This is a genomic window from Comamonas terrigena NBRC 13299, assembly GCF_006740045.1.
In the GTDB taxonomy this organism is placed as follows: domain Bacteria; phylum Pseudomonadota; class Gammaproteobacteria; order Burkholderiales; family Burkholderiaceae_C; genus Comamonas; species Comamonas terrigena.
The window spans coordinates 2,387,825-2,843,773 of sequence record NZ_AP019749.1; the positions used below are offsets into that span (position 1 = coordinate 2,387,825).

The 455,949-nt window shown below is 65.7% G+C and carries 403 protein-coding genes, 4 tRNA genes, 7 pseudogenes and 5 riboswitches (2 of these 419 only partly in view); of the genes and pseudogenes, 170 read left to right on the forward strand and 244 right to left on the reverse strand.

Annotated elements, in window-relative coordinates; all coding sequences use genetic code 11:
- Positions 1-1,409: the final stretch of a bifunctional diguanylate cyclase/phosphodiesterase gene (locus CT3_RS10805; RefSeq protein ID WP_083520177.1), read on the forward strand. The gene continues 1,726 nt to the left of window position 1, outside the view; the window shows 1,409 of its 3,135 coding nt (coding positions 1,727-3,135); the start codon falls outside the window, past its left edge; it ends in the stop codon at positions 1,407-1,409.
- Between the two features lie 359 nt (positions 1,410-1,768).
- On the opposite strand, the gene CT3_RS10810 is transcribed toward CT3_RS10805, so the two are convergent.
- Together CT3_RS10810 and CT3_RS10815 are read right to left on the reverse strand one after the other, a co-directional pair.
- A complete protein-coding gene (locus tag CT3_RS10810; RefSeq protein ID WP_066532072.1) occupies positions 1,769-3,673 on the reverse strand; it encodes a propionate--CoA ligase in 1,905 nt (634 codons plus the stop codon).
- Positions 3,674-4,023: 350 nt separating this feature from the next.
- Complete coding sequence (locus CT3_RS10815; RefSeq protein WP_066532077.1) at positions 4,024-4,635, reverse strand: isochorismatase family protein; 612 nt, start codon at positions 4,633-4,635, stop codon at positions 4,024-4,026.
- Positions 4,636-4,907: 272 nt separating this feature from the next.
- Between CT3_RS10815 and CT3_RS10820 the strand changes: the two genes are divergently transcribed.
- On the forward strand, positions 4,908-5,480 hold the full coding sequence (locus tag CT3_RS10820; protein WP_066532079.1) for a C40 family peptidase: 573 nt from the start codon (positions 4,908-4,910) through the stop codon (positions 5,478-5,480).
- Positions 5,481-5,541: 61 nt separating this feature from the next.
- Here CT3_RS10820 and CT3_RS10825 read toward each other — a convergent pair whose 3' ends face one another.
- The 7 genes from CT3_RS10825 to CT3_RS10855 form a co-directional block, all read right to left on the reverse strand.
- The gene (locus tag CT3_RS10825) at positions 5,542-6,930 is read right to left on the reverse strand and encodes a sensor domain-containing diguanylate cyclase (protein ID WP_083520179.1); all 1,389 of its coding nucleotides are present in this window, start codon (positions 6,928-6,930) and stop codon (positions 5,542-5,544) included.
- Between the two features lie 153 nt (positions 6,931-7,083).
- On the reverse strand, positions 7,084-7,725 hold the full coding sequence (locus CT3_RS10830; protein ID WP_066532082.1) for a bifunctional 4-hydroxy-2-oxoglutarate aldolase/2-dehydro-3-deoxy-phosphogluconate aldolase: 642 nt from the start codon (positions 7,723-7,725) through the stop codon (positions 7,084-7,086).
- Positions 7,707-9,536 carry a phosphogluconate dehydratase gene (gene edd / locus CT3_RS10835; RefSeq protein ID WP_066532086.1) on the reverse strand — a complete coding sequence of 610 codons (1,830 nt, stop codon included), beginning with the start codon at positions 9,534-9,536 and terminating at the stop codon, positions 7,707-7,709. Before edd ends, CT3_RS10830 begins: the two co-directional genes overlap by 19 nt.
- Before the next feature lie 97 nt (positions 9,537-9,633).
- Positions 9,634-10,653: a TRAP transporter substrate-binding protein gene (locus CT3_RS10840; protein WP_066533298.1), complete on the reverse strand. Its 1,020-nt coding sequence runs from the start codon at positions 10,651-10,653 to the stop codon at positions 9,634-9,636.
- 48 nt (positions 10,654-10,701) lie between these two features.
- Complete coding sequence (locus CT3_RS10845; protein WP_066532094.1) at positions 10,702-11,982, reverse strand: TRAP transporter large permease; 1,281 nt, start codon at positions 11,980-11,982, stop codon at positions 10,702-10,704.
- 12 nt (positions 11,983-11,994) lie between these two features.
- Entirely contained in the window at positions 11,995-12,501 is a 507-nt protein-coding gene (locus CT3_RS10850) for a TRAP transporter small permease (protein ID WP_066532097.1), read from the reverse strand.
- 30 nt (positions 12,502-12,531) lie between these two features.
- Complete coding sequence (locus tag CT3_RS10855; RefSeq protein ID WP_172591803.1) at positions 12,532-13,095, reverse strand: gluconokinase; 564 nt, start codon at positions 13,093-13,095, stop codon at positions 12,532-12,534.
- 153 nt (positions 13,096-13,248) lie between these two features.
- Between CT3_RS10855 and gntR the strand changes: the two genes are divergently transcribed.
- Complete coding sequence (gene gntR, locus CT3_RS10860) at positions 13,249-14,334, forward strand: HTH-type transcriptional regulator GntR (protein WP_083520180.1); 1,086 nt, start codon at positions 13,249-13,251, stop codon at positions 14,332-14,334.
- Between the two features lie 122 nt (positions 14,335-14,456).
- Here the strand turns inward: gntR and CT3_RS10865 are convergent, their stop codons facing one another.
- Positions 14,457-15,347, reverse strand: coding sequence for a LysR family transcriptional regulator (locus tag CT3_RS10865; RefSeq protein ID WP_066532101.1), 891 nt, complete (start codon positions 15,345-15,347; stop codon positions 14,457-14,459).
- A gap of 104 nt (positions 15,348-15,451) precedes the next feature.
- On the opposite strand from CT3_RS10865, the gene CT3_RS10870 reads away from it, so the two are divergent.
- The 3 genes from CT3_RS10870 (at position 15,452) to CT3_RS10880 (ending at position 18,693) form a co-directional block, all read left to right on the forward strand.
- Entirely contained in the window at positions 15,452-16,426 is a 975-nt protein-coding gene (locus CT3_RS10870) for a Bug family tripartite tricarboxylate transporter substrate binding protein (RefSeq protein WP_066532103.1), read from the forward strand.
- Positions 16,427-16,497: 71 nt separating this feature from the next.
- Complete coding sequence (locus CT3_RS10875) at positions 16,498-17,331, forward strand: substrate-binding domain-containing protein (RefSeq protein ID WP_066532104.1); 834 nt, start codon at positions 16,498-16,500, stop codon at positions 17,329-17,331.
- A gap of 288 nt (positions 17,332-17,619) precedes the next feature.
- Complete coding sequence (locus CT3_RS10880) at positions 17,620-18,693, forward strand: porin (RefSeq protein ID WP_066532109.1); 1,074 nt, start codon at positions 17,620-17,622, stop codon at positions 18,691-18,693.
- A gap of 212 nt (positions 18,694-18,905) precedes the next feature.
- On the opposite strand, the gene rng is transcribed toward CT3_RS10880, so the two are convergent.
- Together rng and CT3_RS10890 are read right to left on the reverse strand one after the other, a co-directional pair.
- The gene (gene rng, locus CT3_RS10885; protein ID WP_066532119.1) at positions 18,906-20,393 is read right to left on the reverse strand and encodes a ribonuclease G; all 1,488 of its coding nucleotides are present in this window, start codon (positions 20,391-20,393) and stop codon (positions 18,906-18,908) included.
- 95 nt (positions 20,394-20,488) lie between these two features.
- Positions 20,489-21,109: a Maf family protein gene (locus CT3_RS10890; protein WP_066532122.1), complete on the reverse strand. Its 621-nt coding sequence runs from the start codon at positions 21,107-21,109 to the stop codon at positions 20,489-20,491.
- Between the two features lie 420 nt (positions 21,110-21,529).
- Between CT3_RS10890 and katG the strand changes: the two genes are divergently transcribed.
- Entirely contained in the window at positions 21,530-23,731 is a 2,202-nt protein-coding gene (katG, locus tag CT3_RS10895; RefSeq protein ID WP_066532126.1) for a catalase/peroxidase HPI, read from the forward strand.
- Between the two features lie 185 nt (positions 23,732-23,916).
- On the opposite strand, the gene CT3_RS10900 is transcribed toward katG, so the two are convergent.
- The 5 genes from CT3_RS10900 to cbiT form a co-directional block, all read right to left on the reverse strand.
- Entirely contained in the window at positions 23,917-24,423 is a 507-nt protein-coding gene (locus CT3_RS10900) for a DUF6882 domain-containing protein (RefSeq protein ID WP_066532136.1), read from the reverse strand.
- Between the two features lie 129 nt (positions 24,424-24,552).
- Positions 24,553-25,347 carry a precorrin-6A synthase (deacetylating) gene (gene cobF, locus CT3_RS10905; protein ID WP_066532145.1) on the reverse strand — a complete coding sequence of 265 codons (795 nt, stop codon included), beginning with the start codon at positions 25,345-25,347 and terminating at the stop codon, positions 24,553-24,555.
- The gene (gene cobM / locus CT3_RS10910; RefSeq protein WP_066532151.1) at positions 25,347-26,141 is read right to left on the reverse strand and encodes a precorrin-4 C(11)-methyltransferase; all 795 of its coding nucleotides are present in this window, start codon (positions 26,139-26,141) and stop codon (positions 25,347-25,349) included. The genes cobF and cobM overlap by 1 nt, the downstream gene beginning before the upstream one ends.
- The gene (locus tag CT3_RS10915) at positions 26,138-26,629 is read right to left on the reverse strand and encodes a cobalamin biosynthesis protein (protein WP_227657882.1); all 492 of its coding nucleotides are present in this window, start codon (positions 26,627-26,629) and stop codon (positions 26,138-26,140) included. The genes cobM and CT3_RS10915 overlap by 4 nt, the downstream gene beginning before the upstream one ends.
- Positions 26,626-27,822: a precorrin-6Y C5,15-methyltransferase (decarboxylating) subunit CbiT gene (gene cbiT / locus CT3_RS10920; RefSeq protein WP_066532155.1), complete on the reverse strand. Its 1,197-nt coding sequence runs from the start codon at positions 27,820-27,822 to the stop codon at positions 26,626-26,628. Before cbiT ends, CT3_RS10915 begins: the two co-directional genes overlap by 4 nt.
- Here cbiT and CT3_RS10925 point away from each other — a divergent pair.
- The gene (locus CT3_RS10925) at positions 27,821-28,567 is read left to right on the forward strand and encodes a cobalt-precorrin-6A reductase (RefSeq protein ID WP_066532160.1); all 747 of its coding nucleotides are present in this window, start codon (positions 27,821-27,823) and stop codon (positions 28,565-28,567) included. The genes cbiT and CT3_RS10925 overlap by 2 nt on opposite strands.
- Positions 28,568-28,583: 16 nt before the next feature.
- Here CT3_RS10925 and cobJ read toward each other — a convergent pair whose 3' ends face one another.
- The 9 genes from cobJ to CT3_RS10970 form a co-directional block, all read right to left on the reverse strand.
- Positions 28,584-29,387 (reverse strand): precorrin-3B C(17)-methyltransferase, encoded by an 804-nt coding sequence (cobJ, locus tag CT3_RS10930; RefSeq protein ID WP_225608668.1) that lies wholly within the window; start codon positions 29,385-29,387, stop codon positions 28,584-28,586.
- 10 nt (positions 29,388-29,397) lie between these two features.
- Complete coding sequence (gene cobI, locus CT3_RS10935) at positions 29,398-30,138, reverse strand: precorrin-2 C(20)-methyltransferase (protein ID WP_066532175.1); 741 nt, start codon at positions 30,136-30,138, stop codon at positions 29,398-29,400.
- 7 nt (positions 30,139-30,145) lie between these two features.
- Positions 30,146-30,775: a precorrin-8X methylmutase gene (locus CT3_RS10940; RefSeq protein ID WP_066532182.1), complete on the reverse strand. Its 630-nt coding sequence runs from the start codon at positions 30,773-30,775 to the stop codon at positions 30,146-30,148.
- Complete coding sequence (locus CT3_RS10945) at positions 30,759-32,015, reverse strand: nitrite reductase (protein ID WP_227657884.1); 1,257 nt, start codon at positions 32,013-32,015, stop codon at positions 30,759-30,761. The genes CT3_RS10940 and CT3_RS10945 overlap by 17 nt, the downstream gene beginning before the upstream one ends.
- 188 nt (positions 32,016-32,203) lie before the next feature.
- Positions 32,204-32,443, reverse strand: a riboswitch (cobalamin riboswitch).
- Positions 32,444-32,649: 206 nt separating this feature from the next.
- Positions 32,650-33,300 (reverse strand): vWA domain-containing protein, encoded by a 651-nt coding sequence (locus CT3_RS10950; protein ID WP_218568116.1) that lies wholly within the window; start codon positions 33,298-33,300, stop codon positions 32,650-32,652.
- A gap of 11 nt (positions 33,301-33,311) precedes the next feature.
- Positions 33,312-34,469, reverse strand: a complete 1,158-nt coding sequence (locus CT3_RS10955; protein ID WP_066532193.1) for a magnesium chelatase ATPase subunit I — start codon at positions 34,467-34,469, stop codon at positions 33,312-33,314.
- The gene (gene cobN, locus CT3_RS10960) at positions 34,466-38,305 is read right to left on the reverse strand and encodes a cobaltochelatase subunit CobN (protein WP_066532197.1); all 3,840 of its coding nucleotides are present in this window, start codon (positions 38,303-38,305) and stop codon (positions 34,466-34,468) included. The genes CT3_RS10955 and cobN overlap by 4 nt, the downstream gene beginning before the upstream one ends.
- Positions 38,305-39,387 (reverse strand): cobalamin biosynthesis protein CobW, encoded by a 1,083-nt coding sequence (gene cobW / locus CT3_RS10965; RefSeq protein WP_066533303.1) that lies wholly within the window; start codon positions 39,385-39,387, stop codon positions 38,305-38,307. Before cobW ends, cobN begins: the two co-directional genes overlap by 1 nt.
- A gap of 453 nt (positions 39,388-39,840) precedes the next feature.
- A riboswitch (cobalamin riboswitch) is annotated at positions 39,841-40,060 on the reverse strand.
- A gap of 37 nt (positions 40,061-40,097) precedes the next feature.
- A complete protein-coding gene (locus CT3_RS10970) occupies positions 40,098-40,643 on the reverse strand; it encodes a GNAT family N-acetyltransferase (protein WP_066532198.1) in 546 nt (181 codons plus the stop codon).
- A gap of 59 nt (positions 40,644-40,702) precedes the next feature.
- Positions 40,703-40,929, forward strand: a riboswitch (cobalamin riboswitch).
- Between the two features lie 134 nt (positions 40,930-41,063).
- On the opposite strand from CT3_RS10970, the gene CT3_RS10975 reads away from it, so the two are divergent.
- From CT3_RS10975 to CT3_RS11010, 8 genes are all read left to right on the forward strand, one after another.
- On the forward strand, positions 41,064-42,071 hold the full coding sequence (locus CT3_RS10975; protein ID WP_066532199.1) for an ABC transporter substrate-binding protein: 1,008 nt from the start codon (positions 41,064-41,066) through the stop codon (positions 42,069-42,071).
- Positions 42,072-42,156: 85 nt separating this feature from the next.
- The gene (locus CT3_RS10980; RefSeq protein ID WP_083520181.1) at positions 42,157-43,242 is read left to right on the forward strand and encodes a FecCD family ABC transporter permease; all 1,086 of its coding nucleotides are present in this window, start codon (positions 42,157-42,159) and stop codon (positions 43,240-43,242) included.
- On the forward strand, positions 43,239-44,066 hold the full coding sequence (locus tag CT3_RS10985) for an ABC transporter ATP-binding protein (RefSeq protein ID WP_083520182.1): 828 nt from the start codon (positions 43,239-43,241) through the stop codon (positions 44,064-44,066). The genes CT3_RS10980 and CT3_RS10985 overlap by 4 nt, the downstream gene beginning before the upstream one ends.
- Before the next feature lie 11 nt (positions 44,067-44,077).
- A complete protein-coding gene (locus CT3_RS10990) occupies positions 44,078-44,530 on the forward strand; it encodes a pseudoazurin (RefSeq protein ID WP_066532205.1) in 453 nt (150 codons plus the stop codon).
- An 80-nt stretch (positions 44,531-44,610) separates the two neighbouring features.
- A complete protein-coding gene (locus CT3_RS10995) occupies positions 44,611-45,942 on the forward strand; it encodes an OprD family outer membrane porin (protein WP_066532208.1) in 1,332 nt (443 codons plus the stop codon).
- A gap of 178 nt (positions 45,943-46,120) precedes the next feature.
- Positions 46,121-46,630: an antitoxin Xre-like helix-turn-helix domain-containing protein gene (locus CT3_RS11000; RefSeq protein WP_172591802.1), complete on the forward strand. Its 510-nt coding sequence runs from the start codon at positions 46,121-46,123 to the stop codon at positions 46,628-46,630.
- Entirely contained in the window at positions 46,623-47,114 is a 492-nt protein-coding gene (locus CT3_RS11005) for an RES family NAD+ phosphorylase (protein ID WP_066532219.1), read from the forward strand. The genes CT3_RS11000 and CT3_RS11005 overlap by 8 nt, the downstream gene beginning before the upstream one ends.
- A gap of 206 nt (positions 47,115-47,320) precedes the next feature.
- Positions 47,321-47,704, forward strand: a complete 384-nt coding sequence (locus CT3_RS11010) for a hypothetical protein (protein ID WP_127446214.1) — start codon at positions 47,321-47,323, stop codon at positions 47,702-47,704.
- A gap of 157 nt (positions 47,705-47,861) precedes the next feature.
- Here the strand turns inward: CT3_RS11010 and CT3_RS11015 are convergent, their stop codons facing one another.
- The 3 genes from CT3_RS11015 to CT3_RS11025 all read right to left on the reverse strand — a co-directional run bounded on the left by CT3_RS11015 (position 47,862) and on the right by CT3_RS11025 (position 50,229).
- Positions 47,862-48,836, reverse strand: coding sequence for a Bug family tripartite tricarboxylate transporter substrate binding protein (locus tag CT3_RS11015; RefSeq protein ID WP_066533306.1), 975 nt, complete (start codon positions 48,834-48,836; stop codon positions 47,862-47,864).
- A 240-nt stretch (positions 48,837-49,076) separates the two neighbouring features.
- Positions 49,077-49,343 (reverse strand): DUF2798 domain-containing protein, encoded by a 267-nt coding sequence (locus tag CT3_RS11020; RefSeq protein ID WP_066532228.1) that lies wholly within the window; start codon positions 49,341-49,343, stop codon positions 49,077-49,079.
- 127 nt (positions 49,344-49,470) lie between these two features.
- Positions 49,471-50,229 carry an isochorismatase family protein gene (locus CT3_RS11025; RefSeq protein WP_083520183.1) on the reverse strand — a complete coding sequence of 253 codons (759 nt, stop codon included), beginning with the start codon at positions 50,227-50,229 and terminating at the stop codon, positions 49,471-49,473.
- A 417-nt stretch (positions 50,230-50,646) separates the two neighbouring features.
- Here CT3_RS11025 and CT3_RS11030 point away from each other — a divergent pair, with 417 nt between their 5' ends.
- The gene (locus tag CT3_RS11030; RefSeq protein ID WP_066532234.1) at positions 50,647-51,711 is read left to right on the forward strand and encodes an asparaginase; all 1,065 of its coding nucleotides are present in this window, start codon (positions 50,647-50,649) and stop codon (positions 51,709-51,711) included.
- Between the two features lie 121 nt (positions 51,712-51,832).
- On the opposite strand, the gene CT3_RS11035 is transcribed toward CT3_RS11030, so the two are convergent.
- Positions 51,833-53,020, reverse strand: a complete 1,188-nt coding sequence (locus CT3_RS11035; RefSeq protein WP_066532235.1) for a M20 aminoacylase family protein — start codon at positions 53,018-53,020, stop codon at positions 51,833-51,835.
- A gap of 18 nt (positions 53,021-53,038) precedes the next feature.
- Positions 53,039-54,382 (reverse strand): DUF3100 domain-containing protein, encoded by a 1,344-nt coding sequence (locus tag CT3_RS11040; RefSeq protein ID WP_066532242.1) that lies wholly within the window; start codon positions 54,380-54,382, stop codon positions 53,039-53,041.
- Between the two features lie 199 nt (positions 54,383-54,581).
- On the opposite strand from CT3_RS11040, the gene CT3_RS11045 reads away from it, so the two are divergent.
- Positions 54,582-55,496 (forward strand): LysR family transcriptional regulator, encoded by a 915-nt coding sequence (locus CT3_RS11045; RefSeq protein WP_066532250.1) that lies wholly within the window; start codon positions 54,582-54,584, stop codon positions 55,494-55,496.
- Positions 55,497-55,715: 219 nt separating this feature from the next.
- Here CT3_RS11045 and CT3_RS11050 read toward each other — a convergent pair whose 3' ends face one another.
- Both CT3_RS11050 and CT3_RS11055 read right to left on the reverse strand, forming a co-directional pair.
- Positions 55,716-56,789, reverse strand: a complete 1,074-nt coding sequence (locus tag CT3_RS11050; protein ID WP_066532253.1) for an alkene reductase — start codon at positions 56,787-56,789, stop codon at positions 55,716-55,718.
- 268 nt (positions 56,790-57,057) lie between these two features.
- On the reverse strand, positions 57,058-58,473 hold the full coding sequence (locus tag CT3_RS11055) for a GntP family permease (RefSeq protein WP_083520184.1): 1,416 nt from the start codon (positions 58,471-58,473) through the stop codon (positions 57,058-57,060).
- A gap of 358 nt (positions 58,474-58,831) precedes the next feature.
- Here CT3_RS11055 and CT3_RS11060 point away from each other — a divergent pair, with 358 nt between their 5' ends.
- Complete coding sequence (locus CT3_RS11060) at positions 58,832-59,188, forward strand: zinc ribbon domain-containing protein YjdM (protein WP_066532258.1); 357 nt, start codon at positions 58,832-58,834, stop codon at positions 59,186-59,188.
- Positions 59,189-59,286: 98 nt separating this feature from the next.
- Here CT3_RS11060 and CT3_RS11065 read toward each other — a convergent pair whose 3' ends face one another.
- Positions 59,287-60,933, reverse strand: a complete 1,647-nt coding sequence (locus CT3_RS11065; RefSeq protein WP_066532260.1) for a carboxylesterase/lipase family protein — start codon at positions 60,931-60,933, stop codon at positions 59,287-59,289.
- A gap of 337 nt (positions 60,934-61,270) precedes the next feature.
- Here CT3_RS11065 and CT3_RS11070 point away from each other — a divergent pair, with 337 nt between their 5' ends.
- The 3 genes from CT3_RS11070 to CT3_RS11080 all read left to right on the forward strand — a co-directional run bounded on the left by CT3_RS11070 (position 61,271) and on the right by CT3_RS11080 (position 65,620).
- Positions 61,271-61,828: a sigma-70 family RNA polymerase sigma factor gene (locus CT3_RS11070; RefSeq protein WP_066532265.1), complete on the forward strand. Its 558-nt coding sequence runs from the start codon at positions 61,271-61,273 to the stop codon at positions 61,826-61,828.
- Positions 61,829-61,916: 88 nt separating this feature from the next.
- A complete protein-coding gene (locus tag CT3_RS11075; RefSeq protein ID WP_066532274.1) occupies positions 61,917-62,981 on the forward strand; it encodes a FecR family protein in 1,065 nt (354 codons plus the stop codon).
- Positions 62,982-63,193: 212 nt separating this feature from the next.
- Positions 63,194-65,620: a TonB-dependent siderophore receptor gene (locus CT3_RS11080; RefSeq protein ID WP_066532277.1), complete on the forward strand. Its 2,427-nt coding sequence runs from the start codon at positions 63,194-63,196 to the stop codon at positions 65,618-65,620.
- A 275-nt stretch (positions 65,621-65,895) separates the two neighbouring features.
- Here the strand turns inward: CT3_RS11080 and lpdA (CT3_RS11085) are convergent, their stop codons facing one another.
- Genes lpdA (CT3_RS11085) through aceE form a run of 3 tightly spaced genes read right to left on the reverse strand, consistent with a single transcriptional unit; the run spans position 65,896 to position 72,218 of the window.
- Positions 65,896-67,746, reverse strand: coding sequence for a dihydrolipoyl dehydrogenase (lpdA, locus tag CT3_RS11085; RefSeq protein ID WP_066532279.1), 1,851 nt, complete (start codon positions 67,744-67,746; stop codon positions 65,896-65,898).
- Positions 67,747-67,760: 14 nt separating this feature from the next.
- A complete protein-coding gene (gene aceF, locus CT3_RS11090) occupies positions 67,761-69,482 on the reverse strand; it encodes a dihydrolipoyllysine-residue acetyltransferase (RefSeq protein ID WP_066532282.1) in 1,722 nt (573 codons plus the stop codon).
- 18 nt (positions 69,483-69,500) lie between these two features.
- The gene (gene aceE, locus CT3_RS11095; RefSeq protein ID WP_066532285.1) at positions 69,501-72,218 is read right to left on the reverse strand and encodes a pyruvate dehydrogenase (acetyl-transferring), homodimeric type; all 2,718 of its coding nucleotides are present in this window, start codon (positions 72,216-72,218) and stop codon (positions 69,501-69,503) included.
- 298 nt (positions 72,219-72,516) lie between these two features.
- Here aceE and CT3_RS11100 point away from each other — a divergent pair, with 298 nt between their 5' ends.
- From CT3_RS11100 to CT3_RS11120, 5 genes are all read left to right on the forward strand, one after another.
- The gene (locus CT3_RS11100; RefSeq protein WP_083520186.1) at positions 72,517-75,102 is read left to right on the forward strand and encodes a PAS domain-containing sensor histidine kinase; all 2,586 of its coding nucleotides are present in this window, start codon (positions 72,517-72,519) and stop codon (positions 75,100-75,102) included.
- The gene (locus CT3_RS11105; protein WP_066532288.1) at positions 75,099-75,737 is read left to right on the forward strand and encodes a response regulator transcription factor; all 639 of its coding nucleotides are present in this window, start codon (positions 75,099-75,101) and stop codon (positions 75,735-75,737) included. The genes CT3_RS11100 and CT3_RS11105 overlap by 4 nt, the downstream gene beginning before the upstream one ends.
- Positions 75,738-75,810: 73 nt before the next feature.
- On the forward strand, positions 75,811-76,668 hold the full coding sequence (folD, locus tag CT3_RS11110; protein WP_066532289.1) for a bifunctional methylenetetrahydrofolate dehydrogenase/methenyltetrahydrofolate cyclohydrolase FolD: 858 nt from the start codon (positions 75,811-75,813) through the stop codon (positions 76,666-76,668).
- Between the two features lie 177 nt (positions 76,669-76,845).
- Positions 76,846-78,894 (forward strand): M3 family metallopeptidase, encoded by a 2,049-nt coding sequence (locus tag CT3_RS11115; protein WP_066533309.1) that lies wholly within the window; start codon positions 76,846-76,848, stop codon positions 78,892-78,894.
- Between the two features lie 444 nt (positions 78,895-79,338).
- Positions 79,339-79,878: a superoxide dismutase family protein gene (locus CT3_RS11120; RefSeq protein ID WP_066532295.1), complete on the forward strand. Its 540-nt coding sequence runs from the start codon at positions 79,339-79,341 to the stop codon at positions 79,876-79,878.
- Positions 79,879-80,060: 182 nt separating this feature from the next.
- On the opposite strand, the gene rpiA is transcribed toward CT3_RS11120, so the two are convergent.
- Positions 80,061-80,753 (reverse strand): ribose-5-phosphate isomerase RpiA, encoded by a 693-nt coding sequence (rpiA, locus tag CT3_RS11125; RefSeq protein WP_066532298.1) that lies wholly within the window; start codon positions 80,751-80,753, stop codon positions 80,061-80,063.
- 34 nt (positions 80,754-80,787) lie between these two features.
- Here rpiA and CT3_RS11130 point away from each other — a divergent pair, with 34 nt between their 5' ends.
- Positions 80,788-81,846 (forward strand): quinone-dependent dihydroorotate dehydrogenase, encoded by a 1,059-nt coding sequence (locus tag CT3_RS11130; protein ID WP_066532300.1) that lies wholly within the window; start codon positions 80,788-80,790, stop codon positions 81,844-81,846.
- 175 nt (positions 81,847-82,021) lie between these two features.
- Here the strand turns inward: CT3_RS11130 and CT3_RS11135 are convergent, their stop codons facing one another.
- The 4 genes from CT3_RS11135 to CT3_RS11150 all read right to left on the reverse strand — a co-directional run bounded on the left by CT3_RS11135 (position 82,022) and on the right by CT3_RS11150 (position 84,426).
- Entirely contained in the window at positions 82,022-82,375 is a 354-nt protein-coding gene (locus CT3_RS11135) for a hypothetical protein (protein ID WP_227657885.1), read from the reverse strand.
- Positions 82,372-82,767, reverse strand: coding sequence for a phage holin family protein (locus CT3_RS11140; protein WP_066532303.1), 396 nt, complete (start codon positions 82,765-82,767; stop codon positions 82,372-82,374). The genes CT3_RS11135 and CT3_RS11140 overlap by 4 nt, the downstream gene beginning before the upstream one ends.
- Positions 82,768-82,847: 80 nt before the next feature.
- Complete coding sequence (locus CT3_RS11145; RefSeq protein WP_066532311.1) at positions 82,848-83,159, reverse strand: DUF883 family protein; 312 nt, start codon at positions 83,157-83,159, stop codon at positions 82,848-82,850.
- Between the two features lie 157 nt (positions 83,160-83,316).
- Positions 83,317-84,426, reverse strand: a complete 1,110-nt coding sequence (locus CT3_RS11150; RefSeq protein WP_066532314.1) for an NAD(P)/FAD-dependent oxidoreductase — start codon at positions 84,424-84,426, stop codon at positions 83,317-83,319.
- Positions 84,427-84,699: 273 nt separating this feature from the next.
- Between CT3_RS11150 and CT3_RS11155 the strand changes: the two genes are divergently transcribed.
- Positions 84,700-84,921: a hypothetical protein gene (locus tag CT3_RS11155; RefSeq protein WP_098066152.1), complete on the forward strand. Its 222-nt coding sequence runs from the start codon at positions 84,700-84,702 to the stop codon at positions 84,919-84,921.
- A gap of 98 nt (positions 84,922-85,019) precedes the next feature.
- The gene (locus tag CT3_RS11160) at positions 85,020-85,325 is read left to right on the forward strand and encodes a helix-turn-helix domain-containing protein (RefSeq protein WP_066532320.1); all 306 of its coding nucleotides are present in this window, start codon (positions 85,020-85,022) and stop codon (positions 85,323-85,325) included.
- Between the two features lie 60 nt (positions 85,326-85,385).
- Here the strand turns inward: CT3_RS11160 and CT3_RS11165 are convergent, their stop codons facing one another.
- Entirely contained in the window at positions 85,386-86,255 is an 870-nt protein-coding gene (locus tag CT3_RS11165; protein ID WP_066533311.1) for a fumarylacetoacetate hydrolase family protein, read from the reverse strand.
- Between the two features lie 235 nt (positions 86,256-86,490).
- On the opposite strand from CT3_RS11165, the gene CT3_RS11170 reads away from it, so the two are divergent.
- Positions 86,491-86,886, forward strand: a complete 396-nt coding sequence (locus tag CT3_RS11170) for a hypothetical protein (RefSeq protein ID WP_066532322.1) — start codon at positions 86,491-86,493, stop codon at positions 86,884-86,886.
- A gap of 51 nt (positions 86,887-86,937) precedes the next feature.
- Here CT3_RS11170 and CT3_RS11175 read toward each other — a convergent pair whose 3' ends face one another.
- Positions 86,938-87,696, reverse strand: coding sequence for an SIR2 family NAD-dependent protein deacylase (locus CT3_RS11175; RefSeq protein WP_066532328.1), 759 nt, complete (start codon positions 87,694-87,696; stop codon positions 86,938-86,940).
- 78 nt (positions 87,697-87,774) lie between these two features.
- Positions 87,775-88,533, reverse strand: coding sequence for a 23S rRNA (guanosine(2251)-2'-O)-methyltransferase RlmB (gene rlmB / locus CT3_RS11180; RefSeq protein WP_066532330.1), 759 nt, complete (start codon positions 88,531-88,533; stop codon positions 87,775-87,777).
- A 323-nt stretch (positions 88,534-88,856) separates the two neighbouring features.
- On the opposite strand from rlmB, the gene sstT reads away from it, so the two are divergent.
- Positions 88,857-90,140, forward strand: coding sequence for a serine/threonine transporter SstT (gene sstT, locus CT3_RS11185; RefSeq protein ID WP_083520230.1), 1,284 nt, complete (start codon positions 88,857-88,859; stop codon positions 90,138-90,140).
- A gap of 70 nt (positions 90,141-90,210) precedes the next feature.
- Here the strand turns inward: sstT and CT3_RS11190 are convergent, their stop codons facing one another.
- A complete protein-coding gene (locus CT3_RS11190) occupies positions 90,211-90,927 on the reverse strand; it encodes an ABC transporter ATP-binding protein (protein WP_066532332.1) in 717 nt (238 codons plus the stop codon).
- A gap of 22 nt (positions 90,928-90,949) precedes the next feature.
- Between CT3_RS11190 and CT3_RS11195 the strand changes: the two genes are divergently transcribed.
- Positions 90,950-91,606: an arylesterase gene (locus tag CT3_RS11195; RefSeq protein ID WP_066533312.1), complete on the forward strand. Its 657-nt coding sequence runs from the start codon at positions 90,950-90,952 to the stop codon at positions 91,604-91,606.
- Between the two features lie 158 nt (positions 91,607-91,764).
- On the opposite strand, the gene CT3_RS21320 is transcribed toward CT3_RS11195, so the two are convergent.
- The 3 genes from CT3_RS21320 to CT3_RS11205 all read right to left on the reverse strand — a co-directional run bounded on the left by CT3_RS21320 (position 91,765) and on the right by CT3_RS11205 (position 93,862).
- On the reverse strand, positions 91,765-91,938 hold the full coding sequence (locus CT3_RS21320; RefSeq protein WP_172591801.1) for a hypothetical protein: 174 nt from the start codon (positions 91,936-91,938) through the stop codon (positions 91,765-91,767).
- Between the two features lie 77 nt (positions 91,939-92,015).
- On the reverse strand, positions 92,016-92,897 hold the full coding sequence (locus CT3_RS11200; RefSeq protein WP_083520187.1) for a DUF2189 domain-containing protein: 882 nt from the start codon (positions 92,895-92,897) through the stop codon (positions 92,016-92,018).
- A gap of 260 nt (positions 92,898-93,157) precedes the next feature.
- On the reverse strand, positions 93,158-93,862 hold the full coding sequence (locus tag CT3_RS11205) for a YebC/PmpR family DNA-binding transcriptional regulator (RefSeq protein WP_066532334.1): 705 nt from the start codon (positions 93,860-93,862) through the stop codon (positions 93,158-93,160).
- Positions 93,863-94,328: 466 nt separating this feature from the next.
- On the opposite strand from CT3_RS11205, the gene CT3_RS11210 reads away from it, so the two are divergent.
- Complete coding sequence (locus CT3_RS11210; protein ID WP_066532342.1) at positions 94,329-95,465, forward strand: PQQ-dependent sugar dehydrogenase; 1,137 nt, start codon at positions 94,329-94,331, stop codon at positions 95,463-95,465.
- Between the two features lie 69 nt (positions 95,466-95,534).
- Here the strand turns inward: CT3_RS11210 and CT3_RS11215 are convergent, their stop codons facing one another.
- Positions 95,535-98,006 carry a putative bifunctional diguanylate cyclase/phosphodiesterase gene (locus tag CT3_RS11215; protein ID WP_265331850.1) on the reverse strand — a complete coding sequence of 824 codons (2,472 nt, stop codon included), beginning with the start codon at positions 98,004-98,006 and terminating at the stop codon, positions 95,535-95,537.
- Between the two features lie 138 nt (positions 98,007-98,144).
- On the opposite strand from CT3_RS11215, the gene CT3_RS11220 reads away from it, so the two are divergent.
- The gene (locus CT3_RS11220; protein WP_066532350.1) at positions 98,145-99,374 is read left to right on the forward strand and encodes a nucleoside recognition domain-containing protein; all 1,230 of its coding nucleotides are present in this window, start codon (positions 98,145-98,147) and stop codon (positions 99,372-99,374) included.
- A 103-nt stretch (positions 99,375-99,477) separates the two neighbouring features.
- Here the strand turns inward: CT3_RS11220 and CT3_RS11225 are convergent, their stop codons facing one another.
- From CT3_RS11225 to dnaE, 7 genes are all read right to left on the reverse strand, one after another.
- A complete protein-coding gene (locus CT3_RS11225; RefSeq protein WP_083520188.1) occupies positions 99,478-100,134 on the reverse strand; it encodes a DUF3617 domain-containing protein in 657 nt (218 codons plus the stop codon).
- Between the two features lie 202 nt (positions 100,135-100,336).
- Entirely contained in the window at positions 100,337-101,791 is a 1,455-nt protein-coding gene (gene sbcB / locus CT3_RS11230; RefSeq protein WP_066532353.1) for an exodeoxyribonuclease I, read from the reverse strand.
- A gap of 108 nt (positions 101,792-101,899) precedes the next feature.
- Complete coding sequence (locus tag CT3_RS11235) at positions 101,900-102,775, reverse strand: NAD-dependent protein deacetylase (protein WP_066532364.1); 876 nt, start codon at positions 102,773-102,775, stop codon at positions 101,900-101,902.
- A gap of 6 nt (positions 102,776-102,781) precedes the next feature.
- Positions 102,782-104,236 carry a cardiolipin synthase gene (gene cls / locus CT3_RS11240; protein WP_066532367.1) on the reverse strand — a complete coding sequence of 485 codons (1,455 nt, stop codon included), beginning with the start codon at positions 104,234-104,236 and terminating at the stop codon, positions 102,782-102,784.
- A 213-nt stretch (positions 104,237-104,449) separates the two neighbouring features.
- On the reverse strand, positions 104,450-106,789 hold the full coding sequence (gene clpA / locus CT3_RS11245; RefSeq protein WP_066532370.1) for an ATP-dependent Clp protease ATP-binding subunit ClpA: 2,340 nt from the start codon (positions 106,787-106,789) through the stop codon (positions 104,450-104,452).
- 62 nt (positions 106,790-106,851) lie between these two features.
- Positions 106,852-107,217 (reverse strand): ATP-dependent Clp protease adapter ClpS, encoded by a 366-nt coding sequence (gene clpS, locus CT3_RS11250; RefSeq protein WP_066532383.1) that lies wholly within the window; start codon positions 107,215-107,217, stop codon positions 106,852-106,854.
- Positions 107,218-107,371: 154 nt separating this feature from the next.
- Complete coding sequence (gene dnaE / locus CT3_RS11255) at positions 107,372-110,908, reverse strand: DNA polymerase III subunit alpha (RefSeq protein ID WP_066532387.1); 3,537 nt, start codon at positions 110,906-110,908, stop codon at positions 107,372-107,374.
- Between the two features lie 165 nt (positions 110,909-111,073).
- Between dnaE and CT3_RS11260 the strand changes: the two genes are divergently transcribed.
- On the forward strand, positions 111,074-111,868 hold the full coding sequence (locus tag CT3_RS11260; RefSeq protein ID WP_066533314.1) for an outer membrane protein assembly factor BamD: 795 nt from the start codon (positions 111,074-111,076) through the stop codon (positions 111,866-111,868).
- A gap of 242 nt (positions 111,869-112,110) precedes the next feature.
- On the opposite strand, the gene CT3_RS11265 is transcribed toward CT3_RS11260, so the two are convergent.
- From CT3_RS11265 to zapE, 3 genes are all read right to left on the reverse strand, one after another.
- Positions 112,111-114,354 (reverse strand): ATP-dependent DNA helicase, encoded by a 2,244-nt coding sequence (locus tag CT3_RS11265; protein WP_066532393.1) that lies wholly within the window; start codon positions 114,352-114,354, stop codon positions 112,111-112,113.
- Between the two features lie 175 nt (positions 114,355-114,529).
- The gene (locus CT3_RS11270; RefSeq protein WP_127446215.1) at positions 114,530-115,249 is read right to left on the reverse strand and encodes a hypothetical protein; all 720 of its coding nucleotides are present in this window, start codon (positions 115,247-115,249) and stop codon (positions 114,530-114,532) included.
- 6 nt (positions 115,250-115,255) lie between these two features.
- A complete protein-coding gene (gene zapE, locus CT3_RS11275) occupies positions 115,256-116,353 on the reverse strand; it encodes a cell division protein ZapE (RefSeq protein WP_066533315.1) in 1,098 nt (365 codons plus the stop codon).
- A gap of 314 nt (positions 116,354-116,667) precedes the next feature.
- Here zapE and CT3_RS11280 point away from each other — a divergent pair, with 314 nt between their 5' ends.
- Positions 116,668-117,507 (forward strand): PA3715 family protein, encoded by an 840-nt coding sequence (locus CT3_RS11280; protein WP_098066154.1) that lies wholly within the window; start codon positions 116,668-116,670, stop codon positions 117,505-117,507.
- Positions 117,508-117,807: 300 nt separating this feature from the next.
- Here CT3_RS11280 and lpdA (CT3_RS11285) read toward each other — a convergent pair whose 3' ends face one another.
- From lpdA (CT3_RS11285) to CT3_RS11295, 3 genes are all read right to left on the reverse strand, one after another.
- On the reverse strand, positions 117,808-119,235 hold the full coding sequence (gene lpdA / locus CT3_RS11285; RefSeq protein ID WP_066532398.1) for a dihydrolipoyl dehydrogenase: 1,428 nt from the start codon (positions 119,233-119,235) through the stop codon (positions 117,808-117,810).
- 92 nt (positions 119,236-119,327) lie between these two features.
- A complete protein-coding gene (gene odhB, locus CT3_RS11290; protein ID WP_066532403.1) occupies positions 119,328-120,572 on the reverse strand; it encodes a 2-oxoglutarate dehydrogenase complex dihydrolipoyllysine-residue succinyltransferase in 1,245 nt (414 codons plus the stop codon).
- Between the two features lie 63 nt (positions 120,573-120,635).
- Complete coding sequence (locus CT3_RS11295) at positions 120,636-123,515, reverse strand: 2-oxoglutarate dehydrogenase E1 component (RefSeq protein WP_066532405.1); 2,880 nt, start codon at positions 123,513-123,515, stop codon at positions 120,636-120,638.
- Positions 123,516-123,745: 230 nt separating this feature from the next.
- On the opposite strand from CT3_RS11295, the gene CT3_RS11300 reads away from it, so the two are divergent.
- The 21 genes and pseudogenes from CT3_RS11300 (at position 123,746) to CT3_RS11395 (ending at position 146,364) form a co-directional block, all read left to right on the forward strand.
- Positions 123,746-124,807: an AI-2E family transporter gene (locus tag CT3_RS11300; protein WP_066533317.1), complete on the forward strand. Its 1,062-nt coding sequence runs from the start codon at positions 123,746-123,748 to the stop codon at positions 124,805-124,807.
- Positions 124,808-125,110: 303 nt separating this feature from the next.
- Positions 125,111-128,170, forward strand: a complete 3,060-nt coding sequence (gene fdnG / locus CT3_RS11305; protein WP_115594661.1) for a formate dehydrogenase-N subunit alpha — start codon at positions 125,111-125,113, stop codon at positions 128,168-128,170.
- Positions 128,171-128,180: 10 nt separating this feature from the next.
- The gene (gene fdxH, locus CT3_RS11310) at positions 128,181-129,110 is read left to right on the forward strand and encodes a formate dehydrogenase subunit beta (protein ID WP_066532413.1); all 930 of its coding nucleotides are present in this window, start codon (positions 128,181-128,183) and stop codon (positions 129,108-129,110) included.
- Positions 129,107-129,733: a formate dehydrogenase subunit gamma gene (locus CT3_RS11315; RefSeq protein WP_066532416.1), complete on the forward strand. Its 627-nt coding sequence runs from the start codon at positions 129,107-129,109 to the stop codon at positions 129,731-129,733. Before fdxH ends, CT3_RS11315 begins: the two co-directional genes overlap by 4 nt.
- A gap of 101 nt (positions 129,734-129,834) precedes the next feature.
- Positions 129,835-130,809, forward strand: coding sequence for a formate dehydrogenase accessory protein FdhE (gene fdhE / locus CT3_RS11320; RefSeq protein WP_066532422.1), 975 nt, complete (start codon positions 129,835-129,837; stop codon positions 130,807-130,809).
- A 99-nt stretch (positions 130,810-130,908) separates the two neighbouring features.
- Positions 130,909-132,387 (forward strand): L-seryl-tRNA(Sec) selenium transferase, encoded by a 1,479-nt coding sequence (gene selA / locus CT3_RS11325; RefSeq protein ID WP_370685221.1) that lies wholly within the window; start codon positions 130,909-130,911, stop codon positions 132,385-132,387.
- Between the two features lie 127 nt (positions 132,388-132,514).
- Complete coding sequence (gene selB, locus CT3_RS11330; RefSeq protein ID WP_066532430.1) at positions 132,515-134,437, forward strand: selenocysteine-specific translation elongation factor; 1,923 nt, start codon at positions 132,515-132,517, stop codon at positions 134,435-134,437.
- Between the two features lie 215 nt (positions 134,438-134,652).
- Positions 134,653-134,748, forward strand: a tRNA-Sec gene (locus CT3_RS21325).
- A gap of 578 nt (positions 134,749-135,326) precedes the next feature.
- Positions 135,327-135,817: pseudogene (locus tag CT3_RS11335) on the forward strand (tyrosine-type recombinase/integrase); the annotation flags it as partial.
- Positions 135,818-135,970: 153 nt separating this feature from the next.
- The gene (locus tag CT3_RS11340; RefSeq protein ID WP_066532433.1) at positions 135,971-136,294 is read left to right on the forward strand and encodes an ArsR/SmtB family transcription factor; all 324 of its coding nucleotides are present in this window, start codon (positions 135,971-135,973) and stop codon (positions 136,292-136,294) included.
- Positions 136,295-136,305: 11 nt separating this feature from the next.
- Positions 136,306-136,800: an ArsI/CadI family heavy metal resistance metalloenzyme gene (locus CT3_RS11345; protein ID WP_066532436.1), complete on the forward strand. Its 495-nt coding sequence runs from the start codon at positions 136,306-136,308 to the stop codon at positions 136,798-136,800.
- A gap of 6 nt (positions 136,801-136,806) precedes the next feature.
- A complete protein-coding gene (locus CT3_RS11350; RefSeq protein ID WP_066532439.1) occupies positions 136,807-137,313 on the forward strand; it encodes an arsenate reductase ArsC in 507 nt (168 codons plus the stop codon).
- Between the two features lie 51 nt (positions 137,314-137,364).
- Complete coding sequence (locus CT3_RS11355; protein ID WP_066532441.1) at positions 137,365-138,654, forward strand: arsenic transporter; 1,290 nt, start codon at positions 137,365-137,367, stop codon at positions 138,652-138,654.
- 25 nt (positions 138,655-138,679) lie between these two features.
- A complete protein-coding gene (arsC, locus tag CT3_RS11360; RefSeq protein ID WP_066532445.1) occupies positions 138,680-139,111 on the forward strand; it encodes an arsenate reductase (glutaredoxin) in 432 nt (143 codons plus the stop codon).
- The gene (arsH, locus tag CT3_RS11365) at positions 139,098-139,814 is read left to right on the forward strand and encodes an arsenical resistance protein ArsH (protein WP_066532448.1); all 717 of its coding nucleotides are present in this window, start codon (positions 139,098-139,100) and stop codon (positions 139,812-139,814) included. The genes arsC and arsH overlap by 14 nt, the downstream gene beginning before the upstream one ends.
- A 12-nt stretch (positions 139,815-139,826) precedes the next feature.
- Entirely contained in the window at positions 139,827-141,023 is a 1,197-nt protein-coding gene (locus CT3_RS11370; RefSeq protein WP_066532455.1) for an MFS transporter, read from the forward strand.
- Between the two features lie 20 nt (positions 141,024-141,043).
- A complete protein-coding gene (locus tag CT3_RS11375) occupies positions 141,044-142,108 on the forward strand; it encodes an ArsO family NAD(P)H-dependent flavin-containing monooxygenase (protein ID WP_066533318.1) in 1,065 nt (354 codons plus the stop codon).
- A gap of 94 nt (positions 142,109-142,202) precedes the next feature.
- Positions 142,203-142,553, forward strand: coding sequence for an ArsR/SmtB family transcription factor (locus CT3_RS11380; protein WP_066532458.1), 351 nt, complete (start codon positions 142,203-142,205; stop codon positions 142,551-142,553).
- A 35-nt stretch (positions 142,554-142,588) separates the two neighbouring features.
- Positions 142,589-143,632, forward strand: a complete 1,044-nt coding sequence (locus CT3_RS11385) for a flavin-containing monooxygenase (protein ID WP_066532462.1) — start codon at positions 142,589-142,591, stop codon at positions 143,630-143,632.
- Positions 143,633-144,193: 561 nt separating this feature from the next.
- Positions 144,194-144,640: a LexA family protein gene (locus tag CT3_RS11390; protein ID WP_066532465.1), complete on the forward strand. Its 447-nt coding sequence runs from the start codon at positions 144,194-144,196 to the stop codon at positions 144,638-144,640.
- Between the two features lie 446 nt (positions 144,641-145,086).
- A complete protein-coding gene (locus CT3_RS11395; RefSeq protein WP_083520189.1) occupies positions 145,087-146,364 on the forward strand; it encodes a GGDEF domain-containing protein in 1,278 nt (425 codons plus the stop codon).
- A 212-nt stretch (positions 146,365-146,576) separates the two neighbouring features.
- Here the strand turns inward: CT3_RS11395 and CT3_RS11400 are convergent, their stop codons facing one another.
- Positions 146,577-147,404: a GNAT family N-acetyltransferase gene (locus tag CT3_RS11400; RefSeq protein ID WP_218568115.1), complete on the reverse strand. Its 828-nt coding sequence runs from the start codon at positions 147,402-147,404 to the stop codon at positions 146,577-146,579.
- A gap of 183 nt (positions 147,405-147,587) precedes the next feature.
- On the opposite strand from CT3_RS11400, the gene selD reads away from it, so the two are divergent.
- Positions 147,588-148,664, forward strand: a complete 1,077-nt coding sequence (gene selD, locus CT3_RS11405; protein ID WP_066532475.1) for a selenide, water dikinase SelD — start codon at positions 147,588-147,590, stop codon at positions 148,662-148,664.
- A gap of 239 nt (positions 148,665-148,903) precedes the next feature.
- Entirely contained in the window at positions 148,904-150,160 is a 1,257-nt protein-coding gene (locus CT3_RS11410) for an NAD(P)/FAD-dependent oxidoreductase (RefSeq protein WP_305954868.1), read from the forward strand.
- 141 nt (positions 150,161-150,301) lie between these two features.
- Here the strand turns inward: CT3_RS11410 and CT3_RS11415 are convergent, their stop codons facing one another.
- Positions 150,302-152,038 (reverse strand): methyl-accepting chemotaxis protein, encoded by a 1,737-nt coding sequence (locus CT3_RS11415; protein ID WP_066532477.1) that lies wholly within the window; start codon positions 152,036-152,038, stop codon positions 150,302-150,304.
- A gap of 704 nt (positions 152,039-152,742) precedes the next feature.
- Here CT3_RS11415 and CT3_RS11420 point away from each other — a divergent pair.
- Positions 152,743-153,135: an FAD-binding oxidoreductase gene (locus CT3_RS11420; RefSeq protein ID WP_066532481.1), complete on the forward strand. Its 393-nt coding sequence runs from the start codon at positions 152,743-152,745 to the stop codon at positions 153,133-153,135.
- A gap of 162 nt (positions 153,136-153,297) precedes the next feature.
- Here CT3_RS11420 and CT3_RS11425 read toward each other — a convergent pair whose 3' ends face one another.
- The 7 genes from CT3_RS11425 to CT3_RS11455 form a co-directional block, all read right to left on the reverse strand.
- Positions 153,298-154,287: a Bug family tripartite tricarboxylate transporter substrate binding protein gene (locus tag CT3_RS11425; protein ID WP_066532484.1), complete on the reverse strand. Its 990-nt coding sequence runs from the start codon at positions 154,285-154,287 to the stop codon at positions 153,298-153,300.
- Between the two features lie 733 nt (positions 154,288-155,020).
- Complete coding sequence (locus CT3_RS11430; protein WP_066533320.1) at positions 155,021-156,745, reverse strand: acetyl/propionyl/methylcrotonyl-CoA carboxylase subunit alpha; 1,725 nt, start codon at positions 156,743-156,745, stop codon at positions 155,021-155,023.
- A gap of 12 nt (positions 156,746-156,757) precedes the next feature.
- Positions 156,758-158,392: a 5-oxoprolinase subunit B/C family protein gene (locus tag CT3_RS11435; RefSeq protein ID WP_066533321.1), complete on the reverse strand. Its 1,635-nt coding sequence runs from the start codon at positions 158,390-158,392 to the stop codon at positions 156,758-156,760.
- A gap of 5 nt (positions 158,393-158,397) precedes the next feature.
- Positions 158,398-159,165, reverse strand: coding sequence for a LamB/YcsF family protein (locus CT3_RS11440; protein WP_066532487.1), 768 nt, complete (start codon positions 159,163-159,165; stop codon positions 158,398-158,400).
- A 179-nt stretch (positions 159,166-159,344) separates the two neighbouring features.
- A complete protein-coding gene (pcp, locus tag CT3_RS11445; protein WP_066532490.1) occupies positions 159,345-160,007 on the reverse strand; it encodes a pyroglutamyl-peptidase I in 663 nt (220 codons plus the stop codon).
- A 15-nt stretch (positions 160,008-160,022) separates the two neighbouring features.
- On the reverse strand, positions 160,023-160,976 hold the full coding sequence (locus tag CT3_RS11450) for a DUF979 domain-containing protein (protein WP_066532493.1): 954 nt from the start codon (positions 160,974-160,976) through the stop codon (positions 160,023-160,025).
- Positions 160,973-161,692 (reverse strand): DUF969 domain-containing protein, encoded by a 720-nt coding sequence (locus tag CT3_RS11455; RefSeq protein ID WP_066532497.1) that lies wholly within the window; start codon positions 161,690-161,692, stop codon positions 160,973-160,975. Before CT3_RS11455 ends, CT3_RS11450 begins: the two co-directional genes overlap by 4 nt.
- A 434-nt stretch (positions 161,693-162,126) precedes the next feature.
- On the opposite strand from CT3_RS11455, the gene CT3_RS11460 reads away from it, so the two are divergent.
- Positions 162,127-162,675, forward strand: coding sequence for a DUF4189 domain-containing protein (locus CT3_RS11460; RefSeq protein ID WP_066532500.1), 549 nt, complete (start codon positions 162,127-162,129; stop codon positions 162,673-162,675).
- 92 nt (positions 162,676-162,767) lie between these two features.
- Here CT3_RS11460 and CT3_RS11465 read toward each other — a convergent pair whose 3' ends face one another.
- The 5 genes from CT3_RS11465 to CT3_RS11485 form a co-directional block, all read right to left on the reverse strand.
- Positions 162,768-163,244: an Lrp/AsnC family transcriptional regulator gene (locus CT3_RS11465; protein WP_066532503.1), complete on the reverse strand. Its 477-nt coding sequence runs from the start codon at positions 163,242-163,244 to the stop codon at positions 162,768-162,770.
- Positions 163,245-163,248: 4 nt separating this feature from the next.
- Entirely contained in the window at positions 163,249-164,058 is an 810-nt protein-coding gene (locus CT3_RS11470; RefSeq protein WP_066532507.1) for an amino acid ABC transporter ATP-binding protein, read from the reverse strand.
- 3 nt (positions 164,059-164,061) lie between these two features.
- Positions 164,062-164,724, reverse strand: a complete 663-nt coding sequence (locus CT3_RS11475) for an amino acid ABC transporter permease (RefSeq protein WP_066532510.1) — start codon at positions 164,722-164,724, stop codon at positions 164,062-164,064.
- A gap of 24 nt (positions 164,725-164,748) precedes the next feature.
- Entirely contained in the window at positions 164,749-165,582 is an 834-nt protein-coding gene (locus CT3_RS11480) for a transporter substrate-binding domain-containing protein (RefSeq protein WP_066532512.1), read from the reverse strand.
- Between the two features lie 219 nt (positions 165,583-165,801).
- Positions 165,802-166,050 carry a hypothetical protein gene (locus CT3_RS11485; protein ID WP_127446216.1) on the reverse strand — a complete coding sequence of 83 codons (249 nt, stop codon included), beginning with the start codon at positions 166,048-166,050 and terminating at the stop codon, positions 165,802-165,804.
- Here CT3_RS11485 and CT3_RS11490 point away from each other — a divergent pair.
- Complete coding sequence (locus tag CT3_RS11490; protein WP_172591799.1) at positions 166,036-166,767, forward strand: Crp/Fnr family transcriptional regulator; 732 nt, start codon at positions 166,036-166,038, stop codon at positions 166,765-166,767. The genes CT3_RS11485 and CT3_RS11490 overlap by 15 nt on opposite strands.
- A 137-nt stretch (positions 166,768-166,904) precedes the next feature.
- Here the strand turns inward: CT3_RS11490 and CT3_RS11495 are convergent, their stop codons facing one another.
- The 4 genes from CT3_RS11495 to CT3_RS11510 all read right to left on the reverse strand — a co-directional run bounded on the left by CT3_RS11495 (position 166,905) and on the right by CT3_RS11510 (position 170,253).
- Positions 166,905-168,290 (reverse strand): HD-GYP domain-containing protein, encoded by a 1,386-nt coding sequence (locus CT3_RS11495; protein WP_066532516.1) that lies wholly within the window; start codon positions 168,288-168,290, stop codon positions 166,905-166,907.
- Between the two features lie 97 nt (positions 168,291-168,387).
- Positions 168,388-169,026: a 3-oxoacid CoA-transferase subunit B gene (locus CT3_RS11500; protein WP_066532518.1), complete on the reverse strand. Its 639-nt coding sequence runs from the start codon at positions 169,024-169,026 to the stop codon at positions 168,388-168,390.
- A gap of 30 nt (positions 169,027-169,056) precedes the next feature.
- The gene (locus CT3_RS11505) at positions 169,057-169,551 is read right to left on the reverse strand and encodes a DUF3806 domain-containing protein (RefSeq protein WP_066532522.1); all 495 of its coding nucleotides are present in this window, start codon (positions 169,549-169,551) and stop codon (positions 169,057-169,059) included.
- Positions 169,552-169,554: 3 nt separating this feature from the next.
- Complete coding sequence (locus CT3_RS11510) at positions 169,555-170,253, reverse strand: CoA transferase subunit A (RefSeq protein WP_066532529.1); 699 nt, start codon at positions 170,251-170,253, stop codon at positions 169,555-169,557.
- Between the two features lie 74 nt (positions 170,254-170,327).
- Here CT3_RS11510 and CT3_RS11515 point away from each other — a divergent pair, with 74 nt between their 5' ends.
- A complete protein-coding gene (locus CT3_RS11515; RefSeq protein WP_066532531.1) occupies positions 170,328-170,870 on the forward strand; it encodes a PAS and helix-turn-helix domain-containing protein in 543 nt (180 codons plus the stop codon).
- A 77-nt stretch (positions 170,871-170,947) separates the two neighbouring features.
- Here the strand turns inward: CT3_RS11515 and CT3_RS11520 are convergent, their stop codons facing one another.
- The 6 genes from CT3_RS11520 to CT3_RS11545 form a co-directional block, all read right to left on the reverse strand.
- Complete coding sequence (locus CT3_RS11520; protein ID WP_083520192.1) at positions 170,948-172,672, reverse strand: methyl-accepting chemotaxis protein; 1,725 nt, start codon at positions 172,670-172,672, stop codon at positions 170,948-170,950.
- Between the two features lie 308 nt (positions 172,673-172,980).
- Entirely contained in the window at positions 172,981-173,448 is a 468-nt protein-coding gene (rlmH, locus tag CT3_RS11525; RefSeq protein WP_066532532.1) for a 23S rRNA (pseudouridine(1915)-N(3))-methyltransferase RlmH, read from the reverse strand.
- On the reverse strand, positions 173,445-174,137 hold the full coding sequence (gene rsfS / locus CT3_RS11530; RefSeq protein ID WP_066532535.1) for a ribosome silencing factor: 693 nt from the start codon (positions 174,135-174,137) through the stop codon (positions 173,445-173,447). Before rsfS ends, rlmH begins: the two co-directional genes overlap by 4 nt.
- Positions 174,138-174,317: 180 nt before the next feature.
- Positions 174,318-175,256, reverse strand: coding sequence for an oxygen-dependent coproporphyrinogen oxidase (gene hemF, locus CT3_RS11535; protein ID WP_083520193.1), 939 nt, complete (start codon positions 175,254-175,256; stop codon positions 174,318-174,320).
- An 11-nt stretch (positions 175,257-175,267) separates the two neighbouring features.
- Positions 175,268-176,551: a phosphoribosylamine--glycine ligase gene (gene purD / locus CT3_RS11540; RefSeq protein WP_066532540.1), complete on the reverse strand. Its 1,284-nt coding sequence runs from the start codon at positions 176,549-176,551 to the stop codon at positions 175,268-175,270.
- Positions 176,548-177,282 (reverse strand): YebC/PmpR family DNA-binding transcriptional regulator, encoded by a 735-nt coding sequence (locus CT3_RS11545; protein ID WP_066532544.1) that lies wholly within the window; start codon positions 177,280-177,282, stop codon positions 176,548-176,550. The genes purD and CT3_RS11545 overlap by 4 nt, the downstream gene beginning before the upstream one ends.
- Before the next feature lie 87 nt (positions 177,283-177,369).
- Here CT3_RS11545 and CT3_RS11550 point away from each other — a divergent pair, with 87 nt between their 5' ends.
- The 7 genes from CT3_RS11550 to CT3_RS11580 all read left to right on the forward strand — a co-directional run bounded on the left by CT3_RS11550 (position 177,370) and on the right by CT3_RS11580 (position 186,293).
- The gene (locus CT3_RS11550) at positions 177,370-178,905 is read left to right on the forward strand and encodes a helicase HerA-like C-terminal domain-containing protein (protein WP_066533323.1); all 1,536 of its coding nucleotides are present in this window, start codon (positions 177,370-177,372) and stop codon (positions 178,903-178,905) included.
- A 215-nt stretch (positions 178,906-179,120) separates the two neighbouring features.
- Entirely contained in the window at positions 179,121-180,095 is a 975-nt protein-coding gene (locus tag CT3_RS11555) for a threo-3-hydroxy-L-aspartate ammonia-lyase (RefSeq protein ID WP_066532545.1), read from the forward strand.
- A 360-nt stretch (positions 180,096-180,455) separates the two neighbouring features.
- On the forward strand, positions 180,456-181,088 hold the full coding sequence (gene upp, locus CT3_RS11560; RefSeq protein ID WP_066532548.1) for a uracil phosphoribosyltransferase: 633 nt from the start codon (positions 180,456-180,458) through the stop codon (positions 181,086-181,088).
- Positions 181,089-181,288: 200 nt separating this feature from the next.
- Positions 181,289-182,470: an imelysin family protein gene (locus tag CT3_RS11565; protein ID WP_066532551.1), complete on the forward strand. Its 1,182-nt coding sequence runs from the start codon at positions 181,289-181,291 to the stop codon at positions 182,468-182,470.
- Positions 182,471-182,536: 66 nt separating this feature from the next.
- Positions 182,537-184,006 (forward strand): di-heme oxidoreductase family protein, encoded by a 1,470-nt coding sequence (locus tag CT3_RS11570; protein ID WP_098066162.1) that lies wholly within the window; start codon positions 182,537-182,539, stop codon positions 184,004-184,006.
- Positions 184,006-185,064 carry an imelysin family protein gene (locus tag CT3_RS11575; protein ID WP_066532555.1) on the forward strand — a complete coding sequence of 353 codons (1,059 nt, stop codon included), beginning with the start codon at positions 184,006-184,008 and terminating at the stop codon, positions 185,062-185,064. Before CT3_RS11570 ends, CT3_RS11575 begins: the two co-directional genes overlap by 1 nt.
- Positions 185,065-185,066: 2 nt before the next feature.
- The gene (locus CT3_RS11580; protein WP_066532558.1) at positions 185,067-186,293 is read left to right on the forward strand and encodes a DUF1513 domain-containing protein; all 1,227 of its coding nucleotides are present in this window, start codon (positions 185,067-185,069) and stop codon (positions 186,291-186,293) included.
- Positions 186,294-186,538: 245 nt separating this feature from the next.
- Here CT3_RS11580 and CT3_RS11585 read toward each other — a convergent pair whose 3' ends face one another.
- From CT3_RS11585 to mltG, 9 genes are all read right to left on the reverse strand, one after another.
- Positions 186,539-187,087: a cupin domain-containing protein gene (locus tag CT3_RS11585; protein WP_083520194.1), complete on the reverse strand. Its 549-nt coding sequence runs from the start codon at positions 187,085-187,087 to the stop codon at positions 186,539-186,541.
- Positions 187,088-187,324: 237 nt separating this feature from the next.
- A complete protein-coding gene (locus CT3_RS11590) occupies positions 187,325-187,990 on the reverse strand; it encodes a methionine ABC transporter permease (protein WP_066532562.1) in 666 nt (221 codons plus the stop codon).
- A gap of 3 nt (positions 187,991-187,993) precedes the next feature.
- Positions 187,994-189,052, reverse strand: a complete 1,059-nt coding sequence (locus tag CT3_RS11595) for a methionine ABC transporter ATP-binding protein (protein ID WP_066532563.1) — start codon at positions 189,050-189,052, stop codon at positions 187,994-187,996.
- A 411-nt stretch (positions 189,053-189,463) separates the two neighbouring features.
- Positions 189,464-189,676 (reverse strand): hypothetical protein, encoded by a 213-nt coding sequence (locus CT3_RS11600; RefSeq protein WP_066532565.1) that lies wholly within the window; start codon positions 189,674-189,676, stop codon positions 189,464-189,466.
- A 231-nt stretch (positions 189,677-189,907) separates the two neighbouring features.
- Positions 189,908-190,600, reverse strand: coding sequence for an ankyrin repeat domain-containing protein (locus CT3_RS11605; protein WP_083520233.1), 693 nt, complete (start codon positions 190,598-190,600; stop codon positions 189,908-189,910).
- Positions 190,600-191,406, reverse strand: a complete 807-nt coding sequence (locus tag CT3_RS11610) for a TatD family hydrolase (RefSeq protein ID WP_066532572.1) — start codon at positions 191,404-191,406, stop codon at positions 190,600-190,602. Before CT3_RS11610 ends, CT3_RS11605 begins: the two co-directional genes overlap by 1 nt.
- A 305-nt stretch (positions 191,407-191,711) precedes the next feature.
- Complete coding sequence (locus tag CT3_RS11615) at positions 191,712-192,737, reverse strand: DNA polymerase III subunit delta' (RefSeq protein WP_172591798.1); 1,026 nt, start codon at positions 192,735-192,737, stop codon at positions 191,712-191,714.
- 8 nt (positions 192,738-192,745) lie between these two features.
- On the reverse strand, positions 192,746-193,441 hold the full coding sequence (tmk, locus tag CT3_RS11620; RefSeq protein WP_066532574.1) for a dTMP kinase: 696 nt from the start codon (positions 193,439-193,441) through the stop codon (positions 192,746-192,748).
- A gap of 60 nt (positions 193,442-193,501) precedes the next feature.
- Positions 193,502-194,449 (reverse strand): endolytic transglycosylase MltG, encoded by a 948-nt coding sequence (gene mltG, locus CT3_RS11625; RefSeq protein WP_370626098.1) that lies wholly within the window; start codon positions 194,447-194,449, stop codon positions 193,502-193,504.
- Between the two features lie 96 nt (positions 194,450-194,545).
- On the opposite strand from mltG, the gene ygfZ reads away from it, so the two are divergent.
- Entirely contained in the window at positions 194,546-195,448 is a 903-nt protein-coding gene (gene ygfZ, locus CT3_RS11630; protein ID WP_066532578.1) for a CAF17-like 4Fe-4S cluster assembly/insertion protein YgfZ, read from the forward strand.
- A gap of 200 nt (positions 195,449-195,648) precedes the next feature.
- Complete coding sequence (locus CT3_RS11635) at positions 195,649-196,344, forward strand: hypothetical protein (protein WP_066532580.1); 696 nt, start codon at positions 195,649-195,651, stop codon at positions 196,342-196,344.
- A 92-nt stretch (positions 196,345-196,436) separates the two neighbouring features.
- Here CT3_RS11635 and CT3_RS11640 read toward each other — a convergent pair whose 3' ends face one another.
- Together CT3_RS11640 and CT3_RS11645 are read right to left on the reverse strand one after the other, a co-directional pair.
- Positions 196,437-197,291 carry a GNAT family N-acetyltransferase gene (locus CT3_RS11640; protein WP_066532582.1) on the reverse strand — a complete coding sequence of 285 codons (855 nt, stop codon included), beginning with the start codon at positions 197,289-197,291 and terminating at the stop codon, positions 196,437-196,439.
- A gap of 40 nt (positions 197,292-197,331) precedes the next feature.
- Positions 197,332-198,297, reverse strand: coding sequence for an alpha/beta hydrolase (locus tag CT3_RS11645; RefSeq protein ID WP_083520234.1), 966 nt, complete (start codon positions 198,295-198,297; stop codon positions 197,332-197,334).
- Between the two features lie 325 nt (positions 198,298-198,622).
- On the opposite strand from CT3_RS11645, the gene CT3_RS11650 reads away from it, so the two are divergent.
- Positions 198,623-199,759: an iron-containing alcohol dehydrogenase gene (locus tag CT3_RS11650; protein WP_066532587.1), complete on the forward strand. Its 1,137-nt coding sequence runs from the start codon at positions 198,623-198,625 to the stop codon at positions 199,757-199,759.
- An 87-nt stretch (positions 199,760-199,846) separates the two neighbouring features.
- Here the strand turns inward: CT3_RS11650 and CT3_RS11655 are convergent, their stop codons facing one another.
- From CT3_RS11655 to CT3_RS11670, 4 genes are all read right to left on the reverse strand, one after another.
- Entirely contained in the window at positions 199,847-202,423 is a 2,577-nt protein-coding gene (locus CT3_RS11655) for an AI-2E family transporter (protein WP_172591797.1), read from the reverse strand.
- A gap of 284 nt (positions 202,424-202,707) precedes the next feature.
- Positions 202,708-203,505 carry an HDOD domain-containing protein gene (locus CT3_RS11660; RefSeq protein ID WP_066532589.1) on the reverse strand — a complete coding sequence of 266 codons (798 nt, stop codon included), beginning with the start codon at positions 203,503-203,505 and terminating at the stop codon, positions 202,708-202,710.
- A gap of 81 nt (positions 203,506-203,586) precedes the next feature.
- Complete coding sequence (locus CT3_RS11665; RefSeq protein WP_083520196.1) at positions 203,587-204,453, reverse strand: sensor histidine kinase; 867 nt, start codon at positions 204,451-204,453, stop codon at positions 203,587-203,589.
- A 14-nt stretch (positions 204,454-204,467) separates the two neighbouring features.
- Positions 204,468-205,229, reverse strand: a complete 762-nt coding sequence (locus tag CT3_RS11670) for a response regulator transcription factor (RefSeq protein ID WP_083520197.1) — start codon at positions 205,227-205,229, stop codon at positions 204,468-204,470.
- Positions 205,230-205,555: 326 nt separating this feature from the next.
- Here CT3_RS11670 and CT3_RS11675 point away from each other — a divergent pair, with 326 nt between their 5' ends.
- From CT3_RS11675 to CT3_RS11690, 4 genes are all read left to right on the forward strand, one after another.
- Positions 205,556-206,026, forward strand: a complete 471-nt coding sequence (locus CT3_RS11675; protein ID WP_066532596.1) for a hypothetical protein — start codon at positions 205,556-205,558, stop codon at positions 206,024-206,026.
- A 107-nt stretch (positions 206,027-206,133) separates the two neighbouring features.
- The gene (locus CT3_RS11680; protein ID WP_127446217.1) at positions 206,134-206,547 is read left to right on the forward strand and encodes a hypothetical protein; all 414 of its coding nucleotides are present in this window, start codon (positions 206,134-206,136) and stop codon (positions 206,545-206,547) included.
- Positions 206,548-206,604: 57 nt separating this feature from the next.
- Positions 206,605-208,254, forward strand: coding sequence for a DUF4384 domain-containing protein (locus CT3_RS11685; protein ID WP_066532601.1), 1,650 nt, complete (start codon positions 206,605-206,607; stop codon positions 208,252-208,254).
- Between the two features lie 9 nt (positions 208,255-208,263).
- Positions 208,264-209,445 (forward strand): tetratricopeptide repeat protein, encoded by a 1,182-nt coding sequence (locus CT3_RS11690; RefSeq protein ID WP_127446218.1) that lies wholly within the window; start codon positions 208,264-208,266, stop codon positions 209,443-209,445.
- A gap of 89 nt (positions 209,446-209,534) precedes the next feature.
- Here CT3_RS11690 and CT3_RS11695 read toward each other — a convergent pair whose 3' ends face one another.
- On the reverse strand, positions 209,535-211,913 hold the full coding sequence (locus tag CT3_RS11695; protein WP_066532607.1) for a Tex family protein: 2,379 nt from the start codon (positions 211,911-211,913) through the stop codon (positions 209,535-209,537).
- Between the two features lie 146 nt (positions 211,914-212,059).
- On the opposite strand from CT3_RS11695, the gene CT3_RS11700 reads away from it, so the two are divergent.
- The 3 genes from CT3_RS11700 to CT3_RS11710 all read left to right on the forward strand — a co-directional run bounded on the left by CT3_RS11700 (position 212,060) and on the right by CT3_RS11710 (position 214,262).
- Positions 212,060-212,488 carry a hypothetical protein gene (locus tag CT3_RS11700; protein ID WP_066532613.1) on the forward strand — a complete coding sequence of 143 codons (429 nt, stop codon included), beginning with the start codon at positions 212,060-212,062 and terminating at the stop codon, positions 212,486-212,488.
- Positions 212,489-212,526: 38 nt separating this feature from the next.
- Positions 212,527-213,630, forward strand: a complete 1,104-nt coding sequence (locus tag CT3_RS11705; protein ID WP_066532616.1) for a DUF72 domain-containing protein — start codon at positions 212,527-212,529, stop codon at positions 213,628-213,630.
- A 254-nt stretch (positions 213,631-213,884) separates the two neighbouring features.
- Positions 213,885-214,262 (forward strand): hypothetical protein, encoded by a 378-nt coding sequence (locus tag CT3_RS11710; protein WP_127446219.1) that lies wholly within the window; start codon positions 213,885-213,887, stop codon positions 214,260-214,262.
- A 327-nt stretch (positions 214,263-214,589) separates the two neighbouring features.
- Here the strand turns inward: CT3_RS11710 and CT3_RS11715 are convergent, their stop codons facing one another.
- Entirely contained in the window at positions 214,590-217,031 is a 2,442-nt protein-coding gene (locus CT3_RS11715) for a membrane-bound PQQ-dependent dehydrogenase, glucose/quinate/shikimate family (protein WP_083520198.1), read from the reverse strand.
- Positions 217,032-217,275: 244 nt separating this feature from the next.
- Between CT3_RS11715 and CT3_RS11720 the strand changes: the two genes are divergently transcribed.
- Positions 217,276-218,007, forward strand: a complete 732-nt coding sequence (locus CT3_RS11720; RefSeq protein ID WP_083520199.1) for a TetR/AcrR family transcriptional regulator — start codon at positions 217,276-217,278, stop codon at positions 218,005-218,007.
- A 167-nt stretch (positions 218,008-218,174) separates the two neighbouring features.
- Here the strand turns inward: CT3_RS11720 and CT3_RS11725 are convergent, their stop codons facing one another.
- The 8 genes from CT3_RS11725 to CT3_RS11760 form a co-directional block, all read right to left on the reverse strand.
- Entirely contained in the window at positions 218,175-219,647 is a 1,473-nt protein-coding gene (locus tag CT3_RS11725) for an efflux transporter outer membrane subunit (RefSeq protein WP_066532623.1), read from the reverse strand.
- Positions 219,644-222,811 (reverse strand): efflux RND transporter permease subunit, encoded by a 3,168-nt coding sequence (locus CT3_RS11730; RefSeq protein ID WP_066532625.1) that lies wholly within the window; start codon positions 222,809-222,811, stop codon positions 219,644-219,646. Before CT3_RS11730 ends, CT3_RS11725 begins: the two co-directional genes overlap by 4 nt.
- Positions 222,812-222,829: 18 nt before the next feature.
- Positions 222,830-224,083, reverse strand: a complete 1,254-nt coding sequence (locus CT3_RS11735; protein ID WP_066533329.1) for an efflux RND transporter periplasmic adaptor subunit — start codon at positions 224,081-224,083, stop codon at positions 222,830-222,832.
- Positions 224,084-224,339: 256 nt separating this feature from the next.
- Positions 224,340-225,260 (reverse strand): SDR family oxidoreductase, encoded by a 921-nt coding sequence (locus tag CT3_RS11740; RefSeq protein ID WP_066532629.1) that lies wholly within the window; start codon positions 225,258-225,260, stop codon positions 224,340-224,342.
- Between the two features lie 94 nt (positions 225,261-225,354).
- A complete protein-coding gene (locus CT3_RS11745; RefSeq protein WP_066533330.1) occupies positions 225,355-226,371 on the reverse strand; it encodes an NADP-dependent oxidoreductase in 1,017 nt (338 codons plus the stop codon).
- A gap of 123 nt (positions 226,372-226,494) precedes the next feature.
- Positions 226,495-226,932, reverse strand: coding sequence for a PaaI family thioesterase (locus tag CT3_RS11750; RefSeq protein WP_066532634.1), 438 nt, complete (start codon positions 226,930-226,932; stop codon positions 226,495-226,497).
- Positions 226,933-227,049: 117 nt separating this feature from the next.
- Positions 227,050-227,841, reverse strand: a complete 792-nt coding sequence (locus CT3_RS11755) for an SDR family oxidoreductase (RefSeq protein ID WP_066532637.1) — start codon at positions 227,839-227,841, stop codon at positions 227,050-227,052.
- Positions 227,842-228,181: 340 nt separating this feature from the next.
- Positions 228,182-228,967: a methylated-DNA--[protein]-cysteine S-methyltransferase gene (locus tag CT3_RS11760; RefSeq protein ID WP_066532639.1), complete on the reverse strand. Its 786-nt coding sequence runs from the start codon at positions 228,965-228,967 to the stop codon at positions 228,182-228,184.
- A gap of 129 nt (positions 228,968-229,096) precedes the next feature.
- Between CT3_RS11760 and CT3_RS11765 the strand changes: the two genes are divergently transcribed.
- From CT3_RS11765 to CT3_RS11775, 3 genes are all read left to right on the forward strand, one after another.
- Positions 229,097-229,402, forward strand: a complete 306-nt coding sequence (locus CT3_RS11765; protein WP_066532642.1) for a hypothetical protein — start codon at positions 229,097-229,099, stop codon at positions 229,400-229,402.
- 108 nt (positions 229,403-229,510) lie between these two features.
- Positions 229,511-230,533: a class I SAM-dependent methyltransferase gene (locus tag CT3_RS11770; protein WP_083520200.1), complete on the forward strand. Its 1,023-nt coding sequence runs from the start codon at positions 229,511-229,513 to the stop codon at positions 230,531-230,533.
- A 53-nt stretch (positions 230,534-230,586) separates the two neighbouring features.
- Complete coding sequence (locus tag CT3_RS11775) at positions 230,587-231,615, forward strand: alpha/beta hydrolase (protein ID WP_066532647.1); 1,029 nt, start codon at positions 230,587-230,589, stop codon at positions 231,613-231,615.
- Between the two features lie 124 nt (positions 231,616-231,739).
- On the opposite strand, the gene CT3_RS11780 is transcribed toward CT3_RS11775, so the two are convergent.
- Positions 231,740-233,350: a methyl-accepting chemotaxis protein gene (locus tag CT3_RS11780; RefSeq protein ID WP_066532654.1), complete on the reverse strand. Its 1,611-nt coding sequence runs from the start codon at positions 233,348-233,350 to the stop codon at positions 231,740-231,742.
- A 410-nt stretch (positions 233,351-233,760) separates the two neighbouring features.
- Between CT3_RS11780 and CT3_RS11785 the strand changes: the two genes are divergently transcribed.
- The gene (locus CT3_RS11785) at positions 233,761-234,681 is read left to right on the forward strand and encodes a transporter substrate-binding domain-containing protein (protein ID WP_066532660.1); all 921 of its coding nucleotides are present in this window, start codon (positions 233,761-233,763) and stop codon (positions 234,679-234,681) included.
- A 126-nt stretch (positions 234,682-234,807) separates the two neighbouring features.
- On the opposite strand, the gene CT3_RS11790 is transcribed toward CT3_RS11785, so the two are convergent.
- From CT3_RS11790 to CT3_RS11805, 4 genes are all read right to left on the reverse strand, one after another.
- Positions 234,808-235,806 (reverse strand): Bug family tripartite tricarboxylate transporter substrate binding protein, encoded by a 999-nt coding sequence (locus CT3_RS11790; protein ID WP_066532665.1) that lies wholly within the window; start codon positions 235,804-235,806, stop codon positions 234,808-234,810.
- A 186-nt stretch (positions 235,807-235,992) separates the two neighbouring features.
- Complete coding sequence (locus CT3_RS11795) at positions 235,993-238,512, reverse strand: CaiB/BaiF CoA-transferase family protein (RefSeq protein ID WP_066532669.1); 2,520 nt, start codon at positions 238,510-238,512, stop codon at positions 235,993-235,995.
- A gap of 76 nt (positions 238,513-238,588) precedes the next feature.
- Entirely contained in the window at positions 238,589-241,906 is a 3,318-nt protein-coding gene (locus CT3_RS11800; RefSeq protein WP_066532676.1) for an acetyl-CoA carboxylase family protein, read from the reverse strand.
- Between the two features lie 59 nt (positions 241,907-241,965).
- Positions 241,966-242,961, reverse strand: coding sequence for a tripartite tricarboxylate transporter substrate binding protein (locus CT3_RS11805; RefSeq protein ID WP_172591796.1), 996 nt, complete (start codon positions 242,959-242,961; stop codon positions 241,966-241,968).
- A 396-nt stretch (positions 242,962-243,357) separates the two neighbouring features.
- Here CT3_RS11805 and CT3_RS11810 point away from each other — a divergent pair, with 396 nt between their 5' ends.
- From CT3_RS11810 to CT3_RS11820, 3 genes are all read left to right on the forward strand, one after another.
- Complete coding sequence (locus CT3_RS11810) at positions 243,358-244,614, forward strand: cyanate transporter (protein ID WP_066532683.1); 1,257 nt, start codon at positions 243,358-243,360, stop codon at positions 244,612-244,614.
- Between the two features lie 87 nt (positions 244,615-244,701).
- Positions 244,702-245,736: a patatin-like phospholipase family protein gene (locus tag CT3_RS11815; protein WP_066532689.1), complete on the forward strand. Its 1,035-nt coding sequence runs from the start codon at positions 244,702-244,704 to the stop codon at positions 245,734-245,736.
- Between the two features lie 281 nt (positions 245,737-246,017).
- On the forward strand, positions 246,018-247,205 hold the full coding sequence (locus tag CT3_RS11820; protein WP_066532693.1) for an MFS transporter: 1,188 nt from the start codon (positions 246,018-246,020) through the stop codon (positions 247,203-247,205).
- A gap of 614 nt (positions 247,206-247,819) precedes the next feature.
- Here the strand turns inward: CT3_RS11820 and CT3_RS11825 are convergent.
- From CT3_RS11825 to CT3_RS11900, 16 genes are all read right to left on the reverse strand, one after another.
- Complete coding sequence (locus CT3_RS11825) at positions 247,820-249,067, reverse strand: multidrug effflux MFS transporter (protein ID WP_227657887.1); 1,248 nt, start codon at positions 249,065-249,067, stop codon at positions 247,820-247,822.
- 268 nt (positions 249,068-249,335) lie between these two features.
- Positions 249,336-249,863, reverse strand: coding sequence for a MarR family winged helix-turn-helix transcriptional regulator (locus tag CT3_RS11830; RefSeq protein ID WP_227657888.1), 528 nt, complete (start codon positions 249,861-249,863; stop codon positions 249,336-249,338).
- 75 nt (positions 249,864-249,938) lie between these two features.
- Positions 249,939-250,367: a glyoxalase/bleomycin resistance/extradiol dioxygenase family protein gene (locus CT3_RS11835; RefSeq protein WP_066532702.1), complete on the reverse strand. Its 429-nt coding sequence runs from the start codon at positions 250,365-250,367 to the stop codon at positions 249,939-249,941.
- Complete coding sequence (locus CT3_RS11840) at positions 250,364-251,371, reverse strand: isopenicillin N synthase family dioxygenase (RefSeq protein ID WP_066532705.1); 1,008 nt, start codon at positions 251,369-251,371, stop codon at positions 250,364-250,366. The genes CT3_RS11835 and CT3_RS11840 overlap by 4 nt, the downstream gene beginning before the upstream one ends.
- 96 nt (positions 251,372-251,467) lie before the next feature.
- A complete protein-coding gene (locus CT3_RS11845) occupies positions 251,468-252,490 on the reverse strand; it encodes an ABC transporter substrate-binding protein (RefSeq protein ID WP_066532711.1) in 1,023 nt (340 codons plus the stop codon).
- 332 nt (positions 252,491-252,822) lie between these two features.
- A complete protein-coding gene (locus CT3_RS11850; protein WP_066532714.1) occupies positions 252,823-253,764 on the reverse strand; it encodes a LysR family transcriptional regulator in 942 nt (313 codons plus the stop codon).
- Between the two features lie 96 nt (positions 253,765-253,860).
- Entirely contained in the window at positions 253,861-254,334 is a 474-nt protein-coding gene (locus CT3_RS11855) for a nucleoside deaminase (RefSeq protein WP_066532719.1), read from the reverse strand.
- A 241-nt stretch (positions 254,335-254,575) separates the two neighbouring features.
- Positions 254,576-255,160 (reverse strand): peroxidase-related enzyme, encoded by a 585-nt coding sequence (locus tag CT3_RS11860; protein WP_066532723.1) that lies wholly within the window; start codon positions 255,158-255,160, stop codon positions 254,576-254,578.
- A gap of 116 nt (positions 255,161-255,276) precedes the next feature.
- Complete coding sequence (locus CT3_RS11865; protein ID WP_066533332.1) at positions 255,277-256,212, reverse strand: DUF6999 family protein; 936 nt, start codon at positions 256,210-256,212, stop codon at positions 255,277-255,279.
- A gap of 17 nt (positions 256,213-256,229) precedes the next feature.
- A complete protein-coding gene (locus CT3_RS11870; protein WP_066532726.1) occupies positions 256,230-258,176 on the reverse strand; it encodes a StlD/DarB family beta-ketosynthase in 1,947 nt (648 codons plus the stop codon).
- Positions 258,177-258,194: 18 nt separating this feature from the next.
- Entirely contained in the window at positions 258,195-259,130 is a 936-nt protein-coding gene (locus CT3_RS11875) for a fatty acid desaturase family protein (RefSeq protein ID WP_066532728.1), read from the reverse strand.
- Positions 259,131-259,916, reverse strand: coding sequence for a sterol desaturase family protein (locus CT3_RS11880; RefSeq protein ID WP_066532729.1), 786 nt, complete (start codon positions 259,914-259,916; stop codon positions 259,131-259,133).
- Between the two features lie 171 nt (positions 259,917-260,087).
- Positions 260,088-261,950 carry an acyl-CoA dehydrogenase family protein gene (locus CT3_RS11885; RefSeq protein WP_066532730.1) on the reverse strand — a complete coding sequence of 621 codons (1,863 nt, stop codon included), beginning with the start codon at positions 261,948-261,950 and terminating at the stop codon, positions 260,088-260,090.
- Between the two features lie 378 nt (positions 261,951-262,328).
- Positions 262,329-263,504 (reverse strand): acetyl-CoA C-acyltransferase, encoded by a 1,176-nt coding sequence (locus CT3_RS11890; RefSeq protein WP_066532734.1) that lies wholly within the window; start codon positions 263,502-263,504, stop codon positions 262,329-262,331.
- Positions 263,505-263,606: 102 nt separating this feature from the next.
- Positions 263,607-265,721: a 3-hydroxyacyl-CoA dehydrogenase NAD-binding domain-containing protein gene (locus CT3_RS11895; protein ID WP_066532736.1), complete on the reverse strand. Its 2,115-nt coding sequence runs from the start codon at positions 265,719-265,721 to the stop codon at positions 263,607-263,609.
- Positions 265,722-265,933: 212 nt separating this feature from the next.
- Complete coding sequence (locus tag CT3_RS11900) at positions 265,934-267,439, reverse strand: aminotransferase-like domain-containing protein (RefSeq protein WP_083520202.1); 1,506 nt, start codon at positions 267,437-267,439, stop codon at positions 265,934-265,936.
- Positions 267,440-267,548: 109 nt separating this feature from the next.
- Between CT3_RS11900 and CT3_RS11905 the strand changes: the two genes are divergently transcribed.
- The gene (locus CT3_RS11905; protein WP_066532742.1) at positions 267,549-268,184 is read left to right on the forward strand and encodes a LysE family translocator; all 636 of its coding nucleotides are present in this window, start codon (positions 267,549-267,551) and stop codon (positions 268,182-268,184) included.
- Between the two features lie 47 nt (positions 268,185-268,231).
- On the opposite strand, the gene CT3_RS11910 is transcribed toward CT3_RS11905, so the two are convergent.
- From CT3_RS11910 to CT3_RS11945, 8 genes are all read right to left on the reverse strand, one after another.
- The gene (locus tag CT3_RS11910) at positions 268,232-269,692 is read right to left on the reverse strand and encodes an MATE family efflux transporter (protein WP_227657889.1); all 1,461 of its coding nucleotides are present in this window, start codon (positions 269,690-269,692) and stop codon (positions 268,232-268,234) included.
- Positions 269,689-270,231, reverse strand: a complete 543-nt coding sequence (locus tag CT3_RS11915) for a MarR family winged helix-turn-helix transcriptional regulator (protein WP_066533334.1) — start codon at positions 270,229-270,231, stop codon at positions 269,689-269,691. Before CT3_RS11915 ends, CT3_RS11910 begins: the two co-directional genes overlap by 4 nt.
- A gap of 179 nt (positions 270,232-270,410) precedes the next feature.
- Positions 270,411-271,106, reverse strand: a complete 696-nt coding sequence (locus CT3_RS11920) for an ABC transporter ATP-binding protein (RefSeq protein WP_066532752.1) — start codon at positions 271,104-271,106, stop codon at positions 270,411-270,413.
- An 11-nt stretch (positions 271,107-271,117) separates the two neighbouring features.
- On the reverse strand, positions 271,118-271,903 hold the full coding sequence (locus CT3_RS11925; RefSeq protein WP_066532753.1) for an ABC transporter ATP-binding protein: 786 nt from the start codon (positions 271,901-271,903) through the stop codon (positions 271,118-271,120).
- Positions 271,900-273,150, reverse strand: a complete 1,251-nt coding sequence (locus tag CT3_RS11930; RefSeq protein WP_227657935.1) for a branched-chain amino acid ABC transporter permease — start codon at positions 273,148-273,150, stop codon at positions 271,900-271,902. The genes CT3_RS11925 and CT3_RS11930 overlap by 4 nt, the downstream gene beginning before the upstream one ends.
- A 166-nt stretch (positions 273,151-273,316) precedes the next feature.
- On the reverse strand, positions 273,317-274,270 hold the full coding sequence (locus CT3_RS11935) for a branched-chain amino acid ABC transporter permease (protein WP_066532757.1): 954 nt from the start codon (positions 274,268-274,270) through the stop codon (positions 273,317-273,319).
- 197 nt (positions 274,271-274,467) lie between these two features.
- A complete protein-coding gene (locus CT3_RS11940; RefSeq protein WP_066532759.1) occupies positions 274,468-275,718 on the reverse strand; it encodes a branched-chain amino acid ABC transporter substrate-binding protein in 1,251 nt (416 codons plus the stop codon).
- Between the two features lie 297 nt (positions 275,719-276,015).
- On the reverse strand, positions 276,016-277,653 hold the full coding sequence (locus tag CT3_RS11945; RefSeq protein ID WP_066532761.1) for a 3-(methylthio)propionyl-CoA ligase: 1,638 nt from the start codon (positions 277,651-277,653) through the stop codon (positions 276,016-276,018).
- A 214-nt stretch (positions 277,654-277,867) separates the two neighbouring features.
- Here CT3_RS11945 and CT3_RS11950 point away from each other — a divergent pair, with 214 nt between their 5' ends.
- The 5 genes and pseudogenes from CT3_RS11950 to CT3_RS11970 all read left to right on the forward strand — a co-directional run bounded on the left by CT3_RS11950 (position 277,868) and on the right by CT3_RS11970 (position 281,950).
- Positions 277,868-279,481: a protein adenylyltransferase SelO gene (locus CT3_RS11950; protein ID WP_066532767.1), complete on the forward strand. Its 1,614-nt coding sequence runs from the start codon at positions 277,868-277,870 to the stop codon at positions 279,479-279,481.
- A pseudogene (msrB, locus tag CT3_RS11955) lies at positions 279,478-279,882 on the forward strand (peptide-methionine (R)-S-oxide reductase MsrB); the annotation flags it as partial. The gene CT3_RS11950 and the pseudogene msrB, both read left to right, overlap by 4 nt.
- Before the next feature lie 349 nt (positions 279,883-280,231).
- On the forward strand, positions 280,232-280,822 hold the full coding sequence (locus CT3_RS11960; protein ID WP_066532769.1) for a septation protein A: 591 nt from the start codon (positions 280,232-280,234) through the stop codon (positions 280,820-280,822).
- Entirely contained in the window at positions 280,819-281,088 is a 270-nt protein-coding gene (locus tag CT3_RS11965; protein ID WP_066532773.1) for a BolA family protein, read from the forward strand. Before CT3_RS11960 ends, CT3_RS11965 begins: the two co-directional genes overlap by 4 nt.
- A 76-nt stretch (positions 281,089-281,164) precedes the next feature.
- Entirely contained in the window at positions 281,165-281,950 is a 786-nt protein-coding gene (locus CT3_RS11970; protein WP_066532775.1) for a peptidylprolyl isomerase, read from the forward strand.
- A 293-nt stretch (positions 281,951-282,243) separates the two neighbouring features.
- Here CT3_RS11970 and CT3_RS21575 read toward each other — a convergent pair whose 3' ends face one another.
- Together CT3_RS21575 and CT3_RS21580 are read right to left on the reverse strand one after the other, a co-directional pair.
- Positions 282,244-283,095, reverse strand: a complete 852-nt coding sequence (locus tag CT3_RS21575) for an AMP-binding protein (protein ID WP_428041537.1) — start codon at positions 283,093-283,095, stop codon at positions 282,244-282,246.
- 4 nt (positions 283,096-283,099) lie between these two features.
- Positions 283,100-283,756: pseudogene (locus tag CT3_RS21580) on the reverse strand (AMP-binding protein); the annotation flags it as partial.
- A 239-nt stretch (positions 283,757-283,995) separates the two neighbouring features.
- Positions 283,996-284,084: riboswitch (glycine riboswitch) on the forward strand.
- 25 nt (positions 284,085-284,109) lie between these two features.
- Positions 284,110-284,223, forward strand: a riboswitch (glycine riboswitch).
- A 50-nt stretch (positions 284,224-284,273) separates the two neighbouring features.
- Here CT3_RS21580 and gcvT point away from each other — a divergent pair.
- The 12 genes and pseudogenes from gcvT (at position 284,274) to CT3_RS12035 (ending at position 299,875) form a co-directional block, all read left to right on the forward strand.
- Complete coding sequence (gene gcvT, locus CT3_RS11980; protein ID WP_066533336.1) at positions 284,274-285,404, forward strand: glycine cleavage system aminomethyltransferase GcvT; 1,131 nt, start codon at positions 284,274-284,276, stop codon at positions 285,402-285,404.
- Positions 285,405-285,573: 169 nt separating this feature from the next.
- The gene (gcvH, locus tag CT3_RS11985; RefSeq protein WP_066532777.1) at positions 285,574-285,948 is read left to right on the forward strand and encodes a glycine cleavage system protein GcvH; all 375 of its coding nucleotides are present in this window, start codon (positions 285,574-285,576) and stop codon (positions 285,946-285,948) included.
- Positions 285,949-285,997: 49 nt separating this feature from the next.
- Complete coding sequence (gene gcvP, locus CT3_RS11990; RefSeq protein ID WP_066532779.1) at positions 285,998-288,901, forward strand: aminomethyl-transferring glycine dehydrogenase; 2,904 nt, start codon at positions 285,998-286,000, stop codon at positions 288,899-288,901.
- Between the two features lie 113 nt (positions 288,902-289,014).
- Positions 289,015-291,220, forward strand: a pseudogene (locus CT3_RS11995) (PAS domain-containing hybrid sensor histidine kinase/response regulator).
- A gap of 16 nt (positions 291,221-291,236) precedes the next feature.
- On the forward strand, positions 291,237-291,905 hold the full coding sequence (locus CT3_RS12000; RefSeq protein ID WP_066532784.1) for an RluA family pseudouridine synthase: 669 nt from the start codon (positions 291,237-291,239) through the stop codon (positions 291,903-291,905).
- Between the two features lie 500 nt (positions 291,906-292,405).
- Positions 292,406-293,527, forward strand: a complete 1,122-nt coding sequence (locus CT3_RS12005; protein WP_066532786.1) for a branched-chain amino acid ABC transporter substrate-binding protein — start codon at positions 292,406-292,408, stop codon at positions 293,525-293,527.
- A 121-nt stretch (positions 293,528-293,648) separates the two neighbouring features.
- The gene (livH, locus tag CT3_RS12010; RefSeq protein ID WP_066532790.1) at positions 293,649-294,575 is read left to right on the forward strand and encodes a high-affinity branched-chain amino acid ABC transporter permease LivH; all 927 of its coding nucleotides are present in this window, start codon (positions 293,649-293,651) and stop codon (positions 294,573-294,575) included.
- The gene (locus tag CT3_RS12015) at positions 294,575-295,837 is read left to right on the forward strand and encodes a high-affinity branched-chain amino acid ABC transporter permease LivM (protein WP_066532793.1); all 1,263 of its coding nucleotides are present in this window, start codon (positions 294,575-294,577) and stop codon (positions 295,835-295,837) included. The genes livH and CT3_RS12015 overlap by 1 nt, the downstream gene beginning before the upstream one ends.
- Entirely contained in the window at positions 295,834-296,598 is a 765-nt protein-coding gene (livG, locus tag CT3_RS12020) for a high-affinity branched-chain amino acid ABC transporter ATP-binding protein LivG (RefSeq protein WP_066532795.1), read from the forward strand. The genes CT3_RS12015 and livG overlap by 4 nt, the downstream gene beginning before the upstream one ends.
- Positions 296,598-297,311, forward strand: coding sequence for an ABC transporter ATP-binding protein (locus tag CT3_RS12025; protein ID WP_066533337.1), 714 nt, complete (start codon positions 296,598-296,600; stop codon positions 297,309-297,311). Before livG ends, CT3_RS12025 begins: the two co-directional genes overlap by 1 nt.
- A 200-nt stretch (positions 297,312-297,511) precedes the next feature.
- Positions 297,512-298,273, forward strand: a complete 762-nt coding sequence (locus CT3_RS12030; protein ID WP_066532797.1) for an SDR family NAD(P)-dependent oxidoreductase — start codon at positions 297,512-297,514, stop codon at positions 298,271-298,273.
- A gap of 615 nt (positions 298,274-298,888) precedes the next feature.
- Positions 298,889-299,875 carry a Bug family tripartite tricarboxylate transporter substrate binding protein gene (locus CT3_RS12035; protein ID WP_066532800.1) on the forward strand — a complete coding sequence of 329 codons (987 nt, stop codon included), beginning with the start codon at positions 298,889-298,891 and terminating at the stop codon, positions 299,873-299,875.
- Positions 299,876-300,224: 349 nt separating this feature from the next.
- On the opposite strand, the gene CT3_RS12040 is transcribed toward CT3_RS12035, so the two are convergent.
- Together CT3_RS12040 and CT3_RS12045 are read right to left on the reverse strand one after the other, a co-directional pair.
- On the reverse strand, positions 300,225-300,662 hold the full coding sequence (locus tag CT3_RS12040) for a universal stress protein (protein ID WP_066532801.1): 438 nt from the start codon (positions 300,660-300,662) through the stop codon (positions 300,225-300,227).
- A gap of 103 nt (positions 300,663-300,765) precedes the next feature.
- Positions 300,766-301,539: a 2OG-Fe dioxygenase family protein gene (locus tag CT3_RS12045; RefSeq protein WP_066532805.1), complete on the reverse strand. Its 774-nt coding sequence runs from the start codon at positions 301,537-301,539 to the stop codon at positions 300,766-300,768.
- 390 nt (positions 301,540-301,929) lie between these two features.
- Here CT3_RS12045 and CT3_RS12050 point away from each other — a divergent pair, with 390 nt between their 5' ends.
- Entirely contained in the window at positions 301,930-302,445 is a 516-nt protein-coding gene (locus CT3_RS12050) for a HugZ family pyridoxamine 5'-phosphate oxidase (RefSeq protein WP_066532808.1), read from the forward strand.
- Positions 302,446-302,627: 182 nt separating this feature from the next.
- Here the strand turns inward: CT3_RS12050 and CT3_RS12055 are convergent, their stop codons facing one another.
- Positions 302,628-304,337, reverse strand: a complete 1,710-nt coding sequence (locus tag CT3_RS12055) for a long-chain fatty acid--CoA ligase (RefSeq protein WP_066532809.1) — start codon at positions 304,335-304,337, stop codon at positions 302,628-302,630.
- Between the two features lie 329 nt (positions 304,338-304,666).
- On the opposite strand from CT3_RS12055, the gene CT3_RS12060 reads away from it, so the two are divergent.
- A complete protein-coding gene (locus CT3_RS12060; protein ID WP_066532814.1) occupies positions 304,667-305,176 on the forward strand; it encodes a hypothetical protein in 510 nt (169 codons plus the stop codon).
- Positions 305,177-305,206: 30 nt separating this feature from the next.
- Here the strand turns inward: CT3_RS12060 and CT3_RS12065 are convergent, their stop codons facing one another.
- The 3 genes from CT3_RS12065 to hrpA form a co-directional block, all read right to left on the reverse strand.
- Positions 305,207-306,640: an MBL fold metallo-hydrolase RNA specificity domain-containing protein gene (locus CT3_RS12065; RefSeq protein ID WP_066532816.1), complete on the reverse strand. Its 1,434-nt coding sequence runs from the start codon at positions 306,638-306,640 to the stop codon at positions 305,207-305,209.
- A gap of 151 nt (positions 306,641-306,791) precedes the next feature.
- Entirely contained in the window at positions 306,792-307,319 is a 528-nt protein-coding gene (locus tag CT3_RS12070) for a hypothetical protein (RefSeq protein WP_066532818.1), read from the reverse strand.
- A 46-nt stretch (positions 307,320-307,365) separates the two neighbouring features.
- Positions 307,366-311,424: an ATP-dependent RNA helicase HrpA gene (hrpA, locus tag CT3_RS12075; protein ID WP_066532820.1), complete on the reverse strand. Its 4,059-nt coding sequence runs from the start codon at positions 311,422-311,424 to the stop codon at positions 307,366-307,368.
- Positions 311,425-311,690: 266 nt separating this feature from the next.
- Here hrpA and CT3_RS12080 point away from each other — a divergent pair, with 266 nt between their 5' ends.
- The 3 genes from CT3_RS12080 to CT3_RS12090 all read left to right on the forward strand — a co-directional run bounded on the left by CT3_RS12080 (position 311,691) and on the right by CT3_RS12090 (position 314,590).
- A complete protein-coding gene (locus CT3_RS12080; RefSeq protein WP_066532823.1) occupies positions 311,691-312,869 on the forward strand; it encodes a metallophosphoesterase in 1,179 nt (392 codons plus the stop codon).
- Positions 312,870-313,206: 337 nt separating this feature from the next.
- Positions 313,207-313,854: a hypothetical protein gene (locus tag CT3_RS12085; protein ID WP_066532825.1), complete on the forward strand. Its 648-nt coding sequence runs from the start codon at positions 313,207-313,209 to the stop codon at positions 313,852-313,854.
- 49 nt (positions 313,855-313,903) lie between these two features.
- A complete protein-coding gene (locus CT3_RS12090) occupies positions 313,904-314,590 on the forward strand; it encodes a hypothetical protein (RefSeq protein ID WP_066532827.1) in 687 nt (228 codons plus the stop codon).
- A 91-nt stretch (positions 314,591-314,681) separates the two neighbouring features.
- Here CT3_RS12090 and CT3_RS12095 read toward each other — a convergent pair whose 3' ends face one another.
- Positions 314,682-314,933, reverse strand: coding sequence for a hypothetical protein (locus CT3_RS12095; RefSeq protein WP_066532830.1), 252 nt, complete (start codon positions 314,931-314,933; stop codon positions 314,682-314,684).
- A gap of 413 nt (positions 314,934-315,346) precedes the next feature.
- Between CT3_RS12095 and CT3_RS12100 the strand changes: the two genes are divergently transcribed.
- Positions 315,347-316,594 (forward strand): MFS transporter, encoded by a 1,248-nt coding sequence (locus CT3_RS12100; RefSeq protein ID WP_066532832.1) that lies wholly within the window; start codon positions 315,347-315,349, stop codon positions 316,592-316,594.
- A gap of 50 nt (positions 316,595-316,644) precedes the next feature.
- Here CT3_RS12100 and CT3_RS12105 read toward each other — a convergent pair whose 3' ends face one another.
- Both CT3_RS12105 and hmpA read right to left on the reverse strand, forming a co-directional pair.
- On the reverse strand, positions 316,645-317,784 hold the full coding sequence (locus CT3_RS12105; RefSeq protein WP_066532834.1) for an HPP family protein: 1,140 nt from the start codon (positions 317,782-317,784) through the stop codon (positions 316,645-316,647).
- Between the two features lie 107 nt (positions 317,785-317,891).
- Positions 317,892-319,082: an NO-inducible flavohemoprotein gene (gene hmpA, locus CT3_RS12110; RefSeq protein ID WP_066532837.1), complete on the reverse strand. Its 1,191-nt coding sequence runs from the start codon at positions 319,080-319,082 to the stop codon at positions 317,892-317,894.
- Positions 319,083-319,256: 174 nt separating this feature from the next.
- Between hmpA and norR the strand changes: the two genes are divergently transcribed.
- Both norR and argA read left to right on the forward strand, forming a co-directional pair.
- Entirely contained in the window at positions 319,257-320,900 is a 1,644-nt protein-coding gene (gene norR, locus CT3_RS12115) for a nitric oxide reductase transcriptional regulator NorR (RefSeq protein WP_066532839.1), read from the forward strand.
- Positions 320,901-321,162: 262 nt separating this feature from the next.
- Positions 321,163-322,509, forward strand: a complete 1,347-nt coding sequence (gene argA / locus CT3_RS12120; RefSeq protein ID WP_066532843.1) for an amino-acid N-acetyltransferase — start codon at positions 321,163-321,165, stop codon at positions 322,507-322,509.
- 161 nt (positions 322,510-322,670) lie between these two features.
- Here the strand turns inward: argA and bla are convergent.
- Positions 322,671-323,571, reverse strand: a pseudogene (gene bla / locus CT3_RS12125) (class A beta-lactamase).
- 108 nt (positions 323,572-323,679) lie between these two features.
- Here bla and CT3_RS12130 point away from each other — a divergent pair.
- Positions 323,680-324,543, forward strand: coding sequence for a LysR family transcriptional regulator (locus tag CT3_RS12130; protein ID WP_066532845.1), 864 nt, complete (start codon positions 323,680-323,682; stop codon positions 324,541-324,543).
- Positions 324,544-324,648: 105 nt separating this feature from the next.
- Here the strand turns inward: CT3_RS12130 and CT3_RS12135 are convergent, their stop codons facing one another.
- From CT3_RS12135 to CT3_RS12145, 3 genes are all read right to left on the reverse strand, one after another.
- Entirely contained in the window at positions 324,649-326,058 is a 1,410-nt protein-coding gene (locus CT3_RS12135; RefSeq protein ID WP_172591795.1) for a GGDEF domain-containing protein, read from the reverse strand.
- Positions 326,059-326,408: 350 nt separating this feature from the next.
- Positions 326,409-327,224, reverse strand: a complete 816-nt coding sequence (locus CT3_RS12140; RefSeq protein ID WP_066533339.1) for an anti-sigma factor — start codon at positions 327,222-327,224, stop codon at positions 326,409-326,411.
- An 18-nt stretch (positions 327,225-327,242) separates the two neighbouring features.
- Positions 327,243-327,827, reverse strand: a complete 585-nt coding sequence (locus CT3_RS12145) for a sigma-70 family RNA polymerase sigma factor (protein WP_066532849.1) — start codon at positions 327,825-327,827, stop codon at positions 327,243-327,245.
- A gap of 684 nt (positions 327,828-328,511) precedes the next feature.
- Between CT3_RS12145 and CT3_RS12150 the strand changes: the two genes are divergently transcribed.
- Positions 328,512-329,066 (forward strand): DUF3455 domain-containing protein, encoded by a 555-nt coding sequence (locus CT3_RS12150; protein WP_066533340.1) that lies wholly within the window; start codon positions 328,512-328,514, stop codon positions 329,064-329,066.
- A gap of 233 nt (positions 329,067-329,299) precedes the next feature.
- The gene (locus CT3_RS12155; RefSeq protein ID WP_066532851.1) at positions 329,300-329,971 is read left to right on the forward strand and encodes a glutathione S-transferase; all 672 of its coding nucleotides are present in this window, start codon (positions 329,300-329,302) and stop codon (positions 329,969-329,971) included.
- A gap of 99 nt (positions 329,972-330,070) precedes the next feature.
- Here the strand turns inward: CT3_RS12155 and CT3_RS12160 are convergent, their stop codons facing one another.
- The 6 genes from CT3_RS12160 to CT3_RS12185 form a co-directional block, all read right to left on the reverse strand.
- On the reverse strand, positions 330,071-330,832 hold the full coding sequence (locus tag CT3_RS12160; protein WP_083520206.1) for a pseudouridine synthase: 762 nt from the start codon (positions 330,830-330,832) through the stop codon (positions 330,071-330,073).
- Between the two features lie 100 nt (positions 330,833-330,932).
- Positions 330,933-331,433, reverse strand: coding sequence for a disulfide bond formation protein B (locus CT3_RS12165; RefSeq protein ID WP_098066403.1), 501 nt, complete (start codon positions 331,431-331,433; stop codon positions 330,933-330,935).
- 71 nt (positions 331,434-331,504) lie between these two features.
- On the reverse strand, positions 331,505-332,632 hold the full coding sequence (locus CT3_RS12170) for a sulfate/molybdate ABC transporter ATP-binding protein (protein WP_066532854.1): 1,128 nt from the start codon (positions 332,630-332,632) through the stop codon (positions 331,505-331,507).
- A 32-nt stretch (positions 332,633-332,664) separates the two neighbouring features.
- Positions 332,665-333,654 (reverse strand): sulfate ABC transporter permease subunit CysW, encoded by a 990-nt coding sequence (cysW, locus tag CT3_RS12175; protein ID WP_227657891.1) that lies wholly within the window; start codon positions 333,652-333,654, stop codon positions 332,665-332,667.
- Positions 333,651-334,550, reverse strand: coding sequence for a sulfate ABC transporter permease subunit CysT (gene cysT, locus CT3_RS12180; protein WP_066532856.1), 900 nt, complete (start codon positions 334,548-334,550; stop codon positions 333,651-333,653). The genes cysW and cysT overlap by 4 nt, the downstream gene beginning before the upstream one ends.
- 116 nt (positions 334,551-334,666) lie before the next feature.
- Positions 334,667-335,668, reverse strand: a complete 1,002-nt coding sequence (locus CT3_RS12185) for a sulfate ABC transporter substrate-binding protein (protein ID WP_066532858.1) — start codon at positions 335,666-335,668, stop codon at positions 334,667-334,669.
- A gap of 356 nt (positions 335,669-336,024) precedes the next feature.
- On the opposite strand from CT3_RS12185, the gene CT3_RS12190 reads away from it, so the two are divergent.
- Positions 336,025-337,728 carry a flagellinolysin gene (locus CT3_RS12190; RefSeq protein ID WP_066532860.1) on the forward strand — a complete coding sequence of 568 codons (1,704 nt, stop codon included), beginning with the start codon at positions 336,025-336,027 and terminating at the stop codon, positions 337,726-337,728.
- A 208-nt stretch (positions 337,729-337,936) separates the two neighbouring features.
- On the opposite strand, the gene CT3_RS12195 is transcribed toward CT3_RS12190, so the two are convergent.
- On the reverse strand, positions 337,937-338,533 hold the full coding sequence (locus CT3_RS12195; protein WP_066532861.1) for an RBBP9/YdeN family alpha/beta hydrolase: 597 nt from the start codon (positions 338,531-338,533) through the stop codon (positions 337,937-337,939).
- 229 nt (positions 338,534-338,762) lie between these two features.
- The gene (locus tag CT3_RS12200; RefSeq protein ID WP_066532863.1) at positions 338,763-339,692 is read right to left on the reverse strand and encodes a LysR family transcriptional regulator; all 930 of its coding nucleotides are present in this window, start codon (positions 339,690-339,692) and stop codon (positions 338,763-338,765) included.
- Positions 339,693-339,830: 138 nt separating this feature from the next.
- Between CT3_RS12200 and CT3_RS12205 the strand changes: the two genes are divergently transcribed.
- Complete coding sequence (locus CT3_RS12205) at positions 339,831-340,463, forward strand: FMN-dependent NADH-azoreductase (protein ID WP_066532867.1); 633 nt, start codon at positions 339,831-339,833, stop codon at positions 340,461-340,463.
- Between the two features lie 126 nt (positions 340,464-340,589).
- Here the strand turns inward: CT3_RS12205 and CT3_RS12210 are convergent, their stop codons facing one another.
- The 8 genes from CT3_RS12210 to CT3_RS12250 form a co-directional block, all read right to left on the reverse strand.
- Positions 340,590-341,351: a YdcF family protein gene (locus CT3_RS12210; protein WP_066532868.1), complete on the reverse strand. Its 762-nt coding sequence runs from the start codon at positions 341,349-341,351 to the stop codon at positions 340,590-340,592.
- A 225-nt stretch (positions 341,352-341,576) separates the two neighbouring features.
- A complete protein-coding gene (locus tag CT3_RS12215; RefSeq protein ID WP_083520207.1) occupies positions 341,577-342,269 on the reverse strand; it encodes an orotate phosphoribosyltransferase in 693 nt (230 codons plus the stop codon).
- Positions 342,266-343,240: a helix-turn-helix domain-containing protein gene (locus CT3_RS12220; RefSeq protein WP_066532869.1), complete on the reverse strand. Its 975-nt coding sequence runs from the start codon at positions 343,238-343,240 to the stop codon at positions 342,266-342,268. Before CT3_RS12220 ends, CT3_RS12215 begins: the two co-directional genes overlap by 4 nt.
- 87 nt (positions 343,241-343,327) lie before the next feature.
- Positions 343,328-344,587 (reverse strand): hydantoinase/carbamoylase family amidase, encoded by a 1,260-nt coding sequence (locus CT3_RS12225; protein WP_066532871.1) that lies wholly within the window; start codon positions 344,585-344,587, stop codon positions 343,328-343,330.
- A 228-nt stretch (positions 344,588-344,815) separates the two neighbouring features.
- Complete coding sequence (locus tag CT3_RS12230) at positions 344,816-345,802, reverse strand: TRAP transporter substrate-binding protein (protein ID WP_066532874.1); 987 nt, start codon at positions 345,800-345,802, stop codon at positions 344,816-344,818.
- Between the two features lie 846 nt (positions 345,803-346,648).
- Positions 346,649-347,983, reverse strand: coding sequence for a ferredoxin reductase family protein (locus CT3_RS12240; protein WP_066532875.1), 1,335 nt, complete (start codon positions 347,981-347,983; stop codon positions 346,649-346,651).
- A 734-nt stretch (positions 347,984-348,717) separates the two neighbouring features.
- A complete protein-coding gene (locus CT3_RS12245) occupies positions 348,718-349,296 on the reverse strand; it encodes a hypothetical protein (RefSeq protein WP_066532881.1) in 579 nt (192 codons plus the stop codon).
- Positions 349,297-349,363: 67 nt separating this feature from the next.
- Complete coding sequence (locus CT3_RS12250) at positions 349,364-349,582, reverse strand: CsbD family protein (protein ID WP_066532883.1); 219 nt, start codon at positions 349,580-349,582, stop codon at positions 349,364-349,366.
- A gap of 769 nt (positions 349,583-350,351) precedes the next feature.
- On the opposite strand from CT3_RS12250, the gene CT3_RS12255 reads away from it, so the two are divergent.
- Positions 350,352-351,254: a transglutaminase-like domain-containing protein gene (locus tag CT3_RS12255; RefSeq protein ID WP_066532885.1), complete on the forward strand. Its 903-nt coding sequence runs from the start codon at positions 350,352-350,354 to the stop codon at positions 351,252-351,254.
- A 306-nt stretch (positions 351,255-351,560) separates the two neighbouring features.
- Here CT3_RS12255 and CT3_RS12260 read toward each other — a convergent pair.
- Positions 351,561-351,634 (reverse strand) — tRNA-Gly (locus CT3_RS12260).
- Positions 351,635-351,700: 66 nt separating this feature from the next.
- Positions 351,701-352,618 (reverse strand): pseudouridine synthase, encoded by a 918-nt coding sequence (locus tag CT3_RS12265; protein WP_066533346.1) that lies wholly within the window; start codon positions 352,616-352,618, stop codon positions 351,701-351,703.
- A 446-nt stretch (positions 352,619-353,064) separates the two neighbouring features.
- Here CT3_RS12265 and CT3_RS12270 point away from each other — a divergent pair, with 446 nt between their 5' ends.
- The 3 genes and pseudogenes from CT3_RS12270 to CT3_RS12280 all read left to right on the forward strand — a co-directional run bounded on the left by CT3_RS12270 (position 353,065) and on the right by CT3_RS12280 (position 356,039).
- Entirely contained in the window at positions 353,065-353,490 is a 426-nt protein-coding gene (locus CT3_RS12270) for an NUDIX hydrolase (RefSeq protein ID WP_066532887.1), read from the forward strand.
- Between the two features lie 602 nt (positions 353,491-354,092).
- Complete coding sequence (locus CT3_RS12275) at positions 354,093-355,214, forward strand: acyltransferase family protein (protein ID WP_083520208.1); 1,122 nt, start codon at positions 354,093-354,095, stop codon at positions 355,212-355,214.
- Positions 355,215-355,261: 47 nt separating this feature from the next.
- Positions 355,262-356,039, forward strand: a pseudogene (locus tag CT3_RS12280) (transposase family protein).
- Here CT3_RS12280 and CT3_RS12285 read toward each other — a convergent pair.
- The 8 genes from CT3_RS12285 to CT3_RS12320 all read right to left on the reverse strand — a co-directional run bounded on the left by CT3_RS12285 (position 355,996) and on the right by CT3_RS12320 (position 362,444).
- A complete protein-coding gene (locus CT3_RS12285) occupies positions 355,996-357,144 on the reverse strand; it encodes an acyltransferase family protein (protein WP_172591794.1) in 1,149 nt (382 codons plus the stop codon). The pseudogene CT3_RS12280 and the gene CT3_RS12285 sit on opposite strands and share 44 nt — an antisense overlap.
- Before the next feature lie 285 nt (positions 357,145-357,429).
- Complete coding sequence (locus tag CT3_RS12290) at positions 357,430-357,951, reverse strand: lysis system i-spanin subunit Rz (RefSeq protein WP_066532893.1); 522 nt, start codon at positions 357,949-357,951, stop codon at positions 357,430-357,432.
- Positions 357,948-358,418, reverse strand: coding sequence for a lysozyme (locus CT3_RS12295; protein ID WP_066532895.1), 471 nt, complete (start codon positions 358,416-358,418; stop codon positions 357,948-357,950). Before CT3_RS12295 ends, CT3_RS12290 begins: the two co-directional genes overlap by 4 nt.
- Positions 358,415-358,711 (reverse strand): hypothetical protein, encoded by a 297-nt coding sequence (locus tag CT3_RS12300; RefSeq protein WP_066532897.1) that lies wholly within the window; start codon positions 358,709-358,711, stop codon positions 358,415-358,417. The genes CT3_RS12295 and CT3_RS12300 overlap by 4 nt, the downstream gene beginning before the upstream one ends.
- Positions 358,712-358,768: 57 nt before the next feature.
- The gene (locus tag CT3_RS12305; RefSeq protein WP_127446220.1) at positions 358,769-359,062 is read right to left on the reverse strand and encodes a hypothetical protein; all 294 of its coding nucleotides are present in this window, start codon (positions 359,060-359,062) and stop codon (positions 358,769-358,771) included.
- Positions 359,055-359,318 (reverse strand): hypothetical protein, encoded by a 264-nt coding sequence (locus CT3_RS12310; RefSeq protein WP_066532902.1) that lies wholly within the window; start codon positions 359,316-359,318, stop codon positions 359,055-359,057. The genes CT3_RS12305 and CT3_RS12310 overlap by 8 nt, the downstream gene beginning before the upstream one ends.
- A gap of 2 nt (positions 359,319-359,320) precedes the next feature.
- A complete protein-coding gene (locus CT3_RS21345) occupies positions 359,321-361,615 on the reverse strand; it encodes a hypothetical protein (RefSeq protein WP_172591793.1) in 2,295 nt (764 codons plus the stop codon).
- Positions 361,616-361,625: 10 nt separating this feature from the next.
- Positions 361,626-362,444, reverse strand: a complete 819-nt coding sequence (locus CT3_RS12320; RefSeq protein WP_066532906.1) for a hypothetical protein — start codon at positions 362,442-362,444, stop codon at positions 361,626-361,628.
- A gap of 37 nt (positions 362,445-362,481) precedes the next feature.
- Between CT3_RS12320 and CT3_RS12325 the strand changes: the two genes are divergently transcribed.
- Positions 362,482-363,072 (forward strand): hypothetical protein, encoded by a 591-nt coding sequence (locus CT3_RS12325; protein ID WP_127446221.1) that lies wholly within the window; start codon positions 362,482-362,484, stop codon positions 363,070-363,072.
- Positions 363,035-363,310, forward strand: a complete 276-nt coding sequence (locus CT3_RS12330; protein ID WP_218568114.1) for a DUF4349 domain-containing protein — start codon at positions 363,035-363,037, stop codon at positions 363,308-363,310. Before CT3_RS12325 ends, CT3_RS12330 begins: the two co-directional genes overlap by 38 nt.
- 312 nt (positions 363,311-363,622) lie before the next feature.
- Here CT3_RS12330 and CT3_RS12335 read toward each other — a convergent pair whose 3' ends face one another.
- The 16 genes from CT3_RS12335 to CT3_RS12410 all read right to left on the reverse strand — a co-directional run bounded on the left by CT3_RS12335 (position 363,623) and on the right by CT3_RS12410 (position 377,353).
- On the reverse strand, positions 363,623-365,263 hold the full coding sequence (locus CT3_RS12335; protein ID WP_127446222.1) for a hypothetical protein: 1,641 nt from the start codon (positions 365,261-365,263) through the stop codon (positions 363,623-363,625).
- A 1-nt stretch (position 365,264) separates the two neighbouring features.
- Entirely contained in the window at positions 365,265-365,975 is a 711-nt protein-coding gene (locus tag CT3_RS12340; protein WP_066532909.1) for a hypothetical protein, read from the reverse strand.
- A gap of 3 nt (positions 365,976-365,978) precedes the next feature.
- The gene (locus tag CT3_RS12345; protein ID WP_066532911.1) at positions 365,979-366,593 is read right to left on the reverse strand and encodes a hypothetical protein; all 615 of its coding nucleotides are present in this window, start codon (positions 366,591-366,593) and stop codon (positions 365,979-365,981) included.
- Positions 366,594-366,607: 14 nt separating this feature from the next.
- A complete protein-coding gene (locus tag CT3_RS12350) occupies positions 366,608-367,381 on the reverse strand; it encodes a hypothetical protein (RefSeq protein ID WP_066532912.1) in 774 nt (257 codons plus the stop codon).
- Positions 367,378-367,791, reverse strand: a complete 414-nt coding sequence (locus tag CT3_RS12355; RefSeq protein WP_066532915.1) for a hypothetical protein — start codon at positions 367,789-367,791, stop codon at positions 367,378-367,380. Before CT3_RS12355 ends, CT3_RS12350 begins: the two co-directional genes overlap by 4 nt.
- Before the next feature lie 7 nt (positions 367,792-367,798).
- Positions 367,799-368,107, reverse strand: coding sequence for a hypothetical protein (locus CT3_RS12360; protein WP_127446223.1), 309 nt, complete (start codon positions 368,105-368,107; stop codon positions 367,799-367,801).
- A complete protein-coding gene (locus tag CT3_RS12365; RefSeq protein WP_066532919.1) occupies positions 368,104-369,555 on the reverse strand; it encodes a hypothetical protein in 1,452 nt (483 codons plus the stop codon). Before CT3_RS12365 ends, CT3_RS12360 begins: the two co-directional genes overlap by 4 nt.
- Complete coding sequence (locus CT3_RS12370; protein ID WP_066532920.1) at positions 369,552-370,181, reverse strand: phage adaptor protein; 630 nt, start codon at positions 370,179-370,181, stop codon at positions 369,552-369,554. The genes CT3_RS12365 and CT3_RS12370 overlap by 4 nt, the downstream gene beginning before the upstream one ends.
- Positions 370,178-370,495: a hypothetical protein gene (locus tag CT3_RS12375; protein WP_127446224.1), complete on the reverse strand. Its 318-nt coding sequence runs from the start codon at positions 370,493-370,495 to the stop codon at positions 370,178-370,180. Before CT3_RS12375 ends, CT3_RS12370 begins: the two co-directional genes overlap by 4 nt.
- Before the next feature lie 46 nt (positions 370,496-370,541).
- On the reverse strand, positions 370,542-371,483 hold the full coding sequence (locus tag CT3_RS12380) for a DUF5309 domain-containing protein (RefSeq protein ID WP_066532923.1): 942 nt from the start codon (positions 371,481-371,483) through the stop codon (positions 370,542-370,544).
- Positions 371,484-371,485: 2 nt separating this feature from the next.
- Positions 371,486-372,439: a hypothetical protein gene (locus CT3_RS12385; RefSeq protein WP_066532925.1), complete on the reverse strand. Its 954-nt coding sequence runs from the start codon at positions 372,437-372,439 to the stop codon at positions 371,486-371,488.
- A 191-nt stretch (positions 372,440-372,630) separates the two neighbouring features.
- Positions 372,631-373,023 carry a hypothetical protein gene (locus CT3_RS12390; RefSeq protein ID WP_066532926.1) on the reverse strand — a complete coding sequence of 131 codons (393 nt, stop codon included), beginning with the start codon at positions 373,021-373,023 and terminating at the stop codon, positions 372,631-372,633.
- On the reverse strand, positions 373,016-373,309 hold the full coding sequence (locus tag CT3_RS12395) for a hypothetical protein (protein WP_066532928.1): 294 nt from the start codon (positions 373,307-373,309) through the stop codon (positions 373,016-373,018). Before CT3_RS12395 ends, CT3_RS12390 begins: the two co-directional genes overlap by 8 nt.
- Complete coding sequence (locus CT3_RS12400) at positions 373,306-375,417, reverse strand: portal protein (protein WP_066532929.1); 2,112 nt, start codon at positions 375,415-375,417, stop codon at positions 373,306-373,308. The genes CT3_RS12395 and CT3_RS12400 overlap by 4 nt, the downstream gene beginning before the upstream one ends.
- Positions 375,418-375,425: 8 nt before the next feature.
- The gene (locus CT3_RS12405; protein ID WP_066532931.1) at positions 375,426-376,730 is read right to left on the reverse strand and encodes a PBSX family phage terminase large subunit; all 1,305 of its coding nucleotides are present in this window, start codon (positions 376,728-376,730) and stop codon (positions 375,426-375,428) included.
- Entirely contained in the window at positions 376,727-377,353 is a 627-nt protein-coding gene (locus tag CT3_RS12410) for a terminase small subunit (RefSeq protein ID WP_066532933.1), read from the reverse strand. Before CT3_RS12410 ends, CT3_RS12405 begins: the two co-directional genes overlap by 4 nt.
- A 341-nt stretch (positions 377,354-377,694) precedes the next feature.
- Here CT3_RS12410 and CT3_RS12415 point away from each other — a divergent pair, with 341 nt between their 5' ends.
- The 4 genes from CT3_RS12415 to CT3_RS12430 all read left to right on the forward strand — a co-directional run bounded on the left by CT3_RS12415 (position 377,695) and on the right by CT3_RS12430 (position 380,208).
- On the forward strand, positions 377,695-378,258 hold the full coding sequence (locus CT3_RS12415) for an AbiU2 domain-containing protein (protein WP_127446226.1): 564 nt from the start codon (positions 377,695-377,697) through the stop codon (positions 378,256-378,258).
- A 533-nt stretch (positions 378,259-378,791) separates the two neighbouring features.
- A complete protein-coding gene (locus tag CT3_RS21350) occupies positions 378,792-378,929 on the forward strand; it encodes a hypothetical protein (protein ID WP_174976627.1) in 138 nt (45 codons plus the stop codon).
- A 237-nt stretch (positions 378,930-379,166) separates the two neighbouring features.
- The gene (locus CT3_RS12425) at positions 379,167-379,559 is read left to right on the forward strand and encodes a MerR family transcriptional regulator (RefSeq protein ID WP_066532935.1); all 393 of its coding nucleotides are present in this window, start codon (positions 379,167-379,169) and stop codon (positions 379,557-379,559) included.
- 61 nt (positions 379,560-379,620) lie between these two features.
- Entirely contained in the window at positions 379,621-380,208 is a 588-nt protein-coding gene (locus CT3_RS12430; protein WP_066532936.1) for an NAD(P)H-dependent oxidoreductase, read from the forward strand.
- A gap of 229 nt (positions 380,209-380,437) precedes the next feature.
- On the opposite strand, the gene CT3_RS21355 is transcribed toward CT3_RS12430, so the two are convergent.
- From CT3_RS21355 to CT3_RS12465, 8 genes are all read right to left on the reverse strand, one after another.
- Positions 380,438-380,523, reverse strand: a tRNA-Tyr gene (locus CT3_RS21355).
- Positions 380,524-380,940: 417 nt separating this feature from the next.
- Positions 380,941-381,138, reverse strand: a complete 198-nt coding sequence (locus CT3_RS12435; protein ID WP_066532937.1) for a hypothetical protein — start codon at positions 381,136-381,138, stop codon at positions 380,941-380,943.
- Positions 381,139-381,443: 305 nt separating this feature from the next.
- On the reverse strand, positions 381,444-381,887 hold the full coding sequence (locus tag CT3_RS12440) for a hypothetical protein (RefSeq protein ID WP_141891751.1): 444 nt from the start codon (positions 381,885-381,887) through the stop codon (positions 381,444-381,446).
- Positions 381,888-381,985: 98 nt separating this feature from the next.
- A complete protein-coding gene (locus tag CT3_RS12445) occupies positions 381,986-382,399 on the reverse strand; it encodes a recombination protein NinB (RefSeq protein WP_066532939.1) in 414 nt (137 codons plus the stop codon).
- Positions 382,392-382,724: a hypothetical protein gene (locus tag CT3_RS12450; protein WP_066532941.1), complete on the reverse strand. Its 333-nt coding sequence runs from the start codon at positions 382,722-382,724 to the stop codon at positions 382,392-382,394. Before CT3_RS12450 ends, CT3_RS12445 begins: the two co-directional genes overlap by 8 nt.
- A complete protein-coding gene (locus CT3_RS12455) occupies positions 382,721-383,377 on the reverse strand; it encodes a DUF6475 domain-containing protein (protein WP_066532942.1) in 657 nt (218 codons plus the stop codon). Before CT3_RS12455 ends, CT3_RS12450 begins: the two co-directional genes overlap by 4 nt.
- Positions 383,367-384,350, reverse strand: a complete 984-nt coding sequence (locus CT3_RS12460; RefSeq protein WP_083520211.1) for a YdaU family protein — start codon at positions 384,348-384,350, stop codon at positions 383,367-383,369. Before CT3_RS12460 ends, CT3_RS12455 begins: the two co-directional genes overlap by 11 nt.
- Positions 384,347-384,718, reverse strand: a complete 372-nt coding sequence (locus CT3_RS12465; RefSeq protein WP_083520212.1) for a transcriptional regulator — start codon at positions 384,716-384,718, stop codon at positions 384,347-384,349. The genes CT3_RS12460 and CT3_RS12465 overlap by 4 nt, the downstream gene beginning before the upstream one ends.
- 80 nt (positions 384,719-384,798) lie before the next feature.
- On the opposite strand from CT3_RS12465, the gene CT3_RS12470 reads away from it, so the two are divergent.
- The gene (locus CT3_RS12470; protein WP_066532947.1) at positions 384,799-385,416 is read left to right on the forward strand and encodes a LexA family protein; all 618 of its coding nucleotides are present in this window, start codon (positions 384,799-384,801) and stop codon (positions 385,414-385,416) included.
- Between the two features lie 460 nt (positions 385,417-385,876).
- Here the strand turns inward: CT3_RS12470 and CT3_RS12475 are convergent, their stop codons facing one another.
- The 5 genes from CT3_RS12475 to CT3_RS21360 all read right to left on the reverse strand — a co-directional run bounded on the left by CT3_RS12475 (position 385,877) and on the right by CT3_RS21360 (position 388,042).
- On the reverse strand, positions 385,877-386,062 hold the full coding sequence (locus CT3_RS12475; RefSeq protein WP_066532948.1) for a hypothetical protein: 186 nt from the start codon (positions 386,060-386,062) through the stop codon (positions 385,877-385,879).
- Between the two features lie 203 nt (positions 386,063-386,265).
- On the reverse strand, positions 386,266-386,517 hold the full coding sequence (locus CT3_RS12480) for an RNA recognition motif domain-containing protein (protein WP_066532949.1): 252 nt from the start codon (positions 386,515-386,517) through the stop codon (positions 386,266-386,268).
- 57 nt (positions 386,518-386,574) lie between these two features.
- Positions 386,575-386,844, reverse strand: coding sequence for a translation initiation factor IF-1 (infA, locus tag CT3_RS12485; protein ID WP_066532953.1), 270 nt, complete (start codon positions 386,842-386,844; stop codon positions 386,575-386,577).
- Positions 386,845-386,877: 33 nt separating this feature from the next.
- Positions 386,878-387,096: a hypothetical protein gene (locus tag CT3_RS12490; protein WP_066533348.1), complete on the reverse strand. Its 219-nt coding sequence runs from the start codon at positions 387,094-387,096 to the stop codon at positions 386,878-386,880.
- Positions 387,097-387,919: 823 nt separating this feature from the next.
- Positions 387,920-388,042: a hypothetical protein gene (locus CT3_RS21360; protein WP_255503299.1), complete on the reverse strand. Its 123-nt coding sequence runs from the start codon at positions 388,040-388,042 to the stop codon at positions 387,920-387,922.
- 579 nt (positions 388,043-388,621) lie between these two features.
- Between CT3_RS21360 and CT3_RS12495 the strand changes: the two genes are divergently transcribed.
- Positions 388,622-388,834: a hypothetical protein gene (locus tag CT3_RS12495; protein ID WP_066532957.1), complete on the forward strand. Its 213-nt coding sequence runs from the start codon at positions 388,622-388,624 to the stop codon at positions 388,832-388,834.
- 622 nt (positions 388,835-389,456) lie between these two features.
- Here the strand turns inward: CT3_RS12495 and CT3_RS12500 are convergent.
- Positions 389,457-390,014 (reverse strand): DUF1003 domain-containing protein, encoded by a 558-nt coding sequence (locus CT3_RS12500; protein ID WP_066532959.1) that lies wholly within the window; start codon positions 390,012-390,014, stop codon positions 389,457-389,459.
- Between the two features lie 200 nt (positions 390,015-390,214).
- Complete coding sequence (locus CT3_RS12505; protein ID WP_141891753.1) at positions 390,215-390,487, reverse strand: hypothetical protein; 273 nt, start codon at positions 390,485-390,487, stop codon at positions 390,215-390,217.
- 856 nt (positions 390,488-391,343) lie between these two features.
- Here CT3_RS12505 and CT3_RS12510 point away from each other — a divergent pair.
- From CT3_RS12510 to CT3_RS21375, 8 genes are all read left to right on the forward strand, one after another.
- Positions 391,344-391,637, forward strand: a complete 294-nt coding sequence (locus CT3_RS12510; RefSeq protein WP_066532963.1) for a hypothetical protein — start codon at positions 391,344-391,346, stop codon at positions 391,635-391,637.
- Between the two features lie 273 nt (positions 391,638-391,910).
- Positions 391,911-392,438, forward strand: a complete 528-nt coding sequence (locus CT3_RS12515; RefSeq protein WP_066532965.1) for a GAF domain-containing protein — start codon at positions 391,911-391,913, stop codon at positions 392,436-392,438.
- Between the two features lie 793 nt (positions 392,439-393,231).
- Positions 393,232-393,378: a hypothetical protein gene (locus CT3_RS21365; RefSeq protein ID WP_172591792.1), complete on the forward strand. Its 147-nt coding sequence runs from the start codon at positions 393,232-393,234 to the stop codon at positions 393,376-393,378.
- A 381-nt stretch (positions 393,379-393,759) separates the two neighbouring features.
- Complete coding sequence (locus CT3_RS12520; RefSeq protein WP_066532967.1) at positions 393,760-393,945, forward strand: hypothetical protein; 186 nt, start codon at positions 393,760-393,762, stop codon at positions 393,943-393,945.
- A complete protein-coding gene (locus CT3_RS21370) occupies positions 393,942-394,097 on the forward strand; it encodes a hypothetical protein (RefSeq protein WP_172591791.1) in 156 nt (51 codons plus the stop codon). Before CT3_RS12520 ends, CT3_RS21370 begins: the two co-directional genes overlap by 4 nt.
- A 413-nt stretch (positions 394,098-394,510) precedes the next feature.
- On the forward strand, positions 394,511-394,831 hold the full coding sequence (locus tag CT3_RS12525) for a hypothetical protein (protein WP_127446227.1): 321 nt from the start codon (positions 394,511-394,513) through the stop codon (positions 394,829-394,831).
- A gap of 620 nt (positions 394,832-395,451) precedes the next feature.
- Positions 395,452-395,970, forward strand: a complete 519-nt coding sequence (locus CT3_RS12530; RefSeq protein ID WP_066532969.1) for an MgtC/SapB family protein — start codon at positions 395,452-395,454, stop codon at positions 395,968-395,970.
- A gap of 218 nt (positions 395,971-396,188) precedes the next feature.
- Entirely contained in the window at positions 396,189-396,353 is a 165-nt protein-coding gene (locus tag CT3_RS21375) for a hypothetical protein (protein ID WP_172591790.1), read from the forward strand.
- Between the two features lie 158 nt (positions 396,354-396,511).
- Here the strand turns inward: CT3_RS21375 and CT3_RS21380 are convergent, their stop codons facing one another.
- The 6 genes from CT3_RS21380 to tolB form a co-directional block, all read right to left on the reverse strand.
- Positions 396,512-397,054 carry a hypothetical protein gene (locus CT3_RS21380; RefSeq protein WP_098066174.1) on the reverse strand — a complete coding sequence of 181 codons (543 nt, stop codon included), beginning with the start codon at positions 397,052-397,054 and terminating at the stop codon, positions 396,512-396,514.
- Between the two features lie 79 nt (positions 397,055-397,133).
- Positions 397,134-397,209, reverse strand: a tRNA-Lys gene (locus tag CT3_RS12540).
- 62 nt (positions 397,210-397,271) lie between these two features.
- Positions 397,272-398,105 (reverse strand): tRNA threonylcarbamoyladenosine dehydratase, encoded by an 834-nt coding sequence (locus CT3_RS12545; protein WP_066532980.1) that lies wholly within the window; start codon positions 398,103-398,105, stop codon positions 397,272-397,274.
- On the reverse strand, positions 398,105-398,872 hold the full coding sequence (ybgF, locus tag CT3_RS12550; RefSeq protein WP_083520237.1) for a tol-pal system protein YbgF: 768 nt from the start codon (positions 398,870-398,872) through the stop codon (positions 398,105-398,107). Before ybgF ends, CT3_RS12545 begins: the two co-directional genes overlap by 1 nt.
- Before the next feature lie 2 nt (positions 398,873-398,874).
- A complete protein-coding gene (gene pal / locus CT3_RS12555) occupies positions 398,875-399,405 on the reverse strand; it encodes a peptidoglycan-associated lipoprotein Pal (protein ID WP_066532984.1) in 531 nt (176 codons plus the stop codon).
- A gap of 53 nt (positions 399,406-399,458) precedes the next feature.
- The gene (tolB, locus tag CT3_RS12560; protein ID WP_066532986.1) at positions 399,459-400,781 is read right to left on the reverse strand and encodes a Tol-Pal system beta propeller repeat protein TolB; all 1,323 of its coding nucleotides are present in this window, start codon (positions 400,779-400,781) and stop codon (positions 399,459-399,461) included.
- A gap of 138 nt (positions 400,782-400,919) precedes the next feature.
- Between tolB and msbA the strand changes: the two genes are divergently transcribed.
- Positions 400,920-402,716: a lipid A export permease/ATP-binding protein MsbA gene (gene msbA / locus CT3_RS12565; protein WP_066532988.1), complete on the forward strand. Its 1,797-nt coding sequence runs from the start codon at positions 400,920-400,922 to the stop codon at positions 402,714-402,716.
- A 410-nt stretch (positions 402,717-403,126) separates the two neighbouring features.
- On the opposite strand, the gene CT3_RS12570 is transcribed toward msbA, so the two are convergent.
- The 3 genes from CT3_RS12570 to CT3_RS12580 form a co-directional block, all read right to left on the reverse strand.
- Positions 403,127-403,363 carry a SlyX family protein gene (locus CT3_RS12570; RefSeq protein ID WP_066532991.1) on the reverse strand — a complete coding sequence of 79 codons (237 nt, stop codon included), beginning with the start codon at positions 403,361-403,363 and terminating at the stop codon, positions 403,127-403,129.
- Entirely contained in the window at positions 403,356-404,552 is a 1,197-nt protein-coding gene (locus tag CT3_RS12575) for an aminotransferase-like domain-containing protein (protein ID WP_066532993.1), read from the reverse strand. Before CT3_RS12575 ends, CT3_RS12570 begins: the two co-directional genes overlap by 8 nt.
- Positions 404,553-404,816: 264 nt before the next feature.
- Positions 404,817-406,031 carry an acyltransferase family protein gene (locus CT3_RS12580; RefSeq protein ID WP_066532994.1) on the reverse strand — a complete coding sequence of 405 codons (1,215 nt, stop codon included), beginning with the start codon at positions 406,029-406,031 and terminating at the stop codon, positions 404,817-404,819.
- 224 nt (positions 406,032-406,255) lie between these two features.
- On the opposite strand from CT3_RS12580, the gene CT3_RS12585 reads away from it, so the two are divergent.
- A complete protein-coding gene (locus CT3_RS12585) occupies positions 406,256-406,804 on the forward strand; it encodes a hypothetical protein (RefSeq protein ID WP_227657892.1) in 549 nt (182 codons plus the stop codon).
- A 151-nt stretch (positions 406,805-406,955) separates the two neighbouring features.
- Here CT3_RS12585 and CT3_RS12590 read toward each other — a convergent pair whose 3' ends face one another.
- On the reverse strand, positions 406,956-407,879 hold the full coding sequence (locus CT3_RS12590) for a LysR family transcriptional regulator (RefSeq protein WP_066532997.1): 924 nt from the start codon (positions 407,877-407,879) through the stop codon (positions 406,956-406,958).
- A 66-nt stretch (positions 407,880-407,945) separates the two neighbouring features.
- On the opposite strand from CT3_RS12590, the gene CT3_RS12595 reads away from it, so the two are divergent.
- From CT3_RS12595 to CT3_RS12610, 4 genes are all read left to right on the forward strand, one after another.
- Positions 407,946-408,563 (forward strand): LysE family transporter, encoded by a 618-nt coding sequence (locus CT3_RS12595; RefSeq protein ID WP_066532998.1) that lies wholly within the window; start codon positions 407,946-407,948, stop codon positions 408,561-408,563.
- Positions 408,564-408,806: 243 nt separating this feature from the next.
- Positions 408,807-409,226 (forward strand): hypothetical protein, encoded by a 420-nt coding sequence (locus tag CT3_RS12600; RefSeq protein WP_066533000.1) that lies wholly within the window; start codon positions 408,807-408,809, stop codon positions 409,224-409,226.
- A gap of 12 nt (positions 409,227-409,238) precedes the next feature.
- A complete protein-coding gene (locus CT3_RS12605) occupies positions 409,239-409,595 on the forward strand; it encodes a hypothetical protein (protein WP_066533001.1) in 357 nt (118 codons plus the stop codon).
- Between the two features lie 258 nt (positions 409,596-409,853).
- Positions 409,854-410,279, forward strand: a complete 426-nt coding sequence (locus CT3_RS12610) for a WapI family immunity protein (RefSeq protein ID WP_066533002.1) — start codon at positions 409,854-409,856, stop codon at positions 410,277-410,279.
- Between the two features lie 426 nt (positions 410,280-410,705).
- Here the strand turns inward: CT3_RS12610 and CT3_RS12615 are convergent, their stop codons facing one another.
- The 6 genes from CT3_RS12615 to CT3_RS12640 form a co-directional block, all read right to left on the reverse strand.
- Positions 410,706-411,239: an O-acetyl-ADP-ribose deacetylase gene (locus CT3_RS12615; RefSeq protein ID WP_066533003.1), complete on the reverse strand. Its 534-nt coding sequence runs from the start codon at positions 411,237-411,239 to the stop codon at positions 410,706-410,708.
- Between the two features lie 40 nt (positions 411,240-411,279).
- A complete protein-coding gene (locus tag CT3_RS12620; RefSeq protein WP_066533005.1) occupies positions 411,280-411,780 on the reverse strand; it encodes a DUF2199 domain-containing protein in 501 nt (166 codons plus the stop codon).
- Positions 411,781-411,983: 203 nt separating this feature from the next.
- On the reverse strand, positions 411,984-412,253 hold the full coding sequence (locus tag CT3_RS12625) for a hypothetical protein (RefSeq protein ID WP_127446229.1): 270 nt from the start codon (positions 412,251-412,253) through the stop codon (positions 411,984-411,986).
- Between the two features lie 314 nt (positions 412,254-412,567).
- Entirely contained in the window at positions 412,568-414,028 is a 1,461-nt protein-coding gene (locus CT3_RS12630) for an efflux transporter outer membrane subunit (protein ID WP_225608650.1), read from the reverse strand.
- A complete protein-coding gene (locus CT3_RS12635) occupies positions 414,025-417,180 on the reverse strand; it encodes an efflux RND transporter permease subunit (RefSeq protein WP_066533015.1) in 3,156 nt (1,051 codons plus the stop codon). Before CT3_RS12635 ends, CT3_RS12630 begins: the two co-directional genes overlap by 4 nt.
- A gap of 12 nt (positions 417,181-417,192) precedes the next feature.
- Positions 417,193-418,458: an efflux RND transporter periplasmic adaptor subunit gene (locus CT3_RS12640; RefSeq protein ID WP_066533017.1), complete on the reverse strand. Its 1,266-nt coding sequence runs from the start codon at positions 418,456-418,458 to the stop codon at positions 417,193-417,195.
- A 193-nt stretch (positions 418,459-418,651) separates the two neighbouring features.
- Here CT3_RS12640 and CT3_RS12645 point away from each other — a divergent pair, with 193 nt between their 5' ends.
- The 5 genes from CT3_RS12645 to CT3_RS12665 all read left to right on the forward strand — a co-directional run bounded on the left by CT3_RS12645 (position 418,652) and on the right by CT3_RS12665 (position 424,416).
- The gene (locus tag CT3_RS12645; protein WP_218568111.1) at positions 418,652-420,088 is read left to right on the forward strand and encodes an ATP-binding protein; all 1,437 of its coding nucleotides are present in this window, start codon (positions 418,652-418,654) and stop codon (positions 420,086-420,088) included.
- Positions 420,085-420,792, forward strand: a complete 708-nt coding sequence (locus CT3_RS12650) for a response regulator (protein WP_066533020.1) — start codon at positions 420,085-420,087, stop codon at positions 420,790-420,792. The genes CT3_RS12645 and CT3_RS12650 overlap by 4 nt, the downstream gene beginning before the upstream one ends.
- Before the next feature lie 166 nt (positions 420,793-420,958).
- Entirely contained in the window at positions 420,959-421,426 is a 468-nt protein-coding gene (locus CT3_RS12655) for an NUDIX hydrolase (RefSeq protein WP_066533028.1), read from the forward strand.
- 319 nt (positions 421,427-421,745) lie between these two features.
- A complete protein-coding gene (gene nth, locus CT3_RS12660; RefSeq protein ID WP_066533352.1) occupies positions 421,746-422,405 on the forward strand; it encodes an endonuclease III in 660 nt (219 codons plus the stop codon).
- 301 nt (positions 422,406-422,706) lie between these two features.
- Positions 422,707-424,416 carry a methyl-accepting chemotaxis protein gene (locus CT3_RS12665; protein ID WP_428041599.1) on the forward strand — a complete coding sequence of 570 codons (1,710 nt, stop codon included), beginning with the start codon at positions 422,707-422,709 and terminating at the stop codon, positions 424,414-424,416.
- A 206-nt stretch (positions 424,417-424,622) separates the two neighbouring features.
- On the opposite strand, the gene CT3_RS12670 is transcribed toward CT3_RS12665, so the two are convergent.
- Positions 424,623-425,558, reverse strand: a complete 936-nt coding sequence (locus CT3_RS12670) for a LysR family transcriptional regulator (protein ID WP_066533032.1) — start codon at positions 425,556-425,558, stop codon at positions 424,623-424,625.
- Between the two features lie 300 nt (positions 425,559-425,858).
- On the opposite strand from CT3_RS12670, the gene CT3_RS12675 reads away from it, so the two are divergent.
- From CT3_RS12675 to CT3_RS12700, 6 genes are all read left to right on the forward strand, one after another.
- Positions 425,859-426,734, forward strand: coding sequence for an arginase family protein (locus CT3_RS12675; RefSeq protein WP_066533035.1), 876 nt, complete (start codon positions 425,859-425,861; stop codon positions 426,732-426,734).
- A 424-nt stretch (positions 426,735-427,158) separates the two neighbouring features.
- Entirely contained in the window at positions 427,159-428,058 is a 900-nt protein-coding gene (locus tag CT3_RS12680; RefSeq protein WP_428041602.1) for a nitronate monooxygenase, read from the forward strand.
- A 472-nt stretch (positions 428,059-428,530) separates the two neighbouring features.
- Positions 428,531-429,523 carry an HNH endonuclease gene (locus CT3_RS12685; protein WP_083520213.1) on the forward strand — a complete coding sequence of 331 codons (993 nt, stop codon included), beginning with the start codon at positions 428,531-428,533 and terminating at the stop codon, positions 429,521-429,523.
- A 520-nt stretch (positions 429,524-430,043) separates the two neighbouring features.
- Positions 430,044-430,751: a hypothetical protein gene (locus tag CT3_RS12690; RefSeq protein ID WP_066533044.1), complete on the forward strand. Its 708-nt coding sequence runs from the start codon at positions 430,044-430,046 to the stop codon at positions 430,749-430,751.
- A 353-nt stretch (positions 430,752-431,104) separates the two neighbouring features.
- Positions 431,105-431,824 (forward strand): hypothetical protein, encoded by a 720-nt coding sequence (locus CT3_RS12695; protein WP_141891756.1) that lies wholly within the window; start codon positions 431,105-431,107, stop codon positions 431,822-431,824.
- Positions 431,825-432,259: 435 nt separating this feature from the next.
- Positions 432,260-432,505, forward strand: a complete 246-nt coding sequence (locus CT3_RS12700) for a hypothetical protein (protein ID WP_066533052.1) — start codon at positions 432,260-432,262, stop codon at positions 432,503-432,505.
- Positions 432,506-432,656: 151 nt separating this feature from the next.
- Here the strand turns inward: CT3_RS12700 and CT3_RS12705 are convergent, their stop codons facing one another.
- Both CT3_RS12705 and CT3_RS12710 read right to left on the reverse strand, forming a co-directional pair.
- Positions 432,657-433,895, reverse strand: coding sequence for a DUF711 family protein (locus CT3_RS12705; RefSeq protein ID WP_066533054.1), 1,239 nt, complete (start codon positions 433,893-433,895; stop codon positions 432,657-432,659).
- Between the two features lie 109 nt (positions 433,896-434,004).
- Entirely contained in the window at positions 434,005-434,322 is a 318-nt protein-coding gene (locus CT3_RS12710; RefSeq protein WP_066533055.1) for a winged helix-turn-helix transcriptional regulator, read from the reverse strand.
- A gap of 143 nt (positions 434,323-434,465) precedes the next feature.
- Here CT3_RS12710 and gstA point away from each other — a divergent pair, with 143 nt between their 5' ends.
- Positions 434,466-435,095, forward strand: coding sequence for a glutathione transferase GstA (gene gstA / locus CT3_RS12715; RefSeq protein ID WP_066533056.1), 630 nt, complete (start codon positions 434,466-434,468; stop codon positions 435,093-435,095).
- Between the two features lie 379 nt (positions 435,096-435,474).
- Here the strand turns inward: gstA and CT3_RS12720 are convergent, their stop codons facing one another.
- Entirely contained in the window at positions 435,475-437,292 is a 1,818-nt protein-coding gene (locus CT3_RS12720) for a methyl-accepting chemotaxis protein (RefSeq protein WP_066533060.1), read from the reverse strand.
- Between the two features lie 374 nt (positions 437,293-437,666).
- On the opposite strand from CT3_RS12720, the gene CT3_RS21385 reads away from it, so the two are divergent.
- Positions 437,667-437,855 carry a glutathione S-transferase family protein gene (locus CT3_RS21385; RefSeq protein ID WP_066533062.1) on the forward strand — a complete coding sequence of 63 codons (189 nt, stop codon included), beginning with the start codon at positions 437,667-437,669 and terminating at the stop codon, positions 437,853-437,855.
- A gap of 284 nt (positions 437,856-438,139) precedes the next feature.
- Here CT3_RS21385 and CT3_RS12735 read toward each other — a convergent pair whose 3' ends face one another.
- The 3 genes from CT3_RS12735 to CT3_RS12745 all read right to left on the reverse strand — a co-directional run bounded on the left by CT3_RS12735 (position 438,140) and on the right by CT3_RS12745 (position 442,558).
- Complete coding sequence (locus tag CT3_RS12735) at positions 438,140-440,518, reverse strand: TonB-dependent siderophore receptor (RefSeq protein ID WP_066533354.1); 2,379 nt, start codon at positions 440,516-440,518, stop codon at positions 438,140-438,142.
- 364 nt (positions 440,519-440,882) lie between these two features.
- Positions 440,883-441,905 carry a FecR family protein gene (locus tag CT3_RS12740; RefSeq protein WP_227657939.1) on the reverse strand — a complete coding sequence of 341 codons (1,023 nt, stop codon included), beginning with the start codon at positions 441,903-441,905 and terminating at the stop codon, positions 440,883-440,885.
- A 47-nt stretch (positions 441,906-441,952) separates the two neighbouring features.
- Positions 441,953-442,558 carry an RNA polymerase sigma factor gene (locus tag CT3_RS12745; protein ID WP_083520238.1) on the reverse strand — a complete coding sequence of 202 codons (606 nt, stop codon included), beginning with the start codon at positions 442,556-442,558 and terminating at the stop codon, positions 441,953-441,955.
- A 525-nt stretch (positions 442,559-443,083) separates the two neighbouring features.
- Here CT3_RS12745 and CT3_RS12750 point away from each other — a divergent pair.
- Positions 443,084-443,671: a dihydrofolate reductase family protein gene (locus CT3_RS12750; protein WP_066533066.1), complete on the forward strand. Its 588-nt coding sequence runs from the start codon at positions 443,084-443,086 to the stop codon at positions 443,669-443,671.
- A 196-nt stretch (positions 443,672-443,867) separates the two neighbouring features.
- Complete coding sequence (locus tag CT3_RS12755; RefSeq protein WP_066533069.1) at positions 443,868-444,380, forward strand: hypothetical protein; 513 nt, start codon at positions 443,868-443,870, stop codon at positions 444,378-444,380.
- Here CT3_RS12755 and CT3_RS12760 read toward each other — a convergent pair.
- The 3 genes from CT3_RS12760 to pdxR all read right to left on the reverse strand — a co-directional run bounded on the left by CT3_RS12760 (position 444,351) and on the right by pdxR (position 447,374).
- Entirely contained in the window at positions 444,351-444,893 is a 543-nt protein-coding gene (locus CT3_RS12760; RefSeq protein WP_141891759.1) for a hypothetical protein, read from the reverse strand. The two genes, CT3_RS12755 and CT3_RS12760, sit on opposite strands and share 30 nt — an antisense overlap.
- Positions 444,894-445,213: 320 nt before the next feature.
- Positions 445,214-445,546, reverse strand: coding sequence for a DUF2834 domain-containing protein (locus CT3_RS12765; RefSeq protein WP_066533072.1), 333 nt, complete (start codon positions 445,544-445,546; stop codon positions 445,214-445,216).
- A 313-nt stretch (positions 445,547-445,859) separates the two neighbouring features.
- The gene (gene pdxR / locus CT3_RS12770; protein ID WP_066533355.1) at positions 445,860-447,374 is read right to left on the reverse strand and encodes a MocR-like pyridoxine biosynthesis transcription factor PdxR; all 1,515 of its coding nucleotides are present in this window, start codon (positions 447,372-447,374) and stop codon (positions 445,860-445,862) included.
- Positions 447,375-447,487: 113 nt separating this feature from the next.
- On the opposite strand from pdxR, the gene CT3_RS12775 reads away from it, so the two are divergent.
- The 4 genes and pseudogenes from CT3_RS12775 to CT3_RS12790 all read left to right on the forward strand — a co-directional run bounded on the left by CT3_RS12775 (position 447,488) and on the right by CT3_RS12790 (position 449,352).
- On the forward strand, positions 447,488-448,120 hold the full coding sequence (locus CT3_RS12775) for an FMN-binding negative transcriptional regulator (protein WP_066533073.1): 633 nt from the start codon (positions 447,488-447,490) through the stop codon (positions 448,118-448,120).
- A gap of 72 nt (positions 448,121-448,192) precedes the next feature.
- Entirely contained in the window at positions 448,193-448,558 is a 366-nt protein-coding gene (locus CT3_RS12780; protein ID WP_066533357.1) for an antibiotic biosynthesis monooxygenase family protein, read from the forward strand.
- 10 nt (positions 448,559-448,568) lie between these two features.
- Positions 448,569-448,898, forward strand: a pseudogene (locus tag CT3_RS12785) (LysE family translocator); the annotation flags it as partial.
- 37 nt (positions 448,899-448,935) lie between these two features.
- The gene (locus CT3_RS12790) at positions 448,936-449,352 is read left to right on the forward strand and encodes a hypothetical protein (RefSeq protein ID WP_127446232.1); all 417 of its coding nucleotides are present in this window, start codon (positions 448,936-448,938) and stop codon (positions 449,350-449,352) included.
- Between the two features lie 61 nt (positions 449,353-449,413).
- Here the strand turns inward: CT3_RS12790 and CT3_RS12795 are convergent, their stop codons facing one another.
- Both CT3_RS12795 and CT3_RS12800 read right to left on the reverse strand, forming a co-directional pair.
- A complete protein-coding gene (locus tag CT3_RS12795) occupies positions 449,414-449,869 on the reverse strand; it encodes a GFA family protein (protein WP_066533359.1) in 456 nt (151 codons plus the stop codon).
- 92 nt (positions 449,870-449,961) lie between these two features.
- Positions 449,962-450,393: a winged helix-turn-helix transcriptional regulator gene (locus tag CT3_RS12800; RefSeq protein ID WP_066533078.1), complete on the reverse strand. Its 432-nt coding sequence runs from the start codon at positions 450,391-450,393 to the stop codon at positions 449,962-449,964.
- 281 nt (positions 450,394-450,674) lie between these two features.
- On the opposite strand from CT3_RS12800, the gene CT3_RS12805 reads away from it, so the two are divergent.
- The 5 genes from CT3_RS12805 (at position 450,675) to CT3_RS12825 (ending at position 453,510) form a co-directional block, all read left to right on the forward strand.
- Positions 450,675-451,097: a MoaF-related domain-containing protein gene (locus CT3_RS12805; protein WP_066533080.1), complete on the forward strand. Its 423-nt coding sequence runs from the start codon at positions 450,675-450,677 to the stop codon at positions 451,095-451,097.
- A gap of 76 nt (positions 451,098-451,173) precedes the next feature.
- The gene (locus CT3_RS12810) at positions 451,174-451,734 is read left to right on the forward strand and encodes a flavodoxin family protein (protein ID WP_066533081.1); all 561 of its coding nucleotides are present in this window, start codon (positions 451,174-451,176) and stop codon (positions 451,732-451,734) included.
- 120 nt (positions 451,735-451,854) lie between these two features.
- Positions 451,855-452,379 carry a P-loop NTPase family protein gene (locus tag CT3_RS12815; protein WP_218568109.1) on the forward strand — a complete coding sequence of 175 codons (525 nt, stop codon included), beginning with the start codon at positions 451,855-451,857 and terminating at the stop codon, positions 452,377-452,379.
- 209 nt (positions 452,380-452,588) lie between these two features.
- Complete coding sequence (locus CT3_RS12820) at positions 452,589-452,909, forward strand: hypothetical protein (RefSeq protein WP_066533087.1); 321 nt, start codon at positions 452,589-452,591, stop codon at positions 452,907-452,909.
- A gap of 49 nt (positions 452,910-452,958) precedes the next feature.
- Complete coding sequence (locus tag CT3_RS12825; RefSeq protein WP_066533089.1) at positions 452,959-453,510, forward strand: RNA 2'-phosphotransferase; 552 nt, start codon at positions 452,959-452,961, stop codon at positions 453,508-453,510.
- A 299-nt stretch (positions 453,511-453,809) separates the two neighbouring features.
- Here the strand turns inward: CT3_RS12825 and CT3_RS12830 are convergent, their stop codons facing one another.
- The 3 genes in view from CT3_RS12830 to acuR are tightly spaced (at most 48 nt apart) and all read right to left on the reverse strand, a layout consistent with a single transcriptional unit that may run on beyond the window.
- Positions 453,810-454,391 carry a peroxidase-related enzyme gene (locus CT3_RS12830; protein ID WP_066533094.1) on the reverse strand — a complete coding sequence of 194 codons (582 nt, stop codon included), beginning with the start codon at positions 454,389-454,391 and terminating at the stop codon, positions 453,810-453,812.
- 41 nt (positions 454,392-454,432) lie between these two features.
- Complete coding sequence (gene acuI / locus CT3_RS12835) at positions 454,433-455,416, reverse strand: acrylyl-CoA reductase (NADPH) (protein ID WP_066533096.1); 984 nt, start codon at positions 455,414-455,416, stop codon at positions 454,433-454,435.
- Positions 455,417-455,464: 48 nt separating this feature from the next.
- Positions 455,465-455,949, reverse strand: partial view of an acrylate utilization transcriptional regulator AcuR gene (acuR, locus tag CT3_RS12840; RefSeq protein ID WP_066533101.1) — the 3' portion only. 154 nt of this gene lie beyond the right edge of the window; only the last 485 of its 639 coding nucleotides appear in the window; the start codon falls outside the window, past its right edge — the gene reads right to left on this strand; the stop codon is at positions 455,465-455,467.

Genomic DNA, 455,949 nt, shown 5'->3' on the forward strand with positions numbered 1-455,949 from the left:
ATGTGGACGGCCATGGCCGCCCCGTGCGCATGCTGGGCGTGACCCAGGACGTGACCCACCAGCGCGAACAAACCCATGTGCTGGAGCAGATGGCCCATTTCGACGCCCTGACCGGTCTGGCCAACCGCCTGCACCTGACGGCGCGCCTGAAAGACAGCACCCGCATTGCCCGCCATGACGCCGGCCAGCTGGGCGTGGTCTATATCGACCTGGACGGCTTCAAGCCCATCAACGACCGGCTGGGCCACGATGTGGGCGACCTGCTGCTGGTGCAAGTGGCCAAGCGCCTCAAAAGCGCGCTGCGCTCCCAGGACTGTGTGGCCCGCCTGGGTGGGGATGAATTCGTCATCCTGCTCAACGGGCTGGAAAGCCGATCGCACTGCGAAGCCCTGCTGGAACGCATCATGCAGCGCCTGGCGGCCCCCTACATTCTGGGCGCGGACACGGCCCGCATCACGGCCAGCATGGGCTACACCCTCTATCCCGAGGACGATGCCGACGAAGACACGCTGCTGCGCCATGCCGACCAGGCCATGTACCAGGCCAAGCAATCGGGGCGCAACTGCGTGCGTGCCTTCGACTCCGTCACCGAACGCCAGATGCGCGCCCAGCAGGCCGATACCTTGCGCGTGCGCGAAGGGCTGGAGCGCGGCGAATTCACACTCTATCTGCAACCCAAGGTGGACATGGTGCGCAACCGCCTGGTGGGCGTGGAAGGACTGGCACGCTGGAACCACCCCACACGGGGCGTGCTGGCCCCCGGCGCCTTCTTGCCGCTGGTGGAAGGCTCTCCGCTGGACATCCCCTTTGGCGAATGGGCCGTGCGCGAGGCCATCCAGACCATTGCCCAGTTGCGCGCCCAGGGCCTGGAAGTGCCGGTCAGCGTCAACATCTCGGCAGGCCATCTGCAGCAGCCCGGGTTCGCGCACTGGCTGATCACCGAGCTGACCCTGCACCCGGAAGTTCCGGCCCGCCTGCTGGACCTGGAAATCACCGAAAGCGCGGCCTTGCAGGACATCACCCACGTGGCCAAGGAGCTGGAACAGCTGCGCGCCGTGGGCATCACCGTCTCGCTGGACGACTTTGGCACCGGCTACTGCTCGCTGACTTATCTGCGCCAGTTGCCGCTGGACACGCTCAAGATCGACCAGAGCTTTGTGCGCGACATGCTGGACGACCAGAGCAACCGCACCATCATCCAGGGCGTGGCCGGTCTGGCCGCCTCGTTCGGCTACCAGGTGATTGCCGAAGGCGTGGAAACACGGGAGCAAAGCCAGCTGCTGCAGACGATTGGCTGCGCGGTCGGCCAGGGCTACTTCTTTGCCCGCCCCATGCCGGCGGCACAGCTGCCGCAATGGCATGCGCTATGGCAGGCCAGCGCCATGGCGGCTGACACGCTGCCCGCCTGAAGCACCAGCCCCGCCTTCCTGCGCTCCCACGCGCCGAGGCCCGCCGCAGCCATTGCAGTGGCGTGTGGACCGGCAAGCGGTGGCAAGACTGCGCTGCAACCGCAATTGAGAATGGCATCGTGCGCCTGCATACTGCAGAGCGGATGGCCGGCGCGCTTCCCCCACGCACAACGCGCTACGCTGGCGCCATGGACGCCAGCGGCCCCCAGCTCTCCCAGGCCGTGCCCTTTGCACGCCTGCCGGCAGAGTCCACGCACACCGCCAGCAGGTGAAGCGCGATGCGCCGGGACAAAAAAGCCCCGGGCGCAGTGCCCGGGGCTGGCAAGGCATCGCAGGCAACGCCAGAGCGCAAGCGGACTTCAGCCCTGCAGGACCAGTTCCTTGACCTGCTGCAGTGCGCCCGGGTCTTCCATGGTGGTCAGATCGCCCGGGTCGCGATTTTCGGCCACGGCCTGCAGCGCGCGGCGCAGCAGCTTGCCGCTGCGCGTCTTGGGCAAGGTGGTGACAAACAACACGCGCGACGGGCGGGCCACGGCCCCCAGCTGGCCGTCCACCTGCTTCATCACCTCGGCTTCCAGCTTGCTGCGCTGCTCGGCGGTTTCCACGCTGCGCGGGTCGCGCACCACGGCAAAGGCCATGGCAGCCTGACCCTTGAGCTTGTCGGCCACCCCCACCACGGCCACTTCGGCGATCGCCGGATGGCCGGAGATGCTCTCCTCGATCTCCCGGGTGCCCAGGCGGTGCCCGGCCACATTGATCACGTCATCGGTGCGCCCCAGAATGAAGTAATAGCCGTCGGCATCGCGGATCCCCCAGTCGAAGGTGCTGTAGACCATGCGGCCGGGAATGCTCTTCCAGTAGGTGTTCACAAAGCGCTCGTCGTCGCCCCACACGGTCTGCAGGCAGCCCGGCGGCAGCGGGCCTTCGATGGCCAGCACGCCCTTTTCGTTGGCACCGGTCAGCTCCTGGCCCGTGGCCTCATCGATCAGCTTGACGTTGTAGCCGTACACCGCCTTGCCGGGGCTGCCAAAGCGGCTGGCCTGCTTTTCCACGCCGTTGCACAGCGTCATGATGGGCCAGCCGGTCTCGGTCTGCCAGTAATTGTCCACAATGGGCACGCCGATGGCACTGCTGATCCACTGTGCCGTGGGCTCGTCCAGCGGCTCGCCGGCCAGCCACAGCGCCTGCAGGCTGGACAGGTCGTACTTGGTCAGGAAGGAAGGATCCTGCTTCTTGAGCACCCGGATGGCCGTGGGCGCCGAGAACATGTGCGTGACCTTGTACTTCTCGACAATGCTCCACCAGATACCGGCGTCCGGGCGCACCGGCAGGCCTTCGTACAGCACCGTGGCCATGCCGGCAATCAGCGGGGCGTAGATGATGTAGCTGTGCCCCACCACCCAGCCGATGTCGCTGGTGCAGAAATAGGTATCGCCCGGCTTGCCATGGAAGATGTGGTCCATGCTGGACGCCAGGGCCACGGTGTAGCCGCCGGTGTCGCGCTGCACCCCCTTGGGCTTGCCGGTGGTGCCGCTGGTGTACAGGATGTAGCTGGGGTCGGTGGACTGCACCCAGGTGCAGGGAACCTGGGCATCCAGGTGCAAGGCACGCAGCGCGGCCCAGTCGTGGTCGCGGCCGGCCTGCATCTGCATGGGGGCCAGACCGCGGTTGACCATCAGCACGGCGCCGGGCTTGTGGCTGCTCAGCTGCAGCGCCTCGTCCAGCAGCGGCTTGTAGGCCACCACACGGCCGCCGCGCGAACCGGCATCGGTGCTGACAATGACCTTGGGCTGGGCGTCGTCAATGCGCGAGGCCAGGGAACCCGAGGCAAAGCCGCCGAACACCACCGAGTGGATGGCCCCCAGGCGCACGCTGGCCAACATGGCAAACACGGCCTCGGCCACCATGGGCATGTAGATCTGTACGCGGTCGCCCTTTTGCACGCCGAACGACTGCAGCACCGCCGCCATGCGCTGCACCTCGGCATGCAGTTCGCCATAGGTGTAGGTGCGCTCGGTATCGGTTTCGGTGGAAATGGCAATCAGCGCGGGCTGGTCCTGGAGCGCCGGAAGATGGCGGTCCAGCGCGTTGTGGCACAGATTGGTCACGCCATCGGGAAACCAGCGCGCAAACGGCGGGTTGCTGTAGTCCACCACTTCGGTGGGGGCAATTTTCCAGTCCACCAGCTTGGCCTGTTCGGCCCAGAAGGCATTGCGCTCGGAGTCGGAAATCGAGCGGGCGTGGAAATCTGCAAACGTGGTCATGGTTGTTGTCTCCTGCTTCGGATGCCGCCTGCACCAGGCGACCTGTAGTTCTGCATTCATAATTATGAGAACCCCCTCTTGCAGCCAACTGACACGCCCACCGATAGGCGCAGAAAGCCACCACCGCAGCGAATCCAGCGCGGCCCCCTGTCCGCTCCCCGCTTCCCCTGTTACTTCAGCCGGGGATAGGAGACGATCCACCATGGGTGGTCCGCGCCCCAAAACCGTACAGCCTCGGCGGCTTGCGATGCGCCCATCACCACGGACATAAAAAAACCGCCCCTCGGGGCGGTCTGGTGTGCAGGCAGCGGCGGCACCGCCGGGTCTTGGCGACTGCCCTGCGATGGGTCTTACTTGACCAGCGCCAGCATGTCCTTGAACGCCGGGTGCTCGCAGCTGCGCAGCCACTCGAATGCCACCATCTCTGTGGTCACCAGTTCGGCGCCAGCACCGGCCAAGCGGTCAAAGGCGGCATCGCGGTTGCGCTCGGTGCGCGAGCTGCAGGCATCGGTCACCACCCACACATCCATTTCTTCTTCCAGCAGCTCCAATGCGGTCTGCATCAGACAGACATGGGCTTCGCAGCCGGCGATGACAATGGTGCTGCGCTCCATCTCCGGCTGGGTCTGGACCGGCTTTTGCAGGTGCTTGGGCAGGCTGCGCGCATTGCGGCCTTGCTGGGGCTTGACGGGCGGGCGCAGCCAGTCAAGCAGGCCATCAGGCACGGCGCTGAAACTCATCTTCTGCAGCGTACGGTCGCACAGCTCCCGCACGGCAGGCACATTGCCGCCCAGGCGGCTGGGGTTTTGTTCGGTGCCGAACACCGGCACCTCCATCAGCCGTGCCAGCTGGGCCAGGCGCACGGCGTTGGCGGTGACCAGGGCGTGCTCGTGGATCACGGGCATCAGCTTCTCCTGGTAGTCCACCAGCACCAGTTGGCAGTCGTCGGCATCAAGCAGCATGGTTCTTCCTTCTTTCACTCTCTATATAGGTATGCGTATGAAGCGCTCTAGCGCTTCAGCGATGGCCCGATTGTCGCAGCTCGCCGCGCAGCGCTGCTGCAGGCGTCCCCTCCGCCGTATTCCCATGCAGATTTTGCGGGCATGCAGATTGCTTATCCCCACTGAATTTCGTGTCGATTCCAGCTTGTTTCATATCAAAAACAGATGTGCAGGCGTCGAATCATGACTTTTATGCCTGTTGGCATGCAACATTCGTGTTACCCTCTGCCCCCATGTCCAAGTGGTTGCCTGTCCTCCTACTCGCCTGTGCCGGTGTCGGCGCACACGCCGCCCCTGCCTCAGACAGTGCCAGTTCCGATGAACTGGGCCGTTTTATGTCGCAGCGCGGCTTTGTGTCGCAGATCCAGAACGCCGGCCACCAGGTCGCGGACAAGACCAGCCAGCTGCTGACCACCGCCATGGGCTTGATCGGTGTGCCTTACCGCCGTGGCGGCACCTCGGAAGACACCGGCTTCGATTGCAGCGGCTTTGTCCGTGCCATCTACCAGAAGACAGCCGGTCTGACCCTGCCCCGTCGCTCCGACGAACAGGCCGCCGCCACCGCCACCATCAAGAAACAAGACCTGAAGCCGGGCGATCTGGTGTTCTTCAACACCATGCGCCGCGCATTCAGCCATGTGGGCATCTACGTGGGCGAAGGTAAATTCATCCACGCTCCCCGCACCGGTGCATCGGTGCGCGTCGAAAGCATGGAAAGCAAGTACTGGGCAACCCGCTTCAACGGTGCCCGCCGCGTGGAAACGCAAGACAGCAACGCCGTCGCAGCCCTGGCACCGCAAAGCTGATCCGTACAGGCAGTCTGCCCGTCAGGCCTTCCCAAGAAAAAGGAGCTTCAAGCTCCTTTTTTCATGTCTGCAGCACGGGGCTGTGCGGCTGCGTACCCCTGTCCGTTGCAAGCCAGCGACCTGTACTCAACGTGTGCAGGTCTCTTCGGGCTGCACCGGAGGTGTCACGGGCTTCAGCCCCCCCGCCCTGCGCGGCCATTGTGACCCGATTGCGGCCGCGCTCCTTGGACGCATACAGCGCCGCATCAATGCGCTGCAGCAGGGACTCTTCCGCCTCGCCCAGCTGCCAGACCCCAACCCCCAGGGAAATGCTGCAATGCCCCGCATTCGGCACCGAGTACCCCTGGACGGAGCTCCGTATACGTTCGGCCAGCTCCTGCGCCATCTCCAGCGTCACATCCGGCAGGATCACCAGAAACTCCTCCCCGCCCCAGCGCACCACATAGTCCGTGCTGCGCACCGACTGCAGCAGCACCGCTGCCACACTTTTCAGCACCAGGTCGCCGGTGCGATGGCCCCAGCTGTCATTGATGCGCTTGAAATGGTCCAGGTCGCCCAGAATCACGCCAAAGCCCTGACCGGACGCCAGTGCATGCATCTGGCAATGCTGCAGTTCATACTCACCGGCATGCCGGTTCAGCAAGCCCGTCAGCTTGTCGCGGGAGGCCTGCTCGCGCAAAACCGTCTCGCGCTGCACCTGCGGCGTGATGTCTTTGGAAACCCCTACATAGTGGCTGATCTTGCCTGCGCTGTTGTGCAAGGCGGCAATGCTCTGCTCGGCGTAGTACAGGCTGCCGTTCTTGTGGCGGTTGATGAAGGTGCCGCGAAAACCCTCACCCCGCAGCAGGCAGGCTTGCAGCGCTTCATAAAACCCCGGCTCGTGCATGCCCGAGCGCAGCAGCATGGGGCTTTGCCCCAGCAGCTCGCTGCGGGCATAGCCCGTCAAGGCCTCGCAGGCCTGGTTCGCGTACACGATGGTCCATGTATCATCGGTGATCAGGATGGCGTCGTTCGATGCATTCAAGGCCTGCGCCAGCAGATTGCGCTCTTGGTCCGCCTGCACCCGCTCCGAGACATCGCGCTGTACCGAGACAAAATAGCGGATCTCTCCGGCCCCATCGCGTACCGGCGAGATGTTCCACTCCAGATGGTAGGCCTCGCCGTTCTTGCGGTAGTTGATAGCGGCCCCTTCGAAGAACAGGCCCTGCTCCAGGCAATGGCGCAGCCTGTCCAGCACCGCCCGGTCGGTCGCCGGCCCTTGCAGCATGCGCGGGGACTGGCCCAGCAGCTCAGCCTCGGAATACCCCGTCATCGCGCACAGCGCCGCATTGCAGTACACGATCACAGGTCCGCCGCCGCCGCGTTCGGCATTGGTGATCATGACGGCGTTGAACGACTGCTCCAGGGCCACTTGCAGCAGGTCGCTTTTGAAGGCGGGGAAAGTGTGCATACATCAATCACCAGACAGCTGTTGCCCAACCGGGCAGCACACTGTAAGCGCAATCCCACGCCTTGGCGATCTTTATAGCGACCGGCTGCTGCCGTCTCTGTGCAGGCGGGCGCTGCCAAGGCGCGGACAGGCAGCTCGGGCAGCGCGGGTCGCTCAGACAGCGCGCAGAGCCACCGCCTCGCGGGCCAGCGCAGTGATGCGACTCCAGTCGCCCTGCTCCATCGCCTCCACCGGCACCAGCCAGGAGCCGCCGACGCAGACCACGTTCTTCAGTGCAAGAAACTCCCGTGCATTGCCCTGCGAAATACCGCCCGTGGGGCAAAAACGCACATCGCCAAACGGCCCCTGCCAGGCTTTGAGCATGGCCGAGCCACCTGCCTGCACGGCGGGGAAGAATTTCAGTTCGTTGAAACCATCGGCCTGGGCGGCCATGATTTCGCCGCTGGTGGCCACTCCGGGCAACAGCGGCAGCCGGAGCTCCTGGCAGGCCCGGCCCAGCGCACTGGTATAGCCCGGACTGACCGCAAAACGCGCACCCGCATTCGCACAGGCCTGCGCATCGCCCGCGCTGCGCACTGTGCCGGCGCCCACAATGGCCTCCGGCACCGCACGCGCAATCGCCTCGATGCAGGACAGGCCCTGGGGCGTGCGCAATGTGACTTCCAGCACACGCACCCCGCCCGCGACCAGGGCCTGGGCCATGGGTACGGCATGGGCCGGGTCGTTCAGCACGATGACCGGAATGACAGGGCCATCCTGCATCAGCTCCAAGGCGGTCAGTCGTTGTTGATCCATGTGCAGGCTCCCTCTTCTGCGCTGAGCGCATGGCGCCGGAATCCGGCAAACAGTTCACGGCCGAATCCCCGGCCATTGGCCTGCCGCAATGCCGGCGGCAGGGTGGCAGCGGTGCGCTGCTGCCATTGTTCTTCGCTCACCAGCACGGCCAGCGTGCCGGCCACTGCGTCCAGGCGCACCAGATCGCCGTCACACAGGCGTGCCAGCGGACCGCCCACACAGGCTTCGGGTGAGACATGGATGGCAGCGGGCACCTTGCCCGATGCGCCGCTCATGCGGCCGTCGGTCACCAGGGCCACCTGGTAGCCCTTGCCCTGGAGCACGGCCAGCGGTGGCGTGAGCTTGTGCAGCTCGGGCATGCCGTTGGCGCGCGGCCCCTGCCAGCGCACGACGCAAACCACATCGCGGTCCAGCTCGCCGACCTTGAAGGCCTGCTGCAAATCGTCCTGCGAATCGAACACGCGCGCGGGCGCCTCGATCACATGGCGGTCCTCCGGCACGGCGCTGACCTTGATCACGCTACGCCCCAGGTTGCCGGACAGCAGCTTCAAGCCGCCGGTGGCACTGAACGGTGCACTGGCGGGACGCAGCACGGACAGGTCGCCGGACACGGCGGCCTCGTGCCATGCCAGCTGCCCGGCCTGCACGGTGGGAATGCAGGCAAACGCCTTCAGGCCCGGCCCGCGCACGGTCAGCACATCGCCATGCATCAGCCCGGCCTGGAGCAGCTGACCAATCACATAGCCCGGCCCGCCTGCGGCCTGAAACTGGTTCACATCGGCGCTGCCATTGGGATAGACGCGCGCCAGCAGCGGCACGACCGCCGACAGGTCGGAAAAATCGTCCCAGTCGATGGTGATGCCCGCCGCACGCGCCACCGCCACCCAGTGGATCAGGTGGTTGGTCGACCCGCCCGTGGCCAGCAGGGCCACCATGGCATTGACGATGCAGCGCTCGTCCACCACATGGCCGATGGGTGCGAAGCGCCGGTTCTTGGTGATGTCCAGCACCGTACGCATGGCTTCGCGGGTGAGCAGTTCACGCTGGTCATCGCCTGGGTTGATGAAGGCCGTGCCCGGCACATGCAGCCCCATGGCTTCCAGCAGCATCTGATTGCTGTTGGCGGTACCGTAGAAGGTGCAGGTACCCTCGCCGTGGTAGGCAGCCGATTCGGCAGCCAGCAACTCTTTGCGACCCACCAGGCCCTGGGCCGCCTGCTCCCGCACCTTGGCCTTGTCGCCATTGGACAGGCCTGATGTCATGGGACCCGCCGGCACGAAAACCGTCGGCAGGTGGCCAAAATGCAGGGCGCCGATCAACAGCCCCGGCACGATCTTGTCGCAGACACCCAGCATCAGCGCCGCATCGAACACATCGTGGGACAGCGCGATGGCCGCGCCCATGGCAATGGCATCCCGGCTGAACAGACTCAGCTCCATGCCCGGTGCCCCCTGGGTCACGCCATCGCACATCGCGGGCACGCCGCCCGCCACCTGGGCCGTGGCACCCAGTCTGCGGGCCTCGTCCTTAAGGACCTCCGGATAATGTGCCAGCGGCGCATGGGCCGACAGCACGTCGTTGTAGGCCGTGACGATGGCGACGTTGGGCGCCTTTTCCTCCACGATGCGGATGCGGTCACGGCCGGGAATGCCGGCAAAGGCATGGGCCACATTGGCACAGCCCATGGATTGGGCGCCTGGCGGCCTGGCGGCCATGGCGTCCACCTGTTCAAGGTAGGCGGCGCGCGACGCGGCGCTGCGCGCACGGATGCGGCGCGTGACCTGGTCGACGATGGGGTGGATAGTGCTCATGCGTGGTTCCTGCGATGCGCTCGGTGGCGCCTCTTCTCTGGTTCATGGGGCGTCCAGGACACGGCCCCCTGCCGTGTCCCGGAACACCCGGTGCGCCTTACTTGGCGGCGCGTGCCTGCTTGACGGCAGCCTGCACCTCGTCCCAGGTGCCTTGGCCCACGGTCTTGGCGATACCGGTGTTCACCGCCGTGAGCTTGTCGCGCATGCGGCCGGCTTCCGCTGCAGGCAGTTCGTTGACCTGCATGCCCTTGGCCTTGATGTCCGCCAGGGCCTTGGCCGCCTCCTCGCGGGTGTCCTTGCGCTCGAACTCGCGGCTCTTGATGGCCGCGTCCTGCAGCACCTTCTTTTCGGCGGCGCTCAGGGTGTCCCACCACTTCTTGCTGACAGTGACGATCCAGGGGCTGTAGACGTGGTTGGAGACCGTCAGGTACTTCTGCACTTCGTAGAACTTGCTGGACAGCACGGTGTTGAACGGATTTTCCTGGCCGTCAACGGCTTTGGTTTCCAGCGCCGTGAACAGCTCGGAGAACGGCAGCGGCACGGCATTGGCGCCCAGTGCTTTGAAGCTGTCGAGGAACACATTGTTCTGCATCACACGCAGCTTGACGTCGGCCAGGTCTTCCAGCTTGGCAATCGGGCGCTTGTTGTTGGTGAGATTGCGGAAACCGTTCTCCCAGTACACCAGGCCCACCATGCCCTTAGGCTCCAGCGTGGCCTTGACCTTTTCGCCCACCGGACCGTCGAGCACCACGTCAGCCTCCTTGGCGTTGCTGAACAGGAAAGGCGTGTCCCACACCGCCATCTCCGGCGACAGACCGACCAGCGTGGCCGTGGAGCCGACCATCATCTCCTGCGCCCCGCCGATCAGCGCCTGCTGCATCTGCGTGTCCGAACCCAGCGAGGCATTGCCGATCGCCCGCACCTTCATCTTGCCACCCGTTGCCTTCTCCACCTCCTTGGCGAAGAAGCGCACGGCGCGCCCCTGGTTGGAATCATCGACCAGGCCATAGCCGAAGCGCACGATGCGCGGCTTGAAGTCCTGGGCCAGGGCCTGGCCGGTAGCGGCCAGCGTGGTGACAGCGGCCATCAGGCTGGCCAGTGCAAAGGGAATACGCATGTTCATCTCCTTGGGTTATAGGTCGTTGGTAACACGGGAAAGACGTCGTCAATGCATCCAGCGCAACGGGGCCAGGATGATTTGGGGGAAAAGCACAAAAAGCACGGCCAGCAGCACGTAGACCATCAGGAACGGGTTGGTGCCTTTGATCACGGTCTCCATGCGCAGCCGGCCCACACCCGCCACCACGTTTTGCACCGTGCCCACGGGCGGGGTGATCAGCCCCATACAGCCCACGTAGATGAACATGAAGCCGAAGTAGATGGGATCGATCCCGGCCTTGACCGCCAGCGGCGCACAGACGGGGCCGAAGATCAGGATGGTCGGGGTCAGGTCCATGGCGGTGCCCACCACCAGCAGGAACAGCATCATGGTGGCCATGAACAGCATGGGATTGCCCAGCAGGCCCGCGAAACTGTCTGCCAGCATATTGGGCAGGTCCGCCAGCGTGATCATGTAAGCCGTCACCGTGGCCGCACCGCACAGGAACATCACCACGGCCGTGGTCTTGGCCGCGGCCAGGAAGACGGCATACAACCGGCTCCAGGTCATTTCGCGGTAGATCACCATGGACACGAACAGCGCATAGACCGCGGCGACCACGGCAGCCTCGGTGGGGGTGAACACCCCGCCCTTGAGACCGCCCAGGATGATGACCGGCATCATCATGGCCCAGAAGCTCTGGGCCAAGGCCTTCAGGCGCTGGCCCCAGGCCATGCGCGGTCCCCGCGACAGGTCATATTTGCGGGCAATGGACCACCAGGCAAAGATCAGGAACAGGCCCATGATCAGGCCCGGCACCACGCCGGAGAGGAACAGCTTGCTGATCGAGGTGTTGGTGGTCACGCCATAGATCACGAAGGGCATGGACGGCGGAATGATGGGCGCGATGATGCCGCCCGATGCCAGCAGCCCGGCGCTGTAGCTGTCGGGGTACTTCTGGTCCCGCATCATGGGCAGCAGGATGGTGGCCAGCGCAGCGGTGTCGGCGATGGCCGAGCCGCTCATCGAGGCCAGCAACACGGCCGCGCCGATGGCCACGTAGCCCAGGCCTCCACGGATATGGCCCACATAGGCGCGCGCCAGGTCGATGATGCGGCGCGACAGACCGCCCGCATTCATCAACTCGCCCGCCAGGATGAAGAAAGGCACGGCCAGCAGCGGAAAGTTGTCGAAACCGGCCTGCAGGTTCTGCGCAAGCAACTGCGAATCGAAGAAATCCAGGTGCCACATCAGCGCCACGCCCGTGAGCACCAGCGCCTGTGCGATCGGCATGCCGATCACCATGCCGCCGATCAGCACCGCCAGAAAGATCAGGGTCACAACCATGGTGTGTACTCCTTACTCGACCGACGTCTCGGCATGGTTGTCAGCCGGCGCGCCACGGCGCAGGTCGCGCAAGGTCACCACGATCAGGCCCACGGCCAGCACCAGGGTGGCCGCCGCGCCCAGCGCCAGCGGGTAGCCGAGCACCGTGCTGAAACTGTTCAGCCCGGCCTGGACCTGGTCCCAGGAGCCCGACAGCAGCAAGCCCATGCATGCCAGCACCAGCAGCTGCGACAGCCAGAACAGCAGCTTGCGTGCAGCGGGTCTCACGCGCGAGGTCACCAGATCGAAACCCAGGTGGCTGCCTTCGAAGGCAGCGACGATGGCACCGATGGCCACCAGCCAGACAAAGAGCAGGCGCGAGATCTCCTCGTACGACACGATGCTGGTGTGAAACACATAGCGCAGCACCACATTGACGAAGACGGCAATGACCATGCCGGCCAGCGCCAGCACCATCAGCGCCTCGGCCAGCCGCTGAAGGCGCGGCTTGGGGCCGGCTGCGGGGGAATCGGTTTGCATGTGGGGTCTCCTGATGTTGTGTTTATGTTGTTAGGTGGTCAGTGCATGGGGCCGGCCCAGCCACGATTGGGTGCGTTGCACGATCTCGGTCAGCGGCAGCGTGGCATCCACGCAGAGCACGGTGCCCTCGCCTTCGGGGCGCTCCAGGGTCGCAAACTGGTTGGCCACGAGTTCCGGCGAGAAAAAATGCCCGGAGCGGCCCTGCACACGCTGCAGCGCGGTGTCGTAGCCCAGGTCCAGGAAGACGAAGCCCACCGTACCGCTCGGGCCGGCATCGCGCAGGCGGTCACGGTATTTGCGCTTGAGCGCCGAGCAGGTCAGCACCACACCGGGACCGGGCGTTGCAATGGCCGAGTCCAGCAGGCGCGTCAGCGTGTCCAGCCAGCCGCTGCGGTCTTCGTCGGTCAAGGGCGTGCCGGACTGCATCTTGCGGATGCTTTCCTCGGCGTGGTAAGCATCGCCTTCGTGCAGGGTCCAGCCCAAGGCATGCGCCAGCGACTGGCCCACGCTGGACTTGCCGCAGCCGGAGACCCCCATGACGACCAGCGCCTGGGGATTGCGTTCGGGATTGGTTGTTCGGATAGCGCTATCCATGATCTTGCAAAAAAAGCAGGCCAGGGCCTGCCTTGGATTTCGGTGTTTCTCTCGGCCATCTGCGGGTTTACACGCAGCAACCATGGCCTCGGGATGAATGGGTTAGCGCTATCATAACCTTCGCCCGCACAGCCTCCGACCTAGGACAATCCCTTGGCCCGACACCCTCCTCCCGCTTCACAGTCTGCCCCACTGCCCTCTTCTGCCGAGCCTGCGCGCCACCGCTCACGGTCTTCCCGCGCCAGCGGCCGCGTCACACTCAGCGATGTCGCAGAAGCCGTCGGCGTCAGTCCCATGACGGTCTCGCGCGCACTGCGCGGCGAACGCCGCGTGGACCCCGCTCTGGTCGAGAAAATACGCGCCACCGCCGCGCAGATGGGCTATGTGCCGGACCCGGCTGCGCGCGCCCTGGCTTCGCAAAAAAGCGCCCAGGTGCTGGTATTGGTTCCCATGCTGTCCAACACCCTGTTCGTGGACCTGATCGAGGCCGTGCACAAGGAACTGTTCGCTGCGGGCTACCACGCCCTGATCGGCGTGACCCACTACGACCGGGCCGAGGAAGAGCAGCTGTTGCGCACCTACCTGCCCATGCGCCCTGCGGGCCTGCTGCTCACCGGCTTTGACCGCAGCCCCGCCGCACGTGCACTGGTGGCCGCCAGCAAGGTGCCGTGCGTGCACCTGATGGAGTTAGGCGACGGCAGCGGCACGCCCAGCGTCGGGTTCTCACAGGCCGATGCAGGGGCCTCCATCACCCGGCACCTGGTCGAACGCGGCCACAGGCGCATCGCCTTTTGCGCCGGCCAGCTCGATGCCCGTGTGATGCAGCGGGCCACCGGCTACCGCCGTGCATTGCAGGAAGCCGGCCTGTACGACCCTTCTCTGGAACTACTCTGGCCCCGCCCCACGTCGATGGCGCTGGGCGCCGAACTGCTGGACGCCGCGCTGCGGCTGGAGCCCGCCCCTGATGCCCTGTTCTTCTGCAACGATGACATTGCCCAGGGCGCCTTGCTGGAAGCCCTGCGCCGGGGGCTGCAGGTACCGCAGCGCGTCGCCATCACCGGCTTCAATGACCTACCAGGCAGCGACCAGATGGTGCCGCCGCTGACCACCATACGCACGCCGCGCAGCCATATCGGCACCGAAGGCGCACGCATGCTGTTGAAGCTCATACGGGGTGAGCCCGTAGACCCGCCCAGCATGGATCTGGGCTACGAGCTGGTGGTACGGCAAAGCAGTTGAGGCTTAAGGCTTAAGGCTCCAGGCTGCACGCCGTGGCTGCGGCCGCCGCCACCTGCTGCCCCCCGCACGGGCGCCCACCACCACGCCATTGTCCGACCCCGGCTGCCGGACAGGACGACCGTTCACAGCGCTTGAATCAGGCGCTGCCTCAGTGCGTGCGCCGCATGGCTCAGCACCCGGTCCCGCCGCTGCAGCAGACCCAGGGTACGCCACACGTCGGGCGCGGTCAGTGGCACACCGCAGATGCGCAGATGGTCCTGGCGCAAAGCCAGCTGCGGCACCACCGCCAAGCCCAGGCCGGCCTCCACCAGGGCCAGGGCGCCGGTGACGTGGTTGCATTCGTGCCAGGCCACGGGCTGTTCGGGCAGCCCGGCCATCACCTGGTCCAGCAAAAGCCTGTTGCCGCTGGTGTGGGATACGGAGATCAGACGCTTTCCGGCCAACTCCGCCCACTCCACCTGGCTGCGATCGGCCCAGGCGTGGTCGCGCGGCGTGGCCAACACATAGCGCTCGCGCGTCAGGGCCTCGAAGCGCAGCGCAGGCTCCTGACTGCCCGTGAAACTCAGGCCGAAGTCCGCTTCCCCGCGCAACACTGCCTCCACCACCTGCTGCGCGCTTTCGTCCACCACGCGCACCTGCACATCGGGTTGCTCCTGCGCGAAGGCCTGGAGCACGGGGGGCAGCAGACTGGTAGCCGCCGAAGGAATGCAGGCCACCGCCACACGGCCACGGCGCAGCTTCACCTGGTCGTCCAGGCGCTGCACGGCCTCATCCAGCACGGCCAATGCCCGGCGCGCCTCCTGCAGGAACTCCTGACCCACCTCCGTCAGCGCCACATGGCGGGTGGTGCGCTCAAGCAACCGAGCACCCAGCATCGACTCCAGCCGTTCCACACGCCGGCTCAAGGCAGGGGGCGAAAGGTAGAGCGCCTCGGCAGCCAGGCGGAAACTGGCCTTCTCCGCCGTGGTCACGAAGGCGAGCAATTCGCCCATCTCGAATTTAATGCTTTGCATGCAACAGTCCTTCTAAAAGTTGCAATTTACAGAATAACACCCGCTGCATACGATGGCGCCCTTGAAAACGCTGGCACCGGCCGGCATGCAATGGAGACAAAACAATGCAGCAACGCAGACTGATCGCGGGCAGCGCCCTGGCGGCCCTTTTTTCCCTGGCCGTGGGGACCGCACAGGCCCAGGTCTTCCCGCCCAAGAAGCCCGTGACCATGGTGGTCGGGTTCGCCGCCGGCGGCTCCGCCGACATCGCCGCGCGCGTCATCGCCAAGAAACTGGGCGAGAACATCGGCCAGAGTGTGGTGGTGGAGAACAAACCCGGCGCGGGTGGCAACCTGGCACATGCACAGGTCGCCAATGGCCCATCCGACGGCTCGGTACTGCTGTTTGGCTCCATCGGTCCGCTGAGCATCGCCCCGCACTTCATGAAAATCGGTTACGACCCGCTCAAGGACCTGGCCCCCATCACCATGGGCGTGAACTTCCCCAACGTGCTGGTCGTGCCGGCCAGCACGGGCATCAAGACACTGGGCGAATTTGTGGCCAAGGCCAAGCGTGAACCCGGCAAGCTCGACTTCGCCTCCACCGGTCCTGGTTCCGCCTCGCACCTGGCTGGCGAACTGCTCAACGATGTCGCCAAGATCGACACCCTGCACGTGCCCTACAAGGGTGGAGCGCCCGCCCTGCAGGACGTGTTGGGCAGCCGGGTCACCTCCTTCTATGCAGCACCGCCCACCGCCCTGCCGCATATCGAATCCGGCAAGCTGATCCCGCTGGCCACCACGGGGCTCACGCGTCCTGCCTATCTGCCCAACGTGCCTACCGTGGCCGAAAGCTTTCCAGGCTTCAACGCCACCAACTGGTATGCCTTCGTGGCGTCCGCCAAGACCCCCAAGCCCCTGCTGGACCGCTGGAACACCGAACTCGTCAAGGTGCTGAACACCCCCGAAGTACGCGACAACCTGCTCAAGCACGGCCAGACCGCCGCGCCCGGCAGCCGCGAAGAGCTGGGGCAGTTCATCGCCGCCGAGCATGCCAAGTGGGGCCGCATCATCCGCGAGCGAAAAATCACGGCCGACTGATACCCGCGCCCGGCGGCCGCCACGGCCGCCATCCGGAACCCGATACACACAAAAAATACAGGAGACACACCATGACCGCCATCGCTACCCACCACCACCCTTCTCAACTGCGCCGCCGCACCCTGGGTGCGCTGCTGGGTGCAGCCCTCTGCGCAGGCCTCGCCCTGGGCACCGCTGCGCCCGGTGCGGCGCATGCCGATGAGATCCGTGTCGTGACCTCCGGCGGCTTCTCGGCCGCCTATGACCAACTGGTGCCGCTGTACGAGCAAGCCACCGGGCACAAGGTCATCACCTCGCGCGGCGCCTCCATGGGCAACGCATCCGACTCCATTCCCAGCCGTCTGGCACGTGGCGAACAGTTCGACGTGGTCATCCTCGCAGATGCAGCCCTGGACCAACTGGCCGCGCAGGGCAAGGTGGAAACAGGCAGCCGTGTGGACCTGGCACGTTCCATGATCGGCATGAGCGTGCGCAAGGGTACGCCCAAGCCGGACATCACCACGGTAAATGCGCTCAAACAGACCCTGCTAGACGCCAAGTCCATCGCCTACTCCGCCAGCGCCAGCGGTACCTATCTGGCCAACGAGTTGTTTCCGCGCCTGGGTGTGGCCGAGCAGATCAAGGGCAAGGCCACCCGCATCCTCAGCGAGCGCGTCGGCGCGGTCGTGCTGCGCGGCGATGCAGAGATCGGTTTCCAGCAGGTCAGCGAACTGCTGCCGTTCAAGGAACTGGAGTTCGTCGGCCCATTGCCCGACGAAGTCCAGCAGCGGGTGTTCTTCTCCGCAGGCGTGGCAGTCGGTGCCAGAAACCCCGACACAGCGCGCCACCTGATCAGCTTCCTTGCAGCACCAGCAGCGGCACCCATCGTGCGCAGCACCGGCATGGAACCGGCAAAGAAGCCCTGACCACCTGAGCCCCCGCGCTGTCCCTCCTTCGTGTGCGGGAGGGACACTTTTCTCGGGACGGGACTGTGGGCAGCCCGCATCGCCCCCAGCCCGTGTCATGGGCCACGGTGACCGCACAGCGCCGTGTGCCGATCTGCACAGGCTTGCCCAGCCATTGCCTCCGCGCAGGGGCCTGCCACACCTTTCATCCGTCTCGGCATGCCGAGTTCCAGAATCCATTGCAGCAAGTCTGCAGCGGCGGGATAGACACGCCGTTGCCGTGTACCGCAGCCCGCCCCTTTCATTCCCATGTCTATGCACATCTCCACCTTGGTCCTGGCCGCCCTTGCAATGGCACCGCTGCCGGCACTTGCCCAATCCAGTCTCACGATCTACGGCATCGCAGATACCGGCGTGCGCTACACCCGCGGCCTTACCACCTCCAACGCTGCAAGTCCCTCCTCGAGCACCGCCGTTTCCAGTGGCGTCAACACCACCAGCCGTGTCGGCTTCCGTGGCCGCGAGGATCTGGGTGGTGGCATGTACGCCGTGTTCAACCTGGAGACCGGGCTGAACCTTGACACCGGCACCCCCATCAACTCCAGCAAGTTCTTTGACCGCGCGGCCATCGTGGGCCTGGGCGGAGGCTGGGGTCAGGTCACGGCCGGCCGCCAGACCAACCTGCTGGCAGACGCCATCAGCCCTGTCGACCCCGCCGGCATGCGCTTCGCCTCCTTCAACCCCAACATCGCCACCGCTGCACTCAGCAGCCACGGCCTGGGGTTGGAGTACGGTAGCGCGGGTACAACCACCGGCTCCTACCGGCTCGACAACTCCCTCAAATACACCGGCCGCTTCAGCGGCCTCACCGCACGCGCCATGTACAGCTTTGGCGAAACCGCACAAGGTGGCTCAGCCCGGTCCTCAACCGGTGCGGGCCTGGCCTATGGCACACCGACCTGGACGGTCTCGGGGGCCTACCAGCGCTTCAAGACAGCAGACCAGTGGGAGTTGGAGGCTGCCACCCTGGGTGCCTCCTACAAATGGGACAGCCTGCGTTTTGCACTGAACACGGCGCGCAGCGACGCCCAGACGTCTGCGACCAACGGCCGCACGGTGCAGCGCGTGCACTCTGTGGGAGTCACCTGGTCGCCCCACAGCACACTGGACCTGACGGCCGCCCTGTACCGCGTGGAGCGCGAGCGCAGTGGCCGAGTACCGGATGGCTACAACCGAGCCCTGCTGTTTGCGGAATACAAGCTCTCGCGCCGCAGCAAACTCTATGGAGAGCTAGACCGCACAAGTTGGAGCGGAGGGTTCCAGGGCCGGCAGAACAAGGACACGGCGACAGGGATCACTGCAGGGCTGATGCACAGCTTCTGAGCGCTGCGGTGGCGACAGCCCGCGTCCGAGTCCGCAATCGGGCCGGTCATTCACTGCTCGATGCAGTGCCCCCAGGAACTGCTGGCACTGCAGGCTTGCCCATCGAGCCCAGGGGGAAGATCCTGCTGCCGCTGATGCCTCGGAAAAAGGTGCGCCCCCCCCCTTCTCCATGAGTGCACACTCCAGACGGGCCGTACCGGAGCACCCGACACTCACAGCAGCACAATGTCGTACTGCTCCTGGCCCATGCCGTTTTCGGACTGCAGCGAAATGGGCTTGCCGATGAAGTCCGACAGCCCTGCCAGATGCTGGCTTTCCTCGTCCAGGAACATGTCCACGACCTTGGCATTGGCCACGATGCGGAACTCCTTGGGATTGAACTGGCGCGCCTCGCGCAGGATTTCACGCAGCACGTCGTAGCACACGCTGCGCACGGTCTTGACGCTGCCCTTGCCCATGCACTGCGGGCAGGGCTCGCACAGCATGTGCGCCAGCGATTCGCGGGTGCGCTTGCGTGTCATCTCCACCAGGCCCAGCTGCGAGAAGCCCCCGGCCATGGTCTTGACCCGGTCGCGCCCCAGCTGCTTGCGGAACTCGGCCAGCACCTCCTGCTGGTGCTCCTCGCGCACCATGTCGATGAAGTCCACGATGATGATGCCGCCCAGGTTGCGCAGACGCAGCTGGCGGGCAATGGCCTGTGCCGCTTCCAGGTTGGTCTTGAAGATCGTGTCGTCGAAATTGCGCGCACCGACAAAGCCGCCGGTGTTCACGTCGATCGTGGTCAGCGCCTCGGTCTGGTCCACGATCAGATAGCCCCCGGATTTGAGGTCCACCCGCCGGCCCAGTGCCTTGGCAATCTCCTCGTCCACGGAATACAGATCGAAGATCGGCCGCTCGCCCTTGTACAGCTGCAGCTTGGGGACCGAGCTGGGCATGTACTCCTTGCCAAAGCCCATCAACGCCGCAAACTGCTCCTGCGAATCGATGCGGATGCTCTGCGTCTGCTCCCCCACCAGATCGCGCAGCACCCGCTGCAGCAGGTTCAGATCCTGGTGCAGCACCGACATGGGCGGCAGGCGCACGGACGCATCCTTGATGCGCGCCCAGGTCTTGCGCAGGTAGGCAATGTCCTCGCCCAGTTCGCCATCGCTGGCGTCTTCACCGTTGGTGCGCAGGATGAAGCCCCCACCGCCGCCTTTTTCCTTGGTTCCCACCAGGGCCTGCAGGCGGCCGCGCAGCGCATCGCGCTCTTCCGAAGGGATCTTCTGCGACACGCCAATATGGTCGTCCTGCGGCAGGAACACCAGCAGCCGCCCGGCAATGCTGATCTGGGTGGACAGGCGTGCCCCCTTGGTGCCGATGGGGTCCTTGATGACCTGCACCATGATGGACTGGCCTTCGAACACCTGCTTCTCGATCGGCACCGGCGGCTCGTTCTTGCGCGCGAACATGGGCGCATCACCGTTTTCCTGGCGGTGCCACACATCGGCCACATGCAGGAAGGCGGCGCGCTCCAGGCCGATGTCGATGAAGGCGGACTGCATGCCCGGCAGCACGCGCGACACCTTGCCCAGATAGACATTGCCCACCAGGCCGCGTTCCAGCGGGCGCTCGATGTGCAACTCCTGCACCGCGCCACCTTCGATGATGGCGACCCGGGTTTCCTGGGGCGACCAGTTGATCAGAATGTCTTGTTGCATGGGGAGGTAACTTCCAGGAAATCAGAACCAGATCCGCCGCACCGGCCATGTGCCAGACGCTGCAGCCAATCTCAAACAATGCGCAGTCGTGCCGTTCAGAGCGGCCAGCCCGCCTGCCGCAGCAGCTGTGCGGTCTCGTACACCGGCAGACCCATGATGCCCGAATAGCTGCCCGCCATGTGCGCCACATGCGCCGCAGCCCGCCCCTGGATGCCGTAGCTGCCGGCCTTGCCCATGGGCTCGCCGCTGGCCACATAGGCAGCAATCTGCGCCTCGGTCATGGCGGCGAACGTGACCTGCGAGATGGACAGCGCGGTCCGCCGCTGGCCGCCGTCCTGCAGGGCCACGGCGGTCAGCACCTCGTGCGTCTGGCCGGCCAGCTGGCGCAGCATCCGGTCCGCGTCGGCCGCATCAGCCGGCTTGCCGAGAATCTGCGTGCCCAGGGCCACCGTGGTGTCGGAACACAGAATCGGCGCCTGCGCCAGCTGCCGGCGCGCATGGCGTGCCACGGCAGCGTCCAGTTTCAGGCCGGTGACACGCACCACATAGTCACGCGGGGTTTCACCGGGCAGCACGGCCTCGATGGCCTCGGCATCCTCGGCCACATCGCCCTGCACATTGGGCAGCAGCAGGACATGGCGCACCCCCATCTGCTCCAGCAACTGGCTGCGGCGCGGGCTTTGCGAGGCAAGGTAGAGATAAGGCAAGGCGGTCATGGGGCTTCAAGTGAAATTGGCAGCTTCATGGCACCACAGAAGCGCAAGAAGCTATTAAATCCATAGTACCACGCAGCCGACGGCATTGCATGTCGGGATGATCCCCGCCACGCCATGCACCGCAAGGGACGCCTGGCATGGTCCCCGCTCACCCACCTCCAGGCTGGCTGGAGCCCCTATTCCGACCCGGCCGGTGGCTTACCCCCTTCCCATCCGCCGCCACCTTGTGCAGCATCAAGCCCGGCAGAACACAAGCCGCTATGGTGGGTTTGCATTTTTTCAATCGCAACAGCCTTGTTCCTGCCATCAGCGGCACGGATAATAGACTCATTCGATAGCAAACAACTATTGAATTAACAAAGTCGATTGCTAATGCCTTTAGGTATCTGCCGTCCCAGTCACGTTGAAACGGAGAACCCCATGACCACAGAATCCAAGTGCCCCTTCCATGCCGCCAACAGCGGCACCGTTGCGGAAGGTGGTGGCGCCAGCAACAAAGATTGGTGGCCCAATCAGTTGCGTGTGGACCTGCTGAACCAGCACTCCGCCAAGAGCAATCCCATGGGCGAGGACTTCCACTATGCCGACGAATTCAAGAAACTGGACTATGAAGCCGTCAAACGTGATCTGCGCACGCTGATGACCGATTCGCAGGACTGGTGGCCTGCCGACTTCGGCCACTACGGCCCGCAGTTCATCCGCATGGCCTGGCATGCCGCCGGCACCTACCGCGTTCAGGACGGCCGCGGTGGTGCAGGCCGGGGCCAGCAGCGCTTTGCCCCGCTGAACAGCTGGCCCGACAACGTCAACATCGACAAGTCCCGGCGCCTGCTGTGGCCCATCAAGCAAAAGTACGGCAACAAGCTGTCCTGGGCCGACCTGATGATCCTGACCGGTAACGTCGCCCTGGAAACCATGGGCTTTCGCACCTTCGGTTTTGCCGGCGGCCGCGTAGACAGCTGGGAACCCGACCAGGACGTGTACTGGGGCGCCGAGAAGGAATGGCTGGCCACCAGCGACAAGCCCAACAGCCGCTACAGCGGTGACCGCGATCTGGAGAACCCGCTGGCCGCTGTGCAGATGGGCCTGATCTACGTGAACCCCGAAGGTCCGGACGGCAATGGTGACCCCATCTCCGCAGCCCGCGACATCCGCGACACCTTCGCCCGCATGGCGATGGACGATGAAGAAACCGTGGCCCTGATCGCCGGCGGCCATACCTTCGGCAAGACCCACGGCGCCGGCCCGGCAAGCCATGTGGGCGCAGAGCCCGAAGCCGCAGAACTGGAAGCACAAGGCCTGGGCTGGCACAGCAGCTACAAGTCAGGCACGGGCGGTGACGCCATCACCTCCGGCCTGGAAGTCACCTGGACCCAGACCCCCGCGCAGTGGAGCAACTTCTTCTTCGAAAACCTGTTCAAGTACGAATGGGTCCAGGAAAAGAGCCCGGCGGGTGCCATCCAGTGGGTCGCCAAGGACGCAGGCGATGTCATCCCCGACGCGCACGGTGGCCCCAACAAGAAGCCCACCATGCTGACCACCGACCTGTCGCTGCGCCAGGATCCCGCCTACGAAAAGATCTCGCGCCGCTTCCTGGAGAACCCGCAGGCATTCGCCGAAGCCTTTGCCCGCGCCTGGTTCAAGCTGACCCACCGCGACATGGGCCCACGTGCCCGCTACCTTGGCCCCGAAGTGCCGAAGGAAGAGCTGATCTGGCAGGACGTGATCCCCGCCGTCAAGCACCCGCTGGTGAACGACGCCGACATCGCGGCCCTGAAGTCCAAGCTGCTGGCCTCGGGCCTGACGGTATCGGAACTGGTGGGCACGGCCTGGGCTTCGGCCTCGACCTTCCGCGGCTCGGACAAGCGCGGCGGTGCCAACGGCGCCCGCATCCGCCTGGCTCCGCAAAAGGACTGGGCTGCCAACAACCCTGCGCAGCTGGCCAGGGTGCTCGGCAAGCTGGAAGAAATCCAGCGCGAGTTCAACAAGGCCGCAGACGGCGACAAGCGCATCTCGCTGGCCGACCTGATCGTGCTGGCCGGTAACGCCGGTGTCGAAAAGGCCGCAGCCGATGCCGGCGTACAGGTCACCGTCCCCTTCCACCCCGGCCGCGGCGATGCTACCGCCGAGCAGACCGATGCCGACTCGTTCAAGTACCTGGAACCCAAGGCCGACGGCTTCCGCAACCACCTGCAAGGCCCGTTCGCCGCACCGGCTGAAGCACTGCTGATCGACAAGGCCCAGTTGCTGACCTTGACGGCCCCTGAGCTGACCGTGCTGATCGGCGGCCTGCGCAGCATCAACATCAACACCGACGGCAGCAGCACCGGGGTGCTGACCCAGACCCCCGGCAAGCTGACGAACGACTTCTTCGTCAACCTGCTGGACATGGGCACGCAGTGGAAAGCCACACCGGACGGCCATTACGAAGGCGTGGACCGCAAGAGCGGCGCCCCCAAGTGGACCGGCAGTCGCGTGGACCTGGTGTTCGGCAGCAACTCCATCCTGCGCGCACTGGCCGAGGTCTATGCCGAAAAGGGCAACGAGCAGAAGTTCTACCAGGACTTCGTCGCTGCCTGGGCCAAGGTGATGGACCTGGACCGCTTTGACCTGAAGAAGTGATCTTGCCAAGAGGTGATCACGGGGTCACCCGATCCATTGATCCATTGATCCATTGATCCATTGATCGATCGATCCTGAGATCCATGAAGGCAGACCCGGCTCCCGCCGGGGCCTTGTCCGCCACGCAAAAGCGCCCTCCAGGGGCGCTTTTTTTGTCCCGGTGCAGGCCGGCCGTGCCTGCAGGGTCAGTTCGGTAGTGGCGCGTCGTCCATCGGCGCCAGCTGGGCATGCAGGATGGTGAAGTACAGCGTCACATCGCCCTGCTGGTCGATGAAGGTGCCCATCGCACGCTGCAGACGGGCTGCAATGCACAGGCACTCGGTGGCTTCGGGGCGGCCGCCGGTGATGCGGGGCGTGGTCAGCAGTGCCAGGCCGTTGGCCCGGCCAAAGTCGTGCACCACTTCCAGCGCTTCGCCATGCTGCTTGGGAATCGCCTCGTTGCCCCAGCTCCACAGAAAGCTGCCCTCGGCCTCGCTGGTAGTCCCCACCAAGCACACCGTGGCCACCACCTCATGCAGCGGCCCCTGCAGCACCAGGGTGGCTGCGTCCAGGTCCCAGCGGTACTCGGGTGCCCCCACCAGGCCCAGCTTGCGCGGCCATTCGGCATTGCGCGCCACCATCATCTCCACCGCTTCACGGCTCCATGCGGCCCAGTCGGTCGGGGTCTGTTCGGTCGGAGGGACTGCACTCATTCGCTCTATCCTGCGTGTTTTTTTGGAAGCCCTGGATTGTCGGCCAAGTCCCGGGCACTGCGAAAGGACGGGGTTTTCAATGCCAACGCCATTCCGCAGGCACGGCGGACCGCCCTTGCAGGCGCGGCATCAGCCTGCGGAGCGCAGCTTGTCCACCTCGCCCACCGCCACCGCGCCGTCCCTGCGCAGCAGGTAGATGTCCATGATCCAGCCGTGTTCCTGGCGCGCCTGTTGGCGCCTGCTGCTGATGACCTGCTGCATGGCGGCCAGCGGCCCCTGCAGCAGGATCTGCTGCGGCATCCCCAGATACGCCCCCCAGTAGATCACGGCGCCCGGCTCCGTCACCTGCTCGTAGGAACACTGACCATCCAGCATCACGACCAGGGTGTCCACGCCCTGCGGCCAGCCGTTCTCGCGCAGCTGGCGGCCGGTGGTCACCAGGAAGGGCGCGCCGATGGCATTGAGCGCAATGCCATGCGCGCTGCACAGCACCTGCATGGACGTGATGCCCGGCACCACCTGCACCTGCCCGGAGCCCAGCCCCAGGCGGGACGCAATCCGCAGCGTGCTGTCATACAGCGCAGGATCCCCCCAGACCAGCAAGGCCACGCGGCCCGTGCCCGAAGGCAGATGGGCCTGCAGACAGTCCTGCCAGCGCCGGGCAATCGCGTCGTGCCACTCGTCCACCTGGCAGCCGTAGTCATCACCCTGCTGCCGGCGCAGCGGCATGTCGAAGTGCGCTATGCGCGCGTCACTGACGGACAGATCCTGCAGCAGCGCCAGGCGCACCTGGGCCAGCTCGGCCTTGTTGTCTTCCTTGTGCGGCAGCAGAATCAGATCGGCCCCGCGGATCGCATGTTCCGCTTCACGCGTCAGATGCCCGGGGTTGCCCGTGCCGATGCCCACCAGAAACAGCTGCAGCATCAGGCCCCCTCGGTGCCCGCCGGAAAGCGGGGCTCATCGCCGCGCGGGCGGTAACGGCGGTCGTAATCATTGGCATACAGGCGGCTCAGGCCGAAGTCCTGCTGGCTCAGGGTGGGACCCACCAGCATCAGCGCGCTGCGTTGCAGGGCGTTGCTCTGCGCGGCCGCAGCCAGCTCCCCCACCCGGGTGCGCACAATCAGTTCATCCGGCCAGGAAGCGCGCCACACAATGGCCGCCGGGCAGTCTGCGCCGTAGTGCCGCAGCAACTCCTGCTGCACCTCTTCGGCCACATGCACCGACAGGTGGATCGCCAGCACGGCGCCCGTGGCCGCAAAGGCCGCCAGCGTTTCGCCGCTGGGCATGCTCGACGCCCGGCCCGAGGTGCGCGTCAGCACCACCGACTGGCAGGACCCCGGCAAGGTCAGCTCCGCTTCCAATGCAGCCGCCACCGCACTGAAGGCCGGTACGCCGGGTGTGACGGTGTAGGGAATCTCCAGCGCCCGCAGGCTGCGCAACTGCTCGCCCATGGCCGACCAGATGCTCAGGTCGCCCGAATGCAGGCGCGCCACATCCTGCCCTTGCGCATGCGCCTGCTGCATTTCGGCCACGATCTCTTCCAGCGACAGTGGCGCCGTATTGACCAGGCGCACCCCTGGCGGGCAATGCGCCAGCAGCTCGGTCGGCACCAGCGAACCCGCATACAGGCAGACCGGGCAGGACGCCAGCAGATCGCGCCCGCGCACGGTAATCAGATCGGCAGCGCCAGGACCGGCGCCGATAAAGTGAACTGTCAAGAATGAACTCCGGTTGGGAAAGGAGGGGAAGACAGGCAGCCTGCGGCAATCGCCAGCGTGGCGCAACGGTCTTCGGAAACCAGGCGGGGCACCAGCAAGCCGCCTGCGGCAGCTTTGCCCCGGGCGGGTACGGCATGGGTTTGCGCGGCATGCAGGGCCAGGGCTTCGGACACACTGCCGGTGCCAAAACGCTGCGCCACGCGCTGCGACACCGACGGTGTGGTGATGTGTGCAATCTCGGCGGCGTCCACCACCAGCCACTGCACCTGCGGCCAGCAGCCGGCCATCCAGCGCTGCAAAGCCTGCCAGGCGGGGGTGGCCAGCCGGGTCTTCAGCACCGCACAGCAAATGCCTTGTGCCGGCAGCGGCAGCGCCACCTGCTCCCAGCAGCTGGCAAACGACTGCGGCTGAGCCTCGGACATGAAGCCCCAGCCCAGGAACCAGTGGGTGGCGAGGGGCACATGCGCCCCGTGGATCGCGTGTGTCACGGGCAGCTCCATGACCACTGCACCAGCGGCCGCGCGGCATGCCAGGACTGCATGCTTCCCAGCGGCCGGGCCTCGCTCCATTGCAGCTGCAACAGCTGACCGCCATGGCTGCGGTGCAGCTCCATCAGCAAGGCCTGGGTTTCCAGCGCCACGGCATTCACCACCAGACGCCAGGGATGCGCCAGCCGCGCGCGCAGCGCCTGGAAAAGCGCCAGGGAGAAGCCGCCACCGACAAACACGGCCTGCGGCTGGGGCTGCAATGTGGCCAGCACGGCCAGGGAATCCCCCTGCACCACCTGCAATGCCACGGCATAGCGCGCGGCATTGTGGGCAATATTGGCCACCCGCCCGGCATGCTGCTCCACACACACGGCCGTGCCACCGGCCAGACACCATTCCACGGCGACCGAACCCGATCCGGCCCCCAGGTCCCACAGGCACTCCCCCTTGCGCGGGGCCAGGGCCGCCAGCGTCATGGCCCGCACCGGGCTTTTGGTGATCTGCCCGTCATGCGCAAACGCATCGCACGCGCGGCCGGCCACCTGCGGCAGACCCTGCCCGCCACGGGCCTCGAAGGCGGCCGCCACGGGCGCCACCACCGGCTGCTCCAGCAGTTGCTGCGCCAGCTCGCTGGCCTTGCCAGTGCACACCGTCTGTGCCTCGCTGCCCGCATTCGACACCAGCCACAGGGGGCTCTCGCCCCAGTCCTGCCCGGTCAGCCAGGCGGCCAGGCGGTGCGCCGCCGGCGCATCCCGCAGCAGGCAGATAAAGCGTTCGCCCTGCGCCAGCAGCGGCGTCAGGCTCTCCAGGCTGCGGGCATGCAGGCCCATGCAATGCACCTGCTCCTGCGACCAGCCGAGCTCGCCCGAAATCCACGAAAATGTCGACGGCTGCGGATGGTTGCGCCACTCGCCGCGTTCCAGGTGCCTGGCCACCGAAGCCCCGCCGCCAAAGTGAAACGGATCCCCCGACACCAGCATGGCGACCTTCTGTTGACAGCGCAGCTGCAGCAAAGGCTCCACGCTGAACGGAACCGGCCATGCGCGGCCACGCTCCCCCACCTGGGCCAGCGCCAGATGCCGCGGGCTGCCGAACACCACCGCAGCCTGCTCCAGGTCCTGCACGGCCGCAGCGCTCAGGCTCTGCAGGCCCGAGGGATGAATCCCGATAATCGAAAGCCACGGATAGGCCATGACCCAAGTTCTCCTGTTAGGCGGCACTTTTGATGCCTACACACTGTCCACCCTGCTGCATGCAGCGGGCATTCCGGCCGTCTACTCCTACGCCGGCGCCACGCTGACGCGGCGCACCGCTCCCCTGCCCACCCGCGTGGGCGGTTTTGGCGGCGTCCAGGGCCTGGTGGATTACCTGCAGCAGCACCGCATCAGTCATGTGATCGATGCCACCCACCCGTTTGCCGCGCAGATGAGCCGCAACGCCCTGGCCGCCTGCACGGCGGCAGGCATTCCCCTGCTGTCGATGGAGCGCCCCGCCTGGTCTGCCCAGCCCCAGGACCGGTGGACACCGGTGGCCGACATGGCGGCCGCGGCCCAGGCATTGCCACCGCAGTGCCGCAATGTGTTTCTGGCCATCGGCCGCAAGCAGCTGGCCGCCTTTGCCGGCCAGGCCAGCGCACACCGCTTTGTGCTGCGGGTGGTCGACCGCCCCGAGGAGGCCCTGCCCCTGCCCGCAGCCAGTTACGAACTGGTGGTGGCGCGCGGCCCTTTTGCGCTGGCCGACGAAATCGCCCTGCTCCAGCACCATGCCGTCGACTGCATCGTCAGCAAGAACGCCGGCGGCGCCGATACCTACGCCAAGATCGAAGCCGCCCGCGCGCTGCAGATCCCCGTGGTCATGGTGGACCGCCCGCTGCTGCCCGCTCGCACGCAGTGCCAGACCCCGCAGCAGGCCATGGACTGGCTGGCCGGCCAGCGCTGAGCGGCGGGCCCCGCCTTCAGCCATGCGCCGGCGCTCCATAGCTGCGCGGCGTGTAAACATGCCGGCCCACCTGGCGGGTCAGGCTGTTGCCCACGATGACGACCGTGCGCATATCCGCCATGTCCGGCGTCACCTGCTGCAACTGGCACACCCGCAGGGTCTCGTCCGGCCGGCTGACATTGCGGGCAAAGCAGATCAGGCGCTCGGGCTCGCAGTGCGCGGTCAGGACCTTCAAAGCGCGCACAAAGCCCTGGGGCCGCGACTTGGAACAGGGGTTGTAGAACGCCATGGCAAAGTCGGCCTGTGCCGCCAGCCGGATCCGGCGCTCGATCACTTCGGCTGGCTTGAGGTTGTCCGACAGATTGATGGTGCAGAAATCATGGCCCAGCGGAGCACCCAATCTCGCGGCCGCCGCCAGCATGGCCGTGATGCCGGGCTGCACGTCCACCTCCACGGCCTTCCAGCGCAGCTGCTCCTGCGGGCTGGCGCCCTCCAGCACCTCGAACACGGCACTGGCCATGGCAAACACGCCAGGGTCGCCGGACGAGAGCATCAGCACCTTCCGGCCCTCTGCCGCCACATTCAGCGCCTGGCGGGCACGGTCCAGTTCTTCGCGGTTGTCGCTGGCATGCAGGCGCAAATGCTCCAGCCCGCTCAGCCGCTCCACATACGGGAAATAGCCAAAAGCATCGCTGGCACCGGCAATCGACTGCCGGGCCTGTTCCGTCAGCAGTGCCGCGTCGCCGGGCCCCAGGCCCAGCACGCACAGCTGCCCCGTGATGGCGCCCTTGACCGCGTTCTGTGTGGTGTCCATGTCCATGCGGCTGCGCTCACATGTCATTGGCGGGGCGGCGGCCGTTGCCGTGCACGATCACAATCGCAAAATACGGGCAGCGCTCCGGCGCATCGCGCAGCGGCATCACCTGCTCGTCGCTCATGGTTCCGTTGATCACCAGCCACGCCTGGTCCAGCTTGCCCTGCTCCGTCAACAGCGAACGGATGCGGCCCAGATGGCGGCCGACCTTCATGATCACCAGCGCATCCGAGCGGGCCATGTGGGCGCGCAGCGGCTCGTCGGCCAAGGTGGCCGGCAGCACGCTCATCACATCGTCGCCCCAGGTCATGGGCATGCCCGTGGCATGCCAGCAGCCCACCATGCCGGGGATGCCGGGCAGCACCTCGACCGGCACCACCCCTTCCTGCTGCAGGCGCACATACAGGTGCATGAAGGAGCCGTAGAAGAACGGATCGCCCTCGCACAACACGATCACATCCTCGCCGCGCGCCAGCTCGGTCAGGCGCGCTTGCCAGCCCAGATAGAAATCCGACAGCTGCGCGACATAGCGCGGGTCGTCGTGCGGGATCTCGGTGGTCAGCGGGTACTCCATCGGGTACTCCGTGACCTCGGCGTGCAGCATGCCGTTGACCAGCTGCCGGGCCTTGCCCGGGTGGCCGCGCTTGCGGAAATACGCGACATGGCGCGCATTGCGCAGCAGACGGTCCGCCTTCACGCTCATCATGTCCGGATCACCGGGGCCCAGGCCCACGCAGATAATTTTGCCGCTGTTCATACGTTCCTCACTCCACCGACGTCGCCAACGCATTGACTGCAGCCACCGTGATGGCCGATCCGCCCAGACGCCCCTGCACAATGGCGAAAGGAATCTGCCCCCATGCACGCAGCGCATCCTTGGACTCGGCGGCACCGACAAAGCCCACGGGGCAGCCGATGATGGCGGCCGGGCGCGGGCATGCCGGGTCCTCCAGCATGTTCAGCAGGTGGAACAGCGCGGTCGGCGCGTTGCCGATGGCCACCACCGCACCGTCCAGGTGTTCGCGCCACAGCTCCAGCGCGGCGGCACTGCGGGTATTGCCCATGGCCTGGGCCAGCCCGGGCGTGCGGGCATCCTGCAAGGTGCAGATGATGGCGTTGTCGGCAGGCAGGCGCTTGCGCGTGATGCCTTCGCTGACCATGCGCGCATCGCACAGAATCGGGGCGCCGCGCTGCAGGGCTGCTTCTGCGGCCTGCGCAAAATCTGCGGAGAAATGGATGTCCTGTGCCAGGCTCACCATGCCTGCGGCATGGATCATGCGGCAAGCCACCCGCTCCTCCAGGGGCGTGAAGCGGGCCAGATCGGCCTCGCTGCGGATGATGCGAAACGATTGCCGGTAAATCTCTTCACCGTGCATTTCATAGTGGTAGGTCATGAAGTAGTGTGGGGAGTTCTGCAGGCAGTGCCGATCCGGCCCGGTAAGGGAGCCGGACCGTTGGGCAGCCTGGCTGCCCGGCAGCGCCTGCATGGAGCCAGACCGCGTCCGGTGCGGACGTGCTGGCAAAGATCAGTGAGGTGGCGTCGGACGACAGCGCGCAGAACTTGGCGCAGCCGCTGACGTGCAGATGCCCGCGCTCAGGCACATGGGGCGCCAGCTGCAGCGCTATGTCCTGTGCCGGCACATGGGCCTGCGCACAGCGCGGGCTTCCGGTGCAGGCCGACACCCGCAGGCGTGCATCCGCTGCATCGGTCATCCAGTGCCGTGCATCCAGGCGGGCCACCCGCGCCGGCGCATCCGCCGACATCAGCAGCAGCGAACGCCAGGGCGTGACGCGGATTTCCGTGTCGGCCGGCAGGCTGGCCGCCAGCGCCTGCATCGCCAGGGCATCGATGCGCCCCAGCGGAGCCCCCAGCACCCAGCCTTGCGCCAGCTGACCCGGCAGCACCGGTGCTGCAGCGGGCGGCTGCGCGCCCTGGGGCACCGCATCCTGCAATAGCGTATCCAGCGGCAAAGACGGCAGCAGCGCCTGCAGGCGGGTGGGCGGTTTACCGGAAACGGCCATCCGCGCGCGGGCGAACCAGGCGGCAATGTGGATCGCGGCATCGACCAGCTGCTGCGCGTCGGCAAAGCGGTACCAGTCGCCGGCCTCGCCCAATGCCAGGCCATAGCCGCCGTCCGCATCCGCCCAAACCCGCAGATCAGAGGCCACGCCGCCCAGGCTGCGCGCTGCATCATCCACCAGCAAGCCGAACTTGCTGGGCAGCGCAGCCATGCCCTGGCGCTCCAGCGCACTGGGGCACAAGCGCTCCACCACCGCACGGCTCAATAGCGCGGCGAGCTGGTGGGTCCGGTCATGGACCGTGTAAAAAGGGGTGCAGTGCACGGGCGGCGCCAGATCGGCATCCGCATCCGCCGGAATCAGCCGGGCCGCCACCAGCTGCGACAGCAACGCAGGCAGGTCCGCATCCGCCACCCCGCGCAGCTGCACATTGCCCAGCCGGGTCAGCTCGATCTGGGGGTGCGCCAGGGACAGTGCCAAAGCCGCCAGTGCGGCCCACTGCTCCGCGTTGATGGAGGCACAGACCGGGCGCACCCGGACAATCCAGCCATCTTCCGACCGCATGGGTTTCCATGCCGTGGGGCACCAGCCCTGGACCTTGATGGAATCAGCCATGGTGCGCAGCGCCCCCATCCAGAGCCGCTGCCCACACCGTCAAACCCAGAGCCTCTCGCGCCATGCTGTATCCGCAGTCGGTCAGGCCGATACCCGGGCCGGACGATTGAAACTTGCAGGGGGGATGGAAGATGGAAGCGATTGGCGGCGCGAAGATGCGAGCCCATCAAGCCACATGCACTCCCGCTGCGCCTTGTTCACGCCAGGCCGGTCTCCGGACTTACAGAGCTCAACTCGTGGAGTTGATCGCTGGACGCGCCTTCCCGCTTGCGCAGTGGCTGTCATTGCTGCAAGCAATGACGGGCGTCCCCTCTCTCTGATTACCGTTGCGGGTGCAGTGCAGGAATGGTGGCGAACCACGCACCTGCTTCTCGTTTCATTTCCTTGCGCGCAGTGCGCGGCGAAACACCTGGGATCAGCGCGAATTTTACGCGATATCTGCCCTCATCCCGCGCCCGAGCCGAAAACTCCACCCCAGTATCGGCCGCCACTGATGCAACGCAGCAAATCACCGCTTTTTTCCGCCGCTCTGCGGCATGCAGCCTGCCGCAGCGGACAGCGCAGTGAGCGGCACGGTGACCAGCACAGCGGGGCTGAAAAAGCCGTGGCACGCCTGCCTGGGTGCCCACTGCACTCAGCCGGCAGTGGCAAAAAGCTCCGCCCGCACCCACTCCCCGCACCACATCGCCGCCAGCCGCTGGCACCGCCCCAGCGCCACCGCATCATTTTCAAAGTCGATGATGCAGCAACGGTCCACCCCCTCGGGGCGCACCGGCAGCGGATCAAACCGCCCATCCGTCAGCAGCCAGACCGTGGCCCGGGTGCCGGGCGGGCAGCGCCGCAGCGCGCCCTCCACGGCGTCGACAGCGGGCTGGATCGGCGTTCCGCCACCGCCGCGCAAGGGCGCAATCCAGCCGGCATTGAAAGCCCCGGCTTTCGCCGGGGACTGCAGCCACCGTGCCTGCTCGCCCGCAAATCCGATCACCGCCATATGGTCGCGATCGCGGTAGAACTGCTCGGTCAGAGCCAGCAAGCACCCTTTGGCCCAGGCCAGCTTTTCACCGCGCAGCATGGACGCCGACAGATCCAGCAAGACCAGGTGCAGGGTCTTGCTCCCCACAGGCCGCGGGCGAAAACGCAGGTGTTCGGGCCGCAGCGCCCCGCGGCCCTTGGACGCCAGCGTGGACACCCAGTCCAGGCGCCGCCCTGCCGCCCCGTTCAGCCGGCCCTTGCGAGAGGTATTCCCACCGCGCCCCGCCTTGGCCTTTCCGGCCAGTCCCGCCACAGCGGAGCGCGTCAGGCTTTTTTTGACGGCAAAGGCTTCAGCGCCTTGACCACCTTCATCGCCACCAGCTGGGGTGGCGGCATGGCGCCCCAGGCATCGGCCGGGGCGGCATGGTCCGGCAATGTATTCGCCGATGGTGCCGGCCCATGCCCGGACTGGCCGGACGGGGTACCTGCACCCTGCGCCCCACCGGTTGGCGGCGGGGCTGGAGGTGGCGTCTGTTCCTCGGAACTCGGCTGCTGTTCCGGCTGCTGCGCCGGCTCGCCCGACGCGGGCGGCTCAGCCGGTGCAGCCTGGGTGCGCCGGTGGGCCAGCGCCAGTTCCGCCACTGCCTGCACATCCGCCGGCGTGACGGCGCTGCGCCCGTGCAGCGCCGCATGCGCCCGCGCCGCGCGCAGCATCACCAGATCTGCCCGGACCCCTTCCACCCCGGCGTCTTGGCAGCGCTGGGCGACATCGTCGTGCACGGCATCGGTCCACGCCACGGCCGCCACGCGCTCGCGCGCCAGCTTCACCCGCTGCGCCAGATCGGATTGCGCCGCAGCGTGCTGCTCCACAAAGGCCTGCGGATCGGCATCGAAGGCCATGCGCGTCTTGACAATGGCCTTGCGCACCGCGGCACTGGGCACATTCTCCAGCCGCACGAACAGCCCGAAGCGGTCCAGCAGCTGCGGCCGCAGCTGGCCCTCTTCCGGGTTCATGGTACCCACCAGGGTGATGCGCGCATCGTGCTGGTGCGACACGCCGTCGCGCTCCACCCGGTTGATGCCGCTGGCGCTCACGTCCAGCAGCAGGTCCACCAGCGCATCGGCCAGCAGGTTCACCTCATCCACATACAGGATGCCGCCATGGGCACGCGCCAGCAATCCCGGGCGGAACACCACCGCACTGCGCTGCAGCGCGGCTTCCAGGTCCAGGGAGCCGGCCAGCTGTTCCTCCGTCGCCCCCAGCGGCAGGTTCACAAAGCGGCCGGCCGGCAGCAAGGCGGCCAGCGCCCGCGCACTGGTCGACTTGGCCGTGCCGCGCGGCCCCTCCACCAGCACGCCGCCCAGCAACGGATCCACGGCCGCCAGCAGCAAGGCCGTCTGCAGCTGCGGCTGTCCCTCGATGGCAGTGAACGGAAAGCCCGCCGCGTGCGCAGACGGTGCGGATTCGGTGGACGAGATCATCGCTTCTCCAACAATTGTTCAGCGGCCAGCAACTGCTGCTCCAGCAGCGCCTGGTAGTCCCCGCTGTCTTCCCACATCCCCCGGTGGATGGCCTCCAGCAGCCGCTCGCACATGCCGTGAAAGGCTGCAGGATTGTGCTGCTGCAAAAAGTCGCGCGTGGCGGCATCCGCCACAAAGGCATCGGTCACGCGCGCGTACTGGTCGTCGCGCACCACGCGGGCCGTGGCATCAAAGGCAAACAGATAGTCCACCGTGGCCGCCACCTCGAACGCGCCTTTGTAGCCATGGCGCTTGATGCCGTCGATCCACTTGGGATTGGTGACGCGGGCGCGCACCACCCGGCTGATTTCTTCCTGCAGCGTACGCATGCGCGGGGCATCCGGGTTGGCATGGTCGCCAAAGTACAGCGCCGGCTGCTGGCCGCGGAAATGCCGCACCGCCACGGCCATGCCGCCTTGAAACTGGTAGTAATCGTCCGAATCCAGCAGGTCGTGCTCGCGGTTGTCCTGGTTGTGCACCACCAGCTCGATCTCGCTCAGGCGCTGCACAAAGCGCTCGGGCAGCGCGGTCCCGTCGTCCTTTTGCCCATAGGCATAGGCTCCCCAGTTCCGGTAGGCCGTGGCCAGGTCTTCGTCGCTGTCCCAGTTGCGGCCGTCGATCAACCCCTGCAGACCCGCCCCATAGCTGCCGGGCTTGGCGCCGAACACGCGCAGCCCCGCCTGGTGGCGGGCCACCTCCTCGCTCAGGCCCTGAGCCTGCAGCTCGGCCGCCTCCTGCAGCACCCGTGCACGGATGGGGTTGGTCCATGCATCCTCGTCTTCCAGGCTGGCCACTTTCTGCACCGCCGCGTCAAACAGGCGGATCACATTGGTGAAGGCATCCCGGAAGAAGCCGGAAACCCGCAGCGTCACGTCCACGCGCGGGCGGCCCAGCACGCTCATGGGCAGCACCTCGAAATCGCTGACCCGCCAGCTGCCATCCGCCCACTTGGGCCGCACGCCCAGCAAGGCAAAGGCCTGGGCGATATCGTCGCCCCCGGTGCGCATGGTCGCCGTTCCCCACACCGACAGGCCCAGTGCGCGCGGGTAGTCGCCATGCTCCTGGGTATAGCGCTCCACCAGCAACTGGGCGGATTTGAGCCCCAGGGTCCAGCTGGTGGGCGTCGGCACGGCGCGCGTGTCGACGGAAAAGAAATTGCGCCCCGTGGGCAGCACGTCCGGGCGGCCGCGCGAAGGGGCTCCGCTGGGACCGGCCGGCACAAAACGGCCTTCCAGTCCCCGGCACAGCTGCAAAATCTCCTGCGGGCCACAGGCCTGCAAGCGGGCGCGCAGATCGTGCTGCACCCGTTGCAGCACCAGCCGGGTCTGTTCCCAGCCCGCATCCAGATCGGCGCTGGAAAGCCCGGGCTGCTCCAGCCATTGCAGCGCCAGCAGCTCCAGCCGTTCGCGGGTGTCGCCCGCATGGCGCCAGGCCTGGCCATCCACCGCTTCCAGCAGCTGCGGGCGCGGCCCGGTCCAGGGCTGCTCCCAGGCGGCATCCAGCGGATCGAAAGCGGTGCCCGGCAGCAGATCGTGTGCCAAGGCGCGGATCAGGCTGTTGTTCGCCCCCTGGCCGTTGCCCACCGGGTGGCGGGCCAGTGCCAGCAGAGTGTCCCGCTCCAGGCGCCCCTGCGGGGACTGGCCGAAGACATGCAGCCCGTCGCGGATCTGGCTTTCCTTGAGCTCGCACAGATAGGCATCGGTCTTGTTCAGCAGTTGCTGCTCGTCCGCCTCGGTACGGGGCGCCGCCACCCCCAGGTCCTGGTGCAGATCGTGCTGCACGATGTGCGCCAGAATCTGCTGGCGCAGCAGCTGGGCGCGCCGGCGGTCCAGCGTCACCGCCTCGTAGTACTCGTCCACCATGCGCTCCAGGTCGCGCGTGGGGCCATAGCTCTCGGCCCGCGTCAAAGGCGGCATCAGATGGTCCACGATCACTGCCTGCGCGCGGCGCTTGGCCTGCGCACCCTCCCCCGGATCGTTCACGATGAAGGGGTACAGGTGGGGCATGGGACCGAACGCCAGGTCCGGCCAGCAGGTCTGCGACAGCGCCACGCTCTTGCCCGGCAGCCATTCCAGGTTGCCGTGCTTGCCCACATGCACCATGGCATCTGCCTGCCAGGCGCTGCGCAGCCAGTGGTAGAAGGCCAGGTAGTAATGCGGCGGCACCAGATCGGGGTCGTGGTAGCTGGCCATGGGGTCCAGCTGGTAGCCACGCGCCGGCTGTATGCCCACAAACACCTGGCCGCAGCGCAGGCCCGCCACCATGAAGCGCCCCTGGCGCAGCATGGGGTCGGACGCGGGCGGGCCCCAGCGCTGCACCACGGCCTGCTGGTTCTCCGGCGGCAGGCTGGCAAAGAAAGCCTGGTAGCCGGCCAGATCCAGGCTCTGCTGTGCCGGCCGCACACCCCAGGAATCGGGATCGTTGGTGATGCCTTGCTGCAGCTGCTGCATCAGGGCATCGCCATCGGCGGGAATCTGGTCCAGCACATAGCCCTGCTGCTGCAGCGCCTGCAGGATGTGGATGACGGAAGCCGGCGTATCCAGCCCCACGCCATTGCCCAGCCGGCCTTCCTGCGTGGGGTAGTTGGCCAGAATCAATGCCAGCCGCTTGTCGGGATTGGCTTTGTGGCGCAAACGGCACCAGCGCTGCGCCAGCGCCACCACAAAATCCAGCCGCTCGGCATGGGCCTGGTACTGCACCACATCCGACTGTGTCAGTTCGCTGCGGTGCGACAGCCCTTTGAAGCTGATGGCCCGCGTGATAATGCGGCCGTCCACCTCGGGCATGGCCACATGCATGGCAATGTCCCGTGGCTGCAGCCCGTGTGCATCGTCGAGCCAGCTTTGCTGGTTGCTGCCGGACATGATGACCTGCAGCACCGGGATATCGCCCGCCAGCGCATGGTCGCCCGGCGTTTCCAGCGACGACTGCGCAAACGACGTGGTGTTCAGGATCAGCGACACCTGGTGCGCACCGCACAGCTGGTGCAGCAAGGCCAGGCTGGTCGCATCCTTGAGCGACAGCAGCGCCAGCGGCAAGGGGTTCATACCCTGCGCCAGCAGCTGCTGGCACAGCTGGTGGAACACCTGTGTATTGCCCGACTGCAGGTGGGCGCGGTAGAACACCACCATCACCACGGGCGCGCCGGCCTGCCACTGCCAAGGCCCGGGCTCCAGCCAGTGCGCGGCCGTCGCCGCATCGTGCGCGGGATGGTACACCGCTGCGGACGGCAGCGGGCGCGGCGCCAGCGCCGGCTGCGCCCCTTGCAGAAAGCTGTGCCACAGATAGCGGAACATCTCGCGGGCATTGGCCACCCCGCCTTCGCGCAGATAGCGCCAGATGCTGCGGCATTGCTCCACGGAGGCCGTGCTCTTTTGCAGCAGGTTCAGGTCTTCCGTCGTATCCCCGGAAAACATCACCAGCACAATGCCGTTCTGGCGGCACACCTCGCGGATGCGCTCCGTGCCATAGGGCCAGTAGCTCTCGCCGCCCAGGTGGTCGACCACAATCACCCGGGCATGCTGCAGCACCTCGTCGACGTACAGGTCCACCGAGGCCGGCTGGCGCAGATGCATCAGATTGGCCAGCCGCACCGTCGGCAGACGCTCGCCGTCCCTCCCCGGCCCCAGGCCCTGCTGCGCGGCGCTGGCCTGCAGCTGGGCATAGGCCTCGGCCAGCAAGGCCAGCGTGGTGTCGGCTGCACTGAGCACCACCACATCGGCCGGCGACTGGCCCAGGCTGGAGACAAAGGCTTCGTCATCGACAAAGCCCCCGGGCTGGACGGCAAGCAAATGCATCAGAGCGCTCCGGCGGTCAGACCGTTCAACGCGGCACGGATGGGGTCCTCTTCCAGATCGTGGCCGATGAAGACCAGATGGGTCTTGCGCGCCTCGTCGTCGCGCCAGCGGCGGTCGAAATAGCTGTCAAAACGCTTGCCCACGCCATGCACCACCAGGCGCATGGGCTTGCCTTCCAGGGACACAAAGCCCTTGACGCGGTAGACCGTGTTCTCGGCCACGATGTCGGCCAGGCACGCCAGCAGGGCATCCCGATCCACCTCGGGCAGCTCGATCACCACGGAATCGAAGGCATCGTGGTCGTGCGCGTCGTGGTGGTGTTCCTCGCCTTCGCCATGCTCGTGGTGGCCCACCCGCTCATGGATGCTCTCTTCCGAGGCGCTGGACAGGCCCAGCACCACCCCCAGGTCGATCTGGCCATGCTCGGCCGCCACGATCTTCACCTGGGCCGGCACCTCTTCCCGCACGATGGCCTCCACCTTGGCGCGGTCCTGCGCGCTGGCAAGGTCCAGCTTGCTCAGCACCACCAGGTCGGCGGAGATCAGCTGGTCTTCAAACAGCTCGTGCAGCGGGGATTCATGGTCCAGATTCGGATCCTGCTTGCGCTGGGCATCCACGGCCGCCGGGTTGGCCGCAAACTGGCCGGCGGCCGTCGCCGGCACATCCACCACCGTGATCACGGCGTCCACCGTGCAGGCGTTCTTGATTTCGGGCCAGTTGAATGCCTGCACCAAGGGCTTGGGCAGGGCCAGGCCACTGGTTTCGATCAGGATGTGGTCGATATCGTCGCGCCGCGCAATCAGCTGGCGCATGACCGGGTAGAACTCTTCCTGCACGGTGCAGCACATGCAGCCGTTGGCCAGCTCGTAGAGCTGACCGCTTTGCGGATTGGTTTCGTCTTCACAGCCGATGCCGCAGCCACGCAGGATCTCGCCGTCGATCCCCAGTTCGCCGAACTCGTTGACGATCACCGCAATGCGCCGGCCATTGGCGTTCTGCAGAATGTGGCGCAGCAGCGTGGTCTTTCCGCTGCCCAGAAAGCCGGTAACGATGGTGGCGGGGATCTTGTGGTGCGTACTCATGGTCAGAAACTCCTGTGCTCCGAAGAAAAAGAAAGCTGCGGCCTCAGCGCCCGCTGCCAGTGAAGAGGGTGCCGGCGCGGTGTGCGCGGCGTGGGCGATGTGAGGGCTGTGCAGCGGCAGGGCCCGCGACCGCTTGGCCGCCATGGCGCTCACGGCCTCGGCCGAACAACCGCTGCGCGCCACAGGTCAGGGAGTGCATGCGCCGGTCCTGCCCGGCAGGCCGTGCCATGGAGACATCCGCAGTGCAGCGCGCAGCCATGCGCACGCCCTGCACGGACGTTGGGACAGGCATGCGCCGGGCATGCCGATGTGTGAACGGTTGAACCATGCTCTCCCCGAGCCGCCACGCGACAAAAAGCATGCGGTGGGGAAGCGATGCGTGCGACAGACCCGGGTCGCACCGCCAAAGCGGTGGAAAGGGCCGATCAGCAAACAGCCCACACCCCGTGGCATACCACTGCAATCGAACAGGTCGGTATTCTGGCTCGCCGTCATACCGCACACACGGCCTTCCCAGGTAACGTACCCAGTGGCATCAACGTGTGGCGGTCAGGCTTACAGCAGCGGGGGCTGCGCCGGAATGCTTCCCACCCGAAGGCGAAGGTCACCGGACTTCCCGTTTCACCCGGCATGGGCATGCGCCATGCCGGGCTCCTGTTCAAAGCGCAAATTATAGGAGCGGCAGCACACCCTTCGCGCAACGGGGACAGCTAAGTGGGCGCGGCAGTGGGCAGCGCAGGCGGCAGCAGGCATTGCATGTGGATGGTCTGCCAGACCGGCTCGGCCTCGCGCTGCAGCACCGCAAACCCGTTGCGTTTCCAGAACTCCAGCGCCCCCGGCAAAAACGGGTGGGTGTGCAGGTACAGCACCTCCACCCCGTGGGCCCGGGCATGGGCCTGCAGCGTGGCAAACAATGCCTGCGCCAGCCCCTGTCGCCGCCACACCGGCGCCACAAACAGGCGCACCACTTCCACCACGGCCAGCGGCCCGAAATCCAGCTGCGCAAACCGGCCGTCGTACGGACGGTAGGCAATGCTGCCCACCACACCCCGCTGCGCATCGTGGGCCGTCCACATCCGCCCGCCGCCGCCCCGGTACACCTGCTCGAAATGCAGCAGGTCCGCAGGCGTGTCCTGGGCAGACACGCGCGCACCGAACATCTGCACGCGTGCGTCGCGCAGAAAACCATCCACCTCCTGCAGGCGCTCGACCGGCTGGATGGAAATCAGATGGGACAGGGACAAAGACAGGGTCATGCCAGCCTCGAAACCGCCATGCGCACAGGCTGCCGTGGGGGCCGCCGCTACAAAATCAGCTACATTACCCGAACTTTGGTTCCGCAAGGACATGCGCCGGCATACGCTGGCCGCATGAGGGAATCCAGTGCAGACCGCGCCCCTGGCGCTGCCTGCCAAATGGAACTGCCCCCGCAACTGTAGGCAATGAGCCCGCGACCGACACACCACTGAACGCCAGTTTGGGAAGGTGGTCGCGAGGCGCTGATCTGCCAGTCAGGAGACCTGCCAAAGCACCAACCATTCATTGCCGGCGGGGTGTCCGGGAAGTGAGCCATTTCTCGTGACTCTGTCGTTCCGGCGCCCCTGCGGCCCGCACGCACAGCGTGGGTTGTGCCTTGTCTTCCAGTGGTCCCTGCCCAACCTGGAAAGACGAGCCTGATGCTGATCCGAAGCCTTGCCTGCACCGCCCTGCTGGCCACCACCTTCACCGCCCACGCCACGGACTATCCCTTGCAGGTGCAGAACTGCGGCCACACCGTCACTTTCGACAAGGCCCCTGCTTCGGCCGTCACCATCGGCCAGGGCGGCACCGAGATGCTGTATGCGCTGGGCCTGGGCGACAAGGTGGCCGGCACGGCGCTGTGGTTCAACCCGGTGCTGCCGCAGTTCAAGGCCGTCAACGACAAGGCGCCGCGCCTGTCCGACAACATTCCCAGCTTCGAGTCGGTGATCGGCAAGCGCCCGGCGCTGGTCGTGTCCCAGTTCGAATGGATGGTCGGCAAGGACGGCGTGGTCGGCACCCGCGAGCAATTCCACGACCTGCGCATCGCCACCTACGCCATGCCCACCGACTGCGAGGGCAAGAACAACCTGGTGGGGTCGGACGGCACACGCACGGCCGGCTACGACGTGAAGTCCCTCTACAAGAGCATTCACCAGCTGGCCCAGATCTTTGATGTGCAGGCGCGCGGCGACAGCCTGGTCAAGGACCTCGGCACACGCCAGGCCCAGGCCATCGCCAAGGTCAAGGCCTCCAAGCTGCAAGACCTGTCGGCGGCGCTGTGGTTCTCCAGCTCCGATCTGGCGGCCGACCCCTATATGGCCGGCAAGAACGGTGTGGCCGGTTACATGATGCAGTCCATGGGCCTGCGCAACGTCGTCGGCTCCACCGAAGAATGGCCCACCGTGGGCTGGGAAACCATTGCCAAGGCCAACCCCTCGATTCTGATCATTGCCCGCATGGACCGCCGCCGCTTCCCTGCCGATGACTACCAGAAGAAGCTGGAATTCCTGAAGAAGGACCCGGTCACCCAGCACATGGATGCCGTCAAGCACCAGCGCATCGTCATCGTCGATGCGGATGCCTTGCAAGGCTCGATCCGCCAGGTCGACGGCATGGAGCAGATTGCCGAGGCCGTGCTCCGCCTGCAAGGCGCAGCCAAGTAAGAACTGCAAGCGCAACAAGCACCACAAGAACAGCAAGAAGAAAGCCCCCTGCCGTGCCGCCCTGCACGGCAGCCCTCTTATTTCCATGCAAGCAGAGACTGCACTCCCTCGCGCAGACACCGCCGGCACCGCTGGCGGCCGGCTGCTGCGCACGGCCTGGGTGGCGGCGGCCGCCGCCGCCCTCCTGCTGATCGCGGTCGTGCTGGGCATCGCCATCGGCGAGACCGACATCTCCGCACACACCGTCTTTCAGGTGCTGGCCCACCAGCTGCTGGGCCAGCCGCTGTCCGCTGTCGACCCCATCACCCAGGGCATCGTCTGGAACTACCGGCTGCCGCGGGCACTGGTGGCCGCCAGCTGCGGCGCGGGCCTGGCCATCTCCGGCGTGATCCTCCAGTCGCTGCTGCGCAATGCGCTGGCAGAGCCGTATCTGCTGGGCATCTCGGCAGGCGCCTCCACCGGGGCGGTGCTGGTCACCGTGGCCGGCCTGGGCGCCGGCGCCATCTCGATGACCACCGGCGCCTTCTTCGGCGCGGTGTGCGCCTTTGCCCTGGTCGCCCTGCTGGCCCACGCCGCCGGCAATGGCGGCTTGCGCAACAGCGGACAGATCGTGCTGGCCGGCATTGCCGGATCGCAGCTCTTCAACGCCCTGACCTCGCTGGTCATCACCAAGTCCGGCAGCGCCGAACAGGCGCGCGGCATCATGTTCTGGCTGCTGGGCAGCCTCAGCGGCGTGCGCTGGCCGGATACGCTGCTGACCGCCACGGTCGCCGGCATCGGCACCCTGCTGTGCCTGCTGCATGCCCGCTCGCTGGACGCCTTCACCTTCGGCAGCGAATCCGCCGCCGCACTGGGCATTCCGGTGCGCCGGGTGCAGCTGACCTTGCTGCTGGCGGCCGCGCTGATGACAGCGGTGATGGTCTCCATCGTCGGCGCCATCGGCTTTGTCGGGCTGGTGATCCCACATGCCGCGCGGCTGCTGGTCGGCGTCCGCCACCGCCGCCTGATTCCCGCCAGCGCACTGATTGGCGCGGTGTTCCTGATTGCGGCCGATGTCGTCTCGCGCACGCTGATCGCCGGCCAGGTCCTGCCCATCGGCGTCATCACCGCCCTGGTGGGCGCACCCGTGTTTGCGCTCATCCTGCTCAAGGCCCAGGGGCGCCGGGCATGAACACATCCTCCATGCCCACGGCAACCACGCCCTCCACACCGCCTGCGGTGGCACTGCAGGCACGCCAGCTCGGCTGGCAGGTACAGGGCACGCCCATCGTGCAGAACGTCTCGCTGCAGGTGCGCAGCGGAGAAATGCTGGGCCTGATCGGCCCCAACGGCTCGGGCAAGTCCAGCCTGCTGCGCCTGCTGTCCGGCATGCTGCGCCCGCAAACCGGCGACGTGCTGCTGGGGGACCAGGCACTGCACCGCCTGCCACGCCGCAGCATTGCCCGCCAGCTGGCCCTGGTGGCGCAGAGTGCGCACACGCAGGATGCCATCACCGTCTGGGACGCCGTGGAGCTGGGGCGCACGCCCTGGCTGTCGGCCCTGCAGCCGCTTGCGCCGCGGGACCGGGACATCGTGCACCAGGCACTGCAAGCCGTCGGCCTGCAGGACAAGGCGCACCGCACCTGGCACACCCTGTCCGGCGGCGAACGCCAGCGTGCGCACATTGCCCGCGCCCTCGCGCAGCAACCCGAAGTGCTGCTGCTGGACGAGCCCACCAACCACCTCGACGTGCACCAGCAGCTGTCGCTGATGCAGCTGGTGCAGCACCTGCCCATCACCAAGGTGATCGCACTGCATGACCTGAACCAGGCCCTGGCCTGCGACCGGCTGGCGGTGATGCACCAGGGCCGGCTCGTGCACCTGGGCACGCCCGACGAAGTGCTCACGCCGGAACTGCTGCAGACCGTCTTCCAGGTGCAGGCCCACAGCCTGACCGACCCCCTCGACGGCAGCCGCGTGCTGCGCCTGCGGCCCTTGACCACCACCTTGCCCTGAAAGCCTTGCCCATGACCGTCTCCCTTGCTTCTCGCCTGGCCGCCCTGTGGCTGTGCTGCTGTGCCGCCAGCGGAGCCAGCGCCGAAACCTTTGAAGTCAAGATGCTCAACCGCGGCCCGCACGGCGCCATGGTCTATGAGCCCGAATTCATCCAGGCCGCCCCCGGCGACACCATCAAATTCCTGGCAACCAGCAACGGCCATGACGCCGTCTCCATCGCCGGCATGGCACCCGCGGGTGCCACCGCCTTTCGCGGCAAGGTCAATGAAGAGATTGCCATCACCCTGACCCAGCCGGGCCTGTACGGCATCAAGTGCCAGCCCCACTACGCCATGGGCATGGTCATGCTGGTGCGGGTGGGCGACACCCCGCTCGCCCAACTGGTGGTCCCGGAAGATGTACCGGAACAAGCCCGCCAGCGCTTTGAAAACATTGTCTCGCGCGCTGCCGCCGCCACCCGGTAAACGCCCTGGCCGCTACCGCACCCTCCGCTACACCCTGCGCACGCTGCGCCGGCCACCCTTCCCATCCACCCCGCCCCTCCATGCGCCGACCTACCGCCCCCCACCTTCTCAGCCTGGCCCTGCTCTGCACCACCGGCGCCGCCTGTGCCGGCGCCCAGGATGACGCCACCGGTTTCACCGAAGGCAGCAGCCTGACCCTGCTCAACCGCATGCTGTTCGAGCAGCTGGACTACCAGAAGGGCAGCAGCTTCCGCGCAGCCAGCGGTGTGCGCGGCCAGACCCAGGCCCAGGAAGCGGCCTACGGACTGATGCTGAACTACCAGTCTGGCTATACGCGCGGACTGGTGGGCGTCGGGCTGGACGCCCATGCCTATGGCGCCGTCAACCTGGGCACCGAGGCGGACAGTGCACGCGCCACGCCGCGCTACGTGGCCAAGGACGGGCAGGACATCCCGGACCGCTTCGGCCGTGCCGGCGGCGCACTGAAGCTGCGCGTCTCCTCCACCGAACTGAAGCTGGGCGAGATGCGCACCAAGAACCCCATCTTCAGCTCCTCCGACACCCGCCTGCTGCCCGAAACCAACCGCGGCTGGCAGATCACCAGCAGCGACATTGCCAACGTCACGCTGCAAGCCGGGCGTTTCACTCGCTGGGCCGACCGCAATGCCCGCAGCAATGGCGGCCAGCTGCTGGCCAACTACTCCGGGGTGAATGGCGATGCCTTCAGCTTTCTGGGCGGCGCCTGGAACACCCCCATCCCCAACCTGTCGGTCAGCAGCTACTACGGCCGCTATGAGGACCACTGGAACACCTGGTACCTGGGCAGCTTCTACAAGCTGCCGCTGGCCGACCAGCGCAGCCTCTCCTTCAACCTGAATGTCTACCGCAGCGCCGACACCGGCAAGGCCCGGGCGGGCGACATCGCCACCACCACCTGGAGCCTGCTGGGCAGCTACGCCTTCGGCCCGCACAAGCTGGGACTGGGCTACCAGAAGGTCAACGGCGACAACCCCTTCGACTATGTGAACCGGGGCTCCATCTGGCTGGACAACGCCATGCAGCTGTCCGATTTCAATGGTGCACATGAGGCTTCATGGCAGCTCCAGTACCACCTGGACCTGGGCAGCCTGCTCACCCCGGGCCTGAGCGCGGGCGTGGCCTACACCCGGGGCTCCGGCGTGGACAACCGCCGCCTCAACAGCGTCTATGCCAACTACCTGGGCTACACCGGCTCTGGGGGCAAGCACTGGGAGCGCGATCTGATCGTGCGCTACACCGTGCAGCAAGGCAGCGCCAAGGGCCTGTCGCTGCAGCTGCGCTATGGCGTGCACCGCACCAACAAGGCCCAGGGCGAAGCCAACATCGACCAGATCCGGCTGCAGGCGGAGATGCCGGTGGCCATCTTCAAATAAGGCAGCGCGCTGGCCCGGACGGTCGGCCCGGGTTGACAGCCAGCGCTCCCCGCAAGGCTTGCCCTTTTCTGTTCATTTGAGATAATCAAATCACCCAAATGAGCACCACCCCGCCATGACCCGCGCCACCCCAAGGACCAGTCGGTCTACCAGCCCGTCCGCCAGCCGGGCATCCCCCATGCCGCCCCGCCCCGGCGCTGCGGCCCGTGTTCCGGGGCGTGCTTCCACCCGCCGCACAGGCCCTCGGGCAGGCGCTGCCACCGGCGTATATGCCGACGCGCTGGCCATGCCGGTGCAGGACCGCATTGCCGTCATCCGCCAGGGCCTGGGCGCCCAGGGCGTGTCCGACATGGCCTCGGCGCTGCAGCTCAGCGTGGACCGCACCATCCACATCCTGGGCTTTCCCAAGTCCACGGTGCTGCGCAAGATCAAGGGCGCCGACGTGCTGGACAGCGACCAGAGCGAACGCCTGTTCCAGCTGCAGCGTCTGATCGGCATGGTCCAGCAGATGGTGCAGGACTATGGCGACCCCCAGGGTTTCGATGCCGGCCAGTGGCTGGGCCAGTGGCTGGAGCAGGCCAACCCCGCGCTGGGCGGCGAGAAACCGGCCGCCTACCTGGACACCGCTTCGGGCGTGGCGCTGGTGGAATCGCTGCTGCACCGCATGATCTCCGGTGCCTATGCCTGAGGCCGCGCCCCCACCGGTTTCGGTCTGGCGCATTGCCACCCAGGGCCCGGCCTGGAAAGCCACCGACCTGGACGGCAAAGGCATGGCCATCCACGGCGGGCGCTGGAACCGGCCTTCCGTGCCCATGGTGTACTGCGCCAGCTCCGTCGCGCTGGCCTGCCTGGAGACCGTGGTGCACCTGAACGCCAGCGGCCTGCCGCTGCGCCGCTACCTGATCGAGGTGCAGATTCCCGCCGCCGTGTGGGCGGCTGCCGAAACCGCCACGCCGCCGGCCCGCTGGAACGCACGCCCCGACAGCCCCAGTGCCGCCGACTACGGCTCCCGCTGGGCGCGCAGCCTGCGCAGCGCCGTGCTGCGCGTGCCCTCCGTCATCATTCCGCAGGAATTCAACTACCTGCTCAACCCCGCCCACCCCGATGCGGCGCAGATCACCGCCGTGGACCACGGGCGTTTTGTCTACGACGCACGGCTGCTGGGCCGCTAGCCCAGCCAACCACGCTGGCCGCGGTCTGACCCGGCCCGTGGCGATACCCTTTCCACGGCCCCGAACTGCACAACACTTGCTTGCGCCTGTTGCATGTACAGCGCAGCACCCGCCACCACGACGGAGCTAGATTTCCGAATGGGCCCTTGCTCTATGCGAAGCTTTACCCCCGGAGCCCCGGTCCCATCCGTCAAAGGAGTCACTCCGTGCCGCGCTTGCTCACCACCGGTCTGGCCTGCCTGGGCCTGCTGGCCGTCTACGGATTTCTCGATGGTGCGGCCCCGCCGGATCTGGCGCACACCGGCAGCCAGGTGAACCAGGCCATACACCGGCTGCGTGTGCAAGTGAAGGCGCTGGACGACTCGCCGCTGTCCAGGGAAGTGGCCGCATGGGCCCGGCACGTGCCCGGCCCTCCGCCTGAGGACCTGCTGCACATCCCGGAACGGGTGGATCGGCTGCTGGCCGACCCGCAGGCCCCCAGCCGCACCTGGGCCGCATGGCAGCAGGACTACGCCGCCCTGTGCCAAGATCGGATCAACCCGCACCTGCCGCAGGCGCTGCAGTGCGGGCCTGCCCACGGGGTGCAGTAGACGCAGCGCCTGACGGTGCCGGAGCCCCGCCAGGGTTCACGCACTCTCAAACTCTCAAGCTTGTAAACCTGCAAGCCTGAAAGCATGCAATGGCCGCTTCAGCCCGCCAGCGCGCTGGCGGCGCCGAAGCAGCACATTGCTATAGAGCCAGCCCGGCTCAGGCCTGCGGGCCCAGCTTGGCCAGCGCAGCCTTTTCCTTGACGGTGGATTCCTGGGCAAACTGCTTGTAGCGCGCGCTGTCCATGTAGATGGGCAGCATCTCGAAGCGCTGCAGCATGGCCTGGTAGCTTTCCATCTCCATGGCCTGCTTGAACGCGTCGTGCAAGCGGGCCTGCACATCCTTGGGCAGACCCTTGGGCGCCACCAGGCCAAACGGCGAATACTGGGTCGTGGGCAGGCCCAGCTCAATCAGCGTGGGCGTCTTGGGCAGCGTGGGCAGGCGCTTTTCGGTCCACACATTCAGCGCCACCATGCGGCCCTGGTCCACATAGGGGATGACGGCGCTGGTATCGGCCGCCACCATCACCTCACCGGACATGGTGGCGCGCATCAGCTCGGCCGAGCCCTTGTAGGGCACATGCACCACTTCCAGGCCCAGTTGCTGGGCAATGATGGCCGAGGTCACGTGCGGCGAGGTGTAGGTGCCGGTGTTGCCAATGGTCAGCTTGCCGGGATGGGCCTTGGCCCAGGCCACCACGTCCTGCCAGCTCTTCAGGCCCGACTGGGTGCTGGCCACCATGCAGAACGCATAGCCGGTCACATTCAGGATATAGCTCAGGTCTTCCACCGGATTCCACTTCAGGCCGGTGGTGAACGGCAGGCGCATCACGCTCATCGGCAACTGGGCCAGGGTGTAGCCATCGGCCTGGGTGGACTGCAGCTGGGCCGCAGGCAGCGAGCCCGAGGCACCCGGGCGGTTTTCCACGATGACGGGCTGGCCCAGGACCTTGCTCGCGTTCTCTGCCAGCTGCCGCATGGTCAGGTCGGTCGGCCCCCCGGCCGGGAACGCCACCACCAGCTTGATGGCACGGGTGGGAAAAGCCTTGCTGGCCTGGGCCAGCGACGGTGCGGTGCCCAGCCAGGAGCCGGCCACGGCCGACACGCCCGCCTGCAGAGCGGTTCTGCGCGAGATACTCATTGTCTTTGTCTTCCTAATAGTTATTTGGTGACAAAGAGTGTAGAAATCGATAGCGATTCCGCAGTGACGCCTAGGCGACAAGACCTTCGTGAGCACCGGCTATCAGCACCCCAACAGTGCGCAAGGCCTCCGGCATGCAGGCTTCCCACACCAGGAGGCAGCGCGGAATGCGGCGGTTTTCGCCGTTTCGCAGCTGCCAGCAAGACGCCAGGGTGCAGAGTGCCCTGGCGATTTTCAGTGTCCGGTATGCACCGTCAGCGCCACCAGGCGCATTACAAAAGGCCGCACCACCATCACACAGCAGAACGCCACCGGCAAGGCCAGCATATAGGCGCTCAGCACGCGGGACCAGTAGCCTGCGTCGAAACCGGTTTGCACCCCGACGATGGTGGCGCACATCAGCAACGCCATGATCATGGCCATGTAGAAGGCAAACACCACGGGGACAAAGCGGCGGTGCAGCTTCCAGCGGGACGGAGTGGGAGAGGAAGACGGTGTCATGCAGATATTGGTTGATTTAATCAATCAATTATCGCATTGAAATGTTGACTAAATCAACATTCTGCACAGTTTTTACACCGTAGCAGCCATCCCTCAGCCCTGCCTCATCCCGGCATACCCTCTGCCCTCAGGCCATCACCGGCTCGGTCTGCAAGGCGTCGCAAAACGCCGGCACCTGGCTGACCCAGCCAAAGAACGTCTCCACGTTGTACGCCGTGGCCTGCTGCATGCTGTCGCCCCCCAGCGCATGGGTGGCATCCTCCAGCAGCACGCTGAAGTACTCCAGGTGGAAGGCGTCGCGCAAGGTGGACTCCACGCACACATTGGTGGCAATGCCGGTCATGAACAAGGTGTTGATGCCCCGCGCACGCAGCACGCTGTCCAGCTGGCTGTGAAAGAAGCCGCTGTAGCGCACCTTGGGCACCACAATGTCTCCGGGCTGGGGCTGCATGCAGTCCATCAGCGCATAGTCCCAGCCTCCCTTGGCCAGGAAGCGGCCCGCCAGCTCGGGCTTTTTGCGCATGGTCTTGAGCGCATTGCTCTTGTACCAGTTGGGCGATCCAGGGCCGCCCGCCTCCACATAGTCGGCGTCCCAGCCGTTTTGCAGAAACACCACCAGCATGCCCGCCGCGCGCGCGGCGCTGATGGCCTGCAGGATCTTGTCGGCCGCGGCCTGCGCGCCGGCCACGCTGAAGCCGGCCTGGTCGACATAGCCGCCCACCGAGGCATAGGCGTTCTGCATGTCCACCACGATCAGCGCGGACTGCGCCGCCGCAAACGCCACCGGCTCCGGCCGCGCCGGCACCACACACGGCGCCGGGCTGCCGGCGGCGCGCGGAGCGCCCACCGGGGTAGTGGAAGTCAAAGTCACATGCTGAAGGGTCATGGCAGGCATTCACAAAGTGGAGGGAGAGATCAGCCTGCGCCGCTGCGGCCCAGGCCCCACCCTGTGCATTGCACAAAACATACCTGCGGAGGCACACGCCCACGGTGCCCCGCCACCGGCTGCGTCACCTGCAGGACAGCGATGGCACTTCCATCCAACCCGCCTCACATCCTTCATTGGCAGGCACAAATTGCTATCCAATCAGGAGCATCCGACTAGATACAAGGAAAAACGTCAGCGGATACCAGACCTGCACCGCACAAGGCCCCGCCGGCTTGCCACACGCCGCGCCCCGGCGGCTGCGGGATTTCCACGAGGCCCAACTCCCCAAAACGGTGCATTGGCGTGCCAACAATGGCGGGTCCTGCTGCATGGCAGGCGCATTACAAGCCTTTCCCCTCTCGGAGACACACCCCTATGCAACGCTTTCGCCCCACTGCCATGGCCCTCGCCGTGGCGCTGTCCACCACCTTGCTGGCCGGCAACGTCCTGGCCCAGGCCAAACCCACGGTGCAGTTCATTGCCACCGGCGGCACCATCGCCATGAAGATCGACCCGGTCAAGAATGCACCGGTGCCGGCCATTTCCGGCGACGACCTGCTGGCCACCGTGCCCGATGTGGGCAAGTACGCCCAGATCCAGGTGAACAACCTCTCCAATGTCCCGTCGGACTATATGGACCCGGCGCGCTGGGTGCAGCTCAGCGCCGCCGTCCAGGCCGCGCTGGCCCGGCCCGAGGTGGCGGGCGTGATCGTCTCCCACGGCACCGACACGCTGGAGGAAACCGCCTTCTGGCTGGACCTGACCGTGCAGTCGCCCAAGCCCGTCGTGCTGATCGGTGCCCAGCGCAACGCCTCGGTGTCGGACTTTGACGGCCCGCGCAACCTGCTCAACGCCGTGCGCATTGCCGTCGACCCGCAGTCCCAGAACAAGGGCGCGATGCTGGCCATGAACAACCAGATCAACGCCGCACGCTATGTGACCAAGACGCACACCGCCAATGTGGACACCTTCCGCTCCGGCGAATACGGCTTTCTGGGCGAGGTCTACCCCGACCGCGTGATCTACGGCAGCGCCCCCGTGCGCCGCCAGCACATCGCCATCCAGGCCCAGACCATGCCCGACGTGGAAATCTTCCCCATGTACGGCGGCGCCAACGGTGAGGCGCTGCGCCAGGCCGTGGACCGGGGCGTCAAAGGCATCGTCATCGACGCGCTGGGCATGGGCAATATGAACGTGCCCATGCTGAACGCCGCCAAATACGCCATCGGCAAAGGCGTGCCCGTGGTGGTCACCACCCGCGTGCACAACGGCCGCGTGATGCCCAGCTATGGTTTTGAAGGCGGCGGCAAAACCTCCTTCGACGCCGGCGCCGTCATGGCCGGCGACCTCAAGGCCCCCAAGGCGCGCATTCTGCTGATGCTGGCCCTGCAATCCGGCCAGGCACAGCGCGAACAGCTGCAGGCGCTGTTCGACAAGTAAGCCCCACACACGGCCATGAAAAAAGCCAGCGCAGTGCGCTGGCTTTTTTTGAAGGTGCAGGGTTGTGCGGAAGGCCGCTATCACAGCCGTTCTGCAGCTCTGCTGCCCTGCCGCCTTGCGGTCAGACCGCGGCGGACGCCTGGGGCAGCTTGCCGTCGCGCAGCAGCGCACCCACCAGCTCCACCCAGTAGCGCACGCCCAGCGGCAGATTCGCGTCGTTGAAGTCGTACTTGGGGTTGTGCAGCGAGGCACTGTCTTCCCCATTGCCCAGCCAGATGTAGACACCGGGGCATTCCTGGGCCATGAAGGAGAAATCTTCCGAAGCCATGCTGGGCACCATGTCGCGGCGCACCTTGCCATCGCCCAGCACACTGTTCAGCACCTCGGCACAGACCTCGGCGTGCTGCGGGTTGTTGATGGTGGCCGGGTAGCTCACGCGGTAATCCAGCTTTGCTTCCAGCCCGTGCAGCACGCAGGTCGCGTTGATGGCGTCGCGAAAACGCTGCTCGATGCGCGCACGCTGGGCCATGTCAAAGCAGCGCACGGTGCCGCGCAGCTTGATGGCTTCGGGCATCACGTTGTAGGTGTCGCCCGCGTTGAAGCTGGTCACGCTCAGCACGGCGGGCTTGTGCACCTCCTGCTCGCGGGCAATCAGCGCCGGCAGCTGGGTCACCAGCTGGCAGGCGGCCAGCAGCGCATCCTTGCCCAGGTGGGGCATGGCGGCGTGGCAGCCTTTGCCAATCAGCGTCAGGTCAAAAATGTCGAACGCCGCCATCACGGCCGTGCTGTGGACCGCCGCCGTGCCCACCGGCAGCCCCGGCCAGTTGTGCATGCTGTAGACGGCTTCCATGGGAAAGCGCTGGAACAGGCCGTCCGCAATCATGGCGCGGGCGCCGCCTTCGTTTTCTTCCGCAGGCTGGAAGATGAAGTGCACGGTACCAGCAAAGTCCGGGTGGGCCGCCAGCGTCTTGGCCGCGCCCAGCAGCATGCTGGTGTGGCCGTCGTGGCCACAGGCGTGCATGCGGCCGGTGTGCTGCGAGGCATGCTCGCAGGTGTTCAGCTCGGTCACATGCAGCGCGTCCATATCGGCCCGCAGGCCGATGGACGGGCCCGCACCCAGCGCGCCCTGCAGCACGGCCACCACGCCGGTGCCGGCCAGGCCGGTGTGCACTTCCAGCCCGAAGCTGGTCAGCAGCTCGGCCACGCGGGCACTGGTGCGGTGCTCCTGGAAGGCGGTTTCCGGGTGGCGGTGAAAATCATGGCGCCAGGCTTGCAGCTCTTGCTGACCCGGCCATTGAATGGTTTGCATGCTCTGCTCCGGTGGTGCTTACAGCGTGTGCACAAAGGTCTGCGCGATCATCGTCGCGGCCAGGAACACGCCGGCATTGGCCAGCAGCGACACCACCACAATGCGCCAGCCCAGGCGGCGGAAAGCCGGAATGTCCTTGGCCAGCGACAGGCCGGCGAAGGTCAGCATCGGGGTGATCATGGCCAGGAAGTTGATCTTGCCGGTCAGTGCGGCCACTTCGGCCGCATACGGCGTGTGGGGGAAGGTCAGCGCCATGGCGATGAACGAGATCCAGCACACGGCAGGCAGCTTGCGCTTGGTGCCTACATAGATCAGGTCGCCCACCAGCACCGCCACGATGATGATGACCACGCCCGGCAGCGCATCCAGCACGGGAATACCGTAGCCGATGCGGTTGCCGATCAGCACCATCGCGCCCACCAGCACCCACGAAGCCAGGCGCATGCCCAGGCCCAGCACGGGACCGTGCACCACTTCTTCCTCGGCATCGTCTGCGGCGGCCTTGGCTTCTTCCACGGCCACAGCCTTGCGGTTGCGGCCCAGCAGCGGCTCCAGCACGCGGTAGGCGTACACGGCCACGGGCAGCGAGATGAACAGCGTCAGGTAGGTGCCCACCGTGGTGGCAATCAGGTTGGCGGCAGCGGCAAAGGTGGCGATCTGGTCGCTCATCTCGGGGTGCTGTGCGGCAATGGCACCCACGGCAGCGGCCGTCATCGAACCCGAACCCACGCCCGCGCCCATGCCCAGGGCCAGCGGATGGAAGATGTTCAGGCTGGAGACAAAGCCCGCCAGCAGCGAAATGAAGATCGCACCAATCAGCGTGCCGGTGATGTACTCGGCCAGCACACCGCGGCCTTCGGGCGAATCCATGCCGAAACGCTCGCCGATGATGGCCAGACCCGGCTCACGGCCGATGGAGAACGTGGCGCCCACCGCCTCGCGCTTGATGCCCAGCAGCAGCGCCACCGGCATGCCCAAGGCAATGCAGCCCACCAGATTGCCCAGCTCCTGCAGCACCAGACCCCAGCCCACCTGGGCCAGCTGCGGCAGCGAACCGCCCACCAGCAGACCCAGCTTGGCGATGAACAGGAACAGCGCCGACGACAGAATCGCCGCCGACAGATGCTGGCTGTGCAGGCTGACCTGCAGCGGAGCCGGCATGCGCTTGCGCAGCAGGCCCAGCACCAGGCCGATCAGCAGCGCCCAGATCATCGGCAGCAGCACCACCTTGCCCACGCCCAGGGCAATGGGCAGAGGCCCCAGCCATTCGGACAAGGCCGCAATCACCAGCGCCAGCAAAAAAATCTGCACCACGCTGCCCATGTTCATTGCTGCCTTGGCTGGCCGCATCGCTGTACTCATCAATGTCTTTCTCTGCGCTGCAGCCCACGTTGTGCCGCGCAATGGATGGCTCGAAATGGCAGACCCAGCCGGCACCCCAGCCCCTGCCCATACGGGCGCCGAATATAGCAATGCGTTTATTGCATGTGGTTTTGTTTTCTGTTCTAAAAAAAAGAACATTAGTATTACCACGCATCAATCTACGCCCCTGGTGACCTCCATGCAAGCCTTCCAAGACTCCCGCGCACGCTATCTTTTTGAAGCGGTTTCCTGTGGCTCCGTGCGCGCTGCAGCCGAAAAACTGGGCATCGTGCCCTCGGCCGTCAGCCGCCAGGTCAGCCTGCTGGAAGAAGAACTGGGCCTGGCACTGCTGGAGCGCCACCGCACCGGCGTGGTCCCCACCGAGGCCGGCCAGCTCATCCTGGACTACCACCGCCAGCAGACCGCCCACCAGCACGACATGCTGGCCAAGGTGGATGCGCTGCGCGGCCTGCACAGCGGCAGTGTCAGCGTGGTCAGCGGAGAAGGCTTTGCCCAGGAGCTGATCGACGGGCCGATCCGCCAGTTCCGCCTGCAGCACCCGGGGGTCAGCGTGTCGCTGGAAATCTACGGCACCACCGAAATCATGCGCCGCGTGCGCGAAGACGAGGCCGAAATCGGCCTCGTCTACTACCCGCCGGCCGACAGCCACATCACCGCCCGCGGCGCCGCGCGCCAGCCCATGCACGCCATCGTCCACCCCCAGCACCCGCTGGCCGATGCGCCGCACACCACGCTGCAGGCGCTGACGCAGTGGCCCATCGCCCTGCTCCAGGGCGTATACGGCATCCGCCAGCTGGTGGAATACGCCGAGCAGGCGGACAAGATCCGCCTCTCCCCCGCCCTGACCAGCAACCTGATCAGCGTGCTGATCAGCTTTGTCGCCACCAACCAGGGCGTGACCCTGCTGCCGCCTTGCGCCATCACCACCGAACTGGCCCAGGGCCGCGTGCGCGCCGTGGCGGTGAACAGCACCCCGTTCCAGCAGGCCGAGATGCAGCTCATCACCCGCACCGGCCGCTATCTGTCACCGTCCGCCAACCGCTTTCTGCAGTACTGCATGCAGGGCATGCAGGCGTTCCACACGGGCGAATAAAGTACGTACGCCCGTATCGAAAAAGCCAGCGATGGCAGCGCGTGGCCAGGGCCACCAACCATTGGCCACCGCGGTCCGCCAACCGCCATTCACCGCTCGCCGTCTCCATGGCACAAAAAAAGGCCAGGCTGACAAGCCTGGCCTTAGATGGTCACCGCACCGCTGCACTGTGGGCCGCCGGGTGAAGCGGCGCCGGGCGTGCAGCAGTTGTGATCTGCCTCAGTCTGCGGTGCAGGCTTCCAGCGCCGGGTAGTCGTTGTACCCCGTGGCGTCGGGGCTGTAGATGGTCGAGGCGTTCAGCGCATTCAGCGGCGCGCTCTGGGCAAAGCGGGCCGGCAGATCCGGGTTGGCAATGAAGGTGCGGCCAAAGGCCACGGCATCGGCCGCGCCGCTGGCCAGCACGGCTTCGGCCTGCTGCTGGGTGAAGCCGTCATTGGCAATGAACGTGCCCTTGAAGACCTTGCGCATGTGCTGGCCGATGGGCAGCACGCCGTCCTTGAGCTCTTCGCGCGAGAAGATGAAGCCCAGCTTGCGCGCCGCAATCTGTTCGGCCACATAGGTGAACAGCGCCACGGGGTCGCTGTCGCGCATGCTGTGCGTGTTGCTCATGGGGTTCAGGTGCACGCCAATGCGTTCGGCCGGCCATTCCTGGGCCAGCGCATCCAGCGTCTCCAGCAGAAAGCGTGCGCGGTTTTCAATGCTGCCGCCGTACTGGTCGGTACGCTGGTTGCTGCCGTCGTGCAGGAACTGGTCGAACAGATAGCCGTTGGCGGCATGCACTTCGATGAAGTCAAAACCGGCCGCCTTGGCGTTGCGCGCGGCCTGCACAAAGTTCTGCACAATGCCGGCGATCTCGGCCGTCTCCAGCGCGCGCGGCACCGCATAGGGGCGCTTGGGGCGCAGCACATTCACCTCGCCTTCGGCGGCAATGGCGCTGGGGGCCACGGGCAGCTGGCCATCCAGCAGCTCGGGGTCCGAAATACGGCCCACATGCCACAGCTGCAGTGCAATCTTGCCGCCTTCGGCGTGCACGGCCTCGGTCACCTGCTTCCAGCCCGCCACCTGCGCGTCCGACCAGATGCCCGGCGTATTGGGATAGCCCACGCCCATCGGCGTGACCGATGTGGCTTCCGTCAGGATCAGCCCCGCGCCTGCACGCTGGCGGTAGTGCGTCGCCTGCAGTGCACCCGGCGCACGGCCGTCAAAGGCACGCATGCGCGTCAGCGGGGCCATCACCACGCGGTTGGACAGGGTGACGGAGCCAATGTGGAAAGGAGTCTGGAGTGAGGTCATAAGAGCCAATCGAAAGAGGATGTCCGCCCGGCCGCAGCCAGGGAATGCATGCCAGCGGCATGCCCGGTCCGCACAGCCGGACCGGGGGGACATGCGGGCCGGTTTGCTGCATTGCAATAGGCGCGAACGGTTTTTCTGCAGCTTTCGTTCTTTCGCCCTGTACGCCCCGCCCGACGCTCCCCTCTGTCCACCCTCCTGCCCTCTACGGCACCGAAAGCACTCCGGGCAGCAACCGCCTTGGCAGGCAGCGTCCCGGCATGGCACGAGCTCAGAAGCTGCCCACCCAGGTGCCCAGGGCGATCACCAGCACCAACGCCGGCAGCGGGAACAGCATGGTCACCGCCGCAATGTCGCCATAGGACTGGCGGTGGTTGAGCTTGCAGATCGCCAGCAAGGTGATGATGGCGCCGCAGTGCGGCAAGGTGTCCATGCCACCGGCGGCCATCACCGCCACCCGGTGCAGCAGCGCGGGGCTGATGCCGGCAGCCTGGGCCATGGCCAGGTAGTCGGCGCCCAGGGTCTGCAGCGCAATGCTCAGCCCGCCGGACGACGACCCGGTGATCCCCGCCAGCACATTCATGGCCACGGCCTCGGACACCAGGGGATTGCTGGACACCTGCAGCACCGCATCGCGGATCAGCGCAAAACCGGCCAGCGATGCAATCACCGCGCCATAGCCCACTTCGGACGCGGTGTTGAACAGCGGCAGCATGAAGCCAAACACCCCCTGGTTGATGGTGTCCTTGAGGTTGTGCCACCGCCCCAGGCGCAGCAGCACCAGTGCCGTGCAGGCAGCAATCAGCGCAATCACCAGCGCCCACAGGCCCACCAGCCGGCTCGGGTCCAGCGCCGGAAAACGCTCGGTCACAAAACCCAGGTCCATGCGTGGAAACACGCCATAGGTGAACAGCGCGTTCACGCCTATCACCAGCAGCAGCGGCAGCAGCGCCATCCACAACGGGATCTGGGCGTGGCGTGCGGCATCGGCCGCCAGTTGCTCGGGCGTCGGCGCCGCATCGGCGCCGCCTTCGTCGTGCTCGCCATAGCCTTCGCCTGCGGCCTTGGCAGCGGCGGCCCGTCGGCTCAGCCACCACAGGCCGCCCGCCAGAATCATCGCCGCAGCCAGAATCCCCAGCCCCGGGGCCGCAAACACATTGGTGCCGAAGTACGGAATCGGCATGGCGTTCTGGATGGAGGGCGATCCCGGCAAGGCCGTCATGGTGAAGGTGAACGCGCCCAGCGCAATCGTGGCCGGAATCAGGCGCTTGGGGATCTGCGCCTCCTCAAACAGATTGCGCGCAATCGGGTAGATGGCAAAAGCCACCACAAACAGCGACACCCCGCCATAGGTCAGCAGCGCGCAGGCCAGCACCACGGTCTGGATGGCGTACTTCTTCCCCAGGGTGCGCACAATCCAGTGCGCCAAGGTGCTGGCCGCGCCCGAATCGGCCATCAGCCGCCCGAACAGTGCGCCCAGCAGGAACAAGGGCAGAAACTGCAGCACATAGCCGCTGAGCGCAGCCATGAAAGTGTCGGTATACAGCGGCAGCAACCAGCGCCCGTCACCCGACAGCACCACCGCCACCGCCGCCATCAGCGGCGCCAGCAGCAGCACCGTCACGCCCCGGTAGGCCAGGAACATCAGCAGCGCCAGCGAAACGGCCACGGCCAGCACACTCAGCATGGGCGCACTTTCCGCCAGGGCCCGGCAGCAGCGCCGGTGGGGATACGGTCAGCGGTACACGGCATGGCCTCTCCTGTCCTGCGGAAGCCGGCCATGCCAACAGCGGCACGGAACCGGCCCCAACAGGAAACAGTATGCCCGACGCATGCTGCAGTGCACAACACCACGACCGGAGCGATCGAGGCAAGGCCACCCTCCAAGCCCGCCGCCCGGGCCTCTTGCAGCCATCGCAACAATCTCGGCGCGCTCCAGCACGCACCAGCACACCACAGCGCCTGCCACAGCGCGCAATCCGCACTCCAGCAGTCCGCTACTGCGCGAGGCTGTACGCTCACACTTTTGTAACAACGAACGTGACATGAGCGATTCCACCCTGCCCGCCTGCCCCCAATGCGGCCTGGACCACACCTACCCCGATGGCGACCTGCTGGTCTGCCCCGACTGCGCCCATGAATGGTCGGCCCAGGCCGACGCTGCAGCCGATGAAGACAGCGGCCCGCGCGTCATCAAGGACGCCAATGGCACCCCGCTGGCCGACGGCGACAGCGTGCTGCTGGTCAAGGACCTGAAGGTGAAGGGCTCCTCCACCGTCATCAAGAAAGGCACCAAGATCAAAGGCATCCGCCTGGTCTATGACAACGGCGACCACGACGTGGACTGCAAGACCGACCAGGGTCCGTTCATCCTGAAGTCGGAATTCCTGAAGAAGGCGTAAGCCCGCCGCCTCGGCCCCTTCTGGACCTTCCCGCCATCCGGAAGGTCCAGAATCATCCCTGAGCCCTCAGACAGCGCCGCAGGCCTGCGCGCCCGTCTTCAGTCCCGCACAAACGACACCGGGAAGCTGTACTCATACAGCGGCACCTGGGCCAGGGCCTGGCGGGCATGGGCTTCGGGGTTGTCCACCACCGCCCAGCTCTTGCCGATGCGGGCCGTGGTGCGCTGGCCGCGCTCGTAGCGGTTCCAATGCTGCACGCCGGCGCGCTCGGAATTGGGGTTGCCGCTGCGGGCAAACTGCCCCCAGATGGCGCCGATGCGGTCGCGCACCTGCAGCTGGTCGGGGCTGTCCTGGACCAGATGGCGGGCCGCATCCAGCGTGCCAAAGATGAAAGGCACTTCGGACGTGTGCGCCGCCCCCAGCACGCCGTTGCGTGAGGGCGAAGTCCAGTCGAACGCATAGGCATGCACCGGCGCGCCGCCCAGGTCGGCCTGGCGGTCGGCAAAGGCCAGAGTGGGCAGCTTGTAGTTGTAGTCGCTGGCCACCGCAATCAAACGCTGCGACGCGGTAGTGCCCGGGTACTGGGCCGCGTAACTTTGCAGCAGCTCCCTGGTCGCCGGACCGGACAGGCGCAAAAACTTCTGCACCCGTGCCTGCAACTGGGCTTCACTGAGCGTGAAGTTGGCCGGGTTGCCGGCCAGAAAGAATGTGGCTTCCTGCTGGGCATAACCCACCAGCACCGGCACCTGGGCCGCCAGCGGCGTGCCCGCGGGATCGTAGGGCTCCTGCTGAAACACCACGCCATCCAGCGTGGGGCGGAACTCGCTCACACCACCGGTCTTGGCCAGCAGCTTGCCGTAGGCGGCCACAATCTGCTCGGCCGGCAGCTGCTGGATGCGTGCGGCATTGGCACGGTCCAACCCCAGCTCCTGCAGCAGACCGTGGCTTGCCTGGGCCACCTTCTCGCGGCTGGCCAGGCGCCACAGGCCCGAGCCGCTTTGCACAATGGCCTTGTGAAACAGGCCCTTGGCAGCAGGCGCGCCCAGCAGCGCCGTGACCTTGGCGGCGCCGCCGGACTGGCCAAAGATGGTGACATTGCCCGCATCGCCCCCAAAGCGCGCAATGTTCTCGCGCACCCAGCGCAGCGCCAGCACCTGGTCCAGCACACCCACATTGGCCGATTCCGGCGCAAAGCCCGGCGCGTCGATCAGCAGGGAACCAAACACATTCAACCGGTGGTTGATGGAGACCACCACCACATCCTGCGACTGGGCCAGGTGGCTGCCGTCAAAGCCGGGGGCCGTGCCGGCGCCGGTGGCAAAGCCGCCGCCATGCAGCCACAGCAGCACCGGGCGCTTCTTGCCGTCCAGCGCTGGGGTGAATACGGCCAGCGACAGGCTGTCTTCGCTGGTGGCCGCCGTGGGCCAGTACCAGGCAAACTCCGGCACCAGGGGCACGGCGGGCTGCGGTGCGCTGGCGCCATGCGCGGTGGCATCGCGCACACCCGCCCAGCCCTGCTTGGCCACCGGGGGGCGGAAGCGGTTGGCACCACCGGTGCTCTCGCCATACGGCACGCCCTTGAAGGCAAAGCCTTGCGCCGTGCGCAGGCCGCGCAGCTTGCCCGCCGCAGTGTCCACCACAGGCTCCTGCGTGCCCGCCGTACTGGCGCAGGCCACCAGGCCGCCGGGCAGGCTGATCACGGCACCGACCTTCAGGCCGGACAGCAAAAACTCACGCTTGTTCATAGCACTCACACTCTCATTCCAGTCATTGCCGGGCACAGGGGTGCACCTGGTCAAGGAGCGCGACTCTAGGCGCCAGACAGCGGAACCCCAACAAAGCTTTGCGCATGAGCTCAAACGAAAAAAGCAGATCTACCGTCCCGCCGCACCAGAACGCGGCTCCGGCATGCAACGCCGCCTGCCCTCTGCCGCTGCACCCCAGCCCACCGCCGGCTCCTCCCTGGCAACGCATCAAATGATATTGACTATCATTTACACGTATACTCGCCCCCCACGTGGTCACCGGTCGCCCTGGCCGGATGCACTGCGAAGACGCCGCCCTCCCTCCCTGATCTGCCCCGTGGTCGCACACTACTACCGAGAGTTGCTGAGGTTCCTGCAAGGAACGGTCAGAGACCGCGATACGGCGGCAGACCTGGCACAGGAAAGCTATGCCCGCGTGCTGGCCGTGCAGGAGTCGGGCGAGCCCATCGCCGAACCGCGTGCGCTGCTGTACCGCACCGCGCGCAATCTGGTCATTGACCAGTACCGCCGCAGCGAAGTGCGCGGCACCTACGCAGCAACCGAAGGCGATGCCGCCACCGACGCAGCCGACTGGACCGCAGGCCCCGAAGCGCTGGAGCCAGAGGTGGCCGCCATGTCGTCCCAAACCGTCGATGCCCTGCTGGCCGCCATCGGCGAGTTGCCTCTGCGCTGCCGCGAGGCCTTCATCCTGCACAAGTTCGATGGACTGTCCCAGGCCGAAGTGGCCCGGCAGATGGGTATCTCCGTCACCATGGTGGAGCGCCACATCAAGCAGGGCATGCAGGCCTGCCGGGCCCGCCAGGAACAAATGCAGGGCAGCGGAACATCCACCCCTGCCTCGGCTGCCACGGCTGCCCCCCGGAGTGGCCGATGAGAATGAGCGACTTCTTTGGCTTTGCGGCGTTGGGTTTTGGCAGACTCGTGCGTCTACCTTTCTATGGCCCCTGGCTTTTCGCATCCGCATGACTGATCGCTCCACTGCCCAATCGCCACACAGCGACCTCGATGCCGAGGCCCTGGAGTGGTTTGCGCGCTACAGCGATGCCCCGGATGCGGCCTACGCCAACGCAGACTTCCGCCATTGGCTGGCGGAACGCCCGGACCGCGCCACCGCGTTCCAGCGCTGGCAGGCCGATTGGCGCCAGCTCGATGCCCTGCCGGCCTCGGGCGTTGAACAACTGCGCCTGCAGCTGAAGAAAGACCTGGCGGAGTCGGCCCAAAAGGCCCAGACCACAGAACGCCCATCGTCCTGGTGGTCCGCATTGATCCCCCAGGCCATCCCGCGCGCGGCCCTGTCCGCCGTGGCCATGGCGCTGGTGGTCGGCAGCGCCTATATGGGCTGGGACCACTGGCAGCAGCAGCCCGTGTTTGCGCAGACCTACCAGACCGAGCGCGGGCAGCAACTGAGCGTGGAGCTGCCCGATGGCACCCACCTGAGGCTCGACACCGCCACACGCGTCCAAGTCAGCCTGTACCGCCAGCGCCGCGAGGTGAAGCTGCCGGAAGGACAGGCCGTGTTCGAGGTGCAAAAAGACGCCTCCAAGCCCTTCGACGTGCTGGCCGGCAGCACCCAGGTGACGGTGGTGGGCACGCGCTTTGCGGTGCGCAACACCGCCGGCAGCCCCGTGCGCGTTGCCGTAGAAGAAGGCAAGGTGCGCGTACGCCCGCTGCCATCGGCGGGCGGCAACGCCCCCGAATCGGCGGCCGTGCTGCTGACGGCGGGCCAGCAACTGGCCAGTGCCGATGGACATCTGGGCCCCGTGGCACCGCTTGCCGCGGCCGGCATCGCCCCCTGGCGCGACGGCCGGGTCAACCTGGAGAACGTGCCGCTCTCCGCAGCCTTGGCGGAATTCGAACGCTACGCCCCCACGCACATGGTGGTGCGCGACCCGGCAGTGGGCGCGCTGCGCCTGTCAGGCACGTTCGATCCGCAAAGACTCGCCCATTTCCGCTCCGCCCTGCCCAAGGTGCTGCCCGTGCGTTTGAAGCAAAACGGGGATCTGACGGAAATCGTGGCAAGCCACTGACACCCGCACACCCGCCGTGGGCACCGCCGCAGCACGGTGGCCGCATCGTTGCTGCGCCGGGGCGGCTTTGTTGCTGACTCGTTGCAGTCTCATTGTGAGCCAGGCCCTCCCGGCACATTTTTAAAAAAATTTTGCGTACAGGTTGGGGTTTTGCATTGCCATGCGTCTTCCTGAGAACGATTCCTGTTTCGTGCCTTTTGGAGAAAGTTCGCATGTCCCGTTTCCGATTCCATCTTGCGCCGCTGGCAGCGGCCGTCACCCTGCTGGTGGCCACCACCGCCGCCCAGGCGCAATCGGGCAGCACGCCCGCCCCACAGGCTGCGCCGGTGGAAATCCAGATCACCGCGCAACCGCTGTCGCAAGCGCTGGCGGTGCTCGCACGCCAGGCGCACCTGGAATTGATGGTCCAGCCCGCCCTGGTCGAAGGCCGCAACGCCCCCGCCGTGCAAGGCCGCTTCACCGTGCGCGAAGCGCTCAATCGCCTGCTCGCAGGCAGCGGCCTGTACGCCGAAGTGGAAGGCACCTCGGTCGTGGTGCGGCGCCAGTCGCCCGGCCCGGGCGCAGCCACGCTGCCGCAGGTGACCGTCACCGCCCAGGAAGAACGCAGCGCCACCTCCGAAGGCACCAACTCCTTCGCCGCGCGTGCGGTCAGCATCAACAAAGGTGACCAGGCGCTCAAGGACATCCCCCAGTCCATCAGCGTGATCACGCACAAGCAGATCGAAGAACAGGGCATCACCGACCTCAAGCAGGCCGCCAACATCGCCACCGGCACCGTCGGCGTGACCGGTGTCGGACAAGGCATGGTGCTGGCAGCGCGCGGCTTCCAGATCGACAACTGGCAGTACGACGGCGTCGCGATCCCCCGCAACATGTACTCGCTCGGCAACTGGGCTGCAGAAGGCATGGCCTTCTACGACCGGCTGGAAGTCCTGCGCGGCGCATCGGGCCTGCTGCAAGGCACCGGCAGCCCCGGCGGGGCCGTCAACCTCGTGCGCAAACGCGGCCAGAGCGAAAAGACCGTGACGCTGACCACGCGCGCCGGTTCCTGGGACCGCTACGGCGTGCAGCTGGACGTCGGTGGCCCCCTCAACGCCGAAGGCACGCTGCGCGGTCGTGCCGTGGTGGACGAAGCCCGCAGCCACTCGTTTGTCGACTATGTGAACGACCGTTCCCGGTCGCTGTATGCAGCGCTGGACTACGACATCAGCCCGGATACCACCGTGGGCCTGGGCGTGAGCCAGCTCGACAGCAAGGGACGCCCCTTCATCTACGGCGTGCCTCTGGCGGCTGACAGCCGCGATGTGGGTCTGTCCCGCTCCACGTTCACGGGTGCCTCGTGGAACCGTTCCAACCTCAAACAGACCACGGTCTACGCCGATCTGAACCACCGCTTCAACGCAGACTGGAAGCTCAAGGTGTCGGCCTTGCAGATGAACGAAACGAGCAACTCCACGCACCAGCGCATGCACGGCACCGTGGCGCCGGACGGCAGCGGAATGACCTACGCGGACTGGATCACCCACTTTGACTCCGACAAGGTCGGGCTGGACGCTTTTGTGAATGGCAGCTTCAATGCCCTGGGCCTGCGCCATGAAGTGACGCTGGGCGCCGATTATTCCAAGTACCAGTCCGACGACAAGTACACCCGCAACTTCACCTCGGGCGGCAACCTCTTCGACATCGACCACAACCGCCCCAAGCCCACCGAGGAAAGCCTGCTGGCGGCCGGTGGCCGGCAATCCGTCTCCTCCTACGACGTGCGGCAAAAAGGCATCTACGCCAGCTGGCGCGCACAACTCACCGAACCGCTGACAGCCATCGTGGGTGCCCGCGTCGCCTGGTATGACCTGTTCTACAAGGCATCGTTGTTCGACACCCGTGAAGCCATGCACACCTCGGGCGAGGTTGTCCCCTACTTCGGCCTGGTGTATGCCCTGAGCCCCCAGTGGTCGGCCTACGGCAGCTACACCAGCGTGTTCGAGCCCCAGTCGGCACGCACGGCGGCAAGCAAGGTGCTGGATCCCGTCATCGGATCGAACTACGAACTCGGCATCAAAGGCGAGCTGATGGACAAGCGCGTCAACACCTCGCTCGCGGTGTTCCGCTACGACCACAAGAACCGTGCCGTCAACGACATGGCATCCGGCTTTGCCTGCGATGGCTGGTACTGCTCCACGGCATCCGGCAAGGTCCGCAGCCAGGGCCTGGAAGCCGAGGTGAGCGGCGAGGTGCTGCGCAATCTGCAACTGATCGCAGGCTACACCTTCAACACCACCAAATTCCTGAGCGACCCCGACAACCAGGGCAAGGTCTTCAGCACCTGGACCCCCAAGCACATGCTTCGCGTCTGGGCGTCCTACCGCCACACCGGCGACTGGAACCGCCTCACCACCAGCGCCGGTTTCACCACGCAAAGCCACACGCTCGACTACGACCGCGCGAACGACATTCCCGGCTTCACCACCTGGAACATGCGATTCGCCTACCAGGCCACACCCGAGGTCAGCATCGCGATGAACCTGAACAACATCTTCGACAAGCGCTACATCGTCCCTGGCTACACCGGCTACACCGGCGCCAACTACGGCGATCCGCGCAATGTCATGTTCACCGTGAAATACACCCCGCGCTTCTGACCGCGCATGTGGGATGCGGGCCGCAGAAGGGAACCCCTGCTGCGGCTTTTTTCAAGGCGCCTTTCCAAAGCGCTTTCAAAGTGCCCTCCCCACCGGTTCGCATGCCAAGTGTCCTGCCCCTCGGCACCGAAGGCTCCGCACGCCAAGCCCCCTGCCGCGCAGACTTACGCCCTTGCCCCTTGCTCTCTGAAGCTCCGGGGCGATGCACAGACCATAAAAAAGGCAGCCCGCAGGCTGCCTTTTTTGTCCCAGGCCCTAAGGCCTGATCGCGTCGCTTACTTGCGTACCGGCGGCACATCCGTGCACGAACCGTGCGCCACTTCCGCCGCCATGCCGATGGACTCGCCCAGCGTGGGGTGGGGGTGGATGGTCTTGCCGATGTCCACGGTGTCCGCGCCCATTTCGATGGCCAGCGCGATTTCACCGATCATGTCGCCCGCATGCGTGCCGACCATGCCGCCGCCCAGGATGCGGCCATGGCCGTGGGCTTCGGGAGAGTCATCAAACAGCAGCTTGGTGAAGCCTTCGTCGCGGCCATTGGCAATGGCGCGTCCGGACGCAGCCCAGGGGAACAGGCCCTTCTTGACCTTGATACCTTGCGCCTTGGCCTGGTCTTCCGTCAGACCCACCCATGCCACTTCGGGATCGGTATAGGCCACGCTCGGGATCACGCGGGCGTTGAAGGCGCTGGATGCCAGCTCCTTGTTGCCCTGCAGTTCGCCGGCGATGACTTCGGCGGCCACATGCGCCTCGTGCACGGCCTTGTGTGCCAGCATGGGCTGGCCCACGATGTCGCCGATCGCAAAGATGTTGGGCACATTGGTGCGCATCTGGATGTCGACGTCGATGAAGCCACGGTCGGTCACGGCCACGCCCGCCTTGTCGGCGCTGATCTTCTTGCCGTTGGGCGTGCGGCCCACGGCTTGCAGCACCAGGTCGTAGGTCTGGGGTTCGGGCACGGTGACGCCGTCCTTGGCAGGCTCGAATGTGACCTTGATGCCTTCGGGCGTTGCTTCGGCCGCCACGGTCTTGGTGTTGACCATGATGTTGTCAAAGCGCGGCGCGTTCATCTTCTGCCAGACCTTGACCAGATCGCGGTCGGCGCCCTGCATCAGGCCGTCCATCATTTCCACCACGTCCAGGCGTGCGCCCAGCGTGCTGTAGACGGTGCCCATTTCCAGGCCGATGATGCCGCCACCCAGAATCAGCATGCGTTTCGGAACCGCCTTCAGGTCCAGCGCGCCGGTGGAGTCCACCACGCGCTCGTCCTTGGGCATGAAGGGCAGGTGCACGGCTTGCGAGCCGGCTGCAATGATGGCGTTCTTGAACTGAACCACCTTCTTGCTGCCGGTCTTGTCCTGGCCGTCACCCGTGGTTTCTTCCACCTCGATGTGGTTGGCGCTGACAAAATTGCCATAGCCGCGCACGATGGTGACCTTGCGCATCTTGGCCATCTGGCCCAGGCCGCCGGTCAGCTTGCCGATGACCTTTTCCTTGTGACCGCGCAGCTGGTCGATGTTCACTTCCGGAGCGGCAAACTTCACGCCCGCCACTTCCAGGTGCTTGACTTCGTCCATCACGGCCGCCACGTGCAGCAGCGCCTTGGAAGGAATGCAGCCCACGTTCAGGCACACGCCGCCCAGCGTCTTGTAACGCTCGACCAGCACCACCTTCAGGCCCAGGTCGGCCGCGCGGAACGCTGCCGAATAGCCGCCAGGGCCACCGCCCAGCACGACCACATCGCAGTCCAGATCCACCGTGCCGCCAAAGTTGGCGGCCACGGGGGCCGGTGCCGCCGCAGCGGCAGGTGCTGCCGGAGCAGGCGCTGCAGCTGCAGGGGCCGCGCTCGGTGCCGGCGCAGCCGCCGGGGCTGCAGCAGCGCCCTCGCCCGCTGCTTCCAGCGCGACGATGACCGAGCCTTCGGCGACCTTGTCGCCCACCTTGACCAGTAGCGACTTGACCACGCCCGCGTGGCTGGATGGAATCTCCATGGAAGCCTTGTCGGACTCCACGGTGATCAGCGACTGGTCCACGGAGACGGTGTCACCGGGCTTGACCAGCAATTCGATCACACCCACTTCGGCGAAATCGCCAATATTGGGGACCTTGATATCAATGGTTGCCATGTACCAGTCTCCCTTTACAGCAGGATGCGGCGGTAGTCGGCCAGCACCGCGCCCAGGTAGGCGTTGAAGCGGGCAGCAGCCGCGCCGTCGATCACGCGGTGATCGTACGACAGGCTCAGCGGCAGCATCAGGCGGGGCACAAACTGCTTGCCGTCCCACACCGGCTGGATGCTGCCCTTGGACAGACCCAGGATGGCCACTTCCGGCGCATTCACGATGGGGGTGAAGTCGGTGCCGCCAATGCCGCCCAGCGACGAGATGGAGAAGCATCCGCCTTGCATGTCGGCAGCGCCCAGCTTGCCGTCACGGGCCTTCTTGGCCAGTTCCGACATTTCCTGGCTGATCTGCATGATGCCCTTCTTGTCGGCATCCTTGAGCACCGGCACCACCAGGCCATTGGGCGTGTCCGCCGCAAAGCCGATGTTGTAGTACTGCTTGTAGACCAGGGTGTCGCCGTCCAGCGAGGTGTTGAACTCGGGGAACTTCTTCAGCGCCGAGACCACGGCCTTGATCACAAAGGCCAGCATGGTCACCTTGACGTCGCTCTTGGCCTTGGCGCTTTCGGCGTTGGTGCTCACGCGGAAGGCTTCCAGCTCGGTGATGTCCGCCAGGTCGTTGTTGGTGACGTGGGGAATCATCACCCAGTTGCGGTGCAGGTTCGCGCCCGAGATCTTCTTGATGCGCGACAGATCCTTGCGTTCCACGGCACCAAACTTGGCAAAGTCCACCTTGGGCCAGGCCAGCACTTCCAGGCCGCCCACGTTGCCGCCGGACGACTTGGCCGGGGCAGCTGCCTGCTGTGCCAGCGTTTGCACGGCGCCTGCCATCACCGACTTGGTGAAGGCCTGCACGTCGTCGGCCGTGATGCGGCCCTTGTTGCCGGAACCCTTCACCTCGGCCAGCGGCACGCCCAGTTCGCGGGCGAACTTGCGCACGGAAGGCGATGCGTACGGCAGGCTGCCGGACGGCGCCACCGTGGGGTTGTGGGCAGGCACCGCCACAGGGGCAGCGGCCACGGGGGCTGCTGCGGCGGCAGGTGCCGCCTGGGCCGGTGCTGCCGCAGCGGGTGCGGGGGCAGCAGCCGGAGCCGCCGCTGCAGAGGCCAGAGGGGCTGCAGCGCCCTGCACCGTCATCTGACCGACCACGTCGCCCACGTTCACGGTGTCGCCGATCTTCAGCGTCAGCGCGGTGATGGTGCCAGCGGCCGGCGACGGGATTTCCATCGATGCCTTGTCGGACTCCACGGTGAACAGCGATTGCTCGGCCGTCACGGTGTCGCCCACCTTGACCAGCATCTCGATCACGGCCACATCCTTGAAGTCACCGATATCGGGGATCTGGATGGCCAGCGTGCTGGAAGCGGCGGCCGCAGCAGGGGCTGCCTGCGCGGGTGCCGGAGCCGCAGCGGCCACCGGGGCAGCAGCTGCAGCCACTGGGGCTGCGGCAGGCTGGGCCGCCGGTGCAGGCGCTGCAGCAGGGGCAGGGGCGGAAGCGGCGTCGGCCGTCTCCAGCACCACCACCACCGAGCCTTCGCTGATCTGGTCGCCCAGCTTCACCTTGACTTCCTTGACCACGCCAGCATGGCTGGAAGGGATCTCCATGGAGGCCTTGTCGCTCTCCACGGTCACCAGCGACTGCTCCACCTTGATGGTGTCGCCCACGTTGACCAGCACTTCGATCACGCCCACGCTGTCGAAGTCACCGATGTCCGGAACCTTGATTTCTGTCATTGCCATTGTCTGTCTCCGGTCGTTTTAGGCGTACAGCGGGTTGATCTTGTCGGTCTTGATGCCGTACTTGGCAATGGCTTCGGCCACCTTGGTGACGGGCAGCTTGCCTTCGTCGGCCAGCGACTTGAGCGCGGCCACGACGATGTAGTGGCGGTCGATCTCGAAGTGCTCGCGCAGCTTGCGGCGGAAATCCGAACGGCCGAAACCGTCGGTACCCAGCACCTTGAAGGTGCGGCCCTTGGGCATGTAGGGACGGATCTGCTCGGCGTAGGCCTTCATGTAGTCGGTCGACGCGATCACCGGACCTTGCGAGCCTTGCAGCTGCTGCGTCACGAACGGTACCTTGGCGGTTTCTAACGGGTGCAGCATGTTGTGGCGCTCGGCGTCCTGGCCGTCACGGGTCAGTTCGTTGAACGACGGGCAGCTCCACACGTCGGCCGCAATGCCCCAGTCCTTTTCCAGCAGCTCTTGCGCAAAGAAGGATTCGCGCAGGATCGTGCCCGAGCCCAGCAGTTGCACGCGCTCGCCCGATTGCGGCACCTTCTGGCCGGGCTTGCACAGGTACATGCCCTTGATGATCTGCGCTTCCGTGCCGGCGGTCAGGCCGGGCATGGCGTAGTTTTCGTTCAGCAGCGTCAGGTAGTAGAAGACGTTTTCCTGGTTCTGCACCATGCGGCGCAGACCGTCCTGCATGATCACGGCCACTTCGTGTGCGAAGGTGGGGTCGTAGCTGATGCAATTGGGGATGGTGTTGGCCAGGATGTGGCTGTGACCGTCTTCGTGCTGCAGACCTTCGCCGTTCAGCGTGGTGCGGCCCGAAGTGCCGCCCAGCAGGAAACCGCGTGCCTGCATGTCACCCGCAGCCCAGGCCAGGTCGCCAATGCGCTGGAAGCCGAACATCGAGTAGTACACATAGAACGGGATCATGATCCGGTTCGAGGTGCTGTAGCTGGTGGCCGCCGCAATCCAGCTGGCCATGCCGCCGGCTTCGTTGATGCCTTCCTGCAGGATCTGGCCGGCCTTGTCTTCGCGGTAGTACATCACCTGGTCCTTGTCGACCGGGGTGTATTGCTGACCGTGCGGGTTGTAGATGCCGATCTGACGGAACAGGCCTTCCATACCGAAGGTACGGGCCTCGTCCACCAGGATGGGCACCACGCGGGGACCAATGTCCTTGTCGCGCAGCAGCTGCGTCAGGAAACGCACATAGGCCTGCGTGGTGGAGATCTCACGGCCTTCGGGCGTGGGCTCCAGGATGGCTTTGAAGGTGTCCAGCGCCGGGGCGGTGAACTGTTCGTCGGCCTTCACGCGGCGGTGCGGCAGGTAACCGCCCAGGGCCTTGCGGCGCTCGTGCAGGTACTTCATTTCCGGGGTGTCGTCGGCCGGCTTGTAGAACGGCAGGTCGGCGATCTGGCTGTCCGGAATGGGGATGTTGAAACGGTCGCGGAAGGCCTTGATGTCTTCGTCCGACAGCTTCTTGGTCTGGTGCACGGTGTTCTTGCCTTCACCGATCTTGCCCATGCCGAAGCCCTTGACGGTCTTGACCAGCAGCACCGTGGGTTGGCCCTTGGTGGAGTTGGCAGCGGCAAATGCAGCGTAGACCTTCTGCGAATCGTGGCCACCGCGGCGCAGGTTCCAGATCTCGTCGTCGCTCATGTGCTCGACCATCTTCAGCGCGCGCGGATCGCGGCCGAAGAAGTTCTTGCGCACGAAGGCGCCGTCATTGGCCTTGAACGACTGGTAGTCCCCGTCGTTGCACTCCATCATGATCTTCTTGAGGACGCCTTCCTTGTCCTTGGCCAGCAGCTCGTCCCAGCCCTTGCCCCACAGCAGCTTGATCACATTCCAGCCGGAGCCGCGGAATTCGCCTTCCAGCTCCTGGATGATCTTGCCGTTGCCGCGCACCGGGCCGTCCAGGCGCTGCAGATTGCAGTTGATGACGAACACCAGGTTGTCCAGGTTCTCACGTGCGGCCAGACCGATCGCGCCCAGGGATTCCACTTCGTCCATTTCGCCGTCGCCGCAGAACACCCAGACCTTGCGGTTTTCGGTGTTGGCAATGCCACGGGCGTGCAGGTACTTCAGGAAGCGTGCCTGGTAGATGGCCATCAGCGGGCCCAGGCCCATGGACACCGTGGGGAACTGCCAGAACTCGGGCATCAGCTTGGGGTGGGGGTAGCTGGACAGGCCCTTGCCGTCCACTTCCTGGCGGAAGTTCAGCAGCTGGTCTTCGGTGATGCGGCCTTCCAGGTAGGCGCGAGCGTAGATACCGGGCGAGACGTGGCCCTGGATGTACAGGCAGTCACCGCCGTGGTTTTCGCTCTCGGCGTGCCAGAAGTGGTTGAAGCCGGCACCGAACATATTGGCCAGCGAGGCGAAGGAGCCGATGTGGCCGCCCAGATCGCCGCCTTCCGGTGGGTGGTGGCGGTTGGCCTTGACCACCATCGCCATGGCGTTCCAGCGCATGTAGGCACGCAGACGGCCTTCCAGGTGCAGATTGCCGGGGCAGCGTGCTTCCTGCTCGGTCTCGATGGTGTTCACATAGCCGGTGGTGGCCGAGAAAGGCATGTCCACGCTGTTTTCACGGGCGTGTTCCAGCAGGTCTTCGATCAGCTTGTGGGCGTATTCGGCGCCTTCGCGGTCGATGACAGCGGAGAGCGCGTCCATCCACTCACGGGATTCCTGGGTGTCGATTTGGGGCTGGGCGTTGGCGCCGGCCTGGGGGTCGGTCTGAGCTGTCATGGTTGTCTCCTGGTCAATGGGCTACAGGGTCATTCGGGGCCTCAGAAGTCCGGTGGCGGGCTGGAGGGCTTCCGATGCAGGCGTTGTCAGAACAGCAACATCCTCGCACCAGGCACACAGCGCCCACAGGCCTTTGCGGCTTGTTAGCGGGGCGAGTGTCGCATATTTTTTTCATATTTCAAATGGTGCTTTTTGATTTCTTAATGTGAAAAAATGCTGCAATTGCACATCCCTACGCTTCCCTCTGAAACCCGCGACGAGCACCGGGGATGTCCTAGGATTCACCTACACTTTAGTCATGCATTCGCACCCCGATCCGTCCGCATCCGGCCCTGACTCGATTTCTCCGGGTTTCTACGAATCCGCCCCCCCCGTGCAATGGTGGCGGACTTGGTGGCGCAGCCTTTCGCCCACGCGCCAAGACCGTTTGGCGGCGCTGGCGCCCATGGCGGCCGTGGCACTGTTCCTGGCTGCAATCCTGGTGGCTTTCTGGTATTTGCGCGCAGAAGAAGTCGACCGCGAGCAGGAAGCCCTGCGCCGCGACGTGGAATACGCCCAGCAACGCCTGCGCCTGCGCCTGCTCGAGCGCCAGGAACAGATCATGCGGCTGGCACGCGATGCGGCCAATGCGGAAATCGGCCCGGCCGAATTCGGCAACCGCACCGAGGTACTGATCACCCAGTACCCCGAGCTGCAGTCCATCAGCTGGGCCACCATGGAGGGGCAGATCCTGGCCACCCATGCCGCCCCCACCGTCTCCAGCGAACAGCTGCGCCAGGTTGGCGAAGTGCTGCGCACCGGCGAGACGGCGGACGCCTTCCGTGCCGTGAAGATGCAGCTGCAGCCGGTCTATCTGCAGCCGCACAAAGAGGCCGGCGAGGTCAGCGCGCCCATGCTGCAGTTGCAGGTGCCACTCAACAGCTCGGGCGAATTCGGCGGCGTGATCCTGGCCGAGTATTCGGTGGACAGCCTGCTGCGCTACGGCATTCCCACCGAGGTGCTGGCCCGTTATGCACTGAGCCTGCGCGATGACCGCGGCCAGGTCCTGGCCGGAACGCCGCTGGTGGCGCCGGCGCCGCCCGCGCAGCGGATGGGCATGCGCCCCCAGGCCAACCAGTATGAAGTGGCCGTGGGGCCGGTCGGAACCTCGCTGGTGCTGCATGCCCAGGCCTACCGGGCCTCGCTGGGCATGGTGGGCAGCGCCCTGTTCTGGCTGGCGGGCACGCTCAGCGTGATGACGGCCTGGCTGCTGCTGGCCACCTGGCGCCACACGCGCCGGCGCATGCGCACCCAGGAAGCCTTGGTGGCCGAAACCAATTTCCGCCGCGCCATGGAAAACTCGGTGCTGACCGGCATGCGCGCGCTGGATCTGCACGGACGCATCACCTATGTGAATGCCGCCTTCTGCCAGATGACAGGCTGGAGCGAACAGGAGCTGGTGGGCCAGATGCCCCCCTACCCCTACTGGCCCGACACCGATTACGACACGCTGCGCGCCAAGCTGCACGATGAACTGGCGGGCAAGACCATCCACGGCGGCTTCCAGGTGCGGGTACGCCGCAAGAACGGCAGCCAGTTCGATGCACGCCTGTATGTCTCGCCGCTGATCGACGCCCATGGCCAGCACACGGGGTGGATGTCGTCCATGACCGACATCACCGAGCCCAACCGCATCCGCGACCAGCTGGCCGCCTCGCACGAGCGCTTCACCGTGGTGCTGGAAGCGCTGGACGCCTCGGTTTCCGTGGCCCCTCTGGGCAGCACCGAGGTGCTGTTTGCCAACAAGCTCTACCGCCAATGGTTCGGCTCCGACGCCGAAGGCCACCTGCGCCTGGTGGAACAGGCCGGCGTGCCCAGCGCCCGCGCCCACCAGCAAAGCAATATGGACGACGAGGACGGTCTGATGGGTCTGCCCACCGAGGAGCTGACCAGCTCGGTGGCCGGCAACGCCGAAATCTTTGTGCCCGAACTGGGCAAATGGCTGGAAGTGCGCTCGCGTTACCTCAGCTGGGTGGACGGCCGCCTGGCCCAGATGGTGATCGCCTCCGACATCACACCCCGCCGCCTGGCCGAAGAACAGAACGCCCGCCAGGCCGAGCGCGCCCAGTCCGTGAGCCGCCTGATCACCATGGGCGAGATGGCCTCCAGCGTCGCGCACGAGCTGAACCAGCCGCTGACCGCCATCAGCAACTACAGCAGCGGCATGCTCACCCGCCTGGCCAATGGTTCGCTGACCGAAGACCAGATGAAGTTCGCGCTGGAGAAAACCGCCCACCAGGCGCAGCGCGCGGGCCAGATCATCCAGCGCATCCGCTCCTTCGTGAAACGCAGCGAGCCCAACCGCGCCCAGGCCAACGTCAACGACATGGTCGAGGAATCCGTGGAGCTGGCCAACATCGAACTGCGCCGCCGCAACGTGAGCCTGACCCACCACGTCGCAGCCCGCCTGCCGGCGGTGATGGCTGACCGTATCCTGATCGAGCAGGTGCTGGTGAACCTGATGAAGAACGGGGCCGAATCCATCGACCTGTCCGACCGTCCGTCCGGAAAGCGCAGCGTCGAATTGCAGGTGCGTCCGACCATGCAGGACGGCAAGGAAGGCGTGGAATTTGCCGTGACCGACAGCGGCAAGGGACTTCCGCCCGAAGTGCTTGATCGCTTGTTCGAAGCCTTCTTCACCACCAAGCAGGAAGGCATGGGCATGGGCCTGAATCTATGCCGCAGCATTGTGGAGTCCCATCACGGCCGGATGCGTGCGGAGAACCTCTACAATGGTTCAGAGGTCGTCGGCTGCCGGTTTTCATTCTGGCTCCCGCTGGCGTCCCCCAAGGACAGTGAGACATCCCCTCAGGCAAACAATCCAAATCCAAGGACACCTGTATGAACATGACCCCGAAAAAAGGCACCGTGTATGTAGTCGACGACGACGAGGCCGTCCGCGACTCGCTGCAATGGCTTCTCGAGGGCAAAGATTACAGAGTGCGCTGCTTTGAATCGGCCGAAGCCTTTCTGGCCCGCTACGACCCGCGCGAAGTCGCGTGCCTGATCGTCGACATCCGCATGAACGGCATGACCGGTCTGGAACTGCAGGACCGCCTGCTCGAACGCAAGTCCCCCCTGCCCATCGTCTTCATCACCGGCCACGGCGACGTGCCCATGGCCGTCAACACCATGAAGAAGGGTGCACTGGACTTCATCCAGAAGCCTTTCAACGAAGACGAACTGCTGGGCACCGTGGAGCGCATGCTGGACCATGCCCGCGAAGCCTTTGCCGACCACCAGCAGGCCGCCAGCCGCGACGCGTTGCTGTCCAAGCTCACCGGCCGCGAAGCCCTGGTGCTCGAGCGCATCGTCGCCGGCCGCCTGAACAAGCAGATCGCCGACGACCTGGGCATCAGCATCAAGACGGTGGAAGCCCACCGCGCCAACATCATGGAAAAGCTCAACGCCAACACCGTGGCCGATCTGCTGAAGATTGCACTTGGCCCTACCAGTGCAACCCCCAAGGTCTCGGCGTAAAGTAATTCCTTCACCCGCAGCTGCCAGCGCTTGTGCACCAAGCCCTGGCAGCATTTTTTATTGAAGACAAGCAATGACAGCCCAACTCATCGACGGAAACGCCCTCTCCCGCCAACTGCGCACCGAAGTCGCAGCGCGTGCGGCCACGCTCAAGGCCCAAGGCACCACGCCCGGTCTGGCCGTGGTGCTGGTGGGTGACAACCCGGCGTCCCAGGTCTATGTCCGCAACAAGGTCAAGGCCTGCGAAGAGGCGGGCTTTCATTCCGTGCTGGAAAAGTACGACGCTTCCATGACCGAAGCCGAGCTGCTGGCCCGCGTCGAAGCGCTGAACAACGACCCCAGCATCCACGGCATCCTGGTGCAGTTGCCCCTGCCCAAGCACATCGACGACCACAAGGTCATCGAAACCATCTCCCCCGCCAAGGACGTGGACGGTTTCCACGTGGCCAGCGCCGGCGCGCTGATGGTCGGTGAAGTCGGCTTCAAGGCCTGCACCCCCTACGGCTGCATGAAGATGCTGGAATCCATCGGTATGAAGGACCTGCGCGGCAAGCACGCCGTGGTGATCGGCCGCTCCAACATCGTGGGCAAGCCCATGGCCATGATGCTGCTGGCCGCCAACGCCACCGTCACCATCACCCACAGCGGCACCGCCGACCTGGGCGCCATGACGCGCCAGGCCGATGTGGTGGTGGCCGCCGTGGGCAAGCGCAACGTGCTGACGGCCGACATGGTCAAGCCCGGCGCCGTGGTGATCGACGTGGGCATGAACCGCAATGACGAAGGCAAGCTCTGCGGCGACGTGGACTTCGATGGCGTCAAGGAAGTGGCCGGTTTCATTACCCCCGTCCCCGGAGGTGTCGGCCCGATGACGATTACCATGTTGCTGGTCAACACCATGGAAGCGGCCGAACGCAGCGCTGCCCGGTAAGCTGCCCGATGCACCTGGCCCAAGCCCCTGCCCACCCTGTGTCGCAGGGGCTTTTTGCTGGTGGGAACTTCGGTATGAAAACAGGCTCTTAATTCGCTACAGTGCTGCACAAGCAGCTATCACCAAGATAGCTACCCTACACCTTGAAACATTGCCAGTTGGCACAAAATGCAAGCCATGACCAACGCCCTGCTTGAATCTTCCGGATTGCCGCGGTTTGACCGCATCACGCCCGCCGATGTCGGCCCCGCCATCGACACCCTGATGCAGCAGGCCGATGCCGCACTGGAAACCGTCACCGCGCCGGACTTTCCCGCCGAGTGGAACGCCATCGCCAAGGTACTGGACGTGGCCACCGAAAAGCTGGGCATGTCCTGGGGGGCGGTCAGCCACCTCTCCAGCGTCGCTGACAGCCCCGAGCTGCGCGCCGCCTACAACGAGGCCCTGCCCAAGATCACCGAGTTCTGGACCCGCCTGGGCGCGGACGAACGCCTGTACGCCAAGTACAAGGCCATCGACACCGCCACGCTGAACGCCGAGCAGAAGAAGGCCCACGCCAACGCGCTGCGCGGCTTTGTGCTGTCGGGTGCCGAGCTGCAGGGCGCCGCCCGCGAACGCTTTGCCAAGATCCAGGAACGCGCGGCCGAACTGGGCCAGAAGTTCAGCGAGAACACGCTCGACGCCACCGACACCTGGGCCTACTACGCCACCGAAGCCGAACTCGACGGCGTGCCCGCCGACGTGGTGCAGGCCGCCCGCGCTGCCGCCCAGGCCGAGGGCAAGGACGGCTACAAGCTCACGCTGAAGATGCCCTGCTACCTGCCGGTGATGCAGTTTGCCAAGAGCAGCGCGCTGCGCGAGAAGGTCTACCGCGCCTACGTGACCCGTGCCTCCGAGCAGGCCGAAGGCGAAGCCGTGAAGTTCGACAATACGGCCATCATCAAGGAAATCCTGGCCCTGCGCCTGGAAGAAGCTCGGCTGCTGGGCTACCAGAACTTTGCCGAAGTCTCGCTGGTGCCCAAGATGGCCCAGTCGCCCCAGCAGGTGATCGGCTTCCTGCGCGACCTGGCCCACCGCGCCCGCCCGTTTGCCGAAAAGGACGTGTCCGACCTGCGTGCCTTCGCCAAGGACGAGCTGGGCATTGCCGACCCCCAGCCCTGGGACTGGACCTTCATCTCCGAAAAGCTCAAGGAAGCGCGCTACGCCTTCAGCGAGCAGGAAGTCAAACAGTACTTCACGGCCCCCAAGGTGCTGGCCGGCCTGTTCAAGATCATCGAGTCGCTGTTCGACGTCTCCATCCGCCGCGATGAAGCCGCCGTCTGGAACCCCGCCGTACAGTTCTACCGCCTGGAGCGCGCCGGCAAGGTGGTGGGCCAGTTCTACCTGGACCAACCCGCCCGCGCCGGCAAGCGCGGCGGCGCCTGGATGGACGATGTGCGCAGCCGCTGGCTGCGCCCCGACACCGGCACCCTGCAGACGCCCGTGGCCCACATGGTCTGCAACTTCGCCGACGGCGTGGACGGCAAACCCGCCCTGCTCACGCACGATGACGTGATCACCCTGTTCCATGAATCCGGCCACGCGCTGCACCACATGCTCACCCAGGTGAACGAGAAGGACGTCTCGGGCATCAACGGCGTGGAATGGGATGCCGTGGAGCTGCCCAGCCAGTTCATGGAAAACTTCTGCTGGGAATGGGAAGTGCTGCGCCACATGACCGCCCATGTGGACACCGGCGAGCCCCTGCCCCGCGCCCTGTACGACAAGATGATTGCCGCCAAGAACTTCCAGGCCGGCATGGGCACGCTGCGCCAGATCGAGTTCTCGCTGTTCGACATGCTGCTGCACGCCGAGCACGCGCCCGACGCCGACTACTACGCCCTGCTCCAGCAGGTGCGCGACGAAGTGGCCGTGCTGCCCACCACGTCCTACAACCGCGGCACCAACACCTTCAGCCACATCTTTGCCGGCGGCTATGCGGCGGGTTACTACAGCTACAAGTGGGCCGAAGTGCTGAGCGCCGACGCCTATGCCGCCTTCGAGGAAACCCAGGGCGCCGACGGCACGGCCAGCCAGACCACCGCGCAGAAGTACCTGCACAACATCCTGGAGATGGGTGGCAGCCGCAGCGCCATGGACAACTTCAAGGGCTTCCGTGGCCGCGAACCGCAGCTCGACGCCCTGCTGCGCCATCAGGGCATGGCCGAAGTCGCCACGACGGCCTGACCCTCCGGCACTCCGCCACCAGGGCGTGCTCCCCAGCCGGGAGCGCGCCCTTTTTCATGGGCTGCGCAGTAGACATGCTCGTGCACCATGGCGCCGACCGGACCCGGCCCTGACTGGGCTGGGCCGTCCCACAGCCTGCACGCCGACCGCCGCCGTCCACGTCCACGTCCACGTCCACGTCCACAGCCTCTCCCCCCGTCCCATTCACACCGGGTAACACCTCCGGGCCGCACCGCCCGGTGCCTGCCCTTGACTTTGAACGGCAATGCCCGTGCAATCGTGCGACGGGGCTGCCGCTCTGCGGCGCCCCCTTGATCGCCGCCTGCGTACCTGACAGCCACGGTGCCCCGGGGCCAATGCTCCGCACCCCGCACCGTGCCAGCCCATGGGCGCAAGACCACCGGTTTTTGCAGATCCCGTCACCCACTACAAGGAGCGCATTCCATGTCCCTTCGCCTTTGCACCACCCTGGCCCTGATCACCACCGCCTCGCTGGCGGCCTGCTCCAGCTCACCCCATGACCCCATGGCCACCGGCGCCGTGGCCCAGGCCAGGTTGCAGCCCACACAGGGCAGCAGCGTGCAGGGCATGGTGCGCTTCACCACGCAAAAGGACGGCAGCGTGCGGGTGCAAGGCTCGGTACAAGGCCTGGCCCCCAACACCGAGCACGGTTTCCACGTGCATGAAAAAGGCGATTGCTCCGCCCCCGACGGCACCAGCGCGGGCGGCCATTTCAACCCCAACAACGTCCCCCATGCCCGCCACGGCAGCGGCCATGCCGGCGACCTGCCCAGCCTGCGCGCGGACGGCACGGGCACCGCCAGCTTCGACTTCAGCAGCCGCAGCATCACTGTGGGCCAGGGCCCCACCAACGTGGTGGGCCGCGGCGTCATCGTGCACAAGGATGCCGACGACTACACCACCCAGCCCACCGGCAATGCCGGCGCACGCCTGGCCTGCGGGGTGGTGGTGGCCACCAAGTAAACGCCCCACCTATGGCACCGTGGCCTTGTTGCGCCACTGCGCCGTGGGGATGTCCAACAGGGGCACGATCCGCTGCCCTACAAAAAAAACCCGGCACCTTGCGGTCCGGGTTTTGTTTGTGCAGGCCGGGCAGATGCAACCCTTGGGCTGCTGCCGATGCAAGCGCTGAATCAGCGGCTACATCAATAGTTGATGGTCTTCACGCCTTCGGCCGTGCCCAGCAGGCAGATGCTGGCCTTCTGGTGGGCAAACACGCCCACGGTCACCACGCCGGGCCACTGGTTCACATCGGATTCAAACGCCAGCGGATCGGCCACGCGCAGGCCGCGCACGTCCAGAATGTGCTGGCCGTTGTCGGTGACCAGGGGCTGGCCGTCCTTCAGGCGCAGCGTGGCGGTACCACCCAAGGCGGCAAAGCGGCGGGCAATCTGCTGCGCCGCCATGGGAATCACTTCCACCGGCAGCGGGAACGTGCCCAGTGCATCCACCAGCTTGGAGGCGTCGGCAATGCAGACAAAGCGCTCGGCCATGGCGGCCACGATTTTTTCGCGCGTCAGCGCTGCGCCGCCGCCCTTGACCATATAGCCCTTGCCGTCGATCTCGTCGGCGCCGTCGATGTAGACCGACAGGCTTTCGACTTCGTTCGCGTCGAACACCGTGATGCCCAGCGCCTTCAGGCGCTCGGTGCTGGCCACGGAGCTGGACACCGCGCCCTTGATCTGGTCCTTGATGGGGGCCAGCGCGTCAATGAATTTGTTGACCGTGGAGCCCGTGCCCACGCCCACGATGTCGCCCGGCGTCACATAGCGCACAGCGGCCTGGCCGACCAGGGTTTTGAGTTCATCTTGGGAGAGAGGTGCAGTAGAGGTCGTCATGGGGGAAAATCCGGGTAATCCTCGAATTATCCCTATGTCCCTTATCCCCTACGCCCTAGTCCGCCCCTTCCTGTTCAACATGGATCCCGAAGCCGCCCACGACTTCACCATGAACACCCTGTCCCGTGGCCAGAACACCCCGCTGCAGGCCGTGTGGTCCAACGAAATGGTCAGCGACCCGGTCACCCTGGCCGGCCTGAGCTTCCCCAACCGCGTGGGCATGGCCGCGGGCCTGGACAAGAACGCGCGCTGCATCGACGCGCTGGCCGCCATGGGCTTCGGCTTTGTCGAAGTGGGCACCGTCACCCCCAAGGGCCAGCCGGGCAACCCCAAGCCGCGCATGTTCCGCATTCCGGCGGCCAAGGCCCTGGTCAACCGCCTGGGCTTCAACAACGACGGCCTCGATGCCTTCATCGCCAACGTCAAGCAGTCCACGGTGCGCCAGCAGGGCAAGCCCATGCTGCTAGGCCTGAACATCGGCAAGAACGCTGCCACCGCCATCGAAGACGCCACCAGCGACTACCTGACCTGCCTGGAAGGCGTCTACCCCCACGCCGACTACGTGACGGTGAACATCAGCTCGCCCAACACCAAGAACCTGCGCGCGCTGCAAAGCGACGAGGCACTGGACAGCCTGCTGGGCGCCATTGCCGAACGCCGCGAAGCCCTGGCCGCCGCCCAGGGCCGGCGCGTACCCATTTTTGTGAAGATCGCCCCCGACCTGGACGACGCCCAGGTAGAGGTGATTGCCGCCACGCTGCGCCGCCATGGCATGGACGGCGTGATTGCCACCAACACCACCATCAGCCGCGAAGCGGTCAAGGGCATGCCCCATGCCGAGGAAGCCGGCGGCCTCAGCGGCGCCCCGGCCTTTGAAGCCAGCAACCGCGTGATCCGCCTGCTGCGCGCGGCACTGGGCAAGGACTTCCCCATCATCGGCGTGGGCGGCATCATGCGCGCCGAAGACGCCGTGGCCAAGATCCAGGCCGGCGCCGATGTGGTGCAGATCTACAGCGGCCTGATCTATGCCGGCCCCGAGCTGGTGGTGCAATCGGCCCGTGCGCTGCGCGCACTGGGCACCCAGGCCCGCTGACAACGCGCACAGGCACACACTGCCTCGCGCCCCGGCCCCTGCGTGCTCCGGCTTGCCCGGCCTAGGCGTGCCGGGCAGAAAAAAAGCCCATGGCACTATGCCATGGGCTTTTTGCATGGGAGTCGCCGCCAGCAGTCTGCTGCGGCCACCGCAACGGGCGCACCGCCCGTGAATCTCAGCGCCGCAGCTTGGCCAGCAGCGGCAGCACCGCCACGCCCACGCGCATGATCTTGCGCGGCCCCACCAGCAAGGCCGCCCCCACCAGAGCGGCCGACGCCAGCGGGTGCAGGCGGGCAAACGTCAGCACCCGGTCGATCAGCGGCGCATCGGGCGACACGGCCGACGCCTGGGCGCGCAGCGCCGCCACCTGCTGGTAGGTCGCCTTGCGGGCGGCCAGCCGGTCACGCTGCTGGGCAATGCGCTGCAGCACCGCCCGCTCTTCCGGGCCGGCATGCTCCCAACGCGATTCCTTCACCAGCAGTGCCTGGGCCGGGCCGATGACCACGGGCTTGGTCTTGGTTTCGCTCACAGCTTCTCCTTGATGCTTTGCCAGTCTTTGGCCAGTTCGGCACGGGTCTGCATGAACGGCGAGCGCGACTTGCGCAGCGCCGACAGCAGCGCCCACAGCACCCCACCCCAGGCAGCCACCCAGACAGCGGCAATCACCCAGGCCACCGTGGCACGGTCGGGGCTGTTCCAGAACTGGATCAGGATGGCCAGCGACAGCAGCACCATGGCCACCACCGTCAGCCCCCCCAGGGCAATGGCCAGCACCAGAATCGACTGCAGGCGGTTGCGCTGCAGTTTCCACTCCAGCTTGGCCAGCTCCACACGGTCTTCGGAGGCGATGGCGGCTTCGATCACGGCAGCCCGATAACGGGCGACCAGCGTATCCAGTCCCAGGGCAGACAACCAGTTCACAGTGGACGTTTCCTTTGGTGCGAGTTGGCAAAAAGGCGATGCGGGTGACCGGCCTGATGGCAGCCGGTCACCGGTTGCGCTCAGCGGCGGGCCAGCAAAAAGCCCACCAGCGCGCCCACGGCCAGCGCAGCACCGGCCACGCGCCAGGGTTCGTCGTGGGCGTAGCGGTCGGCGGCGATGGCGGCGTCCTTGGCCTGGCGGGCGGCTTCCTGGGCAGCGCGCACGGCAGAGTCACGAGCGTGGCTGATGCCGTCGTCCAGGCGCTGGCGCAGCACATGGATGTCGGGCACGGCGTCCAGTTCCTTGCTGGCCAGCAGACCGCGCAGGTCGGTGACCAGCTTTTCCAGGTCGGCTTGGGCGGTGGAGACGGTATCGGAGACGGAGAACGACATAGCTAGCACCTTTCTAGTTCGACAAATAAAGCACCGGCAGCGGGCCACCGGTGGAAACGGAGGTGGAACCATCTTAACGAATGCCAAGACCCTCACCAAGCTTTGGCATAGCAGCGGGATCAATTCCCGCCAGCATTACCGCGCTGTCAGCCCGTTTTCAGACGGCTGGCGCCAACTGCGCCACCTGTTCGGCCACGGCGAGGCAACTGGTCAGCCCCGGCGATTCGATGCCAAACAGATTGATCAGGCCCGGCGCGGCATGCTGCTGCGGGCCCTGGATGCAGAAGTCGGCCGAGGCCTCGTGCGGCCCCGAAATCTTGGGGCGGATGCCGGCATAACCGGCCACCAGTGCACCCTCTGGCAAAGCCGGCCAGTAGCGGCGCACCTCGGCATAGAAGCCGTCACCGCGCGCGGGGTTGACCACCAGTTGGTCCGGATCCTCCACCCACTCCACATCAGGACCGAACTTGGCCTGACCGCCCATGTCCAGCGTCAGGTGCACGCCCAGACCTGCGGCCTCGGGCACGGGGTAGATCAGGTGGCTGAACGGCGCACGGCCGCTGAGCACAAAGTAGTTGCCCTTGGCGTAGTACGCGGTGGGGATGTGCTCTGCAGCCAGGCCTTCAAAGCGGCGCGCCAGATCGGGCGCCCAGTAACCGGCGGCATTCACCAGCAGCGGCGTCTCCAGCTCGGTACCGTCCTGCGTGCGCACCAGCCAGTGACCGTCGTCCTGCAGCACGGCGCGCTCCACGGCAGCGTGGAACGCCACCATACCGCCGGCATTTTCCAGGTCGCCCTGCAGCGCCAGCATCAGGCCGTGGCTGTCCACAATGCCGGTGCTGGGCGAATGCAGCGCGGCCACGCATTCCAGCGCCGGCTCCAGTTCCCGGGCCTGCTCGCGTGTCAGGTGCACCAAGTCGTCCACGCCATTGGCGGCGGCCTTCTGGCGGATGGCTTCCAACTGCGGCACCTGCTCGGGCGAGGTCGCCACGATCAGCTTGCCGCAGCGCTGGTAGGCCACGCCGCGTGCATCGCAGTAGTCATACAGCATGTGCTTGCCCTGCACACACAGCTGGGCCTTGAGCGAGCCTTGCGGATAGTAGATGCCGGCGTGGATCACCTCGCTGTTGCGCGAACTGGTGCCGGTGCCAATCGCCTCGGCCTGCTCCAGCACCATCACTTCCCGTCCCTGCAAGGCCAGTGCACGCGCCACGGCCAGGCCCACGACCCCCGCGCCGACCACGATACAAGCTACCCGATCCACCATTTCTGCTCCTGTTGTTGCTCTGTGTGCTGCACTGCAGCTTTGTCAGGATTGTGCGTGTTTTTTGACAGAAAGCCGCACAAAAACACCGGTGGTCTGCTCTGTTTTTTGGAGTACACCGGGGAGGCACCTCGGCTGCTGTCTGCACCCTTGTGCTTTGTTGAGTTCTCGCTACAAACCGCTTTCATGGGATACAAAAGCCCATTTTTTTGCGCTTTCGCCTTGCAACAGAACTCCTACAGTCACACCCAATCGTTGATTGTCTGGGAGTTTGTTATGGATCTGTCTTTCGCCACCGCCGTTCGCAATGCCAGCAATGCCTGGGGAAACAACCGCGTCACCGATGCAGCCACCATGGCCGAGCTGACCAAGCGCCAATTCAACCAGCAGGAGCTGAACAAGGCGCTGTCCGGCCCCACTGCCGGACAAATGGCAGTGATCCAGCCCGAGCTGGCGCGCTATGGTCAGGTGGGCACGCGCCTCAACCTTTTCGCCTGAGCACTGGGGCCGCTGCATCGCTCCCGCCAGCACAGACCGGCTTTCCCCGCCTGCACTGGCAATGGCCCCACTCTTGGTTTTTTGCGAGAACCACCACCATGCCTGACAGCATTTCTTCACCGGTAACGGCCGCAGCCACACCCGATCCCCTGGTCGCCACCCTGGCACAGGCACGCAAACGGCTGCTGCTGACCCAGGCCGACCTGGCAGCCCAGGCCGGCCTGTCGCGCATGACCGTGCAGCGACTGGAAAGCAATGGACTGGACCCACGCCTGTCCACCTTGCATGAAATGGCCCGTGTGCTGGGCTACGAGCTGCTGGCCATCCCCCAGGCAGCACATGCCGACGTGCATGCCGCGCTGGCACGCCATCTGCCGCCGGCGGCCGGCCACACCGCCCCCTGATTTCTGTGTAGCGCGCCTCCGGTCTGCGCGCTCGCTCCCACGTGTTTTCGCACCGCCGCTTCAGCGGCTTTCGGTGTTCTCCCGCACCCAGGCGCGGCAGTGGATGCGCTGCTCGCCCAGCCCCTGGCCGCCCAGGCGCATCACATCGCCGTCCTGCAGGAAGCGGGGCACGGGCTTGTGCCCCAGGCCCACGCCGGCCGGCGTGCCGGTCAGCACGATGTCGCCCGGCTCCAGGGTCATGAATTCCGAGATATAGGCCAGCACCCGCGGCACCTGGAAGATGAAGTGGCTGGTGTGGCCGTCCTGCATCACCACCCCGTTGAGCTCCAGCCACAGCGCCAGGTTGTGCGGGTCTTCCACCTCGTCCGGTGTCACCAGCCAGGGGCCGACCGGCGCAAACCCATCGTGGGACTTGCCCTTGTCCCATTGCCCGCCCCGCTCCATCTGCCAGGCACGCTCGGAGATATCGTTGGCAAGCACATAACCCGCCAGGTGCTCCATGGCCCGCCACTCGGGCACATGCTGCATGCGCTGACCGATCACCAGGCCCAGCTCCACCTCCCAGTCCACCTTGTGGGCCTGGGGCGGCAGCAGCAGATCGTCTTCGGGACCGCACAGCGCAGAGGCCGCCTTGAGGAACAGCACCGGCTCTTCCGGAGGCGCCAGACCGGCTTCCCGCGCATGGTCGGCATAGTTCAGCCCCACACAGACGATCTTGCGCACCCGCCCCACCGGGCAACCCAGGCGGGGCTGCCCCGGCACCTGCGGCCACTGCTGCCAGTGCGCCTGCTGCAAGGCCTCCAGCGCCGCCGGCGCCAGGGCGTCATCCGCCCAGTCGTCGGTCCAGGCCGATGCGTCGCGCAGCACCCCCTGGGCATCCAGCAGGCCCGGTTTCTCTTGCCCAGGCGGGCCATAACGTAGCAATTTCATGGCGGTATCTTGGTTGCCGCCGGCCGTCCCATGACCGGCTTCGCACTGCAGCATTCTTGCCCAGCCCTGATGCAACCAGGCAACTGTTTGAAGATGCAGCGCATCGCGGAACACGGATGTGGACTAGCATGTCCGATAACTGCACCAAATGTATGCTGATTTACATTTGGGTAACTTTTCTAACCGGTAGCTATACACAACAATTTCAATCAGCCCTGCCACTAACATAGTCGACATGCTGTCCACCTTTGAAACTCGCTTTTCCACGCTGCTGAAAAAGCTCGAAGCGGCCCCCAGTTGCGACAACGCGGAAGCGGCATTCACCCTGTTCCGAGATCTGTGGGTCGCCAGCAATGAGGAACACGCCAGTCCCAGCAGCGTGCTGGAATACCTGCGCAGCCGGCGCTTCTGTGCCGAACATGGCTGGCAGGGTCTGAGCACCGGCGTCTGCTACGTGGACAACAGCGAATCGCCGGATACGCGCCTGTACCTGCACCAGGACGGCAGCATCGTGATCCAGCGCCTCACGCCGGACAGCAGCACCATCCTGTTTTCCAAGCCCGGGCGCCGCAAGAAAACCGAGCAGGCGGCACCGGTGCCTGCCGACGCCTCCCACGACATCGGCCATTGAACCGCACGGTGCTTCGCCAGCTGGCGCCCGTGCTGCGCACCGGCCAAAGAGTCAACCCAGCAGTGCAGGCAGCACCGTGGTCGCCGCCCCCTGCAGCATGGCATCGGCCAGCCGGTCCAGCTCCGTGGGCGCGGTGTTGACGATGACCACGCGCGCGCCCGCATCCCGCGCCTGAAGGACCAGGCCCGCCGCCGGGTACACCACCCCGGCCGTACCCGCCACCAGCATCAGATCACAGCCCTGGGCCGCCACTTCGGCCGCGTCCAGCGCCGCCTGGGGCAGGCATTCGCCAAACCACACCACCCCGGGGCGGCGCAGATTCCCGCAGTACGGACAGGCGGGCGGCTCGGTCGCCGTCAGCTGCCCGGCCTGCAAGGCCGGGGTGCACTGCGGACAACAGGCATCCAGCCATTGGTCGGCAAACAGATCGCCGTGCAAAGCCACCACATCGGGGCTGCCTGCACGCTGGTGCAGGCCATCCACGTTCTGGGTGACCAGGGTCAGCCGGCCCGGGTGCTGCGCCGCAAAGCCGGCCAGCGCATGGTGGGCGGCATTGGGCGCGACGGCCGACACCAAGCCCCGCCGGTGCTGGTACCAATGCCACACGCGCGCGGGATGGGCGCGGAAACCAGGCTCGGACGCCATGTCTTCCGCACGGAACTGCGCCCAGTAGCCGGTCTGGGCGTCACGAAAAGTGGGCACGCCCGATTCCGCACTGACACCCGCGCCGGTCAGCACGCACAGCCGCCGGGACTGTGCGATCCAGTCGCGCACAGCCTCGATGGCATGGTCAGGCTCGGCAGCAGGCATGGGAGACGTCAACAGCTGTGAAAAATCCAGAGATCCCGCCTGCTGTTCCGCCACCGGCGGGGCAGAGACGGAGGGGACTCAGGCTGGCTTGGGAATGCGCTGGCGCAGTGCCTCGTACAGGCACACGCCGCTGGCCACGGACACATTCAGGCTTTCCACCGCGCCCTGCATGGGGATGCTGACCAGCGCATCGCAGGTCTTGCGGGTGAGCTGACGCATGCCGTCGCCTTCGGCGCCCAGCACCAGGGCCGTCGGGCCGGTCAGGTCCATCTGGTAGAGGTGCTTGTCGGCATCGCCGCTGGTACCGATCACCCAGATGCCGCGCTCCTTGAGCTCGTTGAGCGTGCGCGCCAGGTTGGTCACCATGAAATACGGCACCGTCTCGGCTGCGCCACTGGCCACCTTGGCCACGGTCGCGTTGATGCCGGCCGCATGGTCCTTGGGGGCGATCACGGCGTGCACACCAGCGCCGTCGGCCACCCGCAGGCAGGCGCCCAGGTTGTGGGGATCGGTCACGCCGTCCAGCACCAGCAGCAGCGGGGCCTTGACGCCGGATTCCTCCAGATCGTCCAGCAGCTCATCCAGCGTGCGGGTGTCCCGGACCTCTTCCACGCGCGCAGCCACGCCCTGGTGGCCATGGCTGCCAGCCAGCTTGGCGATGCGCATGGCATCGGCTTCGATCAGACGGGCGCCAACCTCTTTGGCACGCTCCAGGAACTGGCGCATGCGCGCATCGCGGCGCGCGCTCTCGTAGTAGATTTCAATGATGGATTGCGGCGCGGTCTTCAGGCGCACGCCGACGGCATGGAAGCCGAAAAGCACTTTGGGGGACGACATAGGAGGGGCATTATCCGGCCAAGCCAATGTCCGAGGAGAAGACAGGCCGCTGTGGCGCGCGGTCCACACCCGGGCAGCCTGCCGCAGACCACATCGGCAGACACTGCCCGACGGCTCCGCCTCCCAAGCACCCTGCAAACGCCGGGTTTTCCCTGAAAGCCTACACTCACCCCGTGGTCGGAAGCATCTATCTTTGGGATGCGCTCCGGCAGACCCCAGGCACCGGCCTTTGAATTTTGCTGCACTGCGGCCAACTTCAAAGGCCGCTTTCATTTTGTACGCGGATGCCTTTGCCGGCGCCGCCCGGCTTTTTTTCCACCATGATGTTTCAACCCCTGCTGCACTGGCTGCGCCGCACCGGCCTGGTCACGCAAATCGTGATCGGCCTGATTCTGGGCATTGCCCTGGCGCTGCTCTGGCCGCAGGCCGCACTGTCGGTCGGCCTGCTGGGCACCCTCTTCATCTCGGCCCTCAAGGCCGTGGCACCGGTGCTGGTGCTGGTCCTGGTGATGGCGGCCATCGGCAACCACCGCCCCGGGGAAGTCACCCTGCTCAAGCCCGTGCTGTGGCTGTATCTGGTGGGCACGCTGGCGGCCGCCATCGTCGGCGTGGGTGCCAGCATGCTGTTTCCCTCGGTGCTGCATTTCAAGGATGCCGCCACCGGCGTCGCCGCGCCCGGTGACATCCGCGAAGTGCTGATGGGCGTGCTGCTGAGCGCCGTGGACAACCCGGTGAATGCGGTGCTGAAGGCCAACTACATCGGCATTCTGGTGTGGGCCATCGGCCTGGGCGTGGCGCTGCGCCATGCCAGCGCCACCACGCAGAAAGTGGCATCGGATCTGGCCAACGGCGTGACCTTCATCATCCAGGCCGTGATCCGCTGCGCGCCGCTGGGCATTTTTGGCCTGGTCGCCTCCACCGTGGCCACCACCGGCCTGGAAGCGCTGACCGGCTATGTCCACGTGCTGTGCGTGCTGCTGGGCTCCATGCTGTGCGTGGCCCTGGTGGTCAACCCCGCCATCGTCTGGTGGAAGATCCGCCGCAATCCCTACCCGCTGGTGCTGATGTGCCTGCGCGAAAGCGGTGTCACGGCCTTCTTCACCCGCAGCTCGGCCGCCAACATCCCCATCAACATGGCGATCGCCAAGCGCCTGAACCTGGACGAAGGCACCTACAGCGTCGCCATCCCGCTGGGCGCCACCATCAACATGGCCGGCGCGGCCATCACCATCAGCGTGCTGACCCTGGCCGCCGCCCACACCCTGGGCATTGCGGTGGACATCCCCACGGCCCTGCTGCTGTGCGTGGTGTCGGCGCTGTGCGCCTGCGGTGCATCGGGCGTGGCCGGTGGTTCCCTGCTGCTGATTCCGCTGGCCTGCAGCATGTTCGGCATCTCCAACGACATCGCCATGCAGGTAGTCGGCATTGGCTACATCATCAGCGTGCTGCAGGATTCGACCGAGACGGCACTGAACTCCTCCACCGACGTGATCTTCACCGCCGCGGTCTGCCTGTCGGAAGACGGCCGGGCACCGGCATCGACACCGGTATCCGATGCCTCGGCGGACACCGCCACGGCAGCGGATCCGGCACAGCGCCGCGCCTGAACCTTGCGGATTGGCGGGCTGCGCGCCCCCGCCACGCACGGCGCAGGCCTTGCGGCCCGCCGCGCCGTGCTCAGCCCGGCTGCTCCAGCACGCCCTGCTCATCCGCCGCCACCGCGCCGGCGGCGATGGTGATGCGCCGGTCGCAGCGCGCAGCGATACCGCGGTCGTGGGTCACCAGCACCAGGGTCGTGCCCTGCTCGCGGTTCAGGGCGAACATCAGCTCCATCACCGCTTCGCCGGTCGCAAAGTCCAGGCTGCCCGTGGGCTCGTCGGCCAGCAGCACGGCCGGGCGCACCACAAAGGCCCGCGCCAGGGCCACACGCTGCTGCTCGCCGCCGGACAGCAGCTTGGGGTAGTGCTGCAGGCGCTGGCCCAGGCCCACGCGCTGCAGCATCTCGGTGGCCTGCACGCGTGCGCCGCGCACGCCGGCCAGCTCCAGCGGCAGCATCACGTTCTCCAGCGCCGTGAGATTGCCCATCAACTGGAAGCTCTGAAACACAAAGCCGATCTTCTGTGCCCGCAGCGCGGCGCGTGCGTCTTCGTCCAGCGCAAACATGTCATGGCCCTGCAGGCGCACCGTGCCGCGCGAAGGCACGTCCAGCCCCGCCAGAATCGACAGCAGGGTGCTTTTGCCCGATCCGGATGCACCCACAATGGCCACGGTCTCCCCGGGCTGCAGTGTGAAATCGATATCCCGCAGAATGTCCAGGCTGCCGGAAGAATCCGTCACGGACTTGAAGAGATGCTCTACTGCGATCAAGGGCTGCCGGGAAATCGTCTCAGTCATGAAAAAACCTCAGGAAAAAGCCATGCACCCTTTGCACCGCCACCGTCGCCACTGTATCGCGCTTGCGGGCGCCGCCGCTGCACTCTGGCTATCACCGGCGCTGGCACAGGGCAAAACGACCGCCCGCAAGATCCTGATCCTGGGCGACTCGCTCAGCGCCGAATATGGCCTGGCACGCGGCACCGGCTGGGTCACGCTGCTGGAGCAGCGCCTGGCGCAGCAACACCCGAACGCCAGTGTGGTCAACGCCAGCATCAGCGGTGAAACCACCGCCGGCGGGCGTTCGCGCCTGCCCGCACTGCTCAAGCAGCACCAGCCGCAGATCGTGGTGATCGAGCTGGGGGGCAACGACGCGCTGCGCGGCCTGCCGCTGCAGCAGACCGAAGAGAATCTGCGCCTGATGCTGCAGGTCAGCAAGGAAAGCGGCGCCAAAGGCCTGCTGGTGGGCATGCAGATGCCCCCCAACTACGGCGCCAGCTACGGGCGTGACTTTGCCCAGATCTACACCCGGGTGGCGCAGGACACGCGCACGCCGCTGGTACCGTTCCTCCTCAAAGGCGTGGCCGATATTCCGAATGCCGCCGCGCTGTTCCAGGCCGACCGCATCCACCCCCGTGCAGAAGCCCAGCCGCTGATGCTGGACAACGTCTGGCCCACCCTCCGAGGCCTGCTGGGCTGAACCCTGCACCATCGGCACGCACAACGACAAAGGCCGGGGGTGACGTCATGTCACCATCCGGCCTTTGTCCTTCACCACCCTGGGCGCACTGGCTGCGCAGCAACACCCGCCCCACACTGCACAACGGCAGCTTCAGGCCATGGTGGAGCAGCGCTCGCTCAGTTGGCAGTCGGCCCTGCACCGTCACCCGAAGGTGCAGGCGCATCGCCCGCATGGGGGGCATCCGTGTCCGACTGCTTGCGCTGGGCCTTCTCGCGCAGTTTTTCTTCTTTTTTCTGCTTCTTGGCCAGCTCGCGCTGTCGTTTCTCGTATCCGTAGTTGGGTGTAGCCAATGCGTTCTTTCGTTATCAATGGAAGTTGTATGGGTGGATATTGCACCAAGTTGCCCGGCAGCGGGCCGCAGTCCATCTTAAGGCACTGCCTCCGGTGCTGGTGTTGGGGACGATGTGTACGGTAGGGGCACCACCGCGCTGCGGTAGGCATGCCAGCTGGCGCAACCGAGCAGCGGCCCCACCAGCAGCAGCGGCAGCCCCCACAGCACCAGGAAGGACGCGCCCACCAGTGCGGCAATCAGCGCGCCCCAGACCAGCATCATGCCCAGATTGCCCAGCACCACCTGCATGCTGGTCAGGCCGGCCGTCAGCGCGTCCGTGCCCCGGTCCAGCATCATGGGCATGGACACGGCCGTGGCGCCGAACACCAGCAGCGCAAACGTGCCGCCCACCGCTGCGTACACCGCAATGAACTCCCAGTTCTCCGGCCGGAAGATGGCCTGCAGCACCCCGGTGGTGGAAGGCATGCCGGTGTCGAAGAACACCGCAAACACCACCAGCGAGGCCCGTCCCCACAGCAGCTCCAGCACGATCAGCACCAGCACCAGCATGCCCATGCCGCCCAGATTGCGGTCCCAGGCGGTGATGGAGCGGCCCAGATCCGGCGCCTCGCCCCGCTCGAGCCGGCGGCTGGTGTCGTACAGCCCCATGGCCAGAAACGGTCCCAGCAACAGGCAGCCGCTGGCCATGGACATCACATACTCCGGACTGGCGCTGAACACCCAGGCCAGGCACAGCGCCATGCCCCAGAAACACAGCCCGTAAAACAGCGCCACGCCCCAGGCACGCCGCACATCCCGCGCGCCGGCACCCAGCCAGCGCCACGGATCCCCCCAGCGCAGGGCCTGCAGCTGCACGGGTGGCGCCGCACCGGGCGCAGCCGCGCCGGGCCGTTCCTGGCCGGACCTGGCCGGGCCGGGCCGTTCATTGTGGGAATCCTCAGCGGGAGACAGGGGCATGGCACACCTCCTCAAGGCACAGGCCTTCCCGCACCGTCCACGGGGAATGGCCGCTGACACACAGGGCTGCCCCCACCTTAATCGGCCCGCCTTGTGTCCGCACTACGAAAAAACGCTAGTGCACGGTGCCCACTGGAGGGCATGGCGGTGCGGCCGGCCCGGGGAACCGCCCTCTGCACGGATACGCAAAGAAAAAAGGGAACCCGGCGGGCTCCCTTTCTTGGCGGTTGCCGGCTGGACAGCCCCAGCGGCTGGCATCCTCAGTCCACCAGACCCACGAACACGTGTTGCACGTCGTCGTCGTTCTCCAGACCGGCCAGGAAGGTCTGCACTTCTTCCTGCGCTTCGGCGGACAGGCTGCCCATGCTGACGGGGTTCTTGGCCTTGTAGCCCAGCTTGGCGGACAGCACCTTGATGCCCTGGGCCGGCAGGGCCTTGGCCACGGTATCCAGGTCGGTGGTGTCGGTGATGAACAGGGTCACGCCCTCTTCTTCGCCGGCTTCAAAATCCTGGGCACCGGCTTCGATGGCGGCCATTTCCACGTCAGCGCCGCCCTCGGCTTCGCCTTCGATCATGCCCACATGGTCAAAGTCCCAGGCCACGGCCGTCAGCTGGCCCTTGCGGAAGCACACGCGCATATTGGGGGCCGTGCGGTTGGGGTTGTCGGTCAGGCACTCGACCATCACCGGCACGCGCTGGGGGCCGTAGCCTTCGAACAGCACGCTGGAATAGTTCACCGCATCGGCGCCGGCGCCGGAGCCCTTCTTGATCGCACGGTCCAGCGTGTCCTTGGGCATGGAAGCCTTGCGGGCCGCTTCAATGGCCATGCGCAGACGCGAATTGGAGCCGGGGTCGCCGCCGCCCAGACGGGCCGCGACGGTGATTTCCTTGACCAGTTTGCCAAACAGCTTGCCTTTGGCATCGGCGACCAGGGCCTTGCCCTTGGCTTTCCATTGCGCGCCCATGGGTGCGATTCCTTTGTATGCAGGGGTGTAGAGGGGAACAACAAAGGCGCGTCCAGGAATTCCATGGCCGCGCCTTCGATCAAGCGCCGCAGCGCTCTGTGCAGCCGACTTTATACACCCGCTGGCCCGGCGCGGGCGTGTGCTGCCGCAGCGATCCCCGGCGGCAACTCGGTTTTTTTACGGCCTCGCCCCTCCAGGCGGCCCCATCCGCCCCCGGCGGGCGTATTCCCCGGCAGGCCGCAGGCGCAATCCGCTAGGCGTCCACCGCGCGGCCGCCACAATGGGCCGACCTGCGTCCTGCGACATACCCTGTGCTTTTGGAGTGCCCATGACCCATCCCCGACCGTTTCCTCCCCCCTCTTCTCTCCCCTTTTCTCTCGCTTTTTCTGGCCCTGATTCCCGACCGGCCGCCCGCCGGCGCCTGCTGCTGCCTGCGCTGGGCCTGGCCGGTGCCCTGGGCGCCAGCATGGCGCAGGCCCAGCCCGTGGGTCCGTCCACGCCGGCCACCACACCCAGCTCGGCCGCCGCACGCGCGCTGCAGGCGGTGACCGTGGCCCAAGGCCTGGAACACCCCTGGGCTGTGGCCTTTTTGCCCGATGGCCGCTACCTGGTGACGGAGCGCCCCGGCCGCATGCGCGTGGTGCAAAGCGATGGCCGGCTGAACCCGCCGCTGGCCGGTGTGCCGCCCGTGGTGGCGCGGGGCCAGGGAGGGCTGCTGGACGTGGTGCTGGACAGCGGCTTTGCCCAGAACCGCCAGCTGTACTTCTGCTACAGCCAGCCCGGCACCGGCGCGGATGCCGGCAAGAACGGCACCGCCCTGGCCCGTGCCACGCTGAACGCCGACGCCACCGCCCTGCAGCAGGTGCAGGTGATCTTCGAGCAGCAGCCCAAGTACGACAGCGCCCTGCACTTTGGCTGCCGCATCGTGGAGCGCATGGTGAACGGCAAGCCGGACGGCAGCCTGTTCCTGACGCTGGGCGAACGCTCCCAGTACAAGGAAGAGGCACAGAACCTGCGCAGCCACCTGGGCAAGATCGTGCGCGTGGGCAAGGACGGCAGCATCCCCGCGGACAACCCCTTCGTTGCCCGCGCCGATGCCCTGCCGGCCATCTGGAGCTGGGGCCACCGCAGCCCGCAGGGCGCGGTGCTGGCCCCCGACGGCCAGCTGTGGATGCACGAGCACGGTCCCCAGGGCGGCGACGAAATCAACCGCGTCCAGCCCGGCAAGAACTACGGCTGGCCGGTGATCACCTATGGCGAGAACTACGGCGGCGGCAAGATCGGCGCCGGCATCACCCGCCAGAACGGCATGGAGCAGCCGCTGCACTACTGGGTGCCTTCGATTGCACCGTCCGGACTGGCCTGGGTCAGCAGCAGCCGCTATGGTGCGGACTGGCAGAGCTCGCTGGTGGTGGGCGCGCTCAAATCGCGCATGCTGGAGCGGCTGAAGTTCGACGGCGACCGCCTGGTGGCCCACGAAAAACTGCTGCCCGGCCTGGGCCAGCGCGTGCGCGATGTGCGCCAGGGCCCGGACGGCTGGCTGTATGTGCTGACCGATGCCCCGGATGGGCAGCTGCTGCGCTTGACAACGACGGCACCGTAAGCGCGTGAAGGGGCACGCCTGTGCCCGCCCCCATCGGCCGCAGGCGCCGCAGGGACGGCGTCCCGGCGTTCACGCCGGCTCCAGAATGCCCTGGCGCAGCAGGCGCTGCGTCTCCTGCGCCGGCACGGGGCGGCTGAGGATGTAGCCCTGGGCCGCATCGCAGCCGGCGGTCTTCAGGTAGACCAGCTGGTCGCGCAGCTCCACGCCTTCGGCCACCACCCGCATCTTCAGGTTGTGGGCCAGCGTGATGATGGACGTCACCAGCACCCCGGCCTCGGGGCTGGAACGGATGTCGTCCACAAACGACCGGTCCAGCTTGATGGTGTCGATGGGCAGGTGGCGGATCTGGCTCAGGCTGGAAAAACCGGTGCCGAAGTCGTCCAGGCCGATGCGCATGCCCATGCCCTCCAGCTGGTTGAGCACCCGCACCGCCAGGTCCACGGGCTCCACCAGGCAGCTTTCGGTGATTTCCAGCTCCAGGTCGCTGGCCCGCACGCCGTACTGCTGCAGATAGGTGGCCATGCGCGTGGGAAACGCCGTGTCGCGCAGCTGCAGGGCCGACACATTGACCGCAATCGGCACCGTGTCCAGCCCCTGCTGCCGCCAGGCCGCCGCCTGCTGGCAGCAGGCGCGTATCACCCAGTCCCCCAGCTCGGCGATCAGGCCGTTCTTCTCGGCCAGGGCAATGAATTCCCCGGGGTAGATCAGCCCGAAAGCCGGGTGCTGCCAGCGCACCAGGGCCTCGAAACCTTCGATGCGGCAGTCCTCCAGCCGCACCTTGGGCTGGAAATGCAGCACCAGCTGTTCGCCGGCAATGGCCTGCGCCAGCTCGCGCTCCAGCTGCCAGCCGCGGTCGTCGGCCGGGTTGAGCTGGGTGTCGTAATAGGTGGCACGCCCCCGCCCCGCGCGCTTGGAGGCGTACATGGCCATGTCCGCGTGCTGGCACAGCGTGGCCACGTCATGGCCGTCGCGCGGAAAGAAGGCAATGCCGATGCTGGGGCTCAGCTGCAGGCTGTGCCCGTCCAGGCCCACATAGGGCTGGCTGAGCTGGGCCACCAGCTTGCTGGCCAGCTGGTCCATGTCGGCCAGCTGCTCCATGGCGGTGACCAGCACGGCAAACTCGTCCCCCCCCATGCGGCCGATGATGTCGCTGCCGCGCACCAGGGAACGCAGGCGCTGGGCCACGGCCTGCAGCAGCAAATCGCCCACATGGTGGCCCAGGCTGTCGTTGATCTGCTTGAAACGGTCCAGGTCCAGGTACAGCAGCGCGTAATGCTTGGGGCTGCGCCGCGCCAGCGCCAGATGGCTGGCCACCAGTTCGTTGAACATGCGGCGGTTGTGCAGTCCCGTCAGGTGGTCGCTGCCCGCCAGCTCCAGCGCACGGATTTTTTCCTGCTCCAGCTGCTCGATCAGCGACTGGTTCTTGGCGTCCGCCACCGACAGCGCCTGGAACAGGTGGTGCTGCCGCCCCAGCACCCGGGCCAGCGCCAAGGTGGCCAGCAAGGTGATGGCCGTCAGCAGCGCCAGCAGTCCCCATGCACGCCGGCTGTTGGCGCGGTGCTCGGCCAGCAGCCGGGGCAGGTCCTGGCTGACGACCACGGTGAACGGGGTGCCGGCATTGCGCCGCCAACTGACCAGATGCAGTTGCTGGTCGTCCAGCCGCAGCCGGCCATGGCCCTGCACACCGGGCTGCTGGGCCAGCACCGCCTGACGCTGACCGGGCGGCGACGCCAGCAGCGCATGGTCTTGCATGGCCGCCAGCACGCTGCCATCCGGCGCCAGCACCTGGATGCGGGTGCCCGTGTGCATGTCCGCCCCCCGGTACGGGCCCAGAAAATGCACCAGATCGATGGCCTGCAGCAAAAAACCGCCCGGCGACGGCACCTGGCTCAGCGCATCCCCCTGCGCCGCCCAGGCCGGGGGCATGCCCAGCAGCAGGGACACGGGTCGCACGTTGGGCGTGTCGGGAACGAATTCCTTGCCCCCTGGCAACACCGGCAGCACCTGCACCTGGCGCGCGGCCGGGCTCTGCTGGCGCGCGGCACTGCGCAGCAGGGCCGGGTCCACCAGCGCCAGCTGCGCCACGCCGTCCTGCACCGGCGTAGAGCTGAGCAGGCGCTCGCCCTGCGCATCCAGCACCGCAAAGCGCAGCAAGGTGGGGTCGGCCGCCTGCATGGCCAGCAGGCGGCGGCGGGTCTGGGCCACCTCCTGCGGTGCACCGTCCAGCGCCTCCGCTGCAATCAGGGCCATCAAGTGGCCTTTGTCCACCGCCTGCACCAGGCTCTCCTGCAGGCTGGACGCCACGGCCGCCTGCTGGCTCAGGGCTGCCTCCCACAGCTGGTCCTCCTGCGACTGCAGGCGTTGGCTGGTGAACCACCAGGACAGCGCCAGCGCGGTCAGCACCAGCACCGGCGGCGCCCAGCGCAGCAGCGGCCAACCGGAAATAGCGCCCCCCACGCGGCCCAGCGCCGCGCCATAGAACCCACGGGGCCCGGCCCACAGGCGTGCGGCAGCAGGGAAAGAAGATGAAGCAGTGGTCAAGATCACAAAGGGAACGTTGCGCGTGCGCCGATTGTGAAAACTTCTTGTTACACGCCGGTGACGATCGGCAGCCCCTGTGCGCCGCGCGACAATGGCGGCGTCCAAAACCCATGACATCTGCCCTGAGGGAGAACTTCCATGCTCAACGCCCTGTGGCTGGGCTTTTTTGTGATTGCTGCCGTGGCCGCAGCCGCGCAGTGGCTGCTGGGCGGCCAGGCCCAGGTGTTTGCCAACATGGTGCAGGCGCTGTTTGCCATGGCCAAGCTGTCGGTCGAAGTGATGGTGCTGCTGTTCGGCACGCTGACGCTGTGGCTGGGCTTTCTGCGCATTGCCGAACAGGCCGGCGTGGTGCAATGGCTGGCCAAGGTGCTGGGTCCGCTGTTTGGCAAGCTGATGCCCGAAGTGCCGCGCGGCCACCCGGCGCTGGGCCTGATCACGCTGAACTTTGCCGCCAACGGCCTGGGGCTGGACAACGCCGCCACGCCCATGGGGCTCAAGGCCATGCAGGAGCTGCAGACGCTCAACCCCCGGCCCGACACCGCCACCAATGCGCAGATCCTGTTCCTGGTACTCAACGCCTCGTCGCTGACGCTGCTGCCGGTCACCATCTTCATGTACCGCATGCAGCAGGGCGCGCCCGACCCCACGCTGGTGTTCCTGCCGATTCTGCTGGCCACCAGCTGCTCCACGCTGGCCGGCCTGCTGACCGTGGCCCTGGTGCAGCGCCTGCCGCTGTTCAGCCCGGTGGTGCTGGCCTATCTGCTGCCGGTGGCCCTGGGCCTGGCCGGCTTCATGGCGCTGCTGAGCACGCTGAGCGCCGCCGCACTGGCCAGCCTGTCGGCGCTGCTGGGCAATCTGACCTTGTTCGCCCTGGTGCTGCTGTTCGTCTGCCTGGGCGCCTGGAAGAAGGTCGCTGTGTACGACAGCTTCATCGCCGGGGCCAAGGAAGGGTTTGACGTGGCCAAGGGCCTGCTGCCCTATCTGGTGGCCATGCTCTGCGCCGTGGGCGTGTTCCGTGCCTCGGGCGCGCTGGGCTATGCGCTGGACGGCATCCGCTGGTGCGTGGACGTGCTGGGCATGGACACCCGCTTTGTGGACGCCCTGCCCACCGCCCTGGTCAAGCCGTTTTCCGGCAGCGCGGCACGCGCCATGCTGATCGAGACCATGCAGACCCAGGGCGTGGACAGCTTTGCCGCCCTGGCCGCCGCCACCATCCAGGGCAGCACCGAAACCACCTTCTATGTGCTGGCCGTGTACTTTGGTGCCGTGGGCATACAGCGCGCGCGCCATGCCGTGCCCTGCGCCCTGATTGCCGAGCTGGCCGGCGTAGTGGCTGCCATCGTGGTCTGCTACCGGTTCTTTGGCTGAGCAGCATCCCACGCACGGACTGCCGACCCAAGCCTCCCGAGGCCGCAGCCTTCGGGGGGCATAGGCCCCGGGCGGCACCCGCAGCAGATACGGTACTCCGACCCTACTTGCCCCCGCCGAACAGCGAGCGCTCCTGCTGCCGCTGGCGGCCCACATCGGCGGCATTGCCGCAGTCGGCGGCAATCCACTGGGCAGACGTTGTGATGATCAGCTGGCCCTGCGGGATCTTCAGCTCGGTGCGGGTGCTCAGCCGCTCGGGCGTGATGACCGATGCCACATGGCTGCCCTGTCCCCGCGGCTCGGTGCATTTCAGCTGTCCGCGCACAAAATCGGCACCGCGCTCCTGCAGGGTGAAGGTGCAGCCCTCCTGCTGCTGGCGCTCGACCAGCCGTGCCAGCTGGATCTGGTCGGGCGGCACGCACAGCAACTGGTTGCGCCCCCGGTCCACCACCACGCCAACGCTGCGCAGGTTGTCCTCCAGCATGCGGCGCACGCCGGGCTCCATGCCCAGCAACTGGGTTTCCAGCTGCTGGTTGATCTTCTGCATGTCCACCGTCTGCCCGCTGCTCTGGCGCAGCTGCGAGTGCCGGCCTTCGAACTCCCACAGCCCGGGGCGCACCGTCTGGGCTTGGGTCTGGACCTGCGCCAGTAACGCGCCCAGGCACACCGCCCCTGCAGCCATGCGCCATCCCGTCGCGCCAAGCGGCCGCACGGCCATGGCCATGCGCGGCAACCACGTCAGGAACAAAGGACAGGACATGGAAGCCGACTATAGAAAAGGCGGGCCTCCAAGGGAAATCCTATAAGACAAATGGCCGAACCGGCGTGGCCCGACCCCCACACCCCGCGCGGATGGCCCTGGATGGTTGTGGGGTGGTGGCGGCGCTGGGGGATGCCCCCACCCGCCTGGCACCGGGACCCAGCCTGCCCCGGCGCGCGGCGGCAGGGCATGGCCCGCCCGCTCACATTTCCGGGACGATGCTTTCGGCGTAGTCGTACAGCATGCCCAGGATCTCCTCCCCCTGCTCGCTGGCGTTTTCCGACAGATCGTCGATCTGGGCAAACATCTGCTCGGCCGTGCGGGTACCGCCCTGGCCTTCCACCAGAAAGGCCGCACGCAGCTGCTCCCAGCGGGCCTGCTCCTGCGGGTTCAGCGTCTGCGGCCAGTTGCGGGCGCGCCAGCGGAACACCAGCTCGGGCAGGCGCTTGTCGTCAAAGCCCATGCGGCTGACCGCCAACTCCTGCGGGTTCAGGCCGCGCAGCTGGTTCAGGTGGCGCCGGTCATTGGGGCCGACAAAGCCGTTGTACAGATCCTGGTCCACATCCTGCGGGCCATGACCGTCCTGGCGCTGGTACACCTGCTTCCACAGCGCACTCATGTCGGGCAGCGCGCGTGCGGCCACCGCATGCTCGATGCACTGCGCCATATCCAGCCCCCAGCACGCCGCCATCTCGGGCGACAGCGTCTTCAGATTGCGCACCACCATCGGCGACTTGTTGATGTGGATGCTCTTGATCGGCAGGCGCTGCACGCCTTCGGGCAAATCGGCCTGGCGCGTGAACAGGCGCAGACGCAGCTGCTCGGCATCCAGGCTGGCCAGCTCGGACGGGTCGGCATTCAGGTCCCAGCAGATCACCTCGTTCTTGTTGGTCGGGTGCTGGGCCAGCGGCCACATCATGGCGATGCAGCCGCGCTCGGGGCGGATCATGCCGCTCACGTGCAGAAAAGGCCGGGCATCGACCTGCACGGCGGGCAGGCCCATCTCGTGCAGCACCCGGTCCTTCTTGCGCAGGGCAAAGGCAAATTCAAACAGCTTGGGCTGGGCCTGGCGAATCAGCCGCGCCAGGGCAATGGTGGCGCGCACGTCGCTGAGGGCGTCGTGGGCCTGCGCGTGCAGCAGGCCGTTGGCACGGGCCAGGTCTTCCAGCTTGAAGCTGGGGCTGCCGTCTTCCTTCTTCGGCCACTGGATGCCGTCCGGGCGCAGCGCATAGACCATGCGCACCACATCCAGCAGGTCCCAGCGGCTGCAGTCGTTCTGCCATTCGCGGGCATAGGGGTCGATCAGGTTGCGCCAGAACAGAAAGCGCGTCACCTCGTCGTCAAAGCGGATGGTGTTGTAGCCCACGCCCACGGTGCCAGGCTGGCTGAACGCGGCTTCGATGCGGTTGGCAAACTCCACCTCGGGCACGCCCTCCTCCAGGCATTGCTGGGGGGTGATGCCGGTGATCAGGCAGGACTGGGGATCGGGCAGGTAATCCGGGGCCGGCTGGCAGTAGAACATCAGCGGCTCGCCGACTTCGTTGAGCTCCATGTCGGTGCGGATGGCCGCAAACTGCGCCGGGCGGTCATAACGGGGATTGGCACCGAAGGTCTCGTAGTCGTGCCACAGAAAAGTGAGGGAAGCGGATTCAGCCATGGGGGCGAGTATGCCTGCAAGCGCAGGCGCTCCCGGCCTGCCGGGCGGTGCGCTGCACCGCGTCGGGGATCGGCAGCGCCCCCGCCGCTGTCAGAGGTGCCTGCCCTGTCAGCCGCCCCCGGCCCCCAGCCCTTGGACCAGCGCCTGCAAGGACTGCCCCACATCGGCCTGCAGCTTGGCCGCCAGCAGCGCATCGGCCCGCGTGCGCCCCTGGTTGATGGCCAGCACCGGCAGCCCGGCAGCGGCCGCCGCCTGCACAAAGCGAAAGCCCGAATACACCATCAGCGACGAACCGGCCACCAGCACCCCGTCCACCTGGGCCAGGGTGTCCAGGCCGCGCTGCACCCGCTCGCGCGGCACGCTCTCGCCAAAGAACACCACATCGGGCTTGAGCACGCCGGTGCCGCAGTGCGGACAGGGTGGAATGCGGAACTCGGCAAACGGCAGTCCGTCCAGATCGGCATCGCCATCCGGTGCGGTACGGGCCTGCAGCTGCACCCAGTCGGGATTCAGGGCCTCCAGCGCCCGCTGCCAGTCGGCCCGCGCAAAGCGGTGGCCGCAGTCCATGCAGCGCACGGTGTCGATGCGGCCATGCAGGTCCAGCACCTTGCGGCTGCCTGCGGCGCTGTGCAGGCCGTCCACATTCTGGGTCAGCAGCAGCTGCACACGGCCGGCTTTCTCCAGCGCTGCCAGCGCATGGTGGGCCGCCCCGGGCCGGGCATGGCCCATCACCCGCCAGCCCACCAGGCTGCGCGCCCAGTAGCGCTGGCGCACCAGCGCATCGCCCATGAAGGCCTGGTAGGTCACGGGTTGCGGGCGCTTCCACTGCCCGGCCTGGTCGCGGTAGTCCGGAATGCCCACCTCGGTGCTGCAGCCCGCACCGGTGATCACCAGCCAGCGTGGGTGCTGGCGCGCCCAGTCCAGCAACTGCGCGGGTGTCGCGGCAGGCACATCGACGGGCTGGTCTCTCAAAGCGTAGTGCATGGTGCGTTACAGCAAGGGGGAACACAGCCGTGCGGCGGAATCGAACAGCCGCTGCCAGAACGGCTGCGGCCGGGCATAGCCCACGCGGCGCGCCAGCTTCAGATCTTCCTGGAACTGGCTGGCCAGCTTGCCGTTGAAGGCCTCGCCATAGGCAATGGCGCAGACCTCGTAGTTCAGGCGAAAGCTGCGGTTGTCGAAATTGGCCGTGCCGATAATGCCCATGAAGTCATCCACCAGCATGGTCTTGGAATGCAGCATGCTGGCCTGGTACTCGAACACCTTCACGCCGCAGCTGATCAGCTCGTCGAAATAGGACCGTGCCGCCGCCGTCACCAGCCGCGAATCGGATTTCTCGGGCACCAGCAGACAGACATCCACCCCCCGCAGCGCCGCATTGGTCAGCGCCAGCATGCTGGCTTCGGTGGGCACGAAGTACGGCGTGGTCAGCCACAGGCGCTTGGCCGCGGCATGGATGGCGGCCACATGCACGCGGTGGATGGCTTCCATGCTGCTGTCCGGGCCGGACGCCATGATCTGCACCACCTGCTTGCCCTCGGGCAGCTCGGGCAGGATGTTTTCGAAGTCACTGGGCTCGTTGCGGCGGTTGTAATCCAGCGCATAGGCCCAGTCCTCCAGAAACACGGTCTGCAGCCAGTTGACCACCGGCCCCTGCAGGCGCACATGCACGTCGTGGTAAGCGTCCGGCAGGATGCGGCGGTCTTCCTCGTCAGTGATGTTGACGCCGCCGGTGTAACCGATGCAGCCGTCGATGACCACGATCTTGCGGTGGGTGCGGAAGTTGATCACCGGCCGCACGCGACGGCCCAGCTTGGTCGGGTGGAACAGGGCAAACTCCGCCCCGGCCTCTTCCAGCGGCTGGTAGTGCTGGCGTCCCAGATTCTTGGAGCCCAGCGCATCCACGAGCAGCCGCACCTTGACGCCAGCCCGGGCTTTTTCCTGGAGCAGCGCCAGCAGCGCCAGCCCCGTCTTGTCAGGCTCGAAGATGTAGTACTCCAGGTGCACATGGTGGCGGGCCGCGCGCACCGCGTCCGTGATGGAGTCGAACGTGGCCGCTCCGCCCACCAGCAGCTCCACCTCGTCGGCCGTGCTGATCGGGAAATGGGTGGACGCCGTGACCAGCTTGACCACCTGCTGCAGACGGTCCGGCGCCTGGGGCACTTTCTCGCGCAGGCGGGCAATGCTGCTGCGCGCACGCGACTTGCGCCGGCTGCGCAAGCGCCGCAGCCGCTGGCGCTTGAGCCGGCGTGGCCCCAGAAAGTAGTACACGCCAATCCCGACCACCGGGATCACCGCCATGGACAACAGCCAGCTCAGCGTGGCCACCGGCGCGCGACGCTGCAGCAAGATCCAGACCCCGACCACCACCACATACGCCGTCCAGACCACGGACAGCAGCAGCATCAGGTTGTGGTGCGTGAGGTACGACGCAATCCAATCCACACAAAGCTCCCAGGAGACAGGCGCACGGCACGCCCACAAGGCCGAAGCGGCGCAAGCAGACTGCACCGTGGCAGGCCAGAGTATGCCGACAAATCCGCAGTGCCAGTGTCAGCACCGTGCCGCCAGCCAGGCTGCACCGCCGCGCGTGCAGGCATAAAAAAACCGGCAGACCTGCTGCCGGTTTTGTAGCACGCTATACGCACTGGAGCTGCATCAATCCGCTGCAGCAGCCTCTTCCGGCTCGGCCGGCTCCGACTTGCTGCGCTCCTTCTTGGGCAGCGGAGAGATGTCCAGCTGGACATCGCCCTTGCCTTCGTTGGCGTCGGCAATCCAGTCCACCTCCAGGCGGCCACCGTCGGTCAGGCGGCCGAACAGCAGTTCGTCGGCCAACGAGCGGCGGATGGTGTCCTGGATCAGGCGCTGCATCGGGCGGGCACCCATCAGCGGATCGAAGCCCGTCTTGGCCAGGTGCTTGCGCAAGGTGTCGGTGAACGTGACTTCCACCTTCTTCTCGGCCAGCTGCTGCTCCAGTTGCAACAGGAACTTGTCCACCACGCGCAGGATGACCTGCTCGTCCAGCGGCTTGAAGCTCACCGTCGCATCCAGGCGGTTGCGGAACTCGGGGGTGAACAGGCGCTTGATGTCGCCCATCTCGTCCCCGGCCTGGCGCGGGTTGGTGAAGCCGATGGTGGCCTTGTTCATGGTCTCGGCGCCCGCATTGGTGGTCATGATGATGATCACGTTGCGGAAGTCGGCCTTGCGTCCGTTGTTGTCCGTCAGCGTGCCGTGGTCCATGACCTGCAGCAGCACGTTGAAGATGTCCGGGTGCGCCTTCTCGATTTCATCCAGCAGCAGCACGGAGTGCGGCTTCTTGGTGATGGCCTCGGTCAGCAGACCGCCCTGGTCGTAGCCCACATAGCCGGGAGGCGCGCCGATCAGGCGGCTGACCGCATGGCGCTCCATGTACTCGGACATGTCGAAACGGATCAGGTCCACGCCCAGGATGTAGGCCAGCTGCTTGGCGGCTTCCGTCTTGCCGACCCCGGTGGGGCCGGAGAACAGGAAGGAGCCGATCGGCTTTTCCGGTTTGCCCAGACCCGAGCGGGCCATCTTGACGGCCGACGCCAGCACTTCCAGGGCCTTGTCCTGGCCGAACACCACGCTCTTGAGGTCACGCTCCAGCGTCTGCAGCTTGCTGCGGTCGTCGTTGGAGACATTGGCCGGCGGAATGCGGGCGATCTTGGCCACGATCTCTTCGATCTCGGCGCGGCCGATGGTCTTCTTGCGCTTGCTGGCCAGCTGGATGCGCTGGGCAGCACCGGCCTCGTCGATCACGTCGATGGCCTTGTCCGGCAGATGGCGGTCGTTGATGTACTTGGCCGACAGCTCGGCGGCAGCCTGCAGTGCGGCCGTGGCGTACTTCACGCCGTGGTGCTCTTCAAAGCGGCTCTTGAGGCCCTTGAGGATGTCCACGGTTTCCTGCACGGTCGGCTCGACCACATCCACCTTCTGGAAACGGCGCGACAGCGCAGCGTCTTTTTCGAAGATACCGCGGTACTCCGTGAACGTGGTCGCGCCGATGCACTTGAGCTGGCCGCTGGACAGCGCCGGCTTGAGCAGATTGGACGCATCCAGCGTGCCGCCCGATGCCGCACCGGCACCGATCAGGGTGTGGATTTCGTCAATGAACAGGATGGCGTTGGGCTTGTCCTTGAGCGACTTGAGCACGCCCTTGAGGCGCTGCTCGAAGTCCCCGCGGTACTTGGTCCCGGCCAGCAGTGCGCCCATGTCCAGCGAATAGACATTGGCTTCGGCCAGCACCTCGGGCACCGTGCCCTCGGTGATGCGCCATGCCAGGCCTTCGGCGATCGCCGTCTTGCCCACGCCAGCCTCGCCCACCAGCAGCGGGTTGTTCTTGCGGCGGCGGCACAAGATCTGGATCGTGCGCTCGACTTCGTACTCGCGCCCGATCAGTGGATCGATCTTGCCGTCCTTGGCCGCCTGGTTCAGGTTCAGCGTGTACTGCTCCAGCGGCGAGGCCTTTTCATTGCGCTCGCTGCCCATGCCCTCGTCGCCGTCCATGGGCGTGTCCGCCTTGGCGGGTTCCGGGGGTTCGCTCTTCTTGATGCCGTGGGCAATGAAATTGACCACATCCAGGCGCGTCACGCCCTGCTGGTGCAGGTAGTACACGGCATGGGAGTCTTTCTCGCCGAAGATTGCCACCAGCACGTTGGCGCCGGTCACTTCCTTCTTGCCATTGCCTGTGGACTGCACATGCATGATGGCGCGTTGGATCACCCGCTGGAAGCCCAGCGTGGGTTGTGTATCCACTTCCTCGGTGCCAGCCACCTGAGGCGTGTTGTCTTTGATGAAGTTGGTCAGCGAAGCACGCAGGTCATCGATGTTCGCAGAGCAGGCACGCAAGACTTCCGCCGCGCTGGGGTTATCCAGCAGGGCAAGCAGCAGGTGCTCCACCGTGATGAATTCGTGGCGCTGCTGACGCGCCTCGACGAATGCCATGTGCAAGCTGACTTCCAGTTCCTGGGCAATCATGTAGTGGCTCCTTTGCGCTTGCCAGTTGTGTAAATCTACTCTGAAATCGGGGCGATCGGCAGTTATTCAATAGGCTCGCTGACAGCCTGCAGCGGATGACCTGCCTTGTTGGCTGCCTGTAACACCTGTTCCACCTTGGTGGAGGCCACGTCGCGGGAATACACCCCGCACACGCCCCGACCGTCCAGGTGGATCTTGAGCATGATCTGGGTGGCCGCCTCGCGGTCTTTGCCAAAAAATTCCTGCAACACCACGATCACGAACTCCATCGGGGTGAAATCGTCGTTGAGCATCACCACCTGGTACATCGGTGGGGGGGCCACCTTCTGGGTGCGCCGCTCCAGCACGACCGAACCACCGCCCTCTTCGCGTGGAAGCTGCGGCTTGGGAGGTTGAATAGGAGGTTGTTCGGTAGCCATGGAATTCATTGTAGCGACGGCTTCGGGCGTATTTTGAGTCGCCTTCAGACCAAAAACAGAGGGACGACATGCAAGCATTTGTAGGACAGCACAAGCTCTCCTACCAACGGTGGCATGGCGTACAGATAAGGCCAATGGTAGCGCCGACAAGATGGCCGTTTTCTTACTCGTAGACGACCGTGCTGTGCCCGCTGCCCGCCTCGGCGCACCAGGCGGCCAGCGCCGCATCGCTGGGGAAGAAGCGGCTGTCATCGCCCAGCTGCAGCTCGACCAGCGCCGCGCCCAGCTCCGACTGGCAGCGCACCCCCAGGCGCACCTTCAGCCCGTGCTGGATGCTGCCGTGCTCGGTGTCCTCCCGTTTGGCGGGGAATTCACGCAGCAGGCGCTGGACATCGGGCATCTTTTCGGTGGTGCTGACCTGCAGGTAGCGGCCAAAGCGGCAGCGTGCATCTGCCAGGCCCCAGACCTTCTGCACCTTGGCACGCAAGCCGCCACTGAAGCGGTCCTGCTGCACCCGTGCCGTCAGCACCACGAACTCGTCGTCTTTCAGCAGGTCCTTGTGGGCGTTGAGCGTGGCTTCGTCCACCGATGCCTCGATCACGCCGGACTTGTCGTCCAGCTTGAACAGGCACAGCTTGCCGCGCTGGCCGTTGATCACGCGCAGATCGCTGACGATGCCCACCAGCACCTGCGGCTCGCGGCTGTCCCCCAGATCGGCCAGCGGGGTGCGCACAAAGCGGCGCACCTCCGCCTCGACCTCATCGAACAGGTGGCCGGACAGGTAGAAGCCCACCGCCGTCTTTTCCAGGGTCAGGCGCTCCTTGATGCCCCAGGGCAGCACCTCGGCCAGCGGCGGCTCCTGGGTGCTGGAGCCCACGGCATCGTCGCCCATCATGTCGAACAGGCCGCCCTGGTTGGCATTGGCCAAGGTCGCATTGGCAAACTCGAACGCCGTGTCCACCGACGCCGACAGCGCCGCGCGGTTCCGGTGGATGGCATCGAACGCGCCGGCCTTGATCAGCGCTTCCAAGGTGCGCTTGTTCAGGCGCGAGCGGTCCACCCGCACACAGAAGTCGAACAGGCTGGTGAACGGGCCCTTGAGGTGGCCGTTCGGCCCCACGCCCTGGCCTTCGCGCGCCGCGATGATGGCTTCGATCGCCTGCTGGCCCGTGCCCTTGATGGCGCCCAGGCCGTAGCGGATCACCTTGTCGGTCACCGGCTCGAAGCGGTAGACGCCGCGGTTCACATCTGGCGGCTCGAAGGTCAGGCCCATCTTCAGCGCATCCTCGTAGAGCACCTTGAGCTTGTCGGTGTCGTCCATTTCCACGGTCATGTTCCCGCAGAAGAACTCCGCCGTGTAGTGCACCTTGAGCCAGCCCGTGTGGTAGGCCAGCAGCGAATAGGCGGCCGCGTGCGACTTGTTGAAGCCGTAGCCCGCAAACTTCTCCATCAGGTCGAAGACCTCGTCGGCCTTGTCCTGGCTGATGCCCTTCTTGGCCGCCCCCTCGCGGAAGATGCCGCGGTGCTTGACCATCTCCTCGACTTTTTTCTTGCCCATGGCGCGGCGCAGCAAGTCGGCGCCGCCGAGCGAGTAGCCGCCCAGCACCTGGGCCGTCTGCATCACCTGCTCCTGGTAGACCATGATGCCGTAGGTTTCGGCCAGCACCTGCTCCACCAGCGGGTGGGGATATTCAATCTCCTCGCGACCGTGCTTGCGGGCCACGAAGGACGGAATCAGGTCCATGGGGCCCGGACGGTACAGGGCGTTCAGCGCAATCAGGTCTTCCAGGCGCGACGGCTTGGCGTCGCGCAGCATGCCCTGCATGCCGCGGGATTCAAACTGGAAGACGGCTTCGGTCTTGCCTTCCTGGAAAAGCTTGTAGGTGGGGTAGTCGTCCAGCGGAATTTCTTCAAACTTGAAGTTCTCCTGCCCCTTGTGGCGCTTCATGATGAATTCGCGCGCAATCTCCAGGATGGTCAGCGTGGCCAGGCCCAAGAAGTCGAACTTCACCAGGCCGATCTGCTCCACATCGTCCTTGTCGTACATGGCCACGGCCGAGTCGCTGCCGGGCTGCTGGTACAGCGGGCAGAAGTCGGTCAACTTGCCGGGCGCAATCACCACGCCCCCGGCGTGCATGCCGATGTTGCGGCACATGCCTTCGAGCTTTTGCGCCATCTCGATCAGCATCTTCACGTCTTCTTCTTTTTCCAGACGTTCGGCCAGTGCCTGCTCATCCACCGCATAGGTGTACTTGTCGTTCTCCTTGCGCGGATTGGGCGGGTATTTCAGCGTGACGTGCAGGCCCGGCTTGTTGGGCACCAGCTTGGAGATGCCGTCGCAGAAGTTGTAGCTCAGGTCCAGCACCCGGCCCACGTCACGGATGGCCGCGCGCGCAGCCATGGTGCCGAAGGTGGCGATCTGGCTGACGGCATTGCGGCCGTAGCGGTCCTTCACGTAATCGATCACGCGGTCGCGGTTGGCCTGGCAGAAGTCCACGTCAAAGTCAGGCATGGACACGCGTTCGGGGTTCAGAAAACGTTCGAACAGCAGGTTGTAGTGGATGGGGTCCAGATCGGTGATCTTCAGCACATAGGCCACCAGCGAACCGGCCCCCGAACCACGGCCCGGCCCCACCGGGCAGCCATTGTTCTTGGCCCAGTTGATGAAGTCCGCCACGATCAGAAAGTAGCCCGGGAACCCCATCTTCAAGATGATGCCCAGCTCGAACTCCAGCCGCTCCACATACTGCGGGCGGGCCGCCTGGCGCTTGGCCTCGTTCGGGAACAGCAGCTGCAGACGCTCCTCCAGCCCCTCGTACGAGGCATGGCGGAAATAGTCTTCAGCCGGCATGCCGTTGGGTGTGGGGAAGTCCGGCAGAAAGTTCTTGCCCAGCAGCAGCGTCACGCTGCAGCGGCGGGCGATTTCCACGGTGTTTTCCAGCGCCGACGGCACATCGGCAAACAGCGCCTGCATCTCGGCGCTGCTCTTGAGGTACTGCTCCCGGGTGAAGCGCTTGACGCGCTTGGTATTGCCCAGCACCTCGCCTTCGGCAATGCACACCCGCGCTTCATGGGATTCGAAATCGCCGGGCTTGAAAAACTGCACCGGGTGTGTGGCCACCACCGGCAGGTTCAGCCGTGCCGCCAGCTGCACGGTCTGCACCACCAGGCTCTCGTCTTCCGGGCGCCCGGCACGCTGCAGCTCCAGGTAGAAGCGGTGCGGAAACAGGCTGGCCATGCGCAGCGCTTCGCGCGCAGCCCCGTCCTTGTCGCCGCGCTGCAGGGCCTGGCCCACCGGGCCGGCATTGGCGCCGGACAGCAGGATCAGGCCCTCGCCCAGCTCCTGCAGCCATTCCCATTTGCTCAGTGCCTGGGCCTGACCGCGCGGCACATTGCCGGTCCAGCCCCGGGCCAGGATTTCCGACAGATTGTGGTAGCCCAGCTTGCTTTGCACCAGCACCAGCACACGGGGGCCGGGCGCACCGCCCTCGCCTTCCATGATCAGCTCGGCGCCCAGAATGGGCTTGACCCCTTTGCCCCGTCCGGATTTGTAGAACTTCAGCCCGCCGAACATATTGTTCAGATCGGTGATGGCCATGGCGGGCTGCCCGTCGGCAGCCGCCGCCTTGATGGCATCGTCAATACGGCAGGTCCCGTCGACGACGGAAAACTCGGTGTGCAGGCGCAGGTGAACAAACATGGACGCCATTGTAGGAAGGCCCGGCAGCCTCCACGCCGACACCGTGTCATAACCTGCGGCGAAGGGGCCCTTGGCCTGCCGCTACAATGCCTTCCAACCAGTGGCCCGCAACGGTGCCCTTGCCAGAAACTTATGTACACATTTCCTGTCCGCATGCTGTCTTCTCTGCCCCGTCACCGCCTGCCCCTGTTCGCCGCCCTGCTGGCTGCCGGCCTGCTGGCCGGATGCAATACGACCAAGGAAGACCCGACCGCCAAGTGGACGCCCGACCGCATCTACACCGAGGCCAAGGAAGAACTCAATGGCGGCGGCTACGACAAGGCCGTGCCACTGTTTGAAAAGCTGGAAGGCCGCGCTGCCGGCACCCCCCTGGCCCAGCAGGCCCAGATCGACAAGGCCTACGCGCAATACAAGGCCGGCGACAAGGCCCAGGCTATCGCCACGCTGGACCGCTTCATCAAGCTGCACCCTGCCAGCCCGGCCCTCGACTACGCGCTGTACCTCAAGGGCCTGGTCAATTTCAACGAAAACCTGGGCCTGTTCTCGTGGCTGTCGCGCCAGGACCTGTCCGAGCGTGACCAGAAGGCCGCCAAGGATTCGTTCGAAGCCTTCAACGAGCTGGTTAACCGCTTCCCTGACTCGCGCTACGCGGCCGATTCCCGCCAGCGCATGACCTATATCGTCAACTCGCTGGCACAGTACGAAGTGCATGTGGCGCGCTACTACTACTCGCGCGGCGCCTATGTGGCTGCCATTGCCCGCGCCCAGACCGCCATCACCGAATACGAAGGCGTGCCCGCCATCAAGGAAGCGCTGGAGATCCTGGTCAACTCCTACGACAAGCTGGGCATGAACCAGCTGCGCGACGACGCCAAGCGCGTGCTGGAAAGCACCTACCCTGCCACGGCCGAAACCACGGCCCAGCGCCGCAAGAGCGCGCCCTGGTGGAAGTTCTGGTAAGCCGCCACGGCAGTTGCCCCCGTCAGCCACCGCCTGCACCTCAAGCCCATGCCCTTGTGCATGGGCTTTTTTCATGGTCCATGGTGCTTGGTGTCAGGAGCACCGCGTGGTCATGCACTGTCATGGGAAGACCATCCGGGGATGTCCCTCTCCACGGTAAGGCCGTGGTCTGGCGCCCCCCCCGGCCCTCCGGCCTTGAGAGCTTGAAACCTTGACTGCTTGCGCCCCGGCGCGGACCCGCACTACAGCGGCGCCGGGCTCCGCAGTGCCTGCAAGGCCTCTTTCCACGCAGCCTCCGTGCCCAGGCGGCGCATGGGCGGCAGCGCTTCCACCATGCTGCGGCCATAGCCCTTGGTGCGCAGCCGGATATCGGTCACCACCAGGATGCCCCGGTCGGTTTCGGTGCGGATCAGGCGCCCCGCGCCTTGCTTGAGGGCCAGTGCCGCCTCGGGCAGCACATAGTCGGCAAACGGGTTGCGGCCCAGCTGCTCCAGCTGGCGCGAACGTGCCTCGACCAGCGGATCGTCCGGCGGCGGAAACGGCAGCTTGTCGATCACCACCAGCTGCAGCGCATCCCCCGGAATGTCCACCCCCTCCCAGAAGGTACTGGACGCCACCAGCACGCAGCCGCGTCCGTTCACCGTACCGGCGCGAAAGCGCTCCATCAGCGCATGCTTGGAGCCCTGCCCTTGCACCAGCACATCCATGGGCTCCAGCAGCCCAAAGCGCGCCCGCAGCTGGCGCCCGATCTGCTCCAGCGCGCGCAGCGTGGTGGTCAGCACCAGGGTGCGCCCTCCCAGGGCTGCGGCACCGTCCCCGGCCAGTCGGGCCACGGCATCGCTGTGCTGCGCATCACCGGGCAACGGAAAGCTTTCCGGCACATACAGCGCCGCCTGGTGGGCGTAATCGAATGGACTGTCCACCCGCAACACCTGGGCGCCGTGCAGCCCACAGGGCTCGGTGAACCAGCGCAAGTCATCCCCCAGGCCCAGGGTGGCAGAGGTGAAGATCCAGGCCGTGTGGACCGCCGCAGTGTCTGATGCCGCCGGTGTGATCGGCGACGTAATCGGCGATGTGGTCGACGGCCGCTCCGGCTGCGCGGCAGATACCGGCGGCAGCACGGCATCGCCGTCCGGCTCCGCCGATTCCGCAGCCTCCATCGACGCGGTCCCATCCTCGTCTGCAGCCGATGCAGCCACCTCATCCACCTCCGCCGCCCAGGCGCCACCGGGTGCCAAGTCCGCGTCGCTGAAGGCCCGCACCTCCAGCGCAGGATGGCCGGCCATCAACTGCTCGCGCACCAGGCGGGCAATGCTCAGCGGAGACTCCGTCAGCCGCAGGTGCTGGCGGCCCACGTCCAGCCAGCGCACGGCATCGTCCGGAGCCGGCCGCACAAAATGCGCCAGCCGCTGCAGCAGCAGCAGGCCGCGCTCCTGCAGGTGTACCAGGGCTGGCGCCATCTCCAGCACCCCGGCCAGCGCCTGCACCACGGCGCGCAAGGCCTGTCCCAGGTGCACCGTGGCCGCGCGCCACTGGGCGGCATCCAGGGTGTCCGGGGCCAGCCCCTGCCAGCGCAGGCGCGGCTGTGCGCTGCGGTGCGTGCTGGCAACCAGGCGCCAGTCGCGCACGGCCTGCTGCACGCGCGCGGCCAGTACCAGCCAGTCCACCATGCCCCGGGCATGGTCGCTGGCATCCTGCATCACATCACGGGCATAGGCCAGCAGCTGGTTGCTGCTGAGCACCAGGCCGGCAAACTGGATCCCGGTTTCGTTCAGCTGGTGGGCTTCGTCGATCACCACCACCCCCGCCTGGGGCAACAGCTGCGCCATGCCGGACTCGCGCACCTCCATGTCGGCAAAGAACAGGTGGTGGTTGACCACGGCCACATCGGCCTCCAGCGCCTGCTGGCGCGCGCGGTTGACATGGCAGGCCTGCCAGTGCGCGCATTCGCGGCCCACGCAGTTGTCGCGCGTGGACGTCACCAGCGGAATCACCTGCGAATCCTCGGCCAGATCGGGCAGCTCGGCCATGTCGCCGCTGCGCGTGGAGCGCGACCAGTCCTCCACCCGCGCCACGGCACGCAGCACCTGGGCATCCAGCGGCTGCTTGCCCAGGCGCACCTGCAGCAGGCGCTGCTGGCACAGATAGCTGCTGCGCCCCTTGAGCCGTGCCATGCGCAGCGGCAGCCCCAGGCTTTGCACCAGCCGGGGCAGATCGCGCGCGAACAGCTGGTCCTGCAGCGCCTTGGTGGCCGTGGACACCACCACCCGCTTGCCGCTGAGCAGCGCCGGCACCAGGTAGGAATAGGTTTTGCCCACGCCCGTGCCGGCTTCCACCACCAGCACGCCGCAATCGACAATGGTCTGGGCCACGGCCTCGGCCATGGCAGTCTGTCCGGCGCGGGGGTGAAAATGCGGCTCCGCCCGGGCCAATGCCCCGTCGGCCGCAAACACGGCGCGCACGGCATCCATCAGGGGGGCCGTCATACCCGTGCTCTCCAACGCAGAAACAGCCCTGCGCTATGCCGTGCGGCACTGGCCAGGCGTCCCGGCAGATCCCCTTGCCCTCCCTGACGGCACCCACGCAGCAGCAGAAAGCGGTGGCTCACAGGCGCGCTCGCCGCTGTCATGCTGGAAACCGCTGCGCGCCGGCCGGTGCGGCTCAGGGCGCGCCCGGCACCGGCAAGGGTGCGCCCTTGCGGTCGGCCACGGCCTTGTCGCGGCGTGCCTTGGCCTTGGCCGCTTCTTCCCGGGTCTGCTTGGCGGCTTCCTGCGCCTTGCTGCGGCGTTCGGCCTCGGCCTGCACATGCTCGGCCTGCTGGCGTTGCTGCGACTGCGCGCGCTGCGACTGCGTCTGTGCACGCTGCTGGGCCTGCGCATCCATGGTGGCGCGGTCGTGCGCCACATCCTCCGGAGTGCGCTTGGGCGCCGGCTTGGCGGGCTGCGTCAAAGGCTGGCGCGGCGTGGCCTGTATGGCCGGTTGCTGGCGCGGCTCCTTCATCTTCTGGTCGATGCTGCGCAGGCGTTCTTCCGTCTTTTCCCGGCGCTCGGCATCGTTCAGGCGCAGCTCGCGTTCGCGCAGCGGCTTTTCCTGTTCGCGCGCCTGGCTGCGCAGCTTACTCAGGCAATCCTCCACCGCAAACTTCTGGTAGCAGGCGGCTTCCAGCGGCTTCTGGCGCTCGGCCAGGGCGCGGCGCTGCTGCTCGATGTCGTGGCGCTCGGCATCCCGCTGCTCCTTGCGGTGCTGCAGGGCGGCAGCGCGGGCCGCGTCCTCTTCCGGCAGAGGCGCGGCCGGCGCAGGCTGGGCCAGTGCGGCAGTGGCCGAAACGGCCACCACGGCAGCCAGCAGATGGGGCAGGAACATAGAAGCGCGTGTGTGCATGGTGTGTCAGGTCAGACCAGTATCAACCTCGCGCCGCTCGAGCGAGAGGAATTCCTGGGACTGCATTTCGTTCAAGCGGGACACTGTACGCGGAAATTCGTGGGCCAACGGCCCTTCGGTGTACAGCTGCTCCGGCGGCACCGCGGCCGACAGAATCAGTTTGACGCGCCGGTCGTACAGCACATCCACCAGCCAGGTAAAGCGGCGCGCAGGCGACGCCATGTTCACCGGCATGAACGGCACGTTCGACAGCAGCACGGTATGGAACTGGGTGGCAATTTCCAGGTAGTCATTCTGCGAGCGCGGTTCCATGCACAGTTCGCGGAAATCAAACCAGATCACGCCACCAGCTCGGCGCAGCGGCTTGAGCTGGCGCGACTCGATCATGAACACCGGCTTTTCTTCCGGCACTTCGGCCAGGCGCTCGAACGCTTCCTGCATGGCAGCGTCGGCCTCCGGGCCCAGCGGGCAGTGGTAGAGCTGCACCATCTCCAGCGTACGGCAGCGGTAGTCGGTGCCGTTGTCCACATTGACCACGTCCATGCGCTCGTTCAGCAGGTCGATGGCCGGCAGGATGCGGTCGCGGTGCAGGCCGCCCGGATACAGCCCATCGGGCGTGAAGTTGGACGTGGTGACAAAGCCCACGCCATTGTCGAACAGCGACACCAGCAGGCGGTACAGGATCATGGCGTCGGTGATGTCCGCCACGTGGAATTCGTCAAAGCAGATCAGCTTGTAGCGCTTGGCGATCTTGGCACCCAGCGCATCCAGCGGGTTCTGCGTGCCCTGCAGCAGGTGCAGCTCCCGGTGCACTTCGCGCATGAATTCGTGAAAGTGCAGCCGCACCTTGCGCCGGATGGGCACTGCATTGAAAAAGCAGTCCATCAGAAAGCTCTTGCCACGCCCCACCCCGCCGTACATGTACACGCCACGGGGAATTTCCGGTTTGGAAAAGATCTTCTTGATCGCGTTGGAACGCCGGGATTTGTAGGCGGCCCAATCGTCCGCACAGCGCTGCAGCGCATCCACCGCGCGCAGCTGCGCGGGGTCGGCCGTAAAGCCTTTGGCGGCCAGCTCGGCCTCGTACGCTTGTCTCACATTCACCATCTACCTCCAACTCGGATCCGCGGCTCAAGCATGCTGCTGTGCAAGGCCCAGTCGCGGAATGTATGGAGCGAGGAGGTCCCGACGCGTGGCACCACCAGGGGGCAGCGTCCGAGCAGAGTGTGCGAAAAAGTCTTTCGCCAAGGCTTGCAGGTATCATGTCGAGCCTGCGACATGCTGTCTATTCTATAGCGGCCCGCAACATGCCCTGCCGGCCTGCAGATATCTCTGCCTGCACCTTCGCCCGGCCTGCACGCCCTCGCCCGTTTCCCTTCCGTTCCCCTCCCGCACTCCAGTTGCATCCCCGCCTTCCCATGCAGTCCTTCGCTTTTCGCACCCCTCTGCTGCGCACCCTGGGCCGCATGGCGCTCTGCCTGCTGCTGGCCACCATGGGCAGCGCCCTCTGGGCCGCCGAGCCGCCCCAGGCCTGTGCCCCTGCCACCGTCGCAGCCGTGGCGCGCTGGGCAGGTGTCCAGGGCAAACTGGTCAGCTGGGACCAGCCCGGGGGCCTGATTGCGGCAGCCAGCTGCAAGGCCATGCCCGATGCACCGGACACCACGATTGCCGCCATCGCCTTCGACAACTTGCTGGAAGGCCAGACCCGCGGCGACGGCAACAAGCTGCAGATCATCGCCCTCGTCGAAGCCGGCCAGGTCGTGGCCGCCCACCGCTCGCAGATCGAGGAGGACGCCACCACCGCCGTGGGCCGCTACGACATCGACACCGCGCGCTACCACCTGCGCCCCGGCGTGCGCGCCTTCGGCACCGTGTTCCACAGCGATGCGCTGGGCTCCCGCTGTCCCGACGCCGCTGCCGATAATGAGCTGACACTGTGGGTGCGCGAAGGCGGGCAACTGCGCCCGGTGCTCGGCACCAATCTGCGTGGCTGGGTCAACATCGTGGGCACGCCCTGCATCCTCAACGAAGAACTGAGCCGCAGCGAAGAAGCGCGCCTGACCGTCTCCGTGGAAAAGACCAGCAGCCATGGCTTTGCCGATCTGGCCCTGACCGCCCGCATCGTCCAGAGCGAAGTCCATGGCGACGCGGACGAAAAAACCCGCCAGCGCCGCGCACGCACCGTGCTGCGCTACGACGGCCACTCCTACGGCCACGACATGTTCCGCACCTTCTGGTATCCCGCAGACCTGCGCTAAGGCCTGCCGGCACGCGCCTTGCGCGGGCGCACAGGCCGTCTCTCAGGCCATCTCTCAGGCCGCCGCACCGGCCCAACGCACTTCCCCCCCTGCCGCCTGGCGTGACCTGCACGGCGCCCCGCCACGGAGCTGACCGCGTGCAGGCGACGCCACGCCGCAGGCTGCGTGCGTGCCATCCACCCGCCCCTTGACCCGCTGTACCCGGTGCACGCCTACCGTACAGACAAAAAAAAGCTGCCTGCACCCTCTCGGGCACAGGCAGCGGTCTGAGCGCTCAGCCGTGCAAACGGCTCACGGCCATCAGAAGTTCAGCGTGCGCTTGTCCACCGCCAGAGCCGCTTCCTTGGTGGATTCGGACAGCGAGGGGTGAGCGTGGCAGATGCGGGCGATGTCTTCGCTCGATGCCTTGAACTCCATGGCCACCACGGCTTCGGAGATCAGCTCGGACACCATCGGGCCCACCATGTGCACGCCCAGAATCTCGTCGGTCTCGGCATCGGCCAGGAACTTGACCATGCCGGTCGTGTCGCCCAGTGCACGGGCACGGCCGTTCGCCAGGAACGGGAAGGTGCCGGCCTTGTACTTCACGCCTTCGGCCTTCAGTTGCTGCTCGGTGCGGCCCACCCATGCCACTTCGGGGCTGGTGTAGATCACGGAAGGCAGGGTCGCGAAGTTCACGTGACCGTGCTGGCCGGCAATGCGCTCGGCCACGGCCACGGCTTCTTCTTCCGCCTTGTGTGCCAGCATGGGGCCGCGCACCACGTCACCCACCGCCCACACGCCGGGCAGGTTGGTCTTGCAGTCGTCGTCGACCACGATGCAGCCGCGCTCGTCCAGCTGCAGGCCCACGGCTTCGGCGTTCAGGCCGATGGTGTTGGCGGTGCGGCCGATGGAGACGATCAGCTTATCCACGTCCAGCGTCTGGGCTTCGCCCTTGGCGTTGGTGTAGGCCACGCTCACGCCCTTCTTGGACGACTTGACTTCACCGATCTTCACGCCCATCTCGATCTTCAGACCCTGCTTGTCGAAAGCCTTCTTGGCTTCCTTGGCGATCTGCTCGTCCACCACAGGCAGGAAAGTGGGCATGCCTTCCAGCACGGTCACTTCGGTGCCCAGACGGCGCCAGACCGAACCCATTTCCAGGCCGATCACGCCGGCGCCGATCAGGCCCAGCTTCTTGGGGGTCTTGCCCAGGCGCAGCGCGCCGTCGTTGGACAGGATGTTTTCTTCATCGAAAGGCACGCCAGGCAGCGCGCGGGCGTTGGAGCCAGTGGCCACCACGATCTGCGCGCCAGTGATGGATTCCTCCTCCTTGCCGGCCACCTTGATCTCGTAGCCGCCTTCCACGGTGCGCACAAAGGAGCCGCGGCCGTGGAAGAAAGTGACCTTGTTCTTCTTGAACAGGTACAGGATGCCGTCGTTGTTCTGCTTCACGATGGCGTCCTTGCGGGCGATCATCTTGGGCACATCGATCTCGACCTTGCCGGTGGAGATGCCGTGGTCCGCAAAGTGCAGATTGGCATGCTCGAAATGCTCGGACGACTGCAGCAGCGCCTTGGAAGGAATGCAGCCCACGTTGGTGCAGGTACCGCCGGGGGCAGCGCCGCCGGCAGCGTTCTTCCACTCGTCGATACAGGCGACGGTCTTGCCCAGCTGGGCGGCACGGATGGCGGCGATATAGCCGCCAGGGCCGGCGCCGATCACGATAACGTCAAATTGCTTGCTCATGTCTCAAATCTCTTGTCTACAGGTGCTGAAAAAAACCCACCGTGGGCGTGTGGCCGAGGGTGGGTTTCGTCGAGGTGTGAACCCGGTGTGAATTACAGGTCGAACAGCAGGCGCGAAGGATCTTCCAGCGCTTCCTTCATGGCCACCAGACCCAGCACGGCTTCGCGACCGTCGATGATGCGGTGGTCATACGACATGGCGAAGTAGTTCATGGGGCGCACCACGACCTGGCCGTTTTCAACCACGGCACGGTCCTTCGTGGCGTGCACGCCCAGAATGGCGGACTGGGGCGGGTTGATGATGGGGGTGGACATCATCGAGCCGAAGGTGCCGCCATTGGAGATGGAGAAGGTACCGCCGGTCATGTCTTCGATGCCCAGCTTGCCGTCAGCCGCCTTCTTGCCGAATTCGGCAATCTTCTTTTCGATCTCGGCGAAGTTCATCTGGTCGGCGTTGCGCAGGATGGGCACCACCAGGCCACGGGGCGAACCCACGGCGATACCGATGTCGAAATAGCCGTGGTAGACGATGTCGTTGCCGTCCACCGAAGCGTTCAGCACCGGGTACTTCTTCAGCGCGTGCACGGCAGCCTTCACGAAGAAGGACATGAAGCCCAGCTTCACGCCGTGCTCCTTGACGAAATCGTCCTGGAACTTCTTGCGCAGGGCCATCACCGGAGCCATGTTCACTTCGTTGAACGTGGTCAGGATGGCATTGGTGGATTGCGACTGCAGCAGACGCTCGGCCACGCGGGCGCGCAGACGGGTCATGGCCACGCGCTGTTCGGGACGGCCCGACAGGTCTTCCTTCAGCGCAGGAGCAGCCACCTGGGGCAGAGCAGCCTTGGGAGCGCCGGTGGGGATGGTGGCGCCAGCCTTGATGGCGGACAGTGCGTCACCCTTGGTCACGCGGCCATCCTTGCCCGAACCGGCCACGTTGGCGGCGGACAGGTTGTTTTCGGCCAGCAGCTTGGCGGCAGCGGGCATGGCCACATCACCCTTGTTGCCGCCAGCGGCAGCAGGGGCGGCCACGGGGGCAGCAGCAGCCACGGCAGCGGCCGGAGCGGTGGCAGGCGCAGCAGCGGCACCGGCCACAGCGTCGGTGTCGATCTTGGCGATCAGTTGCTCGGCGATGACGGTGGCGCCATCACCTTGCACGATCTCGGCCAGCACGCCAGCGGCAGGTGCGGGCACTTCCAGCACCACCTTGTCGGTTTCGATCTCGATCAGGATTTCGTCCACAGCGACGGCCTCACCGGCCTTCTTCTTCCACGTCAGCATGGTCGCCTCGGCGATGGACTCGGACAGCTGGGGAACTTTGACTTCAACGATTGCCATTTTGAATTCTTTCCAAAGATGTTTTTGTGTACCCCTGCCCTGCGGGCAGGGGTCGTCCCTGTATTACTTGGTCAGGACAAAGCCCTTGAGCTTGCTGAACGCGCCTTCCACCAGAGCCTTTTGCTGCTCTTGGTGCAGGTGCGAGTAGCCCACCGCCGGCGATGCCGAGGCAGCGCGACCGGAGTAGCCCAGCTTCTGGCCTTCGACCATGTTTTCGTGGATGTTGTGCTGGATGAAGAACCAGGCGCCCTGGTTCTGTGGCTCGTCCTGGCACCACACGATGTCGGTGGCGTTGGGGAACTTCTTCAGCTCGGCAGCGAAAGCCTTGTGCGGGAAGGGATACAGCTGCTCGACGCGGATGATGGCCACGTCGTTGATTTCCTTCTCGACACGCTTCTTCACCAGGTCGTAGTACACCTTGCCCGAGCAAGCGATCACGCGCTTGACCTTGGCGGCGTTCTTCACCACGTTGGCATCCTGCTCGGTGATCACGGTCTGGAAAGCACCCTTGGTGAATTCAGACAGCGGCGACGTGGCGTCCTTGTTACGCAGCAGCGACTTGGGTGTGAAGATGACCAGCGGCTTGCGCAGCTTGCGCACCATCTGACGACGCAGCACGTGGAAGATCTGGCTGGCCGTGGTCGGCTGCACGATCTGCATGTTGGTGTCGGCAGCCAGCTGCATGAAGCGCTCCAGGCGGGCCGAGCTGTGCTCGGGGCCCTGGCCTTCGTAGCCGTGCGGCAGCATCAGGGTCAGGCCGTTGACGCGGCCCCACTTCACTTCACCGGAGGCGATGAACTGGTCGATGACCACCTGGGCGCCGTTGGCAAAGTCGCCGAACTGGGCTTCCCAGATCACCAGGGTGTTGGGATCGTTGGAGGCATAGCCGTATTCGAAGCCCAGCACTGCCTCTTCGGACAGGATGGAGTCGATCACGGTGAACGGAGCCTGGTTCTCGGCCACGTTGGCCAGCGGGATGTAGGTGCCTTCGCTCCACTTTTCACGCTTTTGGTCGTGGATCACGGCGTGGCGGTGGGTGAAGGTACCGCGGCCGCTGTCCTCGCCGGACAGGCGCACGGGATAGCCCGAAGCCACCAGCGATGCGAAAGCCATGTGCTCGCCCATGCCCCAGTCCACGTTGACCTCGCCGCGGCCCATGGCGGCGCGGTCGTCATAGACCTTCTTCACCAGCGCGTGGGGGTTCACGGTTTCGGGCAGCGTGGTGATCTTCTCGGCCAGACGCTTCCATTCGGTCAGCGGGATGGCGGTGTCACCGGCATCGGTCCACTTCTGGCCCAGGAACGGGCTCCAGTCCACGGCGTACTGGCTCTTGAAGTTGGTCAGCACCACTTCCTGGGTGTGACGGCCTTCGTCCATGGCGGCGCGGTAGGCCTTGGCCATGTCGTCGCCCAGGGACTCGCCCAGACCTTGCGCAGCCAGCTTGTCTGCGTACAGCTTGCGCGTGCCGGGGTGGGCAGCGATCTTCTTGTACATCAGCGGCTGGGTCAGCGCGGGGGTGTCCTGCTCGTTGTGGCCCAGCTTGCGGAAGCAGACAATGTCCACCACCACGTCCTGCTGGAACTCCATGCGGTATTCCAGTGCCAGCTGCATGCACAGCGCCACGGCTTCGGGATCGTCACCATTCACGTGCAGCACGGGCGACTCCACCATCTTCACGATGTCCGTGCAGTAGGTGGTGGAGCCCTTGTCGCGGGGGTCGGAGGTGGTGAAACCGATCTGGTTGTTGATGATGATGTGGACCGTGCCGCCAGTGGAATAACCACGGGTCTGCATCAGCGCCAGGGTTTCCTGGTTCACGCCCTGGCCGGCAAAAGCGGCATCACCGTGCACCAGCACCGGCAGCACTTGCTTGCCGTGCGGGTCGGCGCGACGGTCCATGCGCGAACGCACCGAACCTTCGACCACGGGGTTGACGATTTCCAGGTGGGAAGGGTTGAAAGCCAGCGACAGGTGCACGGGGCCGCCTGCGGTGGACACATCGGAGCTGAAGCCCTGGTGGTACTTCACGTCACCAGCGGTCAGCTCTTCGGGAGCAGTGTGATCGAACTCGGCGAACAGGTCCTTGGGCATCTTGCCCAGGGTGTTGACCAGCACGTTCAGGCGGCCGCGGTGGGCCATGCCGATCACGACTTCCTGCACGCCCGTCTGGCCGCTGGCGTTGATCAGCTCGTCCATCGCGACGATGAAGGACTCACCGCCTTCCAGCGAGAAGCGCTTCTGGCCCACGTACTTGGTGTGCAGATAGCGTTCCAGACCTTCGGCTGCCGTCAGGCGGTCCAGAATGCGCTTTTTCTTGGCAGCATCGAAGACGGGTTTGGAGCGGATGGTTTCCAGCTTCTGCTGCCACCAGCGCTTTTGCGCCTGGTCCGTGGCATACATGTACTCGACACCGATGGTGCCGCAGTAGGTTTCGCGCAGAGCGTTCATCAGCTCGCGCAAGGACATGGTTTCCTTGCCGAAGAAGGTGTTGCCCACGTTGAACACGACTTCCTGGTCGGCATCGGTGAAGCCGTAGAACGCAGGTTCGAGTTCGGGAATGTCAGGACGTTCGGTGCGCTTGAGCGGATCCAGATCGGCCCAGCGCTGGCCCACATTGCGGTAAGCGGCAATCAGCTGCTGCACGGCAGTGCGCTTGCGACCCAGCTCGGAATCGGCGCCGGAAGCCTGGACCACCTTGGTGCCGCCTTGCTTGGCGCGTTCAGCGAACGCGTTGATCACGGGCAGATGGGGAACATCCTTGGCGTTGGTGCCATCGGCGGCAGGCACATGCTGCAGCGCATCAAAGTATTCACGCCACGAATCCGGCACGCTGCCGGGATTGGCCAAATAGTTTTCGTACATCTCTTCGACATAGGGCGCGTTGCCGCCGAAGAGATAGGTGTTGCCTTGGTAGGCTTGGTAAACAGATGGCTGATCGCTCATATTCCGCTGACCTCCGCTTTCCTGGGGAAAGCCTTAGCTGGTTGGTAAACCTTCCGCGACACGGCTGTACCGGATGGCGGATGCGACTGTGGCTGGGGAAGGGCCTGTTGTTGCGTCCGTCATTGTGCCACCGAATGCCGTGTCGTTCCGAAAGGCGGACACAGCTTAAACGCTGCCTGCTTCGCTTACATTCCCATATCCCCTTAGTTTGCAGGCCTGCCTCCATGCACATGCGCTCGGAAAACGCCAACAAGTACACCTTTGCGCTGCTGCTGGCAGCCGTCACCCTCGGTTTCCTGACCATCCTCTGGCCTTTCGTGGGCGCGGTGTTCTGGGCCGTGGTGCTGGCCATCCTGTTCCAGCCGCTGAACCGCCGCCTGCTGGCCCGCATGCCCCGGTACCCGAACTCCGCCACCCTCCTCACCTTGCTGCTGTGCCTGCTGGTAGTCATCCTGCCGCTGATCGCCATCACCCTGTCGGTGATCCAGGAAGCCGCGTCCGTCTACCACCGCATGAGCTCGGGCCAGATGAATCTGGTCACCTATATCCAGCAGATCAAGGCCGCCTTGCCGGACTGGGCCCTGGACATCCTGGACCGGCTCAACCTCAGCACCCTGACGGAAATCCAGCAGCGCCTGGCGGTGGTGGCCGGCGAAGCCGCCAAATCCTTTGCCACCAAGGCCGTCAACCTGGGCCAGGGCACCCTGAGCTTTGTGGTGGGCTTCGGCATCATGCTGTACCTGCTGTTCTTTCTGCTGCGCGACGGCACCAAGCTGGCCCCACGCATCCGCGACGCCATTCCGCTGGACCGCGAGCACAAGACCCAGCTGCTGAGCAAGTTCACCACCGTCATCAAGGCCACCGTCAAAGGCAATCTGGCCGTAGCCGCTGCCCAGGGCGCGCTGGGCGGCCTGATTTTCTGGATACTGGACATTGACGCCCCGGTGCTCTGGGGCGTGCTGATGGCCTTCCTGTCCCTGCTGCCCGCCGTGGGTGCGGGCCTGATCTGGGGCCCGGTGGCGATTTACTTCCTGGCCACCGGCAGCTGGAGCCAGGGCCTGATCCTGACCGCCTACGGCATTTTGGTCATCGGCCTGGTCGACAACATCCTGCGCCCCCTGCTGGTGGGCAAGGACACCAAGATGCCCGACTACGTGGTGCTGATCTCCACATTGGGCGGAATGTCCCTTTTTGGCCTGTCCGGTTTTGTCGTGGGCCCGGCCATTGCAGCCCTTTTCATGGCCACCTGGGATATTTACGCCCCGCCAGCCGCCGAAAATACGCCCAGATAGTTACACCTGATACGCGGGCTTATCACCGCACAGATGGAAATACCCTCTTCACCAGGCCGACCTCGGGACTTCCCTAGGTCGGCTTGTCTTTTTGTGGTCCACAGTCTTATTTGCAGCCTGGGCGTACTGGAAAGCCCAGAGCAGCAATGGAACCGGCAGCCATTCGCAGGAATACATAACCTACATAAAACACCGCGTGCAGCAATCCCGAGAAGAGTGACCGAGAACCTGAACTCCTGCGTCTTATATAAGTTGCCGGACCTAGAATGCGCCCCACAAGCGTCAAGTTAAAAAAGGTAACCCATGGTGCAATTCTCCAGACGCCAGTTCATGAAAGTGACTGGTTCGAGTCTGGCGGCATCCAGCTTGGCAGTGATGGGCTTCTCGCCCACCGCCGCCCTAGCGGAGGTCCGTCAGTTCAAGCTGGCCGCCGCCACCGTCACTCGGCAGACGTGTACGTACTGCTCGGTCGGCTGCGGCATTTTGATGTATTCCTACAGCGATGGCACCAAGAATGCCAAGCTGTCGGTCATGCACGTCGAAGGGGATCCGGACCATCCGGTGAACCGCGGCACGCTGTGCCCCAAGGGCGCATCGCTGCTGGACTTCGTGCACAGCCCCAACCGCCTCAAGTACCCCGAATACCGCGCCCCCGGCTCGACCGAGTGGAAGCGCCTGTCCTGGGATGAGGCTCTGACCCGCGTCGCCAAGCTCCTCAAGGAAGACCGCGACGCCAATTTCGTTGAAAAGAACGAAAAGGGCCAGACGGTGAACCGTTGGCTCACCACCGGCATGCTGGCCGCTTCGGCCTCCAGCAACGAAGCCGGCTACGTTACGCACAAAGTGGCCCGTTCCTGGGGCCTGCTCGCACTCGATAACCAAGCACGTGTCTGACACGGCCCGACGGTGGCAGGTCTTGCCCCGACGTTTGGCCGTGGAGCGATGACGAACCATTGGGTCGACATTCGCAACGCGGACGTTATCTTGATCATGGGCGGTAATGCCGCCGAAGCACACCCCTGCGGCTTCAAGTGGGTGACCGAAGCGAAGGAGCACAACAATGCTCACTTCATGGTGGTCGATCCGCGCTTCAACCGCTCGGCATCCGTGGCCGATTTCTACGCCCCCATCCGTTCGGGCTCCGATATCGTGTTCCTGGGTGGTGTGATCAACTATCTGCTGACCAACGACCGCATCCACCACGAATATGTGAAGAACTACACGGACTTCACGTTCATCGTGCGCGAGGACTTTGCGTTCGACGAAGGCATCTTCTCGGGCTACAACCCCGAAAAGCGCACCTACGACAAGTCCACCTGGGACTATGAACTGGGTGAAGACGGCTTCGTGAAGGTCGACCCCACGCTGCAGCATCCCCGCTGCGTGTACCAGTGGCTCAAGCGCCACTACGCCAGCTACACCCCTGAGAAGGTGGAAAGCATCTGCGGCACGCCCAAGGAAAAGTTCCTGCACGTGGCAGAGAAGCTCGCCTCCACAGCGGAAGCCGGCCGTGTCGCCACCATCATGTACGCCCTGGGCTGGACACAGCACACCACCGGCGCACAGATGCTGCGTACCGGTGCCATGATCCAGCTGCTGCTGGGCAACATCGGTATCGCTGGCGGCGGCATGAACGCGCTGCGCGGCCACTCCAACATCCAGGGCCTGACGGACCTGGGCATTCTGTCTGCTTCGCTGCCAGGTTACCTGACGCTACCGAACGAAGCCGAACAGGAGTACGACAAGTACATCGCCGCGCGCACGCCCAAGGCACTGCGTCCGGGCCAGATGAACTACTGGTCGAACACGCCCAAGTTCCACGTCAGCCTGATGAAGGCGTGGTGGGGCCCTGCCGCCACGGCGGAAAACAACTGGGCGTTCGACTACCTGCCCAAGCTGGACAAGCAGTACGACATGCTGCAGGTCTTCGACCTGATGAACCAGGGCAAGATCAATGGCTACATCGCCCAGGGCTTCAACCCCCTGGCGGCGCTGGCCAACAGCAACAACGTGCGCAACGGCCTGAAGAAGCTGAAGTTCCTGGTGGTCATGGATCCCCTGACCACCGAGACTTCGGAATTCTGGAAGAACCACGGCGAATTCAACGACGTGGATTCCGCTTCCATCCAGACCGAGGTGTTCCGTCTGCCCACCACCTGCTTTGCCGAAGAAGACGGCGCTGTCGTCAGCTCTTCGCGCGTGCTGCAGTGGCACTGGAAGGCGGCCGAGCCCCCAGGAGAGGCCAAGACCGACATCGCCATCATGTCGGCCCTGCACCTGCGCCTGAAGAAGCTGTATGAGACGGAAGGCGGCAAGTTCCCCGACCCGATCACCAAGCTCTACTGGCCGTACGCACAGCCCGCACACCCGTCTTCCGAGGAAATCGCCAAGGAATACAACGGCCGTGCACTGGTCGACCTGACCGACGCCGAAGGCAAGGTCATCCGCAAGGCGGGTGAACAGCTGGCAGGCTTTGGTGAAATGCGCGACGACGGCTCCACACTGGGTGGTTGCTGGATCTGGGCCGGCAGCTGGACGTCTTCGGGCAACCAGATGGCCCGCCGCGACAACAGCGACCCCACGGGCATCGGCAACACGCTGAACTGGGCCTGGGCCTGGCCGGCCAACCGCCGCGTGCTGTACAACCGTGCATCCTGCGACCGCGAAGGCAAGCCGTTCAACCCGAACCGCGTGCTGATCAAGTGGAATGGCAAGAACTGGGGCGGCGCCGACGTGCCCGACATGGGCCCGACCATGCCGCCCGAAACGACCAACCCGTTCATCATGAACCCCGAAGGTGTGGCACGTCTGTTCGCACGCAAGGGCATGAACGAAGGTCCGTTCCCCACCCACTACGAGGCGTTTGACAACCCGCTCGGCTACAACCCCATGTACCCGAAGAACAAGCTGGCTGTCATCAACCCTGCCATGCGCATCTTTGACTCCGTCAAGGATTCCGCCGGCACGGCCGCCGAGTACCCGCACGTGGGCACCACCTACCGCCTGACCGAGCACTTCCACTACTGGACCAAGCACGTGCACCTGAACAACATCGTTCAGCCCGAGCAGTTCGTGGAAATCGGCGAGGCGCTGGCCAAGGAGCTGGGCATCGAGACCGGCCAAAAGGTCAAGGTGTCGTCCAAGCGCGGCTTCGTCAAGGCTGCGGCCGTGGTGACCAAGCGCATCAAGCCGATGCAGATCGACGGCAAGACCATCCACCACGTGGGTGTGCCTATCCACTGGGGCTTCTCGTCCCAGGGCCGCAAGGGCTACATGGCCAACAACCTGACCGCCTCGGTCGGTGACGGCAATAGCTTGACCCCTGAATCCAAGACCTTCCTCGTGAAGGTTGAGAAGGCTTAAGGAGTAGCTGATGTCTTCAACCATGTCCCTTGATATCAAGCGCCGCTCCGCGACGACCACCCCTGCCCCCAGTGCGCGCGAAACGCACAGCGGCGAGGTGGCCAAGCTGATCGACGTCTCCAAATGCATCGGCTGCAAGGCGTGCCAGACAGCCTGCATGGAGTGGAACGATCTGCGCGACGAAATCGGCACGGCAGCAGCCGGCGTCTACGACAACCCGACCGATCTGACCGATCAGTCGTGGACCGTGATGCGGTTCACCGAGTACGAGAACGAAGCGACCGGCAACCTCGAATGGTTGATCCGCAAGGACGGCTGCATGCACTGCGAAGACCCGGGCTGCCTGAAGGCCTGCCCTTCCCCCGGGGCCATCGTGCAGTACAGCAACGGCATCGTGGACTTCCAGCAGGACCAGTGCGTCGGTTGCGGCTACTGCGTCACCGGCTGCCCATTCAACATCCCCCGCATCTCGAAGAAGGACCACAAGGCGTACAAGTGCACCCTGTGTTCTGACCGCGTGGCGGTGGGTCGCGAACCGGCCTGCGTCAAGACCTGCCCGACCGGCGCCATCATGTTTGGCACCAAGGAAGCCATGAAGGACCAGGCCGCCCACCGTGTGGTCGACCTGAAAAACCGTGGCTTCGACCAGGCAGGCCTGTACGACCCGCAAGGCGTGGGCGGCACCCACGTCATGTACGTGCTGCACCATGCGGACAAGCCCTCCCTCTACAAAGGCCTGCCGGACGATCCCAAGATCAGTCCCATGGTCGCACTGTGGAAGGGCGTGGCCAAGCCTCTGGCCATGGCCGCACTGGGCGCCGCTGCCGTGGGCAGCCTGTTCCACTACATCACCAAGGGCCCGAACGACGTGTCCAAGGAGCTGGAAGATGAAATGGAACGCAAGGACGCCGAAGCGCTGAATAAGGAGTCTGGCAAATGAAACGCAATCCCCGCGACCTCGTGCGCTACAACGCATCGGAGCGCGCCAACCACTGGGTGGTCGGCATTTGCTTCATCTTGCTGGCCCTGTCCGGCCTGGCGTTCTTCCACCCGGCGTTCTTCCCGCTGACCCAGCTGTTCGGCGGTGGTCCGTGGAGCCGCATCCTGCACCCCTACATCGGGGTGGTGATGGCGCTGTTCTTCATCGTCATGGCCTGCCGTTTTGCCAAGCTCAACATCGTGGAACCCCGCGACATTGACTGGCTCAAGAACGTCAACAAGATGATCGACGGCGACGACCACGACATGCCCGAACAAGGCAAGTACAACGGCGGTCAGAAGCTGTTGTTCTGGGGCCTGGTCATCGGCATGGCGCTGATCACCATCACCGGCGTGCTGATGTGGCGCGCCTGGTGGAACCTGCCGGTGGGCGTGGTGCGTGCCGCTTCGGTGGTGCACGCCATTGCGGCCGTGTGGATGATCGGCCTGATCATCATGCACGTATATGCGGCTATTTGGACCCGCGGCACCATCCGTGCCATGCTCTATGGCACAGTCACCCGTGCCTGGGCCAAGCAGCATCACCGCGGCTGGTATCGCAAGATGACCGGCGACAACGACTAAAAAACAGGGGCACTCCTCCTCAGCCCCTCCTCATTGACGCTTGTTGACTGCCGCCGGCTGCCTTCACGGGCTGCCGGCGGCCTTCATTGAGAACCACACAAATGCAGCAACGTATCCTCCAACCCGGCGAAATCGAAGCGCTGGACAAGACCTCCTTCCCCCGCATCCTGCTGCCGCAGGTCGCCAGCCTGTTCAGCGAACGCGCGGCCCGCCTGCGCCAGCTGGCCGACGGCAACCCCATCGCCGACTACCTGCAGTTCGCCGCCAAGATCGTCGACGCCCAGCAGGCCGCTGCCAGCAGCGTGGAACTGGCGCCGCTGGACACCAGCACCATCGAACGCGCCCAGCAGCACTCCATGCCGCTGCTGCCCGCCGCCGAGCATGTGGACCCCGCCTGGCACGCCGTGCTGCACAGCATGCTGGAAACCCTCTCCAGCGCCGAAGGCCTGCCCGCACCGCTGCAACCGCTGATCACCGAGCTGCGCAACCTGCCGGACGCCGAGCGCAACGACATTGCCGCCAAGCTGCTGCAAAAAGAAGTGGCAGCACGCCACATTGGCATGGCGCCGTTCATCATGGCCGCGCTGCAGGTCACCTACGCCCGCCGCGCCGCTGCACTGAACCCCGTGGACGTGCCCTACACCGACCCGGCCAGCATCTGCCCCGTCTGCGCCAGCGAACCCGTGGCCAGCGTGCTGCGCATCGGCGGCAAGGCCAACGGCCACCGCTACCTGCACTGCGGCACCTGCTGCACCGAATGGCACATGGTGCGCGTCAAGTGCTCGCACTGCGAATCCACCAAGGGCATCCACTACGAAACCATCGAAGGCAGCAAGGACGTGGTCACCGCTGAAACCTGCGATGAATGCGGCACCTACCGCAAGGTGGTCAACCAGGAAAAAGACCCGTTCGCCGAGCCCCTGGCCGACGACCTGGCCAGCCTGATGCTGGACCTGCTGATGAGCGAGCAGACCCGCTTCCAGCGCGCCAGCGCCAACCCGCTGCTGTATGTGGCCGTGGCCGAAGCGCAGGACGCAGACCAGCCCCAGGACGGGCTGATCGATCCGGCACAATAAGCCCCAGTCTGCGGCCGGAGCGCCTGACAAGGCTGCGCTCTCCCGCACACCACGCCGGGCCGCCCCGTGGCGGCCCGTTTTCATTTTCCCGACTGCACCTTGCCGAGACTGCCTGTGGCCGCACCATCCGCACCCCACGCTACCGCCCCCCTGGAACCCGCCCGCCTGCCGTCGGTGGACCGCCTGCTGCAATCGGCCGAATTGCAGCCCCTGCTGGCCGACTACGGCCGCATCGCCACCACCGACGCCGTGCGCCAGGTGCTGGAAGACCTGCGCCAGCAGCTGCGTGCCGGCACCGCGCTGGTCCCCGAATCTGTAGCCACTGGCGCACTGGCAGCACAGATCGGCCGCCAGCTCGCCCAGCTGTTCGCCCCGCGCCTGCGCAGCGTCTACAACCTCACGGGCACCGTGCTGCACACCAACCTGGGCCGCGCCCTGCTGCCCCAGGCGGCGGTGGAGGCCGTGGTGGAAGCGCTGACCACTCCCGCCAACCTGGAATACGACCTCGCCACCGGCGGCCGCGGCGACCGTGACGACCTGGTAGAAGCGCTGATCTGCCGTCTCACCGGCGCCGAAGCCGCCACCGTGGTCAACAACAACGCCGCCGCCGTGCTGCTGACCCTGTCCACGCTGGCATCCGGCAGGGAAGTGGTGGTCTCGCGCGGGGAACTGGTGGAAATCGGCGGCGCCTTCCGCATCCCCGACATCATGGGCCGCGCCGGCTGCAAGCTGGTCGAGGTGGGCACCACCAACCGCACCCATGCGCGCGACTATGAAGGCGCCATCACCGCAGACACCGCCCTGCTGATGAAGGTGCACACCAGCAACTACGCCATCCAGGGCTTCACCAAGAGCGTGCCCGACGCCGAAGTCACCACCATCGCCCACGCCAACGACCTGCAGATGGTGGTGGACCTGGGCAGCGGCACCCTGGTAGACCTGCGCCAGTGGGGCCTGCCCCACGAGGTTACGGTGCGCGAAACCATCGACGCCGGCGCCGATGTGGTCACCTTCAGCGGCGACAAGCTGCTGGGCGGCCCACAGGCCGGCATCATCGTCGGCAAGAAGGAGCTGATCGCAAAGATCAAAAAGCACCCCATGAAGCGCGCCCTGCGCGTGGGCAAGCTCACCCTGGCGGCGCTGGAGCCCACGCTGCGCCTGTACCTGCACCCCGAGGCCCTGGCCCAGAACCTGACCACGCTGCGCCTGTTCACCCGCCCGCAGGCCGACATGCGCTCCCAGGCCGAACAACTGGCCCCCCTGCTCCAGCACGCGCTGGGCGCCAGCTGGACGGTGGACACCGCCGAGCTGCACAGCCAGATCGGCAGCGGCGCCCTGCCCGTGGACAACCTGCCCAGCTGGGGCCTGCAGATCTACCCGGCCAGCGGCAAGCAGGCCGGCCGCCAGCTGCAGCAGCTCGAAGCGCGGCTGCGCGCCCTGCCCCGCCCCATCATCGGGCGCCTGCACGACGACGCACTGTGGCTGGACCTGCGCTGCCTGGAAGCCGACGCCCTGGACGGCTTCATCGCCCAATTCTTCCTGCTGCGCACCGACGGCGCGGCCCAGGCCCAGCCCTGACCCCCAGGCCATTCCCTACAGCGCTGCCAGCGTGCCCACGACACCATGGCACCCTGACAGCCTGTACGACCCCACATTGAGACATTGAACCAGCACCGCACAGACGGTGCGGAAAGCAGAGACACCCATGATCATCGGCACCGCAGGCCATATCGACCACGGCAAGACCACCCTGGTGCGCGCCCTCACCGGCGTGGAGACCGACCGGCTGAAGGAAGAAAAAGCGCGCGGCATCTCCATTGAGCTGGGCTACGCCTACAGCCCCCTGCCCAACGGCGACGTGCTGGGCATCATCGACGTGCCGGGCCACGAAAAATTCGTCCACACCATGGCCGCCGGCGCCGTGGGCATAGACCACGCCCTGCTGGTGGTGGCGGCTGACGACGGCGTCATGCCCCAGACCATCGAACACCTGGAAATCCTGCAGCTGCTGGGCGTCAAACACGGCACCGTGGCCCTGACCAAGGTCGACCGCGTGCTGCCCGAACGGCTGGACGATGTGCGCGCCGAAATCCAGGCCATCCTGTCGGTCACCGCACTGGCCGGCAGCCCCATCTTCGCCACCCATGCCGTGCAGGCCGACGACCCCGGCGTGGCCGCGCTGCGCGACCACCTGCAGGTTCAGGCCCAGTTGATGCCCGCACGCGCGCAGGACGGACTGTTCCGCCTGGCCGTGGACCGCGTCTTCACCCTGCCCGGCCAGGGCACCGTGGTCACCGGCACCGTGTTCAACGGCCGCGTGAACGTGGGCGATCAACTGCTGCACTCGGCCACCGCCCAGTCGGTGCGGGTGCGCAGCATCCACGCCCAGAACCAGGCCAGCGACACCGGCGTGGCCGGCCAGCGCTGCGCCCTGAACCTGGCCGGTATCGCCAAGGAAGACATCCAGCGCGGCGACTGGATTCTGGACGGCCGCCTGCTCCAGGCCACCGACCGCATCGACATCCGCCTGCACCTGCTGGCCGAAGCGCCCCCCCTGGCGCAGTGGACGCCGGTGCATGTGCACATGGGCACCCACAAGGGCACCGCCCACGTCGCGCTGCTGCAGGACCAGCCCATCGAACCCGGCACCGAAGTGCGCGCCCAGCTGGTGCTGGATGCGCCCGTGTTCGCCCTGCCCGGCGACCGCCTGATCCTGCGCAACGCCCAGGCCACCCGCACCATCGCCGGCGGCATGGTGGTGGACCCCTATGCCCCGGCCCGCAAGCGCCGCAGCGCCGAACGCACGGCCTATCTCGATGCGCTGGAGCAGTTGGTCGCCACCGCCAGCCCCGCCGCCCTGATCGCCCAGGCGCCCCACGGCCTGCCGCTGTCCCAGCTGACCCGCCTGACCGGGCGGGCGCTGGACGGTGCCGCCCTGCCCGGCACGCTGCGCCTGCCCATGGCCGACGGCGACGCCCTGCTGCTGGATGCCGCCCGCTGGCAGCCGCTGCGCGCACGCGTGCTGGACACGCTGGAGCGCTTTCACGCCAAGAACCCGGACGAGCCCGGCATCAACGCCGCCCGCCTGCGCCGCATGGCCCTGCCCGGACTGGTGCACAACCAGCACGACGCGCTGTGGGCCGGCCTGGTGGAGGCGCTGCTGCAGGACGGCAGCATCACCGCCAGCGGCGCCTGGCTGCACCTGCCCGGCCACAGCGTGCAGCTCACCGCCGCCGAGCAAACGTTGTCGGAGCAATTGCTGCCGCTGCTGCACGCCGGCCGCTACGACCCGCCCTGGGTGCGCGACCTGGCCGCCGACACCGGCACCGGCGAAGACGCCGTGCGCCAGCTGCTGCGCAAGCTCGCCCGCCAGGGCCAGCTGTTCCAGGTGGTCAAAGACCTGTTCTACAGCGCTGCGCGCATGGACGAGCTGGCCGACATCGTCCAGCAACTGGCCGCCCAGGCCGCCCACGGCGAGGTCGAAGCCCGCGCCTTCCGCGACGCCACCGGCCTGGGCCGCAAACGCGCCATCCAGATCATCGAATGCTTCGACCGCCTGGGCTACACCCGCCGCGTGCGCGACGCCCACGTGCTGCGCCCCGACGCGCAATGGAACCGCAGCCGCTGACCGCACAGGGGTGATGGTGGCGATGCGATGCCATGCGATGGAGATCGGCTGGGCTGGGCTGGGCTGGGCTGGGCTGGGCTGGGCTGAGCTAGGGATGAGATGGAGATAGCGATGCAGGTTCCCTGCAGGGGCTGGGGCATTCCCTGTGCTACCCATCGCCACCGTCTGCCCTGCACACAGGCTGTAACACGGTAGAATCGCCGCTTTCCTCCCAAGGAAGGCAATCGTGCCCGGTGGCGCGGCCGGGCTTCAAACCCGGTGAGGGGTGTCAGTCACTCCTGGGTTGGTTCGACTCCAGCTGCTTTCCGCCAGAACACCGGTTCGCAAGAGCCTAAAAAGCCCCAGCCCTTCACCGCTGGGGCTTTTTCATTGTGTGGGCTTACCCGCGTGTCGGACTTCGCTCCAAGCTCTGTACCAGTTGCAGCAGCAAACCTCAATGGGTGAAGTCTGGGGCATGGCCCGCATCAACCTACGTTGAGAAAAAGGGGCGCTGTTGCGCTGTGCAAGTGGGTGCCAGGGCATGCGACAGAAGCACAGGACTGGGATGTGCGCTACGTAACTGGATCAAGCACCGTTGGCGCGTTCAAGTAAACCTTGAACCAAATGCACATTTCCTGACCTCCCAAGTCGATCTATCCGCTGACAGCAATCGCCCCTTTGCGGTCGTCCACGCTTCTTGCTCCTACGTCGGCTTTGCAGCGATAGTCGCCATTGACTGGAAACGCCTCAAATCACGCTATCAGGCATATAGCAGTCGTTCAACTTGAGCACCAACTGGGCGACTGCCGTTACCTTGACCAGATTCCGAGAAATTCCGACTACAGCGGAAATCTCAATCGATTCAGGAGTTTGCCTCCTGTGACCTGCTTGAAGAAGACGCAATCCAGGCCGAGTGCGCGAGCTTGCTCTTTTCAGCTTGGCCATTGATAGCAAGCTGCGAGGATGCGACCTCGTCGCTCTCAAGGTTTGGGATGTATGCCACGGCTATCAGGTGGCATCGCGCGTTGTCGTCACGCAGCACGTCCAGTGCAGTTCTAGCTCGTGCAGGCCGCTCGTGACGCCTTGCAAGCCTGGGTCAAGCTGGCTGGTCTGAAATCAGAGGACTTCCTGTTTCCAAACGGGCTAAACGAATAGCCCCATCTGGGGACACGGGAGTAAACCCGAATCCTCGATCACAGGGTTGACGAGCTAGGCCTGGACCGCATGGAGTACGGGACGCACTCGATGCGCAGGACAAAGGCGACACTGATCGACCACCGCAGAAAGAACCTGCGTGCTGCCAAGTCACTTCTAGGTCACTCTAAGCTGGAGTCAACAGTGAGGTACCTGGGTATCGAAGTAGACGATGCCCTCGAGAGCTCTGAACAGACGGAGATTTGACGTTGCCATTGACGGCTACCCTGGAAACTGCGGCAGGGTGGACGTCCTCAGCGGCTGCAATGTGGCGCTGAGCCTTCTGCCATAAGCAGTCATTCGAAAATGTCACCCTCTCAAAACAATTCATTTATTCAACAAATGATGTATTATTGATTTATGCAAGAAGCCCAAGTCATCCGCTCCCTCTCCGCCCTGGCCCATGAAGCCCGCCTGCGCGTTTTTCGCGCCCTGGTGGTCGCAGGCCCCGAAGGACTGACACCCAGTGTCTTGGCCGAGCAGTTGGGCATCGCTCCCAATGCGTTGTCCTTCCATCTCAAAGAGTTGTCCCATGCCGAGCTGGTGAGTCAGGAGCGTCAGGGCCGCAACGTGCTGTACCGGGCGGCGTTCCCTGCGATGAACGACCTCTTGGCCTACCTCACCGAAAACTGCTGCCAGGGCGCTGTGTGCACTCCGGCAGATGCCTCTTCCTGCAACTGCTAACGGAGCACACGATGAAACGCTTTCACGTCCACATGCATGTCGATGATCTGGCCAAGAACATCGCCTTCTACTCCCAGCTCTTTGGTGCAGAACCTGCCCGCGTGGAAAGCGATTACGCCAAGTGGATGATCGATGAGCCCCGGGTGAACTTCGCCATCTCGACCCGTGGCAACAAGCCTGGACTGGACCATCTGGGCTTCCAGGTGGATGAAGCTCAGGAGTTGGCAGAGCTCAAGGCACGCGCCGAATCTGCTGACATGGCGCTGCTGGATGAGGGCACTACCACCTGCTGCTACGCCCGCAGCGACAAGCACTGGATCACCGACCCCCAAGGCATCGCCTGGGAGCACTTTCATTCCCTTGAAAACATCCCTGTGTTCAATGAAGCGGCGCAGTCGGCGCCCAAGGCCAGCGCCTGCTGTACTCCTGCCGCAGCGGCCCCAACCACCGCGTCTTCATGCTGTGCACCCCAAACCCAAACTTCCAACTCCAAGTCTTGCTGCTGAGGCTTTATGACCAACACTACAACGCCCCTGAACGTTCTGTTTCTGTGCACCCACAACTCGGCGCGCAGCATCCTGGCGGAAGCCTTGCTCAACGATATGGGCCGGGGGCGCTTTAAGGCCTACTCGGCTGGAAGCAGCCCACGAGCCTACCAGCAGCCCAACCCGCTGGGCTTGCAGGTGCTGCAACGCGCAGGCGTATCCATAGAAGGCCTGCGCAGCAAGAGCTGGGACGAATTTGCCGTGGCCGATGCGCCGAAGATGGATCTGATCATCACCGTCTGCGACAACGCCGCAGGCGAAGTCTGCCCAATCTGGCCCGGACACCCCGCTACTGCGCACTGGGGCTATCCCGATCCTTCGGAAAGCGATGCTGCTGACGACGCCAAGCTAGAAGCTTTCCGCCAGACCATGCACATGATCCGTCGCCGTCTGGAGCTGCTGGTGAATCTGCCCGCAGACAAGTTGGAGAAGGCCCGACTGCAAGGCACAGCCCGCGAACTTTCCGCGCACTGATCCACTGCCTCACCCTTCTACGCCCATCACTTACCCACGGTCTCCATCACGATGCTCTCGGCTGTACTGATCTTTGTTTTCACCCTGATTCTGGTCATCTGGCAACCACGCGGCCTGGGTATCGGATGGAGTGCCTCTTTAGGGGCAGGCATCGCCTTGCTGCTGGGGGTAGTGCATCTGGCCGACATTCCCTTGGTGTGGCACATCGTGTGGAACGCCACCGCAACCTTTGTTGCGGTGATCATCATCAGCTTGCTGCTGGATGAGGCCGGGTTCTTCGAGTGGGCAGCGCTGCACTTCGCGCGGTGGGGTGGTGGCAAAGGCTCCAAGCTGTTTGCCTTTATCGTGCTGCTGGGCGCCGCCGTGTCGGCCCTGTTCGCCAACGATGGGGCCGCGCTGATCCTCACGCCCATTGTCATGGCCATGCTCGTGGCGCTGGGCTTTTCGCCGGCAACGACATTGGCCTTTGTGATGGCGGCAGGCTTCATTGCGGACACCGCGAGCCTGCCGCTGATCGTCTCTAACCTGGTCAACATCGTCTCTGCCGACTTCTTCAAGATCGGCTTCAACGAATACGCCTCTGTGATGGTGCCGGTCAATATCGTCTCAGTGCTCGCCAGCTTGGCCATGCTGATGCTGTTCTTTCGCCGGGATATTCCTGCGTCTTATGACCTTGGCCAGCTCAAACGCCCAGCCGATACCATCAAAGACCCAGCCACATTCCGCGCTGGCTGGGTAGTACTTGCCTTGCTGCTGATTGGCTTCTTTGGCCTGGAGCCCTTGGGTGTGCCTGTGAGTGCCGTAGCAGCAGTGGGCGCGGTCATCTTGCTGGCCGTGGCTGGACGTGGTTCGGTCATCAATACCAAGAAGGTGCTGCATGGTGCCCCCTGGCAGATCGTGATCTTCTCGCTGGGCATGTATCTGGTGGTCTATGGGCTGCGCAATGCAGGCCTGACGGACTATCTGGCGGCGATGCTGGAGCGTTTTGCACAAGGCGGTGTGTGGGGTGCAGCCATTGGCACGGGACTGCTGTCTGCCTTGCTGTCATCCGTGATGAACAACATGCCGACTGTGCTGGTGGGCGCTTTGTCCATCGACGCCTCTAATGCCAGCGGCATCGTCAAAGAAGCAATGGTCTATGCCAACGTGATCGGTTGTGACCTGGGCCCCAAGATCACCCCCATCGGTAGCTTGGCCACGCTGCTGTGGCTGCATGTGCTGGCCAAGAAGGGCACCACGATCAGCTGGGGCTACTACTTCAAAGTTGGCTCGGTGCTGACCGTTCCTGTACTGCTTGCCACTTTGGCTGCCCTGGCTTTGCGCCTGAGCATCTTTGCCTGAACACGCCCTCTGTCCTGGAGTCGGTATGAGCACTATCACTATCTATCACAACCCCGCCTGCGGCACCTCCCGCAACGTGTTGGCGTTGATCCGCAACAGCGGCGAAGAGCCCACGGTCATCGAATACCTCAAGACGCCTCCCGATCGGGCCACCTTGGAGCGTTTGCTGGCTGAAATGGGCGTGCCTGTGCGCGAGGTCCTGCGGCAAAAAGGCACGCCGTTCGATGAACTCGGCCTGAGCGATCCCAAGTGGACCGACCAGCAACTGATCGACTTCATGCTTGAGCATCCAATTCTGATCAATCGACCCATCGTGGTGACGCCGCTGGGTACACGTCTGTGCCGGCCGTCCGAGGCCGTGTTGGACATCTTGCCCAGCCCTCAGCTGGGAGTATTCACCAAGGAAGACGGTGAGGCCGTCATCGACGCGAAAGGACAACGTGTTGCAAAGCACTGATCTACCCAACCTCGACGAACAGTCCTTCGAGACTCCGGACTTGACTCGGCTGCAGCCCGCCCAGCGCGCTACGCACGCACCTCGCATCTTGCTGCTTTATGGGTCGGCCCGTGAGCGCTCCTACAGCCGACTGCTGACGGAAGAAGCCGCCAGGCTGCTTCGCAAGCTAGGGGCCGAGCCTCGGATTTTTGATCCGCGTGGGCTGCCGCTGCCAGACGATGCGCCGGAGAGCCACCCCAAGGTCCAGGAGCTGCGCGAGTTGGTGCAATGGTCCGAAGGCATGGTGTGGACATCACCCGAGCGCCATGGCGCAATGACCAGCATCCTCAAGGCCCAGATTGACTGGATTCCGCTGTCTGTGGGTGCCGTGCGCCCGACCCAGGGCAAGACTTTGGCGGTGATGCAGGTCAGTGGAGGCTCGCAGTCGTTCAACGCACTCAACCAAATGCGCGTGCTGGGTCGCTGGATGCGCCTGATCACCATCCCCAACCAGTCTTCGGTGGCCAAGGCATTCTTGGAGTTCGACGAAGCCGGTCGCATGAAACCCTCCGCCTACTATGAGCGGGTGGTCGATGTGATGGAGGAACTGGTCAAGTTCACGCTGTTGACCCGCGACACTGCAGATTACCTCGTGGACCGATACAGCGAGCGGCGTGAATCTGCAGAAGCGCTCTCACAACGCGTCAATCAGCGAAGCATCTAAAGCACCGAGACGATGCCACGCCGCACCCGGATCACTGCCATGCTGGGCGTGGCCCAAACGCTGTCGTGGGCCTCGTCGTACTACCTTCCTGCTGTTTTAGCGGAGCCGATCAGCAGTGCGGTCGGCATGGCGTACTCGACAGTGTTCGCGGCCTTCTCGGTGGCGCTTTTGGTTTCCGCTGGGATAGGACCCATTGCAGGACGGTTCATTGACCGCTTCGGTGGCCGTCCAGTATTGATCACCAGCAACCTGGTGTTCGCGGCTGGACTGGTGATCCTCAGTCTAGCCACGCAGGCCAACCATGTGTTCCTGGCCTGGGCCGTCATGGGCATAGCCATGGGCAGCGGCCTGTACGAAGCCGCCTTTGCCACGGTCGTTCGCCTGTATGGCCAGGACGCTCGGCGTGCCATCACTGGCATCACGCTGTTTGCCGGGTTCGCCAGTACCGTAGGCTGGCCGCTTTCCAGCTATCTCGCGCATGAGTTTGGCTGGCGTGAGGCATGTCTGGCGTGGGCACTGCTGCACCTTCTTTTGGGACTCCCGCTCAACCTGCTACTGCCACGCGCAGCTTCTGCAGTGGCTGAGCCGCAGCAAGGTGATGAACAACCTGCCGCCAGCCCCCACGAGCATTCAAGCGCAGCTGGCAAGCCGCACAGATCCACTGCCTATCTGATGGCCTATGTGTTTGCGGTTTCGTGGTTCATCAGCACGGCGATGGCGGCCCATCTGCCGCAGCTTCTGCAAATGACCGGAGCTGCAATTGGCGTTGCCATCGGAGCCGCCGCGCTGGTGGGGCCCGCGCAGGTGGCTGGGCGGTTGGTGGAATACGGGTTCTTGAAAAACGCCCACCCCCTGCTGTCTGCCAAGCTGGCAATCTTGGCGCATCCCGCTGCAGCTCTGTGCCTGTATCTGATTGGAGCGCCTGCAGTGAGTCTGTTTGCCGTCTTGCACGGACTTGGGAACGGAATTTTGACGATTGCCGTGGGCACGTTGCCGCTCAAGGTGTTCGGTGCACTGGGCTATGGGCAGCGGCAAGGCTGGCTGATGGTGCCCGCACGCATCGTGCAAGCGGGCTCCCCGTTTCTCTTCGGAATGGCTGTATCCCATTGGGCGCTGGGAGCAGCGTGGCTTTCCTCAATGCTCGGCATCACCGCGTTCTTGGCGCTGTGGGCCATGCGCATTCAGCCTCACGCTGCAAGTGCGCAATAAATTTGGAGGTCGATGTGAGCATGACACTGTATGACGTGATCATTGTTGGAGGAGGCCAGGCTGCACTGTCCGTTGCCTACTTCCTGAGGCGTACAAACCGCTCAGTGCTGATCTTGGACGCTGAGGATGCAGGCGGAGGTGCCTGGCAGCATGGCTGGGACTCTCTGCGCCTGTTCTCTCCGGCAAATTGGAGCTCCATTGCAGGCTGGCCCATGCCCAGCTCCGGGGAGCAATACCCCAGCCGCGACCAGGTTGTTAGCTACCTGCGGCAGTACGAAGCCCGCTACAACCTCGCGGTGCAGCGGCCTGTGCTGGTGACGGCGGTGGAACGAAGAGACCACGACTTCGCCGTAAAGGCAGGTGACCGGTCGTGGCATGCGCGCGTGGTGGTGAGTGCCACAGGGACTTGGCGCAATCCGTTTATTCCGGAACTCGAAGGTCGGTCCGCGTTTGGCGGTCTCCAGGTTCACTCCGCACATTACATATCGCCCAGCGCATTTCAAGGATTGCGCGTCATGGTGGTCGGTGGTGGCAACTCTGGCGCGCAGATCTTGGCCGAGGTCTCGCAGGTCGCAGCGTCCACTACCTGGGCCACGTTGAGCCCGCCTGCCTTTCTGGCAGACGATGTGGATGGAAGAGTGCTCTTTGAACGCGCAACTGCACGGTGGCAGGCAATCCAAGAAGGCCGTGACCCGACGGACTTGCCAGGAGGATTTGGCGATGTCGTCATGGTGCCCCCTGTCGTGGAGGCCCGCGCACGTGGCGTACTTCATGCCGTAGAAACATTTGAGACGCTTACGGCCGAAGGCGCACTGTGGGCAGACGGCACCAGCCGCACGTATGACGCGATCTTGTGGTGCACCGGGTTTAGGCCCGCACTCCAGCATCTGGAGTCTCTCGGCGTGGTGGCTGATAGCAAAGTCACCGTAGACGGGACACGTGCGTGCGATGTGCCAGGCCTCTGGCTGGTCGGCTACGGCGAGTGGACCGGGCCCGCTTCGGCCACTCTCATTGGTGTTATGCGCACGGCACGCTCCACAGCAACCGAGATTGACCAGTACCTTACCGCCCAAGTGCCTGCGTAGGCGCCGTAAACCAGTCACTGCCAACGTGAGTGCATGAGGCGGAGGTTGATATGCAGGTTTACATGTGCATGAAAATGCACGTATTATTCGCAGCATGTCCACCTCGCCTCTCAACCGCACGCATGCCATTGACGCCGCCATTGCGTCCTTGGAAAGCAGCTTTTTCAAAGCGCTTTGCGAGCCTGCCCGGATTGCAGTGCTCAAGCGAGTGATGCAACTGGGGAGCGCCGACGTAACGGAGATCGCTGCCGAGTTGCCCCAGGAGCGCTCTGTGGTTTCTCGCCATCTGCAGATCCTGTCTGAGGCCGGAATCGTGCGGGCGCACAAGTCAGGCCGACAGATGTTCTATGAGGTGGACGGTCCCTCAATCATCCTGCGGCTGGAGGACATGCTGTCTCACACCAAGGGCATTGCAGCCCATTGCTGCCCTGGCAATCAACGGTAGTTTTTTTCCTCCAACATGTGTATATGTGCGCACAAATGAACACAGATAACTTTGAGGTGATCGTGATCGGTGGCGGCCAGGCTGGCTTGGCGTGCGGGTGGCACCTACAACGCCAAGGGCGTGACTTTGTAATCCTGGATGCGCAAGACAGGCCTGGGGGGAATTGGCGCAACTACTACGACAGCCTCAGGCTGTTTTCGCCGGCACGGTATTCGGGGTTGCCTGGCATGGCATTTCCGGGAGAGCCAGGTCGTTACCCCCTGCGAGATGAGGTGGTTGAGTACCTGGAGCAATACAGTGAGCACTTCCAGTTGCCCATCAAACAAAAAGCGCAGGTTGTCCTGGTGGAGCGAGAGGAGACGGGCTTTCGCGTCGCGACAGCAGATGGACAGATCTTTTTCTCGAAAGCCGTCGTGGTGGCCACGGGGGCGTTCAGCCACCCCTACGTTCCCGAAATCACAGGCCTGCAGGACTTTGAGGGCCGCGTGCTCCACAGCGCAAGCTATGCAAGAGCCCAAGAGTACTCTGGAGAGCGTGTCATCGTGGTGGGCGCTGCAAACTCTGCGGTACAGATAGCGCATGAGCTGGCCCAAGTGGCGAATGTGACGTTAGCGAGCCGAGAGCCTGTGCGCTTCTTTCCCCAGCGCCCTTTGGGCATCGACTTCCACGCTTGGCTGAAATGGACCGGTTTAGAGAAAACCAGATGGCTCAACGACCAAAGTACCCCTGTGCTCGATCGAGGGACCTATCGGCGTGCGCTGCGCTCTGGGCAGATTCGGCACAAAGGCATGTTCCATCAAGTGACGCGTGATGGAGTGGTGTGGCAAGACGGAACTCATGAGCCGGTTCAAAGCATCATTTTTGCCACGGGATTTCGCCCGAACCTGGGGGCACTCGGGCAGCTGCCAGTGTTCGATCATCAAAACCGGGTAGCTCACAAAAATGGTGTCTCGACCACTGTTCCGGGCCTGTACTTCATTGGGCTGCCCAAGCAGCGCAGCTTTGCATCGGCCACCTTGCGAGGCGTGGTGCCAGATGCACAGTACATAGCGAAAAGACTGATAGCTCAATTGCGCTGATTCAGAATGGCTGTTTTGGGTCGATGCAAGCCTGCCTGAGAACGTAAGAGCGGTCGTTCGAGCTAGTACACAGCAAACCGCGCAATCGAGCGGCCGGTTCCGAGGATGACGCGGCCGTTCAGGACAGGCAGCGTTCAACGGCTGGCGTTAGCCTTTGCTGCCGCTTAGGCACTGCACGGTGAATGGCTAAGATCAGCCTGACGCAGTCGCCTGTGGGAGAACCTTCAAGGGCTGTTACTAAGTAAGCAGCCCTTACCCTTTGACCAGAAAAACCGTCACCAAGGTTCAATACCACAGCACGCTGATGGCGGCCTTGGACCGCATGAACCATGCATCGGGAAAAGGCACTGTGGCAGTGGGCAGCGCCGTGCAAGTGGGTGCCAGCGGCACCCGGCCAACCCATTGCAGCCAAACGTTCAACGCGGTCTCTTCCAACAGATATGCCACTCGCGCCGAACGCCGCCCTGCGGACTCAGCAGCCCCCCTTGTGCCAAAGGCCGCAGACACACCCGGTCACAAACCGCGGCAGCATCCGTCGCATGACTCGCATATACTGTATTTATGTACAGCCATCGTTTCCTTGCCGGCCTGCCCGTGCCCGCCACCATCACCGCCATGCCGCTGCCCATGCTGGCAGCGCCCGCGCGCGGCGGCCGAGCCAGTCCGGCGGAACGCGGTGCGGTCACGCACCTCGACCTGGCCACAGAACTGGCGCAGCACCCGCAGTCCATCTTCATCCTGCGGCAGACGGGTGACAGCATGGAAGGCGCTGGCATGTTCGACGGCGACATGCTGGTGGTGGACAAACTCCTCCAGCCCGTGCACGGCGACATCGTGGTGGCCCAGGTGGATGGCGAATTCACCTGCAAGCGCCTGCATGTGCGCGACGGTCAGTTCGTGCTGCACCCGGAAAACCCGGCATATCCGGACATCCATCCCCAGGAGGGGCAGCACATCGAGATCTGGGGCGTGGTCACCAGCAGCGTCAAGCGCTTGCGCACAGCGTGAGGGCATGGGGCATGGGGCATGGGGCATGGGGCATGAGGGCCTGCCCTGCCCGCACTGATGTTCGCGCCAGGTGACTGCGGCTTTCAGTTGCTGCCCCATGGCCCCGCCATAGCCACACACCCCGCAGCCTCCCCGGCGCCGCAGCGGCACACGGCCCCTGCCGGGCATCCCCCGGTTCCACCACCAGCACTACCGCCCATCCAGAAACCCTGTTCTGCATTGCAAAACAGGGGTCTGCGCCATGCTGGATGCATGTCCAGACACCGGCATCCAGGGCCATTCGGAAAGCCTTCAACAGCTATCAAATACACAGCATCCTCACTTCATCTCGCCCGCACTCCACCCAGGTGCCTTGGTGGGCAATTGCCGATAGCATTTATTCGAATGCCGACAGGCTGCGCACAGAGAGGGTTCGATGTCGCGCACAGGGGGGATAGAAATAGATCATGCTGGATTTGACGACGGTGTCGATGATGATCGTTCTGTCCTCGGTCACCCTCGCTGCGCTGACGGGTTTCTGGGGCAGAAAATTCTGGAACGACGGTGGCAGCCAGCTGACACTGGGCCTGGTGCTGTTCGGCGTGGGCTTCAGCTGCCTGAGCTTCATGGGCTCCCCACTGCGGCCTCTGCTGTCCGGCATCGGCTATGTGGCGTTTGCCAGCGGCATCTGCGCCAGCATTGCCAGCCTGCACCGCTTCTACCGCATCCCGCTCACCACCGCCTGGCTGTATGTGCTGCCGGTGTGCATTGCCGTGGTCTATGTGCTGCTGCTCGATCCAGCCCAGGTTGTGGCGCGCACGCGCACGGTCTGCGGCATGCTGATCCTGCACAACCTGTGGATGGCGCAGCTGCTGCTGCGCCGCTACCACCATATGGGGCGCGGGGAATGGGTGTTCATGGCAGGCGTGGCGCTGCTCACCGCCGCCCTGGTGCTGCGCATGTTCTCGCCCCAGCTGTCGCTGACCGTGCTGCCTCCTTCCAGCACCCGCAGCAGCTCTTCGTTGCTGCTGTCCTATGCCGTGCTGTTCATCGCCCTGCACCTCAAGGCCATCGGCTTTCTGATGATGGCCCAGGCGCGGGCAGACCAGCAGCTGCTGCGCTTTGCCAATGAAGACAGCCTCACCGGCCTGCCCAACCGCCGCACGGTCATGCAGGCCCTGCAGCACACACTGGATCTACCCCACCACCAGCGCCGGCCCCTGGCCGTGCTGCTGATGGACCTTGACCACTTCAAGCGCGTCAACGACCAGTGCGGCCACCCGGCGGGCGACCAGGTGCTGGCCGGCATGGGGCTGATGCTGCGCCAACAGCTGCGCCCGCTCAGTGTGGCCGGCCGCTATGGCGGGGAAGAGTTCATTGTGGTCTGCCCGGACACTACAGCCGAACAGGCCGTGCAGCTGGCCAACCGCCTGTGTGAAGCCGCCCGCAACCAGTTGCGCGCCCACCATGCCAAAGGCAGCTGGCCGGTAACCATCAGCGTGGGCGTCAGCGCCCTGGCTGCAGACAGTGCAGACGTCTGCAGCAGTGTGCTGCTGCACCAGGCCGATCAGGCCCTGTACCAGGCCAAGCACGCCGGGCGCGACCGGGTCTGCCTGTTCGGCGCAACCGCTGGCGACGAGGCACTGGACGGCCTGGACCTGCTGGGCCAGGGCCTGGGCCTGGGCTTGCTGCGCTTTCCGGAACGCTTTGTGCGCCCCAGCAGGGACGATACGGCCGAAAGGTAGACGCCTGTACCTTGCCCGGCCGGGACGCAGAAAACGCGCGAAAAACACACAGCACACACGCGGAAGGCACGCGGCAAGGACACAGAAGGCACGTTCAGGAGGCACAGCCCCCCGGGTGCGCAGCGCTGCCGCGCACCGCCAGCCCCACAGCACTTCAGCGATCGCTCACCGGCACCGCGTCCACACCGAAGCCGAAACTAAAGAGCCAGCTCCTAACGCTGCACCCGGTAGTGGTAGCCATAGACCGGTACAAAGCCCAGGCTGGCATACAGCTGCTCGGCCACCTGGTTGCCGCCGCGCACCTGCAGGTCCACCTGCTGCGCCCCCTGCGCCGCGGCCCATTGCAGCAGGCCGCACACCAGTTGCCGGCCCAAGCCTTGCCTCCGGCATTCCGGCGCCACCACCACGTCGTACAGGCCCGCGTCGCCGCGCTCCAGCACCGCCAGGCCCCAGGCCACGCTGCGCCCGCCTTGCTCCACCGTGGCATAGCCGCACTGCCCGCCAATGCCATCCACAATCCGCTGGTGCCAGGGCTGCTGCTGCGCCGCCAGCCCGCTGGCCTGGGCATAGCCGGCCAGCCAGGCCGGCGTGCAGCGGGGCTCCACGGGCACGGCGGGCAGCTGGCAGTCCGCTGGCGTGCCGTGGCGCAGCAAAAAACGGGAAGGCTCCACCAGCGCATAGCCGCGCGCGGCCAGCAGCGCATCGCACTGTGCATCCGCCAGCGGAGACAGCCGGAAGATCGCGGGCAGCTGCTGCCGCGCATACCAGGCTTCGATGGCCTGCAGCAAACCCTCGTCCAGCAAGGTACCGGCCTGCACCGCGTTGGCCGAATTGGCGCGCTTGGTGTAGCCGCCGCTGCTGCGCAGCAGCCAGCCGTCCATCACCGCCGTGCGCACCGCCGGCCAGGCATTGAAGCTGCGCTGCTCCAGCCGCGCCACGCTGGCCATGCCCGGCGCGGCCACCAGAGGAAGGGAACCATCGGGACCGGCTGGAACACCCGGAACGGGCGGCGCACCGGCCGCAGTGACAGAAGCATCCATAGACTAAAAAAAGCAGAAAAACGACCGCCGCAACCCTGGCTTTCTGGCCGCAGGCCCAGCTGCCGATAATAGGGGGAGTCGCCGCTGGCGCGCCGCCCCCCTGCCCTGCAGCACGGCGGCGCCCACCGGCCCTGTTGGACCCTGCCCGCCCGGCCTGCGCCGCGGGCTTTTTCACACGCTGCCATGACTGTCACCACCCCAGCCTCCACCACCGCCCCTGCCGTGCCCCGTTTGACTTCGCTGTCCCATGGCGGTGGCTGCGGCTGCAAGATCGCCCCCGGCGTGCTGTCGGAACTGCTGGCCAAGAGCAACCTGCCCAAGCAGTTCTTCCCCAATCTGCTGGTGGGCACCGAGACGGCCGACGACGCCGCCGTCTACCGCATCAACGACGAGCAGGCCATCGTCGCCACCACCGACTTCTTCATGCCCATCGTCGACGACGCTTTCGACTTTGGTCGCATCGCCGCCACCAATGCGCTGTCCGACATCTACGCCATGGGCGGCACCCCGCTGATGGCGCTGGCCATTGTGGGCATGCCCATCAATGTGCTGCCGCACGATGTGATCGCCAAGATCCTGGAAGGCGGTGAGTCCGTGTGCCGCGACGCCGGCATCCCGCTGGCCGGCGGCCACTCCATCGACTCGGTGGAACCCATCTACGGTCTGGTGGGCATCGGCATCGTCAACCCCAAGCAGATGAAGCGCAACGCCGACGCCCAGGCCGGCGACGTGCTGGTGCTGGGCAAGCCGCTGGGCGTGGGCATTCTGTCCGCCGCCCTCAAGAAGAACCTGCTCGATGACGCAGGCTACCGTGCCATGGTGGCCGCCACCACCCAGCTCAACCGCCCTGGCATGGAACTGTCCCAGCTGGCCGGCGTGCACGCCCTGACCGATGTGACCGGCTTCGGCCTGCTGGGCCACAGCCTGGAGCTGGCCCGCGGCGCAGGCCTGACCGCCCGCATCGACAGCCGCACCCTGCCCGTGCTGCCGGGCGTGGCAGACTTTGCCGCGCAAGGCGTGTTCACCGGCGCCTCCACCCGCAACTGGGCCAGCTACGGCGCCAGCGTGCAACTGGCCAGCGGCATCAGCGATGCCCAGCGCGCCCTGCTGACCGACCCGCAAACCTCCGGCGGCCTGCTGGTGTCCTGCACCCCTGAGACCGTGCAGCAGGTGCTGGACCTGTTCGCCCGCCATGGCTTTGCCGATGCAGCCGTTGTGGGCCGCATGGAAGCCGGCGCCGCCCAGGTGGTCGTCGACTGAGCCTGCAGAGCCCACAGGGTTACAGGGCCACAGGCCCTGCGGGGCGCCACCGCACTCCCGCACACTGGCACCTTCGGGTGCCTTTTTTGCGCCCGCAGCCACCGCCGTCGCTTTGACACGCTGTTTTGCCGATGTGACGCCGCAACACTGCCTGACTGCCCGCACGCAGGCGCACAATGGCAGGCTCCTCCCGGGCAAGCCTTGCCCCTCACCCCATCTCCCCCTCATCTGGTTGGACTATGTTGAATTCCCGCGTCGCCGTCCTGGGCGCCGGCATGGTGGGCGTTGCCACCGCCCTGGAACTGCAGCGCCTGGGCGCCCAGGTCACCCTGATCGACCGGCGCGATCCGGGCCAGGAAACCTCCTACGGCAATGCCGGCGTCATCGCCCGCAGCTCGCTGATGCCGTTCAACCACCCCGATCTGTGGAAATCGCTGCCCACGCTGCTGCGCAACAACACCGCCTCGCTGCGCTACAACACCGCGTTCATGCTGCGCAACCTGGGCTGGGGCCTGTCCTACCTGCGCCATGCCACCCACAGCGCGTTTGAGGAAACCACCACCGCGCTGGACGCGCTGATCCGCCTGTCCACCGCCGAACACCAGCGCCTGTTGGCCGAAGTGGGTGAAAGCCGGCGCCTGCGCGACAACGGCTGGCTGTTCCTATACCGCAGCCAGGCCGCTTTCGACGGCGGCCAGTTGGGCCGCGCCACCATGGACCACTTTGGCGTGCGCACCCAGGTGCTGGATACCCCGGCCCTGCACGCGCTGGAACCCGTGCTGCGCCCCTCCGTGTTCACCAAGGCGCTGTGGATCCAGGACACCTATTCCGTCGACAGCCCTGGCCAGGTCACCGCCGCCTACGCCCGGGCCTTTGCCGCGCGCGGCGGCATCGTCAGCACCCGCCAGCTGCACACCCTGCAGCGCAATGGCGAAGGCTGGGATGTGCTGGACGACAGCGGCCAGGCCAGCTACTTCGACCAGGTGGTGGTGGCCCTGGGCCCGTGGAGCAAGCAGTTCATGGGCCGGCTGGGCATCCGCGTGCCCATGGCCTTCGAGCGCGGCTACCACATGCATTACGCCGCAGACAGCGCCAGCCCGGCGCGCCTTCAACGCCCGGTATACGACACCGGCGGCGCCTATGTACTCTCGCCCATGGAGCAAGGCCTGCGCCTGTCCACCGGCGTGGAGCTGAACGACTGCGAGGCCGCCCCCCACCCCGTGCAGCTGGAGCTGGCCGAAGCCGCCGCCCGCCAGGCACTGCCGCTGGGCGCACGCCTGGAAGCCGCGCCCTGGATGGGCAGCCGCCCCACGCTGCCGGACTGCCGCCCCATCATCGGCGCCATGCCCGGGCGCCGCAATCTGTGGCTGGCCTTCGGCCACCAGCATGTCGGTTTTTCCACTGGCACCGGCACCGCCAAACTGCTGGGCGCGCTAATGAGCGGGCAGCCCGCTCCCATCGACGCCCACGCCTTCCGCGCCGAACGCTTCCTCTGAGCCGCCTCGTCCCACACCGCACCGCCGCAGGGCGTTCTGCCCCCCGGCCAGCACTACCGGAGAAACATCTCCGGTAGTCTTCGGAAGACGGCCAGTCTCAACGTCTAAAGGTATGGAGGGCTCCGAAGATGCTCTCCAGGGTCAAAAGCTTTCCCAATCGTTTTTGCTGCTATCCGCATCAACAAGCTGGGCCTGTTTGACAGGTGCCTTAGGGAAAGCAGAGGCTCCAATACGCGCAGGCTCCGTATTTTGATTTTTAGGCATAACCAGAGATTGCCCTGACGGCTGGGATAATGGAGCACGCACCGGATTCAGATGACTGGCTGGCTGGGTGTGGTTCTCGCTCAGCGTAAAAACTGAAACTGCCTTGACGAGCTCTGCGGCCTGGTTGTTCAGTGCATTCGCGGCGGCCGCCATCTCTTCCACCAACGCAGCATTCTGCTGTGTGGCCTGGTCCATCTGTGTGACTGCTTCGCCAATTTGGTTCACGCCCGCACTTTGTTCACTGCTCGCCGCACTGATTTCACCCATGATCTCTGTGACGCTGCGTATCGCCTGAACGACTTCTGTCATGGTGACCCCGGCCTTGTCCACCAGGACGCTGCCTTGCCCTACTCGCTCCACGCTTGCAGTGATCAGTTCCTTAATTTCCTTTGCAGCGTCTGCGCTGCGCTGCGCCAGACTGCGCACTTCGCTCGCGACCACGGCAAAACCGCGCCCTTGTTCACCGGCTCGTGCGGCTTCCACGGCAGCGTTCAGGGCCAGAATATTCGTCTGGAATGCAATTCCGTCGATGACGGAAATAATGTCGGAAATCTTGGTGCTGCTGGCGTTGATGCTCTTCATCGTCTCAATGACTTCTGAGACCACCTCACCGCCTTGGGCCGCCACAGCGGATGCATTGACCGCCAGCTGGTTGGCCGCCCGTGCATTTTCTGCATTTTTCTGCACCGTGGAACCCAGCTCTTCCATGGAAGCAGCTGTTTGCTCCAACGCTGAAGCTTGTTCCTCCGTGCGTGCCGACAGATCGTTGTTGCCAGAGGCAATCTGAGAGCTGCCGGATGCCACGCCTTCCGCATTCTGGCGCACCAGGCTCACGGTATTTGCCAAGCTCTTTTGCATCTGCTGCATGGAACGCAGCAGCTGGCCGGTTTCGTCATTGGAGTCTACCGAGATGTGAGTGGAAAGATTGCCGCTGGCGATTTGATCCGAAACCGCAACAGCATGTCTTAACGGGCGGACGATCGAAGCAATGATGCTTATCGCCATGAAGATGGCCGCCAGGATAGCTGCCACTGCGGCAATCAAAATATCGCGCGTGAGAGCTTCAGCACTCTCTTCAGCACGTTCACCAGCCTCTTTGGCTCTCTTATCCTGCAACACCATCTGCTCGGTGATGGCCGCTTGGTAGGCACGCTGTGTAGGTCTCAGGTCCTTCTCCAGAAACAACGTTGCTTCTGGCATCTGACCTTGCTCCACCAGCGACAAAAATTGGTTACCCGATTTCAAGAATTCTGTTCGAGTCACCTGCATTTTTTCCAGAAGAGCGATCCCTTCAGTCGAATTTATTTTTTCTTCTACTATTTTAAATTGTCTCTCAACTTCAGATCTGGCTACGGCGATGCGATCAAGCGCGGATTTTTTAATATCGCTTGAACTGAAAATGACAAGATTGCGATTCTGAATTGCTTGTTCATTGACCTGGTCGAGAATGGTATTTAAAGCCTTGTTCAACGGTATGCGCCGCTGCAGCACGTCAGATAATTCAGCACGCTGGCTAGCTGAACGCCAGATTCCTATACCGCCTAGCGAAGCCAGGAGCAAAACCATAATACTGAAAGCTACGGCCAATCTTTGCGAGATTTTCAATTTTTTCATTTTTGATATCAAAGATATATTAATTCATTTTATGCCGATGCAAATATATTTGGATAGGCAACTGAATGAATCAGTGGTTTCCTCTTCAATGAGAAAGGGACAGCATAAATGCCAAGCCATTAAAATCCAGAATGAAAATATCAACACCAAGCCGTAATGAGCAAATTTTCAAAGGAATGACTACTTCAAATTATCAATCAATAATTTCGTAGCCAATGTCACAGCAGAAAAAGCGCCATATGCACGACAAAGTGTCGCAGGCAAATATCATTTATTTGACTTGAAGCGCGCCAGCTTCCACCAGGGATACGTAGAACGCGACAAATCTTTAGGATTTAAATTCCACGCTACCAATGGCGCCGCTTCACTGGACGTCATGCCGAATATGAAGTAACAAAGATGACTGCTTATCTTCATAATTAATTTTTATCAAATAATTAAGCATGGCAACATAAATATCGTCACAGAAATTCGAAATCTATTCGAATAATTGGCACAATGCTTTATGCATGACTTATATTTCAATAAACGGAAATAATTACCAAGATATCAAATCGCATATTACAAATGTATACAAATTTCATTCCCCTACATGATTGCTGTCAGCTTCTGTAAGTTTTAGAGAATCTCGCGCCCACCGCCTTGGCTCCCAGTCTTGCTAGACGGTAAATTCCTCACTGGCAAGCCCTGTCTCTGGTTGGACCATGGTGAATTCACCCGTCGCCGTCCTGAAACTGCAGTGCCTGGGTGCCCAGGTCACCCTGATCGACCGGTACGATCCGGGCCAGGAAACCTCCTCCGGCAATACCGGCGTCATTGCCCGCAGCGCGCTGATGCCGTTCACCCTGCGGAAGTCGCTGCCCGCGCTGCTGCGCAACAAACCAGCGCCTGCTGGCCGAACTGAGGGAAAGCCGGCGCAAGCGCGACAGCGGGTGGCTGTTCCTCTGCCGCAGCCCGGCCGCCGCAATCTGTGGCTGGCCTTCGGCCACCAGCATGTCGACTTTTCCACCGGCACGGCCAGACTGCTGGGCGCGCTGATGAGCGGGCAGCCCGCCCCCATCGACGCCCATCCCTTCCGCGCCGAACGCTTTCTCTGAGCCGCCCTGCACCGAACCGCACCGCCGCAGGGCGTGCGGCCCCCGGGCAGCACTGCCGGAAAGACCTATCCGGGAGTCTTCGGAAAACTGCCGTTCTCAACAGCTCTCCAACAAAAAAAAAACGCCTCGCAAGGAGGCGTTTTTTGCGCGGCGAGATCCCGCTCAGTTATCCAGCGTGATATTGGCGAACTTCACCAGTTCGGCGTATTTGCCCATATCGGTGCGGATGACCTGGGCAAGGCTTTCCGTGCCAGTGGCAGGCGGCGTGCCTGCGGCTTCCAGTCGTTGGCGTATGGCGGGATCTGCCAGGCCGGCCTGCACCGCTTTTTGCAGGCTGGCGACGATATCTGCAGGCAGGCCCTTGGGGGCTGCCAGAGCAAACCAGCCGCTCAGGGCATAGCCTTTGAGCGCCGGATGCTCGGCCAGCGCGGGCACGTTCTTCAGGCTGCTGATGCGCTCGGCCGTGGTGGCGCCCAGGATCTTGATCTTGCCCGATTGCACCAACGGGGCCGAAGCCATGGGCGAGAGAATCGCAAAGTCCAGATTGCCGCCGCCCAGATCGCCGGTCATCGCGGGCGATCCTTTATAGGGAATATGGACCAGGTGAACGCCGGCCGTCTTCTTGATCAGCTCGCCCGAGAAATGGGGCGTGGAGCCAATGCCAGGGCTGCCATAGCTGTACTTGCCGGGGTTGGCCTTGACCAGCTTGATGAATTCATCCATGTTCTTGACCGGCACATGGGCGCCCGCCACCCAAAGACTGGGGGCCGAAGCCGTCAGTGCAATCGGTGTCAGGTCCACCGCCGGATCGTACTTTTGTGCCGCGTTGACAAATTTGGTGCCCGCCATCTCGTTGCTGGAGCCCGCCAGCAAGGTGTAGCCGTCGGGCTTGGAAGACACCACACGCTGGGCGCCCACCACACCCGCGGCGCCAGGCAAATTCTCGATCACCACGGTGGTGCCCAGCTGCTTGGCCAGGATGTCGCCAATCACCCGGCCCACCATATCGACCGAACCTCCGGGCGCATAGGGCACCACGATGCGAATGGGTTTGTTGGGATAGGCGGTTTGCGCATGCAGCGCGCCGCCCAGCAGGGCTGCGGTGCAGGCAAACAAGGTGCGTCGTGAGAGTGCGGCGGGGCTCAGATTCATGGCGTCAATATGCAACGGGAACAAAAAGCAATCTTTCAACGATGTTTTACAGATTGCTCAACAAACATGCGAAATTGTCATTCATTCCTTCAACACAGGAATAAGGGAAAACCAGTAAGTTCGGAGCAAGATTCGGGCCACGCACCGCCCTTCCCCTCACGCAGCCCTCCTCTCCACCGCGTTACCAGAGCGTCTTGCGCTCCGCCCTTGCAGGGGACTGCACTCTCTTTTCCTTGTTGAACAATCTCGCATGCCTTGTCCTTGGTGCCGCGGACACCGCCTGACCACGAAGGCACACCCGCATGGCTTGGTGCAAGGCAAGCGCTACCAGACGTGACAGGCATTCCTTTCACGCAGGCGCCGCCAGCACGCCATGCCGCAGCCCAGTCCAGGGACGGGGGAGTTCTTCCCAAGGAATTCCGGTGTGCCACACGAACAGCATGCCGCTGATGGCGGCCCCATCGCCCACGCCGGGCTTGCGCGCTCCACCTTGGCGGAAGGTGAGCAGGCTGGAATCGGGGGCTGTGCAGCTATTGCCACTGTGCTTTGCCAGCGGGAGGTCTATCTGTGGGAGCCCACCATCCATGCGCCTGCCGGCTCGGGCTTTCAACGGGCAGTGACGTTGGAAGCCCAACGCAGTGCAATGCGGCTCAACAAGGCTCCATGGGGCGCAATCACGCCCCATGCCCAAGGCACGGCCCACAAGCCGCGCCTTGGGCAAGGTCCGCCATGGCTATCGGATGTGCGCGATCACGGCGCCCAAAGTCTGCGCCGTGCCCGGCTGCGCAGCCAGCGTGATGCGACCACTCTTGTGTGCCGCCACCTGCATCTCCATCTTCATGGCTTCCATCACGGCAATCACATCGCCCTCCTGAACTGCATCGCCATCCGCCACCTTCCAGGCATGGAGGTTGCCCGCAATCGGCGAGCTCACGGCATCTGGGTTCAGCTCTTGCTGGGCTGCGGGCTGGGCGACCGCCGAGGCCGGGGCAGACAGCCCCTGCAGCAGCATGGCGGGCAGACCCAGTTGTACGCGGCGTCCGTCGATCTCCATGGCCGTACGCACCAGACTGGTGTCGACCACGGGCTCGGCACGGGCAGCCGCAGCCAGCGGCTCGGCAAACTCGGTCTCTATCCAGCGGGTGTGGACCTTGAAGCCGTCCGCCCCCACAAAATCAGGCTGATGGAGCACGGCCTTGTGGAAAGGCAGCACGGAGGCCACGCCCTCAATCTGGAACTCGGCCAGCGCGCGGCGCGCGCGGGCCAGGGCCTGCTCGCGCGTTGCGCCAGTGACGATGAGCTTGGCCATCATGGAATCGAAACTGCCAGGAATCACCGAGCCCGTTTCCACACCCGAATCCAGGCGCACGCCCGGACCGGAAGGCGGTGCAAAGCGCGTGATCAGGCCTGGCGTGGGCAGAAAGCCGCGGCCCACATCTTCGGCGTTGATGCGGAACTCGATGGAATGGGCGCGTGGCGCCGGCGTCTGCGTGAAAGACAGCGGCAGACCATCGGCCACGCGCAACTGCTCCTGTACCAGATCGATGCCGGTGGTCTCTTCCGTCACCGTGTGCTCGACCTGCAGGCGGGTATTCACCTCGAGGAAGGAAATGGCTCCATTGCCGCTGAGCAGAAACTCCACCGTACCGGCGCTGATGTAGCCCGCTTCCGAGCAGATGGCCTTGGCTGCGCTGTGAATGCGTTCACGCTGCACATCGCTGATAAAGGGCGCGGGGGCTTCCTCCACCAGCTTCTGGTTACGGCGCTGCAGCGAGCAGTCGCGCGTACCCAGCACCACCACATTGCCATGGGTGTCGGCCATGACCTGCGCCTCGATATGGCGCGGCTTGTCGAGGAATTGCTCCACAAAGCATTCGCCACGGCCAAAGGCCGTCACCGCTTCGCGCACCGCGGATGCATACAGCTCGGCCACCTCGTCCATGCGCCACGCGATCTTCATGCCGCGCCCACCGCCGCCAAAGGCCGCCTTGATGATGATGGGCAGGCCATGTTGCTGGGCAAAGGCCAGCACTTCGTCGGCATCCTTGACGGGATCGGGCGTGCCAGCCACCAGTGGTGCGCCGACCTTGAGCGCAATCTTGCGGGCCTCGACCTTGTCACCCAGCTTGGCAATGGTGTCAGGGCGCGGGCCAATCCAGCTCAGCCCCGCGTCCAGCACGGCCTGCGCAAAGGCTTCGCTCTCTGACAGAAAGCCATAGCCAGGGTGCACGGCATCGGCCCCCGCACGCTTGGCGATCGCAATCAGCTTGGCGATGTTCAGATAGGTGTCGGCGGGTTTGTCGCCATCAAGGCCATAGGCTTCATCGGCGCAGCGCGCATGCACGGCGTCGATATCGGCATTGGCATAGACGGCCACGGACTTCACACCGTAATCCGCACAGGCGCGCGCAATGCGCACGGCGATCTCGCCACGATTGGCAATCAGAACTTTGGTAATCATGGAAGGTCCTCACAAAGTGGGTGTGAGTTCTTCAAAAGAACGAACAGGGTTGAAACGAATCCAGGCCCCCACGGGGATCTGCCCCGCAAGATCCAGATGGTGAAGCGCCACACAGCCGATGACGGGGTAGCCGCCAGTCAGGGGGTGATCGGCCAGGAACAGAACGGGCTGGCCGCTGGCGGGCACCTGAATGGCACCCAGCGGCGTACCTTCGCTGGGCAACTCGCTGCTGATGGCGCGCGTCAGGGCCTGCTCGCCAGCCAGGCGCAGACCCACGCGGTTCGACTGGGGCGTGACCTGCCAACGCTGCCCGGCCAGCAAGGCCACGGCATCGGCAGTGAACCAGTCCGTGCGCGGGCCCAGTTCCACATCCAGCACGACTTCGCCGCCTGCGGCCGGCAGGTTCTGCACCGGCAAGGCCGTATCGGCCACCACGGCCACCACGGCCTTCTGGACCGGTTGAACGACCAGCAGCTGGCCGCTGCGCAAGGCCGGCGGACCGACATGGGCCAGGGTGTCCGTGGAAGCGCTGCCCAGCACGGGGGCGACCTCATAGCCGCCACGCACCGCCACATAGCAGCGCGCACCGGCCGTGGGCTGGCCAATACTCAGCACATCGCCATCCGCCAGCGCAATGGCGGCATAACGCGGCACCTGCCAGCGCTGGCCTTCGGCCGTGGTGATGCTGATGGGTGCATCCGCGCCTGTCACGGCCACCACGTTGTCGCCAACGCTCTGCAGCGACAGGCCTCCGCCCACGGTTTCCAGCACCGGCACCTGGCTGGCATTGCCAACCAGGCGATTGGCGGTCTTGAACGCCGCCTGGTCCATGGCCCCCGAGGCCGAAACCCCTTGCCCCGCCTGGCCGTGGCGGCCCAGGTCCTGGAACAGCGTGAGCAGGCCCGTGGCGCGCACGCGCAATGCACCGCCCTTCAAAGCGGTAGCGGCCTGCTCTTGTTCTTGCTCCGGATGGATCTCAGACACTTTGTGGTCTGGAATCGCATCCGACGAAGCACCCGATGCTGTGCTTTGCGCGGCCGCATCGACGAACTGCACGCGATAACCGGGTTGCAGCAGCGCGGGCAGATCGCGCGCCAGATCCCACATGGCCGTATCCGTGAAGCCAATGATCTGCCAGCCGCCGGGGCTGGCCTGCGGGTACACAGCACTGAAGGTACCTGCCAGCGCCACAGCGCCTGCAGGCACCTTGGTGCGCGGCGTGGCACGACGCGGCACATTGAAGATGGCATCGCCGCCGCTGAGGTAGGCAAAGCCCGGCGCAAAGCCGGTAAATGCCACCGACCACTCGCAGCCCGTGTGGCGGCGCACCACTTCTTCGGCGGTGATACCCAGTATCTGCGCCACCTCGGCCAGATCCTCGCCCTCATAACGCACGGGAATCTGCACCAGCACGTCCGAGCGTTGCACGCTGCCGCTCAGATCGCAGCCCGCAATGGCCTTGACCAGTTCTGCCGCCGTGATGAGATGGGGCGCGAACTGGACCAGAATGGTGCGCGCAGCCGGCACCAGCTCCTGCACGCCAGGGATGGACTTGGCCTGCAAGGCCCCCAGCAGCAGCAATGTTTGCTGCAGGTCGGCCAGCTCCACCAGAATGGCCTGGCGATGGACGGGAAGGAATCGCATGGCACTCATCCCGCAGCGCCCACAAACGAAGCAATCTGCACGCCTTCCTGCTCAAACCGCTGACGGATGTTGCGCGCAATGGCCACCGCACCGGGGCTGTCGCCATGCACGCAGATGGAGTCGGCCTCCACACGCACCAGGCTCCCGTCCACGGCCTCGATGACACCATCGCGCACCAGGGTCAGCATGCGCTGGGCAATCAGGTTTTCGTCATGCAGCACGGCACCGGGCTCGCGGCGCGAGACCAGCGCACCCTCAGGCGTATAGCCACGGTCGGCAAAGGCTTCTGCCACCACGCGCAAACCCGCATCGCGGGCCCAGCCAATCAGCGGGGCACCTGCCAGCGCCATCAACACCAGCTTGGGGTCGATGGCCTGGATGGCATGGATCACATCCATGGCCTGGCGTCGATCCTGGGCAATGGTGTTGTAGAGCGCGCCGTGCGGCTTGACATATTGCACCGTCGTGCCCGCAGCCTGCGCCAGGCCTTGCAGTGCGCCGATCTGATAAATCACATCGGCCACCAGATCGGCGCTGGCCACATCCATATTGCGGCGGCCAAAGCCGGCCAGATCGCGGTAGGCCACATGTGCGCCCACGACCACATTGCGCGCCTTGGCGGCCTTGAGGGTGGAGAGAATCCCCGCAGCATCGCCGGCATGGAAGCCGCAAGCCACGTTGGCACTGCTGACGATGTCCAGCATGGCCGCATCGTCGCCCATGCTCCAGGCGCCAAAGCTCTCGCCCAAATCGCTGTTCAAATCCATTTTCATCGTTTCTGTCCTTGTACCTGGGCCCATCCAGGGCCGGTCTTGGGCCTCGGCCTGGCCGCACCCCATCGCGCACGCCAGGCCTGTGATGCCTGGTAAAGACGGCGTCGCAGCGCAGGCATCGCCGCCCCATCAGGAAACTGCGCAGCGGCTTAGCGGCGCAGCGGCCCTGGGGCTTTTTCTCAATGCAGCTGACCTGCGTTTTCCTGCAAGTCCTGCTCCACCGTCATCGCTGTATGGATGGCAGCACGAATGCCTTGCACCTGAAGGTCCAGCGCCATGCTGGCCATGCCGGGCTGGCGTGCGGCCTGCTGCGGCAGCGCGGGGATGTGAATAAAGCCGCCGCGCACGCCGGGGGCCGCGCGGCGCGACAGCCTGTGCATCAGGGCATAGAACACGTGGTTGCAGACAAAAGTGCCTGCCGTGTTCGATACCGAAGCCGGAATTCCCGCATCGCGCAGCTGCCGCACCATGGCCTTGATGGGCAGGGTTGAGAAATACGCCGCGGGCGCGCCGTGCACCACCGACTGGTCCACGGGCTGTTTGCCCGCGTTGTCCGGAATGCGGGCATCGTCGATATTGATGGCCACGCGCTCCGGCGTGATCTCGGAACGTCCACCGGCCAGGCCCAGGCTGATGATCAGCGAAGGCTGCAGGCCGGCCAATGCCTCATCCAGCGTCGCCATGGCTGCGCCGAACACGCAGGGCAGCTGCACGGCATGCACCACCCCATCCGCAATCTGCTCGCCGTCCAGTGCGCGCGCCACCTCCCACGAAGGGTTGACGCTGTCTTTATCAAAAGGCTCAAAGCCGGTCAGCAGGATTCGCTTGGCAGGGGCAGTCATGGCAACTCTCTCTTCTTATCGGAACATCAGGAAATTGAGCAGGAACACGTTGACGATCAGCAGCGTGATGGCCGTGGGAACCTGCGCGCGGATGACGGCATTCTTGTCAATTTCCAGCAGTGCTGCGGGCACCAGGTTGAAGTTGGCCGCCATGGGCGTCAGCAAGGTGCCGCAGTAGCCCGACAACATGCCCACCGCCGCCATCACGGCCGGGTCGCCGTGGTAGACGCCCACCAGCACGGGCACGCCCACACCGCCCGTCATCACCGGGAAGGCCGCAAAGCCATTGCCCATGATCACGGTGAACAGCGTCATGCCGATTACATACACGGCCACGGCCACAAAACGCACATCCATGTTGATGTAGGTGGTGGTCACATAAGCCACCGCCTTGCCCACGCCGGCATCCGAGAACACCAGGCCCAACATGCCCAGCATCTGCGGCAACACCAGGGCCCAGCCCAGTGCGTCGATCAGGCGGTGCGACTCGCGCAGGCCCTGCGCGGGCGTCTCGCGTGTCATCTTGCAGGCCAGCACCAGCGCAATCACGCAGCCAATGCCCAGGCTGACCAGGGTGCTGTTCTTGGGATCGATCAAGGGCACACCGCCGAAGACCAGGTGCTTGGCCGACAAGGTCCCCACCATGGTGATCAGCGGGATGGCCAGCGCCGGCACGAAAAGCTTGTTGCCCAGGCGCTGGGCGCTTGCCAGGTATTGCGCATCGGTGCGCGGCTGGTGCTTGCCGCCCATCACGCCGCCGAAGCCTGCGATCAGGGCCATGACGACCGCGACCGCCCCCACCCAGGCGGGCGGCAGCAGATCACCGATGAGGAACACCAGCGCATACAGCGCCCAGAACAGTCCCGCCGAGAAACGGCGCGGGTTGCTGCTGTCGCGCAGCGTCATCAGGGCCGTCACCGCCAGCACCAGGCCGACAAGGTAGTACAGGTATTGGATGGTGATGGTCATGCCGACTCTCCCTGGGCAACTTTCTTCTCTGCAGCAATGTCACGCGCCAGTTGCTTGTCCAGGCGGTGCAGGCGGAAGGCATGGATCGCAAATGCAGCCGTGGCGGTGGGAATGCCCCACAGCGCAACGTGGATCGGCTCAACCTCGATACCGGCCTCCTTCAGGAACGTCGTCATCAGCACGATCGCACCGAAGGCCACGAAGATGTCTTCACCAAAGAACAGGCCCACGTTGTCCGTGGCCGCCGACATGGCCCGCAGTTTCTCGCGCACCTTGCCAGACAGCTTGCCGTAGCGGTTTTCCGTCGCGCCTTCGGCCATGGGCGCCAGCAGCGGGCGCACCATCTGGGGATGACCGCCCAGGCTGGTCAAGCCGATGGCAGCGGTCAGCTGGCGCGCAGCCAGATAGACGATCAGCAGGCGGCCGGCGGTCGCCGACTTGATGGAGCTGATCCAGTTCTGCGCATGCTGGCGAAGGCCATGGCGCTCCAGCAGACCGATCACGGCCAGTGGCAGCAGGATGATCAGCGGCAGATTGCGCGTCTTGATGAAGCCAGCCCCAATGGCGGCCAGTACCTTGTCCAGCGGGAAGCCCGCCGCAAAGGCGGTGCCTATGGCGGTCACGATGACCACCAGCATGGGGTTAAAGCGCAGCGCAAAGCCCGCAATGATGATGAGCACGCCAATCAGCGGCCACAGGTTGAGATCTACAGGCATCAAGCCTCCGGGGAATCACGCCCATACCCGCTGCGCGGTGGGCCATAGGTACTACGCCAAAGGCGGGAGTCCTCTCGGAATCCCGCCCAGCTCTTTCGAAAGGCTTCGCCCTCTGCATCAGAGGATGATGTCCATTCTATTGTTGAACAATCAATTGATATTGATAGGACAGACGTGATTTTTTTGCAGAACAGTCGCACCAACACATAGTAAATACCCTTATTTTTGTCACACGGTGCGGTGTTGTTCTTCTTTGGAACACCGTCTCCGTTCGGCAGCAGAGAACGCCCCAGCCAAGGCCGTCTCTGCAGGCAGCCATCCCGATGCAGCCCGCACCGCCGCAAGCCATGCCACCACCCCAGACTGATGCAACAGGCTTGCTGCCTTGTTTCTCCGCTATGCTTTTACGCATAAGGAGAAACAACGTGAAGTGGATGGGCCACTGCCTGTTGGGCATGGCACTGGGCATGGGCAGCGCGGCTGCCTGGGCGGATTACACGGCGGTGGCCCTGTACGCACCCAAACAGGTAGGCGGCTGGGGCACCGGCGCCACCCAGGCCGAAGCCGCCGCCCTGGCCGTCTGCGCGCAGGCGCACACCCGCTGCGCCATCCGCTACACCGCCGCTGTGGCCGTGGCCACGGATTCGGAAATGCTGGCCAGCAGCATCAGCTACCACAGCCGTACCGAAGCCGAACGCGAAGCGCTGGCAGGCTGCGGCGAGCCGGCCTGTGAAATCGCCGCCACCGTGGAAGCGCCCGGTCTGTATGCCCTGTTCACGGTGCACCAGGGCGAAGACATGGTCGGCCTGTACCTGCGCCACGGGCTGACCAGCCAGGAACAGGCCATCACCCAGGCCCAGCAGCAGTGCGAACAGCGCGAAGGCCTGCGCTGCACCCTCAGCCGCTGGGGCGCCATCCGGGGCGAGCTGCCCGGCACCGGCACGCCGCGCGAAATCTACGCCGTGCAGACGGACGCGGACTGAACGAAGGCCCCCAAACAAAAAGCACCTCCAGGGAGGTGCTTTTTTTCATGCGGTGGCGGCCTGGGGCCTGCAAAGGGCCCCGGCGCCGCGCCTCACTCCATCACCACCGGCGCCTGCAGCGGCGACGTGGTGCGCCGGTCGATCTTGCGGTTCAGCACCACCGAGGTATAGGTCTGCTGGATACCGTCAATCATGCCGATGCGGTCCAGCAGCGCGTCCAGCTTCTCGTTGCTTTCGCAGCGCAGGAACACCATGTAGTCGTACTGTCCGCTGACGGCGGAGACCTCTTCCACCTCGGTCAGGCGGTTGAGCGCCTGCATCACCGAAGTCGCGGTCTTGGGCTGCACCCGGATGCCGCAGTAGGCGCGCACCGAAGCCTGCTCCATGCGCGGCCCCAGGCGCACGCCGTAGCCGGCGATGATGCCTTCCTGTTCCAGCCGCGCGATGCGCGCCACCACCGTGGTGCGGGCCAGGTCCATCTGGCGTGCCAGATGGGCGGTCGAAGCACGCGCATTGGTCTGCAGCAGGCGCAGCAGCTGGCGGTCGGTTTCGTCGAGTCGGTAGTCCATAGGCTCAGAGCGTAGCACCACAGGCGCTGCAATGTGGGGCGGCGTGGCTGCCCACCATCTTGCCCATGAAGGCGCGGGTGGCTTCCTGCTGCGGGTGGTCGATGACCTGCGCCGGCGCGCCGGACTCCACCACCACGCCGTCGCGCATGAAGACCACCTGGTCCGCCACTTCGCGGGCAAAGGCAATTTCGTGCGTCACCAGCACCATGGTCATGCCCTCTTTGGCCAGCGACTGGATCACGCCCAGCACCTCGGCCACCAGCTCGGGGTCCAGTGCGGAAGTTGCCTCGTCGAACAGCATCACGCTGGGCTCCATGGCCAGCGCACGGGCAATCGCCACGCGCTGCTTCTGGCCGCCGGACATCTTCTCGGGCAGCATGTCGCAGCGCTCGGACAGGCCCACCTTGGCCAGCAGCTTGCGGGCCGTGGCTTCGGCTTCGGCCTTGGGCTTCTTGAGCACCGTGACCGGGCCTTCCATCACGTTCTGCAGCACCGTCATGTGCGGGAACAGATTGAAGTGCTGGAACACCATGCCGGTGCGGGCGCGAAAGCCCGCCAGCACCTTGTCACCCGGCAGGCAGTCGGCGCCACCGGTGAACTCCAGCGCCTGCCCGCCCACGCGGATCTCGCCACCATCGGGCACGGTCAGCAGGTTGATGCAGCGCAGCAAGGTGGACTTGCCCGAGCCCGAAGGCCCGATCAGCGCCACCACGCTGCCGCGTGGCACATCCAGCGAGATGTTCTTGAGCACATTCAGCGTGCCGAAGGACTTGCGCAGCCCCCGGATGCTGATGGCAATATCGGAAGTGGACATGGCTCAGCCCCCCTTGGAATGGTGTTGTTCCAGGCGCTTGGCCCACAGCGTGGCCGGCAGCAGGATCACGAAATACGCCACGGCGATCAGGGTGTAGACCTCCAGCGGACGGTAGGTGTCGTGCGCAATCACCTGGCCCTGGTACAGCAGATCGGGCACCGCCAGCACCGACAGCAGCGAAGTGTTCTTCAGCTGCATGATGGACTGGCTCACCAGCGGCGGCACCATGCGCTTGAAGGCCTGGGGCAGCACCACGCGGCGCATCACCTGGCCGCGCGTCATGCCGATGGCCTGGCCGGCCTCGGTCTGGCCGATGTCGGTGGCAATCACGCCCCCACGGATGATTTCCGCATAGAAGGCGCCGCCATACAGCGACAGGCACAGCGCCGCCGCCATGGTGGCCGACATCTCGATGCCGGTCAGCACCGGCAGCGCGTAGTAGAACCACACCAGCTGCACCAGCACCGGCGTGCAGCGGAACACTTCCACATAGGCGCGCAGCGGCGCGCTGATCCACACATGGCGCGACAGCCGCCCCAGCCCGGCGAGCACACCGATGGCCAGGCCCGCCGCCACACAGATCGCGGTGAACAGCAGCGTATAGCCGATGCCGGCAATCAGCAGGCTGCGGTACTGCCACAGCGAGGCAAAGTCCCATTCGTACATTGACCTACCCTCAGCCCTGCCCGCTTAGAACTTCACCTGCTTGGGGAAGCTCTCGGGCTTCACGCCGGCCAGCTTCTCCATGTTGTGCACGATCACCTTCTGCACATCGCCCGCGGCACGGGTTTCCTTGATCCAGGCATTCACCTTGTTTTCCAGGTCCTTGTTGGCGCTCTTGCGCAGACCGATGTGCACGGTGGAAGTGCTGACCGGCTCGGGCACGAACATCTTGCCCATGTCGGGGCGCTTGGCCAGCAGCGGCTGAGCCAACAGCACCATCAGCACCTGGCAGTCGGCACGGCCGGTCTGGATGGCCATGGTGGCCGCGCCCGAGCTTTCCAGGCGGGAGATGCTGGCCTTGGGCAAGGTCTTGGTGGCGAACTGGTCCTGGTTGGAGCCCACGTCCACCACGATCTTCACCTTGGGATCGTTCAGCTGCTCCCAGGTCTTGACTTCCGGATAGCCCTTCTTGCAGACCACGGTCAGCGTGTTGTTGAACAGCACGTCGGAGAAGTCGATCATCTCGCGGCGCGCCGGTGTGGGGCCCATGCCGAACATCACGTCGATCTTGTTGGCCTGCAGGTCCATCACGGCATTGCCCCAGGTGGTTTCCACGCGTTCCACCTTGGCGCCCAGCTTGGTCGCCAGACCTTCGGCGAAGTCGGGACCGAAGCCCTGCCATTCATTGCGCACCAGATCCTTGTGGAAGTACGGCGTGGCGCCCGAGATCACGCCGATGCGCAGCACCTTGGTGCGCTCCACGCGCTGCAGCGTGGTTTCGTCCTGGGCCATGGCGGCCTGGGTGAGCAACAGGCTGCCGGCCACTGCCAGCGAGCGGAAAAGAGTGCGGGAGACGGTCATGGGAAATGCCTTGCGCGGCCGGGCCGCGCGTCAAAACAATCGTAGAGGGGGGAGAGGTGGGTGCAGCACCACCGCCAGGCCGCCGCACCCCAGGCCAGGGCCCCGGATGCGCGCAGCCCCGCCGATGGGTGCCAAGCAGCACGCTGGGCAGTGTAGGTCCCGGCTTTGTCACCACAAGTATAAAAAGTGACAATCCGGCCAACAAATGTCGTCACATCGTCATTTCACTGCTTTTATTTTCCCCAAACTGCTGAAATATCCGCGCATTTCTTCGATCTGCAGGGCGGCCGCGCTGAAATCCGAAGCCATCAAAAACCATAGCAACAAATACTGCAACAAAGCCATCTTCCAAGCGAAAGTACGCCAAAACACTGCGGCAATTGCGTATGCTGCAGCTGTCCGGACAAATGCCCGGCGGCCTACAATGACCGCCAAAAAGCGAGACAAGCTGCCATGCAACCCAGCCATAACGAACCTATCCTGAGCGTCACCGAGCGCGAGGCCATCAACGCCGGCCGGTGGTTTACCACCCTCTCCCCATCGCTGCGCCATGACATCCTGCGCCTGGCCACCGTCAAGCGCTTCAAGGACGGCGCGCAGATCTACGCGCGCGGCGATGCCCCGCACGACTGGTTTGCCTGCGCCAAGGGCGCGGTGCGCATGAGCTCCACCAGCCTGGCGGGCCGCCAGACCACCCTCACCTACCTGGAGCCCGGTGCCTGGTTCGGTGCCATGTCCACCTTCCTGGACGAACCCCGCACCCGCGACGCCCATGCCCACGGCGACACCACGCTGGTGTGCGTGAGCAAGGAGAGCTTTCGCACCATCCTGTCCAACCACATCGAGTTCTACGATGCCTTGCTGCGCCTGCAGGCCCAGCGCATCCGCCAGATCTACGGCCTGGTGGAAGACCTCAACACCCTGCCGCTGCGCGCGCGCCTGGCCAAGCAGCTGATGCACCTGTCGCGCAGCTACGGCCTGCGCACCCACGACGATCCGCAGGAAATCCGCATCGGCCTGCAGCTGGTGCAGGAAGAGTTGGCCCAGCTGCTGGGCGCCTCGCGCCAGCGCGTGAACCAGGAACTCAAGCGCATGGAACGCGAAGACTGCATCCGCGTGGAACCTTCGGGCCTGGTGGTGCGCGACAGCGACGCGCTGCTGGCCATCGTCAACGAAGGCTGCTGAGGCACAGCGCCAACTGCACACCTGCTGCACGCTGGCGGCACAGCGGTGTGCGGTGCCCTGCTGCGCCGCACGCCCGTACGCCCCGGCCCCCTTCCCGTGCTGCACGCCGGCCTGGCACCGGCCTGTGCAGCCGACTTTCAGCCGAAGAACGCCGGCCGCCCGCCCGGGCGCTTGCCGGCCAGCACGGACTGGGCCTGGTTGATCCAGTCCATCACCGCCTGGGCCACCGCATCGCCCCGCTGCGCCACCTTGGGCCAGCGCCGCAGACAGGTGTGGATGAAGGTCTCCAGCTGCCACAGCGCCTCGCGGTTGATGACGGCCTGCTCGCTCAGCATGGTGGCGTCCCGCTTCATCAGGTGCAGCACGGCCATCTGCTGCTTGGGCAGCGACCCCGCCTCGGCCAGCGCGGCCTCCAGGGCAGCCACACGCACGTCCAGAAACAGCCCCGCCCGCCCGCTGGGCAGCAGCTGCCACTTCTCGGGCAGCTGGGCGCTGCGGCGCTTCCAGTGGTCGATCAGCATGGTCAGCATCACCAGGCTGTGGCGCACTTCGGCCGCCATGGGCTGCATCTCGCCTTCGGCCGCCATGCGTGGCTCCCGCTCCAGCGCCGGCTGCAACAGCAGGTGCACATGCTCGATGAGGCGGGTATCAAAGCGCTCGCGGTTCAGGCGCAACATCAGCGACAGGCGCATGGCCGGCCGGTCGCCGGCATATTTTTCAAAGAAGGCGGCCACCACCTCGGCCACCATCAGGATGCGGCCCAGCGGTGAAATCTGCTCGCCGGTGACGTTGCGCGGGTAGCCGCTGCCGTCCATGCGCTCGTGGTGCTCCAGCACCGCCAGTTCCACGGCCGCCGGATAGGCGGCGGTGGAACGCACCACCAGCATGGCGGTGATGGAATGCACGGCCAGCTGGCGCCGCTCCTCGGGGGTCAGCTTGTGCTGCGGATCGGCCCAGCTGGGCTCCATGAACAGCATGCCCACGTCGTGCAGCAAGGCAGCGGCGGCCAGCTGCGCCAGCTGGGTGTCGTCCAGCTTCTCGCGCACGCCCAGGAACACCGCCACCAGCATCATGCACAGGCTGTGCTCGTACAGCTGCGGGCGCTGGCTGCGCATCACCGTCAGCTTGAAGCAGGCCTGCGCCGGCCAGGCCATGTCGGCCAGCGGCGCCAGCAGGCGCCACTGCTGGCGCGGGCCCAGGGCCTGCATCAGCAGCCGGGGCAGCGCGGCGGATTCGCACAGCGTCATCGCCTCGGCCTCCAGCGTGGGCACATCCACCCGGTCGCGGATCTCCAGCAGATCGTCGATAGGAAGGCGCAGGCGCTCGTTCACCAGCTTGTCATACAGCACCGCGTCGATGCGCATGCCCTTGTCGGCCAGGCGCACCCCGTTGGCGGTGTAGATGGCATCGCGCAGCACCAGGTTCTGCTGCTGGCCCAGGGCCTGGATGGCACGCAGGAAATGCGCGGTTCCCTGGAGGCTGTCGGCCTCCAGTTGGGGTAAGGGATGCGATGGGAGGCTCATGCGGACCAGTACAGTTCTGACGCCCATCATACGAAAGCCTGCACACGGCAGGCTTTCACAGCGTTACGGACGCATTACGGGCGGCTTGCGCGCCGTATCACGACAGCAGCGTCACCCCGGTCTTGGACTGGATCTCCTCCAGCGTCACGCCCGGCGCCAGCTCCACCAGCTTCAGACCCTGTGGCGTCACATCCATCACGCCCAGGTCGGTGATGATGCGGTCCACCACCCCCACGCCGGTCAGCGGCAGGCTGCAGCGGGGCAGGATCTTCAGGTCGGTGGTGCCGTCCTTTTTCTTGGCCACATGTTCCATCAGCACGATCACGCGCTTGACGCCGGCCACCAGGTCCATGGCGCCGCCCATACCCTTGACCATCTTGCCGGGAATCATCCAGTTGGCCAGATCGCCCTGCTCGGAGACCTGCATGGCCCCCAGGATGGACAGATTGATCTTGCCGCCACGGATCATGGCAAAGGACTGGTCCGAGCCAAAGATGGCGGAACCGGGAATCGTGGTCACGGTCTGCTTGCCGGCGTTGATCAGGTCGGCGTCGACCTGGTCTTCCGTGGGAAACGGGCCGATGCCCAGCATGCCGTTCTCCGACTGCAGCCACACCTCCTTGTCGCCCGTGTGGTTGGCCACCAGGGTGGGGATGCCGATACCGAGGTTGACGTAGAAACCGTCTTCGAGTTCTTGGGCCGCACGTGCAGCCATCTGGTCTTGGGTCCAAGGCATAAGAGCCTCCTGAATAAATCGTGATTGACGTTATTGGTAGTCGCCGGAGTCGATCATGGGCTGCAGGTGGGAAACCATACCATCGAGCAGTTGCACCAGATCGACCTCACGGCCGTCTTGAAGCCGTTTGAGGACCATGTCGCGCGCCCCGACCTGGATGCTGGATTCACAGTAGCGGACCACCGGGTCGGTGCCCCAGTCGTCGCTCACCATGTGCCAGTCCATGTCGTCCATTTCGCAGGTCAGCGCATCGCCCAGCACCACGCCCAGTCCGCGGGCCAGCAGCAGGTGGTCCGGCTGCACCAGGCCCCGGTCCAGCAGCGCCTGCAGCTGCACCAGGCCCGAACGGTCCATGCTCCAGTCGTTCAGCCCCAGCTCACTGGCGGCGACCTGGCACACCAGCAGGCGTTCGCGGTCCAGCTGCTCCTGCTCGTGCGCCGCCAGGGCGCGGAACACCGGCACGCTGGCCGCGGCCACCGCATCGGGTGCGTCAGGCGCATCGGGCGAGTGCGACAGATCCACCACGGCTCAGGCCTCGCGCACGGTGCGCTTTTCGATGCGTTTTTCCGGATGGGCGTTGTGCACGATCCGGTTCACATAGATGCCGGGCAGGTGGATGTCGTCCGGGGCAATGTCGCCCACTTCCACCAGTTCTTCCACTTCCACGATGCAGACCTTGCCGCAGGTGGCCGCAGCCGGGTTGAAGTTGCGGGCCGTCAGGCGGAACTGCAGATTGCCGCTCTTGTCCGCGCGCCAGGCCTTGACCAGCGACACATCGGCCACGATGGCACGTTCCATCACATAGGTATCGCCGTCGAACTCGCGCAGCTCCTTGCCTTCGGCCACTTGCGTGCCCACACCGGTCTTGGTGAAGAAGGCCGGAATGCCGGCACCGCCGGCGCGCATCTTCTCGGCCAGCGTCCCCTGGGGGGTGAACTCCAGCTCCAGCTCGCCGGCCAGGTACTGGCGCTCGAACTCCTTGTTCTCGCCCACATAGCTGGCGATCATCTTCTTGATCTGGCGGGTTTCCAGCAGCTTGCCCAGGCCAAAACCGTCCACGCCGGCGTTGTTGGACGCAATGGTCAGCCCTTTGACACCGCTGTCCCGCAGCGCGTCAATCAGCGCTTCGGGAATGCCGCAAAGGCCAAAGCCCCCCACGGCGAGCAGTTGCCCATCGGCCACCACACCCTGCAGCGCAGCGGCCGCGGAAGGGTAGAGCTTTTTCATGCATGTCTCCTTGTTGTGCGATGCATTACGATACTACGTACGTAATTAAGTAGTTTTTCGTAAAGAGTTGCACCATGGAGATGGATTACAAGCTGGCGTTCGAGATGGCCCCTGTCGGGTTGGTGATCTCACGCAACCGCACCATGGTGGACTGCAACCACCAGGTCTGCGAGATGTTCGCCATCTCGCGCGAGCTGATGATCGGGCAATCGTTCCAGATTCTCTATCCCAGCGCCGACGAATACGAGCGCCTGGGTGCCCGCATGGCCCCCATCCTGAACGCCAAGGGCCACTATTCCGACAACCGCATCATGAAGCGCGCCAGTGGCGAGACCTTCTGGTGCCATGTCAGCGGCCGCGCGCTGGACCGGGACGACCCCCACGCCTCCGGCATCTGGAGCTTTGAGGACCTGTCCGCCCAGCGCCCGGTGAAAGCCGAGCTGACCGGGCGCGAGCGCGAAGTGGCAGCGCGCCTGCTGGAGGGACTGACCTCCAAGGAAATCGGCAAGGCCCTGGCCATCAGCCACCGCACGGTGGAAATCTACCGTGCCCGGCTGATGCGCAAATACGGCGCCTCCACCGCCGCCGACCTGGTGCACAAGCTGGTCGCGGGCTGATACCCCGCAGCTGACCAGCGCAACGCGGCGGTGGTGCTGGTCACCACCACTGCACTCGCAGCCCCTGCAACACTCGGTCAGACTTCGGCCGGTGCCGCGATGCGGGCATGGCCGCGCGCGGGGGCACCGGTTGGCGCTGCATCCAGCGCCGCCATGCCCACCGGTGCCATCACCGGTGCCTGGCGCGGCGCAGCCACCCCCCCCCATGCCACGGCATCCACGGACGCTGCGGACAGCGTGGTGCCACCGGGCATGGCAAAGCGGCGTACCGCGCCATCCAGCGCCAGCGCCTGTTCACGCAGGGCTGACGAGGCAGCGGCAGACTCCTCCACCAGGGCCGCGTTCTGCTGGGTCATCTGCTCCAGCTCGGCCACGGAGGAGGACACCTCGCCGATCTGGCGGTCCTGCACCTCGCAGGCATGGGAGACTTCGGCAATCGTCGTGGCCACGCGCTCCACGCTGGAGACAATGGCCTGCATGGTCTGGCCGGCACGCTCCACCTGGGCGCTGCCGCTGTCGGCGCAGCGCACCGATTCGCCGGTCAGCTGCTTGATCTGCTTGGCCGCCTCGGCACTGCGCTGGGCCAGCACCCGCACTTCGCCCGCCACCACGGCAAAGCCCCGGCCCTGCTCCCCGGCACGTGCCGCTTCCACGGCTGCATTCAGCGCCAGGATATTGGTCTGGAAGGCAATCGCATCGATGGTGCCGGTGATATCGCCAATGCGGCGGGCGCTGGCGGTGATTTCCGCCATGGTCTGCACCACGCTGTCCACGGCCTGGCCGCCCTGCGCCGCCACGCTGGCGGCACTGTTGGCCTGGTCGCGGGCATGGGCGCTGGCCTGGGCGCTGTGGCGCACCTCCAGGCCCAGGTTTTCCATGGCCCGCGCGGTCTGCTCCAGGTGGCTGGCGGTCTGCTCGGTGCGCTCGCTCAGGTTGACGTTGCCGCCGGCGATCTCGCCACTGGCCACCGACACCTGGCTGGACGATTCCTGCACCTGCTGCACCAGGGTCCGCAGCGACTGCTGCATGCGGTCCATGGACAGCATCAGCTTGCCCAACTCATCCCGCTGGCGCACCTGCACGTCCTGCGTCAGGTCGCCCTCGGCAATGCGCTGGGCCAGCGCCTGGGCATCGGCCAGCGCCCGCGTGATGTTGCGCACGCCGAAATAGGTGGTGGGCAGCAGCACGGCCACGGCCAGCAGCAGCAGGCCACCCAGCCAGAAGCTCATCTGCTTGGCGGCGTCTTCCACCGCCCGGCGGGTGAACTCCATGTCGGTGCGGGCGTTCTCGGCCGTGGTGGTCAGCACGGAATCCATGCCTTCGATGGTGCTGCGCTGGCTCTCGGCGTAGGCAGCGGCAGCCATGCTGTCCAGCAGCGCATCCTCCACCTTGCCGAAGAGCTCATCCATGGCCTTGGCGTAGTCGTTCAGGTAGGTCACGCCGGACTCCAGGTTCAGCGACATGTCCGACGGCGTGGTCGGCGACTTCTGCAGCTCTTCCAGGCGTGCGCGCAGCGCCGTCATGCCCATGTTCCAGCGCCCCCGCAGATCCTGCACCTGGGTGGTGTTGTTGGCACTGATGATGATGTTCTTCTCCATCAGGCGCAGCTCGCCCAGGCGGTTGCGCACCTCTTCCATGTCGCTGAGCACCTGCACCTTGCTGCTGAACACCTCCTGCACCTGGCGGTGCGTGGTCTCCAGCGCCACATAGCCCAGCCCGCCCACCAGCAGCAGCATGACCAGAGAAAACAGCGTGCCCATATACAGGCGCGCACGGATGGAAAGCTTGTTGAGCCATTGCATGGATTGGTTCTCCCTCGCGTGTCATGCACCAGGGCCCTGTAGGACCGCCGGCGATTTGCATCATTCAGTAACAAGCATTAAGCAACAAGCAGGCCATGTGCGACAAGTCGATGGTCTGCATATGCTTAGAGGGTACGGGAGCAAGCGCTTTGCGCTCCATGGCGCCAACCCGAGATCGCGCTTACGCCTATTTACCGGCCCGCGCATCCGCGTTAACGCACCACAGCGGTGCAAAACAAAAAGCCCTGGCTCGGCGCACCGAAACAGGGCTGGATCGCAGGGGGCGCGGCCTGGGCCGGTGGCCGGGCTTATTCGCGGTGGTAAGGGTGGCCGGCGTTGACCGACCAGGCGCGGTAGAGCTGCTCGATCAGCAGCACACGCACCATGGCATGCGGCAGGGTCAGGTCCGACAGGCGGATCTTTTCGTGGGCCCCCTGCTTGAAAGCCGGGTCCAGCCCATCCGGGCCGCCGATCACCAGGGCCACATCGTCGCCCTCCAGCTGCCAGTGCTGCAGGCGCTGGGCCAGCGCCTTGGTGGTCAGGTTGGTGCCGCGTTCGTCCAGTACCACGATGCGGGTGCCGCGCGGAATCGCGGCCTCGATGCGCTTGCGCTCGGCCGCATACAGCGTCTCTACCGTCTTCGAGCCGCGGGGCTCGGTCTTGACGGCCTTGAGCTCGACCTTCAGCTCCGGCGGAAAACGCTTGGCGTAATCGTCGTAGGCCGTCTGCGCCCAATCGGGCACATGCTGGCCTACGGCCACGATCAGCAGCTTCATGCCTTGGCGCGGGGTGCGCGCTTGGCGGCAGGCTTGGCAGTGGTCTTGGCGGTGCGCGGCGTGCTCGGCTTGACCACCACGGTCTTGATGGGCGCAGCCGCCTTCTTGGCGGCGGGCTTCTTGGCCGCAGGCTTGGCGCCAGCAGCACCGGCAGCCGGCTTCTTGGCAGCCACGGTCTTCTTGGCGGCAGGCTTCTTCGCTGCGGGCTTGGCCTCGGCAGCGGCGGCAGCCTTGGGCTTGCCGGGCTTCTTGGCGGCCACGGCCTTCTTGGCCGGTGCGTCAGATTCCGAGCGTGCGACCGGCTTGGCCGCACCCAGCTTCAGGCGCACGGGCTTGTCGCCCCAGATTTCTTCCAGACGGTAGTACTGGCGGATGGCCGGCTGCATGATGTGCACCACGGCCTGGCCGCAATCCACAATGATCCACTCGCCGTTGTCTTCGCCTTCCTGGCGCGGCACGGGGAAACCGGCCTTCTTGACCGATTCGCGCACGCTGGAGGCCAGGGCCTTGGTCTGGCGGTTGGAGGTACCGGCGGCCACGATCACGCGCTCGAACAGCGGCGAGAGGTGCTCGGTATTGAAGACCTGAATGTCTTGCGCCTTGACGTCTTCCAGGCCATCAACGATGGCTCGCTGGAGTTTGGTCACGTCCTTCTTGGCAGCGGATTCCGATTGGGTGGTGGAGCTCATCAGGCAGTATGTGGTTGCGTTCCGGTCAATATAGCGCGGCAGCGCCGTACATGCCATGGGGTGGTTCTTGCCACGCCCACCATCCGGACTCAAAGGTTTTTTGAAGGTATTCACCAGTCCATCACGGACTGGCAGCTATCGAAATTATAGTTTTCCGGCAATAACAGCGTTGCAGGCAGATCAAATCCAGTCCCGACGGACCAAGAATTCATGCGCCAGCGCATGCTCGGGCGTGCCCGGTGCATCTTCGCGCTGGTAGCTCCAGCTGGCATGCGAGGGCATGGACAGCAGGATGGATTCGGTGCGCCCGCCCGACTGCAGGCCGAAATGCGTGCCCCGGTCCCAGACCAGGTTGAACTCCACATAACGGCCGCGGCGGTAGCGCTGGAACTCCACCTGCTGCGCGCCATGGGCCATGCCCTGGCGGCGTTCCACGATGGGCAGGTAGGCCCCCAGAAAGGCATCGCCCACCGCACGCAGCATGGCAAAGCTCTGGTCCTGGCCCAGCTCGGAAAAGTCGTCAAAGAAGATGCCGCCGATGCCGCGCTGCTCGTCACGGTGCTTCAGGTAGAAGTACTCGTCGCACCAGGTCTTGAAGCGCGGGTAGAGCTGCTCGCCAAAAGGCTGCAGCGCCGCATGGCAGGCGCGGTGAAAGTGCACCGCATCCTCTTCAAAGCCATACACCGGTGTCAGGTCCATGCCGCCGCCAAACCAGCAGGTCTTGGGCTGGCCTGGATGGCCGGCCGCGATCATGCGCACATTCATGTGCACCGTCGGCACATAGGGGTTGCGCGGGTGGAACACCAGCGACACGCCCATGGCCTCGAACGGCGCCCCGGCCAGCTCCGGGCGGTGCTGGGTGGCCGAAGGCGGCAGCTGCGGGCCTTTCACATGGGAAAAGCCGCAACCCGCGCGCTCGAACACGCGGCCACCTTCCAGGATCCGGGTGACACCGTCGCCCTGCAGGCGTTCTTCCGGGCCCTTGCGCCAGGCATCGGCCAGAAAACGTGCCCCGCCCTCCCCCTCCACCCCTTCCAGGGCGGTGGTGATGCGGGACTGCAGGTCCTCCAGGTAGGCACGCACGTTCTCGGGCGTGGCCGCCATGCTCGCAGTCGTCATGGACCCGCCCTTCAGTTCTTCACGGCGCGGAAGCCGATGTCGCGGCGGTACTGGGCACCATCGAAATGGATGCCACGGGCCACGTCATAGACCTTCTGCTGGGCCTGCTTGACGCTGTCGGCCAGCACCGTCACGCACAGCACCCGGCCGCCGCTGGTGCGCACCTGGCCGTCGGCGTCCAGCACCGTGCCGGCGTGGAAGACCATGGCATCGTCCGCATCGGCGGGCAGGCCGCTGATGGCGTCGCCCTTGCGCGGTGCTTCGGGGTAGCCATAGGCAGCCATCACCACGCCCAGGGCGGTGCGGCGGTCCCATTCCAGTTCCACCTGGTCCAGCTTGCCGTCCACGGCCGCCAGCATGACCTCCACCAGATCGCTCTTGAGGCGCATCAGGATGGGCTGGGTCTCGGGGTCGCCCATGCGGGTGTTGAATTCCAGCGTCTTGGGATGGCCGTTGCCGTCGATCATCAGACCGGCGTACAGGAAACCGGTGAACGGCACGCCGTCCTTTTCCATGCCGCGGATGGTGGGCAGGATGATTTCGCGCATGGCACGGGCGTGCACATCGGCCGTGACCACGGGGGCGGGCGAATAGGCACCCATGCCACCGGTGTTCGGGCCTTCGTCGCCGTCCTTCAGGCGCTTGTGGTCCTGGCTGGTGGCCATGGCGACCACGTTCTTGCCGTCGCACATCACGATGAACGAGGCTTCCTCGCCGGCGAGGAACTCTTCGATCACCACGCGCGCGCCGCCGTCGTTGTGCTGCACGCCGTACTTGTTGTCCACCAGCATGAAGTCCACCGCATCGTGGGCTTCCTGCAGCGACATGGCCACCACCACACCCTTGCCGGCCGCCAGGCCGTCGGCCTTGATGACGATGGGCGCACCCAGGCGGTCCACAAAGGCGTGGGCAGCCACCGGGTCGGTGAAGGTGTCGTAATCCGCCGTGGGAATGCCATGGCGGCGCATGAAGGCCTTGGAGAAGGCCTTGGAGCTTTCCAGCTGGGCAGCCGCCTTGGTGGGGCCGAACACCTTCAGGCCGTGGGCGCGGAATTCATCCACGACACCGGCGGCCAGCGGGGCCTCGGGGCCCACCACCGTCAGTGCAATCTTGTTGTCGATGGCCCAGGTCCGCAGTTGTTCCACATCGGTGATGGGTACGTTCTCGAACTTGTTGCTCAGCGCCGTGCCGCCGTTGCCGGGGGCCACGTACACCTTGCTCGCCTTGGGCGACTGCGCCAACTTCCACGCCAGCGCGTGCTCACGGCCACCGCCGCCAATCACCAGTATTTTCATAGTTCTGCGTTGTGATAGACGTCTTGAACGTCATCCAGGTCTTCGATCATGTCCAGGAGCTTTTGCATGCGCTCGGCGTCTTCGCCAGCCAGCTCAATGGTGTTTTCTGCGCGCATGGTCACTTCGGCCACTTCGGGCTTGAATCCCGCAGCCTCCAAAGCGTTGCGCACGGCTTCAAATTCACTCGGCGCGGTCAGCACCTCGATGGCGCCGTCCTCGTCGGTGATCACGTCTTCGGCACCGGCCTCCAGCGCCGCTTCCATCACTTTGTCCTCGTCCAGGCCGGGTGCAAAGATGATCTGTCCGCAGTGCTTGAATTGGAAGGCCACCGATCCCTCGGTGCCCATGTTGCCGCCGTATTTGCTGAAAGCGTGACGCACATCCGCCACAGTACGCACCCGATTGTCGGTCATCGTGTCCACGATGATGGCCGCGCCGCCAATGCCGTAGCCTTCGTAACGGATTTCTTCGTAGGTCACACCTTCCAGATTGCCGGTGGCCTTGTCGATGTTGCGCTTGATGTTGTCGGCCGGCATATTGGCGGCCGGCATATTGGCGGCCTTGGCCTTGTCCACGGCCAGACGCAGGCGCGGGTTGGCCGTCAGATCGCCCCCTCCCTGGCGGGCTGCCACCATGATTTCGCGGATGATGCGCGTCCAGATCTTGCCGCGTTTCTCATCCTGGCGACCCTTGCGGTGCTGGATGTTGGCCCATTTGCTATGTCCTGCCACAGGAAATCCTTTGGTCTTGATTTAATCTATCGAATCCGATTTTACTTTTGATGCCTCACCCCACGAGGAAACCCGCATATGGCAGATATGGCAGCCCCCCTCCTGATTGCCCAGCATGGTGATATCCACTGTGACATCCTCCCCGGCCTGGCCAACCGCCACGGCCTGATCACCGGTGCAACGGGCACGGGCAAGACGGTCACCCTGCAGAAGATGGCCGAAAGCTTTGCCCAGGCCGGCGTGCCGGTGTTCATGGCCGACATCAAGGGCGACCTGGGCGGCATCAGCCAGACCGGCAGCATCGGCGACAAGCTGGCCGCCTCGCTGAAGGACCGCGGCATCGCCCTGCCCGCCCCCACGGCCTGCGCCGCGACCCTGTGGGACGTGTTCGGCCAGCAGGGCCACCCGGTGCGCGCCACCGTGTCCGACATGGGCCCGCTGCTGCTGGGCCGCATGCTGAACCTGAACGACACGCAGATGGGCGTGCTGAACATCGTCTTCAAGATCGCCGACGACAGCGGCATGCTGCTGCTGGACCTCAAGGACCTGCGCGCCATGCTCCAGCATGTGGGCGACAACGCCAAGCAGTTCACCATCGAGTACGGCAACATCAGCGCCGCCAGCGTGGGCGCCATCCAGCGCGGCCTGCTGCAGATCGAGAGCGAAGGCGGCGACCAGTTCTTCGGCGAGCCCATGCTCAACATCGAAGACCTGATGCAGACCGACGCCCGGGGCCATGGCGTGGTCAACATCCTGGCGGCCGACAAGCTGATGAACTCGCCGCGCCTGTACTCCACCTTCCTGCTGTGGATGCTGTCCGAGCTGTTCGAGCAGCTGCCCGAAATCGGCGACCCCGACAAGCCCAAGCTGGTCTTCTTCTTCGACGAGGCCCACCTGCTGTTCAACGACGCGCCCAAGGTGCTGCTGGAGCGCATCGAGCTGGTGGTGCGCCTGGTGCGTTCCAAGGGCGTGGGAGTGTACTTTGTCACCCAGAACCCGCTGGACATTCCCGACAGCGTGCTGGCCCAGCTGGGCAACCGCGTGCAGCACGCGCTGCGCGCCTTCACCCCGCGCGACCAGAAGGCCGTCAAGGCCACGGCCACCACCATGCGCCCCAACCCGGGCCTGGACATCGAAGCCGCCATCACCGAACTGGCCGTGGGTGAAGCCCTGATCAGCTTCCTGGACGAAAAAGGCCGCCCCTCCGTCACCCAGCGCGTCTACGTGGTGCCGCCGGGCAGCCAGATCGGCCCCATCACCGCCGCCCAGCGCCAGCAGCTGATGCAGCAATCGCTGGTGGCCGGCGTCTACGAAAAGGCCGTGGACCGCGAATCCGCCTATGAAGTGCTGCGCAGCCGCGCCGAATCCGCCCCCGCCGCCCCAGGCAAGCCCGGCGTGGCCGGTACGGCAGGGACTGCCGGCGCTGGCACGGCCCCGGCGGACAGCGGGATGATGGGCGAGCTCAACGACCTGCTCTTCGGCACCACCGGCCCGCGCGGCGGAAAGAAGGACGGGATTGTGCAGACCGTGGTCAAGTCCACCGCCCGCACCATGGGCACCCAGCTGGGCCGCCAGATCCTGCGCGGCGTGCTGGGCGGCATCTTCGGCGGCAAGAGCCGCTGAGCCCCGGGCTGCTGCGCTGCAGCGCCCCCGTAAGCACCCGTACGCCCCCCAATGGCCTGTGCCGCGTTCGCGCCGCCACAGGCCATTCCCATTCTCGACTCCCCCGCTGCAGAGCGCACCTGCGGTTTCCCTGTACGCGCCAGCCCTTGGCGAATGCGCTTTCGCAGCTATCATCTCTGTAACTGCAACATCCAGATACAGCCTGAAAGGCCGACATGAGCGTGGTCACCTTGCCCCTGCCGACGTTTGAAGATGTGGCAGACGCTGCCGAGCGTCTGAAAAACGTGGCCCACACCACACCCGTGCTGCGTTGCGGCACGGCCGATCGCCAATACCGGGCGCAGTTCTTCTTCAAGTGCGAGAACCTGCAGCGCTCCGGCTCCTTCAAGTTCCGCGGCGCCTTCAACACGCTGGCGCGCTTCACGCCCGAGCAGCGCAAGGCCGGCGTCCTCACTTTCTCTGCAGGCAACCACGCCCAGGCCATCGCCCTGTCGGCCCGCCTGCTGGACATGCCGGCGCTGATCGTCATGCCCGAAGACGCTGCCGCCAGCAAGATGGCCGCCACGCGCGAGTACGGTGCCCAGGTGGTGACCTACAACCCGCGCACCGAAGACCGCCAGGCCATCAGCCGCAAGCTGGCGCTGGAACGCGGCATGACCCTGGTGCCCCCCAGCGACCATGCCGACGTGATTGCCGGCCAGGGCACCGTGGCCAAGGAACTGCTGGAGCAGGTGCCCAACCTGGACTACCTGTTTGTCTGCCTGGGCGGCGGCGGCCTGCTGGCCGGCAGCGTGCTGGCCGCACAGGCGCTGGCGCCCAACTGCCAGGTGATCGGCGTGGAGCCGGAAAACGCCAACGACGGCCAGCAGTCGCTGCGCAAGGGCGAGATCGTGGAGATCCCCTACCCCACCACCATCGCCGACGGTGCGCAGGCCCCGTCGCTGGGCAAGCTGAACTTCCCCATCATCCAGCAGGGGGTGGAAGAAATCGTCACCGTATCCGACCTGCAGCTGATGCAGACCATGCGCTTCTTTGCCGAACGCATGAAGATCGTGGTCGAGCCCACCGGCGCCCTGGCCTTTGCCGGCGCCTGCAACGGCGGCATCTCCCTGGGCGGCAAGCGCGTGGGCGTGATCGTCAGCGGCGGCAATGTGGACCTCAAGCGCTACGCCCGCTTCCTGGCGGACTGATACCCTGCCCGGCCCATCCGCCGCTCCCCATGGGCTGCCGGCAGGGCACACACCACAAGCTCCTTCGGGAGCTTGTTCTTTTTTTGGCGGCCACACCACGGCCATGCCATGCCCCTCCACCCCCCTGGCAGGCCAAGCCCCCACCGACCCGCGGCACTGGCACGCTCCTTGCGCCAGCGCAAACAGCCCGGCCAGCAGCCTTGTGCGGGCCGTGGACAGAAAAACCGAGCCCGCCACCCGCCTGCAAGGCCGCAGTACACTGCCTGCCGACGGCGCGTACCGCAGGTATTGCATGTACAGCATGTACGACGTGTACCGCGCCCACCCGATTTCACCGACACACAGACAAGAAGCCATTCCATGAGCCAAGTGCACCTCATCGACCACCCGCTGGTCCAACACAAACTGACCCTGATGCGCCGCAAGGAAGCGTCGACCAACAGCTTCCGCCGCATGCTGGGCGAGCTGTCCACGCTGATGGCCTACGAAATCACCCGCGACTTCCCGCTGCAGGACCTGGAAATCGAAACGCCGATGGAAAAGATGGTCGGCAAGGTCATCGACGGCAAGAAGCTGGCCCTGGTCTCCATCCTGCGCGCCGGCAACGGTTTCCTGGACGGCATGCTGAACGTGGTGCCCGGCGCCCGCATCGGCCACATCGGCCTGTACCGTGACCCCGAAACCCTGCAGCCCGTCGAGTACTACTTCAAGATGCCCGACAACATGGGCGAACGCGACGTGATCGTGGTGGACCCCATGCTGGCCACCGGCAACTCCGCCGCCGCCGCCGTGCAGCAGCTCAAGGACAAGTGCGCCCCCAAGTCCATCAAGTTCATGTGCCTGCTGGCCGCTCCCGAAGGCATCAAGACCATGCAGGCCGCCCACCCCGACGTGGACATCTACACCGCCGCCGTGGACCGCCAGCTCAACGACCACGGCTACATCCTGCCCGGCCTGGGTGACGCCGGCGACCGTATCTTCGGCACCAAGTAAGCGCTGCCGTCCGGCCCTGCGGCCCGGATACCGCGGCCTTCCGCTCCAGCCTCCGCTGCCTCCGGCACCGGAGGCTTTTTCGTGGCCGATGCCGACACATGCAAGGCGATACCCCAGGACAGCGTGCCGATTTGCAAATAGGACACATTCTCAATGTTATTAGAATGTATCTTTTTCTTACGCTACTACCTATTTCTGACATGAACCACTACCTGTTCGCCGGACTGATTGCCCTGGGTGCCTCCCACATTGCGCACGCCCAGGCTCCAGCAGCCCCCCAAACCCAAGTGCAACTCAGCGTGAACCAGGTGGTGGCGCACTACAGCACGCTGGTGTCGGCCACGTACGAAGACAGCATCCGTTCGGCCCAGCAGATGCAAAAGGCCATCGACGCCTTCCTGGCCAAGCCCTCGGCCGCCACGCTGGCCAACGCACGCAAGGCCTGGCTGCACGCCCGTGAGTACTACGGCCAGACCGAGGCCTTCCGCTTCTACGGCGGCCCCATCGACGACGAGAACGGCCCCGAAGGCCGCATCAACGCCTGGCCCATGGACGAGTCCTATGTGGACTACGTGCAAGGCCAGCCCAAGGCCGGCCTGATCAACAACCGCAAGGAAGCCATCACCGCCGAGCGCCTGGCCGAACTGAACGAGCACGACGGCGAGGAAAACATCTCCACCGGCTGGCACGCCATCGAATTCATGCTCTGGGGCCAGGACCTCAGCGCCACCGGCCCCGGCGACCGCCCCTACACCGACTTTGTCGACGGCAAGGCCCCCAACGCCGACCGCCGCCGCGCCTACCTGCGCACCGTCACCGCGCTGCTGATCAAGGACCTGCAGTCCGTGGCCGCCCAATGGAAGCCCGGCGTGGCCGGCAACTTCCGCGCCGACTTCGAAAAGAACAGCAGCGACGCCGTGCGCCGCATCTTTGTGGGCCTGGGTTCGCTGTCGCGCGGCGAACTGGCCGGCGAACGCCTGGAAGTGGCCATGGCCAGCCGCGACCAGGAAGACGAACACTCCTGCTTCTCCGACAACACCCACCGCGACGCCGTGACCAACGCCATGGGCATCCAGAACGTGTGGCTGGGCAGCTACCAGCGCCTGGACGGCAAGGTCCTGCAAGGCCCCGGCCTGCGCGACTGGGTGGCCCAGCACGACCGTGGCGTGGCCGAGCAGACCACGCGCCAGATCGCCCAGTCCGTGAAGGCGGCCGAATCCATCCCGGCACCGTTCGACCAGGCCATCCAGGGTGCGCGCGACAGCGCCGCCCGCGCCACCATCCAGGCCACCATCGACAGCCTGGTGGCCCAGAGCAAGTCGCTGGTCGATGCCGCACACGCCGCGGGCATTGAACAGCTGAACCTGGTCGAACCCGAATAAGAACACCCAACCACCACCGCTGCCTGGGCCGCCCGCCGGTACGGGCAGCGGTTTTGCATTCGCCCCATGATGTTTCGCTGTCTGTCCCTCACCGCCGCGGCCTGTGCTGCGCTGCTGGCGGGCTGCTCCCTGCAGTCGCAGGATGCGCCCCCCGCAGCCGCCGCCACCCCGCCACCGGACCTGTTCGCCCCCGCACCGGCCGATGCCCTGCCCGGCGGCACCACCACCGTCTTTGCCACCGGCCGCAACGCGTTCTCGCTGCCCCTGGCCAACCTCAGCGATGAAGAGCGCACGCGCTTTGTCATCGGCAACTCCTTCTTCAAGCGCAACTGGGTGCAGGCCCCGGCCTCCACCACCGCGCGCGACGGACTGGGTCCGCACTTCCTGGCCCGCTCCTGCGGCGGCTGCCACGTGCAGGACGGCCGCGCCCAGCCCCCCGACTTCCACAACCCCCTGGCCCCGCAACCGTTTGCCGGCCTGCTGATGCGCCTGTCCGTGCCCGGCACGGACGCGCATGGCGGCCCCAAGCACGAACCGGTCTACGGCGACCAGTTCAACACCATGGGCATCAGCGGTGTGAAGGGCGAAGGCGCGGTGCGCATCCGCTACGAACACATCAACGGCCAGTTCGCCGACGGCACGCCCTACCAGCTGGAACGCCCGGTCTACGAGCTGCACGATCTGGCCTACGGCCCCATGGCCGCCGACACCATGGTCAGCCCTCGGATTGCACCTCAGGTCATCGGCCTTGGCCTGCTGGAAGCGATTCCTGCCTCCGAAATCCTGGCCAATGCCCAGGCGCAGGCCCTGACCGACGGCCCCATCAAGGGCCAGCCCAACTATGTGTGGGACGCCTATGGCCAGCGCATGATGCTGGGCCGCTTTGGCTGGAAGGCCAATGTGGCCAGCCTGGCACACCAGACGGGTGGCGCCTTCCAGGGCGACATCGGCATCACCTCGCCGCACTTCCCCCAGCAGACCTGCACCCCCACCCAGACCGACTGCCTGCAAGCCCCCCACGGCAAGGGCGGCGCCGGGGTGGAGATCGAAGAGCACGCCATCAACGACGTGATCTTCTACCAGAGCACGCTGGCCCCGCCGGCCCGCCGCAACACCAAGGACGCCCAGGTGCTGCAGGGCGAAAAGCTGTTCCATGCCGCCCAGTGCGCGCAATGCCACCGCCCCAGCTACCGCACCGATGCGCCGCTGTTCCCCACGCTCAGCAGCAAGGCCGTGTCCGGGCAGACCATCACGCCCTATACCGATATGCTGCTGCACGACATGGGTGACGCCCTGGCCGATGGCCGGCCCGACTTCCGCGCCAATGGCCGCCAGTGGCGCACGCCGCCGCTGTGGGGCATCGGACTGCTGGATGCCGTGAACAACCACCAGCGCCTGCTGCACGACGGCCGCGCCCGTGGCGTGCTCGAAGCCGTGCTCTGGCATGGTGGCGAAGCCCAGGATGCCCGCGACCGCGTGCTGCAGTTCAGCGCCGAGGACCGTGCCGCCCTGGTGAAATTTGTGGAGTCCCTGTAATGCCCGCCTGCCTGCCCCCTCCCTACCGCCCACGCCTGCGCCGTGCGGCGCTCGCCATCGCCGCCAGCCTGGGCTTCTGGGCCGCGGCCCCCAGCCATGCCCTGGAAGTGGACGACCTGGCCACCATCGGCCACGCGCTCTACGGCCAGTGGTATCTGCCCCAGACCACCCAGGCCCTGGGCGCGGCGCAGGCACTGCAAGCCAGCCTGCAGGCCTACTGCGGCCAGCGCACCGGCAAGACCGATGCCGCCCTGCTGGGCGATGCCCGCCAGCGCTTCCAGCAGGCCGCGGACGCCTGGCAGCGCGTGGCCGCCGTCAACATGGGCCCGCTGGTGGAACGCCGTACCGACCGCATGGTCAACTTCCAGCCGCTGCGCCCGGCCCGCCTGGCCGAAGCCATCCAGCAGGCCCCCAAGACCCTGGCCGACATGGAACGCATCGGCAGCCCCGGCAAAGGCTTTCCCGCACTGGAACACCTGCTGTGGACCCAGCCAGCCCCGCCCGGCAGCCCCAGCTGCAGCTATGCCGTGATGGCCGCCGCCTCGGTCACCGATGAAATCCAGGGCCTGCGCACCGCGTTCCAGACCACCGCGGCAGCCAAGCCCGATCTGCGCGTCACCGAGGAATTCCTGAACCAGTGGATTGGCGGCCTGGAGCAGCTGCGCTGGGAACGCATGGAAAAGCCGCTGCGCAGCGCCAGCACCACCTCCGGCAAGAAAAAGCCCCAGCTGATCCGCATGGACAGCGACAGCACGCTGGCCAGCTGGCGCGCCCAGTGGTCCGGCCTGCGCGATCTGGCCGTGGCCCCGGCCGGCGCGCCCGAGAACCAGGTCAGCATTGCCGGTCTGGTGGCCGCCCACTACCGCCCCCTCACCGCCGGCCGCTTTGCCAAGGCCGTGCAGGAAGTGGACGGCGCGTTTGCCGCACTCAACAGCACCGACCTGGAAAGCGTGCAAAAGCTCTCCACCGCACTCAGCGGCCTCAAGCGCTGGGTGGAAGCAGACATCGCCTCGCTGCTGCAGCTGAGCATCGGCTTTTCCGACGGCGACGGGGACTGAGCATGCCGTCCTCCTCTCCCAGCCGGCGCCAGTGGCTGCAGGCGGTGGGCCTCACCGGCTTGGGCGGCCTGGCCGGCCTGAACGGGTTGGCACCGCTGTCCGCCTGGGCAGGCTCCGCCACAGCCACTGCCCAGTCTGGACCGGTCGGCCCGCAGCGCCTGGCCGCCGCCTGGATGCAAGGCCACGATCTGTTTGCCGGCATTGTGCAGCTCACGCTGGATGGTGCGCCGCTGCAGGTGCTGCAGTCCGAACGCATTCCCACCCGCGCCCATGGCATGACGGTGGAAGCCGATGGCGCCGTGGTCTTCACCAGCCGCCGCCCCGGTGACTGGCTGCTGCGCCTGCGCGCAGGAACGGCGCCGCAATGGGGCTGGATAGAACCGGACCGCGCCTTCACCGGCCACGTGATCCACAGCCGGGATGGCCGCCAGCTCTACACCACAGAAACCGATCTGGAAACCGGCCAGGGCCTGATCGGCGTGCGCGATGCCGCATCGCTGGAAAAAACCGCCGAATGGCCCACCCACGGCATGGACCCGCACCAGCTGCTGCTGGATGCCGACGGCAGCCTGGTCGTCGCCAACGGCGGCATTCCCAGCCAGATCGAGACCGGCCGGCGCAAGCTGCAGCTCACGCAGATGGACTCCTCCATCGTGCGCCTGCAGCCTGCCGCCCAGGGCGCGCTGGACGGCCAGTGGCGCCTGACCGACACCCGGCTGAGCCTGCGCCACCTGTGCTGGGGCCCGCAAGTGGCCTGGCAACCCGCACGCCGCTGGCTGGGGATTGCGCTGCAGGCCGAGCACGACGACCCCAGCACCCGCGCCCAGGCACCGGTGCTGGCCCTGTTCGATGGCCAGCAGCTGCAGGTGCAGCCCTTGCCTGCCGGCACGGCGCTGGCCGGCTACGGCGGCGACATCGGCTGCGACGGCCAGCACTTTGCCGTCAGTTGCCCGCGTGCCGACCAGCTCACCTGGTGGCAGCCCCCGGCACGCGCCGGCGAACCCGTGCAATGGCACGGCAGCCGCCCGCTGCAAGGCGTGTACCCGGTGGCCAACCACAGCGTGTCCCCGCTGCTGCCCGCACCGTCCCCCGCCGGGCTGTGGACGGCGGGTGAAGCCGCCGCCACGCGCCTGGCGGATGCAGCCAGCCCCCAGCCTGCCCCCGCCCTGGGCACCACCCACGGCCGTGTGATGGACAACCACTGGATTCCGCTGCCGGCTACGGCGTAAAGCCAGTGCAGCGCCACCAGCGGTTGCACTGCACCCACGTTCAGTTTGCAGCTTGCGCCACACAAGCGCACCACCCCAAAACAAAAGCCGGATCCCGCAAGGCATCCGGCTTTTGATTGTGGGGGTTGTGTACGCCCCGGTTCCTACAGCAGCTTGAGCCACTCCACCAGCGCATCCATCTCCGCCGCATTCAGCTGCAAAGCCTGGTGCCTGCGTACCGTGCTGAGCACATACTTCAAGCCGTATCAGGCGTCCACGGCCATCGGCCCGGCTTCGCGTGCGGTGTACTGCGCCACCCAGCCTGCGCTGTCGGTAAACAGACGCAGCGCCTTGATACGGCGTTCCGCCGTCAGCGTGAAGCGGTGCTCTGCCCCGGCGGGCACACGCAGATAGTCGCCCGGCCCCACCCGTACGGTGTGTTCGCGCCCCTGGGCATCAAAGAAGCCGAACAGCCCGGCGCCATCCACGATGTAGCGCACCTCGTCGTCGGCATGGGTGTGCGGGCGGTCAAACCGCGCCAAGGTCTCCTCCAGGCCCGGCGTGTCCGGGTGCAGCACCACCAGGTCCATGCTCTGGTAGCCGTGGGCAATGCACACATCGATCAGCCCGGCGCCCAGCGCCTGCACCACCGTGGCCTTAGCGCCGTCATCCAGCGCCGGCTGGGCCAGCAAGGCCGCCAGACCGGGCTCGGGCTGCAACGGCCGGTGCTGCCAGTCCACCCCCAGGTCGGTAACGGCGCTGCGCAGCACAGCGGAGGCAGTCAGCCCTGCGGCAATGTTCGATGGTTCTTGCATGGCTTGTTCTCTTTTTTAAACAATGGTCCAGCATGCCGCGCCGGGGCCGCGCGGCGCTTGATGTGGCACAAGCTGTGCCGCGCCCGCCTGCTGGCACCCTGGCGCTGGATGGCGATCGCCACCAGCCGGTGCACCGGCACAGACCGCATCAACGACCAAGAAAAAAGCCGCAGCGGCACGGTGCAGCTGCGGCTTGTGTGCATGACAGGCCCGCTCACGCGCCCGCCCTGTGCCAGATCACTTGTGGCTGATACGGCGCACCACCCAGTCACCCAGGCTCTGGATGGCTTGCACAAAGAAGATCAGGATGACCACCACCGCCAGCATGATGTCCGGCAGGAAACGCTGGTAACCATAACGGATACCCAGGTCACCCAGGCCGCCGCCGCCAATGGCGCCCGCCATGGCGGAGTAGCCGGTCAGCGACACAAAGCTGATGGTCAGGCCGGCCACGATGCCGGGCATGGCTTCGGGCAGCAGCACCTTCCAGACGATCTGGCTGGTCGACGCACCCATGGACTGGGCCGCTTCCACCAGGCCGCCATCCACTTCACGCAGCGCGGTTTCCACCAGACGGGCAATGAACGGGGCCGCCGCAATCGTCAACGGCACCACGGCCGCCCAGGTCCCGATGGACGAACCGGTGATGAAACGGGTGAACGGGATGATGGCCACCAGCAAAATAATGAACGGCGTGGAACGCACGGCATTCACAATCCAGCCCACGGTGCTGTTGAGCGCCGTGTTCTGCAGCACGCCGCCCTTGTCGGTCAGGCGCAGGAACACGCCCAGCGGAATCCCGATCAGGCCACCCAGAATCCCCGAGATGCCGACCATGATCAGCGTCTCCCACAGCGAGTCGATGAACAACTCGATCATCATTTCCGAAAAGTTCTCGAACATCGCTTACCCCTTCACCGGCGCCGCCACGGGCACCACCTGCACCACCACACCGCTGCTGCGCAGGTGGCTGATGGCCGATTCAATCTTCACCGCCTCGCCGCTGGCATACACCGCCAGCGAACCAAAGGTCTGCTCCTGGATTTCGTCGATCTGGCCGTGCAGGATCGACAGATCCAGCCCCAGCGTGCGAATCAGGTGCGACAGAATGGGTTCATACGCGCTCTCGCCCGCATACGACAGGCGCAGCAACTGGCCGCTGGTGCCCGCCGTCAGACGCGCCGACAGGGCCTGCACGCGCTGCATCACGCTGGCAGGCAGCTCCTGGGGAACGATCTCGTCGATCAGGCTCTTGGTAATGGCCTGCTGCGGCTGGGTGAACACATCGATCACCGAACCCAGCTCGGCAATCCGGCCAGCGTCGATCACCGCCACGCGGTCGGCAATCTGCTTGATCACCTGCATCTGGTGGGTAATCAGCACTACCGTCACCCCCAGCTCGCGGTTTACCTTGCGCAGCAGATCCAGAATGGAACGGGTGGTTTCCGGGTCCAGCGCGCTGGTGGCTTCATCCGACAGCAGCACCTTGGGGTTGGACGCCAGTGCGCGCGCAATGCCCACGCGCTGCTTCTGCCCACCCGAGATTTGCGCCGGGTAACGGTCGGCCAGGTGGTCCAGGCCCACCAGCTTCAGCAGCGGATCGATGCGCTTCTGGATCTCGGCCTTGGACATGCCGGCCAGCTCCAGCGGCAGCGCGGCGTTGTCATACACAGTGCGCGAAGACAGCAGATTGAAATGCTGGAACACCATGCCGATCTCGCGGCGGGCTTCACGCAACTGGGAGTCGCTGAGCTTCAGCAGATCGCGGCCGCCCACGATCATCTGGCCGCTGGTGGGACGGTTGAGCAAATTGATGCAGCGCACCAGCGAGCTTTTGCCGGCGCCGCTGCGGCCGATGATGCCGAAGATCTCGCCCTGCTCGATGTGCAGGTTGATGTGTTGGAGGGCTTCGACCGGCCCCTTGGGGCCTTGGTAGGTCAGGGACAGATCCCGAATGTCGATCATGGAGTCAGCCAGGCGGCCGCAGGCACATCCGCACGCGCTTGCAGCACAGGGTTCAAGAAGGAAGTAGCGAAATGTAGCGCTCCGTTATAAGAACGCCAACTATCGAAAAATCAAGTAATAAGACATAACCGTTATAAGAGCATGTCTCGTGCAAACCCCTAATGATGCCCGAATTGCCAGCCTGTTACCGAAGGTGAACGCAAAACCTTGAGCGGGATGCAGTGTCGCCCCCGGCGTGCACCACGGCACCACGCACAGGCACCAGTACGGGATTAGCCCATGCAGTTGCCCTCGCCTGCTCTGCTGGCGCGCTCTGCCTGAAAGCGCCTGCAGGCACATTACAGGTAAAGCGCAACAGCAGCGTGACTAAAGGAGCTGATCACCCGAAGCGGACCACGGCCAGGTACTGCTTCACTGCGGCTGCACGCCGTAGCGTTGCATGGCGCCGGCGATCTGGCCTGCTTCTGTGGTGGTGGCCGGAAACAGGCGGTAGCTGGGGGCGATGATGGGGTGCACCGCATCCACGTCCGTCAGCAGCACGGCATGCAGCGGAAAACGCGGTCCTAGCAGCGGGTACAAGGGCGCAGCCCAGCGTTCAAAGTCTGCATCCTGCGGGTACAGCACGCGGCACCCGCCTTGGAGCTAGAAGCCCTTTTGCGCAAAGAAGACCCAGTCTGCGCAGAGGGGGCTGAGCGGGCGCGTCTAGAAGGTCGAGGGTCGAGGGTCGAGGGTCGAGAGTGAACGGCGTCGTTATCGACGACGCTGCCAGCCGCCGCCTTGCAGTAGCGTGGCCACTACGTGGTGCGCGGTCATCGGGGGCCAGCGCTGCCTGTGCAGCTTCAGGCGACTGAGCGCCTACCACTTGCCCTTGGCCGGCCGGTTGGCGCGCACCGCAGTGGACAACAGTTGCACCATGAAATCGCGGTCGGAGCGGCGGGCAAAGTCCACCGCCGTCTGGCCTTGCTGGTTGCGCAGGCTCACATCGGCGCCCTCTTCCAACAGCAGCTTGACCATGGCCTCGCTGGAATACTGGGCCGCCAGCATCAGCGGTGTGCTGCCATTGGGCGAGGCGGCGTCGATGTAGGCGCTGTGCTCCAGCAGGTAGCTGGCAATGGCCACGCTGTGCTCCAGCCCGGCCGATGCCGCGTAGTGCAGCGGGGCCCAGCCTTCGCGGTTGATGTCGGCGCCGCGCTCTACCAGCTTCTGCACCAGTTCCAGATTGCCCTTGATGGCGGCCATCATCAGCGGGGTTTCGCCCTGGCGGTTGGCCAGGTTCAGATCGATGCCCGGGGCCAGCAGCAGGGTGTCCACCACGCGCCAGGATTCCTGGCGCATGGCCAGGGTCAGGCCGGTGCGCCCACGCTCGTCCGGGGTGTTGGGGTTGAAGCCGCGCAGCAGCCAGGTCATCACATCGCGGTACTGGTCGCGCACGACGGCGGTGAAGAATTCGCTGGTTGCATCGGCCCGTGCCGGCAGCATGGGCAGCGCCACCAGCACGCCCCCCGCCAGCCGGGCTGCCATGCGCTGCAGCGCCTGGCGGCGGCGCATCATGCCACCACGCCGGCGAACAGCCGGTCAAAGTTGGCGCTGGTGATCCGCCCCACCTCTTCGGCACTGATGCCGCGCAACTGTGCCACCTGCTGCGCCACATAGGGCACATAGGACGGGTTGTTGGTCTTGCCCCGGTATGGCACGGGGGCCAGATAAGGACTGTCGGTTTCGATCAGCATGCGGTCAATGGGGATGTAGGCGGCGACATCGCGCAGATCCTGCGCGTTCTTGAACGTGAGAATGCCAGAGAACGAGATGTAATAGCCAATATCCAGCGCGGCCTTGGCGACTTCCATGGTTTCGGTGAAGCAGTGGAACACGCCGCCGGCCTGCCGGGCCGAACCATCTTCCCCCTCTTCCTTCAGGATGGCCAGGGTGTCCGCAGACGAGGCACGGGTGTGGATGACCAGCGGCTTGCGGCAGGCCTGGGCGGCGCGGATGTGGGTGCGAAAGCGCTCGCGCTGCCATTCCAGATCGGCAATCGTGCGGCCGCCCTTGCGGTCTTCCATGCCGTAGTAGTCCAGCCCGGTTTCCCCGATGCCCACCACACGGGGCAGCGCCGCGCGCTCCAGCAGATCCTGCACGCTGGGCTCGGTCATGTCCTCGGTGTCCGGGTGCACGCCCACGGTGCACCACAGGTTGTCATGCCCCAGGGCCAGGGCATGCACGTCGGGGAATTCTTCCATGGTGCAGGAAATGCACAGCGCCCGCGTGACCTGGGCCTGCTGCATGGCGGTCAGAATCTCGGGCAGCTTGGCTTGCAGGTCGGGAAAGCTCAGGTGGCAGTGCGAATCGGTAAACATGGGGTTCCAACAGAAAGCAGGCCCGGGGCGGCAGCCACGGGCAAATCGCTATTTTCCACCGAGATGCGGTATGCCTGCAGGCGCGCCGCAGGCCGCCCCTTGCAACAACTCGGCAGGCATCGCCCTTGTGCCCCTGCCCTGCCGCCCTCGCTCAGGTGCACGCGGTGCGTCACGGCATAGCCCCGTGGTGACTCCGGGCGCCCGGGGTTGGCGGACAGCCCCAAGCACAAGCTCGAGCACAGCCCAGACACCACCCCGCAATCGGCCCGGTCAGCCCCCAGGGCACCAGCGGTCCGCTACAGGGCTCAGTGCCGCGCCTGCAGCACGCTGCGGGCCTGGGCTACCAGCGCTTCCAGCATCAGGCCGGCATTGAAGGGGTGTTCGGCCGTGCGCGCCTCCTGCGCCAGCGACTTGGCCCAGCGCGCCAGCACCATCTGCGACGGCGCCTTGGGCAGGTCCTGCGGCTGGAAATAGCGCGGCTGCGCACCGCTGGCCACGCTCATCAGGTCGTGGCACAGCTTCTGCAGGCTTTCCACCACCACGGGCGGCGGCATATCGGCCAGGGCCGTCACATCCCCGGCGGCCACGGCCTTGGGCAGGCGGGCCCAGGCCGCCACGTCGCGCCCGCTGCGCGACAGGGCCAGCGCATCTTCCGGCCGCCCGCCGGCGGCACGCAGCCAGGCACGGGCCGCATCCTCGGCCAGGCCCTGCTGTTGCAGCCAGGTCAGCATCTGGTCCTCCTGCGGCCAGCGCATGGTGTGCGACAGGCAGCGGCTGCGGATGGTGGGCAGCAACTGGTGCACCGCCTCGGTGGCCAGCACAAAGCGCACGTCACCGGGCGGCTCCTCCAGCGTCTTCAGCAGCGCATTGGCGGTGATGGCATTCATCCGTTCGGCCGGGTAGACCAGCACGGCCTTGCCTTTGCCGCGCGCACTGGTGCGCTGGCAGAACTCCACCGCATCGCGCATGGCATCCACACGGATGTCCTTGCTGGGCTTGCGCTTCTTGTCGTCGATCTCGGCCTGGGCCTTTTCCGGCAACGGCCAGCCCAAGGCCAGCATGGCGGTCTCGGGCATCAGCACGCACAGGTCGGCGTGGGTGTGCACGTCAATGGCATGGCAGCTGCCGCAGTGGCCGCAGGCGCCCTGCTCTCCAGGCTGGTCGCACAGCCAGGCCCGCACCAGGGACATACCCAGCGGGAACTGCCCCAGGCCCGAAGGCCCTTGCAGCAGCCAGGCATGGCCGCGCTGGGCCAGCAGCTCATTGCGCTGGCTGGCCAGCCAGGGGGCCAGCTGCATGCCGTCCTGCACCACAGGGGTTTCTGCACTCATGCCAACGCTCATGCCAGCACTCCCGGCTGCAGCCAGCCTTTGGCCTGCAGCACATCGGCCACCTGCTGCCACACGGCCTCACGGCTGGTGTTGGCGTCAATGCGGGCAAAGCGCTGCGGCGCCGCCTCCGCGCGGCGGGCGTAGCCACCGGCCACGGCGGCAAAAAATGCGCCGGGCTGGGCCTCGAACTTGTCGGGCACTCGGGCCGTGGTCAGGCGCTCGGCAGCCACGGCCGCCGGCAGGTCGAACCAGATGGTCAGGTCCGGCTGGCGGATGGCCGCTTCCGGATGCTGCGCCCCCAGGCCTTCCAGCGCCGGCACGGCCTGCACCAGTTGTTCCAGCTGACAAAGCTTGTCCCAGTCGAAGCCGCGCCCGGCACCCTGGTAGGCAAAGGTGGCGTCGGTGAAACGGTCGCTGATCACCACATCGCCCCGTGCCAGTGCCGGCTCGATCACCTGCACCAGGTGGTCGCGGCGGGCGGCAAAGGCCACCAGGGCCTCGGTCAGCGGGTCCATGGCGTCGTGCAGCAGCAGGGCGCGCAGCTTTTCGGCCAGCGGCGTGCCGCCGGGCTCGCGCGTGAGGGTGACGCAGCGGCCACTGTCGCGAAAGGCCTGGGCTGTGCGCTCGATGTGGCTGGACTTGCCGGCCCCATCAATGCCTTCAAAGGTGAGAAAAATGCCCTGCGGGAGCTGGGACGCTGTCATGCAAATAGCCAATCTGTGGGCGGCAGACCGCACGGGCCTGCCACCGGTTCATCGAAAAATTCAGTTCCCGCCACGCTGGTAGCGGTTGACGGCGCGGTTGTGCTCATCCAGCGTGGCACTGAAGTGGCTGCTGCCGTCGCCGCGTGCCACAAAGTACAGGGCCTTGGTGGCTGCGGGCTGCACCGCCGCCATCAGCGCGGCCTTGCCGGGCATGGCAATCGGCGTGGGCGGCAGGCCGGGGCGGGTGTAGGTGTTCCACGGCGTGTCGGTGCGCAGGTCGTTGCGGCGCAGATTGCCGTCAAACTTCTCGCCCATGCCGTAGATCACGGTGGGGTCGGTCTGCAGCAGCATGCCCACGCGCAGGCGGTTCACGAACACGCCCGCAATCTGGCCCCGGTCGGCCGCGGTGCCGGTTTCCTTTTCCACAATGCTGGCCAGGATCAGCGCCTCGTCGGGCGACTTGAGCGGCAGGTCGGCCGTGCGCAGCGCCCAGACCTGGTCCAGGCGGCGGTCCATGGCATGGGCGGCACGCTTGAGCACGGCCAGCCCGCTGCTGCCCTTGGCATAGGTATAGGTATCGGGGAAGAAACGCCCTTCGGCGGCCACACCGGGCTTGCCCAGGGCGGTCATGATGTCGGCCTCACTCAGCGCGGCGGTGTCCTGCTTCAGGAATTCATCCTTGGCCATGGCGGCGCGCATCTGGCGGAAGGTCCAGCCTTCGACAAAGGTGATGGCGCGCAGGCTTTCCTCGCCGCGTGCCAGCTTCTGTAGCAGCTCGTACGGCGTGGTGCCCGCCGGGATCTCGTAGTTGCCCGCCTTGATCTTGCGGTCCTGACCCGACAGGCGGAACCAGGCGTACAGCAGGCGGGCATCGGTCTGGATACCGCTTTTAACCACCTCGCGGGCCACGCCGCGCGGCGTGGTGCCGGGCTCGATCTCCAGCTCCGTGGTCTGCCCGTTCATGGGCAGGGGTTGGCCCAGCCACCATGCGGCCACACCGGCGGCCATGACAGCCAGCAAAATCAGACACAGCAGCCCTTGGAGCAATCGACGCACAAGCCCTCACCGTCAGAAAGTAGGTAGACCGGGGATCATAATTCACCCATGACCGCTCCTTTGCAAGGCATTGCCACCCTCACCCACCTGGGCGTCATTCGCGCACAAGGTGCCGACGCCGCCAGCTTTCTGCACGGCCAGCTGACCCAGGACTTCGCCCTGCTGGACACCCAGCACGCCCGCTTGGCCGCCTACTGCTCGGCCAAGGGCCGCATGCTGGCCAGCTTCATCGGCTTCAAGACCGGGCCGGAAGAAATCCTGCTGCTGTGCAGCCAGGACCTGCTGCCCGCCATGCTCAAGCGCCTGTCCATGTTTGTGCTGCGCGCCAAGTGCAAGCTCAGCGATGCCACGGCCGACTATGCGCTGTGTGGCCTGGCCGGCGACAGCGCAGCCCAGGCCACCGGCAACGCGGCGCCCTGGACGCTGCGCAGCGTGGATGCCGCCCATGTGGTGCAGCTCTACCCCGCTGGCGACACCCCGCGCGCGCTGTGGATCGCCCCGGCCGGCAGCGCTGTGCCTGCAGGCCCGGCCCTGGACAACGCCGCCTGGCTGTGGAGCGAAGTGGCCAGCGGCATCGCCACCTTGAGCCTGCCGGTGCAGGAACAGTTCGTGCCGCAGATGCTGAACTACGAATCCGTGGGCGGCGTGAACTTCAAGAAAGGCTGCTACCCCGGCCAGGAAGTGGTGGCCCGCAGCCAGTTCCGCGGCACGCTCAAGCGCCGCGCCTACATCGCACACGCCGAACAGCCGCTGACCGTGGGCGCCGAAGTGTTTGCCGCCAGCGATGCCGAGCAGCCCGTGGGCATGGTGGTGCAGTCCGCCGCAGCCCCTGCGGGAGGATTCGATGCCATTGTCTCGCTGCAGATCGCCTCGACCGACGAAGCCCTGAACGCCGGCGGCGTGGCCCTGGCGCTGCAGCCCCTGCCCTACGAGCTGCTGGCAGACATCTAAGCCAAGCCCCGGCGCAGGCACCCTGCACACTGCCGGGCGGTACGCACTGCCGCCCAGGCCACCGTCCGATCCGGCCACAGCTGCCGGGCGGCCGTGGGGCCACAGATTCTGGCTGACACGCTTTGACAAGCGCCGCCTCCATGCGCACCCTGGCAGCCAGGGCAGACTGAAGCTGCCCCGCCTGCAGCCAAGGAGCGCGCATGCACCCCACCACGCACATCCCGCCCGCCACGCCGGTCACGCCCATTGCCCACACCGCCTGTGCGTTGCTGGCCCTGCGCACCTTCGGCCTGTACACCGACAGCCCCTTCCCCCAGCACGACTACCTGCTCGACCCCGTCTCGCTGGGTCTGGCCGGTCTGGTGGTGGCCCTGCTCACGCTGCGCTGGTGGCTGCAGGGGCCGCAGGCCATAGCGTTGTCGTCTGCACCTGCGTCTGCATCGACATCTGCGGCGCCTGCATCTGGGTCCTCCGCCACGTCGGCAGACACCGCGGCGCCAGCGCCCAGCCTGGACGCCCCGCTGGCCCAGCTGAAAACGGCCATGTTCGCCGGCTTCTGGTACCTGGGCTACCTGTTCCCGCGCCGCAAGATCGCCGCCATCCTGCAGGAAAACCACCCGGGCCAGGCCAGCACATTCGACACGCACTTCGGCCTGTACCAGGGGATTGTGCAGATCCGCCACTTTCTGCTGGCCCACGGACTGGCCCTGCTGATGGCCGCCTATGCGCTGGGCGAAGGCGAAGCATTCACCGGAGGTGCCGTGGTGCAGGCGGTAGGCCCCGGCTGGATGCTGCTGTGCTGGAGCGTGTGCATCTACAGCAGCTGCTGGCTGTTGCTGGGCGCCGGCATGGCGCTGCGCCGCCTGGTGCTGCGTTCACGGCCTCCGGCAGGCTGATTGCCGTCCCTGCCGCGCCCCCCAGGTTCCCCAACCTCCAGTGTCCCAGTCACCCACGTGCCTGGGCATCGCTGGGCCTGCCGGTGTCCGGCTTACAGCACCCGGCGCATGGTGATGTGGTCGATGCCGGCTTCGGCGTAGACCTCGCCTTCGGGTACAAATCCGGCGCGGGCGTAGAAGTTCTGGGCATGGCACTGGGCGTGCAGCACCACCTCGCGGTCGCCCCGGGTACGGGCGGCCTCGACCAGGCGGTCCAGCACCTGGCGGCCCACGCGGCTGCCGCGCAGCTCACGGGCCACCGCCATGCGACCGATGCGGCCCACGCCGGGGGCATCACTGACCAGGCGGCCAGTGCCAACCGCCTGATTCAGGCGGTTGAACGCCACCACATGGCGACAGATGGGGTCGAACTCGTCCATCTCGATCTCGGGCGGCACGCCCTGCTCGCGCACAAAAACGTCTACCCGCAGGCGCTCAGCGGAACGGCCCAGGTCGTTCCAGCTGCCCGACTCCAGGCGCACCATCTCTTCACCGGCTTCAAACGCTGTGAGCAGATCGCGCAGCGCCTGGTGCACGGGCTGGGGCGTGCGTCCGGCGTCGGCAAACACGTACACCAGATGCAAGGTGTTCAGCAACTGGCGGCCCCGGAAGATGCCGCATTCAAACTGCAGCGAGGTGTTGCCTTGCTTGACGCAGCGTATGCCCACATCCAGCACATCGCCCATCACGGCCGCAGCGTGGTAGGTGACTTCGGCCTTCTTCACATACAGCTCGCCGCCCAACAGGGCCCAGCTGGCTTCATAAGGCATGGCGACCTGGCGCCAGTATTCGGTGACGGCCACGTCGGCATACATCATGTAATGCGCATTGAAGACGATTCTTTGCGCGTCCACTTCGGACCAGCGCACCACCAGACGGTGCTTGCAGCGGAAATCTTCGAGTTGCATGGCGATTCTCACAAAAAGGAAAGGGGGAAAGTGCTGACTCTCAGTGTGCGCCCAAAGCCGCTTTCAGTGCTTTGGCCGCATCGGCCTGCGCCTGGCGGGCTTCGGGGATGGCGCGGCCCATCTTGATGAACTCGTGCGTCACGCCGCGGTAGATCTCCAGATCGACCGCCACACCGGCCATGCGCAGCTTGTCAGCATAGGCCACGCCCTCGTCCACCAGCGGGTCCAGCTCGGCCAGGCAGATGAAGGCCGGAGCTACACCGTCCACGTCCGGGGCCAGCAGCGGGGCAAAGCGCCAGTCGGCGCGGTCGGCGTCGTCGCGCACATAGTTGCTGAAGAACCAGGCAATGCCTTCCTTTTCCAGCAGCAGGCCGTGGGCAAAGGTCTCGTGCGAATCCGTGTCCTGGTGGGCGGTGGTGCCGGGGTAGATCAGCAGCTGCAGCGCCAGCGGCAGGCCCGCATCGCGCGCCAGGATGGCACAGCTGGCGGCCAGCGTGCCGCCGGCACTGTCGCCGCCCACGGCCATGCGGGAGGTGTCCAGCCCCAGCGCCGTGCCTTCGGCGGCCAGCCATTGCAGCGCATCCCAGGCATCGTTGCTGGCGGTGGGGAACTGCCATTCCGGCGCCAGGCGGTAGTTCAGCGACACCACGGCGCAGCCCGCCTGGTGGGCCAGGCTGCGGCACAGCTGGTCGTGGGTGTCGATGCTGCCCACGGTAAACCCGCCGCCGTGCAGATACATCAGCACCGGCAGCGGCCGGCCCTCGCCCTCGCCCTCGCCCTCGCCTACACCCTGTGCCTGCGCCTGCGCCTGGGGCGCATACAGGCGCGCGGCCAGCAGGGCGCCGTCGCGGGCGGGAATCTGCAGCTCCTCCACCCGCGGCAGCGCGATCTTGGCGATTTCCAGCACGCCGGCACCGGCCTCATAGGCCGCGCGGGCCTGCTGGGGCGTGAGCTGGTGCATATGCGGGCGGTTGGCCCGTGCCATGCGGCGCAGCACATCGCGCATCGCAGGGGTCAGGGGGTACTGGGGCAGGAAGTCGGTGGCGTCGTTCACGGCGGACAAGGCAGTCAAGCGAGGGCAGCGCCACCACGCTTGCAGCGGCACGGCCTCCCTGAAGAGAGGGAAAGCTGTGCATCATGCAGCAAAAACACCGCCCTGGCGGGCAGACGGGCGTTGCCGCGGCGGGGGCTCCCCCTCTAACGGCCCTGCACTGTCGCGCAGTGGACGGTCTGCCCGCCCGCCTGCGGGTTACAGCGCTTGGCAGCGCCCCTGCCCCGCCCTACATTGAAACGTTTTTCCATCTCTGGTTTGCTTTGGAGCGATTCCCCACATGGCTTTCATCAACTACGTCACCCAGATCCAGTTCGACTTTGGCGCCGTGAAGCTGCTGCGCCAGGAATGCGAACGCGTGGGCATCAGCAAACCGCTGATCGTGACCGACCCCGGCGTCAAGGCGGCGGGCATCCTGCAAAAGGCCGTGGATGCGCTGGGCGACCTGCCCCACGCCGTGTTTGACCAGACCCCCAGCAACCCCACGGAAGCCGCAGTGCGCGCCGCCGCAGCCCTCTACCAGGCCCAGGGCTGCGACGGCCTGATTGCCGTCGGGGGCGGCAGCGCCATCGACTGCGCCAAGGGCGTGGCCATTGCCGCCACGCACGCAGGGCCGCTGTCCCACTACGCCACCATCGAAGGCGGCTCGCCCCGCATCACCGAACAGGTCGCCCCGCTGATTGCCGTGCCCACCACCAGCGGCACCGGCAGCGAAGTGGCGCGCGGCGCCATCATCATCGTGGACGACCACCGCAAGCTGGGCTTCCACAGCTGGCACCTGGTGCCCAAGACCGCCATCTGCGACCCGGAGCTGACCTACGGCCTGCCCCCGCTGCTGACCGCCGCCACCGGCATGGACGCCATTGCCCACTGCATGGAAACCTTCATGTCCGCCGCGTTCAACCCGCCGGCCGACGGCATTGCGCTGGACGGGCTGACCCGGGGCTGGGCCCATATCGAGGCCGCCACCCGCAACGGCCAGGACGCCGAGGCGCGCCGCCAGCTGATGAGTGCCAGCATGCAGGGCGCCATGGCCTTCCAGAAAGGGCTGGGCTGCGTGCACAGCCTCAGCCACAGCCTGGGCGGCGTGAACCCGCGCCTGCACCACGGCACGCTCAACGCCATGTTCCTGCCGGCGGTGGTGCGCTTCAACGCCGCCGCCGACAGCGTGCAGCGCGAAGACCGCCTGAACCGCATGGCCCACGCCATGGGCCTGCGCAGCGGCAGCGACATTCCCGAAGCCATCCGCGACATGAACGCCCGCCTGGGCCTGCCCGCCGGCCTGGCCGCCATGGGCGTGGAGACCGGCTGGTATGCCCAGGTGATTGCCGGTGCGCTGAAAGACCACTGCCACGGCACCAACCCGCGCATCGCCTCGGCCCAGGATTACGAGGACATGCTGGCCACCTCGATGTAAACGGCCGGCGCAGGGCCGGCCGGGACCAGATGGTCCTGCGCTGGCCATCACACTGGCAACCCCAGCGCTGCCAGGTCCGCCTGCCCCCTAGCTCGTCTCACCTGTCTCACCCGCCGCACGCGGCCCGCCATCGGCCGGCGGCGATGGCGGCGGTGCCAAGGGCGGCGTACCCCCCGCACCGGGGGGCGCCGCGGCGGCGTCGGCCTGCACCGCCGCCATCACCTCCTGCGCCATCAGGCCCAGCAGCGTCAGTTCTTCCGCGCTGATGCCACGCAGCGCATCGTGCAGGATGCACAGGCTGCCCAGCACCCGGCCCTTGCCATCCACCAGCGGTACCCCGGCGTAAAAGCGCACCTGGGCGGCGGCCAGCACCGGGTTGTCGGCAAAGCGGGGGTCGCGGGCCACATCGTTCACCACCACCGGCGCATGGTCGTGCACCACATAGGAACAGATGGCCTGGTCGCGCGGCAGACCGGCCTGCTCGGGCGGCGTGCCGTCGGCCACCAGCAGCCCGCCGGGGGTGTGCACCCAGTCCCGGTCCACCAGCGAGACCTGGGCGTACTTCACGCCAAAGGCATGGGCGGCTTTCTGCGCCGCATCGTGGAACAGGCGCACCGGTGGGTGCTGCAGCAGGCCGCTGGCGTGCAGTGCCTGCAGGCGCTCCGCCTCGTCGTCGGGCAGCGCTGCGGGCACATGGCCGCCGGGCGCCGCCCCATCGGCGGCTTCCAGCTGCTGCAGGCGCAGCACCAGCTCCTGCACGCTGGTGACCACGGCCTGCACCCCCAGGCGCTGGGCCGTGCCCTCGCCCAGCAGGTGGCTGGGGGCGTTCCACAGCGCCAGCACCACCTGGATCCGGGGCGTCTGCTGGTGCAGGCGGCGCAGCCGCCGCAGGATGAAGCGCACCTGGGCCTGGGGCTGCGGGTGCAGCACGGACAGCACCAGCCAGCGCACGTCCTGCCAGCCGGCGATTTCGGCCTGCTCGATGGCGCTGCTCAGCGGCTGTCCGGCATGGCTGGCGGCATAGCCATGCAGCGCCAGGCTGTGGGCGGCCATCTGGGCGGCCAGGGCGTCCATGTCCCAGCGTGCTCCCACACAGTGCACCCGGCCGCTGCGCGTGGCGGCGGGCGGCGGGAAGGCTTCGTACAGCTCCTCCAGCAGCTCGTCCAGGCCGGAAGACAGCCGCAGCCGGTGCTCGGCCGTGGCGACATCGGCATAGTGGTTGCTGACCAGGCGCAGCGTGGAAATGCCGCCGCTGTCGTAGAAGCCCTGCACCGCCGTGGCGCGGTCGGCAGCACGGGTGGCCGGGCTGTGCTGGCTGGATTGGGGGCGCTCCGGCACGGCCGCCTCGATGGTGTGGACGGCCAGGTCCACGGCCTCTTCCACATCGTCGGCCAGCAGGCGCTGGTACAGGCGGTGGGGCAGATCCAGCACCGGCTCGCTGCCCAGCAGCACCTCCATGAACTGCAGCGACGGGATGTAGCGCCCCAGCACCAGCAGGCAGACCGTGAGCGGCGTGGACAGAATCAACCCAATGGGCCCCCACAGCGCCGTCCAGAACGTGGCGGCCAGAATGATGGACAGCGTGGACAGGCCGGTGCTGCTGCCATAGAGCCAGGGCTCGATGACGTTGTTGCTCAGGAGCTCCAGCAGCAGGATCAGGCCCAGCGTCCACAGCAGCATCTCCCAGCCCGGGGCCACGGCAAAGGCCAGCGCCAGCGGGAAGATGGCCGAGATCAGGGGTCCCACATAGGGCACAAAACGCATCACCGTGGCCAGCACGCCCCACAGCACCGCCCCCGGCACACCGATGAACCACAGGCCCACGGCCATGGGAAAACCGTAGGTGACGTTGACGATGAACTGCATGCGCAGGTAGCTGCCGATGCGCTCGGACGCCTCGTCCAGCGCATCCGTGGCCACGTGCAGATTGCCCCCCATCAGCCGCAGCAAGCGGTCGCGCAGGCCATCGCGGTCCAGCAAAATCAGAATCACGAACAGCAGCACGATGCCGGCCGTGGCAATCGGGGCGCTGATCTTGGCCAGCCAGCCCAGCACCTGTTCCCAGGACCGGCCGTCCGGCCGCTGGATCTCCACCTTTTGCACCCGCTCCGGCGGGCCGGCGGCCACGGCGATCTCCTTTTCCACCGTGTCATAGGTCTTGATCGCCCCGTCCCACATGCTGGGTCCCTTGACCAGATTGCGCAGATTGCGCAGCTTCTTGCGGATCGTGCTCTGGTAGGTGGGCAGGTCGGCGCTGAGCTCGCTGACCTGGTTGGTCAGGTAGGCGCCCATGCCGCCCAGCCCGCCCAGCGCAATCGCCACCACCAGCAAGGTGGCCGCCATGCGCGGCAGGCCCCAGCGCTTGATGCGGCTGACTGCCGGGTCGAGCAGAAAACCCAGCAGCACGGCCAGGGCCAGCGGAATCAGGATGTCCCGCCCGAAATACAGGGCCGCTATCACCAGCGCGGCAATCAGCAGCCCCACCAGCAGGCGCAGCGCCGGCAACATGGCCGCCATGGCTCCCAGCGCATGGGCCGTGCCGTGCGGCAGGGCCTCCTCGTTGCGCCAGCGCGCGGCACGCGCCGCAGACGGGTCGCGCGCCATCCGGGGCGGCCCCGAGGGGGCATCGGCGGCAGGAGATGACGGGGGAACGTGCTCGGGCATGGGGGATTCGGCAGACAAGGACGGTGACACTGGAATTGCACTGCGACCGGCGGGCCGCAGCTGTCAGCCGGTTGCCCGACTGTGGTCCGTCCATTTCAAAGCTTTTTGGCCGTTGACACAATCCACAGCGGCACCAGCAGCTATCACTTTAGGGATTTGCCGCCTGCGGGGCGCCGATGGCCGTACCGGCAGGCTGCCGAGCTGCGGGGCTGCCTGTCGCCCGCTGGCGGGCCGGCCGCCCGCGCGCAGGCATCCCCGGCAGGGACAGCACTACAGCGTGCCGCTCAAAAACCGGAATGCATCCAGCGGGAAGTGTCCTGCTGCATCACCACATCCATGTCCAGCCCCATGGCCACCCCCACCTCGGAAGGGAAGGACAGCGCGGTGCTGCGCTCGTCCCACTGGGCGGCCTGGGTGCGGATGCGCCACACCGCCAGGTGCAGCACGCCGGCCATGGGTTCGAACTGGTCGAAGGCCAGCGGATTTTCCATGCACTGCAAGCTGTCCACCAGCTCGCGCGGCAGGCGCCACTGCTTGAGCAGTGCCGCAGTGGTGTGCGTGGCGCAGTGCCCCCAGTGCCGCTCCTCCATGCGCGCGCGGCGCGGGTCCCAGATGTCCATGGCCTCGTCCAGCGGCGCGGTCGCCACCGACTGGGTGTGGTGCAGCATCAGTTGCCCCATGCCGTGCAGCAGCCCGGCGGCATAGGCGGCGCTGCCGTCCATGTGGGCCATGCCCGCCAGGGAGCGCGCCAGCTTGGCCGTCATCAGGCTGTACCGCCAGAACGGCTCCAGCGCCATGCCCTGCACCACCCGCACTGCCATGCCTTTCTGCGCCCCGTTCACCAGCATGCGCAGCTGCGACACCCCCAGCAAGGCCAGCGCCTGGGGGATGCCGCGCACCATGCCCGCCATCTGGTACTCCGGCGAATTGGCCAGCGCCAGCAGCTTGGCGGCCAGCACCGGGTCGCAGCCAAACAGCTGGTTGACGCGGCGCAGATTGGGCATGTCACTGAGCAGCTCGCTCAGCAGCAAGGCCACAACCCGCGGCTGGCAGGGCAAGGCAAGGTCTTCGGTGGTCTGCATGCAAAAAGTGAAGGGAAAGTGCGGACTGCGGCAAGCATAGCCGCTGTCTTTACATTTCTACACAAACTCATTGACCACAGATCAAGAAATTGCATCGGCGGGCACCACCACCCGCACGCAGGTGCCGCGGCCCGGGCTGCTCTCCAGCGCAAACTGCGCCCCGATGCGCTGGGCACGGGCCCGCATGCCGTCCACCCCCCAGCCCCGCCCGGACTGACTGCGGCCAGCGCGTGGCACGGGCGCGTCTTCCATGCCGCAGCCGTCGTCCGCCACCTCCAGGGTCCAGGAACCGACGGGCACGGGCTGCAGTTCCACGCGCAGAGAGGTCCCCTTGGAATGCTGCAAGGCATTGCTCATGGCCTCTTGCGCCAGAAAGGCCAGCTGCAGCCCTTTTTCCGCACGCGGGCTGGTGTCCGCCTCGTCCATCGGCATGTTCCACTGCATGACCATGCCACGTTCGCTCAGCAGCGGCTGCAGACGCCAGCGCATGGAGGCCAGGCGCTCGATCAGCGAGGCGTCCGCGTCGTCCAGTGCTTCCATCTCCACGCGCAGCGCAAACATGGCGTGTTCCACGGCGTGCCGCACCTGCGCCAGATTCGGCTGCGGGGTCTCCAGCAGCGCCAGGGCCCCGGACAGGTGGCTGCCTGCACCATCGTGCAGGTCCTGGGCAATGCGTTCGCGCTCGGCCCGCACTTCGGGCGAAACCCGCAGGCTGCTGCGGCGGCGCCAGCGCAACACCTTGGGCCACATCAGCCCGAACCAGGTGGCGGTGAGCAGGTGCAGCACCACGATCACGGCCCAGTTCTGCCATTCGTACAGCGCATCCGGCGATGCTGCCCCCAGATGCCAGTACAGGATGGCGGCAATCTCCAGCAGCCACAGCGCCGTGCCCGCCCCCAGCATCCAGGCGGGATGGCGCTGCGACCTGCGCTGGTGACGCCGCGGCATTCCGGCTTCGGCCGCTACAGCAGCCCCTGCGTCAAGGCCGCACGCACCGCCTGCGCCCGGCTGCGCACCTGTAGCTTGCGGTAGATGTTGCGCACATGGGTGTTGACGGTCAGCAGCGCAATTTCCAGCCTTTGCGAGATTTCCTGGCTGGTATAGCCATTGGCCACGTGGCGCAGGATGTCGCGCTCGCGCTCGGAGAGTTTTTCCGGCACACAGGCCTTGGCGTCGCGCTCCCCGCAGTTGCCGCGCAACCGCTGCAACAGCCGCCGTGCCAGGTGCGGCGTGATGGACGCGCCGCCATTGGCCACCTGCAGCACCGCCTGCACATAGCTGCCAAACCAGGAGTGCTTGACCAGATAGCCGGCCGCCCCCTGCTCGATCGCGCGCAGCAGCTGCGTATCCCCTTCCATCACCGAGATGATGACCGTCTCCGCCGCAGGGCGCAGCGCACGCTGCAGGCCCATCAGGTCAAAGCCAGTGCCGTCTTCCAGGTTCAGATCGGCCAGCAGCACATCGAAAGCCTCCGCCCGCATCAGGCGCCGGGCTTCCTTGACGCTGGCGGCCTGCCCGACCAGCAAAACGCGCGAATCCCCCATCAGCTCCCGCCCTACCACGCTGCGGATGTGCGCGTCGTCGTCCACCAGCAGCACACGCACCGGCTTCTCGCTCTGGCCCACCATGAAATCGGGCCACAACGACCTGTCCACAGCACCGGCACTGCCCGCCGAAAGCAGTGCAGCGTCGCAAACATACGGAGCTTCTTGTTCGGTGTGCATCACGGTGCGCCCTCCATCACTGTCTTTCAATGCTTACATGTAGTCACTACCTAATTTTTTACCGCGTTTCCTGCCTCCCGCCTGTCAGCAGAAGCCTCGACCCCATTGCCACCGCACTCGGAAAGCGCGCGTTTTCCCGGAGGTGTGCAGACGTAGTACCCACTTACCAAATTTACGGGATTGGTTGTCAAAGCACGCAAACGGACACTTTCAACCAGGCCAGCAAGTGTTGCCAACCACGCGGACCAGCACCCACAGGCCGACCCGCAGAGATGGGCTCTGCGAGTCAACGGATGGACGTCACGAAATCTTCTAGGAGCGCAACCATGAAAAAAGTAATCGCAGTCGTTTCTCTGAGCCTGCTCGCCGCCTCTGCCTTCGCTGGCAAGCCCGGCGGCCACCCCGGCGGCCACGACGATGACAAGGACACCGGCCCCGCCATCTACCTGGACGGCAAGACCGTGCAAGTGACGTCGCTGAGCTGGAGCGCTGTCAGCAACAAGGCCTCATCCGGCGGCGATGCCCGCCAGAACATCTCGTCTAACACCGGCAACGTGAACGTGGGTGCCGCACTGACGCAGATGACGTTCGGCAAGCTGGCCTACATCGGCAACAAAGCTGAATCGGGCGGCGATGCACGCCAGAACCTGGCCACCAACGTAGGCAAGGTCGACATCGCCAAGCAACTGACCCAGGTGGTGGCGCTGAAGGGCTCGGCCGTGATGAACCACGCTTCCAGCGGCTCGTCGGCGGTGCAGAACATCTCCACCAACAACGGCTGCCAGACCTGCCAGTAAGGCCAGGCCCTGCCGCAACCCCGGTTGCGGCAGACGGCTGTCAGTGCGTGGAGCCACCACCCGGCTGACTCCACGCCCTTCCCCCTCATCGCCTCCCGGAGGTTCCCATGCCTGCTTCCCCTCTTTTGCGCAGCCTCGTGATGGCCAGCTGCCTTGGCGTGACCGGACTCACGATGGCAGCGCCTGGCGAAGACACCATCCAGTTGCAGAACCCGGTGGAACATCTGCAGCTGCCCACGGGCAGCACCACCAAGCCCCAGGGTCTGGGCAGCGATGCGGACGGCGTGCCCATGCACCTGCGCGCCAAGATCGCACGCTACGAAGCCCAGACCTTCAACGACCAGACCAGCGGCATCTACACCGATGGCGATGTGAACCGCATCGTCGGTGCACAGGCCAACCGCAAGACCTGCATCCAGGATGTGGGCAGCAACACCAATGCCACAGGCGCCACCCGCACGGGTAACGGACAGCAGCAGATCGTGGTGTTGCGTGGTGATTTGGTGAACATTTGCCGCTAAAAGCAAAGCAGCGCCCGAGCACCAGGGCGGCCACTAGGAAAACATCGAGAGGGAATCATGCGCACCACCTTCGCACCCAGGAACCTGTGTCGTCCTCGCCTGCTCGCCGTCACCAGCCTGCTCAGCGCAGCAGGCCTGCTGACAGGCTGTGCGCCCATGAATCCGGCCAAGGATGCGGGCTACCACGCGCAGGCCAACGAAATCAACCGGCCAGTCGTGCGCCCCACGCGGTCGATCTCCAGTTTCTCCGATTCGCTGATGTGCATGGACCACCTGTTCCGTGAAACCGGCATGAGCACCGTGCTGATCACCAGCAAGTCCATCCCCGACTACTCCGGCAAGATTGCCGTAGCCACCAAGGAAATGATCGTCACGGCGCTGTCGCAGATGTCGCGCGTCAGCAATGCCTTCCGCTTTGTGGACTATGAAGTCAATATCGCCCAGCAGGATACGGTGCAGAACCTGACCACCCTGCTGCTGAACAACAACCAGATACGCCTGCAGCGCCCCGCCCTCTATGTGTCCGGCGCCGTGGCCTTTGTGGACCAGCAGGTCACCGCCAACAACGTCGACATGGGCACCTCGGCCTCCCGCCTGGAAACCGGCTACAGCCAGAGCCGCCGTTCCTCGGTCATCGGCATGGAACTGCACCTGGGGGATTTCCGCAGCCGCACCATCATTCCCGGCCTGGACTCGGCCAATGAAATCGTCATCGGCAGCGGCGGTCAGGGCCTGGACCTGTCGGGCCGCATCGGCAACTACGGCGTGCAGTTCAATGTGGGCCGTGATTACACCCAGGGCTCGGGCCCGGCCATCCGCACCCTGGTGGAGCTGGCCATGATCGAGCTGCTGGGCAAATGGGCGCGTGTCCCCTACTGGCAATGCCTGACGCTGGAACAGACCCACCCCGAATTCATGCGCCAGATGCGCGAATGGTATGAAGATGCCAGCCCGGCCACACGGGGCCAGCTGGTGCGCCGCTCCCTGCTGCGCCGCGGCTATCTGCTCACGGAGAACCCGGACGACGCAACCTTGCACACGGCACTGGCCCGCTTTCAGACCGATGAACGCATGGTCGTCACCGGCGTGGTGGACTTCCCCACCTATGAACGCAGCCTGCGCAATTTCGTCACCCTCTCGCCCGACGGCCACCTGCAGCGCATCGGCTGGGAAACGGCACCGAACAACAACACCACGGCGGCCGCCATCACCACCGACAAGCAAGGCCAGCCGCCCGAAGTGGATCTGCAGGTGGAAAACATCATGCTGGGCCGCTCCGGGTTCGAGCAGGGCGAACAGATCTTCCTGTCCGCCACCGTCTCCCGCTCCTCCTATCTGTCCTGCTACATGCGCAATGCGCGCAACGAAGTCATCCGCATCCTGCCCAATGCCACCAACAAGTCCGGCTGGGTGCCAGGCAACCAGGCGGTGCGCATTCCGGACTGGATGAGCCCCACCCCGGGCTTTGTGATGGATGCCGGCCTGCCGGGCCAGGAAACCGTGGGCTGCTTTGCCAGCGACAAGAACGTCAGCACGCAATTGCCGGCATCACTCCAGAAACCGGCCTTCCAGCCACTGCCCGGCATCACCAGCATGGAGCAGATTGCCGCGCAGATGCGTGAGGCAGCCGGGACCGGCTCCACCATCGGCCTGGCCCAGCTGCAATGGGAGGTCACGCCCAAGCGCCCCACCGCCCCCGGCAACTGAAAGACCGCCATGCGCCTTGTACCCACCGCCCATGGACAGACTGTCGGCGGCGGGGCCTGGAACACCTCCAGGCTCTGCGTGCCGCTCGGGCTGGGGCTCGCCCTGCTGTGCAGCCCTGCCTTCGCACAGCCCCGACAAAGCCCCAGCCCCACCATCACCTTCCAGGAAGCGCAGACACCGCCCCGCATCGATGCGGACCAACTGCGCGGCCGCCGCCCCGCCGTCCAGCTGGAGGCCGACCAGCTCGGCAAGTCCACTGCCATCCAGCAGCTGCAGGCACAGGCCACGGCACCGCTGCCCAAGGGCGAGCGCACCGAGGCCAGCATCCGCGCCCAACGCGAAGCCGCCTGGCAATGGGGGCTGCTGCAACTGCACGGCCTGCACACGCCCCTGCAACCGGTACAGGCCCAGCAAAGCTTTGAGCGCGCCCAGGCACTGGGCCACCCCCTGGCAGCCGCCGGCCTGGCCTGGTGTGCCATCGATGGCTGCGGCCAGCGCCCCGAGCCCGAGGCCGCACGGCAATGGATCCAGGCACTGCGCAAAACCGCCCCGGGCCGCGCCGCCTATTTGGAATGGCTGCTGCTCGACGATGTGGCGCCGCTGGATGAGGCCGTGCCGTCCACTGCCCGGCGTGAAGGCATCAACACGGCCGGACGCAAACAGCAGCTGCTGCGCCAGGCGGCGGAAGCCGGCGATCCCAATGCCCGGGTGGAACTGGGCATGGAACTTGCCGCCCAGGGCAAGACCAATGAAGCCATGGAACAGTTCCGCAGCGCCGCCAAAAGCTCGCAAGCGGCCAAACACAATCTGAACGTGCTCAGCGACCAGAAAGGCACCTTCAAATCACGCCCGTCCGGCAACGCCGGCCAGGCCGGTGGTGCCTGGCAGACCTTCAAGCAGGCCCGGGTCTACCACCGCGGCGAAGGCGTGCCCGCCAACTACACCGAAGCGATCCGGCTGTACAAGCGCGCCTCCGACATGGGCAGCGAGCCGGCCAAGCGCATGCTGGCCCTGATCTATTCCCGCCCCACGCCCGCCGGCGGTATCGATATCGGGTGGATGCAGCAGCTCGCCTACATGGATGTCACCCAGGATGGCGCCATCCCGCTGACGGCACCGACCGCCCCCACCAGCCTGACCCGCGACCCTACCCCGCTGTGGGATTACATCGCCCCCAGGTGGCGCAACTGAACACGCCGCGTGCACCCCGGCAGCCGCGGACTGTCAGACCATGAAAAAAGCGGCCCAGTGGGCCGCTTTTTCTTTCAGAGAGCAGGGCTTTATTTCTTCAGGCCCTGCAGCTTGGCAAAGGCCGATGCCATGGCGTTCTGCTGCTCCGGCTGGTTGCCGCGCTGGGGCTGGGCATAGCCGCCCCGGTTGCCACCATGGCTGTTGCCGCGGCCGGCACTTTCAAAGCGGTTATCGCGGGGGCCGTCGCGGCGTGCCGGTGCGGCGTCCAGCTTCATGCTCAGGCTGATGCGCTTGCGGGCCACGTCCACGTCCAGCACCTTGACCTTGACGATCTGGCCGGTCTTGACGACCTCGCGCGCATCCTCCACGAACTTGTGGCTCATCTGGCTCACATGGACCAGTCCGTCCTGGTGCACGCCCAGGTCCACAAAGGCGCCGAACTGGGCCACGTTGCTCACCGTGCCTTCCAGCGTCATGCCTTCCTTCAGGTCCTTGATGTCCTCCACCCCGTCGTTGAAGCGGGCCACCACAAAGTCGGGGCGCGGATCGCGGCCGGGCTTTTCCAGCTCACCCAGAATGTCCTTGATGGTCACGGCACCGAACTTCTCGCTGGCGAACTGCTCGGGCTTGAGGCCCTTGAGCACATCGGCGCGGCCCATGATCTGGTCCACCGGCTTGCCTGTGGCCACAATGATCTGCTCCACCACGGCATAGGTCTCGGGGTGCACGCCGGTGATGTCCAGCGGATTGTCGCCACCGCGGATGCGCAGGAAACCGGCCGCCTGCTCGAAGGTCTTGGCGCCCAGGCCGGCCACCTCCATCAACTGCTTGCGGTTCTGGAACGAGCCATTGGCATCGCGCCAGCGCACCACCGACTTGGCGACCGCGCCCGACAGGCCCGAGACGCGGCTGAGCAGCGGGGCCGACGCGGTGTTCAGGTCCACGCCCACGGAGTTCACGCAGTCTTCGACCACGGCGTCCAGCTGGCGGGCCAACTCGCTCTGGTTCACATCGTGCTGGTACTGGCCCACACCGATGCTCTTGGGGTCGATCTTCACCAGCTCGGCCAGCGGATCCTGCAGGCGGCGCGCAATCGAGGCCGCGCCGCGCAGGCTCACGTCCACATCGGGCATCTCCAGCGCCGCAAACTCGCTGGCCGAATACACCGAGGCACCGGCTTCGCTGACCACCACCTTCTCGATGGCCTTGTCGGCCTTGGCGGCGATCTTGATCAGATCGGCCGCCAGCTTGTCGGTTTCACGGCTGGCCGTGCCGTTGCCGATGGCAATCAGGTTCACGCCATGCTTTTCCACCAGGCGCGCCAGCACCGCCAGCGAACCGTCCCAGTCGCGGCGCGGCTCGTGCGGGTAGATGGTAGTGGTGTCCACCAGCTTGCCGGTGCTGTCCACCACCGCCACCTTGACCCCGGTGCGGATGCCCGGGTCCAGGCCGATCACGGTGCGCTGGCCCGCCGGGGCGGCCAGCAGCAGATCGCGCAGGTTGTCGCCAAACACCTTGATGGCCACTTTTTCCGCGTCTTCACGCAGGCGGCTGAACAGGTCGCGCTCGGTCGACAGGCTCAGCTTGACGCGCCAGGTCCAGGCCACGCACTTGCGCAGCAGGTCGTCGGACGCGCGCTTGGCATGGCTCCAGCCCAGGTGCAGGGCAATCCGGCCTTCGGCCAGGCTGGGCTGGCCGGGTTCCGGCTCCAGCGGCTGCACCAGCTTGGCTTCCAGCACTTCCAGTGCCCGGCCCCGGAACACGGCCAGCGCACGGTGCGAGGGCACGCGGCCAATGGGCTCGTCGTAGTCGAAATAGTCGCGGAACTTGGCGACCTCGGGGTCGTCCTCGTTCTTGCCCTCCACCTTCTTGGAGCGCAGCAGACCTTCCGCCCACAGCCATTCGCGCAGCTTCTGCACCAGGGACGGGTCTTCGGCCCAGCGCTCGGACAGGATGTCGCGCACGCCATCCAGCACCGCGAAGGTGGTCGAGAAATCAGGTCCCGGCTTGCCATCGTCCAGCGTGGTCGCCGGCTGGCAGAAGGCCTCGGCCTCCTTGTGCGGGTCCAGCGTGGGGTCGGCAAACAGCTTGTCGGCCAGTGGCTCGATGCCGAATTCCTTGGCAATCTGGCCCTTGGTGCGGCGCTTTTGCTTGAAAGGCAGGTAAATGTCTTCCAGTTCCTGCTTGGTCGGCGCCTGGGCAATGGCCAGACGCAGCACATCGGTCAGCTTGCCCTGCTCGTCGATGGCCTTGAGCACGGTCTCGCGGCGGTCTTCCAGCTCGCGCAGATAGGTCAGGCGCTCGTCCAGCGTGCGCAGCTGGGTATCGTCCAGGCCGCCCGTGACCTCCTTGCGGTAACGCGCCACAAACGGAACCGTGGCGCCGCCGTCGAGCAGTTCCACCGCCGCGCTCACCTGCTGCGGCTTGACATTCAGTTCCTGGGCAATCTGGCCAATGATCTTTTGCATGCAATCGGGCGCCCCATGGCGCTGTAATTGGGAAACAAACGAGTGTGCCACAAGCATCCGGGCCCACCGCCGTCCCCGTGCCGCCCAGGCTGTGACCGAATGCAAATACGGATCGACGGCCTGCCGCGCCTTTCTAGAATGCAGCCATGCCCGCCCTCCGGCCGCCCTTCCAGACCCTGCAGCTGTTCCCCCTGCGCGTGCCCTGCCCGCCCGGGGCCTGCATCTGCGGGCATGCAGCGCTGCTGGAATCCGGCCAGGGCGACCACCGCATCCTGCTGCTGACACGCGAAGAAGAGGCCAAACTGGCCGAGCGGCTGGAACAGGCCCAGACCCTGGCCGAGCTGCGCCAGCTGCAGCAGCGCATGGTCGACCAGCTGGGCCTGCAGCTGCACATCGCCCCCGGCCGCCAGGGCACGCAAGGCCTGCGCGGACTGGAGATCGAGCTCGCACCCATGCCCGGCCTGTGCCGCAAAACCCGCAAGGCCCTGCCCGAAGCCGTGCGCCGCTGCATGGAGCACCGCCCCGAGATCGCCCATGCTCTGCTGGATGAGGGCAGTCTGTTTGCGGGCTTGTGAATCCCGCTACAGTCCACAGGCCATTTTCACCAGACGGCATGCAAGACGATTTGTTTGGCGCCCCGCCCGCGCCACCGCCCCCTTCTCTCCCCGCGGCAGCCCCCTCGCCGGCTGCCTCCATGCCTGCGGCGCCTGCTGCCCCCCGCAAGGCCGCGCGCGGCGTGCTGCCCGCCCCGGACGGGGAAAGCTGGCGCGCCCTGGCGGCGCAGCTGCCTGCGGGCCTGCGCATGGGTGTGTCCACCTGGTCCTACCCCGGCTGGGACGGCCTGGTGTGGGACGGCGTGTACGACGCCAGCACCCTGTCCAAGAAAGGCCTCACCGCCTATGGCCAGCATCCGCTGCTGCGCACCGTCAGCGTAGACCGCAGTTTCTGGCGTCCCCTGACCACCGAGCAGTACGCCCAGATGGCCGTGCAGGTGCCGCCGGACTTCCGCTTTCTGGTCAAGTGTCCCAATGTGGTGACCGATGCCCAGGTGCGCAGCGAAGACGGCAAGGGCCAGTCCCCCAACCCGGTGTTTCTGGCGCCGGAGCTGGCCGTGCAGCAGTTCGTCCAGCCCGCGCTGGACGGCCTGGGCGAAAAGCTGGGCGTGCTGGTGTTCCAGCTCAGCCCCCTGCCCTGGGACTGGCTGCGCCGCAGCGGCGCGCTGCTGGAGCGGCTGGCACAGATGCTGGCCGCGGTGCGCCTGGCCCTGGCCGCCCACCCGCAGGTGATTGTGGCCGTGGAAGTGCGCGACCCCGAGCTGCTGACCCCGGAGCTGGCCCGCGTGCTGAAGGCCCAGGGCTGCACCTACTGCCTGGGCCTGCACGGCAAGATGCCGCCGATCGAAGCACAGCTGCCCCTGCTGCGCGCACTGTGGCCCGGCCCCCTGGTCTGCCGCTGGAGCCTGAACCGCTGCTTCGGCGCCTACGGCTACCAGGACGCACAGAAAAAGCACGACCCCTTCAACGAAATCCGCTCCGAAGACCTGCACACCCGCAGCGTGCTGGCCACGACCATCGCCGGCATCACCGGCGCAGGCCAGCCCGCGTTCGTCACCATCAGCAACGATGCCGAAGGCTGCGCCCCGCGCTCCATCGCGCTGCTGGCCCAGGCCCTGGTGGCCGGGCAGCCACAGCCGTCTCAGCCCTCTCAGTCGCCATAGCGCCACAGGCAGCACCAGAAGCAGTACCAGAAGCAGCACCCACGCCTGCTCCGTCACCTGCTCCATCGCCTGTGCCGCACTACCTACGGCGACACTGCGGGTGTGGCCCGCCACGCAGCCGGCGTCAGAACCAGCTTTGTGAGGCAGGCCGGTCTCCCTCGGTGGGCCGCTTTTTTGCAACAGACTTGCCCTGCGGTAGAGCCTGAAGGCAATTGGCCATAGGATGTGTCATCACCCACCAGCGGATTGCCCACATGGAACACCACGTCAAAACCTTGAAGGGGCTTTTGGGTCATCTCCAGAAAGCACTTGCCGTCAACCTCGATGGCTCCAGCGCATTCAAATACAGTGATGCCGTCATCACGGCCGACCCTGGATCCAACCACGACTACGCATCGTTCCTTCTCAAGTTCAGTTACCCGAACCTGCCGCTGATTTCGGTCACGCTTCATTTTGAGAAGGCGGAGTGCATCGAAGGCCAGTTCACCGTCAGACTCCCTGAATTGCGCATTTCATTTGGCAACTACTCGTTCGGGGCGTTTTCGGGTGCAGAGTCCGGGCTCATTCTGGCCAATGCCAACCAATTGCTGTGCGTCGTGGACGAAGCGGCCAAGGACTACTGCCGCAGTTGACAGCTGCGATAGATCGCAGATCGCAAGCAAGCCCGCACCAAGCGGGCTTTTCTTTGGCGGTCCCTGCCCCTGCCTCCTCCCGGTCCTCCCGCGCTGGCGCGCACGCGAGGGGCTCGCCATGGCCCGACGCGTCCGAGAGACTCCTGCATGGAATACGGCTGATGAAAGCGGGAGCACACAGCAAACCGCCCACCGCGAAAGACCTTCGGGGTGGACGGCAGGGGCAAAGCAGATACAAGCGCCCAGGCAGGCACGCGGCCTGCGCCTGGCACCCGCGCTGTGCGCCAGGGAACGGCCGCCATCCACCAGGGACGGCGGCCTGCAGGTTCAGGGCTTGGCCTTGGGCAGGGCGTAGCCCACCAGGTAGTCGCCCGGCTGGGTCTGCATCAGGTTGTGGCCGCCGGCGGCGATCACCACAAACTGGCGGCCGCTGTCCCTGGACACATAGGTCATGGGCGTGGCGTTGCCACCGGCAGGCAGACGGCCTTTCCACAGCACATCGCCGGTCTTCAGGTCCATGGCGCGCAGCGACTGTTCGCCGGACGCCGCCACAAACACCAGACCGCCCTTGGTGGTGATGGAGCCACCCAGGCCCGGCACCCCCATGGGGATGGGCAGGCGGGTGCGGATACCGGCCACGCCGGAATCTTCCGCCGTGCCGCTGCGGCGCTCCCAGATCACCTTCTGGGTGTTCAGGTCCACGGCCGTCACCAAGGCGAACGGCGGTGCAATGCACGGCGCACCCATGGGCGAGAGGAAAGGCTTCAGGTCAGCGGCATACGGCACGCCTTCCTGGGGCACGGCGCCACCCACCGAGGTGCCGGGCGAACCGTCGGCCGCCTTCAGGCCGCGCCGGTTGGCCTCCTCCCGGTCGATCAGCTTGAGCAGCATGGGCACGCGGTTCCAGTTGCCCACCATGATCTGGCGTTCCGGGTCAAACGACACGCTGCCCCAGTTCGATCCACCCAGCGAGCCGGGGAAGAAGAACACGGTATCGGTGCCGGCCGGGGTCATCGGACCTTCCCAGCGCGCCTTCTTGAACTGGATGCGGCACCACAGCTGGTCCAGCATGGTCATGCCCCACATGTCCTTCTCGCCCACGCCATAGGTTTCCTCGGCATCCAGGCCGGCAAACGTGGGCATGCCGGTGGAATGCGGCTGGGTCTTGGACAGGCGGGCCGGGTCTTCCACACCGCCCTGCGGCGCCGGCAACTCCTGCACGTCGAACACGGGCTTGCCGGTGCGGCGGTCCAGCACAAAGTTCTGGCCGCGTTTGGTGGGCTGCACCAGCACGGGCACGGTCTCGCCCCGGATCTTCAGATCCAGCAGGCTGGGCTGGGACGCCACGTCGTAGTCCCACACGTCGTAGTGCGTGGTCTGGAAGTTCCACACCAGCTTGCCGTTGTCGGCATTGATGCCCAGCACCGAGCCGCTGAACTTGTTGTCCAGCTCGGTGCGGTGGCCCGCGTAGTAGTCGGGCGTGGCGTTGCCGGTGGGGATGTAGACCATGCCGAGCTGGTCGTCCGCACTGATCGGGCCCCAGGAATTGGGGGTGCCGCGGGTGTAGTGCTCGCCGGCGGCCGGTTCGCCGTGGAAGTCCGGCTTGCCCATGTCGAAGGCCCAGGCGAAGGCGCCGGTGGTGGCGTCGAACGCGCGGATCACGCCCGAAGGCTCGCCCGTCATCTGGCCATCCGACACCCAGCCGCCCATCACCACCTTGCCACGCACCACCTGGGGCATGGAGCTGACGTAGTAATAGCCGGGAATGATCTCGCCCATGCCCTTTTTCAGATCGACCTGGCCGTTCACGCCGAAGTCGGCGCAAGGCTGACCGGTCTTGGCATCCACGGCCAGCAGGCGCGCATCCACGGTCGGGCCGTAGATCCGTTCCTGGCACACGCCGCCGGGCTGCGGTTCGGGCAGCTTGGTGTAGGCCACACCGCGGCAGGCGGCCGAGCCGGTCACACCGCGCAGATTGACCTGGGCGTTGAAGCGCCAGCGCTCCTCACCGGTTTCGGCGTTCAGCGCCACGATGTCGTTGCGCGGCGTGCAGAAGTACAGGCTGTCGCCGATCTTCAGCGGCGTGGCTTCAAAACGGCGGTTCGGGCCTTCGCTGGGCGGATAGTCGCCGGTGCGGTAGGTCCAGGCCACTTCCAGGCCCTGGACGTTGTCCGGCGTCAGCTGCTCCAGCGGCGAAAAGCGCTGGCCGCCCTGGTTGTTGCCGTAGTAATGCCACTCGTCCTGTGGCGCATCGCCCACCACGGTCTGCTGGATCTCGGGCAGCGCCTGTGCGGCCTTGGTTTCATGCTTATCGCCCTGGGCCAGGCCCACCACCACCAAGGCAGCCATGGCCACGGCCAGCGCGCCGGCAGCGGCCTTGCCACCCTGGGCGGAGATGGGGCCACACACCACGGTACGGCGGTACAGCGGCGTCAGCAGCCACAGGCCCAGCACGAACAGCAGAGCCAGTCGCGGCAGCAGGGTCCAGAAGTCCAGACCGACTTCGGCCAGCGACCACACCAGCGTCCAGGCCAGCATCAGCGCATACAGCCAGCCGCCCAGCGCGTTGCCGCGCCAGACCAGCACGCTGCTGGCCAGCAGCGCCACGCCGGTGACCAGGTAATACCACGAGCCGCCCAGGCCCGCGAGCTGGCCGCCGCCGATGGCGAGGACCAGCCCCAGAAGAAAAAGAAGGGCCGGATAGATGCGGGCCGGGCGCTGGGCCGTGGCCCCGCCTGCCCTCGCCTGGCCTTGTTGTTGCTTTGTCATTGCTGAACTTTTGAGTGTGGATGTTCTGCCCTGCCCGCCGCTGCAGCGGCTGCAGGCCGGCGGGTGATGGCGCTTGCCCTGCCAGTTTTTGCCGGGCAGTCTTCGATAAGAGACAAGACTTGGGCGATTTTATTAAAAAGATACCGAAAGGTTAAATTTTGACACTTATGCCATCATGCGCGACCAAGAACATTTGCCTCTTTACCCACGCATGTCTAAAACGGGTATAAGCCCCCACGCTCCGATGACCGCGCGCCCTCCTGCCGCCGCACAGTCCCGCACCTGTGCCACCCCCACCGGCGATGCCGGTGGGACCCGCCGCCGCACCCCGCGCGGCCCCAGCCCGCAAAAGACCGAAGCCACACGCCTGTCCATCATTGATGCGGCGTTTGCCGAATTTCTGGAACATGGCTACGCCCGGGGCACCACCGCATCGGTGGCCCGCCGCGCCGGCCTGTCCAAGGTCACGCTGTTTCGCTATTTCGACACCAAGGAAGCGCTGTTCGAAGCCGTGATGCAGCGCCACATCGCCTCGGCCACGCTGGCGCTGCAGTCCAGCCCCATGCAGGACAACGAGAGCGTGGGCGCCTTCTTGCTGCGCGCCGTAGCCCCGGCCATGGACGTGATCGACAGCAGCGGCCGCTCCGCCACCGCACGCCTGGTGATTGCCGAAGGGCTGGAATTTCCCCAGCTGGCGCAGATGTACCGGCGTACCGCCCATGAGCCGCTGGTGGCCCGCATCCGCGGCCTGGCCGAGCTGGCCCAGTCGCGCGGCGAGCTCAAGGAACCGGCCCTGCTGGACTACCCCGAGCTGCTGCTGGGCCCGCTGTGGCTGGCCATGATGAACAACACCGTGCTGCACCCGCAGATGCCGCTGGACGCCGGCCTGCTGTTCCGTCTGCAGGTGGGCCTGCTGTTTGGCAGCGCCCCGCAGCGCAGTCCTTCCGGGCGCCGCAAGGCGGCAAGCGGCGGCTGAAGCCCTGCCCCGCCGGTACGGCGTACGCAGCGCGTACACGGCATGCGCCGCATGCACAGCAACCGCCTGGCTGTGCGGCGGCCCCAAAGAAAACAGCGCCCGCAGGCGCTGTCATCAGTGTCCAAGACCCACCCTGGCCCTGAACGGACCCGGGGTGGCGCTGCGCGTCAGGACGCTGCGCCGGTGGGTGCCACGCCCGTGGCCGCAGCCCCCGGCTGCTCGCCGCCCAGCACCTTCCACAAGGTCACGCGGTTGAGCTGCTCCGACAGGCGCAGCCCGATCAGTGTCTGCTGCGCGGTGTACAGGCTGCGCTGCGCATCCAGCACCGTCAGGTAGTTGTCCACGCCCGCCTTGAAGCGCGCATCCGACAGATCGAACGCCTTTTGCGTGTTGGCCACCATGCTGGTCTGGGCCTGCAGGCGGTTGCCCCACTGGGCCCGGTCGGCCAGCACATCAGCGGTTTCCTTGAAGGCCGTCTGCACGGCCTTCTCGTACTGGCTGACGGCAATGCGCTGGTTGCTCTCGGCCACCTCGATATTGGCGCGGTTGCGGCCCCCGTCGAAGATCGGCAGCTTCACCAGCGGCACAAAGCTCCAGGTGCGGTTGCCGCTGCCGAACAGCGCATCCAGCTCGCGGCTACCCGTGCCCACGCTGGCCGTCAGGCTGATGGTGGGGAACAGCGCCGCGCGCGCCGCACCGATGTTGGCGTTCATGGCGCGCAGATTGTGTTCCGCCGCCTGGATGTCCGGGCGCTGCAGCAGCACGCTGGACGGCAGCGGCGTGGGCACCGGCAGCAAGGCCGCGCTGTCCGTACCACCGGCCAGTGTCTGGGCCGATGGCAGCAGGTTCTGCGGCACCGGGCCGCCCACCAGCAGTTGCAGTGCATTGCGGTCGCGGTCGACCTGGGCGGTGTAGCTGGCCACATCACCCCGTGCGGTGTCCACCGTGGTCTGGTTCTGCGCCAGCACCAGGCCCGAGGTCGAGCCGATCTGGTGCATGCGCTGGGTCAGCGCAAAGGCTTTCTCGCGGCTGGCCAGCGTGTCCTGCGCCAGCTGCAGACGGGCCTGGTCGGCCGCCAGGGTCAGCCAGGCCGTGGCCACATCGGCCACCAGGCCCAGCTGCACATTGCGCTGGTTGTCCTGGCTCTGCAGAAATTGCTGCAGGGCTGCGTCGTTCAGGTTGCGGATGCGGCCCCACAGGTCCACCTCGTAGCTGGCAAAACCCAGCTGTGCGGTGTACTGCGTGGTCGTGGTGCTCGCGCCGGTGCTGCTCAGGTCGGCCGCCGTGCGCGCACGGTTGCCCTGGGCCTGGGCGGTCACGCTGGGCAGCAGATCGGCCCGGGTGATGCCGTACTGGGCACGGGCTTTCTCGATGTTCTCGATCGCCACGCGCAGGTCGCGGTTGTGTGTCAGCGCCAGCGCCACCACATCCCGCAAGGGGGCCGACTGCAGCCATTGCAGGGCCTGGGCCTGTTGCAGCGCTGCCTCGCTGGCCACCACCGGGGTAGCCCTGGCCGTCACGGTGTCGGGCACGGCGCCCTGCGGCGTCTGGTAGCGCGGGGCCAGGTTGCAGCCGGCCAGCAGCGCGGTCAGTGCCGCAGCAGCCGCCACGGTCGAAGTCTTCATCATCAGGCGCTTCATGCTGCGCTCTCCTCGTTCACGGCCGGTGTGGCGTCTTGGCGCGAGCGGCTCTTGAACCAGCTGCGGACCAGCAGGAAGAACACCGGCACCAGGAAGATGCCCAGCACCGTGGATGCCACCATGCCGCCCAGCACCGCCGTGCCGATGGCATTGCGGCCGCCCGCACCGGCCCCGGTGCCGATGGCCAGCGGGATCACACCGAAACCGAAGGCCAGCGACGTCATCAGAATGGGGCGCAGGCGCAGGCGCACGGCTTCCACCGTGGCATCGAACAGTTTCTTGCCCTGTTCCTGCAGCTGCACCGCGAACTCCACGATCAGGATGGCGTTCTTCGCCGCCAGCCCCACCGTGGTCAGCAGGCCCACCTGGAAGTACACGTCATTGGTCAGGCCCCGCGTATAGGTCGCCGCCAGCGCGCCGATCACGCCCAGCGGCACGGCCAGCATCACCGACAGCGGCACCGTCCAGCTCTCGTACAGCGCGGCCAGGCACAGGAACACGAACAGGATGGAGATGGCATACAGCATGGGCGCCTGCGCACCCGACTGGCGCTCCTGCAGGGAAGCGCCCGTCCACTCGTAGGTGATGCCGGCAGGCAGCTTCTGCAAAATGGCTTCCACCGTTTCCATGGCCGTGCCCGAGCTGATACCGTGCGCCGCACGCCCTTCGAACTCGTAGGCGGGGCTGCCGTTGTAGCGCAGCAGCTGGGGCGAACCATAGGCCCAGTAGGTGCTGGAGAAGGCCCCGAACGGCACCATCTCGCCGTTCTTGTTGCGCACGGTCCACTTGGCAATGTCCTGCGGCAGCATGCGGTGCGGGGCATCGCCCATGATGTAGACACGCTTGACGCGGCCGTTGTTCAGGAAGTCGTTCACATAGGTGCCGCCCATGGCGCTGGACAGCACGCTGTTGACATCGCTGTAGGACAGGCCCAGCGCTGCTGCCTTGCGGTCGTCCACGTCCACGCGCAGCTCGGTGGCGTCTTCCAGGTTGGTGGTGCGCACCGCCGTCAGCAGCGGACTGGCCCGCATCTCGCTGAGCACCTGGTCGCGCGCCGCCAGCAAGGCCGCGTGGCCCACCGCATTCACGTCCTTGAGCATGAAGTTGTAGCCCGAGCTGGAGCCCAGACCGCGCACGGCCGGCGGCAGAATGACCTGCACACGGGCATCCCGGATGCGCGACAGGTCCTGCGTGGCCTTGTTGGCAATCGCCGCGGCCGACTGCGACGGCAAGGGGCGCGCGCTCCAGGGCTTGAGGCGGATGAAGCCGCGCGCCGAGCTCTGGTCGCCATTGAGGCCCGAGACCTGGTTGAAACTGATCACATCGGGCTGGGCGGCCAGGTAGTTGCGCACCTCGTCCAGCACCTCCTGCAGGCGGGCGTCGGACGCCCCGGCCGGCAGGTTCACGTTGACGTAGACAAAGCCCTGGTCTTCATCGGGCAGGAACGAGGTGGGCAGCTTGGCCATCAGCAGCCACACGCCCAGCAGCACCGCCAGGAAGATCAGCATCATGCGCTTGGAGCGCCCCAGGCTGAAGGCCACCGTGCGCTGGTAGCGGTTGGCAGTGGCATCGAAATGGTGGTTGAACCAGCGGAAGAACCGGTCGTTGATACCCAGCAGACCCGCCCGGATGGGACGCTCATGGGAGTCGCCATGCGAGCGGTCCGGCGCCTTGAGCAAGGTCGCGCACAGCGCCGGCGTCAGGGTCAGCGCCACGAACACCGACAGGCCCATGGCCGCCACGATGGTGATCGAGAACTGGCGGTAGATCACGCCGGTGGAGCCGCCGAAGAAGGCCATGGGCACGAACACCGCCGACAGCGTCACCCCGATGCCCACCAGGGCGGAGGTGATCTCCTTCATGGACAGGCGCGTGGCTTCCTTCGGTGAAAGCCCGGTCTCGTGCATGACCCGCTCCACGTTCTCCACCACCACAATCGCATCGTCCACCAGCAGGCCGATGGCCAGCACCATGGCGAACATGGTCAGGGTGTTGATGGAGTAGCCCGCAATCGACAGCACGCCAAAGGTGCCCAGCAGCACCACCGGCACGGCAATCGCGGGGATCAGCGTGGCGCGGAAGTTCTGCAGGAAGATGAACATCACGATCACCACCAGCACCATGGCTTCACCCAGGGCGTGCATCACCTCGTTGATCGAGGCGCGCACGAACGGGGTGGAGTCCGAGCTGACGAAGTACTCGATCCGGTTCGGGAAAAAGGGCTTGAGCTCGGCCAGCTTGGCGGCCACCGCATCCGACACCGCCATGGCGTTGGCGCCGTCGGCCAGGATGATGCCCATGCCCGCGCCGGGCATGCCGTTGAGCTTGGTCTGGATGGACAGGTTGTCGGCCCCCAGCTCCACGCGCGCCACGTCCTTCATCGTGACCACCGAGCCGTCGGTGGACGACTTGATCACGATCGCCTCGAACTCTTCCGGCGTCTTGAGCTTGGTGCGTGCCGTGATGGTGGCATTGAGCTGCTGGTTCTGCACCGCCGGCAGCGCACCGATCTGGCCGGCCGAAACCTGGGCGTTCTGCGCGTTCAGCGCCGTGACCAGGTCCGAGGGCATCAGCGCATACTTCTCCATCTTGGCTGGGTCCATCCAGATGCGCAGCGCATAGTTGGTCCCGAACACGCTGATGTCGCCCACCCCTTCGATGCGGCCGATGATGTCCACCAGATTGCTGTTGATGTAGTCGCCGATGTCCACCGCGCTGATGGCTTCATCCGGCGAGTAGAAGCTGTAGGTCACCAGAAAGTCCTGGCCGCCCTTGTTGATGAACACCCCGCGGGTCTTCACCGCATCCGGCAGGCGGTTGATCGCCCCCTGGATCTTGTTCTGCACCTGCACCTGGGCCACGTCCACATTGGTGCCGGGCGCAAAGGTCAGGGTGATGCGGGCCTGTCCCGACGCATTGCTCGTCGAGCTCATGTAGAGCATGTTGTCGATGCCCTTGATCTGCTGCTCGATGATCTGCGTGACCGAGTTTTCCACGGTCTCGGCCGAGGCACCGGTGTACTGCGCGCCGATGGTCACACGCGGCGGCGCGATGTCGGGGTACTGCTCCAGCGGCAGGGTCTTGATCGACAAGGCCCCGCCCAGCATGATGATGATGGCAATGACCCATGCAAAGATGGGCCGGTTGATGAAGAACTGAGCCATGTGCGCTGCCTCGCCGTCTTACTTGCTGGCAGGCTGGGCCGCTGGCGCGTCTGCGGCAGCTTGTACCGGGGGCTCGCCGCGCGTGCTCTTGCGGGCCGCCTTGGCCTGCATGTCCACTTCCACGGGCTTGACCTTGTCACCGGCCTTGACGCGCTGGAACCCGTCCACCACCACGCGCTCGCCGGCCTTCAGCCCGCTTTGCAGCAGCCACTGGCTGCCCACGGCACGGTCCAGTTCCACATCGCGTTTCTCCAGCACATCGCCTTCCTTGGCCACCAGCACGCTGGGGCGGCCGGTCAGGTCGCGCGTCACCGACTGCTGGGGCACCAGCAGCGCATCCGGCGCCAGCGCCGTGGGCAGCAGCGCCTGCACATACATGCCGGGCATCAGCAGGCCTTCGGGATTGGGCACCACGGCGCGCAAGGTCAGCGTGCCCGTGGTGTCGTTGACGATCACGCCGGCAAACGCCAGCTTGCCCTGGTGGGCGTAGTCGCTGCCGTCGTCCAGCTTGATGCGCACGGCAATCTTGTCGCCCTCCACCTTGGCAAAGCGGCCGGCTTCCAGCTCCCGCTTGAGCTGCACCACATCCGCACTGGACTGGGTGAAGTCCACATACATGGGGTCCATCTGCACGATGGTGGTCAGCGCCGTGGTCTGGTTGGCCGTCACCAGCGCACCCGGGGTCACGGCAGACAGCGCAATACGCCCGCTGATGGGCGCCTCGATGCGGCTGTATTTCAGGTTGATGCGCGCCGTCTCCAGGCTGGCCTTGGCCACGGCCACATCGGACTGGGCCTGGAGCGCAGCGGCCTGGCTTTCCTCATAGGCCTGCTGGCTGATGGCGTCGATCTTCACCAGCTCCGCATTGCGGCGCGCGGTGGCGGCCAGCGTGCGCTGGCTGGCTTCGGCCTTGGCCACGGCCGCCGCGGCACTGCGCTCGGTGGCCTGCAGCGACGCCGCATCGATCTGGTACAGCGGCTGGCCCTGCTTGACCACCGCCCCTTCGGTGAACAGGCGCTTCTGGATGATGCCCGAGACCTGAGGGCGCACTTCCGCCGTCAGAAAGGCCCGGGTGCGGCCCGGCAGGCTGGCGTCCAGCTGCTGGCTCTGCGGCTGCAGGGTCACCACGCCCACCTGCACCGCCTGCTTGCCCACAGGCGCTGCCGGCTCGCCGCCTTTGGAGCAGGCCGCCAGCAGCAGCGCCGCGCCCACTGCGCACCACCACCCCCCATACGCTGCACGTTGCGGACCGTGTGAATCAGAATGGGGCACACGGGAGGCAGACGCCTGCGCTTGGTGCAGGCGTGCAGTGATGGCAGTCTTCATGGGGGAGAGGTCGATCATCAGAAAGGGGCCATTCTGGCCCCCTTATGTTTACGTTTCGTAAAGCCTACAAATGTAGGGCAATTCCTGCATGGGCGGCGGCAAAAGCTGTCGCACGCCCATGCCGCCATTGGGAGCCATCTGTCACCAGCAAGTTCCCTGCCATGGCGCAGACCGCACTCTCCCCGCGGGCCTGCGCCCTGGCTTACGCCGCCGCAGCCGCTGCGCGCAGTGCCTCGCGCAGCTGCTGCCCGACTTCGGGGCGGCCCGCGAATGCATCGGTCGGGTTGCGCAGCTGCAGGATGTCCTCCATCCGCGCCTGCACATTGCCCAGGGCATGGGGGTGGCTGAAGATATAGAACTGCTCCTCGGCCATGGCCGCAAACACTTTCTCGGCAATGTGGGTGGCCGTGACCTTGCCCGAGCCCACGGCCTTTTGCGACATGGCCCGCGCCACCTTCTGGCTGGCGGTCAGCGTGGCGTTGCTCATGTCGGCGGGGCGGTTGCGTTCGCTGTCAGCGATGCCGGTCGGCACGAAATACGGGCACAGCAGGCTGCAGTGCACCTGGTCGGTCACCAGGCGCAGGTCCTGGTACAGGGTCTCGGTCAACGCCACCACGGCGTGCTTGCTGACGTTGTAGACCGCCATGTTCGGCGGCGCCAGCATGCCCGCCATGCTGGCAGTGTTGACGATGTGGCCGCGCCACTGCGGGTCCTGGCGCGCGGCCTCCAGCATCATGGGGGTGAACAGGCGCACCCCGTGGATCACGCCCCACAGGTTGACGCCCAGAATCCACTGCCAGTCGGCCTCGGTCTGCTCCCACACCAGGCCGCCGCCGCCCACCCCCGCGTTGTTGAACACGAAGTGCGGCGCGCCAAAACGCTGCTTCACTTCCTGCGCCAGCACCGCCATGGCCTCGCCGCTGGACACGTCCACGCGCCGCGCCAGCACATCGGCCGCCCCCAGCGCCTTTGCCTCGGCCGCCGCGCGCTCCAGCGCATCGGCCTGCACATCCACCAGCACCAGCTTCATGCCGGCGCGCGCGCCGATGCGCGCGCACTCCAGGCCGAAGCCCGAGCCGGCACCGGTCAGCACCGCCGTCTTGCCTTGCAGGTCTTTCAGCATCTTGTCTGTCTCCTTGTTATGGTTGTCACACGGGCACCGAGCGCCCGGAAAAAAGGCGCCTGCCGTTGCCGGGGGCGCCTGGGGCCGGTCTCATTCAGACCAGTTTGACCAGCTGTTTGCCGAAGTTCTTGCCCTTGAGCATGCCCAGGAACGCTTCGGGCGCCGCCGCCAGGCCCTGCGCCACCGATTCGCGCGGGCGCAGCTTGCCCAGCTGCACCAGGTCCGACAGCTCGGCCAGGGCCTTGGGCCACATGCCCATGTGCTCGCTGACGATGAAGCCCTGCACCTTCAGGCGGTTGATCAGAATCAGCGCCGGATTGGCCATGGGCAGGGGCTGTCCGTCGTAGCCGGCAATCATCCCGCACAGGGCGATGCGGCCGAAGGCGTTCATGCGCAGCAGCACGGCGTCCAGGATGTAGCCGCCCACGTTTTCAAAATAGCCGTCGATGCCGTCCGGGCAGGCCGCCTTCAGCGCCCCGGCCATGGACTTCACATCCGGGTGGGCGCGGTAGTCGATGCAGTGGTCAAACCCCAGCTCCTTGACGGCATAGGCGCATTTCTCCGGCCCGCCGGCAATGCCCACCACGCGGCACTTGCGCGCCCGGGCCAGGGCCGCGAACGCGCTGCCCACGGCGCCGGTGGCCGCGCTGACCACCAGGGTGTCGCCCTCCTTGGGCGCAATGATCTGGTCCAGGCCGTACCAGGCCGTCACCCCGGGCATGCCCACGGCGCCCAGGTAGTACGACAGCGGCACATGGGCCGTGTCCACCTTGCGCAGCATGCCCGGCGCATCGCCGTCCACCACGCTGTAGGTCTGCCAGCCGCCCATGCCGACCACGCTGTCGCCGGGCTGAAAGCGCGGGTGGCGGCTTTCCTCCACCACGCCCACGGTGCCGCCCTGCATGACCTGGCCCAGGGGCTGGGGGGCTGCATAGCTCTTGGAATCGTTCATGCGCCCGCGCATGTACGGGTCCAGGCTCAGGTAGTGGTGGCGCACCAGCACCTGGCCTGGGGCCAGGGCGGGCGTGTCGGCTTCCGTCAGGCGGAAGTTGTCGACTGTGGCTTCGCCCTGGGGGCGGTTGTCCAGCAGGATCTGCGGGTTACGGGGCATGTCATCTCCTTCGGTTGTGTTCGCTGCGTACGCGCCCATGCGGGTGCGCTGCAGCCTTTCTTACCTTGCAAAATCAACACCCCGCCGCCGCGCCGCCCCCTGGCGGGCGCCGCGCGCAGGGGTTCAGTCCGTGGCGATCACGGTGTCCTTTGTATCCTTGCTGCCCGGGCGCACGGTGCGCGGCATGTATTTGAACGTACCGGTGGCATGGCTGCACAGGCGGCCTTCGCCGTCATAGACCTTGCCTTCGCAATAGGCCATGGTCTTGGTGCGGTGCAGCACCAGCCCCTTGGACACCAGCAGGCCGCGCGCCGGCTGCATGAAACTGGTCTTCATCTCGATGGTGACGCAGCCGAAGTCGTCGCTCTCCAGGCTGCGCGCCGCCACGGCCATGGTCACGTCCAGCAGGGTCATGCTGGCGCCGCCATGGGTCACGCCAAAGGTGTTCAAGTGGTCGGGCTGGGCTTCGTAGCGCAGCTCGGACTCGCCGTTTTCCATCTTGTGCAGGGTGAAACCCAGATGTTCGACGAAGGGAATGGGGATGGCGCCAAAGCTCAACACAGGGAGAGTCTCCAAAAATTCGGGGGAAGTCCCCGAGCATAGCGGCGCTGGCCGCCCGCGCGGACCACATTGCTGTCACCTACGCGCTTGGACGACAGTCCCATTCCACACCGGCCGTCAGCCGCCCACCAGCGCGCTGACGCCGCCGTCCACCGCCATCCACTGGCCGGTGATGTGCTTGCCCGCCGCGCTGGCATACAGCAAGGTGATGCCCTTCAGGTCCTCATCGTCGCCCAGGCGCTGCAGCGGCGCATGGCTGCTCATCTGCTCCTCGCCCAGGGTGTCGATCAGCACCTCCGCCATCTTGGTGCGGAAGAACCCCGGGCAGATGGCGTTCACCGTGATGCCGTAGCGCCCCCACTCCCCGGCCAGTGCACGGGTGAAATTCAGCACCGCGCCCTTGGAGGTGTTGTAGGCAATGGTCTTCATCGCCACCGGGTTGCCGCCCAGCGCCGCGATGGACGCCAGGTTGATGATGCGGCCGCTGCGGCGCGGGATCATGCTGCGCTTGGCAATCTGCTGGCTCAGCAGGAAATAGCCACGCACATTCAGGTTCATCACCTTGTCCCAGGCGCTCAGCGGGTGGTCTTCGGCCGGAGCCCCCCAGCTGGCACCGGCGTTGTTGACCAGAATGTCCACGTGACCCAGGCGCTGCAGGGTCTCGGTTGCCAGGCGTTCGATGTCGTCCTCGCGGGCGCAGTCGGCGGCAATCCAGCTGGCGTCAATGCCCTGGGCCTGCAGCGTGGCGGCGGCCTGCTCCAGGTCCACCGCCTTGCGCGAGCTCAGCACAATCCGGGCCCCCGCCTCGCCCAGCGCCTGGGCCATCTGCAGCCCCAGGCCGCGCGAGCCCCCGGTCACCAGGGCGGTCTTGCCCTGCAAATCGAACAATTGCTGCACGGTATGTGCCATGGTGTGTCTCCTTTTTATCCCCCTCCATACGCGCTGGCTGTGCCATGCGTTGGCGGGTGGTGGTTGTTTGCCAGGCATTGTGCAAGTGCGCTGCCAGCCCCCCTGTCACCTGTGCGCAAGCTGACAGGCCCCCCATGGAGCACGGACGCACCGCTGCGCGCGCCCGCCGGCGGCAGCCTGAAAAGAAGACCGAAAGAAGACCAAAAGAAGATCGCGAGACGACCGCAAAAGGGTCGTGAATGGGCCGTAAAAGAGCCGCGGAAGAGCTGCAAAAAGGCCGCTAAAGGACCGTTAAAGGACCGCGAGAGGGTCGCGAGAAGCCCCGAAGCAGGCCGCGCGGCTATTCGAACAGCGAACGCGTGCCGCCCCAGGCTGCGCCCTCCAGCTCCAGCATGCGCAGCTTGGTCAGCGCCCCCTGCCCGCCGGAAAAACCGCCGGGCTCCCGCCCTGCAGCCAGCACGCGGTGGCAGGGCACCACGGGCGCAAACGGATTGGCCCCCAGCGCCTGCCCCACGGCCCGGGCCAAGCCGGGCCCGCCCAGATCGGCCGCCAGGTCGCCATAGGTGCGCGTCTGTCCCGGCGCAATGGCGCGTGCCAGCGCGTACACATTGCGGGCAAATTCCGGTACACCCTGCCAGTCCAGCGCAATCTCCAGCAGATGGGGCAGCGCCTGCCTCTCGGCAGCGGTGGCGGGGAGCGGTGCCGCAGCGGGGTGGTAGCCCGCCCGCAGATCGCCCAGCACCTGGGCGTCGCCGGCGCCGGGCCAGTGCAGCGCGCTCTCCCCACCCTCGCCCTCTTCCGCCTCGCCCGCAGCGGCACGCCAGCCGGCCATCAGCTGCTGCACCCCGGCCACGGCCTGCACCGCGCACTCCGGCATCTGGGCGGCGCTGTGCGCCTGCAACCAATCCGCCTGCGGCGGCACATCGGCACCGGTCAGGCGCTGGGCCAGCTCCTGCAGCATGCGCGCCCGCGTGGACTGGCCGTCCACTTCGGGCAGCTGCAGCGCCAGCACGGCCTGGGGCTGCCAGGCCACAGCGCACACGCCGATGCGGGTGGCAAACAGCGCATGGCCATAGCCAAGCGAGGCATCGGCCAGATCAACACGGAAAGCAGCAGCAGCGGACATCCCAGGCACCTCCACACGGAAGCCACCATTGTGCGCCGCTGCGATGCGGCATAAAAAACACAGACCACTGTACACACGCACAGTGTTTAACTGTATATTTACACAGTCATCAACTCTTTTATCTGCAGCATGGACACCGCAGAAGCCTTTTTCACCGTCTCCCTGTGCGACTTTGATGGTTTGCCGGAGGCCGCTCGCGCCAAAGCCGAAGAACGCTACGCCAAGGTGCTGACCCGCCAGCTGGGCGGTTCGGACCAGGTCTGTGAAACCCTGCACTGGGTGCAGCAACTGGAAGAAGACCCGCCCGAGGAAATCACCGAAGAGGTCAAGACCGGCTTTGCCCGCTGGATGAAGGCCGTGCGCGCCGCCACCGAAGCCGGCATGCAGGGCCTGGGCGAAGGCGAAGGCTGCTACTTCGAGGTGCGCGGCGCCTGAACGCCGGGCCGCGACCGCAGCACCTGGCGCTGCGCTATTTCCGCCCGCGCCACCCTGCTGTCCTGGGCTGCATACACTGGCGGACTTTTCCGTGCTCCTGTTTTGTGTATGCAGCCCTTGCTCGACGCCATCGCTCAAATGGCCTACCCCACCGACGCCCAGCGCCTCTTCCATGGCCGTGGCGGCCGCTACCCGGGCTGTGAACAGCTGTCGCTGGACGCCTTCCCGCCCGCCCTGGTGCTGACCAGTTTTGCGCCGCTGGCCGATGAGGCGCTGGCCGCCGTGGGCGCTGCGCTGGCGCAGCGCTGGCAGCAGATCGCCCCGGCCGACCAGCCGCTGACCTGGGTCTTCCAGACCCGGGAAGCCGGCGGCAAGGTCGAGACCCGCACCATGGCCGGTGCCCTGCCCGAGCCCCATGTGGTGACCGAAAACGGCGCCCAGTACCTGCTGCACATCGGGCGCGGCCAGAACCACGGCCTGTTCCTGGACATGGCCGCCGGCCGCGACTGGGTGCGCCAGCAGGTGCAGGCCCACCCCCGGCCCGCACGCATGAAGGTGCTCAACCTGTTCGCCTACACCTGCGCGTTCTCGGTGGTGGCCAAGCTGGCCGGCGCCGGCCAGGTGCTGAACATGGACATGAGCAAGGGCGCGCTGGCCACGGGCCAGCACAACCACCAGCTCAACGGCGTCAAGGCCGGTGCCAGCTTTGCCGCGCACGACATCTTCAGCAGCTGGGGCAAGATCAACCGCAGCGGGCCGTACGACCTGATCATCGTGGACCCGCCCAGCTACCAGAAGGGCAGCTTCATCGCGACCAAGGACTACGCCCGCCTGATGCGCCGCCTGCCCGACCTGCTGGCCCCGGACGGCCAGGTGCTGCTGTGCCTGAACGCGCCCGAGCTGGGCACCGCCTTTCTGCGCGAGCAGATGAGCGAGATCGCCCCGGAGCTGCACTTCACGCAGCGCATTCCCAATCCGCCGGTGTTTGCCGATGTGGACGAGGAACGCAGCCTGAAGGTGCTGGTCTACCGTGCGCCGGGCCTGCCGGGCGCGAGTTCGGAGGCCACGGTGGCACCGGCGGCCCCGGCCGCTGTGGTCGGTGCTGTGGGTGCCGCCGGCACTGCGGCCTGAATCCTGCAGACAGCCCCCTGCCCCGCCCCGCACGCCACCCCACTCCAAGTGCCATGACCGCTTCCGCCTCTCCAGACCTTTCCGATCTTTCCGCGCTCGACCCGGCCCTGGCCCGCACCCTGCAGCGCTTTGCCCGGCTGGACGCCGACACGCCCACCCCGCAGCTGGACTACGCCGGGCGCCGCCGGCTGCTGAGCACCCTGCAGGCCCAGCTGCTGCGCAGCCCGCTGCCGGGCATGGTCCGCACCGACCATTTCGTGCCTGCACCGGGCCGTGAAATCACCGTGCGCAGCTACCAGAAAGGCAGCGCCCCCAGCCCGCAGACCCTGGTCTGGCTGCACGGCGGCGGCTGGATGGTGGGCGATCTGAACACCCACGACGATCTGTGCGAACACCTGGCGCAGTTCACCGGCCACACCGTGCTCAGCGTGCACTACCGCCGCACGCCGGAAAACCCTTTCCCCGCACCGCTGGACGATGTGACGGCCGTGCTGCAGTGGCTGCACCGCATGCAGGGCGTGCTGCCCTTTGCCCGGGACAGCGTGCTGCTGGGCGGCGACAGCGCCGGCGCCCACCTGGCCCTGGCCTGCGCGCTGCGCCATGCGGCTGCACCACAGCCCGCAGACGCGGGCCAGCCAGCGCGGCCGGCCAGGCTGCACGGCCTGCTGCTGTTCTACCCGCCGATTGCGCCGGAGCAGGACCACCCCAGCATGCAGGCCTTCAGCGAAGGCTTTGGCCTGACCCGCAGCGCCATGGCCCGCTACTGGCAGGAACTGGGCGGCGCCGAAGGCGCGGATGCACGCTGCCGCCTGCCGGCCAGCTGCACCGACACCCTGCCCCGGCTGCCGCCCGCCGTGGTCTGCACCGCCAGCCACGACATCCTGCGCGATGAAGGCGAAGCCTTTGCCCGCCAGCTGCAGGCGGCCGGCGTGCCCACCCGGCTGCTGCGAGCGCCTGGCATGGTGCACGGCTTTGCCCGCATGCTGACCGCCAGCCCCCAGGCCCGCCAGCAGGTGGAGCAGGCCTGCCATGCGCTGGCCGCGCTGCTGCACGGCGCCACGGCCGGCAGCGCAGCTGCCTAGCGCAGCCTACACAGACCGGCCCAGGCTGACACCCAGCCACCCCACAAAAAACAACGCCCCTTTCACAGGGGCGTTGTCGTTGCAGGGCCTGCCCACCCATAACAGGCGGCGGGCCATCTGGGGCCTAGCGCTCCCAGCGCGCGGTGTGCGCCAGGGCGGCCGGTGCTCGCGGGGCCGGCACGGCGGCCTGCGCCAGCCCTCCTTCATCGCTGTGCAGCTGGAACACGGCCACCGCCTGCACCAGTTGCTGGGCCTGGTTGCGCAGGCTGTCGGCAGCGGCCGCGCTTTCTTCCACCAGGGCCGCGTTCTGCTGGGTGACCTGGTCCATCTGGGTGACGGCGTCACCCACCTGGGCCACACCGCTGGCCTGTTCCTGGCTGGCGGCGCTGATCTCGTTGACGATATCGGCCACGCGGTGGATGGCGGCCACCACCTCGTCCATGGTGGCGCCGGCGCGGTCCACCTGGTCGCTGCCTTGCTGCACGCGGTCCACACTGGCCGTGATCAGGGTCTTGATTTCCTTGGCGGCAGTGGCCGAACGCTGCGCCAGCGAACGCACCTCGCTGGCCACCACGGCAAAACCACGCCCCTGCTCGCCGGCACGGGCGGCTTCCACCGCGGCATTCAGCGCCAGGATATTGGTCTGGAAGGCGATGGAGTCGATCACGCCAATGATGTCGGCAATGCGCTGGCTGGCGCCCTGGATATCGCGCATGGTGGCCACCACCTGGCCCACCACCTCGCCGCCCTGCGCAGCCACGCGCGAGGCACTGGCGGCCAGTTCGCTGGCCTGGCGTGCATGGGCAGCGTTCTGCTGCACCGACGACGTCAGCTCCTCCATGGATGCCGCGGTTTCTTCCAGTGCACTGGCCTGCTGTTCGGTACGGGCCGACAGATCGTGGTTGCCGTGGGAAATCTGGGTGCTTGCCGATGCCACGCTGTGCGCGTTCTGGCGCACGCCCTGCACCACCTGGGACAGGGCGGTCTGCATGCCGTGCAAGGCATTGAGCAGCAGCGCAATCTCGTCCCGCCCGGCGCTGGGCTGCGCGGCGGTCAGGTTGCCAGCCGCCACCGCCCGCGCCACCTGCACGGCGGCCTCCAGCGGGCGCACCACCGCACGGCTGAACAGCAGGGCCGTGCCAATGCCCAGCACGCAGACCGTCAGCATCACCACCAGGCTGATCCAGATGGCGCGCGTGGCGTCCGTACCGGCCTGCGCGGCCACGGCGGCGGCACTGCGCTGGATCAGCGCACCGGCTTCATCCAGCAGCCGGGTCGGTTCCCGGTCGATGCCCTGCACCGCCTGGTCCCCCGCCACCGCATCCATGCCGGCGGCCTGGAAGGCCTGGTAGCCACTGCGGTAGGCCTGGCCCATGCGCTGGTGGGCCTGGGCAAAGCCTTCCACGCGGCTGCGGCTGTCGCCGGCCGGCAGGCCCGCCAGCAGTGCGCGGGCGGCCTCCTGCACCACGGCTTCCTGCTTCTCAAAGGCGTTCCAGTAGCGCGCGCGCTGCGCCTCGTCCTTGCCCCGCAGCAGCACGTTCTTCCACTCCTGGGTCTGAAGCTTGAAGCTGTCGAGCATGTGGTTGACGGCACGCTCCTGGTCGGCATGCACGGCCACCGTGGTCTGGTAGGTGGTCAGGGCCTGGCGCAGCTGGGCAATGCCAAACAGCGCGGCCGCCAGCAGCACCAGCAGGGCGGCGGCAAACGCCAGGGGGAGCTTGGTGGCCAGCTTCATCGCGCGACCTCCAGACAATGCGCAGCGTGACTGCCGCCTGGGTTGCTGAACGTGTCCATCACTCACCTCTTCTCTTGGTACCGCGGTGCCGGCCACGCGCAGTCCCATCGAAAGGATGGGTTGCGCGGACCATGCTGTTTTTCGAATATGTGCTGGCCCGGGTGTGCGCCGGTGCGCTGCCCTGGCTTCACCGGCAGGCGCACATCAGTAGCCGCACACTCCCCGGCCGGCGGCAAGGCTAAGGCCTCGCGCAAACCCTTAGCTTTCGCCAGTCTTTCGCCTGCCTTTCGGCCCACTCCGACCGCCCTTTTTCGCCACCCCGTCTGCGCGTTAAGCCCGATGGCCGCCGCCGCAGGCACATGAAATGCTTGTGCCCTTGTCGACATTCACTGCACGAGGAGCACTGTTTCATGCGTCACATGTTTTCTGCCATGGCCACCGCCTGCCTGCTGGCCCTGGGCGGCAACGCTTTTGCCCAGGAGGCCGAAGCCTCCCCCACCTTCGACAAGATCAAGAGCTCCGGCAAAGTGGTGCTGGGCGTGCGCGAAAGCTCGGCCCCCATGGCCTATGCCCTTGGCTCCATGCAGAAGTACGTGGGCTACCACGTGGAGCTGTGCGAGAAGGTGCTGGACAAGATCGCCCCCAAGGCCCAGCGCGAATACATGGCGCTGACCGCGCAGAACACCCTGCCCCTGGTGCAGAACGGCACGGTGGACATCGGCTGCGGCCCCACCACCAACAACCTGGCGCGGCAAAAGCAGGTGGCGTTTGCCGTCACCACCTATGTCAGCGAGGTGCGCGCCGCCGTGCGCGCCGACTCCCCCGTCAAGTCCTTCAAGGAACTGGACAACCAGACCCTGGCCGCTTCCGCCGGCACCACGGCCGTGCAGCTGCTGCGCAAATACAGCCGCGACCACAGCACCAAGTTCGACGTGCAGCTGGGCAAGGACCATTTCGAGAGCTTTCTGATGCTGGAGTCCGGCCGCGCCCAGGCTTTTGTGCTGGACGCCAACCTGCTGGCCGGCGTGATCGCCAACTCCAAGAACCCCACGGGCTACAAGATCGTCGGCGAGGTGCTGGGGGCCGAGCCCATTGCGCTGCTGTTCCGCCACGGCGACGCCCCGTTCAAGAAGGCCGTAGACGGCGCCATCGGCGAGCTGATGCAAAGCGGCGAAATGGCCAAGCTCTATGACAAATGGTTCATGCAGCCCATCCCGCCCAAGAACGCGGCGCTGAACCTGCCGCTGAGCCCCATGCTCAAGGGCCTGTTCCAGCAGCCCAACGACAAGCCCCTGGAGGCCTACCAGGACAAGGACGGCAGCGGCGCCTGAGCTGCGCTGCGCTGCGCCCCCAGCGTGGTGCGCACCACGCTGTCTGGACACACTGCCTGCCCCGGCATAAAAAAAGGTCCGCCAATGGCGGACCCAAACTTTCCCCGGTACCCCTGCGAGCGGAGTTCAGTCCAGTGACAGGCCTTCACGCTGGATGGCGCCACCCCATTCCTGCACTTCCTTGTTGATGCGCTGGCTGAATTTGCCGGGCTCCAGCATCACCACCTCGCCCAGCGACGCCAGGGCGGCCGTGGCACGCGCATCCTGGGCCAGGCTCTTGGAGGCGTCGTACAGCTTCTGCACGATGGGCTGGGGCAGATTGGCCGGACCCAGCAGGCCCAGCCAGAAGATCACGTTGAAATTGTCATAGCCGGCCTCGGCCATGGTGGGCACATTGGGCAGCTGCTTCATGCGCTGCGGCGCCGTCACCGCCAGGGCCTTGAGCTTGCCTGCCTGGATCTGCGGCAGCGCCGCCCAGGTCTCGAACATGGTGTCCAGCTCGCCGCTCATCACCGCCATCTGCGCCTGGGCCGATCCCTTGTACGGCACATGGGTCATGCGCGTGCTGGTGCGATTGCCCCAGGAGGTGAAGCTCAGGTGGGCGATATTGCCCGGCCCGGCCGAGCCGTAGCTGATGCGGTCCGGATTGCGCTGGGCATAGCCGATCATGTCCTTGGGGTTCTGGATATTGTTCTTCTGCGTCCAGGCCGGATTGGCGATCAGGATGAAGGGCGCATCCACCGCCACCGTGATGGGCGTGAAATCCTTGGCCTTGTACGGGCTCTTCTTGTAGAGCTGGGGGTTGATGGTGATGCTGCTGGAATTGGTGAACAGCAGGGTGTAGCCGTCCGCCGTGGCGCGCGCCACCTCCCCCACCCCCAGCGAGCCGTTGGCGCCGGGCTTGTTTTCCACCACCACGGGCTGGCCCAGGGTCTTGCTCAGGTGGTCAGACATGATGCGGGCCACCGTGTCGGTGATGGAGCCGGCGGGAAAGCCCACCACCATGCGGATGGGCTTGGTGGGCCAGTCGCTCTGGGCCTGCGCGGCGGTCAGCGGCAGTCCCAGGGCCAGGACGGCGGCGGCGCCCAGCTGCAGGCTGCGGCGGCGGGTGGAAATGGTTGGCATGGCGTTGTCTCCTTCTCTATAGGTATGTGCTTGCCGCCCGGGCACGACAGATGCAACGGATGCAACCGGTGCGTCTGTCGTGTCCAGGCAGCCCTGGGGCCAGGGCCTTGGACCGCCCTGGCTCCCCGATGCGCTGCACCGCCCCGGCCGGTGCGGCCAGCGGGGTGCGGGGTGCAGCGTCCCGTTTCAACCGCAAACTGCGGGCTTGGCCGGGCGGGCCTGCCCCCTCGGGGCAGTGTTTGCAGCGGCCTTGCCCGGTGCCTTGGCCCGGGCTTCGGTGCCAATCACGCCGCTGGCCTCCAGGGCCTGCAGCTGCTCCGGTTTCAGCTGCAGCAGCCGCTGCAGCACGGCGTGCGTGTGCTCGCCCAGCGTGGGCGCCACGCGCGGCATGGGCATGGGCCGTCCGTCCTGGCGGAAGATGGTGGTGCTGGAGATGTAGCTGCCCACATAGGGCCGCTCCACCGTGCGCCAGAACGCTCGCTGCTGCAGGTGCGGGTCCTGCAGCAGCTGGCCCAGGGTGCGCACCGCGCCGGCGGGCACGGCGGCCTGCTGCAGCGCCTGCATGGCGTCGTCGTCGCTGCGGCCCAGGGTCCACTGCGTGATGCCCGCATCCAGCTCCGCCTGGCGGGCGCGCCGGCCTGGGGCATGGGCCAGGGCCGCATCGGCGGCCCAGTCGGCCCGCCCCAGCAGCCGGCACAGGGCCTGCCACTGCGCGTCGTCCGCCACGCTGAGCACCAGCCAGGCATCGTCCCCGGCGCAGCGGTAGCAGCCATGCGGCGCATGCACCGCGTGGCGGTTGCCCTGGCGCTCCGGCACGCTGCCGGTCAGCGACTGCTCGATCAGGAACGGCGCGGTCAGCGGCAACATGCCTTCGACCTGCGACATATTGATGTGCCGCCCCTGGCCCGTCGCCTGCTGCACCAGCAGGCCCAGCAGCAGCGCCGCCGAAGCGTTGAAGCCGCCCATGGGGTCGCCGTAGGCATAGGACGTCATGGCCGGCGGGCCGTCGGCATGGCCGGTGTACAGCGGCAGGCCGCTGGCCTGCTCCAGCGTGCCGCCGTAGGCGCGGGTATTGCTCCAGGCGTTGTCCAGGCCGAAGGCCGGCATGGACAGCATCACCACGCGCGGGTTCACCTGGCGCAGCGCCGCATAGTCCAGCCCCAGCTTGGGCAGCACCTCGGCCGAATAGTTCTCCACCACCGCATCGGCGCCGTGCACCAGCTCCTTGAGCAGGCGCTTGCCTTCGGCCTGGGTCAGGTCCAGGGTGATGCCGAACTTGCCCCGGTTCATCAGGTTGAAATTCGACTTCTTCTCATACAGCCGGTCGCGGTAGAACTCTTCGGTGTAATTGGTGCCGCGCCACCAGTCCGGGTAGCTGGCGCTTTCCACCTTGATGACTTCAGCCCCCAGGTCGGCCAGCATGCGCGAGGCAAACGGCCCGGCCCAGCCCATGGTCAGGTCCACCACGCGCAGCCCGGCCAGCGGCAGCTGGCCTGCCGCCGCCGCTGCCCGCTCCGGCACGGCACGCTGCAGGCCCGCCGCGCGGTAGTGGGCACTGTCCGCCCCCAGCAGCGGCGCCCGGCCGCCCAGCAGCGGCCCGGCCGCATCCAGGCGCTGCGGCAGCACCGGCCCCTCGAACTGCGCCGCCCCCAGCTGCACCGGCACAAAGGCCTTGCGCTCGCGGTGCACCGCCTGCTCCAGCAGCTGCGCCATGGTGGGCACGATCACCGCCGGGTGCTTGTTCGCCGTCAGCAGCGCAAACCATTCCTGCGTGCTGCGCGACGGGAACACGTCTTTGAGCAATGCGTCGATCAGGTCGGCATGCGCCATGCGGTCCGGCCCGCTGAAAAAGCGCGGGTCGCTTCCCAGCTCCGGCCGGCCGATGGCATCGCACAGGCCGGCCCACTGCGCCAGCGTGTTGGTGAAGATACCGATCCAGCCATCGCGGGTCTGCAGAATGCTGGCCGGGTGCGTGGTGCAGAAACGGTTCACCCCCAGGCGCGGCGCATGGGCCTTGTCCTGCACCAGGCCGGCTTCCATCTCCACCACGCTGAAGGCGGCTTCCTGCACGCTCAGCACATAGCGGCGGCTGCCCTGGGCACGGCCCATCCAGGCCGCCACGGCCACCGTGAATGCGCCCAGACCCGCCACGATGCCGGTGTGCACATCGTGGGGCATGTGGGGCGCGCCCTCCACCGGGCCGCTGCCGTGCACCGCACCGGCCAGCGCGCGGCAGGTGGCGTCGGTGGCCACAAAGTCCTTGTACGGGCCGCTGTCGCCAAACCAGGTGAAATCCACCCCCATGGGCGGCGGTGTGGCTGCACCGGCGGCCTGCCCCCAGGTCCACAGCGGCTGCTGCAGCGCAGCCAGGCCCTGCTCCAGCGCGCGGGCGTCCAGCACCAGATCGCAGCTGCGCGCCAGCGTGCCCATCCAGGCCCGGTCGGCCGGCTGCGCCGCATCGGCCGCCACGCTGCGCTTGTTCGTGTTCAGCCAGGCAAACAGCGCGCTTTCGGGCGCCACGCCGTACTGCGGCACCACCAGCGGCGGCATCTGGCGCCAGGCATCGCCCTGGGGCGGCTCCACCTTGATCACCTCGGCACCGAAATCGGCAAACAGCTTGCCGGCATAGGCCACGGCCGCGCCGCCGCCCACTTCGAGCACGCGCAGCCCTTTGAGGGCCAGCTGCGCCATGTCGGGTTCTTGCATCACGTTCTTGTCTCCTTGGGAAAGGTGGCTGCACCTTTCATCCCCGGGTGGACGGCTGCCCGCCCGGGGGCTTGCCTTACCAGGTGTCCACAAAGCGGCCGCGGGGCTTGGCCGCGTGCATGGCCGCGGCGTGGATGCCGGACACCAGCCACTTGCGCGTCTCGGCCGGGTCGATGACCGCGTCGATCTCCACATTGGCCGCCACGTTCATGGCGTGGCCGCGGGCGTACATCTGGGCCACCAGCTGGTCGTACAGCGCCTTGCGCTCGGGACCGTCGGGCACCGCCTGCAGCTCTTTCTTGAAGCCCAGCTGGATGGCGCCTTCCAGGCCCATGGGGCCGTATTCCCCGGTGGGCCAGGCCACGGTGAAGTGGCTGGCATGCCAGCCGCCGCCGGCCATGGCCATGGCGCCCAGGCCGTAGCATTTACGCAGGGTGACCGCCAGGATGGGCATGCGCAGCTTGGCCGCCGCCACGAACATGCGCGAGACATGGCGCACCTGGGCCTTGGCTTCGATGTCCGGGCCGACCATGAAGCCGGGCGAGTCGATCAGCGAGATGATGGGCAGGCCGTGGGCATCGCACAGCTGCATGAAGCGCGCGGCCTTGTCGCCGGCATCGGCGTCGATCGCGCCGCCCAGGTGGCGCGGGTTATTGGCCATGATGCCCACCGGCTTGCCTTCGATGCGCGCCAGCGCCGTGTGGATGCCCACGCCAAAGCCTTCGCGCAGCATCAGCACGCTGCCCACGTCCGCCACGCCGTGGATGGCGGCGCGCGTGTCGTAGGCACGCAGGCGGTTTTCCGGCACCACGCTGCGCAGCGCCAGCGGATTGGGTGCCGTCCATTCGCGCGCCCGGCCCTGGAAGAAGGACAGGTACTGCTTGGCCACGGCCACGCCTTCGGCCTCGTTGTCGACCAGCACGTCGATCACGCCGTTGGCGTACTGCACCGGCGCCGGCCCCACCTCCTCGGGCTTGAAGATGCCCAGACCGCCGCCTTCGATCATGGCCGGACCCGCCAGGCCGATGTTGGACGACTTGTCGGCAATGATCACGTCGCAGCAGCCCACGAAGGCGGCATTGCCCGCAAAGCAGCGGCCCGAGACAATGCCCACCACGGGCACCTCGCCGCTGAGCTGCGCGAACGCGGCAAAGGACGAAGTCTGGAAGCCCGAGATCGAGGGATAGTCCACATCGCCGGGGCGGCCACCGCCGCCTTCGCCGAACAGCACGAACGGCAGCTTGTCGCGCAGCGCCACTTCCACGATGCGGTCGGTCTTGACGTGGTTGCGCTTGCCCTGGGTGCCGGCCAGCACCGTGGCGTCATAGGCCATCACGGCGGCCCGCGCCCGCTCGGCATCGATCAGCGCGCCGTTGATGTTGCCCACGCCTGTGATCAGGCCGTCGGCCGGGGTGTTGGCCACCAGGTCTTCCACGCTGCGGCGCTTGGTCTGGGCGGCAATCGCCAGCCCGCCGTACTCCACAAAGCTGCCGTCATCGTCCAGCAGATCGGCCACGTTCTCGCGGGCCGTGCGCTGGCCGCGCGAGCGGCGCCGGGCCACGGCCTCGGGGCGGTTGGCGTCCCACAGAAAAGCCTGGCGGTCGATCAGGCGCTGCAGGTCCGGGCGCACGGCCAGCGGGTCCTGCGCCTGCACCTGGGCGGTGGCGTCCTCGGCCACGCCCCCCTGGGGCTGCAGCACGGCCAGAATGCGGCCCTGAGGCACAATCTCGCCCACGGTGCCGCGCACCTCCAGCACCTGGCCGGCCTGCTCGGCGGCCACCACGTGCTGCATCTTCATGGACTCGATCACCGCCACCGTCTGGCCTGCCTGCACCGTGCTGCCGGCCTCCACCAGCAGCTCGATCAGCACGCCGTGGGTGATGGCGCGCACGGCCGACCAGCTGTCATTCTCCAGCGCCTCGTCTTCCACGGCTGCGGCCGGGGCGGACGTGCTGACCGCAGTCGGGCGCGGACGGGTCTTGGCACGGTCTTCGGCCTCGATGGCCTGCATGCGGGCCAGCAGGCTGTCCAGGTGTTCGGCCCAGTAGCGGGTGTGGATGTTCTGGCGTGCAAAGTCCTCGCTGCCCACCACGGCCCGCAGCAGCGGCAGATTGGTCTGCACGCCGTCGATGTGGAATTCGGCCAGCGCCCGCTCCAGGCGGCGGGCGGCATCGGCAAAACTGGCGCTGTGGCTGGTGACGATCAGCTTGGCCAGCAAGGTGTCGTAATGCGGCGAAGGCGTGTAGCCGCCGTAGCCGTGGGTGTCCACGCGCACGCCCAGGCCGCTGGGGGCGTCGAACTGCTGCAGGCAGCCCTGGGAGGGGTGGGACATACCTTTGGCGTCGGTGCTCTCGCCGTTGATGCGGGCCTGGATGGCAAAGCCCTGCACCACAGGCGGACGCTGTGGGTCCAGCCCCAGCTCCTGCAGGCTGCGGCCCTGGGCAATGCCCAGCTGGGTCGCCACCAGGTCCACCCCGGTCACCTGCTCGGTCACCGTGTGCTCCACCTGCAGGCGGGGGTTGGCCTCGATGAACACCGCCGCCACCTGGTGGCCCTGGGGGTCCTCTTCCACCAGAAACTCAAACGTGCCCAGGCTGCGGTAGCCCACGCGCCGGGCCATGGTCAGTGCCGCCTGGGTGACCTGTTCGCGCAGCGCGGGCAGCAGCACCGGGCTGGGGGCAATTTCCACCAGCTTCTGAAAACGGCGCTGCAGCGTGCAGTCGCGCTCGCCCAGGGCAATTGCCTGCTCGCCGTCGCCCACGATCTGCACCTCGATATGGCGGGCGCGCACCACCAGGCGCTCGCCATAGACCGCTTCCATGCCGAAAGCGGAACGGGCCTCGGCCTTGCAGCGCGTATAGGCCTCGGCCAGCTCGGCGCGCTCCGTCACCACGCGCATGCCCCGGCCGCCGCCGCCGCCCACGGCCTTGATGACAATGCCGTTGCCGCCCTGGGCGTCGAAGAACGTGGTGATCTCCTCCAGCGTGGCATCGCCGCGCGTGGACGGCATGATGGGCACGCCGCAGGCCACCGCCAGGGCAATGGCCTGGGCCTTGTCGCCAAACTGCGCCAGCTGCTGCGGCGCGGGGCCGACAAAGGCCACGCCGGCATCGGCGCAGGCCTGGGCAAAGTCGGCCCGCTCGCTCAGAAAGCCGTAGCCTGGGTGGATGGCATCGGCCCCGGTGGCCTGCGCCGCGCCGATGATGGCCTGCACATCCAGATAGGCCGCCGGCCCGCTGGCCTGCAGCGCCACGGCCTCATCCGCCAGGTGCACATGGCTGCTGTTGGCGTCGTCCTTTGCATACACGGCCACCGAATGCAGGCCCAGATCCGCGACTGCACGGATCACCCGCACCGCAATTTCGCCCCGGTTGGCGATCAATACCTTTTTCAAAATGTCTTCCTAACTTCGCTGACTACACTGACTGGAGATACCGAGGGATGCCGCCCATGTCACAGGCGGATGTTGTTCTTGACCACGATGTCCTTGGTGACCCTGGCTTCCTCGGTCACGGACTGGGTGAATTGCGCAGCGCTCAGCCAGCCGGGGTTGCCACCCTGGGCCTTGAGCTTGGCAATGAAATCGGGGTTGTTCAGGCAGGCCTGCAGCACCTGCTCGGCGTACTGCCGGGTGGTGGCGGGAACCTTCTTGGAGACGGCCACACCGCTCCAGGCGTCCATGTTGAAACCGGGCACGCTGGCTTCGATCTGGCGCACGTCCTTGAAGTCATCCGGCTTGGCGCTGCCGGCAATGCCGATGGCGCGCACCTTGCCGCCGCGCACATGGGGCGATGCGGCGGCGCCCGACTCCAGCACAAAGTCGATCTCGCCCGACATCAGGCCCATGATGCAGGGGCCGCTGCCTTTGTAAGGGGTGTGCACGGCCTGCAGGCCGGACAGGCTCTTGAGCCATTCGACACCGATGTGCTGGGGCGTGCCGATGCCGGCCGAGCCGTAGTTCAGCGAGCCGGGATTCTTCTTGTGCGCCGCCATGATGTCGTCGAAGGACTTGAAGGGCGAATCCGCTCGCACGATCAGCACCAGCGGGCTGGCACTGGCCCGCGCCAGCAGCGCCAGCTCCTGCATGGGCTCGAAGCTCATCTTCATCAGCAGCGGATTGGTGATGACCTGGCTTTGCGTCACGAACAGCCAGTTGCTGGGATCGGCCTGGCCGCGCACCACGTTGTCGGTGGCAATGTTGCCGCCGGCGCCGGGACGGTTTTCCACGATCACCGTCAGGCCGGTGTATTCGCCCACGTAGACGGCCAGGGTGCGGGCGGTCAGGTCGGTGCCGCCCCCGGGGGGATAGCCCACGATCAGCTTGATCGTCTTGCCTGCCAACTCCGGCGGCGCCGTGACCGCGCCCTTGGTTTGCGCCATCAGCGGCACCCACGCCATGCACAGGCCACCTACCACTGCTCTGCGCTTGAGATCCACACCCTTGCTCATCACCGTCTCCATAGCCGTCTCGTTGAAGAGACGCCATGAAATCACGCTGGGAAATGCAGCAGATCAGGGCAAACCCCGCGCTGCCGTCACACAGGCAGCAGCCTTGTCCCGCAAGCGTCATACACCCCGTAGCCTAGGTGACAGGCCCGCGTGTGGCAGTCTTTACGGATAGGGTGCAGCGGCGTATAGGGCGGTGGCGCAGACACCCTGCACAGGGCGCCCGGCCGGCGATGGTGGCGGCACGCTGCACGGCGTGCCAGGGTGCAGGACAATATGCCCCGCCAAGCCTTCATCGGGCTTACAGCTTCTACGCACTTTCCACATTTCCGCCCCTGCCGCTTTTACCGCTGTTACCGCCCCGCTGCGGTGCCGCGCCTGCCCGGCCTTGCCTGCTCCATGACCGACTCCTCCCCACCCACCGCTGCGCGCCTGCCCACCTGGCTCTGGTTGCTGGCGGTGGTGCTGATCACGCTGAACCTGCGCCCCTTTCTGACCGCCCCCGGCCCGCTCGGCCATGCCATCCAGACGGCCACCGGCATGGGGCTGCGCATGTTTTCCTGGCTGACCCTGCTGCCCATGGTGCTGATGGGCGTGGGCACCTGGCTGGCCCCCGCCGCGCTGCGGCGCCTGGGCCTGCGCCCGGCCATTGTCTGGGCCCTGCTGGCCATCGGCCTGGGCTGCGCGCTGCGGCTGGCAGGCGCCAACGCCTGGGTGCTGGTGGCCACGGCCGGCCTGTGCGGGGCCGGCGTGGCCCTGGTCCAGGGCATTCTGCCGGGGCTGATCAAGCGCCAGTCCCCCCACCGCATGGCGGTGATGATGGGCCTGTATTCGGCCGCCCTGATGGGGGGCGGCGCACTCAGCGCCCAGCTCTCGCCCTGGGCCATGCAATGGGGCCTGGGCTGGCAGGCCGCCCTGGCCATGTGGGCCGTACCCGTCCTGGTCACGCTGCCCCTGGCCTGGTGGGTGCTGGGGCGCCTGCCCGGCCTGCCGGCACCGGTGCAGACGGCGGCCGACCATGCCCAGGCCCATACGCCCGCCAATACGCCGGCCAGTGACACCGGCTGGCTGGTGCGCCGGCCGCGCACCTGGCTGCTGCTGCTGAGCTTCGGCCTGATGAATGGCGGCTACGCCAGCACCGTGGCCTGGCTGGCCCCGTTCTACCAGACCCACGGCTGGTCCGGCACCGAAAGCGGCAGCCTGCTGGCCCTGCTGTCGGTGGCCCAGGCGCTGGCGGCCCTGGCCGTGCCTGCGCTGGCCGCGCGCAGCACCGACCGCCGCCTCTGGATCATGGCCATGCTGGCCCTGCAGGTGCTGGGCTTCTCCGGCCTGGCCTGCTGGCCCGACGCGGCCCCCACCCTGAACGCCCTGGTGCTGGGCGTGGGCCTGGGCGGCTGCTTTGCCCTGTTCATGGTGGTGGCGCTGGACCACCTGCCCTCTCCCACCCAGGCCGGCGCGCTGAACGCGCTGATGCAGGGCGGCGGCTTCATCCTGGCCGCGCTGGCACCCTGGATCGTGGCCCAGCTGCACCAATCCAGCGGCAGCTGGACCCCGGGCTGGCTCTACCAGGCCGGCGTGGCCGCCCTGGTCGGCCTGCTGTCGGCCCGCTTCAACCCCCGCCACTACGCCCAGCGGCTGCGGGCCCCGGCAACCTGATCCCCGGCGGGGTCGGCAGGGCGCGCTGCCCGGCCGCCCGGCACCGGGGTCTATACTTTGCCGCCCATGACTGCACGTTTTCCCGGTATGCGTTTGAATGCATCTTTGCGCCTGGCGGCCTGCGTGGGCGCACTCGGCCTGGCCGCCTGCACCAGCAACCCGCCCCAACCCAGCACCCCGGCCCCTGCGCCGCTGGCCTCCGCACCGGCAGCGCCGCCGGTGCGCATCGGCATTGCCCTGGGCGGCGGTGCGGCCAAGGGCTTTGCGCACATCGGCGTCATCAAGATGCTGGAAGCCAATGGCTTCACCCCCGTGGTGGTCAGCGGCACCAGTGCCGGCAGCGTGGTGGGCGCCCTGTATGCCAGCGGCATGAACGCGTTCGAGCTGCAGGAAAAGGCCGTCGCCCTGGACGAAACCAAGATCCGCGATCTGCAGCTGTCCTCCGGCGGCCTGGTGCTGGGCCAGAAGCTCGAGGACTATGTCAACGAACAGGTGGCGCGCAAGCCGCTGGACCAGCTCGCCAAGCCTTTTGTGGCCGTCTCCACGCGCCTGGAAGACGGTGAGCGCACCGTGTTTGCCCGTGGCAACACCGGCCAGGCGGTGCGTGCATCCAGCAGCATCCCTGGCGTGTTCCAGCCCGTCAGCATCGGCAAGTACCACTATGTGGACGGCGGCATCGTCAGCCCGGTGCCGGTGGACGCCGCACGCCAGCTGGGCGCGGACATCGTGGTGGCCGTGGACATCTCCAACAAGGCCCGCGGCAAGAGCCCCGACAACATGCTGGGCGCGCTGAACCAGTCCATCGCCATCATGGGCCAGAAGCTGGGCCAGGCCGAGCTCTCGCGCGCCGACATCGTCATCCGCCCCAAGGTGCTGGACATCGGCGCTGCCGATTTCAGCCAGCGCGCCAACGCCATTGTGGAAGGCGAAAAGGCCGCACTGGCCGTGATGCCGCAGCTGCGCGAACGCGTGGCCAAGCTCCAGGCCGAACGCACCAAGGCCACCCAGCTGGCCCAGCAGAAAGCGGCCGAAGCCCAGCACCTGAACTGCCTGGAACAGCGCTCGCAAATGCAGAAGCTGGCCGGCATGGCGGGGCTGGACAACTCCTGCCCCCGCCCCTGAGCCGCCGACTCCGGCCTGCGCCATAGCAGGCCGGACTTCCCCTGCCGGGGGACACCCGGCGCGCGGCTGCTCCCTGCTGAACCGCCGCCCGCCACGGCAGGCGCTTGGCCGCACGGCCGCAAGGCCGCACCTCGCCGACCGCACCGTACCCGCCCGCGTGCAGCCCCCCACTGCGCCTTGCAGCCTGGGCGACAGCACGCCGCCAGCGGGCCGCGTACCATGACCGCCTGCCCCCACTGCGCAAGCCCCCTGCGCGCGGGGCCTACGACCTCTGCTGCGCCATGACCACCTCCGCTCCCCCACCCCGCTGGTACTTTGGCTGGAACATCGTGGCAGCCGCCACCGTGCTGACCCTGCTCACCGTGGGCATGCGCCTGGGCATAGGGCCGCTGTTCCTGCCCATGGCGCAGGACCTGGGATTCAGCCGCAGCCTGCTGGCCTCCATCGTGGCCGTGGGCATGCTGTGCTATGGCCTGGCCATGCCGCTGGCCGGCTGGCTGGTGGCGCGCCACGGCACCCGTTTTGTCCTGCTGGTGGGCACCGCCATCCTGGTCACGGCCACGCTGTGGACGGTGAACACCCGCAGCCCCGGCGGCCTGTTGCTGAGCTTCGGCGTGCTGATGTCCATCGGCGCCGGCTTCACCAGCCCGGTGGCGCTGACGCCTGTCATCAGCCGCTGGTTCAACCGCCGCCGGGGTATGGCGCTGTTCTTCCTGTCCACCGGCTCCATGGCCGGCATCGCCTTCATGACGCCCGCCCTGGGCATGGCGCTGTACATCGTCCGGGATGATGCCCCGGCCGACGGCGACGCGCCCCTGCAGCCGGCCGCCGCCCGCAGCGCGCCCGCTAATGCAAATGCCAACGCCATGGCCGGTCTGAGCCTGGGCCAGGCCATGCGCACGGCCACGTTTTTGAAAATCACGCTGGGCCTGTTCGCCTGCGGCTTCAGCATGAACCTGCTGGGCACGCACGGCATGCCCATGCTGATGGACCATGGCTTTGACGCCACCACCAGCTCACTGGGCATCGGGCTGATCGGACTGGTCGCCATTCCCAGCACCATGGTGCTGGGCCGCCTGGCCGACCGGGTGGAACGCAAAAAGCTGCTGGCGGTGATCTATCTGGTGCGGGGCCTGGGCTTTTTTGCGCTGCTGCTGGCGGGCAACCGGCTGGAGCTGTTCGGCACCTCGGTCATCGGCGGCATAGTCTGGGCCGGCAGCATTGCGCTGTCCTCGGCCATCCTGGCCGATGTGTACGGGGTGCAGAAAGTGGGCGTGCTCTATGGCTGGGCCTACCTGGGCCACCAGCTGGGCGCCATGGTCAGCTCCTGGCTGGGCGGCTGGGGGTATGAACACTTCGGCACGCACTGGCTGGCGTTCGGCCTGTCCGGCGTGCTGTTGCTGCTGGCCGCCGCCGTGGCCCTGGTGCTGCCGGCGCGCCGCACAGCGCTGCCTGCGGCTGCCGCCTGACGCGACCGCCGCCCGGGCCGCTCAGGCCCGCGCTGCGCGCTGCCGCCGTTCCGCTGCTCAGCTTCCCGTCGCGGCGAGGATGCTCCACCACAGGACCAGAGTGAACAGCGCAAAGAAGACGGGGTCGAAGCGACCGGACTCCGTCATGGGGTAGTAGCTCATGGCACCTCCTGCTGCAGACCCAGGGGGCAGCACGCCGGCAGACCACCTCGCGGCCCTCTGACGGACCACCCGGTGCGGGTTCTGGCACACCACCCCTCTCTGCAGGACAAAGTGTAACCACGCACCCGCATTCCGACAGACGGATGCAAGTAAGCATCGTTCGCGTTTGTGTGTCGGGGGCAAGGCCCCGTTCATCGGGATCGCTGCCCGGGCCCTGCAGACCGGCCTGGGAGCAGCCGTCCTGCCGCAACAGGCGTGAACGGGCTTGCACGGACGCTGCGCCGCTCCGTTTCCCGAAGCAGCCGGCCGCCGGGCATGGCCTGCAAAGCGCCTTGCGCAGAGCTTTTCTGCCCCACCCCGGGCTGGCGCCCTGCAGTGTTTTGTCACACTCCCGCCAACTTGGCGGGGCGTGCGCGGCGAGGCATGGGCGACAGGAGACGCCCTGCCGGCCTTCAGCGCGCCGGCTGCCCGCCTTGCACGGCCACCGGCTGCGCAGCGGCAAAGCGGTAGCTGGCCAGGGCCAGCCCGATGATGCAGATCTGCGTGACTGCGCAGGCCACAACCGGATTGTCGCCATAGCCCACCAGCTTGGTGCCCAGCGCGCCCATGGCCATCTGCCCGAAACCGTACAGGCCGGCGGCCGAACCCGTCAGCCACGGCACGGCCGACAGCCCGCGCGACAGCGCAGCCGGGCTGGACATGCCGGCGCCCAGGGTCATCACCAGCGTCACGGCCACCAGGATGGGGCCGTTGAGCCACCCCGCCAGCTGCACCACCAGCAAGGCGAATGCCATGCTCAGGCCGATGCCCCCGCCCACATACAGAAAGCGCTCGGCCGGGTAGCGCCCTGCCAGCCGCCGGGTCACCAGGGTGCCCAGGCTGGCGCCCACGATGGTGGCGGCCGCAAACCAGCCCACCATGGCAATCGGGTAGCCCAGCTGCTCGTGCACGATGTAGGGCGCCGTCGCCAGATAGGGGTACAGCGCGGTGGTGGAGCATGCGCCGCCCAGCATGAAGCCGGCAAAGCGCGGCGTGCACAGCAGGGTGCGGTAGTCCCGGGCAATGCCCGCTATGGCCAGCGGCCGGCGCTGGCGGTTGGTCTCCGGCAGCATGCGCCAGGTGCACAGCACCATGGCCACGCCCATGCCCACCAGGAACAGGTAGATGGCGCGCCAGCCAAAATGCTCGGCCAGGTAGGAGCCCACGATGGGCGCCAGCCCCGGCCCCACCAGGGTCAGCAGATTCAGCAGGGCCAGGTCCTTGGTCACCCGCTCGGGCGGAGCAATGTCGCGCACAATGGCCCGGCCCAGCGTGATCCCGGCCGCGCCCCCCAGGGCCTGCACCAGCCGCGCGGCCAGCAGCCACTCCAGCGTGGGCGCGCACAGCGCCACCACGCTGGCCGACAGGTACAGCCCCAGGCCCACCAGCAAGGCCGGGCGGCGGCCCCAGGTGTCCGACACCGGGCCGTACACCAGCTGGCCCAGCGCCAGCCCGATCACATACAGGGTGATGGTCTGCTGCATGCTGGCCGCCGGTGCATGCAAGGCACTGCCCGCCACCGGCAGCGCCGGCACAAAGATGTGCATGGCCATGGTGCCGCTGAGCGTGACCAGCACCAGCAGCCACAGCGGCGCCGTCAGCACCGGCAGCGCGCCCGCGGGGCGGGCTACTGCAGGAGCCGCATCTGCTGCAGAGGCCACAGCTGCAGCCGGAGCGACCGGCACCACCGGGCTCACGGGCGGTGATGCCGGTGGCGATGGCGGCGATGACGGTGCTGTAGCGCCCTCCTGGCCCGGCCATGCCTTGGCGGCACCGGGCAATGGAACAGGCAAGGAAGACAGGTCAGCCGCTTCAGGCGCTGCCGTGTCCAGTGGGGAGTGGTGAACGTCCCGGGAATTCATAGCTTCTCAGCAGCAGCTTGCGCCCTGCTTTCCATGCCATGCCGGCCACCGCAGTGGCTGCACAGCGTCATAGGGTGTCAAAACGGCGGGAGATTTTTTCCAGGGCGCTGCGCAGCACCACCAGTTCTTCGGGCGTCACATCCACCAGGATGCTGCGCTCGATCTCCAGGCTGCGGGTCAGAATGCGGGCCACCGTCTTGCGCCCGCGCGGCGTCAGCGCAATGCATTTGGTGCGGCGGTCATTGGGATCGCTGTCCCAGTCCAGCAGGCCCATGCCGCGCAGCTGGTCCAGCACGCGGACCAGGGACGAGGTTTCCAGCAGCAGCGCGTGCGCCAGCTCTTTCTGCCGCAACGGGCCGTCGGCCGCGTGCAGCGCCAGCAGCGGTGCACGGGTGGCGTCGGTCAGGCCCAGGTCCTTGACGCTCTGGTCCACCTGGCGGCGCCACTGGCGGTACACCCCGCCGATCAAGCGCCCCAGCCGGGCCCGCGCCTGCGGCGGCTCGGGCACATCGGGTCCCTCATCCAGCCAGGAAGGGGGGGAGGCGGCCGCCGGCGCCGTGGCGGCATCCACCATGGCATGCGAATTAGTTTGCATGCCAATATTTTGCAAGAAAACAGTCTGCAGCCGCATGCCCGGGGGCGACACCCTGCTCGCAGCAGGGCAATGCGCTCAACCCCCGGCCATGGCCGGTGTGGCCGGTGCGGCCGCCACGGCGGCACTCACCCGGAACACGCGCTGCTCCGGGTCGTGCAGCACGGCCTGCCATTCCTGGTAGTAGGTGGCATACGGCGGCTTGATGACGCCCCCGCCCAGGGCCTGCACCTGCGCGGCGGCAGCGTCCACCGCCTGCGGGCTGTCCAGCATGAAGGTGGCATAGGCGGTGACCGGTGCCGGCGCTGCTTCGGCCGGCATGCGGTCATCAAGCGACAGCAGGGCATAGGCGGCCTCGCTGTTGAAGCCCAGCTCCGCCTCCCCCGCGTCCAGCGCGCGGTAGATGGGCGAGCGGCGCTGCGCCAGCTCCGGCAGACCCAGCAAGGTGGCATAGAACTGCATCTGCCCTTCGGTGTCGTGGCAGAACTGGTTGACGAAGACCTTCATGCCGCCACCTCCGCGCCCACACCCGTGTCCGTGCCCGCAGGCGTTTTGGTTTTCAGCTGGTAGGTCCGGCGGTACATCTCGCTCAGGTGCTCTCCGGCCGTGCACGGGGCAAAGCGCGGGGCCTCACCCGCCGGCACTGTGCCGGGCACCGCTTCGATGCGGGCCATGAAGTCCGGCTCGTAGAAGAACGGAATGGAAAAGCGCGGCTGCCCGCCGGACCGGGTGTTGCGCACCCGGTGCGGGTTGGAGTGGTAGAGCCCGTTGGTCCAGCGCGGAATCATGTCCCCCAGGTTCACCACAAAGCAGTCCGCCACCGGGGTGGCCGGAACCCAGCTGCCGTCGGGCATGCACACCTCCAGGCCGCCGTGCATGTCCTGGGCCAGGATGGTCAGCGCACCCCAGTCGGTGTGCGCCCCGGCGCCGAAGGTCTGGGCGTCGGCGTCGGCCGGGTGCGCGGGGTAGCGCAGCATGCGCAGCGACAGCATCGGGCTGGCACTGGTCGCATCGAAGTAATCCTCCGGCAGTGCCAGCGACAGCGCCAGCAGCTGCATCAGCCGCCGCGACAGCGCCAGCAAGGCCTGGATATAGGCCTCGCACTGCGCGGGGGCCTGCGGCAGCTCCGGCGGCCACTGGTTGCCGCCATAGGTCTGGTAGCCAGCCTGCACATAGGGGTGGTCGTCCGGGTAGGCCATGCCGCAGTAGAAGCTCTCCTTCACATCCGGGCGGGCCGACAGGTCCAGCGTCTGCGCGCCCAGCTGCTCGTAGCCGCGCTGCGTGGGCGAGTGGTGGATGGACAGGCGCTCGCGCGTCGCCTCGGGCACCGCCTCGAACAGCTGGCGCGCCAGCGCAAACTGCTGCTGCACCACCTCGGCGGCAATGCCGTGGTGGCGCACATAGAAGAAGCCCGAGCCCATGGCCGCCTGGCGCAGCTGCGCCGCCACCTCCGCACTGCGGGGCGCGCCGGGATGCAGTGCATCCGTCAGATCCAGAATTGGAATACCCATCACAAAACCCGTATCAAAGAGAAAACACCAGCAGAAAACACCAGCGGGCACATACCGCGCATGCCGTGCATGCCGCCCGCCGACAGCCGCCTGCCCTCACGCCGGCAGGCGGCGTGCCGCTGCGGGCGGCAAAAAGGCATCGGTCCAGATCTGCGCCGTGGTCAGCGAAGACTGCAGATTGAAGGCCTCCAGGGTCTCGCTCAGCGTGGCCTGCAGGCGCTCGGGCGTGGCCGCCCCCCAGCCGTGGGCCGCCGTGCCTGCCGACTTCATGCTGCCGTCGATGATCAGGCGCAGCCGCTCCAGCTCGATGGCCTCGTTCATCAGGGGCTCGCGCGCCTTCACGGCGGCCGCGCCGGCGCGGGGGTCGGCAATGGCATCCAGCCAGCCCCGGGCGGACGCCGCCACAAAGGCCTTCATCGCCCCGGCATTGGCCATGGAACGGGTGCTGGCCACCAGGCCGTTGCCGTACGACTGGATGCCGAAGTCCGCATAGCGGTAGACATCCAGCGTGGCCAGGTCCACACCGCGCGCCTTCAGGTTCAGCAGGCCGGTGAAGTAGAAATAGGCGGCGGCATCGAAGTCCCCCTTGGCAAAGCGCGTGTCGCCCACGCCCGGCTCCAGGTTCTCCCAGCGCACGCCGCTGGCGTCAAAGCCCTGGGCCTTGGCAAAGGCGGGAAACAGCTTGCGCGAGGCATTGAAGGGCTGGCCCAGAATGGTCTTGCCGGCCAGGTCGGACGCCTTGCGCACCGGGCCGCCCTTGCGGGTGATCACCGCATTCGGGTTCTGGTCGTACTGGATGGCCACCGCCTGCAGGCCCGCACCGGGGTTGCGCACCATGAACTCGATCATCGACGCCAGGTCGGCCGAGGCCGCATCGTAGGCACCGCTGGCCACCAGGCTGATGACGCCGGTGGAGCCGTTGCCGGTGTCGATCACCACATCCAGACCGGCATCGCGGTAGTAGCCGCGCTGCTGGGCCAGCAGAAAACCGGCACCGGAGGCTTCCACCTTCCAGCCCAGGTTGAACTTGAAGCGGGTGGGGCTGGCCGCGCGGGCCAGCCCCAGGGCACCCAGTGCGGAACAGCCCAAGCTGGCTTGCAACAGTGAACGGCGTTTCATGGCAATACTCTCCGAGGTGTGGGGGGAAAACAATCGCAACATCCGGTCCTGAGCGAGATCAAAACACCGGCCTGGGATTCACTGTAGAGCGCCCCACCCCGGTTCAGAAAGCACAGAATTTGCAGCAAGCCGCTCTCAAAAAGCGCACAGCACAAGCCTGATGCACGCCCCACGCCACCCTGGTGCAGCGGCGCACCAGCACAGGGCAGCATGCCCCGTGGCCTGCCGCTTTTTCGCATTGCTTTCACCCTTGGTTCGGCCTTGGCACGGCCCCTGCGCCCGCCCTGCGCAGCCCCTGCCCGCTGCTGCCATCGCCCCGGCAGCCGTCGCCGTTAGCGCAGGTGCGCGCCCTGGGCAGTCTCCACGGCCTGGGCCCGCGCCACGGCCTCGGTCAGCAACCGCACAAAGGCATCCAGCGCCGGCGCCAGGGCACGCCCGGCCCGCACATACACCCCCAGCTCGCTGACCAGCGCCCCCGGGGTGCGCAGCGGCACAAACACCAACTGGCCGGCGGCCAGCTCCCGCTCCAGCCCCAGCCGGGTCTGGAAGGCCACGCCCACCCCGTCACGCGCCAGGGTGCGCATCAGGTCGATGGAGGCCGACTCCAGCGGCACATGCAGCTGCCCGGCCAGCCTGTCCAGCCAGGGCTGCAGCAGCCAGCGCACCGACAGCTCGGCCCCCGGCAGCAGCAAGGGGTAGGCCGCGCAGTCGGACAGGCTCACGGCGGCCCGCCCGGCCAGCGGGTGCGCCGGCGTCACCACCGCCCCCAGGTCGAACCGGCACATGGCCAGCTGGGTCAGCTCCGCATGGCGCGGCAGGGCAAAGCCCACGGCCACATCGGCCTCGCCCATGGCCACCGCCGCGGCCATGCTGGCCGAACCGCTGGAACGGGTGGTCACCCGCACGCCCGGGTAGTGCTGCGCCATCTGGGCCAGCACCTGGGGCAGAAAGTCCGCATTCAGCCCCTCCACCGCCTGCAGGCTGACCTCGCCCCGGCGGATGCCGCGCAGCGCATCCAGCTCGCTGTCCACGCGGTGGGCGTCCTGCAGCACCACAATCACATGGCGCGCCACCACCTCGCCCGCCGCCGTCAGCTGCAGGCCGGCAGGCAGACGCTCGAACAGCGGCGCGCCGATCTGGTCTTCCAGCTCCAGCAGCTGGCGGTTCACCGCCGACGAGGCCACATGCAGGCGCCGCGCCGCCTCACGGATGGAGCCGGCCTTGCGGATGGCATCGAAATACAGCAGTGCGCGGGCGTGCAGTCGCAGGGTCATGGGGCAATGAGCGCACCGCCCCAGAGGGGTTCCGGGGATGGGCGCCAGGGTGACAAGGGCCTGGCATCCGTTGCAAGATCGGCGCCAGCCCGCGTGCTACAGCGCCTTGGCCTGCAGCACCTGTACGGCGGCATCGCGCTGCAGGCCGCCCTGCACCGTGACCGCCGGCGCCGCCGGGCCCAGCACCTGCGCCGCCGTGGCGGGCAGCACCGGGCCGCCCAGGGCCTGGGCAATGTCCTGGGTGGTGGCGGCATAGACCACGCGGCGCACGCCGGCCCAGAACAGCGCACCGCTGCACATGGCGCAGGGCTCGCCGCTGGCATAGACCGTGCCGCCCTGCAGCACCTGCGGGCCCAGGGCTTTCTGCACTTCCTGCACCAGCACGGTCTCGGCATGGCTCATGCAATCCTGGGCACTGACCTGGTTATTGCGCGCCACCCACAGCACCCGGCCTTGCGCATCGGTCAGCGTGGCGCCAAACGGCATGTCGCCGCCCTCCAGCGCCTGGCGCGAGGCATCGATGGCCAGCGCCATGGCGTGGTGGTCGGCGGCGGAAAAATCGGTGGTCATAGAACAAACACTCCACATCACAAGCCGTGGAAGCTACCACCTTTGCGAGCGTCCCGGCAGCGATACCGGACCTACAAAAGGCCAACAAAAGGCCAACCCAAAGGCCAATGCAAAGCCCACAAAAGGGCAACAAGATGGCAACACAAGTGCGACAAACGAGCAAGACCGGGCCGCTGCAGCGCCGGAGCCGCGCAGGGGCAACGCCGCACGACGCGGCCCCTTGGTCCGGCGCGGGTGGCGCTCAGCGTCCCATGCTGAAGAACTCGTCGTTGGGCCGCATGCTGGTGACATTCGCCATGCGGTTGGACAGGCCGAAGAAGCTGGCAATGGCGGCGATGTCCCAGATATCGTCCTGGGTGAAGCCATGCGTCTGCAGCAGGGCAAAGTCGTCGTCGCCCACGCCGTGGGCGGCCTGCGAGACCTTCATGCCGAAGTCCAGCATGGCTTTCTGGCGCGCGCTGAGGTCGGCCTTGCGGTAGTTGATGGCCACCTGGTCGGCAATCAGCGGGTTCTTGGCGCGGATGCGCAAAATGGCTCCGTGCGCCACCACGCAGTACTGGCACTGGTTGGCATTGCTGGTGGCCACCACAATCATCTCGCGCTCGGCCTTGGTCAGGTTGCCGGGCTTGTCCATCAGCGCATCGTGGTAGGCAAAGAAGGCGCGGAATTCGTCCGGCCGGTGCGCCAGCACCAGAAACACATTCGGGATGAAGCCGGATTTTTCCTGCACCGCCAGGATGCGCTGGCGAATATCGTCGGGCAGGTCGTCGAGCTGCGGCACCGGAAAGCGGCTGATGGCAGGGGCGGAAGCGGTCGAAGCGGTCACTGGGCAGGTCTCCTGGTTCTTTGCCCCAAGGGTAGCCGGCCCCGCCGGCGCAGACCAGCCCAGAACTACCCTGCCCTGCAGGCGCACGCTCTTGCTCCCTGCAGCCCCGTGCGGTGTCAGGGCACCGGGCCGGAGACCGTCTCCACCACGCGCTGCATGCGGGCGATTTCGCGCGCCGGCACCGGCTGCTCGCCCGACGCCATGCGCATCAGCAGGCAGTGCAGCATCTCGGTGGACAGGCCGTGCAGCACCAGGCGGTGGCCGGCACGCAGCGTGGACAGCGGCACCAGCGGGTGCTTGTTGTTCAGCATCACCAGGTGCTCGGGCGTGGCCAGGATCTTGGCGCAGTAGATGGCCAGGGTCTCGTCCAGCTGCAGGGAATTGCTGGCGCGCCAGAAGTCGTGGTCGGTCAGCAGCAGCTGGTAGACCGGGGTGTAGACCTCGATGGCGCTTTGCAGGTCCAGCTTGTTGAGCGGCCCGCACGGCATGTCTTCCAGCCGCAGCGTGGGCTCGGTCACCATGGTGAAATCCGGTTCGGCCACCGGCCCCAGCTCCTTGCCTTCGGCGCGCAGCGCCTGGTTCAGGCGGATCACGAAGTTGAACAGGTTCAGATCGTGCTTGAGGAACAGCTCATCCTGGATGTCGTCGATGCAGGCCGGCTCGATGGGCGCGGTCTTGACCGGCGTGGGCGCATTGGCCGCCACAAAGGCCAGGATGTGGGATCCCAGGTGGAAGTGCCGCATGATCAGCCAGTTCGCCTCCGGCGAGACAAAGGTGTTCATGCTGAAGGCCAGCACCTTGTGCAGCAGCCGGGAATGCGCCCAGCGCTTGGGCAGCACCACCTTCAGGATCTGGATGGCGATGATGCTCAGCCGCGCCAGCGGGCGCAGAAACGGCAGCAGGTACTGGCGCGAGCTGCTGCTGCAGTCGCGCAGCCACGCGGCCTTGACGGCGTCGGGCAGCGGCGTGCTCTGGTCCAGGTACAGCGCCAGCCAGGGGTCGGGATCGCGCTCGTCCCAGGGCTGGTCCAGAAAATCCTTGTGCTTGTCCATATCGGGCTCCTGCTCTTTCACCGTGCCTGCGGCAGCACATGCTGGAACTGCATCAGGTACAGCTGGGCCGTGTGCTGCGCCGTCTGCACAATCGCCTGGGCCGCCGTGCCGTCGGCATCCAGCGCCAGCGCCATCTGCACCGCCATCAGCCAGCGCTCCAGGTGGTGCTCGTCATTGGCGCCGTGGTATTCCAGAAAGCGGAAGGCATCGGGCGGCAGCGGCAGCGCCTGGCGCAGCAGCGGCAGCAGGCTGGGCACGATGCGCTGGCCCGTGCCTTCGATGATGTAGATGGCGCCCAGCAGGCCGATGGGGTTGGGCGTGGCCGCCAGTCCGTGCAGGTAGGCGTTCAGCGCCTCCCCGCCCGGGTTGCGGCGCAGCTGGGCGATGTCGGTGGCCGTGCCGCCGGCCTTCAGGTAGTCGCTGTGCAGCACCTTGAAGTCGTGCTGCTCGTCGTCGGCATGCAGATCGATCAGCCCGGCCAGCGCCGCGTATTCGCCGGTCAGCGAGGCCGCCCCTTCGCGCATCCACAGGCTGCCCTCGCGCACCTGGGGAATCCAGTGCCCCATCCAGCGCACATAGTCGGCCGTGTCCAGCTGGCGCGTGCGCATGCGCTGCAGCAGCGGCGTGCGCCAGACGCGGGAGCGGTAGTCCTGCCAGATGCTGGCCAGCTCGGTCAGCAGCGGCGCCAGCGCCTGGGGCGCCGTGGCCGGATCGTGCGGCGCGGCAATGGTGGCCACATCGGGCAGCGCGCCCTGGTCGGCCGAATCGGCTGCACCAGCGGCTGCGGCCTTGCGCGGCAGGGAGGCCTCGGGTGCGGCCTGCACCGGCGTGTCCGCCTCCACCTCCCACAGCATGAAACCGGCCGTGAAGCGCCCGGATTCGGGAATGAAGCACAGCACCGTGTCCCCGGCCTTCAGGCGCGCGCCCTGCTGCTGCAGAAACTCCGACAGCATGATGAAGATGGACGCCGCACCGGTGTTGCCGCGCCAGGCCAGATTGCTCCACCAGCGCTCGCGCGGAATGCCCAGCTGCGCCTTCTCCAGCAGCTCGTCCACCACGGGGATGAAACGCTCGGACGAGTAATGGCACAGGAAATGGTCGATCCCGCGCTCGGGCACCCAACCCTGGTGGGCCAGATCGGCGTACTCGTGGATGCAGACATCGAACAGGTGCGGCAGCAGGCGGATGTCCTGGCGCAGCGCCAGCGCGCCCGCGGCCTCGGCATCGCCCCAGGCGGGAAAGTCCAGGTGGCTGGTGCTGCGGTCCGGGGTCAGCCCCAGCTGCATGCAGACCGGGTAGTCGCCGGCAAAGCTGCGCTGGTGGGTCCAGCGCAGCTTCAGGCGCAGGCCCGGGGTGTGGGGCAGCGCCTGCGGCCCACCCAGCAGCACGGCCCCCGCGCCGTCCGACAGCATCCAGCGCAGGAAGTGCGCGTCGAAATCGGTGTCATAGCCCTGCGCCGCAAAGCGCGAACGCTTGAACAGGCGCGACGGCATCTCGCTGGCCACGGCCAGCGCCAGCGGGTGGGCACCGCCTTGCACCGCCTGGGCCGCGGCCTGCAGCGCACCCACGCTGGCGGCGCACACGCCGTGCACGGACAGGGTCTCCATCGGCGGCGCGGCCATCTCGCCCTGGATCATGTTGGCAAAGCCCGGCATCAGCGCATCGCCCCCGGACGAGCCGCTGGACAGAAAGCCCACCTCGCCCAGCTTGCGGCCCGCCTGCGCCAGCGTGGCCTCGATGGCGGCCTGCGCCATCTGCGCGTTGCTGAACACAGTCTGCCCTTCCCCGTCGATGGCGTAGTGCCGGGTCTGGATGCCGTTCTCCCCCAGGATGCGGCGCTTGAGACGGTCGGAAATGCGGTTCAGCGGCGCCACATAGGCGTCCATCCCGGCGTTGTCCACCGGGGCGCCGGGCAGGAACATGCCGGCAGATTGCAGGTAGACGTTGGAATAGGCAACAGGCATGGAAAGTTCAGTTCGGGTTCATCGAATGGATTCGGGCGGCATCAGCGGCTGCGTGCGCGCACGGCGTGCAAACAGCCCCAGCACGAACACCCGGCCCATATAGGGCAGCAGCCCGCCCTCGTTCAGCGCCGGGTGCACGCGGTGGCGGTACAGCCGCCGGTGCAGCCCCGTCAGCGCCGACCAATGGGCCTGCGGGTGTTCGTGGTGGGCCGTGTGCAGGCCGATATTGAACAGCAAGGGGTTCACCAGCCCCTCGAAATTGCGCGCGTAGTTCAGGGCGATACCGTCGGTCTTGCGCTGCGCCCTGGACAACGGGCGGCCGTCGGCATGGGCATGCTGCAGGTAGTTGGTGGCCAGCAGCCAGTGCAGGCCATGCAGCTGCGGCACGATGACGAACAGCAAGGCCTTGCGCCAGTCCAGCAGCAGCAGGAAGGTCCAGCTGCCCAGCCACAGCAGGTACTGGCCCATGCAGTAGCGAAACGCCCCGGGCCAGTGCCGGCGCAGATTCGCCAGCCAGCGGATGAACAGCGGGTACAGCACGCATGCCGCATGCAGCGGGTGGACCAGATAGCCCCACAGGTGGTTGGTGTCGCCGCCGAACTCCGGCCGGTAGGTGCGCGCCACATCGCGCGGGCCGTGGCGGAAGCGGTGGTGGTTGCCCACATGGGCGGGCCAGAACACGAAGGTGGGATGGCCTTGCAGCAGGGTCAGCACATAGTCCGTCAGCCGGTTGGCCCAGCGCCCCCGCCACATGCGCAGGTGCGTGTGGTTGTGGTGGATCACGCCCACGCCCAGCGTCAGAAACAGCGTGATGGCATACAGCCACCAGACAAAACCATGCGTCCACTGCCAGACCACCAGGGCCGGCAGCGCCAGCAGATAGGCCACGGACTGCCAGTCGCGCTGGTGGCGCAGGCGCGGCAGAAGCTGGGCCGGGGCTGCCGCTGGCGGCATTCAGTGCCGGCCCTCGGGGGCCTTCGGAGACCCGGCGGACCCGGAGGATCCGGCGGACCGGGGGGCCGGTGCCTGCAGCTGGGTGCGCATCAGCTGGTCCATGAAGGCCAGCGCAAAGCCGTAGTTGCCGCGCGAACGCGCATGGTGCAGGTGGTGGCGCCGGCTGGCCGCCAGCGGGTGGGCGTCGGACACGCGCGGGAAGAAGTCGTAATTGGAATGCCCGATCACGTTCAGCACCAGGCTGAGCACCGGCACCGCCGCCAGCGACCAGAAATAGAAGTCGTGCACCAGCATGGGCAGCAGGATGATGTTGCCCAGCATCAGCGCCTCCAGCGGGTGGAAGCTGTAGGTCGACCAGGGCGTGGTCACATAGGAGCGGTGGTGGTCCCCATGGAAGCGGACCAGGGCCTTGGCGTGCAGCAGCCGGTGGTTCAGCCAGAAGTGCACATCGTTCCAGACCATCAGCACCACGATCTCGGCCGCCACCCGGGCGGCGCTGGCCGTGGGGGCCAGCTGGGCCCAGCCCAGCTGCAACAGGCCCCAGGGCACGACCATGCCGGTGCCGAAGATCAGCACCGACAGCGCCGACTGGCGCCATTCGCGCTGCAGCTGGTCGGGCTGCAGGGCCCGCGTGTCCAGCACCTTGCCCACCTGGCGGCGCGCCAGCATGCGCGTCAGGGCCGTCATGCCCCAGCCGCCCAGCAGGTACAGCGCGCCAAAGAAGGCCAGGCCCACGGCCATGACCTGCCAGGCCGTGAGCTGGGTGAACCACAGACCGGCGTTCATGCGCCCTCCCCGCAGCCGTGGCAGGCGGCGGTTTCAGGTGTATCCAGGCGTTCGTCCCTCGGCAGCATGCGGCGCATGATAACGGAGGGACTGCGCCGGCCCGCCAGGCGAACAGAGTGTTACGACCTGCATCGCAAGGCCGCGCCCCCGGTTCTCCCGGCGGGGCGGCCCTCAGAACGCGTCTTCGGGCAGCTCGGCGCAGGTCATGTCGCGCTGGCGCACCACCTGCAGCCAGGCACCGATCCGGGGCAGCTCGTAGTGGAAGAAATAGCGGGCCGCACCCATCTGCCCGGCATGGGCCGGGGCGGACAGCGCCGCATCCCGCGCCAGCACGACCAGGGCCACGTCCAGCCACATCCAGGCCAGCACGGTGTGGCCGAAGGCCTGCATATAGGGCACGGCATTGGCCAGCGCCTCCTGCGGATTGGCCGTGGCCCAGGCGGCCTTGGTGGCCGCGCCCACATCCTGCAGGGCCTGGGCCAGCTGGTTGGCATAGCCTGCCAGCTGCGGCACCTGCAGCGCACGCTCGATGGTGGCGTTGATGGTAGCCGCCAGCAGCTGCAGGCCGGCGCCGTCCTGCATGCGCACCTTGCGGCCCAGCAGGTCCGCCGCCTGGATGCCGTGCGTGCCCTCGTGGATCATGTTCAGGCGGTTGTCGCGCCAGTACTGCTCCACCGGGAAGTCGCGCGTGTAGCCATAGCCGCCGTGGATCTGGATGGCCAGGCTGTTGGCCTCCAGGCAGAACTCGCTGGGCCAGCTCTTGCAGATCGGCGTCAGCACTTCCAGCAGCAGCTTGGCACGGGCCGCCACCTCGGGCGTGCCGGTGCGCCCGTCGTCCACCAGGCGGGCGCAGTACAGGTTCAGCGCCAGCGCGCCTTCGCCATAGGCCTTCTGGGCCAGAAGCATGCGCTTGACGTCGGTGTGCTCGATGATACGCACCTGCGGACGCGTGGCGTCCTTGCCGGCTTCGCCGACCGGGCGGCCCTGCGGGCGGTTGCGGGCATAGTCCAGGCTGGCGTAGTAGCCCGCCAGGCCCAGCATGGTGGCCGCCATGCCGATGCCGATGCGCGCCTCGTTCATCATGTGGAACATGCACTTCAGGCCTTCGTGCGGCTGACCCACCAGGTAGCCGATGGCGCCCGCGCCCTGCCCGTCCAGCCCGCCGCCGCCGTCCCCGCGCACCGGGTACTTGCCTTCGCCAAAGTTCAGCAGCGTGTTGGTGGTGCCGCGCCAGCCCAGCTTGTGGTTCAGGCCGGCCAGGGCCACATCGTTGCGCTCGCCGGTCAGCTGCCCCTGGGCATCCACCAGCTTCTTGGGCACGATGAACAGCGAGATGCCCTTCACCCCGGGAATCAGCTTGCCGTCCGGCCCCGGGATCTTGGCCAGCACCAGGTGGACAATGTTCTCGGTCAGCTCGTGGTCGCCGGCGCTGATCCACATCTTGTTGCCCTTGAGGCGGTAGCGCGCCCCCAGCGGATCGCTCTCGAAACCGTCCCCGTCCGGCAGCGCGCGGGTGCTGATGTCGCTCAGGCTGGAGCCGGCCTGCGGCTCCGACAGGGCCATGGTGCCGGCCCAGTTGCCCTCCAGCTCATTGACGGCGAACACCTGCTTTTGCAGCGGCGTGCCGTGTACCAGCAGCAGGTTGGCATTGGCGCTGGTCAGCAGGTTGGAGCCCATGCTGACGGACGCGCAGGCAAAGAAACTGTTGGCCGCCGCCTCCACCAGATAGGGCAGCTGCATGCCGCCCCATTCGGCGTCCTTGCCTGCGGCCAGCATGCCGGCCTCGGCATAGGCGCGGCGCGCGTCGTAGGTGCACTGGGGCAGGATCACCTTCTCACCGTCGAAGCGCGGCTCTTCGGTGTCGACCGTGCGGTTGAAGGGCGCGTACTTCTCGCGCGCAATGCGCTCGCAGGTGTCCAGCACGGCGTCAAAGGTTTCGCGGCTGTGGTCGGCGTAGCGGGTGCGGGCCGTCAGGCCCTCGCCCTGCAGCCAGTCGTAGACAAGGAAATCAAGCGTGGATCGCAGCTGGGACATGTTGTGGCAAACCAAAGAGGCTGCTTGCGCCTGCACTTACGCGCCGCCATGCCGTGGCAACAGCCATGGCCCTGGCCATCGGCACAATGGACGCACCGAATGCACCGGACGCACTGCACGCAAGCAGCGGTGATGGAAGTTAAGGGGGATACAGCGCCCGCACCACGGGGGTCGGCACAGGGTTGACAGTAGCGGCAGCGGCGCGGTCTGCATGTCACCTGCGCGGCGCCAGACCGCCTGCCAGTCACCCAGGGGTCAGCGGGATTTCCCGCAGAGGGCGCACCGGCCCCGGGCCGCCTTGCACGGCCCGGGGGGCCGCAGTCCGTGGCGGGCTGCCACAGGCTGCGGGAAAGCCGCATTGGCCGCAGCGGCCCGCGCTTACAGCACTTCGAAGATGCCGGCCGCGCCCATGCCGCCGCCGATGCACATGGTCACGCACACCCGCTTGGCACCACGGCGCTTGCCTTCGATCAGCGCGTGGCCGGTCAGGCGCTGGCCCGACAGACCGTAGGGGTGGCCCACGGCGATGGCGCCGCCGTTCACATTCAGGCGGTCAGCGGGAATGCCCAGCTTGTCGCGGCAGTAGATCACCTGCACGGCAAACGCCTCGTTCAGCTCCCACAGATCGATGTCGTCCATCTTCAGGCCCAGCTTCTTGAGCACCTTGGGAATGGCAAACACCGGGCCGATGCCCATCTCATCGGGCTCGCAGCCGGCCACGGCAAAGCCCAGGAAGCGGCCCAGGGGCTGCAGGCCCTTGCGGGACGCGTAGTCTTCGCTGGTCAGCACGCAGGCGCCGGCACCGTCGGAGAACTGGCTGGCATTGCCGGCCGTGATCAGGCCGCCGGGCAGCGCGCTGCGCAGGCCGCTGATGCCTTCCTTGGTCGTGCCTTCGCGGATGCCTTCGTCCTTGCTCACCGTCACCTGCTTGGTGATCAGGCCCAGGGTCTTGTCGGCCACGCCCATCACCGTGGTGATGGGGGCGATTTCGGCATCGAACAGGCCGGCCGCCTGGGCGGCCACGGCCTTTTGCTGGCTGGCGGCGCCGTACTCGTCCATGGCGTCGCGGCTGATCTGGTAGCGCTGGGCCACCTGCTCGGCCGTCTGCAGCATGTTCCAGTAGATCTCGGGCTTGAGCTTGAGCAGCGCCGGATCCTGGCTCATGTGGCGGTTGGCTTCCAGCTGCACGCAGGAGATGGACTCCAGGCCGCCGGCCACCAGCACGTCGTTTTCGCCGGCGATGATGCGCTGGGCGGCCAGGGCAATGGACTGCAGGCCCGAGGAGCAGAAGCGGTTGATGGTCAGACCGGAGGTGGTGACCGGCAGGCCGGCACGCATGGCGATCAGGCGCGCGACGTTGCCGCCGGTCGTGCCTTCGGGCAGGGAGCTGCCCATGATCACATCTTCCACCTCGGCACCGTCGATGCCGGCGCGCTGCACGGCGTGCTGCACGGCGTGGCCGCCCATCGTGGGGCCATAGGTCATGTTAAAAGCGCCCTTCCAGCTTTTGCACAGCGGGGTACGGGCGGTGGAGACGATCACTGCAGAAGTCATGGATTCATCCTTTTCAGCGGGGGCTGCCGCCAGGCAGGCCGCAGCGCAGGTGCGGCGGCAGGTGGCAAGGCAGCCCGGTCATTCGGTGGGGGGTGGCAGTCTTCAGGAGAAGGACTTGCCTTCGGCGGCCAGGCGGGCCAGCAGCGGCGCGGGCTGCCAGAACTTGCCGTCGTCCAGCGGGTTCTGGGCAAAGCGCTCCATGGCGCGGGCCACATTGCCCAGGCCGATCTCGTTGGCGTAGTGCATGGGGCCACCGCGGTAGATGGGGAAACCATAGCCGGTCAGGTAGACCATGTCGATGTCGCCCGACTTGCCGGCAATGCCGTCTTCCAGGATGTGGGCGCCTTCGTTGACCAGGGCGTAGACCAGGCGCTGTACGATTTCCTCGTCGGAAATCTTGCGCGGCGTGATGCCCAGTTCCTTGCGGTGGTCCTCGATCAGCTTTTCCACCAGGGCCGAGGGAATCGCATCGCGCTTGCCGGCCTGGTAGTCGTACCAGCCCGCGCCGGTCTTCTGGCCGAAGCGGCCCAGCTCGCACAGCTTGTCGGCAGTGCGGCTGTACTTCATGTCGGCGCGCTCGGTGGCGCGGCGCTTGCGGATGGCCCAGCCGATGTCGTTGCCGGCCAGATCGCCCATGCGGAACGGGCCCATGGCAAAGCCGAACTTCTCGACCGCCTTGTCCACCTGCTGGGGCGTGGCGCCTTCGTCCAGCAGGAAACCGGCCTGGCGGCTGTACTGCTCGATCATGCGGTTGCCGATGAAGCCATCGCACACCCCGGAGACCACCGCCGTCTTCTTGATCTTCTTGGCCAGCTTCATCACCGTGGCCAGCACGTCCTTGGCCGTGGCCTTGCCGCGCACCACTTCCAGCAGCTTCATCACATTGGCGGGGCTGAAGAAGTGCATGCCCACCACATCCTGCGGGCGCTTGGTGAAGCCGGCGATCTTGTCCACGTCCAGCGTGGAGGTGTTGGACGCCAGGATGGCGCCGGGCTTGGCAACAGCGTCCAGCTGGGTGAACACCGCTTCCTTGACGCCCAGCTCCTCGAACACCGCCTCGATGATCAGGTCGCAGTCCTTCAGGTCGTCATAGGCCAGCGTGGTGGTCAGCAGAGCCATGCGCTGGGCGTACTTGTCTTCCTTGAGCTTGCCCTTATTGACCTGGGCTTCGTAGTTCTTCCTGATCGTGGCCACGCCACGGTCCAGCGCTTCCTGCTTGGTTTCCAGAATGGTCACCGGAATGCCGGCATTCAGGAAATTCATGCTGATGCCGCCGCCCATGGTGCCGGCGCCAATCACGCCCACCTTCTGCACGTTGCGCACCGGCGTGTCGGAAGGCACATCGGCAATCTTGGAAGCGGCGCGCTCGGCCATGAACAGGTGGCGCAGCGCACGGGACTCGGGGGTCCACATCAGGTTCACGAACAGCTCGCGCTCGAACAGCAGGCCGTCGGCAATCTTGCGCTTGGTGGCCGCTTCCACCGCGTCCACGCACTTGAGCGGCGCGGGGTAGTTCTTGGACATGCCGCCCACCATGTTGCGGGCAAAGCCGAAATAGGCATCGCCCAGCGGGTGCTTGCAGGGCAGATTGCGCACCAGGGGCAGCGGCTCGCTGCTGGCGGCATGGCGCTCGCCCACGTCCTGGGCCAGGGCCAGGGCCTCGGCTGCCAGGCTTTCGGCCGACGCGGACAGCTTGTCGAACAGCTTCTGGCCGGGGGCCATGGCCAGCATCTCGCTCTTGACGGTCTCCCCGCTGACGATCATGTTCAGCGCCGCCTCCACGCCCAGGGCGCGGGGCAGGCGCTGCGTGCCGCCGGCACCGGGCAGCAGGCCCAGCTTGACTTCGGGCAGCGCAATGCTGGTACCGGGGGCCACGATGCGGTAGTGGCAGCCCAGGGCCAGCTCCAGGCCACCGCCCATGCAGACGGTGTGGATGGCGGCCACCACGGGCTTGGTGGACTGCTCCACGGCGGCGATCACGCTGTGCAGATTGGGCTCCTGCATCGCGCTTTCCTTGCCGAACTCCTTGATGTCCGCACCGCCGGAGAAGGCTGCGCCCGCACCGGTGATGATGATGGCCTGCACCGCGGCGTCGCCCTGGGCCTGCTTGACGCCCTCCACCACCGCACGGCGGGTGGCCAGACCCAGCCCGTTGACGGGCGGGTTGTTGAGCGTGATCACGGCCACTGCACCGTGGACCTTGTATTCAGCCGTCATGCCTGTGTCTCCTGTTTTGGAATGAAATAAAACGGTCGTTCGTTTTCCATTCTAGGAAGATGCAGGCGACAAAACCATGGCGGTCTGCCCCAGGTTTGACGCACATGGGACAGCATGCCGGCCCCGGCTTGACGCGCGTCATGCTGCCATGCAGCACGCACGCGCTGTCACGGGCACCGACCCCGTGCAAACCCTGATCCCGGCGGGACGGATCAGCGGCGGCGTTCCTGTGCCACCAGCCGCGCCATCAGTTCCCAGGCGGGTGCATGCTGGGCCAGCGGCACCGACAGGCGCAGCATGCTGCCGGGCACCTGGCGCGGCGAAAACAGCACGCCCGGTGCCATCAGCAGCCCCTGCTCGGCCGCCCGCCGGGCCAGCAGCTCGGAATCCATGCCGCAGTCGGCCCAGACGAACATGCCCGCCTGCGGCTCCTGCGGCACCTGCCAGCCCAGCGCCTCCACCCGGCGCAGGCACTGGGCGCGCGCCTTGTCCACCCGGGCGCGCAGGCGCTCCACATGGCGGCGGTACTGGCCTTCGCTGAGGATACGGTGCACCACCATCTCGCCCAGCTGCGGGGTGGTCAGGCCCGCCAGCAGCTTCAGGTCCACCAGTTGCTGCAGCCGGTCCGCATGGGCCGCGATATAGCCCACACGCAGGCTGCCCGCCAGCGTCTTGGCATAGCCACCCACCAGCAGCACGCGCTGCAGCCGGTCCAGCGCGGCCAGGCGCACCGGCTGGCCGGGGTGGAAGTCGGCATAGGTATCGTCCTCCACCAGCTGGAAGTCGTGCTCCTCCGCCACCTTCAGCAGCGCATGGGCCACGCCGGCCGACAGCGTCTGCCCCGTGGGGTTGTGCACCGCCGTGTTCAGGATGAACAGGCGCGGCTTGTGCTGGGCGGCCAGCGCCTGCAGCGCCGCAATGTCCGGCCCGCCCGGGCCGCGCGGCACGCCCACCACCTGGGCGCCCACGGCCTGCAGGCGGCCGAAGATATGGAACCAGGCCGGATCCTCCACCAGCACCACATCGCCGGGCCGCACCATCAGGCGCACGATCAGATCCAGCCCCTGGGTCACGCCAGCCACCATCACCAGGTTGTGCTCCGGGTGCACCGGCACGTCCTGGGCCTGCAGATAGGCCGCAATCTGCTGGCGCAGCGGCCCGTAGCCCTGCGGCAGGCCGTAGCCCGACAGGCTGATGCCGGCCGAACGCCCCACGCTGCGGATGGCGGCGGTCAGCATCTCCGGCTCCAGCCACTGCGGCGGCAGCAGGCCGACGCTGCCCGTGGCCTCGGGCACCGCACCCTGCTGGAACATATTGCGCAGCAGGTAGGGCGTGTCGATGGGCTGGTCCGCCGCCACGCGCATGGCCGCCTCCAGCGGCTGCTGCGGCGCGCCCAGATTGCGCAGCGCACTCACAAAGAAGCCAGCGCCGCGCCGGGAATGCACCAGGCCCAGCGCCGCCAGCCGGTCATAGGCCTGAACCACGGTGTCCCGGCTCACGCCGCTGTCCTGCGCCAGCTGGCGCACCGACGGCAGGCGCATGCCGGCGCGCAGGCCGTGGCTGCGCACCAGGCCCTCCACATGGGTCACCAGCTGCTCCACCAGGGGCACGCCGCTGCCGCGCAAGGGCTGCCAGTGCCAGGCGCCGCCGGCCTGGCGGCGCGCCGGCAGCTCCGCGTCGGCGGGGAGGCTGGAATCGGGTGCAGGCAGAAGTGTCATGGCAAAAGCAGCAGGCCAGTGTGTGAAGTGAACCGGCAAAGTGTACTGCTACTGTACCGCCAGCAGGCCGGACAATGTCCCCAGGCCACTGCCTTACTGCGGACACACCATGGACACCCTGACCCCGACGCTGACCCTGACCACCCTGCTGCCGCTGGCGATGTTCGCCATCGTCAGCTCCATCACCCCCGGCCCCAACAATGTGATGCTGACCGCATCGGGCGCCACCTTCGGCTACCGCCGCACCCTGCCCCACATGCTGGGCATCAGCGCGGGCGGCGCCCTGATGCTGCTGCTGGTGGGCGCCGGCCTGGGCACCGCCTTCAGCACCTGGCCGCTGCTCTACACCCTGCTGCAGATCGCGGGCGGCATCTACCTGCTGTGGCTGGCCTGGAAGATCAGCCAGGCGGGCGGCATCCAGGAAGGCCGGACCCACGGCAAACCCTTCTCGTTCTGGCAGGCTGCCGCCTTCCAGTGGGTCAACCCCAAGGCCTGGATCATGACCGTGGGCATCGTCGCGGCCTACACCCCGCGCGAGAGCTTTGTGGCCAACCTGCTGCTGGCCACCCTGGTGCTGGCGATGGTGAACTTCCCCTGCATCAGCGTCTGGACCCTGTTCGGCAGCGCCGTGGGCCGGGCACTGCGCACGCCGCAGGCGCTGCGCTGGTTCAACCGCAGCATGGCCTTTTTGCTGCTGCTGTCGCTCTACCCCATTGCCCGGGAACTGTTCGCCCACGGCGCCTGAGCGGGAGCGGAACCGGAGGCACCGCCCCCGCACCCCAGTCCCTGGCCTCAGTCCCAGCGCGTGCGCCACACGGCCCAGGCCGTGCCCAGGCCATAGACCACCATGCCGGCGGTGACCACCAGGAACAGCGACTGCGCCGTCACGCCGGCCTGCTGGCTCAGCCACAGGCCCAGCCCGGCCACCACCACCAGCCGCGCCGTGCCCGCCAGCACCGGCCCCCAGATGCGGCCCGAGCCCAGCGCCGCGAAATACAGCGCCAGCCCCATGCCAAAGAAGGCAAAGCCCGGCCCGGCCATGCGCAGGTACAGGTCGGCATGGTGCAGCACCTGGGCGTCGGTGGTGAAGATGCGCGACCACAGCTGCGGCCACAGCACCACCAGGGCGCCAATGCCGGTCAGCGCCACCGCCGCCACCCAGCCCGCCGCCCAGGCCACGCGCCGTGCGCGCTGCACCTGGCCGGCCCCCATGGCCATGCCCACCATGGGCACCGAAGCCACGCCCACGCCAAAGGCAATGGGAATCAGCAAAAACTCCAGCCGCTGGCCGATACCGTAGCCCGCCAGCGCCTGCGGCCCCAGCCGCGCCACCAGGCCGGTCATGATCAACGCGGTCAGCACCGACTGCACCGGCGACAGGCAGGCCAGCGCCCCCACCCGCAGAATGTCCCTGAACATCGGCCAGGACAGCTGCACCCCGCGCCAGGGGATGCGCACCCGGGTCTGGCCCCACTGCAGATAGGCCAGCAGCACCAGCACCCCGCAGGCCATGGCCACGATATTGCCCACGGCCACCCCGGTCATGCCCCAGCGCGGAAACGGCCCCAGGCCCAGGCCCAGCGCACCGCCCACCGCAATCTGCAGCACCGCCACGGCAAACACCACCGAGGACGGCACGCGCATATTGCCGGTGCCACGCACCACCGAAGCCAGCGTGTTGCACAACCACACCAGCATGGCGCCACTGAACAGCACCTGGCCGTAGCCGCTGGCGGTGTGCAGCACCTCGCCCTGCCCGCCCAGCCAGCCAAAGAACACCGGGCCGCACAGCACGAACAGCAGCGCATAGGCCAGGCCCACCCCGGCACCGATGGCAATCGCATGCAGTGCCAGGGTGCCCGCCTTGTTGCGGTCGCCCGCCCCCAGCGCCCGGCTGATGGCCGAGGACACGCCCCCGCCCATGGCGCCGTTGCTCATCATCTGCGTGAGCATGGCGAACGGGAACACCAGGGCCATGGCCGCCAGCGGCACCGTGCCCAGCTGGCCCACGTAATAGGTTTCGGCCACCCCCACCAGCACCGACATCACCAGCGCCAGCACATTCGGCACCGACAGCCGCAGTAAGGTGGGCAGGATGGGGCCGGTGAGCAGCGGCGAGCCGCCCGCCATTGCGGCCGTGGCCGGCTGCACAGCGGGGCCGGCCGCAGCGGTCACGGTCGCAGTCTCGTTCGTTGTCGCTGTCGCGGTCGTTGCCGCCACCGGCATCGCGGCACGGGCCACCGGCGGGTTCATGGTGCCTCCTGCGCGGCGTCAGCAGCGGCCGGCGTACCGACCACGGGCGTTGCCGCCTGCAGCTGCCCCAGCATGTGGTCCACCACCTGCTCCAGCTGGGCAATAGTGTCTTCGCCGCACAGTGCCCGCACCTGCTGCTGGGCCTGGCGCCAGTACTGTGCGCCAAGGCGGTGGGCCTGTTCGCCGGCCTCCGTCACCCGCACGCAGCGGCTGCGGGCGTCGACCCCGGCCACCACCTCGATCAGCCCCTGCGCCTGCAGCGTCTGCAGATTGCGGGTCAGCGTGGTGCGGTCGGTGTTCAGCAGCTCCGCCAGGCGGGACACCGTGAGCGGGCCGTCCTTGGCACGGCGCGCCTGCCCCAGCAGATTGAACTGGGTGCCACGCAGGCCGCTGGGGGCCAGCATGTCGTCGTAGAACTGCGAAATCTTGCGCGACAGGCTGCGCGCCATGAAGCTGGTGCAGCGGGCCGGGCTGGCCGTGGGGGCCGACGATGGTGCCGGCGTGGCAGCGAGGGGGGAAGCGGACGACGGGGGCGGCATGGGGTTCTCCGGCTGCAGCGCCACCGGCCCGGGCCGGTCTATGCGTGCAGCTACACGTATTCAATCAGTGTAGATGCACGTATTGCAGCGCGCTGTCCGGTGCGGGACGCCCCGGGCAGCGGCACAGGAACCGCTGCCGCGCAGAGCGTGCGCGCCGGCCGTGCCCACAGACCCCGGCCTCACACCTCCAGCCACTCCTTGCGCACACGCTCGTTGCGCAGCAGATCGGCCGGCGTGCCGTCGTAGACGATGGCGCCATGGCCCATCACCAGCGCCCGGTCCGAAATCTTCATGGCAATGGTCAGCTTCTGCTCGATCAGCAACACCGACACCCCGCGCTCGCGCAGCCGGCCCAGGTATTCGCCCACCAGCTCCACGATCTTGGGCGCCAGGCCCTCGGTGGGCTCGTCGATGATGATCAGGTCCGGGTCGCCCATCAGCGTGCGGCACAGGGTCAGCATCTGCTGCTCGCCGCCCGACATCACGCCGGCCTCGGTGTGCTGGCGCTCCTTCAGGCGCGGGAACATGGCGTACATGTCGTCAAAGCTCCAGCGGCTGCCTTTGCCCTTGCCTTTCTGGCCCAGCAGCAGGTTCTGGTGCACCGTCAGATTGGGGAACACATCGCGGCTTTCCGGCACATAGCCCAGGCCCAGGTGGGCGATCTCAAAGGTCTTGCGCCCGGTCAGCGCCTGGTCCTTCCAGCGGATGTCGCCCTCCCAGTCCACCAGGCCCATGATGGCCTTGGCCGTGGTGCTGCGGCCCGATCCGTTGCGTCCCAGCAGGGCCACGATCTCGCCCGGCGCCACCTGCAGGCTCACGCCGTGCAGCACATGGCTTTTGCCGTAATAGGCGTGCAGTTGGTCAATCTTCAGCATCCCGCTCCCTCTCAATGCGCGCCGGCCTGGGCATCGGCCACGCTGGAGCCCAGATAGGCTTCCTGCACCCGCGGATCGGCCCGCACCCGCTCGGGCGTGTCGAAGGCAATCACCTCGCCATAGACCACCACGGCGATCTTGTCCGCCAGGCCGAACACCACGCCCATGTCATGCTCCACCGTCAGCAGGGTGCGGCCCTCGGTCACCTCGCGGATCAGCTGGATGAAGCGGCCGGTCTCGCTGTTGCTCATGCCGGCCGTGGGCTCGTCCAGCAGGATCACGCTGGCCCCGCCGGCAATGGTGATGCCAATCTCCAGCGCCCGCTGCTCGGCATAGGTCAGGTTCACGGCCAGCGTGTCGCGCCGGCGCTCCAGCCGGATCTGGGCCAGCAGCTGCTCGGCCCGTGCGTTCACATCGTCCATGCGCGACAGAAAGCGCAGAAAGCTGTAGCGGTAGCCCATGCTCCACAGCACGCTGCAGCGCAGGTTCTCGAACACGCTGAGCTTGGGGAAGATGTTGGTGATCTGGAAGCTGCGCGACAGCCCGGCGCGGTTGATCTCGAACGGCTGCTTGCCGTCGATGCGCTGGCCGTGCAGGTAGATCTCGCCGCTGCTGGGCGCAAAGCGCCCGCTGATCAGGTTGAACAAGGTGCTCTTGCCGGCACCGTTGGGGCCGATCACGGCCACGCGCTCGCCCGGGCGCACCGCCAGGTCGGCGCCGCAGATGATCTCGGCCTTGCCGAAGCTCTTGCGCACCGCGCGCAGCTCCAGTGCGTAGTGGGATGCCTGCTCGCTCATGCGCCCTCTCCCCGCTGGATGCGGTGTTCAATCTCTTCCTGGATCTGCCCCCAGTCCTGCACGAACTGGCGGCGCACCAGCTCGAACAGCGCCAGCCCGGTCAGCAGCACCGCCCCCGCGCCCAGCCAGCTTGAGGCGCTGCGCACATCCAGCGTCATGCCCAGAAAGCGCAGCGTGTCGCCCAGCGCGGCATTGAGTTGCAGGTGGTAGATCATCTCGATCATCGCCGCCGCGCCCAGCAGCGCCGCCAGCGCCGTGCCGCCCAGCGCCAGGTAGGCGGCAACAATGCGCCCCAGCTTGCCGTACTTGGCCAGGCGCAGGTTCATCATGATCAGGCTGGCAATGCCGCCCGGGGCATACATCACCATGAACAGGAAGATCAGGCCCAGGTACAGCATCCAGGCCTTGGTCAGCTCGGACAGCAGCACCATGGCCAGCACCATCAGCACCGCGCCGATGATGGGGCCGAAGAAGAAGGTGGCACCGCCCAGGAAGGTGAACAGCAGGTAGGAGCCCGAGCGCAGCACGCTGACGCTGTCGGCCGCGGTCACGATCTCGAAATTGATCGCCGCCAGCCCGCCGCCCACGCCGGCAAAGAAGCCGGCAATCACAAAGCCCATGTAGCGCACGCGCTGGGTGTTGAAGCCCACAAAGGCCACGCGCTCCGGGTTGTCGCGCACGGCGTTGAGCATGCGGCCCAGCGGCGTGCCGGTGAAGGCGAACATCGCGGCCGTGCAGATAAAGCAGTAGACCGCAATCAGGTAGTACACCTCGATGGCCGGGCCGAAGGTGATGCCCAGCAGCGGCTGGCCGTAGACCCGGTCGGTGGTGATGCCGCCCTCCCCGCCGAAGAAGCCGGGGAACATCAGCGCCATGGCCGCCACCAGCTCGCCCACCCCCAGGGTGATCATGGCAAAGGTGGTGCCGGACTTCTTGGTGGTCACCCAGCCCAGCAGCGCGGCAAAGAACATGCCGGCCAGGCCGCCAACCACCGGAATCAGCACCAGCGGCACCGGCAGGCTGCCGCCGCTGGCCAGGTTCATGGCGTGGATGGCAATGAACGAGCCCAGCCCGGTATAGACCGCATGGCCGAAGCTCAGCATGCCGCCCTGCCCCAGCAGGATGTTGTAGGACAGGCAGATGATGATGGCATACCCCATCTGGCTGAGCATGGTCAGCGCCAGGCTGCTGGTGAACACATGGGGGGCGACGATCAGCAGCAGCGCAAACACCGTCCACACCACCATGCGGCCGATGTTCAGCGGGCGAAAGCGGTACACCGCGCCCTTGCCCGGAGCGGCGGCCGCCGCTGGGACCGGCGCCTGTACGGGCGCAGATTTCGGGCCGCGCGCCGTGTCTGCCACAGGCACGACTTCGTTCACGGCAGGGGAAGAAGCTTGAATGGACATGGCTTCAATCCTCCCGCGTACCCAGCAGGCCCTTGGGGCGGAAGATCAGCATCAGCACCAGGAACAGATAAGGCAGTATCGGCGCCACCTGCGCCACCGTCAGGCTGAGCACCGGCCAGCCGAAGGTCTCGGGCGTCGCCTTCAGGCCCAGCTGGGCCAGCACATCGGCCCAGGAAAAATCGATCGCCACGGCAAAGGTCTGCACGATGCCGATCAGCAGCGAGGCCAGAAACGCCCCGGCCAGCGAACCCAGGCCGCCGACCACCACCACCACAAAGATGATGGAGCCCACCGACATGGCCATGGCCGGCTCGGTGATGTAGGTGTTGCCGCCGATCACGCCCGCCAGCCCGGCCAGCGCGCAGCCGCCGCCAAACACCAGCATGAACACGCGCGGCACGTTGTGGCCCAGGGCCTCCACCATGTGCGGCTGCTTCAGCGCCGCCTGAATCACCAGCCCGATGCGAGTGCGCGTCAGCAGCAACCACACCGCCACCAGCATGCACACCGCCACCAGCATCACGAACGAGCGCGACTTGGGGAACTGCGTGCCGTACAGCGTGAACAGCGGCCCCTGCAGCTGCGGCGGCAGACCGTAGGGCACGGTGCCGCGCCCCCAGACCAGCTGCACCACTTCCAGAATCAGATACGACAGGCCGAAGGTGATCAGCAGCTCCGGCACATGGCCGAACTGGTGCACCCGGCGCAGACACAGCCGCTCGAACAGCGCCCCCAGGGCACCCACCAGCAGCGGTGCAATGAAAAGCGCCGGCCAGAAGCCGATTGCGCCCGAGAGGGTGTACGCAAAGTACGCGCCCAGCATGTAGAAGCTGGTGTGCGCGAAGTTGAGCACCCCCATCATGCTGAAGATCAGCGTCAGGCCCGAACTGAGCATGAACAGCAGCAGCCCGTAGCTCACGCCGTTCAGCAGGGAGATGGTGAAGAATTCCAGACTCATGGACGATCGGCCCGCGCACGCTTGACACTGACCGGCCCCGCAGGCCGGCCCCCTGTGCAGCACTGCAGCGCCTGGCGGCGCGCAGCCCTGCCCCTCTCATACCGCCCGCACGGCCTGCCCAGCCCGCCCCTTGCCAGGGGCAGCCGGGCTGCGGCGCACCGCGCGCCGCAGGGGCCGTGTGGACCGTGCAGCCCCACTCAGCTGGGCCGCTTCATCTGGCAGGACGTAGGCGTGCTGGCCACATAGGGTTCGAAATATTTCACCGGCACAAAGGTGTAACCGGTGTTTTCCGAGTCTATCGGGTATTTGCCCCCGGCTTTTTCCCAGCGGCTGATGTACAGGCCCTGCTGCAGCTGGTGGTCGGTCTTGCGCATCTCCACCTCCCCGTTGAAGCTCTTGAACTTCATGCCCTCCATCACGGCTGCCACCTTCACCGGGTCGGTGCTCTTGGCCCGGGCCATGGCTTCGCTGAGCATGGCAAAGCCGTGGTAGACCGAGGCGGTGTACATATCGTCATTGAACTTGGCCTTGAAGTCCTTGACGATCTTGTTGATCGGGCCTTCGGCGTTCAGATGGCTATAGCCCACCATATAGACCTTGCCGGCCGCCGCCGCTCCCATGGCCGTGGGCGCGCCGGTGGCAATGCCGTAGTAGGTGTAGAACTTGACGTTGTTCAGGCCGGCATCGTTGGCGGCCTTGACCAGCAGCGCCAGGTCCGAGCCCCAGTTGCCGGTGATCACGCTGTCGGCACCCGACTGCTTGATCTTGGCGATGTAGGGAGAGAAATCGCGCACCTGGGCCAGCGGCGCCATGTCGTCGCCGACGATTTCCACGTCCGGGCGCTTGCGCTTGAGCATCTCCTTGGCGTACTTGCTGACCTGGTGGCCGTGGGCGTAGTTCTGGTTGATCAGGTAGACCTTCTTCACCTCGGGAAGGTCCTTCATGTAGGTGGTCAGCGCCTCCATCTTCATGGACGTGTCGGCATCCAGGCGGAAATGCCAGTAGCTGCACTTGCTGTTGGTCAGGTCCGGGTCCACGGCCGCATAGTTCAGGTAGACCACTTCCTTGCCCTTGTTGCGGGCGTTGTGCTTGTCCAGCGCATCCATGATGGCCAGCGCCGGGCCGGAGCCGTTGCCCTGCACCACATAGCGCACGCCCTGGTCCATGGCCGAGCGCAGCGCGCTGGTGGTTTCCTGCGGGCTGAGCTTGTTGTCGATGGGGACGATCTCGAACTTCACCCCGGCCGGATTGTTCTTGCTGAATTCCTCGGCCATGAACTGCCAGCTCTTCATCTGGTTGGTGCCCAGCGCCGCCATCAGGCCGGACAGCGGGTCCAGCCAGGCGATCTTCACCGTCTCGCCCTTCTGGGCGTGGGCGGGCAGACTCAGACTGGCCGTGAGGGCGGCCAGGGTCAGCGTGGCAAACGTGGTCTTCAGCGCGAACTGCATGCAGGACTCCTGTGAGGGCTACGTGGATCGGCCGGTATGTCAGCCGATGGCTTGCGCAAGCGTAGCCGGGCCGCACGGTCGTTCGCCCTGGGACTTGTACGGCAGGGATTGCCCCGGGGCCCGCAGGCCCGGCCCGCCACGCAGCAAAACGCCCGGCGCGCATGCACCCCGGGCCTGCGGGGATATCCCCCGAAACCCATGGTACATGCGCACCAGGCGCTCTGTTTGGTGTAGCTGCAGCCGCGCCGCCGGTCTGCCCCGGACGGTGCGCGGCCAGTGTGCGGCCAGCGCGGGGGCTTACAGCCCCGGCAGCTTGTAGCCGGCCAGTTGTTCGCGCAGCTTGGTCTTGAGCATCTTGCCGGTCGCCCCCAGCGGAATGGCGTCCACAAACACCACATCGTCCGGAATCTGCCACTTGGCCGTCTTGCCGTCGAAAAAGGCCAGCAGCTCCTCGCGCGAGACCTCGGCACCGGCCTTCTTCGCCACTGCCACGATGGGGCGCTCGTCCCACTTGGGATGGGGCATGCCGATGCAGGCCGCCATGGCCACCGCCGGGTGGCCCATGGCAATGTTCTCGATGTCGATGGAACTGATCCACTCCCCGCCGGACTTGATCACGTCCTTGGTGCGGTCGGTGATCTGCATATAGCCGTCGGGGTCGATGGTGGCCACGTCGCCGGTGGGGAACCAGCCGCGCCCTTCCTCGTCCTTGACCAGGGGGCTGGCACCCTTGTAGTAGGTGTCCAGAATCCACGGCCCGCGCACCAGCAGGTCGCCGCAGGCCTTGCCGTCCCAGGGCTGGTCCCGGCCGTCGCTGTCCACGATGCGCATGTCCACGCCGTAGATGGGACGGCCCTGCTTCTGCAGGATCTTGCGCTGCTGCTCCTTGGGCAGCGCCAGGTGCTTGTTCTTGAGCGTGCCCAGCGTGCCCAGCGGGCTCATCTCGGTCATGCCCCAGGCGTGCAGCACGCGCACGCCATAGGTGTCCTCGAAGGTGTCGATCATGGCCGGCGGGCAGGCCGAGCCGCCGATCACCGTGCGGTTGAGGTGGCTGAACTTCAGGCCGCCCTGCTGCATATGGGTCAGCAGCATCTGCCAGACGGTGGGCACACCGGCGGCAAAAGTGACGCCTTCGGCCTCGATCAGATCGTACAGCGACTTGCCGTCCAGCGCCGGGCCGGGGAAGACCACCTTGGCGCCGGTCAGCGCGGCCGAATACGGCAGGCCCCAGGCATTGACGTGGAACATGGGCACCACGGGCAGCACGGCATCGCGCGCCGACAGGTTCATCACATCGGGCAGCGCCGCGCCGTAGGCGTGCAGCACGCTGGAGCGGTGGCTGTACAGCACCGCCTTGGGGTTGCCGGTGGTGCCGCTGGTGTAGCACATGCTGGAAGCGGTGTTCTCGTCCAGCTGGGGCCAGCGGTAGTTCTTGGACTGGCCGGCAATCCAGGCCTCGTAGCTGACCAGGCCGGGAATGCCACTGTCGGTCGGCAGCTTGTCGGCATCGCACAGCGCCACCCACTGGCGCACCGTGGGGCACTTGGCGTGCACCGCCTGGATCAGCGGCAGGAAGGTGGTGTCGAAGCACAGCACCTGGTCTTCGGCGTGGTTGACGATCCAGGCAATCTGCTCGGGGTGCAGGCGCGGGTTGATGGTGTGCAGCACCCGGCCCGAGCCGCTGACGCCGTAGTACATCTCCATGTGGCGGTAGCCGTTCCAGGCCAGCGATGCCACGCGGTCGCCGTGGGCCAGCTTCAGCCCGTCCAGCGCATTGGCCAGCTGCTTGGCGCGGGCCGTCAGGTCGCGGTAGGTGTAGCGGTGGATGTCGCCCTCCACGCGGCGCGAGACGATTTCGGCGTCGCCGTGGAAGCGGTTGGCAAATTCAATCAGCGACGAAATCAGCAGCTGCTGATCCTGCATCAAACCTTGCATACGGGGTCTACTCCTTGGATCCGGTCGGTGCCGGTGGTTTTGTTCTGGACTCGCTGCACATCGTAGCCCAGGGCCGTTTGGGCGACTTTCCGTGCTTTCCAGCATGCCAGCCTGACACCTGGGTGACGCACGGCGCTGCGCGGCTGTGCACCAGCGCGCGCGCCGCTTGCCCCGCCGGCTGCAAGGGCAAGCGCCTGCGCCAACAATAAGACGCATGCATGCACCTGCCTCCGCCCCTTCCGGCGCATCCGCTGCCCCCGCCGCAGCCGCTGCGACCACCGCTTGGCAACCTACCTGGAACCCCCAGGGCTTTGCCAGCCTGGGCCCCGCTTTTCTGACCCGGCTGGACCCCACGCCCCTGCCCACACCCCAGCTGCTGGCCCACAGCCCCGACCTGGCCGCCCAGCTGGGCATACCGGCCGGCTGGTGGCAGACCGAGCAGGCCGCCCAGGTGCTGACCGGCAACCGCCTGCTGCCCGGCAGCCAGCCCTATGCCACCGTCTACAGCGGCCACCAGTTCGGCGTGTGGGCCGGCCAGCTGGGCGACGGCCGTGCCATCGTATTGGGTGAGGTGCTGGGCGAGGCGCAGAAAGAAACCGTCGCAACCACCGACACCACTGACACTGACACTGCCGCTCCCTCCGCCCCCGGCTGGGAGCTGCAGCTCAAGGGCGCGGGCCGCACGCCATATTCGCGCCGGGGCGACGGGCGGGCCGTGCTGCGTTCGTCCATCCGCGAGTTTCTGTGCAGCGAAGCCATGCACGCCCTGGGCATTCCCACCACGCGCGCGCTCAGCCTGACCGGCAGCCCGGCCTCCATCTACCGCGAAGAGGTGGAAACCGCCGCCGTGGTCTGCCGCGTCGCGCCCAGCTTCATCCGCTTCGGACACTTCGAGCACTTTGCCGCGCGCGGCCAGGAAGCCGAGCTGCGCCAGCTGGCCGATTACGTGATCGACCGCTACTACCCCGCCTGCCGCACCGCGCCCGGCAACCCCTACGCCGCCCTGCTGCGCACCGTGGCCGAACGCACGGCCGAGCTGCTGGCCCACTGGCAGGCCGTGGGCTTTTGCCACGGCGTGATGAACACCGACAACATGTCCATCCTGGGCCTGACCATCGACTACGGCCCGTTCCAGTTTCTGGACGGGTTCGATCCCGACCACATCTGCAACCACAGCGACACCCAGGGCCGCTACGCCTTCCGCCAGCAGCCGCAGGTGGCGTACTGGAACCTGTTCTGCCTGGGCCAGGCGCTGCACCCGCTGATCGGCGAAGAAGACACCACCGTCGCCGCCATCGAGGCCTACCGCCCGCACTTCTCCGCCGCCTTTGCCGCGCTGATGCGCCGCAAGCTGGGCCTGCCGGCCCTGGCGCAGACCGGCACTGCCGCCACCACACCCGAAGAGGCCGACCCCGCCACGCCCGTGGTGGGCCAGCTGCTGCAGCTGCTGGCGTCGGAAAAAGTGGACTACCCCATCTTCTGGCGCCGTTTGTCCGATGCCGCCGCAACCGGGCAGTACGATGCGGTGCAGGACCTGTTCGTGGACGGCGCTGCCTGGCAACGCTGGCTGCCCTCCTACCTGGCACTGCTGGCGGCTTCCGGCAGCGCGCCGGATACGGCCGCCATGCACCGGGCCAACCCCCGTTTTGTGCTGCGCAACCACCTGGGCGAAACCGCCATCCGCGCCGCCCAGGCCGGCGACACCGGCGTGCTGCAACAATTGCAGGCCGTGCTGGCCGCACCGTACGACGCCCACCCGGCGCACAATGACTGGGCCGGCTTCCCGCCCGACTGGGCTTCCTCCATCTCCATCAGTTGCTCCTCATGACCTACCCCATCCAGAAGACCAGCGCCGAGTGGCAGGCCCTGCTGCAGTCCAAGCACGCCGAACCGGTGGCCTTTGAAGTCACCCGCCACGCCGCCACCGAACGCGCCTTTACCGGCAAATACGAGCAGTACTGGGCCGATGGCAGCTACCACTGCATCTGCTGCGGCGCCAAGCTGTTCGACTCCGACACCAAGTTCGACGCCGGCTGCGGCTGGCCCAGCTTCTGGAAGGCCGTGCCCGGTGCCATCACCGAGATCGTGGACCGCAGCCACGGCATGGTGCGCACCGAAACCGTGTGCAGCCGCTGCGGCGCCCACCTGGGCCATGTGTTTGAAGACGGCCCGCTGCCCACCGGCCTGCGCTACTGCATGAATTCCGCCTCGCTGGACTTCCTGGGCGACGCCCCGCCCCCCAGCCCCACCGGCGTGGTCGACAACGGCAGCCAGGCGCCGGGTGAGGTGGCCGCGCCCACCTCGCCCGACGACACACCCAGTCGCACCGACGGCGGCCACCGCCAGGCCCAGGGCGGCCATAGCTGAACTCTCTGCAACGCGCGCCCGCCCGCCGGTGAGAATGGGGGGCGGCCAGCGCCAGCGGACCGTGCCACCGCCATGCGGACGGGCCGCCCGTGCCCCCTGCCGTCCATCCTGCTTGCGCCCTCCCGTCAGCAACCCTTGTCTGCGGGGTTTTTCGGATATGGCATGCTGCGTTCTTTCGCACCCGGCCCGCAGCGGCTGTCCGCACCGTTACATGAAATTTCTGCTCGATTTCTTCCCCATCATCCTGTTCTTTGTGGCCTACAAGGTCTGGGGCATCTACACCGCCACCGCGGTGGCCATCATCGCCACCGTGCTGCAGATCGGCTATCTGCGCTACAAGACCGGCAAGGTGGAACCCATGCAATGGGTCAGCCTGGGCGTGATCGTGCTGTTCGGCGGCGCCACGCTGCTCGCGCACGACGAGAATTTCATCAAGTGGAAGCCCACGGTGCTGTACTGGCTGATGGGTGGCGCCCTGCTGGTCGGCCAGCTGTTCTTCAAGAAGAACCTGCTCAAAAGCCTGATGGGCGCCCAGATGCAGCTGCCTGAAGCGGCCTGGCGCACCATGAACTGGAGCTGGACCGGATTCTTCGCCGTCATGGGCGTGCTCAACCTGTGGGTGGCCTACAACTTCGACACCGACACCTGGGTCAACTTCAAGCTGTTTGGCGGCATGGGGCTGATGCTGGTGTTCGTGCTGGCCCAGGCCGTGTACCTGAGCCGCCACATGAAGGAAGCCGGCGGCGACAACCCGGCCCTGCCCGGCGCCGACGCCCAGCAGACCCAGGACCGCCAGCCATGAGCGCCCTGCCCATCACGGCAGCCGCCCTCGAAGCGCGGCTGCGCGAAGTGCTGTCCCCGACCCAGCTCGAAGTGATCGACGAAAGCCACCAGCACGCCGGTCACGCCGGCGCCAACGGCACCGGCTTTGGCACCCATTTCCGGGTGCGCGTGGCCAGCCCGCTGTTTGACGGCAAACCGCGCGTTGCACGCCATAGGCTTGTGTATGATTCCTTGCAAGATTTCATCGACCAGGGCCTGCATGCCCTGGCGATCGAAGTGTTGTAAGCGCCAGCAACCCTCTGTTCAAGTCCCGCTGCCCTGCTGGCCGGTGGGCTCACCTATTTTCCTTTTTGGATCCCGCATGAAAAAACAGCTCTTGTCCAGCCTTGTGGCAGCCGCCCTGTTGGGCACGATGGCCTTCTCGGCAACCGCCCAGAACCTGGCCATCGTCAACGGCAAGCCTGTGCCCAAGGCGCGCGCAGACGTTCTGAAGCAACAGCTGGAGCGCTCCGGCCGCCCCGTGTCGGCAGAAATGGAAGAGCAGATCAAGGAAGAAGTGATCGCCCGCGAAATCTTCCTGCAGGAAGCCGGCCGCCGCGGCCTGGCTGCTTCGCCTGGATTCCGCCAGCAGATGGAACTGAATCGTGAAAACGTTCTGATCCGCGAACTGTTCATCGACTTCCAGAAGAAGAACCCTGTCACCGACGCCGAAATCAAGGCCGAATACGACAAGTTCGCCGCTGCCAACGAAGGCAAGGAATACCACGCTGCCCACATCCTGGTGGACTCCGAAGAACGCGCCAAGGCCATCATTGCCGAAGTGAAAGGCGGCAAGAAGTTCGAAGACATCGCCAAGAAGGAATCCAAGGACCCCGGATCCGGCGCCCAAGGCGGCGACCTGGGCTGGTCCAACCCCGGCAGCTACGTGCCCGAATTCAGCGAAGCTATGCTCAAGCTGAACAAGGGCGAAATGACCAGCACCCCGGTCAAGACCCAGTTCGGCTGGCACGTGATCCGCGTGATCGAAACCCGCCAGGCCCAGCTGCCTGCGCTGGACGACGTCAAGCCCCAGATCGCCCAGCAACTGGAACAGCAAAAGCTGATGCAGTTCCAGGACGGTCTGCGCGCCAAGGCCAAGGTGCAGTAAGCACCCGGCACGGTGCCGCTGGCCGGCACCTGCCCCCCAAAAAAACGCGGCTTCGGCCGCGTTTTTTGATGGGCGCCTGCCGGGCAGCGATCGCCCCGCCCCTTCCTTCCGTACTTCCCGCCGGACTTCCCGGCGGACCTGCCCGCCGCCCGGGCATGTGCCCCGGTCAGAAACAGACAAGCCCCTGTCCGCGCCGTCCTCGGCGGCAGACAGGGGCTTGCCTTGGGGGCTTGCTTGAGAAGGTGACCGAGGGCTCAGCCCTGCGGCCTCAGACCCTCAACGCAGTGAGGCCCTCAGGCCGCGCACAGATCCGGCTGGCGCAGCAGATGCTTCTGGATCTTGCCGCTGGTGGTCTTGGGCAGGCTGTCCACAAAGTGGTAGCTGCGCGGGCGCTTGTAGCTGGCCAGGCGGTCGCCCTGCATCAGAAAGGCATCCAGCACCGCCGCCGTCACCGCCGTGCCCGGCTTGGCCACCACATAGGCGGCCACCACCTGGCCCCAGCGCGCGTCCTTCTCGCCCACCACGGCCGCTTCCAGCACCTCGGCGTGCTCGACCAGGGCATCTTCCACCTCGCGCGGGTAGACGTTCTCCGCCCCCGAATTGATCATGTAGTCGATGCGGTCGCGGATCCACAGATAGCCATCGGCATCCAGGTGCCCCAGATCGCCGGTGTGGTACCAGCCGTGGGCCAGCGCCTTGGCGTTGGCCTCCGGGCGGTTCAGGTAGCCGGCCATCATGCAGGGGCCGCGCACCAGGATCTCGCCCACCTCGCCCACCGCGCAGGCGTCGGACGGGTCGGTGGCGGCGCCGTCCTCGCGCACCCGCGCCACCACCAGATCGTGGTTCAGCGACGGCAGGCCGGCCGAGCCGGCATGGCTGAGCTGCTCATGCGGATACAGCACCGACATGCACGGCCCCATTTCGGTGGTGCCGAAGACCTGCACCAGGCCCGATCCCACCTGGCGCGTCCATTCGCGGATCAGGTGCGGCGCCATCGAGGCCCCGCCGTACTCCACCAGGCGCAGCGACGACAGATCGCGCTGCCCCAGGCTCGCGTCGTTCAGCAGCATGGTGACCATGGTCGGCGCGGCAAAGAAGAAGGTGACTTTTTTCCGCCTCCACCAGGCGCAGCGCATCGGCCGCATCAAAGCGGCGCTGCAGCACCTGGGTGGCGCCCACCTGCAGGCGCGGCAAAAAGCTGGTGTGCAGCTCGGCCGTGTGGTTCAGCGGGGCCACCGACAGGCCCACATCCTCGCGGCGGAACTGCATCACCTGGTGCATCATGGCGTTGTGTGCCAGCTTGCTGCGGTGGGTGTGCAGCACGCCCTTGGGGCGGCCGGTGGTGCCGCTGGTGTACATCAGGATGCAGGGCGCATCCTCGTCCACCCGCACGTCCACCGGCGTGGCGGGCTGGCCGTCTGCCAGCGCGGCCAGCTGCGCGGTGGCAAAGGCCGGTGCGGCGCCCGGATCGGCATGGATCCAGTGCTGCACCTGGGGCACCAGCAGCCTGGCCTTCTCGACCACGGCAGCGCCCTCATCCTCGAACACCAGCGCCTTGGCACTGCCGTCCTGCAGGATGAACGCCAGCTCCTGCGCGGCCAGCCGGTAGTTGATGGGGTTGAAGATGGCACCCAGGCGCGCCGTCGCCAGCAAGGTGAACACAAAGGCCGGCGTGTTGTACAGAAAGGCCGCCACCACATCGCCCTGGCCAATGCCCAGCTGCTGCAGGCCGTGGGCGTGGCGGTTCACCTCGGCATCCAGCTCGGCATAGGTCCAGGCGCGGCGGCCCTGCGCGTCCGACACCACCAGCGCCTCCTTGCGCGGCAGATAGCGCGCCGGCCAGGCCAGCGTGTCGCCCAGGGTCAGCGCCGCACGCGGTGCCGGGACAGGGGCTGCGCCCGCGGGGGAAAACTGTGTGTCGACCAACTTCGTCTCCTTGAATCCATCGAAATTGGTAGACGAGTATAGGCAGCGCCTCAGATCGATTGCATCTATGCATATGCATCCGGGTAGGCACCGCCCATCGGGCCGGATATACTGCGCGGATTCGTCAGGAGAGCGCGCCCGGCCAGCAGGCCCAGCGGCGCCGCCGAAGGCGCAGGGGCAACCCCGAACGCTCAGGCAAAAGGACTGGCAGCCGCCCGCCGCATCGACCGCGGGCGTACCTTGTTGGAGAGAGGCGCGGGTGCTGGCACCCCGTCCACCGAAGGAGCAAGCCCCACGCCTGGAAGGTGCGGGTGAATCTCTCAGGTAAAGCGGACAACAGGGCAAAGCGCAGGCGGCGCAGGCCGCCGGCATTTCTTTTGCTTTGCTCTGCGACACCATGACCGCTGACACCACCGACCTGCTGACCACCCCGCTGTACGCCCTGCACCTGGAGCTGGGGGCACGCATGGTTCCCTTTGCCGGCTACGCCATGCCGGTGCAATACCCCAGCGGCCTGATGGCCGAACACCGCCACACCCGCGACGCCGCCGGCCTGTTCGACGTCTCCCACATGGGCCAGCTGCGCCTGGTGGGCCCTGACGCCGCCGCCGCACTGGAAACCCTGCTGCCCGTCGACGTGCAGGGCCTGGGCCTGCACAAGCAGCGCTACGGCCTGCTGCTGAACGCCCAGGGCGGCATCCTGGACGACCTGATGTTCGTCAACCGCGGCGACGACCTGTTCCTCATCGTCAACGGCGCCTGCAAGGTGGCGGACATCGCCCACATCCAGCAGCACATCGGCAGCCGCTGCCAGGTCATCCCCATGCCCGAACAGGCCCTGCTGGCCCTGCAAGGCCCGCAGGCCGCCGCAGCCCTGGGCCGCCTGGCCCCCGAAGTGCTGGGCCTGGTGTTCATGACCGGCATGGCGGTACAGATCGACGGCATTGCCTGCTACGTCACGCGCAGCGGGTACACGGGCGAAGACGGCTTTGAAATCTCCGTGCCCGGCACCCAGGCCGAAGCCCTGGCCCGCAAGCTGCTGGCCCAGCCCGAGGTGGAACCCATCGGCCTGGGCGCCCGCAATTCGCTGCGCCTGGAAGCCGGCCTGTGCCTGTACGGCAACGACATGGACGACAAGACCACCCCGGTGGAAGCCGCCCTCACCTGGGCCATCCAGAAGGTGCGCCGCACCGGCGGTGCCCGCGCCGGCGGCTTTCTGGGCGCCGACACCGTGCTGGCCCAGCTGGACAACCCGGCGCTGCTGCAACGCAAGCGCGTGGGCCTGATCGCCACCGAGCGCGTGCCGGTGCGCGAGCCCGCCGTGCTCGAGAACATGGACGGCCAGCAGGTCGGCTACATCACCAGCGGCCTGCTCAGCCCCAGCCTGAACCAGCCCGTGGCCCTGGGCTATGTGCAGCCCGACTACACCGCAGAAGGCACGGAACTGTTCGCCATGGTGCGCGGCAAGCCGGTGCCCATGAAGGTGTCGGCCACCCCGTTCGTTCCGGCGCGCTACCACCGCGGCTGAACGGTCTGCGGCCAGCCCGCCTGCCGGCCCCCGGCGCCACAAAAAAGCACCGCCAAGCCCGGGTGCAGGCGCCAAGGCCGCTACAGTGCTGCCAGACCTGTCCCAAACACTGCGTGCACCGCCTGCACCAGCCCATTTTTTTTCAGAAACTTACCCAACGGAGCTTCCCATGAGCATCAAGTTTTCCAAAGAGCACGAGTGGATCAACACCGCCGACACCAACGCCGCTGTGGTCGGCATCACTGTCCACGCGCAGGACGCGCTGGGCGATGTGGTGTTCGTCGACCTGCCCGCCGTGGGCACCACCTTCAATGAAGGCGAAGTGGCCGGCGTGGTCGAATCCGTCAAGGCCGCAGCCGATGTCTACATGCCCGTGAGCGGCGAGATCGTCGAAGTCAACGAAGCTCTGCGCGACGACCCCTCCCTGGCCAACAGCGACCCGCTGGGTGCCGGCTGGTTCTTCAAGGTCAAGCTGTCCGATGCATCGCAACTGGATGCGCTGATGGACAAGACCGCCTACGACAGCTTCGCGGCCGGCGCCTGACGCCCAGCCCGCAGCCGTACCGCCCCAGCTTTTGAGATAGGTCCCCTCCATGCTGATGTCTGCCCCCGCCCCTGTGGAATCGCTCCACGCCCTGGAAAACCACAGCGAATTCCTGCCCCGCCATATCGGCATCGATGCGCAGGATGAAGCCCACATGCTCAGCGTGATCGGCGAAGCCTCGCGCGCCGCGCTGATCGACTCCATCGTGCCCAAGGCCATCCGCCGCAGCCGCGCCATGCAGCTGCCGGCCGCGGTGACCGAGGCCGAGGCGCTGGCAGAGCTGAAGGCACTGGCGGGCCAGAACCGCGTGCTCAAAAGCTTTATCGGCCAGGGCTACTACGGCACCCACACGCCGGGCGTGATCCTGCGCAACATCCTGGAGAACCCGGCCTGGTACACGGCCTACACGCCCTACCAGGCCGAAATCTCCCAAGGCCGCATGGAGGCGCTGGTCAACTTCCAGACCATGGTCACCGACCTGACCGGCATGCCCATCGCCAACGCGTCCATGCTGGACGAGGCCACGGCCGCCGCCGAAGCCATGACGCTGGCCAAGCGTTCCGTCAAATCGAAGAGCAACCGCTTCGTGGTGGCGGGCGACACCCACCCGCAGACCATCGAGGTGGTGCAGACCCGCGCCGCGCCGCTGGGCATCACCGTGGTGGTGGCCAACTCCAAGGAGGAGTGGGACGCTGCACTGGCAGATGGCTTCTTCGCCGCGCTGATCCAGTACCCCGCCAGCAGCGGCTGGATCGCGGACTGGAAGGCCGATGTGCAGGCCATCCACGCCCAGCAGGCTGCGGCCATCTTCGCTACCGACCTGCTGGCCCTGACCCTGCTGACGCCGCCCGGCGAAATGGGCGCCGACATCGTGGTCGGCAGCACCCAGCGCTTTGGCATGCCCATGGGCGCGGGCGGCCCGCACGCCGCCTTCATGGCCTGCCGCGACGAATTCAAGCGCTCCCTGCCCGGCCGCCTGGTCGGCGTGAGCGTCGACGTGCACGGCAAGCCCGCCTACCGCCTGGCGCTGCAGACCCGCGAACAGCACATCCGCCGCGAGAAAGCCACCTCCAACATCTGTACGGCCCAGGTGCTGCCGGCGGTCATCGCCAGCATGTACGCCGTCTACCACGGCCCCCAGGGCCTGGCGCGCATCGCCCGCCGCGTGGCCCGCCTCACGGCCATCCTCAGCCGCGGCCTGACCCAGCTGGGCTATTCCAGCCGCCACCACGGCACGGCCTTCGACACCATCGCACTGCACACCCAGGGCGCGACCGATGCCATCGCTGCGCGCGCCGTCGCCCAGGGCGTGAACCTGCGCAAGGCCTGGAACGAATACCTGTGCATCAGCCTGGATGAAACCAGCACCCGCGCCGATGTGGAACTGCTGTGGAGCATCTTCGCCCAGGACGGCCAGGCCCTGCCCACGGTCGAGGCCATGGACGAAGGCGCGCCCTCGCTGATCCCCGAGGGCCTGCAGCGCCGCAGCAGCTACCTGACCCACCCGGTGTTCAACACCCACCACTCCGAAACCGCCATGCTGCGCTACATCCGCAGCCTCAGCGACAAGGACCTGGCGCTGGACCGCAGCATGATCCCGCTGGGCTCGTGCACCATGAAGCTCAACGCCACCAGCGAGATGATCCCCATCACCTGGCCAGAGTTCGCCCACATCCACCCCTTTGCCCCGGCCGACCAGCTGCAGGGCTATGCCCAGCTGGACGCCCAGCTGCGCCAGTGGCTGTGCGAAGCCACGGGCTACGCCGGCGTCAGCCTGCAGCCCAATGCCGGCAGCCAGGGCGAATACGCCGGCCTGCTGGCCATCAAGGGCTTCCACGCCGCACGCGGCGAAGCCCACCGCAACATCTGCCTGATCCCCAGCAGCGCCCACGGCACCAACCCCGCCAGCGCCCAGATGGTGGGCATGCAGGTGGTGGTCACCAAGTGCGATGACAACGGCAACGTCGATCTGGCCGACCTGCAGGCCAAGTGCGAGCAGCACAGCGCCAACCTGGCCTGCGTGATGATCACCTACCCCAGCACGCACGGCGTGTTCGAGACCCAGGTGAAGGAACTCTGCGCCCTGGTGCACCGCCACGGCGGCCGTGTCTACGTGGACGGCGCCAACATGAACGCCCTGGTCGGCGTGGCCGCCCCCGGCGAATTCGGCGGCGACGTGAGCCACCTGAACCTGCACAAGACCTTCTGCATCCCCCACGGCGGTGGCGGCCCCGGCGTGGGCCCGGTCTGCGTGGTGGAAGACCTGGTGCCATTCCTGCCCGGTCACGCCGCAGGCGGCATTGCCGGCCAGGTCGGCGCGGTCAGTGCCGCCCCCCTGGGCAATGCGGCCGTGCTGCCCATCAGCTGGATGTACATCCGCATGATGGGCGCCGCAGGCCTGCAGGCCGCCACGGAAACCGCCATCCTCAGCGCCAACTACATCAGCGCCCGCCTCAAGGACCATTTCCCCACGCTGTACGCCTCGGCCAACGGCCATGTGGCGCACGAGTGCATCCTGGACCTGCGCGGCCTGAAGGACACCAGCGGCGTGATGGCCGAAGACGTGGCAAAGCGCCTGATCGACTACGGCTTCCACGCCCCGACGCTGTCCTTCCCGGTGGCCAACACGCTGATGGTGGAGCCCACCGAGAGCGAACCGCTGGCCGAGATCGACCGTTTCATCGCCGCGATGATCGCCATCCGCGAGGAAATCCGCCAGGTCGAAGCCGGCCGCTGGGACCGCGAAGACAACCCGCTCAAGCACGCACCCCACACCGCCGAGCAGGTCGTGGGGGACAACTGGCAGCACGCCTACGGGCGCGAAACAGCGGCCTATCCGCTGCCCGCGCTGCGCCGCAGCAAGTACTGGAGCCCGGTGGGCCGCGTGGACAATGTCTATGGCGACCGCAACCTGTTCTGCAGCTGCGTGCCGCTGGACGCCTTTTCGGAGTGACTTTTCAGCGGAAATTCCACACCACCTAGGGATAGCCCTTGTAGCCGCCCCTGCGGGCGGCTTACACTGCCCCTCCCTGTGGCGTGACACACCCGCGCTGCGGCACCACTTCTATGAGCCGCCCGGACCTCTCCTTTCTGCTGCAACACGAAGATCCTGACGCCACGCAGGATCTGCTGCCCCCTGCGCCGTCGCTGGCGCCGGTCTATCCCAATCTGGACGCCTGGGAAGCCACCGAGCACAGCGCCGACGACCCGCTGGCCGCACTGATCGCCGAGCTGCGCAACTACCAGGCCGAGCTGGAAATCCAGAACAAGGTGCTGGACTACAGCCAGGCGGTGGCAGAAAGCGCGTCCGAACGCTTCGAGGCGCTGTTCTCCAGCGTGCCGCTGCCGCTGCTGGTGATCGACGAGCACGACATCGTCATCCAGGCCAACGCCATGGCGCACAGCGCCTTCCAGTCGCCCAGCCAGGACCGGCTGCTGGCCTCCTTCATGCCCTTTGTGGTGCCCGAAGACGCCGACCGCGTGGCCCAGGCCTTCTTGGAAGCCCGCCAGCAAGGCCGCAGCGAAGTGCACGAAGTGCAGTTCTCGGTGTCCCAGGGCCATGCCATGCAGGGCGACCTGCACATCGCCTGCATCGAAATCCCCCAGCGCACCGGCCCGGCATCGGCCCAGTTCATGTGCGCCGTGGTCGACCAGGGTCCGCTGCTGGCCGAGCGCCAGACCCTGCAGGAGCGCAACACCCAGCTGCACGCCAGCGAGCGGCGCCTGGAGGCGGTGATCAACACCTCCATGGACGCCATCATCTGCGTGGACAGCCAGCGGCGCATCACGGTCTTCAACCCCACGGCCGCCACGCTGTTCCTGTGCCCGGTGCAGGAAGCCCTGGGCAGCCGCCTGGAGCGCTTTCTGCCCGATGCGGCCTATGCGCTGGAGCTGGCCCCGCTGACCACCCAGGCGGTGCTGGGCGAGATGACCGGCCGCACCGCCAGCGGCCGCGACATCCCGGTGGAAGTCGGCATCTCGTTCGAGCGCTATGGCGAAGGCGAGACCACCACCGTCTTTGCCCGCGACCTCACCAGCCGCAAGCGCGCCGAAGCCCAGCGCGGCGAACTGGAAGTGCAGCTGCGCGAATCGCACAAGATGCAGGCCCTGGGCACCTTGGCCGGCGGCATTGCGCACGACTTCAACAACATCGTCGGCGCCATCCTGGGCAATGTGGAACTGGCCATGGCCGACTGCGCCCAGAACAGCCCGCTGCAGGAAAGCCTGCGCGAGATCGAAAAAGCCGGCAAGCGCGCCCGCGACCTGGTGCGCCAGATCCTGACCTTCAGCCGCAACCAGCCCCCCCCAGCGCCGTGCCGTGCATGCCGGCGAAGTGCTGCGCGACACCGAGCGCCTGCTGCGCGTATCCCTGCCTCCGGCCATCGAGCTGCAGACCCACGTCCACGCCCAGCTGCCCGCCTTGCTGGCCGACCCCACGCAGGTGGAGCAGGCCCTGTTCAACCTGGCCACCAATGCCATGCATGCCATCGGCGAAGTCCGGGGCATGGTGCGCATGGAGGTGGAGCTGCAGGACCCCGATCCCCGCCTGCGCGAGCGCCTGGGTCTGGCCAACAGCCCCTACATCGTCTACACCGTGCAGGACAATGGCCCGGGCATGACGCCGCAGACACTGCAGCGCATCTTCGAGCCCTTCTTCACCACCAAGCCCGTGGGCCAGGGCACCGGCCTGGGCCTGGCCGTGGTGCACGGCGTGATGCGCACCCACGGCGGCGCCGTGGATGTGCACAGCCAGCCCGGCCTGGGCAGCCGCTTTGCACTGTACTTTCCGGTCACCGAAGGGGTGGAACTGCCCCCCGTCGTGACCGAGCCGCCGCGCACCTCGGTGGTGGCCACGCCGCCGGCCGCCGGCGCCATGCTGGCCGACTGCCATGTGATGTACGTGGACGACGACGAAGCCCTGGTCTTCCTGGTCAAGCGCCTGCTCAAGCGCCGGGGCTACCGCGTCACCGGCTTCAGCGACCCGCACGAAGCCACGCATGCCCTGCACGCCGCGCCCCAGGAATACCACCTGCTGGTGACCGACTACAACATGCCCGGCTACTGCGGCGTGGATCTGGTGCGCGCCGCGCTGCAGATCCGCCCCGACCTGCCCGTGGCCCTGGCTTCGGGCTACATCACCGCCGAGATCGAGCAACAGGCCCTGTCGGCCGGTGCCCAGGCGCTGATCCACAAGCCCAACGACGTGGAAGAGCTGTGCGCCACCGTGGACCGCCTGCTGCATGGCGTCAGCGCCGAGCCCCCAGCCTGCTGAGCACTGCCACCTGCCGATGACCGAGATGTGTGCCCAGGCCACCGCGCCGCTGCATTGCCTGTTTGAAGACCCGCACCTGCTGGTGCTGGACAAGCCCGCCGGCCTGCTGTGCGTGCCCGGGCGCGGCCCGGACAAGCAGGACTGCCTGAGCGCCCGCGCCCAGGCCCGCTGGCCCGACGCGCTGATCGTGCACCGGCTGGACATGGCGACCTCCGGCATCGTGCTGATGGCGCGCAGCCTGGACGTGCAGCGCCGCCTCAGCCTGGCCTTCGAGCAGCGCCGGGTGCACAAGAACTACGAGGCCGTGGTCAGCGGCACCCCTCCAGCAGCACCGCAGCAGTGGCAGGACCTGCACGCCCCGATTGCCGCCGACTGGGAACGCCGCCCGCTGCGCGTGGTGGCCCCGGAAGGCAAGCCCAGCCATACGCGCTGGCAGCGGCTGGATTCCTGGCTGCAGCAGGGGCAGCCCGTCAGCCGCCTGCGGCTGGAGCCGGTGACCGGCCGCACCCACCAGCTGCGCCTGCACATGCAGCACCTGGGCCACCCCATGCTGGGCGACGCCCTGTACGCGCCACCGGACATTGCCGCCGCCGCCCCGCGCCTGCTGTTGCACGCCTGCACGCTGGCGCTGCAGCACCCCATCACAGGGCAGGACATGCACTGGCACAGTGCGGTGCCGTTCTGAGCCGCGCGCGCTTCCTACGCCTTCCTGCGCCTTTCTGCCCCATCCTGCAACCGTCCTGCGCCAGCATCGCCTCGCAGTTCCCAGGGTGAACCCCAAGACCGGGCCGACACGGTTCAAACCCGGTTTGTCCCTGCGCAAAAAACCATAAGAAAAATACGCCTGTACGGCGCTCTGGAATTAAATAGCCTGCTATTCATTTCATAGACAGTAAGGGCTGACATCCGTCTGACGCAGGGTTTTCACTGCGGCGCTTGAAACCTGCACTTCAGCGCAAAAGCTTTTACAGATTTGCAATATTCCTGCAATCTTCCGCCTGCACAGCGCCCCTGCGGTGGGGGTATCAAATTTGCAGGCGCTTGCTCCATAGGCAAAAACCCTGTTGTTGCACCTACCCCGGCCGATAAGCTGTGCTCCATGCCAATTTCCCCGCCTCGCATTTGGCATGGACATTGCAAACCCTCCGGATATCTCGACACTTCACCACAACAGAGAGGATTTTTATGCGCACTCCGTTCCGTATGCATGCCGTGGTTGCGGCACTGGGTCTTGCTGGCGCCGCGTTCCTGGGCACGGCCCACGCACAGGCCATCAAGATCGCCATGGTGATCCCCACGACCGGCCCTCTGACGCAATACGGTGACATGGTCAAGGAAGGCGCAACCACGGCCGTGGAAATGGCCAATGCCGCTGGTGGCATCAACGGCAAGAAGATCGAGCTGGTGCCGGTGGACGACGCCTGCGAACCCAAGCAAGGTCCCGTGGCCGCCAACCGCGTGGTCAACAGCAAGATCGGCTATGTAATCGGTCCCGTCTGCTCGGGCGCCTCCATCGCTGCCGCCCCCATCTACAACAACGAAGGCGTGGTCGTGGTCACCCCTTCCGCCACGTCGCCCGCGCTGACCGATGGCAAGAACTACCACTTCATCTTCCGCACCATCGGCCGTAACGACCAGCAGGGCCCTGCCGCTGCCAAGTTCATCATCACCCAGGCCAAGCCCAAGAAGGTCGCCATCCTGCACGACAAGCAGTCGTACGGCCAGGGCATTGCGGCTTCCGTGCGCGACGACCTGAAGAAGGCCAACGTGCCCGTGGCCCTGTTCGAAGGCATCAACGCCGGCGACAGCGACTACTCCGCCGTCATCACCAAGCTCAAGGGCGCTGGCGTGGATTTCGTCTACTTCGGCGGCTACCACCCTGAAATGGGCCTGCTGCTGCGCCAGGCTGCCGAGCAAGGCCTGAAGGTCAAGATGATGGGCCCCGAAGGCGTGGGCAACCCCGAAGTCAACGCCATCGCCGGTGCCGCCGTCGAAGGCATGCTGGTGACCCTGCCGGCCGACTTCTCCGCCAACCCCAAGAACGCTGCCGTGGTCAAGGCTTTCAAGGATGCCAAGCGCAATGCGTCGGGCGCCTTCCAGCTGACCTCGTTCGCCGCCGCCCAGTCGCTGCTGGACAGCATCAAGGCCGTGGGTGACAACCCCGCCAAGGTGGCTGACCACCTGCACAAGGCCACGATCGACACCGTGATCGGCCCTGTGTCCTGGTCCAAGCAGGGTGACCTGAAGGCCTTCGACTTCCAGGTCTTCCAGTGGCACAAGGACGGCAGCAAGACGCTGGCCAAGTAAGCCGCTAGCCAGCTAGCACCACGGGGCAGGACAGCCGCACCCATCGGCGTTCCTGCCCGGTTTCTTTAACCCGGGCCTCCCGCCATCCTTGCCTGTGGCCCTCAACGGCGGAAGAGACACCATGTCTGACTTATTGCCCCAGCTGATACAGCAGCTTTTCAACGGGCTCTCTCTCGGAGCCATCTATGCCCTGATTGCCATCGGCTACACCATGGTCTACGGCATCATTGGCATGATCAATTTCGCCCATGGCGACATCTACATGATCGGGGCCTATGTCGGCCTGGTCACGCTGTCGGCCGTGGGTACGCAGGGCAGCCTGCCCATCTGGGCCGTGATCGGTCTGATGCTGGTGGTCGCCGTCATCATCACCGGCGTGTACGGCCTGGCCGTCGAACAGGTGGCCTACAAGCCCTTGCGCAACAGCCCCCGCCTGGTGGCGCTGATCTCCGCCATCGGCATGTCCATCTTCCTGCAGAACTGGGTGGCCCTGGGCCAGGGCGCGCGCGACATGGCCGTGCCCTCGCTGCTGCCCGGCGCCATCAACTTCCACATGGGTGACAACTTCGAAGTCTTCATCCCCTACGCCCGCATGCTGATCATCGTGGTCGCCGTGGTGCTGATGGTGCTGCTGACGCTGTACATCAAGCATTCCCGCATGGGCCGCGCCTCGCGCGCCTGCGCACAGGACATGCACATGGCCAGCATGCTGGGCATCAACACCAACCGCGTGATCTCGTTCACCTTTGTGCTGGGCGCCATACTGGCCGCCGTGGGCGGCGTGCTGATCGCCCTGGCCGTGGGCAAGCTCAACCCCTTCATCGGCTTCATCGCCGGCATCAAGGCCTTCACGGCCGCGGTGCTGGGCGGCATCGGCTCCATCCCGGGCGCCATGCTCGGCGGCGTGATCCTGGGCGTGGCGGAAACCTTTGCCGCTGCCTACATCTCGTCGGAATACAAGGACATCGTGGCCTTCGGCCTGCTGGTGCTGATCCTGCTGTTCCGCCCCACCGGCCTGCTGGGCAAACCTGAAGTGGAGAAAGTCTGATGCACCGCCTACGCCTTCAACTCGGGCCGGCGCTGCTGGCTGCCCTGGTGACCGCGCTGGTGGTCACCCCCATCTTCGGTCTGCACCTGGAGCGCGCCGGCATGCGCACCACCCTGGTCCCGCAGTGGGACTACGTGCTCTGGGCCTGCGCCATCGTGTTCGTCTGGCAACTGGTGCGCCCCGCCGTGCGCGGCGTCACCCGCACCTGGAGCCTGCCTTCGCTGCCTACCGTGCCGGAGCGCCACCGCAACGGCCTGATCCTGGCCATGCTGCTGTTCGCCGTGTCCTGGCCCTTCTTTGCCGGCCGCAATGCGGTGGACATCGCCACCCTGGCCATGATCTACGTGATGCTGGGCCTGGGCCTGAACATCGTCGTGGGCTTTGCCGGCCTGCTGGACCTGGGCTTTGTGGGCTTCTACGCCGTGGGCGCCTACACCTATGCCCTGCTCTACCACTGGGCGGGCTGGAGCTTCTGGGAAGCGCTGCCGCTGTCGGGCGCCATGTCGGCCCTGTTCGGCTTTGCCCTGGGCTTTCCGGTGCTGCGCCTGCGCGGCGACTACCTGGCCATCGTGACGCTGGGCTTCGGTGAAATCATCCGCCTGCTGCTGGTCAACCTGACCGACTGGACCGGCGGTCCGGACGGCATCTCCAGCATCCCCAAGCCCACGGTGATGGGCCTGCCGATGACCCGCTCGCCCCTGACCGAGGACGGCACCACCTTCCACCAGTTCTTCGGCCTGGAGTTCAACTCCATGCACATGGTGATCTTCCTGTACCTGATGGCCCTGCTGCTGGCGGTGGTGACGCTGCTCATCAGCAACCGCCTGATCCGCATGCCCATCGGCCGGGCCTGGGAAGCGCTGCGCGAAGACGAGATCGCCTGCCGCTCGCTGGGACTGAACCCCATGAAGATCAAGCTCTCGGCCTTCACGCTGGGCGCCATGTTCGCCGGCTTTGGCGGCGCCTTCTTTGCGGCGCGCCAGGGCATCGTCAACCCCGAATCCTTCACCTTCATCGAATCCGCGCTGATCCTGGCCATTGTGGTGCTGGGCGGCATGGGTTCGCAGATCGGCGTGATCGTGGCAGCCATCCTGCTGACCGTGCTGCCCGAGCTGGCCCGTGAATTCTCCGAATACCGCATGCTGATCTTTGGTCTGGTCATGATTTTGATGATGGTCTGGCGCCCGCAGGGCCTGCTGCCCATGAAGCGCCACCACGTGCAAGTGCCCCAAGCGCCCTCCGCCAAGGGAGACGCCGCATGAGCCATATCCTGGAAGTCAAGGACCTGAGCATGCGCTTTGGCGGCCTGCTGGCCGTCGACGGCGTGCAGCTGGCGCTCAAGCCCAAGGAAATCTTCGCCATCATCGGCCCCAACGGCGCCGGCAAGACCACGGTGTTCAACTGCATCAGCGGCTTCTACAAGCCCACCACCGGCCAGATCGCGCTGGAGAGCCAGTCGATCGCCGGCCTGGGCAGCCACAGCGTGGCCCAGCGCGGCGTGGTGCGCACCTTCCAGAACGTGCGCCTGTTCAAGCGCATGACGGCGCTGGAAAACCTGCTGGTGGCCCAGCACCGCCGCACCAGCGCCTCGGTGCTGGGCGGGCTGTTCAACACCAAGTCCTACCGCCAGAGCGAACGCGATGCCATGGACCGCGCCCTGCACTGGCTGGACTTCATGGGCCTGCGCGAGTTCGCCAACCGCGAGGCCGGCAACCTGGCCTACGGCCACCAGCGCCGCCTGGAAATCGCCCGCTGCATGATCACCGAGCCCAAGGTGCTGATGCTGGACGAGCCCGCCGCCGGCCTGAACCCGCAGGAAAAGAAAGACCTGCAGGGCCTGATCGACCGCCTGCGCAACGAGTACGGCGTGGCCGTGCTGCTGATCGAGCACGACATGGGCCTGGTCATGGGCGTGTCCGAACGCATCATGGTGATGGAACACGGCAAGCCGATTGCCGAAGGCACGCCCGAGGAGGTGCGCAACAACGAACGGGTCATCAAGGCCTATCTGGGAGAGGCATGATGTCCAAGACCATGTTGGAGCTGGAGCACGTCTCCACGCATTACGGCGCCATCTGCGCGGTGAACCAGGTCAGCCTGAAGGTGAACCAGGGCGAGATCGTCACCCTGATCGGCAGCAACGGCGCAGGCAAGACCTCGCTGCTGATGACCGTCTGCGGCGGCCCGCGCGCCAGCAGCGGCACCATCCACTTCGAGGGCGAGGACATCACCTCCCTGTCCACCCACCACATCATGCGCCGCGGCATCGCCATCTCGCCCGAGGGGCGCCGCGTGTTCTCCGACCTCACCGTCACCGAGAACCTGCAGATGGGCGGCTTCTTTCTGAACAAGGCCGAGATCGAAGACGGCAAGGAGCATGTCTTCAAGCTCTTCCCTCGCCTGAAGGAACGCGCCAGCCAGCGCTCGGGCACCATGTCCGGCGGCGAACAGCAGATGCTGGCCATCGGCCGCGCGCTGATGAGCAAGCCCCGCCTGCTGCTGCTCGACGAACCCACGCTGGGCCTGGCACCGCTGATCATTGCGCAGATCTTCGAGATCATCCAGACCATCCGCGCCGACGGTGTGACCGTGTTCCTGGTGGAGCAGAACGCCAACCGCGCGCTGCAGATTGCCGACCGCGGCTATGTGCTGGAAACCGGCAAGGTGGTGCTGGAAGACACGGGCGAGAACCTGCTGAAGAACGACCAGGTGCGCAAGGCCTACCTGGGCGGCTGAACTAAACCCCGCCGGTCCCGCGCCGCAGGCCCGGGCGGTTCGGGCAAGCCGGGCCATGCGGACAAACAGGGCAGTGCCACCATGCACTGCCCTTTTTTTGCGCCTGCCCGCCCGGCGGCCCTGGCCCGGGTGTCCCCCACCGCCGGTTTCGGCCCCCGATGTGACGCGGAGCTGCCGCTGCAGCCGCTACCATCGGCAGCATGCAAAACCGCCCCCTCACCATCCTCACCGGCGCTTCGCGCGGCATGGGCCTGGCCATGGCCGAACAGCTGCTGCAGCAAGGCCACCAGCTGATCACCATCGCCCGCCAGCGCAACGCTGCCCTGGACGATCTGGCCGCCCGCCTGGGCGTGCCGCTGCAGCAGTGGCAGCACGACCTGGCCGCCCCTGCGCAGGCTGCCGCCGCCCTGCGCGACTGGCTGCAGGCACAGGACGCCACGCAGTTCGCCAGCGCCACCCTGATCAACAACGCCGGCGTGATCCCGCCGATTGCCCCGCTGTCGCACAGCGACTGGTCGGCCGTCAGCAACGGCCTGCGCGTGGGCCTGGAAGCGCCCATGCTGCTGACCAGTGCCTTTCTGCAGGCCACCGAGCACTGGACGCAGCCGCGCAAGGTGCTGAACATCTCGTCCGGCCTGGGCCGCCGCGCCATTGCCTCGCAAGCCACCTACTGCGCCGCCAAGGCCGGCATGGACATCTTCTCGGCCTCGGTGGCACTGGACGAAGCCGCCAAGCCCCACGGCGCACGCATCTGCTCGCTGGCACCCGGTGTGATCGACACCGACATGCAGGTGCAGCTGCGCACCAGCGCCGCCACCGACTTCCCGGATGTGGAACGCTTTGCCCAGCTGCACGCCAGCGGCAGCCTGACCTCGCCCCAGGATGCGGCCGCCCGCAACCTGGCCTGGCTGGAGCGGGCCGACTTCGGCCAGCAGGTCGTGGCCGACGTGCGCCAGCCCTGAGAGTGTGGCGGCGATGGACCGGTTCGCGCCCCACGACCCAGGCCATCGCAAATAACGACACCTTCAAGCAAGGCCCCGGCCCTCACCTGGCCCGGGCCATGCCCGGCACTGCGCCAGCGGCCAGAGCCACCACGCAGCGCGCCATGGCTAGCCAGTTATTCAGCCAGACTGCGCTTTTCTAGCGAATCCCACACCCCGCCCGGCGCGCTGCGGGCCAGCGGCGCCCACGCCCTCTGCCCGGCGTGCACCGCACCCACACGGGGCGGTGCGCATTTTGGTGCCCCGGTGCTCACCACAACGGGGAATGCCAGCTAATATGCCTGCCTTCCCCACGCAACTGCGTGCTTTGTGGGCCTTGTGGCGGCTGCTCCCGATCGGACAGATGCCACCAACCATCGCCACGCTGGCAACCCCGGCAGGCACAGCATGCATGTCCGTGGGGTCGCCCCGGCACAACCGCCGGGACCTGAAGCTCCGAAACCCGGAGCAAACCCTCTTGATGGCGGACCCACCCTCCCCGATCATCGAAACAGCCCACTCTGTGATGGATCTGCACCTGGCCCTGTCCGGCCTGCGCAGTCCCAGTCTGACCCTTGTCACCGGAGCCTTTTTTCCATGTTTCGCCAACTGATCACCTGCACCTCCATGGCCTTGGCCCTGGGCGCCACTGCCACCCACGCATTCGCACAAGGCGGCACCCAGGACTACCCCAACAAGCCCATCCGCCTGGTGATCCCCTTCCCGCCGGGTGGTGGTACCGACATCCTCTCGCGCGTCATCGCCAACAAGCTGACCGAAGCCACCGGCTGGACCGTGGTGCCCGAGAACAAGGCCGGCGCCGGCGGCACCATCGGCATCACCGAAGCCGTGAAGTCCCAGCCCACCGGCTATGACATGGTCATGGGCCAGAAGGACAACCTGATCCTGGGCCCCTATCTGTACAAGAACCTGCCCTGGAACCCCACCAAGGACCTGACGCCCGTCGCGCACATCGCCTACACCCCGGTGATCATCGCCACCAGCGCCAACTCGCCCTACAAGACCATCGGCGACGTCATCAAGGCTGCCAAGGCCACGCCCGGCAAGATCACCTACGGCTCGCCCGGCAACGGCACCAGCATCCACATCGCCGGCCACATCTTCGAGAAGGCCGCCGGCATCCAGCTGACCCACGTGCCCTACAAGGGCTCCAACCCCGCGCTGATGGACGCCATCGCTGGCAACGTGGACCTGCTGGTCTCATCCATCCCCTCGGCCATCGGTCAGATCAAGGCCGGCAAGCTGCGCCCGCTGGCCGTGACCTCGGCCAAGCGCTCGTCCTCGCTGCCCGACGTGCCCACCATGCAGGATGCCGGCATGAAGAACTTTGACGTCAGCACCTGGTACGGCCTGTTCATGCCCGCCAACACCCCGGCCGCCATCACCCAGAAGATGAACGCCGAAGTGAACAAGCTGCTGGCCCTGCCCGAAGTGCGCGAAGCCATCCTGGCCCAGGGCGCCGAGCCCCAGGCCCTGTCCATCAAGGACTTCGACGCCATGTACAAGGCCGACTTCAGCCACTCCAAGGCCGTGGTCGAAGCCTCGGGCGCCAAGATCCAGTAAGCGCGTCCCCGCGCTGGCGCACACAGCCCTTGCCTTGCGGCAAGGGCTTTTTTCATGGGCGGCCGCCCGGCAGCAGACAGCCGGCGCACAGCGGCAACGCCCTGTCGGGAAGACCTGCGGGGCCAGCAGACCCTGTGGCGCCCCACTGCATGAGCCCTCCCTGGTGCCTGCGGCATGCCGTCGCCCGCACAGCGGCTCCGCGCACGGCCACCGTGCTGCGGTGCTGCCGTACCAGCAACGCCCCCACCAACCCATGCGCTCATGCACCCATGCAAAAAGGCAGCCGAAGTTGCCTTTTCTGGTTGGCTGCTGCATGGCCCAGGCCACGCAGCGCGGATGCACCTGCGCTTTACTGGCGCACCACCAGCACGGGGATGCGGGCTGCGCTCAGCACGCGCTGGGCCACGCTGCCCAGCACCAGCTTTTCCAGACCACGGCGGCCGTGCGAACCCATGACGATCAGGTCGGCGCCCACGGAGTCGGCCACACGCACAATGCCTTCGTGCACCGCGTGGCCCTCGCCCACCATGGTCTTCACGTCCACGCCGGCTTCGTCCATCTGCTTCTTCACGGCTTCCAGGGCGGTGTTGGCTTCGGCGGTGGCAGCGCTCAGGTACTGGGCCTGGCCGTAGGCGAAATCGGCGCCCACGCCGGTGAAGGGATAGGGGTCCAGCACGTAGACGGCCGTCACTTCGCTGCCAAAGGCCTTGGCCAGACCGGCGGCCTTGGCCACGGCATGCAGCGAGGTTTCAGAACCATCAACGGGAACGAGAATGTGCTTGAACATGGCAGAGAACTCCTGTTTTATTCCAATGGAAACGTTCCGGCGCGCACTGCGCGCCCTTGAAACACAGTCTGCAGCCTCGCGGCTGCGGGCATCTTGACTTCCGTCAATCTTGAACGGATTGCAATTCCTTGTCACCCTGAAATTCACCACGGCGGCAGGTCACCACCAGGGTGTCGCGCACCCCGCCGTCCTGCAAGGGCTGGATGGGCGTGGACTCGTGGATCATGCGCGCGTCGTCCATCAGCATCAGCGACCAGGGCTCGGTCAGCGTGAAGCGCTGGCCGGCGGGGCCATTGGCCTCGAACACGCGGGTCTCGCCGCCCTTGATGTGGGCGCGGTTCACCAGGAACACTGCCACCAGGTCCACACCGTCGCGGTGCGCGCCTTCGGGCGTGGGGCGGCCAATGCCCTGGGCCGTGTCGATGCGGAACTGGTGCGCCTCCACATAGCAGGGGCCGGGCACAGGGGCAGGATCGAACAGCGCACTGGACAGCGCGGCCAGCTGCTCCACCAGCTGGTGCCACACTGGCAGCGCTACCGTGGCATCGGACATGGGGGCAAACATGCGCTGCATGCCGCCATGCAGCGCGTTGTATTCCACCGGCTGCCAGTGGGCACGGTGGGGTACCTGGCGCAGCACGCCCTGCTCCACCACAAAGCAGGAATGACGGCGGAAGCGGTAGCGGCCGCCATCGCGCAAAAAGGCATCGGGCGGCAGGTCGGACCAGTCGGGGTCCATCTGGTGCAGCTCGCCCAGCGTGGTCCCCAGCCACAGCGCCACATCGGAAGGCTGGAGCACGGCAAAACCGTGGTCACGGATCTGCGCCTCCACATGGGCAGGCGAGTGGTAAGGGGGGGCAAAGCTCAATTGGGACATGGTGGCCTACAGCTTACTCCGGCTGCAGGCCGGCTTGGAGCAGTTGCGTCAATCTGCCCGTCTTTTGCCGTCACTGGGGCGCCCTGTGTGGGACAGCGGCTGGCATGCCCGGCACCGCCCAACCGCCTTGCCCCCCGCACCGGCGCCCGGGCTGCGCGCAGCGGAACACGGCCGTGTGCAGACTGTGTGCAGGCCAGGCACAGGCCATGCGCAAGCCGTCCGTGCCAGACACGCCACTCCCCGGCCCGGCCGCAGCACCCCGCACGCCCCCCGCGGCACCCCACGGCGGCCCGCGCATCCCGCGGGGTCTGCGCACGCACATTGACATGGCCCCGCAGCCGCCTGCGCCGCGCTGCCTAGAATGCGCCATCGCTTTCGCTTCCCCTGACCATGGCCCACGAACCCCGTTTGATGCGCAGCCTGCGCGCCCTGCTGCACCACCACCGCACGGCGGCCCTGGCCACCCTCCAGCCGGCTGGTGACGGCACACCGGCCACGCCTTTCGTGTCGTTTGTGCCCTATGCCATCGACACCGCCCACAGCCAGTTGGTGCTGCACCTGTCGGGTCTGGCGGCCCACACGCAGCAGCTGCAGGCCCAGCCGCTGGCCAGCCTGATGGTGGTCCAGCCGGAGTCGGCCGACGCCCCGGTCCATGCGCTGGAGCGCGCCACGCTGCAGGTGCGCGCCAGCACCCCCGAGCGCGGCAGCCCCGCCTGGGACGCCGCCCGCAGCGCCTACCTGGCGCGCTTTCCCGATGTGGGCTTCATGATGGAGCTGGGCGACTTCCGCCTGGTGTGCCTGGCGCCGCTGGCCGCACGCCACATCGCCGGCTTTGGCGCCGCACGCGATGTCGCGCACGAGGAACTGCTGCAGGTGCTGCAGGCCCCGCCGCAGCCCGGGGACTGACAGCGTCCGCCGCGCACCCTGTCAGGCAGGGGCACGCGCAACGGCGCCCCTGCCCGGCCTACGCCCGTTTGGCAGCACCGCCTTCCAAACGTACCCACCATGCATAAAGCCCGAAACCGGTTTCGGGCTTTTTTCTTTTGCGATGACAGGCTGCGGTGGCGGCACAGCGCCACCGCGCCGGGTCAGGCGTTGGCCGCTGCCGGGGCAGCGGCGGCCTCCAGCTCCTGCAGCTGGCGCCACATCACCTTGCCGCTGCCGCTCTTGGGCAGGGCATCGGCAAACTGCACGATGCGCGGCACCTTGTAGACCGCCATGTGTTCGCGGCACCACTGGACGATGTCCTCCTCGCTGACCTGGCCCTTGAAGGCCTGGCGCAGCACCACCACGGCCTTCACGGTCTCACCCCGGTAGGCATCCTTGGCGGCGATCACGCAGGCTTCCTGGATGGCGGGGTGGCTGAACATAAGCGCCTCCACCTCGGCCGGCCAGACCTTGAAGCCGCTGGCATTGATCATGCGCTTGAGGCGGTCGGTCAGGAAGAAATATCCTTCCTCGTCCATGCGCCCCAGGTCCCCGGTGCGGAAGAACTTCTTGCCGCCGATGTCCACAAACGCCGCGCGCGTGGCCTCGGGGTTGTTCCAGTAGCCCTGGAACACCTGCGGGCCGTGCACCAGGATTTCGCCGGTCTCGCCCTGGGGCATTTCCTCCAGCGTGTCGGGGTTGGCCACAAACGATTCCGTGCCCATGAAGGGAATGCCCAGGCACTGCTGCTTGGGGTGGTCATAGGGGTTGTTGTGCGAGGGCGCGGCCGTCTCCGTCAGGCCGTAGCCTTCCTGGTAGGACAGGTCGAACTCGTCCTTGAGCCGCTGGGCCACGGCCTGGGGCATGGCCGCGCCGCCACCACCGATATAGACCAGGCTGCTCAGGTCGAAACTGCGGTAGTTGGGGCTGCCCATCAGGTCGATCACCATGGTGGGAATGTTGGTCCAGTGCGTCACCCGGTACTGCGAGATCAGGCGGCCCGCCACCTCGCGGTCCCAGCGCGGCAGCAGTACCATGGTGGCGCCCAGCACGATGTTGCAATGCATCATCGACACCATGCCGGTGATGTGGAACATGGGTACCACGGCCAGGGTCACGTTCTCACTGGTGCTGCCGCCCCAGACCGAGCTGGCCATGGCGTTGTGCATGATGGAGCGGTGCGTGTGCATGCAGCCCTTGGGCAGGCCGGTGGTGCCGCTGGTATAGGGCAGCACGCTCAGGTCGTCCGGCCCCACTTCCAGCGCCGGCACCGGGGCCGTGGTCGCGACCGCGTCCTTCCAGCTGCTGACGCTGCCGCCGTCCAGCGCAGGCAGGGCGCGTGTGGGCTTGAGCCAGGCTTCCCAGGCTTCGGGCATGGGTTCGCAGGCCGCGCCTTCGGGCAGGTAGTCGTTGAGCTGGGTAACCACCATGTGCGACAGGCGGTCAGCGGCCGCCAGTGCATTGCTGGCCTTGGCCAGCTCGGGCGCCAGATCGGCCGTGGTGATGGCCAGCTTCACGCCGCCATCGGTGATGTAGTGCTTGAGCTCTTCGGCCAGATTCATGGGATTGACCGGCACCACCACCGCATTGGCGCGCTGGATGGCGAAGTGCCCGATCACCAGCTGGGCCATGTTCTGCATCAGCAGGATCACACGGTCGCCCTTGCGCACGCCCTGGGCATGCATGTGGGCGGCCAGGCGCTCGGCGGTATCGGCCATCTCGCGGTAGCTGATGCGGCGCCCGAAGAACACCAGGCCTGCCTTGTCCGGATAGCGGCGCGCGCTGATTTCCAGGTTGTCCCACAGGGAGGTGGCAGGCACAGTCAGCGCGTGGGGAAGGCGGCGAGGCCAGAAGGCGTGATGGGGACGCATGACGGAGAGATTCTTCTACGGGTTGGACACCCCATGAGACTAGGCCGCGCCAGCCCCCTCGACATTAGGACGGCACCCTAGCCCGCGTCGCTTGTGCGACCCGATCTGACCTGCACGTCAACCAAACACACCACCACCCCCTGGCGCCCGCCTGACCAGCCACTACCGGTACGCCCCACTGCCGGGCAGGCTGCTTTCCTGCCCGGCGTGTCAGCCGCGCCTGACAAAAAATGTCTTTCCAGGAAAAGAAACTTACAAAAAAACACAGGCATTGCAGCCCCCCGCTGCCGCCTGCCTACCGCCTTCCCGCCCTCGAACCAGGATCCCCCATGAGCCCCGCAGCCTTCGCCGACACCCGCCGCCCCAAGTCGACACGTGCCACCGAGCCGCTGCACCGCGAAGCCACCATTGGCCTGCTCTACCTTACCCGCTGGCCCGAGCAGCTGACACAGCTGACCGAACGCGACCGGCTGGTCCACCGCATCTGCACCCTGCTGTCCAGCAAGCCCCGTGCGTCCCACCTGATCCCCCCGCTGGTGCAAGCTCCGAAAGACGATGTGCAGGCCGCCCTGCGCGCCCTGCTGCAAACCGGCTGCATCCAGATCGGCCGCAGCGCCACCGAGTCCTGCAGCGCCAGCCGCCCGCATCCCGTCCACGCCCCGGCTCCCGCCGCCACCCTGGACGAAGCCGCCTCCAGCATCCGCCCCTCGGCCACCAGCGCGCCAGCAACGCCTGTGTCGTCCGTATCGCCCCTGCACCCCGCAATGCCTGCATCGCCTGCATTGCCCACCACACCCGCCACCCGCTTAGGCAAGCTCTGGTCCCGGCTGTCGGCCTGACCGCCCACGTGCCGGCTGCAGCCCAGCCGCTTACAGCCGGTAGCTGTTGCCCAGGGCCGGAATCGTCACCTGGCCCCAGCCCGGCAGCGCCTGCAGCCGCTCGGACAGCGCGGTAGCCGATTTCGCCTCCCCATGCACCACAAACGTCTGCTTCGGCGCCTGGGTGAACGCCCCGGCCCAGTCCAGCAATGCCTTCTGGTCGGCATGGGCGGAGAACCCGCCCAGGGTGTGCACCGAGGCCCGCACCGCAATGTCGTCGCCCATCAGACGCACCCGTTTTTCCCCATCCACCAGGCGGCGGCCCAGCGACCCGGCAGCCTGGAAGCCGCAGATCAGCACCGCGCATTCCGCCCGCCCCAGGTTGTTGTGCAGGTGGTGCAGCACCCGCCCGGCATCGCACATGCCGCTGGCCGACAGAATCACCGCACCGCTCTTGATGCGGTTGAGTTTGATGGAATCCTCCACATCGCTGATGAAGTGCAGCTGCCGCCACTGCGCCAGCCGCTGCGGGCTGCCCAGCAGCTGCCGGGTCTCGGCGTCAAAAGCGGCAAAGTGCTTGAGCGTGATGGCCGTGGCCGTCACCGCCATGGGCGAATCGACAAAAATCTCCATCGGCGCCAGCCGCTGCTGCGTCGCCAGCTGGGCAAAGTGGTAGAGCAGCTCTTGCGTGCGCCCCACGGCAAAGGCCGGAATCACCACATTGCCGCGCGGCACGGTGCGGTTGACCACCTCCACCAGTTCCTCCAGCGTGGAGCTGCTGTCCTTGTGCAGGCGGTCGCCGTAGGTGGATTCGATCAGCAGCACATCGGCATCGGCAATCGGCGTGGGGTCGCGCAGGATGGGCCGCCCGGGCTGGCCCAGGTCGCCGCTGGCCACCAGCTTGCGCGTGCCGCCCAGTGCGTCGCTGAGCCAGATCTCGAGGATGGCCGAGCCCAGGATGTGCCCCGCATCGCGCATGCGCACCTTCACCGCGGGGTGGGGAGAAAAAGTCTGGTTGTAGGGCTTGGCCTGCACCAGCGACACCGCCAGCTCGGCATCCTGCACGGTGTAGAGCGGCGGCTCCAGCGCCGGCTCCCGGCCGTGGCGCGGCTCCCGGGCAGCGTGCTTGCCGACCGATTTCTGGGCACGGCGCTGCTGCCGCTCGACCTCCATCATCTGGATGTGCGCACTGTCCTTGAGCAGCACATCCAGCAGATCGGCGGTGGCCGCCGTGGCATAGATGGGCCCGCGAAAGCCCCGTGCCGCCAGCTTGGGCAGCAACCCGCTGTGGTCGATGTGGGCATGGGTCAGCAGCACAAAGTCGATGCGGCGCGGGTCAAAGCCGAAGGCCTGCTGGTTGTGCTCCTGGGCGCCGTGGCCGCCCTGGGCCATGCCGCAGTCGATCAGAAAGCGGCAATCCCCCAACTCCACCAGAAAGCAGGAACCGGTAACCGTCTGCGCGGCCCCGTAAAACGTGATCTGCATCGCAACACCCCTCCCTGTGCACGCGCCCGTGCGGGCGCCCTGGACCTGGGGGCACTGCCCAGGCCATACTTGGACAAACTGTAACAGCCACGCGGACGAACGGTTGCACACCCGCCACAGCCGCGCCACCGGCGCGCTTGGACTTTGCGCTTCAGCGCCGGCGCAAGCGCCCGGCCTGCACCGCACGGGCCACCCCTGCCCAAGCCGGGTCCGGCCGTCCCGCCACCAGGGCCTGCACATGGTCCTGCCACATCTGCGCCTGCTGCTCCACCTGGGCCTGCCAGAACTGCCGCAGCCGCTCCCTGGCGGAATGGCCGGCGCGGTAGGCATAAGGGTCCCGCCCGCCCAGCCACCCGGGCAGCAGCTGGCGCGCGTGCAAGGCTACGGCCTGCCGCGTCACCGGCAGACCCTGGCTGCGCTGCAGCTGGTGCAGCAGCTCATGGGCGAACAGGCCCGCCACCGCAGCATGGTCCAGGCGCAGCGGCGCCTGCAGGCTTGCGCCGCCATAGCAGGCGCGCGGAAACGACAGCCAGCCACCGTTCAGGCACAGCGCCCGCCGCGTATCCCCCACCCGGCGCAGGCCCAGGCGCACCTGCTGCGCCAGCCAGCCCCCCTGTTGCGCACCGAAGTGCTGCAGCACAAAGCCCTGTTCAGCGGGCAGCAGGCGGCGCCAGAGCATGGGGCTTCTCATGGGGCTTCTGCGTGGTCGTGCCGCGCTCGGCGCATCAGTGCTGCAGCTGCTGCCAGACCTTGTCCAGCCGCTTGGTGCTGACCGGGTACGGCGTGCGCAGCTCCTGCGCGAAAAAGCTCACGCGCAGCTCTTCCAGCATCCAGCGGTATTCCTGCATGCGGGCGTCGACCTGGCCCTTGCGCTCGGCCACCAGGCGCCAGTAGCGCTGCTCCATGGGCTGCAGCTCCTTGAGCTTAGCGGCATCGCGGGCCGGGTCGGCGCGGTACTTGTCCAGCCGCGTGGTGATGGCCTTCAGATAGCGCGCGTAGTGGCCCAGCTGGCTCCACGGCGCCACGGCGATGAAATTCTTGGGCACCAGCTTGTGCAGCTGCTCGCCCGCATCCTTGGTGGCCTCGGGCGCGTTCTTGGTGTCCTTGATCTTGCGTGCGGCCGCCGCGTATTCGGTCAGGATGGTGGCGCTCATGCGCGCCACCTCGTTGGCGATCAGGGTCAGGCGCCCCCGGCCGTCCTGCACGCGCTGCTTGAAATCGGCCTCGTTGGCCGGCAGCGGGTCCTGCAGGAACGCCCGGTCAATGGCCACGTCGATGATCTGGCCGCGCAGCTCCTCCTGCGTGCCCAGCGGCATATAGGCCACGGCCATCTTCTGCAGATCGGGAATGTTCTTTTCCAGGTACTTCAGCGCATCGCGGATCTGCAGCGCAAACAGGCGGCGCAGGCCCACGCGGTGCTTGGCAGCCGCCACCTCGGGCTCGTCGAACACCTCGATGCCGACGGCATCGCCATGGTCGATCAGCGCCGGGAAACCGATCAGCGTGGTGCCGCCCTTCTTGATTTCCATCAGCTCGGGCAGCTCGCCGAAACCCCATTCCTTGTAGCGGGTGTCATGGGCCTGCGCGGGCACGCTCTTGTCGGGCTTGCAGGCGGCGCCGCCCGCCTTGGCCGCAGCGGGCGCACCGGCCTGGGCCGGGTGCGGCGCCTTCTGCGCGGACTCCGACTGGCCCTGCACCACGGCAGCCACCTTCAGGGAGGCCAGCGCCTGGAACGCCCCGCGCGCCTTCACGCCCCACTCGGCCTTGAGCGCGCCCAGATTGCGTCCCTGGCCCAGCTGGCGGCCATGCTCGTCCGTGATGCGGAAGTTCATGAACAGGTGCGGGCTCAGCATGTCCAGCTTGAAATCGGCGCGCTTCACATCCAGCGAAGTCTCGTCGCGCACCTGCTTGAGCAGCACATCGATCAGCCCGCCCTGCGCCCAGCGCTCCACGCTGGTGAACAGCGCGGCCAGCCGCGCCGCGTTTTCGGGCAGCGGCACAAAGCGGCTGCGCGGGCGCTGCGGCAGGCTCTTGAGCAGGGCCTGGATCTTGTCTTTCAGCATGCCGGGCACCAGCCATTCGGCCCGCTCTTCCGACACCTGGTTCAGCACGAACAGCGGCACGGTCACCGTCACGCCGTCGCGTGCATCGCCCGGGCTGTGCAGATAGGCCGCCGCGCAGTCCACCCCGCCGAGCTTGACCAGCTTGGGGAAGTTGTCGGTGGTGATGCCGGCCGCCTCGTGGCGCATCAGCTCGTCCTTGGACAGGCGCAGCAGCTCGGGGTTGCCCTTGCTCTGCAGGCGGAACCAGTGGTCGAACGTGGCGCCGCTGTACACATCGCGCGGCAGCTGCTGGTCGTAGAAGGCAAAGATCAGCTCGTCGTCCACCAGCACGTCCTGGCGGCGGCTCTTGTGCTCCAGCTCCTCCACCTTGCGCATCAGCTTCAGGTTGGCGGGCAGGAAATGCCATTTGGTTTCCCACTCCCCGGCCACCAGCGCCTGGCGGATGAACAGATTGCGCGCCTCGTGCGGATCGATGCGGCCGTAGCTCACGCGCCGGCCGTTGTAGACCACCAGGCCGTAGAGCGTGGCGCGCTCCAGTGCCACCACATCCGCCTGCTTCTTGCTCCAGTGCGGGTCCAGCAGCTGCTTGCGCAGCAGGTGCCCGCCCACTTCCTCCAGCCACTGCGGCTCGATCGCGGCAATGCCCCGGCCGTACAGGCGCGAGGTCTCCACCTGCTCGGCCGCCACGATCCAGCGGCCCGGCTTCTTGGACAGGTGGGCGCCGGGGTGGGGGTGGAACTTGATGCCGTGCGCACCCAGGTAGCTTTCGTTTTCCTCACCCTTGTAGCCGATGTTGCCCAGCAGGCCGGACAGCATCGACAGATGCACGGCCTCATAGCCGGCAGCCTCGTTGTTGAGCAGCCATTTCTGCTCCTTGACCACGGTGAGCAGCTGCGAATGGATGTCGCGCCACTCGCGCACGCGGCGGATGTTGACGAAGTTCTGGCGCAGCAACTGCTCCCACTGGCGGTTGCTGATCTTGTGCGTGGCCTCCTGCGCCGGCTCGGCAGGGTTGAACAGCGCCAGCCGCTCCTCCACCGTGCCTTCCACCTGGGCGCCGCTGCCGCGCTGGCTCACCGGCAAAAAGGCCTGGCTGCGGGCGCTGGGCTTGGCCGCGGGCTGGTGCTGCGCCGCCATCTCGGCGCGGCTCTTGGCCACCACCTTGCCGCCACGCGCGTCCTGCAGCCATTTCCACAGCCGCAGGTAGCCGGTGAATTCGCTTTTTTCGTCGTCGAACTTGGCATGCGCCTGGTCGGCCTGCTGCTGGGCCTCCATGGGCCGGTCGCGCACATCCTGCACCGACAGCGCCGAGGCAATCACCAGCACCTCCGACAGCGCACCACGCGCACGCGCCTCCAGAATCATGCGGCCCACGCGCGGGTCCAGCGGCAGGCGCGACAGCTCCTTGCCCATGGCCAGCAGATTGCCGCGCTCGTCCACCGCGCCCAGTTCGGCCAGCAGCTGGTAGCCATCGGCAATGGCGCGGCCCGAAGGCGCTTCCAGGAACGGGAAATGCACCACATCGCCCAGGCCCAGCGCCTTCATGCGCAGAATCACCCCGGCCAGCGAGCTGCGCAGGATTTCCGGGTCGGTGAATTTGTCGCGGCCGTTGAAATCCACCTCGTCATACAGGCGGATGCAGATACCGTTGGCCACCCGGCCGCAGCGGCCGGCGCGCTGGTTGGCGGCGGCCTGCGAAATCGGCTCTACCAGCAGCTGCTCCACCTTGCTGCGGAAGGAATAGCGCTTCACGCGCGCCGTACCGGCGTCAATGACATAGCGTATGCCCGGCACCGTCAGCGAGGTTTCCGCCACGTTCGTGGCCAGCACGATGCGCCGGCCGGTGTGGCCGTCGAAGATCCGGTCCTGCTCGGCCTGCGACAGGCGCGAGAACAGCGGCAGCACTTCGGCGCTGCGCAAGGTGGGCGAATGCTGCAGGTGCTTGCGCACATGGTCTGCCGCTTCGCGGATTTCGCGCTCGCCGGGCAGGAAGATCAGGATGTCGCCCCCCTTGCCGCCGGCCCACAGCTCGTCAACGCCCTCGGCAATGGCGTCGTTCAGGTCCTTGTCCTTCTCACCCTCGAACGGGCGATAGCGCATCTCCACCGGGTAGGTCCGGCCCGAGACCATGATCACCGGCGCAGGCCCGTCCTTGCCTTCAAAGTGCTTGGCAAAGCGGTCGGCATCGATGGTGGCCGAGGTCACCACCACCTTCAGGTCGGGGCGCTGGGGCAGGATCTGCCGCAGATAGCCCAGCAGAAAGTCGATGTTCAGGCTGCGCTCGTGCGCCTCGTCGATGATCAGCGTGTCATAGGCCTTGAGCAGCGGATCGGTCTGGGTTTCGGCCAGCAGGATGCCGTCCGTCATCAGCTTGACCGAGGCGTTCTTCTGCAGCGTGTCCTGGAAACGCACCTTGTAGCCCACCACCTCGCCCAGCGGCGTGTTCAGCTCCTCGGCAATGCGCTTGGCGACCGAGCTGGCCGCAATCCGGCGCGGCTGGGTGTGGCCGATCAGGTGGCCGCGCACCACGCCCTTGTCGTCCGGCACCGCATTGATCTTGCCGCGGCCCAGCGCCAGCGCGATCTTGGGCAGCTGCGTGGTCTTGCCCGAGCCCGTCTCGCCACAGACGATGATGACCTGGTGGCGGTCCATGGCCTCCATGATCTCGTCACGGCGGCTGGATACGGGGAGTTGCTCGGGGAAGGTGATCTTCAAAGACATAGGGGCGTGATTATCCCCGCGCGCGCCGCCCGCCGGCGCTGCCGCTGCAGATGGACCCACAGCAGACTCTGCACCCTCCCCGCAGCCAAGGCCCTGCGCGCCGGAACTAAATGGGTCACGGGGCTCTCACACACAGTCGCTACCATGCGCGCAGCCGCCGCACACCCTCGCGGCCTGGCGCTTTCCGTCCCGCTGCAGCACCCTGCGGCGGGCTGCCATGACTGCCCCGCTGCCCTGGCGGCGGGCAACAGCCCTTCCCGCATTCCATGATTTTCTACTCCCTGATTCTGGTGCCCATCATCGCGCTGTGGCTGTGGTGGCCCCTGCACCGGCCGGCCCGCCGCGCCTTCTGGTGGGCGCTGACGGCCACCATGGTGCTGGGCGCCCTGCCCGCGCTGCTGATCCTGGCCATGCGCCAGACCACGCTCAGCTACCAGGTGATTGCCCATCTGCAGGTGGGCAGCGGCCTGGTGCTGTCCGCCATCGTGCTGTCCATCCTGCTGGCCTTGCTGCGCGATCTGGCCTGGCTGCTGTCCTGGAAGGCCGGCTGGCGCCGCCTGGCCCAGGGCCTGCGCCAGCCGATGTGGACCGTGGCCGGCGCGGCCCTGGCCCTGCTGGTGTCTGCCTACGGGGTGCTGCAGGCGCTGAAGGTGCCCGAGGTGCGCACCCAGGAGATCACGCTGCCGCGCCTGCCCGCCGAGCTGGACGGCCTGCGCGTGGCCGTGATTGCCGACATCCACGCCAGCCCGGTCAACAACGCCCGCTATGTGCAGGCCCTGGTGGACCGCACCCAGGCGGCCCGGCCCGACCTGATCGTGCTGCCCGGCGACATGGTGGACGGCGACGTCGCCACCCAGGCCGCCAACATCGCCCCGCTGGCCCAGCTGCAGGCCCCGTACGGCGTGTGGTTTGCCCCCGGCAACCACGAGTACTACAGCGGCTACAACGCCTGGGCCAAGGAATTCCGCCGCCTGGGCCTGCACTATCTGGAAAACCAGACCGAGCGCCTGCAGATCCGCGGCCGCACGCTGGCCGTCTCCGGCCTGGGCGACCCGGCCTATGGCCGCCTGTCCAACCAGAACGACAACCCCGCCGTGGCCGAAGGCCTGCCCCCCGACATCGCCGCCGTGCAGCAGCAGGCCCAGGGCGCGGACGTGCACCTGCTGCTGGCACACCAGCCCAAGCCCGCACGCGACTATGCCCAGCATGGCGTGGACCTGCAGATTGCCGGCCACACCCATGGCGGCCACATCCGGGGGCTGGACCAGCTGCTGATCGCACCGGCCAACAACGGCTATGTGCGCGGCCTGTACCAGGTCGGCCCGATGCAACTGTTTGTCAGCAGCGGCGCCGGGCTGTGGGCCGGTTTTGCCGTGCGCCTGGGCGTGCCCTCCAGCATCGACCTGCTGGTGCTGCGCAGCCCCTCCGCAACCACCAAGCCCTGAGCCCCGGGCGGAGGGCTGCTACCAGGGCGACGGCCCACCACGCCCGGGCCGGTGCAGCACGCCCCTCACCGGGCGGGTGCAGCAACCACGGTGCCCCCCGCACCGCCGCGCCGTGGACGGCCAGCGCAGGCTGCACGCGCTGCAGGCATTCCAACGCCGCACGCGCGAAAACTCCACGGAAACCCTGTGTTTGTCGCATTTGGTTGCAGTTGGGCACGCGATGGCGCCATTTTCTGACACGAATGGCCGCCTCCACGCGGAAAAGCCAAGGGTAAGATTTCGTGCAATGGCCCCATCGCTCGCTGATCCTATGAATTGCCCTGTCTGCGGCACCTCCATGCCTGCCCAAGCCAAGTTCTGCAGCCAATGCGGCTCGCCGCGTGCAGCGCCGCTGGGCTCGGTGCCGCTGCGCCCGCCCCGCTCACCGCATGCGCCCAACGCCGCCACCCGCTGGCTGCTGGTCGGCGCCGCGCTGGTGGTGGCCGCTGCGGGCTGGCTGGCATTCAGGCCCGGCATGCTGCCCACAGGCGGCAACGCCGACAGCCCGGCGGCCGACGCGCCCACGGATGCCAGCAAGGCCGCCACCCTGGTCGGCCCGCAGGGCGCTGCTGGCGCTGCGGGCACGGCCGGGACGGTGACCACCCCCGACCAGCCAGTGGCTGCCAGCTCCACGGCACCTCCAGGCACGCCACCGGGTACCTCGCCTGCATCCTCCGGCGCTGCAGTGCCTGCCATGCCCGCCAGCGTTGCCCCCGCCACCCCGGCACCGGCCATGGCCGCCAACCCGCCGCCCGCCGCCCGCCCGGCTGCCACGGCCCCCGTGGTCGCCGCCACACCGGCGCCCGCTGCTGCGGTCAAGGCCGTGCCGGCCCCCGCCGTGTCGGGCCCGGTGGTACTGCCACCGTCCCCTTCACCATCTCCTTCACCCGCTGCGCCACGCCCGGCGCCCAAAGACACCCCCACACTGAATGACCTGCTGGACTGAGCTGGCGCTTTCCCGTCACACAGCCGATCTTGGACACAGGAGCCCTGCCATGCCGTATCTGAAACTGAGCCTTGTCACCGCCGCAGCCCTGGTGCTGGCGGGCTGCGCGGCGGTGGAATCCTCCACCACGTCCCTGGGCTGCATGCTCGGCCGCCTCACCCAGAACCCGCCAGCCGGTTGCGGCGCACCTGCCACCGCCACCGCCACGGCGCCGGGCACAGGCGCTTCCGGCGCGGCGGCGGCGCAGGCCGGCGAGCGCTTCACCAAGCTGCAGTCCGTGCTGGACCAGGAAATCGAGCTGGCCCGTTCGGTCCAGACGGATGTGGTGTCGTCCATGCAGCACCTGCCCATCAAGCTGCGCTCCAGCGCCGGGCCGGTCAAGCTGCTGGACACGCCCATCACCGACAGCCAGTCGGGCCAGACGCGCAGCATGCGCACGCTGGAGTCCATGACGGTGCAGATGCCGCTGGCCGCCAAGGGCCGCCCGGAATACACCCAGTCCATGGCCGCGCTGAAGAACCTGGCCAACCGCCTGGCCGACAACCGAGGCCAAGCCTCCATCGTCGTGCACCAGGCCGCGGCCGATGTGCAGGCCCAGCGCGTGAACACCGCCACCGGCGTCAGCAAGACCGCCAAAGGCAGTCCGGTGAAGGTGGAAAAGATCGAAGATGCCGCACTGGCCGCCGGCACCGAGCGCTACACCATCCAGGCCGGGCCGATTCGCGGCGGGCTGTGAGCCGCACTGGCGCCACTACCGCCCGACCAGCCTGTACCGCCCGCACAGGCCGCACAGGCCGCACAGGCCGCGCAGCGCACGCAGCCCAGGCCTAGCGCAGCGCCTGGCTGCTCTCCACCCCCAGGCTGATCTGTGGCGGCCGGGCCGCCCGCTCCACGTCCTGGGTGCGCGGGCCTTCGTTGATCAGCACGAACAGGTAGAACAGGCCCATGCTGCCCAGGCCGCCGAACACCAGGCCAATGCTGTCCATCCACCGCCCCTCGGGCATGTGGAACACGAACAGGAACGACAGCGAAAACGCTGCCAGCACAGCGACAAACAGATAGATGATGGCTCCGTCCATGGGCCTGGCCTCCCGACATGGGCCCTGGCACCTCGGTGTGCGGCCCTGCTTGCTGCCACCCGCCGCAGGCGGAGGCAGGGTTGAAGATGAGATCTCCCACAATCACTACCGACGCCATCCTAGGAAGTCCGCTGCGCGCCACTCTGATCTGGCGCAAACCCGGTACACGCTCTGGACACACCTTGATACAAACCCTAGGATGGAGGCCCACGAAGGGCGACAGACGGTATTTCGCACCGCCCTCCTGCCGGGTCAGCCGCCTGCGCTGCCCGCGCCGGACCGTGGCCCATGATGAAAGCCGCCGCACGCCATGCCCATTGCCTTGGGCAGTGCCGTGCCCCGCAGCCGCCGTCGCAGCCCCCCACTGTCGGGGCCGTGCTGCGCTCCGGTCTGCTCCCTTCGCTGTTTTTGCCATGTCTGCCCTGCCGCCCGCTGTCTCCCCTCCTGCTACACCCACACCACCTGCGGCACCTGCCGCGCCCTCTCGCAACCTGGGCCTGCTGGTGGCCGCCCAGTCCCTGGGAGGCGCCTCGCCTCCCATCATCATTTCGCTGGGAGGGCTGGTGGGCCAGCAGCTGTCCAGCGACCCGGCCGCCGCCACGCTGCCGGTCAGCCTCTACCAACTGGGCCTGGCCCTGTCCACCTTGCCGGCCGCATGGCTGATGCACCGCTGTGGGCGGCGCACGGCCTATCTGCTGGGGGCGGTGATGGGCGTGCTGTCCGGCCTGGTGGCGGCCCAGGGCATCGTCCATTCCAACTTCCTGATGTTCTGCCTGGGCACGGCACTGGCCGGCTTTTACGGCGCCTGCGTGCAGAGCTACCGCTTTGCCGCCACCGACTCGGTGAGCGAACCCAGCCGCCAAGCGCAGGCGATTTCGCGGGTGATGGTGGGCGGGCTGATCGCCGCCATCATCGGCCCGCAGGTGGTGATCTGGACGCGCGACACCCTGCCGATGACCCCGTTTGCCGGCAGCTTCTACAGCCAGGCCCTGCTGGCACTGATGGCACTGCCGCTGCTGCTGGGCCTGCGCCTGCCGCCCCCGCCGCGCAAGGCCGTGGCCACCGGCGTCCGGCCGCTGGCCCAGATCGCCCGCACGCCGCAGTTTGTGGTGGCCGCTGCGGCCGGCGTGGTGAGCTATGGCCTGATGGCCTTCCTGATGACGGCCGCCCCCATGGCCATGGTCGGCTGCGGCCACAGCGTGGGCGAGGCGGCGCTGGGCATCCAGTGGCATGTGCTGGCCATGTTCGCCCCCAGCTTCGTTACCGGCAAGCTGATTGCCCGCTACGGCAAGCGCCGCATCACGGCCCTGGGTCTGGTGCTGATCGGGGCTTCGGGCCTGATGGCCCTGGCAGGGCTGGAGCTGACCCATTTCTGGGGCTCGCTGGTGCTGCTGGGCCTGGGCTGGAACCTGGGCTTCATCGGCGCCACAGCCTTGCTGACCGAGTGCTACCGCCCCAGCGAACGCGCCAAGGTCCAGGCGCTGAACGACTTTCTGGTGTTCGGCACCGTGGCCGTGGCCTCGTTCGGCTCCGGCCAGCTGCTGCACAGCGCGGGCTGGGACGCCATCAACGCCGGCATGCTGCCGCTGATCGCACTGGTGCTGGTGCTGCTGGTCGCGTCGGGGCGTGCCGCCCGCAGCGGCGGGTCCGCGTCGGCCTGAACCGCCTTTCGGACACCACCCCTCGGACATCGCCCTCGGATGTCGCCGCTTCAGCGCAGCAGAATGCGCATGATGTCGGTGCGGGTGATCAGCCCCGCCAGCTGGCCCTGACGCAGCACGGCCACAAACGGCACGGTGTGCACGGCCAGCGTCTCCAGCAGCTCGGCCACCGGGGTGTCGTCCTGCACCGTCAGCGGCGCGGCCTGCATCAGATCGGCCGCGCAGGCGGGTGCCGCAGCCGGGGGCTTTTTGCCCCACAGCCGCCAGGTGCGGCGCTGGCGCCGGGCCTCGGCATCGGGCTGGCGCTGCTGCCACAGCCAGTCGAACAAGGCACCGCGCGCCACCACACCCAGCAGGCGGCCTTGGGCGTCCACCACCGGCAGGCTCTTGATGGGGTGCTGCTGAAACTGCGCCGCCAGCTGCCCCAGGCCGTCCTGCGGGCCGCAGGTCCACAGCCTGGCGCTCATCACCTGGCCGCAGCGCACGCTGCCAAAGCGCCGGGCAATGGCCTGCTCTTCGGCCGCGCGCACCAGCTGGCCCAGTTCCTGGGCGGTCAGGTTGTAGTCCTGGTCAAAGCGCGCCAGCAGCGCCTGCAGATCGGCCTGGGACAGGTCGTCCGACGGCAGGTGCTGGGCCTTGGCCGCTGCGGCGGGCGCTGCCGGCTGCAGCGGATAGTGCTTGCCCCAGGCGCGGTGATAGGCCACGCCCAGCAGCACCAGCACCAGGGTCAGCAAGCCGATGGGGGCCAAGGCATAGCTCCAGCCGTGGAGCACGCCGTGCTGGGCTTCCAGCGCCAGCAGCAGGGCCACGGCGCCGCCCGGCGGGTGCAGTGCACGCGTGATCTGCATCCAGGCAATGGCCCCACCCACGGCGACTGCCGGCAGCAGCCAGCCCAGGGCCTGCTGCGGCCACCAGCGCACCACCAGCAAGGCCCACAGCGCCGCCACCGTGTTGCCCACCACACAGGACCAGGGCTGGGACAGCGGGCCGGTGTGCACCGCAAACACCAGCACCGCCGTCGCACCCAGCGGCGCAAACAGTGCCCAGCTGCCCTGCCAGCCCGCCCACAGCGCCAGCTGCACCAGGGCCGCCGCCAGCACCAGGCCCAGGCCCGCTCCCAGGCCAACCCGCAGCACATCCAGCCGTGCGGCTGGGGCCACGGCAGGCTTCCATCCATTTCCCAATTGCATCGTGTTCCAGACGAAGAAACCCGCTGCAAGAGCGGGTGCATTTCACCAAGGCCCCAGCATGCCACGCAGCGGGTAGCCGCGTGGCCGGCCGGGGTCTGCGCCGGTGTTCAGGCCAAGGACTCGGCCGGGCCGAAGAACTCGCAGCGCGCCTGCGCATCCGGCACGCCGGCGCGCTGCAGCACCTGCTTGGCCAGGCGCATGAAGCCCACAGGCCCCAGGTAGTAGGCCTGCACATCGCGCACCGCGGGCAGCCAGCGGGTCAGCAGCGCGGCATCCGGCAGGCCCTCGGCCACTTCCACGTCGGCCGCCGGCGACGGGCCGGCGTCCTGCTCGTAGCCAAAGCGCAGCCACAGCTGGGGGTGCTGCGCCGCCAGGGCCAGCAGCTCGCTGCGGAAGGCCTGCTGCTCTGGGCTGCGGGCGCAGTGGATGAAGGTGATGGGCCGGCCCGTAGGCAGGGCCTGCTGCAGCATGGCCATCAGCGGCGTGATACCCACGCCGGCGGCCATCAGCACCAGGGGCTTGGCGCTGTCGTCCAGGGTGAAGTGGCCGGCCGGCGGGAAGACCTCCAGCACATCACCGGTCTGCACCTGGTCGTGCAGGTGGCCGGAGACCACGCCCTGCGCCTCGCGCTTGACGCTGATGCGCAGGCTGCGCCCATCCGCCGCCTGGGACAGCGAATAGTTGCGGCGCTGCTCCTTGCCTTCCACCACCACGCGCAGACCGATGAACTGGCCCGGCTGGTAGGCCAGCACCCCAGCGCCGTCCTCGGGCTGCAGCGTGAAGCTGGTGATCTCCGGGGTCTCGGCCTGTTTAGCGGCCACCACAAAGCGGCGCACGCCCTTCCAGCCGCCCGGCGCCTGGGCATTGGCGTCGTAGCTGGCCTTTTCGGCGCCGATCAGGATGTCCGCCAGCTGCCCGTAGGCGGCGGCCCAGGCGTCGATCACCTCGTCGGTGGCCACCTCCGCCCCCAGCACTTCGCGGATGGCCCGCAGCAGGAAGCCGCCCACAATGGGGTAGTGCTCGGGCTGCACCTGCAGCGACACATGCTTGTGGATGATCTGCGCCGGCAGATCGCCCAGGCCGGACAGATCGTCGATATGTTTGGCATACATCAGCACGCTGCGCGCCAGCGCACGCGGCTGGGCCCCCGTCTGCTGGTGCACGCTGTTGAACAGCGGCTGCACCTCGGCGCTTTCGGCCAGCATCAGCCGGTAGAAATGGGTGGTCAGGGCTTCGCCCCCGGTTTCCAGCAGGGGCACGGTGGATTTGACAATGGCGCGTTGGCGGTCGGTCAGCATGAAAAAATCACTCTCCAAAGGGATCCATGGGCAGCACCCTCGGCGGGCCGCCCTGCATCGATAAGGGCAAACGGCATGCCAGCACGCAGGCCCTGCCGCGTCAAGCACTTACCGCCAACCATGTCTTTTTGACACGCGTCAATTGCAGTCAATCTGACCGCATACGATGTCGGCATGACTGCCAATGCCCTGCTGCTGAACGCCTTGCTGCCCCTGGTGGCCGAACTGTCCAGCCAGCTGCCCGAAACCGAACGCTACCGCCGCCTGCTGGCCGCCCTGCGCACCGTGCTGCCGGCCGATGCCGCCGCCCTGCTGCGCTGCGAGCGCGGCGCCGACGGCAGCGACTGGCTGCGCCCGCTGGCCATCGACGGCCTCAGCCCCGACACCCTGGGCCGGCGCTTTCGCCTGCGCGAACACCCGCGCTTTGCCGCGCTGCTGGCCGCCGGCCAGGCCCTGCGCTTTCCCAGCGACAGCCCCCTGCCCGACCCCTACGACGGCCTGGTGGCCCACCACTCCGGCGCGCCGCTGCCGGTGCACGACTGCATGGGCTGCGTGCTGCAGGTGGACGGCCAGCCCTGGGGGCTGCTGACCCTGGACGCGCTGCAGCCCGGCAGCTTTGCCGGCGACGCCCCGCTGGCCGCACTCCAGGCCTTCAGCAACCTGGCCGCCGCCACCGTGGCCACGGCCGCCCGCCTGCGCCAGCTGGAGCAGTCCGTGCACAACGAACGCCAGCGGGCCGAGCATTTCCGCCGCCACGCCCCGCTGGCCGCGCCCCGGCTGCTGGGCCACAGCAGCGCCATGCGCGCGCTGCAGCGCGACATCGCCACCGTGGCCGCCAGCGATCTGGCGGTGCTGATCACCGGCGAAACCGGCGTGGGCAAGGAACTGGTGGCCCAGGCCCTGCACGCCCAGTCCACCCGGGCCGACCAGGCCTTTGTCAGCATCAACTGCGCCGCCCTTCCCGACCAGCTGGTGGAAAGCGAGCTGTTCGGCCATGTGCGCGGCGCCTTCACCGGCGCGGTGAGCGACCGGCAAGGCAAGTTCGAACAGGCCCACCAGGGCACCCTGTTCCTGGACGAGGTGGGCGAGCTGCCGCTGGCCACCCAGGCCAAGCTGCTGCGCGTGCTGCAAAGCGGCCAGATCCAGCGCCTGGGGCTGGACCGGGAACGCACGGTGGACGTGCGCATCATTGCCGCCACCAACCAGGACCTGGCCGCCGCCGTGCGCGACGGCCGCATGCGCGCCGACTTCTACCACCGCCTCAGCGTCTACCCGCTGCAGGTGCCGCCGCTGCGCGCCCGCGAAGGCGATGTGCTGGTGCTGGCCGGCTACTTTCTGGAGCGCACGCGCTCGCAGTTCGGACTGGACGGGGTGCGGCTGGAAGCCGCCGCCCAGGCCGCCCTGCTGGCCCACCGCTGGCCGGGCAATGTGCGCGAGCTGGAACACTGCATCCGCCGTGCCGTGCTGCACGCCCTGCGCCGCCCGCGCCCTCCCACTGCGCCGCTCGGCATCCACGCACAGGATCTGGCGCTGGTGCCCAGCTCAAAGGCGTCCACGCACCCCGGCGATCCTGCCGAGGACCCGGGCAGCCTGCCGCCTGCCGACCCGGCCGCCAGCGCCGTGGCCGATCCCACGGACACCGGTCTGCGCCAGGCCGTGGCCCGCTACGAACGGCAACTGGTGCAGCAAGCGCTGGAAGCCCATGGCTACCGCTGGGCGCCCGCCGCCCGCGCCCTGCAGCTGGACCGCGCCAATCTGCAGCGCCTGGCCAAGCGGCTGGGGCTACACGCGCCCGGCAGCCCGCCTCCGCTGCGCTAGCCACCGCCGGTAACCGCCGCACCCACGGCCCGCTCCCCGGCCCGCGTCATAGCCCCCAAGGCCACCCCGCTGCGCCATCGCCGCAACAGACTGCCGCCTTGCCGTGAAAATTTGCCGCGACCGCGGCGCAGCGCCGCTACACTCGCGGCTGGATTGGCTCGCACTCCCCGGGATGCGGGCCTTTTGACCCTCTGAGGCCGGCAGCGCGCTGCGCATTGCCGGCGGACAGCACTCTCTCTCGCTCCCTCTGTCTGCACCCACCATGTCCACGGTTTTCAATTTCACCTTCGTTCCCTGGTTCCGGTCTGTGGCCCCGTACATCCACAAATTCCGCCACCAGACTTTCGTGGTGGGCATCACGGGCGAAGCCATCGCTGCCGGCAAGCTGCAGGGCATCGTGCAGGATCTGGCGCTGATCCAGGCCATGGGCGTGAAGATCGTGCTGGTGCACGGCTTTCGCCCGCAGGTGAATGAACAGCTGCGCCTCAAGGGCCAGGAGCCGCGCTACTACAACGGCGTGCGCGTGACCGACTCCATCGCGCTGGACTGCGCGCAAGAGGCCGCCGGCCAGTTGCGCTACGAGATCGAAGCCGCCTTCAGCCAGGGCCTGCCCAACACCCCCATGGCCGGCGCCCGCGTGCGCGTGATGTCAGGCAACTTCCTGACCGCCCGCCCGGTGGGCATCGTCGACGGGGTGGACTTCATGCACTCCGGCCTGGTGCGCAAGGTCGATGTGGAAGGCATCCGCCGCGCGCTGGAATCCGAAGCCATGGTGCTGATGTCACCGTTTGGCTTCTCGCCCACCGGCGAGGCCTTCAACCTGAGCATGGAAGAAGTCGCCACCCGCGTGGCCTGCGAGATGAAGGCCGACAAGCTGATCTTCCTGAGCGAGGTGCCCGGCATCCGCATGAACCCGTCCGAGCCCGACAGCGAAGACAACCCCATCGACACCGAGCTGCCGCTGGCAGCCGCCCGCCAGCTGCTGGCCCAGTTGCCCCCGCCGCAGGTGCCCACCGACACCGGCTTTTACCTGCAGCACTGCGTGCGCGCCTGCGAACATGGCGTGGAACGCAGCCACATCCTGCCGTTTGCGGTGGACGGCGCGCTGCTGCTGGAAATCTATGTGCACGACGGCATCGGCACCATGGTGATCGACGAAAAGCTCGAAGAGCTGCGCGAAGCCACCATCGACGATGTGGGCGGCATCATCCAGCTGATCGAGCCGTTCGAGAAAGACGGCACCCTGGTCAAGCGCGACCGCACCGAGATCGAGCGCGACATCACCAGCTACACCGTGATCGAGCACGATGGCGTGATCTTCGGCTGCGCCGCCCTGCACCCCTATCTGGAAGCCAAGACCGCAGAAATGGCCGCCGTCACCGTCTCGCCCCAGAGCCAGGGCACGGGCGACGGCGAGAAACTGCTCAAGCGCATCGAGCAGCGCGCCCGCGCCCTGGGCTGCACCAGCATGTTCGTGCTGACCACCCGCACCATGCACTGGTTCATCAAGCGCGGCTTCCAGCCGGTGGACCCGGAATGGCTGCCCGAGGCACGCAAGGCCAAGTACAACTGGAGCCGCAAGAGCCAGGTGCTGGTCAAGCAGCTCTAAACCGCCGCTCTCAACTGCCCCCGGCCACCTGCCTCGCAGGGCGCCTTACCCGCCTCCAAACACCAGGGCGGCAGTGGATCTACTCCGCTGCCGCCCTGCTGTCTTTGGGGCGGCGGCGGCTGCACACAGCCCGCAGCCGCCGCGCCTCCAACCGTAAAGGCTCAGAAACGCCGGAACCAGTGCGCCACCGCCTGGCCTACCTCGGCCAGCGCCGCATCGCGTGCGGCCGGCGCCAGCTGCGGCGTCTGCGTCAGATAGGCGCTCACCACCAGCGGCTGCGGACGGTGGTGGGGCCAGACCAGCACCACATCATTGGCCGTACCGTTGTCGCCCGTTCCCGTCTTGCCGCCCACCAGCCAGCCCGGCGGCATGCCGGCGCGCAGCCGCTTGGCGCCCGTGGGGCTGGCCTTGAGCCACTGCAGCAGCTGCGCCTGGTGGCCGGCATCCAGGTGCGGGCCCTTGGCCAGCGCCACCACGGCACGCGCCATGGACAGGGGCGTGGTCGTGTCGCGCTCGTCGCCCGGGACGGCACTGTTGAGCGCCGGCTCCAGCCGGTCCAGGCGGGTGTGCATGCTGCCCATGTCGCGCAGCCACTGGGTCAGCCCTTGCGGGCCGCCCTGGCGGGCCAGCAGCAGGTTGGCGGCGGTGTTGTCGCTCAGCACCACGGCGGCTTCGCACAGCTCGGCCACCGTCAGCCCGGCGCCACCGGCCTGGGCCTCGGTGGTGGGCGAATACGGCACCAGCGCGCTGCGCGGGTAGGTCACGCGCTGCTGCAGACTGTCCAGCCCCTGCTGGTCGCGCTGCAGCATCTGGGCGGCCAGCAGCAGCTTGAAGGTGCTGCACATGGGAAAGCGCTCGCTGCCCCGGTACTGCCACTGGCGGCCGTTGGCGGTGTCGATCACCGCCACGCCCAGGCGCCCCCCCGGTGCGGGCCTCGATCTGCGCCAGCGGGTGGGAGGCATCATCCGCCTCCAGACCCGAGTTTTTCTGCATACCTGCACACCCGGCCAGCCAGGTGGCGCTCAGGGCCAGACTGCTTTGCAGCCAAATTCTTCTGTGCATAGCGTGCTCCTCTTCTTGATAACACCTGCTACCTTACCGGAGTGCGCCAACGCTGACCAACGTTAAGATGGCAGAACAAACCCTAGAAAAACTTATACCTCCACCCCCATGCACCTGCCATTGAATGCCCTGCGCGCGTTCGACAGTGCGGCCCGCCACCTGAATCTGACGCGCGCCGCCCACGAGCTGCACGTCACCCAGACCGCTGTCAGCCAGCATATCCGCAAGCTCGAAGAACAGCTGGGCACGCCGCTGTTCCGGCGTCTGCCGCGCGGTCTGGCCCTGACCGACGAAGGCCAGGCCCTGTGGCCCGTGGTGGCCGACTGCTTTGGCCGGCTGGAGCGCGCCCTGGGCCAGTTGCGCAACGACCGTCCGCGCGAGGTGCTGACCCTGGGCGTGGTGGGCACGTTCGCCGTGGGCTGGCTGCTGCCCCGGCTGGCCGACTTTGAGACCCGCCACCCCCATATCGATCTGCGCATGCAGACCCACAACAACCGCGTGGACCTGAATGCCGAAGGGCTGGACGCGGCCATCCGCTTTGGCGACGGTGCCTGGCACGGCCTGCAGGCCGATCTGCTGGTGCACGCGCCGCTGACCCCGCTGTGCGCCCCGGCCATTGCCGAGCACCTGCGCCAGCCGGGCGATCTGCGCGGCCAGACGCTGCTGCGCTCTTTTCGCACCGCGGAATGGGAGCAGTGGTGCCAGGCCGCCGAAGTGGCCACCCTGCGCGCCGCCGGCCCGCAGTTCGACAGCTCCATCGCCCTGGCCGAAGCCGCCGCCCAGGGCGCCGGCGTGGCCCTGCTGCCCCCGGCCATGTTCACCCACCTGCTGCGTGCCGGCCGGCTGGTGCAGCCGTTTGCGCTGACCGTGCCTGCCGGCGCCTACTGGTTCACCCAGCCGCGCACGCGCGCGGCATCGCCGGCGCTGGAGGACGTGCGCCAGTGGCTGCTGGCCCAGGCCCAGACGGCGTAAACCCCGCAGGCCTGCGCAACGCCTGCCCTCCAGAAGCTTCAACGCACCGGGGCACAACAGCACACAAGCACCAGCGCTCAGGTGTTCGGGCACTTGGGCAGTCGATCAGGCGCTCAGGCAGAAGCCATCCCGGCCATTTTCCTTGGCGCTGTACAGCGCCAGATCGGCCTTCCTCAGCAGCACGCTCAGCGTCAGCGTGTCGGTGGCATCCAGCGCCACCACGCCAATGCTGATCGTGGGGCGCAGCGTCTTGCCCTCGTCCACCTCGATAGTCAGAGCCCGGATGGCGGCGCACAGCCGCTCGGCCGTCGCACTGGCTTCCTGGGCGTCGGCACCGGGCAGCAGCAGGGCAAACTCCTCCCCGCCCATGCGCCCCAGCAGCTCGTGCGGCCGCAGCGACTGCACCACCGTGCGGCTCACTGCCTGCAGCACCACATCCCCGGCCGCATGCCCATAGGTGTCGTTGACGCGCTTGAACCAGTCCAGGTCCAGCATCAGCAGGGCTACCGGCTGGCGGCCATGGGCCAGCCGCGCCAGGATGCGGTGGGCCTGCTCGCTGAAAGCCGCCCTGGTCAGCATGCCGGTCAGGTGGTCGTGGGTGGACGAATGCTCCAGCCGGGCCATGGCGTCGCCCCAGTGGTTGCGCGCACAGGCCACGGTCAGCAGGGTCACACTCAGCATGGACAGGCCCAGGCGCATGGACATGGCGGCTTCGGCATTCTGGGAGCTGAAATCGAAGTCATTGAGCACCAGCAGGAACACATGCCAGCTGCCGGCCAGAAAGCACAGCAGCGACACCGTGAACACCCGGTAGCTCAGCGCGCACAGCACCAGGCCGGGCAGCAGCAGCAGCGGTACCCCGGGCCCGCCGATGTACAGGCCCACGCCCATCAGCACCACCAGCACCGCCAGCGGCGCCACGGACCGCCCCCATGCCCGCTCGCCGCTGCGCCACAGGCGCCGGGCCGCGCCCAGCGGCGGCACATTCAGCAGCAGGGGAATGATCAGGCACATGTGCATCATCTCCGCACCAAACCACATCATGGCCGTGCGCTGCCAGCTGCGCTGCAGCAGGTACTGCATGGCCCCGCCCCCCAGCAGCGCACCCACGGCACTGGCGATGCACACACCCACCACCACATGGAACACCCCCACCGGCGAGCGCATCTGGACCACGCTCGCAGCATGCTGGCGCAGGTACAGCCAGCCGCAGGCGATCCCCACCAGGTTGGCCAGCGTCAGCAGCAGCACCTTCAGAAACCAGCCTTCGCCGGCATAGCTGCCCAGCAGAAAGCCCAGCGTGGCCAGCACCCAGCCCTGCGGCTGCGCCATGACCGGGAAGCGCACAATCAGTCCCAGCATCAGCGCATTGGACAGCCAGAAAAAAGACAGCAGACTGGGCGACTTGCTGGTGGTGGCAACGGCGCACGCCACCAGCACCGTGGCCCCCAGGACGGCATGCTCCAGTCTGAAGCCGGCCGCCACCCGATTGGCACGAATCTCGAATGCAGGCATCAACACCCCCTCGCCGGCAACTGCACCGGCCGCCATTCCATGTCGTGGTGTCCCGCATCGATGCACAAGCCACACGTAGCACTGAGAACCGGCTGTCACCCACCCCGATAGAACCACAATCTGTATCTACGTGTAATCAGATAAAACCGACAAATCGCCTGTTTCTCCCCCAAATATCGCCCGCAGGTACCCTGCACCCACCTGGCGCATGGCGGCAAAGTGCAGCCAATGTCGCACAGGGCCTGCGTCGCTGTGCGCCCTGTCGATGGACGGCACGCCGATGGACCGGGGACCGATGGACCGCGTACCGGCCCGCACCGCGCGGCGCGGCGAAGCGGCAGCTCCAGGCCTCACAGGTCCCGGCGAATCAGCGCCCCGGTGAACAGCACCGGCCCCGTAGGCCCGGTGGCGCTGGGCACACCGCCCTTGGGCTCCAGGCTGATCGCCAGGGTTGGAACCGCCTTGACATCGGTCTCCTGCACCGCCAGCTGCGCCACCCGGCCCTCGCCCACCACGCCCAGGGAGCGCGGTGCGCCCTGCGGCGGCAGGGCCCACAGCTGCAGCGACTTGCTCTCCGCTTCCCGAAAGCCGCTGACCCGCTGCAGCACCAGCTGGTTGTGCCGGGGGTCGAAGGTCACCAGCATGGAGGCATCGGCCTTGCCGTCCGCCAGCACGGCCACATACTGGATCTGGGGGGCCGCCTGCAAGGCGGCCTGCGTGGTCTGCAGCTCGGTGCGCAGCGCCGACAGCTGCTGCTGCGTGCTCTGCTGCAGCCCGTGGTGCGTCCACAGCCCCACCGACACCGCCACCACCGTGGCCAGGCTGCCCGCCAACGCCAGCCCGCGCCACCAGGACAGCGCCTGCCCCAGCTTCCCCACCTGTGGCGCGGCCGCAGCGGCACCGCGCTGCGCCCTCCATTGGGCCTGCTGTTGGTCGGCCTGCACCAGGTTGGCAATGCGGGTCCAGACCGCCGCGTCCGGCTGCACCGGCGTCTGCACCTCGGAAAACGCGGACCAGCGGCCCTGCCACAGCAGCGCGGCCGCCCGCACCTGGGCATGGTCGCGCGCCAGCTGCTCGAAGCGTCGGCGCGCCCCGCCGCGCAGCGTACCCAGCGCATAGGCCGCCGCCAGGCGGTCAAGCAGTTCAGGGTTGCGGGTCAGATGCATGGTGAACACTCCTCACACTCAGACATGGCGGGCCATGCACTTGCGCAATTGCTCCAGGCTGCGCCGCATCCAGGTCTTCACGGTGCCCAGCGGCAGCTTCAAGGTGCTGGCCAGCTCGCTGTGGCTCAGATCCCGCAGATAGGCCAGGCTCACCACCTGGCGCTGGGCCTGCTCCAGCCGCTGCAGGCACTGGTGCAGCGCGGCCGCCTGTTCGCTGGCCTCGGCCCCCTGCTGGGGCCCCGGGGCCATCTGCTCCTGGGTGAGCGCATCGATCTCGGCCAGATCGTCGATCGCCACCTGCAGATGCAGGCGCTCGGCCCGGCGCCGACGCAGAAAATCCAGGGCCCGGCTGCGCACCAGCAGGCCCATCCAGGCCAGCGGCGGACTCAGCGAGGCACGGTAGGCCCCGGCGTTGCGCCAGATGCCCAGAAAACTCTCCTGCAGCACATCCTCGGCCCACTCCCGGTTGCCGACGATGCGCAGCGCCAGCCCGTACAGCCGCGCAGCCGTCTGGTCGTACAGCAGCTTGAGCGCCGGTTCCTCCCGGCGGGCGACGCGGTCGAGTAAGTCCATCAGTTCGTGGTCCGGTGTAGATGCGCTCATGCAGCCATTGTGCGCACAAGCACTGGCGGCATGCGGCGCTGTTGGATTGCCGCCAAGGCGGATTACCGGCCTTGCCTCTCCTCCTGTACGCAGCATCGCGACCAGTGGATGCGGCCCACGGGGGAATGTGCACACAAAATATTTTTCAAAAACCTGAATCCACGGCCTCCCCGCCTGCGTATAGCCAGTGTCGGGCACTGCCACCAGCGGCCTCCAAGCACCGCCAATGGCCACCGCCCACCGTCCACAAGGAGTCACCGTGCCCCTCCACTGGTTTGCAGGCTGTCCTTCCCCCCTGGTCCCACGCCGCGGCGTTCCGGGCGCCAGCGGCGTGCGGCCCGCCACGGCGCCCGCCATGCGGCCGGGGAATTCGGCGCCGGCACAGGGCAGCGCTCCAACCCAGACCCTGGACACCTCTTCCCGCCAACAGTCCCGGGAGCCGGCACATGCCGCCGGCCCTGCCTGCCGGGACCTCCTTCCCGCTTTGGAGCGCCGCGACCTCGCCCAGGTCGCGCGCCATCCAGCCGCCGCTGACACCCTGCCCGCCAGGCGCACGGGTTTCAACGTTGGAACGCACCGTGCCCGCGAACGCACCGCCGTTCGGGGGCTGGCGCGCAGCAGTACCGGGGCAGCCAGCCCATTTGCCCGGTGCGTTTCTTGTCCACCTTGTTCGAGGAAATTCTCATGAAACCGCTACATGCATTCCCACTGGCCGCTGTCTGTGCCTCGGTACTGGGCCTGACCGCCTGTTCGTCCATGGGTCCCCATCCCATGTATTCGCAGTCCGCACTGCCCGCCCCCGTGCAGGTTCCGGCGGGCCACAAAGTGGCCATGGAAACCGTGGGTATCGGCCAGATCACCTATGAATGCCGCGCCAAGAAGGACATGGCCTCCGAGCACGAATGGGTGTTTGTCGGCCCCGATGCCAAGCTGCAGACCCGCAGCGGATCGGTCATCGGCAAATACTGGGGCCCTCCCGCCACCTGGGAGAACAACGACGGCTCCAAGGTCACTGCGACCCAGGTGGCCGTGGCCCCTGCCGGCATGGGCAACATCCCGCTGCAGCTGGTCAAGGCCAACCCGGCCATGGGTATGGGCGCCATGCAGGGCGTGACCTACATCCAGCGCGTGGCCACCAAGGGCGGGGTCGCACCCGCCATGGCCTGCAGCGCAGCCAACCTGGGCAGCAAGCAGGTGGTGCCCTACCAGGCCGACTATATTTTCTGGAAAGCCGCCTGACCGGGCTGCCCCGGGCGTACCTCCCCACCGCCAGCTAGGGGGTGCCCGGGGCCATCCCTGTCCATGGCGCCCAACCACTTTGGATGGGCTTGCGGAGGGCTGGCGGCAGGCTGGCAACGTGCGGCCGCCCGCGCCAGACCTCCCGCCAAAACGCAGCGCCCCACAGGAGCAGCGCCAACCGGCTATCATCCCCGGCTTCCTGACTCGGGCCCTGTGCCCTCCCTGGCTCCTCCATGTCCACCACCTTGCCCGTTCTGTATTCCTTCCGCCGCTGCCCCTACGCCATCCGCGCCCGTCTGGCGCTGGCACATGCCGGGCTGGCCTGCGAACTGCGGGAAGTGAATCTGCGTGCCAAGCCCCAGGCGCTGCTGGATGCCTCGCCCAAGGGCACGGTGCCGGTGCTGGTGCTGGCCGACGGCACGGTGATCGACCAGAGCCTGGAAGTCATGCTGCACGCGCTGCGCAGCAACGACCCCGATGCCTGGCTGGCCCCCACCGCCGGCAGCCTGGACGACATGCTGGAGCTGATCGGCCGCAACGACGACTTTTTCAAGCAGGCCCTGGACCGCTGCAAATACCCGGAGCGCTACAGCGCCGAGGAAGTGAACCAGGCCCAGGCCGACGCCATCACCTGGCTGGCCGCACTGGACGACCAGCTGGCCGACACCGGCTACCTGTTCGGCCTGAACCCCAGCCTGGCCGATATGGCGCTGCGCCCCTTTGTGCGCCAGTTCGCCCGCATCGACGAGGCCCAGTGGGCCGAACAGCCCTGGCCCCACCTGCAGGACTGGCTGCAGCGCTGGATCGATTCGGCCCTGTTTGCCGAAGTGATGGAAACCTACCCCGGCTGGGTGGCCGGCACCACCGGCCCGCTGTTCAGCGCGGCCAGCGTGGAATCGGACTGATCGCCCCGGGCCCGGCTGCGACCGCCCGGCCCTCTGCTGACTACGCCCTGGCGACTGCCTGCCCCTTCACGCGCCGGCGCAGGCCCTGCGCCCCTGCGCTCACTTCTTGGATGTGAACCAGCTGCCCGGCTGGCGGGTCGGCGCGGCATTGCGGCCGCCATTGCCACTGCGCTTGCCATCCCCCGTGCGCGCACTGCCTGCACCGTTGCGATCCGCGATGCGGGGGCGCTCGCCCGGGCTGCGGTAGCGCACGGCCACACCGCCGGCCGTCGTGCGGTCCGCCGGCGTGCCCGCCGCGTCCGTTCCCCAGTGGATATCTGCGCGCGCTATGGCCCTCCACTGCCCCGGCGCCAGATCCCCCAGCTCCAGGTTGGCAATGCTGCGGCGCTGCAGGCGCAGCGTGGGGTGGCCGATGGCGGCCGTCATCTTGCGCACCTGGCGGTTCTTGCCTTCCACCACGGTGATGGCCAGCCACCAGTCCTGCACGCTCTTGCGCACCCGCACCGGCGGGTCGCGCGGCGCCACTGCGGGCTGGGGGTCCAGCAGCTGCACCTCGCAGGGCAAGGTGGTGTAGTCCTCGATGCGCAGCCCTGCCCGCATGGTGTCCAGCGCCGCTTCGTCGGGCAGGCGCTCCACCAGCACCCAGTAGGTCTTGGGCTTCTGGTAGCGCGGGTGGAGCAGTTGCTCGATCAGCGGCCCGTCATCGGTCAGCAGCAGCAGGCCTTCGGAGTCCTTGTCCAGCCGCCCAGCCGGGTAGACGCCGGGCGGCAGGTCGAACTCGGCCAGCGAACGGGCACCGTCCTCCGGCGTGAACTGGGACAGCACGCCATAGGGCTTGTGAAAAAGGATGTACTGGGGCATGGGGTGGAGATTGTCGCGCCAAGTGGGCCAGCTGCACGCGGCCACAAAAAAGCCCCGGCATGCCGGGGCTGTGCAGAGCGTGCAGCGTTGCGATCCGTGCTCAGCGGCGGCGCACCAGCAAGGTGGCAATCACCCCGAAGAACAGCACAAAGCAGACAAACGACCAGTTGGCAATCGAGCCGCCCAGGAAGGTCCAGTCGATCGCCGTGCAGTCGCCCGAACCCCGGAAGATCATGGGGATGGCGCGGCTGAGGGAATAGTTTTCGATCATGCCGTAGAAATCGCGGCCGCAGCTGGCGAATTCGGGCGGGTACCACTGCAGCCAGCTCTGGCGCGCGGCCACGAAGGCGCCGAAGCCGCTGGCCAGCAGCGCCAGCACGCCCCAGCCCATCCACCAGCCCTTGTTCGGGCGCAGGCTGGCCAGGCCGGTCAGCACCGCCACCAGCACCAGCGCATAGCGCTGCACGATGCACATGGGGCACGGCTCCAGCCCCTGCACATGCTGCAGGTACATGCCAAACGCCAGCAGGGCCACACAGGCCAGGCTGATCAGGGCCAGCACGCGGCGCGGGGCCTGGCTGAGGGTATTTACAAACTGCATGTCCATCCTTGTCTGGCCAACTCAAGGCCCGGGGCAGGGCAGGCGCCCTGCCCCATGCAGGATGCCTACCCTCAGATACCGGCAGCGGCGTCCACGAACACCTTGGCGCGGCGCGGGGTGACCACCAGGGTCTCCCCTTCGCGCAGCGCCATCTCATGGAACTGCTGTGCGGGAATCTGGGCTTCGATCAGCTGATCTTCGCCACCATTGTCCGCTGCTTGGGTGCCATCGGCGGGAATAAGTTCCAGGCGTGCGATGGGGCCCACCACAATCGCGCGCGCCAGCTGCACCACGATGCCGGTGGGGCGACCCTGCAGGTCCACATTCTGCCCGGAGGAATACCGCTCCACATCCAGGTCGTGCGGGCGCACATAGGCAAAGGCGTTGGAGTTGGACGCGCCATTGGCCTCGGCACTCTCCAGCTGCAGGCCCTCGTCCAGGTACACGCGGCCATCGCTGGCGCGACCCTTGAACAGGTTCACATCGCCCAGGAAGCCGTAGACAAACGGGCTGGCCGGGTTGTCCCACACCTGCTGCGGCGTGCCTTCCTGTTCGATCTTGCCCTTGTTGATGACGACCACACGGTCGGCCACTTCCAGCGCCTCTTCCTGGTCGTGGGTCACGAAGATGGAGGTCACATGCAGCTCGTCGTGCAGACGGCGCAGCCAGCGGCGCAGCTCCTTGCGCACCTTGGCGTCCAGCGCGCCGAACGGCTCGTCCAGCAGCAGCACCTTGGGCTCCACCGCCAGCGCGCGCGCCAGGGCGATACGTTGGCGCTGGCCGCCGGACAGCTGCGAGGGGAAGCGGTCGGCAATCCAGTCCAGCTGCACCAGCTTGAGCAGGTTCATCACCTTCTCCTTGATCTGGGCTTCGCTGGGGCGTTCGCTGCGCGGCTTCACGCGCAGGCCGAAGGCCACGTTCTCGAACACGGTCATGTGGCGGAACAGCGCGTAGTGCTGGAAGACGAAGCCCACGTTGCGGTCGCGCACATGCACGTCGGTGGTGTCAGCGCCGCTGAAATGGATGCTGCCCACATCGGGCGTTTCCAGCCCGGCGATGATGCGCAGCAGCGTGGTCTTGCCGCAGCCCGACGGGCCCAGCAGCGCGATCAGTTCGCCCGACTTGATATCGAGGCTGACATCGCGCAGGGCCTGGAAGTCGCCAAACTGCTTGCTGACATTGCGGATTTCGATGCTCATGGTGTTCTCGGATTCGGTTGCAGCGCCGGCCTTCAGGGCTGGACGGTCACGGGGGTCGGGCGCTCGGGCGGCAGCTCGGCGGCAGCCTTGCGCTGTTGTTCGGATTTCCACTCGGCCACGGTCTTGATGAGCAGGGTCACCAGGGCCAGCAGCGCCAGCAGCGAGGCAGCGGCAAACGCGGCGACGGACTGGTATTCGTTGTAGAGAATTTCCACGTGCAGCGGGATGGTGTTGGTCTGGCCGCGGATGTGGCCGGAGACCACCGACACCGCACCGAACTCGCCCATGGCACGGGCATTGCACAGAATCACCCCGTACAGCAGGCCCCACTTGATGTTGGGCAGCGTCACATGCCAGAAGGTCTGCCAGCCGCTGGCACCCAGCACGATGGCGGCCTGCTCCTCGTCATTGCCCTGCGCCTGCATCAGCGGGATCAGCTCCCGGGCAATGAAGGGGAAGGTCACGAACACGGTCGCCAGCACGATGCCGGGCACGGCGAAGATGATCTTGATGTCATGGGCCTGCAGCCAGGGACCGAGCCAGCCATTGGCGCCAAACACCAGCACGTACATCAGGCCCGCCACCACCGGCGAGATGGAGAACGGCAGATCGATCAGCGTGGTCAGGAAGGCCTTGCCCTTGAACTCGTATTTGGCAATGCACCAGGCCGCGGCCACGCCGAACACCAGGTTCAGCGGCACGGCAATGACGGCCGTGATCAGGGTCAGCTTGATGGCCGACCAGGCATCGGGCTCGCGCAGACCGTCCAGGTAGGCGCTCCAGCCCTTGCGCAGCGCCTCGGTGAACACGGCAGCCAGCGGCAGCACCAGGAACAGGGCGATGAAGGCCAGCGCAACACCGGTCAGGATCCAGCGCACGGCGCGCGACTCGGTGGTCGTCACTTTCTCGGGCTTGGCGCCCTTCTTGGGGGCCGTCAGCCGGTAGGCCAGCAGCACCGCCACCAGGATGGCGCCCAGCACCTGGAACAGGAAATAGTGCTGTTCGTTGAAATTCAAATTCATGCGGGTGCTCCCGAATGGCGACGCTGCCAGGCCTGCAGGGCGTTGATGACCAGCAGCATGGCAAAGGAGAAGACCAGCATCACCACGGCCACGGCGGTGGCACCGGTGTAGTCGTACTGTTCGAGCTTGCCGATGATGATCAGCGGCGTGATTTCGGAGACCATGGGCATGTTGCCGGCAATGAAGATCACCGAGCCGTATTCACCCAGGGCGCGGGCAAAGGCCATGGCAAAACCGGTCAGCAAGGCCGGCGTGATGGCGGGCAGGATCACCTTGTAGAAGATCTGCCAGCGCGAGGCGCCCAGGCTGGTGGCCGCCTCTTCCAGCTCCTTTTCGGAGTCTTCGATCACAGGCTGCACCGTGCGCACCACAAAGGGCAGGCCGATGAAGATCAGCGCAATCACCACCCCGTTGGGGTTGAACGCCAGCTGGATGCCCAGCGGCTCCAGGTACTGGCCCACCCAGCCATTGCCGGCCAGCAAGGCGGTCAGCGAGATGCCGGCCACGGCGGTGGGCAGCGCAAACGGCAGATCAACCAGCGCATCGACAATCTTCTTGCCGGGGAACTGGTAGCGCACCAGCACCCAGGCCACCAGCAGACCGAACACCAGATTCACCAGGGCGGCCAGAAAACTGGCTCCAAAGGTCAGCCGGTAGGACGCCATCACGCGCGGGGCGGTCACGGCATCCCAGAACTGCGGCCAGGTAAGTGCAAAGGTCTTGAACAACAGGGCTGACAGCGGGATCAGCACAATGATGCTCAGGTAAAACAGCGTATAGCCCAGCGTCAGCCCGAAGCCGGGCAGAACGCGCTTGGCGCCCCCACCCCGTCGCGCCCCGGAAGGTGCGGAGGTGGTGGCGCCAGGCGCTGGGCTGGAAGGAATCGCAGCGGACATGAAGGTTCCCAAACAGCCAGAAGAATCGTTGTAGTTATCGGTCGCGCAGTGCCCACAGCATGCTCTCGGCGCTGGCAGTGCCCACCAGCCACCGGGGTGGCAGGCGGGTCCGGCGCTTACTTACCGGGGGTGTAGATCTCGTCGAACTTGCCGCCGTCGTTGAAGTGCACCTTCTGTGCCTCCGTCAGCGAGCCGAAGTACTTGCCCACCGTGAACTGCTTGAGCGGCTTGAACACGGCGGCGTGCTTCTTGAGCACCGCTTCCGAGCGGGGGCGCAGCGCATGCTTGGCCGCGATTTCCTGGGCTTCATCCGAGTACAGATAGTCCAGATAGGCCTTGGCCAGCTGGCCCGAGCCCTTCTTGGCGGCGGTGCGCTCGACCACGGCCACGGGGTTCTCCGCCACGATGGAGGACGAGGGGTAGACCGCATCCACCTTGCCCTGGCCGAATTCGCGGTCCACCGAGATCACTTCGGATTCGAAGGTGATCAGCACGTCGCCGATGTTGCGTTGCAGGAAGATGCTGGTCGCGTCGCGGCCGCCCTTGCCCAGCACGGGCACGTTCTTGTAGAGCTGCTTGACGAATTCCTGCGCCTGCGCGTCCGTGCCGCCGGCTTCACGCACCGAACCCCAGGCCGCCAGATAGGCGTAGCGGCCATTGCCACCGGTCTTGGGGTTGACCACCACCACCTTCACGTCGGGGCGGGTCAGGTCCTTCCAGTCCTTGATGTTCTTGGGGTTGCCGTTGCGCACCAGGAACAGCATGGTCGAGGTGGTGGGCGATGCATCGTTGGGGAATTTCTTGGCCCAGTCCTTGGCGACCACACCGTTGGCGGCCAGGAAGTCGACGTCGGTCGTGGTGTTGAACGTCACCACATCGGCCGCCAGACCGTCGTTCACGGCGCGCGCCTGGGCGCTGGAGCCGCCGTGCGACTGGTCGATCTTGATGTCCTTGCCGGTGGTCTTTTTGTAGTGGGCCGCGAAAGCCTGGTTGTAGTCCTTGTAGAACTCACGGGCCACGTCGTACGAGACGTTCAGCAATTGGTCCTGCGCCGACGCCACGCCGCTGGCTGCCAGTGCGAGAGTGGCCAAAAGGGTCTTGAGCTTCAAAGAGGTCATGGTGTCTGCCTGCAAGAACGAACGTGTCGTTTTGTTTATGGATACAGCCATTGTGAAGACGCCTGTTTAAAACTCAAAAGAATATATTCTTTTAAATTTATCGAATTTTGGAATAAAGAACCTGTTACGCCCACCGCCCAGGCCACAGCCACACGCCTTTCCTCATCGTTTTTCTCTATATGTCTCAATTTTTTTATAGACATGTCGAAACCCGTACAAACGTCTTTACGACTTGTTACGGCGAACCCTGAAAGGATCCGGTTGATGTCTGTGTTGTTTTTCATCCCTTGCGGCACGCGGTACGGAAGGGCTGCGCCCTGCCGGACACCGGCCCGGCGCCGTAAACAGGGAGATGTATGGCCCTGAGCATTTCCACCAACATCGCGTCCCTGAACGCACAGCGCAGCCTCAGCCACAGCCAGGCGGGGCTGTCGACCACCATGCAGCGCCTGTCCAGCGGGCTGCGGGTCAACAGCGCCAAGGACGATGCTGCCGGCCTGGCCATTTCCGAGCGCATGTTCAGCCAGGTGCGGGGCATGCAGCAGGCCGCGCGCAATGCCAACGACGGCATCTCCATGCTGCAGACGGCAGAAGGCTCCATCAGCAAGGTCGGCGACATGCTGCAGCGCATGCGCGAACTGGCGGTGCAGTCCATCAACTTCACCAACAGCGACCAGGACCGCCAGGCCTTGCAAGGCGAGGTGGCCCAGCTCAAGCGTGAAATCGACCGCATCGGCATCAGCAGCCAGTTCAACGGCGAATACATCTTTGCGCCCAGCCGCACCAAGGTCGTCGGCTCCGGTGACCCCAGCATCGAGGCGGCGATCGACGGGCTGCAAGGCGGCTGGCTGGAAAACGCCGAAGCCATGATCAAGCAGTACTTCGGTATTGAGGCCACCGGGCAGACCATCAAGTTCGAGTTCACCGACAGCATCGATGGCGCGGGCGGCGTGGCGGCACGCGTGTGGTCATCGGTCGGCGCCAGCGGGCCGGGGTCGAACATCCGCATGGAACTGGACATGGCGGACTTCACCAGCAGCACCTCGCTGGACGGTGGCAGCGGCCCGGTCTACTACGACCGCATCATCGCGCACGAGATGACGCACGCCATCATGGCCACGGGGCAAAGCTGGGGGGAACTGCGCTCCGACACCAGCAACCTGTGGTTCATCGAAGGCGCGGCCGAGTTCATCCATGGCGGCGATGAGCGCATTGCCTCCCACCCCATCAACGACATCGTCAACGACGACCTCACGGCCTGGGGCTCCAGCAGCCTGGACTATGCCTCCGGCTACGCCGCGGTGCGGTACATGCACGAAGAGATCAAGGCCGCCGGGGGCGCCGGGATCAGCGACGTGCTCCAGGCCCTGCAAACCACGCCCGGCCTGACCCTGGATGCCGCCCTCGCGACATACAGCCACGGGGCATTCGCCGACCGTGCGGACTTCTACAGCAAGTACAACGCCGACAAGGCCGCCTTCATCGCCGGCTTCGACCTGGGCAACACCGATGTGGGCGCCGTCGGCGGCGCGGACGTCGATGGCGGCCCGGCCATGAGCCCGGAGAACGTCGTCAACAGCGTGGGCACGCACAGCGGTGAAGACGCACTGGCCGGTTTTGTCGAGGACTGGGGGGATGCCGTGAAGGGCAGCCGGGGCGACTATGGCCGCACACTGGGATTCCAGGTGGGCGCCAACTCCGGTGACTATGTCTACGCCAAGGTCGGCAGCATGAACCTGGGGGCCATGGGGCTGGAGGACCTGGACATCAGCACCGCCGCGGGCGCCACCAAGGCCTTGCGCCGCATCGACCAGGCGCTGGACTACGCCAACGGCCAGCGGACCAAGATTGGTGCCCAGATGTCGCGCTTCGACAGCATCGTGGCCCATCTGCAGACCAGCACCGAGCACCTCTCGGCCAGCCGGGGGCGGATTGTGGATGCGGACTACGCCCAGGAAACGGCGGCGCTGTCGCGCACGCTGATCCTGCAGAAAGTCGGCACGGCCATGGTGGCCCAGGCCAACCAGCGGCCCCAGTCCGTGCTGGCCCTGCTGGGCTGAGCACGCCCGGCAGCGGCGTGTGCCAAGGCCTCCATGTCCGCATGGAGGCCTTTTTTGCGTTCTGCACTCCGGCCAGCGTGCCCTGGTGTGCAGCGCCGGTATTGAAGGTGGTGCCGGTCTTCAGCGGGACGGGGTGGCGGAGTGATGGGGTAACGGGGTGATGGGGCTGACCTGCCTGCCCTCCCCCGCAGCTTTTCTGTCGCCAGGCTCAGGCCCGGGCCGACAAGGTCAGTGGCGCCAGCGCCGCCGACTGCAGGCCTTCTGCGGCCACGCGGGCATCTTCCAGCAGCGACTGCAGCAGACCCCAGCCCAGCGGCCAGTGGCCGTGGCCCGATTCCACATTGATGTGACCGGCGTTCTGCAGGCGCACAAATTCGCTGCCCCAGGCACGGGCATAGGCCCCGGCCAGACGCACCGGACAGTACGGGTCGGTATTGCTGGCCACCAGAATGCTGCGGTAGGGCAGCTGCGCATAGGGTACGGGGGCAAAGTCGGCCAGGGCGCCACGGCGTTCGGGGTCGGCGGGCGCCACCAGCAGCGCACCCTGCACCCGGGCTGCGGCCTCTTCGCCCAGGTGGGCGGTGGTGATGCAGCCCAGGCTGTGGGCGGCAATGACCACCGGTTCGGGCCGCGACAGGATCAGCCGCTCCAGGGCCTGCACCCAGGCATCCCGCCGGGGCGTGAGCCAGTCGTCCTGCACCACGCGCTCGGCCTGCGGCAGTTGCTCCTGCCACAGGGTCTGCCAGTGGCCGGGGCCGGAATCCCGCCAGCCCGGGACGATGATGATGCGTGTGTGCTGCGCCATAGCGTGTGCTCCTTGGGGCGCATTGTCGGCAGCACGGCGCACAAATCCAACGACGGATTTTTTCTTTCCATATAGGCATAAGCATCTGCCACGGCGATCGGGGCACCCGATACCTCCCCTGAAACCGGCTCAGTATGCGGGTCAGTGCCCGGGTCCGAGGCCGCGTTCGGCCCGGGTCAGCGCCCGGGTCCAAGGCCCTGTTCCACCGGATCGGCAGACCGCCGGTGGCCTAGATGAAGGCGCCGTCCTCGGCCTGCGGCGCGCTGGTGCCGGGCATGATCTCCCCCAGAAAATCCAGAAAGCTGCGCACTGCCGGCGACAGCCCGCGCCGCGACGGGAACACCGCATGCACGATGCCGGGGTGCTGGCTCCACTGCGGCAGCAGCCGCACCAGGCGGCCGTCGTGCAGCGCATCGGTGCACATATAGTCCGGAATCACGCACATGCCCACGCCCTGCAGCGCGGCCATCTTCAGCGACAGCAGATCGTCGGCCACATAGCGCACCGGGTGCTGCACCTGCTCGCTCTGGCCGCGCGGGCCCACCAGGCTCCAGGTGCACAGGCCTTCCTGGGCCGACATGGCAATGGCCGGCAGGTCCTGCAGATCCTGGGGGTCCTGGGGCACGGCCTGGCCCTGTAGCACCGAGGGCGCGGCCACCAGGATGCTGCGCGCCACATCCAGGCGCTTGACCACCATGGAGCCGCTGTCCTCCACCGTGTCCCGCACGCGCAGCGCCACATCGATGCCCTCTTCCAGCAGATTGACCGGGTGGTTGGCCACGCGCACTTCCAGCCGCACGCGCGGGTACAGGCGCAGAAACTGCGGCACGCGCTCGGCCAGCACGGTCTGCATCAGCGTCACCGGGCAGCTCACGCGTACCGTGCCGCGCGGCTCGGTCTGCACCTGGGCCACGGTGTCGGCCGCCGCCTCGGCGGCGTCGCGCATGGCCTGGCAGTGGCGCAGATAGGCCTCGCCGATCTCGGTCAGCGCCAGCCGCCGCGTGGTGCGCTGCATCAGGCGCACGCCCAGCCGGGCTTCCAGCTCCGAGATGCGGCGTGACAGCCGGGACTTCGGGATGTTCAGCGCCCGGCCCGCCGCGGCAAAGCCGCCGCGCTCCACCACCTCGGCAAAGTACAGCATGTCATTGAGGTCATTCACAGCAAGGCTCCGGCTGATTGTTCCAAATGCGAAACAATCTATCGCAAAAATGCAGGCTTATCAAAGATAGTGTCTGCAATCACACTCTATCCATCGCACACAAAGTGCTTCACACACCACTGGATACCAAGGAACACCATGCAACTGCTACACATTGACTCCTCCATCAACGGTAACAACTCTGCTTCGCGCAAACTGACGGCCCAGATCGTCGACGCCTGGAAGGCCAAGCACGCTGACACCCAGGTCAGCTACCTGGACCTGGTGGCCGAGGCCCCCAACCACTTCACCTCCGCCGCCATGGCCCCCCGCACCGGCCAGTCCGAAGGTCTGAGCGCCGAGCAAGTGACGGAAAACGCCGTGTCCGAACGCCTGGTGCAGCAATTCCTGGCTGCCGATGTGGTGGTGATCGGTGCTCCGTTCTATAACTTCAGCATCCCCACCCAGCTGAAGGCCTGGATCGACCGCCTGGCCCAGCCCGGCCGCACCTTCCGCTACACCGCCAACGGCCCCGAAGGCCTGGCCAAGGGCAAGACCGTGATCATCGCTTCCTCGCGTGGCGGCATGTACTCCACCAGCGCTGCCGCTGAAGCCATGGAACACCAGGAAAGCTACCTGAAGGTGGTGCTGGGCTTCTTCGGCATCACCGATGTGCGCATCGTCCGCGCCGAAGGCCTGGGCATGGGCCCCGATGCAGTGGCCGCCGCCTTTGCCAGCGCCACCAAGGACGTGCAGAGCGTGACCACCGCCGAAGAGGCCGTCGCCGCCTGATGCACCGCACGTTTGTGCTCCCGGCGCCCTTGTGACGAGACCGCGCCTTTTTCCAGCCCCGCTCTGCGGGGCTTTTTTGTGCCTGCGTGCCAGGGCCCTACCCTAGCCGCCTGGCGGGCAGGCCCTTCAGCGCGTCACGCGGTAGGCCAGCAATCCCAGCCATTCGTGCAGCGCGACCTGCCAGCGCAGCAGGCCGTGGGCCAGCGAATACTCGGTCCACGGCGTGGTCTGCGCGGTCAGGAAGTCCACCGGGTACGGGGTGATCTGGCAGCCCGTGGCGGCAAACTCTTCCATGGCGCGCGGCATGTGCCAGGCCGATGTCACCAGCAGCCAGGGCTGCTGGCAGCGCGCGCCCAGCAAGGCGGCCACGCGCTGGGCGTTTTCGCGGGTGGTGCGGGCGCCGTTTTCCAGTTGCACGCGGCCCATGTCCAGGCCCTGCTCGGTGTAGAACTGGCCGGCCATTTCTGCTTCCGTCACCCCGGTGGTCAGCAAGCGCCCTTCACCGCCGGAAAACACCAGCTGCAGCTGGGGGTTGCGGTGCATCCAGCCCGCCGGTACGGTCATGCGTTCGGCGCTGTTCCCCAGCGGCACCTGCTGGTGGTCCAGCGCAATCGCGGGCCGCTCGAAGGAGCCGCCCAGCACAATCACGCCGGCCGCCTGGGCCAGTTGCGCTTCGGAAGGCACTGGGTACCGGTTTTCCAGCGGACGCACCAGGGCATCGGGCAGCGCCAGGAAACCCAGCAGCGCCAGCGCCGCCAGACCCGTCCACTGGAGCCTGCGCGCCAGCCGCTGCAAACGCCCCGGCAACAACAAGCTCAACAGCCACAGCAGCAGCAGCCAGAACGCCGGCTGGGTGACGGCCGACAGCAATTTGGACAGAACAAACATCTCACTCCCTCTCTTGGTAGGGAGGGATTCTGTCCCATGCAGCCCGTCCGTCGGACCTCAGGCCCCAAGGACTGCGGGCAGCAAGGCCGCGGGTTGGCCGAGGGGCGCAGGAGCGCGCCCGGAAGGCGCCCGGAACGTGGAGCCACGCGCTCCGGGGCGGAACACGGTCTCACCCCAGGCCCTGTGCGGAAGGGGGCCGGTGGCCCCGGTCTTGGGAGGTGGCGCTTACTGCCCCACGCCGCCATGGGCGATCGACCATTCGGCCGGCGCCTGCAGAAACTCTTCCCAGGTCTGCAGGGCCGCGTCGCTGAACTGGCCGCGCGCGCGGGCCTGTTCCAGCACATCGCGCCAGTCGCACAGGGCGTGCACGCGCACGCCGTGCTGCTGCAGCACCGGGGCGGCCCCCAGGCAGCCGTAGTCGAACACCACGAACAGGTCTTCCACGCGGGCGCCTTCGGCGCGCAGCGCATCGATGAAGCTCAGCTTGTACTGACCGGCGGACACCATATCGTCCACCAGCAGCACCTTGCCGCCCTGCTCCACCACGCCTTCGATCTGGCGTACCCCCACGGCACGCTTGCGCACGTACTGCAGCGGCAGGTCCATCTTCTCGGCCAGCCAGGCCGCAAAGGCGATGCCGCTGGATTCGCCGCCGGCCACGCCGCTGAGCCCCTGCAGCGCGCCCGCGTCCAGCAGGCGCTGCAGGCCTTGCTTCATCAGCTCGCGGCGGATGGTGGGAAAGGAAATCAGGCGGCTGCCGTCCATGTAGACCGGCGTGGTCCAGCCCGAAGGCAGACGGAAGGGGTCGGTGGTGCGGGCGTCGACGCAGCCGGCATCCAGCAGCCAGCCGGCGGCCTGGCGGCGCAGAAACTGCTGGTTGGTCAGGGGGGAGGAAGCAGCGGTGATCGAAGTGTTCATGGTGTATCAGGGTAAGCAGTGGCCGGTGGCGAGGGCAAGGCAGTGGCCATGCGCGCCACCAGGGCGCGCAGCCGACGGGCCCCTTCGCGGCCCTTGCAGGCGGCGTTCCACAGGGTTTGGGTCATGTTTTCGTGCAAGCGCACGGCTTCGGGCGAGGTGGTGACCATGGCAATGCCGTTGCGCACATTGGGCAGCTCCCCCAGGCGGAACGGGCTGTGCAGCAGCACATGGTGCTGCGGCCCCCGCAGCAGCTGGTAGGTGGCGGACGGCATGGCGTCGTCCACCAGACCCACCTGCACCTGCCAGGGCTCGCTGTCCATCAGGTCGGCCATGCGCAGCACCTCGTCGCACGCCGCCTGCACGCGCTGGGCGCGCACGGCAGCGGGCAGATCGACGCGGCCGACCAGGCCGGTCAGCACAAAGCGCTCCAGCTCGCGCAGGCCCACCAGGCTGACGATCTGCGGCTTGCGCAGCGCAAAGTCGCGCCTGCGCTCCTGCAGCACTTCCAGCATGCGGGCGATTTCCCGGCGGCGCAGGGTCGCTTCATCCGCCAGCAGCGTGGCGGGCAGACCTTCGTACAGCATCTGCCCCAGGTGGCCCAGGTAGGCGTCGGAGGTGAGTAGCAGCGAGATCGGCTCGAAATGCGCCAGGATGCGGTCGGACTTCTCTTCCAGCTGGCGCATGCGCTCGAACAGCGCCAGCGCGCTGGCGTAGTACTCGGTCTCCACACCCAGCAGCGAGGCCATGCTGGTGCCCAGCAAGGCGGCCAGGCGCTCCAGCGTATCGATCTTGACGATCTCGCCCTTTTCCATGCGGTAGACCACCGCACGCGACACCCCCAGCTGCGCCGCCACATCGTCGGCCTGCAGGCCGGCGCCGATGCGGTAGGCACGCAGACGGTCGCCCAGACCGGCATAGTCGATGGCCGGGCGGGGACTGTCAGCGGAAAAAGGGGTGGCGGTGGCGGTCATGGAAGGTGCAGCAAATCACGGGCTGGCGCGCACTATAGCGATGCGTGGCGTGCGATGCGCAGCGTGCGGCATGCGATTGCAGCGCGTTCAGGCGGGCAGTGCCTCCAACATATCGGCCAGCACCTGCACGCCCTGCATGAAGTCGTCCATCTCCATGGCTTCGTGCGGATTGTGCGAGCCGTTCTGGTTGCGCACAAACAGCATGGCACTGGGCACGCCGCCGTTGGCAAACAGCGCGGCATCGTGGCCGGCACCGCTGGGAATGCTCTCATGGGCAATGCCGCGTGCGGCACAGGCGCGGGACAGCAGCTCGGACAGCTGGCCGTCTGTGACCGCCGGGTCGCTGAGCAGGCGGCGGTCGGGCTGGAACTGCACGCCGCGTTCGCGCTCGATGGAGCGCATCTCCGCCTGCACCAGTTGGTAGAAGGCTTCCAGCGTGTCGATGCTCTTGCTGCGCGCCTCCAGGCTGAAGCTGGCATAGCCCGGCACGCGGGAGATGGAATGCTCGGCCGGGTTGGTCTGCAGCACGCCGCAGGTCACCACCAGGTCGGTGCCGCGCTCCAGCAGCGCACGCCAGTGGGTGTCCAGGCGCATGATCAGGTCGGCCACGGCAAACACCGCGTCGTGGCGCAGCCAGCGCGGCACCACGCCGCTGTGCTGGGCTTCGCCCACGCAGCCAATCAGGTTGTGGCGCACATTGCCGCGGATGCCGCTGACCACGCCCAGCGGGATCTTGCGCGCCACCATCACCGGGCCCTGCTCGATGTGCAGTTCCACATAGGCGCGGATGTCGCCCGGGTTCAGCAGCTTTTCCTGCCGGGCAATGGCCTCCACATCGGCGCCGCTGGCCTGCATGCATTCGCGCAAGGTCTTGCCGTCGCCCCGGCGCTGCAGCTCCAGGTCGGACGCTGTGAGCTTGCCCCACAGCGCGCCCGAGCCCATATAGGCCTTGCCGAACCAGGCGCTTTCCTCGCCGCGAAAGCCCACCACCTTCAGCGGCACCGCCAGCTGCACGCCCGCGCGGCGCGCCGCCACCTGCACCAGCAGGCCGGCCACGATGCCGGCCAGGCCGTCGTAGTTGCCGCCCTGCGGCACGGAATCCATGTGCGAGCCCACCCACACGGCCGGCACGCTCCGGGTGTCCGCCGGGTCGCTGAAGACGAGGTTGCCCGCGCGGTCGCGTGCCACCTCCAGGCCTTCGCCCCGGGCGAAGGTCTCCAGGTGCTGGGCCGCCAGGTCTTCACCAGGCCCGTAGCTGGCGCGGGTGACCCCCACGCCGTCGAAAGTCAGGGAACGGATGTCGGCGAACAGCTGCGTCGCCAGCGGCTGGAAAGTCTGCAATTCCATGGGGAGAGAGAGGGTGCGCACAGTGCGCGACCCGACAGGGGTTGCTAAGGCAACATGATAATCTCGAAAAAGATACCGACTTTGAATGACACAAACATCCGAAGGAATTCAAAATATCTTTTTTGATACAAACCGGGCGCAAAAAAGGCCTGCACGCGGCAGGCCCGGGTGGCGACAGCGCAGGAAGCGCAGGCAGCGCACGCTCTGCGCGCACTGCGGCTGCGGCCCTCACTTGGTGGCGGCGATATCGTCCAGCGTCTTCTGGCCGAACTTCTTGGCGAACTGCTCGTAGGGCTTGTCCAGCGCCTTGCGGAACGCGGCGCGGTCCACGTTGTCCACCACGGCCATGCCGTGCTTGCGGGCCTCTTCCACGCCCTTCTTTTCCACTTCATCCACAAAGGTGCGCGACGCCTTGCCGCCGATCTTGGCACCGTCGGTGAAGGCTGCCTTCTGCTGGGCGTTCAGGCCGTTCCAGAAGCTGGGCGAGACCAGCAGCACCATGGGGGCGTAGACGTGGGCCGTCAGCGACAGGTGCTTTTGCACCTCCCACAGCTTGGCCGAGGTCAGCACGGAGATCGGATTCTCCTGGCCGTCGATGGTGCCCTGCTGCAGTGCGCTGACCACTTCCGGCCAGGACATGGGCGTGGGCGAAGCGCCCAGCGCGCGGAAGGCGGTGATGTGCACCGGGTTCTCCGTCACGCGGATCTTCAGGCCCTTCATGTCGGCCACGTTCTTGACGACGTGCTTGTTGTTGCTCAGGTGGCGGAAGCCCTGCTCACCCCAGGCCAGCGCGATCAGGCCGCGCTGCTGGAACTTGGCCAGCAGGTCGGTGCCGAACTTGCCGTCCAGCACATTGCGGGCATGGCCCAGGTCACGGAACAGGAAGGGAATGTCCACCACACCCACGTCGGCCACAAAGTTGCTCAGGGCGCCGGTGGACACAACGGCCGCTTCCACGGTGCCCAGTTGCAGGCCTTCGATCAGCTCGCGCTCGCCGCCCAGGGCGCTGGAGGGGAAGTGCTTGAACTGGAAAGCATTGTTGGTGGCCTTTTCCACATAGCCGGACCAGCCTTGGGCGGCCGCGCCAAAGTGCGAAGCCTGGGCCAGGGCATAGCCGATCTTGACTTCCTTGCCGGCAGCGGCAGCGGTCAGGCTGGACAGGCCCAGCAAAGCTGCAGCCGAACTGGCCACCAGAGTGCGACGGGAAAAACGCATGACAGGGGATCTCCTTAGTTATAGCGACGGGACGTGCGGGGAGGATTCTAGAGAGGCCCGCCCGAAAAAGCGGACGGACGGTAGAGACGGTTTCGCTGGGCGATTACACCACTGCCACCGTTGCAGGCCGCCCGGCCACGCCACGTAAACGCAGATGCCCCCCAACCCAAGCACGGCAGAGGACTCCCCTGCCCCTGCCCCTGCCCCTGCCCCTGCCCCTGCCCCTGCCCCTGCCCGCCCCCGCCCGCCACGGCACGCAGGCGCCACACCGGGCACGGCGGGGGAGGCTGGTGTGGCGGACATGGCACGCACGCAGCGCGTGGCGATCGGTGCCTGGGACAGCGCCCCCTGAAGCACCCCGGTGCCCCATGCCCTTTTCCCTCAGCACGCCGCAGCATGACCGTGGCGACCAGGCTGCCCTCCGCCTGCCTCCCCCGATGCCCACCATGCAACCAGCAGACGACCCCACAGCGGCACCATGCCCGCGCGGCCAGGCCGTCAGGCGCTTCCCCTTTTCGGACGCGCCGACATCCCTGCTTGGTGCAGGGTTAATTGCGAATGATTCTCGTTATCTCATATACTTCATTCCAACGAGCGGCAACCTCTACTGCTGCTCGCGAGTTTCATCGTGGGGCGCCTCGCAGGCCTTCGGGTCTGCAAAGCGTTTTTGCTAGCCAGCGGTTCGCCCGGTTAGCCAAGCACTTTTTCAAAGCACGACCGACTCCATCTCGCCAGCGCCAGCGTGCCTCCTCTGCCGCGCTGCTTCGCGCGCCCTCCCCCTCTTTTTCCCTGCCTGCCCGCCTGCGGCAATCCCGATGACGGCCCTATCAGCGGCCCACCGGGGACTCAGCGCATCTGAAACAGCTCCTGGTGAAACCGTTCGGGCGGCAGGCCGTGGGCACAGAAGTCTTCGCGCAGCGCCTGGCCAAACCCTGCCGGGCCGCAGAACCAGATGCTGGCGGACCGCCACTGCGGCACCGCCGCCCGGATGCGCTCGCCGTTCAGGCGTCCATCCTGGCCGTCGACCAGCAGGTGCAGGCGCACATCCGCCGCTGCGGCATCGGCCGTCAGCTGGTCTATCGCAGCCTGCTCGTAGTCGGCCGTAGGGTGGAACAGATCCACCGTCCGGGTGTGCGGGTGGGCGGCGCGGTGCTTCAGGCGGGCCACAAAGGGCGTGATGCCAATGCCCGCACCGATCCAGATATGGTGCTGCAACCCATCCTCAAACGTGAAACAGCCATAAGGGCCTTCCACCGTGACCGGCATGCCGGGCTTCAGCCGCTCCCGCAGGCGGCTGGTGTGGTCGCCCAGCGCCTTGGTGATGAACGTGAGCCGGCCCTCTGTCGGGTTCCAGGCCGAGGCAATGGTGTAGGGGTGCGCGCCTTCCGCCCGGTCCGAGGTGACAAAGGCAAACTGCCCCGCCGCATGGCCGGGCCAGCCGGCCTCCAGCGCGACCGTCGTTTGCAGCACGCGCAGCGCCGGGTACTCGGTCAGGGTCTCGATCCGGCCCTGCACCTTGCGCCCGGCACCGATCCGCCCTGCCAGGGCCAGTACCGCAGCCACGCTGCCGCCCAGCAGCAAGAGGGCCAGCACCACGCCGACCGGCTGCGTCCAGTAATCGGACTTGGTCAGCACCACGGAGTGGTAGGCCAGGGCCAGATAGGCCAGCGCCAGCACTTTGTGGGTCTTGACGAAGAGGTGGTAGGGAAAGCGGTGCACCAGGGCCAGGACGATCAGCACGGCCGTCAGGTAGAAGGTCCACTCGCCCACGGATTCCGCCAGACCCCGCTGGCTGCGCAGCCAGGCTTCGATGCTGCCCATCGCCTCGGCAGCATGGCCCTTGCGGGCCGGCTTCTCCAGCCAGCCCCAGCCCACCATCCACTTGGTTCCCTTGGCCCACCACCAGTGCAGCACCGCCCACACCAGCGCGGTGATGCCCAGCCACTTGTGCAGGCGGTACATCTTGTCCAGGCCGTCCAGGTGCGGCTCCAGCCACTTCGGCCGCAATGCCAGCAGCATGGCAATGCTCATCAGGCCGATGGCCAGCACCCCGCTGTACTGCACGAACACGGTGCGAAACGAGAAATAGCTGAACGCCTCGGGGCGCAGCGTATCGGCGGCCAGCCACAGCGCGGTCAGCACCAGCAAGATGGCGACAAGAGCAAACTGGATGCGCTTCATGCATGACCTCCGTTCTGATGTGGGCAGCCCTGCCGCCATCTTAGGGACATGCCCTCCATGGCGCGTGCCTCCGCCCAACCGGCAGGCCCGCACAGGATCAACGGCACGCCCTGGCGGCTATGGCGAACCGCGTCGGCAGTGGCTGCCAACCATTGAAACCCAGAGTTTCTGCCCGACTGCCGCAGTGCGAGAACGGTCTGTGACCAGGATCAAGCATGCAGGCCTTAGAACAACGTGTTCAAAGTCTCCTCGCGACGCGCCAGTGTCTTTGCGGGATGGGCTACAAGGCGCGATACCGCAGCAATAGCCGCGCTATTGCGAGGATTCGTAACACAGTAGACCGCCCGCAAAGCCACGGGCCCGAAGGGTTGGAGCGAAATCGGGCGATTTCTTCGCGCTGTGGCTTGCTTGCACACGAGTGCAAGCTGCGACCCATCGACTCGAACTCATCCCGATTGCGCTCCACCGCGCCTGCGCAGAGACTTTGAACACGCTCTTAGAGCCTTCGCGCCCTGTCCCCAGCTGTCCACAACCCCCTCCGGCACGGCCATGCCATGGGTGGTGGACCCAATGGCACAGGCCTCCAACCCGCGCACCTGCCGCCTGTCACACCCCACTACTACCCTAGAGATGGGCGGCGCAGCGTAAGACTTCCGGGGTCGCTGCAGCGCAGGCAAAGGCACAGGCAGAAAAAAAGGCCACCGCGGTGGCCCTGAAAACCTGTGGTTGCGCGCTTACTGGCCAAACCGGCGTTTGGCGTCCGTCACGCACTTGTCCTTGGCATCGCCGGACAGGGCGTCGCACCGTTCGGCGGCCGCCTTGTAGTCCGCTTCACGGACATTCTTGTCAGCCTCTCTGCGCACCGCAGATACATCGGCGGCCTTGGAGTTGGGGTCGGCGTTGGGCTCGTTGCGCACCTCGGCCACCTTGGCCGCTTCCAACGCCTTCACATGGGCGGCCTTGGCGTCCTTCTTGCAGACGTCCTTGGCATTGCCGGACTGGTCGTCACATTTCTCGGTGGCTACGTCATAGCCGGCATCCGCCCGGGCCTTGGCCGCCTTGTAGCGGTTGCTCTCGCTGGCATCCTTCTTGTAATCCAGCTCGGCCAGCGCCACCTTCTCGTGGCCCTTGGCTTCCTTCTCGCACACATCCTTGGCATTGCCATTCATGGTTTTGCAATGCGCCACGGCGGCTTTGTAGTCGGCACTGATACGGTCTTTTTCGGCCTTGTGCTCGGCAGGTGTCAGTGCGAATGCCGAGGTGGCCATCACGGCCGCCACGCAGGTGGCCAGAAGTTGGGGGAATTTCTGCATAGTCGGTCTCCTTGTGGGAGTGGGAGGGGCTGCCGGCTTGCCAGGCAGCCCCCGCAAGATCGGACGCTTATTCGTCCCAGCGGAAGTCGGGGTTGCGCTTTTGCCAGTCGGTCAGCTGCTGCTCAGCCACCTCCTTGGCAATGCCCTGGCGCTCCTGGAGCTTGCCCAGGAACTGATCGCGCTTGCCGGCAATGACGTCGAAGTCATCGTCGGTCAGCTTGCCCCACTGTTCCTTGATCTTCCCTTTGAACTGCTTCCAATTGCCTGCAATACGGTCTTCGTTCATATGGCCTCTTCTTGGGTTGGACGGAGAGTGGTTCCCCGTCGAAGTTGATGGCATCTACCGGTGCGGTAGGGGGAAGCCCTACTCTAAGAAGCGGAGCCCGCCCCCCTCGTCGGGCATGGGGGCACATGGCTGTGGGGGTGTACCTACCGCGTGTGGGACCTCTTGGAACGCTCCCCCAGGGGCAACCCTGTAGGACGAAACGAAGGGTTACGAGAGAAAAAATCCCGCTCCACGCCCCAAAAAAGGGCAAAGCCGAGCGCGCACTCCCCCAACTTACCCTTTCGCCAGTAGGGCCGGCCATTGCCTTGCACCGCGTGCAGGCAGACCATGGGAACTCCCTGACGCGTGCAAGGCTTGCCTATGAGTGGACAGACTCCCAATCCCAACTGGCCCAGCAAAACGGGCGCCCCCTCCGGTGGTGGTCGCGGCAACAACCCGCCCCCAGGCGGCGGGAAGAAGTGACGCCCCTGGCCGATTCACTCCAGCCCCTTGCGAGGGGCTTTGTTGTGCCTGCCGCGCAGCACAGGAACCGCTCTGCTGCAGAGAATGGCAACACGCCTGTCGGCACGCAAAGGCCCCAAACTTCGGACCCCACACCGCGACACATGGTCTTTGCGAAGGGGCTCCGATCGGCAATGCGCACATACTGGTCCTAGTCCCGGCGCAGGTCACTGATGGCAATCCAGCCTGCTCGGCACAACCCTGCGCAAATCGGCGCATGCCGCCAGCGACAGGAATCCTTCTGCATGACAGGTTGCCGGAGACGACCATGATCAGACTCCAGCTGCAACTTGAATTGGCCTACACGGTGCTGCCACCGGGTGCCGACTTTTTCTTTTACCTCCATGCGGCGCGCACCGCCCACCAGGTGGTGCCGTATGAAAACCTCACCATCAGCCAGAGCGGCGCCACATGGGATGTGCAGCAAAGCCAGAACGTGGGCCAGCGCTGCCTGCGCCTGCATGCGCAACCCGGGCCGCTGCGCGTGCAGTACCAGGCCACCGTGGAAATCTCCCACCACCTGGGCGACCCGCTGCACATTCCCGAGGTCCCCGTGCACCTGCTGCCGCTGGAGGTGCTGCACTTCATCTACCCCAGCCGCTATTGCCAGTCCGATCGCCTGTCGAACTACGCGGTAGGACTGTTTGGCCAGTTGCCACAAGGCTATCTGCGTGCCCAGGCGATTTGCGACTGGGTGCGTCGGCATGTCACGTTCCGCTCCAACAGCTCCAGCGGCACCACGTCAGCCGTGGACACGCTGATAGAGCGCGTGGGCGTCTGCCGCGACTTTGCCCACCTGATGATCGCCCTGTGCCGCGCCATCAACCTGCCCGCGCGCTTTGTCACCGGTACCGACTACGGCGCCGACCCGACACTGGGCCCGCCCGACTTCCACGCCTACGTCGAGGTGTACCTGGGCGATCGCTGGTATCTGTTCGATCCCTCGGGTACAGCCGTCCCCATGGGCATGATGCGGCTGGCCACGGGGCGGGACGCCGCCGACGTCGCCTTTGCCACCATTTTTGGCGGTGTGGTCAGCGAGCCTCCCCATATTCAGGTGTGGACCGACCAGGACCCCGCACACGGCTGGGCGCAACCCGTGCACACGCTCCAGGCGCTGTCCACCGACGGGGTCACACCGGCACACGGCCAACCGGCAGTCACCAGCTAGGGCAACCAGGGCTCTGCCCCATCTGGCGGCCCCCTGTCTCTGGCTGCCCTGTGCGCATTCCGTGCACGCACCACGGCAGCGGGCTCTCTTGCCCGTCAGCGGCCCCTCGTGCGCAGCACAACCACACCGGCCCCTGCAGCCGAGCCAATGAGGCAATCCGGGACATGTGGCTCAGTGCCGGCACCCCAGGGATGAACAACGGTCAGGAGAGATAGCAGGCCAGGGCTGGAGATCCCTCGGCTCCGGCGCCATGGCGGCCGCAGAAAAAACAAAGGCCCTGCAGGGCCTTGTTGAATGCATGAAAGCTGGAGCGGGTGATGGGAATCGAACCCACGTTATTTGCTTGGGAAGCAAGAGTCCTACCATTGAACGACACCCGCAGCGCTGCGGATTATAGGCATGGGCAACGCGGCCAGAACGCGCCAGCGTGATTTTTTCTTGCGGCCTCACGCATCCGGCAAGGGCCGCAGGCTGCGCCGGCTTTCAAAGCGGCGCGGCACCCCGGTGACCGGGTCCACAAACTCCAGGCTGCGCGCCAACAGCTGTAGGGGCCGCGAGAAGTCCCCCGGCTCGGCATCGTTCACCACGGGGTACAGCGCATCCCCCCACAGCCCCAGCCCCAATGCCGCCATGTGCACGCGCAGCTGGTGGCGCTTGCCACTGATGGGAGACAGGCGGTAGCGCGCCCAGGCGCCCTGGGATTCCAGCAACTCCATCTGCGTGCGGCTGTTGGCCTCCCCCGGCACTTCGTGCATGCGGATGAAGTCCCCGCTCTCGACCATGCGGCTGGCATGCTCGCGCGGGAAGGTCACCTCGCTGCGCCAGGGCGCCACAGCCTCATACGTCTTGTGCACCAGCCGGTCGCGGAACAGCGCCTGGTACGCGCCCCGGTCCGCGCGCTGCACGGAAAAAAGCACCAGGCCCGCAGTGTCCCGGTCGATCCGGTGGACCGGCGACAGATCGGGCAGACCCAGCTGCCGCTTCAGGCGCACCAGCAAGGTATTCTGCAGATAGTGCCCGCCCGGCATCACCGGCAGAAAATGCGGCTTGTCCGCCACCACGATGTGCGCATCCTGGTACAGCACCTGCGCCTCGAACGGCACCTGCGGCTCGGTGTCCACCTCGCGGTAATAGTAGATGCGCACACCCGGCAGAAAAGGCGTGTGGGCATCGATCCGCTGCCGGAACTCGCTCACCACCTCGCCCTGCGCCATGCGCCGCAACCAGTCCGCACGTGCCACCGCCGGCAGGCGCTGCACCAGATAGTCCAGCACCACGCCATCCCCGCGCGAAGGCAGCACCACACAGCTGGGCTTGATGCCAGCGCGCACAGGAAGAACTCGGGGATCGTGGGTGTTGTACATGGCCATGCGCGCACGCAGCGCCCATCCATTCACACAGGGGAAAATGAAAAAAGCGCTGCAGCGTGTCAGCCGCAGTGCTTGTATGTGTGAAGGACTGCGGGATGCAACCACAGCACACAGGGGACGCTGCGCGGGTCTGCGCAAAATGAGGGGCCATTTTACCCGCGCAGGCAGCAGGCTACAGATAGCAGATAGCCGTTGTGCACGGGGCATCCAGGGCATAGCCCCGCAGAGGTTGCCGCCCCTGCAAGGCTGGGGCTCCGGCGCATGCATCCACACTCGGCGCCGCTGCCACCTCCCTCGATACGTCGTCAACCTGCCCTGTCGTACCAGGTGTATGCCTGCGGCCTCCAACCTCAGACCTCCGTCCTGGCCACACACCACGGTACGCGGGGTCGTGTGCGCCGCTCTCCATCGAAGCTTGGCCCTGGATGAAAATCGTATCCATGCAATCCGTCATTTCACCACCACCCGGCAAGGCATGCCCGGTGGTCATCCGCGATCACGGCCACCTCGAGATCCTGGCTTTCGAGCACCCCTTGGCAGGCCTGCAACTGGTCAAAGGCACCATCGAGCCGGGCGAGACCTCCGCAGCAGCAGCCCTGCGTGAATTGCGCGAAGAAAGCGGGCTGCATGCCTCCCACGTCGCAGCGGACCTGGGCCTGTGGGCATCCGGCCACGCCAACCAGATCTGGGCATTTCATCTGTGCGAGGTGCACAACCCGCCCGACTCCTGGACCCACCGCACCAGCGACGATGGCGGCCACGACTTCCGGTTCTTCTGGCACCCACTGTCGCAACCTCCCTCGGCGCAATGGCATTGGGTGTACCAAGGGGCACTGCGGTACATCGCCAGCAAACTGGTCGTGTGACACCGCTGGAAGCAATATGCCAATCGCGGATACCAAGCGTGGCGAGCGTCCCCGCGCATTGAGCTTGGCAGTTGGCCTGCGGTGCACGCAGTACGACAGCGACACGCGAAATATCCACGCGGTGTGAACGGCTCCCGCCAACTTCAGCCCAGAGTTGCCCGCCCACAACCCTGATGTGACGTCTCGCTAAAGGAGCAAGCTCGCAGCCACATTCACGGCTTCGCCACCACTGACCCAAGCTGCAAGTAGCACCTGTCCATCTGCAAGTTTCGTCTAGGCTGGAATGCCATCTGGCAGCGGTGACCATGCAAGATCCAGGCGACAACTCGCCGCAGAAACCAGCGGCTGCCAAACAACTGCCCCTTCACACCATCGAGCGCGGTCGTGCTGCTTCGGAGCTCAGCCCTGGTCTCGTCCACCTGCGCCAGCGCGTTGTCTCCCTGCCATTGCCCTCGCGCCAGTGCTTGAGATTGCTGTTGCCTGCCTGGAATGATGTCCAGATTGCAAATGAAATGCTACATTCCTGCACCTTAGCGGTGCAATTTAGCACATCGCCTGAAAAGAGTTTCAGCCCCAATTCTAAATAAAACAAATATTAGCGCATGTTTTTAGCAACGGATCAGACAGTCAAAATAAATACCCGATATGACTCCATCCAGGCACTGCGTGGAATCGCAGCATTGCTGGTTGTCTTCTTTCATTTCCGATCATTATTCAACCTTCCCAACTATCCTCTTGGAGATAATCTGTTTTCATATGGAGGGACAGGGGTAGCGTTATTTTTTATAATTAGCGGATTCGTCATGGGCCTTCCTGATTACAGGCCCGGATTGAATTCCATGCTTGAATTCTCTATAAAGCGGATAGCACGCATTGTTCCATTGTATTTGATAGCATCAATTGCCTGGTGCTACGTGACCATTCCTGACTTCAAATTAATATCAACGAGTCAAGACAACATAGAGTTAATTAAATCATTATTCTTCTACCCACTGTCTAATGATCATGCTCCAATGTATGGGGCAAAATTATTTGTTGGGTGGACTTTGAACTATGAGATTTTTTTCTACGGTATCGTAGCACTCAGCATATTGTTCAAATTTCCAAAATTAGTAATATTGCTTTTCTTTGGCACCACCCTGATTATTATACCTTTTTATTTTCGCGATATAACTTTATCTCCATATCTCGGGTATAAGTTCAATTCTGGCTACCTAAATATCGCCACGAATCCTATAATATGGAATTTTATTGTTGGATTTTTTATTGCAAAATTAGTGAAAATACTTCCAAAAATAAACCAAGAGCTAATTTTTTCACTATGCTTGATTTCTGGATTTTTGGTTTTTTGGCAGATGTTTTCTGGATATGGAACAGGCCACGGAATAACCCAATCCGGCGCGGGCTTCGCTGTAATGATTACAGCATTTGCGTGGTATGAAAAGTACTATTCGCCCAAGATCAACAAGCATCTTGTCTATCTTGGAAATATATCTTTTTCGATATACATTTGGCATTTCATCGTACATTCATTTTTTGAAGATCTATTTCTTAGAATGGAAATGAGAAATTATCTTTATGGATTTCTTTATGGAACATCCATGGTAATAATCACCATTATTTTCTCTCGATATTCATACATATTAATAGAAGATAAGATATCGAATTTTATAAAAATATGGCTACTGAAGCTTATACGCCTTAAGCCAATTAATGTAGGCTAAGTTTATTGGCTAACACCACTTTTTCGGATGCCTTCGCAAAGCCGGTTATGCACGCCGTCCTCATGGCACGAGGGCCGTATGCAAAGAGTTTTAGCGCCAGTTGCAACCCTTAGACCCGACCTTCGCACTTTTTCTAAAGGCGACGCTCGCAATCTCGCTGTGAGCGCAGAAACCGCCCTCAATAGCGGCTTGTTCCGGCTGCAAACAGGTACTCCATGGGAAATTCCTTAGATACGACAGCGGCATGACTTGCCGGCGGCGCGCCCGCGCGACTGGAGTGCCGCAGGCGTCTGGTAGCAGTTACACCAAGTGAAGGTAACTCGCGTGCGTGAACATGACCAGATCGAAGTTGAGTCCGCATTTATAGCTCTTCAGAACCAACCCCGAGGAGCCAGGAAACGGGCTCCAATCCAAACGACAGAGGCAAAATCGACCCCAAACGGCACATCGTTGTGGATCCCGCAGGCATCCCATTGGAGATGCTTGTCAGCGAAGCCAACAGACACAACTCCAAATGTTCGAGAAGTGCATTGACGCGGTTCCTGCGATTGCAGATTTGCCAGGACGCCCCCATCGAAACTGCATATCAACGAAGGCTACGACTTCACGCGTTGCCTTGCTGACCTAACACCGAGGAGCATCACCGCAGCATTGCCTAACGAGGCGTGAAAGCACCGCTGGCTGGTGCAGAGAACGCACGGATGGTTTGCAGGCTTTGGCAAGCGACGAATCCGCTTTGAACTGGATATTCACGAAGCACTGCTGAAATTGGCGGTAGCGATCATCTGCGAACGCTTCGTGAACAGGTGGTGTAGCCACTCTTAGTTGGCACCAATCTTTGAGGGATTTGAATATTATTCTTTATTTTAAAAAATATATTTTCTAATTTATTTGCCCACAAAGATGTAGGATCCTCAATATATTTTTTCCAGAAAAAACTTAGGCCCAATGCAATCGACATCTTTACAAAAATACCGCCATATATACCAATAACAGTTACTGGAGATGGAAAGTATTTCTCAAAAATGCCCCACCTCAATGCCCAATGCGTAAGATAGAGAGCAAAAGATACATCGCCTAGCCACACAAGAAATTTAGGGAAATTAATCATCCCTCGATACTCAATAATAGTGGCCCCTAGAATAACGAGGCCAGCTGGTAATGCAGCTCCCAAAAAAGAGAACCCTTTCGCTTTATCCACATTTAAGTACCCATAAATTAGAAGAGTAACACCCAGAGCGAAAATAAGCCATGCAAAGAGAGTTGGAATTTTATCTTTAAACTTGTAAAAACCCCATGCGGCTGCGATTCCCGGAATAAACTCAAGCATCATCGGATTCGTTATCAATCGAAGATAAACCAAAGAAAATTGAGTATCCCTATTGGAATCAAATGATGGCAAAATCCCAAAGAAAATTGGCAATATAAAAACAAAGAATAAGATTATAGATACCGCCGCAGCAAGAGCAAATCTTCCGAAAAAAAGACTAATACAGAAGATTAAATAGAATGCAATTTCGTAACATAGCGTCCACCCAACGTCATTCATTAACAATGAGTAATATGGAGCTTGCAAATTTCCCAAAGGGATAAAAAACATCATTTTCAGGAAGTCGACACCACTAGGGTCACTCTTGCTTAACAAATAAGCAATGAACAGCATGCTCACCCAGTACGAAGGAGCAATTCGAAAAAATCGCTTAATAGCAAAACTACCTGGATTTGCCGGCTCCGCTCTAGACAAGACGCCTACCCACGCCAATATGAAACCGCTGATTACAAAAAATATATCTACACCCAAATAACCTTTAGAAAGAATTTCTGCAGCATAAGAGGTCGATTTATCAGACCATAAAGGAAGAGAAAAACTAAAATGATAAAAAACTACCGAGACTGCTGCAAAGCCTCTTAAGCATTGCAACGAATCCATTTTATTCTTATTCAATAATGTCATGCCAATTAATTTCAATATTAATTATTTAATGCAATAATTCCTAGCGTGAGCTAATAATTTGCGGAGCTGTGGCAGCAGTCTGTTGATCGAACTGATTGCATCATGCTCAAGAACGACTTAGCACGACAGGCCGGAAAGTTAGGCATGCAGTGTAACAACTATGCATTGGCTAGACACAGCAGCACAGCGCATGGAGGGAAGCGAAATGAAGCTGATCAGCAACGAAGCCTGAGACAGACTTCACGCGACCTTTAACGCCAGTCAAAGATCTAATTTCACAGCCGACACCCGCTGACACTGCTTTGCATACTGCTGCAGATAGTCGATTTTTGCAGCGTCCTCTGCAATGGCGTCTCGGAGATCGAAAACACGCTCTGATATGCCTGCATCGAGCGCGATGGCGTCATTGCCCACACCGCCGGCGGCGGCATCTGTGGACCCTGGACCACCGGGTTGATCGACGTAGCGGGTGACGATGCGCACCCCGCAAGTGCCTGCGCGCACGCAATCACGCAGGCGCTGTGTTTCAGTTTTTGCATTGCTTAGTTCCTCAGTGCTTTTCTTGTCAGCAGCGGCCAGGGCCCGGCCCACCTGCTGCTCATAGGCCCGCACAGCATCCGCTGCTGCCCGGGTTTTGGTGGCGATATCTGCCAGCACACCGGCATGGTCCTGACGCAGCTGGGCCAGTGCGGCATCCGCCCGCCAGCCCTGGGCAGCCCAGCCCGCTGCAAAGGCGCTGGCCAGCGCCAGGGCGGCCAGGATGCTTTTGCCCCGGCCCGTCATGCCAAGCCTCCCTCGCACAGCTGGCGCTCGGCCGCGCGCCGGCGCACCAGGCCCGACAGCTGCTTGCCGCCGGCGTAGGTCCAGCGGCTCAGCTCTGCGCACGCCCCGGCCATGTCCCCGGCATTTGCCTTGCGCACCAGGGTAGAGGCACAGAACGCCCCCTCCCCCACGTTGAACGCAAAGCTCAGGAATGCGGCTCGCTGGCCATCAGTCAGTTGCTCTCGGATGCAGCCCAGCGCGTCGGCATGCCGGTCCAGATCCTGGTACAGCATGGCTTCGCACTGTTCGCGCGTGAAAGTCTGCCCCATGCGCAGCTCAGGCCCTGTGTGGCCGGTGCACGCGGTCACGATGCCGATGGGGTCGCGGTACGTGCGGTACACGGTGCCCTCATGCGTGGCCACGAACGGCACCACCACCGCTGCAGCTGCAGCCCCGATGGCGGCTATCAGTTGTTGTTTGTAATTCATTTGGGGTAGATCCCCCGAACTGCATTCCAGGCTGCGGTGAGTGCCAGGCCCAAGCCCACAATGGCGGCCATGGGCCGGGCCAGCTTGCCCAGCCAGTTGAGCACCTTGAATGCACCTTTCATGGCCGTGAAAAACTCCAGCAGATCGGCCAGTTGCTGCTTGAGCTCACCCAACTCCTGGCGTGTCTTGCCCAATTCCCTCTCGATTGCCGCCATGCGCTCGCTCCCATTGTCAAAACGCTCATTCACCTGCTGGGCTGCCAGCACCGGCAGCTCGTTTCCGAAGTCGTCCATCACCCCTCCCCGGGCGTAAAAAAACCCGCCGAGGCGGGGTTGTGGTCTGCGCACTGTTCAGCGTGTCATTTCAGCAATGACCGCAGCGTGACGTTCCGGCGTCAGAAATCCGCGCTGCTCCATGAATTCCAAGCCCCGCACCATTTCGGGGTCGTCGTATGTGATGTAGTCCGCGATGGTGAAACGGTCGTAGAACAGCTTCACATCCACGTCCCTCATGGCTGCACTGGCAATGGCCCGCTGTTCTTCCGGCGTGAATAAATCGAATTTGGCTTTACCTGTGTAGCGGTTGTAAATATCTTGCGCTTCGGATGCGATAGGTTTTTGCGTATCCCAGTAAATATTACTCATCTGTAGGCACCTCTATTTCGCCATCTTTGGCAGTTACAACCACATTATCTAGAATGGTAGGACATGCGATGGTGATTTGCAATTCTCCATCCACGCGTGCAACCGGGCCAATAATCCATGCGCTCTTTGTCTCAACGATATAGCCATCAGGCAGCGGGGAGAAATCAAAGTCCTCCCCATTTATCTTCAACAAGTCGCCGCTTTTATAAAGCTCCAAAGTGTCGAACCGAAATTGCGGTGTGAATTTGATTTTCATAATTAGTACCAATAGCCTTGGACAGAATAGGAAGTAAGAGTAATGTTCTGCGCAGTTCCTCCGTTCTTTCCGACAGCAGCAATAGCCTGAGCTCCTGCCATTTGCGCATAACCATACATGAAGTCTGGAGACGTTCCTGGGTTTATCTGTGCAAAAACTACGGAAGACTTAGAAAGCACTACAGGCGTAGGCGTGGCATACCCTGAATACACAACAGGGGTGTTTGCAGCAACGCTCGTAACAGTAGCATTTGGGGTTGCCAATATGGTTAGCGACCCATCGTTACGCAAGATAAATGTGCCGTTCGCGTTGCTACCATACTGCACTTGGCGGTCAACAACCCAGTTGGTTCCGTTGTATGTAGCAACAGTGTCAACATCTGTGCGAATATATCCGGCAGGCAAAGCCACCCCAGTAACTGTAACTGCCCCCACCGCACCAAGGCCATCAACATTGATTGTTGTGGCCCCGGTATTTGCAGCAGTTGCACGAAATGTCTTTATTTGCCCTCGCACCAATGAAGTCTGCGGATATACAGACGACAAGGTTATTGCGTTTGCAGTGCCACCGTAGGTTCCAAACGCCCACGCCATGTGTCGGATGGTTATTTTTGCAGCATCCGACAAACCGAGGTCACCGCCGACAACAAGATTCTTCGCCACACCCAGGCCGCCGGCGATACGCAATGCCCCCGTTGTCGCAGACGTAGATTCTGTGGTGTCGGTAACGTTAAGCCATCCGTCAATTTGGTTCTGTGTGGAACCCGCAAGATGGATACCCCACTTAATCCCATAGGTACCAGACCCTGCGTAAACACCACGGAACAAGTACGCCGTGTTGATAGTGCCGGCATTTGTTATTGAGGTGTAGCTACCCAACGCACGAACCAACGTGCTATTGGTATTAGTGTTGTTTATATAACTAGCAACGCCATATGAGTCATTAGTTTGCTTTGCAGTCGTCCCTACGTGCTGACTAATGAACCATCCTGCATAAGCGTTTGCCAGATTCTGAGTCCGCGCAGCATTATCTGTAGCATACCCACGCGCACCCGCAATAACAGTGGCTTCGCCCACACCGTCGGCTGCAGCAGAAACTTCTGCCACTGCTTCAGAACCAACAAGTGAAATTGTAGACCCCGCTAGTTGGGCCACCGTATTGTTGCCTCGCATTCGGAGGTATGCAGCACGATGTGTGCGCCCAGCAGTCAACGTAGTTGAGTCGGTGGAAATATCAAAATTTACACCTGATATATTTCCGTTAGCTGGGAATGTGGTATCTGTGCAGTAGACCCCCACGCCAGTATTCCAGGTGGTGCTGCCAATACCGATACGACTGGCATTAAATCCACCATAAAAAGACTGCACAGCCGTCCACGTCTGCGCCGTTGCAGTCAGAACAAACTGCTTCCATGTGCTAGTCGGAATATCCTCAAACCGCCCAGCGTAGAACACAGGTTTTGCAGTGTCCCACCGCAGCGACATAAAAGACCATGTATCGAGGGTCTTGCTGAAGAAGCCAGGGCTATACCGCATTTCGATTGGTATGGTTTCACCATCCGCCCGGTAGAACCCCGACCCTTTAGCCAAACACTGCGCGAAAAAGTCCTGCAAGCTAGTTGCAGATATACGCGTGGCTTCGACCTTGGTTGCCCCAGCCTCAACGCCATCCAGCTTCAGCCGCTCTGCTGGCGTCAGCAGGCGCGCAGGATCAATGGACACCGCCGACTGCGCAGCACTCTGCGCCGCCGCATTCGCCTGCTGGGCGGCCGCATTCGCCGTGGACGATGCGGCTTGCGCATCGCCCTTGGCCAGTTCTGCTGCGCTCTTGGCACTCTCTGCCGCCAGCTTGGCTTCGGCGGATGCCAGCGAAGCGCCGCGTGCTTCCTGCAATGCCTGGTTGGAATCGATCACCGCGTTCTGTGCTGCAGCAACCATGTCCGGGATGCCGGATGAATCCACCACATCCTGCGCCTGACGCGCCGCCGCCTGGGCCGCGGCAACCGCCTCGGCAATGGGGCCTGCCACCGTGATTTCCTCGGGGTCCTGCAGCAGCACCACATCGTCGTCGGTGATCGTGACACCCTCCACGGTAGTGCGCAGGCTATAGCGCCCGTTCACCGCGTAGAAATAGAAATTGCCCGAGCTGTCGGTGACCAGCGGATTCGGCGCGGCAATGGCGCCGGCGCGGTCCAGAAACAGGCTCGCCAGCTCGCCGGCCTCGTTCAGCACCGTCACGGGCACATTGCGGATCGCCGCGCCCGTGGTGCTGGTGATATTGGATTTGTACTTTTGCATCTGCCCTTCCTTATTTCACGCGCATCACATGGCAGCCGGTGGTGGCAATACCGCGCGCTTCGGTGCCGCCCTGCTTGGTCACCGACACCTCGTGCGTGTGCGATCCCGCTGCCGCCGCCGTACCGCTCACGTCGTGCGCATGTGCGCCTGCGTCCTGTAGCTTGGAATAGCGCACATAGCTGCGGTTGGTGCCAATGGCGCCATAGGTGTCGGTGGCCCCATCCGGGTTGCCTTGCCCCTCGTTGCCGGTATAGCCATGGTTGTGGCTGCCCGCCTGGCCGGTGCTGCCACTGACGGTGTGCGAATGCGCACCCGCCTGGGTGACCGCCGCCGCGTGGTCGTGCTCCTTGTTCTGGCTGTCCTGGATCAGCCCCGGCGCACCCGCAGACAAAGCCCCGTCACCGCGTTTGACGGCAGCGCCAAAGCTGTCCTTCTGCTTACCGTTGTTGTCCGGCAGGCGGAACGTGGTGGCCCCGTCCCCGCTGGAAAAGCTGGCACGCTTGGCCTTGTCCGCCCACCAGTCCGCTTCCGCAACCAGCGGATAGCCACCGGTCGACACAAACTGCCACAGCGCCGGGTAGTCCGCGCGCAGCAGCAGATCCCCATCCTCCGGCTTGAAATTGGCTTTGATCCTGGAACGCGCCCCGCCCCACCACATCGATCCGCCAAGGGGCATGCCAGCGGCGGCCACCTCATCGCGCAACTGCGCAATGCAGGCCGCGTGGAACCGGATGTAGTTGTCCAGGTTCGGAAAAACCGGCTCCGTGCCGGCGGGATAGTTCTCCGCCGAATTCGGCGAAAGCTCGTCTATGCTGTTGGGTACTGGCATGGATTGCCCATAAAAAAAGCCTCCACAAGGGAGGCTGGTGAATAAAAACCCGCTGCAGGCGGTTCAAGGAAGAAGCATGAAGGGCTGGAGAAAATTCTTTTACATCGTGGACAAAGGTTCCGATCTGCTTCTGATGTTCGCAGCTGTATTTATCTACTATGCTCTTGGAATTGGCCTTTTGATCAGTGGGTTTTTTCTTTTTTTCAGATGGGTTATCAGACCCACAGGTCTTCGCAGTGACTTCCCCCGCCTCATAGCCAAAATTTCTGATCTGACCATCCAGTCCATCGACAAGATTACTGACTTATTCCATCAGTTCATTGAAACCATCGCCGGAATTCCGGATACCTTGCGCCAACTCAGCCTTGAAACCTTCACCCAATTCATCAGCGGGTGGCTGACCCAATCAGGATTCGCTCCCTCAACCCATGTCTTTATCATTGCCATGGCGGGCCTGGCGATAATTTTCTTGATCGTGCTGCAATATTGGCCCCTAGTGCTCCGACAGGCACGCCACCCACTCACACCCCGGTGGCTTGACGCAGCCTGGGCCCGTACCGGCGGCCCACCCGTCCTTGACGTTCGCTGCCATGAGAAAAGCCTTTATCGTCGGAATTTGTTACGATAACGATACAAACACCACCTCAAGGGAGAACACTGCAATGGGAAGCTTCAGCATCTGGCACTGGTTCACTATGTTCATATTCGGACTCGTTGTCTGGCTTGCAGTGGCATGGCCCATTGCACGAATCCTGACAAGAACCGGCCATTCGAAATGGCTGGCCGTGCTGGCGCTGATCCCGGGTGTGAACTGGATTTCTCTCTGGATCTTTGCCTACAAGCCCTGGCCTCGCGAAGGCGAATAACGGTTCAAGCCGCCGTGCCAATCCAGGCTTGGCGGCGTTGAACCAATGCACCTGGCCCGGCAAAGCAGGCGGTACATCCAAACAACATCCGCCCGCCGCCCATATTGCTTGGAGCGACCAACACCGCAGCCTAAAAAACCTGCTCCAGCCGGTTTTGGGCAACGGTGCTCACGGAGGGAATCGCGTCAATACGGCCACAAAGGCGCGACAAGACAGTTTCCTCCGTTATTTGCAACGTCACTTCTGCGCTCAATGGCCTGACAGCTGAAGCCATTGCCTGAGCCTGCAATCAGGTCTGAGCGCCTCGTCTTTCTACTGATGCCTGCCGCCTTGGGGACGACCTGTATATTTCGGACTCGTAAGCAGCCCTCCCATAAATTCCCCTTTTGGGGTATTGGAGAGTAATACCTCCTCCAGTACCTGCTGTGACAGCAGTCCCTTCCGGGCTTTCTGGGCATCATTGGTGAACCAGACATTCCTCTCCGGAATCTTGAACCCGCTCTTATTATGGGTTGCACCCTTTACCAAATCGACTGCCGCAAGAGGGTAGTTATTCCCAGCGACGGCCGTTTTTGCCGATGGGGCAGAAGGATGGCTGGCAACCCGTCCAATTCTCTCCAACAGCTGGATATCCTCAGGCGAAAAAGACGATCCCCTTTTTTCCAGACCCACACGGCTGACAGCCGAATTCAACGCCTGCGAAGGAGATCTATCGAGTGCATCGGCACTGTGCAATCCACCGCGCTTGCGTGTAGCCTCGTGGGCCAGCTCGCGTCCTGCGGCCACCACATCGCCTTCGGTGCGAACCTCCAGGTCTTCCCGCCTCGGTGTCACTTGCCTGTGGTTGGTATCCCTCACATCTACGACGCGCGGATTAGCCATTGCACTGCTGCGCTCGCCATCCTTGGTCAGTGTCTTTTCGCTTGCAACTTGCGTGGAAATCTCCGGGGTATCACCATGTGGTGGCATCATCACCGGCGCACCCCCTCGATGGCGTTGTGCTACACGCTCAAAGGCTTTGCCGGCAGCACCTATGGCCGCCTTGGCTCCAGAGCTCGCCACTGCCCCCCCAAGAAAACCCGATATCTTCTGGCCCAAGTCAGTCGCGCCCACTTCCCGCGCAATACCAGTGGCAAAGCCGTCCCCTGCTGCACCTACTAGTTGCATTGCAGGTTCGTCTGCAAAGTGGCGAACCGCAGCGTTGACAATCGGGTCCTTAGCAAACTGCAGCAGCTTTCGAGCCGCAGCCGTCTGCACACCGCCACCAATGACAGCCCCTACGACATCGCCAGTGAGGCGCTCCATCCTGGTCTCAGGCTTGGCAAGCCCAAGCCGGTCGGCAAGTTGGGCCGCCATAACAGATTCAGGAGTAGTCGGGAGGCCTGCGAGCTGGAGTGCCAAGCGGACTGGCGATGTAAACAACTCCACGGTCTGCGCTGGCCCCACAATTGCATGTCTGGCGAACAAACTGGCTTGTCTGCCCAACGAATCCCATACGGAACGCTGCGGCGCGGGCGTTGTCTGTACTGGCTGCGCAAGTCGCGTACTCTCTGATTGAGGCACACCAACGTCGTCTGCGAAGTTGCGTGCCACGACAGAAGGGGTTTGGCGGCCTGCGGTCCACGGCCCCGAGCGGCGAAATGGGTCGGCCGGCGCCTCCATCGCACCGCCGGCCGCCTCGACACCACGGCGCGTCAGAAGGCCGATTTCATGGCCAGTTCCCGGCGCAAGACGCTGAGGCGCATCCGACTGGCCTGCCTTGACGCTGGGGGTCTTCAAGTAGGAACGCAGATCTTCTGTAACAGCGTAGGGGGCCAGCACGTCATAGTCCGCGCCATCTGGCGCTGCAATGCGTAAAGTCGGCGGGCCTGCCTGGGCGTAACTGGCCTTGAGATAGTCACGCAGCTCTTCTTGTGTAATACCCTCCGGCGCTGTGATGCGTAAGGTTGCCATCTCAATTCACTTTCTGAATATTCCAGCCTGAGCTGGCGGTGGGGCGGAGCTGCGGGAACGACAGCCCGCGCTGCTGAAATTGCGGTTGCGGTTGCGGTTGCGGTTGCGGTTGCGGCTGAGCTTGTGGTTGCGGCAGTGATTGGGGTCGAGGTTGCGTCTTGTCAGCGGACCATGCCTGCTGGCCCGTATATGCATTCAAGCCCACCACCCGGCCACCCAGGTCCTGCTTCGTAATCTCCGGCGCGTGCATCAGCCCCGTATCCCGGGAGTCGCCGTAGTCGTCGATCGCCAAGATGCGCTTGGAGCCATCGGGCTGGGTCAACTCCTGCATCTGGTGGAGCTTGTTGCGGCCCAGGTTGAAGGTGGACTGCACTTGGTCGGGCGTCATAAACCTCAGCAGCTTCGAGATATCTCCCGTATAGCCGCCACCCTCGCGGGGGCTCAGGCTCGCCAACGCCTCCTCCCGCATCTTGGCCTGGGCCATCTGCAGCAGCCGGTTTTCCTGCTTGTCCTGGGCCTGCGAAAAGGCAGACAGGCCCATCAGCCCGCCGCGGCCGATGGCCTGCGCCGTAGAGCCCGAGCTGGACAGCGCGCCCAGTCCCGCCCCCAGCAGGGCCTGGCCCATGGGTGAATTCAGCAGCCCCATCAGGCCGCTCGGTTCTTGTTGCCCCCAGGCCTGTTGCATGGCCTCGTAGCTTGCTTGGTTGTCCATTGCTTACCCCCGTCGTGCCGCGCGCTGTGCCATCAGCTTTTCAGCGCCGGAAAGTTGATTGGTGCGGCCTGCCGACAGCAGGCCCGTGAAATCCGCCTGCCGCGCAGGAATGCCGGCAGACTGGGCCTGGGGCGGCGCCGGGTTGCTGCCCAGCACCCCGGTTGTCTGCGCCAGCATGGCCAGGTCGTTCGCCGTTCTCAGGTTCGATGCGGACAGCAAGCCGCTCCCGGCCCCGCTGGCGTAACCAGCCCCCACACCGCCGGCCAGCAGGCCCTGGCCGCCCCCCATGCCGGATGCCGCCAGCCCCTGGCTGGCCAGCAGACCCTGCCCACCGCCCATGGCGGCCAGGTTGGAAGACCCGGCCCCCGCCATGGACAGCCCCAGGCCGGAACCCGACCCCGCAGCCGCACCCGATATCGCGCCGCTGACCGTCGTGGTGCCAGCCACCGTCGGCGCTGCCGCGCTGGTGATGGCAGTACTGGCACTGGCCCCCCCCAGGCCGCCAGCCGCCGCCCCGCCCAAACCACCGGTGACCGCCCCCAGGGTGCCGCCAATGGCCGCGCCCTTCAGCGGGTTGTCCTTGTTCGACAGGGCCCCGGCCACCGCCCCGATTGCCATCGGTATCCAGAACATCACTTGCCCCCGCCGCTTTGCTTGGTGGTGGTGCTGCTGCCCGCGGTGCCGCTCATCACCCCCGTCATGGCCTGCAGCTTCTTGTAGGGGTCATCCTGCTGCTGCTGCCACTGCTCGTAGTTGAAGTCGGCGTTGTTCTGCGCCTGGTCCTGGTAGGCATTGCCGGCGTTCAGCATCTGGTTCAGGTCGGTGTAGTCCTGGTTGGCAAAGCCCTGCGCCATGCCTAACGCCGCCAGCTTGTTGGACTGGTTGGTGTTGTAGGCGTTGCCGTACATCTCGCTCGCCACATTGCCCAGGTTCTGCTGCAGCTGGCTCTGGCTTTGCTGCTGCATCTGCTGCAGGCCCGAATTGCCGAACGACCCCGACCCCACCATGGCCGACTCCATCTGCGGCTTGGCCGTCAGGTTGTAGCTGTCCACCACGCTTTTTTGCGCATTGGCCACCTGCTGGTCCAGGTACGGGTTGTGCTGGTCGCCCATCATCTGCTGCAGCCCGGACTGGGCCTGCTTCCACAACTCCGATCCGCCGCCCGCGCGCTCCTGCATGCCCTGCAGCGCCTGCTGCTGGGTGTCGTTCAACTCGCTGTAGCGCTGGCCGTCATAACCCTGCCAGCCCTTGTTGTAGATGTCCGTGCTCAGCTGCGCCACGTTGGACAGCAGGGGCTTGATCTCGTCGGGGTACTGAATGCTGGAGTTCGATGTGCTGCTGCCGCCGCCCCCCTTGGCGGGCCGCAGCCGGCCCTGGGCACGGGCTTTCTCATGAAACGGGTTCATAAAGGCATCCTCATGGTTGTGTAAATCGGTTCCCAGGGCAGATGCCGCTGGTACAGGCGTTGTTGGGCGGGCCCGGCGCTGCAGCGCAGCTCCGTGCAACCGTTGGCCCGCGCCATGGCGGCCAGTTGCGCGCTGCAGGCCAGCCAGTGGCCGCCCGGTGCGTACAGCTCGCACACATGCAGCGCGCGCACGTTGGGCAGCTGGTCAATGCGGGTCACGGCCCAGCCCACGGCCTGGCCGTCCAGGTCAATGCGGATCAGGTCGCGCTCGCCGCGTGACAGCAGCAGCTTCAGCTGCTCGCCCGTGATCTCCCCGCCCGATGTAGCGCAGGCCCGCCCCAGCTGGTGGGCACCATCGGCCCAGGCCCGGCCCACAAAGGCCGCCGGCACAATGTGCAGTTGGTAGTTCATGTGCCCCTCACTCCCCGGTCAGGCCGCGGTCTTCCACCCAGGTCCCGGGTTCGCCGCTGTGCACACAGATCCAACCCTTGGTCACATAGCGCCCGCCGGCCGCCCCCTGCACCGCCGGCGCGCTGTTGCGCAGGTAGTCGCCCGCCTGGTACAGCCCGGCGGCCGGCGGCGCCTCGGCCGCGTTGTGGCTGCCGCAGATGCGCCCTTCGGACAGGTGGTTCAGCTGCACCGCAAAGCGCGGAAAGATCTGCGCCAGCGTCTTCACCAGGGCCGGCAGATCGCTGCCAAAACGGTAGTTATCGGTCTGCAATCTCATCGGAACCCCGCTGGTTTGAGCCGTGGCGCAAAGCCGATCAGCGCATAGTCGCCCTGGCAATCCACACGGAACGCATGCCAGCGCCCGCGCTGGCGCAAGTCGAAAGCCGCATCGTCACGGATCGCCGCAGACGCCTGCCGCGCCTCCTGGCCGCCGTCGTCCTTGGTGAACCCGGTCGCGGCCGCGGCCGCCGGCGCCTTCTTGAAGCGCAGCACCAGCCGGTCGCACAGGGTCATCTGGTCGTCATCGCCCACATCGCCGGTGGTCAGGCTGCTGGCGTCCGGCGCACCGGCAAACGTCACCAGCCGGTTGCGGGTGTCAAACCCCGCCATCAGCTCCTGGGCCTCCACCCAGAACGGGCTGTCAAAGTCGATCGCCGGCCCGCTGTCGTAGCTGGTGACCAGCTCCGATCCGCCGTCGTAGGTGGCCGCCGGCGATGCATACCGCACCAGTGCACGGATGGCATGGTTGGCGCGGCCCCACTTGTTGGTGCCCGGGTGGTAGACCAGGCCGTAATCCAGCTCCCCCCCGCCTTTGACCGAGGGGAAGAAAAACCAGGCCAGCTGGTTCTGCTTGTCCCAGAACGCCTGCGACTTGTGCATCTGCTTGGGGTCGCGCACCTCCACAAACCAGTCGCGCAGCATGCCCCGGCCAATCGGCTGCACCTGCACGCCGTCAAAGACATACAGGTCATCGTCGCCAATGAAGTAATGCGCCTTGCCGGTATCGCACACGGCATCCATGCCCACGCAGCCCACATCCGAATCCACCTGGGTGAAGTTCCACACCTCGGCCGGGCCGGTGAAGCGCCCCACAAACGTGCTGCGGCGCTTGTAGACAATGATGTCGTCGCCCAGCCGGTGCGCGGCCGTGATCTCGCCTCCGGACTCCACCAGGCGCCCCGTGGTGCACAGGGTCGCCACGTTGGGCACCCAGTCCTGGGCATTCAGTGAAGCCGAACACCACCACCGGTCCGGGCTGTCGCCGTAGGTGGCATCCTGGGTGTTGAAGGCCATCACAAAGCCCTTCAGGCTGGCCAGAATCTTGGCCTTGGGTGCGCCCGCAATGGGCGCAAACGGGCCGCCCGTGGCCATGCGCATGCCCATGGACCGGCAGCTCGCCACCGTGCTGTTGGCAAACTGCGCCAGGCTCCAGCGCTCGTCCTGGCCCAGCGCAAATGGCGCACCGTCGCCGGACACATCGACCCAGGCACTGCCCGCCAGGCTGTACAGCCGCGCCGTCGTGCCGCAGATGGCCAGGCGGTTGCCGCTCAGGTCAATGGCCGCCAGCGCGCCGCGCACATCCTCGGTCAGCGCGGCCACACCCACCGGCGCCACGGCCGGCCCGGGGCGCATGCCCAGCTCGGACGGCAGCAGGTTCTCGCAATCCAGCAGCAGGCCCGGTGTGGTCGGATCGGCATCCGGGGCAAAACCCAGCACTTTGTTCATACCACCCCCGGGGCCATCACGGCCACTGATGCACCGGCCCAGCGGTGCGCGTTGTTGGCCGACAGCAGCTGCTGCACGGCCCCCTCGTACTTGGCGCTGTAGCTGGCCACCGCCTCCGGGTCGCGCATCCAGGCGCTGCCCATCTCGCAGCACTTCCACAGGTACACGTCGTAGTGCTCGCGCAGCAGCCAGTTGCTGTCGGACTGGAACACCAGCGCCGGCAGCTTCTGCAGGTACTTCAGGCCATAGGCCGTGGCCGGCTTGCCCGTGAGGTGCGCCACCTCGCCCACCCGGGCAAAGTACGGGCCGTCGCTGCGCTGGCGCCAGTCCTCATAGGGCAGCTCGCGCAGCACCGTTCCTGCTGCGCTCAGCTCGCGCAGCTCCAGCATGTCCACCGGCAGCGGAATCTCCCCGGCCGGCGTGTAGCCGCTGGTGTCCACCAGCTGGAATGACGAACGCAGCCGCGTGTCGCGGGAGAACTCGGCCTCGGCCATGCGCACAAAGTCCGGAATCACGCCCCCCAGGTCCGTGCGGTTGAGCCAGCGCGCCACCGAGGCAGACAGGCCAGCGAAGTTGGCGACCGCCGCCGCACTGGGCGAAGCCGCAACAGGAACCACCAGCGTCATAGCGCCCCCTTCCAGATCCGGAACACCCGGTTGTCCGGGTCCTGCAGAAACTGCTTGAGCAGTGCGTCATCCTGCATGCAGTCGGCAAAGGTCTTGCCGCGCTGCGCCGCCCACTGCGTCAGCACCGGAATCGGGATGGACGCCGCATGCTTGTCCCCCATGCCCGTGGTGTGCGCGCCCTGGCGGTCCAGCGCCTGGGCGCGCTCCACGGCATCGCTCACGTCGTCCACCTTCTGCAGGGTGGCGGAGCCGTCGCCATGGCAGTGCAGCACCGTGCGCGAACCCGCTGCGGCCTGAAGAATTCGAGAATGCATAAACAAAAAACCGCCCCGAAGGGCGGTGTGTGAAGGTTGACGGTGCTCAGGTGGCCTGCAGGTCGCGCAGCGCAAAGTTCGCCGCTTCCTGCTCGCACTTGAGCGTCCATTCGGTGTTGACCATGTAGTTCTCGGCATCACCGGTCTTGGCCAGCGGCGTGGTCTTCACCCCGCGCAGGCGCAGCAGCTTGAAGCGTTCCGGCTCGATCCCGAACACATCGCGTGCGCGGTTGTAGCGGCTGTTCACAATCTTCAGGCGGCCAAAGTCGCCCACATACACCTCCACCGTCGCCGTGGTGGTCTTGCTCTCCACCTTCTCGAACTTGGTGGCCGCGCCGGTAAAGGCCGACACCGTGGCCCGCAGCGCCGAAGGCACAAACAGCAGACTGGGGTTGCCGCCCTCTTCCCAGGCCTTTTGCATGGCCTGCTTCAGCAGCGCCTCGGTGAAGGTGCGCAGCGTGCCGTCGGTGGGCGCGGTGTTGGCAATGGGGTCCGGCGCCACGCCGGTCGCACCCTGCAGGCTGTTGGTCTTGAGCCAGCCCGACAGGCCGCGCGCCTGGGGCGCCACACCTTCGGCGGCGGCCACCGCCGTGCCGTTGTTGATGGCGGCGAACTCGATGTCGCGCTTGAGCTCCAGGATCTTCTTGGCCTCCTGGTAGGCCTTCTCGGACTTGCGGCCCGCCTTGTCCACCACCTCCTGGGTGCCCGTCACGCCGAAGGTCTTTTCGGAGATCTGGGTGCGGTTGCCCACGCGCACCGAAGGCGTGATCGCCTTCACCGCAGCGTTGTTGCCCTGCTCCACCTTGTTGTTCACGGCGGCAGACAGCGCATCGGTCTGCCACTCCGGGCTGACCGAGCTGCACTTGTCCTTGCCGATGGAGGACACGAACGGGGTTTCTTCGGGCGAGATGCGGTAGATCGCATCCGCCAGTTCCTCGCGGTTGCCCACGGCATTGAAAGTGGCAAAGGTATTCGTTTGTTGAGCCATATTTACTCCTGCGCCGCCAGCAAGGCGGCCAATGAATTCACGTCGCGGCGGGCATTGAGCTGCTTCCAGGCCGCGTCGATCTTGGAGGGAGGAACGCCGGCAGCACCAGGCTTGGAAGCCTTGGGCGGTGCTGCCCGCACTTGTTGCTGGACGCCGGGCCTGCGCGCCTGCAGCGCGCGCCACTGGGCGGCCTCAAGCAGCACCTTCAGGGTGCGTGCGTCGGACACCTGGGACAGCTCGGCCTCGGTGAACCCGTGGGCCAGGCCGGTGTGGCGCATGGCCATCAGGTGGTCCCGGCCAAAGCCGGGCACCGCCGCCTGCAAGGCCACCAGGGCCTGCTGCGATGCCTGCTCGTGCCGCTGCACCGCCATCTGCTCCTGCTGCTGCACCGCCGCCTGCAGGCTGTGGGCCAGCTGCGTGGCCTGGGCCTCGGTCTGGCGCCACTGGGCCTGCAGGCGGCTGGCCTCCGTCGGGTCGCGCTGGTACAGCGCATCCCAATCGGCCTTCTGGTACAGCTCCAGCTGCTCCGCCATCTGCATCAGCCACGCGTGTTCACGCGTGAGCTGCTGCGCCTGCTGGAACTGCTGGGACACCTGCTCGGCCGCCTGCCGGCGCTCCTCGCCCAGCTGCTGCGCCTTCTGCGTGTAGTCCGCATGGCGCAGGTAGCCGGCCTTGAGCTCGGCAATCGGGGCCTCGATGGCGCTACCGTCGGGGGCGCTCCACCGCACCACCAGGTCATCGTCTGGGGCTTGTGCAGCTTGTCCAGCGTCCTGCGTGGCGGCGTCCGCGTCGCCATCGGCCTGCTCGGCCTCCAGCTCGGCATACGCCAGGGGATCGCCGTCGTTCTGGTAAGCGGCTGCTTGCAGCTCGGCATCGGGGGCTTCCGGGGCTTGTCCCTCGCCGGCATCCAGCGCCGCCGCCAGATCGTCTACGGTCGTGATGTGATCGTCGTCCATGGTTGTTGCTGTGTGGTTCCGGCCAGGTGTGAGTCCACGCAAAAAAGGGCCGCATGCCGTCGCATGCAGCCCCTCGCTGGGTTGTTCCTAGACTGGTCGGTCGGGCATACCGTGCCCGGGCGGGTTGAAGAAAAGGTGAAAAAGGTGAATGAAAAAGGCGAAAGGCAGAACGAAAGAAAGCCGAAAGCCGCCTACGCCGTGCTGCCGTCGCTGTAGGTCACGGACAGCGGCCCCACCTCCAGGCGGATACCGCCATAGGTGCCGGGCCACACCCGCTGCGTCGCGTGCGGGTGGGTGGCCGCCGTGGCCACCACATCACGTGCAATGTGCAGGCGCTCCACGCGGCGCAGAAAAGCCTCCAGCGGTTCGGGCTCCGGCTCAAGCTCGGGGTCCTGAACCGCCACCGGCACTGCGGCCATGGCCGGCGCATCCGCACCGGCCTGGTCTGTCGGCACAGGCCCCTGGGCCTGCACCGGTGGCACCTGCTTCTGCGGGGCCTGCTGGTCTTGCGGCTCCTGCTGCAGCTCCTGTGGATAGGGTTCGGCCGCTTTCTGCTCTGCCGGGGATTTACGGGGTCTAGCCATTGCGCATGCGCTCCTCGATTGCGTGGTGACGGGCCTGGATCTGTGCCGCATTGGTCAACTCGGCACGTTCGAGCTTGTAGCCGTCCATCACCAGCTCGAACACCCGGAAAAACTGCTCCGCCCCCTTCAGCATGGCCACGGCCGCCTCGCGGCGTTCGCGCTCGCCCAGGGGCAGGGACAGCACTTCGCTCTGCAGCGCCTGGATCACCGTCTGCCGGGCCTCCTGCAGCAGCGGGTCCTCCAGCAGGCGCTGGGCGCGCTCGGCGCGGTACTGGGCTGCACTCATGCTTGTCCTTCCTGAAACTGCCGGGCCATGCCCTCAATGCTCTGGGCCGCCTGCTGCAGGTCCTCGGCGGTGACGCCGGGCACCTGGATGTTCTGGTCCAGCATGGAGCCGGCAATGATGTTGGTGGGCTGGCCCATGGTGCCGGCCTCCCGGGCATTGGCCGCCAGGTAGCCGGCGGCCAGCTCCAGCAGCCGGTCCCTGTCGCGCTGCTGCAGCTCCATGTGCTTGATCTGCAAGTCCGCCGCACGCTTCTTGTCGCCCTCGGCCGCCTCGGCCTGCAGCCGCATGGCCTGCAACTGCTGCTGGCCCTGCAGCTTCATCTGCTCCAGCCGGGACTGGATCTGTGCCTGCATCTGCGCCTGCACCTGCACCGGGTCCGGCTGCGGCGGCTTGGGCGGAATCTGGTCCGGCGCCAGCATGAACTTCTCCCCCGCCCCCTTGAGCTTGGCGTGCTTGGCCAACGCCTTGCCATATTCATAGATTTGCGGCGGCCCCACCAGCCCGGCCTGCGCGGCCTGCTGCATGAACTGGCCGAACTGCTGCAGCAGCATCAGGGTCTCGGCCTTGTCGCCCGTGCCCAGGCCCACATCGGTACTCACATCCATGTCGGGCGACCACATGCGCAGATCAAACTGCACAAACCGGCCGCGCAGGCGCACCGTGGTCGGAATGTCCTGGTACTGGGTCAGCAGCCGCAGCACCAGCTTGAACAGCTGCTTGACGCCCGTCTCCGCAAAGGTACGCAGGATCAGCAGCATGCGCTTGTCTGCCATGTTGGAAATCTTGGCAATGCCCGTGGCCGTCTTGTTCAGGCTGTCCGCATCCAGGCCCTGGTTGTAGCGGGTCACCCCGGTGCGGCGCTCGCGCATGCCCTGCACCATCTCGATGCCGGCCAGGCTCTCGGTCGCCACCAACGCGGTCTTGATCGGCACCACGGCATCCGCCGCCGCACCCTCGCCGCGGATGATGCCGCCAATGCGGTTGCTGATCACGTCCTCGATGTTGACGCGCGCCGCCAGGTTCACATAGGTGCGCGGGTTGTTGGCCAGGTACAGGCTGTCCACATACTGGCGCGTCAGCCCGCTGTTCAGCCGCTGCAGCTCCACCACCGGGTCGGCCAGCGCCATGCCGATCACGCGGTGCGGCAGCTTGATGGGTGTCAGCACCGCATATTCATGCCCCTGCACCTCTTCGTTCTCCAGCTCGCCGTTGCCCGACACCAGCACCCGGCGCCACTCGGCCACACCGTCGCCGTTGTAGTCGCAGCGGACAAAGCCCTCGAACAGCCGCACCTCCTCCAGCGACCGGTCCGCGCTCTCCGCCAGCTGGTCCCGCAGATCGTCCGGCTCCTGGGCACCGCTGCCCTCAAAGCTCTGGATCGCGGCCACATCGGCAAAGCCCATCTCCGTCAGCTGCGAGCGGGTGTAGGTCACCCACTCCCCCACCAGACGGGCGTCTTCCAGGCGCTTGGCCGAGCGGTTGACCAGAAAGTCCCCCGGCGCCACATTGCGCAGCTCCACCTTGCCGCGCTGGCGGCGCTGCAGCGTCACATCCCACAGCAGGGGCTGCTGCAGCCCGGCGGCCTGGGCCACTTCGGGCTGCAGCAGCTCGCTCGGCGAGGCTTCCAGCACGCGCACGGCTGGATCCTGGGTCAGCAGCACCAGCTGCTCCTCGCTCAGGCCCTTGAACTCTTCGCGCACCGGGTCCGGCTGCACCCACTTGGCACGCACCACCCCCAGCTTGGACAGCAGCGCATCCTTGAACCAGTCGCTGAACAGCAGAAACCCGGGGTTGTCGTCCCGGATCACATAGTTCACCAGCTCGGTGGCCTGCTCGGCATAGGCCGCATCCTCCGGCCCGCGCGGCAGAAACTCGCCGATGTGGTCCCCGCTGAAAAACGGCTCCAGAAAATTCGGCAGCGCGCCCTCAATGGTCTCGAACACATCCCAGCTCACCACCTGGGAGCGGCCGTCCACCTCATTGCCCAACGGCAGGCCCAGGTAGTACTGCAGATTGCGCTGCTGCTCACCCCGGATGCCGCTGGCCAGCCAGCTGTGCGCATCCTCGATCTCACGCTCCAGCACATTGCGGAACGTGTCACTGTTCATTGTTGCCATCACACAATCCCTATGTTGGGCAGTTGAAGGGGCTGCCCCTGCCGGGGCGGCTCCCACACGCAGCACATCAGCCCGAAGGCGTCCGCACCGTGGCTGGCCCAGTCGTGCGCCGGCCCCAGGCCAATGCCCCGGGCCTCGTCGCGCTTCTCGTGGTACCAGCCCAGGGCGGCGCGGCCGCCTTCCGTGCTCGTCTCGTTGAACCAGATGCTGGGGAACAGCCGGCGCGCGGCTTCCACCCGCTTCATCGCCGCCCCCTTGCCCTGGTTGGGCACCACCGTCACCCGGTAGCCCAGCGACTGCAGCGCGCTCTTGGGCGTCACCGCATGCACCGTGTCGGCCTTCTCGCCGTCGTGCGGCAGCCAGATCTGCAGCCGCTCCGGCGTATAGCCCTGGTCGCGCAGCCACTGCACATGGGCCGCCATGGGCTGGCCCTGGGCCTCGTAGTAGTCCAGCACCCGCACCTGCATGCCCACAAACTGCACGATCCACATCGCAAAGCTGTCCGCGTTCTGGCCGGTGCCGCCAATGTCCACAAAGGCCCGCAAGGCCATCAGCGGGTCCGCCGCCACCACGCCAATGCGCCCCTGGGCCCGGGTATCGGCCAGCTGGCGCGCAAAGTACGCGCCCTCGTTCACCGTCTCGTAGCCGCCCTCCCAGATATGGTCGTACTTGTCGGGCTGCAGGCGCAGACAGTCCTGGCGCTCCTGCTCCAGCTCGGCCGTGAACCAGGGGTTGTCGCGCCAGTTGGCCTGCACCACCCGGGCACCGGTGGGCAAGCCTTCGGCGCGCAGCATGCGGTCCACCGGATCCTTGGCAAAGCGCGGGTTCCAGCCAAACCACAGCTGCGACCCCGCCGCGCGCATCGTCGGCTTCAGCAGGTCCAGGCTGCGCTGGGTCGCCGTCTGCGCCTCTTCCCACCAGGCACGCTTGAAGCCCTCCAGCGATTTCACGCTGTCGGCCGTGTAGTCGTTCATGCCTTTGAAGATGACCAGGCCATCCCCCGGCGTAGTGATCACATCCTTGTAGACCCGAAACCCATCCGCCTGGCCCAGCCCCAGCGCGGACAGCTTGGACTCCAGCAAAGCCTTGCTCGACTGGCTCAGGTCCTTCTGCACCTCGCGGATACACACCGCACGCAGGCCCTCGCCGCCCATGGCGCCGGGCTCGTACAGGCAGTCCTCCAGCAGCATCTCGGCAAAGAAATGGCTCTTGCCAGACCCCCGCCCCCCATGCGCGCCCTTGTAGCGCGCAGGCTCCAGCAGCGGCGCAAACACGCGCGCCGTCTTCAGATTCAGCGTTCTCATGCCTGGGGATCGATGATGGTGCGCGTCACATGCGCCACCGTTTCAATGGGGCCGCCGCCAGGGGCAGACAGGCCCAGCTTGTCGTTCAGCATGCCCAGGTGGCGCATCGCCAGCTGCAGCGTGGCCACCTTGTCGAACACCCGGGTCTTGATGGTGTAGCCCGCCACCTGCTTGCGCCGCGGCGCACCGCCGTGGGCGGCAGAGCCTGCTGCAGAGACAGTTGCAGAGGCGGCTGCAGAGGCCGACGGCTCGTGCAGTGCATCCTCCCCGCCACCGCGCTCCAGCTCTTCCTTCACCTCAATGCTGGCCAGCGCTGCCGCCGTGTCGGCATCCAGCTCGCAGGGGTCCTTCATGCTCCCGTCCGCGCGGTACAGCCTGCGGATGTCAAAGAAGGCAATCCGCGCCAGCTCCTGCAGCACCCTGTCCTGGGTGATCTCGGTGCGTACCGCCCGCGCCTGCTGCGCGGCCTGGACGGCCCGCGCCACCCCGCCCTGCTTCAAAAGCCGCGCCCCCTGGGACGCGGCGGTCTTGGCGCTGTAGCCGGTCCTGATCGCGGCCTGAGTCGCGTTCAGGTCAATCAGGTACTCGGCCACAAAGCGCTCCTGCTTTGGGGTCAGTTCCATGTGTTTTTTCCAATAAAAAAGCCACCCGAAGGTGGCTGTGGTGGTGGGGTGGCAGCGCCCATGGGCGCTGTCGTCTGTGAACGTGCGCGATAAGCAACGTAGGGACACAATCTCAAAAATCGGCACGCCAAAGCTGTCATTCGGAGTGGGCAATTTAACCGCTATCCTCCTTTGCAGCATTTAGAACCTAGATTTTGATAGCCACAGAAAACATTGCATTAAGAAATTTGATGAATAAATATCTGTAGTCACACAGCAAGCAGAACTACACCGAACCCAGAGTTTCTCAGCTATTTGCTGATTTAACGATTCCCATTAAGAGAAAGCATGAGTTATTACTGATGACTAAGGCGCAAAAAATCGCTAGCACCTTGATAGAAGAAGGAAACAAGGCTAGAGCACATTTTCAGGTATGGTGGGCACTTCGAAATAAGTCCTTACCAAAATACTACGAAACCATGAATGATTCTAGTTATGTCGATTTCTTCCACGTATCAAATTCTGGCCACTACACGCTTTTCTTACTTTCTCTAGCAAAAATTTTTGATCGTGACAGTCGTGTGGCCGGTATTCAGAAATTTAAACAGGCGCTCTGCACAGAAGGTATGAACGAACTGGCCGAAAGCCTTTCGCAGGCTCTCGCACCATACCAGGATACAGTTGAAAATGTAATGAGAATCCGAAATAAATCTGTTGCGCATAATGAACACAGTATCACACGCGAAGACGTTTACAGACTAAATGGCGTTACACCCAACGAACTCCAAATGTTGATCGACGCAGCCTGTCAAGCGATTAACGAAACTAGCAGAGAACTGGGCATCAACAACCTTATATTCGACGGAAACAGAGCAGAAAAAGCGACTTTCAATATGCTAAAAGCTTTATCAAAAGGACGGAAATAAATTAATCGAACTCAGACTTCAATCCCCACAAACATCAACTTCTACAGTCTTTCCATGGAATCAAAAGAATCAGCCATTTGGCCTCCATTTGAGGCGTTTTATATCCAAAGCATGCTATTCAACAGCGTTTCAGCGACTCAATCAATAGCTCGCCTAGAAAATATATTCAGCACGCTGCCAATACAGGTAACACAGGAAGATATTACGAAACTTCCTGTTAAGTCGGTGCTAAACGAACTACAAAACATTGTGCTTCAAAGCGCTTCACTGTCACGATATTTTTGGCCTATCCGTAAGGGACACGAGGCACGTGGCAAGCGCCTTAGAGATTCATTCTCAATGACAGAGCCAGCCCACTGTTCAACAGGGATCTTCGTAATGCTTTAGAACATTTCGATGAGAGACTGGATAAATATTTATCTGGTGGAGTCGTTGGCTACGTCCGCCCTGAATTCGTCGGCACTAAGCCAGAAATTGATGGAATTCCTGGGCATTTCTTCCGAGCCTATTTTTTGGATACCGGAGAATTTCGTTTGTTAGATGAAGAATTCAATATTAAGCCTCTTGCTGATGAACTCTTATTTGTTCATCGCCACCTGTCCATTCTTGATAAAAACGGAGGTATGTTGCGAGATGCAGTCCGTCATATTGAAGAATTTGGAGATAATTGATTGCGTATCATGCAATATCTCAACCGAACAAAAATTCTCTTCTCTGATATTAACTTCTAGCCGCTAGTATCCAGCGATCGAGGATTACGCATAACCACAGCGATTACGTCACATCCGTTGAGCACCAACCCGCGACACGTCCTACTACGCCCAATCAGCTCCCAGCACGCATGCCCCGTCACCCAACCACCTGCTTCTCCACCACCCGCCGCCCTTCCCAGCACGCGAAAGCCACCCATGCGCATCGGTGAACTCGCAGCCCTGACAGGCTGTACCCCCAAGGCGCTGCGGCTGTACGAAGCGCACGGCCTGCTCGGCACCGTGGCGCGCCAAGGCAGCTACCGCCACTACGGCCCGGAAGATGTCCAGCGCGTGCAGTGGATACGCCAGGCCTTGGCGCTGGGTTTCCGCCTGGCCGCGCTGCAACCGCTGCGCACCATGGACACCCCGGCCGGCGCCGCCGCCGTCCTGGCCTTGCTGCAAACCCGGCGGCGCGCCATCGCGGATGAGCTGCAGCGTCTGCAAGCCGCCGACACCGCGCTGGCCGCTTTGGCGCTGGAACTAAGCACTTGCGAGACAGCCACCGAGTGTCCTGCGCCAGATCAACTCGGCATCCGACGCAGCGCTTGACTCTGCCCCACGGGACAAGGTGATGCTGGCGGCTTGTCTACTCAGCCAGCTTCCACCCTCCATGTCCCGCCGCATCCTCATCATCCTCGGACAACCCTCTTCCAGCAGCCTGTGTGCGGCCTTGGCCCACGCCTATGCCGATGCGGCACGCCAATCGGGCGCCGAAGTGCGCCTGCTGCAACTGGGTGACATGGCTTTCGATCCCATCCTGCACCACGGTTACCAGCGCGTCCAGCCGCTGGAGCCCGACCTGCAGGCCGCACAGGCCGACATCACCTGGGCACAGCACCTGGTGTGGGTCTACCCCATCTGGTGGGGAGGCCTGCCTGCCCTGCTCAAGGGATTTCTGGACCGCACCTTCCTGCCCGGCTTCGCCTTCAAATACCGCCCCAACTCTGCGCTGTGGGACCGCCTGCTGGCGGGCCGCAGTGCAGAGCTGCTGGTGACCATGGACTCCCCGCCCTGGTACTACCGCTGGGTGCAGCGCCAACCGGGCCACCGGCAAATGAAGCAGACCATTCTGGAATTCAGCGGTATCAAGCCCGTGCGCGTGCACAGCTTTGGCCCGGTGATCCGTTCCAGCGACGCCACGCGTGCCCGCTGGATCCAGCGGGCCCACACCCTGGGTGCCCGTGCCGGCGCACGCTGAGCCAACCCGCCGGAATATGCCGCGCGACTTGCCGGACCAGGCGGCAGCCAGAAACAGAAAAGCCCTGGCGCATGAGGCCAGGGCTTTGGAATTAGCGCCAGGGGCAAAGCAGCGTTTCAGCGGCCCGACCTGTTCCCAGCCACTGCATCTTGCCGCCTCTGTGTGACAACTTCATGGCAGTGTCGGTAAGAAAAAAGCCCCGACGATCGCTGGTCAGGGCTTTGTATGCTGGTGGATTGCCTGGGAATCGAACCTAGTTGCCTTGCGGGCGGCGGATTTACAGTCCGCTGCAGTCACCAATGCTGCTCGCAATCCATGCCGTGATTCTATCATTTGAATAGCACCACATCCGTAAACAACAAAGCCCGCAGGCGAACCTTGCGGGCTTGGTGGCATCAGCGAATCCGGTCGCAGCCAACCCGGCGCAAACCGGGTTCGTTCTGCGCTGTTGCTAACGATGGACGTACGTTACCACAGTTTTTCTGGCTTCGCAAGCCATTGCAAACAGAATTCGCACGGACTGCCCGCAACCGCCTCCACGCAAGCTGCAGCAGGACAAATGCACGCCCCCTGCCCGCCGTGGCGGCGGCAGCCCCAAGCGCAGCACAGGTGCCATGGCCCGCCGACGCTGGCAGCGCCGACAAAAAAGCCCCGGCAGACCCGCCAGGGCTTTGGTATGAGGAGCGGGCAATGGCTGCAGCACACCCGCTTGCACGGGAGGGCTACACAGCACTACACAAACCGCAGAAAAGACTTCAGCACCGTGGTCAGCAGACAGGCCACCCCGGAAAAATAAACCACCACCACCAGGCAGATCAGAAATACATGGCGGTGCGTGGAAACCGTCCAATGCCAGTCGTTGCGCTCCAGCCAGCCCCAGCTGACGGCGTACACACACAGAACGATGCTGGCGCCAATGGCAAACAACATGGTGACCCCTCTTGCAGCGGGCACCCCGGTCCAGAGGTGCAAGGCCGCCGCGCCCATTGATTTCTGGGGCAAGCTTCACACACCGTCTCCGACAGCGTCATCAGCGCATTGCCCGTGGGGGACAAGCGGTCGGCAACACCCACCTCAACAGCTTCACCACGGCACCAGAGCCACTGGACCACACCCCAAAACACAAAAGCCCGCAGGCACACCTGGCGGGCTTTTTGTTTGGTTGGAACCGGGGGTCGCAGCCAACCCGGCGCAAACCGGGTTCGTTCCGTGCTGGTGCTAACGATGCGCGTACGTTATCTGAAATCCTCCCTGCCGTCAACCGCCCGCAGGCGGTTGCACAGCATGGCGCGGCCTTCTTTCACCAGCTCGGCCAGGCGCGCCTTGCTTACCGCCGCCTGGCGGGCCGCTTTCGCTGGATTGCCGCTGTACACATACCACCAGCGGATTGCAAAGCGGTGCCGCTCCGGCAGCGCATACACCGCTTTCTCCATCAGGTGCCCGTCAATGGCATCCACCGCCAGGGTGATGGTGCCGCGCTCGCGCTCCTCTTTTTCCTTCAGGTACCGCCACATGGGGTGCGCGGTCCAGGATGCGCCTTTGCCGGACACCCAGCGGCGCCAGTTCTGCAGCCGCTCATGGATGGCAGCGTGTTCGGGTGCAATGTGCTGGTAGTCCACATAGCCTTGGTTTGTTGTCTGCATGGGCTGTCTTCTCTTTCTTTCAGTCGCTTGAACCATCGGGTTGGATTGGCTTGGATTTGGTTGGGGGAATCAGGGTGGGTCGGGTTGGGTAGGCTTCCTGGGGGCGGGCAGCGTGCACGGTGCGCGTCGCCGGCTCATCCGCCCTCCCACAGGTCGTAAAACGTCACGCCCAGCTCGGATGCGGCATAGGCCTCCACCCGGGCGCAGAACGCGGCAAATTCGGCGGGACTCAGGCGCCTGGAGCTGGCGCCCACCACGGCGCCATCGGGCAGCTCCACCACGCCGATGAAGCGCCGCTTCAGCAGCTCGTGCCAGGTCTGCGCGTCGTACTGGCGGCCGTTGACCACCGCCTGCTGCGCAATCTGCGCCAGCACACCCTGGCCCCAGTAACGCCGGTTCTGGGCCCGACTGCGCTTGCGCCGCGCCACCGTCAGCACCCAGCGGCCGGAACCCTGGAACGCCTGGGCCAGAAACGGGAACAGCTGCGCCCGTATGGCCACCCAGGCCTGCCGGCGGCTGAACAGATCGATCTCCAGTTGCTCAGACATGGGCCGCCCTCCACAGCAAAGGCGCCCAGGGGTTGCCCTGCAGGGCCTGCAGAAAAGCCGCCTGCACCCGCGGTGCCTCCAGCTGCTGGTGCGCCGGTGCACAGCACAGCGGGTTGCCGCAGCGCTGGGTGATGCGGGCTTGCGCAGGCACCACCGTGCCTGTCAGCTCCAGCACCTGCTTTTGCACACGGCGGTTGAAGCGCACCCCGCCCTCGTGCACGCTCAGGTACGGCCGCTGGCGAATCAGCGCCCCCTGCCAGATCCAGCAGCCGCCATCGGCACGGCAGCGCGCATGGATCTGCGCCAAGGTCACAGCGCCGCTCATGCCCGCACCTCTTGCAGGGAAGCGCCGGCCAGCAGGCGCATGGCCTGCGCAGGCAAAGTGGAAATCCGTGTCTTGCCCGCCATGCTGCCGTGCTGGATCACCGCCATGGCCCGCTGCGGGTCACCCACCAGCGCCGGGCGCGGCAGCGGGATGCCCCGGCTGCTGTACTCATGGTCGGGCGAGCGGTCGCCCGCCAGGCGGCGCTGGTAGTCGCACTGCCCGCGCGCGGTGTAGGCGCGGTGGGCTTCCTGAAAGCGGTGCTGCAGATAGGACAGCTCCCTGATGTCGGTACGGCACACCTTGGGCCAGCCGCCCAGGTCTTCCACCACGGCGTGAATGGCCGGGTCGTCAAACACCACATCGCGGTAGGCGCCCACGGCGCTCATGGCCTCGTGTACCTTGCCCCAGGCCAGCGCGGCCCGGTCGGTGCTGGTGCCCTGCAGCACCCGCACCAGGTCGGCCACCTTGGGGGCAAACTGGCCGCGCTCGGGGTCCATGGCATGGCGCTGCAGCGCGGTGGCCACCTGTTCCAGCTCGCAGCCCTGCAACGCCCCCCACCACACAGTCAGCGTGAACGCGCTGCAGTCCTTGCCGTAGTACGCCATGGCGTCCGTCAGCAGGTCCTTGAACGCTGGCATTTCGTCAGCGCGCATGGCCGGCCCCCTGCGTCTGCATTTGCGTCTGCGTCGGTGTTTGCACCTGCGCCTGGGCCTGCATCTTCTGCAGCCACGCATCCCCCACGGCGCGGTTGCGCGCCTCCAGCGCCTCCTGCCGGTTTACCGGCTGCGCCGCCACCCGGGGCTTTTGCAGCTGGGCGCCCAGCGCCCGCGCCTCCCGCTCCTCGCGCTCCACAATCCCCAGCGCATAGCTGAAGCTCTTGCCCGCCGCCAGGGCCTTGTGCGCCGCGTCCTCGAACTGGCCCACCCCCACCCCGGCGTTCAGCAGGGCGTTGAGCTTGGCATTGCCCGGGTTGACCAGCCCCACGCCCAGGCGCTTCATCAGCTGGCACACCGTGCCGGCCAGCGGGTGGCTGTTGTCGCCCGTGGGGCGCGGCAGTGCATGCGGTGCGGGCAGATCGGCCGGGTCGGCACGTCCGCTCGGATGGTCCGCATGGGCAGGATGGACAGGATGGCGCGGGGCCGCAGCAGGCGTCTTGGGCGGGGTGCCCCCACCCGCCGCCCCGTCGGGGGCCAGGGGGTGTTCTGGTTCCTGGTTTCTGGTTCTTGGTTCCTGGTTGCCTTGGGGCTGGGTTGCCGCCGCCACCCCGGCGCCCACCGGCCGCCAACCCACCGGTTGGGGGTCGGTTTCCACGGCCTTCTTGGGCCGCCCGCCCTTGGCACCGTTGGCGCGGTTCTTGGCCAGCATCTGCTGGAACTGCGCAATCTCCTGGCCGCAACGTTCATGCACCCAGCCTTCGCCCGTGCGCACAAAAAAGTCCTGCAGCACGGTGTCCAGATCCCGGGCCTCCACGCGCAGGCGCCGGGCCACCCACTGGGTGTCCAGCGGCAGGGGTTGTTCGGTGTCGTAGTACCAGTCCAGCACACGGCGGTAGGCCAGGTCCTCCGCATTGCTCAGGTGCATGGTCGCGCTGCGGTAGTCACCTATATGGAAGGGGTAGTAATTCATGGCCGTCCTCCTTGCGCCGCAGTGCTGCGCGCCGGTTCTGCGGCGGGGCAATCTGCCGGTGGCATGGCCGCCCCCTGCCCCGCCGATCCCGGGACCAGGCTTGCGGCCTGGCTGGTGGCCGACCCGCTGGCGGGCACGCTGCCGGGCTCGGCCAACTCCGGCCAGATCGCCTGCCAGTCATCCGGCCGCAACTCACGGCGTGTGACGGCATGGCCGCACAGCCGCTCGATCGCCGCGCAATGCTCGATCGGCGTTCTGCGCCCAGGCTGCTTCCATTGCCAGACCGCGGCCTTGGTCACGCCCAGGCGGTCTGCCAGGGCTTTTTCTGAACCGGCGACTTCCGCCGCCTTCTCGATGGGATGCTTCATGCACGCAAGGCTAGCATTACTAGCCAACAAAGACAAGCATTACTAGCCCATGAAGTATAGAAAATCTTTACTATCGTGCCATGGATATCAAAGACTGGATCAAGGCTGCCCGTAGCCACAAGGGCTGGACGCAGCAGCAGCTGGGTGAGGCCGTGGGCCGCACCAAGGCCAACGTCGGCCATTGGGAAACCGGCAAGCACGAGCCCAAGCTCGACCTGATTGAGGCCATATCCAGGGAAACCGGCTTCCCGCCCCCCGCCCTGGGGGGTGTGGAATCGAACGTGGAGCCGGCTCTAGAACTAAAAAAATCAAGGATGGTGCCGGTGACAGGGAGTGTGAAAGGTGGAGACGACGGGTATCTGGTGCAGGACCCGGTGCCGGATGGCTTTGTGGAATATTGGACGGGCGACCCCCAGGCGTACGCGCTGCGCATCAAGGGCGACTCCATGCACCCGCGCTACCGCGCCGGGGAATTTGTGGTGGTCACGCCCAGCATCGAAGCCCAGCCAGGCCGCGACGTGGTGGTCAAGCTCACCAACGGCAAATGCCTGCTCAAGCAGCTCAACTGGATGCGCGGCGACGAGGTGCAGCTGCTGAGCATCAACAACGGCTATGCCCCCATGACCATCTCCCGCGAAGAGGTGGAATGCATCTGCCGCGTCGCCGGTTCGGTGGGACCGGACTCCATGGTGTTTTAAAGGGGATTGCACGCCGAGTGGATGGGCGCCAAGTGGGAGGGCGCCGAATGGATGGCCCGTGCGCAGCACCCACAGTCGGGCCCCTCTGCCGTGCGTGCGGCAGCCCTGTGCCACCCCAGGCCCGGCGGCCACACAAGCCTTGCCGGCCCGCACAGCCCGCCTTGCGCGGGCTTTTTCATGTCCACAGCACCGCCCGCACCTGCCGGCGTCCTGGCAGGTGGATGCGCCGCCCTGTTGCAGCGCAGCGCGGTGCGATGCCACGCCCTCGCCCCGCCCATGGCACGTCAATGTGCAGGCAAGCGCTTCAGGCCAGCCAATGCGTGGCCGCAGCACGGCCATCCGGACACAGGCGGTCAGGCCGGCTTCCCAGCCAGGCAGAACGGCCACCAGTCTCCCTGCCTTGCCGACAGCCGCGCAGGGCGGTCACCACCGCGCGGGCACTGCAGCCCGCTGCGCGCAGTCACTCGGTCTTGGTCCGGCCGCGGTAATCCAGGTCCTTGGCGGAATAGGTCTCACGCACGCGCCAGTCCATCTGGATCGGCCCCGCATACCCGGGTGGATAGGTGATGCGTTCTTGCGCGCGCTTGAGCTCCCATTCCTTCGGCGCCACGATGCGAGCGACGGTGCTATCTTTTTTTTTGCCCATAAGAATATCGCTTTCACTCAGATTGAAGGTCCGCGCATGCCTTGCATGCCTTCAGCGCGTTGCCGCAAGAAGGCAGTGCGGGCACCAAGGCAGCCCCTCGGCTGGCCAGTCGGCGGGCTGCGTGGCTGCATCCCAGGGGATGTGCATACGTGCAAAAGGCTCGCCCCCTTGCGGTGTGCGAGCCTTTGAGAAGACAGCCGGGCTTACTTGCGGGCGCGGGCAAGCGCCACGCCGATCATGCGCCCACCCAGGGGCTGCTCATGGAGCTTCTGGATGGCTTCTTGCGCTTCGGAGTCGGAGCCCATTTCGACAAAGCCAAAGCCGCGTGCGCGACCGGTATCCCGCTCGACAATGACCTGTGCCGAATTGACATGCCCGCAGCTTTCAAAGTGCGCGCGCAGTGCGTCGTCGGTGATGGTGTAGGCCAGATTGGTAACGTACAGATTGGATTGCATGGTGTTCTTTCAGTGACGGTCTGCATGGAAGCAGACCTGTAAAAATTCGACAAAAATCTATCGACGGGGTTTCTGTGGAGGGCGTGGGCCATTGGAGCCCGAGCGCGTCTCGATATGGCGGAACGTCACCCGCCCCTTGTTCAGGTCGTAGGGAGACATCTCCAGCGTGACCTTGTCGCCGGCCAGGACGCGGATGCGGAACTTGCGCATCTTTCCGCCGGTGTAGGCAATCAGTTGGTGACCGTTTTCCAGCGTGACACGGAAACGCGAGTCGGGCAGCACTTCGACCACACGGCCCAGCATTTCGATCAGTTCTTCTTTGGCCATGTATCTCCTTTGGATGTGGCGTAGCGGAGGGTCCTAATTCAGCCGATGGCTCTGCACCATGCTCCGTCCTTCGGACAGCGCGTAACTGGAGGCAAGCGATTCAGTGGCGAACTGGGGAATAAAGCGGAAAACGCGGTCGTATTTGCCGCGGCGTATGGAAACCGCGCCCACAAAGCCACCGCCTTCGGTGGCAATGGGAAACGGGGTGACCAGGTAGTGGCCAATCTGCTCTTTGGTTTTTTTATGCAGCATGCAGGGGATGGCACGCGAACGGGCGCATGCCACCAGCAAAAGGGGAAGAGATGCCCGGCAAGGGGCACACGAGGGGGGCAGATCCAAAACAGGGTGCGGGATCTGCGGGGGATTCGCCAGAGGGAGCGTGACCACCGCGGGCTTCATCAATGAAGGGGCGGATTCCAGCGGCCAGTGGGCGGCGTGGATGTCAGACAGGCGCTGCTGGGGCGAAAGACAGGACAGCGAGTGGGACCAGTGTACACGGCCGGGGGATCCATGCGCCAATGTCAGCACACTGGGCGCCCGCCCCATGGCGCAATCGGCCTGTGGTTCGCACGTCCAGCGCGCCAACACACCCACACACCCACACACCAACGCACCAGGCCACCACTGCGCCACCATCCCACCGCGAACCTGTGTCACTGCCCCACCCTGGTGTGCGGCGCATGCCCACTGCACACCCACTGCACACCCACTGCACACCCGGCGACGGTGCCCGCTGCGCTGGCTGCCGCACCGCAGGCCCGCCCACCGAACGCCCACTCAAGGCCACAGACAAACGCCACAGACAAACACATCACACAAGCACCGCAGCCCGGCGCTTGCCCATGGCCTGGGCTGCCGCATGCGGGCCCGCCACCTCCACCGCGCCAGTGGTCTGCCCCACCGGCGCGCACATGCACAAGGCCCCATGGCAGCGCCCGCGCCGCTCCATCCCGGCCCCGTGCCATGCGGACGCAGCCCCCCCCTGCCCTACACGGCACTGCACCGCCCTGTATCGCCCTGTATCGCCCTTGATCGCTCGGGACGGCGCCTGCGCACCACAGCGCGCGGTGGGCGTCTACACGTTCGGCTTGTCCATGGGATCGCCCGGCAGCTCCACCGGTGGGGCATCGTCCGGCGGATCAATTGGCTCGGGCTTCGGGTCCTGGTCTTTGCTGGGGTCTTTGGGTGTTGTGGCCATGGGGTGTACCTCCTGCCGCAGGTATAGCGCCACCTCGGTTGTTCTGGCGTCAGCCTGGGCCTCAAAACGCAAAGGATAGAAATATTTTACTTTGAGGCTATTTTTACTTGACACTAAAAGACTAGCATTTCTATACTTCATCCATCGCAGCAACGCACTGCACCACACCCCAGGCCCGGTGATACACGGCCGCAGCCGACAGAACACCAAGGCGGGGGCAGCTACCAAGGGAGCGCAGCAGGGGTTGCAGACGCGATCAAGCCAATGACGAGAGCAGCGAAGGAATCCCGGAGCTGAGCAGCCGCCGAGGTCTGCGCCCTCTCCAGGCCGGGGGTGGAGGCCTGCAGCGGCCGGGAGAACCTGCAGTGCCAGCCGTCACGCGATACGGCCAAACCAGAGCGCTTTCCCCCGAGAGCGCTGTGGTTTAAGACCCTGCCCTCCCCGTGCACTGGGGCCGATGACAGTGCAGGCCACGGCGCCAATGTAAGAGTTTCCTGCAGAACGGTTTTCGGGCGGGAAAGAGAGTACCGTACAGGGATGCAATTGATCCCGATTGCTTCTGCAGGACCGGAGGTGCATATGTCGATCCTCAACAGAATCGTTGCCTTCCTAGGCAACCCCAGCACACAGCGCCCAGACACGGAAGACGACAGGTACACGGGCGATCATTTCACCTACCGTCCTGACAAAGAGGCATCGCTGGAGCCCCCGGAGTTCAGCCGGCACCCCCAGGAACTGGTGCAGGACGCCAGGGTTCCCCACCGGCGCAGAACGGCAGAGGAAGACTATTGACCGCTGCTGGCCGCGCAGGCCAGCAAGGAGTCAGCGCCATGACTGCCGCAACCGAAACGGCGTGGCCGCCGCCACTGGCCACGCCCCAAACGCAGCCGCATCCATCGCTTCCGCCACGCCCTGGCTACCCCGTCAACGACCAAGAGCCCGAACGGCAACAGGGCGACAGAGAACAAGAACCCGGAGTGAGAGAGAAGCAACAAAGCTAGTGCCTCAGCCAAGAAACCCATGCCCGCCCTGTGCGGGCATTTTTGTGGCCGCACAAGACGCCTCTTCCTGCGCGCGCCCCGTGCCACCGCTACCGCCATGGCAATGGCCGTGGTCAACAGCCAGCCACCGCGCAGCCAGCGCAGGGAATACACAGCCCCTGGGCACCCCACCCGGCAAACAGGCTCGGATCCGCACGCCCGGCGCCCCATGTCCCACGCCCAACGACGCGGGCCCCTCTTTCCACGGAGATTTCAAAATGACCGCTACCGGCTAGCGTGCTGCCTGCGCACGCACCTGCTCCCGCAGGGTAAAGCGGGGCCATGAAGCAAGCCCCGAGGCTTTCTTGATGGTGCGGCTCTCCAGGTGGCCTGCACGGTCCGCCTGCATGGCCAGCAGCCAGCCGGCTCACCCTTCAGCGGCGGTCGTTCTGCTCGGCCAAGACGGTCAGCAGGCGCAGTTGCTCACGCTGCAGGCCGATCAGCTCGCTCCACTGCTTTTGCTGCAGATCGTCCAGTTTTTCATGCAGCAGCATGATCTCCAGCTCCGCCTTCAGGTTGACCTCATAGTCGTGCTCGCCCCGGATGCGGTCCTTCTCGGACTGCCGGTTCTGCGACATCAGAATGATGGGCGCCTGGATGGCCGCCAGCATCGACAGCACCAGGTTCAGCAGAATGTAGGGGTAGGGATCGAACGTGTGCCCGCGCAAGACAAGCAACGCGGTGTTCAGCCCCATCCACACCAGCATCGTCAGAAAGAACAGCAGCACAAACGTCCAGGACCCGCCAAACGCCGCCACCGCATCCGCAGCGCGCTGACCCAGGCTGGGCGATGGAAGCTCCAGCTCCCGCGCCACATTGCGCGAGATGTGCTTTCTGTGGGCGATGTGCTCCGTGACCTTCCTGGCACTGGCGTCCAGCGCCCCCACGGCGCCCATGTCCAGCCGGGTCCGCAAATGCTCTTTGCTTGGCATCCTGGATGCTCCTTTATTGAAACAGCTGCAATCCGGCATCAAAGATAGACGGCTGCTGCCAGCTTGCCTAGTGGCAGTCCACACCGGCATTGGCTGCGCTACAACACCGGACACGCCCATGCTCTGGACACCTGAACACTCTCCCTCCTTGCTTCATCCGAAGTAAGTTAGCCCGCCCCGCTTCGGCCCGGCGGGCTTTTTTATGTCCATGGTGTGTGGATACGGGTCTGGATTCTGCCGGCCGCGGTGCGCACGCACAAACCGTTGTAGACGATCTGCCCGAATGACAGCAGCAGCAGCAGCAGCAGCAGCAGCAGCAGCAGCCGGACCGGCTCTGACCCCCAGGCCTGCACCCAGGCAATGCCCAGCTGGATTCCATCACTCCTTTCGCACCCCGTATCGCGGCGCCTGGAACGGTCCGGCATCGCCGATGCGCTGCGATTGCGCCCCCACCGGGCAGGCAGCGGTGGCATTGCACGCCAAATCCCAGTCACTGAGGCTGCGGCACGGCACCGCGTTCGGTCGCGTCACATGGCGTGACGCCATGCGATGCAATCGCCGTCCCAACCCTGCACGGGCCCTACCCAGCCAACCCTACAGTCTGGCCGGTGCCGGGGACAGAGCATGTAACAAATACGCTCTTACATGCAGACGCATCTTCAGAAGATGTGTGGCGCGCAGCCCCTTCATGCGGCGCGCCACCAAGACCATAAAAAAGGATTGATCGCCCGCACAGCCAGTGCTGTGACCTGGACTCCCTGTCTCAACGGCGTGGCCCTTCGCTACCCGGACGGCTCTCCAGCCAGTCCCAACCCCGGTCCACGGGCCGATCGCTCATGGAGACCAGGGTGGCATTGCCATCCTGGCTTCCCGTTGGGGGCGACATGCACCCCGTCAATGCCAGCACCGCCGCCGCGATCCCGGCGCGCGCCCATAAGCAGTAGTTACACATCTGACAGTCCTTTCACATGAGAGGGGGCGGTCAGCTTCTGCTTCACTTGCAAGCACGTAAATATGCTGCTTGTAAATCATGTAAACCCGGTGATTAAGGGCCGCTCAGCGAAATCCATCGCTCGCCCGCTCCATCACACCGGCACGGCAAGCTGGCGCAGCAACCTGGGACAGACGCAGGCGACTGCAACAGCAACCGCCCCCCTGCCGGGGACACATCCAGCCCTTGCCTTCCGCATCCGTCTGCATGCCGCAAGGCAAGGCACTCTTGCGCACACGGCCGCTGCATGTGACCGGCCTACACCTACCCGTACCCACCCATACCCGCCCCGCCCCGCGCACGCCGGGCGGTTTTTTATCTTCACCACAGGAGCCCCCATGCACGCACGACTGCCGCTGCGCGCCATCCCCGCCGCTGCAGATGCCCTGCCGCCCTATGAACCCGACACGGTGCGCTTTCGGGTCACGGTCGAAGGCGTCACGTTGGACACCCTGGTCCACTACAGTGACGACTTTGACCTCTCGGTCCCCGCCATCTGGCACCGCGGCGTGAACATCGCCCCGCTGCTGGAGCCCGGCATCGACGAGGCCATCCTCAACGCCTACGACGTGCACCGCCAGGCCCTGCGCCAGGATGCCCTGGTGGAACGCCATGCCGGCTTCAGCGACTGAGCAAGCCCCACCCACACAGCTCGCCCGCCCATTCCCTCTCTCACGCAACGGCCTTCTTGCCCGCTGACTCCCGCTGGCTGCACCGCCATATGAAACCCAGCCACACCATGCCGCCCCCCCACCCACGCCCATGCGCGCAGGAGCGATCAGACATACGGCTGTCAAGCGGTGCCGGCCAGCACCGCCGATCGGGTCCGCCCGTGTCCACGCCGAACGGCAAGCAGACTGCAGCGCAGCAGCGCGCAAAATTTCATGCCCGACAGGAGGTTGACCATGACGAACGCCACTACCGCGAACGATGCGCTTCAGACCTATACCAATATCCTGAAGGCGGACGGGCCTGCCGGCCTGGCCTTCCTCAACAAGCGTGTGCCCCACCGCTACACGGGCGTGTACCAGCTCAAGGACGGCATGCTGCGCAACCTCTACCTGTTTGACAAACAGGGCCAGCACATCCCGGCCGACATCATCGAAGTGCCGCTGCAAGACAGCTTCTGCCAGTTCGTGCTGCGCGAAAACGGCTTCTCCACCGCCAACACCTTGCGTGACCGCCGCCTCGACGGCCTGCGCTTCCAGGGGGCCCTGGGCTCCTACCACGGCCTGCCTATCCTGGACAATTACGGCGAGCTGTTCGGCACCCTCTGCCACTTCGACGTCCAGTGCCTGGCCCTGGACGATTCGGAATACGAATTCCTGCGCCAGGCCGCCCGCCTGCTGCCGCGCTACATCAACACCCGCGCCCTGCGCGACGGCACCGCCAAGGTGGAACACCAGGCCAGCAGCGCCGCCCTGGTGGCCTGAGCCGCAACACGGCGACGGCGACTGGGGCTGCGGCCACACCGCAGCGTTGCTGCGCTGTGCGGCCTCCCCGGCCTCTACCGCAGGTGGTCTGCAGACACCGGCCACACGCCACGGCGCAATGCGCAATCCAGCACCCGTGCTGCCTGCGCGGCGGCGCCCCTGGCGGGCCGCGCGGGATAGGACGGGCGGCATGGCCCACGCACTGCTGCCCGGCCACTTGCTCGCATCCGGATAAGCCGCACCCTGGCCACCCGGCACCCTGCGCTTGTGGGCCTCGGCCCAACCCGGCGCAGGGCACCAAGCTCCGAACGCCAAGGCCGCGGCAGCATGGCGCATCAGGTTTTGGGGCATGGGAAGCGGGGGGGCCGCGGCGCCATCCGCCACAGCGACGCCACACAGGACACCGCTTCACGGCACGCGCCAGGAATCGGCCAGTCCACCACCCAAAGGCCTCCGGTGTGGAATGTGTGTGGTGTGAGGCGATGTGTGCTGCGACGTTTGCGGAGCTGTGCGCACAGCGTGCCACGCACCTCATGCACTACCAACCGCAGCACTGCACCAACATCCCCTGGTGCAAGCCCACACCACATGCAGCCACAGGCAACTGGCACTCGGCCAGCACTGGGCAAGGCCCGGGCCGCTGCGGACCTCGCCGATTTCACCGCCCGGCCGTCGGCAAAAGTAACTCTTCGTTAACTGTCATGGTTCGTTCAAATAACTCGTCAACCATATGCGGACCGGAGACGTTCGATAAACACGACCCAGATATTGATACCAACCTTAGGAGCCCAGCATGACGCATTTTTCCGCCGCCCTCTACGAGCACCTCCAGCCCCAACAGGTCATCCCCGAGATGCCTGAACCGCGCTCCCCGGAAGAAGTCATGAGCCTGTTGGCAGAGGAATTGCCCTTCGGCGAATACAGCGTTGACGCCTTCTGAGCACTCCCCCGCACCACGAACCGCCCACCGAGGCGGTTTTTATGGGAGACCGCCATGGCACCCCCCATCCAGCTCCAGCGCCTGCCGCGCCGCAAGAAGAAGCCCGCCCTCAAGCGGGCTTTGCTGTTTCTGGCCCTGCTCATCGCCGCGGTGCTGGCCGCCACCCAGCTATAAAGCCCCCCTCTCTAGCCCCTGCCACCCACACCACCCGGCAGCCACCGATTTGCCATCGCAACCAGGTGTTGCCGCCACAGGCAGCGCGTTCAGGACATGCCGCACATCCTCATCCCGTACGGCCAGGCAGCGCAGCAGCGCAACAACGTATCGACGGCGGTATCAGCGGCTTGTTGGCGGCTTATCGGCTGCCCCCAGGAGCACCCCATGCACTCCATGCACTCCATGCACCCCATACGCTTCATTTACATCCTCAACGGCCAGCCCAGCCCCAGCACCTTCAGCACCCGCAACGCGGCCTACACCGCCGCCCTGCTGCACGCCGGCAGCGTCATCGCAAGCATCACCACCGTCGGCATACAAGCCATGGACAGTATCAAAGGTATTGCGTGAGCACCACCCCGTCACCACCCCACACCGCACCTCGCCCCCACCACCAGCCCGCTGCCTTGCGGGCTTCTCTTTTTCTGGCCCTGCTGCTGTGGCTGGCCATCAGCGCCTTCGCGCTGGCCGCGGCCGCCGCCATCGTCTTGGGCCAGAGCTGATCGGCACAGACACCACCGCACAACAACGCCACCAGCCACGCAGAGGCAGGCACCGCCCGGGCTGTTGCTGCGTTGCTGGCGGCTGTTTGTTGCTGGGTGACCACAGGCACCGCATCGCCAACCACTCCCAGGCCAAGCAACGGCGCTGCGCCCCATAGTCCAGCAAAGGCTGGGCAGCCGTGTCTCGACGCGGAGCCACATGGTCGGAGTGGGCACCACCGCGGCACCCGTACAACATGCCAGAAAAAAGCCACGGCATGGCTGCAGTGGCTTGTATTCTTTCGAGAGTTCTGAGGCATGTGAACACGCGCCCAACAGATTCCAGGCGGCGCGCTCGCAGATCGCCGATCTGCGCACCACGGTTTCTCGCCAGCCGCTCTTGTACCTTTTTCATGACCAATAAAAGAAACACGATGCGCCCCATCCCACCATTGCCCTGGCAATTGCTGCTGACGCTAATCCCCTCCTTGCTGCTGGCGCCGCTGTCGGCACAGGCGTCCTGCTACAAGCCATCGATGAGCTCCTATTCAGAGCCCTCCCTGCCTTCCAGGCCCTTCAAACCGTACTGCGCCGCCATCAAGACCTGCCTGCCATGGGAGGTCGACAAATACCAGCGCGAGATGGAGAACTACGTGGAAGAGCTCAAGCGCTACGTGCAGCAAGCGCACAAGGCCGCCCACGCCTACGCGGAGGACGCGGTCAAATACGCCAAGTGCGAATTGAACGAAGAGTGACGACGCCCTGCCCTGCAGCCCCCCTCCCCTCCTCGTCGGCACCTGTGTGATGGGAAGCGGCAGGGCCTGTTGCGGCGCCTGAAGGCGCCACGGACGGGACTGTCCCAGCCTGGCCTGGGCGGGAATGGCCTGCCCCGCACACAGCCGCCCTGCATAGCACGGCTGCACAGGCAGGCAAAACCTCCGCACCGAACTGCCTCGATCTTGCATGCTTGCGGGCAAGGAGGCTTTACTGTCCTGTCATGGTATGTCCTAGCGGGCCTGCCGTCAGAGACGTGGAGGTACGCCGCACACCCGGGGTGAGGCTCCTGCACTGCCCGTCTGGGCCACATGGCTGCGTGCAATGCAATGGCCGCCCCCATGCCCCCCACGCTCCCCCCATGCAAGGCAATTTGCTTAAAGAGCAGTTCACGCAATCCGCACATGCGCCAGATCTGCTTGCGCCCCTGTGCCCTTCCCTTACCCCCTCCCCACCAGCCCGCCCGGCACATGCCGCGCGGGCTTTGTCTTTTGGCGCCCTAGGCCTACCCCAGCATGTCTACAGCGCAACCAAAATGGCTTGACCTGCTTGCCAGCACCTTGCTTCAAGGTCGCTTGTGCGCCCATCCAAGGACCCATCCATGAATGACACGCTCCACGCCATCACCAGCACCATTGCCAGTGAGTTTTCCGATGTACCAGACGCTGCCCAGGCCACCAGAATCGTGGTTCGCCTGTTCCTGGCCGCCGTCTTGGGCGGGCTGCTTGGCTGGCAACGGGAGGCCAACGGCAAAGCCGCCGGATTGCGCACCCATATGCTGGTGGCCATGGGATCGGCATTGATCGTGCTGGTATCGCTGCAATCCGGGGTGGATACCGCGAATGCGGCACGCGTCGTACAAGGGGTCATCACCGGCGTCGGCTTTCTTGGTGCCGGAGCGATCCTGAAATCCGATGGCGAGAACGCAGCCCCCCATGTCAAAGGCCTGACCACTGCCGCCGGACTGTGGCTCACCGCCGCTATCGGTGTCTGTGCAGGACTCGGTGAAGAAGCCACCGCAGTCATCAGCACCATCTTTGCGCTCCTGATCCTGAGCGTGATTCCCATGCTGACCAAAAGCGGCCCATCCAGACAGACACCGAAATCAGACCAGCCCTGAGCAAAGGAGCAGGTCACACATCGGTCTCGCTAACAACCGAGATCACACAACCCCGACCAATCACTCCACAGACACTTTATTAAAAGGAAACCCATACTGGGATTTAACGGCCTGCATGCGAGCGTCGTTGCATGACCGGACACACGCCTCACAACGTCCACGCCGACTCGGCCGACTTCATACGCGCCTTGGGCCCCGTAACCAAACAGGGACTGGCTTTGAGCCAGTTGGATGCGTCCAAAATTCGCGAAGGCATCGCGGCCGCAATCGGAATGAGTGATGCGGAGCTGGCCCACCAGCTGTCCAAGGCCCAACGGGCAAAAAGCCAGGCAGACATAGACGCAGAGACGACCAGGCTGATACAGGCCATGCAGTCTCACTGAACAAGCCCCCACACCACCCGCCCCGCCAGTCCCGCCAGCCCGCCACCGTGCGGGGTTTTCTGTTTCTGCCCCGTGGCCACGCCACGCCCCAACAACCCCAGCAGCCACATCCATCCAGTGCTGCAGCGTGCTATCGGGTCTGGCGACCCGTGCGTCTGTTAACGCCCCACCAAGCCGCCATACAGCACCAGTGACGCCACCAGCAGCGCGGTCACAACCACCGCGGTCTTTGCGCTTCGCTGCCATACCACCGGACCCGCGTATCGGTCGGCAGACTTCCAGGTCGCAGCCCACCATGCGAACATGAAGACGAAGAAATACACCCAGAGCATGGCTTTGAGAAACGGAACCATGGTGGCCGCGATGTACATGGCAGCAAGCCAGACGGCGAAACCACCCACACCGCCCCAGAACACGGTCCCCAGCGAATGGCTGCCAAAAAGATAGCCCGGAAGCAAACGTGAAGGACTTTGTGTGCGCATGGTGCTCATTGGGTGGATGACGCAACCGAGCATACACAAGTCACGCCGTTCACCGCATTCGCGCCTTCCCAAGCCCCGCCACTGCGGGGTTTTGCTTGTGAATGCCCGCATGACCACACCACGCTGCGACGCCGGCCGTGCCGCGCCCCAGCCGCCCCCAAACTGAGCGGCACCGGTCTCAGAAAACCGCAAGTACGCTACATCGAGCGGGGTGCGCATGGAGGTTTGCACATGGCACTTGCGCATGAAACATGGGCAAGAAAAAAGCCACTGTATTGCTACAGTGGCTTGTATTCTGTGGTGGGTCCTGCGAGATTCGAACTCGCGACCAACGGATTAAAAGTCCGCTGCTCTACCGACTGAGCTAAAGACCCACACGCCTTGCAAATCAAGAAGTTGTCTTAATCAGCGAAGAATTCGATTGTAGCATGAAGATTTAGGTGGTCTTGGAAGATCCGGCAGAAAGTTGCTCCAGCACCCAGCCCGCCGCACACTGGCCGAACGTGGCGGTCACGGCCACCACGGAACCATAGCCATGGCAGTTCAGGCTGCCGTCACCCTGCGACAGCTGGCACGATGCATCGGGCGGTGCCACGGCCTCGCGGCTGAACACGCAGGTCACGCCCATCTTCTTGCCGTCACGCGGCGCGCCATATTCCTTGCGCAGGCGGTAGCGCAGTTGCGCCAGCAGGGGGTCGTGCGTGGTGGCAGACACATCGTCCACATCCACCTTGTGCGCCAGGCGCTTGCCGCCGGCGGCCCCCACCGCAATAAAGGGGTAGCGGCGCTTGCGTGCATGCACCGCCATGGCCAGCTTGGCCTTGACCTGGTCGCAGGCATCGATCACGGCATGGGCGCCTGCGGGCAGCAGCTCCAGCCAGTTCTCGGGCGTCACGAAATCTTCCACACAGTGCACCACGCAGTGCGGGTTGATCTGCGCAATCCGCTGGCGCATGGCGTCCACCTTGGCCATGCCCACGGTGGAGGTCAGCGCATGGATCTGGCGGTTGATGTTCGACTCCGCCACATTGTCCAGGTCGATCAGCGTCAAGGTGCCCACGCCGCTGCGGGCCAGCGCTTCGGCCGTCCAGGAGCCCACGCCGCCGATGCCCACCACCACCACATGCGCTGCGCGGATGCGCGCAGCGCCCTCTACCCCGTACAGCCGCTCCAGCCCGCCAAAGCGGCGCTGGAGATCGGCATCCTCCGGGGTCTCGGAAAAAGAAAGCGCCGCCGAAGACGGCAGCGCTTGTGCGAGGTTGTCGCCCATTACTTCAGTCGCGCCAGACGGTCTTTGGCCGCCACGGCGGCTTCCGAATTCGGATAGGCCTTCAGCAGGTCTTCCAGTGTCTTGCGCGCGGCCTTGGTGTCCTTCATCTCGATCTGGCAGTTCGCAATCGACAGCGTGGCTTCGGGCGCACGCTCGTGATTGGGAACCGCTGCCAGCATGGAGCGGAAGTTGGCAATCGCCTCCTTGTAGTCACGCCCGGCGTACTGCGTGTTCCCCAGCCAGAAACGGGCCGAGGGCACGTAGCCGCTCTTGGGGTAGGCGTTCACGAAAGCGGCAAAAGCCTTGCGCGCTTCAGGAAACTGGCCGCCACGGAACTGCGCCAGTGCGGCGTCGAAGTCCCGTTTCTCGGCCGGGTCGGCAGTGAACTGCTGACCATCCACCGTCACCTGAACCGGCTCGAACTGGCGCAGGCGTTCATCCACGCCTTGTGCAATGTCCTTTTGCTTGCGCTGCAGCTCCGACGCCTCACGCACCAACTGCTCGTTCTGACCGGTCAGACGTGCGACGTCCGAGCGCAAGGACTCGATCTGCTGCTGCAGATCCAGCACGCTGCGGCGCACCTGCGACATTTCGTCGTTGTGGCGCTGCTGCATGGCATCCACGCGCTGGCGCACCTCCAGGATGGCACGGCGCGCTTCGTCATCGGAAAAAAGGGCAGCCTGGGATGCGGTTGCAGTGATCGCCAGCAAAGCGGCGGCACACACACCACGCAGGCGCGGCAGACGGAGTTCGGAGCTAGCAGACATCATCAGCGGTAGGACAGCTCAGCGCGGCGGTTTTGGGCGAAAGCGTCTTCGGTGTTGCCGGTGGCAGCAGGCTTTTCCTTACCGAAGCTCACAGCTTCCATCTGGCTGTCGTTCACACCCAGCACGCCCAGTGCACGGCGCACGGCTTCGGCACGCTTTTGGCCCAGGGCCAGGTTGTATTCACGGCCGCCGCGTTCGTCGGTGTGACCTTCGATCACGACCTTGCGGTTGCCGCTTTCCTTCATGAAGCGTGCGTGGGCTTCGATCTGGGCTTGTGCGTCCGACTTGATGCTGTAGCTGTCAAAGTCGAAGTACACGATGCGGCTCACGCCCACGGGGCCTTGGCCGTTGGCGGCGGAACCGGACAGGTCCACACCAGCCACGCTGCTTTGGCCGGTGCCAGCACCGTTGGCGCCGCCGGAGGCCAGCGTACCGTTCTTGTTGGCCGAGTCATCCAGCTTCACGCCGGAGCTGCAACCAGCCATCAGGGCCACGACGGCCATTGCGAGGGAAAGACGTTTGAAATCGATCATTGGATTTTCTCCAAATATGGTTTGTTTTGAGGTTGCGAAAAAAGGTACTGATCTCAGTATTTTTGGTACGGGCCCCAATCGGGCTCTCGTATGTCTCCACTCTGACCCGCCAGTCGCGCCTTGATCTTTCCGTCGAGCGTTGTAGTCATGAGTGCTTCACGACCGCCCTGCTTGGTGGCGTAGACAATGAGTCGGCTATTCGGGGCAAAACTTGGGCTTTCATCTTCCGACGTATCGGTCACTGCCGTCACGGACCCGGATGCCAGATCCATCACATGCAGCTTGAAGCCTCCTCCCACACGCGAAATGTAGGCCAGCCATTTGCCGTCTGCGCTGACACTGGGAGAGATGTTGTAGTTGCCGCTGAAGGTCACGCGCTGCGCGCTGCCTCCGGATGCGGACACCTTGTAGACCTGGGGCGCACCGCCCCGGTCGCTGACAAAGTAAATCGTGCGGCCGTCGCTGGAGAAAGCGGGCTCGGTGTCGATGCCGCTGCTTTGCATCAGGCGGCGGGGTTCTCCGCCCTGGGCGGAGATGGTGTAGAGCTGCGACGAGCCATCGCGCGTCAAGGTCACCGCCAGCGAGCTGCCGTCGGGCGACCAGGCAGGCGCACTGTTGGAGCCGCGGAAGTTGGCAATCAGCCGACGGCGGCCGGAAGCGATCTCATGCACATAGACCACCGGCTTGCGCGACTCGAACGACACATAGGCCAGTTGGCTGCCGTTGGGCGACCAGGCGGGCGAGATGATGGGCTCGTTGCTCGACAGCGCCGACTGCGCGTTTTCGCCATCGGCATCTGCCACCCACAGCACATAGCGCTTGCCGGCCTTGGTCACATAGGCGATGCGGGTCGAGAAAACGCCCTTCTCGCCGGTCAGCTTTTCATAGATGTAGTCGGCAATGCGGTGGGCCACCAGGCGCAGATCGGCCTGCGTCACGGCATAGCCCTGGCCGCCCAGGTCCTGGCCCTTGACCACATCCCACAGGCGGAAACGCACGTCATAACGGCCATCGGCCAGGCGGGTGATAGAGCCACCGGCCAGCGAATCTGCGCCCTTCTGGCGCCACACGCCCACGTCCGGGCGGGTGGTTTCATCCAGCTGCACGCCCGATGCATCCACGCTGCGGAACAGGCCGCTGCGCTCCAGGTCCGCCTTGATGATGGCGGCAATCTTTTGGGGCGCAGTGTCTTCGCCGCGGAACGCGGGCAGCGCAATAGGCAGTTGGGTCAGGCCCACCCCGGTCACTTCCACGCGGAATTGGGCGAATGCTGGCAGTGCAGAAACAGAAGCCATGGCAGCCAGAACGCTGCGGCGTGACGCCAGCGGCACCGCCGCTGTCAAAGAGGGGGTGGTTGGTGTACGTTCAATAGTCATTGTCAGCCATCAAGTGCCAGGGTTATCCCGGCCATCCAGATTGTGATGTTACACACAGAGCATGGAAGTGAAGACGGAAATGCCTGTGTCCATGTGTATCCCGCCATCATAGTACGGCCCCGTAGAATCCGCCCTCACATGCAGACACCCGACCACACCAAAATGTCAGTCCCCACCGATTTGACGCTCACCCAGCGGCTTCGCCGCATCGCACCTTATTTTGGAAACCAACGTCTTGCATGGGTTTTGGCCATTCTGGCCACCCTCGTGGGCGCGGGCACCGAGCCGCTGATTCCGGCCCTGCTCAAACCCCTGCTGGACAATGGGTTTACCGACGGCACCTTGTCGCTGTGGATGGTGCCCGTGGCCATCATCGGCGTGTTCCTGATCCGCGGCATCGCCCAGTTCGTGGGCCAGTACGCGCTGTCGCAGATTGCCAATGACGGCATGCTGCGCCTGCGCGAAGTGCTGTTCCAGCGCGTGCAGTCGGCCGATATGTCGCTTTTCGCGCGCCAGTCGTCCAGCGCGCTGTCCAACACCGTGGTGTATGAGGTGCAGACCGGCGCCACCCAGTTGGTGAACGCCTTCCTCAGCATCTCGCGCGACGGCTTCACCTTGATCGCCCTGCTGGGCTATCTGCTGTACCTGAACTGGCAGCTCACCCTGGCCGTAGCCTTTGTCGTGCCCGGCGTGGCCTGGATCATGAAGACCCTGTCCAAGCGCCTGTACCGCATCACCAAAAACAGCCAGGAAGCCACCGATTCCCTGGCCTATGTGGTGGAAGAAAACGTGCTGGCCCACCGCATGGTGCGCCTGCACGGCGCCCAGACCGCGCAGTTCAACCGCTTCTTCGACCTCAGCCGCCGGCTGCGCGGCATGGCCATCAAGTCCACCATCGCCTCGGCCGCCATGACGCCGCTGACCCAGCTGCTGGCCGCGTTTGCGCTGTCCGCCGTGATCTGCATTGCGCTGTGGCAGGGCCGCACCGGCGGCGCCGGCAGCCAGGACGTGACCGTGGGCAGCTTTGTGGCCTTCATCAGCGCCATGCTGATGCTCATCGCCCCGCTGCGCCGCATGGCCAACGTGGCCAACCCCATCACCCGCGGCGTGGCCGCGCTGGAACGCGGCCTGGGCCTGCTGGACCAGAGCCAGCCCGAAAGCGGCGGCACCTTGCGCCCGGCCCCCGTCACCGGCCATTTCGAGCTGCAGAACGTGGGCGTCAGCTTCGGCCCGGACAAGGCGCCTGCGCTGGACGGTGTCAACCTCACCGTGCAGCCCGGCGAAATCGTCGCGCTGGTTGGCCCCTCCGGCGCCGGCAAGACCACGCTGGTCAATCTGCTGCCGCGTTTTCTGCAGCCTACGCAGGGCCAGATCCTGCTGGACGGCCAGCCCATCCAGGACTGGGACCTGGCCTATCTGCGCAGCCAGTTCGCCATGGTCAGCCAGGATGTGGTGATGTTCAACGACAGCGTCGCCGCCAACGTGGCCCTGGGCGCCGAAGTGGATGAAGCCCGCGTCTGGGCCAGCCTGGAAGCCGCCAACCTGGGCGACCATGTGCGCGCCATGCCCGAAGGCATCCACACCAATGTGGGCCACAACGCGGTCCAGCTGTCCGGCGGCCAGCGCCAGCGCCTGGCGATTGCACGCGCGCTGTACAAGAACGCGCCCATCCTGATCCTGGACGAAGCCACCTCGGCGCTGGACACCGAGTCCGAACGCCTGGTCCAGCAGGCCCTGCAGAACCTGATGCAAGGCCGCACCACCCTGGTCATTGCCCACCGCCTGTCCACCATCGAACACGCCGACCGCGTGGTGGTGATGGAACGCGGCCGCGTGGCCGAACAAGGCACCCACGCCGAACTGCTGGCCGCTGGCGGCCTGTATGCGCGCCTGCAGGCCCTGTCCGGCCACACGGGCCATACCAGCGGCAATTGACAGCAATTGACGGAAATTGACGGCCACTGAGGGCAGCTGACGGCAACTTGGGCCACGGCGGCAACCCAAGCCTCCATCGGATACGCCCTGCGCAGGCGTATCCCGCGCCCAAGAAAAAAGGCCCCTCGGGGCCTTTTTCTATTCCGTCAGCACACAGCTGGTGCGGCATGCCATGGCGGCAGCGCCACCACACCCGTCTGCGCGCCCTGCACCTGACTTTCAGATACAAAAACAGCGGCCATCCGTTGTGCATGTGCCACAGCTGCTCCTGGTTTGGGAGTGCGCAGGCAGGGGGTACCGGCAGCCCCCTGCCTTGTTCGCCCACCCACCCTCTGCCAGCAAGCCCGCCTGCGAGCCCGCCCGCAAGCAGGGATGCAGGCGGCCAGCAGAGCTGGCTGCCAGGTCGGCTGTCAGTAATGCGGCGGCAGCTCGTCGCGCAGATTGGCCATGTGCGTGGCGCCTTCGGCCGGGGCGGTCTGGCGGCGCAGATTGCGCACCTCTTCCACCAGCACATCGATCGCCTGCTGCTGGCGGTAGACGCTCACATTCAGCTGCTCCACCAGGTCTTCCATGTAGCTGAGCTTGATCTCCAGCTCCATCAGGCGCCCGTCCTGGGCCTCCTGGGCGTTGTGGTCCTGCTCAGGCATGCACGGCCTCCAGCGCGCGCTTGAGGCGCTGCACGCCTTCGCGGATACGGGCTTCATCCGCCGTCGCAAACGACAGGCGCAGCGTGGCCGTATCCGGGTTCTGGCTGAAGAACGGCGCACCGGGCACAAAGGCCACGCCCTGCTCGATCGCCTGCTTGGCCAGCGCACCGGCGTCCGCGCCCTCGCCGGTCAGGCGCAGCCACAGGAACAGGCCGCCTGCGGGCGGCGTGAATTCCACCGCATCGCCCAGCTCGCTGCGAAGCGCATCCATCATCGCCTGGGCGCGGGCCGCATACACCTTGCGCACCTTGGCCAGCGCCGCCGGCATGTGGCCGGCCTTCAGGTACTGGGCCGCCGTGGCCTGGGCAAACGTGCTGGTGTGCGCATCGCTGAACTGCTTGCACATCACGGCGCGGGACAGCAGCTCGGGGTTGGCAATCAGCCAGCCAATGCGCAGGCCGGGGCTCAGCACCTTGGACAGCGAACCGCAATGCGCCAGCCATTCGCGGCTGCCCGGCACATCCTTGGACAGGGCCAGCAGGCTGGGGGGCGGCGCCGCATCAAAGTACAGATCGCCGTAGGGATCGTCTTCCACCACCAGCACCTGGTACTGGGCCGCCAGCTCCAGCACGCGCTTGCGGCGCTCCAGGCTCAGGGTGGCACCGCTGGGGTTGCCGAAGGTGGGGATCAGGTACACCAGCTTGGGGCGGTGCTCCACGATCAGGCGTTCCAGCACATCCACCTGCACGCCTTGGGCATCCACCGGCGCGCTGATGACTTCCGCGCCATACAGGCGGAAGCACTGGATGGTAGCCAGGAAGGTGGGGCCTTCCACAATCACCTTGTCGCCCGGGGAAATCATGGTCTTGCCCAGCAGGTCCAGCGCCTGCTGGCTGCCGGTGGTGACGATCAGCTGGTCGGCCGCCACATCGGCCACGCCCTTGCCGTGCATGAACCCGGCCAGCTGTTCACGCAGCGGCTGGTAGCCTTCGGTGGCACCGTACTGCAAGGCAGCGCCGGGCTCTTCGGTCAGCGCGGCCTGGGCGGCGGCCTTCATGCCCTCCACATCGAACAGCGCCGCATCGGGAAAGCCACCGGCAAAGCTGACAATGCCCGGCTTGCCCAACAGCTTGAACAGCTCGCGGATGGCAGAGGTTTCGACGTTATTCAGACGCTCGGCGAATTGCATGGGGACAGACTTCCAGTCAAAAGAGGGTCGGTAAGGGGAAAAGAATCGGGGCGCACTGCGCAGCGGGCACGCCCCGCCACCACAGGCAACGGACACCATTGTCGGCCTTTCTGCCGCCGCTGCGCGCAGAGCGGCGACATATCCACGCCCACCCGTGCCCGCTGTTCAGCACCCCGCGCGTCGCCAGTGGCGATGCGGCGGCTGCCCGTAGCGTTCCGTGCAGGCCCACGCCCCGCACACGCCCATCCCCCGCCACGCCCCGGCTCAGGCCGTGGGCAATGCCGCCGCAGGGCCAGGCGCGCGCCCATGGCTCTTGCCGTTCAACAGCAGGCCCACAGCGGTGGTGCGCACCAGCCAGTGGTAGCTGGCCAGGCTCAGCGCCGTGGTGGCCGCAATATTCAGCAGCATCTTCACGCCGGCCGGCCACGGCAGGCCGAACAGCAACGCCCCGAAACCGATGGTCATGGGCATGTGCACCAGGTACACCCAGTAGGAACTGTCGGCCAGGTAGCGCATGGCGGGGCTGTGCCGCCCCAGATGGGCTGTGAACAGGCCGATGAGCGCAAAACTCCAGCACCATGCCGCAGCGTTGTACGCCCAGGAAAACGCCCAGCGCACGCCCATGGGCAGGGTCTGGCGGGCATCGGCAGGCACCTGCTCCAGCACCCCGCCGGACGCCAGAAAACACAGCACCCCGGCCACGCCATACCAGGGCCAGCGCCGCACATAGTGCGCCAGCAGCACCTGCCAGTGGGCGTACAGCGCCAGGCCGAACACATAGAACAGGCCGTTGTGCGCCCACTCCATCCAGGGCGGCACAAACGCATTGCCGGGGCTGACCAGCCCCGCGCCATACTGCACGCCTATGCCCGCCAGCAGCGTGGTCAGCACGGCCACACCCCAGGGCGTGCACCCCATGGCAGCCAGCCACCGCCCCAGCGCGGGGGCCACCGCAGGCGCCCAGCGCTGCAGCGCCTTCTGCACCAGCGGTGTGAGCACACTCAGCCAGAACAGCAGCCACAGAAACCACAGGTGCAAGGTATTGAGCCCGGTGTGCGCCGCCATGCCCTCGGCAGCGGGTGCCAGGCCAGGGTCCAGCCCCCAGGTGCCGCGCGCCATGCGGTGCATGAACAGCATGGCCAGCACCGCACAGGCGGCAAACAGCGGCGGCCAGAACAGCGCAAACGGCAAGGCCAGCCGGCGCAGCCGGTGCCGCACGGTGGCAGCCGCCCCACGCTGGGTCAGCAGCAGGGCCACAAAGAAGCCGGCCAGAATAAAGAACACCGGCATGCGGAACGCATGGATAAAGGCCACCAGCAGATCGGCCGCCGGCGTGGTCTGGTTGTCGCGCCAGGGCAGCAGCTGCGCCCCGGCCATGTGGATCACCGCCACATGCAGCACGATGCCCAGCCACATCATCGCGGCACGCAGGTTGTCGAGTGCATACAGCCGGTCCTGGCTGCCGTCTGCCTGGGTCATGTGCCTGCCTCCCTGTCCTTGTAATGCGGCCCACTCTAGCAGGCAGCCCCAGGCACGCGGCCACCGCCCTCCTCCGGCCACGACCTGGATCAAAAATCCCAGCCCCGGCAACCCGCGAAGGCCCCACCCAGGCCAGCCGCGCCGGACAGACCGGGAAAGCCGGCCCACATCGCTTGTAAGATTTGCGCCTTCAACACGCATGGGAGAGCGTTCTGGTGAGACTGATGGACCACTATCTCGGCAGCTACCAGTTCAGCGAACGGCACGCCCTGGACATACCCGCCCCGCCCCATGCAGTGATGCCCGCCGTGCGCAGCTACGACGCTGGCAGCGACCCGTTTTTCCGCCAGATGATTGCCCTGCGCGAGTTGCCCATGCGCGCGCTGGGCGCACTGTCCGGCAAGAAGGTCAACCCGAGCAGCTTTGGCATGCAGAACTTCACCGTGCTGGAACAGCAAGGCGACGAGGAACTGGTGTTCGGCCTGATCGGCAAATTCTGGCAACTGGACTACGGCCAGCACCTCTTCACCACCGCCGCCGAGTTCCTGGCGTTTGACCAACCCGACTTCGCCAAATTGACCGTCGGCTTCCATCTGGAACAGCTGGGCGACGACCGCACCCGGCTCACCACCGAAACCCGGGTCCACTGCCTGAGCGGTGCCGCGCACAAGAAATTCGCACCCTACTGGTATCTGATACGGCCTGTCAGCGGGCTGATCCGCCAAAGAATCCTGTCGTCCATCCGGCGCAGTGTTTTGACAGCGGTGGGTTGAGCCATGGCGGGGTGGCACACCGCCTGAGGTGCTGCCTACCCCTCCCGCCCACACCGACTTGTTCTCGGCTTGGTGACCGACTGCGTTCGGCCATGGGGCGCCATATCTGCATGTGTGGGTCTGCCGGCCCCGGCATTGCGGAGGGCGTTGGTCACGCCATGTGCCTCAGCCATTCCAGCAGCGACGCCTGGGGGCTGTGCGCATCCAGAGCATGCGGCGAAAGCAGGCAGTAGTGCGAACCGTCTTCTACAAAGCCCAGTGGCGCAGCCAGCAAGCCGTTGTCGATATCGTCCCGCACCATGTGCCAGGAACCGATGGCAACCCCAAGGCCTGCGACCGCGGCCTGCAGGCTGAAGTAGAAGTGCTCAAAGCTTGGTCCCGTTCCAGCGGCCAAGGTCCGCCCGGTGGCAGCAGCCCAGTCCTGCCATGCATCCGGCCGTGTACGCGTGTGCAGCAGATGTGCGGTGGGGCCCAGTGCTACTTTTTTGCCCTTGATAGTGCACCACGTCGCCACCTTGTCGGGGCGGCAGACCGGGCCGACCCGTTCCGCAAATAGCGGGGCCGCGTGATAGCTCGCAGGCCAGGCGAAATCGTCACGGCGTATCGCAAGGTCAATACCGCTGGCAAACGAGACCGGCCCCCCGCCCGCCACCAGATGGACGTCGATGCCCGGATGGCGTGATTGGAAGTCCGGCCAACGTGGAATAAGCCAGCGCATCAGCAGCGTCGGCTCGCAAGAAAGCACCCAGCGTCTTTCCTGCCGTGCGCTGGCGCGCAGTTCGCCCACCGCATTCCGCATGAGGTTGAAGCCACCGCTGACCGCTTGCGCGAGGGTACGCCCCGCGCCCGTCAAATACACCCGCCGGGCACGCCGTTCAAACAGCGCCACGCCCAGTTCATCTTCCAGCAGGCGCACGGCACGGCTGACCGCCCCGTGGGTCAGATGCAGTTCATCGGCAGCACGGCTGAAATGCTCCAGGCGTGCCGCAGCTTCAAAGCAGCGCAGTGCCAGCAGCGAAGGCAGCCGCGCACCATCCAATGGTGAGTCATGCTCACCATCTTTGTCAGAAAACATCGTTATTCATCCGGCGCAAGCATCCATAGCATTGGTTATATCTTTAATTCTGCGGATATCTCTGGAATGACTGAACTGATAGCGGTGATCACCATCACCTTGCTCGCCGTGGTGAGCCCTGGACCCGACTTTGCGATGGTCACCCGCAACAGCCTGCTGCTGTCCCGGCGTGCCGGTGTGCTGACGGCCCTGGGAATCGGGCTGGGCGTGCTGGTCCATGTCACCTACACCCTGGTGGGCGTGGGCCTGCTGATCCTGCAGTCTCTGTGGCTGTTCAACGCCATCAAGTTGGCGGGCGCGGCCTATCTGGTCTACCTTGGCGTCAAGATGCTCAGATCCAGCCCTGCAGGCGAGCTGAACGGTCCGCAAGGGGTGCCCCTGTCCGACCTTGCGGCCTTGCGCACCGGCTTTCTGACCAATGCCTTGAACCCCAAGACCACGGTGTTCATCGTGAGTCTTTTCCTGCAGGTGGTGCGGCCCGACACGCCGATGGGCGTGCAAATGGGCTACGGGCTTTTCATCTCGATGGCGCACATCGCGTGGTTTGCATTGCTGGCGCTGTGCTTCTCGGCCGGTTCCATGCGCGCCCGTCTGCTGAGCGTGCGCCACTGGATTGACCGGGCATTTGGCGGACTCTTGATCGTTTTTGGCGCCCTGCTGGGACTGGCCAGTGGCTCGCGCTGATGCCCGCCGTGCGCAGCAAGGACGCGGCCAGCGACCCGCAGGTTTTGGGTGGAGACGAGGCAAGCCCCCCGGCAGCGCCTCGTGCGCAAAGACGGTGCAACCACAGCCAACGTGTCGGCGGCGGCACTGGGGTATGGGCGGCACTCAGCAACCCAGTAGCATGCCAATCTCACAGCGTGGCCACGCCCATCACCTGGGTCCACCCGGCGTTTTCGGGACACTATTTTCAGGGTCGATAGCGGTATGAAAACTGACTGGCATTTAATCCGCTCGATGATGGAGACTGCCATCGGAGCATGCGAGCAAATGGAGGCCATGGGCTACAACGAATCCCATCGCCATCTGTCCATCGAAACCAGTCAGGGCCCTGTGACGGTGTTCGATTTGATGGTGAGCAGCTTCACCTATCCCGAAAGCATCCGCTATCAAATCATTCGTGAACGACACGATGCGGGTGCAGACCAACCCTATGTGCACGAATTCTCCCGCCTCCTCGTCGCCATGGCCCAAGCTTCAGCCGAGCTGGTCGGGGGGAAAGATGCCGCGCCGGCTTCGGCAAGCCTTGAGCAAATGCTTGCCTGGTACAAAGACCTGGCACTGCCGAACTTGCGTAAGGCTATCGAACAGGCGGAGATAGCTCCCCCAGGCAAGACCCCGGTGTGAAGTCATCGGCAGATGATTGCCCTGCGCGAGTTGCCCATGTTCGGGCCAGGCGTGCTGTCTATCGGGCAAGAAGGTCAACCGAAGCCCCTTTCCCTTTGCCTGCAGAACTTCTGCCGTGCAGGCATAGCAAGGCGGCAAGCGACTGGTATTCGGCCTGATCGGAAAATCTGGCAGCTGGATTGCGGACAGCGCCCCTTCACCACCACCGCAGAGTTCCTGGCATTTGACCAGCCCGATGTCGCCAAATTGACCGTCGGGTTCCAGCTGGAGCAACTGGGTGACCACCGCACACGGCTCGTCACCGAAAGCCGGGCCCGCCAAAGAATCCTGTCGTCCATCCGGCGCAGTATGTCGATGGCGGCGAGCTGAGCACTATCGGGGCCCGCATGGCCGGATGTACCGGAGGGGCAGAGTACGTACCAGTGATGCCAGACCTGCCGTCTGATCTGCTGAGAGACTGACTGCGTTCGGCCAGAAGCCGACATTCGATGATCGATTTTCTGTCGAAATCACAGACTGCATGGGGTTGCCTAAACCCTATCGCTCGCTACTATTTCAACAATTTGGCTCTATTTAGCCAAGAAACTTCTACGATCGATTTGTCTTCTCGATCCAGGTTCCCTTCACATGAGCGTCTTGAAATTTGACAACTCTGGCTCTTACTTCGAGATGTCTGTGGCTATTGCAGACGATCCGCTAGTCCAGAACTGCGGCGATGCATACATCACGATTGACGCTCTTTCTGATGGCTTTAAGGGGCACAACGATCTTTGGGTGCTTGGTGAGGCGTTTTCAGCCTTTTGCGCGGCTCTCATCTCGCTAGAGCACTCGCTCAAAGGTGAGGCCACACTAGAGTCCATCTCACCGAATGAACTAAAGCTCCGTATTTTTTCTGTGAATAATCGCGGGCACTTAGCGGTCGAGGGCAGCACCGGATACTGGTCCCAAAGCCAAGAAGGCTCTTTTTGGCACTCCGTGTCATTTGGCTTTTCGTTTGAGCCTCAGCAGCTCACGAAAGCCATCTCTGCTCCGTGGATGCGAATTAAGGACTAACAATTCATTCACGCCGAACTTGCTTTGCAAGTCGGCTTAACTGAGGCATTGGTAACGGTCTGCTCTGGGACGGCAGCCGACTTTCGCGAAGATCTGTTCTCGGCAGAAGCTGCTATGTGCAATTGGGTCCATGAGCGAAGATCTCCCTGTCGATTGGTATCCATCTGACACTGCAGAGCGACTCATGAAGACTCCGGAGTAACGTCACGCAACTGCACTCTGACACCCCATATTATTCGGTCGTAGCCGCAAGTCACGCCAAGGCGCTTCCAGTGCCATCAAGCGTCGCGGTACCGATGCCTCCTGCTATTAGCGCAGCCATCCTCTGTGCAAATAGGAATTTTCCGCGTCCCGATCGCTCAAGGAATGTCTCTTGGCGTGCGACCGCCACAACGCGATGAGAAACAGCCCAAAGATGGCACCCAATCAAATGTCTATCGGAGGCAGCGGAGGATTCTTCAAAACCTGCTCGTACTGCAACAGGTCCTCTGGGGAAAAGCAGCAGAAGATCACCTCTGCGATCGTTGAATGCTCCGACAGGCTTTCCTGGACAGTGCTGACCGCGATGCGTGCAGCCAGATCGATTGCGTAGCCATATATGCCTGTGCTGATGCTGGGAAAAGCGATAGAGACAACAGACCGCTCCTCCGCCAGCGCGATGCACCGGCGATAGCAATCCGCCAGCAATGCGGGTTCGCCACTTTTTCCGCCTTGCCACACAGGCCCTACGGTGTGGATGATGTAGTCGGCAGAAAGGCGATAGGCCTTGGTCACCTTGGCATGCCCCGTTTTGCAACCGCCAAGCAGCCGGCATTCATGGACCAGCTCTGGGCCCGCAGCACGGTGGATCGCGCCATCCACCCCACCGCCGCCCAGCAGCGATGAATTTGCTGCGTTGACGATCGCGCCCACATGGAGCTTGGTGATGTCAGAGCAAATGGCGTGCAGTTGTGTGGGCATATGCGTACGGCTTTAAAAGGTGACGGCAGCTTAGCTGCCTTTATCCATGCAATGCACGCTCCACGATTTCCTGGGCCCTTGCCATGGAGATGCCGTGGACCTGCTCCAGCGCCAGTTGGTGCCCTTCCGATTGGATTTCAATCGCAGGCCGCTCGCCCAGCGGCATGGTGTGCACGGCGGTTTTCAAGCTGAGGGTGGACTCGTCGTAGGGCAACGCACTTTGAAGCCAGCCAAAGTACGGCGGCTCGGATTCACGTCCCTCTGTTTCCCACAGCTCACCCATTCTCTGGAAGTTGGCCGCGCTCAGCGACACCCACACCAGCCAGACAAAGGAATCCGCACCGCCGTCGACGGGAAGCACCACGCGACCGCGCACAAAGAAATGTTCATCGTCGATGACGCATTCATCAGAGGACAGAAAGGCGCGTGAAGCACGTTCAGCTTCAGGCAGCGCGTACCACAAGGCCGGCGCGTCTGCGCCCAGGCACATCGGCATTTCGGCGTGGTGTTGCCCACAGGTTCGACAATCAAATCCGCTCATGCATCAGGCCCCAGCGCTATATATCCCGCCGATCTTACGGGACCGGCAGGACGGTGCGGGACACGTTGCGCATGCTTCTGCATGAAACTACCCCGGGGCGCATGCCGTGCCTTGGCTACCGCCTCCGCACCAGGAAGGCCTGCATGGCAGGGACCGGGACCGCCCAGGCCGTCAGGAGCGCCGACGGAAAAGTAGAGGGACGTTCACAGCCCCTCCAATTGGCACAACTTGTCGGAGAGGCCGCCCACACTGTGAACCAGGTAGTGGGGCCTCATCTCGTCAATGATGACCGTTCCCACAAATCGCTCGAAGTCCGCATAGCTGCCGTAGCTGTTTTTTACGCTGACACTGCCACACATGGTCCATTCGCCGGGCTCCCGGCCGCGCTTGTACGTCACCTCTTCGAATTTGGCACTCGACGGGTTCTTCACCAAGAACTCCATCGCCTCCCGCAGCAAGGGCTGATTCAACATGGGCGCCTGTTGCGCCAGAGACAGAGACGAGATCGTGAGCCACACAGCCCCCACCAGCATTCGCATCGACAAGCCCCCTCAAAGTAATCCGGCGTATTAGACACGAACCACCTTTGCAGCCTGTTCTGGCGGGGGGCATCGAACTCGGCCGGTCCACACAGCGTGCGCAGAGGATGGCGGCCGCCCCCTCCCGCAGCGCTGTGTGGACACCTGACCGTCGTTCACCGCGGATGCGCAGCGTGAGCGTGCCAAAGCCGCAAGCCAGCAGCCCCTCCCATGCCCCTCTGCGTAACTCCGCGGTGCCGGCCCCCAGCTCACACCGCGCCCAGCACCTTGTAGAGGGTGACCCGGTTGACCAGATCGCTGAGCTGCAGGCTGATCAGCGACTGGCGTGCGCTGTAGAGCGAACGCTGGGCATCCAGCGCCTGCAGGTAGCTGTTGACCCCGTTGCGCCAGCGCGCGTCGGACAGGTCGTAGTTGGTCTGCGCGGCCTGCACCAGGGCCTGCTGGGCATCCAGCTGCTCGGCCATGTGGCGGCGAGCGCTCAGCGCGTCGGCCACTTCGCCGAAGGCGCCCTGGATGCTTTTCTCGTACTGCGCCACATAGATGTTCTTCTGGATCTGCGCCACATCCAGCGAGGCCTTGAGCGATCCCGCATTGAAGATGGGCAAAGAGATGCTGGGCACGAACGACCAGGTGCGCGTGCCGGCATCGAACAGATTGCCCAGGGTGTCACTGCCATAGCCCGCCGATGCCGACAGCGACACCTTGGGGAAGAAGGCCGCGCGCGCCGCGCCGATGTCGGCGTTGGCGGCTTTCAGTGCATGTTCGGCCGCCATCACATCCGGGCGCTGCAGCAGCACCTCAGACGACAGCGCATCGGGCAGGCGCGCCAGCGCCACATCGCCGGTGCTGGTGGTGCGCGGCAGCAGCGCATCGGCCACGTGCGAGCCCACGGCCAGGTCCAGCGCATGGCGCGCCTGCTCCAGCGCCGTGGTGTAGCTGGCCACGTCGGCGCGGGCGCTTTCCACGCTGGTCTGCACCTGGCTCACATCCACGGCGGAGGCCACGCCGAACTGGTGCTTGGCCTGCGTCAGCTCCAGCGTCTTGCGCTGGCTGGCCAGGGTCTCGCGGGCCAGCTCCAGCCGCTGGCCGTAGGCGCCCACATTCAGCCAGTTGCTCGCCACCTGGGCGATCAGGCTGATGCGGGTGCTGCGCCCGGTCTGGGCCAGGGACAGGTAGTTCTCCAGCGCCTCGTCCTTCAGGTTGCGCACGCGGCCGAACAGGTCCAGCTCCCAGCTGGTAAAGCCCACGCTCAGACCGCCGCTGCGGCTGGTCTGGGCCTGCGCCTCACCGCCGGCCACCACCGCGCTGCGCGCATTGGTCTGGCTGGCGCTGGCCGCCACGCTGGGGAACAGGCTGGCCGACTGGATGCGGTACTGGGCCTGGGCCTTTTCCACATTCAGCAGGCTCACCCGCAGGTCCCGGCTGTTGGCCAGCGCGGCATCGATCACCTGCTGCAGCCGCTGGTCGGTAAAGACCTGCTGCCACTGCAGTGCGGCCAGTGCGGCGGCCTGCTCCTGTGCCTGGGCACCACCCGCAGCACCACGGTTAGTAACGCCGCCTCCGACCTCGCCGCCTACGCTGGGCTGCACCGGCAAGGCCGGGCGTTCATAGACCGGCGCCATGCTGGCGCAACCGGCCAGGGCCAGCAGCGCGGCGCAGGCCACGGCCTGCAGTGCACGCCGGGGCATGGGGTTTGCATTCACTTTCATGGGTTCACTCCCGTCTGCGTGCCGTCAGCTTGCTGCCCGGCCGCCTTGCGCTGGCCCGGCATCAGGCTGCGCACAATCACATAGAACAGCGGCACAAAGAAGATGCCGAACAGGGTCGAGGCCAAGGTGCCGCCCAGCACGCCCGTGCCCAGCGAATGGCGCCCGCCCGAGCCCGCACCCGAGCTGACCACCAGGGGCAGCACCCCCAGCATGAAGGCCAGCGAGGTCATCACAATCGGGCGCAGTCGCTGCTGCGCCGCCTGCAGCGTGGCCTGCACCAGGGGCATGCCATGCTTGTCCTGCAGCTCCTTGGCAAACTCCACAATCAGGATGCCGTTCTTGGCCGCCAGGCCGATGGTGGCCAGCAGCCCCACCTGGAAGTACACGTCGTTGGACAGCCCGCGCACCGCCGTGAACAGCAAGGCCCCGACCACGCCGATGGGCACCGCCAGCATCACCGAGAACGGGATGGACCAGCTCTCATACAAGGCAGCCAGGCACAGGAAGACGAACAGCAGCGAGATGGCATACAGCAGCGGCGCCTGCGAACCCGATTGCTGTTCCTGGTAGGACAGGCCGGACCACGCCAGGCCAAAGCCGCCCGGCACTTCCTGCACCAGGCGCGCCATCTCCAGCATGGCCTCGCCCGAACTCACGCCCGGGGCGGCCTGGCCGCTGATTTCCATGGCCGATGTGCCGTTGAAGCGCGCCAGCGCGGCCGGGGCACTGCTCCAGCTGGTGGTGGAGAAGGCCGAGAACGGCACCATGTCCCCGTTGTTGTTGCGAACCGACCAGCGCCCCAGGTCGCCGGGCAGCATGCGGGCGTCCGCCTCGCCCTGCACATAGACCTTCTTGATGCGGCCCCGGTTCACAAAGTCGTTCACATAGGTGCTGCCCAGCGCCGTGGCCAAGGTGCTGTTGATATTGCTTTGCGACAGGCTCAGCGCACCGGCCTTGGCGTCGTCAATCTGCACATCGAAGGTGGGCGCGTCTTCCAGGCTGCCGTAGCGCACCGATTGCACCTTGTCGCTCTTGGTGGCCAGCGCCAGCAGCTGCTGGCGTGCGGCCACCAGGGCCTCGTGGCCGGGACCGCCCTGGTCCAGCAGCTGCAGGGTGAAGCCCGCGCTCTGCCCCAGCCCCGGAATGCCCGAAGGCGCCATGGCAAAGATCTGCGCGTCGCTGTACTTCTGCATCATGGCCATGGTGATGCGGTTGCCGATGGATGTGGCATCGGCCTGGCGCTGGCTCCAGTCCTTCAGGCGCACAAAGGCCATGCCCGCGTTCTGCCCGGCGCCGCTGAAGCTGAAGCCGGACACCGCCATGGTGGAATCCACCTCGGGCTGCTGGCGCACATAGGCGGACACCTCGTCCATCACCTTCAGCGTCTGCTGCTGGGTGGATCCGGAAGGCAGCTTCACCTGCACAAACAGCGCGCCCTGGTCTTCTTCCGGCAGAAAGGATGTGGGCAGGCGCATGAACAGTACCGCCATCACGCCCAGCACCACGGCAAACACCGCCACCCCGGCCCAGCGGCGCCGGGTCAGCACGGCCACGCCGCGCGCATAGCTGTGCGACAGGCCGTCAAAGCGGGTGTTGAACCAGGCAAAGAAACGCCCCAGCGGGCCGCGCTGCGTGACATGGCCGCCTTTTTCAATCGGCTTGAGCATGCTGGCGCACAGCGCCGGGGTCAGCGTCATCGCCACCAGCACCGACAGCAGCATGGCCGAGGCGATGGTGATGGAGAACTGGCGGTAGATGGCCCCGGTGGAGCCGCCAAAGAACGCCATGGGCAGGAACACCGCCGTCAGCACCAGCGCAATGCCCACCAGCGCGCCCGTGATCTGCCCCATGGACTTGCGCGTGGCCTCATAGGGGGACAGGCCCTCCTCGCTCATCACCCGCTCCACGTTCTCCACCACCACAATCGCATCGTCCACCAGCAGGCCGATGGCCAGCACCATGGCGAACATGGACAGGGTGTTGATCGAATACCCCAGGCTGGCCAGCACGCCGAAGGTGCCCATCAGCACCACCGGCACGGCGATGGAGGGGATCAGCGTCACGCGCCAGTTCTGCAGGAACAGGTACATGATGGCCACCACCAGCACAATGGCTTCCACCAGCGTCTGCACCACTTCCTGGATGGAGATCTTCACAAACGGCGTGGTGCTGTGCGCCACCTCGTAGTGCAGGCCGCTGGGGAAGTACGGCTGCAGTTCCTTGAGCTTGGCGTCCACCAGTTCCGACACCTTCATGGCGTTGGCGCCCGATGCCAGCTCCACCCCCAGGGCGGCGGCGGGCTTGCCGTTGAACTTGCCCACCGTGGCATAGGACTGGCTGCCCAGCTCCACCCGCGCCACGTCCGACAGGCGCACCACGGCGCCCCGGCTGTCGGACTTGACCACAATGTTCTTGAACTCCTCGGGCGTCTGCAGGCGGTTGCGCGACTTGACCGTGGCGTTCAGCGCCTGGCCGTCCACCGCAGGCACTTCGCCCAGCGAACCGGAAGACACATCGGCGTTCTGCGCCTGCAGCGCGGCGGTCACATCCGACGGCATCAGCGCATAGGTGCGCATCTTCTCGGGGTCCAGCCAGATGCGCATCGCATACTCGGCCCCCATGATCTGCACATTGCCCACGCCGTTGAGGCGGCTGATGGGGTCCTTGATGGAGGACGACATGTAGTCGGCAATGTCGGTGCCATCCATGCTGCCGTCTTCGGAGTAGAAGGCCAGCACCATGGAGATGCTGCCCGAGGACTTGGTCACGGTCACCCCGGTGGACTGCACCGTGTCCGGCAGCTTGGACTGGGCCTGCTGCAGCTTGTTCTGTACCTGCACCTGGGCAATGTCCGGGTCGGTGCCGGAGGCAAAGGTCAGCGTGACCTGGGCCGAGCCCGAGGACGTGCTGCTGGAGTTCATGTACAGCAGGTTGTCCAGCCCGGTCATGTTCTGCTCGATCACCTGCGTGACCGAGTTTTCCGTGGTCTGCGCCGACGCACCGGTGTAGGTGGCGCGGATGGTGACCGAAGGCGGGGCGATGTCGGGGTATTGCTCCACCGGCAAGGTGGTAATGGACAGCAGACCCGACAGCGTGATGACAATGGCAATCACCCAGGCAAAAATCGGCCTGTCGATGAAGAAGCGTGACATGGAAGCTCCTTCTTATTGCGGCGTGCCGGTGGATGCGGCGGGTGCTGCAGCTGCCGTGGGCGCGGCGGCCTGCGCTGCCTGCGGTGCCTTGGCATCCGTGGATACCTGTGGCTCCTGCTCCGCCGGCGCGGTCTTCACCTGCTGCCCGCCGCGCACCTTGGTGGCGCCGCGGGTGATCAGTTGCTCACCTGCCTTCAGCCCGGTGGTAACCACCCACTGGTCCTTGATCGCATCGCCGGTTTCAATCCGGCGCTCTTCCACCTTGCCGTCCTGGCCTACCAGCTTGACCACCGGCTCGCCCTTGGTATTGCGGGTCACCGCGCTTTGCGACACCAGAATGGCCTGCTCGTTCACCGCGGCGGGCACCACGGCCTTCACATAGGTGCCGGGCAGCAGCAGGCCGTCGGGGTTGGGCACCACGGCGCGCAGCGACACATTGCCGGTGCCGGTGTCGACCGAAGTGCCCACAAACTCCAGCGTACCGCTGTCGGCCAGTTCGCTGCCGTCTTCCAGAATGATGCGCACCGCCACCTTGCCGTTGACGGCTTTGAGCGCCCCGCTGGCAATCTGCTTGCGCAGCGCCAGCAGCTGGGCGCTGGTCTGGGTCACATCCACATAGATCGGGTTCAGTTGCTGGATGGTGGTCAGCGCGGCCGTCTGGCCGGCCGTCACCAGGGCGCCGGGGGTGTAGGTGGAGGTGCCGATGCGCCCGCTGATGGGCGCGGTGACCTTGGTGTAGTCCAGATTGATCTGCGCCGTCTTCACCGCCGCGCGCGCCGCCACCACGGCGGCCTCGTTCTGGCGCAGCGTGGCCAGGGCATCGTCACCATCCTGCTTGCTGATGGCGTCTATGCCCACCAGGTTCTGGTAGCGCTCGGCCTTGGGCTTGGCCGCCAGCACGGCGGCCTCGGCCTGGGCCAACTGGGCCTTGGCATTTTCCAGGCTGGCTTCATAGGTGCGCGGGTCGATCTGGTAGAGCACCTGCCCGGCCTTGACCTGCTGGCCCTCGTCGAACAGGCGCTTGAGGATGATGCCCCCCACCTGCGGGCGCACCTCGGAGACCATGTGCGCGGCGGAACGCCCTGCCAGCGACTGCTCCATCACCAGCGACTGCGCCTGGATGAGCTGCACCCCGACCACGGCCTCGCCCAGGGGCGGCAGACCCTGCTGCTGGGGCTGGCAGCCGGACAGCCAGCCCGCGCTGGCCAGCGCAATGGAAACAACAGACAGGCGGCACCAGGACCGCTGGGGCGAAAAAGTGGATGCAGACAAAGCCATGGGAGATAAGACATCAATGCAGATGCCCCATGCTGGCCCGCAAATGTGCAGGAAATATGGAAGACCTGGCGCCGCTGCCCGCACCGGTCACGCCGGTTGACGCTGCCCCGGCGATGGCGCCCAATGGCGATCCCGGCTCCTACACCCACCGCCATCGCCCTGCCCCACCACCTTCCGCGTCCTTATTTGTCCCATGCGCATCAAGCTCAGGCTGTCCTTCAAGCTGTTTCTGGCCATTCTGGCGGCCTGCGTGCTGGTGCTGGTGGTCAACGCCGCCTTTGTGCGCATCTCCTTTGTGCGCGACTTCATGGGCTACCTCAACGAGCAAGGCGTGGCCCGCATGCAAGAGGTAATCCCCCGCATCAATGCCGCCTACGCCAGCAACGGCAACAGCTGGGAATTCGCCCGCCAGAACCCGGAGTCCTGGTTCTCGCTGATGCGCCCGCCCGCCATGGGCCAGGAATTCACCGCCATCGTGCCCCCGGTGTCCGACCAGACCGGCGCCATCCTGCGCTTTGCCCTGCTGGACGGGGATGGCCACATCGTCATCGGCAATGCCAACGCCGCGGCGGCCGACGCCATACGCCTGCCGCTGCAGACCGCCCAGGGCGAGCGGGTCGGCTGGCTGGCCATGGTGCCGTTCGAGAACGCCATTGCGGCCGGCGATGTGCGCTTTTACGAAGCGCAGCTGCGCGCCCGCTGGCTCAATGGCGCGGCCTCGGTCGTGGTGGCGGCGCTGCTGGCCTGGCTGCTGACCGGCACGCTGCTGCGGCGGCTGAAGGTGATTGCCCAGTTTGTGCACCGCCTGGCCCTGGGTGACTATTCCCAGCGCCTGCCCATGCGCGACCGGGACGAGCTGGACCAGCTGGCCAGCGACATCTCGCAGCTGGCCGGCAAGCTGGAGAACATCGAACACAACCGCCGCGCCTTCATGGCCGATATCTCGCACGAGCTGCGCACGCCCCTGGCCGTGCTCAAGGCCGAGCTGGAAGCCATACAGGACGGCATACGCCCGCTACGCCTGGACACACTGGCGCCGCTGCAAAGCGAAGTGACCCAGCTGAACAAGCTGGTGGACGACCTGCATGAGCTGGCCGTCACCCAGACCGGCGAATTCCGCTACACCTTTGAAGCGCTGGACCTGCACCGCATCGCCCAGCACTGCGCCATGACCATGCAGGCCCGCGCAAGAGACAGCGGCCTGACCCTGAGCTTCTCCAGCAACGGCCAGCCCCTGTTCATCCAGGGGGACGAATCGCGCCTGCAGCAGCTGCTGTCCAACCTGCTGGAAAATTCCATACGCTACACCCACCCGGGCGGGAAGATCCGGCTGGCGCTGGCCAGCACGGGCGGCCATACCTGCACCGCAGGTATGGCCGGTATGGCCGGTATGGCCGAGCTCAGCATCGAAGACTCCGCCCCCGGCGTGGACGAAGCCGCGCGCCCGCACCTGTTCGAGCGTTTCTACCGCGTGGATGCCTCGCGCAACCGCAGCAGCGGCGGCAGCGGGCTGGGCCTGTCCATCTGCCGCAACATCGTCGAATCCCATGGCGGAGAGATTGCGGCCCACCCTTCCCCGCTGGGCGGTCTGCGCATCGTGGTCCGCCTGCCTGCCCTGGTGTCGCCATGAATACCCCCGCCTCCCCTGCTCCGGCCGCCACCGACGCCCTGGTCCTGGTCGTGGAAGACGAACCCCGGCTGGCCGCCGTGCTCTGCGACTACCTGCGCGCCAGCGGCTACCGCTGCGAATGGATTGCCGACGGCGCCCAGGTCATGTCCGCCTATGCCCAGCGCCAGCACGACCTCATCCTGCTGGACGTGATGCTGCCCCACCGCGACGGCATCAGCCTGTGCCAGGAGCTGCGGGCGCACAGCCAGGTCCCCATCATCATGGTCACGGCGCGTGTCGACGAGGTGGACCGCCTGCTGGGCCTGCAGATCGGTGCCGACGACTATGTGTGCAAGCCCTTCAGCCCCCGGGAGGTCATTGCCCGCGTGGGCACCGTGCTACGCCGCTACCGCCAGACCCCGGCACCCCGGGCGCAGCCGCTGCAGATCGACGAACCCAACTTCCGCGCCCAGCTGCACGGGCGGGAGCTGGACCTCACGCCGGTGGAGTTCCGCCTGCTCTGCGCCCTGGCCTCCAGCCCGGTGCGCATCTGGCCGCGCGAACAGCTGCTGAACCACCTGTACCCCGACCACCGCGTCGTCATCGACCGCACCGTCGACAGCCACATCAAGAACCTGCGGCGCAAGCTGACGGAAACCGGCGGCCAGGAAGACCCCATCCGCTCGGTCTACGGCGTGGGCTACCGGCTGGACCTGGCGGTCTGATACGGTCGCATGGCTCCGGTTCAAGCGCGCACCACTGCCAGCCCGGCCATCCAAGCGCCCTGGAAGACAAAATCTTGTGCAGATGTTGCTGCCCACAGGTGCGCAGCCGCCTGACAATGCGCGCCATGGCAACAAGCAACCAAATCTGTAGGAGCGGGGGCACACAATGGAGGTGACCCCATGGAGACCACCCCAGCACGTCAAGGTCAAGGCACTGGGACTGCACTGGCGCGACGGCAAGCTGCTGGCGGCGGAAGTGTTTGACGACCAGGGCCACCTGGTCGGCGTGCGCCCACTGGGCGGCGGCGTAGAGTTTGGCGAGCGCTGGCAGGCCGCGCTGGTGCGCGAATTCAAGGAAGAGCTGGGCGTGGACGTGCAGCTCACCGGCGCGCCGCTGGTGATGGAGAACATCTACACCCACCATGGCGCAACCGGCCACGAGGTGCTGTTCATTGGTGAAGTGCAGTTCAGCACGGACTGTTTTGCCCACCTCACCCGCATTGAGTTCCACGAAGACAACGGCACACCCTGCACCGCACGCTGGTTTGCGCTGTCAGAGCTGGACCTGCCCGGCGGCCCGGCGCTCTTTCCGGCCGGGCTCAAGCACACCCTGCTCCAGGCTGCTGACACCTGAGCAGCGGGGCAACCGGGTCACCGGGTAACGGGGTAACGGGGTGGCTGGATAACTGGGACAGCCCTATCGCCGGGACATGGCCCGCCATAGCAGCCCTTGCGGACATGGGCGGACATGGGCGGACATGGATGTGCGCCGGCCAGGAGCTGGGACTCGCTGAAGCAGGCCACGGCCAGGACCAGCCCAGCCCAGCCCAGCCCAGCCCAGCCCAGCCCAGCCCAGCCCAGCCCAGCCCAGCATTAGCATCAGCCAAAGCAAAGGCAGCCCGGTGCCCCACCCCGTGCGCCGCCTGCCATGCTGCGCGACAATGCGCACCAGCATGAAAACCACGCAGATCGTCCCCTTCTTCCAAACCCTGCAAGCGGCCAACCCGCACCCGGAAACCGAGCTGGAATACAGCAGCGATTTCGAGCTGCTGGCCGCCGTGCTGCTGTCCGCCCAGGCCACCGATGTGGGCGTGAACAAGGCCACTCGCAAGCTCTTTCCCGTGGCCAACACCCCGCAGGCCATTCTGGATCTGGGCCTGGAAGGGCTGGAGAGCTATATCAAGACCATCGGCCTGTACCGCAGCAAGGCCAAGCACCTGATGGAGGCCTGCCAGATTCTGGTGGAGCGCTTCGGCGGCCAGGTGCCCCAGACGCGCGAAGAGCTGGAATCCCTGCCCGGCGTGGGCCGCAAGACCGCCAATGTGGTGCTGAACGTGGCCTTCGGCCAGCCCACGATGGCGGTGGACACGCACATCTTCCGCGTCAGCAACCGCACCGGCCTGGCGCCGGGCAAGAACCCGCTGGAAGTGGAAAAGCAGTTGCTCAAGCGCGTTCCCGCGGAATTCGCGGTCGACTCCCACCACTGGCTGATCCTGCTGGGCCGCTATGTCTGCCAGGCCCGCACGCCCAAATGCTGGGAATGCCTGGTCACGCCCTACTGCGACTTCAAGCCCAAGACGCCCATGCCTGCGGCGAAGAAGCGCAGCAGCTGAAGGCCTGTCGCACGCGGGTTCCGTGGACTGCCCAGGCTCCAGCCACCGCCGGCGTGGCTGCTGCGGTGCCGGTCTGCGCTGGATCTGCTTTCCGGCCCAAGCAGGCCTCATGTCAGCAGTCCGTCAGGTGTTCGCCTAACGCACAGCGCCCCATCCAATCTGCTTGTGCATCAGCAAAAAAATCTTGCAAAAACGCACTGCGCAGGGACTTGGCGCTGACTGGTGACCACAGAATGTATTTTTCAGTGCAAGGGGCTCAAGAATGAAAATTTCAACGCGATTGATATTGCTGGTGGGCGTCATGTCCATGCTGCTCCTGGGAGTCGGTCTGCTCGGCCTGCGTGGAATGGGGGGCAGCAATGACGGGCTGAGAACCGTGTACGAAGACCGGACCGTGGCCTTGGGGAAGCTGGGGCAGATCCAGAGTCTGATGATGACCAATGCCTATTTGGTCAGTGCGGCCACACTGGATGCGAGTCCGGAGGTGGTGACCCAGCTCACCGCTTCGGTCGATGCCAATATCGGCAGGATCACCAAGGGGTGGGAGGAGTACATGGCCACCTACCTCACGCCGGAAGAGGCAGGCATTGCCAAGAAGTTTGCCGAAGCCCGTGGTAAATATGTCAAGGAGGGATTGAGGCCCGCTCTGGCGGCGCTGCGCTCCGCCGATATGCAGGAAAGCCATCGCCTGTCTACCAAGGTGCTGCCGACGTTGTATGCGCCTGCCAAAGAGCAAGTGGATGCGCTGATCCAGCTGCAGCTTGATGTCGCCAAGTCGGAATACGACGGGGCAGTGGCGCATTACGGTTCGGTGCGCATGTATTCCACCGTGTCCATCGTGCTCGGACTGTTGTTTGCCGCCAGCGTCGGTTATTTCCTCATTACCGGGCTTGTGCGTTCGCTCAAGCAGGCCGAGGATCTTTCTCGCGCGATTGAAGCCGGGGACCTGAGCACGCCAGTGGCGATCACCGGCAAGGACGAGGTGGCGGGCCTGCTGCATACCCTGGTGGCCATGCGTGACAGCCTGATCAAAGTGGTGTCCAGCGTGCGCCAGGGCGCGGATGGCGTTGCTACGGCAAGTGCTGAAATCGCCCAGGGCAACCACGATCTCTCGGCACGCACCGAAAACCAGGCCAGTGCGCTGGAGGAAACCGCAGCGTCCATGGAAGAGCTGGACTCCACGGTCAAGCAAAACGCCGAGTCCGCCCGCCAGGCCAACCAGTTGGCCGTGAATGCCAGCCAGGTCGCGGCGCAGGGTGGCGAGGTGGTGGGGCAAGTGGTTGAAACCATGAAGGGTATCAACGAGTCCAGCCGCAAGATCGGCGACATCATCGGCGTGATCGACAGCATCGCCTTCCAGACCAATATCCTGGCCCTCAATGCCGCAGTGGAAGCCGCACGGGCTGGCGAGCAGGGGCGCGGTTTTGCGGTGGTGGCCAGCGAGGTGCGTTCCCTGGCCGGGCGATCTGCCGAAGCAGCCAAAGAGATCAAGACACTGATCGGCGCCAGCGTGGAGCGGGTGGAACAAGGTACCACCCTGGTCGACAAGGCGGGAGAGACGATGACAGAGGTGGTGCAATCCATACGCCGCGTCACCGACATCATGAGTGAAATCAGTGCCGCCAGCACCGAGCAAAGCGCCGGCGTCTCGCAGGTCGGCGAAGCCGTCATGCAAATGGATCAGGTCACCCAGCAGAATGCGGCGCTGGTGGAACAGATGGCCGCTGCAGCCAACAGCCTCAGATCCCAGTCCCAGGACCTGGTGCAAGTGGTGTCCGTATTCAAGCTTGGCGATGGGGGGAGCCACGCCGCCCAGCGCCAGGCCTTGGGCGCCGCTGCGACGCCCATGCCCACCCGCACCTCAGCGCCGAAAGCAGCTCCTGCGCCACGCCCCGCTGGAAAGCCTGCCACCTTGGCAAAAAAGACTCCTGCTGCGATCGCTCCCGCCCCCGTTGCCAAAGCAGCGCCTGCAGCCGCCACGACCCATGACGATGATTGGGAAACTTTTTAACTGCTGAGGATCCCGATCCCGATCCTGCCTCCTTGCATAAGCCGCACAAAACGCATAAAGCAGCAATTGCGCGGGCCTGTGCAGACATGCAGGGATGCACAGGGATACACGGATCGGTCTTTCGCTGGTGCTGCAGCAGGGCTATCGCTGAGGATTCGATGGCCCTGGCCTTGCAATTGGCAGCGTGTTGAGGCTGGCCCCCTCCCCTAGCTGCGTGGCGCGGTGCCCCCGCGTGCAGGGCGCGCGGCCGGCGTGGACGCGAACAGCGAGACGGTCCAGTCCATGAACACGCGCACCTGCAGCGGCACGTGGGCGCGGGCCGGGTACATCAGCGTGAGCGGCATGGTTCCCCAGTCCACCGTGTCCAGGATCTGGACCAGGGTGCCCGCTTTCAGCTGCTCGCGTATGCCGATCTCCTGCAGCTGCGCCACCCCCAGTCCGTGCAGGGCACAGCTCACATAGCCCTCATGGTCGTTCACCTGCACGGCGGCGGGCAGGCGCAGCGACACGGCTTCCCCCTCCACAAAATACTGCCACTCCCTGACCCGCTGGTCCCGGCCATAGAAGTAGGTCACTGCCTTGTGGGTCTTGAGCTCTTCCACGGTGCGCGGCGTGCCATGGCGTGCCAGGTAGGCGGGTGAGGCGCACACCATCCTGGGCACCTTGCTGAGGATGCGGCTCACCATGCTGGTGTTGCCTAGCTGCCCCAGCCGGAGCACACAATCCACCCCCTCGGCAATCAGGTCCACCTGCTGGTCGCTCACGCCCAGCACCACGTCAACCTCCGGATAGGCCGCCTGGAACTCGTGCAGCCGGGGAATGATGGTCGAGCGAGCGATGGAGTTGCTCATGTCCGCACGCACCCGCCCCTTCGGGATCGCGTTGCCGCCGTCAAAGAAGCCTCGGGCATCGCCCACGGCGGTCAGCGTAGCGCGCGCCTGGTCGTAGAAGGCCGTGCCTTCACGGGTCAGCGTGGTTTTGCGGGTCGTGCGGTGCAGCAGCCGGGCACCCACCTCTTTCTCCAGCTCAGTGACCGCATTGGTCACGCGCGGGCGGTACATCGCCAGCGCCTCGGATGCACGCGCAAAGCTCTGGTGGTCAGCCACCGCCGTGAAGACACGCAGTTTGTCGATGAAGTCCATGGGCGCAGGGGCTGAAGGGGTTGGAGCGATTGAAGGAGCCGGATTGGCAGATTTTTAGTTATCCATTTTGTTATCCATATTGATAACAAAACGATTCACTATATCGATCTTCTGCAATGGCAGCTGGATCCCTACATTCCTTTCATGCGCCCCACAGCCCCTCCCCGCTGGCGGGGTGTGCACTCACCGCATGCGCCTTGTTCGCGCTTTTTTGCGCTTGTGTCGCGCTCTTTTTGGCACCTTCATGTGCCTTCGCGTGCCTTGTGGTCCCTTCTTTCCTTTTCCAGATCCATTGCAGACATGTCCATTTCACCGTCCCGCACTCTGCGCCTGAACATCGCCCAATGGCAGGGCAGCGACCGCCCCGACTACCTGATCGGCGGCCGCGTGCTGGCCGCCCTGGCCCCGGCGGCATCCGGCCCTGAAGTCACCATCGATGTGCCGCCCTCGGCCGCCGCCGTGCGCCCCGTCACGGATAGCATTGCGTCCAAGGCCGATCTGCTGACCATCGCAGAACGTGCCATGACCGCCATCCGCCAGCACCAACCCCAAGCCATCGTCACCCTGGGCGGCGACTGCCTGGTGGACCTGGCCCCCATGGCCTACCTGAACGAGCAATACGGCGACGACCTGGCCATCCTGTGGGTAGATGCGCACCCGGACATCGCGGGCACCACCCAGATGCGCAACGCGCACGCCCATGTGCTGGGCATGCTCATGGGCGAAGGCGATCCCGACTTTGGCCGGCTGGTGAAGCGCCCCATCCGCCCCGAACAGGTGCTGTATGTGGGCCTGACGGAAACCACCCCCTACGAGACGGAGTTTCTGGACCAGCGCCAGATGCAGCGGCTGAGCCCGGAACAGATTGCCCAGTCCCCCGACGCCGTAGTGTCCTGGCTGCGCCAGACCGGCACCACCAAGGTGGCCGTGCACTTTGACCTGGACGTGCTGGATGCCGCCCGGTACAGCTTTCTGCTCTTCAACGACCCCGCGGCGGCAGCCAGCACCTGGGACGGCGTCGCCCAGGGCCGCATGCGGTTGGAAGACATCGCACGCATCCTCCAGCAGGCCAATGAGGTGGCGGAGGTCGTGGGCCTGGCCATTGCCGAATACCTGCCATGGGACGCCATCCAATTGGCCAAGGCCCTGCGCACCCTCCCCCTCTTGAACAGGTAGCCGCGCGCCAACCCGGGTCGGCCAGCACCAGCCTGCGCCAATGGGCAGCAACCGGTCGCACGGGGTGGCACGTGGAGGCCATCAGCGACCGTCAACCGCCTGCACCGTGCGCCGCCCCGCAAGCAAGCAAAACCCGTTGAAGGTCGCCTGAAGCCGGCCGACAAGCTATCGCACCACGGCCGCAGGCCGTCACAGCCCAGCCCACCCGCTGCCAACTGGCGCCACGCAACGCCCTGGGGCCGGTGAAGCCCTGCCCCAGCTTTGTCCCGCCACTGCCCCAAGGCAGCGATATCGCCGCCCTGTCCATCGCTCCCCCATACACCCGTGCACCCAGATGCACACACCCATGCACCCAACTATGCCATATCCCACTTCACGCCTCACCCAGATTCTCGGCACCCAGTATCCCTTGGTTCAAGCGCCCATGTCCTGGGTCACCAATGCGCGCCTGGTCGCCGCAGTGTCCAACGCCGGGGGCCTGGGCGTCCTCGGCCCCCATGCCGGCCACAGCACCGCCCCCAGCAGCACGGAAGAGACCGTCGAACGCATGCGCGCGGAAATCCGCAAGACACGCGGCATGACCGACAAGCCATTCGGCCTCAATGTGATCCTGGCGGGCAGCGAAACCCCTGACGCGTTCAACACCGCATGGATCACCATGGCCCTTGAAGAAGGGGTGACGCACTTTATCTCGGTCGGCAACGCCACCGAACGCGCCTTCCACCTGATGAAGCAGCAAGGCGCCACGCTCATTCACCGCCCATTGACCCCCACCGTGGCCAATATGCGCCAGGCCGAAGCCCTGGGCGCCGACGTGCTGGTGGCCACCGGGCACGACGAAGGCGGCCACATTCCCGCCAGCGCCTGGGGCACCTTCACCATCGTGCCGACCATGGTGGACGCGGTCCGTGTCCCCGTCATGGCCACCGGTGGCATCAACGACCGGCGCGGGGTGCAAGCCGCTTTCGCCCTGGGCGCCGAAGGGGTCTACATCGGAACGCGCTTCATCGTGACCCAGGAGTCCCCGGCGGCCCAGAGCGTCAAGGACAGGATCGTTTCTTCAGGCTATGACGACATGGCCTTTGTCTCTCCGGTGCAGCGTTCCATCCGCACACGCACGGCCGACCAACTGGCTGGGTTGCTTCAGGACCGGCACAACGCCCTCGACTTGGACGACGAAATCCGCAAACTCGGCGGCCTCAAGCCCGGCATGCTGCTGGGCCATATGGACGAAGGCATCATTTCCGTGAACACCGGCATCGACATCATCCGGTCCGTCCCCAGCGTTCAGGAGCTGGTGGACAGCTTGCTGGAGGTGGGCTGAGCCGGTCTCGCCTGGTGCCGGGCGAGTCCGCAAGAAGTCGATCGGCAACTGCTGTGCCGCATTCCAGGGACTATGTGGTCGAGACTCGCACCACGTACTGCTTCTGTTGGGCCGCTATCTGCGAGGCATGCACCCCAATGCGGGGAATGCCTGGTCGCCTCCTGTTGCGACTTCAAGTCTAAGACATAGCTGCCCGCCGTTGCGGGCTATGTTTATACCTGCTCACGGCCAGAAGCATCCAGCCAGTTCTTCTTCGCAGTAGGCAGCTTTAGCCTAGTTTCAGTCTGCCAAATAGAAAAAAGGTCAATGACTGCTGCATACAAATCGGTCGTTCGGATCAGGCTCCGAGTACAAATGATGCTGAAATAAGGACAGACGTTGTAATTTTTTCCTGTAGCTGTCACAGCTTCCGTAATTTTTTGAATAAAATCAATAAATTGCAATCTAATTTAAAATAAAATTTCTCATCAGCATGGCAACTGAAGATAGGTTCAAACAAGCTGTCATCGCAACCCTTGCGAGAAGATCAGCCAATCAGTGTGCAAATCCAGACTGTGGCGCTCTTACTAGTGGGCCATCTGACGATCCGCATGATTCAGTCAATGTAGGTGAAGCTGCTCATATCTACGGAGCTAATCCAGGCTCTGCTCGCTACGATTCGACGATGACTTCAGTTGACCGAAGCTCAATCACCAACGCAATTTGGCTATGTGGGAACTGCCATAAATTGATTGATGATGATCCTGTGAAATATCCTTCGGGTCTTTTGTTTGAATGGCAACGTGCACATGAGCAATTTATTGCGGAGAAGGTCGGGAAAGCATCTGCGCGAATCAGAAAGAAGTTTGAAGATCGCCATCTCGAAGAATTCGGCCGTCTTAGCTATCTTTCCGAGCGTTTGATTCTTGAGAAGGGTGACCTTTGGGAGTATCGGCTAACAGCCGAAGTTCTCAGATTTGAGATGGAGCCAGTTCTGCATCGCTGGAATTCGTTTAAAAGAAAGCTTTACACACTTCCTAGCAGTAGAGTCACCAAGGAAGATTTCTTTCCTTGGATCGGAATAAAGCTGGAAGAGATAGTTAATATTTCGTACGCTTTCAGCGAACTCATCAATAAGGAGTTTGCTATTGCTTGGGGAGAACCGGGGGTTCCAGGAAAAGACACAGCAATAGTCGCAACAGCCCGACTATACAGCGAAATGTGTCAAAGCGCTCTAACATGGGAAGAGTCTATAAGATTCTCATTTTTAGATGAGATATTTGAGGAGCTTCAGGGCTTACTAATAGGGACTGCAGGAAAAATTATTGATGAGGCTGCAAAGCTACCGGTATTCTTGGCCGAAACAGTTAGCACCAATCCTGTAGAAGGGATCTTTCAGCTGAATCTCGTGCTGAGCTTGCCAGAAGGATGGAATGATAAAGTTAATGCGGCGCTTGAGCGAATACGGATTCAGCTTTCGATGTAGAAAACCTGCCTCTCCTAGCCGGTTGCGACAGTATCGATTCGTCCAAAATAGAAATTACATACAACTCTATGCGCCAAGCCAGAAAGATTTCCGTTGAGCCAACATAGAAATTCTAGCAAAGAGCATTTTGACGAGAAAGGCGTCGCCGTGCACGCAGAATTCTCGAACGACGAAGCTAGCGCTCGTTCGGCTGAAACCGGAAAGTGCTACTTATTTCATGCGATGATTGGAGCTTGAGCCCCTTTTCGGTTAAAAGTGGGATCAGCGGCACCATTGAGCATCGAAGCGCAGCATCACTTTTGGCCTTGATTCGCTCGGCAACGATAAGCACAGTTGTCGAACCCCCGATACCGACCTCCATGCCACCACTTTCCGAGTGACGATTTCCTCATTGATTTTTTCGTGCGACTTCTCTTGGTCTGTCGAACTACCGAGAGAGTAAAGCTCACTTCAAGAAATTGTTCAGACGCGCGTGCCAATAGGCCACTATTCGACGCCTAACTGACAACGAAACGTGCCCATGTACCACCCAAACATCTGGATCCCCCGCTTTCGAAACGACTTCATCCCGGCCATTCGCAGGGTCGAAGAAGTATTCCTGAAAAGAGTTCAGCCAACGTTCTCTTCGATAGATGTAGAAAGCGAAGAGCTGCAGAATCATCTATGGGAGGAGGCAATGGCCCAGCCTTGCTACGACGACGGCCCTGACGAAGGCCAAATTGCACAGGCTGTCCAAGACGCTGCAGTCTCACACTACCTAGGCCTCAAGGGGATGGAACAGGGACTACTCAACTGCTGCGCGCTCTTTCTTTACCACCTGTATGAACAGCATCTAATGCTATTCCTGCGGCAAGAACTGCTGGACTGGCGAGAACGAGACAACAAGAAGTTTTATAGACATGAGGTAGCACGCGATTTACTCGAAAACGCCAACGTGGACATCACGGCATTCACTGCATGGCCCAAACTTGAAGAGTTGCGTCACTTAGCCAACACGATCAAGCACGGTGAGGGCAAAAGCAGCGAAGAGCTGTTACATGCCGCTCCCCATCTGTTCGAAATGGCCGGGCTGAGCAACACGATGCCGCTCTCCGGGCGTGTCTACACGCCTTTGCTGGGGGAGGATATCTGTGTCAAACCTGCACACATCAGTGAATATGCTGACGCGCTTGAGCAGTTCTGGCTAGAACTGGGTGATGCTTTGATTACCAATTCAGTCGTCGAGTGACCTACTCAGCAGGCACTGCTTTGGGGGCTTCGCGTTCGCTGAATCGACCAGCATTTCCTAGAGGGCTTGTGCAGCTACAAGGGATTGAATCTAAAAGTCTCTGCACAAGGCGCTATGTAGCAGTGGCCGGTCAGTTGTGGTGCAGGCATGACAGGCTGCAACTGCTCCCAAGATCGGCACTGCAAGCCACCTTTGTGCTTCGGATTTGATCGAGCCTAGAATCGCGTGCAATCAACAACAATCGGCAGTAGTACAAAGGGCTAAGAAGAATGGGATGGCTGAATAGCGCAAGGGATGTACTAGCTACTGGCTGGGTTGGGTCAATCATTGGAATCTTCGGGATAGTGATCGCTGTGGGCACATACTTCCTAACCCGACAGCGCACCGTGTTCTGCTATGCGCAATCCGGTGAACGGTTGCTGGGCTTGGCAGAAGCTGGACTACCGAAGGACGTTACTGTTCAACATCAAGGGGCCAATATTCCCCGGCTCACTCGTACATTAATTGCCTTTTGGAATAACGGTGAGAAAAGCATTGTCGGCGACGACATTGTGGCCACTGACCGCCTCCGAGTTCGCTTTCCCGATGGTTCGCAAGTTCTCGCAGCAACTGTAGTGAAGCAGACCCGTGATGTGTGTCAAGTCGAAGCTTCGCAGACGCTTGGAAAGCCTGCGGAAGTCGCGCTTTCTTTCGCGTTCTTGGATGCAGATGACGGTGCAATTGTCGAAATACTGCATACATCAGAAAAGAGCCATGGAAAAATTTTTGGCACTATTAAGGGACTGCCCAAAGGACTTCGTGAAGTGGCAACTGTTGGTGATAGAAGCTCCAGCAGTGCCAAAACTATGCTTACGGCTCTCATGTCGCCCCGCAAATTTGCGTTGATAGTCGTTGTCGCAGGGTTTCTAGCATTCGCATGGGGGGCTTATGCCCTGCACAGCGATCTAGGAAGCTCGGGATGGGCACAGTTCGCGACTGTGGGAGGGCTCTTCTATATGACAATAGGTTTTCTGATGCTGTTTTTGATGCGACAAAAACACCCTAAGGCGCTCCATATGAAGGAATTTGATTAGACGATAGCTGGTCTCGAGCTATTGCAAAATGAGCAATTTGACGGCCAACCATCGGAGGAAATTTTGAGCGGATGCTTCAGAGGTGATTAACTGTCTATGGTCGATCAATAGTGTGAGATCAATCTAAGCAGAAGGGGCCAGCGGCAAGCTGCTGATGAGATCGCAAAGTGCCTACGGCCGCTGCACCTCTCACAACTGACCTTCACGCCGCCGGAGGCCACCATTGATGCCGGTCAGCCGAACCTCTCTGCCCGAAGACCAGCGTCGGCAGTTGCTACACGGCTGATATCGGTGCACAAGGTAAGGAAGACAATAATCGGTCGGGAGCGGGCGTTCGCGGCCAACAGTCATCGTTCTGCAAGCTGGCAACGACCGGCCTGAGCAGCAGCCCAACCTCCAAAGAAAATCACCCAGACCGAAGATCCACTGCCCCCCATGGGACGAGAGTACAAAATCAAATTTGCCGTGCCCGGCAGCTACGACCCCGTGGCACTGCAACGGAAATTGCCCAGCCCGATCCACAGCGCGGCCCAGGGCGACAGCTACCAGTACGCCATAGAGCCGGACGGTTTTTATTTTGTTGACCACCTGCTGGACCGCACGGTGGCGGCTATAGCGTTGCAATGCCTCATCGATGAGGCACTGGGGCTTACCAATGCGGTGGAGCTGACCGAGCCATAGGCTTAGACGCAGCGTCACCACACCAGCCTTGCTACGTCGTTGCCCTGCCTGGTCGTACCAAATGCACGGCCTGGGGCTTCACGCCTTGCCTCTATCGCCAATCTGCTGTGCTATGCCGGGCCACGCCAGGCCCGATCGTGTGGGCCACACCCTAAGGCAGGGCCAGCACCGCGCAGTTGCACAGGTCTGCGCTCTCAAAAGCCGTCAGCTCACCGGCCTGCAGGCCGGGCACCGGGAACAGGCGCACGGTCAGCGGTTTGTTCAGGCGAAACGCCATGGTGCCGGTGTCGCGCATGACGGCGGCGATCTGGCTGGCGCTGGCATCGCCCGGCACGGGCACGGTATCCAGCCCGATGCCACAGACACTGCTGTAGGTCAGCAAGGCGCGAATGTCGAAGTGGCCGTGTTGCGTGCCTTGCGCCAGACCGGTGTCTTCCGTCACGGCCAGCATCAGGCCGCTGAAGCCGATCTGCGGCATGTGCTGCACGGACTTGAACACGCGGGTCAGCAAGGCCGATGCCTCCACCGTGCCGGAGGCCCCGAAGAACGGCACCCCCAGCAGTTCATAGACCTGCACCATGGAGGCGCAGGACTTGGAGGGTGCGGCCGAGGTGTCTATGCCGATGACGCGCCAGCCGGCATCCAGCGCGGTGGCGTTCACACAGGCGTTGATGCGCTCCACATGGCTGGACAGCGCATCGCCCAGCGCCTGCGCGGCGCGGGCCATCCATGCGGCATGGGGCAAGCTCTGGCGTTCTGGCTGCAGCGTGTGCAGCACATCGACCAGCAGATCCGGCGTCTCCAGGCCCAGCACCAGGCAGCCATCCAGCTCGCCACGGTGGTAGCCCGCAGGGAAGTACGGTATGCCGCTGGCGCAGTTGAAATTGACAGTGAAGTTGAAATTGCCCTCGCCCCGCGGCGTGCACGCGGCGATCTCCTGCACGGCTTGCACGCTGCGCTCCAGCAGCTCGCCGCCCAGGTAGCCGCCCTCATCCAGATCAATGTTGACGCAGGCATTGCACAGGTCGCCATACGCGGCAATCAGCGCGGGCAGCAGCGCCACTTCGGCAGTGGTGCGCGCCTCGCCAATCGCAAAGCGGATGCGGCGGCTGCCGGTGTTCAGCTGGGCCAGCAGCTCGGTGATATGGGCCAGCCCGGCCTGCGCGCTGGCGGCGCTGCGGGTGTCCAGGTACTCGCCAAACGGGTTGCTGACGATGCGGATGGACTGCACCGCATAGCCTGCCTGCTGCTCCAGCGCAGTGGCCAGGCGATCACATTGGCGCTTGGCCTGCGCCAGCGCAGCGGGCCAGGTGCCGGGCTCAGGGCCCAGGGTGAGGAAGGCAGTGACAGTGCGAACGCGCACCAAGGGGTGCAGAGCAGAAGTGAGCATGGAGCCAGGGCAATCGAAGACAGCGCTGCATCTTAAGGGCTGCCGGTGCCGCCTCGCTGAAGCGGGCGGCGCCGCCAAGCCGGCGCCAGCCGCCTGCAAAGCCGGGGTGCTAACCCCGTTCCTTCAGCCACAGCCCGAACTCTTTCATCACAGCGACCACGGGTTTCAGGCGTTCGCCGTCCTGTGTGAGCGCGTAATCCACCCGAACGGGCGCTGTGGGCCACACCGTGCGTTGCACCAGACCTGATTCCTCCAGGGCGCGCAGGTCCAGGGTCAGCGAGCGCTGCGAAATGCCAGGCATGTCCCGACGCAATGCGTTGAACCGCTTGGGCCCATCTACCAGGTAGGAAACGATCAGCAGGCGCCACCGCCCTCCCAGCAGCCGCATGGCTTCTTCCACAGAGCAGCCACTGACACTCACTTTCATAGCACAACTTTCCAGGCGATCTTCTAGGTATCGTTTTTTAACCTATCTGCAGTTTTTTTGCCTTCTTCCAGTTTGATACCTGCCGGTGAACACTCGCGGCAGCGCCGTATGTCACGGCGTACGTCAACGATCGGAAGCCTTCCATGAAGCTGTACTACATCCCTGCAGCCTGCTCTTTGTCCCCCCACATCGTGCTCCACGAATTGGCGCTGGACTTCACCCCCATCCAGGTGAACTACAAAACACACAGGACCGCGGATGGACGCAATTTCCTGGACCTCAACCCCTTGGGATATGCCCCGCTGCTGGAGCTGGACGATGGCAGCCTGCTGCGCGAAGGTCCGGCCATCCTGCAGTACCTGGCAGACCTTAAGCCAGGCGCGCAACTCGCCCCCGCACACGCCAGCATGGCGCGTTACCGGCTGCAAGAGTGGCTCAATTTCCTGACCTCTGAAATCCACAAGGGCTTCATCCCTCTGCTCTACCCGGTGCAAGCCGGCAGGTATGCCACCGAGTCCGCCACGCCCAAGCTGGCGCAGCGCTACGCCTGGATCGACGCGCAGCTTGCGGGCAAGGACTATCTGATGGGGCACTACACCGTGGCCGACAGCTACCTCTATGCACTCACCCAATGGGGGCAGGCCGAATGGCTGGTTCCCACCTACCAAGCCAATATCCGCTTCGATGGTCTCGAACACCTCAAGGCCTGGTACCTGCGCATGCGCGAGCGGCCTGCCGTGAGAAAAGCGCTGGACACCGAAGGTCTGAAATAACGCTGCACGGCAAGCGCGGCCTCGCGTTCGTTCACCGGCCGCCACGGCTACCGTGGCCACGTCTATGGCAGTGGCGGACAGGTCAGCGATGTCTTGCAAGGCTCGCACGCTGCGCTCCAGCAGTTCGCCGCCCAGGTAGCCGGCCTCATCCAGATCGATGTTGACGCAGGCATTGCACAGGCTGCCATGCGCCGCAATCAGCGCAGGCAGCAGTGCACCTTCGGGCGGACTGCGACAGACTCAAGCGGTCAGTCGTCAGTCGTCAGTCGCCAGACGGCAGCCTTGATGGGGCTGCGCGCCCAACCTGAGGCGCCCATCAGTGCTCGTTCGTGTCGGCTGGCAATCGCCCCAACGCGGACACCGGAGGGGACAGCCAGCGTCACCGAATCCGAACAGAAGCTGGTGCATCCAGTTTGAACCCGGCCACCGCATCCGCCAATTGCGCGGCTTGCTGCTGTAACGACTGCGCGGCGGCGCTCGCCTGTTCCACCAGCGCGGCGTTCTGCTGCGTGGCCTGGTCCATTTGGGTCACGGCGCCGCCGATCTCGGAAATACCCGTGCTCTGCTCCTGGCTGGCGTTGCTGATCTCGGCCACGATGGTCGTCACCTGGCGCACGCTTTCCACCACTTTGTTCATGGTGACGCCGGCGTCGTGCACCAGTTGGCTGCCGACATTGACCTGTTCCACAGATGCATCGATCAGGGCCTTGATTTCCTTGGCGGCCGTGGCGCTGCGCCGCGCCAGCGTACGGACCTCGCTGGCCACCACAGCGAAGCCGCGACCCTGCTCGCCTGCACGGGCGGCTTCCACGGCCGCGTTCAGGGCCAGGATGTTGGTCTGGAAGGCGATGCCGTCGATCACGCCAATGATGTCGGCGATCTTGCGCGACGAGGTCTCGATGCCGCCCATGGTCTGCACCACCTGGCCCACGACGCTGCCGCCGTGCGTGGCGACGTCGGAGGCACTGCTGGCCAGTTGATTGGCCTGGCGCGCGTTCTCGGCGTTCTGTTGCACGGTGGCGGTGAGCTGCTCCATGGCCGCCGCAGTCTCTTCCAGCGAGCTGGCCTGTCGCTCGGTGCGGGCCGACAGGTCCTGATTGCCGCTGGCGATTTCTGTGGTGGCCACGCGCACGGATTCGGACGACTCCCGGATGCGTACCAGCACGGCCGCGATCTTGTCCACGAAGTGGTTGAAGGCGCGCGCGATCTGTGTGAGTTCGTCATTGCCATGCGTAGAGAGGCGGCGCGTCAGGTCGCCCTCCCCCGAGGCGATGTCTTCCAGCGCATCGCGCACCACGGCCAGACGGCGCAGCGAGCGCGCGATGACCGCGCCGAGCAGCAGGATGGCGACGGCCAGCGAGACGATCACCGTGACGGCCGACACCTGCAGCAGGGTGCCGAGGGATGCCAGCGCCTGGCCCCGGTGCACGGCGGTCACAAGCTGCCAGTCGGTGCCTGGCACGGCGTGGCTGTAAAGCAGATAGTCGGTGCCGTTGATCTGCGTGCGCATGCCGCTCGTGGACTGCTCCAGTGCTTGCATGGTTTCCGGCTGGAGGCTGGGCGAAAGCGTGGACACGGGCTTGAGCGTCAGAGCGGTGTCGGGGTGTGTCACGATGGCTCCGGCCTGGTTGGCCAGAAACGCGAAGCTGTCAGGCGTCGGGCGGATGGAGGCCACGGTGCGCACCACGGTGGTCAGCAGCACGTCGGAGCCCACCACGGAGGTAGGATTGCCCTTGGGGCCGACCGGTTCGGCGAAGGTCACACCCACCTCGGGCGGCGAAGTGAACAGATAGGGCGCGGTCACAATCGGCTTGCCCTCCTGCACGGCCTGCTTGTACCAGGGGCGCGAGGTCACGTCGTAGGTGTCCGGCATGGGGTTCAGGAAGATCGTTCGCTTGTCCGGAAAGCCCACATAGGCATCGGAGAATCCACCCCCGTCGCGCAGCGCCTGGACCACGCCACGCGGGTCTGTCTGGTCGATGGCCAGCGTCAGCGTATGGGTCAGCAAGCGTTTGGACTCGACCCAGTCGCCCAGTGCGCGCGCCTGGGCGGCAACCAGTTGGCGGCTCTGGGCGTCCACGGTCGACTGGACATGGCGCTGCATTGTCAGAAAATTGGCCGCCGCCAAAGCCAGCATGGCCACGGTGACAATTGCGACACTGAGTGCAATGAGGCGTGTCCGGAGCGTGAGCTGCATGGAAAATCCTATTGGTTTTCGTAACTAATAACGTCGGCAATATCGCATCCGATTGTGACAGTCACAAAAAAGCCATCTGGTTCATCCCCATCGGCTGAAGACATGTGGCGAGCTTGCATCATCGGCCCGGCCATCCTGTAGTGCCTGGCAGACCTGCACCCCGGTGCGCAACCCGCCCCCGCGCACGCCAGCATGGCGCGTTACCGGGCGCAGGAGTAGCTCAACTTTTTGACTTCTGAAATTCACAAAGGCTTCCCTCCCTGCTGTACCCGGTACAGGCCGGCAGGTATGCCACCGAGTCCGCCAGGCCCAATCTCAAGCTGGAGCAGCGCCACGCCTGGATCAACGCGCAGCTTGCGGGCAAGGACTATCTGATGGGGCACTACACCGTGGCCGACAGCTACCTCTATGCACTCACCCAATGGGGGCAGGCCGAATGGCTGGTTCCCACCTACCAAGCCAATATCCGCTTCGATGGTCTCGAACACCTCAAGGCCTGGTACCTGCGCATGCGCGAGCGGCCTGCCGTGAGAAAAGCGCTGGACACCGAAGGCCTGAAATAAAGCGGCACGGCAAGCGCGACCGTGAAGGACCCACCAGCCACCACGGCCGCCGTAGCGGTTCAGGTTCAGGTTCAGGTTCAGGTTCAGGTTCAGGTTCAGGTGCCGGACGGTGCGGGCCTGGGATCAGCCTGCCTGCGGCCGGTTGCGGACGCGCACACCAGCCCACCCAAGCAAGTCCGGTGGGCACACAGGCGCTGTGGGGACTGGTGCCAGCGCATTCCTGCATGGCCCAGCCCCTTCCATCGTGCCGAAACGGCCTGATGTAGCGCACCGCACAAGCACATTCACCAGAAGTACTTGAAGCTCACGTTCGCTTCCCGATCCACGCCACGGAAGATGCCCGCGTAGTAGGTCTTGTTGAACAGGTTGTTGATGTTCAGAGCGATGCGGTAACGGGTCGTCTCATACGCCACGGCCAAGTCCGCCACGGTGACCGAGTCGTTGACGTTCAGGCTGCCATCGGAGGCCACGCTATAGGGCGAACGGCCCCGGTAGCGCAGGCCGCCGGCCACCATCAGGCCCGGTACGGCGCGCGGGCGGTAGTCCAGCCACACACTGGCCATGTGGCGCATGGTCTGCAAGGTCTGGCGTCCCACTTCGGCGGCACGCGTGCTCTGCGTGGTGCGCGGATCCAGGTAGGTGTAGCTGGCCAGCGCGCTGAGCTCGCGCGTTAGGCCCACACGCCCTTCCAGCTCCACACCGGTGGATCGCACCTGGCCGGTCTGGATACTGAAACGCGGGTGGTCGGGATCCTGCGTGGTCACATTGGTCTGGCGCAGGTCGAACACCGAGGCCGTCAGCAAGGTGTTGCTGCCTGCGGGCTGGTACTTCACCCCCACCTCGTACTGTTTGCCACGGCGTGGTGCAAAGGCGCTGCCGTCATAGGCCAGGCCGGTGGTGGGATCGAAAGATGTGGCGTAGCTGGCATACGGCGCCCAGCCGCTGTCGAACTGGTAGAGCACGCCTGCGCTGCCCGTGGTGGCGCTGTCGGACATGCGTGGCTGGGTGGTGCTGTTCTGGGTGCTCTTGGCCGTATCGTGGCGCAGGCTCAGGTTGGCAATCCAGCGGTTCCACTGGAGCTGGTTCAAGGTGTAGATGCCCGTCTGGCGCAAGGTGGAATGGCTGTCCTCCAGCTCGGGCACGGCGATGGACTGGCCGTAGACAGGGTGGTTCAGGTCCAGATTGGGCACATCCCAGCCAAAGCCCAGACCACCACTCTCCTTGTAGCGGTTGTGGTCCACGCCCACGCTCAGGCGGTGCTGGACATCGCCCCAGCGCAGGTCCTTCTGCGCACGGCTGTCCACGGCCACGGTCGTACCCTTGGTACGCTGGGCCAGGTTGGCGCGCGAGATGCTGTGGCCATCCGCCAGCACGTCCATGGCGTAGATATGGCGGTAGTCGATGTCGATGGTGGAATAGCGCAGGTTCTGCGTGAGCTGCCAACCGCTGTCCGTCTGGTGGACGAATTCATAGCCCAGCGATTGGGTGTCGCGGTTGAAGCGGTCGAAAGCAGGGTCTCCCGCCGTAAGGTGTGCCGACACATCCTTGATCTGCGGGTAGCTGAACAGGCTGGGCCACCAGGACTTGGGGGTGCCACGCTCGCGCGAGTAACTGCCCAGCAGGGTCAGCTGGGTCTGGCCCGAGATCTTCCAGCGCAGCGAGGGCGCAATGGAGATGCGGTCATCGCGCGAACCCACGGTGCGACCGTCGCTGTCGCGGGCCTTGAGGTTGAGGCGGTACAGCACATCGCCTGCCGCATCCAGCGCCCCACCCAGATCGGCCGTGACCTGGGCCCGCTGATAGCGGCCATAGGACAGGCCCACGCTGTTCACATGATCGGCTTCGGGTTTCTTGGACACCACGTTGACCACGCCACCGGGCCGCCCCTGGCCGAACAGCACCGAGGCCGGGCCCTTGATGACCTCGATGCTGTCCAGCTCGTCGATCTCGTCGTTCCACGAACCGTAGGTGCCCGCCGAGAACTGGCGCAGCCCGTCCTTGTAGTAGGAGCTGCCATCGCTGAATCCGCGAATGACGGCTCCCGTCATGCGCAGGTCGGCGCCCGTGACTTCGGTGGACACCCCGGCCGTGTACGACAGCGCCTGCTCGATGCTCTTGGGCGCCTGCGTCTTGAGTTGCTCCTGGCTCACGATGGAGATGGAGCGCGGCGTTTCCATCAGCGTGCTGCCCAGCTTGGTACTTGCGGCCCGGTTGTGGGCAGCGTACAGATCTTCCGCCGAGGTTTGCTGTGAGGTCACCGTGACCTCTGCCAGCGCCCCGGCCGAGCCTGCAGGCGGTGCGGCCCGGATGGTGAAGGAGCCCGGCTGGGTACTGACCGCCACCAGCCCTGTCCCGGCAAGCAGGCGCGTCAAGGCGTCCCGCGCAGAAAGGCGGCAGCTGACTGCCGCGCCCTGCCGCCCTTCGACCAGTGCATCGTCAAACAGCACCTGCACCTGTGTCTGGCGGCCAAAAGCTTTGAGGCCATTGAGCAGGGGCTGTGCCGGGATGCTGAAGGACTGCAGCGCATCCGCTGCAGCGGTGGACTGGGCCAGCGCATTCACGGGGCTGATGACCATCGTGGCAACCGCTGTGGACACCAGCAGCGCCAGCAGACTGGGCCGCAGCGCGAGGCCGTTGCCGCCTGCCGGCTGCGCACATTGCATACGTTGCACACCGCGTGCGCTCCGCTTCACGTTGTTGTTCTTGAACCGTTCCCTCAACTGACCTGGGTGCATCACCTGTTGCTCCTGAATTCCATGCGCTTGCATGCGCGTATGACAGCGGCAGGCCCGTGGCAGGAGGACTGGAATGCGCGCTCGCCTGATCAGAGACCAGAGGCGAAGCGGGGAAAACAGCCAACGTGCGCGGGAGTGCCGCTTGCTTACAGCCGTTGGCTAGGAATCAGAAAGCAGTGGTCGCTCTTTTCCGTGGCTGGCAGCCCGGGGTGCGGAAATTTCGCGCCCCTATCCATGAAGAAGCAGGAAAAGGGGAATTCAAGGAACCCAGGTAAATGTAACAATTTGCATCTCAGCGTGGACTGATCCGCCAGCCCCCTTCGGCATCCCTTTGCACGCGCACGTTGACCACGCTGGGTAGCGCCAGCAGAAAGCGCTCCGGGTCCTGCAGCGCAAGCAGACCGGACACCGGCAGGCTTTGAAGTGCTGCGCCATCCACCACCACGAGCTGGTCGAGCTGTCGGGACAGCTCCTGCGCCACCTGCTGCAGTGGCGCGCGCTTGAAGTAGATCTGGCCGGTTCGCCATTCCGCGACGGCATCGGGAACCACAGACAGGGTGCGGCGCTGCCCTGACACGGGATCGATGGCAATGCCTGTGCCAGGCCCCAGGGCGAGCACGGGCGCTTCGGGGTGCGCACTGGAACGGACCTCGACCCGCCCTTCCTGCACCTGCACGACAAACTCGGGTGGCGCGGCACGCACGTTGAAGGCCGTACCCACCACCCGCACCTGGCTGGCGCCGCTTTCCACGGTGAAGGGTTTGCTGGGATTGGCAGCCACCTTGAAGAACGCCTCGCCCTTGTCGAGCACGGTCTCCCTGCGGCGGGGGTAATAGCGCACCTGGAGACGGCTGTTGGCGTTCAGCGCCACATGGGAGCCATCAGGCAGGTCAATGCTGCGCAGTTCACCGGGGGCGGTCGCAATGTCCGCCTCATAGTTGGGGGTGTTGTCCCAGCGGTGCCAGCCATACCCGGCCGCCAGCACCGAAAACAGCGCCGCCGCGAAGGCAGATGCCAGGGCAGACCTGCGCGACCAGCCCGGGGCATGGGAGGCCTTGCCTGGATGCGTTGCCGACGGACGCGCGCGGGGAGCCCCGGGTGGGGCTGCCTGCGGTCCGGTGTGCCCGTAAGCAGCCGGTAACAGGGCCTTGAGCTGCTCTGCTTCGCGCCAGGTGCGGCCGATGCCGTACATGGCTTCACGGTGGGCCGGGTCTTGCGCCAGCCATTCGTTCAGCGCACGTTCGTCCGCGCCCGACCAGCCGGGTTGCTGGCGGCGCACGTACCACTCGCCCGCGCGGTGGTTCAAGCGAAGCACCTGTTCGGGCGGGAGATTCTGCAACAGGGATTGGCCTGGCTCTGCGCTCATGTGGTTCCGCCATGCGCCGGTGGGTCAGCGCTTTCATCGTTGTTTTCTTCGGAGCTCCATGCGCTGTGCAGGGCTTGCAAGCGCTTCATCTGCTCGGCGTTGGCATACCGCACGCGTGTCTCGCAATAGCCGACGGCCCTGCCCAGATGCTTCACCACCATCCGTGCGCTGATTGCCATGCGCTCGGCAGTCTCCTCAATGGTATGACCTTCTATGCGGTGCAGCACAAAGGCCTCACGCTGCCGGGCGGGCAATTCCCCAATCGCCTCGTGCAGTCTGGTGAGGCGCTGACGGTGTTCGACCTGGCGCTCGGTGTCGCCATAGCCCTCGGCCCGCACGGCGAGCAGTTCCGCATGGGACTCGTCGTAGGAGACGCTCTGCATTCCGTGCACTTCTGGACCCTGCTGCCAGTCGCGTGCCGCCACGCTGCGGACCGTCTGCCGCAGATAGGGCTGCTCCTGCTCCGGCTCCAACGTCCTGCCTGTCGCCGCCACACGCACGAACACTTCCTGCGCGGCATCCTCTACTTTGGCGCTGGTGTTGAAGTGGCGGCGCAGCATGCGCATGACAGGGATGCGCCAGCGCGCATACAGCGACGCCATGAGGGCATCTTTGGGCTGTGCGGCGGTGGGCTGCGGTTCACTCTGCGCGCCGGAAGACGGATCGCACTTCACCAACGCGCCCCTTTACCCAACCCAGATGCGATGGTCGCCCGGGGAAGGCTTGGTGCGCTGGAATCGCCAACGGGAAAAATCTGTAGGAAGGCCACGGTGCACACAGATACGCTACCGATCCGAAATTGGCGAAGCGCCATGCCGTGATGCGCCATCAGGAGCGGGCAGGCCTGGCTATGTGCGGAAGTCGAATGGCTGAATGAAACTTATTTCGATTCTAGCGCCATCAGATCCGGCATCCATGCCTGTCAACAAAAACCGCAGCAGCTAATAGCCTGGCGCAAGCGGCCATCCGCGTCTGGAGAGCCCAATCCCGGCCTGCCTTCGGCCAGGAGTTGGCGCTTGACTCTGGATGTGCAGTGCGCCCAATCGCATCGGCGCCCTCTTCACCTGCCCGTGCAAAGCGCGGGCGCCATGCTTCATCTACCCCAGCCGCTACCTACAATTTGGAGGATGAAGACCACCTACTACACCGCCACCAGCCTGGACGGCTTTCTGGCCACCGCGGACGACTCCCTGGACTGGCTGTTCTCCCTGGGCGAGCTGAATGAGTCCAGCTATCCGGAATTCATCTCCGGCGTCGGCGCCCTGGCCATGGGCTCCGCCACTTATGAGTGGATGCTGCGCAATGCAGACAAGGTGGCGGCCGAGACAGGTTCTCCATGGCCTTACACCCAGCCCGCCTGGGTGTTCACCAGCCGGACCCTGCCGGCCATCGATGGAGCCAACATTCAATTCGCCAGTGGCGACGTGCGCACCGTCCACGCCGCCATGCGCGCAGCGGCAGGTGACAGGAACCTGTGGATTGTGGGCGGCGGCGACCTGGCTGGCCAGTTCTACGACGCAGGACTGCTGGATGAAATCATCGTGCAGATCGGCTCTGCCACCCTCGGCAAGGGCAAGCCATTGTTTCCCCGACAGGCCCTTTACCCCGCGCTCAAGCTCCAGTCCGTGCAGCAGATGGGAAGCGGCATGGCGGAGCTGCGCTACCAGGTCCAGAACCCTGTGCAGAGCGACTCAGCTCCGAACGCCCCCGCCTGAAAGATTTCGCCGGGCTGCACCGCGGCCGCCACAGCGCGCGGATCGCCAGCTTGCGCCCTTGCGCGGTCTCGAATACGACCATCACGGTGTCTTTTTTCCAGATAGTCCAGCAGCTTATGGCATGCCTTCGTGCTTTCCGTCAGAGGCGGAAGTTCATGCAGAGATGTCGCGTCCATCCCGACCAAGGAATTTGCCCATGCTCATCGACTTGCTGAATGCTCCCCTGCTCGGTCACTGGGACATCGATGGTTCGAAAAGCCAGTGCGAGTTTCAGTTTGGGGAGCGATTGATTTATGTAGAGCATCTCAAGGAGACAAGCCATGTGCCCGCTCTACAAACTGCCCAGTTACTCATTCAGCAAGTCTGGGATGACTCTCAGCATGCCATCGCCTTTGCCGAGCCGTGGTTTCGGGCAAAGCATCCTGCGTTTTGGAATGCTTGGGACAAGGCCACAACACCCCTGCACCCGCTGCGGATGTATTCAATTAGCTTCCCTGCAAGAGATGGCGCTCCGTACTACTGGATCGCACGTGACCCGGGCTATAACTTCGAATGCGTCATACCCGACGAGCATGACCTCTGGCAGCAGGAAGGACTGAGAAGCAAGTTGCCTTATTTTCCTGATTCGGACGCAGTCGTGGTCAGTCGCTTAGGTGAACAGCAGTTTGCGCTGAGCGAATTACCGTCCCCATACTTCGATGCCACTTGAAACTGCAATCACTAGCGTCTTTCCTGTGTAGGAAAAACCGGCTGTAATTGGTTCGAAGTCTCTGAACAACTTATAAAAGCCGAACGGCTTCCCGTATTTTTCTCCAGTGAGAATACTGCTGGGAGCAAGTAGAAGAACATCTTGAATTGCCCAGTCCAAGGTGACATTCTCAATGGACCAGCCATCTCTTGTAAACCTTGGGAGGCCACCGCCATAAATTCCCGCGACGCGGATTACAACGCCCGCCAGAGGACCGATGCCTTCAGTCTCTAGAAAAATCTCATCATCAAAATTTTCTTCGTAATCCCTAGCAACTTTTTCAGCAGTTTGGCAGTTTATGACCCCTCGGCCAGAGCTAGAAATCACTAGCAATAGTTCCGATTTTTTGTCAAACCCAATCGAACGCAAGCTGCCAACAGCGAAACTTCCAATTTTTTTCCAAGGGTTTGGTGGAGCTGTCAAAGCAGATTTTTGGATTCTTTCTTTTATCGAGATGAGGTGGTTTGTATCCATAGGCCATTGTCTCTCTACGGGAACGACCGGCGGTGGGTGCGTGGTTGACCGTTGAAGGTCGAACAGTGACAACTGTTGACGCCAATCCGTTTGATTAATCGCAATAGGTCGGCTGCTGTCAATGGGTAGTTCAAGCATGCCGTTCAACCCGGAGCAGAACGCCGTTCAAAGATGCCCCGGGACCTCATGCAAGCAAATTGCTACCGCGCCAATCCCCGAACTGACGCATGCCGATGCGGCAAAAGGAAAGACTGCCCGAAGCCAGATCGCAACAACCGCAGTTCGCCCATGCACAGTCCGTGATCACCACGGCGCAACCTTCACTCCACACCCGCGCGCAGCTTGCCTGCCCCCAGATGCCGCTCCCGCAGCAGCAGGAACAGCGGCAAGGCCAGCGAAGGCCCGACGGCCAGGCAGCACAGCGGCAGCCACCACCGGGGCATGGCCAGCCTGCGCCCTTCCACCACCACAAACACGGCGACCGCAATGCCCGAGACCAGCACATCCGCCCAGGCAAATGCGGCGATATGGCTGGCACTGGCCTGTTGCAGCAGCAGCGGCAGATGCAGGCCGTGCGCGGCCAGCCAAGGCACAAACTGCGAAAGCGGCAAGGCTGCGCCCGCCAGGCAAAGACGGAGGTAGATGGGTTGCATAGGGCTTTCTGTGTGGGCCTGAGCGCGCCGGCCTGTTGGCGACACCGGGGCGTTTGTGGCGTGGATGCGATGCATCTGGGCGCCCGGCCATGGTAGCCAGGCCGCCGCCAAGGCCTGTGATCTGCGTCACCCCACATGGCCCCCATCACCCCATCCCCTCTTCAGCGCGCGCACTGCGTTCTGCCATGGCTTGCCCAGCCGCAGGCGCCCTCCCACTGGCTTGCGGCTGTTGCGGCCAGTGCATGCAAGGGCTGTGCGGCGACAGCTGCGCGGTGATGGCGGTGCGGGCAAGTGCTGCGCCGGCGCAGACCGCTCACCCGCCTTGAAGGGACCTGGTGCGCGCCACGGCCTCGGCCAGGCGTTGGATGCCTGCCGCGATGGTGTCCGGCTCCAGCAAGGCATAGCCCATCACCAGTCCGGCGGCGGGGTTCGCCTGGCGCTCGTCCGTGCCCGGGAGATACAGTGGGCTGATGGGGTAGACACGGACACCGCATGCGCGCGCGGCATCCACCAGCGCCGGCTCCAGGGCTGCAGGCACCTCCTTGAACCACACCACCAGGTGCAGGCCGCTTGCCGCGCCTTGCACCGTGACCTGTGGGCCCAGGTGGCGCTCCAGCGCCTGCACCAGGGCATGCTGCCGTGCCTGTTGCAGACGCCGGATGCGGCGCACATGCCGGCCGTAGCTGCCGTCTTCCAGAATCCGCGCCAAGGCACGCTGCATGCCGGTTGCGCCGTGCCGGTCGCTCACGCGCCTGGCGGCCGCAAAGGTCTCGGCCAGCGCCGGCGGCAGCACCATATAGCCCAGCCGCAGTTGCGGCGACAGCGTCTTGGAGAAGGTGCCGACGTGGATCACACAGCCGTGCGCGTCCAGCGACTGCAGGGTGGCTTCGGGGCGCACGGTGTAGCGGTACTCGCTGTCGTAGTCGTCCTCGATGATCCAGGCATGGTGCCGGGCCGCCCAGTCCAGCAGCTGCCGGCGGCGTGCCATGGGCAAGAAGGCGCCCAGCGGGAACTGGTGGGTGGGCGTCACATAGGCCAGCTTCGCGTCCCCCGCTGCGGCCAGCCGCTGCGTGACCAGCCCCTGCGCATCGACGGGGGCAGACCACAGCCTGGCCCCATAGGCTTCGAATGCGTGGTGGGCCATCCGGTATCCCGGGTTCTCCACGACCACCTGATCGCCGGGATTGATGAGCAGGCGCGCGCACAGATCCAATGCCTGCTGCGAGCCGTTGACGATGAGGAGCTGCTCCACCGCGCAGGTCAGCCCCCGGGACTGGCTGAGGTGCTTTTGCAGCGCGCGGCGCAGTTCCAGGTTGCCGCGCGGTTCTTCGTACTCCAGCCTGGACATGCGCTGGCGTTCCACGGCACGCAGGGCCTTCATCCAGGTCGATGTCGGGAAGTCGCGGCCCGCCAGCGGCCCGTAGACAAAATCGATCTCTCCAGGCTGCGTGGGCCGGGGGTCTGCCAGCTGCAAGGCCTGCATGTGCTGGCCGATGCGCGACAGCCTTCCGGCAAGCCCGCCCGCCGCCGTGGCGGTAACCGTTGCTGCGGCTGTGGCGGCGGCACGTGCCCGCCTGGGCGGGGCCGGCGCCGCCGCACCGGCGGCCACACGGCTGGCTGCCCCTGCGCGGCTGTCGATCAGCCCGTCGGCGGCCATCTGCTCGTACACCAGGGTCACGGTCGCCCGCGACAGCCCGCGCTCCGCCGCCAGCGCCCGGGTGGATGGCAGCACCGCTCCCGCGGCATAGGTGCCGTCCGCGATGCGGGCGCGAAATTCCTCGTAGAGGGCCCGGCTGAGTCCGGTCCGTCGCTCGTTGTGCATGGCCATGGCGGTCAACTGGTCTGGTTGAATTGCTCCAAACTGGCTATTTTCCACCAGCCGCAATAACGGCACAGTGATGGCTTCGCGGGCGCTGCCCGCTGTACCCGCCGTCAAGCGCCATGTACCTTCCCACGCAATTCACCGAACCTCGAACCGAGGAGCTTCACCGCATCGTGCGCGACAACGCGCTGGGCATGCTGGTGACCCACACCGCCAGCGGCCTGGAGGCAAACCACCTGCCCTTTCTGCTGGACACCAGTGGCGGCGGCGCCGGTGTGCTGCTGGCCCATGTGGCGCGGGCCAACCCGCTCTGGCAGGAGGTCCGCGATGGGGAGCAGGTGCTGGTGGTGTTTCGGGGGGTGCAAGGCTACATCTCCCCCAACTGGTATCCCGGCAAACAGGAAACCCACCGGCGCGTGCCCACATGGAACTATGAGGTGGTGCACGCCCACGGCACCATCCACGTCCGCGACGACGAGAAGTTCGTGCGGGGCGTGGTTGGCCGCCTGACGCGGCAGCACGAGGCCGACCAGTCCGTGCCCTGGAAGATGGGGGACGCACCGTCGGACTACATGGCGCAGCAGCTGCAGCGCATCGTGGGCATCGAGATCCGGCTGAGCAAACTGGAATGCAAGCGCAAGCTCAACCAGCACCACCAGGTGCAGGACCGCGAAGGCGCCATGCGGGGACTGGAGTCCGTGGGCAACCATGGCCTGGCGCAGGCCATGCAAAACACCGCGCCCCCGCCATGAAGGCCCTGCACCTGCCTGACCCGCCTGGTGGCGACCAGGGCCGCCGCACCCATGCACCGGACGGAGGGTGAGATGTACAGCGCCACCTTCACCTTCGCCCCGGGCAACTACGACGACGCGTTCCACCGGCTCGACGCCATCATCGCCGACGTGGCCAGGGGTATCCCGGGCTATCTGGGCGAGGAAGCGTGGGAGAGCCCTGCGACAGGCCTGGTCTCCACGGTCTACTACTGGGAAAGCCTGCAAGCCTTGCAGCAGCTCATGCAGCACCCTGCCCACCTGGCCGCCAAGCAGCAGCAGGCGCAGTGGATCAAGGGCTACCACGTTGTCATCGCCCAGGTGCTTCGCGCCCATGGCGACGGCGGCATTGCCCACCCGCTTTCAGCGGCAGCTGGGGCAGCTGGGGCAGCTACCGAGGTCCCCTCGCACCATCCTTGAACCATCCGCCATGTCGTTGCTGGCTTTTCTTTTCGCCGCCCTGGTGCTGGCCATCACGCCGGGCCCGGGAATCGCCGATGTCGTTGCCCGCACCGTGGCCGGCGGCCGCCCGGAAGGGTTGGCCTCCTGCCTGGGCACGGCGCTGGGCGGCCTGGTCCATGTACTGGCCGCGGCGTGGGGACTGTCCTTGCTCATCGCCCAATCCGCGTGGGCATCCACCCTGGTCAAGTACGTCGGCGCCGCCTACCTAAGCTATCTGGGCGTGCGCATGCTGGTGCGCCACAGCCCGGCGGGTGCGCTGATCGACTTCGATATCGGCGTGCGGGAAGAGGTGCTGGATCCCGCCCATCTGTACAGCTGAGGCTACTGGCTCAAGCATGCATGCCGCTGCATCCAGGGGGCCGCTCTGGCGCAGCGGTTTCCGGCATTCCGGCCCTCCCCCCGCTATTGCCAAGGCCCTCAACGGCGACTCTGCACGAGTGCTGCAGGGCTACGCCGCGCGCATCGCCGGTGCGCAGGACCAGCACACCCTGCGGCGGCTGCAGAAAGAGGCGGCCCGCAAGCTGGTATGGGCCACCCATGTGCTGCGCTCCGTCTCAGACGGCTATTGGCAGGAGACTCTGGAGGACTACGCCAGCCACTTTGCCAGCCTGTGTCCCGGCAAGGCAGAAGAGCTCGCGTTTTTTCTGGAACATGCCCGCAACCCCTGGGCGCCGGGCAATGTGTTCAATGCAAAGCTACTGCAGTTCACCGGCTGGATGCAGCACACCCAGCGCGCGCAGGCGTGCGCTTAGGGGCGGTCCATCGCCAGGGCCATCGGGCCGGGAGCTGGCGCTCCACCACCTGTCCACGGCGTCAGTCCCCGCCTGCCTCGGGGTTGGCCTGGTACAGGATCCAGCCGGCAACGTTCGACGCACCACCGGGCCGGTCCTTGGGATGCACCCGGCCTTCGCTCACCGGCACCTTGTCAAAGTCAAAGGGGCTCATGCCTTCGATGCAGGCCACATTGATGCCGTACTGGTCCGGCGAAGAGCGGCGCTGGTGGAAGGTATAGATGCCGCAGCGGGAGCAGAAATAGTGCTTGGCCTCCCCGGTGTTGAACTGGTACAGCGTGAGCGCATCCCGCCCTTGGGTCACGGTGAGGTCGCTCAGATTGGCGGACACCGCCACAGCACCGCGCATGCGGCAATACGAGCAGTTGCATCGGCGGACCGTGCGCAGGCCATCGGTCAAACGCAGGGAAAAGCGCACCGTCCCACAGTGGCACGCAGCCTGGTAGACGGGGCGTTCATCGGCATGGTTGTCGGTCATGCCGGCCATTGTCGCCGGGTTGCCCGCGTACGGCCAGGCGGCCGGTGCCCCCCTGCGACAGAGCACCTGCGGCCGCGCCTTTCCCGTTCCGCTCAGAGCCGGTGCACGCGCTTTTGCAGCTCGGCCTGGCGGGCCTCTTGCGCGTCATAGGCGGCCTGTGCCGCGGCCACCGCATCCATGTTCTGCTCGGCCCAGTGCGCCAGCGCGGCCACGGTTTCCGTCAAGGTGGCCCCCAGGGCCGTCAGCGCGTATTCGACGGTGACGGGCTTGGTGGCATACACCGTGCGGGTGACCAGGCCATCGCGCTCCAGCTTGCGCAGGGTCTGGGTCAGCACTTTCTGCGTGATCTGCTTGATCTCGCGTTTGAGTCCATTGAAGCGCTGCGGGCCGGTTTCCAGGCGGTCCAGGATCAGCAGCGCCCACTTGTCCGCCAGACGCTCCAGTACCTGGCGGGTCGGGCATTTGTCTTCGTAGACGTTGTAGGCATAGCGGCCTGCATGCAGCCGCAGTGCGTCATCGGTCATAGGTTTCCTCCAGGGAATCTGGTGCCCTCCAGGTGCGTTCTTGGGCAAGCACAGACAACGATGAAAAATATACCAAGTATCTGCTGAATACCTTTGACCACCGCCCCAAGACAGCCCGCCACCGACGGGTTTGTATGCCCAGAATCCGGATGTGCGCCCCGCCATGCAAGTGGCGGGCACATGGCGACTGGATGGGCCAGGTTCAAGGGCAGCACTACGGGTGAAGGCCGCGTTGCGCAACGCCGATGGGGCCTTTGAATCGCCATTCTGCAATCTGTCCCATGACCTTTTTTCCCAAAACCGCTGCTTCCCTGATCCTGGGCGCTGCGGCGCTGCTGTCGGCCCCCTGGGCCAGCGCCCAGACGCCCGCTACCGATCCCCATGCCGTCGCCATCGCTTCGGACAGCGAGTTCATTGCCGCCGGCAAGTCCTACTTTGTGGACTTCGGCGACCAGAAATTCCGCCTGGATTTCAAGTCCGCCCGGGAGATGGTGTTCACCTCTCCCGATGGCAAGAACACCGCCAACGTACCCATCACGGTCACGCCGGTGGGTGACGGCGTCTACATGATCTATTGGTCGCGCCGCGCGGGGCAGCACGTGGTCCATGTGGACGACTTCCGCAACGGTGTGGCCTACACCAACATTTTTCTGCCCGATGGCTCTGCATCCCGCCGCAAGGGCAGTCTGGTGCAAATCCCCTGAGCCTGGCACCCCGGCTTGCGCCCGGCGCAGCCGCTTTCCCCAGCCCCATCTTCACCGCCAATCCGCAGGAGGACATATGGCAAAAACTGTAGTGGTCTATTTTTCCGGCTACGGCCACACGCAACGCATCGCTGAAGCCGTAGCACAGGGTGCACAGGCGCAACTGCTGCGCATCGACCCCGAAGGCAACCTCAGCGACGAAGCCTGGGACGCGCTGGCCCAGGCCGACGCCATTGTGCTGGGCGCACCCACCTACATGGGCTCCGCGCCCTGGCAGTTCAAGAAGTTTGCCGATGCCAGTTCCAAGGCGTGGTTCACCCGCGCCTGGCAGGACAAGGTCTTCGGAGGCTTTTCCGTGAGCGCCAGCCTCAACGGCGACAAGCAGGTGACCTTGATCGGCATGCAGACACTGGCCTCCCAGCATGGCGGCATCTGGGTCAGCCTGGGCGTGCCTCCTTCCAACACCCTGGCGGCCACCCGCAACGATGTGAACAACCTGGGAGGCTCCGTGGGCCTGCTGGTGCAAGCGCCGTCGGATGCCGACGCAGCCGCCATTCCCGACGGGGACATCGCCACGGCACGCGGCTACGGGGTACGGGTGTCCCAGGTGGCGCAGCGGTTCAACCCGGGCGCTTGAGGCAGGCGGTCTGCGGGCGTGCGCAAGCCTTTTTTATTTGCGCCGGGCTGTTGACAGGTCGCTGCCAATCCGCAGAATCGCCACCCTTTTGACGATGGGAAGCCGTTCATGCAGAGGATTGTGATTTTGGGAAATGCAGGCAGCGGCAAATCCACACTGGCCCGCGCCCTGGGCGCGCGCCTGGGCCTGCCGGTGGTGCACCTGGACACCCTGTTCTGGGAGCCGGGCTGGGTGGAGGCCGATGCCGAGGTCTTCCGCGAACGGGTGCGCCACGCAGTGGCGCCCGATGCCTGGGTCTGCGAGGGCAACTACGCCCGCCGCACCTTCGATCTGCGCCTGCCCCGCGCCGATCTGGTCATCTGGCTGGACACCCCGCGTTGGACCTGCCTGCGCCGCGTGATTGCGCGCAGCTTCAGCAAGCGCCCCCGCACCGACCTGGCCGCCGGCTGCCAGGAGCAGCACAACCGCGCGTTCCTGACGTTTCTGAAATACGTCTGGCACTATGACAACGCCAACCGCCCGGGCATCGAAGCCATGCGCCTGGCCAAGGGCCCCCAGGTGCCGGTGGTGCACCTGCGCGGCAACCGGCAGGTGGCTGCGTTCCTGAATGGGCTGCCAGTGGCGGTGACACCTGCGGCCTGCTGACTTTGATGTGACCGCAGAGCCCACCGCCACTCCCTGGCATGGAGAGCATGAAGCTCCAGCCACTGCGGTCGTCTGCCATGTCTGCAATGTTGGGAGAAAGGTGAAGGCTGCAGACGGCCCGAAGCTGACCTAGGGCCCCGCGCGCCCAGTCCGCCCGGCCCGCGTGCGGTGGCAGCCGCGCATGGGCGCATGGGAAATAGAATCCCAAGATGCAAGAAACGGATTGGCTGGAACCCTGGACATCAACCACTGGCGCGAGGGACAGCTACCTGCGCACGTTCGCCGAGCAGCTGGCGCGCGAAACGAGTCCGGGCCATGCACTGCACGGGGTTCCCGTCCAGCTCATCGGCCGCGGCAATGGCGACGACGCGCTGTTTGCGTTGCTGGACGGTACCGGCCGGGTGGCCCTGGTCCACCTGGTCTGGCAAGGGCAGCAAACACCGCCATGGCCAGCAACCGCCATCTTTGCCAGCCTGGAAGCCTGGCGAACGGAACACATGATTCCGGAGAGCCGCGAGTGGCTGGAGTAGAAGAACGTGGGAGCGATTGCGTTGAAGCGATGGCATTGGAGCGATGGGTATGAGCAGCGTGGTGGAAAAGAGCAAGTTTTTGAGCCTGGTCCTTCGCCATGCACCAGAGACCATCGGGCTGGCATTGGACAGTGCGGGGTGGGCGCAGGTTGACGATCTTCTGGAACGCGCGAATGCCCACGGCATGGCACTCGACCGCGCATCGCTGAGCCAGATTGTGGCCGGCAGCGACAAACAGCGGTTTGCCTTCAGCGACGACGGGGAACGCATTCGCGCCAACCAAGGCCACTCCGTTCCAGTGCAGCTTGCGCTGCCGCCCCAGGAGCCACCAAGTCGCCTGTTTCATGGCACTGCATCACGGTTCCTGGAGTCCATTCGCCGCACGGGCCTGCAGCCGATGCAGCGGCAACATGTGCACCTGTCGACCAACGCGCAGACGGCAGAAACCGTAGGCCGACGCCACGGCAAGCCCTGCGTGCTGTGGGTGGACGCGCGGGCACTGCATGCCAGCGGGCAGGTGTTCTTGCGCGCCGAGAATGGCGTCTGGCTCACCACAGCGGTCCCACCAGAGTTCATCGGCTTTCCCTCCGACGCGGTGTGACCGCCACCGCAGCGCGGGCAGGAACGGCCGCCCTGGAGGATGGCCTGGCTCGGGCGCCCAAAAAAGCGGCCACTGAGGCCGCTATCTGTTTCCTGTTTCCTGTGCCTCTGCAGTCCGAGGCCACGCCCTCTAGAGCGTGTGATGAACTTCCCGTCGAAGCCAATATCTGAGCCGCGGCCGGTCGCATGAGCACTGCAAGACCCAAAAGTGCAAGCCACCCAGAACCTGTGGCAGCCGCTCCCGCCTTGCGGCCCGTCTGCAGATACGCTCTCCAGTCGCGGAACCTGCCCCTGCCCTCCTCAGCCCCGCCCCATGGCGTAGAACTCTTTGTTGGGACGCATGCTGGTGACATTTGCCAGGCGGTTGGACATGCCGAAGAACGCCGACACGCCGGCGATGTCCCAGATGTCGTCCTCGGTGAAACCGTGCTGCTTCAGAGCGTCGAAATCCGCTTCACCGACCAGGTGCGCCGTGGCCGACACCTTCATGGCGAAATCCAGCATCGCCTTCTGGCGGTCCGTGATGTCGGCCTTGCGATAGTTGGTAGCGACCTGATCGGCAATCAAAGGGTTCTTCGCGCGGATGCGCAAGATGGCCCCATGGGCGATCACGCAATACTGGCACTGGTTCACCGCGCTGGTGGCCACCACGATCATTTCGCGCTCGGCCTTGCTCAGGTTGCCGGGGCGTTCCATCAGCGCATCGTGGTAGGCAAAGAAGGCGCGGAACTCGTCGGGGCGGTAGGCCAGGGTGAGAAAGACGTTGGGAATGAACCCTGATTTCTCCTGCACCGCCACCAGCCGCTCGCGGATGTCTTCGGGCATCTCTTCCAGCAGGGGCACAGGAAAGCGGCTGATGGCGCCAGCATGGGTTGGGGTCATGGCTTGTCTCCGGTTGTAGTCAGGCGTTGAGGGGGAACGGGTCAGCGGTTCACATCAACAACGATGCGGCCCTTGACCCGCCCTTGCAGGAGTTCCGTCGCCAGCGGAATCACCTCGGTCAAAGGCACCTCGCGGCCGATGGTGCCCAGTTGCTTCAGATCCAGGTCCATCGCAAGCCGCGACCACGCTTCGAGCCGGTCGGCTGTGGGCCGCATGACGCTGTCGATGCCCGCCAGCGTCACGCCCCGCAGAATGAAAGGCGCCACCGTGGACGGGAAGTCCATGCCGGCGGCAAGCCCGCAGGCCGTCACCACGCCGCCGTAGCGGGTGGTGGCGCACAGATTGGCAAGGGTGTGGCTGCCCACCACGTCCACCGCCCCGGCCCAGCGCTCCTTGCCCAGCGGCTTGCCGGGTTGCGAAAACTGCGCGCGTGGCAGCACCTCTTTGGCCCCCAGGCCGACCAGGTAGTCGGTTTCATCGGTGCGCCCGGTCACCGCCACCACGGCATAGCCCAGCTGGGACAGGATGGCGATGGCCACGCTGCCCACGCCGCCGGCGGCCCCGGTCACCACAATCTCGCCATCGCCGGGTTTCACACCGTGGCGCTCCAGGGCCATGACACAGAGCATGGCCGTGTAGCCCGCCGTGCCCAGGGACATGGCCTGCTGGGGAGTGAAACCGGCGGGCAAAGGAATCAGCCAGTCCCCATTCAGGCGCGCCATCTGCGCCAGGCCGCCCCAGTGGGTTTCACCCACCCCCCAGCCGTTGAGCAAGACCCAGTCTCCCTGCTTGAAAGCGGTATGGGACGAATGCTCCACCTGACCCACCAGGTCCACCCCCGGCACCATGGGGAACTTGCGCACCACGGGCCCCTGGCCGGTGATGGCGAGCGCATCCTTGTAGTTGATCGTCGAATGGGAGACGCGCACCAGCACGTCACCCTCCGGCAGCAGCGACTCGTCGATGCGCTGTAGCTTCGCGTGGTAGCCGCCGTCGTCTTTGCCGATCAAGATTCCACTGAACATCGCCACTCCTTCACATTTAGACTGATCGTCTATAAAAAGGCCAAAAAATCAGGCCCTGGGCAGGCCTGCAGCAAAAAAACGGGCAAAGGTGTGCAGCGGCTGGGCACTTCGCTCCAGCTTGGCGCGCAGCACCGCCCCTTCCCATCCAATCCAGAATGCACAGGCCAGCTGGGCCGTATCCGCGCCGGGTGCAAGCTGGCCTTGGGCCTTGGCGGCGTCCAGGCAGGCGGCGGTGCGCCCCTCCCAGTCGCTGAAAACCTCGGTCAGCCGCTCCCGGAAGGACTCGGGCAGGCCGTTCATTTCCTGCCCCAGGTTGCCAATCAGGCAGCCCCGCTTGAAGTCGTACCGCTCCATACCGGCCACGGCATCCGCGACGAAGGCATCCAACCTTGCCAGCGGCACAAGCGCCTCATTGCCAAAGTGGCTGTCCAGCTTGTAGGCAAAGTAGTTGGCGTAGTGTTCAATCAGCGCCAGGCCAAAGGCTTCCTTGCTGGGGAAGTAGTGGTAGAACGAGCCTTTCGGCACCCGCACCC

What these genes read in the sequence shown, in the direction of transcription:
- CT3_RS10810 (WP_066532072.1), bottom strand. Translation starts at nt 3,673, where the DNA reads ATGACCACGTTTGCAGATTTCCACGCCCGCTCGATTTCCGACTCCGAG.
- CT3_RS10815 (WP_066532077.1), bottom strand. Translation starts at nt 4,635, where the DNA reads ATGCTGCTTGATGCCGACGACTGCCAACTGGTGCTGGTGGACTACCAG.
- CT3_RS10820 (WP_066532079.1), top strand. Translation starts at nt 4,908, where the DNA reads ATGTCCAAGTGGTTGCCTGTCCTCCTACTCGCCTGTGCCGGTGTCGGC.
- CT3_RS10825 (WP_083520179.1), bottom strand. Translation starts at nt 6,930, where the DNA reads ATGCACACTTTCCCCGCCTTCAAAAGCGACCTGCTGCAAGTGGCCCTG.
- CT3_RS10830 (WP_066532082.1), bottom strand. Translation starts at nt 7,725, where the DNA reads ATGGATCAACAACGACTGACCGCCTTGGAGCTGATGCAGGATGGCCCT.
- edd (WP_066532086.1), bottom strand. Translation starts at nt 9,536, where the DNA reads ATGAGCACTATCCACCCCATCGTCGACCAGGTCACGCGCCGCATCCGT.
- CT3_RS10840 (WP_066533298.1), bottom strand. Translation starts at nt 10,653, where the DNA reads ATGCGTATTCCCTTTGCACTGGCCAGCCTGATGGCCGCTGTCACCACG.
- CT3_RS10845 (WP_066532094.1), bottom strand. Translation starts at nt 11,982, where the DNA reads ATGGTTGTGACCCTGATCTTTCTGGCGGTGCTGATCGGCGGCATGGTG.
- CT3_RS10850 (WP_066532097.1), bottom strand. Translation starts at nt 12,501, where the DNA reads ATGCAAACCGATTCCCCCGCAGCCGGCCCCAAGCCGCGCCTTCAGCGG.
- CT3_RS10855 (WP_172591803.1), bottom strand. Translation starts at nt 13,095, where the DNA reads ATGGATAGCGCTATCCGAACAACCAATCCCGAACGCAATCCCCAGGCG.
- CT3_RS10865 (WP_066532101.1), bottom strand. Translation starts at nt 15,347, where the DNA reads ATGCAAAGCATTAAATTCGAGATGGGCGAATTGCTCGCCTTCGTGACC.
- CT3_RS10870 (WP_066532103.1), top strand. Translation starts at nt 15,452, where the DNA reads ATGCAGCAACGCAGACTGATCGCGGGCAGCGCCCTGGCGGCCCTTTTT.
- CT3_RS10875 (WP_066532104.1), top strand. Translation starts at nt 16,498, where the DNA reads ATGACCGCCATCGCTACCCACCACCACCCTTCTCAACTGCGCCGCCGC.
- CT3_RS10880 (WP_066532109.1), top strand. Translation starts at nt 17,620, where the DNA reads ATGTCTATGCACATCTCCACCTTGGTCCTGGCCGCCCTTGCAATGGCA.
- rng (WP_066532119.1), bottom strand. Translation starts at nt 20,393, where the DNA reads ATGCAACAAGACATTCTGATCAACTGGTCGCCCCAGGAAACCCGGGTC.
- CT3_RS10890 (WP_066532122.1), bottom strand. Translation starts at nt 21,109, where the DNA reads ATGACCGCCTTGCCTTATCTCTACCTTGCCTCGCAAAGCCCGCGCCGC.
- katG (WP_066532126.1), top strand. Translation starts at nt 21,530, where the DNA reads ATGACCACAGAATCCAAGTGCCCCTTCCATGCCGCCAACAGCGGCACC.
- CT3_RS10900 (WP_066532136.1), bottom strand. Translation starts at nt 24,423, where the DNA reads ATGAGTGCAGTCCCTCCGACCGAACAGACCCCGACCGACTGGGCCGCA.
- cobF (WP_066532145.1), bottom strand. Translation starts at nt 25,347, where the DNA reads ATGCTGCAGCTGTTTCTGGTGGGCATCGGCACGGGCAACCCCGGGCAT.
- CT3_RS10925 (WP_066532160.1), top strand. Translation starts at nt 27,821, where the DNA reads ATGACCCAAGTTCTCCTGTTAGGCGGCACTTTTGATGCCTACACACTG.
- cbiT (WP_066532155.1), bottom strand. Translation starts at nt 27,822, where the DNA reads ATGGCCTATCCGTGGCTTTCGATTATCGGGATTCATCCCTCGGGCCTG.
- cobJ (WP_225608668.1), bottom strand. Translation starts at nt 29,387, where the DNA reads ATGGACATGGACACCACACAGAACGCGGTCAAGGGCGCCATCACGGGG.
- cobI (WP_066532175.1), bottom strand. Translation starts at nt 30,138, where the DNA reads ATGAACAGCGGCAAAATTATCTGCGTGGGCCTGGGCCCCGGTGATCCG.
- CT3_RS10940 (WP_066532182.1), bottom strand. Translation starts at nt 30,775, where the DNA reads ATGACCTACCACTATGAAATGCACGGTGAAGAGATTTACCGGCAATCG.
- CT3_RS10945 (WP_227657884.1), bottom strand. Translation starts at nt 32,015, where the DNA reads ATGGCTGATTCCATCAAGGTCCAGGGCTGGTGCCCCACGGCATGGAAA.
- CT3_RS10955 (WP_066532193.1), bottom strand. Translation starts at nt 34,469, where the DNA reads ATGATCTCGTCCACCGAATCCGCACCGTCTGCGCACGCGGCGGGCTTT.
- cobN (WP_066532197.1), bottom strand. Translation starts at nt 38,305, where the DNA reads ATGCATTTGCTTGCCGTCCAGCCCGGGGGCTTTGTCGATGACGAAGCC.
- cobW (WP_066533303.1), bottom strand. Translation starts at nt 39,387, where the DNA reads ATGAGTACGCACCACAAGATCCCCGCCACCATCGTTACCGGCTTTCTG.
- CT3_RS10970 (WP_066532198.1), bottom strand. Translation starts at nt 40,643, where the DNA reads ATGACCCTGTCTTTGTCCCTGTCCCATCTGATTTCCATCCAGCCGGTC.
- CT3_RS10975 (WP_066532199.1), top strand. Translation starts at nt 41,064, where the DNA reads ATGCTGATCCGAAGCCTTGCCTGCACCGCCCTGCTGGCCACCACCTTC.
- CT3_RS10980 (WP_083520181.1), top strand. Translation starts at nt 42,157, where the DNA reads ATGCAAGCAGAGACTGCACTCCCTCGCGCAGACACCGCCGGCACCGCT.
- CT3_RS10985 (WP_083520182.1), top strand. Translation starts at nt 43,239, where the DNA reads ATGAACACATCCTCCATGCCCACGGCAACCACGCCCTCCACACCGCCT.
- CT3_RS10990 (WP_066532205.1), top strand. Translation starts at nt 44,078, where the DNA reads ATGACCGTCTCCCTTGCTTCTCGCCTGGCCGCCCTGTGGCTGTGCTGC.
- CT3_RS10995 (WP_066532208.1), top strand. Translation starts at nt 44,611, where the DNA reads ATGCGCCGACCTACCGCCCCCCACCTTCTCAGCCTGGCCCTGCTCTGC.
- CT3_RS11000 (WP_172591802.1), top strand. Translation starts at nt 46,121, where the DNA reads ATGCCGCCCCGCCCCGGCGCTGCGGCCCGTGTTCCGGGGCGTGCTTCC.
- CT3_RS11005 (WP_066532219.1), top strand. Translation starts at nt 46,623, where the DNA reads ATGCCTGAGGCCGCGCCCCCACCGGTTTCGGTCTGGCGCATTGCCACC.
- CT3_RS11020 (WP_066532228.1), bottom strand. Translation starts at nt 49,343, where the DNA reads ATGACACCGTCTTCCTCTCCCACTCCGTCCCGCTGGAAGCTGCACCGC.
- CT3_RS11025 (WP_083520183.1), bottom strand. Translation starts at nt 50,229, where the DNA reads ATGACCCTTCAGCATGTGACTTTGACTTCCACTACCCCGGTGGGCGCT.
- CT3_RS11030 (WP_066532234.1), top strand. Translation starts at nt 50,647, where the DNA reads ATGCAACGCTTTCGCCCCACTGCCATGGCCCTCGCCGTGGCGCTGTCC.
- CT3_RS11035 (WP_066532235.1), bottom strand. Translation starts at nt 53,020, where the DNA reads ATGCAAACCATTCAATGGCCGGGTCAGCAAGAGCTGCAAGCCTGGCGC.
- CT3_RS11040 (WP_066532242.1), bottom strand. Translation starts at nt 54,382, where the DNA reads ATGAGTACAGCGATGCGGCCAGCCAAGGCAGCAATGAACATGGGCAGC.
- CT3_RS11045 (WP_066532250.1), top strand. Translation starts at nt 54,582, where the DNA reads ATGCAAGCCTTCCAAGACTCCCGCGCACGCTATCTTTTTGAAGCGGTT.
- CT3_RS11050 (WP_066532253.1), bottom strand. Translation starts at nt 56,789, where the DNA reads ATGACCTCACTCCAGACTCCTTTCCACATTGGCTCCGTCACCCTGTCC.
- CT3_RS11055 (WP_083520184.1), bottom strand. Translation starts at nt 58,473, where the DNA reads ATGCTGAGTGTGCTGGCCGTGGCCGTTTCGCTGGCGCTGCTGATGTTC.
- CT3_RS11060 (WP_066532258.1), top strand. Translation starts at nt 58,832, where the DNA reads ATGAGCGATTCCACCCTGCCCGCCTGCCCCCAATGCGGCCTGGACCAC.
- CT3_RS11065 (WP_066532260.1), bottom strand. Translation starts at nt 60,933, where the DNA reads ATGAACAAGCGTGAGTTTTTGCTGTCCGGCCTGAAGGTCGGTGCCGTG.
- CT3_RS11075 (WP_066532274.1), top strand. Translation starts at nt 61,917, where the DNA reads ATGACTGATCGCTCCACTGCCCAATCGCCACACAGCGACCTCGATGCC.
- CT3_RS11080 (WP_066532277.1), top strand. Translation starts at nt 63,194, where the DNA reads ATGTCCCGTTTCCGATTCCATCTTGCGCCGCTGGCAGCGGCCGTCACC.
- lpdA (WP_066532279.1), bottom strand. Translation starts at nt 67,746, where the DNA reads ATGGCAACCATTGATATCAAGGTCCCCAATATTGGCGATTTCGCCGAA.
- aceF (WP_066532282.1), bottom strand. Translation starts at nt 69,482, where the DNA reads ATGGCAATGACAGAAATCAAGGTTCCGGACATCGGTGACTTCGACAGC.
- aceE (WP_066532285.1), bottom strand. Translation starts at nt 72,218, where the DNA reads ATGACAGCTCAGACCGACCCCCAGGCCGGCGCCAACGCCCAGCCCCAA.
- CT3_RS11100 (WP_083520186.1), top strand. Translation starts at nt 72,517, where the DNA reads ATGCATTCGCACCCCGATCCGTCCGCATCCGGCCCTGACTCGATTTCT.
- CT3_RS11105 (WP_066532288.1), top strand. Translation starts at nt 75,099, where the DNA reads ATGAACATGACCCCGAAAAAAGGCACCGTGTATGTAGTCGACGACGAC.
- folD (WP_066532289.1), top strand. Translation starts at nt 75,811, where the DNA reads ATGACAGCCCAACTCATCGACGGAAACGCCCTCTCCCGCCAACTGCGC.
- CT3_RS11115 (WP_066533309.1), top strand. Translation starts at nt 76,846, where the DNA reads ATGACCAACGCCCTGCTTGAATCTTCCGGATTGCCGCGGTTTGACCGC.
- CT3_RS11120 (WP_066532295.1), top strand. Translation starts at nt 79,339, where the DNA reads ATGTCCCTTCGCCTTTGCACCACCCTGGCCCTGATCACCACCGCCTCG.
- rpiA (WP_066532298.1), bottom strand. Translation starts at nt 80,753, where the DNA reads ATGACGACCTCTACTGCACCTCTCTCCCAAGATGAACTCAAAACCCTG.
- CT3_RS11130 (WP_066532300.1), top strand. Translation starts at nt 80,788, where the DNA reads ATGTCCCTTATCCCCTACGCCCTAGTCCGCCCCTTCCTGTTCAACATG.
- CT3_RS11145 (WP_066532311.1), bottom strand. Translation starts at nt 83,159, where the DNA reads ATGTCGTTCTCCGTCTCCGATACCGTCTCCACCGCCCAAGCCGACCTG.
- CT3_RS11150 (WP_066532314.1), bottom strand. Translation starts at nt 84,426, where the DNA reads ATGGTGGATCGGGTAGCTTGTATCGTGGTCGGCGCGGGGGTCGTGGGC.
- CT3_RS11155 (WP_098066152.1), top strand. Translation starts at nt 84,700, where the DNA reads ATGGATCTGTCTTTCGCCACCGCCGTTCGCAATGCCAGCAATGCCTGG.
- CT3_RS11160 (WP_066532320.1), top strand. Translation starts at nt 85,020, where the DNA reads ATGCCTGACAGCATTTCTTCACCGGTAACGGCCGCAGCCACACCCGAT.
- CT3_RS11165 (WP_066533311.1), bottom strand. Translation starts at nt 86,255, where the DNA reads ATGAAATTGCTACGTTATGGCCCGCCTGGGCAAGAGAAACCGGGCCTG.
- CT3_RS11170 (WP_066532322.1), top strand. Translation starts at nt 86,491, where the DNA reads ATGCTGTCCACCTTTGAAACTCGCTTTTCCACGCTGCTGAAAAAGCTC.
- CT3_RS11175 (WP_066532328.1), bottom strand. Translation starts at nt 87,696, where the DNA reads ATGCCTGCTGCCGAGCCTGACCATGCCATCGAGGCTGTGCGCGACTGG.
- rlmB (WP_066532330.1), bottom strand. Translation starts at nt 88,533, where the DNA reads ATGTCGTCCCCCAAAGTGCTTTTCGGCTTCCATGCCGTCGGCGTGCGC.
- sstT (WP_083520230.1), top strand. Translation starts at nt 88,857, where the DNA reads ATGTTTCAACCCCTGCTGCACTGGCTGCGCCGCACCGGCCTGGTCACG.
- CT3_RS11190 (WP_066532332.1), bottom strand. Translation starts at nt 90,927, where the DNA reads ATGACTGAGACGATTTCCCGGCAGCCCTTGATCGCAGTAGAGCATCTC.
- CT3_RS11195 (WP_066533312.1), top strand. Translation starts at nt 90,950, where the DNA reads ATGCACCCTTTGCACCGCCACCGTCGCCACTGTATCGCGCTTGCGGGC.
- CT3_RS11200 (WP_083520187.1), bottom strand. Translation starts at nt 92,897, where the DNA reads ATGCCCCTGTCTCCCGCTGAGGATTCCCACAATGAACGGCCCGGCCCG.
- CT3_RS11205 (WP_066532334.1), bottom strand. Translation starts at nt 93,862, where the DNA reads ATGGGCGCGCAATGGAAAGCCAAGGGCAAGGCCCTGGTCGCCGATGCC.
- CT3_RS11210 (WP_066532342.1), top strand. Translation starts at nt 94,329, where the DNA reads ATGGCGCAGGCCCAGCCCGTGGGTCCGTCCACGCCGGCCACCACACCC.
- CT3_RS11220 (WP_066532350.1), top strand. Translation starts at nt 98,145, where the DNA reads ATGCTCAACGCCCTGTGGCTGGGCTTTTTTGTGATTGCTGCCGTGGCC.
- CT3_RS11225 (WP_083520188.1), bottom strand. Translation starts at nt 100,134, where the DNA reads ATGTCCTGTCCTTTGTTCCTGACGTGGTTGCCGCGCATGGCCATGGCC.
- sbcB (WP_066532353.1), bottom strand. Translation starts at nt 101,791, where the DNA reads ATGGCTGAATCCGCTTCCCTCACTTTTCTGTGGCACGACTACGAGACC.
- CT3_RS11235 (WP_066532364.1), bottom strand. Translation starts at nt 102,775, where the DNA reads ATGCACTACGCTTTGAGAGACCAGCCCGTCGATGTGCCTGCCGCGACA.
- clpA (WP_066532370.1), bottom strand. Translation starts at nt 106,789, where the DNA reads ATGATTGCCCAGGAACTGGAAGTCAGCTTGCACATGGCATTCGTCGAG.
- clpS (WP_066532383.1), bottom strand. Translation starts at nt 107,217, where the DNA reads ATGAATTCCATGGCTACCGAACAACCTCCTATTCAACCTCCCAAGCCG.
- dnaE (WP_066532387.1), bottom strand. Translation starts at nt 110,908, where the DNA reads ATGTTTGTTCACCTGCGCCTGCACACCGAGTTTTCCGTCGTCGACGGG.
- CT3_RS11265 (WP_066532393.1), bottom strand. Translation starts at nt 114,354, where the DNA reads ATGACGGCCCCCCTGATGGATGCCGTGCGCGCCGTGTTTGCGGCCGAC.
- CT3_RS11270 (WP_127446215.1), bottom strand. Translation starts at nt 115,249, where the DNA reads ATGCACACACGCGCTTCTATGTTCCTGCCCCATCTGCTGGCTGCCGTG.
- CT3_RS11280 (WP_098066154.1), top strand. Translation starts at nt 116,668, where the DNA reads ATGCAGTCCTTCGCTTTTCGCACCCCTCTGCTGCGCACCCTGGGCCGC.
- lpdA (WP_066532398.1), bottom strand. Translation starts at nt 119,235, where the DNA reads ATGAGCAAGCAATTTGACGTTATCGTGATCGGCGCCGGCCCTGGCGGC.
- odhB (WP_066532403.1), bottom strand. Translation starts at nt 120,572, where the DNA reads ATGGCAATCGTTGAAGTCAAAGTTCCCCAGCTGTCCGAGTCCATCGCC.
- CT3_RS11295 (WP_066532405.1), bottom strand. Translation starts at nt 123,515, where the DNA reads ATGAGCGATCAGCCATCTGTTTACCAAGCCTACCAAGGCAACACCTAT.
- CT3_RS11300 (WP_066533317.1), top strand. Translation starts at nt 123,746, where the DNA reads ATGCGCTCGGAAAACGCCAACAAGTACACCTTTGCGCTGCTGCTGGCA.
- fdxH (WP_066532413.1), top strand. Translation starts at nt 128,181, where the DNA reads ATGTCTTCAACCATGTCCCTTGATATCAAGCGCCGCTCCGCGACGACC.
- CT3_RS11315 (WP_066532416.1), top strand. Translation starts at nt 129,107, where the DNA reads ATGAAACGCAATCCCCGCGACCTCGTGCGCTACAACGCATCGGAGCGC.
- fdhE (WP_066532422.1), top strand. Translation starts at nt 129,835, where the DNA reads ATGCAGCAACGTATCCTCCAACCCGGCGAAATCGAAGCGCTGGACAAG.
- selB (WP_066532430.1), top strand. Translation starts at nt 132,515, where the DNA reads ATGATCATCGGCACCGCAGGCCATATCGACCACGGCAAGACCACCCTG.
- CT3_RS11340 (WP_066532433.1), top strand. Translation starts at nt 135,971, where the DNA reads ATGCAAGAAGCCCAAGTCATCCGCTCCCTCTCCGCCCTGGCCCATGAA.
- CT3_RS11345 (WP_066532436.1), top strand. Translation starts at nt 136,306, where the DNA reads ATGAAACGCTTTCACGTCCACATGCATGTCGATGATCTGGCCAAGAAC.
- CT3_RS11350 (WP_066532439.1), top strand. Translation starts at nt 136,807, where the DNA reads ATGACCAACACTACAACGCCCCTGAACGTTCTGTTTCTGTGCACCCAC.
- CT3_RS11355 (WP_066532441.1), top strand. Translation starts at nt 137,365, where the DNA reads ATGCTCTCGGCTGTACTGATCTTTGTTTTCACCCTGATTCTGGTCATC.
- arsC (WP_066532445.1), top strand. Translation starts at nt 138,680, where the DNA reads ATGAGCACTATCACTATCTATCACAACCCCGCCTGCGGCACCTCCCGC.
- CT3_RS11370 (WP_066532455.1), top strand. Translation starts at nt 139,827, where the DNA reads ATGCCACGCCGCACCCGGATCACTGCCATGCTGGGCGTGGCCCAAACG.
- CT3_RS11375 (WP_066533318.1), top strand. Translation starts at nt 141,044, where the DNA reads ATGACACTGTATGACGTGATCATTGTTGGAGGAGGCCAGGCTGCACTG.
- CT3_RS11380 (WP_066532458.1), top strand. Translation starts at nt 142,203, where the DNA reads ATGTCCACCTCGCCTCTCAACCGCACGCATGCCATTGACGCCGCCATT.
- CT3_RS11385 (WP_066532462.1), top strand. Translation starts at nt 142,589, where the DNA reads ATGAACACAGATAACTTTGAGGTGATCGTGATCGGTGGCGGCCAGGCT.
- CT3_RS11390 (WP_066532465.1), top strand. Translation starts at nt 144,194, where the DNA reads ATGTACAGCCATCGTTTCCTTGCCGGCCTGCCCGTGCCCGCCACCATC.
- CT3_RS11395 (WP_083520189.1), top strand. Translation starts at nt 145,087, where the DNA reads ATGCTGGATTTGACGACGGTGTCGATGATGATCGTTCTGTCCTCGGTC.
- CT3_RS11400 (WP_218568115.1), bottom strand. Translation starts at nt 147,404, where the DNA reads ATGGATGCTTCTGTCACTGCGGCCGGTGCGCCGCCCGTTCCGGGTGTT.
- selD (WP_066532475.1), top strand. Translation starts at nt 147,588, where the DNA reads ATGACTGTCACCACCCCAGCCTCCACCACCGCCCCTGCCGTGCCCCGT.
- CT3_RS11410 (WP_305954868.1), top strand. Translation starts at nt 148,904, where the DNA reads ATGTTGAATTCCCGCGTCGCCGTCCTGGGCGCCGGCATGGTGGGCGTT.
- CT3_RS11415 (WP_066532477.1), bottom strand. Translation starts at nt 152,038, where the DNA reads ATGAAAAAATTGAAAATCTCGCAAAGATTGGCCGTAGCTTTCAGTATT.
- CT3_RS11420 (WP_066532481.1), top strand. Translation starts at nt 152,743, where the DNA reads ATGGTGAATTCACCCGTCGCCGTCCTGAAACTGCAGTGCCTGGGTGCC.
- CT3_RS11425 (WP_066532484.1), bottom strand. Translation starts at nt 154,287, where the DNA reads ATGAATCTGAGCCCCGCCGCACTCTCACGACGCACCTTGTTTGCCTGC.
- CT3_RS11435 (WP_066533321.1), bottom strand. Translation starts at nt 158,392, where the DNA reads ATGCGATTCCTTCCCGTCCATCGCCAGGCCATTCTGGTGGAGCTGGCC.
- CT3_RS11440 (WP_066532487.1), bottom strand. Translation starts at nt 159,165, where the DNA reads ATGAAAATGGATTTGAACAGCGATTTGGGCGAGAGCTTTGGCGCCTGG.
- pcp (WP_066532490.1), bottom strand. Translation starts at nt 160,007, where the DNA reads ATGACTGCCCCTGCCAAGCGAATCCTGCTGACCGGCTTTGAGCCTTTT.
- CT3_RS11450 (WP_066532493.1), bottom strand. Translation starts at nt 160,976, where the DNA reads ATGACCATCACCATCCAATACCTGTACTACCTTGTCGGCCTGGTGCTG.
- CT3_RS11455 (WP_066532497.1), bottom strand. Translation starts at nt 161,692, where the DNA reads ATGCCTGTAGATCTCAACCTGTGGCCGCTGATTGGCGTGCTCATCATC.
- CT3_RS11460 (WP_066532500.1), top strand. Translation starts at nt 162,127, where the DNA reads ATGGGCCACTGCCTGTTGGGCATGGCACTGGGCATGGGCAGCGCGGCT.
- CT3_RS11465 (WP_066532503.1), bottom strand. Translation starts at nt 163,244, where the DNA reads ATGGACTACCGACTCGACGAAACCGACCGCCAGCTGCTGCGCCTGCTG.
- CT3_RS11470 (WP_066532507.1), bottom strand. Translation starts at nt 164,058, where the DNA reads ATGTCCACTTCCGATATTGCCATCAGCATCCGGGGGCTGCGCAAGTCC.
- CT3_RS11475 (WP_066532510.1), bottom strand. Translation starts at nt 164,724, where the DNA reads ATGTACGAATGGGACTTTGCCTCGCTGTGGCAGTACCGCAGCCTGCTG.
- CT3_RS11480 (WP_066532512.1), bottom strand. Translation starts at nt 165,582, where the DNA reads ATGACCGTCTCCCGCACTCTTTTCCGCTCGCTGGCAGTGGCCGGCAGC.
- CT3_RS11490 (WP_172591799.1), top strand. Translation starts at nt 166,036, where the DNA reads ATGCAACCCAGCCATAACGAACCTATCCTGAGCGTCACCGAGCGCGAG.
- CT3_RS11485 (WP_127446216.1), bottom strand. Translation starts at nt 166,050, where the DNA reads ATGGCTGGGTTGCATGGCAGCTTGTCTCGCTTTTTGGCGGTCATTGTA.
- CT3_RS11495 (WP_066532516.1), bottom strand. Translation starts at nt 168,290, where the DNA reads ATGAGCCTCCCATCGCATCCCTTACCCCAACTGGAGGCCGACAGCCTC.
- CT3_RS11500 (WP_066532518.1), bottom strand. Translation starts at nt 169,026, where the DNA reads ATGCCTTGGACCCAAGACCAGATGGCTGCACGTGCGGCCCAAGAACTC.
- CT3_RS11510 (WP_066532529.1), bottom strand. Translation starts at nt 170,253, where the DNA reads ATGAAAAAGCTCTACCCTTCCGCGGCCGCTGCGCTGCAGGGTGTGGTG.
- CT3_RS11515 (WP_066532531.1), top strand. Translation starts at nt 170,328, where the DNA reads ATGGAGATGGATTACAAGCTGGCGTTCGAGATGGCCCCTGTCGGGTTG.
- CT3_RS11520 (WP_083520192.1), bottom strand. Translation starts at nt 172,672, where the DNA reads ATGCAATGGCTCAACAAGCTTTCCATCCGTGCGCGCCTGTATATGGGC.
- rlmH (WP_066532532.1), bottom strand. Translation starts at nt 173,448, where the DNA reads ATGAAGCTGCTGATCGTGGCCGTAGGCCAGCATGTGCCCGATTGGGCG.
- rsfS (WP_066532535.1), bottom strand. Translation starts at nt 174,137, where the DNA reads ATGAGCTCCACCACCCAATCGGAATCCGCTGCCAAGAAGGACGTGACC.
- hemF (WP_083520193.1), bottom strand. Translation starts at nt 175,256, where the DNA reads ATGACGACTGCGAGCATGGCGGCCACGCCCGAGAACGTGCGTGCCTAC.
- purD (WP_066532540.1), bottom strand. Translation starts at nt 176,551, where the DNA reads ATGAAAATACTGGTGATTGGCGGCGGTGGCCGTGAGCACGCGCTGGCG.
- CT3_RS11550 (WP_066533323.1), top strand. Translation starts at nt 177,370, where the DNA reads ATGGCAGCCCCCCTCCTGATTGCCCAGCATGGTGATATCCACTGTGAC.
- CT3_RS11555 (WP_066532545.1), top strand. Translation starts at nt 179,121, where the DNA reads ATGAGCGTGGTCACCTTGCCCCTGCCGACGTTTGAAGATGTGGCAGAC.
- upp (WP_066532548.1), top strand. Translation starts at nt 180,456, where the DNA reads ATGAGCCAAGTGCACCTCATCGACCACCCGCTGGTCCAACACAAACTG.
- CT3_RS11565 (WP_066532551.1), top strand. Translation starts at nt 181,289, where the DNA reads ATGAACCACTACCTGTTCGCCGGACTGATTGCCCTGGGTGCCTCCCAC.
- CT3_RS11570 (WP_098066162.1), top strand. Translation starts at nt 182,537, where the DNA reads ATGATGTTTCGCTGTCTGTCCCTCACCGCCGCGGCCTGTGCTGCGCTG.
- CT3_RS11575 (WP_066532555.1), top strand. Translation starts at nt 184,006, where the DNA reads ATGCCCGCCTGCCTGCCCCCTCCCTACCGCCCACGCCTGCGCCGTGCG.
- CT3_RS11580 (WP_066532558.1), top strand. Translation starts at nt 185,067, where the DNA reads ATGCCGTCCTCCTCTCCCAGCCGGCGCCAGTGGCTGCAGGCGGTGGGC.
- CT3_RS11585 (WP_083520194.1), bottom strand. Translation starts at nt 187,087, where the DNA reads ATGCAAGAACCATCGAACATTGCCGCAGGGCTGACTGCCTCCGCTGTG.
- CT3_RS11590 (WP_066532562.1), bottom strand. Translation starts at nt 187,990, where the DNA reads ATGTTCGAGAACTTTTCGGAAATGATGATCGAGTTGTTCATCGACTCG.
- CT3_RS11595 (WP_066532563.1), bottom strand. Translation starts at nt 189,052, where the DNA reads ATGATCGACATTCGGGATCTGTCCCTGACCTACCAAGGCCCCAAGGGG.
- CT3_RS11605 (WP_083520233.1), bottom strand. Translation starts at nt 190,600, where the DNA reads ATGCGCCGCCGCCAGGCGCTGCAGCGCATGGCAGCCCGGCTGGCGGGG.
- CT3_RS11610 (WP_066532572.1), bottom strand. Translation starts at nt 191,406, where the DNA reads ATGTTTACCGATTCGCACTGCCACCTGAGCTTTCCCGACCTGCAAGCC.
- CT3_RS11615 (WP_172591798.1), bottom strand. Translation starts at nt 192,737, where the DNA reads ATGAGTGCAGAAACCCCTGTGGTGCAGGACGGCATGCAGCTGGCCCCC.
- tmk (WP_066532574.1), bottom strand. Translation starts at nt 193,441, where the DNA reads ATGACAGCGTCCCAGCTCCCGCAGGGCATTTTTCTCACCTTTGAAGGC.
- mltG (WP_370626098.1), bottom strand. Translation starts at nt 194,449, where the DNA reads ATGGCCGCCGGTGTGGCCGCATGGTGGCTGGGCCAACCCCTGCCCATG.
- ygfZ (WP_066532578.1), top strand. Translation starts at nt 194,546, where the DNA reads ATGACCGCTCCTTTGCAAGGCATTGCCACCCTCACCCACCTGGGCGTC.
- CT3_RS11635 (WP_066532580.1), top strand. Translation starts at nt 195,649, where the DNA reads ATGCACCCCACCACGCACATCCCGCCCGCCACGCCGGTCACGCCCATT.
- CT3_RS11640 (WP_066532582.1), bottom strand. Translation starts at nt 197,291, where the DNA reads ATGCAACTCGAAGATTTCCGCTGCAAGCACCGTCTGGTGGTGCGCTGG.
- CT3_RS11645 (WP_083520234.1), bottom strand. Translation starts at nt 198,297, where the DNA reads ATGCGCGATGTGCTGCGCCGCATGGCACGGGCCAACCGCCCGCATATG.
- CT3_RS11650 (WP_066532587.1), top strand. Translation starts at nt 198,623, where the DNA reads ATGGCTTTCATCAACTACGTCACCCAGATCCAGTTCGACTTTGGCGCC.
- CT3_RS11655 (WP_172591797.1), bottom strand. Translation starts at nt 202,423, where the DNA reads ATGCCCGAGCACGTTCCCCCGTCATCTCCTGCCGCCGATGCCCCCTCG.
- CT3_RS11660 (WP_066532589.1), bottom strand. Translation starts at nt 203,505, where the DNA reads ATGCAGACCACCGAAGACCTTGCCTTGCCCTGCCAGCCGCGGGTTGTG.
- CT3_RS11665 (WP_083520196.1), bottom strand. Translation starts at nt 204,453, where the DNA reads ATGCCGCGGCGTCACCAGCGCAGGTCGCAGCGCCATCCCGCCTGGATG.
- CT3_RS11670 (WP_083520197.1), bottom strand. Translation starts at nt 205,229, where the DNA reads ATGCACACCGAACAAGAAGCTCCGTATGTTTGCGACGCTGCACTGCTT.
- CT3_RS11675 (WP_066532596.1), top strand. Translation starts at nt 205,556, where the DNA reads ATGAAAAAAGTAATCGCAGTCGTTTCTCTGAGCCTGCTCGCCGCCTCT.
- CT3_RS11680 (WP_127446217.1), top strand. Translation starts at nt 206,134, where the DNA reads ATGCCTGCTTCCCCTCTTTTGCGCAGCCTCGTGATGGCCAGCTGCCTT.
- CT3_RS11685 (WP_066532601.1), top strand. Translation starts at nt 206,605, where the DNA reads ATGCGCACCACCTTCGCACCCAGGAACCTGTGTCGTCCTCGCCTGCTC.
- CT3_RS11690 (WP_127446218.1), top strand. Translation starts at nt 208,264, where the DNA reads ATGCGCCTTGTACCCACCGCCCATGGACAGACTGTCGGCGGCGGGGCC.
- CT3_RS11695 (WP_066532607.1), bottom strand. Translation starts at nt 211,913, where the DNA reads ATGCAAAAGATCATTGGCCAGATTGCCCAGGAACTGAATGTCAAGCCG.
- CT3_RS11700 (WP_066532613.1), top strand. Translation starts at nt 212,060, where the DNA reads ATGCCCGCCCTCCGGCCGCCCTTCCAGACCCTGCAGCTGTTCCCCCTG.
- CT3_RS11705 (WP_066532616.1), top strand. Translation starts at nt 212,527, where the DNA reads ATGCAAGACGATTTGTTTGGCGCCCCGCCCGCGCCACCGCCCCCTTCT.
- CT3_RS11710 (WP_127446219.1), top strand. Translation starts at nt 213,885, where the DNA reads ATGGAACACCACGTCAAAACCTTGAAGGGGCTTTTGGGTCATCTCCAG.
- CT3_RS11715 (WP_083520198.1), bottom strand. Translation starts at nt 217,031, where the DNA reads ATGACAAAGCAACAACAAGGCCAGGCGAGGGCAGGCGGGGCCACGGCC.
- CT3_RS11720 (WP_083520199.1), top strand. Translation starts at nt 217,276, where the DNA reads ATGACCGCGCGCCCTCCTGCCGCCGCACAGTCCCGCACCTGTGCCACC.
- CT3_RS11725 (WP_066532623.1), bottom strand. Translation starts at nt 219,647, where the DNA reads ATGAAGCGCCTGATGATGAAGACTTCGACCGTGGCGGCTGCTGCGGCA.
- CT3_RS11730 (WP_066532625.1), bottom strand. Translation starts at nt 222,811, where the DNA reads ATGGCTCAGTTCTTCATCAACCGGCCCATCTTTGCATGGGTCATTGCC.
- CT3_RS11740 (WP_066532629.1), bottom strand. Translation starts at nt 225,260, where the DNA reads ATGCTGAAAGACCTGCAAGGCAAGACGGCGGTGCTGACCGGTGCCGGC.
- CT3_RS11745 (WP_066533330.1), bottom strand. Translation starts at nt 226,371, where the DNA reads ATGCCCCGTAACCCGCAGATCCTGCTGGACAACCGCCCCCAGGGCGAA.
- CT3_RS11755 (WP_066532637.1), bottom strand. Translation starts at nt 227,841, where the DNA reads ATGGCACATACCGTGCAGCAATTGTTCGATTTGCAGGGCAAGACCGCC.
- CT3_RS11760 (WP_066532639.1), bottom strand. Translation starts at nt 228,967, where the DNA reads ATGTCCGCTGCTGCTGCTTTCCGTGTTGATCTGGCCGATGCCTCGCTT.
- CT3_RS11765 (WP_066532642.1), top strand. Translation starts at nt 229,097, where the DNA reads ATGGACACCGCAGAAGCCTTTTTCACCGTCTCCCTGTGCGACTTTGAT.
- CT3_RS11770 (WP_083520200.1), top strand. Translation starts at nt 229,511, where the DNA reads ATGCAGCCCTTGCTCGACGCCATCGCTCAAATGGCCTACCCCACCGAC.
- CT3_RS11775 (WP_066532647.1), top strand. Translation starts at nt 230,587, where the DNA reads ATGACCGCTTCCGCCTCTCCAGACCTTTCCGATCTTTCCGCGCTCGAC.
- CT3_RS11780 (WP_066532654.1), bottom strand. Translation starts at nt 233,350, where the DNA reads ATGAAGCTGGCCACCAAGCTCCCCCTGGCGTTTGCCGCCGCCCTGCTG.
- CT3_RS11785 (WP_066532660.1), top strand. Translation starts at nt 233,761, where the DNA reads ATGCGTCACATGTTTTCTGCCATGGCCACCGCCTGCCTGCTGGCCCTG.
- CT3_RS11790 (WP_066532665.1), bottom strand. Translation starts at nt 235,806, where the DNA reads ATGCCAACCATTTCCACCCGCCGCCGCAGCCTGCAGCTGGGCGCCGCC.
- CT3_RS11795 (WP_066532669.1), bottom strand. Translation starts at nt 238,512, where the DNA reads ATGCAAGAACCCGACATGGCGCAGCTGGCCCTCAAAGGGCTGCGCGTG.
- CT3_RS11805 (WP_172591796.1), bottom strand. Translation starts at nt 242,961, where the DNA reads ATGAGCAAGGGTGTGGATCTCAAGCGCAGAGCAGTGGTAGGTGGCCTG.
- CT3_RS11810 (WP_066532683.1), top strand. Translation starts at nt 243,358, where the DNA reads ATGACCGACTCCTCCCCACCCACCGCTGCGCGCCTGCCCACCTGGCTC.
- CT3_RS11815 (WP_066532689.1), top strand. Translation starts at nt 244,702, where the DNA reads ATGCGTTTGAATGCATCTTTGCGCCTGGCGGCCTGCGTGGGCGCACTC.
- CT3_RS11820 (WP_066532693.1), top strand. Translation starts at nt 246,018, where the DNA reads ATGACCACCTCCGCTCCCCCACCCCGCTGGTACTTTGGCTGGAACATC.
- CT3_RS11830 (WP_227657888.1), bottom strand. Translation starts at nt 249,863, where the DNA reads ATGCAAACTAATTCGCATGCCATGGTGGATGCCGCCACGGCGCCGGCG.
- CT3_RS11835 (WP_066532702.1), bottom strand. Translation starts at nt 250,367, where the DNA reads ATGAAGGTCTTCGTCAACCAGTTCTGCCACGACACCGAAGGGCAGATG.
- CT3_RS11840 (WP_066532705.1), bottom strand. Translation starts at nt 251,371, where the DNA reads ATGGGTATTCCAATTCTGGATCTGACGGATGCACTGCATCCCGGCGCG.
- CT3_RS11845 (WP_066532711.1), bottom strand. Translation starts at nt 252,490, where the DNA reads ATGAAACGCCGTTCACTGTTGCAAGCCAGCTTGGGCTGTTCCGCACTG.
- CT3_RS11850 (WP_066532714.1), bottom strand. Translation starts at nt 253,764, where the DNA reads ATGACCCTGCGACTGCACGCCCGCGCACTGCTGTATTTCGATGCCATC.
- CT3_RS11855 (WP_066532719.1), bottom strand. Translation starts at nt 254,334, where the DNA reads ATGACCACCGATTTTTCCGCCGCCGACCACCACGCCATGGCGCTGGCC.
- CT3_RS11865 (WP_066533332.1), bottom strand. Translation starts at nt 256,212, where the DNA reads ATGGACAAGCACAAGGATTTTCTGGACCAGCCCTGGGACGAGCGCGAT.
- CT3_RS11870 (WP_066532726.1), bottom strand. Translation starts at nt 258,176, where the DNA reads ATGCCTGTTGCCTATTCCAACGTCTACCTGCAATCTGCCGGCATGTTC.
- CT3_RS11875 (WP_066532728.1), bottom strand. Translation starts at nt 259,130, where the DNA reads ATGCCGCCAGCGGCAGCCCCGGCCCAGCTTCTGCCGCGCCTGCGCCAC.
- CT3_RS11880 (WP_066532729.1), bottom strand. Translation starts at nt 259,916, where the DNA reads ATGAACGCCGGTCTGTGGTTCACCCAGCTCACGGCCTGGCAGGTCATG.
- CT3_RS11885 (WP_066532730.1), bottom strand. Translation starts at nt 261,950, where the DNA reads ATGTCCCAGCTGCGATCCACGCTTGATTTCCTTGTCTACGACTGGCTG.
- CT3_RS11890 (WP_066532734.1), bottom strand. Translation starts at nt 263,504, where the DNA reads ATGACTTCTGCAGTGATCGTCTCCACCGCCCGTACCCCGCTGTGCAAA.
- CT3_RS11895 (WP_066532736.1), bottom strand. Translation starts at nt 265,721, where the DNA reads ATGACGGCTGAATACAAGGTCCACGGTGCAGTGGCCGTGATCACGCTC.
- CT3_RS11900 (WP_083520202.1), bottom strand. Translation starts at nt 267,439, where the DNA reads ATGACACTTCTGCCTGCACCCGATTCCAGCCTCCCCGCCGACGCGGAG.
- CT3_RS11905 (WP_066532742.1), top strand. Translation starts at nt 267,549, where the DNA reads ATGGACACCCTGACCCCGACGCTGACCCTGACCACCCTGCTGCCGCTG.
- CT3_RS11910 (WP_227657889.1), bottom strand. Translation starts at nt 269,692, where the DNA reads ATGAACCCGCCGGTGGCCCGTGCCGCGATGCCGGTGGCGGCAACGACC.
- CT3_RS11915 (WP_066533334.1), bottom strand. Translation starts at nt 270,231, where the DNA reads ATGCCGCCCCCGTCGTCCGCTTCCCCCCTCGCTGCCACGCCGGCACCA.
- CT3_RS11920 (WP_066532752.1), bottom strand. Translation starts at nt 271,106, where the DNA reads ATGCTGAAGATTGACCAACTGCACGCCTATTACGGCAAAAGCCATGTG.
- CT3_RS11925 (WP_066532753.1), bottom strand. Translation starts at nt 271,903, where the DNA reads ATGAGCGAGCAGGCATCCCACTACGCACTGGAGCTGCGCGCGGTGCGC.
- CT3_RS11930 (WP_227657935.1), bottom strand. Translation starts at nt 273,150, where the DNA reads ATGGTGGTGTGGACGGTGTTTGCGCTGCTGCTGATCGTCGCCCCCCAT.
- CT3_RS11935 (WP_066532757.1), bottom strand. Translation starts at nt 274,270, where the DNA reads ATGAGTCTGGAATTCTTCACCATCTCCCTGCTGAACGGCGTGAGCTAC.
- CT3_RS11940 (WP_066532759.1), bottom strand. Translation starts at nt 275,718, where the DNA reads ATGCAGTTCGCGCTGAAGACCACGTTTGCCACGCTGACCCTGGCCGCC.
- CT3_RS11945 (WP_066532761.1), bottom strand. Translation starts at nt 277,653, where the DNA reads ATGCAAGGTTTGATGCAGGATCAGCAGCTGCTGATTTCGTCGCTGATT.
- CT3_RS11950 (WP_066532767.1), top strand. Translation starts at nt 277,868, where the DNA reads ATGCATGCACCTGCCTCCGCCCCTTCCGGCGCATCCGCTGCCCCCGCC.
- CT3_RS11960 (WP_066532769.1), top strand. Translation starts at nt 280,232, where the DNA reads ATGAAATTTCTGCTCGATTTCTTCCCCATCATCCTGTTCTTTGTGGCC.
- CT3_RS11965 (WP_066532773.1), top strand. Translation starts at nt 280,819, where the DNA reads ATGAGCGCCCTGCCCATCACGGCAGCCGCCCTCGAAGCGCGGCTGCGC.
- CT3_RS11970 (WP_066532775.1), top strand. Translation starts at nt 281,165, where the DNA reads ATGAAAAAACAGCTCTTGTCCAGCCTTGTGGCAGCCGCCCTGTTGGGC.
- CT3_RS21575 (WP_428041537.1), bottom strand. Translation starts at nt 283,095, where the DNA reads ATGCGGCCGATGCGCTGCGCCTGGTGGAGGCGGAAAAAAGTCACCTTC.
- gcvT (WP_066533336.1), top strand. Translation starts at nt 284,274, where the DNA reads ATGACCGCTGACACCACCGACCTGCTGACCACCCCGCTGTACGCCCTG.
- gcvH (WP_066532777.1), top strand. Translation starts at nt 285,574, where the DNA reads ATGAGCATCAAGTTTTCCAAAGAGCACGAGTGGATCAACACCGCCGAC.
- gcvP (WP_066532779.1), top strand. Translation starts at nt 285,998, where the DNA reads ATGCTGATGTCTGCCCCCGCCCCTGTGGAATCGCTCCACGCCCTGGAA.
- CT3_RS12000 (WP_066532784.1), top strand. Translation starts at nt 291,237, where the DNA reads ATGACCGAGATGTGTGCCCAGGCCACCGCGCCGCTGCATTGCCTGTTT.
- CT3_RS12005 (WP_066532786.1), top strand. Translation starts at nt 292,406, where the DNA reads ATGCGCACTCCGTTCCGTATGCATGCCGTGGTTGCGGCACTGGGTCTT.
- livH (WP_066532790.1), top strand. Translation starts at nt 293,649, where the DNA reads ATGTCTGACTTATTGCCCCAGCTGATACAGCAGCTTTTCAACGGGCTC.
- CT3_RS12015 (WP_066532793.1), top strand. Translation starts at nt 294,575, where the DNA reads ATGCACCGCCTACGCCTTCAACTCGGGCCGGCGCTGCTGGCTGCCCTG.
- livG (WP_066532795.1), top strand. Translation starts at nt 295,834, where the DNA reads ATGAGCCATATCCTGGAAGTCAAGGACCTGAGCATGCGCTTTGGCGGC.
- CT3_RS12025 (WP_066533337.1), top strand. Translation starts at nt 296,598, where the DNA reads ATGTCCAAGACCATGTTGGAGCTGGAGCACGTCTCCACGCATTACGGC.
- CT3_RS12030 (WP_066532797.1), top strand. Translation starts at nt 297,512, where the DNA reads ATGCAAAACCGCCCCCTCACCATCCTCACCGGCGCTTCGCGCGGCATG.
- CT3_RS12035 (WP_066532800.1), top strand. Translation starts at nt 298,889, where the DNA reads ATGTTTCGCCAACTGATCACCTGCACCTCCATGGCCTTGGCCCTGGGC.
- CT3_RS12040 (WP_066532801.1), bottom strand. Translation starts at nt 300,662, where the DNA reads ATGTTCAAGCACATTCTCGTTCCCGTTGATGGTTCTGAAACCTCGCTG.
- CT3_RS12045 (WP_066532805.1), bottom strand. Translation starts at nt 301,539, where the DNA reads ATGTCCCAATTGAGCTTTGCCCCCCCTTACCACTCGCCTGCCCATGTG.
- CT3_RS12050 (WP_066532808.1), top strand. Translation starts at nt 301,930, where the DNA reads ATGGCCCACGAACCCCGTTTGATGCGCAGCCTGCGCGCCCTGCTGCAC.
- CT3_RS12055 (WP_066532809.1), bottom strand. Translation starts at nt 304,337, where the DNA reads ATGCGTCCCCATCACGCCTTCTGGCCTCGCCGCCTTCCCCACGCGCTG.
- CT3_RS12060 (WP_066532814.1), top strand. Translation starts at nt 304,667, where the DNA reads ATGAGCCCCGCAGCCTTCGCCGACACCCGCCGCCCCAAGTCGACACGT.
- CT3_RS12065 (WP_066532816.1), bottom strand. Translation starts at nt 306,640, where the DNA reads ATGCAGATCACGTTTTACGGGGCCGCGCAGACGGTTACCGGTTCCTGC.
- CT3_RS12070 (WP_066532818.1), bottom strand. Translation starts at nt 307,319, where the DNA reads ATGCTCTGGCGCCGCCTGCTGCCCGCTGAACAGGGCTTTGTGCTGCAG.
- hrpA (WP_066532820.1), bottom strand. Translation starts at nt 311,424, where the DNA reads ATGTCTTTGAAGATCACCTTCCCCGAGCAACTCCCCGTATCCAGCCGC.
- CT3_RS12080 (WP_066532823.1), top strand. Translation starts at nt 311,691, where the DNA reads ATGATTTTCTACTCCCTGATTCTGGTGCCCATCATCGCGCTGTGGCTG.
- CT3_RS12085 (WP_066532825.1), top strand. Translation starts at nt 313,207, where the DNA reads ATGCCTGCCCAAGCCAAGTTCTGCAGCCAATGCGGCTCGCCGCGTGCA.
- CT3_RS12090 (WP_066532827.1), top strand. Translation starts at nt 313,904, where the DNA reads ATGCCGTATCTGAAACTGAGCCTTGTCACCGCCGCAGCCCTGGTGCTG.
- CT3_RS12095 (WP_066532830.1), bottom strand. Translation starts at nt 314,933, where the DNA reads ATGGACGGAGCCATCATCTATCTGTTTGTCGCTGTGCTGGCAGCGTTT.
- CT3_RS12100 (WP_066532832.1), top strand. Translation starts at nt 315,347, where the DNA reads ATGTCTGCCCTGCCGCCCGCTGTCTCCCCTCCTGCTACACCCACACCA.
- CT3_RS12105 (WP_066532834.1), bottom strand. Translation starts at nt 317,784, where the DNA reads ATGCAATTGGGAAATGGATGGAAGCCTGCCGTGGCCCCAGCCGCACGG.
- hmpA (WP_066532837.1), bottom strand. Translation starts at nt 319,082, where the DNA reads ATGCTGACCGACCGCCAACGCGCCATTGTCAAATCCACCGTGCCCCTG.
- norR (WP_066532839.1), top strand. Translation starts at nt 319,257, where the DNA reads ATGACTGCCAATGCCCTGCTGCTGAACGCCTTGCTGCCCCTGGTGGCC.
- argA (WP_066532843.1), top strand. Translation starts at nt 321,163, where the DNA reads ATGTCCACGGTTTTCAATTTCACCTTCGTTCCCTGGTTCCGGTCTGTG.
- CT3_RS12130 (WP_066532845.1), top strand. Translation starts at nt 323,680, where the DNA reads ATGCACCTGCCATTGAATGCCCTGCGCGCGTTCGACAGTGCGGCCCGC.
- CT3_RS12135 (WP_172591795.1), bottom strand. Translation starts at nt 326,058, where the DNA reads ATGCCTGCATTCGAGATTCGTGCCAATCGGGTGGCGGCCGGCTTCAGA.
- CT3_RS12140 (WP_066533339.1), bottom strand. Translation starts at nt 327,224, where the DNA reads ATGCATCTGACCCGCAACCCTGAACTGCTTGACCGCCTGGCGGCGGCC.
- CT3_RS12145 (WP_066532849.1), bottom strand. Translation starts at nt 327,827, where the DNA reads ATGAGCGCATCTACACCGGACCACGAACTGATGGACTTACTCGACCGC.
- CT3_RS12150 (WP_066533340.1), top strand. Translation starts at nt 328,512, where the DNA reads ATGAAACCGCTACATGCATTCCCACTGGCCGCTGTCTGTGCCTCGGTA.
- CT3_RS12155 (WP_066532851.1), top strand. Translation starts at nt 329,300, where the DNA reads ATGTCCACCACCTTGCCCGTTCTGTATTCCTTCCGCCGCTGCCCCTAC.
- CT3_RS12160 (WP_083520206.1), bottom strand. Translation starts at nt 330,832, where the DNA reads ATGCCCCAGTACATCCTTTTTCACAAGCCCTATGGCGTGCTGTCCCAG.
- CT3_RS12165 (WP_098066403.1), bottom strand. Translation starts at nt 331,433, where the DNA reads ATGCAGTTTGTAAATACCCTCAGCCAGGCCCCGCGCCGCGTGCTGGCC.
- CT3_RS12170 (WP_066532854.1), bottom strand. Translation starts at nt 332,632, where the DNA reads ATGAGCATCGAAATCCGCAATGTCAGCAAGCAGTTTGGCGACTTCCAG.
- cysW (WP_227657891.1), bottom strand. Translation starts at nt 333,654, where the DNA reads ATGAATTTGAATTTCAACGAACAGCACTATTTCCTGTTCCAGGTGCTG.
- cysT (WP_066532856.1), bottom strand. Translation starts at nt 334,550, where the DNA reads ATGTCCGCTGCGATTCCTTCCAGCCCAGCGCCTGGCGCCACCACCTCC.
- CT3_RS12185 (WP_066532858.1), bottom strand. Translation starts at nt 335,668, where the DNA reads ATGACCTCTTTGAAGCTCAAGACCCTTTTGGCCACTCTCGCACTGGCA.
- CT3_RS12190 (WP_066532860.1), top strand. Translation starts at nt 336,025, where the DNA reads ATGGCCCTGAGCATTTCCACCAACATCGCGTCCCTGAACGCACAGCGC.
- CT3_RS12195 (WP_066532861.1), bottom strand. Translation starts at nt 338,533, where the DNA reads ATGGCGCAGCACACACGCATCATCATCGTCCCGGGCTGGCGGGATTCC.
- CT3_RS12205 (WP_066532867.1), top strand. Translation starts at nt 339,831, where the DNA reads ATGCAACTGCTACACATTGACTCCTCCATCAACGGTAACAACTCTGCT.
- CT3_RS12210 (WP_066532868.1), bottom strand. Translation starts at nt 341,351, where the DNA reads ATGTTTGTTCTGTCCAAATTGCTGTCGGCCGTCACCCAGCCGGCGTTC.
- CT3_RS12215 (WP_083520207.1), bottom strand. Translation starts at nt 342,269, where the DNA reads ATGAACACTTCGATCACCGCTGCTTCCTCCCCCCTGACCAACCAGCAG.
- CT3_RS12220 (WP_066532869.1), bottom strand. Translation starts at nt 343,240, where the DNA reads ATGACCGCCACCGCCACCCCTTTTTCCGCTGACAGTCCCCGCCCGGCC.
- CT3_RS12225 (WP_066532871.1), bottom strand. Translation starts at nt 344,587, where the DNA reads ATGGAATTGCAGACTTTCCAGCCGCTGGCGACGCAGCTGTTCGCCGAC.
- CT3_RS12230 (WP_066532874.1), bottom strand. Translation starts at nt 345,802, where the DNA reads ATGCGTTTTTCCCGTCGCACTCTGGTGGCCAGTTCGGCTGCAGCTTTG.
- CT3_RS12240 (WP_066532875.1), bottom strand. Translation starts at nt 347,983, where the DNA reads ATGAAGCGCATCCAGTTTGCTCTTGTCGCCATCTTGCTGGTGCTGACC.
- CT3_RS12245 (WP_066532881.1), bottom strand. Translation starts at nt 349,296, where the DNA reads ATGCAGAAATTCCCCCAACTTCTGGCCACCTGCGTGGCGGCCGTGATG.
- CT3_RS12250 (WP_066532883.1), bottom strand. Translation starts at nt 349,582, where the DNA reads ATGAACGAAGACCGTATTGCAGGCAATTGGAAGCAGTTCAAAGGGAAG.
- CT3_RS12255 (WP_066532885.1), top strand. Translation starts at nt 350,352, where the DNA reads ATGATCAGACTCCAGCTGCAACTTGAATTGGCCTACACGGTGCTGCCA.
- CT3_RS12265 (WP_066533346.1), bottom strand. Translation starts at nt 352,618, where the DNA reads ATGTACAACACCCACGATCCCCGAGTTCTTCCTGTGCGCGCTGGCATC.
- CT3_RS12270 (WP_066532887.1), top strand. Translation starts at nt 353,065, where the DNA reads ATGCAATCCGTCATTTCACCACCACCCGGCAAGGCATGCCCGGTGGTC.
- CT3_RS12275 (WP_083520208.1), top strand. Translation starts at nt 354,093, where the DNA reads ATGTTTTTAGCAACGGATCAGACAGTCAAAATAAATACCCGATATGAC.
- CT3_RS12285 (WP_172591794.1), bottom strand. Translation starts at nt 357,144, where the DNA reads ATGGATTCGTTGCAATGCTTAAGAGGCTTTGCAGCAGTCTCGGTAGTT.
- CT3_RS12290 (WP_066532893.1), bottom strand. Translation starts at nt 357,951, where the DNA reads ATGACGGGCCGGGGCAAAAGCATCCTGGCCGCCCTGGCGCTGGCCAGC.
- CT3_RS12295 (WP_066532895.1), bottom strand. Translation starts at nt 358,418, where the DNA reads ATGAATTACAAACAACAACTGATAGCCGCCATCGGGGCTGCAGCTGCA.
- CT3_RS12300 (WP_066532897.1), bottom strand. Translation starts at nt 358,711, where the DNA reads ATGGACGACTTCGGAAACGAGCTGCCGGTGCTGGCAGCCCAGCAGGTG.
- CT3_RS12305 (WP_127446220.1), bottom strand. Translation starts at nt 359,062, where the DNA reads ATGAGTAATATTTACTGGGATACGCAAAAACCTATCGCATCCGAAGCG.
- CT3_RS12310 (WP_066532902.1), bottom strand. Translation starts at nt 359,318, where the DNA reads ATGAAAATCAAATTCACACCGCAATTTCGGTTCGACACTTTGGAGCTT.
- CT3_RS21345 (WP_172591793.1), bottom strand. Translation starts at nt 361,615, where the DNA reads ATGCAAAAGTACAAATCCAATATCACCAGCACCACGGGCGCGGCGATC.
- CT3_RS12320 (WP_066532906.1), bottom strand. Translation starts at nt 362,444, where the DNA reads ATGCCAGTACCCAACAGCATAGACGAGCTTTCGCCGAATTCGGCGGAG.
- CT3_RS12330 (WP_218568114.1), top strand. Translation starts at nt 363,035, where the DNA reads ATGAGAAAAGCCTTTATCGTCGGAATTTGTTACGATAACGATACAAAC.
- CT3_RS12335 (WP_127446222.1), bottom strand. Translation starts at nt 365,263, where the DNA reads ATGGCAACCTTACGCATCACAGCGCCGGAGGGTATTACACAAGAAGAG.
- CT3_RS12340 (WP_066532909.1), bottom strand. Translation starts at nt 365,975, where the DNA reads ATGGACAACCAAGCAAGCTACGAGGCCATGCAACAGGCCTGGGGGCAA.
- CT3_RS12345 (WP_066532911.1), bottom strand. Translation starts at nt 366,593, where the DNA reads ATGGCAATCGGGGCGGTGGCCGGGGCCCTGTCGAACAAGGACAACCCG.
- CT3_RS12350 (WP_066532912.1), bottom strand. Translation starts at nt 367,381, where the DNA reads ATGAACCCGTTTCATGAGAAAGCCCGTGCCCAGGGCCGGCTGCGGCCC.
- CT3_RS12355 (WP_066532915.1), bottom strand. Translation starts at nt 367,791, where the DNA reads ATGAACTACCAACTGCACATTGTGCCGGCGGCCTTTGTGGGCCGGGCC.
- CT3_RS12360 (WP_127446223.1), bottom strand. Translation starts at nt 368,107, where the DNA reads ATGAGATTGCAGACCGATAACTACCGTTTTGGCAGCGATCTGCCGGCC.
- CT3_RS12365 (WP_066532919.1), bottom strand. Translation starts at nt 369,555, where the DNA reads ATGAACAAAGTGCTGGGTTTTGCCCCGGATGCCGATCCGACCACACCG.
- CT3_RS12370 (WP_066532920.1), bottom strand. Translation starts at nt 370,181, where the DNA reads ATGACGCTGGTGGTTCCTGTTGCGGCTTCGCCCAGTGCGGCGGCGGTC.
- CT3_RS12375 (WP_127446224.1), bottom strand. Translation starts at nt 370,495, where the DNA reads ATGCATTCTCGAATTCTTCAGGCCGCAGCGGGTTCGCGCACGGTGCTG.
- CT3_RS12380 (WP_066532923.1), bottom strand. Translation starts at nt 371,483, where the DNA reads ATGGCTCAACAAACGAATACCTTTGCCACTTTCAATGCCGTGGGCAAC.
- CT3_RS12385 (WP_066532925.1), bottom strand. Translation starts at nt 372,439, where the DNA reads ATGGACGACGATCACATCACGACCGTAGACGATCTGGCGGCGGCGCTG.
- CT3_RS12390 (WP_066532926.1), bottom strand. Translation starts at nt 373,023, where the DNA reads ATGGCTAGACCCCGTAAATCCCCGGCAGAGCAGAAAGCGGCCGAACCC.
- CT3_RS12395 (WP_066532928.1), bottom strand. Translation starts at nt 373,309, where the DNA reads ATGAGTGCAGCCCAGTACCGCGCCGAGCGCGCCCAGCGCCTGCTGGAG.
- CT3_RS12400 (WP_066532929.1), bottom strand. Translation starts at nt 375,417, where the DNA reads ATGAACAGTGACACGTTCCGCAATGTGCTGGAGCGTGAGATCGAGGAT.
- CT3_RS12405 (WP_066532931.1), bottom strand. Translation starts at nt 376,730, where the DNA reads ATGAGAACGCTGAATCTGAAGACGGCGCGCGTGTTTGCGCCGCTGCTG.
- CT3_RS12410 (WP_066532933.1), bottom strand. Translation starts at nt 377,353, where the DNA reads ATGGAACTGACCCCAAAGCAGGAGCGCTTTGTGGCCGAGTACCTGATT.
- CT3_RS12415 (WP_127446226.1), top strand. Translation starts at nt 377,695, where the DNA reads ATGACTAAGGCGCAAAAAATCGCTAGCACCTTGATAGAAGAAGGAAAC.
- CT3_RS12425 (WP_066532935.1), top strand. Translation starts at nt 379,167, where the DNA reads ATGCGCATCGGTGAACTCGCAGCCCTGACAGGCTGTACCCCCAAGGCG.
- CT3_RS12430 (WP_066532936.1), top strand. Translation starts at nt 379,621, where the DNA reads ATGTCCCGCCGCATCCTCATCATCCTCGGACAACCCTCTTCCAGCAGC.
- CT3_RS12435 (WP_066532937.1), bottom strand. Translation starts at nt 381,138, where the DNA reads ATGTTGTTTGCCATTGGCGCCAGCATCGTTCTGTGTGTGTACGCCGTC.
- CT3_RS12440 (WP_141891751.1), bottom strand. Translation starts at nt 381,887, where the DNA reads ATGGTTCAAGCGACTGAAAGAAAGAGAAGACAGCCCATGCAGACAACA.
- CT3_RS12445 (WP_066532939.1), bottom strand. Translation starts at nt 382,399, where the DNA reads ATGTCTGAGCAACTGGAGATCGATCTGTTCAGCCGCCGGCAGGCCTGG.
- CT3_RS12450 (WP_066532941.1), bottom strand. Translation starts at nt 382,724, where the DNA reads ATGAGCGGCGCTGTGACCTTGGCGCAGATCCATGCGCGCTGCCGTGCC.
- CT3_RS12455 (WP_066532942.1), bottom strand. Translation starts at nt 383,377, where the DNA reads ATGCGCGCTGACGAAATGCCAGCGTTCAAGGACCTGCTGACGGACGCC.
- CT3_RS12460 (WP_083520211.1), bottom strand. Translation starts at nt 384,350, where the DNA reads ATGAATTACTACCCCTTCCATATAGGTGACTACCGCAGCGCGACCATG.
- CT3_RS12465 (WP_083520212.1), bottom strand. Translation starts at nt 384,718, where the DNA reads ATGAAGCATCCCATCGAGAAGGCGGCGGAAGTCGCCGGTTCAGAAAAA.
- CT3_RS12470 (WP_066532947.1), top strand. Translation starts at nt 384,799, where the DNA reads ATGGATATCAAAGACTGGATCAAGGCTGCCCGTAGCCACAAGGGCTGG.
- CT3_RS12475 (WP_066532948.1), bottom strand. Translation starts at nt 386,062, where the DNA reads ATGGGCAAAAAAAAAGATAGCACCGTCGCTCGCATCGTGGCGCCGAAG.
- CT3_RS12480 (WP_066532949.1), bottom strand. Translation starts at nt 386,517, where the DNA reads ATGCAATCCAATCTGTACGTTACCAATCTGGCCTACACCATCACCGAC.
- infA (WP_066532953.1), bottom strand. Translation starts at nt 386,844, where the DNA reads ATGGCCAAAGAAGAACTGATCGAAATGCTGGGCCGTGTGGTCGAAGTG.
- CT3_RS12490 (WP_066533348.1), bottom strand. Translation starts at nt 387,096, where the DNA reads ATGCTGCATAAAAAAACCAAAGAGCAGATTGGCCACTACCTGGTCACC.
- CT3_RS21360 (WP_255503299.1), bottom strand. Translation starts at nt 388,042, where the DNA reads ATGGCCACAACACCCAAAGACCCCAGCAAAGACCAGGACCCGAAGCCC.
- CT3_RS12495 (WP_066532957.1), top strand. Translation starts at nt 388,622, where the DNA reads ATGTCGATCCTCAACAGAATCGTTGCCTTCCTAGGCAACCCCAGCACA.
- CT3_RS12500 (WP_066532959.1), bottom strand. Translation starts at nt 390,014, where the DNA reads ATGCCAAGCAAAGAGCATTTGCGGACCCGGCTGGACATGGGCGCCGTG.
- CT3_RS12505 (WP_141891753.1), bottom strand. Translation starts at nt 390,487, where the DNA reads ATGCCACCGCTGCCTGCCCGGTGGGGGCGCAATCGCAGCGCATCGGCG.
- CT3_RS12510 (WP_066532963.1), top strand. Translation starts at nt 391,344, where the DNA reads ATGCACGCACGACTGCCGCTGCGCGCCATCCCCGCCGCTGCAGATGCC.
- CT3_RS12515 (WP_066532965.1), top strand. Translation starts at nt 391,911, where the DNA reads ATGACGAACGCCACTACCGCGAACGATGCGCTTCAGACCTATACCAAT.
- CT3_RS21365 (WP_172591792.1), top strand. Translation starts at nt 393,232, where the DNA reads ATGACGCATTTTTCCGCCGCCCTCTACGAGCACCTCCAGCCCCAACAG.
- CT3_RS12520 (WP_066532967.1), top strand. Translation starts at nt 393,760, where the DNA reads ATGCACTCCATGCACTCCATGCACCCCATACGCTTCATTTACATCCTC.
- CT3_RS12525 (WP_127446227.1), top strand. Translation starts at nt 394,511, where the DNA reads ATGCGCCCCATCCCACCATTGCCCTGGCAATTGCTGCTGACGCTAATC.
- CT3_RS12530 (WP_066532969.1), top strand. Translation starts at nt 395,452, where the DNA reads ATGAATGACACGCTCCACGCCATCACCAGCACCATTGCCAGTGAGTTT.
- CT3_RS21380 (WP_098066174.1), bottom strand. Translation starts at nt 397,054, where the DNA reads ATGCGCACCCCGCTCGATGTAGCGTACTTGCGGTTTTCTGAGACCGGT.
- CT3_RS12545 (WP_066532980.1), bottom strand. Translation starts at nt 398,105, where the DNA reads ATGGGCGACAACCTCGCACAAGCGCTGCCGTCTTCGGCGGCGCTTTCT.
- ybgF (WP_083520237.1), bottom strand. Translation starts at nt 398,872, where the DNA reads ATGTCTGCTAGCTCCGAACTCCGTCTGCCGCGCCTGCGTGGTGTGTGT.
- pal (WP_066532984.1), bottom strand. Translation starts at nt 399,405, where the DNA reads ATGATCGATTTCAAACGTCTTTCCCTCGCAATGGCCGTCGTGGCCCTG.
- tolB (WP_066532986.1), bottom strand. Translation starts at nt 400,781, where the DNA reads ATGACTATTGAACGTACACCAACCACCCCCTCTTTGACAGCGGCGGTG.
- msbA (WP_066532988.1), top strand. Translation starts at nt 400,920, where the DNA reads ATGCAGACACCCGACCACACCAAAATGTCAGTCCCCACCGATTTGACG.
- CT3_RS12570 (WP_066532991.1), bottom strand. Translation starts at nt 403,363, where the DNA reads ATGCCTGAGCAGGACCACAACGCCCAGGAGGCCCAGGACGGGCGCCTG.
- CT3_RS12575 (WP_066532993.1), bottom strand. Translation starts at nt 404,552, where the DNA reads ATGCAATTCGCCGAGCGTCTGAATAACGTCGAAACCTCTGCCATCCGC.
- CT3_RS12580 (WP_066532994.1), bottom strand. Translation starts at nt 406,031, where the DNA reads ATGACCCAGGCAGACGGCAGCCAGGACCGGCTGTATGCACTCGACAAC.
- CT3_RS12585 (WP_227657892.1), top strand. Translation starts at nt 406,256, where the DNA reads ATGGACCACTATCTCGGCAGCTACCAGTTCAGCGAACGGCACGCCCTG.
- CT3_RS12590 (WP_066532997.1), bottom strand. Translation starts at nt 407,879, where the DNA reads ATGTTTTCTGACAAAGATGGTGAGCATGACTCACCATTGGATGGTGCG.
- CT3_RS12595 (WP_066532998.1), top strand. Translation starts at nt 407,946, where the DNA reads ATGACTGAACTGATAGCGGTGATCACCATCACCTTGCTCGCCGTGGTG.
- CT3_RS12600 (WP_066533000.1), top strand. Translation starts at nt 408,807, where the DNA reads ATGAAAACTGACTGGCATTTAATCCGCTCGATGATGGAGACTGCCATC.
- CT3_RS12605 (WP_066533001.1), top strand. Translation starts at nt 409,239, where the DNA reads ATGATTGCCCTGCGCGAGTTGCCCATGTTCGGGCCAGGCGTGCTGTCT.
- CT3_RS12610 (WP_066533002.1), top strand. Translation starts at nt 409,854, where the DNA reads ATGAGCGTCTTGAAATTTGACAACTCTGGCTCTTACTTCGAGATGTCT.
- CT3_RS12615 (WP_066533003.1), bottom strand. Translation starts at nt 411,239, where the DNA reads ATGCCCACACAACTGCACGCCATTTGCTCTGACATCACCAAGCTCCAT.
- CT3_RS12620 (WP_066533005.1), bottom strand. Translation starts at nt 411,780, where the DNA reads ATGAGCGGATTTGATTGTCGAACCTGTGGGCAACACCACGCCGAAATG.
- CT3_RS12625 (WP_127446229.1), bottom strand. Translation starts at nt 412,253, where the DNA reads ATGTTGAATCAGCCCTTGCTGCGGGAGGCGATGGAGTTCTTGGTGAAG.
- CT3_RS12630 (WP_225608650.1), bottom strand. Translation starts at nt 414,028, where the DNA reads ATGAAAGTGAATGCAAACCCCATGCCCCGGCGTGCACTGCAGGCCGTG.
- CT3_RS12635 (WP_066533015.1), bottom strand. Translation starts at nt 417,180, where the DNA reads ATGTCACGCTTCTTCATCGACAGGCCGATTTTTGCCTGGGTGATTGCC.
- CT3_RS12640 (WP_066533017.1), bottom strand. Translation starts at nt 418,458, where the DNA reads ATGGCTTTGTCTGCATCCACTTTTTCGCCCCAGCGGTCCTGGTGCCGC.
- CT3_RS12645 (WP_218568111.1), top strand. Translation starts at nt 418,652, where the DNA reads ATGCGCATCAAGCTCAGGCTGTCCTTCAAGCTGTTTCTGGCCATTCTG.
- CT3_RS12650 (WP_066533020.1), top strand. Translation starts at nt 420,085, where the DNA reads ATGAATACCCCCGCCTCCCCTGCTCCGGCCGCCACCGACGCCCTGGTC.
- CT3_RS12655 (WP_066533028.1), top strand. Translation starts at nt 420,959, where the DNA reads ATGGAGGTGACCCCATGGAGACCACCCCAGCACGTCAAGGTCAAGGCA.
- nth (WP_066533352.1), top strand. Translation starts at nt 421,746, where the DNA reads ATGAAAACCACGCAGATCGTCCCCTTCTTCCAAACCCTGCAAGCGGCC.
- CT3_RS12665 (WP_428041599.1), top strand. Translation starts at nt 422,707, where the DNA reads ATGTCCATGCTGCTCCTGGGAGTCGGTCTGCTCGGCCTGCGTGGAATG.
- CT3_RS12670 (WP_066533032.1), bottom strand. Translation starts at nt 425,558, where the DNA reads ATGGACTTCATCGACAAACTGCGTGTCTTCACGGCGGTGGCTGACCAC.
- CT3_RS12675 (WP_066533035.1), top strand. Translation starts at nt 425,859, where the DNA reads ATGTCCATTTCACCGTCCCGCACTCTGCGCCTGAACATCGCCCAATGG.
- CT3_RS12680 (WP_428041602.1), top strand. Translation starts at nt 427,159, where the DNA reads ATGTCCTGGGTCACCAATGCGCGCCTGGTCGCCGCAGTGTCCAACGCC.
- CT3_RS12685 (WP_083520213.1), top strand. Translation starts at nt 428,531, where the DNA reads ATGGCAACTGAAGATAGGTTCAAACAAGCTGTCATCGCAACCCTTGCG.
- CT3_RS12690 (WP_066533044.1), top strand. Translation starts at nt 430,044, where the DNA reads ATGTACCACCCAAACATCTGGATCCCCCGCTTTCGAAACGACTTCATC.
- CT3_RS12700 (WP_066533052.1), top strand. Translation starts at nt 432,260, where the DNA reads ATGGGACGAGAGTACAAAATCAAATTTGCCGTGCCCGGCAGCTACGAC.
- CT3_RS12705 (WP_066533054.1), bottom strand. Translation starts at nt 433,895, where the DNA reads ATGCTCACTTCTGCTCTGCACCCCTTGGTGCGCGTTCGCACTGTCACT.
- CT3_RS12710 (WP_066533055.1), bottom strand. Translation starts at nt 434,322, where the DNA reads ATGAAAGTGAGTGTCAGTGGCTGCTCTGTGGAAGAAGCCATGCGGCTG.
- gstA (WP_066533056.1), top strand. Translation starts at nt 434,466, where the DNA reads ATGAAGCTGTACTACATCCCTGCAGCCTGCTCTTTGTCCCCCCACATC.
- CT3_RS12720 (WP_066533060.1), bottom strand. Translation starts at nt 437,292, where the DNA reads ATGCAGCTCACGCTCCGGACACGCCTCATTGCACTCAGTGTCGCAATT.
- CT3_RS21385 (WP_066533062.1), top strand. Translation starts at nt 437,667, where the DNA reads ATGGGGCACTACACCGTGGCCGACAGCTACCTCTATGCACTCACCCAA.
- CT3_RS12735 (WP_066533354.1), bottom strand. Translation starts at nt 440,518, where the DNA reads ATGCAATGTGCGCAGCCGGCAGGCGGCAACGGCCTCGCGCTGCGGCCC.
- CT3_RS12745 (WP_083520238.1), bottom strand. Translation starts at nt 442,558, where the DNA reads ATGGCGTCGCTGTATGCGCGCTGGCGCATCCCTGTCATGCGCATGCTG.
- CT3_RS12750 (WP_066533066.1), top strand. Translation starts at nt 443,084, where the DNA reads ATGAAGACCACCTACTACACCGCCACCAGCCTGGACGGCTTTCTGGCC.
- CT3_RS12755 (WP_066533069.1), top strand. Translation starts at nt 443,868, where the DNA reads ATGCTCATCGACTTGCTGAATGCTCCCCTGCTCGGTCACTGGGACATC.
- CT3_RS12760 (WP_141891759.1), bottom strand. Translation starts at nt 444,893, where the DNA reads ATGGATACAAACCACCTCATCTCGATAAAAGAAAGAATCCAAAAATCT.
- CT3_RS12765 (WP_066533072.1), bottom strand. Translation starts at nt 445,546, where the DNA reads ATGCAACCCATCTACCTCCGTCTTTGCCTGGCGGGCGCAGCCTTGCCG.
- pdxR (WP_066533355.1), bottom strand. Translation starts at nt 447,374, where the DNA reads ATGGCCATGCACAACGAGCGACGGACCGGACTCAGCCGGGCCCTCTAC.
- CT3_RS12775 (WP_066533073.1), top strand. Translation starts at nt 447,488, where the DNA reads ATGTACCTTCCCACGCAATTCACCGAACCTCGAACCGAGGAGCTTCAC.
- CT3_RS12780 (WP_066533357.1), top strand. Translation starts at nt 448,193, where the DNA reads ATGTACAGCGCCACCTTCACCTTCGCCCCGGGCAACTACGACGACGCG.
- CT3_RS12790 (WP_127446232.1), top strand. Translation starts at nt 448,936, where the DNA reads ATGCATGCCGCTGCATCCAGGGGGCCGCTCTGGCGCAGCGGTTTCCGG.
- CT3_RS12795 (WP_066533359.1), bottom strand. Translation starts at nt 449,869, where the DNA reads ATGACCGACAACCATGCCGATGAACGCCCCGTCTACCAGGCTGCGTGC.
- CT3_RS12800 (WP_066533078.1), bottom strand. Translation starts at nt 450,393, where the DNA reads ATGACCGATGACGCACTGCGGCTGCATGCAGGCCGCTATGCCTACAAC.
- CT3_RS12805 (WP_066533080.1), top strand. Translation starts at nt 450,675, where the DNA reads ATGACCTTTTTTCCCAAAACCGCTGCTTCCCTGATCCTGGGCGCTGCG.
- CT3_RS12810 (WP_066533081.1), top strand. Translation starts at nt 451,174, where the DNA reads ATGGCAAAAACTGTAGTGGTCTATTTTTCCGGCTACGGCCACACGCAA.
- CT3_RS12820 (WP_066533087.1), top strand. Translation starts at nt 452,589, where the DNA reads ATGCAAGAAACGGATTGGCTGGAACCCTGGACATCAACCACTGGCGCG.
- CT3_RS12825 (WP_066533089.1), top strand. Translation starts at nt 452,959, where the DNA reads ATGAGCAGCGTGGTGGAAAAGAGCAAGTTTTTGAGCCTGGTCCTTCGC.
- CT3_RS12830 (WP_066533094.1), bottom strand. Translation starts at nt 454,391, where the DNA reads ATGACCCCAACCCATGCTGGCGCCATCAGCCGCTTTCCTGTGCCCCTG.
- acuI (WP_066533096.1), bottom strand. Translation starts at nt 455,416, where the DNA reads ATGTTCAGTGGAATCTTGATCGGCAAAGACGACGGCGGCTACCACGCG.